Source organism: Bacillus sp. TE8-1 (genome assembly GCF_008368855.1).
In the GTDB taxonomy this organism is placed as follows: Bacteria; Bacillota; Bacilli; order Bacillales; family Bacillaceae_G; genus Bacillus_A; species Bacillus_A cereus.
The window spans coordinates 105206-566578 of record NZ_QPET01000014.1 but is presented as its reverse complement, the minus strand read 5'-3'; the positions used below and the strand labels follow the sequence as shown (position 1 = coordinate 566578).

The window sequence follows — 461373 nt, the reverse complement described above, 5'->3', positions numbered from 1 at the left end:
ATTTGATACACGCATATCGGAACAAGCCTCCCTTACGCCTAGCTTGTTCCAATATATGCTTGTACTTATTTAATTAGAACTTATTCTCTTTTACCATTACGGCTTTTCTGCTTCTTGCTGTGGTTCGAGTGGCGGTACGAGTGTGACACCTAATTCTGTACCAGGTTGTAATAATGTTCCTTCCGCCACACTTTGTTCTGTTACGTATCCTGTACCAGAAGGTTTCAAGTTAAGCTGTAATGTCTTCGCTAAATTCATAACATCACGCAGTGCCCATCCTTGTATATTTGGCATTGTAGGCTTATCTCCTACCAAGAAGACTCGGTCGCCTTTTAATGTTTGTTCAGTTGCTTTTGGTACTTGTTGCTGTACTTTCCCTTCACCTAGTACGATTGGACGAAGTTTTGCTTTATCAATCGCTTTCCCCGCTTCAGCCATCGTTTTACCAGTTACATCTGGAACAGTAGTTTGTTGTTCTTTCAGATGTTTTTTCGGATCTTTCACTTCATTTGGCTTAATCTTTAAATACTCTAAACTATTTTTTGTTACATATTTAAAAATATCAGCTAAAGGTTGTGCGCCGTTCTCGTCATCTTTTAATTTCGGCTGTTTAACAGCTACATACACGACAAGTTGTGGATCGTCCATTGGTGCCATACCTAAGAATGAGAATATATAATTCTGTCTTCCTGTCATATAGCCGCCTTTTCCATCCGGAATTTGCGCTGTACCTGTTTTACCACCAACTGAATATCCATCAATTTTATAAGCTGTCCCTGTACCTTTCGGAGATGTAACAACACGTTCTAATAACTGTCTTACTTGCGCTGCTGTTTCCTTTGTAACAGGTTTTCCTACTTCTTCTGGCTTATGTTCTAATTTTACTTTGTCTGTTATCGGATCTACAATTTTATCAATTGCATAAGGTTTCATCATTTTCCCATCATTTGCAATGGCCGTTGCAGCTTGTACAAGCTGAATTGGTGTTACAGTGGAACCTTGTCCAAAAGCTGTTGTCACTTGTTGTATTTGCTGATCAAATAAAATTGTATTCGATCCTTCACCTGATAAATCAATGTTCGTTTTTTCATCTAATCCAAAACTATGAATATATTTTCGGAAACGTTCTGGACCAAGTTTTTGATCTCCTAAAATTGCAAACGCTACGTTTGAAGAACGCTCTACCCCTTCATCAAACGTGATAGAGCCCCAACCAGCACCGCCATTATGATCTTTTATTTTCCTATTTCCGACTTGATATGTCCCGGATTGATAATAATCTTGTCCTTTGTACACACCTTCATTAATAGCTGCCGCTAACGTAAAAATTTTCATTGTTGATCCAGGTTCAAATGCATTGGCAATCGCGTCATTGAAGAAATATTTAATTTGGCGATCATTAGGGTCATAACTAGGTTTAGTAGACATCGCTAATATTTTCCCAGTTTTCGGATCTGCAACAATCCCTATTAAACTTTCTGGCTCATATTGCTTACTTGCTGCTTTCATCGCGTCTTCTAAATAACTTTGGACACGTTGATCAATTGTTAAATAAGCGTTATCTCCATTTTTAGGTGCCTTTACATTAACTTTTCCCCCATCAAGGGACACACCTTTACGATCACCTGTATATGCTACTTCTCCGTTCGAAGCACTTAAGTATTTATCCAAGCTTTTCTCTATGCCAAATTGACCTACCGAGGTTCCATTCTCATTTGGTTTTGCATGACCTATAACGTAAGATGCAAAATCACCGTTTGGATACACCCTTGCATTTTCTGTAATAAAAGATATTCCCGGCAACTTCAACGCTTCTATTTGTTCCTTCTTTTCTTTCGTCAAATCCTTGCCTAACGTTCCAAATTCGACTTGACTTCTACCTTCCTTGTTTAAAGAAGCTAAAATATCCTCTTCGCCTTTTCCAAGTACTCCTGCAATTTTCTTTGCAGTATCTTCTTTATTCTCAACTGAGTTAGCACCTTTTAGTGCAGCTACCATTTTGTAAGAGTTTGCGTCTTGCGCTAACACATGACCGTTTTGATCATAAATGGTTCCTCGGTTCGCTTCAAGAACTCCTGTTTTACTATGCTTTTGTTTAGCAAGTGCATCTAAATCCTGATTATGAACTGTTCCTGTTGATTGTATGTAAAAAAATCGGGCTAATAACAGCAAAAAGAGCAGGAGGAAAAATATCATAAAATAACCTGCTCCCTTATTGGTATGAAATTTAGTCATATTCTTCTTCATCGTTCCTTCACACCTATTGCCTTATTTGAGGCCTTTCACATTATTCGCATTAATTTCTAGCCCGTGTTTTTTTGCAACTTCAGCGATCCGTTCATAGCGACTTAACTTCTCTACTTCAGCTTGTAATTCTTGATTTTCTTTTTGCTGCTGTACAATTTTTTCTTCTATCGTCGCTGCTTCTACATTAACTTGATAAAGGCCTGCTTTATTTCCAATAAACGCGACACAGGCATACAATAAAAAGCCAATAAACGCTACATACAACAGTTTTTCGATTCTTGTAATTTTCGCTTTAACCTTCGGCTTAGCCATCTGCTGTGGGGGCGTTTGAATTTGCACCTCTTCTTGCGCTTGTTGTTTGTACTTTACAGCTAAATTAGTCATACCTCTCTCTCCCTTTTATCGTTTTTCAGCGATTCTCAACTTCGCAGAACGCGCACGATTATTTTCTTCTAGCTCTATATCAGAAGGTAAAATCGGTTTTCTTGTAATAAGCTTTAATTTCGGCTTAAATTCATCAGGAATAATCGGTAATCCTGGCGGCAATTGTGGCGTTGTACTATTTCGCTTAAACGTTGTTTTACAAATACGATCTTCTAATGAATGGAATGTTATAACACTAACCCTTCCACCTGGCTTAACCATCTCAATAGCAGATTCCAATGCTTCTTCAAATACTTTTAATTCATCATTTACAGCTATACGAATTGCCTGAAACACTCGCTTAGCAGGATGCCCACCCGTTCTGCGAGCAGGAGCCGGAATACCTTCTTTAATTAGCTCTACTAATTCTCCTGTCGTTTCAATAGCTTTATTCTCACGATAAGCTTCAATTTTTCTTGCAATTTGTTTTGAAAATTTCTCTTCACCGTATTGGAAGAAAATCCTTACAAGTTGTTCATATGACCAGCTATTTACAACATCGTACGCTGTTAATGGGGCATCTTGATCCATCCGCATATCTAGCGGTGCATCATGATGATAACTAAAGCCTCGTTCTGGTGTATCTAATTGTGGGGATGAAACACCTAAATCAAATAAAATACCGTCTACTTCTGTTATACCTATTTCCTGCAGTTTTTCAGCTAAATAACGGAAGTTACTCTTTACTGTTATAAACTGTTCACCGTATGAAGAGAACTTTTCTTTCGCGTTTTGAATCGCTATCTCATCTTGATCAAACGCTATTAATTTTCCACCTTCAGTTAATTGGGATAATAAATAAGAACTATGTCCTCCTCCCCCCAGTGTACAATCTACATATGTACCATCTGGCTTTATATCTAAGCCGTCTACTGTTTCCTTTAAAAGCACTGTTACGTGTTTAAACATTGTTGCACCTACTCTTTTTCCAATTAATTATGTTGAATGTATCCCTTCCTCTAAACACATATTTCACGCTTAGAGAATGAAATAATACGAAAGAACGACTCATTTAACTTACCAACAAAGGCAACATACTATACAAATCGCTATTTTCTTTTATTATATACTAAATTTTATCATCTTTTGCGGGAATTTAAATAAAAAACTGTCGAAAAAGCGAATAATACGTTTACATTTTGTGCTATTTTGTCATATATTTAAGTATCCAACACAATTGCCATATTTAACACTTTTTCGATTGATAATTCAGAAAAAAATCACTTCACAGTAAATTCAACGGAATAAAAATAAAATCCTGCTCCAAAGAGCAAGATTTTATAGTTTTATAACATGATGTTTTCCGTCCCAAGAAAAAGGGTTTTCCATTACACGATCAACGAAATCCAAACCAAACTGATTTAAATAATAACATACATTCCACACACGTTCTTGCGGTGCACCTAATGGACGAAGTGCGAATTGTATACGGCGGAATTTATTTAGCTGAACCTCATACTTTTTCTCAACATTTCTTTTCAACATTCTTTCCAGCAGTTCAATTTGTTCATTAATTTTCAATTCGTTTTTCCCTGCAAACGCACCTAACCCTGGCTCTATTTTCTTTACAAATTGCTGTAAAGATGTATGAATATCGGCAATTTCTTTTTTCGCCTTTTCAAAATGATCATCAATCGGTTCCTCTATTTGATTAGACAACCAGTTTTCACGCAATTTATCGACATCATTTAAAAACGGATCACTTTCTCTCAATTGCAAATCAAATAAATCCGTCGCTATATCTCTCTCCACATAAGTAATTGTAAGACGAGGAACGACAGGTGGCATTTGAAAACCGACAGTATGGAATACTTGTTGTAATTCACTCCAATAAGCTAATTCTCCTGGACCTCCAATAAATGCGAGCGTAGGAAATACATACTCTTGCATAAGAGGACGTGTTACAACATTATTACTAAAACGTGCCGGATTTCTCTCCATCTCTTCAATCAACTCTTCGTATGAAAAGGAATGCGCCCCATCCTTTCCAACAAACTTACCTTGTTGATCTTCAAGCAATACTCGTTCATTATCTATTTCCATGAATATATGCACTGCATGAGACTTCGTTTCAATAATCGGTTTGTATCCTAGTTCTTTAATTACTTCTTGCTGATTACGAAGCCCCTCTTGTATCTCTTTATACTTACTTATAATTCGCTTGAAAAATGGAATTTCTAACTTTCTTAATTCAGGATGATGTGAATCAACAAGGATTAAACCAGAATTAGCAAAGATTTTCGTAATAAGATGAGCAAAGAAATCTACATACGTATTCGATTTTTTCAAAGCATCATCAACAAATTTTAATACATCCTTTGTAAAATTTGTTTCTGGGTATGTTTTAAAAATCTCTTCAATCCAATTTCTACAATCTTCAACAGAAAGTTCAGACTCAGAAGCACTCGCCTTTTTCGGATTACGGTCATAAAAAATAGTTTTTTTCATCTTTTTATTTTTCGCTACAAAAGTATGGTTAATCTCATCCATATCATGGTCTTCACCCGCAATCCAGAAGACAGGGACAACTTTAACTCCTAAACTTTCTTCCTTTTCCTTTGCAAGCTGTAAAATTGAAATAACTTTATGAATTGTATAAAGCGGTCCAGTTAATAACCCTGCTTGTTGTCCAGCTATAACAACATATGTATTTTCATCTCCAAGCGCTTTTACATTTTGAAGTGTAGATTCTCCCGCTTGTAATTTTGTATTATATTCTAATAAATGCGCTACTAAATCTTGGCGGAAAAACTCCCTTTCACGCAAATCATGTAAACGTTGTTTAAAAGCATCTTCTGTTAACATATAATCAAAACATGACTGTATCTCTTTTTTACCGTTCATATAGTCCGCTACAACACCTTGTTGCGGAACAGAGATTTCTTTTATCTCCATATAATTCTTCCTTTCGTATCCAGTTCTCTCACCAATCCACATTGTAGTCAATGTTTCACGTAAAAGCAAAGAATAACACTTATACTCTTGTTTCTAACCCTTTTATTGCATCGAACAAAAATTGAAGTGTCGGAACTGGTAGTTGCTGTTTCTTAGCTTCTTCTAATACATATCCAACAATCGCATTAATTTCCGTCTGTCTATTCGCTCTTACATCCGCTAACATAGAGGATGTATTACGAGACGTTCCTTCACACACATTTCGTACCATTTGCCATACCATTTCTTTTTCTCCTCTAATAAGAAATGCGACCTCCTGAAACACTTGCTCCATCATTTGATAAAAAAAACGATTCGTGATTAATTCACCATTCTTAACTCCCAATAGTGCTGTCAATGGATTGATACATACATTTACTACTAATTTTTTGTGCATAATCTCTTCCCAATCCGTTTCTATTTGAACTGGAAAATAAGTAACAGGAAAATAACGGCATATTTTCTTGAAATGTATAGATTGACCACAAACCACTCCAAATTTTGTTACCCCTATCCCAGTATGATGAACGATATGCCCTCCCTCTTTTTTCGCACCATGTTCTACAATACCAACAGCTATATTTTCACTCCCTATTTTCAGCATCTTTTGAAGATGCGACATTCCGTTTTGCAAAAAGATTAATGATGATGCCCCTTCCACAAACGGTAGTACGTCATCTATATGATATTGCTTCACAGAAATAAATATATAATCTAAATTTTGTGCTACCATACTTTCTATCGGTAAAACAGATGGATATACTGTTTCACATCTTCCATCTCTAATACAAGTTACACCTGTTTCATTCAACTCTTCAGCCTGCTTAGCCGTTCTTGTAAACAACGTAACATCTTGGCTACTTTTTTGTAAATAAAATGTATACAATAGACCAATAGCACCTGGTCCGACAATTCCAATTTTCATTTTCACACAAGGGATTCACATTAAGCGCCCTTGCCTCCCCTCCTTTTTATATCTTTTTAAAGTACATGAGCACGCCCTATAATTTCGTTGTCCTCTGCCAAACAAATACACTCTCTTTTTTCGCTATGTATAATACTGCCTATTAATACACTTATACTCTTAGTTTAGCAAATCCTCAAAAAAATAATAAAAGAAATATACTATCTTCTTCATAAAAATAAAAAAATGAGTTATACTATTATTGTAAATATTTTTACTTTTCTGCATTCAACAAGATAACAAAAGGATGTGATGTAATGGGATTCCCAAAAGTTGAGCGCTTGCTCATCAATTATAAAACGTTAGATGAATTCAAAAAATTTAAAGGGTGCGGAGCCCAAGAACTATCTATGCTGGAAGAATTGCAAGCAAACATTATTGAAAACGACAGTGAATCTCCATTTTATGGCATTTATTATGGTGGATCACTAATCGCACGTATGAGTCTATATATGAAAAGAAACGGCGGAGAACCATTCGAAATTACAGGTCCTTACCTAGAACTTTATAAACTTGAAGTATTACCAACTTTTCAAAAACAAGGATTCGGGCAAATGCTTGTAAATCATGCGAAACAAATGCAATTTCCTATTAAAACAATAGCACGTATTCATTCAGCTGGTTTTTGGGATAAATTAAATTTCAACCCCGTATCAGTAACTGATGGTGATTTTTATATTTGGCATCCAGAAACAAATTTGAATGCGGTTACAAACGAAGAATCGGCTTAAGAAATAAAAAACAGCTGTATAACAGCTGTTTTTTATTTCTTAAGCTTCTCTAACTTCTCATTCGAGCGAGCATTGTTTCTTTCCGCTACCATTACACTTCTTTTTTGATCGATATAATCAAGTAATGTTCTATACTCTTCTTCATATACTGATAATCGCTCCAGAAGGCGCTCTCTTTCTGTTTGTAATGATTCAACTTGTTGTTGCAACACCGTTAAAGAGTTTTCATCTTTATAATTTTGCAAGAAATCAATAACATCATTCAACGTAATTGACGTAGGTTCTAACACCTTTGTCTCTTTCACTTCATAATGTTCTACTTTACGAAGTTGCTTTGCTTCCTCAATACGTTCTTTATATTGCTTTCTTACGTAAGAATTCCACCTAAACCCACATGCTGCTGGTGTACGAGATAAATTTTTTCCCACTTCCTTAAAGGCAGAAAGTTGTGTTCCACCTTCTCGAATATGCCGGAGTACTACTTCTGCCAGAAGCAAATCTTCATCATCAGTCCAAGCATCTTGTCTTGTTGTCGCCATCTCTCTAGTCCTCCCTATGCATTTTTTATTAAGCATATGCAGTTACTAGAAAAGATAGAATACAACAACTAAAGATTAAGACAAAAAAAATAAACGCAGAAGATATCTTCTGCGTTTATTTTCCCGCAATTACTTGCTGATTACTTCTTTACCTTTGTAAGTACCGCATGCTTTACATACACGGTGAGCTAATTTCGCTTCACCACAGCTTGGGCACTCTACCATACCAGGTACTGATAATTTGAAATGCGTACGACGCTTTCTTTTTACTGTTTTAGAAGTTCTTCTAAAAGGTACAGCCATTCTTCCCACCTCCTTAAAAGAAATAGTTATTTTCATATGAAGGCCTGAACCAGTCTTCCGATTATTTGTCAAAAAACTTTGCAAGTCCTGCCAATCTTGGATCAACAGTCTTTTCTTTGTCTTCTTCCGAAATCACTTGCCAGTCTTGACCTTGCGTCGGTGCTCCACCAGAAACATCATCACTGAAAATTTGCATTGGAATCTCCAAAAGTATATTTTCCTTGATTACGGGCAGTAAGTCAAGTACTTCTCCTTCTAAAGAATGAATTTCAGCTTCAGTTTCAAATTCTTCTTGTGAAGTTTGAAACACCTCAGTTGTTTTAATGTCAAATGGTAATGTCACATCTACTAAAGAGCGAGAACATGGTAAAACCATGCTTCCAGTTATATGTAGATGAAACGTAAACTTACCGGAGCCAAAATCAACTCTTCCCGTTACATGAACAGGATTAATTTCACGAATATCTTTCTCGACCTCTTTTAGCTCACTTACATCTACCATCTCATCCAATGTCAATCCTTTATTTCTCAATTTATTCAATTGATGGATGGACCATTTCATATCATATCACCTCAAGGCAACAAACAAAATTATAGCTAGCCATTTTATATTTGTCAATGTTTTTTCTTTACACTATAATGAAGTCATCATAGTAAATAATATATAGAGTATCACGTTTTTCAAAAAGATGCTACATCGAAAGGAGAGATTACCATAAAAGCTGGTGGTATTGTTGTTGAATATAACCCTTTTCATAACGGTCATCTTTATCATGTGCAACAGACAAAAAAGTTAACACAATCCGATATAATAATTGCCGTTATGAGTGGTCCTTTTTTACAGCGTGGTGAGCCCGCACTCATTTCCAAATGGTATCGCACTAAAATGGCCTTAGCAAACGGCGTAGACCTTGTTGTAGAGCTTCCATACGTCTTTGCAACACAAAAGGCTGAAACCTTCGCAAATGGTGCTATTTCCATTTTAAATGCCCTACGTGTTTCCGAAATTTGTTTCGGTAGTGAGGATGGACAAATCGAAAATTTTTATAATACCATCTCCATACAAAAAAACGAAGAAGAGACTTTTAACTGCCTTGTAAAACAATTCATGGACGCTGGTAATAGTTATGCAAAAGCAACATCGGATGCTTTCTCACACATTTTAACATCTGAAAAAAACATAGATATGTCACAACCAAATAATATTTTAGGCTTCCAATATATGAAAGCAATTCTGTCACAAAATAGCTCTATACAAGCTCAAACTATAAAAAGATTTGCCTCTCATTATCATGATGAAACATTTAATGACCAACATATTGCAAGCGCGACAAGCATCCGAAAACAACTCTTTAGCGAAGAAGGATCATTTACAACAATTGAACCTTTTCTCCCACAGGCAACCACTTCGCTTTTAGCAAATTACAAACAAAACTACGGGATATTACATAATTGGGAACAATACTTTTCATTTTTTAAATATAGACTCATGACGATGTCTCCAGGGGACTTACGACATATATATGAAATAGAAGAAGGTTTAGAGCATCGTATTTTATCAAAAATACAAAACAGTTCCTCCTTCTATTCATTCATGGAAGCATTAAAAACAAAACGTTATACATGGACTAGATTACAAAGAGCTTGTACACACATTTTAACAAACACAACAAAAGAGGATATACGTAGCGCAAATATAGAACAACACGCACCATATATTCGCCTGCTAGGCATGTCACAAAAAGGACAAACTTACCTTTCAAAAAATAAGAAAAAAATCGAACTTCCAATCCTTACTCATACAAAAACATTCGACCATGCCGCTTTAGATATAGAGAAAAAAGCAAACTCTGTATATTTCTCCATCATGCACGAACCGTTACGCACACAACTATTAAAACAGGATATAACACACCATCCTATTCGCTATGATGAAACAACTACAAAATTCCTATAAAAAACCTCTCTATTTCAGAGAGGTTTTTTCCTTATCCATCTTTTCTAAATATGTTAACGCATCATCCAGCGTATCCACTGGTACAATTTTCATTTTTGTTTTAATATCCTTTGCAGTCTCAAGTGCATCTTTATAGTTCGATTTCTCCGCACCTTTTTCATTTGGCGCAAAGAACACTTCAGCCCCAGCATCGCTAGCAGCCACCACTTTTTGATTTATACCACCAATCGGGCCCACTTCTCCTTTTTCATTAATTGTACCTGTTCCAGCTATTTCATGTCCTTTCGTTAAGTCTTCTTCCACAAGTTGATTATATATTTCTAATGTGAACATTAAACCTGCGGATGGTCCACCAATTTCATGAGAATTAATTTTCACTTTCGGATCGACCACTAATTCTCTTTCTGTAACGATAGAAACACCTATACCGACACGTCCATTCCCATTAGGAATCGTCTTTACATTTAAATTCTCTTTCAATTGTTTTCCATTTCTCATGTACTCAATACTTACAGCATCATTTTCTTTTTTCCCTGTCATATATTCAATAAATTGCTCCGTCTTTTCAAACGTTTTTCCGTCAACAGCTATAATAACATCACCAAGCTTAAGCTTTCCTTCTGACGGCATTCCTTTTGCCACACCAGCAACTAATACACCTTTATTTTCAAAAGATACTGAGCGATTTGCACGTTTATATGCATTATAAATTGCTGCATTTTGTGAATCTTTCATCGCATAATTTTGGCGAAATTGATATTCTTCATCACTCTCACCTTTTTGCAATATTTCTTCCGCTTTCGAAATATGTGTATATTTATTAAACTGTGCCGCTATTAAATTCACCACATTTGCTGGTCCCATTGAAACCGTAACAAGCATAAAATCACCAGATTCTTTCGTTCCACCCTCAACTTGAACATAAGGCTCTAATTTGGCAGCCATTCCTGGTTTTGTTATATAATACGGTAAACGTACGTAAACAAGTAACATCGCCAATATAACCCCTATTAAGATTGCATATATAAACCGAAAACGCTTAAACATTATGTTTCTCCTTCCACTGCTCAATTAATAAATAAATATTTGAAATATGTTTTTCTGCTTCTACTTCTCCAACTCGAATAATGTCTTCAATGTTTGTAAAAGCACGTGAACTAAATTGCTCTACAGCTGGTCGCATCATTAAATCCGATGCAATTTGCCGATTCATTACAAGCTCATGCTGCATAATTTCAATACTTTGCATGATTACGTCATAAATGGACGTAACATCGCCATTTACCTTAATTGGAGATACATCAACAGCGATAACAATATCGGCCCCTAACTCTTTCACAACCGATACTGGGATGCGATCAATGACTCCACCATCCACTAATAATCTTCCATCTATTTTTTCTGGTACAAACACTCCAGGAACAGATATGCTAGCCCTCACCGCATCTGCAACTGGCCCACTTGTAAAAACCACTTTTTCCCCCTTCAATATGTCAGTAGCCACAACAGCCGTCGGGATATCTAACTCTTCTAAATTTTTATTATATGTAAACATTTTAATCATATCTTTGACACGTTTTCCAGCAATAAATCCCATTTTCGGTACCGTGAAATCTAAATAATACTTCCGCTTAAAAACAGATGCCAATTTATACAATCTTTCAACGTTACTACTTGCCGCATAAAACGTACCTATTAGCGCCCCCATACTACTTCCTGCAATCATGTGAATAGGGATACCCGCTTCCCTTAAAACCTTTATTACACCAATATGAGCAAACCCTTTCGCTCCTCCAGACCCAAGTGCTAAACCAATCTTTGGTTCTTTCATTTTTCTCACCCTTTAATTTTTTTCATTCCTTTTTCATACTTATGGTCTAAATTCACTACGTATCCACGTATACTGAAATGAACGTTTTTTGGGACAAAGGGGGATTTACTTACATGTATGAAAAATGGAAAACCGCTTTCCTTACCATATCAACGCTATTTTTAACCTTTTCTCTTGTACTCCACCCCCAAGCCGCTTTGCAAGCTTCTATTCGCGGGTTAAATATATGGTGGGAAGTTGTATTCCCTTCACTACTACCGTTTTTCATCATTGCGGAACTTCTAATTAGTATCGGTGTTGTAAAATTTATTGGCGTTATATTAGAACCACTCATGCGCCCACTTTTTCGCGTTCCAGGGATAGGCGGATTTGTTTGGGCGATGGGAATGGCTTCTGGTTTCCCTGCAGGCGCCAAATTAAGCGCTAGACTACGAAAAAGCAATCTTTTAACTCAGATTGAAGCGGAGCGCCTCGTTTCTTTCACAAATTCTTCTAATCCACTTTTTATTTTCGGTGCTGTGTCTATCGGTTTTTTTAATAATCCGAAATTAGGAATTATATTAGCCGCTGCCCATTATTTCAGTAACTTTGCTGTCGGATTAATTATGCGTTTTTACGGCGATAATACCGCTTACAAAATTAATACACACACTACAAAAAAACGTCGCTTTCAAAACCCTTTTTTAATCCTTCACGAGACACGCTTACAAGAAAAAAGACCAATTGGTAAATTACTTGGGGATGCCATTGTTTCTTCTATTCAAACATTACTTATGATTGGCGGATTTATTATTTTATTCTCTGTGTTAAATAAAATGATTACTGTATTTCACATTACAGCAGCTCTTTCTTTTATTATGCAACATATTTTATCATTCTTCCAACTAAGTACAGATTTTAGTATACCTATATTATCAGGTATTTTCGAAATGACACTCGGAAGCCAAATGATTAGTCAAATAAATGAAACACCGCTCTTACAACAAGCTATGGTAACAAGCTTCATTTTAGCATTTAGTGGTCTTTCTATTCAGGCACAAGTTGCTAGCATATTAGCTGAAACAGATATCCGATTTAAACCCTATTTTTTCGCACGAATTATTCAAAGTATTCTTGCCCCTATTTTTACATTTGTATTTTGGACACCATTTTATGAGAAAGTGAGTTCTTTCTCGCCTATGCCAAAAGATATTCCTGTATTTTTATCCGAGCATCCTTCTATACTACATGAAATTTGGACATCTTTTATACATTATGGACCAATTTTCACATTATTTTGTCTATACTTATATGTTATTTTATTATTTTTGCGCACATATAAAGAAAAACCCCGTTCACTTTAACGGGGTTTGAAACTTTTCTTTTAAAGCACGTTCTACAATAGGAGGTACAAGATCTACTACACTTCCTCCATACCTCGCAACTTCTTTTACAATACTCGAGCTTAAAAATGAATATTGATTGTTTGTCATAATAAAAAATGTTTCAATATTTTCATCTAATTTTCGATTCATAGAAGTAATTTGCATCTCATATTCAAAATCAGAAACTGCTCGTAAACCACGTAATATTGCATTTGCATTACGCATTTTTGCATACTCTACTAATAGCCCACTATGCGAATCTACTTTTACATTCGGAATATCCTTTGTCGCTTCTCGAATTAATTCTAATCGCTCTTCAACTGAAAAGAATGGTTTTTTTGATGAATTGTTTAAAACGACTACGTACACCTCATCAAATACTTTTGCTCCCCTTTTAATAATATCCAGATGCCCAAGGGTAATTGGATCAAAACTTCCTGAAGAAATAGCTATACTTGTCATTCTGTCCCCTCACCTTCATACTTATAAATCGATATTGCCGTAATCCCATAATTCTCAGCTCGTACTTTTACAAGCCTTCCTATTGAATTAGGTAAAACTACATCATTACCATGCTCTGCCATAATTAATCCATCACTATGTAGCAATCCATGTTGATCCATTATACTAATTAAAGATACAATTTTTTGCTCTTTATATGGAGGATCTATCAATATAAGATCGAATGACATTTCACGTTTTATTAGCGCCTTTACTGCACGTTCAGCATCATTTCGATATACTTCAGCTTGTTCCTGTACTCTACAACTTTCTAAATTTTGATGAATTACTTTTATCGCTTTACTATCCCGATCAACAAAAATTGCTTTATCAATCCCTCTGCTCAAAGCCTCAATTCCAAGACCACCACTACCACCAAATAAATCAAGGGCGATACCACCATCAAAATAAGGACCTATCATATTAAAAATAGATTCTTTTACTTTATCTGTCGTTGGACGTGTTGTATTACCAGGAACCGCTTTAAGTGGGTGTCCTTTACATTTTCCTGAAACTACTCTCATCTGTTGTCACTACCTTTATTTCAATCTATCGAGCGATTATAGAAAGCCATTCCCACTTCGGTAACCGTTAACAAACCACATTCACCTAACTATAGGAAAACTCGGCCTCAAATAACCTCTCGTTATTTTTATGTATTCATCTCATCATTCACTAATATGAACCCAATATGTATATTAGTTCCACTTTATCTTTTTTATCCTATCACAAAATAAAAAAAAGAAAAATAAAAAGCCCAACATAAAATTTAATTTCATTATGTATATCTTCATTTAGATTGGACATAAATAATTATAACAACATCATCTTCGATGTTGTTGCCAACCGCGGAGAAGACTTACGTTTCCCCATAAGTTCTTCCTCCGGTTTCTCCTCTCCCTTTGCCTTCTTACTAGTACATGCTAGTATAAGAAGGGCCCTGCTATGCAGGGTTTTTTTTCTTTGTGTGCTTTTCATTTAAAAAGTGAAATGGTACAGTAAAAGAAAGAGGAGGAAAAGATATGATTCAACGCTTTATAGAACTTGGAGAAGGCTACTCTGATTTATATGAATTACTTGAAATTGCCAAAACAAATCAAGAACGTATAGCACATATGTTACAATTTGAAACGATAAAAAACGATAAAAAAGTATGTTCGCTTGTTGTAATATTAAAACCAACTACTACTGGTGATTTCCAACCATTATACATATGTCGTGAAGGCATTCCTGTATTTGAAAATAAAAAAAGTAAACGTGTCATTTTATTTGAAGAAACGGCAGAACAACTCGGAAAAAAAGTGGCTACCTTTACTGTAAAACCATCTACAACTTTCCCAGAAAAAGAACTATTTTTTAATCATTTAATTGGTATTTTACGAATGAACAATTTCATTCCTCCGATGAAATAACACGTTATTTCAAGTGAAAAATCCCCGGCTAAATTTAGCCGGGGATTTTTTCTATTAGCTATAATCGTATTCTTTTGCTCGATCAGGACGGGAATTTTCAAATTCCGTTTTTAAATACGGGCGATACGACTGTTCTATCTTTTTCACAAAAGGAAGTTTGTTCAACTTATGCATCATATGCTCAATTTGTTCCATATCACAATATACTACAGCATATTTTAATCGTTTTGATATGTAATGTATGTTACCATATTTCCTTAAAATCTTGGCATGTTTCAATGAATGTAAATAAACAATCATACTTTGTCGTTGCCCGAACATAATCTTCTCCATCTTCTCCTTTTAAAAACATATATTTTATATTCTATGAAAACCAATCAGAAATTTATAACATTACAGGACAAACTCTGTATACGTTTTCTTCCAACTTCTAAAAAACGGGGTACATCACCCCGTTTTTTTACAACCACAACCTCCGCCAGTACCACAACCTCCACCACAGCCACCAGCATCAAAGAATGGATTTCCTGTTGGCACTTTAATGGAAGAAGACACTTCCGAACCGATTGCTACACTAACTTCGTCTAATAACTTCTGCAAAGCAGTTTCTGCTCTTTTAAAAGCTGCAACCTTATCATGTAAGTCCACAGAACGCTTTAATTCTCTCATTTTCATTGACACGGTAGTATAGTCAGGATGGTATTTTCCAAAACGCTGTACTTCCTCATACCGTTCTTTCATCGCTGTAAATTGCTGAACGAGCGTCTGAAGTTCCATATCTTCATGTAATTCTCTATAATACTTACGATAATCTTCTGCTATATCTGAACAGATAATCGCTTTTGCAAGCTGCTCTGCCTTATCTAATATTAATACGCTTTCTAGCGTCGCTACAATCATGAGAGACACCTCCGAGTATCCATCATACCACATTTAGATTAGAACTACTAATTGAAGTGACTTACTCAAAAGAAAGATATAATGAAACTATTTTTACACTATATCCGTACACACTTATACATTAATATGTTCCGCTATATTATATTTAAGAACATCCCACTTTCCACTATTTTGTTTCACATAACTAATACACGCATTTTTTAATGGTGTCTTAAATGTAATTTCATCTGGTTCTATGGCATGTAAAATCGCTTTTATCGCGTGTGAGTGAGCAACAATAATAATACGTTTGCCAAAATGAGTTGTCGCAACATCTTCTAAAGCAGCAAAGCAACGAGCTACAATCTCTTCATCTCGCTCCATACCTTCTACTTTACCTTCAGCAATCAACTCTCTAACAGCCGCAACCGGCTTCCCTGAAGCTTCTCCAAAATTCCGTTCAACAAATCGCTCATCTAATAAAATCGATTGTAATCCAACTGTCTTTGCAATTTCATTAGCCGTTTCTTGCGCTCTAATTAACGGGCTACTTATAATGATATCCCACGTTTCTTCTTGTAAAGCAGCTGCACTCTGACTCGCTTGCTTCTTACCAACTTCATTAAGCGGAATATCTTCTCGCCCCTGAATAATTTCTTGAAAATTCCAATCAGTTTGTCCATGTCGTACTAAACAAATTTCCGTCATGCTGCAACTCCTTTTTAAATAATCAACCTCTATTGTAACAAAAGTTCTGCATGACGGACATATTTTTCACTTCCAATTAGGTTGCATTTTGTTGCTTCATATACTGAAACATATCAATCATGATCGAAGCAACGGCCAATTGATTTTGAAACTTTTCCACTTTATCTGGTATTGTTTTTTTGAAATGTTGCATCGCCGCTAACTCAAAAGCCTCTTTTTCTTCAGGATTTCGTGTTAATTTTCTATACCAGTACGGTTGCTCTCTAATATAGCGAGATAAATCCTCATCAGCCTTTATAAACTCCATAATTTCTGCTCTCATCATCCTTCCCCCTAATCCTTTTGAAAGAAAAACGGGTTATTTTCTGAAGTACTTTGCTCTTGCTGCGTACGGTTACCTTGAAATTGCTGAATAACTTGTTGCACACTCCCAATTGCACTCGTCACATTGGCTAAATGGTTCTGCATTTGTTCCACGTCCAACTTTTTAAAAAAAGAAAGCATTTGCCCCATCACATCAGCAGTTTTTTCCTCTTCAGTTCGATTATCTTTTTCTTTTTTATTTTCTTTTACCGAAGAAAACGCAGGCGCTCCATCCGGTCTATAAGTTGCCCATATTGGATCTTCTTCACCAAGTAAGTACCATTCTTCATAAAATTGTTGCCATGTTTTATGACCACTTCTAACCTCATGAACCATTTTAGGGTGATGGTTTACAAATTCTTTAAACTGTTGAACCGATGGATGTAACGGTCCTTTTGTTGTTGGCATAATCCTCACCTCTCCATGTATATCTACTATATAGTAAGAAAAAAAAGGCGCATGGTTCGCCTATTTTTAGACGATTCATGCACCTTTTTTTCTGCTATTTGCATACGGTCAGATTCCCATCTACAATTCAGTGAATACGAAGTAACTAATTTGGTGATGTTAACACCCCACCGCTTACAATTTCACTTTATTTTCGAATAAAGTTTTGTGTATAAAATTTATCGTATACACCAACACCTAATCCTGTAAATTGTTCATTTAATAAATTCTTTCTATGCCCCTCACTATTTAACCAACCTTGCACTGCCGCAATTCCATCACTATGTTGCGCCGCTATGTTCTCACCAGCAAGTTGAAATCCTACTTTCCCGCGCTGCAAACGATCTCCTAGTGTACCTAATGTAGGTGAGTCATGAGAAAAATAATTATTGTCTTTCATATCTTTACTGTGACCAACAGCAACATCTGCTGTTTCCTGATCCCATGTTAATAATGGTAATTTATGACGACTTCGAATGATATTTGTTAAATCAAAAATTTGTTGCATATTCCCATTTTCTACTTGTTTTATTTTTTCTGGAGTCAATGGTTGTTCTGCTATTAATTCACCTGAATAAACGAGCTGATACGGTCTTTGGCGTAATAAAGTTTCATCATCCATATAACGAACACCAACAAGCTCATGTGTAAATTGATCAAAATACAATTGCGCCCATCCATCTTCTACAGGTATTAACGGTTGTTCCATGACTTCGGTATCAGATAGCTCAAATTGATAACTATTTTTCCCTCTTTTTAATGAAATTTCATGCGAAAGCGGACTTTTTTTATATACTTCTTCATATTTTTCATTTATATAATAAGGTGGAACCTTAACTTGTTCACCAGCTGCGTATGCCGTTACAACTTTACGTTCAGAAACTCCAAATTGAACATACTGAGTTAAATCCTGGTTGTATACCCACCATTCATATCCGTATGCAGATGGCTCTATTCGAGAGGGTTCTCCCCACTTCGCTAATAAGTTTTCAGAGTCTTCACCAATCATATTTAAAACAGTGTCTGAGGAGTCTTCCTTAATTTGCTTTTTCTTTTTCACAATTTTATTTTCTTGCTTTGATTGAGATGGGGTTAATATATATTGTGAAACGAGTAATTTCCCGTATAAATCAACAGCTAAAATTAAAAATGTAATCATTACGATACGCAATAATTTCTTCAAACGATATACCTCCTGAACAAAACATAAAATTGAGATATACACAAATCCTTTTCTTTCTTTTTGTGTGTACCGTACTCTTTTCACTATATCATATTTTTGTGAAAAAAGTCTGGATTATCCCTTTTCTCTCAATATGAATTGCACTTTCTTATTATTCATACTATTATAAAAATAATGGTGTAACATTAAAAAAGGAGGTATTATATGCAATTTACAAATACGAAATTTAATGGAGCCGTCGTTGAATTAACTCTTTTAACTGAAATCATGGAAAACAACCACTTCGTACTTGCCGGACAGTGGGATTATGAGCGAGTTACATACGATTATAAATTTGAAATATTAAAGGATGTTTATTATTTACGAGTGCAAGGAGTTGCTGTTGAAGGTGACATTGGCAGTAGACACGCTGAAGTAAAACTACTTCCCCCCTTATTAGGAAAACATTATTATCCTCACGGCGTTGAATATGGTGATGATGAGACTTTCCCAACGAATGTACTTCAAAAAAGCGAACAACTCCTACAAAATGTCGAAAAAGAGTTAAAAGAATTTCAAATTATTGATTAACAAAAACAAGCGCATCAATATGATGCGCTTGTTTTATTTCCCTTCCCTAAGAATGAATCGTTTTTTTTACTGGATATCCATAAATAGATCCATCTTTTACTTTAATCTCATCTTCCCAAGGAACCTTATATTTACCTTCAGCTAAATCTTTTACAAACGTATATGGATTTTCTTTCACCCCACCAGGAGTTGCTACATATCCTCTTGAACCTAGATTATATATATTATTTTCCAATCCCCATCCTAATCTAGCCTGATCTGCTAGTTCTGGATATACTTCAGCAGTAACAATCTCCCAAGGATTTCGATGTCCCTGTACTAAAGTAGTCCCATCAAAATTACATACTTGTCCTTCACCAAAGTAATAAAATACGCCATCATAACCCGCTAAGTTTACCGACAATGTATACATTAAATTCTGCCATGCATTTGAACGATTGGTTAGCATCCATTGTTCACTAACTTGTGTACTATATCCAGAAATACGAATTAAGACATTTGCACCTTTATAGGCCGCTTCACGAGCTACTTCAGGGAACATGCCATCATGACAAATACAAACAGCTAATTTACTTCCTCCAGGTCCATCACAAACAGGTAAGCCTAAATCTCCAGCTTTCCAAGGCTCGACTGGCACCCAAGGATTTAGCTTACGATACTTCAAAATCATTTCACCTTGTGGATCAATAATAACTGCTGTATTATATGGCTCTCCACCATCAGGATTTTTCTCCATTATTGAAAAAACACCATATACTTTAGATTCTTTACATGCCTCAGCAAATAAGTCTGTTTCTGGCCCAGGCACTGTGCATAAAAATTCTTCTGTAGTCCATTTTTTTGTATTGAGCCCTTGTGTACTATATTCAGGAAATACTATCAATTCTAAACCAGGGTAACCTGATTTGGTCGAATGAATTGTTTTTATGATTTGTTGAATTTGTTTATCAATGTCTGCACGCGATTCTACTACTGGTACTGGATATTGAATTAGTGCTGTCAAAAAACCACTAATCGGCTTTACCATACTTCCACTACTACCCATTTAAACTCCCCCTTAAAATAGTTCGTGTTTATTAAAGATAACAATATATATTTGTAACTCTCTAAAAAACTTGCACTACATATGGAATTATTACGCATGAAAGCTAGTAGTAAATTTTATCTCCACTTTTAGTACACGCCTACACTAACTTAACATAAAAAGTTAGAAAATTCAATCTTTTTAAGGTAGCTAAAAAGAAAAAGCGCATGGAATCCCATACACTTTTTTACTTAATCTGTAAATACGGCGGCAATTGTTGCAACTGCTCCTTATCCTTTTCACGTTCTCTACGTGCCCATCTAAAGAATACATAGCCTATAATTGTACCGTACACTATTTCCTGGACAATTTTCATTATGATACCACCAGTTTGCTGATCTTGTACGACTGGCATCCAGTGCAAAAATTCTGGTCCCGTTATATTTAAATCTGATAAAGTGCCCGCTGGTACACATAGTTCCATCGCTTTCATCCAAGCAGCCGGATCCGTATACGTTGCAAATAACGGGGCTGTCGCAAAAATGATTAACGCACATGCAGGCGTTAATAATATGCCGTTAGCAAACATATAACCAAGTTTCTTTATATCACTTAATGTTTGATATTCTGGTAATGGATTTAACATCGGCCACCACATCATGATTGCTGTAAAAAACAATATAGCGAGACAAATAGGATGAGCTATTTGACTTTGTTTTACCGTATCAAAAACAACTGGTAAATGATAAAAAGAAAACAGGCCGTTAAATACAAATAACGCAATAAGCGGTTTAGCAAATGCCTTTAATATAATTTGAACAAACTTAAAAGAAGTAATGTAACGATATAACCAAATTGGTATACCAAGCAACAGTAACGGTGGAACTGCAATATACATGACTGCCATTTCAAACATATGAGCACTAAATATAATATGGCCAATTAAATCAATAGGCCCTCCCTTTACAAAATACAAAAGAACAATACCAGTCGTAAAATAAAAAATTTGCTTCTTACTTACCTTCGTCGCATTTTCAAATCGCATTCTATATGGCCCAATAATTAAGAAGTACCCAATAAGAATCGAAAGCATAAATAATAAAAAGATTGGACTCCATAAAGCCTGAAAACCAAATATCCACAAGTTACTCATTTTCACACCTACCTTCGTAAGGTTATCTCATAATATGAAGAGGGAGCTGTGACAACACAAGCTCCCTTATTTTTCACTTTTCAAATCCACACGATTGTCATAAAAGCTAAAATTGTAATTAACCCTATTAGCAGACCAGAGTAAAGAAAGAAACTTGCTGCTTCATGTCCTTTATGACTCATATGCATAAAATAATACAATTGAAAAATTACTTGTACCACTGCTAATAGTAAAATAAACGGTACAGAGAAAATCGGACTAAAAGTTTTTGGATACGCCACCGCTACAAATGCAACTAATGTTAAAAAAATCATTAATGCAAACGTAATAACTTGATGCCTCATTTCCTCCGCACTTTTTCTCTTCCGATAAACAAGATCAACTTTAGGATTATTCGTTTGCTTTATCGCCATTGTTTATCCCACCATTCCCATTAAATATACTACAGTGAAAATAAACACCCAAACTACGTCAATAAAGTGCCAATAAATCGATGCAACATAAAACTTCGGTGCATTGTATAAATTTAGACCTCTCTTCGCATTTCTAAAGATTAATGTTAAAATCCAACATAACCCAAACAATACGTGGAGTCCATGTGTACCAACAAGAGCATAAAACGCAGAGCCAAACGCACTACTTCTCATAGTATGCTTAAATTCATGTGTATAATGATAAAACTCATATATCTCAAATCCTAAAAACCCTAAACCTAGCAATACTGTTACTAGTAACCAAAGCTGCATTTTCTTAAAGTTAAAGTTTTTCATGTGATACATCGCATATACACTCGTTAAGCTACTCGTTAATAAAAGCATCGTCATAATGAAAACGAGTGGCATTTGGAACATCTCTTGAGATGTTGGTCCACCATTTGTAGAATTCTTTAACGCTAAATATGTTCCGAATAAGGAAGCGAACAACACTGTTTCGCCTCCAAGAAATAACCAAAAACCGACAAACTTATTTTTCCCTTCAAGGGTTGCTTTTTCAGGCTCTGCTGGAAATGTTTCATTCGTTAATTTTTCATCTACATGCATTATGCCTTGCCCCCCTTATCCTCTAAATCTTCTTTATGAATATGATACCCATGATCATCAATTACTGAACGTAGGAACATTGTGCCAAATGTAATGATTAAACCAATAATTGCTACTAATAACCAGAACTTATCTTTTCCGCCCTGCATATACATCGCACCAAATGCCGCTATAAACAATCCGAAAGAAATGACAAATGGTGAAAACGAAGGATTTGGCATATGAATATCACCAACTGGTTCCGCTGCTGTCATTTCTTTATTACCTTCACGTTTTTCAATCCAAAACGGATCTAATCCGCGAACAAATGGTAATTGTTTAAAGTTATATTCTGGTGTCGGTGCTGGCATTGTCCATTCTAATGTACGTGCATCCCACGGATCACGACCAGCTTTTTCTTTTGATACTGTCGTTTTAATTACATTGAATAGAAGAACAATCGTTCCAAGAGCCATAAACACCGCTCCGATGGAACTAATCATATTCCCCATTTCCAACCCTTGCCCTTCAAGATATGTGTAGTAACGGCGTGGCATACCAATCAAGCCAAGGAAATGCTGAATAAAGAAAGTTAAATGGAAGCCGATAAAGAATAGCCAAAACGTTATCTTTCCTAATGTTTCATTTAATACTTTATTAAACATCAGTGGCCAATAATAATGAGCTCCTGCAAGTAAACCAAATACAACACCGCCAACGATTACATAATGAAAATGCGCTACTACGAAATAGTTATCATGAAATTGATAATCAGCTGGTGCAGATGCTAGCATAACCCCTGTAACTCCACCCATTACGAATGATGGAATGAAAGCTACTGCCCACATCATTGGTGTCGTAAAACGAATACTTCCGCCCCACATTGTAAAGAGCCAGTTGAATATTTTGATACCCGTCGGAACCGCAATCGCCATTGTTGCGACTGAGAAAATAGCATTAGCAACTGGACCAAGTCCAACAGTAAACATATGGTGCGCCCATACCATAAATCCTAAAAATCCAATTAATACAGTCGCAAACACCATCGATGAATAACCAAACAATCGTTTTTTCGAAAATGTTGCGAAGATTTCTGAGAATATTCCGAAAGCTGGGAGTATAAGAATGTATACTTCTGGATGACCGAAAATCCAGAATAAATGCTCCCATATAATTGTATTCCCGCCCAATGCCGGATTAAAGAAACTTGTTCCAAATAAACGATCTAACATTAAAAGTCCTAATCCTACAGTTAACGGCGGAAAAGCGAATAATATAAGCGAAGATGTTACAAATGTTGTCCATGTAAACATCGGCATACGCATATACGTCATTCCTGGAGCGCGCATATTAATAATGGTTACAAGGAAGTTAATTCCTCCAATTAGTGTACCAATACCTGAGATTTGCAAGCCGAGTACATAGAAATCAACACCATGACCTTTAGAGGCTAAAGCTAAAGATGCATAAGATGTCCATCCTGCATCAGGTGCTCCACCTAAAAACCAACTTAAATTTAAAAATACTCCACCAAAGAAAAATAACCAAAATCCGAGTGAATTCAAAAACGGGAACGCTACATCACGTGCACCAATTTGAAGTGGTACAGCGGCGTTCATAAATGCAAACACGAGTGGCATAGCTGCGAGGAAAATCATTGTTGTACCGTGCATCGTTAATACTTGATTATAAGCATCCCCAACAAGAAAAGCGTTGTTAGGAATCGCTAATTGAAGGCGAATAAATAGAGCTTCTATTCCGCCTATTACAAAAAACAATCCACCTGCAATTAAATAGAGAATGGCAATCTTTTTATGGTCTACTGTCGTTAAATAATCCCATATGACAGCACCCATCCCCTGTTTTTTTGCTACAGAACTCACGTTTTCAACCTCCCCTTCGCGAATAGTCCCTCTTTACTTTTCAACTTTTAACGTTTGTAAGTATGCATTTAATGCATCAATTTGATCATCCGTTAAGTTGCCATATTTGCCAGTCATTTTGTTTCCTGGCTTCATATTTTCAGGATCTTTCAGCCATTTTTTTAAGTTTTCTTCATTGTTTTCGGCAATACCGGCAACCATATCGCGATCCGCAAAGTTTGCTAAGTTTGGTGCGATACGAGCGGAAGGTGGTCTACTATCATTAGATCCAACTGCGTGACAACCAATACAGCTTTTATTAAATATTTCTTGGCCCTCTTGCGCCTTTGTTGAAGCTACTTCTTTCTTCCCATCAATCTTCTTCATATCAGCAAGCCATTTTTTGTACTCGCTTTCATCTAAAGCTTTCACTTTAAATTGCATTAAAGAATGTGATGGGCCGCAAAATTCTGTACAAAAACCATTATAAGTGCCCGATTTATCTGCCTTTAACCACATTTTGTTCACATTGTCTGTATTTGTATCCATTTTCCCTGCTAAAGATGGAACCCAAAATGAGTGTTTAATATCGGCACCCTTCAAATTTAAATACACTTTCTTACCTGTGGGGATGACCAAATCTTGCGAAGTTACTATCTTTTCTGATTTATAAGAAAATTCCCACCAATAAAGATTCGCTGTTACATCAACAACGATAGTATCTTTATCAATATTCTTTTTCTCCATCGCACTTACATCAGCAAGTTTGAATGTATATGTAACTGTTGGAACAGCTAAGATTAGTAAAAGAATAATCGGAATAACTGTCCATATAATTTCTAGCTTGTGATTCCCTTCAACTTGCTCTGGAATATAATCTTCCTGACCTTTCTTTTGTCGGAAACGCACAATTACATATAAGAAAATAATAGTAACTACTAGTACTACTCCTACCATGATTGCACTCGCCAGTAGAAGTAAATCATATTGCATTTTTGCTACTTCTCCTTGCGGAATTAAAGTAGATTGAAAGGCTTTACCGCATCCCCCTAACAGTAAAGCCAGCAGTGAAACGAACGAAAGCAGTCGCCACTGTTTCTTCATACAAACAACCCCCACTTTCCTTGTGAATTAGATTGTACTTTATAGTTAAGTAAAGTAAATCTCAACGTAAAGAAATCCAATTATGTCGTTGTCTTAGAAGAATGTAACTACAATCATTGATACAAATAAGATTGTTAAATAATTTAGGGAATAAACAAACATTTGCACGGACCATTTGATGTCATCTTTCTTACGGAAGCCATAAAATCCTAAAACGATCCATCCGATGTTAAGCAGTGTTGCAATTACCATAAATGTTATCCCTAGTCCACTCATATAAAATGGTAGTGGTAATAAACATACTGTCCAAATCATAATTTGGCGTTTCGTAATTTCAAATCCATGAACTACAGGAAGCATTGGAATTCCTGCATTTCGATATTCATCAACACGTTTCATTGCTAATGCAAGGAAATGTGGGATTTGCCAAATAAACATAATTAAAAATAACATCCAAGCAATTGGATGGCCTAAAGATGGATCGATTGCTGCCCATCCAATTAAAGGAGGAACTGCACCAGATATACTACCTACAACAGTATTTAGTGTATACTTTCTCTTTGTCCATAAACTATATAGAACAACATATGTGAAAGCACCAATAAATCCCATTAAGACTGCCATTGGTGTTGTTAATAATAAAAATACAAAACCAAGAAGTAATATGACTAGTCCAAATGTAAGTGCAAATCCTGGTTTATACTTTCCAGTAACCGTTGGACGGGTCTTTGTTCTTTCCATTAATGGATCGATGTCTCGATCAATGTAGTTGTTTAAACAACATACCCCTGCCATAACTAATCCAGAACCAACGATTGTAAAGAATAACTTATCCAGATTGTCCATTACACTTAATCCATTAAAGTGTAATGCCAACCAAAATCCTGTAAATACAGTAAGTGTATTTGAGTTTACAATCCCCATTTTAACGAGTGCTTTTAAATCTTGTAACCGAGTTGTTTCCGGTACACTTGTAACAGCGGACTCATCATGCAGCTCACTTGTTGCATGGTTCATCACTCTAACCCCCTCTTAAAACTTTCATCTTTCTTTTTGCGCATATTTCAAATGAAATAATTCGCTTCTATATAGCAATATTATTACAGTAGAAACATTGTTAACCCATTCTACTACTAATCTACGCTCATACTCCAATATATTAAATCATATTTCCCGAACATTTTGTGAAGAAAACATGAACTTTTTGTGTCGAATATAAAAAACTTCATTCTGACTTGTCCTTATCATAACATGATGTTACCTTCTATAATAAACTATTTTGTCCTATTTAACACGTATTCTCCCCATTTCTTTTCAAAATAGCCTATTTTTCACCCAAAATTTTCCTTAGGAACCCTGTTTTTACACCTGTTTTCTCCCCATTTCCTTCCTCCTCCATTTCTTTGCTATTTTATTATTTTTTATATATCATAGGAACTAGCGCGTTTTATTCTATACATAATGGAATGAAAATATTTCGCAATAACTTCATAGCAGAAAGATGGTGAAAGAGATTGCAACGCTTTATTAAATGGTTAGCAGTCATTACAAGCCTTGATTTATTAATAGTTTTATTAGGAGGCGCTTTAGTTACAAAAACAGGTTCTGGTCAAGGTTGTGGTAAATCATGGCCACTTTGTAACGGTGAATTTGTTCCATCTAATTTATCAATGGAAACTATTATTGAACTTAGCCACCGATTAACATCAGGATCAGCTGGAATTCTTGTCACTCTCCTTTGTATTTTGTCCTGGAAATATTATAAACATGTGCGTGAAACAAAAACGTTAGCAATTTTATCCTTCGTATTTTTAGTTGCACAAGCATTAATGGGAGCAGCAGCAGTTGTTTGGGGCCAAATGCCAGCTGTACTTGCTATCCACTTCGGTATTTCCTTAATTTCATTTGCTTCTGTCATTTTATTAACGTGTCTTATCTTTGAAATTGACCAAAAATTTGATGCACGTTCACTTATTATGGACAAAAAAATGAAATTTCATATTTATGGTGTAACAATTTACAGTTATATCGTCGTCTACACAGGCGCTTTAGTACGTCACGAACGAGCTAGCTTAGCCTGTCCAGACTTTCCTTTATGTAGCAAAAACAGACCTATGCCAACTCAACTACATGAATGGGTTCAAATGGGCCATAGAGTTGCAGCGATGTTAATTTTCGCTTGGATACTATACGCGATGATTCTCGCTATTCGCCATTACAAACAGCAACCTGTCGTATATTGGGGATGGATCATTTCATTTATCCTTGTTACACTTCAAGCTGTAGTAGGAGTTTTAGTTGTATTTACAAACGCTAGTTTAGCGATGGCATTGTTACATTCTCTATTTATTTCTTGCTTGTTTGCTGTACTATGCTATTTAGTTATGTTAGGAACAAGAAGTAAAGTGAATGCAAAAGAAGCTGCATCAACTTCTAAACAAACAAAATAATATAAAACTAAAATCCCTTGCCGAATTGGCAAGGGATTTTTTTGCAATAAAAAAAGAGCTGTATTTACACAGCCCTTTTTTTATTTTAGTGATCTAATTCAATAAGTAAATCACCCGTTTGAATTGCATCACCATCGTTAACATATACTTTCTTCACTTTACCATTGAACGGCGCTTGAACTGTCGTTTCCATTTTCATCGCTTCTGTAATTGCCATAGAATCGCCTTTTTTCACTTCGTCGCCTTCTTTTACAACTACTTTAATTACCGTTCCTGGCATCGTTGCACTAATATGATTTGGATTCTCACGGTTTCCTTTCACACGTTGTGCAACTGTTGCTTTTACACTCTCATCTTTCACGATAATTTCACGTGGTTGACCGTTGAATTCCAAGTAAAGAACACGGTTTCCATCCGGCTGAGGTTCTCCAATTGATACTAGTTTAACCATCAATGTTTTACCCTGTTCAATTTCTACATCAATTTCTTCACCTAGTCTCATACCATAGAAGAACGTCGGTGTATCAAGTACAGATACATTTCCATAAAGCTCAGCAACTTTTTCATAATCCATAAATACTTTTGGATATAAAGCATATGCCACTACATCAAAAATCGTTACTTCGCGTCCAAGTTTATGGAATAATTCTTCTTTTAACGCTTCGAAATCTACTGGCTCTAGTAATTCACCTGGTCTTACTGTTAATGGCTCTTTCCCTTTTAAAATAATCTTTTGTAATTCTTTCGGGAAACCACCGTACGGTTGACCTAAATCACCAGAGAACATTTCAACAACAGACCCTGGGAAGTCCATCGCATGTCCACGCTCTAAAACATCTTGTTCTGTCAGATGGTTCTGAACCATAAATAATGCCATATCACCAACAACTTTTGATGATGGCGTTACTTTTACAATATCTCCAAACATGTCATTCACACGGCGGTACATTACTTTCACTTCATCGAAGCGATCTCCTAAACCAACCGCCTTCGCTTGTTGCTGAAGATTACTATACTGCCCACCCGGCATTTCATGCATATATACCTCTGTATGCGGCGCATTCATACCACTTTCAAACGGTGCATAGTATTTGCGTACATCTTCCCAATAATGAGATAGTTTTTCTAAAGAATCTATATTAACATCTGGTTGTCTTTCGTTTCCACCTAATGCATAGTATAGCGTGTTCGCACTTGGTTGTGACGTTTGACCAGCCATAGAACTCACTGCTACATCGACGATATCAACACCCGCTTCAATTGCCTTCGTATACGTTAATATACCATTTCCACTTGTATCATGCGTGTGCAGATGAATTGGAATCGACACTGTCTCTTTTAATGCAGAAACTAAATCATATGCTGCATTTGGTTTTAGTAAGCCCGCCATATCTTTAATACCTAAAATGTGAGCTCCTGATGCTTCTAACTCTTTTGCTAAATTTTTATAGTAATTTAAATCATATTTACTACGCAGTGGATCATGAATATCCCCTGTGTAGCACATTGTTGCTTCTGCAATTTTACCAGTGTCTCGTACAGCGTCAATTGCAACTCTCATGCCTTCCACCCAGTTTAAGCTATCAAAAATACGGAATACATCAATGCCTGCTTGAGCAGAACATTCCACAAATTTTTGAATTAAATTATCTGGATAGTTTTTGTATCCAACTGCGTTTGAAGAACGAAGTAACATTTGGAATAACACGTTCGGCATTTTTTCACGAAGATCTAGTAATCGTTCCCATGGATCTTCTTTTAAGAAACGATACGCAACGTCAAATGTTGCACCGCCCCACATTTCCGCTGAGAATAGGTTCGGTAACATTCTCGCTGTTGGCTCCGCAATTTGATGTAAATCTTTTGTACGAATACGAGTTGCAAGTAATGACTGGTGTGCATCACGGAATGTTGTATCCGTTAAAAGTACACGCTTTTGATCCTGTACCCATTTTACTAATCCGTCCGCTCCACGCTCGTCCAAAATTTGTTTCGTTCCATTTTGGATTGGCTCTGAATGTTTTAAACATGGAATACGAGCATCTGGGAATATTGGTTTTTCTTTTTTACCTACCCCTGGGAAACCATTTACTGTTACTGTACCAATGTAATTTAACATTTTCGTTCCACGGTCTTTACGTTTCGGGAACAAGAACAATTCAGGTGACGCATCGATAAATGAAGTATCATATTCTCCTGATAAGAAGTTTTTATGTTTTACTACATTCTCTAGGAATGGAATATTTGTTTTAATACCACGAATACGGAATTCTTTTAAGTTACGTTCCATTTTTGCAGCAGCTTGCTCAAAAGTAAGTGCCCAAGTTGTAACTTTTACAAGTAAAGAATCGTAGTACGGTGTAATAACTGCACCTTGGAAGCTATTTCCTGTATCAAGACGTACACCAAAACCACCGCCTGATCGATACGCCATAATTTTTCCTGTATCCGGCATAAAATTATTTAGCGGATCTTCAGTTGTTACACGAGATTGAATTGCAAATCCATGTACAACTACTTCCTCTTGCTTCGGAACACCTACCATTTTGCTATGTAATGCATGTCCATCAGCTATTAAAATTTGTGATTGAACAATATCTACTCCCGTAATCATTTCTGTAATCGTATGTTCTACTTGAACACGTGGATTTACTTCAATAAAGTAAAACTCATCATCTTTTACAAGGAATTCTACTGTTCCTGCATTTAAATAATTTACATTTTTCGTTAACTTCACAGCAGCATCACAAATACGCTGACGCAGATCATCTGAAAGTGATACACTCGGTGCAATTTCTACAACTTTTTGATGACGACGTTGTACAGAACAGTCACGCTCGTATAAATGAACAACATTGCCTTCTTCATCTGCTAAAATTTGTACTTCTATATGTTTAGGTTTTTCAACGAATTTTTCGACGTAAACTTCATCATTACCAAAGGCTGCTTTCGCTTCTGATTTCGCTCGATTATATGATTCTCCTAATTCCTCACTAGTACGCACAATACGCATACCACGACCGCCACCCCCAAGGGATGCTTTAATAATAATCGGGTAATCATACTTTTCAGCAAATTTTTCGACTTCTTCTAATGAATTTACTGGACCATCACTACCAGGTATAACTGGAATTTGTGCTAGCTGCGCTTGTGTTCTTGCTTTCACTTTATCTCCAAACATATCTAAATGCTTACTTTTCGGACCGATAAAGATAATTCCTTCTTCTTCACAACGTTTAGCGAATTGAATATTTTCTGACAAGAAACCATATCCAGGGTGGATTGCATCTACATGATTACTTTTTGCAATCTCAATAATGCCTTCAATATCTAGATAAGCATCAATTGGTTTTTTTCCTTCCCCAACTAAATAGGACTCATCGGCTTTATAGCGATGATAAGAACCACTATCCTCTTTAGAATAGATTGCAACTGTTTTTAATCCAAGTTCCGAACAAGCTCGAAACACACGAATTGCAATCTCTCCACGGTTAGCTACCAATACTTTTTGAATACGTTGCAGCTTTGTCATGATTTTCCCCCTCTACTTTCCTACCACTTTAGAGATAAAATATATACACACCTTAAAAAGCGTGAAGTTCTTCACTTTCCACATTATATTATACTTAGAAAGCTTCACTTTATTTTTATCCATCATACCTTATTTTTTAACAAATGATAAGTTTTCTGTGCAATTTGTTTCACAAAAATAGTATAGCATACCTCTTCCTTTTCTAACAACTTAATTGTATATCACATTAAACTAAATGTGATATATCGTTTAACCGAAAGATATATTAATACATCACATTTAAAACTACTTAAAAATAAAAACACATCATGCTCTAAAGCACAATGTGTTTTTATTTTACAACTACAAGATGTGGTCCATTTTGTTCTTTTTCTTTCATTAATCCATTCTGTTGTTTCTCTTGTCGTTTCACGTGACTAGCAATATTGAGTAGTATCCCCATCGCAAGTAGATTAGCTAATAAAGAACTACCACCGTAACTGACAAACGGTAATGGTACTCCGGTAAGTGGTATTACTCCAGACATACCACCAACATTAATAAACGTTTGAACTCCAAACAAGCTTGCAATTCCGATAGCTATTAAACTTCCAAATGGATCTGTACACTTTTGTGCGACTCTAAATGATCGAATAATTATAAGCAATAAACAAATCAAAATGATTGCTACGCCTATAAAACCAAGTTCTTCCGATATAATTGCCATAATAAAATCCGTTTGTGGTTCTGGTAAATAACCATACTTTTGCACACTATTTCCTAATCCCCTACCATTAAGCCCTCCAGAAGCAATTCCAATAAATGAATTTACCAATTGGAATCCATCCTTTTGAGGATCATTAAACGGATCAAGGAAAACAGAAAAACGTGCCTTTTGATATGGATTTAATGCATAATTGCCAAGAAGATATAGTGCCGGAATCCATACTATAGAAGTTAAAGCAATTCGTTTAATCCATAAGTTAACCTGTACTCCCGAACAAAGGAACATAATTCCTACTGTTCCTGCAATTAACAAATCAGTACCTAAATCATTTTGCTTTAATATTAAAAACATGATTATACCAACACCAATGAGTACTGGACCTGACCCTTTGAAAACAGGTGTATTCGTTTCTTGTCTTTTCGCAAAAAAATGAGCTAATATGAGGATAACCGTTATCTTTACAAATTCCGCAGGCTGTATTCCAAATATCCATCCGTTTGCACCGTTTACTGACTTAGTGAAAAAGGCAGCTGCAGCTAATAAAGCAACACTAGCACCGTAACTCCCCAACAAAAAAATTCGTTTTCTCCAAACTTTATATGGGATAGTAGCAATAATTATTAATACTATTGTCCCAGCAACTAAAGTAATTAATTGTCTTTTAAAAAAGAAATTTGCTGGTTTATCAAATCGCGAAATCGCAACAATGGAACTAGAACTATATACCATTATTACCCCCAGCACACATAAGATAACAAGAGGAAGTAACAATGAATAATCCATTGATTTCCATACTTTTTTCATTTCATTTCCTCTTTCTGTTTCAATTTAATTATTGTTGTATTCCATATGTACATTGATTCTTCCTGCTTTATTATACAAATAAAAAGCTCAAACTAATTTAGTTTGAGCCCCCTTATTTGAACCCGTTATTGTTGTTTGTTTGTAAATGCTTCATGAAGTGCAGATAACTCACGTTCGAGCTCACCTAACATTGCTTTCCCTTGTTCTTCTGCAATAAGACCAAGGCGAACTGCAAAATCGACCTCGCGGGATAGTCCAAACATTTGTGTGTCTAACACTTCTTCATATAATGGACATTGCGGCATTGTAAGATGGTCCATTTGCACCTTAATAAGTCTTAAAATCTTCTCTGCATCCGCTTGTAGAAGGGCTAGTGCCTTTTCCTGATGATTTGCTACTGTCTCAGACGCCAAATTGATTCCCTCCGTTTCCGTCCTACTCTCCTCTATCCTATCTATTAATATTAGCGATAGTTTTAATAAATTGCAATAGAAACATTTTTTGTGACAACAGTGTCTAATACTATTATACTGAAAAGTGGGAGTATAACACAAATGGGGGAACAACAATGAGCGAAATTTTATTTATTAACGGAAAAGTACGTTTTCCAATCACTATTGATCCAACTGTTTGGATCTTTGATGATCGAAAAGTAGATTTGACAACTTACTTTGATGAAACTAGAGAAAACACGTCTGAACTAGAAACTTATTTAAAAAACACTTCAGAACATTGGGATCGCGAAATCCGTGATGGTGCCGCTTTTCCTCCAATACAACAAAGTGTGAAGAAATATAAAAAAGAACAGCTGATTACTGGAACATTTGGTATACCATTTCATCCATTCCTTGCTAGCGCTGAAATTTTAGAGGACGCTACGCAAGTTGAAATTGAAACGGTAGATCATACAATGACACTTCCATTAGAAACTGTCAAAAATGCTATACTAGGCTTTTCAAAAGAAGGAAAACCATTAAAAGAAGACGGGCCTGTTCATCTCTATTTCAATGATGGATCTAATCAACAAAATCCAATCCGTAACATCCGTAAATTTACAATTATTTAAAGAAAAGGAGTGAGCTTAAGCTCACTCCTTTTTTACAATAAATCTGCTGCTAGTTGAGCTAAATTAGATCGCTCTCCTTTAACAAACTTCACATGACCACTAATACGCTGTTCTTTAAACTTCTCTACAACATACGTTAAGCCATTATTATATTCATCTAAATATGGGTGATCAATTTGCTGAGGATCTCCCATCAATACAATCTTACTCTTTTCCCCTACCCTAGTTAATATCGTTTTCACTTCATGCTTTGTTAAATTTTGTGCTTCGTCAATGATAATGAACTGATCTGGAATACTTCTCCCGCGTATATAAGTAAGGGCTTCTACTTCAATCGAACCCATTCCAGCTAGAATAGCATCTAACTCTCCTGGCTTTTTCGTATTAAATAAATACTCTAGGTTATCAAAAATTGGCTGCATCCATGGTCTTAATTTTTCTTCTTTTTCTCCTGGTAAATAACCGATATCTTTTCCGACTGGAACAATTGGTCTTGCCACAAGTAATTTTTTATATAACCCTAAGTCTTCTGTTTGCATAAGTCCCGAAGCTAACGCAAGTAACGTTTTTCCTGTGCCGGCTTTCCCCGTTAACGTTACAAGCGGAATATCTTCACGAAGCAACAATTCTAATCCCATAATTTGCTGCACGTTTCGTGGTCGTATCCCCCACACTTGTTCATTGTGAAAAATAAGTTTCTTTACCTTCTTCCCTAAGTGATCCACAATGCCAAGCGCAGAACTAGAGCCCCCTAATGCATCTTTCATTACTACAAATTGATTTGGGTAAAAAGGATGATTCGCAATTTCAGATAGAGGCAATTCACCTTTCTCATAAAAATAATCCAATTGTTCTTTTGATATATATCCTTCTAAAAAACCAGAATATATATTTTCTACTTCAATTACGCGATCACTTAAATAATCTTCAGCCTTCAAACCAATTGCATCAGCTTTTACCCTTACGAGTACATCTTTACTTACTAAAATAACAGACTTCCCGTCCTCTTTTTCCTGTTCTTCTAAAGATAGATTTTTTGCTACAGCTAAAATTCGATTATCATTTGTTTTTTCTACAAAAATATCTTGTAGTTGCACAAATGAACGATGGTTCAATTCAATACGAAATGTTCCGCCGTTTTCTAGCGGGATACTTTCATGCAGCTTTCCTATTTCACGAAATTTATCTATTAACTTAGATACATAACGAGCGTTTCTTCCTACTTCATCCATATAACGTTTTTTCGAATCAACCTCTTCTAATACAACTGCTGGAATCACTACTTCATTGGTTTCAAATGAAAAAATAGATAAAGGATCCTGCAAAAGTACATTCGTATCTAACACATAAATTTTATCCAACCTGTTACCCCCTGACTCCACTTTTAAATTTGTAGAACAAGGGTTTCATCCATAAAATATGGACGAACCATTGTTATAATTATATGTACCGTGTAAACGAGGTAGAATCGAAAATCATAGTCATTAAACCTTTTATTTATTCTTTATTCATTTCTATTCAATATATTACTTTTTATTATAATTATTAACGTTAAATCACAATAACCGACTACAAAAGTGAATAAACGAATTTCTTATTTAGCATCTTTATAATTCTCTTATCCCTACTAAGACTTCGTTATCCAGCTTTTTCGCTGCCCGAAGATCATATGTTTTTTCATATGTTGGTTCAATTGCAAGTTTCGCTCCATAAAACATAACATCACGCACTTCTTGCACCTTTACTTCTATTACAGTTAATTTTAGAGAAATACCTTCCATTCTATCTGTCAAAATTTCACCTGCACCACTTATAGAAAATACGGATTCATTCGCCATTATAGTCAATACCACACCTGTATTATGACGTATATTTTCCACAATACGTGAACGTTGATCTACTGCAAATCGAATACTAGTTTTACTCACTGCATACACCCAAGAAATAGCACTTACGTTAGGAACTTGTTTTTCGAAATCTGTCGTTGCTATCATAACAATACACTCTTTACGCAACGTTTGTACTAAATCCTCTGTTAAGGTAGGCTCTACTACATTCGCCATATTTTCACCTCCAAATATACTTGGTATATCCTTATCATAACTTATTTTTCGAATTGCGAAAATATTATTTTTTCCCACTATTATTCAAAAACATTATACTTCCATGATATACTTATACTGATAGAATTCGTATTGAGGTGACGAAATGAGAGTCAAATGTATGATTTGTGATAAAAAAGATATGTTAGATGATGAAAATCCTATGGCAAAAAAACTGCGTAATCGCCCTATTCATACATATATGTGCATGGAATGTTCGGAACGAATTGCAGAGCGTACAATGGAACGTCATGCAAGTGGTAATTTCCGATTATATCGTGATAAAAAAATCGAAGATGATTGGTAAAATGTAAATAAGTCCTTACTCATATAGATAAGGACTTATTTATATTTTTCTGGTTCACGATTCATCTGATCCAAAAAACAATCAATGGCTTCTAACGGAAACCTTGCAGATTTCCGTTCTCCATTTATTTCATATGTAATTAAATACATTTCCTCGTTCTTTTCGACTTCCACATTTCTTAATTTATGTTCTTCATATACCATATTTTGAAATAACAAATATGTTTCTTTTGCAGCACTATCATCTGGACGTGCTTCCGCAACTGTTTTAATTGTTAACCAATTATATAGTGCATCTTGTACTGAACGCATGAAAACTCCCCTTTCTTATCCTGCTTTTTGTTGTTTCGCTTGACGCAAACGCAGTCTATAAATTCCAAGTACAATTGCCGCTACAACAAGTCCTTCTCCAACAGGTAAAAACACAGCAAAAAAGGTTAATACTGTGCATCCAATTGCTAATGATATGTATATCACAATATTTTTTAGTACAGACAACTTTCTAGCAAACCCTAAATTATAAACGAGAGCACTTAATATAATAATCGTCCCATAAAGTAACCACATTCCTAACTCTGGATTTTCATCTACCTTACACAATTTTGCAAAAAAAGACATCCTTTCTAACACACTCTTCCCCCCTAGCAGTAAAATGCAATTTTCTTTATACACTTAATACAAGAGTAACTCGCAAAAAAAATACTGTCCACAAAAAAAGAGTAAATATTCTAAAAAATAAACAATATTTTTATATTTACGCTTCAACAGATTTCTTTTTCTTAGCAGCTCTTTCGCGCTCACTCTTATCAAGAATCTTTTTACGTAGACGAATTGATTCTGGAGTTACTTCACAGAACTCGTCATCGTTTAAGTACTCTAATGATTCTTCTAAAGTCATTAGGCGTGGTTTCTTCATTGTTGAAGTTTGATCTTTCGTCGCAGAACGAATGTTAGTTTGTTGTTTCATTTTCACAACGTTAACTGTTAAGTCGTTCTCACGAGTGTGTTCTCCGACAATCATACCAGCATATACTTCTGTACCTGGTTCAACGAAGATTACACCACGGTCTTCAACTTGCATAATACCGTATTGTGATGCTTTTCCTGTTTCAAGTGAAACTAGAACACCTTGGCGACGTCCACCAACTTGTCCAGCGTGTACTGGTTGGTAGCAATCGAATGTATGGTTTAAAATACCGTAACCACGAGTTAATGTTAAGAATTCTGTTGTGTAACCAATTAAACCACGTGCTGGAACCATGAAAGTAAGGCGAACTTGACCGTTTCCGTTATTCACCATATCTAACATTTCACCTTTACGTGCACCCATAGATTCCATAATAGAACCAGTGTATTCTTCAGGTACATCGATTTGTACGCGCTCTACAGGCTCACATCTTACGCCATCAACTTCTTTAATGATTACTTCTGGCTTAGATACTTGTAATTCATAACCTTCACGACGCATGTTTTCAATTAAGATAGATAAATGTAGTTCCCCACGTCCAGATACGATCCACGCATCAGGAGAATCTGTATTATCTACACGTAAACTTACATCTGTTTCTAATTGTGAACGAAGACGCTCTTCAATTTTACGAGATGTAATGTATTTACCTTCACGACCTGCAAATGGGCTGTTATTTACAAGGAACGTCATTTGTAGTGTTGGCTCATCAATACGTAATAATGGTAACGCATCTTGATGTTCAACTGGACATACTGTTTCACCTACGTTAATGTCTTCCATACCAGAAACGGCTACTAAGTCCCCTGCTTTTGCTTCTTCAATTTCTTGACGTTTTAATCCCATGTAACCGAATAATTTCGTTACGCGGAATTGCTTCACGCTTCCGTCTACTTTCATTAAAGCAACTTGTTGTCCAACCTTCATTGTACCGCGGAATACGCGACCAACTCCAATACGTCCAACGTAGTCGTTGTAATCAAGAAGTGCTACTTGGAATTGAAGTGGCTCTTCGCTGTTATCAATTGGTGCTGGAATATGTTCGATAATTGTATCGAATAATGATTTCATATTCTCTTCTTGATTTGCTGGATTTGAATCTAAGCTTGCTGTTCCGTTCATTGCTGATGCAAATACAACTGGGAACTCTAATTGATCTTCGTTTGCACCAAGCTCAATGAATAAGTCGATTACTTCATCAACTACTTCATCTGGACGAGCGAAGTCACGGTCAATTTTGTTTACAACTACGATTGGAGTTAAGTTTTGCTCAAGAGCTTTCTTTAAAACAAATCGTGTTTGTGGCATACAACCTTCATATGCATCAACAACAAGTAAAACACCATCAACCATTTTCATGATACGTTCTACTTCTCCACCGAAGTCAGCGTGACCAGGTGTATCTAAAATGTTAATTCTTTTATCTTCATAGTGAATCGCTGTATTTTTCGCTAAAATTGTAATACCGCGTTCTCTTTCTAGATCATTTGAATCCATTGCGCGTTCTTCAACGTGTTCGTTCGCACGGAAAGTCCCCGCTTGACGTAATAACTGGTCAACAAGTGTTGTTTTACCATGGTCAACGTGGGCAATAATTGCTATATTACGTAAATCTTGTCGTTTTTTCAACATGTCCAACTCCTAATGTCTTTTTAATCCTTCTCTATTATAAGAGCGAAGGGGATACAATAGCAATTAAAATAAAAGCAAGAATGAAAATATAGTTGTATTCTTACTTTTGTGAAAGTAAAATGAGATTGGAGGGTGAAGAAATGGAACACATTCAATATCGCTTTTTATTAACTGCAATTATCGGTGTTATTTTCTTAATCGGTATCGGCATTATGATTGCTGAAAATAGTCCAATCGGTATTATTATTTGCATTATCGGCACATTTGTTACAGTTGGATACGGTTTTGTAACAAAAAGAAAAATGCGCAAATCACAATAACGCTAAAAAGTAAGAAGCTTATACACAGCCTCTTACTTTTTTTGTTGCTCTCATATAAACGATAACACTTCTTCATACACTCCTGGTTTTGCAACTAACACACTGCTCTTCTCTATGATAGAAAGTGGCGCTCCAGAGAATGTCGTCACCTTACCTCCAACTTCTTCTACAATTATCTGCCCTCCGCCAAAATCCCATGGTGATAATCTCGGCGTTACATATGCATCTATTCTTCCTGTTGCAACGTATACCATCTCTAACGCTGCACAGCCATATGACCTTGTGCCCCTTGCTTTCTTAACAAGTGCCATCATACTTTCCATATTAAGCAATGGATTATCTGTAAGCCATATCGCATTTAAAGCTACAATACCTTGCTCTACAGTTCCTTTTTCCAATGGAGGAATTGATATATCATTACAAAAAGCTCCAGATCCCTTGACTGCATGATATAGTTCATCATGCACTGGATCATATATAAGTCCAATCTTTCCGATACCGTTCTCATAAATCCCAATTGAAATCGCAAAATTTCTTTTTTGATGAACAAAGTTCATCGTGCCGTCAATTGGATCAATTAACCAAACAACCCCGTCAGAAGACGTTATCTCGTCTCCATAACCCTCTTCTCCTAAAATATTATGATTCGGGAATGTTTCTTTAATTTTCCCAATTAAAAACTGTTCTATCTCTCGGTCCATATTTGTAACTAAGTCAGCTGCATTTGATTTTGTTTCTATAATAAGTGCTTTTTTCATTGATGCCATTAAATGCTCTCCTGCATCCCGAATCCACCGTTTGGCGTGTGCATCGATGTCTTTCCATACTTCTTGCATGTTTAAACACTCCGATCTATACTGTTCACAGAAAAAACGAACCCTTTATAAGGTTCGCACCAACTAATTTTTTATACATATACTATTATTACGCTTCTAAACGAATCATTTCAAGTCTTAACACTTCTAACTTTTGTACACACTCTTCTTTTTTCTGGTTATCATCTTCCATCATCGCATCATATAAAGTTGCTAATTCATAATCTAGCTCCAAACGTAGCACCGGTATTCTCTTTTCAGCATCTGTTCTCTTTAACGCATTAATCACCTGTCTCATATTATTTGCCTCCTCCCAATATTCGTCTGCCCTCGGACTAGAATTAATTCAATTTTCTGATTTTTTGTTTTATACTATACTATGTTGGATAAATCATCTATGCAACAAAATTATATTTTTTTATTTAAATTTTTTTGTGCTGTTTTTTTTATGAATAGTACAAGCTATGCTAAAATAAAAGCAAAATAGGAGTTGGAGGAACAATCATGACAATACAAACATTCAAGTCAACTGATTTTGATGTCTTTACAGTTGATGGTCTCGAAGAACGAATGAGTGCAATTAAAACGAACATTCATCCTAAGCTAGAAGCTTTAGGGGAACAATTTGCAGAATACTTATCCAAACAAACTGATGAGAACTTTTTTTATCATGTTGCAAAACACGCACGCCGCAAAGTCAATCCACCAAACGATACTTGGGTTGCTTTTTCAACAAATAAACGAGGATATAAAATGCTACCGCATTTCCAAATCGGCTTATGGGGTACTCATGCCTTCATATACTTTGGTTTAATCTATGAGTGTCCACAAAAAGTTGAGACGGCTCATGCCTTCTTAGAACATTTAAATGATTTAAAAACAAATATTCCAAATGACTTCGTTTGGTCCATTGACCATACTAAACCAAGTGTGAAATTACATAAAACACTTGAAACCGAAGACTTACAAAAGATGATTGAACGATTAGCTACTGTAAAAAAAGCAGAATTATTAGTTGGTATTCATATATCACCAGAGGAGTTTTCAGCAATGACCAACGAACAATTCCTTGCTAAGATTGAATCTACGATGCAATCACTCCTTCCTTTATATGCACTTTGTAATCGATAGTAGAAAACGGACAATTTATATTGTCCGTTTTTAGTTGTTATCACATTATATCACTTCAGTTTTTATTTTTCAAAATATTTTTTACATTTTTACAAGCTTTTGTTCTTCGACTTCTTTTGCCCTTTGAATAGCACGATATATAGAGTATCCACTTACTTCTTGAAATTCTTTATCAATTTTCTTTTCTTCTGCTTTCGATGGAACAATCTCTTTAAAACGACGATATAAACCCATTAACTCTTCTCTTATAATTCCTTTTTCATAAGCTTTCTCAATCGCTTCATAAAACTTCACCATTGTAACCATTTCCTCATTTGACCAATCATAATCTAACGGATATTGATATTCCATTTCGCACCTCATTTATCATTTCTTCTTGTTTCATTATGCTATCTTAAAGAGAATATTTTATTCTTCATTATAGCCACTCTGCATTATACACTATTTATTCATTTTAATGGAATTGTCTTCCTCTATTCATTAGTTGAGGCTAACTATTAAACATACTCACCTTAAAAAGATTTTTTTCTATACATCTATAATTATTGGTGATATAATGCTTTTGTTTTATAGAAAATAAAGTGAAGCTACCATCTCAAAAACGATTTTTTGAATGGCAGAAAAACAAGCCTTATTCTAAAAAGGGCTACACTTTTTTAGAGCAGGATTATATAAAACAAATTACACTAAATATTATGAAGAAGAAGGGGTGTATAGATTGTCCCAATACGAAACACCATTGTTTACCGCTTTAGTTGAGCACAGTAAGCGAAATCCAATTCAATTCCATATTCCTGGTCATAAAAAAGGACAGGGCATGGATCCTACATTTCGCGAATTTATTGGGCATAATGCATTAGCAATTGATTTAATTAATATTGCGCCACTCGATGATTTACATCATCCAAAAGGTATGATTAAAGAAGCACAAGATTTAGCAGCAGCCGCATTCGGTGCAGATCATACTTTCTTTTCTATTCAAGGTACAAGTGGCGCTATTATGACAATGGTGATGAGCGTTTGCGGTCCTGGTGACAAAATCCTAGTACCACGAAACGTGCATAAATCAGTAATGTCAGCTATTATTTTCTCAGGTGCAAAACCGATTTTCATGCATCCTGAAATCGATCCGAAGCTCGGTATTTCTCATGGAATCACAATTCAATCTGTCAAAAAAGCACTTGAAGAGCACTCAGATGCAAAGGGCTTACTTGTTATTAACCCAACGTACTTTGGGTTTGCTGCAGACTTAGAACAGATTGTACAATTAGCACATTCTTATGACATCCCTGTACTAGTCGACGAAGCTCATGGTGTTCATATTCATTTTCACGATGAATTACCTATGTCAGCGATGCAAGCTGGTGCGGATATGGCAGCAACAAGTGTTCACAAATTAGGAGGCTCTTTAACTCAAAGTTCTATTCTTAATGTGAAAGAAGGCTTAGTGAATGTAAAGCATGTCCAATCTATTATTAGCATGCTTACAACTACATCAACTTCTTACATCTTGTTAGCATCCCTTGATGTTGCGAGAAAACGTCTTGCTACAGAAGGAACAGCACTCATAGAACAAACAATACAATTAGCTGAGCATGTTCGTGATGCTATAAATTCTATTGAGCATCTTTACTGTCCTGGAAAAGAAATGTTAGGTACAGATGCTACCTTTAACTATGATCCTACAAAGATAATTGTATCTGTAAAAGATTTAGGTATTACCGGCCACCAAGCTGAAGTATGGCTTAGAGAGCAATATAACATTGAAGTAGAACTCTCAGATCTATACAACATACTATGTCTTATCACTTTGGGAGATACAGAAAGTGATACAAATACACTTATTGCAGCATTACAAGATTTAGCAGCAACATTTAGAAATAGGGCAGATAAAGGTGTTCAAGTACAAGTAGAGATTCCAGAAATTCCAGTGCTAGCACTTTCTCCTCGAGATGCTTTTTATTCGGAAACAGAAGTCATTCCATTTGAAAATGCAGCGGGTCGTATTATAGCTGATTTTGTTATGGTTTATCCGCCAGGGATTCCAATCTTTACTCCGGGGGAAATTATTACACAAGAAAACTTAGAGTATATTCGTAAAAACTTAGAAGCAGGTTTACCTGTACAAGGTCCTGAAGATATGACATTACAAACATTACGTGTTATTAAAGAGTACAAGCCTATCAGTTGATAGGCTTTTTTTCACCTTTTTTCCTTTTCTTCATACGATACTTAAGAATGTAACGTATAGGTGGGGATACTATTATGATTGTAATAGGCCGTTCTATTGTACATCCTTATATTACAAATGAATATGAGCCATTTGCAGCAGAGAAACAACAAATTTTATCAATAATGGCAGGAAATCAAGAAGTTTATTCCTTCCGAACAGCTGATGAACTCAGCTTTGATCTCAATTTACGAGTTAATATTATTATCTCTGCACTAGAGCTTTTTCAAAGTGGATTTCAGTTTCGTACATTTCAACAATCCTTTTGCAACCCCCAGTATTGGAAAAGAACGTCTCTTGGGGGATTCGAGCTTCTTCCAAACATACCACCTTCTATTGCCATACAGGATATTTTCAAAAACGGAAAACTATATGGAACTGAATGCGCAACCGCTATGATCATTATTTTTTATAAAGCTTTACTATCATTGTATGAGGAAGAAACTTTCAATCGTCTATTTGCAAACCTTTTACTTTATACATGGGACTACGACCAAGATCTAAGGCTTATAACAAAAAACGGTGGCGATCTTGTTCCAGGTGACCTCGTTTACTTTAAAAACCCACAAGTAAATCCAGCTACGATTGAATGGCAAGGAGAAAATACAATCTATTTAGGAAATTTCTTTTTTTACGGGCATGGCGTAGGTGTAAAAACAAAAGAAGAAATTATTTATTCATTAAATGAACGACGAGTCCCTTACGCTTTTATTTCAGCTTTCTTGACCGATACTATTACCCGTATCGATAGTCGTATAATGAGCCAATACGCTTCTTCTAGTACACCACAGACCTCCATAAGCTTTATTCCGATTAGGGATGATGCAATCGTTGCAACAGTTGGTCATACAACTACAATTTATTAAAAAAGCGCCTACACATGTAGGCGCTTTTTCTTATTATTAAGCTTTTGTATGTTCTTTATGGTCACATTCGCAATGAGATCCACATTTCCCGTATAGTACTGTTGATTTTTCATCTTCAAAATGTCCAATTGTTCCTTCACATACTTGGCATACGATTGTTCCCATTTTCATTTCCCCCTGAGTTTCAATAGTAATCTATCTATTTATTTATCATTAAGCTTTCGCATTATCTTTTCTAGCACAGTCACAATTTGTTCCGCATTTTCCGTAAAGTACCGTCGTTTTCTCATCTTCAAAATGTCCGATTGTTCCTTCACATACTTGGCATACGATTGTTCCCATTTTTCATTTCCCCCTAAGTTTATGGTCCTAAAAACTTTTAGCTGTCCATTTCCTATCAATTATTGGGCTTTTGTATGCTCTGTGTGATCACATCCGCAAGATCCACATTTCCCGTAAAGTACCGTTACTTTCTCATCTTCGAAGTGTGCAATTGTACCTTCACAATCTTGACATACGATTGTTCCCATTTTTCATTTCCCCCTAAGTTTATAATCCCAAAAACTTTTTGTAACCGCTTAACTTTCTGTCTTTATTTTAATATGTTATACTTTTTACGTCAATAGGTTTTTAGTATAACACATTAAATATTTTAAATTTAAATTAGTATGCGATATTCAAATAAAAAACAGCCATATTTATAAGTACGACTGTTTCACATTAATTATTCTTCATATTCCGCATGTAAAGAAGTTGACGGAACTAGAAATTTGAAAAACTGAGCTAACTCCTTTGCTTCCTCTTCTGATCCTAATTTAAAAATCTCCTGTATATATTGAACATTCTCTACATCATCTCGTCCGAGTAAAGTAGACCTTCCTGTTTGCATACAAACAATGAGCGGCTTTCCAAAAAACATATTTGTATAAATAACACCAAAATCATAACGTGTATCATGTGTCATAAACCCTAAAAATCGTACCTTCACACTTTCATGCTCATCATACAATTTTTCAAACATTGGTTTCCACCTTTCTACATCACGTTTCATTAATAGTATATTAAACAAAACATGTAATACTCCTTTTAATTGTCAAAAAATTCAGTAGGATGTAGAATGATAGTATTCTACTAAGTTAGGGGGAACTTATATGCAACACGCCTTTATTACGCTTGTACCGAAATCCAACCAACAATCAGTTTCAATAGATGATATAAAACAACTTTTTCATTATTATAAAACAGTTACTTCTAAAACTGGTGCCCAAATTAATTACACGTATACAAATACCGCTTTTCCTTATGAAATTTTAGATACATCTACAACAACATTAAAACTTCAATCCAATCACGACCGGTATGACTCAATTTATATTGGTGTTGGTATAGAAAATGAACAATCTTTCATCCAAGTTTCTTTACCACCTAATGCAACATTTGGTGACAAAGGGAAAGCAAATGAATTTTGCCGTTTTTTAGCGAAGAAATTAGAAGGAGAGTTACAATTATTTAATGGAAGAACAATGTATTTTTATAAACGCTAATTTAAAAAATAGATAATATGATTAAAAATAATATACAATTCGAACATGTAAGAAATAAAGCTTGCTTTCTTACGTGCAATACAAAATATGCTATTACATAGGCTAAATATAGAAATACGAAAAAAAGAATAACTTTATAATGAAACTTATCACCATTCGATAATGTTAATACAGTGGAAAAGCCACTCCATAGTAGTAAATGATAAAATATAACATGTAATATTTTCATGGAACCTTCTCCTTTGACATGCTCTATTTTATTAATATATGGGGTTACGTTTGAATCAATTACATATTATAGGATGATATATATTACCTTTGAAGTAAGTTAAGCCGGAATCATTTGTTAAAGTATTATATATTCATTCGACAAGTACGTTTAAAGACCTTGCAAGTCATTTGATGAAAATAAAAATAGCCCCTCTCTTACAATAAGAGAAGGGCTATTTACATTACTTAAATTATTTTACAATGTGAATTGGCATTCCAAGAGCAACTTCAGCTGCTTCCATTGTGATTTCACCTAATGTTGGGTGAGCATGGATTGTTTGAGCGATATCTTCAGCTGTCATTCCAGCTTCGATAGCTAAACCAATCTCAGAGATAATATCAGAAGCACCTGCACCTGCAACTTGAGCACCTACAAGAAGACCATCTTCTTTACGTGTTACAAGTTGTAAGAAACCGTCAGTGCTGTTTAATGATAATGCACGACCGTTAGCAGCGAATGGGAACTTAGATACAGTTACAGTCATTCCAGCTTCTTCAGCTTGTTTTTTAGTGTAACCAACAGATGCTAATTCTGGATCAGTGAAGCATACTGCAGGAATTCCGATGTAATCGATAGCTGATGCATGGCCACTAATTGCTTCTACAGCTACTTTACCTTCGTAAGAAGCTTTGTGAGCTAATGGTGGTCCAGGAACGATATCACCGATTGCATAGATGTTTGGTACATTTGTACGACATTGCTCATCGATTTCGATGATGCCGCGGTCAGTCATTTTAACTCCAACTTGCTCAAGACCGATTTCTTGAGTGTTTGGACGACGACCTACAGTTACTAATACGTAATCTGCTTCTACAGTTTGGATTTCACCTTTAACCTCAAAGCTAACTTTTACGCCAGTTTCTGTCTCTTCAACGCCTTTAGCCATAGCTTTTGTATGGATATTTACGTTACCTTTTTTCTGTAGAGCGCGTTTAACAACAGAGCTCATAGCTTTTTCGAAACCAGCTAAGATTTCGTCGCCAGCTTCTACTACAGTAACTTCTGTACCGAAGTTAGCATATGCAGTACCTAATTCCATACCGATGTAACCGCCGCCGATTACAACAAGTTTTTTAGGAATTTCAGGTAAGCTTAAAGCACCTGTAGAGTTGATAACACGTTTAGAGTATTTGAATCCTGGAATTTCGATTGGTGTAGAACCAGTTGCAAGAACAGCATTTTTAAACGTATAAGTTTGAGCTGCATCTTCAGTCATAACGCGTAATGTATTAGCATCTACGAAGTAAGCTTCACCGCGAATGATTTCAACTTTGTTACCTTTAAGAAGGCCTTCAACACCGCCAGTTAATTTCTTAACTACGCCGTTTTTCCATTCTTGAACTTTTGTAAAGTCAACTTTTACGTTTTCTGCAGTAATACCCATGTCATCAGAATGCATTGCATTCTCATAACGATGACCTGCATTGATTAACGCTTTTGAAGGAATACATCCAACGTTTAAGCATACGCCACCAAGGTTAGCTTTTTCAATGATTGCTACCTTTTGACCTAATTGTGCTGCACGAATTGCCGCAACGTATCCACCAGGACCTGCACCAACAACGACTGTATCTAATTCAATTGGGAAATCTCCTACTACCATTGTTATTACGCCTCCATTACTAATAATTGTGGGTCATTCAATAGACGTTTAATTTGGTTTAACGCTTTTTGAGCAGTTGCACCGTCAATTAAACGATGGTCAAAGCTTAGAGATAATGCTAATACTGGAGCTGCAACGATCTCACCGTTTTTCACAACTGGTTTTTCAGCGATACGGCCGATACCAAGGATTGCTACTTCTGGGTGGTTGATAACTGGAGTGAACCATTGTCCACCTGCAGAACCAATGTTTGTAATTGTGCAAGAAGCACCTTTCATTTCAGCTGGAGCTAGACGACCTTCACGTGCTTTACCAGCAAGATCATTGATCTCGTTAGAGATTGTGAAGATAGACTTACGATCTGTATCTTTAACAACTGGTACTAATAGACCTTTGTCTGTATCAGCTGCGATACCGATATTGAAGTAATGTTTATGAACTACTTCTTGAGATGCATCGTCTAAAGAAGTGTTTAACATTGGGTATTCACGTAATGCAGATGTTAAAGCTTTAACAACGTACGGAAGGTAAGTTAATTTAATACCTTTGTCAGCTGCTACTGCTTTGAACTTCTTACGGTGAGCAACAAGTTCTGTTACATCTACTTCGTCCATTAATGTTACGTGAGGAGCTGTGTGTTTAGAGTTAACCATTGCTTTCGCAATCGCTTTACGGATACCACTCATTTTCTCACGAGTTTCTGGATATTCACCAGCTGGGATTGGTTGTGCTTTTGGTGCTTCTTCTTTCGCTGCTGCTGGAGTAGCTTCTACTGCTGCTGGAGCCTCAGTTGCTGCTACAGTTTGTCCACCATTTGCAAATGCATCGATGTCAGCTTTTACGATACGGCCATTCTTACCAGTACCAGCTACTTTATGAATGTCTACACCTTTTTCACGAGCGTATTTACGAACAGATGGCATAGCGATTACGCGCTCATTTACTACTTCTGCAGTTGCTGCTGGAGTAGCTTCCGCTGCTGGAGCTTCTACTGCTGCTTCTTCAGCTTTTGGAGCTTCATCATGATCGTCACCTTTAAATTTAAGGTTTTCGTATCCAGGAGCATCAAATTTAATTAATGTATCTCCTACGATTGCAACTGTTCCTTCTTCTACAAGTACTTCAAGTACTTTACCTTTAACAGGAGAAGGGATTTCTACTACTGCTTTATCATTTTGTACTTCAAGAAGTACATCGTCTTCGTTTACTTCATCGCCTGGTTTAATAAACCATTTTACGATTTCACCTTCGTGGATACCTTCACCGATATCTGGTAGTTTAAATTCAAATGCCACGGAATTCAGCCCCCTGATTCATTTCATTATTATGGAATATGTACAAAAGAAACCAGCATGTGCTGATTTCTTTTGCACATGAAAAGCTAAAAATTAGAAGTTCATTACTTTGTTTACAGCTTCAACAATATCTTTGTGGTTTGGTAACCATACGCTCTCTGCTTGAGAGAATGGGAATACTGTATCAGCAGCTGCAACACGTACAACTGGAGCTTCTAAGTTTAAGATTGCACGGTCGTTAATTTCCGCTACAACGTTAGCTGCAATACCAGCTTGTTTTTGAGCTTCTTGAACTACAACTACGCGACCTGTTTTTTCAACAGAAGCGATGATTGTTTCGATATCTAATGGTTGAACTGTACGTAAGTCAACAACCTCTAAAGAGATACCTTCTTTTTCAAGTTCTTCAGCAGCTTTTAATGCAGCGTGAACCATAGCACCGTAAGCGATAACAGATACATCTGTACCTTCACGTTTGATATCAGCTTTACCTAAATCAATTGTGTAATCACCTTCTGGTACCTCTTGACGGAATGAACGGTACAATTTCATATGCTCTAAGTAGATAACTGGATCGTTGTCACGAATCGCAGAGATTAAAAGACCTTTAGCATCGTATGGAGTAGATGGAATAACAACTTTTAGACCAGGTTGTTGAGCCACTAATCCTTCTAAGCTATCAGCATGAAGTTCAGGAGTATGAACACCACCACCGAATGGAGAACGAACTGTTACTGGAGCAGTCCAACGTCCACCAGAACGGTAACGCATACGAGCTAATTGACCAGAAATTGAATCCATTACTTCATAAACGAAACCGAAGAATTGGATTTCTGGAACTGGACGGAATCCTTCAAGTGCAAGACCAACTGCAAGTCCACCAATACCAGACTCTGCAAGTGGAGTATCCATTACACGATCTTCACCAAATTCAGCTTGTAAACCTTCAGTAGCACGGAATACACCGCCGTTTACACCAACGTCTTCACCAAATACAAGTACGTTAGGGTCATTTTTCATTTCAACGCGTAAAGCATCAGTGATTGCTTGAATCATTGTCATTTGAGCCATGGCTTACTTCGACTCCTTTTCTTTGTAGATTTCATATTGTTCAGCTAAGTTGTAAGGCATTTTTTCGTACATGATTTCCATTAAATCAGTTACTTTTTGTTTTGGAGCTTGGTCAGCCTTAGCAATTGCTTGTTTGATATCTTCTTTTGCTTCTTCGATTACTGTCTCTTCAACTTCTTGAGACCATAGGCCTTTAGCTTCTAAGAACTTACGGAAGCGTACGATTGGGTCTTTTTGTTCCCATTCGTTTTCGATATCTTTTGTACGGTAACGAGTTGGGTCATCACCAGCCATTGTATGTGGACCGTAACGGAATGTTAAAGTCTCGATTAAAGTAGGGCCTTCGCCATTTACTGCGCGCTCACGAGCGAAAGCAGTTGCTGCGTATACAGCTAATGGATCCATACCGTCTACTTGAATTCCGTAAATACCTGCTGCTACTGCTTTTTGTGCTACAGTTTTAGCTGCAGATTGCTTTTCTACTGGAGTAGAGATTGCATAACGGTTGTTTTGAACAACGAAGATTGCTGGAGCTTTGAATGCACCTGCAAAGTTCATACCTTCGTAGAAGTCACCTTGTGAAGCACCACCGTCACCAGTGTAAGTAATTGCAACAGATTTTTTACCACGTAGTTTCATACCTAACGCAACACCAGCAGTTTGGATGATTTGCGCACCGATAATGATCTGTGGAGCTAATGCATTTACATTCTCAGGCATTTGGTTACCCATGAAGTGTCCACGAGAGAATAAGAATGCTTGGTATAATGGTAATCCGTGCCATACTAATTGTGGTACATCACGGTATCCTGGTAAGATGAAGTCTTCTGCTTCAAGTGCGAAATGACTTGCTAATTGAGAAGCTTCTTGTCCAGCTGTAGGTGCGTAGAAACCTAAACGTCCTTGACGGTTTAAAGAAATAGAACGTTGATCTAATACGCGAGTATACACCATACGACGCATTAATTCTTTTAATTGATCATCAGATAATTCAGGCATAGCTGCTTCATTCACAACTTCACCGTTTTCATTTAAAATTTGTAATGTTTCAAATTGAGCTGCGATAGCTTTCATTTGCTCATCAACATTAAATAGGGTCTTTTTTGTTTTAGTACCCATTCCGTTCACCTCTTCCTCTCTTGAACCATATTCTGAAACGCTTTCACTGGCTATTTTCCAGTTTAAAAAGCGCAACGATGTAAACCAACATGTTTGTATGTCGGTTGAGAATAATTTTGTGTACCTAACAATCTGTACTAATGTTTTTTCAGAAACATATTAATACAATCTTGATCACGTTTTTTAGTTTACAACTATTCTAATTACGATGTCAATTACTTTGAATACGTTTTTTTATAAATAATATGCAGGTTTCTACTACACAAACGTGTTTTTATTTTTTACATCTGTATTAGTAAGCATTGACCTACTGTTATATTATTCCCTTTTTCACTTATTTTTTCTCTTAGAATAATATGTAAACGATTTAATTCTCTTTAGTTTTTCTCTCTTCGTAACAAAAATATACAAACTACTCTTCCTTTTTTAGGTAAATACCTATACATTTCTACCCTCTCTTCCATACATTATAGTAACCGCAGTATTAGCGGGAAATGATAAAGGAGGTCATCTCATGTACGGATACTCATATTGCTATCCAACTTGTTCATATCCTTCCTACGGTTATGGCGGTTCTTGTGGCGGGTCTGGACGCGGCTTCGCCTTAATCGTTGTGTTGTTTATTCTTTTAATTATCGTTGGTGCTGCTTGCATTCGCTAATTGTAAAACGAAACAACTATGGAAAGAAAAAGACGGCTTTGCCGTCTTTTTCTGTTTATCACATACATAACTACTCTATAATAGAACGATTTCCAAAATGCCTTCCCTTTCTTGCCGATGACTTTTTCCATCTCCTTTGGTAGACTAAAGAGGAAAGGAGAGATTACATATGCTTACAATGAAAGATGTTATTCGCGAAGGAGATCCTATTTTGCGCAACGTTGCAGAAGAGGTGTCCTTACCGGCAAGCGAAGAAGATACAACTACCTTAAAAGAAATGATTGAATTCGTAATAAATAGCCAAGATCCTGAAATGGCTGAAAAATATAGTTTACGCCCTGGAATCGGATTAGCGGCTCCGCAAATCGGTGTTTCAAAAAAAATGATTGCAGTTCATGTAACCGATGCGGATGGTACATTATATAGCCATGCATTATTCAATCCAAAAATCATTAGCCATTCTGTTGAACGTACATATTTACAGGGTGGTGAAGGCTGTCTATCTGTAGACCGCGAAGTACCTGGTTATGTTCCTCGTTATACAAGAATTACAGTAAAAGCAACTTCTATTAACGGAGAAGAAGTAAAATTACGTTTAAAAGGTTTACCAGCAATCGTATTCCAACACGAGATTGATCATTTAAATGGCGTTATGTTCTATGACCATATCAATAAAGAAAATCCTTTTGCCGCTCCTGATGATTCCAAACCTCTAGAGCGATAATAATAAAAAGGCGGAAGTTAATCTTCCGCCTTTTTATTATGAAATGGGTTCCATATTCACTTATAGCAATCCAGCCCACTTTAGTCCATGATATATACCGTCTTCATTAACATCCTTTGTCACATGATTTGCAAGTTTTTTCAAGTCTTCATGGCCATTTCCCATCACAATACCTGTGCCAACGGCTTCGATCATTTCTAAATCATTTAAGCCATCTCCAAATGCATACACTTGATCACGATTAAAACCTAACTTTTCAATGTATTTCTCAATTCCTTTTGCCTTAGAACCACCATTCGGAATGATATCCATTGAATATGCATGCCAACGAATAAAATGGAAATCTGGATAATGATTAATAAACTTTTCCTCTTCATTTACTTCACAAAAAAGTAGTGTTTGATAAATATTACGTTCCTCATAAAAATTAGGCTCATATGCTGGATGCTCAAAGTTTAAGCTTCCAAAGCCTTCTTTCACATAATCATGATATTCCACTGATGCTCTCATATCTTGATGGTCAAGATATACAAGTGGATATCCTTCTTGTTTTGCAAACTGAGTAAACTTATGTAAAGCATCTGGATGTAACGGATTATTAAATATTACCTCATCTTCAAAGACAACATATTGTCCATTAAAACTAACATAATTATGTATATCAAGTTCCTTACGAATATCTTCGAACATAAATGGCGCGCGCCCTGTCGCAATTGCTACATGTACACCTTTTTCTTGTAACTGTTTTACTGCATCTCGTGTAGATTGCGGAATTTTTTTATCATGATCTAATAATGTTCCATCAATATCAAAAAAGACAATTTTATCATTCATTTGTCAAAATCCTTTCTGAGACTCTATATTCCTATTTTGAATATCACTTTTCAAATTCTAAAAAAAAGTATAACATATTAAACATCTGTGAAGAAAGCGTTCCCTTTCTGACCTTATTTGTAAACTTTGCATATATATATTAGTAAAACATGTAGATACTTGTTCGGATGAATTTTCTTTTCCATTCTTCCTCATACTATACCTATAACTAACGGCTACTGATCGTTACTATAGAATAACTTTCACTGTATGGGAAAGGACAAGATTCACCATTCACTTTTGTCCTATCTCTTATATCAGAGATAGAGTTTTCACTAGTAATAGGCATGTTTAAAATAAGGAAAGGAAGGAGTAATCATGCTGAAGAAGCTGAAGAAAAAGCTCAAGCGTTATTTAAATGGTCTAGTCCGTAAAAAGACAGTCGCTTAAATTGTGCCCATTTCGGGCTTTTTCTTCATTCTCATTCGAAAAAACATGAAAATCGTGACTGTTTGCTTTATAATAAGTAACAGATAATGCAAAACATAGACAAGGAGAGGTTTTCCAAATGATTTTTAAAGTATTTTATCAAGAAAAATTAACTGAGGTTCCAGTACGTGAAAATACAAAAGTTTTATATTTAGAGGCTACGTCTGAAAAGGATGTTCGTACAAAATTAAATAAGTTCGCATATAATATCGAGTTTGTTCAGTCTGTTACTGGCGCTCATCTTGAATATGAAAAAGAAAACGCTGATTTAACATTAGCGGAAATCGTATAGCGATATGAAATTTCTAAAAAACGACCAAGTTGCTGTATTTGCTCTCGGTGGGCTTGGTGAAATCGGTAAAAATACATACGCTGTTCAATTTCAAGATGAAATTATTATAATTGATGCTGGAATTAAATTTCCAGAGGACGAACTTCTCGGAATCGATTATGTAATACCAGACTACACTTATTTTGTGCGAAACGAAGATAAAATTAAAGGGTTATTCATTACACATGGTCACGAAGATCATATCGGCGGAATCCCTTACCTATTACGTCAAGTGAACATTCCAATTTACGGCGGAAAATTAGCAATTGCACTCATCAAAAACAAATTAGAAGAACACGGCTTACTTCGTAAAGCAAAACTTTACGAGATTCAAGAAGATGACGTTATTAAATTCAAAAAAACGTCTGTATCCTTCTTCCGTACAACACACAGTATTCCAGATTCGTACGGCGTTGTTGTGAAAACACCTCAAGGTCAAGTTGTTCATACAGGTGACTTCAAATTTGACTTCACACCAGTTGGTGAACCAGCTGATTTAACAAAAATGGCTGAAATCGGTAAAGATGGCGTACTATGTCTATTATCTGATAGTACGAACAGTGAAGTTCCAAACTTTACTATGTCTGAGCGTCGCGTTGGTGATAGCATTCAAGACATTTTCCGTAAAGTAGAAGGACGGATTATATTCGCAACCTTTGCATCAAATATTCACCGCTTACAACAAGTTGTTGAAGCTGCTGTTGAAAACAACCGTAAAGTAGCTGTGTTTGGTCGAAGTATGGAAGCAGCGATTGAAATTGGACAAAACCTTGGTTATATTCGTTGCCCGAAAGATACATTCATAGATCCATCTCAACTAAACCGCTTACCAGCTAATAAAGTTGTTATTTTATGTACAGGTAGTCAAGGTGAACCGATGGCAGCACTTTCACGTATTGCAAACGGTACACACCGCCAAATTCAAATTATTCCTGGAGATACAGTTGTTTTCTCTTCTTCACCAATTCCAGGAAATACAATTAGCGTAAGTCGTACAATTAACATGTTGTACCGCGCTGGCGCTGATGTAATTCATGGGAAACTTTCAAATATCCATACAAGTGGACACGGTGGACAAGAAGAACAAAAATTAATGTTACGTCTAATTAAACCGAAGTACTTCATGCCAATTCATGGTGAATATCGTATGCAGCGTATGCACATGAACATAGCAAATGATTGTGGCATCCCTGAAGAAAATTGCTTCATTATGGATAATGGCGATGTTCTTGCTTTACGTTCGGATGAAGCTAGCGTAGCTGGAAAAATCCCATCTGGTTCGGTCTACATTGATGGAAACGGTATTGGAGATATTGGCAATATCGTATTACGCGATCGTCGTATCCTTTCTGAAGAAGGACTTGTAATTGTAGTTGTAAGCATTGATATGAAAGAATTTAAAGTTGCAGCGGGACCTGATATCATCTCACGCGGTTTCGTTTACATGCGTGAAAGTAGCGATTTAATCAATGATGCACAAACATTAATTACAACTCATTTAGAAAAAGTAATGGAGCGTAAAACAACACAATGGTCTGAAATTAAAAATGAAATTACAGACACATTAGCTCCATTCCTATATGAGAAAACGAAACGCCGTCCAATGATTTTACCAATCATTATGGAAATATAAGAAAAAGGACAATGCCATGAAGGCATTGTCCTTTTCTTTTCTCTTATCTTAAAAAGTGTTTAAATCGATCCACTTCATCGTCATGACCAATGACAATTAATATATCTCCTGCTTGAATATTCTCCGTAGCTCGAGGGGATACGATAACTTCTTTGCCTCGTTTAATTGCTACAATATTCAATCCAAACTTCGCACGAATATCTAATTCAATTAAAGAGTGCCCATCAATTTTTTTATTCGCAATAATCTCTACAATACTATGCTCATCTGAAAGCTCAAGGTAGTCTAGCACATTGCTTGATGCAATATTATTAGCAATCCTTTTTCCCATATCACGTTCTGGATGCACAATATGATCTGCACCTATTTTACTTAACACTTTTTCATGATAATCATTTTGAGCTTTTACAGTAATATTTTTTACACCCAACTCTTTCAAAATCAAAGTCGTTAAAATACTTGAATTTAAATTATCTCCAATAGCAACGACTACGTGATCAAAATTTCGAATACCAAGGCTTTTTAATACCATCTCATCTGTTGAATCTGCAATTACAGCATGCGAAGCTATATTTGCAAATTCATTAATTTTATCCTCATCTGAATCGATTGCCATTACTTCCATACCTAATTGAGCTAGTTCTCGGCAAATACTTCCACCAAAGCGACCAAGTCCAATGACAGCAAATTCTTTTTCTTTCTCACCCACGGGAATTCCTCCAATAACTTCAAGTACTATTTATTTTCAGTGTAACACACTTTATATGCGTCACAAAAACTATGATTAGCTCTTATTTTTGTTTTTGTATATAAAAATATTGTTGCAAGTAAAAAGCGATACCAACAAGTAGCATAGCAAATACAAATATATTTCCAAAAGAACTAAATGTTTCAAAAACGAATAATAATGTTTCTTGACCAAAAAAGGCAAATAGAAGCTGTGTGAATGCAAATAACAACGCCCATATGTAATGATGTTGATGGAATAAATAATGCGTTGCACCTAAAAAAGCAATAAACGAAAAGATAAAGATCCACCAATTTTCTAAAAATAGTTGCCAATTAGAAAATTGATATCCATTTACTAATATCGCAATAAGCCCGATAACTACCATCGTCGGCACACTCCAAAATAATGCCCGTCCTCTAAAGAAACGAGTGCCTTTAACATCTCCTTTTTCATGTGCAATATATGTTAGTACTACTGTGCTTATATACAAAACAGAAAGAATTGTTAAAACGATAATAAGCCAAAAATGTAATTGATAATATTCATGCTCTATATTTGTCACGATTGCAGCTAACATGCACGGAATTAACATTCCCGTCCAACCATCTACTTTTCTTTCATTCCAAAAGACCGTATTACCAATCCTTATTCCTAACAACATAAAAATAATGATACCCAATACAAATAACGTAGTTTTATTCCCTACTAAACTCGTTGAAAAAGCAATTAATCCAATAAATAAAAAGAGCACAAACCCATTCATAATTTCTAGTACAGGTGATAAATATCTCTTCACCCATTTGTATGTTTCGTCATATTCATTATTATCTACTAGACGATAGGCATAAAAACTTATCCCAAAATAAACCGCCGCAATAATAACATACGCATATAAGACGAAACATAAAATCGCACTGCTAATTTGCACGTAATTCCCCACCCTTTTTTCTATGTTTCACATTGATTTTACACACTTTTCATACTAAAAGTAAACATATATAAGTTAGTCAAATAATTAATAATGAGCAGTGGCTAAACCCCCTGCTCATTATTAAAACAGTACAATTAACTTTAATTCTTCCATTTGTATATAAATGTCTAAAATCAATCTATACGAGCGTTACTTACACCTCAGAACAAAAAGTTTTTTGGAACCTTCAAGAAAGTGGAAGTTTTATTTTCTATTCCCTTTCCACTTTACATATTGGCTTAAAAATGTAATTGCCTTTTCAATCACTTCTTCGTCTGGTTTTAATTTTGCATGATGTAAACCATATTCTGAATTTACTCCAAGCCAAAACATAAATCCAGGGATTTCTCGAAGCATATAACCAAAATCTTCACCCGTCATTGCCTCAGTACATGTAATAACATTCATATCAGTTTGTTTATGTACAAATTCCATAAACTCTCTCGTTAACTCTTCATGGTTATATACTTGATGATACATTGCTCCGTAATCTATAATCGCCTCACACTGGAAAGAAGCTTCGATACCTGCAACAATTGACTCAATTCTGCTTTTCACACGCTTCATTGATTCCACTGATAATGTTCGAATCGTTCCTTCTAAACGAGATTTTTCTGCAATAATATTTTGAACCGTACCACCAGTAATTTTCCCGATTGTAATTACTGCACTATCAAGAGGATTTACATTGCGACTAATAACGGATTGAAGCTGTGTAACAAGATGACTCGCTGCAACAATCATGTCATTTGCAGTATGCGGATAGGCAGCATGGCCACCTTTCCCTTTTAAATCAATATATAATTCTGAAGTATTGGCAAATAACAGTCCTTCTTTCGTTGCAATTGTCCCCACAGCGTATTCTGGTGCAATATGAAGACCAAGAATTATATTCGGTTTCCATTCTTTTAACTCTTCACTTTCTAACATAGGAAGAGCACCGCCTGGTCCTTCTTCTGCTGGCTGGAATAGAAATACAAGGTCATCATCTATTCTTTCGCTCACAGCTTTCGTTAGAAGGCCTAAACCGATTGTTGTATGTACATCATGGCCACATGCATGCATCATTCCTTCATGAATAGAAGCAAACTCGTATCCAGTTTCCTCTGTAATTGGTAAACCGTCTATATCTGCACGATAACCTATTATTTTTTCGGGATTTTTTCCATTTACTTTAACGATTACACCCGTTTTCCATGTCTTCACTTCCACAAATTCATGAGAAAGTGTTCCTATATAATCTAAAATATACTGTTGTGTTTTCCATTCCTTAAATCCGATTTCTGGAATTCTATGTAGATCTCTACGAATTTGGACAAATTTGCTTACTGTCATTTTTGCACCTCTATCTATAAAAAGCGTAAGAGCCCATTTACGCTCTTACGCTTTTTTTACTTTTTATTTCTCTGGGTTTAATTGACGAAGCTCTTGTTTAATTTCTGTTTTTGCTTTTGTCTTCTCATCAATTTCTTTGATTACACGTGCTGGAGTACCTGCAACAACTGTGTATGGAGGTACATCTTCTGTTACAACAGCTCCCGCTGCTACAACTGCACCTTTACCTACTGTAACACCCTCTAAAACAACTACATTTGCACCGATTACTACATCATCTTCAACGATAACTGGTTTTGCAGAAGGTGGCTCAATAACACCTGCAAGTACAGCACCTGCACCTACGTGACAGTTTTTACCGACTGTTGCACGTCCACCAAGTACTGCGTTCATGTCGATCATAGAACCTTCACCAATTACAGCACCAATGTTAATTGTTGCATTCATCATAATTACAGCGTTGTCACCAATTTCAACATGGTCACGAATAATAGCACCTGGCTCGATGCGAGCTTTAATACCTTTTAAATCAAGCATTGGGATTGCAGAATTACGACGATCGTTTTCTACAACGTAGTCAACGATGTGCTTATTATTCTCATCAAGAATTGTCTTAATTTCAGACCATTCTCCGAATAATACACCTGATTTTTTATTCACAAATGCTTGTACTGTTTCAGGGAATGTTACTTCTTTTAAATCCCCTTTTATGTATACCTTTACAGGAGTTTTCTTTTCACTTTTTTGAATAAACGAAATAATTTCGTTAGCGTCCATCATTTTCATTCTTGTTGCCTCCTAAATCCATTTATAATGTTACTCTACCAAACGAAAGAGCGAGTAGCAAGATAATAATCTTATTTTTCCCTTTGAATTTCTTCTATAATTTCTAAAAATGCTTGTACTTGCTTCAACTGCCTTGCCGAGTCACTTGTTAACAACCATGTTTCTCTCGTCAGTTGAACAGGTGTTTTATACATATTTTCCTGTACTTCCTTTAAAACAGTAGAAGGTAAAAGGGCATAACCTATACCATTTAAAACAAGTTGTTTACATGTTTCAATTTGGTCAACTACAATCGTTCGCTTAGGCGGATTAGAAAATAAACCATACCACCAATTTTGTATTTGTCCATAATAAGTCGAGTCACTTTTAAATTGAATGAACGGCCTATTTGTTTCTTTTAACATCGAAATATCTTTTATTTCTTTATCAACTAAATACAGTTCATCTTCAAATAATTGTTGCTTCTGACCTTTATATTCTTGTGTTCCCCTCAGTATAGCAACATGCACGTCTCCTTCATAAAACTGCTTTTGCACTTCACTACTCCATCCAGTAAACAGCGATATCTTTACAGAAGGATATTTATGCACAAAATTTTTCAAAACAGGAGGGAGCCAATATTGACCAATAACTGATGCAACAGCTATTTTTAACGTTCCATGAGTTTCCGTTCTGAAAACAGCCAGCTCACTTTTTATATCTTCTTCCCTTTGCAACATTTCTTTGGCATAATTTGCAACTTTTTCCCCTTCAGGTGTAATTGTCAATCCTTTTTGTGAGCGAATAAAAAACTTCATTCCCCATTGTTTCTCCATAGATTGTAATCGTTGACTCAGCGCAGGTTGGGAAACAAATAAACGTTCCGCCGCTTTTCTCATATTTGATTCCTGAGCTAACACAACCATCATTTGAAAATCATCAATTTGCAACTTTCTCCCTCTTTCCTTAGCTTCCATACACCTTATTTCAATAAGCTTTTCATCCTTAATTTACCCGAATGCTTTCATTCAGAAAATACAATTGTCCAGCGCAAACTTTCCTTATGTTTTATGTCTTTTTAAATATAATACATACACAAGTGATATGCACGAAAAAAAAGTGACTTCTTCGTTTCTATGAAGTCACTTTTTTCACTTTATCGATTATGTTGCCTTACTTTCTTATTCAACAATTTTAAAATAGCCCGACGTGTTAAAATCCCCTCAAAATAGCCTTCTTCATTAACAGCGCAAATAAAAGGATGATCAATTGTCATTTCTAAAGCTTTTGCAAATGAATCGTCTAATTTAAGAACAGGTATATCTTCTTTCATCACCTGCTCTACTTTCATATCATCGAGCCTTTCAAACTCAATACGTTCTAATCCTAACATACCATCTAATATCATGGCAGTACTAATCAAACCATGTAGTTTATACATTGGATCTAAGACAGGTATCGCTGAATATCCAGATTTTACAAGAACGAGTAAAGCATGTTCTAAACTATTTCCAATTTGGACATGAGCTACTTTTTCCGATGAAATCATTAAATCCTTCACAAGAATTTGTTGAAATTCGTCTTTCGGAATACTAATCATATTACATCCCCCATTTTCCCTTTTTCCTGCTTATGTTCACAACTCTATTCACATTTTATGACAGCGTTTTCATATTATTATTTTGTCCTAAATTTATTTCAATAAAAATACAATCACACAGCTATTTTAGCATACCGCACAAAAAAAAGACTACCATTCCGGTAGCGCTTAATACCCTTTATTTTTTAATCTGTAAAATAACCTTGTGATTTTTTTATATTGCATCACATCTGTCTGTTTCAAACCATTCTCAATATCTGTAAGTTCCACAGCTAAAATTTCACTTGCGTAATTTTGCTGAAATAAAATATCTAGTAGTAAACTTTCTTCTTCCTTCGTTAAAACAACTTCCCTTTGCATATACCCCTCTCCTTACACTCGCATCGTTACTCTTATTATATAAAAAATTCAACCTATTTAATAGATGTAATATTCAGTTTTTATTAAAAGATATGTAACAATCGTACACATACAAAAAAATCATTTCGTATATCGATTTGCATAGCTAAACGCCGCATAAGCATCCGGCTTAATTTTTGCAGTTAATCCCATCGCTCGAATTTTTTCTGTCATATCTAAAATAAATTCTTTTGTTAAGCCATCATTCCCAATGTCTAAATGAATTTCCATTATGAATCCAGCCCCATCTTGAGCATAAGGATGCAATAACTCCCATATTGTTTGTATATGAGTAGGCGTAAATAGACATGCGATTTCTTGACTAAACTGCGTTTCTAAATATATTTTCTCACGTAAGGTCGCTGGCTTATCTTTTACTGATCTATGGTGTAAACAACCCCAGGCACCTTTTCCAACACGATGAATATGGATTGCTGTAATAAACCTCGTATCCTTTTGATGCGCTTGCGAGTCTGTCCCAATGGATAATCGATACAAATTTCGCGGATCCTTTTCAATGAAACTACAAATACGGTTAAAGACCATATCAAAATTTAAATGTCTCTCTGAAACATTGTAAAATTTATGTGCACCGTCCACAGAGTCACGTCCTTTCAATTAGACAGACTTTTCGTATTCTCATTGTATGGGACAAAAACTAAAATTATAACTTCCTATCCTTTATTCGTTTCAATATTTCGAATTACAAAGTGACAAACTTGGCACGTATAAATTACATTTTGATTAGATTGAGCCGTTAATACATGAATAATCTCAGCAGAACTTTGACAATTAGGACAAATCACAACTGGTAAACGTTCCATACGATAACCTCCTAGTTATATTTCTCCCGCTATTTGCAAAACCCAGCGATAGTGAGAAGTTTAGCTTCACATATTCACCCGGTTGACGGGACTAATTATCCACATGGATAAGCAAACTTGCACGGATTAAATTTTCATTTTAATACCATTGTAGGAAAAATAAAAAACTTCTATACATTATGCTAGAAAGTAATAGAACTAAAAAAGGTACTGCCATGTGGCAGTACCTTTTTTATATGTATCAAGAAATGATATCGTAAATCTCAATTGCAACCATGTCGATATTATCGAATTGATATACTTGAGGTTTTTCACCTTGTTGATACACTTCTAACTCATACATTTCACTTTTATCGAAAAATTTCACGCTACATTTGCGCTCACCGTTCACTTCAAAATAGCGTTGTGCTACTTCACCGCTTTCAGCTTGTTCTTGTAGACTAACAAGTCGAGTTAAAATTCCTTGGAGTAGAGACATGAAATCTCTCCTTTCTCTGATCTTCCTACCAATAGGTTTTACAGCTATACTCATTCTATCCGTCATAACAGAAAAAATGTTCCACACTCTAGGATAAAGGTTATTGGCCAGAAACTCAACTAAAAATTTGTCGAAATGCGAAGGAAAAAACAGAAAGAACATATTTCTCCTTCATTATTGCGGTTTTTATACTGGAAGAATATAATAAAAAACAGAAAAAAGGAGGAATTACAATGAAAAAAATTGAGGTTTATACACAACCCGATTGTCCGCCATGTGTTATTGTAAAAGAATTTTTGAAGCATAATAACGTTGCATATGAAGAATTTGACGTAAAAAAAGACGCTGCTGCTCGCAATCGTCTTTTATACGACTATGATTCTTATTCAACTCCAACAGTCGTAATTGATGGCGAAGTAGTTGCAGGTTTTCAAATTGAAAAGTTACAACAACTACTCAATATAGAATAGGAATAGGTAAATACCTATTCCTATTCTTATCCCGCTATTTGTAGGTAGTAAAACTCCCACCCACTGATTAAAAGTTTCACTTTATAATTGTTGCAACCTTTTTATTTCAGTTAAAAGTTCCTGACTTTCATGATATCCTGCTAACTTCCATTTATCTTGATCCCTTTTCAATGTTACAATTTGATATTGTCCACTTTTTGTCCGCTCATATACATATAAATTTTTATGTTCTTCATCATACGACATTTTCGTTTCTGAATTAAAAGAAAACGGTGCTTCTTTTGCCGGAAGTAAATATTCACCACTTTGTTTATCACTTCTGCTATTTTCATCTGTAAATACTTGAAGGAAATTATCTGTAAAATACGGTGATAACGTCTCTATCATCTTATTCATCGGCAAATGCTTCCCACGAATTGAAAACTGGGTTTCATAGCCTTTTTGTATCGTTGTAAATACTTCTTTCCGATCGACTTCCACTTCCTCTTTTCCTAAAACAGTCGTAACACTATAACCAACTAGAAAGGCAACACATACAAATAGAACAAGCCATATTCCATATTTCCTCATTTTTTCACCTTCCTTTTAAAAGAACTTGTCTTTGTAGTATTCATTGTAACAATGATTATGCAAAGAAAGGACAGATTTCGTTCGTAAAATCTTTACAACGATAGACAGCATTTTCATCACCATTTTCACTATTACCAATTTATGATAAAAACAAACAAAAAATGCACGAATCTCTTCGTGCATTAAAATAAAACATCTTCTTCATATAAATATTCATAAGATAAATCTATAAATAAAAAGTTGTCATCATCAATCGGGAAAGAAAATGTTCGTACCATTTCTCCCGTTTCAATATCTGCATATAAATCTGAAAGCCTCGCCTTATTCTCAAAACGCATTTTCATTATATTCTCGAGAAAATACGGGCGCCAGCTCCAGTTCTTCATATAATAATCCGGCATCACAATCCATTCTCCATCTTTTTTCATAACATTTCCTGATTGTTGGAAACCATCTTCATTACAAATAAATATACGAAAACTACACTGTGATACACTTTGACTAAATTGTAATAACCAATCATTTATATCTTCATTCTTTTTTTGTTTTGATAAAACATCGCCAATGCGATCGCGTAACATCTCTGTTAAATTATAAATTTTTTGTAACTTCTTCTTTTCATGCTGAATAAACTGATGACATTCATTACCTAGTCGCTCTTTCAAAACATTCGTTTCAATAAAATCAGGTAAACATTCTTTTAAATAATTACCTTGATAATATCTTCCGCCGTTCTTCCAAGCATATTGCAGTTGATAAAAAGCATCTATTTCTTCATATAATAAAGTTGCACCAATTCTTCTAGCAAGTAATGATAAAGAATATAAAATATCTTGATAAGATTGTAAAAGTGCTGTTTGCCTTAAGTTCGTTAAATCTACTTTTAAAATATCAGGTGCTAACACGCTAATACGCTCTAAATTACTTGTACCCGTTCCGACTTTATTAATCGAAATTTGAATACCATATGTACGATAATACATAAGCAAATGATTAAATTGCTCTATATCTTCTTTACATTCATGCTCTGTAATCTCTAAAACAATTTGTTTTAAATTTAAACCTTGTTCTTCATACCTCAATAAAAGTTGAAGCAAGCTTTCATCATCATCATTCATTAATACATTAGCATTCCGATGTATAAATAATAATAATTTTTGATCGCTTTCTAAATAACGATTTAAAGCTTTTTCTACTATAATATTATCCGCTTCCAGTTGAAATTCACTTGGAATCGAATCATCGTGAAAGAAAGAAGCTAAACTTTGTATGCCCTCTTCTGTTTGAATACGTCCTACTACTTCATATCCAATTACAGTATGCTCATCAGCACTAAAAATAGCTTGATAATAAGGAAGGACTTTATCCAAGTTACTCATTACATCTAATGCATCTATCAACGTGCTTCCCTCCCTTTACTTTTCAAAAATTATAACATGATATTTACGGAAAAATAATAAAAAATCCCTTCAGTTTTCCTGAAGGGATTAGAGGGGTAAAATGCTAAGGGGAATTAGCAATTCTACTATGAAGAAAAAAGAGGTCTTAAATATAACGTATATATGACCTCTTGTAAACACTTTTCTTTCATATGTCACAATTCCGTCACATTTAACCGTAAAAAAATGAATCAAACATTCATTTTTTTATCCCTTTTAAAATGGATATTGATGTAAATGTTGTCCTCCATCCATTGTCATGCAAGTTCCATTTATGTACGCAGCTTCATCTGAGCATAAATAATAAGCTAGACCAGCGATTTCTTCTGGCGTACCCAGCCTTCCAAGCGGAACACTTTGTATCGTACGCTTAGCCATTTCTTCTGAAATCCATAATTTATCAGCACCGCCCGTACGTTCAATTGGTCCTGGAGCGATAGCGTTAACTCGTATTCCATATTTACGTCCCCACTCAACAGCGAGCGTCTTCGTCATCGCTAATACTCCTGCCTTCGCTGCAGCCGAATGAATAACTCCTGGACCTGCATCCCATGCATATGTTGCTACCATATTAATGATATTCCCTTTTATACCTTTTTCAATCCAATATTTTCCGACAGCATGGCTACAGTAAAATGTACCGTTTAATACAATATTAATGACCGAATTCCAGCCATTCACGGATAAATCTTCTGCTGGACAAATAAAGTTTCCAGCTGCATTATTTATTAAAACATCAATTCGACCAAACTTCTCATCAATCTGTTCAATCATTTTCTGAATGTCATCCGTATTTCTTACATCCATTTGTACAGGTAATACTTGCCCTGGAAATTGTTCAATTTCCAACTTTGTTTCCTCTAGTTTTTCTTTTGTACGTCCTGTAATAACAACTCGTGCCCCTTCTTTTGCAAAGCGAGTCGCCATTCCTTTTCCCATTCCACTCGATCCACCTGTTATAATAACTACCTTTTCTTTCACATACATCCCCTCCAAAAAATGAATACACATTCATTTTATCACTTTATTTAATAGAAATCTTTATATTTTTAAACTTTTCTGATATTTTAATGTAAAGAACTTTCTTTTTATTCATTTTTTTCGTAATCTATACTAATTTTTTATTATGTAAAGTATATTTTTAAATAAACTGAAAGGAGATTTGAGTAGCCTTTAAATGGAATAAAAACATTGAGGTATACTCATATTTTTATGGCGCACATTACAAGAAGAAATTTTTTGAAAATTGGTATGCGTACTTGTCTCTATTCATTTATAACCAGTGGCATCGGATACTACTATGCTAAATATATAGAACCCCATTTCATTTCTTTTACACAGCACACATTAAAATCACAACTCATCCCAAAAAGTTTTCATGGTATGAAAATTCTTCAATTCAGCGATTTACATCTCGGATACTATTTCTCGCTTCAACATTTATCTCAAGTTGTTTCTAAAATTAATGCTGTAAATCCAGATATTGTCCTTTTTACCGGAGATCTCATTGATAATTATCAAACGTATACTGACACTCCTTTTGTCGCATCCATTTTAAAAAATATACAAGCCCCCTTCGGTAAATTCGCTATTTATGGTAACCATGATCACGGTGGATATGGAACTGAATACTATGAGCACATCATGCGTGAATCAGGATTTGAACTATTGCTAAATAGTGAAAAAAGAATTCATCTAATGGATAATAGTGAAATTTCTATTTTCGGTCTCGATGATATACTACTAGGCAAACCAAAAATAGAGAAAACATTACAACATGCACGGCAAAATACTTATAACATCGTTCTTGTTCACGAGCCAGATATCGCGCCGCAAATTTCCAAATATCCAATCAACTTGCAACTTTCTGGTCATAGCCATGGCGGACAAGTACAAATTCCTTTTTTAGGGGCTATTATTACACCATCACTCGCCAAAGACTATATTGAAGGCTTCTATACGATGCAAGATTTAACTCTCTATGTCAATCGAGGTCTTGGAAGAACACGTGTCCCATTTCGTTTCATGTCAAAACCTGAAATCACAATTTTCACACTCCAACATTCGTAATAATTCGCCTATTTTCTTACATATCCTTTCTTGTACGCGCTCATCCATGTTTCGTTTACCATATGATAAAAGTGAGTCCAATAAAGGAGGTATGTTCATGTATCCATATTATCAACCAATTCCAGTCCGTTCAGCACCTATTGGTCCAGTAGGCGACTCACGCTTCTTCCCGTTTTTTGGCGTTCCCTTTCTAGCTGGAATTGCTGGTGGATTGCTCGGCGGAGCATTAGCTTTCGGCCCTCGACCATTTTATCCACCTTATCCACCACCTTTCCCGCCGCCAGCACCTTATCCTTGTTACGGTGGACCATGTCAGCAACCATACTATTACTAGGTTAAAGTAACGATTCTTTCAAATATTATTCTCTCAACGAGCCATCTCATTACACGCTTATAATAAAACTATTGTTTCTACTCATCCTTCCATTTTTGGAGCATATGAGTAGAAAAAAGTAAAAACCTCTTATGGACATAAGAGGTTTTTACTTTTTTTCATTATTCAGCGTCTGTATTTTGATACGCCATCTTAAACAACTTCACTTGGCTATCAATTTCTTCTGTACTACCATTAATAACATAATAGTAATCACCATCTTTATTTTGTTCACGTGTTTTCACATTATCAGCTAATGTAAGCTGTAAAATCGCCTTAATTCGTGCCTTCATTTCAATATCTAATATCGGGAAAGATATTTCCACTCGCTTCTCCATATTTCGCGTCATCAAATCAGCTGAAGATAAATATATTTTCTCCTCCCCATTATGATGGAAATAATAAATACGGCTATGTTCTAAATATCTTCCAACAACACTAACTACACGAATATTTTCACTTACATTTGGAATACCAGGTCGTAGGCAACATGTTCCTCGAACAATGAGCTCTACCTTTACTCCAGCTTGTGATGCTTCGTACATTTTTTTTATTAACGGTTTATCTGTTAATGAATTCATCTTAGCGATAATATATCCATTTCCATATTGCCTATGATAACGGATTTCTTCATCTATTAAATCCATAAATTGCTCTCTTATATCAAATGGAGCAACCGATAAATGATGAAAATGTGGCTTTGTTGTATAACCACTTAAATAATTAAAGAAATTGGTTGCATCGACCCCAAAATCTTTTCTTGATGTAATATATCCAAAATCAGTATATAACTTCGCTGTTGCATCATTATAGTTCCCAGTTCCGAGATGTACGAACCTTTCGATTTTTCCGTTTTTTCTCCTTACAACTAGCGTAATTTTACTATGTGTTTTCAAGTGACTGACACCGTAAATAACATGACAGCCTGCCTGTTCCAATTCTTTAGCCCAGTGAACATTGTTTTCTTCATCAAACCTTGCCTTTAATTCAACTAATACCGTCACTTGTTTTCCCTTTTCAGCCGCTATCTTTAACGCCTGAATAATCGGTGAATCACCACTTACACGATATAACGTTTGTTTAATCGCAAGTACATTCGGATCGTCTGCCGCATCACGGACAAAATCAACTACCGGCTGAAATGATTCAAAAGGATGATGTAATAAAATATCATGCTCAATTGCTTTTTCAAATACATCTTCTTCATCACCTAAATCTTGAGGCGGTTGCGGAATAAGAGCTGGATATACAAGATGTTCATATAAAGGAGCTAGTTTTTTATATAAAGAAAACAAACATGTCAAATCTAATGGGCCATCCATTATATATACATCTTCATCTTTTACTTCCAGAACCTCATATAATAACGCTAATACTCTTTCATCAATGTGTTCTTTCCCAACTTCTAAACGTACAGCAGCACCCCACTTACGCTTTTTTAATTCTTTTTCAATTACCTTTAATAAATCTCTCGCACCTTCTTCATGAATCGTTAAATCTGCATTGCGTGTAATACGGAAACGAGTAACAGATGATACTGTATATCCCGTAAATAATTTATGAGTAAAGCTACTAATTACGTCTTCTAATAAAATAAATTTATGCTTTTGCCCTTCGCTCGGTAAAATTATGAAGCGCTCAAGTAATGAAGGAACTTGTACAATCCCTAACTTCGTCCTGTTTTCTTCTTCCGCTTGCTTCTCATCATATAAAAGAGTAGCCAAATTCAAACTTTTGTTTAATAACATTGGAAATGGGCGATATGCATCAATAGCTACAGGAGTTAACACCGGAAAAATTTGCTCGTCAAAATACTCTTCTATAAATTCTCGCTGCTCTTTCGTCAAATCATTGAATGTTAAACGTTCAATTCCCTCTAACTCAAGCGCTGGTAATACATAATTTTTAAATGTATCATATTGTACTGTCATTAGTGCATGGGCTTTTATCGCAATTTTATTTAATTGCTTTTTCGGTGTTAAGCCAGCTTTATTTTCTGGTTGATTAAATCCAGCACTCACTTGATCCTTTAATCCCGCTACACGTACCATAAAAAATTCATCTAAATTCGAACTAAAAATACTAATAAATTTCAATCTTTCCAAAAGTGGATTATTTGCATCTTGCGCTTCTTGTAAGACACGTTCATTAAATGCTAACCAACTTAACTCTCGATTATTGTAATAAGCTGTATCATTTAAATTTACTGCATTCCCCTTCAATAATTCCATTCTCTTCACACTTCCCCTTGAAACTTTTTTACTATAATTTAGTTAATTTCATTTTATCAAATTACAATATTACAAAGTGTAAATTTTTCGTAAAGACATCCGTACAACCTAATGTTTTAGTTCAAATAATAAATTAATATTCGTTTTTAATACTCTTTCTAACTGTTTTTTTTGTTTTTCAGCTTGTACTTTTTCTGCTAATGCCGATTGTTCACATAAAACTTTAAACGTTAATCCCTCTTCGCTTTCTGTTATAGATATGGTATCAATAAGCGATCGTTGCCTTACATTTAAAGTAGCTGAAAATTGTAAAACAGCTCCTAACAGGCGGATTTTTTTTTGTTCGCTTTTATCAAACCAACCTTCAAATGGAGATAAATGTTGTTTAAATAACATTTTTGATTTATACGATGCAATAAGCGCTAGCCTTACTCGGTCTTTATGCATCATGCCATCAATTGTCTTATTCGCTAATAAATAAAACGTATGTAAACGGCTCGCTTCTTCGTCTATATATTTGCCTATATTAAATACTTTCGCAGCTTGATGGAACACTTCCCAGTCTTTTACTGTCATAGAAATAAGCCCTATTTCCTCAAGTTGTTTGCAAATTAATCTTCCATGTTTAATAAGTTGAATAACAAATTCCATGTCCATTTCGTATTCATGTGATAGTAAATGCAAACTTTCTTCAACTACGTTCGGATAATATGAAATCCCCAAATCTTTTGTCAACTCTTCATAGAAAACACCTTCTCTTAACCCTTTTCTACTTAATACAAATGCCGGTGCCTCTATAACATTAACAAGTGTATGAAATACTTCAACCGCTGGAATAATCGTATCTGCTCGATCTTTTGCTAATCCTTCCAATTTCTGAAGTTCTATGAACGACAATTTTTCCAATTCCTCTTTTACACTTTCAATATCTTCTTCTTTCATCTTGTATAAATGTAATCCTGCTATAGGATAACATATTAAATTTTGATGGATTTTTACTAAGTTCCTAGCACTACCACCAATTGCAATAAGAGGCAATTTCTTATTGATTAACCATGGTAACGTTCGAAATTGAAACTCTAAATACTGTTGCATTCCCTCTAACTCATCTTTAGTAGGAATATCACCTTTAATAAATTGTTGCTTTAAAGAAAGTGCCCCAAAAGGAAAACTATGGTACTCTAAAATCTCTCTATTTCTAAAGTATGTAACTTCCGTACTTCCCCCACCAATATCTACCGTTATTCCTTCTGAAAACGATGTAGAATTCATAACCGCCAAGTATCCGTAACGCGCTTCCTCATACTCTGATAATACTCTAAGAGTAAAGTCCGTTTGTCCTTCAACAAGCTTTTTAATTTCCTCTTGATTCTCCGACTGTCTAATTGTTGCTGTTGCAACACAAAGTACATGATGCAACTGATGGAATCTTGTACTTTCTTGAAATTGAAATAATGTCTGTAATAATACTTCTATTCCCTCTTCATTCAATACACCATCAATTAAGTAATTCCTTAACCTAGCAACAACTTTCGTATTTTCAATCTCTTTATAAAAACCTCCATTTTGCTTTTCATAAATAACTAAACGCATTGTATTAGATCCAATATCTATAATGGCATACTGTTGTTTTAATATTTCTTTCAAACTTCTCACTCTTTCATTATCAAATTTCAAAAACATATTCTATTACTATTATACAAAATAGTTGTTTTTTGTAACAATATTGCTTTAATATTGAAAATATATACAATCACTTTTTGCGTATAATAAATACCTATTTTATTTATGGTATAATAATGAAAAATTGAAAGGAGATTCAATATGAAACCTTCACAACCACAATCTCAATTACAAAACCAACATTCTATTAATCGACTAGCTCAATCTATTTTCGTTGTGAATCGTCATGCTAAAGCAGCTACTAATCCTAAATATTTATACTGGTTAAAAAAGACAGCTTTAGAACGTTTGATCGCTGAAAAAAAAGCAATTAAAGAAGGATTGCATTTTTCTAGAAACCCACGTTTTAGCCAACAACAATCTGATGTCCTTATACGTTTAGGCGATTATTTTTTCCACATCCCTCCTACGAAAGAAGATTTTCGAATTCTACCGCATCTTGGTCATCTTGAATCCTCCTATCGAAATCCGAAAACAACCTTATCTTTAACAGTAGCAAAAAAAACACTTCAAGATTATATTGGTCCTGAAGCATTAAAACAAGAAAAAAAATTAAGTGAGCCTGTTCCATGGTATAGTCGTACTTATACAAAAAAATAAAACAGTTTGGCCAAGTGTAGGCCAAACTGTTTTATTTTTTCTCTTCTTTAATTTTAATATTTGCTTGTTTATAAAAAGCTACTTTTTCTGTATTATAAGACTTTGTAAATTCATTAAATTTATCTTTTTCTGACTCAATATCCTTATAAGATTGATTTACTACTTTTACTTTTTCACTAATATCTTTTAATTTAGTACCTTTATCTTGTAACATTGTATATAACTCTTTTTCTTGTTTTAAAGATTTGTTATAGCTGTCATACATTTTATTAAATGAATCGTGGCGTTTCTCATACGTGCTTTTCACTTTATCAGCTTGATCTTTCAATTTCTTATCTTCAATTTTCTTCACATACTTATCAGCTGACTTCACTTCTTCTTGCGCTTTATTTAAAACTTCTTTTTCTTTTGTAAGCACTTTTTCTCGTTCAGTTGTATTTTTCACTGCTTGATTCAGTTTTTCTTTAACAGTTTGATTATTATCTTTTCCTTCTTGAACAATCTGGTTATATAATTCTTGTCCTTCTTTCTCTAAAGTCTCAAGTTTTTTTGCATCTTCAAACATTGTTTTTTCTTGTTTAGCAGCGTTTTCAAACGCTACATATAATTCTTCTTCTGGTTTCGGGCCGAAACAACCGGCTAATAAAATCATTGATAATGTAGTTACAATTGCTAATTTACTATATTTCAACATCTCTTCCTCCTACTTATAAACGACCATCGTGTAATATAAAAAAGTTATAAAATATGTAATTGTTCTATACACTCGCATCTTTTTTACGAAGATCATTAATATTGTTTGTACAAATTATTACTTGATATTACATTATTCTTTTTGAATTATTTAGCAATTCCATATCCATCTTTAAGTATACTACTTCGTGTTTTTTAAGGCCTGTTCACACTATGTATTACTTTAATATCCACGGAATTTCACCTCAGTCTTAATAAGACTATAATAGTTCACCTGATAAAAGGTGATCGCTCCGCTCTCACGTCTATCATTCCCTTTCCAGCTTTCTATCAATTAATCTCTTTGTTCATTTTACACAGTACAATCGATATCTCGCAACAACTTACAAATATTCTTTTCATTTCCTAAAAAGGAAAAGTGTAGAGCTTGCTTTCCTCTACACTTTTAAAATAAAACACACTGTGCAAATTGCATTGGCACTACCATCATAATTATATGCTTATTTCATATATTTTTAAAGACTTTTATTACAAACGCGGCGTTTTTTTGTAATAAAAGTCAAAAAAATGTTACAAATAAAACATCTTCCTATCATATATCTTCAAATCAAAGCTTCACTCATTTTCCTACAAATTTCTATACTGGTACAATTGATTTTGCGACTTTCTCAACAGTTCTTCAAACGTTTTTCCTTCTACTGGATAGCTAGCTGCTCCAAATAAAAGAGTGACACTGAGTAAATCACCTTCTATTTCACTTTCAATATTTTTCATTAATCGTTTTGTTATTGTTGATGTTTCATGACCATTATCAATTACTACAATAACGTACTTATTTTCATCCCACTTTGTAACAACATCACCCTTCCGAATTGTCTTTACAATGGTACTCTCTAATTTTTGTACTAACACTCCCAACTTTTTTTCTTGCAACGTGTCTTTTAATCCTTCCCATTCTTTTACAGAAAGAATGTACACTGTAATATTACGAGAATCTCTTTCAGATAAAGCAGCTACTTTCCCAAAAAAATCAACAACAAAATCATTGCTTGCCATTCCTCCTACTTCCATACCCATACGCTCGTTCGCTCTTTTATCGTACCAATGTCCAAAATAATAACTTAGTATCATTTGCAATATATAAATAATAAAGACGGTATAAAATGATCGTGAATCCAGTTTTGCAATTACATCCTGAAGTGCAATCCATTCTGTAACTGCCACAGTATTGCCAAGCAATAATCCACTAATTTTCCCTTTATGTTTCATACTTTTCCCCCTTTTATACCAATATATGTTTCTATATCAATAATGTTTTTCTACAAAATAAAAAATGTACATATGCAATGTACATTTCTGCTTAAGCTTGTATACCTTTTCTACTCTATTTCATATATATAATATATAACTTTTATAGAAAGGAGTAATCTATATGCTACAAAAAGAGAATCTATCAGATGCTATGCGTTTACTAGCTGGTTTTCTATTATCATTAAAATTATTATTTACCTCTTTCGGGATACACTTTATTACAAACGATCAAATCGACGCTATTGTTAATGTTGTTTCATTTTTATTTATTCTATACTTTGGCTACAAAAATAACTATGTAGGAAAAAAAGGAATGGAGCAAAAGAAAATACTCAAAAAACACAACCTTCACTAAAAAAGGAACCTTTTGTACAGGTTCCTTTTTATCATTGACGCACAACAACTTCATTTGTTTGCAGTGGGCCATATGATATCTCTTTATCTTGAAATGTATATGTAGCCTGAAAGAATGTTTGTTTAAGAGCTTTATCTTTATTAGCTTTTATTTTACAACGTAGTTCCACCTTCTCATTCGGTAACAAATCATCAATTCGCCATCTAACAAGCTGGAATAAAAACTCACTTATCCCCTTATCAACTTTTAAAGAATTAGGAATATAAGCAAAGTAATCTCGAATCATATGACTTACAACAACTCTCGAAATCATTTCTACCCCTTTATTTTCCACTTCAATTCGCATAATAAGTATGTCGTTTACATCGTAGGTCAATTCATACGAAAACTGTTCTGTATACATACTACCAATTTGTAATGTAACGGCTACTTGAGGAAATTCGTTTTCCTTTTTCGATCCGTCAATCCACAATACTGGTTGTAGCGGTATTGAATACTTTCCTGTATCCGAAATTCGTCCCCATATTTTCATAATATATATTCACCTCATTTCAGATGTAACATACACACAATGAATTCCCCAAATTACTAAAGCTTGCTACAAGCAATGTTTAATATTTCTCTTCCTTTTATCCTATTCGACAATATGAAGAAAAAACCATTTTTCATCTATTAACAGAAGGTGTTCTTTATGAAATTTTTTTACAATTTACTTCATTCCCTTCATAGCAATATTCAGTATGGCTCACTCGTTCTCTACTCATACGAAAGAATATTTTGACGTAAGAAAAAGTTTGCCTTATAGTCAAATTTGACTATAATATTCTTTATGGCATATCAGTGCACTTATGGAAAAGAAATTAAAATCAACTATACATTAAAATTTTTTATCCACTGCACTCAAAACTTAATATAGTTTACTTATTTCTAAAGGAGGGTTATATTTGGAAACTCAACCATTAAAAAAAGAAGCCAACAAGACAAAATTTGTTGTTGCTGGTTTACTGCTTGGTATATTAATGGCCGCAATGGATAATACAATCGTTGCAACCGCAATGGCAACAATCGTTGGAGACCTAGGAGGATTTGATAAGTTTGTTTGGGTCACATCAGCTTATATGGTAGCAACAATGGCAGGGATGCCTATCTTCGGGAAACTTTCTGATATGTACGGGCGGAAACGTTTTTATATTGGGGGCCTCATTCTTTTCTTATTCGGTTCTGCTCTTTGCGGAACAGCTTCAAGTATTGAGCAATTAAGTATTTATAGAGCTATTCAAGGGATCGGTGGTGGTGCCCTTATGCCTATCGCCTTCACAATTATGTACGATATCTTCCCACCAGAAAAACGCGGGAAGATGACAGGACTATTTGGTGCTGTTTTCGGGACATCTAGTGTATTCGGTCCTTTATTAGGTGCTTATATTACAGACTATATAAGTTGGCATTGGGTCTTCTATATTAATATTCCATTAGGACTTATCTCCTTTTTCTTCATTACTAAATACTACAGTGAGTCTCTAGAATTTAGAAAACAAAAAATTGATTGGGCTGGTGCTATTACACTTGTCATAAGTATCGTTTGCTTAATGTTCGCATTAGAACTTGGTGGTAAGGAATATGCCTGGAATTCTACTGTAATTATTGGCTTATTTACAACAGTAGTTATTACGCTTATTATTTTCTTCTTTGTAGAACGAAAAGCAACCGAGCCTATTATTTCGTTCCATCTATTTAAAAAACCTTTATTCGCAGCTAGTCAAGGAGTTGCCTTTTTCTATGGTGCCGCTTTTATTATCTGTACAGTTTATATTCCAATCTTCATTCAAGGCGTTCTTGGAGGTTCCGCCTCTAATGCTGGATTAATTTTAACACCAATGATGGTTGGTTCTGTAATTGGAAGTCAAACAGGAGGACAATTAGCTTCTCGAACAAGCTATCGTAACATTATGATGGTATCTGGTGTCTTCTTCGTTCTTGGCATTTATTTATTAAGTACTTTAACAATGGACACACCTCGTTTACTCGTAACACTATTTATGATTCTCGCTGGGCTTGGTGTTGGCTTCTCATTCTCAGTATTAAGTATGTCTTCTATTCACAAGTTGGAAATGCGGGACCGTGGTTCGGCGACATCAACAAACTCATTCTTCCGATCACTCGGTATGACCCTTGGTGTAACGATTTTCGGTACAATTCAAAACCATATTTTTACAGATAAACTAAACTCTGTATTCCCCCCTGAACTAGCAAAATTAGCTCCAAAAGGCGGAGACACAAGTTTCTTATTATCACCAGGCGCTACCGCAAAAATTCCTGCTGAAATATTAGCGGGTATTAAAGAAGCTCTCGCTACATCTATTGCGAATACATTCTTCTGGGCACTCATCCCGGCTGTACTAAGTATTATTTGTATTTTACTTATGGGAAATGAACGCCTCTTTACAGGCCCTAAAAAGAAAGAAAAACAAAAGCAAGTTAGTTAATATAAAAAAGAAGCGGCATATTCCTTTCTGAAAAAGGATATGCCGTTTATAATATGTATAAAGTGAAACTTTAATCAGTGGGGGGATGTTCATCCCCCACTGATTATTAGCCCACACCAATCGGGCTTTTACGAGCAGTTAATTCCCACCTAACTTCTTTGCTTCCGCTGAATTTTTGGGTGGGGATCTTACTGGATAAAGTTTTTATATACAGGAGTTGAGACAGCATGAGCATGAAATTAGTCATTCTCGGCTTGCTACTCGAAGGAGATAAACATCCATATGAAGTGCAGCATATTATGAAAGAACGACAAATGGATTGTTACATTAAATATGCTAAAGGATCACTTTATTACGCCTTCGAGCAATTAGAAAAGCAAGGGGCAATTCATATTACAAATGTAATTAGAGACACAAATCGACCTGACAAAACGATTTTTCATATAACAGAAGAAGGCAAAAAACTATTCCACACTTTACTATTAAAACAATTCGAAGCCAAAAACCAAATATATAAACCTATTTATTCAGCCTTATCTTTCGCTCACTTTAGCAATGATCACGAATTAGTTCCTATTTTAGAAAAAAAGAAAAACGATACTCTTCAATATTTACATACTATGCAAACGATATATGATTGTAATAAAGGAAAGGTTCCACGTGCACAACTATATATTTTGCAAAGTGTAATTGAGCATATTACAGTTGAATTAGAATGGCTAAACACCCTCCTTAAAGATGCTATAGCAGGCCGACTTTCAGAAGTTGCTATAGATGAAGATTGAGCTATGAAAGAAGACATCCCTACTTCTTTCATAGCTCAATTTCTCTTTTCATACTGTAATATTATTAGTTACTCCAGAATACAAAAGTCAGAATACTAAGAAATAAAAACTTTAGAATTTTCTTATTTTAAAACAGTAGACAAAATTCCAAAAATTATGTTAAAATTTGTTTCAATATCATATCGCTTGTTAAATTCCTTTCAAAAGGAAAATAGGTACACGAAAGTTTTGTTTCGTGTTTAAAAGGGAAGCTTGGTGAAACTCCAACACGGTCCCGCCACTGTAAATGCTGAGATTTCTTTTTGGTGCCACTGTGAAAACGGGAAGGTAAAAGAAATTATATGAAGCATAAGTCAGGAGACCTGCCTGTTTTAACAACACTGATAGATTCACGGATGATGATGAGGTGTTAAAACAAAAAGGAAGGCTTATTTTCTATGTCTTTGTACTTTTTGTTATAGGTATTTCCTAGTAAACGGAAATGCTTACTTTCAATTAGGGAGGAATTTAAAATGGCAATTCAAACAAGTAACTTAGGTTATCCACGTATCGGACTACAACGAGAGTGGAAAAAAACATTGGAAGCTTTTTGGTCCAATAAAATCGATGAAGAACAATTTTTAACAACAATGAAAGAAATTCGCCTTCAACACGTAAAAGTACAGCAAGAAAAAGGGATTGAACTCATTCCAATTGGCGACTTTACATATTATGATCACGTTTTGGATACTGCCTATATGCTAGGATTTATTCCATCACGTTTTTCTGAGTTTACATCTTACCTTGATGTATATTTCGCAATGGCGCGTGGCTCTAAAGATCACGTAGCTTCCGAAATGACAAAATGGTTTAACACAAACTATCACTATATCGTTCCTGAATATGAAGAGGGATTACAAATCTCTTTAAAAGATAATCGTCCACTTCGCTTATACGAAGAGGCAAAACAAGAATTAGGAGTAGATGGAAAGCCTGTTATTTTAGGACCATATACTTTCTTAAAATTAGCTAAAGGCTATACACAAGAACAATTTCCTACCATTTTAAAACAGTTAGTTGCACCTTACGTACAACTGCTTTCAGAACTACATGCAGCTGGTGCACCAGCCATTCAAGTTGATGAACCGATTTTCGCTTCTTTAACTAAAAAAGAAGTTCAACAAGCAAAAGAAATTTATGAAGCTATTCGTAAAGAGGTTCCAAATGCGACTCTTCTTTTACAAACATATTTTGATAGCGTAGAAGAAAACTATGAAGAAATTATTACATTCCCGGTATCCGGTATTGGATTAGATTTCATTCATGGTAAAGAAGGTAATCTAAATGCTATTTCAAAATATGGATTCCCAGCTGATAAAACTTTAGCTGTCGGTTGTATAGATGGCCGTAACATTTGGAGAGCTGACCTTGATGAAGTTCTTGAGTTATTTACAACGTTACAAAAACAAGTCCAAACGAAAGATATCATCGTTCAGCCTTCTTGTAGCTTATTGCATACACCAATCGATAAAACAGAAGAAACTCACTTATCGACTGAGCTGTTTGATGCGTTAGCATTTGCAAATCAAAAATTAGAAGAGTTAGTTCTTATTCATTCCGCTCTCACTCAAGGTACAGAAAGCATTAGTAATGAGCTGGAAACATATCGAAACGTACATCATACAATTCGTTCATCTGCTGCACGTAACCGAGAAGATGTCAAAGCAGCACGAACAGCACTAAAAGAAGAAGATTTTTCACGTCCTCTTCCATTTGAAAAACGATACGAATTACAACAAGTTGCTCTAGAGTTACCGCTATTACCAACAACGACTATTGGTAGCTTCCCGCAAACAACTGAAGTTCGTCAAACGCGAAAAGAATGGCGTAACGGTGTTATTTCAAATGAACAATATGAACAATTTATTGAAAAAGAGACAGAAAAATGGATTCGTTACCAAGAAGAAATTGGGCTTGATGTCCTTGTACATGGTGAATTTGAAAGAACTGACATGGTCGAATATTTTGGTGAGCGTCTTGCTGGTTTCTCATTCACTAAAAACGGTTGGGTACAATCATACGGTTCCCGCTGCGTAAAACCACCTGTTATTTATGGTGATGTAGCCTTTATTAACGGCATGACTATTAAGGAAACAGTTTATGCGCAAAGCTTAACAGAGAAAGTTGTAAAAGGAATGTTAACCGGACCTGTTACAATTTTAAATTGGTCCTTCGTTCGAAATGATATTCCAAGAAAAGAAGTTTCGTATCAAATTGCACTAGCTCTTCGTCACGAAATTGAACTACTTGAATCTTCCGGAATTAGAGTAATCCAAGTCGATGAGCCCGCACTTCGTGAAGGAATGCCACTAAAAGAAAAAGATTGGGATGCTTATATTACATGGGCAGTACAATCCTTCCTTTTAGCAACTTCTTCTGTAGCAAATGAAACACAAATTCATACTCATATGTGTTACAGTAACTTCGAAGATATTGTTGACGCGATTCGCGCATTAGATGCAGATGTAATTTCTATCGAAACATCAAGAAGTCACGGAGAATTTATTGATACATTAAAACATACAACATATGAAAAAGGCATCGGCCTAGGTGTATATGATATTCATAGCCCACGTGTACCGAGTAAAGATGAAATGTATAAAATCGTAGAACAATCTTTAGAAGTATGTGATCCTAAATATTTCTGGATTAATCCTGATTGTGGTTTAAAAACGAGAAGAACAGAAGAAGTTATTCCAGCTTTAGAACATATGGTGCAAGCAGCGAAAGATGCTCGTTCCCTTTTAAAAACAAACGCATAACAAAAATGGGTTATCCTTTTCTCAGGATAACCCATTTTTTATTCTTTACTTTCAAAAAAGAATTCATATTGTATTTTATATAATTCATCATCCGTTGGCTCTTCAAGAGGAATTGCTTGTAATACAACTGTATACTCACCATTTGGAATAGGTATTTGAAATTTATTAGAAAGAATACTCGTTATAACGATACTTTCATTTTCAACTGTAAAAGGAACCGTAATCGTTCTAACTACTTCTTCTTTTTCAATATGTTTCCCTGGGGTCACTTTCACTTCACAAGTATAATCAGAAAGTGCTTCAAAAATAACAGTTCCATCTGCCTTAGCATAACCTCTTTCAAAATCTTCATCAGTCCAATCTACATAAGGTTGCTCACCGTCATAGTTCATCAACATTAATTGCGAATAAGAAATCGTTAACTCCATAGTTCCCCTTCTCCTTCATTATGAAATATACAACTACTACTTCACTTCAAATTTTACTCGCGTACCATCTGGGTATTTATCTAACTTATTCCCTACCCAAGAGCCTGCTCCACGGTTATCCGCCGGACTTATATATTCAATATGTGCTCCTTTTCCGCCTTCCTTGCACATCGCCATTGGCCATTCATCACGATCATACCCTTTTTTTGATGGATATGGTGCTAACGACAATTTCCTTCTATCTGCAGCACCACCACGATCGATTGTACAAACTTCTGAATGCCCTTCTTTTATAGCATCCGTAATATGTTTTCCTGTCTCTGGATAACGTTCTTTCGGAAATTCTAACACTTGATCATACGTATTCGTTTTCTTTACACTTGTTTCCTCTGGCACAAGTACTTCATAAACTGCTACTAAAATAGACAGAATTGCGATAATTGAAATGATAATACCTTTTAATTGCTTCATGTATACCTCCATGTTTCTACCAGTTTCTTTTCCTCCGTTATTATAACAAACTTCTCCTGTATATGTTTTCAGACATTATTTTAGTTATTCCTTGCCATTCCGCCAAAAATTTTCATTTTTTCACTAATGCTGTAGAAAACTAATAGCCTTCCGACATTCTTTTTCAAAGGAAGTCCTCATAAAAGATTGAAATGATATATACGATACTTTTTGGGGAGGAAATATGATGGAAGCTACCTATAAAACGAAAGATGTCACGAATAAAACAGGCATCCCAAAACATATAGTTCGCAAATATAGTCAGCTGTTAGAGGAACATGGTTATATGATTTCCAAAACAGCTGATGCTCGTATTTATAAACTTGATGATTTAAAACTATTGAAATCTATACACGAAAGAGCTGCTACATTACAAGAAGATATTTCAGAAACGATACCGATTATTTTAAAAGAAAAAGAGGCCCCACCTGTACCAGTTATACAAGATAAGCAAGAGATACAAACGAAAGAAAAAGAAGATGGGCGTAACTTTGAGGAGTTCATGTTAAAACTTGAAATGCTAGCTCAATTAAATGAAGCAATTATTCATCAAAATTCTACTCTAATTACACAAAATCGTTTAAAGGATGAGAAACTAGACGAATTGATGCAACAAGTTTATGTAAAAGAAGGCTCTCAAGAAAAAATGCTTCAAGAGTTAGTCGATCACGCCGCTCAAACAGATGCACTGCAAAAAGAAAAGATGGACTTATTAATGAATCATATGTATAAACGAGAATCCAAACAGGAAGAAAAAATGAATAAACTTGTTAGTCAAATTTATAACAAAGACAGTAACCGTGATGCACAGCTTATGCAAGTTATTCGAGAAATTCAAGAAACAAAAAGAATGGTTGCTGCCTCAAAAGAGCAAAGCTTCTTTCAATCATTTAAAAGTTTATTTAGCCGAGCAAAACAAGAAAAAACAAATGAATAAACAATATAAAATAAAAAGTTACCTTTCATCGGTAACTTTTATTCCTTATTTTGTACAGCTGGTAATATAATAATTGCTTCAGTGCCTTTTCCACTTTCACTCTTATATTCCAATGTACCATTATGCGCTTGTAAAATACTAAATGTTACCATAAGTCCTAATCCTGTCCCTTTTTCTTTTAAAGAATAATATGGTTGCCCAAGCCTTGCTAACTGTTCTTTCGTCATACCAACACCACTATCTTTAACTCTTATTATGATTGTTTCATCTTTTTGAATAGCTGTTACTTTTAAATATCCTTTATTTCCTTGAATTGCTTCAATACCATTTTTAACAACATTCATAATAGCTTGCTTCAATTTTGTCTTATCACCAATCGTATAAAGACTTTCTGAAATTTCAACTTGTAAATATACACCTTGCATCGCTGCAAATGACGACATAAGAGTGGTCATTTCTATTAATTGGGCTGATAAACAAATGTGTTCTTTTTTCTCAATTTGCGGCCTTGCTAAATTTAAGTAATCTGAAATAATTTGTTCCGCCCGATCCAATTCAGCTAATACGAGACGCATATAATCCTTATTCTTCACATCTTCCGTACTTTCTAGCAATTGGATAAATCCACGAACAACAGTTAGTGGATTTCGAACTTCATGTGCCACACTTGCTGCTAACTCACTTACAATATTAAGCTTTTCTGATTTTTGCATCTCTGTACGTAGCAATGCATTTTCATTTAAATATTCAGTTAAATACACCTGGAATACCATTGTCATGACCATGATAAGCGAGGCAAATATAAATCCGCTATATATTTGCGAAATATACGGTGTAAATCCTGTTTCCAAAAGAACATTAATCATGCCTAATACTAAAGAAACAAGCACATAAAATGATGAAATCATAAATGCTAAAATTAATTTCTTATCCCTTGAAAAAAGAGACCATTTCTTTGATAAAAATAGCGGAACTATCAATAAAAATATTACTTCTAAAACTGGAAGAAAGCTCATTCCCTTTAGTAACCATTCATATGCAACAAAAATAACCGCTGGGATTAAACCAACAATCCCACCATATAAAAAACCACTGACAATTGGAATGGGGTGAAAGTTATACCCACACACATTGCCAAAACAAATAGAGTATGTCATGGAGAGAACGAGCGTAACGCTAGATAAAAACATAATAAAGTAACGATTTGGCTTCGGAGGCATTTCTTGATAGCGATTTAAACGAATCGCTTCATATAAAAATAGTGGCAAAATTATGATGGCAATTTGAATCAATAAATCACGGATAAGCTCCATAACCTCTCATCCCCTATATGTATTTTGATATGATTATATCATTTTATAGGTGTATTTGTTTTAAAATTTTGATTTTTCTTAACATATTTGTTAATTCTTTGTTAACAACTCATAATAATTGTTACAGATTTTCGAAATGATTGTAAACCCTGTACCAAATTTCCTTCGTGCAGTATACAATGAATACGGATTACAAAGAAAATATAAAAATACTTTTTTAGACGGACAACTATAGCAAAATACAGCATATAATCCATACTATCTATGTTTACAAATAAGTGATCATTACTTTAGTAGGAGGAAGATAAATATGGCGGGTACTACGCTTGTTTTAAAAGAAGAAAATTTGGTTGTTCTAGAAAATGTTGAAAAATCAGTATATGAAGAGTTACAGCATAAAGCGGGAGAAGAAAACTGCACATGTGCTGTGAACGAATCAGTTGTTCACCTTGGCAAGGTATCCTCTGTACTCTGGAATGAAGATGAAATAGATTGGGAATACGGATATTAAAAAGTCGCTTATAGCGGCTTTTTTTCTCTTTTCTCTCTCTTTCTAAATAACATATACAAAGCGTAATCATAGAAAATATGATAAAATGAACTTAATTTTCAAACGGAAGAAAGGGAGATACAATGGAACAATTCATTAACCCTAGAGTGAAGGATATCCAAATTTCTGGAATCCGTCAATTCTCTAACATGATTCAAAACTATGGTAATTTGATTTCTTTAACAATTGGACAACCCGATTTCCCTACACCTTCTCTCGTGAAAGAAGCGGCAAAACGGGCTATTACAGAAAACTATACAAGCTATACACATAACGCTGGTTTACTAGAATTACGTAAGGCAGCTTGTAACTTCGTAAAAGATAACTACGATTTACATTACTCACCTGAAAACGAAACCATCGTTACAATCGGTGCTAGCGAAGCAATTGATGTTGCATTCCGAACGATTTTAGAGCCAGGAACAGAAGTAATTTTACCTGCTCCTATTTATCCAGGCTACGAACCTATTATTCGATTATGCGGTGCAACGCCTATTTTTGTAGATGTTCGTGAAACTGGATTTCGTTTAACAGCTGAAGCGCTTAAAAATGCTATTACAGAAAAAACAAGATGTATCGTACTACCGTATCCTTCTAATCCAACTGGTGTAACTTTATCCACAGAAGAATTAAAAGATATTGTAGATGTTTTAAAAGATAAAAATATTTTCGTCCTTTCAGATGAAATTTATAGCGAGCTTGTATATGAACAAAAGCATACATCTATCGCACATTTCCCAGAAATGCGTGAAAAGACAATTGTCATTAACGGTTTATCTAAATCACATTCTATGACCGGCTGGCGTGTTGGACTTTTATTCGCACCAAGCTATTTAGCAGGACACATATTAAAAGTTCATCAATACAATGTAACGTGTGCTACTTCAATCGCTCAATACGCTGCAATTGAAGCATTAACAGCAGCTAAAGACGCACCAAAAATGATGCGCCACCAATATAAAAAACGCCGTGATTACGTATATAATAGACTCACTCAAATGGGATTAACAGTTGAAAAGCCAACAGGTGCATTTTACTTATTCCCATATGTTGGTCATTTGACATCTTCATCATTTGATTTTGCACTTGATCTTGTCAAAGAAGCGGGACTAGCTGTAGTTCCTGGAACAGCATTCTCTGAATACGGTGAAGGCTACCTTCGCTTGTCCTATGCGTATAGTATCGAAACTTTAAAAGAAGGCTGCGACCGATTAGAAGCCTTTCTAATGAAAAAAGCTAAGAGTTAAACTCTTAGCTTTTTTATGCATAATGATCACAAGTTTGACGTTTTAGTAATTTATGAGGGATAATGATACACTTTGCAGCGGATTCTGCATTCTCTACTTTATCAACTAAAGCTTTTGCTGCCTCATATCCTAGCTGATAAATATTCACATCAACTGTCGAAAGTGGAGGGCTCGCAATTTCTGATAATAAAGCATTATTAAAGCTTACAATAGAAACATCTTTCGGTACAACGAATCCTTTTTTAGAAAGAGCACTTAACACACCAAGTCCAATTAAGTCATCCGTTGCCATAATTGCCGTTGGCGGTTGCTGCAGTCCCATTAATTCCTCAACAGCTTGTTGACCACTTTCCCTCGAAAAATCAAAATGTAAAATATATTCTTTTGGTAATACAATGTCTGCTAATTTCAAGGCATCACTCATACCAGCTAAACGATCTCTCGTTACAAGTAAATCTGATCCACCACCAATGAACGCGATTTGCTTATGCCCTAATGAAATTAAATATTCTGCCACTTCTCTTGCAGCTGTATAATTGTCATTATCTACATATGTAATTTCATCTTTTCGATCATATGGTTTTCCTATTAAAACAAACGGGAAATTTTGTTCATGTAAATATTGAATAATCCGATCATTCTCCCTTGAATATAAAAGAATAATGCCACCAATTTGGCGTCCCTGTACCATCTTTACGACACCATTAAAAATTTCTTCTTCCGTTTCACCTGTCGACATGTAAAGCGCATAACCTTCTACGTGTGCAAATGAACTAATCCCTCTTATAACTTCTGGGAAAAATGGATTTTGAAAAGCTTTACTTGCAGAACTTGGCATAACAAGACCAAGTGTTTTCGTCGTTTGGTTCGCAAGATTTCTCGCATTTAAATTGGGATGATACCCTAATTCACTCATCACTTTCCTAACACGGCGCTTTGTCTTTTCACTTATACTTGGATTATCAGCAATTACACGAGAAACTGTTGATGGTGCAACATTCGCTTGCTTCGCCACATCTTTAATTGTAACTGTCATAAAAATCCCCCTCCTCTCATTTCTCTGCCATTTTTCATATATTTTATCTCGCACTCATTGCAAGTCATAAACTTTCATTTCTTATATCTTGCAAAACTAATCCTATTCTCCCTCTTCATGTATTGTAAGGGATATAGCTATTTTTTCCTATACTATAATATACTATTTATTTCACTTCTTTTCACATGTGATGTCAAATCTCTTTTCATCTCCCTATAAACTTATTTATAGGGAGATGAAAAGAAAAATGGGACGTAATGTCCCATTTTTCATCCTTTTGTACCTCCAGCTGTTAAACCAGAAATAAAGTATTTTTGTAGTGATAGGAATAAAATTGAAATTGGGATCGCAATTAACACAGAACCCGCTGCAAACGTTGTAAATTCATTACCGAATTTCTTCGCAACCATTTCATATAATCCAACTGCTAAAGTATAATTTTCTGGTGTTCGCAAAATAATACTCGCTAAAATGAAATCTGTAAATGGACCAATGAAAGTAAATAACGCTACAACCGCTACGATTGGCTTTGCAAGTGGCATAATGATTTGCCAAAAAATACGAAAATGTCCTGCTCCATCCATTCGAGCTGATTCATCCAGTTCTTTCGGAATCGTATCAAAATACCCTTTCATAAGCCATGTATTCATCGGAATAGCCCCGCCTACATAAATTAAAATTAATGCAAGGTGTGTATCAATTAATCCTGTTAATTGAGCTAATACGTATAAAGCAATTAACGCTGCAAAGTTTGGAATCATTTGCAGAATTAAAAATGTTAATAAACCATTTTTTCTTCCAACAAAACGATATCTCGAAAATGCATAAGCGGTAAAACTAATTGCTAACACTGAGAAAATCATCGTTAAAACACTTACTTTTAATGTGTTTTTATACCATAGTAAGTAATTACTATTCTCTAGATCTAATAACTTACGATAATGATCTAACGTTGCATTTTGTGGAATAATACTTGATCCAGATAAACTATCACCTGGATTAAACGATGAGCCAATAATCCATAATAACGGATAGAAAATGATGGCACACATTACGAAAATAACTAAATAACTTAATGAGAGACGTAACATCTTCTGTCTTTTAATATTCATTTACATCATATCCTCTTCTTGGAATGATTTTGTTCTCTTAAATTGCCATAACGCAACTGTAATAACAATTAACGATAATATCATTGTAAGAGCTGCTGCTTTTCCGTACTGCGCTGAAGTCATCGTTAACTTATAAATCCATGAAATTAAAATATCCGTTCCACCTGCGTCTTGTCCAGCTACAGCAGGACCTCCACCATTAAATAGATAGATGATACTAAAGTTATTAAAGTTAAACGTATATTGCGTAATTAATATTGGTGCTGTTGCATATAACACAAGTGGCAATGTAATTTTACGAAACTGTTGCCAAGCTGTCGCTCCATCTACTGTAGCCGCTTCATATAATTCTCCCGGAATCGATTGCAGTATACCTGTTGTCATCGCAAAGATAAACGGGAACCCAAGCCACGTTTGAATCATAATTAAAGCAATCTTCGCCCAAAATGGATCTGTCATCCAAGCAATCTTTTCAATTCCGAATAAAGCTAATACTTGATTGTTAATCGCTCCGAATGTTTCATTAAACATACCAGAGAAAACAAGAATAGATACGAATGCTGGAACCGCCCACGGTAAAATGAAGATTGTTCGAATAATCGCCTTTCCTTTAATACCAGGCTGATTTACGATAATCGCTAAGAAAATACCAAGTGCAACTTGTAATGTTGTTGCAACGAATGTCCAAATGACAGTCCAAGAGAATACACTTACAAATGTCTCTCTCCACATCGGTAAAGTGAAAATATCAATAAAGTTTTTAAAGCCCACCCAATCTACTAATTTAGCTGGAGGAGAATGATATAAATCATAGTTTGTAAATCCAATTAAAATTACGAAAATGATTGGAAATACGACAACAAAGATAAGTAGTAGAAAACCTGGTGAAACCATTAAATAAGGAAAACCTTGATCTAACAAATTACGGTATTGCTCTTTTACAGAATTTAACGGTGTTCCGATATCACGTTTCTTTCCATTTTGATATGCATCATATAAGTTAAATGCATATATGCCAAGCCCAAACGTGATAACGATAAGGGCCAAGATTCCTTCTACTAATAGAAAGACAGAATGGTCACGTGGAACTTCTGTGCCGAGCGTTACAATACCCCATAATCCCATATTCAATAAATCAGCAAAGGCTACAATAAATGAACCTGTTAATACTAGAAAAATAAGACCTTTTACAAATTGTTTATTATACATTTGGCCCACGCCTGGAATGATTGATAACATGGTTGCCATTTTCCTATGCTTTGAATGGTTTAACCCATTTGCTGGTTCCATAGATGTTTGCATGTTCCTTCCCCCTTTTTTCTTCCTACATGGAAGAGAGAGAATTCGTGCCTCTCATATTAGAGGCACGAATTTCACCTTATTTTTTATTGTTGTGATTTGCTTCAATATTTCCTTTAATTTGTTTTACAGCTTCATCAAGTGCCGGTTTTGCTTCCTGTTTTCCAGCTGCAAGTAATTCTAATGCAAATCTTGCAGGCTCCCATACTTCTTTCATTTCTGGAATATTCGGCATTGGAATACCTGTTTCAGCCTGTTTAGTTATTGCTTTTGCCGCTTCACTGTCTTTAATCATTGAATCTTCCATTAATGATTTCACAGGAGGAATTTCTTTTGATTTTTCATAACGGATTTTTGCATTTTCTTCATTTGTTACCCAATCAACAAATTTTGTTGCTAAATCTTTATTTTTTGAAAAACTTGTTACATGCCATCCTTTTACACCAACAAACGTTTTCATTGGTTGACCATTTGGTAATTTTGGCATCGGTGCTATCCCATAATCAATGCCTGCCTTTTCCATGGCTTGGAATGCCCATGGACCATTCATAATCGATGCAGCTTTTCCTTCATTGAACAATCCATCAGCTGCCGCCCCACCAGATTCACCAATAATACCTTTTGGGAATAAATTCTCCTTATACCATTTTTGGATATATTCCATTCCTTGGACCGCTCCGCTATTATTTAATCCGATATCATCTGTATTTAGTTTTCCATCCTTCTCACCAAATACATAACCGCCCATACCAGCCATAAATGCATTCGCAAAATACAAATTATCTCCTAATGCTAAAAATCCGTACTTACCATTTTTGGTGAAACCTTTCGAAAAATTATATAACTCATCCATTGTTTCAGGTGCCTTTGGCATAAGCTTTTTATTATAAATAAATACAGGTGTTTCAATAGCTTTTGGTAAACCATATAATTTCCCCTTATATGTTTGAGCTTCTATAGATAAATCCGTAAATTTACTCTTTACAGCATCATCAACTTTCACTTCATCAATTAACCCCTCAGTAACAACATTTCCAATATGGTCATGCGGTAATGTCACAACGTCAGGTCCTGTACCTGCCGGACCATCAAGACGTAGCTTTTTCGTTTGATCTGTCATTTGAATTTCAGCCACTTTGACTTTCACGTTATACTTCTTTTCAAAACTCTTTACAGCTGGTTCTAATGCAGTACCTTTTTTTAGATCTTCCCAAACAAGAAGATCATAATCTTTCTTCTCTTTACTCGCTTCCTTTTTCCCTGAATCTTTCGGTCCACATGCAGATAACATACCAATTGATAATGCTGAAATCGTTAATAGTGACAGTGCTTTCTTCATCCCAAAAACCTCCCTAAATTGTCTATGTACCTTAGTAACTGAAAACGTTTGCATTTAATAGTTTAATTGAAACGCAAACAATATCTCAAGTCTATGAAAACGTTTGCGCTATTTGTCTATCATTATACATTCTTTTATTCATTTTGCAAATGTTAATTTAAAAATTATGTCATTACACTCTTTATAGATTGACTTTATATAAAATGAATACTACTCTTATAAGCAATATTAAAGCTAAGAGAAAGGCAATCGTTTGCAATACAGACTTTATTATTACACTTAAGGGAATACTATGTATAGAGATATTGAAGGGGGATTTTCTATATGTTTAAAGAAGCCATTTATCATAGGCCGAAAGATAATTATGCATACGCTTATGATGAACAAACAATTCACATCCGAGTACGTACTAAGAGAGATGATATTCAAAGCGCCGATCTTATTTACGGTGATCCTTACGAATGGAAAGACGGGAAATGGATATCAGCAAGTACACCCATGAAAAAAACGGGTTCTACTGCATTATTTGATTATTGGTCCATTGCAATTGAACCGAAATTTAAGCGCTTACGTTATGGGTTTGAATTAAAATCTGAAACAGACACTCTTATTTATGCAGAGCGAGGATTCTTTTCTAGCATTCCAAATGATGATGTTGGTAACTTTTTCTGTTTTCCATTTATTCATGCAGATGATGTATTCAAAGCACCATCTTGGATTAAAGACACCATTTGGTATCAGATTTTCCCTGAGCGATTCGCTAATGGCGATAGTACGCTGAATCCAGAAAACACCCTTCCTTGGGGAAGTGCGAATCCAACTCCAACTAATTTTTTCGGCGGAGATTTTTCTGGTGTTATTCAAAACCTTGATTACCTTGTTAAGCTTGGCATTTCCGGAATATATTTCACACCTATTTTCAAAGCTCATTCAAACCATAAATATGACACAATTGACTATATGGAAATTGACCCACAATTTGGGACGAAAGAAACTTTTAAAGAGCTCGTTGAAGAATGTCATAAGCACGGTATAAAAGTAATGCTCGATGCTGTGTTTAATCATAGTGGATACTTTTTCGAGAAATTTCAAGACGTACTAGAGAATGGTGAGAAGTCCGCATATAAAGAGTGGTTCCACATTCATGAATTTCCGATTATAACAGAACCACTTCCAAATTATGATACTTTCGCCTTTACACCGTATATGCCAAAATTAAATACAGCTCATCCAGATGTAAAAGAATACTTACTTGAAGTAGGACGTTATTGGGTACGAGAATTCAATATAGATGGCTGGCGCCTTGATGTCGCCAATGAAGTCGATCACAACTTTTGGAGAGAATTCCGAACTGAAATAAAGACACTAAATCCTGAAGTATATATTTTGGGAGAAATTTGGCACGATGCCCTTCCGTGGCTACAAGGCGATCAATTTGATGCTGTCATGAGCTATCCTGTTACAAACGCTCTACTTTCTTACTTTGCTAACGATTCCATTAAAGCAAGTGAATTCATGAAGCAAATTACAGAATCTCTACATTCCTACTCTATGAATGTAAATGAAGCAGCATTTCATTTATTAGACAGCCATGATACTCCAAGAATTTTAACAACATGCAACGGAGATAAAAATAAGTTGAAATTGCTCTATGTATTCCATCTTTCTTTCATCGGCTCTCCTTGTATTTATTACGGAGATGAAATTGGTATGGATGGCGGCATGGACCCTGATTGCCGTAAATGTATGATTTGGGATACTAAAGAACAAGATCATGCATTATTTACCCATATACAAACATTGATTTTATTACGGAAACAACATAAAGCATTTGGAGGACATGGTACTTTTCAATTCATCGAAGCAAATGATGAACATAATTATATTTCTTATACGAAAACATATGAGGATGAAACTATCTTTTTCGTTTTAAACCCTACTAATAGTGAAGTTACAGTTTCACTCCCTCTTCATGTTACTGGTAAGAAAATAATTAACATTTATACAAACGAAGAATTTTCAGCAGAAGCAAGTGTATTACAAGTTACACTTCCTCCATATGGATTCTCCATATTAAAATGGTAATCCAAAAAAGCCTTATGCCAAGTTTGAAGTGGCATAAGGCTTTTTCTTATTTCAATTTGAACACTATCGCTTCATACGGACGTAATGGAATGTTATCTATTGATCCGATTTCTACATCGTAATTGTGTATAAATAACTCTGATTCACTATAACTAATATCCTTAGGCATTTCAAATACACTTTCATCCGCAGTAAAGTTTGCAATGACAAGTAGTTTTTCATCTCCATATGTTCTTACATAAGCAAAAATAGAAGGGTCATTATCTAATATTAAATCATATGATCCATACACAACTATTTCATTATTTTTGCGTAGTTCAATTAATTTCTTATAGTAATAAAAAATTGAACCTTCATCTTGGATTGCTTGTTTCACATTAATCTCTTTATAGTTAGGATTTACAGTAATCCAAGGTTCACCTTTTGTAAATCCAGCGTGATTCTGATCATTCCACTGCATCGGAGTTCTAGCATTATCACGACCCTTTATATAAATAGATTCCATTACTTTTTCTATATCTTCACCATGGTCTATCACTTTTTCTTTATACATATTTAACGTTTCAATATCTCGATATTCATCAATTGATTGGAACCGAACGTTCGTCATTCCGATTTCCTCTCCTTGATAAATATATGGCGTTCCTTTCATCATATGAAGAACTGTCGCTAACATTTTTGCTGATTCAATGCGATACATTCCATCATTACCAAAACGAGATACAACGCGAGGCTGATCATGATTATTCCAATAAAGGCTATTCCATCCGGTATGCTCTAATGCTTTTTGCCACTTTGTTAAATTCTCTTTTAAAGTAAGAAGTGAGCATGGTTTTACATCCCACTTTCCACCTTCTCCTGAATCTAAATCCATATGTTCAAATTGGAATACCATTTGCAATTCTTTTCGTTCTTCTCCAGTATACAATTTCGCTTCTTCTGTCGTTACACCAGGCATTTCACCAACCGTCATAATATCATAATGCGATAATACTTCCTCATTCATTTCATGTAAATATTTATGAATGTTTGGACCGTTCATAAAATGCTTATGACCTGAAACATACCCCTCTTCTTCTGTTTCAACAGCTGGTAATCCCTCTTCTTTAGAAATAAAATTAATAACATCCATACGGAAGCCATCAATTCCTTTTTCTAACCAAAACTTCATCATTTCATAAACATCTTGTCTTACCTTTTCATTATCCCAATTTAAATCTGGCTGTTTTTTAGAAAACAGATGTAAATAATATTCATCTGTCATTTCATCATACTGCCATGCTGATCCACTAAACGCTGCTCCCCAGTTATTCGGCTCTTTTCCTTCTTTTCCAGGGCGCCATATATAGTAATCTCTATATTTATTATCTTTTGATTTACGTGATTCAATAAACCAATTATGTTCATCCGAAGTATGATTAACAACTAAGTCCATCATAAGTTTCATATTACGTTCATGCATTTCATGTAATAGCTCATCCCAATCTTCCATTGTTCCGAACTCGTTCATAATTTTACAATAATCGCTTATATCATAACCATTATCATCATTTGGAGATTCATAGACTGGTGATAACCAAATCACATCAATCCCTAACTCTTTTAAGTAATCTAGCTTTGAAATAATCCCTTGAAGATCTCCTATACCATCACCATTACTATCCATAAAGCTACGAGGATAAATTTGATATACTACACTTTCTTTCCACCATTGTTTTTCCATTATGCTACCCCATTTCATTCATCATTCATTTTTCTCTTTTTTAAGGCGCAAACGTTTTCATTAATGAATGATAACAGATTCTATCTCAATTTAAAATAGCGCTTACAATTTTTATTGTTCTTTTTCTAAGAAAACATATGAAAACCACTAATAAATCTCCAATAAATGAAAACGTTTTATTTTTTTATTTATTTTTTGAATCTATTCGTTTATAATGAACTCAAAGAAAACGTTTGCATAATTATTTCTAGGGGGAAATACCATGGCAGAACTTAAATTAGAAAACATTTATAAAATATATGATAATAACGTAACAGCTGTAACTGATTTTAATTTACACATTCAAGATAAAGAATTTATTGTATTTGTCGGTCCTTCTGGATGCGGAAAATCTACAACATTACGAATGGTAGCTGGACTTGAAGATATTTCAAAAGGCGAGTTTTCAATTGATGGTAAACTAATGAATGATGTTCCTCCAAAAGATCGAGATATCGCTATGGTATTCCAAAACTACGCTCTTTATCCACATATGAGTGTATATGATAATATGGCATTTGGATTAAAACTTCGAAAAATACCAAAAGATGAAATCGATCGTCGTGTGAAAGATGCAGCAAAAATTTTAGGACTTGAACAATATTTAGATAGAAAACCGAAAGCATTATCAGGTGGACAGCGCCAACGTGTTGCTTTAGGTAGAGCAATCGTTCGAGATGCAAAAGTTTTCTTAATGGATGAACCATTATCAAACTTAGATGCTAAACTCCGTGTTGCAATGCGCTCAGAAATTTCTAAGCTACATCATCGTCTTGGAACAACAACAATTTATGTAACACATGATCAAACAGAAGCAATGACTATGGCTTCGCGTCTTGTCGTTATGAAGGATGGAAAAATCCAACAAATTGGAACTCCAAAAGAAGTATATGAAACACCAGAAAACATTTTCGTGGGTGGATTTATCGGCTCACCAGCTATGAACTTCTTCCGTGGTAAATTGACTGAAACCGATTTCGTTATAGACAATACTATAAAAATTAAAGTATCTGAAGGAAAAATGAAGATGCTACGTGAACAAGGCTATGTAAATAAGGAAATTGTTTTAGGTATTCGTCCAGAGGACATTCATGATGAACTACTATTTTTAGAAGCTTCACAATCTACTGCCTTCACAACAAAAATTGAAGTTGCTGAGTTATTAGGTGCTGAATCCATTTTATATATGAAACTTGGGAATCAAGATTTTGCGGCACGTGTAGATGCAAGACATACGTTTTCACCTGGTGACCAAATTAAATTAGCATTTGATATGAATAAAGCGCATTTCTTTGATAACCAAACTGAACAACGTATTCGCTAAAAAATTTATCTTTACTATACACATACAAAAAACCGTCCACATATATTGAGGGCGGTTTTCATTATTATACTAGGGCTTCTACTGTATGAAATGATTGTCCTTTCGTGCTAATAATACCGAAAATCGGTAAATCACTAAGCACCACTTCTTCTTGCTGTTTCATAAAAGATGACGTTAATTGTTTTATCTCTATCCAAACGTCATTAATACAAAGTACATTGGAATCGTTCTCTTGTTGGCGAGAAAAAATAGAATCTATTTTATATAAACCAGCATTTTGAAAAAGCATATCAATGCGACTGAATGCATTCAAAGTAATGCTAATAACGCGTTGCCAATCTCCTTGCTTTCCCATATCATAGGATACAAAAAGTGCTTCTCCGCCTAGATTCATAATTTCCTCCACTGTTGCTTGTCCACTCTCTTGATCAATGTCCGTCACAATAACTTTTGCGCCTTGTTTAGCCAACAAAAGAGCTGTATTACGTCCAATACCGATGCCACCGCCAGTTACGATAGCAACTTTTCCTGCAAGCTTCATTTTCATTACCCCTTCTATAAATCTTACCGTCATTCAGTATACTCCTTTATAAGATTAATCTGCAAGCAAGAAAAATTGCTATTTAATTTGTAAACGTTTACTTTTTATCCTTCTTTTTTCTTATTATTACGCTGATCGAAAACTAGACCGATAAAAATGAGAATACCCCAAAAAATTATGCTACCTCCTGTCATTTTAACTTCCCCCTTATTATATAAAGTGAAATTTTACTCAGCCCCAATATGGCGGAATAAAGATATTATTTTTAATCATTATATCATTTTCTTAATTTTCAATCTATTATAAATAGAAATAATACATTTTGGCTTTTCCTTACTGTAAACATTCCCCATATACTTATAAAATCAAAAAGACCCTTTTATATATAAAAAGGTCTTTTTTTCATTATACAAGACTTATTACTTTCGTTTTTGTAATTAAATCCTGAAAACCACAATTATCTTTGCGGAACAACATCATATATACATTACATATTAATGGAATTCCTAATAGCAATACGTTCGGTAATAACACTACAAAAAATCTTATAATTAATGTTTGCAATGTTAGCTTTTCACTCTTCAATGAAATTAGTTTTATTCTCGTTATCTTTTTTCCAAGTGTAACACCGTTCCAAAGAAAGGGTAATACAATAAAATATATCGCCATTAATATGAAAACTACTGCAAAATCATATCTAAAATCACCTAAGCTTATATTAAAGCGCTTAAACATAGCACTATAGTTTCCGGTCATAATAGCTACTACTGCACCATACATAACCGAGATTAAAAACATGTCAATTAGGGAAGCACCTATGCGATTCATTACAAGCGCTGGACGATGCATCTTTAACTTCATTTTATGTCGACTCCTTCATATCCTTCTTTACCCGTCTCATCGTACCACTTCTAAAAAACATTGTAAACTAGCGTTTCTCTTACTTTTCTTGTACAATTTGTTACAATAGCATTATAAAGGAGGTTCCCATATTGAAAAAATGGATAATCCTATTCGTCGCCTTCCTATTAACTGGTTGTGCAGGAAACACAAGTCACTTAACTTATACGGTTAACGATGAATACGAACTCATACGTACTTCTGGAAATGCATTTGAACTTTTCCCCTCGCAAGATGCTGTATATGCCACACAATACATCCCTGCAAAAATTACAGACATTGCTTGGGATGATAAATACATTATTGCAAAACAAACTGAGGAAAAATCAGATCCAAATAACCCTGACGCAGCAATTGCAAATAAAAAAAGTGAACATTATTGGATTATTGATGTAAAGCATAATAAACGTTTCGGTCCCTACAATGAAAAGCAATTTAATGAACAAAAAGATGCGTTTAAAATTAAGGTGCCTTTTCAAAATGTAGATTCATACATAAAAGAAATAAAAAAACAGTCAGCATAATATTTGTATGCTGACTGTTTTGTCTTACATTATTTTAGTGAGATGTTAAACGTTTGTGGCTCTTTTACAACATCTTGTGTTTCTGAATCTCCTGCAAGTAAATCATCAGTTGTAAACTGAATATCCTTTACCTTGTCTTTTCCATCGTCAAGTATTAAACCAATAATACCATCTCTTATTTCACCAGGCTTATAGTCTTCTCTTGATACATTTTTTGTACCAACTAACGTATCTTCGTCATATAAAAAGTTTTGAGTGGCTACTTTAAAATGTTGCTTACCATTAATCATAACATCATTCATAGAGAAAAATTGCATATTTTTATTTCCGCTATTCTCCACTTTATATGTAATCTCAACGTAACGAATTGTATTACTAATCTCTGTTCCACTTAGCGATGCATATAATTCTGCATCTTCTTGGCTTACTTTATCCCCTAATCTACGTTTTACTTCTTCAGGAGTTAGTGCCGTATATACTTTCAATGTATTTTTTGCCTTTTCACTCATTTGTGATAAAGAGATTACTTTCACATCTTGTACGTGAATTTTCATTGGCGCTACTTCAAATGTTTGATTCACAGAATGCATCTGCTCTAACTTGAAAGTACCCCATCCTGTTTCTTTCACTTTTTGTCCTACTTTTTTCAGCTCACGCCCACCATATTCTTTCGTTTCAGGAATAGATTCTTTCTTCTTCGGTTCAGCTTTCTTTTCTTCTTGATGGAAGCAACCACTTAACATAAGAAGAAAACTACATAAAACAAAAATACTTTTCCATGCTTTCATCATTTCATTTCTCCTAACGCTATCATTCATGAATATAAAATTAGTCCCTTGCTTTGTAAACTATAGAAACAATGACAATTCCACAAAATGAACTTGTCAATCCAGATACTATTATACCTCCAATTTGGAAAATATGAAAATAGGGATCTAGGAACGCATGCACGATAAATATAAAAGCTGTCACAATGATTATCGAAACCCAATACTTTCTTTTTTCTAAAGCTACAATCATATCTTTCCCTGTTTCATCTTTATACTTCCATAGTACGTATAATAGCAATAATAAGCCAACACATGTACTCCCATGTTGCATATATTTATACAATGGAATACTGCGTAATTCAATTTGTAACAATGCTATTTTCATAACGAAATAGCCTGTATTATGAGTAAATGCATCCCAAACAACATGCGTGAGCATACCGAATAATGCAGAATAGCAAAATACAAAGAATTCTTTCCAGGTATGTAGCCCCCACCTCTCATCTATTGCATATGAATAATAACCAGCAAACGGTTTAGGCAAATGCGTTATAAACGGCTTTTTTAAAATGTAATGATATATGTATGCGATTAGAAATACAAGCGGTAAATTTAAATATAAGAACCCAAGCCATGTATGGCCAATAACACCATAGGGTCTAAAGTGCAAAAAATATTCAAAGTCAGGCGCCATACTACCTAATATAAGAGCCGTTACTGAAATATGTTTAGAATGCTTTTTCGCAAAAGGAAGAACTGCTGCTGGATGTGCAAATGTAAACGGCATACTTTAACTCCTTCTCACATTTTCAATAGAATACCATATATCATAACGAGAGAATGGATCTCCATGCAATATTTATTTTCACATTGGAATATGATAGTTTAAATGATATAATCCACATAAAATATTCAGAAAACAAGAAGGGATTCAGTTGTCATTAACACTTGTATTTGCTGCCTTTTTAAATTCAAAATCCGTTATGAATTGAGGTTTATATATTGATTGACGTACCCTTTTTACAAAATGTCACATTAAAAAAAGAAAATATCCCTAGTTTTTCCGCATATCCTTACTGCTTACCCGCTATTCGAACATTACAATCACTAGCTTTCCATCCAAATGTAACATTCATTATTGGAGAAAACGGAACAGGTAAATCAACATTACTTGAAGGAATTGCAATTGCGTTAGGTTTTAACGCAGAAGGTGGAACGAAGAACTTCCGCTTTAGCACAAACGATTCCCATTCATCTTTACATGAATACCTTCGCATTTCAAAAAGTTTCAATACACCAAACGACGGTTTCTTTCTTCGCGCTGAATCATTTTATAACGTTGCTTCTTATATTGATGAAATAGATGCTGATAGAGAAGCACGTGGGAATCCGGTTATCAACTCTTATGGTGGTATCTCACTACACAAACAATCACACGGTGAATCATTCTTCTCATTATTTATGAACCGTTTTTCAGGACAAGGTTTATACATTTTAGATGAGCCTGAGGCAGCTTTATCACCAATGAGACAACTTTCCATGCTCATTCGAATGCACGAACTAGCTGAACAAGGTTCACAATTTGTTATCGCGACGCATTCTCCTATTTTAATGGCTTATCCTGAATCCACTATATATTCTTTAACACAAGAGGGAATTCACGAATCCACATTAGAAGAAACTGAGCATTACCAAACGACGAAACTTTTCTTTGAAAATCGCGATCGATTATTCCATCATCTATTTGAGTCGTAAAAAAAGAAGCAGCAATAGCTGCTTCTTTTTTATAGTGCTTCTATAAATAAGGCAACCCCGATACCGCCACCGACGCATAAAGAGGCAATTCCTTTTTCTAACCCACGTCTTTTTAATTCGTGAATTAAACTTACTGTAATACGAGCCCCTGTACAACCAATTGGATGCCCAAGTCCTACGCCACTACCGTTTACGTTCACTTTTTCACGGTCTAAGCCTAACTCTTTCTCTACAGCTAAATATTGAGCCGCGAAAGCTTCATTAATTTCAAGTAAATCTGCATCTTCCAATGACCAATCTACTTTTTCTAAACCTTTACGAATTGCTGGTGCTGGTCCAATACCCATAATTTTTGGATCTACTCCAGCTACTGAATATCCAACAATTCTAGCTAACGGTTGTAAACCTTTTTCTTTCGCTTTTTCTTCGCTCATTAATACTAGAACTGCACTCCCGTCATTAAGGCCAGATGCATTTCCAGCAGTCACTGATCCATCTTTACGGAATGCCGGCTTCAATCCAGCTAATTTTTCAGCTGTAATATCTGCACGTGGATGTTCATCCTTCGAAAATACAACTTCTTTTCTACGCTCTTTTATTGTAATAGGAACAATTTGATCGTCAAAGTATCCAGACTCGATTGCCTTCAGTGCCAATGTATGACTGCGAAGAGCAACTTCATCTTGTTCCTCTCTTGTAATTTCATATTGTTCAACTAAATTTTCCGCTGTTTCACCCATCATAATATGGTGAATCGGATCTTCTAACACTTCCCACACCGTATCACGAATTTCTCCGTGCTGTAGACGTTGTCCCCAGCGGTGCTGTTTCAATGCATAAGGGCTCGAACTCATCGCTTCTACCCCACCTGCAACAACAACATCACTTACACCTAATTGGATTTGCATTGCAGCTGACATAATTGCTTGCATACCTGAAGAACATTGACGTTGGATTGTATATCCCGTAACTGTGTCAGGAAATCCTGCCGCTAATGCAGCTGTTCTCGCCGTATTTGCTTCATCAGTTCTTTGAATACAATGACCTAAAATTACTTCATCAACTTCATGTGGTTCTACCCCGCCTCGTTTTACAGCTTCCTGAAGTACAGGAACAGCTAATTCTACTGGCGTTACATTTTTTAGCGCTCCTCCAAAAGTTCCAATTGGCGAACGAACTGCAGCTGTAATAACAACATTATGCATTTTGCACTTGCCCCTCTCTTATGTACCCTAGTCAGTTTTTAGGTGAAATTCCATAAGATGTATATCTATAACTATCATACTATAAACATACTAAAAAATCAAAATATTTAATATAATAAAAATAGAAGGAATTAACCTTCTATTCTGTCAGCGCATATAAAAACTTTTGTAAAATTTTCTCTGTCGTTTCATTCAATTTTGGCAACTTATCTACTGGAAAATATTGAAGTTTTAACCCTTCATGATCGAGCTTTAATTCCCCGCTCACATGATGTGCCTGATACAGATGAATAACATTGAAAATTTCATCGCCATTCGGATAACGGAAATATACTTCTTTTCCAGATAGAACACCAAGAAATTGCATTATTTTTGCAGTTAACCCCGTTTCCTCAAATAACTCTCTACGTGCAGTTTCTTCTGTCGTTTCGCCCAGTTCCATCGCCCCACCAGGTACACCCCAATCATATGTATCTGAACGATATTGAAGCAATACTTCTTGATTATCGTTTAATATAATAATTGCTGATCCTACGAGAATAAGCGGCCTTGTACCAACGACTTTTCGTAACTCTTCAATATACCCCATATGTAAATTCCCCTTTCCCTAACCTCCCTTATCATAACAAAATTTTGCTCTTTTTGTTCATGTAATTTTAAAGAAAAAAAGAAGCTTTCGCCTCCTTTTTTTCACCTTTATTTCTTAAAACTTTCATATTTTACAGCTTCAAAAGCTTCCTCAATTTCATCATTACGATAATGGACATATGTAAAACGCCCCAATTCTACTAATCTTGCTATTTCCTGTAACGCTTTATGCTGCTCATATGTTTCTTTCAGCTTAATATGTACATAAAACTTCATTAACGGATGTTCATATAAAGGTTCTCCCACCTCTACATATACATCTTCCACCCCTTGTACAACTCTTACATAACTCGCAAATTGATAAAGTGCTTCTCTGTCTGAAACGATTTTTAATGTATACATATATTCTCCCCCTTTCCTTTACTATATCAAAAAGATGATCACACTACGTTATAGAACTATGAAATTTTTTCGACTTGTCATCTATATATTCAATAAAGAAGGCGTTTATCCATACATGACATCTTTTTCCCACATATATTATAGGAAGAACTTTTTTCATTTGAGGTGTTCCTTATGGATCCATACGTCAATATATGTATTTGTATTACTCCCGGCGCCGATATTTCTGATGACCGCATCGCAAAAGATTTAGCTGTTGCAGAATCAATTTGGCACCCCATTACATTTCAAATTCAAGAAGTAATTGTATTAAATGAACTTTTCCGTTTTTTTGACCGTGAAATCAGTTATAAAAATTCCATTCAAAGTCAAGAAAAGCTGGCATCCTTTTTCCAAACATGTGTAAATGAAGCTCCTGAATGCGACCTTTATATTTGTTATATTGGCAGTGATTATTTCAAAGAAACAGCAGTAATTGCCTGCGCTTACTCTTTAGCAAAACAGCAACAACTTACAGGATATATCGTTTTAACAAACTCAGCTGCTCCTATGAAAAATATATATACGCTCGCTCACGAAATCGGTCATATCTTATTTACAAGACGTATTCACGGAAAACTTACTCATGCAGATCCTCATTCCCCAACTGGCTCGGAGCACCATCCTTCTCCAACCAATCTTATGTATCCGATAGTCCCTCGTCCAGAAAACGTTCATATTCATTCCTTATTAACAGCAGAACAAAAAGCGCTCTCTTTACAAAGCTCTTTATTACAAAGAAAAAAACAGTAACCCTCATGTTACTGTTTAAAACGACTTATTCCAATCAACAAACCAAATCCCGGCTGCTAGAAATAAAAATAGACAACTAAATGTAAATGTAATCCCTCTAAAAATCCCTATATAATATTTCTTTGGAAATAATTTTTGGTGTATCCAGAGCAGCCCTTTTCCAATAAAACCGAAGAACAGAATATAACCCGATGTGTCATCTAATAAAGTATCGAAATAGTCATCATGTACCTTTTTCAAAAAGGTAGTATAGAGCCCAAAAATCGTTAAACCTAAAAACACAATAGACAATATACCTAGAAATATACTTTGCATATTCGTTCCCCCCTTGATAAAAAATTCAGTTCGTTCACTTCACTATTAGTATAAAACTAGCTTACAGTTTTTTCCTCTTCATTTTTAAAAGACCATCTCATTAATACATATAAACTTCCGTACAGAAGTAAAGGCTCTAACATTCCCCAATATGGGTTTTGCTTCCCTAATTCTTTAAATACAAACATAATTAATAACGGTATGATAACAGCTAATATTCCAATCCATCCAAGTATGTACGCTTCACCAATTAGCAGTACTAATAAGATTATTCCAGCTAGTATATAACTTTGCATTGTAGTTAATTGCAATACAGGTGTCCCGTACCATTTATTCATAAACATTAATAACACTAATAATAAAATAGGTATCATTACTATTACATAAATAATTCCAAACTCTACTAATTTACTTTTAAAAGAAGACATTCTAAACGCAAAAACCGTTCCAATAATTGTAATAATTAAAACGATAGGATAACCAATTAACTGTACATTTGTTAACGTAAATTGTTGATTCGAATTTCCAAATAAAATATTGGTTAGTAACCAATACCCACCAATACCAATAATCATTCCTAAAACACTCTTTATACTTCCGCTTTTATCCTTCTCCATCTCTTTCGCTAATTCTTCCGCATACTCTTTTGGTGAGTCACCAAATATGTCCCTTACCGTCTTTCCCTTTTTTTCACCTTCTATTAAATGAAGTTCTGCATCTTCTAGAAAGGCGTTCACCTCTTCTTCTTTAATCCCTTTTGTTATTAAATATACTTTCGTATCGATTAAAAACTTTTCTCCTTCTTTAGAAACATTCATTATAACCCCTCCCTTATTTAACCATTTCTCTTCTATTCGTCTTCATCATAATTTCAAGGAAAATTAAAATAAACAAACTTCCGTATAAACATATAATTTGAAATAGCATTGGCATAAGATCTTCCGATGTAAATGTTTTAAACAGTAACATAATAGAAAGTGGAATGATTAAATATAAGTTTTTAAACCATCCTTCAAAATATATATTTATCGCTACTGTGATCATAAAAATCCCACCAGCTACTATATAACTTTGGACTTCGGTGAATGTGAGCATTTTTGTAGGATATATCACATCTAATATCGTAACAGCTCCTAATAAAAACAATGGAGCAATCATAACTAAAGACCACATGGAAAACCATGTTTTTGTAAAGCTTGTGACGAAGGTCATTTTGCGAAGTAGAAAATTAGGACCTATAACAACTAAAATCAATGAAAAACTGTAACCGATACACTGAATAAGTGAAATCTGTAACATTCCATGATTCACTATTAAGATAGAAGCAATAATCCAAAACGATACGATATTCATTACTGTAAAACCAATTTGCTTCCACGTTTCCTGTCTATCTCTTTCCATTACTTTGACAAGTTCATTTGCATATTCTTTCGGTGAGCTTCCGAAAATATCTTCTACACTTTTCCCATCACTCTCCCCCTCAATTAAATGGAGTTCCGCATCTTCTATAAAATTTTCAATATCGCTTTCTTTCACACTCTTTGCCGTCAAAAATAATCTCATATCTAACAAAAACTTTCGCGCTTCACTTGATAGCATTATTTTCTCCTTCCCTTCCCTTCAAGTAGACGTTCTACACTACTTTGCATCGTTTCCCAGCGATCCATAAATTCATCAAGTGCTTCCTCGCCTTTTTCTGTTAATGTATAATATTTTCTCTTTGGACCAGATGGAGATTCCTTCATTACGCTTGTTATTAGTCCTTCTTTTTGCATTCGTATTAATAACGGATAAATACTTCCCTCACTCGCCATTGTAAAACCATACTTCGCTAGCTTTTCACTCATTTCATAACCGTATATTTCGCCTTCAGAAATAATAGCAAGTAAGCATCCTTCTAAAATCCCTTTCAGCATTTGACTTGTCGACATAATTCAAATCCTCCTACTATCTTGCTTTACAAGATAGATAAGCGTAAGTATCTTGCTTTACAAAATAGTATAGCAAAGACTATTTTGCAAAACAAGATAGCTAACGATATTTTTTCCAAATGTTTGCAGGAATTTCATTATAGCTTCTCTAAATAGAGCACTATGAAAACTTTATTATGAAGGGATGTTTTTCATCATGGTTACAAATCGAGTTGTCTTTTTAACAGGTGCTGCAAGTGGCATTGGTTATGAAATGGGAAAGGCTTTTGCAAAAGAAGATGCAAAAGTTGTGATTACCGATCGGCTTGAAGAACGCGCAAAAGAAGCTGCTGAACAATTACAAAATGAAGGTTTTCAAGCTATCGGTTTAAAATGTGACGTTACATCTGAAGAGGAAATTACAGCAGCAATTTCTCAAACAGTTGATCATTTCGGTTCATTACATATATTAATTAACAACGCAGGAATGCAACACGTTTCACCCATTGAAGACTTTCCAACTGAAAAGTTCGAGCTACTAATTCAAATTATGCAAATTGCTCCGTTTATTGCAATTAAGCATGCCTTTCCGATTATGAAACAACAAAAATATGGTCGTATTATTAATATCGCTTCTATTAACGGCCTTGTCGGGTTTGCTGGAAAAGCTGCCTACAATAGTGCAAAACATGGCGTAATTGGATTAACAAAAGTTGCCGCTTTAGAAGGTGCTACGCATGGTATTACTGTTAATGCCCTTTGCCCTGGTTATGTTGATACCCCCCTTGTACGTAATCAACTACAAGACTTAGCTACTACACGAAATGTACCACTTGAAAATGTTTTAGAAGATGTTATTTATCCACTCGTTCCACAAAAGCGCTTATTACAAGTACAAGAAATTGCAGATTATGCGATGTTTTTAGCGAGTGAAAAAGCTAAAGGTATAACTGGTCAAGCTGTCGTTATCGATGGTGGTTATACCGCTCAATAAAAATAAAGTTTGCTCAAGAAGAGCAAACTTTATTTTTTATCCCGAGGATCTTCGTACTTTAGTAATTGCCGCGGGAGCTTCTCAATTGCAACAATTACCCCCTCTAATTTACTTTCAATACGGTGGAGTAAATATAATGTTACAACAATTGGAAACCCTACATTACCTATCATCTTGATCCACTCTTCCACCCTCTTCCCCTCCTTTCATTATATAAGTAAGAGAAAACACTGCATTTAGGCATAAAAAAACAAGCTATTATGTATTAGCTTGTTTTTCAAATAATGATGCAATTTCTCGTTTATAGTCCCCGCGTATAATACCTTTCTCAGTAATAATTCCTGTAATTAATTCATTCGGCGTTATGTCAAATGCTGGATTATAAACATCCGTTCCAATTGGTGCTACTTGTTTTCCAAAGATTTTCGTAACTTCTGTTTCATCTCTTTCTTCAATAATAATTTCGGCTCCAGTTTCTTTCGTAACATCAAATGTTGACAGTGGCGCAGCAACGTAAAATGGGATATTAAAGTACTTTGCTAAAATAGCTAAATTCATTGTCCCTATTTTATTGGCTGTATCTCCATTTGCGACAATTCGATCCGCCCCCACAATAATTGCGTTTATTTCTTTCGTTTGAATAGCATGAGCTGCAGTATTATCTGTTATAAGGGTCACATCAATATTTGCTTGCTTCAATTCCCACGTCGTTAAGCGACCACCTTGTAAAACTGGTCTCGTTTCACACGCATATGCATGTAAACGCACACCTTTCTCTTTTCCAATATAAAAGGGAGCTAATGCAGTTCCATATCTGGCAGTTGCGATACTTCCAGCGTTACAGATTGTTAAAATATTATCGCCATCTTTAAAACATGTTAACGCATATTCCCCAATATTTCGACACACCTCTTCATCTTCCTGTTGAATGCGAAGCGCTTCTTCTTCTAATATTTTTTGTGCTTCTTTTATTGTAGTAATCTCTCGAATAGATTCTCTCATACGATCAATTGCCCAAAATAAATTTACTGCCGTTGGGCGTGATGTCCCTAAATAGTTACAGTCTCTATTAAACTTCTTTTGAAATTCTTCGATATGTAAAGTATTATATTTTTTCGCTGCAAGCGCCAAGCCAAATGCAGCTACAATTCCAATTGCAGGCGCTCCACGTACTTCTAACATTATGATACTTTTCCAAACCCCTTCAATAGTCGTTAATGTTTTGTATTCTGTGCTATGTGGCAATTTCGTTTGATTTAATACTGCAATTGCATCACCTTTCCAACTTACAGATCTCGGAACAGTAACAATTGTACTCATGCTTTTACACCCCTTGAAACTGTCTGTTGAAATAATGTTCGAAACAGTTGAATATCAGCACTTTTAGATTCATATTTTATTAGTTCTTTACCTAAGGATAGCGCTTGTTTCTTAGCTTGAATTCTTGTTTCTTTATTTTCTATTTCATCTAAATCTGCTACATGAGCTAAACCAATTGTTCTACGAATCAGTTCACATCCGGCAAATCCAACTGCATCAGTAAAGATATTTTGCAAAATAATTGGTAACCATTGTTTTTCTTTCGTATATGCTTCTACACCTTCCCCAATCCATAACTTTGTAAAAGTCTCTACAAAATAACTCCACGTCTTTTCTATATGAAAAAATAGTACACTTCTCTTTTCTTCTTCTCTAGATAAAGCATTTAATAATAGATTTGCAATAAATTGACCTATATCAAATCCAAATGGGCCATATGTCGCAAATTCTGGATCAATCACTTTCGTTTCAGAAGGTGACGAAAAAATACTACCAGTATGTAAATCACCATGAATAAGAGTTTCTTTTCTTGTTAAGAACTTATATTTATATTGTGCTACTTTTAGTTTTAAAGTTTTATCACTCCAAAGTTCATCAACCACGAGCTGTAAATCTGGCTCATAATCATTTGTATCATAATGCCCAAAAGGATCTGTAAACACTAAATCCTCTGTAATTTTACATAGGTCCGGATTTACAAAGGTACCTTCTAGTATCCTCTTCTCTTCTGACTGTAAACCAAAATCTGAAGTGTAAAATAAAACATGTGCTAGAAAACGACCAATATGCTGGGATAAAAGCGGATATTCTTCTCCGTCTATTAATCCTTTTCTTGTAATTGTTAGTCTTGATAAGTCTTCTATTACCGTTATCGCTAACTCTTCATCATGACTGTACACTACTGGAACATAATCCGGTACATACTGCGCAAAAATTTGTAATGCCTTGCTTTCAATCGTTGCTCTTTTTATAGACAATGGCCAGCTTTCACCAACTACTTTAGCATAAGGCAGTGCTTGTTTTATTATAATGGATTTCTCTCCATCATCTAATTTGAACACGTAATTTAAGTTTCCATCTCCAATTTCATGACAAATGACATTTGCCTTCTCTTCAAAATAACCATGATCTTTCGCATATTGTACAGCTGTTATTTCTGTTAATAAATAATATCCCATCGTCTTCTCCCCCTTTTTAAATTCAGAGGTTTTTCTAACACAGAAAAACCTCTTTCCACTAAGAAAGAGGTTTGAAGTTTATCTTCTCCCCTCTTATCTGCCAGAAAGTTTTACTTTCTGCTGGAATTAGCACCGTGCCTTTTGGCGTAATAAACGCCCCATTTCACAATGGTATTACGGTCGGTTGCTGGGCTTCATCGGGCCAAATCCCTCCACCTGCTCTTGATAAGAGTTGTATAATTTTTTGAATTTTTAACTTTATGTTGATGACTATACCAAGAATAAAAATCAATTGTCAACATTTTATTTGTATAATTCTGGACGACGATCCGCAAAAACTGGAATTCCTTTTCGTACTTCTCTAATTTTCTCGAATACAAGCTCTCCAAATAAAATTGATTCCTCTTCATTCGCCTCTACTACAACTTCACCCCAAGGATCCACAATTAAAGAATGACCTGCAAACACATTATTCGGATCCTTTCCTGCTCTATTACACGCAACAACATAACACTGATTTTCAACTGCTCTTGCTTGCAATAGCAAACGCCAATGTGCTAAACGAACTAATGGCCATTCTGCTACAACAAATAATACTTTTGCCCCTTTAGCAGTATGAACACGCATCCACTCTGGAAAACGAATATCATAACAAATTGTTCCAGCGCATTCAACATCATCTAGCTTAAATTCGCCTGTACCATTACCAGCTATTAAATATTTATGTTCATCCATAAGCTGAAATAAATGTACTTTACTATATTCGTTGACTAACTGTCCTTCATTATTTACAACATACATCGTATTTGTAACGCCTTGCTCTGTTTGCTTTGCTATGGACCCACCAACAATATGTACATCATATTGCTTCGCCCATTCTATTAACTTTTCTTTCGTTTCCACTCCATCCCTATCTGCAATTTCAGAAAGTCTCGTTAAATCATATCCTGTTGTCCATAGTTCTGGTAAGACGATAACATCTGGCCTTTCCTTCATAGCTTCACTTATTTTATTTTTAGCATTCTCAATATTTTTTTCTACATCTCCAAAAACAATATCCATTTGAATACATGCGACTTTCATTTTTTCAGCCCCATTCTTATTTTTCTCTTTACAAAATACTGGAAAGATTATATCATTTGTCACTAGAATTGTAACAACTTTCAAAAGAGGTGGAAAGTATGAAATTATTTCAACCTTCTGAGATAGTAACATCATTGCCAACACAATTTTTCGCTTCACTTGTTGCAAAAGTTAACAAAGTCGTTGCAGCTGGTCACGATGTTATTAATCTAGGTCAAGGTAATCCAGATCAACCAACACCGCAGCATATCGTAAAAGCTTTACAAGATGCTGCCGAAAAGACCATTCATCATAAATATCCGCCATTTCGCGGACATGAAAGCTTAAAGGAAGCCGTGGCTACATTCTATAAACGTGAATACGGCGTGGAATTAAACCCAAAAACTGAAATTGCTATTTTGTTTGGAGGGAAGGCTGGACTAGTAGAATTACCGATTTGTTTTACAAATCTCGGTGATACGATTCTCGTTCCGGATCCAGGTTATCCTGATTATTTATCCGGGGTTGCTTTAGCAAAAGCACACTTTGAAACAATGCCGCTTATTGCAGAAAATAACTTTTTACCAGATTATACGAACATTGATGACTCTATTGCAGAGCGTGCAAAATTAATGTTTTTAAACTATCCAAATAATCCTACCGGTGCTACTGCATCAAAAGATTTTTTTGATGCAACCATTCACTTTGCTAATAAACATAATATATTAGTTGTTCACGATTTTGCTTATGGCGCTATCGGATTTGATGGTCAAAAACCTGTTAGTTTCTTGCAAGCAGATGGTGCGAAAGATATAGGAATTGAAATTTACACATTATCAAAAACTTTCAATATGGCTGGCTGGCGCATCGCTTTTGCTGTAGGGAATGAAAGTGTGATTGAAACAATTAACCTATTACAAGATCATATGTATGTTAGTATATTCGGTGCAGTTCAAGATGCTGCTCGAGAAGCGCTATTAAGTTCACAGTCTTGTGTAATAGACCTTGTAAATAGTTACGAATCTCGAAGAAACGCTCTTATTTCAGCCTGTCACTCAATTGGTTGGAATGTAGACATTCCAACAGGATCATTCTTTGCATGGCTTCCCGTTCCAAAAGGATATACCTCTGAGCAATTTTCTAATATTTTACTAGAAAAAGCACATGTCGCAGTTGCTCCTGGTGTTGGATTTGGTGAGCATGGAGAAGGGTATGTCCGTGTTGGTCTCTTGCATACAGAAGATAGATTACGAGAAGCCATTCATCGAATTGATAAATTAAATTTTTTCAAAAAGTAATTGACAACACGAAAAATATCTGACAAAATTCAGTTATCTTAAAAATTTAAACATTTCTAAATACTTCTTATCAAGAGCAGGTGGAGGGACGAGCCCGACGAAACCCGGCAACCGATCTACAATTGTAGACACGGTGCTAATTCTCGCAGCATTACGCTGACAGATAAGGAGCTGGTTGTAAAAAAACCTCTCCTTAGCTGAGAGGTTTTTTTATTTAACTAGGAGGTTATAACAATGAGCGGAATTATAGCGACGTATTTAATCCATGATGATTCACATAACTTAGAAAAAAAAGCTGAGCAAATTGCACTCGGTTTAACAATTGGCTCTTGGACTCATTTGCCACACTTATTGCAAGAACAATTAAAGCAGCATAAAGGCAACGTCATTCATGTTGAGGAATTAGCTGAACATGAACATACCAATTCGTATTTACGTAAAAAAGTAAAACGCGGAATTATTAAAATCGAATATCCGCTATTAAACTTCAGTCCAGATTTACCAGCGATTTTAACGACTACATTTGGAAAGCTATCACTTGATGGCGAAGTAAAACTAATTGACTTAACTTTTTCAGACGAGTTAAAAAAACATTTTCCTGGTCCAAAATTCGGGATAGATGGTATTCGAAATCTTTTACAAGTGCATGATCGTCCCCTTTTAATGAGTATTTTTAAAGGAATGATTGGACGAAACATTGGGTATTTAAAAACGCAATTACGCGATCAAGCAATTGGTGGTGTAGATATAGTAAAAGATGATGAAATATTATTTAAAAATGCATTAACACCCCTTACGAAACGCATTGTATCTGGAAAAGAAGTTTTACAATCTGTCTACGAAACATACGGTCATAAAACGTTATATGCCGTAAATTTAACAGGGCGAACTTTTGATTTAAAAGAAAATGCGAAACGTGCAGTGCAAGCTGGAGCTGATATTCTATTATTTAACGTATTTGCTTACGGACTAGATGTACTACAATCACTTGCAGAAGATGATGAAATCCCAGTTCCTATTATGGCACATCCTGCTGTAAGTGGTGCTTATTCAGCATCCAAGTTATATGGAGTTTCATCTCCATTATTACTTGGAAAGCTACTACGTTATGCTGGGGCTGACTTTTCATTATTCCCATCTCCATACGGAAGTGTTGCGCTAGAAAAAGAGGAGGCTCTTGCTATCTCAAAATATTTAACTGAAGACGATGCATTTTTCAAGAAGAGCTTTTCTGTTCCGTCTGCTGGTATTCATCCTGGTTTCGTTCCCTTTATTGTACGAGATTTCGGTAAAGATGTTGTTATTAATGCTGGCGGCGGGATACACGGACATCCAAATGGAGCGCAAGGCGGCGGTAAAGCTTTTCGTACTGCAATTGATGCTACTTTGCAAAATAAACCACTCCATGAAGTAGACGACATAAATTTGCATAGTGCACTACAAATATGGGGAAATCCCTCTTATGAGGTGAAATTATGAGTATTCAAGTATTTTGTGATTTCGATGGCACGATTACAAATAATGATAACATTATGTCCATTATGGAAAAATTCGCACCACCAGAAGCCGAAGAAGTAAAGAATAAAATTTTATCACAAGAACTATCCATTCAAGAAGGTGTTTCTCAATTATTTCAATTAATACCTACTAATCTGCACGATGATATTATTCAATTTTTAATAGAAACTGCTGAAATCCGTAGTGGTTTTCATGAGTTTATACAATTCGTAAAGGAAAATAACATTTCTTTTTACGTGATATCAGGTGGAATGGATTTCTTCGTCTATCCACTCTTACAAGGAATCATTCCAAAAGAGCAAATTTATTGTAATGAAACAGACTTTTCAGCAGAGTTTATTACAGTTAAATGGCCTCATTCTTGTGATGATCATTGTCAAAATCATTGCGGATTATGTAAATCATCATTAATCCGTAAATTAAGTGATACAGATGACTTTCATATTGTAATTGGAGATTCTATTACTGATTTACAAGCCGCGAAACAAGCTGATAAAGTATTCGCTCGCGATTTTCTTATTACAAAGTGTGAAGAAAATCATATTGCTTATACACCGTTTGAAACATTTCAAGATGTGCAAGCTGAATTAAAACTTTTGTTGGAGGTGAAGGCATGAAACAACTTTTTCGTCAATGGTATGACTTAAGCGAGATAAAAAAAGAGTTAACAACACGAAATTGGTTCCCAGCAACAAGTGGTAATATTTCTATAAAGGTTAGTCATGAACCACTTACTTTTCTTATTACGGCAAGCGGTAAAGATAAAACAAAAACCACTCCAGATGATTTTCTATTAGTAGATCATGTAGGAGTTCCCGTTTTAGAGACTGAATTACGTCCTTCAGCAGAAACAATATTGCATACACACATTTATAACAATACGAATGCCGGTTGCGTACTTCATGTTCATACAACCGATAATAATGTCATCACAAATTTATATAGTGATGCAGTCACCCTTCAAAATCAAGAAATTATTAAAGCACTCGATATTTGGGAAGAAGGTGCAACAATTCACATTCCTATTATCGAAAACCATGCCCATATCCCAACGCTTGGAGAAAACTTCCGAAAGCATATACAAGGAGATTCGGGTGCAGTATTAATCCGTAACCACGGTATTACTGTATGGGGCCGAGATAGCTTTGATGCAAAGAAGAGATTAGAAGCTTATGAGTTTTTATTCCAATTTCATATAAAACTATTATCAATTCAGGGAGGCGTTTCTAATGGCGCAAATTCGTATTCATGAAGTAAATACTCGTATTGAAAATGAAGTGGAAGTATCTAAATTTCTACAAGAGGAAGGCGTTTTATATGAGAAATGGAATATTTCTAAACTTCCTACTCATTTAAATGAAAATTATTCGTTAACAGATGAAAACAAAGCTGAAATATTAGCTATTTTTTCAAAAGAAATCGCTGATGTTTCAGCACGCCGTGGTTATAAAGCACATGATGTAATTTCACTTTCAAATAGCACCCCTAACCTTGACGAATTATTAATTAATTTCCAAAAGGAACACCATCATACAGATGACGAAGTTCGCTTTATCGTCAGTGGTCATGGCATTTTCGCTATTGAAGGTAAAGATGGGAAATTCTTTGATGTTGAACTTGAGCCAGGCGATTTAATATCTGTTCCTGAAAATGCAAGACATTATTTTACCTTGCAAGATGATCGCCAAGTTGTAGCTATTCGTATTTTTGTGACAACTGAAGGCTGGGTTCCAATCTATTAAGGTAGTTAGTTGAATAAAAGGACTTGGACCCCCTTTTCCAAACTTTTATTCACTCTATATATATACATCCTCCTATGGAACAGGCTTATTTCATTTTGAAATAAGCCTGATTTTTTATTTACTTGAAAGTACCATTTCATCACAAATTTAACACCTTGATTTTTCAAGTGCATTTTTCGAACATTTTTTGAACATTTATTGAATTTTTTCTGAAAATTCTGTTTTATGTGTGATATACTACAATTAACTAAGAAGGAAAATAATATCGCAAACAGAGGGAGATAATCATGAGCTTACTTATCGCACTTATACTTGGAGTTACATGTGGAGCATTTCCTGTTATTTTAGGAGCTATTATGGAAGAGTTAGAAATTGGTGTTTTAGGATTTGTCGCATCTTGTGTAAGCGCTTTATTATTTGGTTTATTCGGCGCTATTCCTGTTTCAATTCTGTGTGCTTTTTATATAATACGCCATGCTCGTACAAAACAATTTGGTCCTAATCACATCGCACAAATTATCCCGTTCCCGGTTGAACGATGCCGCCGGGCTTCTAACTTATAATTATAAAAATTAAAGATGACTAAATAAATAAAAGTCCTCATTTGAGGACTTTTATTTATTTTCTTCTAGAAATTGAAACAATTCTTGTAGATGTAGGGCATCTTCACCATAGCTAATAGATACATAAAATATGCCGTCAATCTCAGCTTGCATATAAAGATCCACTCCATCACGATCATATTTCAATGCTAAATAAAACTCCATTTCTTCTAACATCTTTTTTGAGGTTCGAATTACATAATGCCCCTTCTCATCTCTTCCATATTCAAATTCTGGTTCAAAATCATATTTTTGTTTAAAAGCTTCTTTTTGTTTTTCATTAATTTGCATACAAGTAGCTCGCTGTACAGTATCAATCATCTCATCAAACTTTTGAAGGTCCACCTCGTTTACCCCCTTATATATTTTTTATATAGTACTTGTGTTCCACTATTTTCTTCGCCATCCTTAATTAACTCTTCATACAATTCTTTCGCCAAACTTAAGCCTGGGACTGGTAATTGTAATTTTTCTGCTTCCTCTAAAGCAATTTTCATATCTTTCATAAAATGCTTTACATAAAATCCTGGCTCAAAGTCTCCTTTTAACATTCGAGGAGCTAAATTACTTAATGACCAGCTACCTGCTGCCCCTGTTGAAATACTCTCTAACACTTTATCTGGATTCAGTCCAGCCTTCTTCGCGTAAGCAACAGCTTCACATACTCCAATCATATTGGAAGCAATCGCAATTTGATTGCACATTTTTGTATGTTGTCCACTCCCAGCTGGTCCTTGTAATTGAATGTTTGTTCCTAACTTTTCAAGTAAAGGTAAGCATCTATCATATATTTCTTTCTCCCCACCTACCATAATTGCGAGTTTTGCCTCTTTCGCACCAACATCTCCTCCTGAGACAGGTGCATCTAACGTATATATATTTTTGCTTTTTGCAACTTCATTAATCCGTTTTGCTAAAGTAGGTGTAGATGTCGTAAAGTCAATTGCTATCGTACCTTCTTTTGCATGTTCTATAATTCCTTCTATACCAAAATACACTTCTTCTACATCATGTGGATATCCAACCATTGTCATTACAATATCAACTTGCTTCACTAACTCTTTTGGCGTATTACACCAATTTGCACCATCTTGCACTAAAGAATCTGTTTTTGCTTTCGTTCTATTATATACATATACTTTATGACCATCTTGCATTAAGTGATAAACCATACTTTTTCCCATTACGCCAATCCCAATGAAACCTATTGATAAAGTTTTATGTTCCATTTTCTCATCCCCTTTGTTCTAATAAATCATTTACCATCTTTCGGAACTCTTTATTAAAGTCATCATCCATACTATTTTTCACATTTGAAAATAAAATAACAAAAGTTCCTTTTTCTTTATTAAAATTATTGAAAGTGTTCCAACCAGATAATACACCATGATTATGAAAATAATCTGGATATATATAAAAACTAAATGCATATTTCCGTTCTGCTGAAGGTGAAAACATTGCTTGTATACTTTGTTCAGAAAGAAGTTTTCCATTTATAATTGCTTCGTCTAATTTCTTCATATCTCCAACTGTCGTATACATCTCACCACAACCATATAGCCAATCCATGCCTAACTTCTGCGCTGGTACAAGCTCTTGATCTTTTTTCACATAACCCTTTGTAAAATTTTTATCTCCAGGTACCATATTCCCCATACCGGATTCATGCATATCTGCTTTTACAAATATGTTTTCTTTTATGTAATCTCCTAAAGGTTTTTTCGATATATGTTCTATTATATAAGCAAGCACCATATAATTATAATCTGTATATCTCCAACCTGTTCCTGCAGGAAATTCTAAATTTTGACGTCCAATCCAATTAATTAATTGTAAGCGGGAAGCCGCATTAATATTGCCTTTTGCGTGTTCAGGTAAACCAGAGGTATGCGTTAATAAATGATATAGCGTAATATTTTTATTCTCCGGAAATGAAGGAATATATTTATTTACATTATCTTGAATATTCAATTTCCCTTGTTCTTGCAGCTGTAAAATAGATGTGGCAACGACTGTTTTCGTAATAGAACCGATACGATATTTTGTTTGAGGTGTATTTTCTATTTTATTTTGAACATCAGCATACCCATATCCTTTATTCAATATAACATGCTCTTTATCTGTTACCAAAACTGTTCCATTGAATTGCTTTCCGACTAAATATTGATCTAATTTTTGAGATATGCTAGCATAATCAATTTGTTGCTCTTCTTTTTCTTCTATATTCCCTTGTACTTCCGATTCAATAGTAGGATTCACTTTAGTTGTTAATACAGTGTTTTCCTTTATATTGGGGCTAACAAGAAAATAGTATACTCCGCCGCCAACTATAGCAGACAGTGAAGCCACCACCATTACTTTTTTTATCATATTGATCCTCCATAATTCCTTCGCTAAAAATTGTCCCCCTATTCTATTATCAAACAATAAAAAAAAATCGCAACAATTTGTTGCGAAAAATCACATTTTTTCTTTTCTATACACACATACTTGATTCTTTCCATTTTTTTTCGCTTCATATAATGCAATATCCGCTCGTTGCATTAATTCTTCTCTTGTAGTTCCTTGTTCATATAACGCAACTCCAAAGCTAGCTGTTAACTTCGAAATTCCAGTGAATTGCTTTGTTTCAATGAAGAATCGTAATGATTCCGCAACTTGAAATGCTTCCTTTTCTACTGTATTTGTCACTAATATAATGAATTCTTCCCCTCCCCATCTTGCAAATACATGTTGCTGCTCCACTTTAGATTTCATAAGCTCTGCAAGTTGTATTAATGCCAAATCGCCAAAATCATGACCATATGTGTCATTAACTGTTTTAAAATTATCTATATCAAATAAAATAATTGCTATTTTCTCATCATTACGTATTATCTTTTCCCATTCTACCTCTAGTATTTGTTGAAACTTTAAACGATTATAAATCTCTGTCAATGAATCTATCATAGCAAGTCTTTCTTGTTCTTGATAGATTTCATCTAATTCTGTAATTTCCGTGCACTTTACAATAAATCTTGATAAATCTTCTGGCAATGGTGTCGCACGTAATAGAAAAGTAGATACTGCCCCTTCATAATTTGACATCTTAATTCTTCTACCGCTTGATAAAGTATCGTCTAGCCATGTTATATCATGCGTCGTCGAGTAGTATCCATTTTCTCTAATAAAATGTTCAGCAAATACTAAATGTTGCTCGCGATAGGCAAACAAATTTTCATATCCGAAAAACGTTAAAAAATTTGTATTACAATCAACAATTTCATCATCTTCTACTATAAATAATAAATCATTTTGAAAATCAAACATCGTTTGAAGCAGTTCCTGTTGTAAACTAACTTGCCTTACCAAAGAAAGTTGATACAAACTCTTATTCACTTCTTCTAACACTGCTTGCGGAGTTACAGGGGCTATTACAATATTACGTATTCCTAATGCAAGTACATCTGTAAATTCTTTTGTTATTTGTTGATCCCAAATGACAATGAATGTACTTTGCGAGGTATACATATTCTTTATATATTTTATTTGAGAATAATCTGTTACATACATAATTATAATGTGCGGTTTCGTTCTTTGAAATAATAGTTCGCCCTCTTCAAAACTATTTGCTATAAACATACATTTTGGATGGATATTTTCTATCGTTTGTTGATGTTTACATCCATTTTCTATATAAAGGACATTTAACTGCAGATCTTGTAACACATTTTGGAAAACCGTATTCTCTAATAAAAAATGTAGTATGTTCATCACTAGTCTTCACTCACTTCATATATCTTGTTCTACTGAATTCCTCACAAATATTTTTAAAAGACTGTTCTCCAATAAACTTTAATTTGTGAGAAATACATATTAACAAGCTAATTGAGAATGTTATCTTCCCTTTTCACTCTATAAATTCCTTTTTTAGTGTATGATTATAGGAATTATATCGTTTGTATGAATGCCCTAGCTTATTTCTTAAAACTTGACAATTAAAATAAAGATATTATATTCTTAAATTCGATAACTTACAAAATGTAAGTAATATACATTACGTTTTCCCGATAATTTTATATACAATTTGGAGGATATATTATGACAAACGACAACTTTTTTAACGTTCTATATGAACGCACATCTACACGTGCATTCAACCCAAATAAAGAAATCTCATCTACAGAATTACATGAGATTTTAAAAGCAGCAGCACAAGCACCTTCCGCTTGGAACTTACAACACTGGAAATTCCTTGTTTTTCAAGGTGAAGATGTACAAAAACGATTACATCCAATAGCTTATAACCAACAACAAATTCTTGATGCTTCTGCAGTAGTCGCTATTTTAGGTGATTTAGAAGCTTATAAAAATGTTGAGCCAGTATATGGTCCAATTGTAGAACAAGGATTTATGAAAGAAGAAGCAAAAGAACGCTTAGCTAAAAATATTGAATCTGCATATGCTCGTGAACAATTCCCAAGAGATGCTGCCTTTTCAAATGCATCTTTAGCAGCAATGCAACTTATGCTTGCAGCTAAAGCAACTGGTTGGGATACTTGTGCTATTGGTGGCTTCAATCCACAAGCACTGACAGACGAATTTAACGTTTCATCTCGTTACGTTCCAATTATGCTTATTACAATTGGTGAATCAACTTTAAAAGGCCACCCTGCACCTCGCATGAGCGTAGAGCAAGTGAGCGAGTGGGCAAAATAATAAAAAACGAAGGCAACTACATTGCCTTCGTTTTTTTTATTCCCTGTCATACTTTTGTAATATTACTACAAATCATTCGACATTTATACTTATGGAAAAGTATATTCTATTCCCTTCTCATAAATAAACGTGACGTTTCGTGTCGAATTTTGTTAAGGTCTTGAAATATACCCGTGTGTTTTTGTTACAATTGTGATACAATGATAACAAATAGATAACAAGAGAGGGATTTTCATTGAGTTCATACGGAAGCTTTATCGCACTTTTATGTTACATAGTAACTGTACTGCTTCTATATTTTATTGGTGATGCCGCAAACATCTCCATTTTACAATTTCCAAAAGAAGAAGCATTCCAATTAGAATCAGAAAAACATACTGCACGATCCATTGTACCACTACTCCTAGCTCTTCCTGTATATATCATCGTTTTATATAAAAGTAAAAAAGTGTAAAGGCTACCCATTTCATTTATTTCGGTGGTTTTTACATTTTTTTGTTATATTCTCCTTATTTTAAACATCATTCCATACTAAACACCCAGCTAGTCATTTAAAATGAGAAAATCCCCTAGAAAAAATTCCACTCTCTGTCCAGTCACTAACTACTGAACTTACATAGATTATAAGTGTGAAGGGGGTGATGAGGATTATGTTTGGATCATTTGGATGCTGTGATAACTTTAGAGAATGTCATCATCATGAAAGAGAGCGCGACCATCGCGAGAAAGAGAGAGAGAGAGAGGTTAGACCACAACAACCAGCTGTATGTAACGTACTTGCTAACATTTCAGTTGGAACAGAACTTTCTCTTTTAAGCATTAGAGGTAACGGCACATTCAACAATGTTATTTTTGAAGGTTTCGCTAACGGTGTTGCTCTTTTCTCTGCTTTAGCTCGTAATGACAAAGACAACAAAGATAACAATAAAGACGATAAGAACAATCAAAATCGAAATACTTTTACTGGTATTTTACGTGTATGCCCAACTGATATCGTTGCAATCGCTATCTAATTCTGTCTCTTATCCTCGATAGTAAGCAAATAAGATTTACTTTTCTCATAGAAAAAACCTGAGACCGATTTCAAATCGACTCAGGTTTTTTTATTAATTATATGCTTTTAACTAGTTCAACAACTTCTTCAGCAGTTGACATCATTAATGCTTTTTCTGCTAATGTTTCCATTTCTGCTTTTGACAACTTGCTTAGCTGTGTTCTTGCAGGAAGAATAGATGTTGCACTCATACTGAACTCATCTAAACCTAATCCTAATAATAATGGGATAGCAAGTGAATCGCCCGCCATCTCACCACACATACCAGCCCATTTGCCTTCTTTATGAGCAGCATCGATAACCATTTTTACAAGACGTAAAATAGATGGGTTATATGGTTGGTATAAGTATGATACTTGTTCGTTCATACGGTCTGCAGCCATTGTGTATTGGATTAAATCATTTGTTCCGATAGAGAAGAAGTCAACTTCTTTCGCGAATTGATCTGCTAATACTGCTGAAGCTGGGATTTCAACCATCATACCAACTTCAATAGAATCAGAAACAGTTGTACCCGCTTCTACAAGTTTCGCTTTCTCTTCTAATAAAATCGCTTTCGCTTGACGGAACTCATCAAGAGTTGCAATCATTGGGAACATAATTTTTAAGTTACCGTATACGCTAGCACGAAGTAATGCACGAAGTTGTGTACGGAACACATCTTGCTCATCAAGACATAAGCGAATTGCACGGTATCCTAAGAATGGGTTCATTTCTTTTGGTAAATGTAAGTATGGAAGCTCTTTATCTCCACCGATGTCAAGTGTACGAACAACGACTGGTTGACCTTCTTTTACACCTTCAAGAACTGCTTTATACGCTTCGAACTGCTCTTCTTCTGTTGGAAGATTGTCACGGCCCATGTATAAGAATTCTGTACGGTATAAGCCAACGCCTTCTCCGCCATTATCGATAATACCTTGTACATCATTTGGTGTTCCGATATTTGCAACAAGCTCAACGTGATGTCCGTCACTTGTTACAGTAGCTTGGTCTTTTAATTTAGCCCATTCAGCTTTTTGCTCTTCAAATTTCGCTTTCTTTTCTTCAAACGAACGAAGAGTTTCTTCTGATGGGTTTACAATTACTTCTCCATCTAAACCGTCAATGATAACGATATCGCCGTTTTGGATTTTCTCCATAACAACTTTCGTACCAACAACAGCTGGAATTTCCATAGAACGAGCCATAATTGCAGAGTGAGATGTACGTCCACCGATATCAGTAGTGAAACCTTTTGCATACTTACGGTTTAATTGAGCTGTATCAGATGGTGTTAAATCTTCAGCAATGATGATTACCTCTTCAGAAATTGTACCAGGATTTGAGAAGTTAATTCCTAGTAAATGTGCAAGAACGCGTTTTGTTACGTCACGAATGTCCGCAGCACGTTCTTTCATATATTCGTTATCCATGTTTTCAAACATAGAAATAAACATTGATGCAACTTCATCCATTGCAAATTCAGCATTTACTTTTTCGCTATTTACTTTATCTTTTACTGGGTTTACTAGTTCTGGATCATTTAACACTAATAAATGTGCTTCAAAGATCGCAGCTTTGTCAGCACCTAGCTCAGCAAATGCGTGGTCCTTAATAGCTTCTAATTCAGTTTTTGCTTTCTCAAGCGCAGCGTCTAAGCGTGCAATTTCTGCAGCTTCGTTTGTAATTGATTTCTTTTCGATGTTAAATTCAGGATTTTCAAGTCTGAAAGCCTTTGCAATAGCAATCCCACTTGATGCAGCGATCCCTTGAATGTTAAGAGTCATTATTCTCCTAATCCTTCGTTTTTCATAGTTTCTTCGATAGCTGCTAGTGCTTGAGCTGCATCATCACCATTTGCAGTGATTTTAATTTCTGCGTTTTGTTGAATGCCTAAAGACATAACGCCCATGATTGATTTTAAGTTAACGTTTTTTCCGTTATACTCTAAGTTAATGTCAGAACCGAATTTGCTTGCAGTGTTTACAAGTAGAGTTGCTGGACGAGCATGAATTCCTGAGTCGCTAGTTACTTTAAAGATTTTTTCCATGATAATTTATCTCCTTTAAATTACAGTATTTTTTAGTTGTATAGACGTGAGTACTACATCATCTATTGTATATAATAGGCGATGTTCGGTCAACCACATCGCCTATTATAATTATAAACATTTTGCGTCAAATTCCTACTGAATGTCAATAATAGCGGTTTCGCCCTTCTTAACATTTCCATCTTTTTTCAATTCGACTTGTTGCCCTTGTTGTAAGTTTGTAAAGACAATTGGTGTAATGATAGATGGTGCATTTTCTTTTACAAATGCAAGATCTACTTTTAATAATGGTTGGCCTTGTTTCACCTTGTCGCCTTGTGCTACAAGCGCTTCAAAACCTTCACCATTTAATTTTACAGTATCAATACCGAAGTGGATTAAAATTTCTTTTCCGCCTTCAGATTGAATACCAATCGCATGTTTTGTAGGGAATACATTGACAATCTCACCGTTCACTGGAGAAACTACTGTTCCTTCAGTTGGCTCAATTGCAAATCCGTCTCCCATCATTTTTCCTGAGAATACTTGGTCAGGCACTTCTGTAATTGGTAAGATTTTCCCTTCGATTGGTGATACAATTGTTTCATTTTCATCAACTTTTTGAGGAGTTTCTTCCACTTTTACAGGTTCTTCTTTTTCAACATGAGGTGTACGACCTGACATAATATCATGAATTTGTGATTTTAATGTGTCAGATTTCGGTCCGAAAATAGCTTGAATGTTATTTCCAACTTCAAGTACACCAGCTGCTCCAAGTTCTTTTAAGCGGTCTTTGTTTACATTCTTTTGTTCGTTAACTTGAACACGTAAACGAGTAATACAAGCATCTAAAGAAGCAATGTTTTCTTTACCACCAAGTGCTACTAATACTTCACGAGGAAGTTCGCCTGCTTCTGCTTTTCCTGCGCCGTCATTTGCATTTGCCACTTCACGGCCAGGTGTTTTTAGATTCCATTTACGAATTGCAAAGCGGAATCCGAAGTAGTAAATAACTGCTAGTACAAGACCAACAATAATTACCCACCACCATGCTGTACGGCCTGGTAGTACACCGAATAATAGGAAGTCAATTAAACCACCAGAGAATGTCATACCAATTTTAACACCTAAAATTTGCATTGTCATAAATGATAGACCAGCAAATACAGCGTGAATTCCGAATAATACTGGTGCTACGAATAAGAATGAAAATTCAAGTGGCTCTGTAATACCTGTTAAGAAAGATGTTAATGCTGCAGAACCTAAAATACCTGCTGCTAATTTTTTATTTTCTGGACGTGCTTCATGGTACATTGCTAAAGCTGCTGCTGGAAGACCGAACATCATGAACGGATACTTACCAGTTGTAAATGTACCTGCTGTTAATTCTACACCGTCTTTTAACTGTGCCATAAAGATTTTTTGGTCACCACGGATTAATTCGCCAGCTGCATTTGTATACTGACCGAATTCGAACCAGAACGGTGAATAGAAAATGTGATGTAATCCAAATGGAATTAATGAACGTTCAATTAAACCGAATATAAATGCTGCGATTGTTCTATTTGCATCAATCATTTGATGTGAGAACGTGTTTAAGCCACCTTGAATGTATGGCCAAACGAAGCACATGATAATACCTACTATTAAAGAGAATGTTGCAGTTGCGATCGGTACGAAACGCTTACCTGCAAAGAAACCTAAGTATGATGGTAATTCAATGTTGAAGTATTTATTATAGCAATATGCCGCTACTATACCGACGATAATACCACCAAATACCCCTGTTTGTAGCGTTGGAATACCTAATACGTTTGCATACGCTGGATCTGCAAATCCAATTTTTACTGGGTCTGCTCCAGAACTTGTTACTTTCACTAGCTTATCTACTTCTAAGAACACACTCATCGTTTTGTTCATAATTAAGTAGCCGACGAATGCTGCTAAACCAGCTACTCCGTCTCCACCAGCTAAACCAATTGCTACCCCAACTGCGAATAATAATGCAAGGTTAGCGAAAATAATATCACCAGATTGTTCCATAATTTTTGCTACCATTACGAACCAATCTGCTTTTAAAGCAGGAATAACATTTGTTAACTGTGGATTTTGAAATGCATTACCAAATCCAAGTAAAATACCTGCCGCCGGTAAAATCGCTACTGGAAGCATTAACGCTTTTCCGACTTTTTGAAGAACACCAAAGATATTCTTAAACATGGAAACCCTTCCTCTCTTATCTATATTGATACCTTCCGACAAACGCCAAAAAGACATGAGGAAAAAAAGATAGAACGATAGCTATACAAAGGGTAGTATATCCCTTTCTCTAGCTTACATTCCTTACTTTTCTCCACTCATGCCTGATCGAATCAGTAACACGTGTCAAAAATAGGTTTACGTATAAGTTCACTATAATTAAGGCAAACGTTTTCGTTACTTACCTTAATGTGTTTGTCGAAATTTGTATAACTTTGCAATAGTTATTATACATAACTATTGTAAGCGATTCAATCATTTTTTTTAACGTTTTCATTTTAGACAAAAATATATGACTTTTTACACATGCTCTGCCTTTACTAAGCGTTGCAAGTGCATCGTTAAATAAATACTTTCAGCTTCATATACAGGTAGTTGCAGCTCTTTTTGCATGACCTTAACTAGCTTCCAAGCCAAGTTATAGCAAACTGGATACTCCGCCTTTAATAAATCAGCAAAACTTTGCGATTCCTCTACTTTTTCTCCTTTTTTCACCCTCTCAATAGCATATTGAAGATGACGAATAAGACGTAAATAATGAATGCTCTCTTGATCTAATGTAATTTGTAAGTTTGTCTCAATTAAAGATACAAGTTGTGCAATGAGACGGGAGTTTTGATTAACTGAAGATAAATCAGAATTTGTAAGCGAACTGTAAATGTGAAGTGCAATAAAACCAATTTCTCCTTCAGGCAATGTAATTTGCAAACGAGAATTTAAAAGTTCTACAACACCTTCCGCAATTTCATATTCCTCTGGATAGAGCATTTTTGTTTCAACTAAAAAAGGGTTATCAATTGTAAGTCCTTGTTTTAACCTTTTAATCGCAAATGAAATATGATCTGTTAACGCAATATGAATATGTTCATTTAGTGGCGATTTCGCTTTTCCTTGAATGTACAGCATAATATCGTTCATCAATTCAATTAATTTTTCACTAATATGCGGCACTAATAATTTGTATTGTTCACGATCACGTTCATTTTTTAAGACAAACATTTTTTCGATTTGTTCTTGCTCCAATACATCTTTCGCTTTTTTCCCAAATCCAATTCCTTTACCAATCACTACTACTTCCTCGTGTTCCGGATGGCTAGCAATGATGACATTATTATTTAAAACTTTTTTAATTTCTAGATAATTACTCATATAACACCACCCTCGTACTTAAATAGCCTACTTTTATGTTACAGAATATTCTTCTTTGTCGTCAATGTAAAACATCTGCCATTTAATAAAAATTCATTTTTTAGACATGTTTATATATGATGCGTATAATGTAAGAGCAACTGTACATAGAAAGGAGATAACAGCATGATTAAAATGTTTGTAAGTGATATCGATGGTACAATGATGCAACACGGAGGTCTTATTGATGAACAAGATGTTGCGGCACTGCGCAGCCTTGCCGAACAAAATGTTATTCTTTGCTTCGCTTCCGGAAGACTTGATAATGAAATTGCAGACTTAATGAAAGCTGTAAATACAAATTTTCATCGTATTAGTGTAAATGGTGTTTTTGTATATACACATGAAAATAAACAACTATTATCTGCAACTTTTGATTCCAGCATACTCCCCGATTTGTTAGCTATGACGAATGAAGATCCTTATTTCCGTTATGTAAGTGATGAGCATAATTATTACATTGAAGAGAAAACACCTTTTATTCAAGAACTTGAACAACAAGTAACTATGACTTCTGTTGAAGAACCAAACTTACTACAGAAGATTGATAATACAATTTTCCCAAATAAAATTTCTGTCGGCGGAACAAAGGAGAGCTTACAACTCCTTCAGAAAAAAATTGATGAAAAATTCCACGGGAAAGTTAGTACTTTCATCTCAGCAGAACAATGTTTAGATGTAATGCCACCGAATGTTAGTAAAGGCTCTGCCATTTCTGTTTTATTAAATGAGTTTCAAATAAAACCTGAGGAAATTGCTTGTATAGGGGATTCTTATAATGACATTCCTATGTTTTCTTTAACTCCTCACAGTTTTGCTATGTCACAAGCAGATGATGCAGTAAAAAATCACGCTCACTATGTAGTAAATCACGTCAAAGATGCTGTTAACCACGTAATTGCTCATAATAAAAATACGACTCATTCCTTATAAGGATGAGTCGTATTTTTATTTCTTTACATGTTAACCATTTTCAATTCCACTGTACTTCACAAACTGAAATATACTATTTGTTACGTGCGATATTCGTAATAAATTTATAACGATCTCCACGATAAATACATTTCACGTACTCTAGCGGTACCTCGCCTTCTGAATATGACCATTGACGCATTACAAGTACAGGCGCCTTTTTAGGAATATGCAGATGTTCAGCTTCATTTTCCGTCGCAACGGAAGCTTCAATTGACTGAGTAGCGCTAACAAGTTTAAAGCCCAGTTTTTTCTCTAAATGTTCATATAAAGATTGTTGCAATATCTCTTCGTTAATATCTTTTACAAGAGCTGGCGACAAATATGTCGTCTCAAAAGCAATCGGTTCATCATCAGCTAAGCGAATACGCCTCACTTCATAAACCGATTCCCCCTCCTGTATTCTCAACCGGTCTGCTATTTTAGCAGTAGCTGGAACTAGGCGGAAACTAAGTAATTGACTACTTGGGTTCATCCCACGAGAAATCATGTCTTCTGTGAATCCCGTCATTCCTTGCAATTTTTGTTCCACTTTCGGAAGTTGGACAAATGTTCCAATTCCACGCTTCCGATATAAATAGCCTTGTTCCACTAAATTATTAATCGCCTGTCTGATTGTCATTCGACTCACTTCGAACTTATCACAAAGTTCATTCTCAGATGGGATTTTATCTCCCGGCTTCCATTCGCCGTCCTCAATTAGCTGTTTCACCCACTCTTGAATCTGATAATAGATCGGAAATGGTGAATACTTGTCGATGTTCATCAGCAATCGCCTCACTGCATAAAGATAGAGCTTCTTGATCAGCGATTACGGTTACATTCGGATGACGTTGTAAAACTGTAGCCGGACACTCTTCACTATATTCACCTTGCAATAATTCTTTAACAGCTTCTGCCTTTTTAGAACCCATCGCAACAAGTAGAACTTGTTTCGCTTTCATAATGCTTCCAATTCCCATTGTAATCGCATGAGTTGGCACATCTTCTTCTTTTTCGAAGAAGCGAAGGTTTGCTTGTCGTGTAGATTCTGTTAATTCAACAATGTTTGTTGGAGAATTAAACGGTGTTCCTGGCTCATTAAATCCGATGTGACCGTTTTCACCGATTCCAAGAATCTGTAGGTCAACTGGGTTAGCAGCTAGAATGCTCTCGTAACGTTTGCACTCTTCCTCTAAATCACTTGCCATCCCGTTTGGTACATAAGTTTGTTTAAATGGAAGATGATCAAACAACTGTTCTTGCATGAAATAGTGATAGCTGTTTTTATCTTCATGTGGTAAATTTACGTACTCATCTAAGTTTACAGTGGTTACACGGCTTGTATCAAGTTTATTTTTTCGCATTTCTGCATAAATACCTAATGGAGAGCTTCCTGTAGCCATTCCTAATGTTGGATTTTCTTTTGTTTTTACAACTTCTTTAATTAATTTATAACCTGCTTCTGCTAGTTCTTCTGGAGTTTTTACAACAAGAATATTCATTTAATTACTTCCCTTCCTTCATATGAATTCCTAAACGAACCGTATCATATACATGTAAATCTTCATTCATCACAACAAAGTCTGCATCTTTTCCTACCGCTAATGCACCTTTATTATTTAATCCAAACTCTTCTGCTTGGTTAACTGATGTCATCAGTACTGCATCTTCGATTGAACAACCTGTAAATTCAATTACATTTCGGAAAGCTTGATCCATTTTTAAAATACTACCAGCTAACGTTCCATCTTCTAATCGAGCACTACCATCTTTTACATGTACTGGCTGTCCGCCAAGCTCATATAATCCATCTTCAAGACCTTTTGCACGCATTGCGTCAGTAATAACACTTACTTTTTTTGGTCCTTTTAACTTATATGCTAATTTCACCATATCAGGGTGAATATGAATACCATCTGTAATTACTTCAACCATTACATCTGGATTTAATAACACATGACCAACAACTCCTGGTTCACGGTGATGTAATCCACGCATTTGATTGTATAAATGTGTTGCATGTGTAATTTTTCTATTTTTTAGTTGCGCATCAATTGCATCTGTATGCCCCATTGTGCCAACTACACCAGTTTCAGCAAGATATTGTTCAAACTCTAATGCTCCCTCTTCTTCTGGTGCATATGTTACTAATTTAATTAAATTCCCACTTGCTTCTTGCCATTGTTTAAATTGCTCAATATTTGCAGGAACGATATGTTCAAGTGGTTGTGCACCTGCACGTTTCTTTGAAACATAAGGTCCTTCTAAGTGAATATATTCGAAATGCGCTCCTTTTTCTTTTGCTTCTTTTGCAGCAGTTAACGCTGCTTCAATTGCCTCTGGAGCTTGTGTCATTGTTGTTGGGAAGTAAGTTGTAACCCCTTCTTTTAACATTTCTTTACCTAGAGTTACTAACCCATCGCTATTTGCATCCATCGCATCAATATCGTATCCACCATGAATATGAACATCGATCATACCTGGAATTACAATCTTCCCTGTAGCATCAAAAACAGTTTCATTTTCTTGTGGTACATATTGAGCCATCAAACCAATTTCTTTAATGGTTTCTGCGTAACGAATAAATCCGTTTTCCACTATTTCTTGACCTGTGTAAATTTTGGCATTGATGACAATTTGCGTTTTCATTTTCATCGATCCTTTCCCATGAATTACCTACTTGTTATTATTACCTTATTCGCCTAGTTCCATCTTAATATACGCACGAGTAGTTGTCTATACATTCTAATGAAATTTCCTTTTTATTCAACAGAAAAGGAAATTTCTTACGTCTCTTATAATTATAATATATATTATTCATTTTTCCAAAAAGGGACAGTATCGCCCCCTAATCTAGAAATCACTTCAATAATGGCATTAACCCGCTAGACTCTAACATAATATGTTCACCATCTGTTTCCATTTCTACTGTACGTTTATTCGTTCTATATACCATTATACCGTGCCTTTTTAAGCGTTTCACTACACTTTGGTGAGGATGTCCATACGGATTACTACTCCCGTACGACAAAATAGCAAACTGCGGTTCCACTTTTTTTATAAACGTTTCACTTGTTGAAGTATATGAGCCGTGATGCCCCACTTTTAACACATCTGCATGGACATCAAATTGTTTTAATATTTCATGTTCTGTCCGTACATCCGCGTCACCCATTAATAAAAAATCCGCTTTTCCATATCGCACCTTTAAAACAATTGAGGATTCATTATTTTCATCTTTTGATTTCCCGTTGTTTAATACTTGTATAGAAACATGTGGATCCAGCGGTATATATTGTCCTTCCTTTACTGAAACGAAAGGTATCCCTCTTTTTTTAATATTATTCCGATACGTATGATAAGTAAGAGAACTATATGTTTTTCCGCTATCTAATATAAGCGATACCGGCATTTGCTCTACAATTGGAATTAACCCCCCTATATGATCCATATCGGGATGCGTACTGACAATTACATCTAAATGATTAATCCCTTTCTCAATTAATTTCTGAATAATAACCTCTCCTGCTTCATAAGGTCCTCCATCAATTAACATTGTTTGTCCATTTGGCATTATAATAAGTGTTGCGTCACCTTGCCCCACTTTTAAAAAGCTCACTTTCATTTTACTAAGATGTTGCCGATGCATATGTAAAGGAGACGTAGTATGAATGGACATCATATACCTTTTAGCTGATGCGCTATTTAAAGAAAAACATAATAAAACAGAAACTAATAATAAAATAATCCGCATACCTCTCATAACTCGTCTCCTTTTTTCATTTAGTATGGCACTGTAAATAATTGATATACAAAAAAAGCTTAGCAAAATGCTAAGCTTTTATTTCGATATCTCTTGTAAGGAACCGAAGAATAAATCTGCTTCATTCATTTGTTCATTCTCTTCAGAAAGCGGTGGTAAATCATCTAATGTTTTCAATCCAAATGTGTCTAAAAATTCTTTTGTTGTTCCGTATAAAATAGGACGTCCTGGTCCTTCTGCTCTTCCCATTTCTTTTATAAGTAAATGTGAAACCAACGTTTGTAACGCCTTATCAGTTTTAACTCCTCTAATCTCTTCCATTTCAGTCCTTGTGATTGGTTGGCGATATGCAACAATCGCTAACGTTTCGAGGGCAGCTTGTGAGAGTGAAGCAGCTGTTGGTGTATCTATTAATTTTTGATAATATGAAGCATGTTCTTTCTTTGTAGCAAAACGATATACTTTTGCATACTGTACAATTTGCAAACCACGGTTTGCACCTTCACATTCTTGTTGCATTTCTTCTAAAATATTAATTGCTTCATTCATTTCAATTTCAAGAACTTTCGCTATTTGTTCTGGATAAATCCCTTCATCACCAGAAACAAATAAAAGGCCTTCAATAATTGACTTTTGTTCTTTCCTATCCATTTCACGAGCTCCTTCCTTCTATTTTCTCATAAAAATACACATCAAAAAACCGAATCACAATTAATGCGTTCGGTTCAATATTTTTTCTCTTGTTCCAAACGATACATTAAAACATAGCATGAGATAAAATGTTGCTATCCCATTTTCACATACTTGCTCTATGCAGATTTATTAGAGCTTGATACGAAAATTTCATCAAAATTATGTTCTTGCTCAATTATGATTTGTTGATTTTTCATAAGTTCCAGAACTGCTAAAAATGTTACAACCATTATTTCACGTTCATCATCAACAAACAAATCATAAAAACTTTGGCGACCACCCTTTATTTTTAACTGTTTTAAAATATCAGTCATTCGCTGTTCAATTGGTATTTCTTGACGAGTAATACGTGTTGTTACAGGTTTTTTTGCCTTTTTACGGCGCATTAATTTTTGAAATGCTGCTAGCATATCATATAACGTAACATCAAGAGGTAAGCTTGTCTCCTCTTCTTGTTGCAACGATGTAAAGTCAATTGGTGGACGTGTATATAGCTGTGCTCTTTCTTGTTCTCTTTCTTTTAACTCAGTAGCAACTTGCTTATATTTCTTATATTCAATTAACCTCTCCATCAATTCTTGACGAGGATCATCTATAAAATCATCACCGTTATCAAGTACATCTTCTTCATGTTTCGGCAACAACATCTTACTTTTAATTTGTAATAACGTTGCAGCCATTACTAAATACTCACTTGCAACATCTAATTGAAGTTCTTTCATCGTATGAACATAAGATAAATATTGCTCTGTAATATCTGCTACAGGAATATTATATATATCAATTTCATAACGATGTATTAAATGTAACAATAGATCTAACGGCCCTTCAAAAGCCTCTACTTTAAAATTATATTGCACAAAGCATCCCACCACATTTTTTCTATAACAACATAAGTATAGAGCATACTCATGTTCTATCCAACCTTTTTAAGAAATTTAATTAAAAATAGACCGATGCCTATGCCATCATGCCCACCACTTCATATGATAACAGTGTAGTAAGAACAATGTAGGAGGTCAAAAAACTATGGGTCACGTTGATTGTGGTTTTAGCGGTGGGTTCGCATTACTTGTTGTACTGTTTATTTTACTAATTATTGTAGGAGCAGCTTGCTTCTGCTAATATGAACAATAACGGCTAGGGGGAAACCTCCTAGTCGTTTATTGTTCATATTTCTATGATACACTTATATGTATAACCGTTAGATAGGAGCGAGAAAACATGTATCCTACCGAATACATACAATTTTTAATTCATTTCCATGGAGATTATGACTATTTTGAATGCCACGAAATACTAGAAGAGTATTGGAAGACAAAACCAAGAGGTAATCGTGATCATTACTTAGTTGGTCTCATTCAAATTGCAGTTTCTTTATACCACCAAAGACGTGCTAATTGGAATGGTTCTACAAAAATGATGAAAAGCGCAATTACAATTTTAGAAAAAAGCGGTGTGCCTTTACAACGTTTAGGAATTAATCAAGTACAACTTCTTTCCTTGCTCAATGAAAGATTGCAATCTATCCATAAAAAAGAACGTTTTGTACCTTTATTTTTACCCTTATCAGATTCATCGTTAGAGAAGCAGTGCATAGAGTTATGTCAAAAACAAAACCTCTCTTGGAAAGACTTGAATGCTATCCCAGGTGAATATATTATAAACAAGCACACTTTGCGTGATCGCACAGAGGTCATTACTGAACGAAACGAACAATTACAAAAAAGAAAGCAGAGATAATAAACTACTTATCTCTGCTTTCACGAATGTATATTTTGTTCTAGCCCTTTACATTTTTCGCAAAAACTTGCTGTTTGCTCATTTCCGCAAATTGTAAACTCAAGAAATTTACTCTTTAACTCTTGAACCATCTTCGTCCCAATCCCCACATGACGGTGAGACGGGTTCACACTCAAATGCTGAATTTCTAATACTTGATTCTCTTTTTTTACAATCCCCATTATTCCAACAAAATCTTCATTTTCTTTCCACAAATACAATTGCCAATCATCTTTTGCTTCATATTCTTTCATTGTCAATTGTAATGTTTTCACATCTTTTTCAGTTGGCATAAACGAAAGAAGCCCCATTGCAATTTTTTCATAACTTTTTTTAAAACGAATTAACATAACCCTTATCCCTTCTTACAAAAGTTACAAACTAGTAATCCCCTCAATCACTCTTTTCATATCACATTCATTTTACAATATTTTCAACAGAGTGAGAAGAGTCTAAAACAACTTGATAATCATACAAAGCGAAAAGAAGAAAGTCAAATCTATGTTTCAGCACTATTCCTTTAATAAATAGAGTTAAAAAAAGAAAATTTTATATGGAATGGAAAGAAACATATCATTCAACCGCACTTCATTTATAGTTACTCTAAAGCAGCACAATTCTAGCAAAATTAATATAACAAAAAATATTTATTGAAACATATAATGTAATGTATTCTATGTAATTGGTTAAAGGTTTGTTCTCACAAGCAATATATTTTAGCAACAATACTACTTGTATGATGAGCTGTAGAAGTAGTACTCAATCTCATTAAAAATAAAAAAGAGAGCAAAAGCTCTCTTTTTCCTTACCTTATTCTTCCCAAACTTTAACTTCTTTCATTACATCGCCTTGACGCATTTTTAATACTGTTTCAATACCGCTTGTTGCTTTACCGAATACAGTATGAACACCATCTAAATGCGGCTGTGGCTCATGAACGATAAAGAATTGGCTACCGCCTGTGTTACGGCCAGCGTGAGCCATAGAAAGTGATCCTACAAGGTGTCTATGAGGGTTTCCATCAGTTTCACATGGAATAGAGTAACCTGGGCCACCTGCACCTGTACCTGTTGGGTCTCCACCTTGGCTTACGAAGCCAGGAATAACACGGTGGAATGTAACACCGTCATAAAATCCTTGCTCTGCTAATTTTTTAAAGTTTTCTACTGTTTTCGGTGCTTCTTCTGGGAAAAATTCCAAGTCGATTTTTTCACCGTTTTCCATTAATATGTATCCTAAAGTTTTCATACGTATATGTCTCCTTTCAACTATCTCAGCACTATATTACCACATTCATGACTAGAAACAAAAAGAATCCGACAATCTAGATACTTCTTTTTTGAAATGTGGAAAAAGCTAGGTGACAAATAAGAAATATATACTATAATAACTTTGTTGCCCGAAAATTTTAGAAAGAGAAAGGGAGCGATTTTTCGTGAAAACGAAATTACTAGCTCTGCTATTAGCTGTAACGGTATTTATGATGCCAACAGCTTCGTTTGCAGACATCATCGAGGGAGAATCAATTGTTACATTAGGAGAGAACTTATCTGAACAACAAAAACAAGATCTGTTAAAAGAAATGAAAGCACCAAAAGATGCTACAATTATCACTGTATCTAATGCGGAAGAACATAAATTTCTAGAAGGCATTGTTCCAAAAGCACAAATTGGTACGAGAGCAATTTCTTCTTCTATGATTACATACACAAAACCAGGATCTGGTCTTATCGTACGATCAAAGAACATTAACTGGGTAACAGATGCAATGTACACTAACGCTTTGATTACAGCAGGTGTAAAAGATGCAGAAATTCAAATTACTGCACCTTTTAAAGTTTCAGGAACTGCAGCTTTAACTGGATTAATGAAAGCATACGAAACTGCGTCCAATAAACAAATTCCTGAAGAAGTTAAAAAAGTAGCGAATGAAGAAATGGTACAAACAGCCCAGCTTGGTGATAAAATTGGTGAAGAAAAAGCAGTTCAACTTGTTGCAAAAATTAAAGAAGAAATTGCAAAAGAACAGCCAAAAACAACAGAAGATTTACGTTCATTAATTAAAAAAATTGCTGACCAACTCGGCATTACATTAACAGATGAACAGTTAGATAACTTAGTATCGTTATTTGATAAAATGAAGAATCTTAATATCGATTGGAATCAAGTTGGTAGTCAATTAAACAAAGCAAAAGAACATGTTTCTGCCTTTTTAGGATCTGAAGAAGGGCAAAGTTTTCTAGATAAAGTGAAAGATTTCTTCTCAAGTATCATTGATTTTGTTAAATCTTTATTCAAGTAAAAAAGAAGCCCGCCAATGACGGGCTTCTTTTTTATACAAGTAACGGTAATTTCATAACAGCCTCTTCAACCGAACGCACTATATGATTTGCTTTCTCCTTTACATATGGATGGGCATGATGAAGAGTAAATGAATGTGGGGTTACTTCAAACATAGAAATATCATTGAAAGAATCTCCAATACAAGCAACTTCATTTGCTTCAATTTGCAAATGGTCCATTAGTCGCTTTAGAGCACTCCCCTTACTCACGCCTCTTGGCATAATATCAACATAGCGTTTACCTGATATAAAAACTTCCGCTTCGCCTTGAAACGTATCTCGTAGCTCTTGATCTAACGTCACAATTTTCTCTTCTTCTCCAAAAACAAACAATTTTGCAGGGTGTACAGTCTTACCAAACTCTTCTTCTAACGCTTCAATTTCAGCGATATGCACGCCCATATATGCTTCAAAATTATGGTGATGTTCATTCTTCCTTTTTGTATATCGCTGCTCATTTGCACAAACAATATCCGCTAGTCCTTTTTTATGTATATATCGATATATTTCCTGGGCAACCACATTTTCAAAACTCGATTCATGAAATAAATTTCCATCCGGAAGTAACATTGTCGCTCCATTTAAGCCAGTTGTGTAATATGGGAATGCAAACCTTTTTACAACTTCATCAATTCTGTGTGTAAAGCGGCCAGAGGCAAAACAAATATTTGTCCCTTTCTCAGCTAACCAACACAGCGCACGTTCATCTTCTTTTTGCATATGATTCACATCGTAAACGAGCGTGTCATCTAAATCACTTACAAATAATTTAATCATGTCCTCTTCCCCTTTCATACACAATATCTACTCTAAGTGTACACAAAAAATGTTTGATTTTTGTTAAAAAATAATAAATTTTTGCTAAAAAAAATAAACGGGTGTATAATCCCGTTTATTTTTGTCTTTTTACATTTTGAGGTCTTACAATACTTGGTCGTACTTTTAAACTAGACATCGTTGGACGGAGTAAAATTTTTGTTAACGCGCCCCAATCAAATGGTAAAAACGGCCATAAATAAGGTGTTTGTAAACTTTTTATAGACGTTAAAAATAAAATTAATATCGTCATACCAATTACAAATCCCATCTCATGGAAGAGACCTGTTAAAATAATAACAAACAATTTCCCAACCTTATTCCCTAATCCTAATTCATAACTCGGTGTTGCATATGCACCAACCATCGAAACTGCTACATACAAAATTACTTCTGGCACAAACAAACCTACATCAATTGCAATTTGACCAATTAATATAGCGGAAATCAACCCTGCTGCAGACGATAACGGCGTTGGAGTATGAATGGCTGCCATCCTTAAAAACTCAAGTCCGACCTCTGCCATTAACACCTGTAATAAAATTGGTAAATGCGTCATCTTAGTCGGTCCAATAAAAGCAAGATTTGCTGGCAAAAGAGTTGGATCAAATACAAACACTAACCAAAATGGTAATAAAAATAACGAGAATATAACACCTAAAAAGCGCACCCAGCGTAAAAATGTACCGACAGCTGGATTTTGTCTAAACTCTTCCGCGTGCTGTAAATGATGAAAATATGTTGTCGGTGTAATCATAGCACTTGGCGATGTGTCAACAAGTACTAACACATGTCCTTCTAGTAGATGATTTGCTGCTACATCTGGCCTTTCTGTATATCGAATAAGTGGGAATGGGTTATAGCTTTGCTTTACAACAAATTCTTCTACTGTTTTATCCGCCATCGTAATTCCATCTACATCGATGTTATTTAATTCTTGTTTTATAATCTTTACTAAATCTGGATTTGCAACATCTTGAACGTATGTAATACAAATATCCGTTTGCGATCTATCTCCTACTCGAACCATTTCATTTCGAAGACGTGGATCTCGAATTCTCCTACGAATTAACGCTGTATTTACAACGATATTTTCAACAAATCCATCCCTCGCACCTCGTACTACCTTTTCGGTATCTGGTTCTGTCGGTGTTCGCCCTGGATAACTACGAACATCGATCGCGAACGCTTCCGTTTCACCTTCCACAAATATCACGATGAGTCCTGATAATACTTGGAGCATTACCTCATCCATCGTTTTCACTTTACTTACTTGTTGATGGATTAAGCGATTCTCTAAAAGCTTCACTGTATCTTCTTCTACATCCCTTATCTCATTTGTATCCACCGCTTCTTCTAAAATAGGGATAATATAATTTGTATCACAAAGTCCGTTTACAAATAACACACCAATTTCTTTATTCAAAATTTGAAATTTACGAATGCCGACATCGTATGTAACGCCTAGTCCAACTGTCTGCTTTAAATAATTTTCATTGTCACTTATGAAAGTTGATATAGGGATATCCACTTTTTTAGGCTTCGTCATAAAAACCACTCCTTTCCAAAATTAATTGAATTGCTTTCTTCGTAATAGGTGATCCCCTCTCCCATTCATCATTTCCACACATCTTACCAATGTCACCGACTCCAACAATGACAGGAACATTTAAATCGTCTAAACAATATATTGTATCTCCGCTAATCCTGCCAATTTCACCATCTGGAAGTCCAAATTTATCAACACCGTATTCGGTTAAATTCCCGTTCCGATCTACACTTACATCTACACGTGCCCATTCCCAATGATGCGTATTAGACGCTACCGCTAAAATACCGAGCACATCAATTTGTTTATGGGTAGCCACATATTTTAAAGCCTTTTCACCAGATCCTTCTCCAATAAATCCACTGTCATCAAACATGACAAATACAGGGTCATATGGCGTTTGCATAATAAGCTCAACAACTTTTTTCCCTGTCAATTTGGTTGGATTACTTTGTGATGCTGAAATACACCTTCCCCCAAATTCCTTCGTTAAAAGCTCAATTGTCCGCTTTGCATATTCATCTCCATCTGTGACCAAAACAACCCTTCGTCTCATTTGATTTATCCTTTCGGTTTACATATAAGTGCTATAAAAAACGAAAACAATATCGCTGCGGAAATGCCCGCAGACGTTAAACTAAACATGCCAATACCAATTCCTAAATATCCATGTTTTTCTGCTGCATGCATTGCTCCGTGCAATAGTGAATGTCCAAAACTTGTAATAGGGACTGTTGCTCCAGCACCTGCAAACTTTATTAGTTTATCGTACAATCCAAATCCATCTAAAATTGCTCCGATGACTACAAAAGTTGCCATTAAATGAGCTGGTGTTAACTTTACGAAATCTAACAATAGTTGCCCAATTAAACAAATAACTCCACCTACAAGAAATGCATATATAAAATCCACAATTCACTCTCCTTTAACTCTCTCAAATACGACACCATGTGCAATTGTTGGAATCGTTTCCTTCTGTTGCATCATCATCGGGCTTAATAATGCACCAGTCGCAACGACAAAAATTCGTTGTAAATTCCCTTTTTGCATCTCGTGTAATAAATGACCATATGTGACAACTGCTGAACAAGCGCAACCACTACCACCTGCAAACACTTCTTCTTGACTTGATTCATAAATCATCAATCCACAATCATTGTATATATGCCCAAGATCATAACCTTCCTCAAGTAAAAGTTGTTTCGCAATCGGCGTCCCAACAGCTGATAAATCACCCGTAACAATCAAATCATAATCATCGGCACTTCTTCTTAAATCTTCAAAATGTTGTTGAATTGTATGAGCTGCTGCTGGAGCCATCGCTGCCCCCATATCCAAAGGATTTGTGATTCCTAAATCTTGCACTTTTCCAATTGTAGCCGACGTAATTTTAATTGCACTTTTTTCATTGCTAATTAATATAGATCCTGCACCAGTCACAGTTGAATTTGCTGTCCCTGGCTTTTGTCCACCGTACTCTGTTGGATAGCGAAATTGTCTTTCAGCCGTTGCATTATGACTACTTACTGTAGCTAAGACACGATTTGCAAATCCACCGTCTATAAAAGCTGAGCCAACTGCTAAAGTCTCCATAGACGTCGCACAAGCGCTAAACATTCCTAAAAAAGGAATGCCCCACTTACGCGCAACATAATTTGCTGTCACTGTTTGATTTAATAAATCTCCCGCTAAAAAGAAATCAATTTGCGATGTTTTTATATTCCCTTTTTGCACTGCTTGTTGAATTGAGTCTGACATTAATCTTCGTTCGGCGAGCTCCCAATTTTCTTCTCCACAATGCAAGTCATCATATGAAATATCAAATTTTTTCCCAAGAGGGCCCTCAGCTTCTTTCGGACCGACAGCAGTACCCGTTGCATTCACATATATATCATTTTGAAATACCCACGTTTGTTTTCCGGTCAACCTCATACTAGCCCTCCTTTAAGACATAAAAATTTTAAAGGTATACCTTATTAACCCAATGATATATGCACCAACAACCCCAAATACAATCACACTTCCTGCCAGTTTAAACATATTTGTAGCAATCCCTAGAACAACTCCTTCGCTCTTATGTTCTAAGGCAGCGCTCGCCATAGAATTTGCAAATCCTGTTACCGGTACCGCTGATCCTGCTCCAGCAAATTGACCGATTTTATCATATACACCACACCCTGTTAAAATCGCGGATAATAAAACAAGGGTTGCAACAGTTGGGTTTCCTGCCTCTTGTTCACTGAAGTGAAAATAATGTATATAAAATTTCATCAATACTTCTCCAACTGTGCAAATGAGTCCACCTACAAGAAATGCTTTGATACAATTTAGTAAATAGTTTGGCTTTGGATGATACTCCTTCACTTTATTTACGTAATCATCCTTCAATTTCTGACTTGTCATTTATATACTGCCTCCTACTTTACGAAATAAATCCAGTGAAACAACGATCCTATTACTTTCCCAAGTACAAGAGCAACGAGTAAAACAATAATCTTCCCCTCTACCCCTACTCGTTTCGCTAAAATAGGTAGAACATTTAACACCTCTGTTAATGCCGCAGCAAGCATTCCAATGAACGTGCCACAAAATATCCCTAATATAACGAGCCAATATTGCGACGTTTGAAATGTAATGTTTTTCAAACTGCACCAAGCCCCTGTTAAAGTACCTGCAATGACTGCCCACTCAAAATATTGAATATGCTTTCCACTTCTCGTTAATTGAGCTAAACGGGGGATTATACCAAGTACAGCTAAAAATGCGACATATCCGCTACCTACCGCAATCCCTCCAGCTAAACCAATTAAAATAACAAATCCAGACTCAATCATCGGCAAGTTGTTTCATATTATCCTTGTTTTCATTAACGATTACATACTGATCAAGTGACTGTTGGTATTGAAACATCTCAACTTCTAACGGACTCGGCTCTTCATTAATTCGCTTTTGAAATACATGATTAAAGAATAAAACCATCCCTAAGCCAAGACCTAAAGAATAAGGAATTTGAAATAAAAGTGGTTGTGCATTAAATTCTCCAGTAATCATGTAATATAACCGTTGATGTACTTGTTGCATACTTACATCTTCATGGAAATAAATGATCGCAAGGGCCGCTCCAATGAACAGTAACAGCCATACAAGCCCGAAAAAAATTGGGTGTGTCTTCTTTTTTTCGTATATAATTTCAACAAGAGTTTGTCCAGAACCGAGTAAATTAATTTGTACGTGAGATGCTTTCTGTTGAATAATCTCAATTACTTTCATAACATCAATTACAACATGCGTCTTATCATGCGCTGTTATTTTGTAAACTATCTCATTTTGTAACAACTCAACTACGGAAGAATCTCCGGCAAGTTGAGCAACATCGCCCAGCTTTACTTCATAAGTAGGAGAAACTTTTAAACGATTGCGCATTTTAATATAAATCGTTTGTTCCAACTTTCATTCACCCCTTCACTCTTCCTCGTAGTTGTAGTATGGTTATTGAATTTTTTTCTAATACAATTTTTTCATAAAAAAACATCTGCACCATTTCGGTACAGATGTTTTTTACTTATGCCTTTTTCTTAAATAAGTTTGCAATACTTAATGCAAGCCCTCCCCAAATGACTACTATTCCAATAACCATCATCATAATCGCTGATCCACTCATTATGAAACACCTCGATCTTTCCATTCTTTTTCAAGCTTGGCAGAATCCGAATGAATTTGTGCATCCCATTTTTTCAGGCCAATGATTATTGCAACTATGAGGAATGCTGCCGCTATCGACCAACCATACGTTACAACAAACTCAGTCGGATAATCTCCGTAGTTCTTTTTAATATTTTGGATTGTACCATCAATTAGCATATACCCTAACATAAGCGGAGTAATAACGAGTAAACTCACTCTCCAAAACGTTCCTAATTTAATATCAGATACAAAGTTTGCATGATTTTGATAAACTGGTAAACGGCGTAAAATGAGTCCTATCGTAACTACTTCCGCAAGTGCAATTGTAATTAATCCGAAATTATTAGCGAAATAGTCGACAACATCTAAGAACATAAGTCCACCACGTGTTGCAAAAACAAGAGAAACTAACACGAGAAGGGTTCCCATAATTCCAATAGTTTTTTCCCGACTTAAACTGAATTTTTCAGATACAGCGGCAAAGCATACTTCCGCGAGTGAAATAAGTGATGTAATTCCAGCAACCGTTAACGATAAGAAAAATAAAACACCAAACAACGGTGACATCGGCAATTCATTAATAATTTGGGGAAATACTACGAACGCAAGCCCAACGCCAGCACTTGCTACTTTATCAACCGGTACTCCCATATTATTTGCCATGAATCCAAGAGCTGCAAAGACCCCAATACCTGCTAATAATTCAAATCCTGAGTTTGCAAATCCAGTAATAAAGGCATTATTTGTTGTATCCGAGTTTTTCGGTAAATAACTAGAATACGTAATCATAATTCCAAATGCTAAAGATAAACTAAAGAATATTTGACCATAAGCAGCAAGCCATACTTTCCCATCAAAAATACGACTCCAATCTGGTTTAAAGAATGCATCTAGTCCTTGCATAGCGCCTTCCATCGTCACTGCACGAACGACGATAATAAGAAACATAACAACTAATAAAGGAATAAATATACGGTTAACAACCTCGATTCCTTTTTTAACTCCTTTAAATGCAACGCCAAGCACAATAATCCAAACGAGAGCTAACGGAATTAATACTTCCGGTACAAGTCCTCCAAATTGTCCTGGCTTATCTGCAACATGTAAGTACTCTTTAAATAAAAATGATTGCGTGTCTTTTCCCCATGCTCCAGTAATTGCAAAGTATGTATACGATATAGACCAAGCAATAATCACTGCATAATATGTTGAAACGATAAATGTTACGCACATTTGCCACCATCCAATAAATTCGGCACGCGGGCTAATACGGAAAAATGTAAGTGGTGCTGAACCACGATGACGATGACCAAGGGCAAACTCAAACGCTAACAATGAAATACCAGTCGTTAATAATGCAAATAAGTACGGTAAAAAAAATGCTCCTCCTCCATTTTCATACGCTGTATAAGGAAAACGCCATATGTTTCCTAATCCAACGGCAGATCCGACCGCTGCGAAAATAAATCCAGCTCTCGTTCCCCATTGTTGCCTCGTTTCCATGTTTCCTTCCCCCTTTATGACAAGTTCATACTTGGATTATATTTTAAATTGACCAAATTATCAATAAATTCTGTAAATTTTTTCGAAAATTTACATCTCTCTCCTATTAACAGCATAAAAAAATCGAATAGACAATTATTCGTCTATTCGATCTTTCATCTGTTTTAATATTTTCTTTTCAAGTCTTGAAACTTGTACTTGCGAAATGCCTATGCGCTCTGCTACTTCTGATTGTGTCTGATCTTTATAGTAACGCAAGTATACAATTAAGCGCTCTCGTTCATCTAGTTCTCTAATCGCTTCTTTTAAAGCAATTTTATCGAACCATTTCGTTTCAGATTGATCTGCAATTTGATCTAAAATAGTGATTGGATCTCCATCGTTTTCATATACAGTTTCATGTATAGATGAAGGCGCACGGCTCGCTTCTTGCGCTAGAACAACTTCCTCTGGCGTTAGTTCTAGTGCCTCTGCCACTTCATTAATCGTTGGAGCCCTTCCGAATTCTTTCGAAAGCTCATCTCTCATCTTTCGAATTTTGTTTCCTGTTTCTTTTAAAGACCTACTAACTTTCACTGATCCATCATCACGTAAGAAACGTTGTATTTCACCAATAATCATTGGAACTGCATATGTTGAAAATTTCACGTCGAAAGATAAATCAAATTTATCTACCGATTTTAAGAGCCCAATACATCCAATTTGAAATAGGTCGTCTGGTTCGTATCCTCGATTAAGAAACCGCTGTACAACCGACCAAACGAGGCGCATATTACTTTGAACGATTGTATCTCTCGCTTGTTGATCTCCATCTTGACTTTTTTGAATTAACGCTTTTAGCTCGTGGTCCTTTAACTGAGGTTTCTTCTTCTCATTTTTGACCTCTATGTCCATAGGCTATTCTCCTTAATTGCATAGAGCGTTACTATTTGATAAGTATTTTGTCAAATGGATTGTTGTCCCGAAAGATTCGTTTGAAATAACTTCTACTTCATCCATAAAATTTTCCATGATAGTAAATCCCATTCCGGAACGCTCTAATTCAGGTTTAGTTGTAAAAAGGGGTTGTCTCGCTTCATCTAAGTTAAAGATTCCAATCCCTTCATCTCGAATCGTGAGTTTCACCATTGCTTCTTCCAAAATTACAGAAATATAAACAATACCTTCTGCATTTCCTTCGTATCCATGAATAATTGCATTTGTAACCGCTTCTGACACAACTGTTTTAATCTCCGTTAACTCTTCCATCGTTGGATCTAGTTGTGCAATGAAAGCCGCCACAGTAACGCGAGCGAACGATTCATTTTGACTTAATGCTGAAAATTGAAGGTTCATTTCATTTCTCATCTATGCCACCCCCAACGTCGCGAGCGCGTGCGCTTCACTTTCTTCTAAGCGAACGATTTTGAATAAGCCCGACATTTCAAATAAACGCTTAACAGGCGGTGAAATTGCACAAACAACCATTTCTCCACCTAATCCCTTTACGTGTTTATATCGGCCTAATATAACACCTAGACCAGAACTATCCATAAAAGATAAGTTCTCTAGGCTCAAAACAATATGATGAACACCATGTGTCTCAATCATATCTGTTACTTTCGTTCGCAACTCTTCAGCCGTATGATGATCTAATTCACCCTCTAGTCTCACACATAGGACGTCACGTTTTACTTCTAATTGCATGGAAAGACTCACACGATTTCCTCCTTATGCTCAAACTTTACTTATTCACATACATAAAGATTTTCGTGATATAAAATAAGAATCCTTCCTGCTGACAAAAGAAGAACTATTTCGTCATAAAGTGAAACCTTTCAGCATTATTCACTTATATACGAATAGAAAAGCGGCAAAATATTTGCCGCTATTTTGATGTTGAAAACATCCCAAAACTTCTTTTAAATAACTCCCACCAGCTCGCTGCAGCAACATCTTCTTTTGCTATAATTGTTTGTTTTAATAAAACATCTTTATCTTTTTTTATAACAAGGGTGCCAAGCGCGTCACCTTTTTTAATCGGTGCTTTTACTTTCTTTTCAGCAATTACTTCTTGTTTTACCTTGTCCATATTCTCGCCCTTCTTCATAAGAAGAGAAACATTATCTGACGCAACTAAATCTACTTTTTCTTTTTTCCCTTTTCCTACTTGAACTGTCTTAATTTTTTCGCCGCGCGTATACAATTTCTTTGTCATATATTGTCCAAATGCATAGTCAAGAAGCTTCGTCACTTGGTTGTTCCGTTCTTTTGATGTTGGTGCTCCCATGACAACTGAAATGACACGCATGCCATTTTTTTCAGCCGATGCTGTTAAACAATATTTCGCTTCTGTCGTAAAACCTGTTTTTACTCCATCTACGCCAGGATAAAAACGTACTAGTTTATTCGTATTAACGAGCCAAAACTTTTTATCCGTATCTTCACGTAAATAATCTTCGTACTTACCTGTGTATTTACGAATAAGTGGATACTTCATCAATTCTCTCGCCATTATAGCCATATCATTTGCTGTCGAATAATGGTCTTTGGCCGGAAGACCTGTTGGGTTTTGAAAATGTGTATTTTTCAGCCCTAAATCTTTCGCCTTTTTGTTCATCATATTTACAAATCCTTCTTCTGAACCTGCGATGTGCTCGGCTACTGCAACAGATGCGTCATTTCCAGATGCAATTGCAATACCCTTTAACATCTCATTTACAGTCATCTCTTCCCCAGGTTCTAAAAAGATTTGCGATCCACCCATTGAAGCTGCATGTTCACTCGCTCTAACTTTATCGGTCAGTTTTAGTTTTCCTTTTTCAACTTGTTCCATAATTAAAAGCATTGTCATAATCTTTGTCATACTAGCAGGTGGTAATTTTTCATTTGGGTTTTTATCAAATAAAACTTTACCTGTATCTTGCTCAATTACGATTGCTGACGACGCTTGTTCCGCTAACTTCGGCGTTGTTTCTTCTGTTTTCTCCTGCTTCGTTTTTTCAGATTGCGCAAAACTCACTGAAGTTCCAGAAAGCAATAACATGAAACAAACAAGTATTCCAAAAACTCGCTTCATGACTAACCCTCCATTCTATATCAGACCTATTTTTTCCAATTCTCCTTTTTTTAATACCAATTTTTTCTATTATTTTCAGTTGACAAATACATTCGTCCCCTATATTGTATTAAGTGTATTATATATAGTAGTACACTTAATACATATGAGGAAGGAGACATTGCTCTTGCATATTCAACTTGACCCAAGAAGCAACACTCCGATATGGGAACAAATTGTTCAAAATATAAAAGAACTCGTATTGAAAAACATGTTGGCTCCAAGTGATAAACTTCCTTCTGTACGCGAACTCGCTTCTTTACTCGTTATAAATCCAAATACAGTGAGTAAAGCGTATCAAGAGTTAGAGAGACAAGGAATTATTGAAACGTTACGAGGAAAAGGAACATTTGTATCCCAATCGATTACCCCAACATTAGACGAAAGGAAAATCGCTATGGTTGAAAAGCAATTTCATCAATTACTATTAGAAGCCTCTTATCTTGGTATTACGAAAAATAAAATTCATGATTGGATAGATTCATACTATAAAGAGATTGGAGGGAATACGGATGTTGAAAGTGACAAGCTTGAAGAAAACAATTGATAATCAAACAATTTTAGACGATGTTTCTTTCACATTACAAAAAGGTAGTATCGTCGGATTACTTGGAAGAAACGGCGCGGGAAAAACAACTTTATTACGAACGATGGTCGGCATTTTAGACCCAGACGAGGGAACTGTTACATATGAGGATATCGACATCCATAAAAATCCTGAAACGAAACAAAAAATCGTATATGTTCCGGATTCTACTAACATACTGAACGGTTATACAGTAAAAGAAATCGTGAAGTTTTATAAAGCAGTTTATACAGCATTTGATGAACCATATTTCTACGAACTACTAGAACGTTTCAACTTACCAAACAAACGAATTCGTAGTTATTCAAAAGGAATGAAAGCACTGCTCGCCATCATTTTAGCCGTTTCTACAAAGGCAGAATATATCATTTTAGATGAACCGACAAATGGACTTGATCCTATCGTGAAAAGGAAAATTTTACAGTTTCTCGTTGGAGAAGTTGCAGAAAAAGAGATTACCATTTTCATCTCCACTCACCATTTAGATGAAGTAGAACAAATTGCAGATACAATCATTATGTTAAAAGGACATACTGTAGCATCTATTACGTCACTAGACGATGCAAAATCACAATTTGCAAAAATACAAGTAGCTTACGAGCGTTCATTACCTCAAAAACTAGAAAACTTAAGCAATATTAAAATATTAAATCAAACAGGAAAAGTATATACGATTTTAATTGAGGGAAATGTGGCTACAACACTGGAGAAGTTTTATAAAGAGCAACCACTGCTCATTGAAGAATTAACAATGTCACTTGAAGATGTCTTCGTTACGACACTGGAGGAGGATGGATATGTTTCATAAAGCGTTGTGGATGTGGAATTGGAAGCGCGGGAAATATGCTGCGTTACTTTTTCTCTTCAGTTCACTTTATCTTCTATCTCTCGGATACTATAGAAGTGCTCAGATGGAACTCGATAAATATTACGAATTACAAGAAAAAGGGAAACAGTATTATTATTTTTATACCTTTTCTTCAGGAGAAGGTAATAGTTTTTGGTTAACTGTTCTTATCATTGCTTTAGCCTGCTTATTGATAGGATGGGAACGTAGCAACCAATCGAATACACTACTTATGACGATGCCATTTAAAAGAAAACATGTTTTCTTATCTAAATGGGCTTTCGGTTCTTTCTGTATTGTGAGCTCGTTACTTATAAATTGGATTATTATGTATGTTATTTATAGAACAACTATCCATTTTGATTATCAATCATTTAGTCCACTTCACCGATACTTTCTTTATGCAATAGTTTCTTATGTTGCAGTCTATACAGCTGCTCTATGTATCGGTACTTTTACTGGAAGTATTGTTTCACAGGTCATTTTTTGCATTCCATGGCTACTAATGGGCCTTACATTTATTCCACTAGTGTACACTTTTACACTAAACCATTTAGGGGCTACCGATACTAAAAATAATAAATTAGATCAACAACTATATGAAATCAATCAAAAAACAAATATAGTTGTACCAATATATCGCTTTTCTATTGATTATAACTATCAGCCAGATTCTCGGAAGAGGGACAACGATCCAACTACTTTAAGAAATCCAGCATCTCACGTATATTATTCAGCCAAATCAATGTTAGTCCCTATTTTCTATACAATATTTTATTTACTACTTGGGACATATTTATATGTGCGTTCACCAAATGAAAATAGTCAAAGGATATTTATTTTCCAAAAACATTTAAAAATATGTATATGGGGGACAACCATTTACTTTTCATTACTAGGTGGCTATAAAATCAATCAATTTTATTTCTTACCTAACTACTATATCAGTTTGTTTCTCGCTGGAATCATTACTTATGTTGTATTATCACGCCTAACAAATTATAAAGTTTTTTAAAGGAGAGATCCTATGTTTCAAAAAGCACTGTGGCTAAGAACGTATCAACAAAGTAAATATGTTGTATGGTTATTTTGGCTCGTCAGCTTCTATAGTTTGTCATATAAATACTATATGACTTCTATTCAACAGCAATATTTTCTAAATATGAATAAAAAATGGAAAGCTATATATCATTACAGTTTTGATTTAACACTTCTAGATTCTATCATGCTGTTAGGTAGTTTGCTAATCGTTCTAGCTTGTACGTTAATTGGATGGGAAAGACAAAATAACACTAGCGACTTGTTATGGTCTATGCCCTTTAAACGTTCGCACCTCTATATAACAAAGTGGTTGTTTGGAATCTGTAATATCGCGGCTGTTGTCGTTTTAAACTGGGGACTATTTGCTATTATGAAAAAGTTGACTTTTCATAATAAATATCAAGTATTCTCCCCCTTTCATAGTTACTTTATATACATGTTAATTGTATTAATTGCTATTTATACACTTGCCTTATGTATAGGAACAATCGCTGGAAATGTGATATCGCAAGGATTTCTTACTGCAGCTATATTAATCTTCCCAGTGTTACTTCCATCTCTAATATCAGGAGTTATTGCTGTTCACTCGAATGCCGACTTTCATGAGAACAATGGCATTATACATGATGTTATGGAAAACATACGTATTTCTAGTCCAGCAGAAGATTTTAATATTTACTTTAATTATGATCCACAAAGCGCTTATACTGATCAAAATGGAGTGCGTCATAACGAGCCAAACTTTACAAAGATTCCACCGGTCAAAACATTGATTGGACCTATTGCACATATCCTTATTTTATTACCACTCGGTATATATTTATATGCCCGTTCAGTCAATGAGCGAAATGGTAACTACTTATTATATCCAAAACTACAAAAAGTAGTTTTAGCTTGTGCGATTTTCTTTGGGGGAATCATCGGAGGTTTAATACTAAGTCATGAGCAGTCATTGTCTAGCTTTTACATCGGATTTTTAGTGACTAGTTTCATTACGTATTTCCTCCTACCTAAAATATTAAAATGGAAAGTCTCTTGGAATTTTAAATAAAATAACCTCCTCTCGATGAGGAGGTTATTTCACATTCTCTCTCCTATCCCCATACACCATCTCTTCTTTCATCCCAAATCCATCACCATTTTGCACAATTTGCTCTGTCGGGGCAACTACACTTTCAGCAATTTTCCATTCCCCACGCTCTTTTACGAATACTTGTAGAAAATAGTTCATGCCATCTAATTGATATGCATTTTCTTTTTTTACATTATAGTGAATCGCAATGTAGTACACTTGAATATTTTCTTTTCCTATTTTTGATACGTATTGCGATAGTCTCGGTATATAGAGTGCTGCTTTCTGAAAAGATAGTTGCTTCGCTTTAACAAGCGATGAACTTGTTACATTACGTAATGTGTCCTGATTGCGAATATTATCGCTATGGTGGAATAATACTGCGTTTTGCATAGAACGAACCCATAATTTCGAATATAAGACTGTATTATCGTTTTCAATGTACTTCACTTCTTTTCGCACCACTTGGATAGGTGTATCTGCGTACGTGAATGTTTGAAAATAGAAAAAACCACCAAATAAAATGGTAAGTGCCGCAATATATTTCATAATCTTTCCTCCGATCTTTTAATTAAAGTATCGGAGTTTCAAAATATTTTTATTCAAAAGAAAAAGGATAGGAATGCTTTCGCTTCCTATCCTCATTTATTATAATACGCGGCCAAATAGTTCTAAGACCATTTCTATTTCTTGGTCGCTCCAACCTTTAAATCTCTCTTTATAATATTCTTTACGCACAGCTTCAAGTTTTTCAGTTACTTCTCTTCCGTGCTCTGTAATTTCTAAGTACACGATTCGACGATCTGAATTAGAACGTTTTCTTTCTACTAATCCTTTTCGTACGAGACGATCTGTAACAGCTGTAATATGACTGGAGGTTACGTTTACTTCACTCGCAATTTGCGAAGCCATCTGTGGACTCTTTAAAAATAACGCACGTAATACAGAAAATTCATTATATGGCATATGTTCTGCAAAACGTGTATTAATATCATTTTGTAATAAACGTATCATTTTTCGAAATGATGCAGATAAATCTAAAATCAGTGTTTCTCTTTTTTCGTTCAATAGCCTCGTCCCTTTTTTATCATATTTACACATATTATAATCTATAAATACCTATGTTGTATATGCTTTCTTTCCTCAACATTCTCATTTATGTAACTTTTTTCATATAAATTTCTTTTTTGTTCACACATATACATATAAAAAGGATGGTGATGGAAAATGCAGGGTGGAATGAATCCTTATTTACACAACGTACGCACAGCTAATACTGGTAAAGAAGCTACTATTACTGTACAAGGGGAAGGCGTCGTTAAAGCAAAACCGAATGTTGTTATATTAACGCTTGGCATTCGAACAGATGATAAAAATGTAAAACAGGCTCAAGAAGAAAATGCAGTGCAATCCAAACAATTGCTGGATGCACTTAAACAGCTTGGTATTGCCGATAAAGATATAGAAACGATTTCTTATACGATCACTCCTCAATACGAATATGTAAATGATAAAGCATTGCTACAAGGATACCGCGTGGAGCATTTGTATGAAATTACCGTTTTAAATGTACAAAAAGCTGGGGAAGTATATGATATAGCCGTTTCAAATGGTGCAAATGTAGCAAAAGGTTTACGTTTCCGAGTATCTCATCCAAATAAATATTATGAGCAAGCTCTCATTCAAGCTCTGCACCAAGCAGTAGAAAAAGCTCGTGCTATTGCGAGTACATATAATTTAAATATTAATCCTGTTCCCCTCTCATTCGTTGAAGAATCTGCCCAATTACCAAGGGAGGTTACGTCTTATGCTACTTTACATGCACAAGCAGCCCCGCCTATTCAATCGGGTGAATTAGAAATCATTTCATCCATACGGGCTATTTTTACGTATTTATAACGAATTCTCTTTACAAGTAAACGTTATCATTTTACTTGTTGTAAAAACATGATGTTCTGATATAATAAAGAACGGTGAGCTCTTACAAAAGAGATATCACGGGTGGGAGAGGGATATGAAAAAGAAGGTTTAACATGAAAGGAATACTTGAAAGAACATTTAAATTAGGTTTACACGAAACATCACCAAAACAAGAAGTTTTAGCTGGAGTTACGTCATTTTTCACAATCGTATATATTATGATTGTAAATGCGTCAATCTTATCAGATGCTGGCATTCCTCTTGAAGCTGGAATTTTAGCAACTGTTTTTAGTTCATTTGTCGGATGTCTACTCATGGCATTTTGGGCAAATGCACCTGCTATTCTTGTCCCGGGTATGGGTGTAAATGCATTCTTCACGTACACAGCTGTGCATACACTTGGACTAACTTGGCAAGAAGCATTGGCTGCTGTCTTTATCTCTGGTATTATTTTTGCAATTGCCGCTTTTACACCAATCGCTCGCGTGCTATCAATATCAATTCCAAAGTCATTAAAGGAAGCGATTACTGTCGGCATCGGATTATTTTTAGCGTTTATCGGATTGCAAAAAGGTGGTTTAGTCGTTTCGAACCCAAATACTGCTGTGGCAATGGGGAAATTAAGTAATCCTGTCGTTCTTGCGACATTACTTACTCTTATCATTGCACTTGTATTATTTATTCGTAACGTACGTGGAAACTTTTTATGGACGATTGCAATAGGAACTGGTATCGCATGGTTATTTGGTCTTGTGGATACGAGTCAAGTGGGAAATAGTTCATTCTCATTCGCTAATTACGGTGATGTGTTTGGAGCTATGTCATTTGGGAAACTTTCTTCCTTACCGTTTTGGATTGCAACATTCTCCTTAAGCATGGTGCTTATTTTTGAGAACATGGGACTTCTGCACGGTTTATTAGAAGATGACCGTAAATTCCCACGTGCTTACCAAGCCAATGCAATTTCAGCAATGACATGTGGTCTATTTGGCACAAGCCCTACCGTATCAACAGTAGAAAGTGCCGCAGGTATTACTGCAGGCGGAAAGACAGGTCTGACGTCTATCGTTACTGGGTTGCTATTCTTTGCATCACTGTTTGCTCTTCCATTTGTCAAATTAATTCCTGATAGTGCCATTGCACCAATCTTAATTATTATTGGCGGGCTGATGATTACAAGCATCCAACAAATTCCTCTGAATGACTTTTCAGAAGGATTTCCAGCATTCTTAATTATCGTTATGATCCCGCTCACATATAGTATCGCTGATGGCATTGCGTTCGGATTTATCGCTTACCCTATCTTAAAAGTTGCTCTTGGAAAGCGTAAAGAAGTCGCACCATCTATGTATATCATTACATGCTTATTCTTAGCTATGTTTGTATTACATGCTATTGGTTAAAAAAACACCGAGGAAATCCTCGGTGTTTTTTTTACTTAAACCATCCTTTTTTATAAAACCAGGCCATCATTCCGCCGCCAATTAGTGCCATGATAAGTAGACAAATAAAATAACTATATTGTCCACCAAGCTCTGGCATATGCGTAAAGTTCATTCCATATACTCCCGCAATAAATGTTAATGGCATGAAAATAGTCGAGAATACAGTTAATGTTTTCATAATGTTATTCATATGATGTGAGTTTAATGAAAAATAACTATCCCGAATATCTGCTGTTAACTCTCGACTTGCCTCAATCATTTCTGTTAGTTTAAGCAAATGATCATGTATATCTTTAAAGTAAATTTCATGATCGCTTATACCATAAAAACGAGTCGAATTTAAAATACGATATAATAAATCACGCATTGGAATGATTGTACGCCTTAGCTTTGATAAATCTGCACGTATATCAAATACCTCTTCTAATACGCTTCCTGCTGTCTCCCCGGTTAAATTATCATCAATTGCATTTAAATGATCCTCAATGTAATATACAGGCGCAAAATAGTCATCTACAATTTGGTCAATAATTGTATGAGCTACGTGTAAAGGACTATTTTTAATACGCTTCTTTTCTCCAAGTGTTTTCCATACTCTTTCGATTGCATTGTTATGAGAAAAGTGGAAAGAAACAATATAACGATCACTAATAAATAAATCGATTTCGTGCGGTTCTAGTCCATCTTCCCCAAATGCATGAAGAACTAAAAAGTTATATCCATCATAAAAATCAACTTTTGGCCTCTGTACGTATTCTATACAGTCTTCAATTGCAAGGGGATGGAACTTAAAATGGTCCTGCAGAATATATGTATACTCTTCTTTCGTTGGCTTATATAAATCTAGCCAATACCATACAATATGGTCTTTCTTTGTTTCTTCTAGAGAAACATCATATAATACTTCATCTGTTTTTGTTACTGCACAAATTCTAATCATAATTTCACCCATTATTATTATAAACAAAAAATAGTAAAAAAAGCCAAGGAGAAACCTCCTCAGCTTTTTTTATTACTTCGTTACGATACCGTGTACTAAAGTTGGTGCATCTACGTGTTCTTTAGAGATCTTCATGTTCTCATAAATTTTCGCTTTTACATCTTCAACATTTTCGCGGTTTGCGTAAATTGTAACGAGAGATTCACCTTGCTTCACGCTATCGCCTACTTTTTTGCGCAGCATTAGACCAACTGCTAAATCAATTTCAGACTCTTTCGTTGCACGTCCTGCTCCTAAAAGCATTGCTGCTGTTCCGATTTCGTCTGCAACGATTTCTGATACATATCCGTCTTCTTTCGCTTCCACTTCAATTTTAAATTGTGCTTGTGGCAATTTAGAAGGGTCATCAACAACAGATGCGTCACCGCCTTGCGCTGATAAGAACGTTTTAAATGATTCTAGCGCTTTTCCGTTGTTCATTACTTCAATTAGCTTTTCACGTGCATCTTCTAAAGATGAAGCTTGCCCAGCAAGGTACACCATTTGACTTCCAAGTGTTAAACATAGCTCTTCTAAATCTTTCGGCCCTTTACCTTGTAATGTATCAATTGCTTCTTGAACTTCTAATGCGTTACCGATAGCTTCACCGAGTGGTTGACTCATATCAGAAATAACTGCCATCGTATTACGACCAACGTTATTACCGATACGTACCATTGCTTCTGCTAAACGTTTTGCATCTTCATCCGTTTTCATAAATGCACCTGCTCCAGTTTTTACATCAAGAACAATTGCATCTGCACCAGCAGCAATTTTTTTACTCATAATCGAACTTGCAATAAGCGGAATTGAGTTTACTGTTGCTGTTACATCACGAAGTGCATATAGCTTTTTATCAGCAGGTGTTAAGTTACCACTTTGGCCGATAACAGCGATTTTGTTTTCATTTACAAGACGCATGAATTCATCGTTTTCAATTTCCACATGGAATCCTGGAACTGCTTCTAATTTATCAATTGTACCACCAGTATGTCCTAAACCGCGTCCAGACATTTTCGCTACTGGTACATCTAAAGCAGCTACTAATGGACCTAATACAAGTGTCGTTGTATCACCAACACCACCTGTTGAATGCTTATCTACTTTTACACCTTCAATAGCCGATAAGTCGATTGTATCACCGCTATTTACCATTGCCATCGTTAAATCAGCACGCTCTTGATCGTTCATATCTTGGAAGAAAATTGCCATTGCAAGTGAACTTACTTGATAATCAGGAATATCACCATTCGTATATCCTTCAACAATAAAGTTAATTTCTTCTGTCGTTAATGCATGTCCGTCACGTTTTTTTGCAATTAGGTCCACCATTCTCATTGTGAAGTCACCCCTTCATTTGTTTTACGATTGCTTTTACTAATGCTAAGAAGTTAGCTTTAACACGTTCTGTCGTTTCAATTACTTCATCGTGATGAAGTGGTTGATCTAAAATACCAGCTGCCATATTTGAAATACAAGAAATACCTAATACTTTCATACCAGCATGACGCGCTACAATTACTTCAGGTACTGTTGACATACCAACTGCATCTCCGCCAAGTGTACGAAGCATACGAATTTCAGCAGGTGTTTCATATACAGGACCTGTCATTCCCACGTATACACCTTCTTGTACTTTAATATTTAAGTCTGCTGCAACTTGTTTCGCCATTTCGCGAAGTTCTACTGTATATGATGTAGACATATCAGGGAAACGTACGCCCATTTCAGAATCATTCGGTCCGATTAATGGATTCGTACCCATGAAGTTAATGTGGTCTGAAATTAACATAAGATCGCCTGGCTCAAATGATGTATTTACACCACCAGCTGCGTTTGTTACAACTACTGTTTCTACACCTAGTTCTTTCATAACACGAACTGGGAATGTTACTTTTTGCATGTCGTATCCTTCATAGAAGTGGAAACGTCCTTGCATTGCTACTACTGTTACACCTTGAAGTGTACCAAATACTAGTTGACCTGCATGGCCTTCTACAGTTGATACTGGGAATTCAGGGATTTCACTGTACGGTACTGTTACTGCGTTCTCAATTTCGTCTGCTAATACACCTAGTCCTGATCCAAGGATTAGTCCTACTTGTGGTGTCTCTTGAAATTTCTCTTTTAAGTATGAAGCTGATTTTGTAATAAGTTCACGATTCATTTGTTTATCCCCCTATTTCTTTAGCTCATTTAAGAAGCTTGTTCCGTATTCTGGCATTTTCACACCGAAGTTTTCTGCTACTGTTGCACCAATATCAGCAAATGTTTGACGAAGTGGTAACTCTTGTCCGCCTTCTTTCATGCTTGGGCTATATGCTAATAATGGTACATATTCACGTGTATGGTCAGTACCAGGGTGAATTGGATCATTACCGTGGTCTGCTGTAATTAATAATAGATCATCTTCTTTTAGTTTTGCGAATACTTCTGGAAGACGTGCATCATATTCTTGCAGAGCTTCTCCGTATCCTTGTGGATCACGGCGGTGGCCGAATAATGCATCAAAGTCAACTAAGTTTAAGAAGCTAAGACCTGTAAAGTCCATATTTAATGTATCTACAAGCTTATCCATTCCATCCATGTTAGACTTCGTACGAAGTGATTCCGTTACCCCTTCGCCATCATAAATATCAGAGATTTTACCGATAGCAATTACATCGTAGTCACTATCTTTTAATTCGTTCATTACTGTACGGCCGAATGGTTTTAATGCATAGTCATGACGATTTGGTGTACGTGTAAAGTTTCCAGGTTCACCAACGAATGGACGAGCAATAACACGACCTACCATGTATTTCTCATCTAATGTTAATTCACGTGCAATTTTACAGATTTTATATAACTCATCAAGTGGCACTACTTCTTCGTGTGCTGCAATTTGCAATACGCTATCAGCAGAAGTATAAACGATTAAAGAACCTGTTTCCATTTGCTCTTGACCAAGTTCATCAAGAATCTCAGTTCCAGAAGCTGGCTTATTACCGATAATTTTACGGCCTGTTTTTTCTTCTAATTCATCAAGTAATTCTTTCGGGAATCCTTCCGGGAACACTTGGAATGGTGTATCAATGTAAAGGCCCATGATTTCCCAGTGACCTGTCATTGTATCTTTACCAGTAGATTTCTCTTGCATTTTTGTGTAATATCCAAGTGGTTTCTCTACTTTAGAGATACCTTTCATTTCTCGAATGTTACCAAGACCTAATTTCACCATGTTAGGCATTTGTAACCCATTCATATGTTCAGCAATGTGACCAATTGTGTCAGATCCTAAATCACCAAATTGCTCAGCATCTGGTGCTTCACCGATTCCCACAGAGTCCATTACGACTAGGAATATACGTTTATATTTATTCATAACTGCGACCTCCTATAAGTTCAGTTCTACTTCTTGTAGTATGTTCAAAACGCTATAAAGTGAAACTGTTATCCAAAAGAATTCTCATTGTCAAACAGTACTTCTTTAAATCATTTTCTAACCTATTTCGTTTACTTGAAACGATTCAAAAACATTTCTAGTTTTTTCTAAGTCAGATGTCAGACATCTGATACTGATATCATAACATGTTTACGCTTTCTTTTTAATACATTTTCGTAGAATTTCTCATTTTCTTCACACTTCTATTGTAATCCATTCTGCAACGAAGTGCTAATTTTTTTATGATTTATTTCTTCATATTAAAAATAAAAAGTAGCTCTAAAGAGCTACTTTTTATTTTACTTCTATTGTTTCCTCTTTATGTTCATGCAATTCGCCTTTTCTTACATGTACTTTCACTTTGTAAGCACCGTTCTCTTTGAAAGTATGTTTCGTTTCATACTCTCCTTTATTCCCTTCTTTCGCTGGAATAAATTCGTGTTTTTCAACACCATCTTTCCAAATCTCTAGTTGTACTTCAGCACCAGTTAGGGCTTCTTCTTTTTGTTTTAAATGAACTTTCATTGTAGATTCAGCATTTGCCTTTATGTCTCCAGCCATAAGATGGATCATTGTGTCACTTTTATGATCTCCATGTCCTGCACTGTGATCACTATTTTCTTTTTTCGCATCTTCTACTTTCGCATTTCCTACAGCAACTTTCACTTCTGGCATAACGTGCATTTCACGTGCATTTGTGTGAGCGATAATATGGTATACTCCATCCGTTTCGAATGTTTTCTCTACTGCATAAACACCTTTTCCTTTATGCTTACCATCTAACATCTCGTGCTTTTCGTCGCCATCTTTCCAAATTTCAAACTTTACATCATCGGCATCCGTTACTTTTTCTTTCCCTTGTGTAACAAGTGCTTGTACTTCTGTTTTTTCACCTGGTTTAATTTCTTTCGGATTTGTTTGGACTGCTACTTTTACAGCTTCAAGTTTCTGTTCTTTTTTCGGTTCTTCTTTGTTTGTATTACAGCCAGCCAACGCTAGCATCGCGATAAATAAAGTTATAATCAGTTTTTTCATCATCATTTCCTCCTTTATACTTTATTTAGTATAGAGGAAATACATTGTAATATTCCAGTCTTCTGCTGAAAACAATATACGAAATGTTTGTGAAGTTTCTGTGAAACTGTCTTTCCCTCTTAATCTATGAAAAAAAGAGCATAGTAACTATGCTCTCGGATGAAACTGTTTATATACATCTTTTAATCTAGTTTTTGAAACGTGCGTATAGATTTGCGTCGTTGAAATATCTGCATGTCCAAGCATTTCTTGTACAGCACGTAAATCTGCTCCATTTTCTAATAAGTGCGTAGCAAACGAATGACGCAACGTATGAGGTGTAAGCTCTTTTTCAATGTTTGCTTCTTTCGCTAATCGTTTTAATATTTTCCAAAATCCTTGTCTTGATAATCGATTACCATGATGGTTTAAAAAGAGTGCATCTACTACTTTTTTCCCCATTAATTCTCTTCTTCCTTTTTCAATATACTTTTGAATCGCTTCCGTTGCTAAACTTCCTAGTGGAATAATTCTTTCTTTATTCCCTTTCCCTATGCAACGAACAAATCCCATCGTTAAATGTACATCTTCTAAATTGAGTGCAATCAATTCTGAAACACGAAGTCCTGTCGCATACAGTAACTCTAGCATCGCCTTATCACGAATACCAAAAGCACTTGTCATTTTTGGTGTTTGAAGTAACGCCTCTACTTCATCAACTGATAATACTTTTGGTAATTTCCGTTCCCCTTGTGGCGTTTCAATATGTACGGATGGGTCGTGTTCTACCGCTCGTTCACGAAGTAAAAATTGGTGGAACGAACGAATTGATGCGATATGACGCGCCAATGTTTTCGAAGATTTTCCGTTCTCTTTTAAATACTGCAAAAAGTTAACAATGTGTAAACGGGTCACTTCATGAAAAGTTTTCGTCTGTTCCACATTTTGCAAATACTTTACGTAGCTTTTTAAATCCCGTTCATACGATACTACTGTATTCTTTGCTAATCCTTTTTCGACAACCATATAATGAATAAAATCTTTTAATTGATCTTCCACTCTACACTACTCCCCATTTTCATAGAAAAACATCATTCTATTTACGAAAGCATCCTTTGCCGGTTCTTCATTCCCTGATACTTTTTCTACAGTCTCTTCTTTAGGTTTTTCATAACGATGATAGCTTTCATATTCTTCATTTATCCATAGTATAGCGAAATAAAACAAAATCGTACAACTTGTAAATAATAAAAATACTTTTATTCCATCAAAAGTTAATTTTAAAGCTCGGCGCATTGTAAATTCCTCCAAAATATAAGTTATTACAACATATGCCAAGCTTTCACCAATTTATACCTTATTCAAATAAAAAACCTCTTCCTAGATAAATAGGAAAAGGTTATTTTTCATCCGTTTCATTTTCTTGACAATTTTTACAAATCCCATGGAATGTTAAACGATGATCTTTCACCTTAAAGCTCCAGTCTCGTTCTACTTTCCTTTCCACTTCACCAAGTAAATCTTCTTGTATTTCTTGTACAGCACCACATTGTGTACAAATCAAATGATGGTGGAAACGCTGCGCACCTTCTTGGCGTAAGTCATAGCGTGAAACACCGTCTCCGAAGTTAATCTTATCGACAACTTTTAACTCAGATAATAGTTCTAAAGTTCGATAGACGGTTGCTAATCCGATCTCTGGCGACTTTTCTTTTACAAGGAGGTAAACATCTTCTGCGCTTAAATGATCTTCTTCATTTTCTAGCAGCACACGAACTGTTGCTTCACGTTGCGGTGTTAATTTGTAGCTCGCTGCATGTAATTGCTTCTTAATTCGTTCAATTCTTTCTTCCATTCGGTACTACTCCCTCCTCGCCACTCTTACACCATTATATCAGAAGAAGGGCTTCTGTCAAAAGAAAAAACAATAAAAACAAATTGATAATTATTCTCAAAAAGTATTTATTTTTTATTAATAGCCTCAACGACTTCTTTCATTAAAACTGGTGATGCGTAAGCCTCCACACTAGAAGCAAGTGCTAACACCACTCCAATTACGAGAAAGAAGCATGTATAACGGATTAATAATGGTAATAGTGGCTCGGTTATTTTTCTAATAAATTGATGCCTAATCATCCGTAAAGAAAAACTTGCAGCAATGGTTGTCATAACGAGAAAGACTGGAATGATAATTAAATTTTGTGGCAAAACAGATACAAATGCTAATAATAGTCCATTCCATCCATGCTGACTTACTAAAAAACCAACTGTAAATCCAACGACAACTCCTTTTACAAATAATAAAATAAAAATAAGTGGTAATCCAATAATTGAAATTCCTAAAATCCAAATAAATCCGATGTATTTTAATTGCGAAAAGTAACTTTCTCGAAACATTTCGCCCGCAATGGCAAATTCTCCTTTAGAGACTTGTCCAAAAAAACGTTGTAAATAAAATGATAAATCTTGTTTTTGATTGATTTGTAAACTATTCACGAGAATGGCTCCGAATATTACTCCCATCAATAATAAAACAGCGTTAAATATATATAATGAAGAGTTTTCCTGTATGTGAGACATTACACGGTCTTGCCAATTTTTTCGCCACATTTTTCTTCCCTCCGTTCACACTCTTATTAAAAATGTATGAAAGAAAGAAAAAAGTATGACGAATTAACATTGAAATTCCGCTCTACTTTGCTAAACTAAAAAGTAGAGAATAGGAGGGATTTCTCTTGAAACCATTATTATTAGATTTTCCAACATTATTTCAAACTGAACGCTTGCAAGTTCGTAAACCATTTCCAGGTGATGGTGCAGAAGTATATGAAGCAATCCAAGCTTCTCTAGAAGACTTAGTACCGTGGATACCAATTAACGCTGAAACAGAAGAGAGTGCTGAAGAAATTGTTCGCGAAGCTCACGGACAGTTTTTACTTCGTGAAACACTTGATTTTCACTTATACGATAAAGTATCTGGTACATTCATCGGAGCAATTACACTAAAGCCTGAAAACTGGGATATTCCAAAGTTTTCACTTCACTTCTGGCTACATAGTGCCTATACAAAACAAGGCTATATGACCGAAGCTGTTAAAGGTGCAATTCAGTTCGCCTTTGATAAACTAGGCGCTAGAAGAATTGAAATTCGTACTGATGCAACAAATATAAATGCATGTAGCTTAGCAGAACGTCTAGAATTCATTCTAGAAGGGACAATGGAAAATGATTTCCTAGCACCAGATGGTAGCTTACGTGATGCACGTGTATATGCAAAAATCAATTAAAAAACACTCGCCTTTGGCGAGTGTTTATTTTTGTAGTTGTAAATATTGTACTGCAAACATCGTCTTCGCATCATGAATACGAAGATCTTTCATAAGAGTAATCGCTTCTTCTAACGATACTTCCATTAATTCCACAAACTCATCTTCATCTAACTCAGCTTTATTTTCTTTTCTTGTCAAACCTGTCGCTTTATATACATATAAAATTTCATCTGCGAATCCTGGAGATGTATAGAAAGAAGTAATGAGCTCCATATTTTCACATACATATCCTGTTTCCTCTTCTAATTCACGAACTGCTGTTACCTCAGGTTTTTCACCAGGTTCTAACTTGCCAGCCGGAATTTCTATAATCGCCTTTTCAAGTGCTTTACGATACTGCTCAACAAGCACAATTTTCCCCTCATCAGTAATAGCAATAATAGCAACTGCACCAGGGTGATTTACAATTTCACGTTTACTCATTGCTCCATTTGGTAATACTACATCATCAACACGAACTTTTATAACTCTACCATCAAAAATTGGCTCAGTTTTTACTGTTCTCTCTGCAAGATTACTCATACTACTTCATCTCCCTGTTCTATTTCCTATTCTTTCCTCATACATTTTACCACATTGAAAGGAGCGTGATAGAAATGAAAGTTTATATTTTACCAAATCGCGTCACTTTAGTCGGAAAAGCATGGCAAATTCGCCATAAGCTAAAGCAATATAGCAAAGAGTATACAACTGTACAAGAGTGGATTACAGCAAATAAAGTGAAACATTAATCATGCTTTTACGGGCAGTTAATGCGAAGCGGAAAGTAAACGTTTGTCAACCTCTTTTCCCTCTCGTACAATAAAGGTAAGGAGGTTGACCTATGAAAAAACGTCAATTAGGAAACTCAGATTTGTTTGTTACAGAAATGGGCCTTGGCTGTATGTCTCTCGGTACATCTGAAACAGAAGCTATGCATATTATCGATGAAGCGATCGATTTAGGAATTAATTTTTTTGATACAGCAGATTTATATGATTACGGATTAAATGAAGAATTTGTTGGAAAAGCCTTGAAGGGAAGAAGAGACCAAATTGTACTTACAACGAAGGTTGGAAATCGTTGGACAGAAGAAAAAAATGGCTGGTCTTGGGATCCTTCTAAAGCTTACATAAAGACTGAAGTAAAGGAAAGTTTACGTAGACTTCAAACTGATTATATTGACCTTTACCAACTTCATGGCGGAACAATTGAAGATCCAATAGATGAAACAATTGAAGCTTTTGAAGAATTGAAAAAGGAAGGTATTATTCGCCATTACGGTATTTCTTCTATACGCCCAAATGTCGTTCGTGAATATGCAAAACGCTCAAACATCGTTAGTGTACTAATGGAATATAACCTTTTAAATCGTCGTCCAGAAGAATGGTTCCCCCTTCTAAATGAACACCAAATTAGCGTCATTGCCCGCGGGCCACTTGCAAAAGGAATTTTAACTGACAATAATGCAAGAAAGATAGAAAGAGTAAAGGAAAAGGATTATCTCTCTTATTCTTACGATGAATTACATGCAACTCTAGCAAGTGTAAAAGAAATAATTGGAGAACGCTCTTTAACAGGAACAGCTATTCAATATTGCTTACATAATAAGACTGTTGCAGCTATTATACCTGGTGCAAGCTCTCTTCAACAATTACAGGAAAATATACGAGCTAGTCAACAGTTACCTTTAACGAAAGAAGAATATATACAACTTCAAAAGATTGTTAAATATGACACATATGCTTTGCATCGTTAAAAATATCGAATTACCGATAAAACAGAAGACTGTCTCCAGTATTAGGAGACAGTCTTTTTTATAACGTATCATATTTATCAGGATTCGTTCCTACATGTAAATCACGATTCAACGTGTTAATTTGACGTATCTCTTCTTCAGTTAGTGCAAAATCAAAAATAGTAAAGTTTTCTTTAATACGAGATGGTGTAACAGATTTAGGAATTGTAACAATCCCGCTTTGAATATCCCACCTTAATATAACTTGTGCAGGTGTTTTTTCATATTTGTTAGCAATAGCCTGAATGATTGGATGCTGGAATACTTCTCCGCCCCTCATTAACGGACTCCATGCTTCCATTTGAATTTGCTCATCTTGACAATAATTTCGCAACTCAAATTGCGTCAACATCGGATGAAGTTCCACTTGGTTTACCATCGGCTTCACTTTGCAATTTGGTAATAATAGTTCTAAATGATGTTTATGAAAATTAGAAACACCAATCGCACGCACTTTACCTTCTTCATACAATTTCTCTAAAGCTCGGTACGTATCAACATACTTCCCTCTTACCGGCCAATGTATTAAATATAAATCTACATAGTCCATTTGTAATTTTTTCAAACTCTTTTCAAACGCCTCGAGTGTCTCCTCATATCCTTGATCGTCGTTCCATACTTTTGTTGTAATAAATATATCTTCTCTTGGAATTCCTGATTCACGTATCGCCTCTCCGACACCGCTTTCATTTTCATATACAGTTGCTGTATCAATCGAACGGTATCCAACTTCTAACGCTGTTTTTACTGCTTGCTTTACTTCGTCTCCTTCTTTCGCTTTATATACGCCTAGACCAATCATCGGCATTTTCACGCCATTATGAAGTGTAGTTGTTGGAATATGCACAGTCGTCTCCCTTTCATTGTTACATTTTTTATAAGCCACAATTTTATTTCAACAAGATTCATCCCAAAAGTCAAAACATACGTACAGTTTACATAACACTTTTATATAGCTAAAAAATAGCGTGAACTCATTCATTCACGTTATTTTTTCTCCATTCTTTCGCTTTTTCATCCACATTGCGCACAAACTCATTTTTTCCTTCCGTATATAACGCGCCATCATATGTATACTTTTCGGCTAATTCTTTCTTTAAGGTTGCATATGCCTCTGCTTCTTCACAATGAGCCATCATATAATCACGAAATGCTAAATGCCTTACTATCTCTGGATTTCCTTTTTCAAACACGTGTAAATGATACGAGCGTTTTTCTTCAGTTCCATGAATAAAATATCGGCGTCTTGAAATACCATTTTCCCCTTTTACGATGTAACCAAGCTCTATAAATCGTTCATTCCACCCATCTACTCTTTCGATATTTTCTACTTCCATGATCATATCAATAATAGGTTTAGCTGCCAGTCCGGGAACTGACGTACTTCCAATATGATGAATTTTTACCGTTTCTGGCATCGCTGATTTTAATCTTTTAGCCTCCATTTGAAATTTTTCACTCCAATGGTTTTCATGTGGAACAACGACAATTTTTCTCATTCTAACTCCCCTTTTCTTACAAGCTCGTCAAAAAATGATCAGTGGTATTTCACTGATCATTTTTTTATTATTTAAAGTCTTTCCAAGTAAGGTTACTTTCACTTAGCAGTTCTTCAAATGATTTATTCTTTTCACGTTCTTTTTGTTCTTGGCGCTTTCTTTCCAGTTCAGCTGCCTCTTTTTCCTCTTCCCTCACTTGCAACTCTTTCTTCTTACTCTTTAATTGTTGCATGAGTGAATCATTTAATTGATCGCCTAATGTAAGTGTTTCTTTCTTTGGTTGATTCACTTGTGATTGTCTTTGCATTTGTCTTTGTTTCTTTTTCTTCATGCTACTCACCTTTTACTTTTTTCTCCATTATAGTAGATACACAATGAAATCGACAATAAAAAAGGGTCTTTACTCTATTATTCACTTTTTGTAAATATGTTAATTTTTCGAAAAGACTAAATTTTTATGTAGCTATAATCCTATGAATCTATTAAAATTATGTCGTATGATGTCAGATTATAAAAAAGGAGAATTATATTATGTGGAAAAAAATTATTCCTGCCGTTGCTGTTTTAAGCACCATTACTTTTTCAAGCGTATTTGCCGCTCCCCCATCTCAGAATCCAGCTGAACAAAACCGCTACATAGACGTACAAATGCTTGGTATTAATGATCTCCATGGACAACTAGATACTGTTAAAAAAATCAATAATAAAGAAGCTGGTGGCGCTGATTACTTAGCTACTTATTTAAAAGAACATAAAAAACAAAACCCTAATACACTTCTCGTACATGCTGGTGATATCGTCGGAGCTAGTCCACCAGTTTCAGCATTATTACAAGATGAACCGACGATTGAATTTTTAAATGACTTAAAATTTGATGTCGGTACAATCGGGAACCATGAATTTGATGAAGGCATTGATGAAATGAAACGCCTCATTTACGGTGGATATCATGAAAAAACAGGAAATTTCAAAGGGGCTAACTTCCCCTATGTAGCTGCTAATTTCTATAACAAATCAACTGGCCGCTTATTTTTACCACCATTTACTGTAAAAATGGTAGATGGTGTTCCTGTAGGATTCATTGGGGTTGTTACAACTGATACACCAAATGTTGTTATGCCTACGATGCTTAACAATGTACAAATTACTGATGAAGTAGAAGCAATTAATAAATCAACACAACAATTAAAACGCCTCGGCGTTAAATCTATCGTCGTTCTTGCTCATGTCGGTGGAACAACCGATGAGTCTGGGGTAACAAATGGCGACCTTACTCGAATTGCAAATGAAACAGACCCAGAAGTTGATGTTATCTTCGGTGGACATAGTCATACGTATGTAAATGGTACAGTAAATAATAAACTAATTGTCCAAGCAAATTCATATGGAATGGCTTTCTCAGACGTCGATGTAACAATTGATCGTAAAACAAAGGATATTGTAAAGAAAAAAGCTGAAGTTGTTACAACGTATCATGAAGGTGTAGAACCTGATAAACAAGTAAAGAAAAAACTAGATCAATATAAAGAAAAAATCGCACCACTTGTAAATGAAGTGGTCGGAAAATCTACAGCACCTATCGACCGTAAACAAAATGATGCTGGTGAGTCCACTCTTGGAAATTTAGTTGCCGATGCTCAGCGTCAAACGATGCAAACTCAAATCTCCCTCATGAATCCTGGTGGCATTCGTAATGACTTAGATGCTGGTGATATTACGTGGGGTGAGTTATACGGCATTCAACCTTTTGGAAATCAATTGATTAAAGTAAATTTAACAGGTCAAGACATTCGCGATATTTTAAATCAGCAATGGCAAAAGGGAACAACAAGAATGCTTCAAATTTCAGGTATTCAATATACGTGGGATGCAAATAAACCAAACGGTGAAAAAGTTACAAATATACGTTTAACAAACGGAGAAGAATTATCTCCATCTACAACGTATAGCGTAGTTGCAAATGCCTTCTTAGCTTCTGGCGGTGATGGATTCGTATCATTTAAAAATGGTAAAAATGCAGAAACTGGGCCAAACGACTTTGAAGCGTTAGTCAATTACGTAAAACAATTAAAAGAACCAATTCAGCCAGTTATTGATGGAAGAATTCAAAAAGTAAATTAAGTGTTTCTCTAATAATAAATTTCATTTTTCACGCATAAAGGATTTGTACTGATCCTCTATTTTATACGTAATATACATCATAAAAAGGATACTCGTTCTTCTAATGAACACAGTATCCTTTTCTTTAGTTATCAAAATGTGATGTTTTGTCAACTTCATATTGCTGTAAAAATTGTTGCAACGCCTCTTCTACAAGTTTAGATTTTTGAATTCCTTTCGATTCTGATATAAGGTCCAATCTTGCTAATATTTCTGTATTAATAGAAAAGGTCCGTCTCTTTTTCTCTGTACTTTTACTCACAATTGGTGCAATTACTTCTTCTCTTTTTCTTAATAACTCATAAATGCTTTGTAATTGCTCATAAATTAATAATTGATAATCTGTTTTCTCATATTGAAGGGCGGTCGCTTCTTGGAGTTGTAAGTGACGTGGTTCTTCTCCATCTCCTACAAAAATACGTTTCTTCTGCTCTCCATCATATTCGTATCCAATCAATCTTAATTTCTTCGATAATGTATACGGGCTTATTTCAAGACGTTTTGCTATAATAGCGATGGATTCACGTCTATTTAAACCATCTATAATTTCTCCAATCGTCACAATTTCCCTCCTCCCGTGTTGAAATGACACTAGTATGGTATGTTACAATGATTTTCTAACAGTATATGCAAAATGAATAGCCTGTGCGATTCATACGATTTCACAAAAGGAGGTTTTCAATATGCTTTTTCGTAGCTACACCCCTCAGTTCTATAACGAAAACAAACAACTTATTCCTAATAGTATCGCTACGATAGAAAGCGTTATGATTAATAATCGAAAACAAACTCTCCTTATGCGTGGACAAAACGTAGAGCAACCTATTTTATTATGCTGTCACGGCGGACCTGGGATGGCACAAATCGGATTTATTCGCCATTTTCAAAAAGAATTAGAGAAGCAATTTATTGTTATTAATTGGGATCAGCGCGGGGCTGGTAAATCCTTTTCAATGAAAGATTTCGGAGCAAATTTCACAATCGAACAATTCGTTTCCGATGCAAAAGAAGTGATTCAATATGTACTTAAAAGGTTCAACAAACAAAAACTATTTCTCGCTGGTCATTCTTGGGGAAGTATTATTGGGCTTAACATAGCACATCAATATCCAAAGTATATCGAGGCTTACATCGGTATTGGGCAAATTGTACATATGAAACAAAATGAAGAATTGCTATATCAACATTTAATTCATTCTGCAAAAAAACATGATCATAAAAAAGCATTAGCTTCCCTTTTAAAATTAGGCAAACCACCATTTTTAGATACGAGACGTCTCATTATTCAAAGAAAGTGGCTTGGCACATTTGGAGGCGCAATCCAAAACGGATCTTCCTTTTCTTTCATACGAAAAGGTTTCTTTTCTCCTGAATATACGCTATTAGATTGGTTCAAGTTTCTCGCAGGAAATTTAAAATCTGGTGTTTTATGGGAAGAAATGCTGACAATCGATTTCTTTTCTTCTATTTCAAGTTTATCTATTCCAGTTTATTTTTGTTCTGGTCGCTATGATTATCAAACTCCTTATGCACTCGTTCAGGAATATTGCGATATTATTGAAGCGCCTATAAAAAAGATGATTTGGTTCCCAAATTCAGCACATTCTCCTGATTTAGAAGAACCAGAATTATTCGCTAATTCTTTACAATCAATTAAACAAGAGCTAGCTTTTCAGCATTAGTAACAAAAGGCTCTTTTACATTTCATAGAAAACATTTTATAATAATATGTCGCAAGCATGTATAAACATAGCAAAATGTTTCATATTTACTTGTCTTAACAGAATAAAAATTTAGGGAGATTACATTTATTATGAACGCTGTACTCGTCGCAGTAGCAATTATGCTATTGCTTAGTTTGTTACGTGTCCAGGTCATTGTCGCCATCATTGTTGGAGCTTTAACAGGCGGACTTATCGGCGGACTCGGTATTTCAGAAACGATTAACACTTTTACAACTGGTCTTGGAAACAGTGCTCCAATCGCTTTAAGTTATGCAATGCTTGGTGGTTTCGCTATTTCCCTTTCCAAAACAGGACTTCCAGATGCTATGATTCAAACTGCATTAAAATGGATTGGCAATGAACAAGACACGAAAAAACAAGTTTATTCTAAAATACTTATTTTATTCATTATTTTAACGATGGCTTGTTTCTCACAAAATGTGATTCCTGTTCACATTGCTTTCATCCCCATCTTAATTCCAGCACTTTTAAAAGTATTAAATGAGCTGAAAGTGGATCGCAGACTTGTCACATGTATTATTACATTTGGATTGATTACTCCTTATATGTGGATCCCTGCAGGATTCGGAAAAATTTATCATGACGTATTACAAACCAACGCTGCGCAAAGCGGCCTTACATTTGATGTCACACTTATTCCAAAAGCAATGACTATTCCAGCAATTGGTATGATTATTGGATTATGTGTAGCGGTATTCATTACGTACCGAAAACCTCGTACGTATGAAACAGAACAAATTCATACTACCGAAAATGAAATCGTTCCCTATACAAAACGTAGCATTACTTTCGGGTTATTATCTATCATTGCTACATTAACTGTTCAATTAACAACAGAATCAATGATTTTCGGTGCTTTAGCAGGTATTATCGTCTTATCAGTTAGTGGCAGTCTACCACTTAAAGAAGCAGATGCGATATTAACAAGCGGAATGCGTATGATGTCCTTTATTGGCTTTGTTATGATTGCTGCCGCTGGATTCGGCGCTGTTCTTCGAAAAACAGGACATGTTGAATCTCTGGTGCAAACGAGTGCACATATAATTGGAAATAACAAACCACTCGCTGCATTTCTTATGCTCGTTATTGGACTTCTCGTTACGATGGGAATTGGTTCATCCTTTTCAACCATCCCTATCTTAACAACCATTTTTGTACCTCTTTGCATTCAGCTTGGATTTAGTCCAATGGCCACAATTGTAATTATCGGTACAGCCGGAGCACTAGGTGACGCAGGATCTCCAGCATCGGATAGTACCCTTGGACCAACATCCGGTTTAAATGCTGATGGTCAGCACCATCATATATGGGATACATGTGTACCCACTTTTCTACATTACAATATACCGTTACTTATATTTGGCTTTATTGCCGCAATTACATTATAAAAAGGTGCGTATAAAACGCACCTTTTACTTTTTTATTTTTCCTTTTAATTGTTGAAAAGCTACTTTTCCGTTATCTTTGACATAGCTTTCAATTGTCGGTAGTGATGAACCTATCCATTCACACTCTATACTCCCATTCGGTCCAACAATTTTTAATTTATCTGGTATATGTATATTTAGAAATCTCGCTGACCGAATTAACTCAATAGCAATCTGATCACTTGAGGCTACAATTCCATCTATATACGGATTGTTTTGCAATAATGTAATAAATTGTTTATTTGTATACCCTTGTACACATTCTTCTCGATAAGAGATTCCTTCATCCCAAACAGCGTCTAAAAACCCTGCTATATGATCTTCCATTTCTTCACTTTCTTCTCCCTCACCGAAATATGCAAGAAAATGACACCCTTTCTCTTTTAATAAAGAAACAGCTCTCTGTCCACTTTCATAATAATTTCCATGTGATTGTTGCTCATCGATCACAACAAACGGAAATGGAATTTCTCCTACACTTTTAAAAACTGCTCTCGTCAAAATAACACCTGCAATGTTATTTTGCTTCAGCATATGTATGTATCTATCTTTATTCTCTATATTACAAATAATGATTTGATAGCCTTCTTTATATGCTATTTCCTCAATACAATGTAGCAAAGTGATGTTTGATTGGTTACATAAATTATCTACAAGTAATGCAATTATCGTTGAATTCTCTTTAAATAGTGGCTTCGCTGCACTGTTTGGCCTATAACGTAATTCTTCAATTGCTTCCTTTACTTGTTTTACTGTGTCCTCATGAACGTATCCTTTTTCATTAATAACTCGTGAAACGGTTGCGACTGAAACACCTGCCAATTTTGCAACATCACGTATAGTTGCCACATCGTCACCCCTTAATATGGTAATAGATTACAATTTTACGGTAACCTAAATTACACTATCCGTCAAGATTAATAACTCACATTTCTGAAAATTGTTACATCATTTCACTAAACGATACTCCAACTGAATTTCATGTAAAATTGGGATATTATCATATCCCATACGTGGAATTTCTTTCTTTATTTTTCGTGCCTCCTCTACCGCATTCACATATAAATTAGTCATTACAAAATTACGCTTTTGGTAAAATCGTAACGCATTCATATTATCATTTGTTGTAATAAGCCAAACCTGTCTGCACCGTTCTTCTTCTGCAACTTGTAATACACAATCCACAAGTTTCGTCCCTATTCCTTTTCTTTCTTCAAAGCTATCTAGCGATACAATTTCGCATATATTTCCGGTCACTTCATACGTTATAATTCCGATTATTCTGTCATCTGAGAGCGCAACAAATCCTGGCAACTCTTCTAACTGATGTCCCTTACCACGTGAAACCATCAATGAACTTCCCCAGTTCTCACACATGAACATTCGGATTGTTTCTTTCATCGCTGGCGTAATTTTTTGTATATGCAGCATTTCCTATTTCTCCCCTTTTATATCATTGTGATACAATATAAGTGTATCACATGTAACGGTATTTGGAGGATGAGGTAAAGTATGAAACGTTTTTTTGCAGCATTGTTTACTATACTAGGTGCAATAACTGCCCTTGGGATTTTCTTTACAAATAAAGTGATGTACTTAAAGAAAAAAACAGAGGAAGAAGTACTCGAAAGAGAAACGAAAAAACATTTTCGTATAGAGGATTTTGATGCTCTTCATAAAGAAGAAATTCATATCCCTTCACAATTCGGATACGACCTTCACGGATATTACATTCCTGCTGGTCATTCCACCAATAAGTTTATGGTTTTTTGCCACGGTGTAACTGTAAATAAAATAAACTCTGTAAAATATGCAAACTTATTCTTAAAAAGGGGATATAACGTCCTCATTTACGATCATCGTCGTCATGGTAAAACTGGCGGAAAAACAACAAGCTATGGATACTATGAAAAACATGATTTAAAATCCGTAGTTGACTGGCTAAAAAACCGTTTTGGCACCAATATTACACTTGGTATTCATGGTGAATCTATGGGAGCTGCAACACTTCTTCAATACGCAGGACTTGTAGAAGATGGTGCTGATTTCTATATTGCAGATTGTCCTTTCTCTGATTTTCACGGACAATTACAGCACCGTTTAAAGGTTGAATTCCATCTACCAAAATGGCCTTTATTACCTTTAGCAAACGCATTTTTAAAAGTTCGTGACGGTTATACAATTCGTGAAGTTTCACCAATCGACTGTATAAAAAACATTAACAATCCCGTTCTCTTTATTCATAGTAAAGATGACGACTATATTTTAGCTGATATGACAAAAGCGTTATATGAAGCGAAAGAAAATAATAAGCAGCTTTATATTGCAGAACACGGTGCACACGCTTGCTCTTATAACGAAAATAAAGAAGAGTACGAAGCAGCCGTCGATCAATTTTTAAACACATATGTGAAAGAAACAAAAAACAGGCTTGCATAAGCCTGTTTTTTATTGCGCTAAAACGTCTGTAACTTGTTCCATATTTTCAGAAATCCATTGCATTGCATCATCTAACGTTGGGAATTCTGTCGTTTGAAATGTTACTTCATCTTGAAGTAACCAAACATCCTTTGCCTCTTGCCCTACACCTGCAATGGACCAATGTAACAAACTATATGGATGATTATCATTCAAAAATGATGCCCACGTGCGCTCATTTGCAATGTTTCGTAATGTATGTAATTGTTTATCCATCTCTCGTCACCTTACTCTAGTCAGTTATGAAAACTATTATAACACTCTCTTCTTTCTCAAACAAAGTGCTCTTTTTATATTGTCAAGCACTTCCCTTGATTATATGATGAAATTAAGCGTTTGGGAAGGAGGGATAACGTTGGCAAAAGTACAAATTAAAGTAAATGATAATGGCTCTTTTCGCGTTACAGGGGACGTGGAATTAGTCGACTCACAAGGGAATGTATTCCCAGCAAAACCGGCATTTTCTTTATGCCGTTGTGGTTTATCAAAAAATATGCCTTATTGCGACGCTTCGCATAAAGGTAAATTCGAGTCTGTTGTTAGAGCACCAGAGGCAGAATAATTTTACATGTGACATGCACATTTTTTTGTGCATGTTTTTTCTTTTTAGCAACTCCGTTATATCCCTTCTCCTTACAACATTTCTAATACTTTTATTTCCATTCCAGCCTGCATATATTTTCACACAATTCTTCACATTCGAATATTTTTTACTAGCCTTTTATTTTTTTTGTGCTATAATTTGAGCAAACAGCATCCTTCGGGGTCGGGTGAAATTCCCAACCGGCGGTGATGAAGTGAAAACTTCTAAGTCCGTGACCCGTTTTCAACTCGAAAACGGTGGATCTAGTGAAACTCTAGGGCCGACAGTATAGTCTGGATGGGAGAAGGATATGTTTCTAGTTTTTTATATAGTGAATACACTTTTATTTCAGTATGCATATTTTTAAAGATTCATTTTGATTCTTTATATATGTTTAATTTTCTATACTTATTTTTTATACTGAAATAAAAAGAGACAACTAGCGTTTAAAAATTCGATATTTTGCTAGGTTTTTTCCTTATGCAGAAATATCAATTATCGTTAGGTTTCTTTCCTATGCTTTCGTATTCAAACTATATTTCTAGAAATCACGTCTCCCAAACCCCAAGGATATTAAATCCTTGGGGTTTTTTGATTTTTTTAGGAGAGGTGAAGAAAATGACAGATCAAGAATATATGAGGATTGCCCTGCAGTTAGCAGAAGGGACATCAGGACAAACAAGTCCAAATCCTATGGTTGGTGCTGTTGTTGTAAAAGATGGAAACATCGTTGGTATGGGGGCTCATTTACGAGCTGGTGAAGAACACGCAGAAGTTCATGCCCTTCAAATGGCTGGTCAGAACGCCAAAGACGCTACCGTTTATGTAACACTGGAACCGTGTAGCCACTTTGGAAAAACACCACCTTGTTGTGAATTGCTCATCGAAAAAGGAGTTAAGCGTGTTGTAATTGCTACTCTCGATTGTAATCCGCTCGTTTCTGGTAACGGAAAAAGAAGATTAGAGGAAGCTAGAATTGAAGTAACTACCGGTGTTCTTGAAGCAGAAGCAGTTTTATTAAATCGCTACTTTTTTCACTACATGAAAACGAAGCGCCCTTTTGTAACAATCAAAACAGCGATGAGCTTAGATGGAAAAACAGCAACTGTAACTGGTGAAAGTAAGTGGATTACAGGTGAAGAAGCACGTGCTGATGTTCACCAATATCGCCATACACATGATGCAATTCTTGTTGGAGTGAATACAGTTATAGCTGATAATCCTCATTTAACAACAAGAATTCCAAATGGTGGGAAACATCCTATTCGCGTTGTTTTAGATACCCATTTACGAACGCCACCATCTTCTCATGTTATAACAGATGGTTTAGCACCGACATGGATTATTGTCGGTAAGGATGTAAAGAAAGAGAAGATATCTTCTTATGAATCTAAAAATATAGCTATATTCCAAATGGAAACGAAGCATATAGAAATCGAGGACCTTCTTTCCTTTCTTGGAGAGAAACAAATTCTTTCTCTATTCGTTGAAGGTGGCCAATCGATTCATGCAAGTTTCTTAAAAACAAACAATTTTAATGAAATTGTAACCTATATAAGCCCGAAATTAATTGGTGGGAAAGATGCTCCTACTTTATTTGGAGGAAATGGTTTTTCAAAATTACAAGATGCGCTTCCCTTGAAAATTCAAGAGATGAAACAAATTGGTGATGATATAAAAATCGTTGCGAATGCCCGAAACGAGGTGACGAAATGTTTACAGGAATTGTAGAAGAATTAGGAACGATAGCAAACATGCAACAAAGCGGAGAAGCGATGAAATTAACGATTCATGCAAAGAAAATTTTATCAGATGTTCACTTAGGTGATAGTATCGCGGTTAACGGTATTTGCTTAACTGTAACAAACTTTACAACTACTTCATTTACAGTTGATGCAATGCCTGAAACGATGCAGTCGACATCACTTCGCATGCTTAAACCGCACTCTAAAGTAAATTTAGAGCGAGCAATGGCTGCAAACGGACGATTCGGTGGACATTTCGTTTCAGGACATATTGATGGAATCGGAACGATTTTAAATAAAAAACAACATTACAATGCCGTCTATTACAAAATAGCAATTTCTGATGACCTGCTGCGCTATTGTTTGCAGAAAGGGTCCATTGCTGTTGATGGAACGAGTTTAACGATATTTGATATAGACGAATCTTCCATAACGATTTCACTCATCCCGCACACAGTAAGCGAATCTGTCATTGGAGAAAAAAATGCCGGAGATATCGTAAACATTGAGTGTGACATGATTGGTAAATATATCGAACGCTTTATTACTAAACCTACAAAACGAGTAGGTTCAATGACCGAAAGCTTTTTACAAGAAAACGGATTTCTATAAGGGGGAAGCACAATGTTTCATCGTATTGAAGAAGCTCTAGAAGATTTAAAAAAAGGTAAAGTCGTTATCGTATGTGATGATGAAAACCGAGAAAATGAAGGCGATTTTATTGCTTTAGCAGAGTACATTACACCAGAAACAATTAATTTTATGATTACACATGGCCGTGGTCTCGTTTGTGTACCGATTACGGAAGGGTACGCAGAACGTCTACAATTAGAACCAATGGTATCTCATAATACAGATTCACATCATACTGCGTTTACAGTGAGCATTGACCATGTCTCTACAACAACAGGGATTAGCGCTCACGAACGTGCAACTACGATACAAGAATTGTTAAACCCCGCATCAAAAGGCGCTGATTTCAATCGACCTGGACATATCTTTCCATTAATTGCGAAAGAAGGCGGTGTCCTGCGTCGTGCAGGTCATACAGAAGCTGCTGTTGATTTAGCAAAGCTATGCGGTGCCGAACCAGCTGGAGTTATTTGCGAGATTATAAATGAGGACGGCACGATGGCACGTGTACCTGATTTAATAGAATGCGCAAAACAATTTGATATAAAAATGATTACAATAGAAGATTTAATTGCTTACCGCCGCCATCATGAAACACTTGTGACGAGAGAAGTGGAAATTACATTACCTACAGATTTCGGTACTTTCCACGCAATTGGCTATTCTAACTCATTAGATACGAAAGAACATATCGCACTTGTAAAAGGTGATATTTCAACAGGTGAACCGGTACTTGTGCGTGTTCATTCTGAATGCTTAACAGGAGATGTATTCGGTTCACATCGCTGCGATTGCGGACCACAACTCCATGCAGCACTTGCTCAAATTGAGCGTGAAGGAAAAGGTGTTCTTCTTTATATGAGGCAAGAAGGAAGAGGCATTGGGCTTCTTAATAAGCTTCGTGCTTATAAATTACAAGAAGAAGGATTCGATACTGTAGAAGCAAATGAAAAACTCGGCTTCCCTGCTGATCTTCGTGATTACGGTATCGGTGCTCAAATATTAAAAGATTTAGGTTTACAGAGTTTACGATTATTAACGAATAACCCAAGAAAAATTGCTGGCTTACAAGGTTACGATTTAGAAGTAGTCGAGCGTGTACCGTTGCAAATGCCAGCAAAAGAAGAGAATAAATCGTATTTACAAACGAAAGTAAACAAATTAGGACACTTACTAAACTTATAATTAAAGGAGAGATTTATTATGGTATTCGAAGGTCATTTAGTTGGTACAGGATTAAAAGTTGGAGTTGTTGTTGGACGTTTTAACGAATTTATTACAAGTAAGTTACTTGGCGGCGCTTTAGACGGATTAAAGCGTCACGGTGTAGAAGAAAGTGATATTGATGTTGCTTGGGTTCCTGGTGCATTTGAAATTCCTTTAATCGCTAAAAAGATGGCTAGTAGCGGAAAGTATGATGCTGTTATTACATTAGGTACTGTAATCCGAGGTGCTACAACTCACTACGATTACGTTTGTAATGAAGTAGCAAAAGGTGTTGCGTCTTTATCACTACAAATGGACATCCCAGTTATTTTCGGCGTATTAACGACAGAAACAATTGAACAAGCGATTGAACGCGCAGGTACGAAAGCTGGTAATAAAGGATATGAATCAGCTGTTGCTGCAATTGAAATGGCTCACTTATCAAAACAATGGGCATAAAAAAAGAGGCTGCGGCCTCTTTTTATTTTTTCACCTTTTTTTGTACATCTTTTATTAATTCATTCATCGTTTTTCCTTCTGTTTTTATATGAAGAGCTTGTGCTGTTCTCCATACATTCTCTCTTTTTTTCGCTTCTTCTATAATAGTAATTTCTTTTCTAACTTCCTTTAAATCTTTTCCTTCCGTTTTCAATCCAAAATGTTCAGCTTTCGTTCGAAAGTGTTGTTCGATTCTTTGTTGCATCTCTTTTTGTTCAGGATTTTCAGCAGCCTTAACTGGATCAGAACTTATTGCTTTTATTAAAATTAAACAAGTCATAATCGCTAATATGTATTTGTACATGTAAAATCCTCCAACCCAATATAAATTACATATTTACTATGTACAACTAGGGCTTGGAAAATTCGTCCACAAAAATTCTTTTTTTCGTTCAAAAACCAATAGTAACAGGCGTTCACAACTATTTATTACATTTTATTTACAAAAAAAGCAAACCCTTTTACAAGTTTGCTTTTTCATCTATCTTATAATGCACACTCTTCAATCTCAAATCCTAAATCTGCAATCATACCCCAGTCTGCAGTCGGCTCTTGTCCAGCTGTCGTTAAGTAGTCCCCGACAAAAATAGAATTCGCTGCAAATAAACCGATTGGCTGTACAGAACGTAAATTGATTTCACGTCCTCCTGAAATACGAATTTCTTTTGTCGGGTTTACAAAACGCATCATTGCCAGTACTTTTAAACATTCTACTGGCGTTAACTCTTTTTGCCCTTCAAGAGGTGTCCCCTTTACAGCAACAAGGAAATTACAAGGGATAGAATCTGCATCTATACGTTGTAATTCAAATGCAATTTCAGCACGCTCTTCAATTGTTTCTCCCATGCCAAAAATCGCTCCAGAGCATGGGGAAATGCCCGCTTGTTTTGCTTTTTGAACTGTATCAACACGATCATCATACGTATGAGTTGAACAAATACTATCGTAATTATTTGCATGTGTATTTAAGTTGTGGTTATAACGGTGCACGCCTGCTTCCGCTAAACGTCCTGCTTGATCTTCATTTAAGAAACCTAAACAACAACAAATCTTCAAGTCTGTCGTTTCACGAATTTCCTTAACTGCTCCAATTACGTGATTTACCTCTTTATCCGTCGGACGACGACCAGACGCTACAATACAATATGTACCTGCTTTACGGCGTATTGCTTCATGTGCCCCTTCTACAATCTTCTCCTGCGTTAACCATGCATATTTATCAATCGGTGCTTCTGAAATAATAGACTGTGAGCAATATCCACAATCTTCAGGACATAATCCAGATTTCGTATTAATAATCATATTCAATTTTACTTTCTTACCAAAGTGATGATGGCGAATAATGTAAGCTGCATTCATAATTTCTAAAACTTCTGTATCATCAGCTTCTAATATCGCTATTGCATCTTCTTTCGTAATCATTTTCTCTTCCACTACGTCGTATGCAAGTTTTTTCCAATCCCTTTTTGTTTGTACTTGTTTCATTTCATCTCTTCCCCTCTTTTGTTATATGTATAAATAAAGCATGATACGTTGCCATTATCCCTTCATTTCCCGTGAAGTCTCTTTCGTATATGCGTAGCATCGCACGAAAGAGTGAGGGACTTTGACAATATGATCCTTCATTGCTATTAGTTGCTCCTACTTTTCGAATAGAATGCAGAAACTCCTTAACTTCTGTAAAACTCTCTATGTAACATGTTTCAGAAACATGCACATCTCCTGTTTCTATCTTACATATATGAAGCAACTGATCTTTTGAATAAAAACGTTGACCAATCGATGTTTCATTTTTTATATTTCTTTCTTCTTTCGCACGTTGGAACGAAGCATGCAATTCTTGAAATGTTTCATGTCCAAACGTTGAAAAGAGTAATATCCCATCTATAGACAAATGTTGAAATAAATTTCTTAACACTTGTTGTAAATTATTTAACCATTGAAATGTAGCATTTGAAATAATGACATCATATGATTCTTCTAATCGTAATCGCTCAATATCTTCACAGTGAAACGTTACATTTTTTACATTTTGTCTAGTTTGCGCAATCGCAATCATACTTTCAGCAAAATCAACTGCTGTAATATGTGATTTCGGAAATAACTTTGATAATTGCTCTGTTACATACCCCGTCCCGCATCCTAGTTCTAAAATACGTATTGATGCCGTTTCACTATATCGTTCCTTTAAGATTGAAAGTAATGAATGTGCCATCTTTTTTTGTACATTTGCATATCGATCGTAAGATACGGCTGCCCCATTAAACCGTTTTTGTAGTAACGTTTTGTTGATCATGTCGTATCCCCTCTACAAATTGAATTATTTCATTTGCGCAATATTCAAAATTCGTCACACATAATGCATGCCCTGCTTCACTTACTACTTTCAGCTCGCTGCTGCTATTTTCCGTCATACTACGTGCCGCAGACAATGGGCATATTACATCCTGTTCTCCGTGAATAAGTAGTATAGGTACTTTAATTTCTTTTAGTTCTTCTCTCATATCTGTTTCTATTAAATAATCTAAACCTAGTTGTAAAGACTGAATAGAATCACCTTTAAAACGGTCTACAATGTCTTCAAAGTTTTTATTCTCTTTTAGCTCATCTTTCGTAAACATATTTTCATAAAACCGCTTGAGCGTATCTTCTTTCCTTCTCGCCAAATTCCTTTTCAGCCGTTCTACATGCAAAGCATTCCATCCGTTACTGTAATCGCTCGTATTTGTAAATTTAGCAGTACCACCAATTAATACGATGCCTTTTGCCTGAATCTTTTTATAAGCTTCAACTGCTGCTAACGCTCCTAGTGACCATCCAACCAATATTACGTTGTCATTATGCGCTACATCTATAATTCGTTCCGCAAATTCACTTCGTTCTTTCACATTACGCCAATCTATGCATTGAACAGAATATCCTTTAAAATACGGAAGTACTAAATCCCAAATATTCTCTTCCATTCCCCATCCGGGGATAAAAATAATCTTTAGCTCATTCATACGAAAAGCTCCTCTTCTTTCGCAATGTGGATAATTCGGTCAATAGCCCATTTTAAATCAGCTATTGTATGTTGCGATGTAACTGCAAAGCGAATTCGAGAACTATGAACCGGCACAGTTGGCGGACGAATTGCAATGGCCGCAATCCCTGCCCCTTGCAACCTTTTACTAAACCGTAAAGCATGTTCATTTGAACCGACTACAATCGGTACAATATGAGTTGAACTATTCCCAATATCAAAACCAGCATCCCTTAATTTAGTTCTGAAGTATTCTCCGTTTGCTATAAGGTTCTCTCTTCTTTCGTTATCTTCTTTTACAATTTCAATTGCTTTTTGCACCGCTCCTAACGTACTTGGTGGTAAAGCTGTAGTAAAAATAAAGCTTCTCATCATATTTTGTAAATACTCTATATAAATTTCATCACCTGTCAAATACGCACCATAACACCCTAAAGCCTTGCTAAACGTCCCCATATGTATATCAATTTTTTGAGAAAGATTTTTTTCTATATGAGATAACCCAGCTCCGCCGATTCCATATATTCCACTCGCATGTGCTTCATCGACTATAATGATTGCCCCGTATTTCTCTTTCAGCTGTACTAAATCTCTCAAATACGCAGTATCACCGTCCATACTAAAAACGGTATCTGTTACGATTAATTTCCTTTTTTCAGGCGAAGCCATTTTCAACAACTTCTCTAAATGATCCAAATCATTATGACGATACCTTTTATGCTCTGCCCCGCTTAATATGATTCCATCAACAATACTTGCGTGATTTAACTTATCACTAAAAACAATATCGTGCCGAGAGGCTAAAGAAGATATGGCACCTATATTTGCCGTATACCCACTATTTACAATTAAAGCTCTTTCAGTACCTTTCCAGTCACATATGCTTCTCTCAACCTCTTCATATAATAGATGATTTCCTACAACGAGACGAGAGGCAGTCGCTCCAGTTCCATATCTTTTTGTACAGGCAATAGCAGCTTCTTTTAACCTTTCATCTCCAGCTAACCCTAAATAATTATTTGACGCTAAATTTAACATCCTTTTTTTATCTCGAATAAGCCAAGTCTCTTCTGCCTTCTCTGTTACATGCAAATCACGATACTGCCCTTGCTCATGTAATTGTTGTAATTTACATTGAAGGTGCGCCCGCCACGTTTGATTCATTTTGGATAAACTCCTCTAATTTTGAAATCATAATATGTTCTTTTGCAGATTCTAATACTTCTTCTTTCGTAAACTCACCTTCAAAGAATGGTAATAATCCTAAAACTGGTACCCCGCTCAGCTCTTCAATCATCTCTTTATTTTCTTGCACTCTTTCCATTTCACATTCTTTGCAACCTGATAAAATGACACCCGCTACGGTTAAGCCATGCGCCTTTGCGTAAGCAATCGTTAACACTGTATGATTTACTGTTCCTAATATAGGACGAGCTACTACAATAAGAGGCAACTGTAATTCTTTTGCAAAATCAATTACTAAAGCATCTTCTGTATATGGGACAGCAAGCCCACCTGCCCCTTCTACAAATAAGCTATTAAACTCTTTTAATAGTTCATTATAGTAATCAGTAATTTCTTTTAACTTTACTACTCTTCCAGCTCTTTTCATCGCAAGTCTCGGAGCAAGTGGTTCTTCAATAGAATAAGGGCAAATTTCATTTTCTTGTGTCGGCACACCTGATAATGCTTTTAACCTTGCCGCATCTCCCTCAGGGTTTGATGCAACATGCCCACTTTGCAACGGTTTATATACTCCGATGTTATATCCCAATTCTCTAAATACACCGGCTAATGCACCGGCAACGACAGTTTTCCCCACTTCAGTATCTGTTGCTGTTATAAAAAAACCGCTCATTATTCTCCCTCCGTAACATCCGAGATTGCTTTATACAAAATACGTAACATATCATCAATCTCCTCAATTGTAGAAGCAAGAGGTGGCATAAATACAATCGTATTACCGAGCGGTCGCAAGATCATACCCAGCTCTCTTGCGCGTTTACATACTTGAACACCAACTCTTTCTGTCCAGTCAAACGCTTCTTTCGTTTCCTTATTCTTCACAAGCTCAATACCAACCATTAATCCGCACTGACGAATATCACCTACATGTTTATACGCAAAGAGCTTTTCTAATTGCGCTGCCACATAATCCGTTTTATGTGTCACTTCTTCTATTAAATTTGTTTTTTCATATAGCTCTAAATTCGCGATTGCTACGGCACACCCTAACGGATTGCCTGTGTAGCTATGTCCATGGAAAAATGTTTTTTGTTCTTCATATTCTCCTAAGAAGGCATTATATATTTCATCTGTCGTTACCGTAACTGCAATTGGTAAATATCCACCTGTTAAACCTTTCCCGGCAGTTAAAATGTCTGGCGTCACATTTTCATGTTCACAAGCAAACATTTTCCCTGTACGCCCAAATCCAGTCGCTACCTCATCTGTAATAAATAATACATTGTACTTAGTACATAAATCGCGCAGTCCTTTTAAATATCCTTTTGGCATTGTAATCATCCCGCCAGCACCTTGCATTAATGGCTCTACAATGATGGCAGCTACTTCTTCATGCTTTTCTTTCAACAATTCTTCCATTTCTTCTAAATGGCTTTTTACAATTTCCTCCTTATTATTTCCGTAAGGAGAACGATACGTATATGGATACGGCATTTTAATCGCATCAAATAAGAGCGAACTATACACTTGGTGAAACAAGTCTATTGCTCCTACCGAAACAGCTCCAATTGTATCACCGTGATATGCTTCTTTTAATGTAACGAATCTTTGTTTCTTTCGTTTCCCTTTATGCTGCCAATATTGGAAAGCCATCTTAATTGCAATTTCAACAGCGGTAGAACCTGAATCAGAATAGAATACCTTCTTCAATCCATCTGGTACAACCTCAATAATTTTTTCTGCTAATAAAATAGATGGAACGTTAGCAAGTCCTAGCATAGTAGAATGAGCAATTTTATTTAATTGCTCACGAATTGCTTCATCTAATTCCGGTACTTGATGTCCGTGAACATTTAACCATATAGATGAAACACCATCCCAATATTCATTACCATTTACATCGTATAGCTTTCTTCCCTCTCCACGTTCAATAATGACAGGATCTTCTTCTAAATAATCTTTCATTTGTGTAAATGGGTGCCATACGTAAGCTTTATTTTTCTCTGCTAATTCTTCATATGTATAAGATGATTTTTCAATCGTTTTACTATTTATTGTCACAATTGTCACCCCTAATGTTAACTTGTTTATAAACAAAGTTAACATTAAATCTGAATGACTGTCAATTATTTTAAAATCAAATAGTTCTTAAAAAAGAACAACTTATCATACGATAAGTTGTTCTACTTTCCATGCTGTATCTTTCCAATTTCTAAAATAATTTCTTCATCTTTTTTTCCCTCTGTATTAATTCCAAGCTGCTTCGCATGCTCAATTAATAAATCATGACGCTGCTCAAATCTAGCCTTATTTACTTCTTTCGTAATTTCTTCTTTTGTTTTTCCATCACTAGAAACCCCTAGTTTCGTAGCTGCTTTCTCCATCGACTTCTTCTCTTCCGCTTCTTTCGCTTTCTTCACTTCTGACTGCTGTACTTGCTTTTTCTTCGCTTGCTCTGATTCAGCTGCAAAAGCTGTGTAAATGCCAGCACTTCCGCCAATGACTAGTAAGGTGGTAAAAAGAATTATTTTTTTCTTCACTCTTTCCTCCCCTTTCAAATTCATTATAACGCACATTTTTTAGTGTTAAAACCTATCTCCTTTATTTCCCTAAAAAAATATCACATATTTTTATTGACATGTATGATGAATATATGATAAAAATTTAACTAACATCATATGAATCGGCGTTGATAGGATTTAGTAGTATTTCGATTTCTGATTTCAGAGAGCTGGTGGTCGGTGCGAACCAGTACAGAGCGAATTATGAATTACCCCCTGGAGCTTCTTTTACGAAACGTAAGGAGTAGTGAAAGACGGTTATAGACCGTTATGTCTAAAGAGTGGTGAAACGAAACTGTTTCACAATTTAGGGTGGTACCGCGAATTTTTCGTCCCTGCATATATTGCAGGGGCGTTTTTTATTTTATAAGCGCATATCATATGACCCTTTATTTTGTGATACATTCATTTCACAAGCTAGGGTGGTACCGCGATTTCTTCGTCCCTGCATAATTATATGCAGGGACGTTTTTTTATCCAATCATTTCCGTATCATATAGAAGGACTAACAATTACCGGTAATTTGTCACAAAATTCTAAATTTTAGAAGGAAATATACAATATTGGCGAATTTTATATAAAAAAGAGCTATTTCACATTACTTAGGAGGGGAAAACAATGGTTTCAAAAATTGAGTCTGTTCTTTTAACAATTTTTATCTTTTTCTGTATTGGTTTTAGTGTTATTCAATTAGAAGTTTCACCACACATCCCAATTTTATTTGGTATCGTTCTTTTATTAGCATTTGGATTCTTGAAGAAAATCTCTTGGTCTACTATGGAGAAAGGGATGATTAGTAGTATTTCAGCTGGCATTCCATCTATATTTATTTTCTTACTTGTAGGCGTATTAATTAGCGTTTGGATCGCAGCTGGAACTATTCCCACTTTAATGGTATACGGCTTCCAACTTGTATCTCCAAAAATTTTCGTTCCAACTGTTTTTGTTGTTTGTGCAATTGTTGGAACGAGTATCGGTAGTGCATTTACAACTGCTGCAACTGTAGGACTTGCCTTTATGGGAATGGGTACTGCCCTTGGATACGATCCAGCTCTTATTGCTGGTGCAATTATTTCTGGTGCATTCTTCGGAGATAAAATGTCTCCTTTATCTGATACAACAAACTTAGCGCCTGCTGTAACAGGTGTAGATTTATTTGAACATATTCGTAACATGCTTTGGACAACAGTGCCAGCTTTCATTATTGCTTTTATCGCATTTTTCATTTTAGGAAGCGGATCTGGTGGAAACGTTGATTTCTCAGCATTTATTAACACACTAGAAAAAAATGCAACGATTTCTATCGTTACACTGATTCCTATTTTATTACTGTTCCTATTCGCATTTAAAAAGGTACCCGCAGTTCCAACATTACTTGCAGGAATTGTGGTAGGGATTATTATTCTCTTTATTTTTAAACCTAGCACTTCTTTAGCTGATTTAATAAAAATTATGCAAGACGGTTACGTTTCTAAAACTGGTATCAAAGACATTGACAGCTTATTATCTCGCGGTGGCCTGCAAAGTATGATGATGTCAATTGCTCTTATTTTCCTAGCTCTTTGTATGGGAGGATTATTACAAGGAATGGGTATTATAGCGCAGCTGATGAATATTATCTCTAGCTTCGTAAAAACTAGTACACGCTTAATTATTTCTACTGCTTCAACTGCAATTGGTGTAAACTTCTTACTTGGTGAGCAATACTTATCTATCGTTTTAACAGGACAAGCATTCGCTAATAAATACGATGAAGTCGGTTTAGAACGTCGTAATTTATCACGAGTATTAGAAGATGCTGGTACAGTAATTAATCCACTCGTACCATGGGGTGTAAGTGGCGTATTCTTAACAAACGTTCTTAGCGTTCCAACATTCGATTACCTGCCATACGCAATCTTCTGTTTAGCTTGTCCAGTCGTAACCATTATCGTCGGTTTTACTGGATTCGGTCTTTCATGGAAAAAAGAAAAAGCAGTACCAGTTTCATAATATAATAAAAAGGATTACCAAATCGGTAATCCTTTTTATATTTCTCGACTATCTATTCGCTTTCTTTCTTCTAAATAACATAAGTAATCCCGCTCCAACAAACGCAAGACCCGCTCCAATTGTAGAAGCAATACTTGCACCTGTTTTCGGTAAATCACGTTCATCTTTTTCAGCTTCTTTATTTTCACTTACAGTTGTTGTTTCTTTTGTATTTTGATCATCTGTTGTAGTTTGTCCAGATCCAGTATTGTTTCCATCTTGCTTTGGTTCATTACCATTATTACCTTCTTCTGTTGGTGGTGTTGGGTTTTCTCCATTACCTGTTGGCGGTGTCGTTTGGTTTTCTCCACCACCTGTTGGCGGTGTTGTTGGATTTCCTTCACCAGTTTCTTTATCATCATTTTTCTTCGTTATATCAATTGCATATTTCGCAAATTGATTTTCAGATGGTCCAACATATGAAATCTTTCCATCTTTCTTTATATACTTTTGTGCATTTGGTGAAGAATCAAATGTTGTATTTAATTTATCTGCAACAATCGGTTTAAATGTCCAATTTTGATCAGCTGCTGGATCAATATCTTTTATTTTTTGCATATACTTCACAATGATTTGACGTGTTTCATCTTGTGATTGGTATACAACTTCCCCTTTACTTACACCTGGGAACGTTTGGCTACTTCCACGATAGTTATTTGTAGCGACGATGAACTCTTGATTGTCAGCTACTGGCTTACCTTCATATGTCATATTTACAATACGATTAGCATTTGCATTTACAACTTTTCCATCTTTATCGTATTTCGCCGGTTGTGTTACATCAATTTCGTATTTTAAGCCATCTAAAATATCGAAGTTATATGTAGGATAGCCTATATTTACTAACGGCTGTTCTTCTGTTTTCTTTGGATCAATTTGATTAAACTGACCTGCAGACATTTCAAGCCATTCTTTCACTTGTGCCCCATTTACTTTTACAGCATATAACGTATTTGGATACACGTATAAATCTGCAACGTTTTTAATTGCTAACGTTCCAGCTGGAATATCAGTATAATATGTCGCACCGTTTCGGCCACCTGCTTTAAATGGTGCTCCTGCAGATAAAACTGGAATATCTTTAATCTTTTCGTATTCTGGTTTTTTAAGTTCTTGTTCTACATACCATTTTTGCGCATTTGTCACAATTTGTACGGAAGGATCATCTTGTACTAATGAAAAATAACTATTAATTGGTGCTTTCGTTTTACCTACATGTGTATTTACATATTCGATTGTCTTTTCATGTTCATCTTTAATTTCATTAACTAATTTTTGATCAGATGCTACTAATGGATTACCTTTACTATCAGCAATCGGACGAAGTTGCGGCTTAGACTGATCTTTTTGCACTTCCCATTTTCCGTTTACCTTTTTCAATTGCATATCAATAATACCTAAGTTACTACCAAAAACACCCGGCATTACAACTGGAACACCATTAAATACATCCTTCACTTCAGTATGTGAATGTCCCATTAATACTGCATTTACGCCAGGAACTTCTGTCGCTAAATAAAACGATGAATTTTCCATTCCTTCGTTGTATCCACTCTTATCAACACCTGAATGCGCTAGTGCAACTATAATATCCGCACCTTGCGCCTTCATTTCCGGAACTAATTTTTTCGCTGTTTGCACAATATCTTTTGCTTTTACTTGTCCTTCTAAATTCGCTTTATCCCAATTCATAATTTGTGGTGGAACAAATCCCATTACACCAATTTTCACTATTTGTTTTTGGCCTGCTTCATCCACTACTTCTTTCTCTAAAATATGATATGGTCTATCAAAGTAATGCTCGTCATTCTCATCATTACCATCATGGTCATCTCTGTAGACATTCGAGTTAATAACCGGAATTTTTGCTTTACTAGTCACTTCCTTTAAATAATCTAAACCGTAGTTAAATTCATGATTCCCAAGAGAGATGACGTCATACTTCATTAAATTCATTACACGATATAATGGATGTGTATAACTAGGATCCACACGATTCTTCGGATCTTTTATTTTATTCGCTACGTAATCCCCAAGCGGTGTCCCTTGTAATGCATCCCCATCATCAAATAGGACAGAGTTTTTCACTTCTTCACGTGCTTTATTAACGAGTGTTGCCGTTTGTACAAGACCTACTTTATTATCTGTTTTCGTTTGATAATAATCGTAATTCATTAAGTTAACGTGAATATCTGATGTTTCTAGAATTCGTAAGTTAACTGTACTCTCCCCAGTGTTCTCATCTGCATGAGCTGTTGCTGGCATTACTTGCGGTGCCATTACACCAATCGCAAGAGTTGCTCCAGCTAGCATTTTTTTTGACTTTTTCACAAAAAATCCCCCTTATACAATTACCAGAAATAATGAAATGAATCCCTATCTGTCTCTAACCACATACCTTTTTTCTTCTATTAGAGACACAATTTTCATTTCACCCTGCGCTAACGAGTAGTCCCCTTAAACGCCCGATTGATGAAGACTATTAATTAAAAGGAAATAAAGCTCCCACTAGTTAAAGTTTCACCTTATCTGACATTATCATATATAAAGTTCTTTCCTATCGTCAATATTTTTTGACAAACTTCAACAAATTTTCTGTAAAGTTATTATAAACTTTTCATAAACATATAATATGCCCTTACATTGCTAATACTGCTGAATATGATACAATTACCAATTACAAGGAGGATGAATTTATGAAAAAAGTCATCTTAACAATTGTTTGTCTCCTCCTTCTGATCATTTCTTATTCTTATTTTGAAAAGAACGACGAGACAAAACAAAATGAATCTGAAGAAAAAACAGAAAAAACATCTGCCCCAAATTGGATTGATAAGCAAACAAACGAATCTTTTTATCATCTTGTATTAGGTGATTCACTCGCTAAAGGATACGGATCGACACAAGGTGGATTTGCTGAATTAGCTTCTAAGCAAATAGAAGCACAAATTCATAAACCAATTACAGTAGAAAACCTTGGGGTAAACGGTCTTACAACAGATCGTCTCGCTAAAAAAGTTCAATCAGAAGATGTAAAGGAAAAAATTAGAGCAGCAAATATAATTACAATTAATATTGGAGGAAATAATTTATTTCGTTTAAATCGTGATGTTGGTGTTATAGATGGTATAAAAATGTTAAATAAAGAAAAAGCTCATTTTGAAGCGGATATAAAAAGTATTGTAAAGACAGTTCGAGATCAAAATCCGGATGCTTTACTCATTCTCTCAGAACTCTATAACCCGTTACAACTCGATGACTCCATCGCAAGTTATGCAGATATGTTTTTAGATGGCTGGAATGAATCTGTTTATTCCATTTCCAAAACAAATCAACCATCTATCGTTTTACCAATTCGCAAATTAATATCGAATGATAAAAAAGAGTTATTATTTGACCAAGTACACCCAAATGATAACGGCTATGCAATTATTGCCAATACATTTACAAAGCAAGTGTTATCCTACAAATATTAAAGCGACCATGAAACAATTCTATTTTTATAACATGTCTTTTTTGTTACAATGATAGTGGAAGGGGGCCTTTATATGGAATCACGCGAGTGGGAACGTATTGTTGATCATCTTCTTTCGCTAGTGCCTCTTTTTTATCGCAAATTTATGCTTCCTGGAGAATTTTCTTCTCAAAGACATATGCCGCCATCACATACACAAGTATTACTGCTTTTGCATGAAAACGGCACATTAGCAGTTTCCGAAATCGGCAAGCGGCTAGCGATTTCACGGCCTAACATGACACCTCTATTAAACAAACTTATTCAAGAAGAACTAATAGAGCGTCATTATAGCGAAAAAGATCGACGGGTCATTTTAATTTCTCTAACAGCTGAAGGGAAATTATTAGTAAATCAGTATCAGCAATTCATTTTAGACAAACTAAAAGAAAATTTCCAAACATTATCTGAGGAAGAGCGCGAAAAGCTCATTCATTCTCTTCAAACCATTCAAAATTTAATTTTGAAAACAAACGTATAAAGCTGCTTCTAAATAGAAGCAGCTTTATGATTCGTAATAATTACCATAGTACACATTGGAATATGGCCATGTTGTTAAATATGGTTTTTTTTCCTGTGTAGGCTGTTGTTGTGGTAATTGTGGTATTTGTGATAATTGCTGTAATTGTTGTTGCCGATATAATTCGTATTGTCTACTCGTATCATAAACCGGATAATAATTTACATATGGATATACTTGAGGTACGTAATAATAATACATTATCCTCTCCTCCTTTTTCTTAAACATATTCAAAGGAGAAAATGGATGTGACATTGTTTATAATTGTACAAGTGGTTCTCTCACTCGTTTCTTCCTTTTCTTCAAGCGTAACTTACGGTTCTTTTCGTATAAATAATGCACAACGAAATACGAAATGAGACCAAACACAACTCCTAAAATCGTCATTCCAATTAATACATACACTTCACTTTGTAATAAGCTCTTTAATATCGTAAAAATGTGACTTGAAAACAAGTCCGATATCGTAAATGGTTCATGATGAATTTTCTGTACATGAAATGGATAAATCATTTTTCCTAGCGCATACGCAAGCGGAAATAAAAATACTGGGAGAAACGATATTTTCCCAATAATATTGCCAATAACTGCCGCAGGAAAAGATCCCTTTGCTAACCTGACGATTGGATAAAATATTACATATACGAGCGATGCCGTATAAATGACTAACATTTCTAAGCCGAATCCTATAGCAAACCCTAACGATACTTTCTTTGCGCCTTCTGGCGATCGAAGCAACTTATAATATTGAAACTTTAATATTCTCCACATCCGCTGAAAAAACGAATATGTTTTCTTAGTTGTTTTCACCCTCATCATCTCTTTAACTATATTTTTATATGTAGTATGTCCTTACACACTCTGAAAAACAAATTTAGTTTTCTCTTTTATTATAAATGATATCGAAATGGTTAACTAAATATACATATGACATTTTAATATAAAAAAACCTCCCTTTTAGGAAGGCTCTTCTACATTTTTAAATAAACTCACTAATAACGCTTTTTGAGCATGCAATCGATTACCAGCTTGCTCAAAGACGATAGACTGCGGTCCATCTATAATTTTTCCTGTTACTTCTTCTTCACGATGGGCAGGTAAACAGTGTAAGAAACGATATGTTTGCTTCGCATGCTTAACAAGTTCGTTATTGATTTGGTAAGGTTGAAATAAAGAATATTTCTCTTCTTCGCCCTCTTGCCCCATGCTCATCCAAACGTCAGTATAAATGAAATCAGCTTCATTCACCGCTAATTCAGGATCATGCAAAACTTCAATTTCAGCTCCTGTTTCCTTGGCAATCGCTAACGCTTTTTTTACAATCTCTTCATTCGGTTCATATCCTACAGGCGTTGCAACAGTCATATGCATTCCGACTTTTGCACTCGCTAGCAACAATGAATGACATACATTATTTCCGTCACCTACGTAAGCCAATTTTATTCCTTTAAATGTATTTGTTTCTTCATATATTGTCATGAGGTCTGCCAATGCTTGACAAGGATGATGATCATCCGTTAAACCGTTAATAACAGGAATACTCGATTCTTTTGCAAGCTCTTCTACATCCGCGTGCGAGAATGTACGTATCATAATCCCGTCAATATACTGCGATAATACTTTCGCAGTATCTGAAACAGTTTCTCCTCTTCCCATTTGCATCTCTTTTCCACTTAAAAACATACCATGTCCCCCGAGTTGTACCATTCCCGCTTCAAAAGATACACGAGTACGAGTTGAATGCTTATCAAAAATAAGCCCTAATATTTTGCCTTGTAATAAAGGCTCTTGCTTATTCTTTTTTAAATATATAGCGAACTCAATTAAAGAAATAATTTCTTCTTTCGTTAATTCTTCTAGTGTTAAAAGATCTTTCGTATTTAATTTCGGTACTTGTACAGTTGACATGAAACTTCCCCCTTATATGATTGATACGTTTTTTGTACAAACTACTTTTTTTATTATATATACTGCCTGTTCTAACTCTTCATTCGTGACAATGAGTGGCGGTAATAGTCTTATAACATTAGGGCCTGCTTGTAATACGAGAAGTCCTTCGTTTTCTAGTTGTTCTATAAAACTTGCAACTTCATGCTTACACTCAATCCCAATCATAAGCCCTTTACCACGTATATTTTGAATACATTCGACATGCTGTAATTCCTCTTGCAACTTCTCTAATACGTACTCGCCTTTTTCTTGTACTTCTTTTAAAAACGATGGTTTTTTACTCACTTGCAATACTTCTTTCGCTGCAGCCATCGCGATGTAATTCCCGCCAAAAGTTGAACCGTGTGATCCTGCAGTAAACGACGTTCCGAGCTCTTTCCCGCCAATCATCGCTCCGACAGGAATCCCATTCCCAAGTGCCTTTGCAACGGTAACGATATCAGGCTCTATTCCCACTTGTTCATAAGCGAATAGTGTTCCAGTTCTTCCTATCCCCGTTTGTACTTCGTCTATAATAAATAAGGAACCGAACTTATTACATAATGTTTCAATCTCTTTCAAAAAAGATAGATCAACAGGTATTACTCCTCCCTCTCCTTGAACTACTTCTACCATTACCGCCGCAACTTCTTCATTCATTACTTCCTCTAATGCTTTAATATCGTTAAAAGGGATATGTAAAAAAGATGGAAGTAATGGACCAAATCCTTCTTTTACCTTATCTTGGCCTGTTGCACTCATCGTTCCAAATGTTCTACCGTGAAAAGACTGCTGGCATGTTACGACGAGAGATTTTCCAGTATGCTTACGTGCTAACTTTAAAGCCGCTTCATTTGCCTCTGCCCCACTATTACAGAAAAACACATAATCTAATGCTCTATTTTCTGTTAATAATGACGCAACTTCTTCTTGTAAGCTGTTTGTAAACAGGTTAGATATATGCCATATATCATCAAGTTGCTCTTGTACACCTTTGAGAACAGTAGGGTGACAATGTCCTAAATTACATACGCCAATTCCTGATGTGAAATCTAAATATTCCTTACCGTTATTATCAATAACTTTCGTTCCAGTTCCCTTTACAAACTCAATAGTTCTTCTGCCATACGTTTGAAAAAGATGACTCGTCATGCAATACTCACGCCTTTCGTTACCGTCGTTCCAATACACTCTCCCGTAACCTCAGTAAAATCTTTTGTACCATTCACAATACTTATCTTTTGCACTCCCATTTTTAATGATGCTAGTGCCGCCTGTACTTTCGGAATCATCCCACCTGTAATAACACCTGTTTCTATAAAAGTTGCAATTTCAGATTCATCCGTTTCCTTTACCAAATTCCCTTCATGTAATATTCCATCTACATCCGTAATAAAAACAAGCTCTTTTGCCCCTAACGCGGCCGCAATCCCAGCCGCAGCATTGTCCGCATTTATGTTATAAATTTCATTACCATTTACCCCGATTGGAGCAATAACAGGAATATACTCCATATTTATTAATCCTTTTAATAAAGCTGTTTCTACATAACTTACTTCCCCTACATATCCTATCTCTTCGCTGACAGGTTGAATTTGAAGTAAATTGCCGTCACACCCTGAACAACCTACCGCAAGTAAATTATGCTTTTGTAAATTCATTACGAGTTTTTTATTCGTACTTCCGCATAGCACCATTTGAACAACATCCATAACTTCTTTTGGTGTTATCCGTAATCCATCTCTTTTTTCTACGTTGATGTTACAATCTTTTAATTTGGCATCAATTTCTGGTCCACCACCATGAACAATCACTACTTTATACTTCTGTTGCAATTTCTTTATACATTCAAAAAACACATCATTTAATTGATTCAACATACTACCGCCGCATTTCACTACAATATAATCGCTCATCTTCTCTCTCCTTATGTACGATAACAAGCATTTATTTTCACATATTCATAGCTTAAGTCACAGCCCCAAGCTGATCCTGTCTCTTCACCTAAGTGTAAGTACACATTAATGACTATTTCATCTTCTTGTAACCTCTCTTTCATTTTTTCTTCAGAAAATATTTGAGGCTCACTATTTTTTAATACCGATATAGATTGAAGAGTAATGTCAATTGTGTTCGGATTAATAGCTACTTCACTTTGTCCAATACTGCTAATAATTCGCCCCCAGTTTGGGTCTTCACCATGTATTGCTGTTTTCACAAGACTCGAACCGACTATTTGCTTTGCAATTTTTTTTGCCTCTTCATTCGTTTGAGCTCCTAGCACATTTACTTCTATTAACTTCGTAGCGCCTTCACCATCTTGCGCAATTTTTTTCGCTAAATCTTCACATACCTTCTGTAAAGCACCTACGAAAGTTTCCCAATCTGTATGTTCCATATTTATCGGCCTTGTTTCTGATAATCCACTTGCCATAACGATGACCATATCATTCGTAGAAGTATCTCCATCCACCGTAATTTGATTAAATGTATGATTCGTTATTTGTGATAACGCTGTTTGCAATACGTTATGCTCTATATGAGCATCTGTCGTAATAAAACTAAGCATCGTTGCCATATTCGGATGAATCATCCCTGAACCTTTTGCAACACCCGCAATCACCACTTTCTTCCCATCAATAATCATTTCATAGCAAGTTTCTTTCGTGATAAGATCCGTCGTTAAAATTGCTTCAGAAAAAGAATATGCTTCACTTTCTTCCTTCGTCGGTATAAGAGTTGCAACCCCCTTTCGGATTATATCCATCGGCAGTGGAACACCAATTACACCTGTTGAAGCTACTGCAACGTAATTTTCTTTCATCCCAAAATGTTCCGCCCCTAACACGCGCATCTCGTATGCGTCTTGTAATCCTTGCATTCCAGTACAAGCATTTGCATTTCCACTATTAACGATAATTGCTTGTAACTTCCCTTCTGCCGTTATACTATCCTTCGTTACTTGCAAAGGGGCTGCTTGTATTTGATTCGTTGTATACACAGCGGCACATGATGCTGGTACGTCACAAACGATTGCCCCTAAATCCTTTTTCTCCTTTTTCAGACCATTTACAGTACCAATTGCCGAAAAGCCTTTCGGCGTTACAATTGAACCATTTTCTAATTTTGTAATAGACGCTACTTTAATCATCATGTCCCCCTTATAGATAAAGCGGCATATGTTGTAAACCTGTTATCTCTTCTAGTCCCGCTATTATGTTTGCATTTTGAATCGCTTGCCCAGCCGCGCCTTTCATCATATTGTCTATAACAGAAACGACCGTAACTCTTTCAGTTCTTTCATCGTAAGCTATGCCAATATCACAATAATTTGAGCCTCTCACTTCTTTTGGACTTGGAAATTTCCCTTGCGTACAAATTCGGATGAAAGGCGATTGTTCATACGTTTCTTCATACAATTTTTGAAGTTGCTTTATTTCCATCTTTTGTTTTACTTTTGCATAAAGTGTAATCATAATTCCTCGTGATATCGGTATTAAATGTGTGCTAAATGTAATTGGCTGTGATTCACTATTCCATTCTGTAAGCATTTGCTCAATCTCCGGAACGTGCTGATGCTGGTTTACTTTATAGATATGTAAGTTATCGTATAGCTCAGGAAAATGAGTCATTGTTGTTGGTGTTTTTCCTGCTCCTGATACCCCTGATTTCGCATCAATAATAATTGAATCTTCTTCAATCATGCTACTACATATTAACGGCGCTATCGCTAGCAATGTGGCTGTAGCAAAACATCCTGGGTTTGCAATTAAATTTGCCTTTTGAATCTCAGTCCTTTTCCATTCACTTAACCCATACACTGCTTTTCTAAGAATTTCTTCTTTCGCTGCTGGCCTTTTATACCACAGTTCATATGACGAAGGATCTATCATACGAAAGTCTCCAGATAGGTCAATTACTTTTAAACCTTCTGCTACTAACTTGGGAGTTAACTCCGCCGATACTCCTGCTGGTGTTGCTAGAAATACGATTTCTGCTTCTTTCCCTATTGTCTTCACATCAATTTCTTGTAACGTATGAACGAGAACATTTCGAAGATGCGGATATACATTTGTTATACACTCACCAACTTGCGAAAAAGAATGAAGAGATGCTATCGAAAAATATGGATGTTGTTCTAATAAACGAATTAATTCAATGCCCCCATATCCAGTGGCTCCAATAATTGCGACTTTCATAAGTTCCTCCTCAAATCGATTCTTTAAATTAAGTATGATTATAATATTGTATATTTATAGAGTCAATTAAATATTTATAAATTTTAAAATCTAAAAAAACTTAATTTTATTAGAAAAATAATATACTCAACCGAATTTTTATACAAAAATAGTGCATAGTAGTTTTTTTATTTCACTTCAAGTACAATAAAACAATACATACGTACATACAGGCGGGAAAAAATATGAACGAAAAATTAATTGAGAAAATGATTATAAAAAGTTTTCAGCAATATCAATGCAGTCCAATATCAAAAGAAGATCAGGAAATGCTAGTGAAACATATTTAAACGGTGACTCATTCAAATATTGAAATTGATTTATACGAGGAGATTGAGGATATTGTTTATGATTATGTGACTGGAAAACAATAAAAAATAGGAGATTTCCATGTGGAAATCTCCTATTTTTTACTTAATGATTTACCTGCTACACGTTCAAATAAACCTGGGAATAAAGCATAAAGTTTTGGACCAATTCCCATCCACTTCGGTAAGTTTACTTCACGTTTTTTCGTGTGCATCGACTTTACGATTTGTTCTGCTACGTATGTTGGTTTTAACATGTAACGTCCCATATTCTTTACATATGTACCAGATTGATCCGCTATTTCAAAAAAGTTTGTATCTATCGGACCCGGATTAATTGCTGTAACATAAATATCTGTATTCGCTAATTCCATGCGTAAACTATTCGTAAATCCTAATACAGCATGTTTCGTTGCTGCATACGCACTTGATTTCGGAGTTGCAATTTTTCCGGCAAGTGAAGCAATATTAATAATATGTCCTTCGTTCTTGTTTACCATATAAGGTAGTACCGCTTTCGTACATGCTACTAATCCAAATACATTTACTTGAAACATATCTTTTACTTCACCCATTGACGCATCTTCAAACGTTTTAAAAATACCAAATCCCGCATTGTTTACTAATATATCAATACGTCCCACTTCTTGTAATACCTTTGAAAAAACAGACTGTACTTCCATCTCTTCACTTACATCTAATACATAATAATAGCAAGGCGTATTATAAGTTTCTTTAATTTTGTCTACTAACGCTTGTAGTTTCTCTTCTGTTCGAGCCATTAATACTGGAGTCGCTCCCTGTGCTGCAACTTGCATTGCAACTTGCTCACCAATCCCACTAGAAGCACCTGTAATGACGATTACTTTATTTTGTAAACGTCCTGTCATTGCTGTCACCTACTTTGCATAATAAATCAATTGTTGCGATGACTCATCAATCATCACTTGTTGATTATATGCTAAATAGTCCAATTGTCCAACCGTTTCTGAAATAGTAAGTGGTAATTGTTCTTTATATAATACCGGAAATAGTTTTACACATACTTCAAATGCTGTCATTGGTTTTTCCTTTAATAACTCAAGCACTTTAAAAGCACGTGTTTCTTGCTTTTGTAATCTCGTTTCAATAAGTTGTTTCACATTTAGAACATCTTCCCCATGCCCTGATAAAATGCGTGAAATATTCATTTCGCTTAAACGCTGTAATGTTTGATTATATTGTAGTAATGGGCGTGCCCGCTCTGTTTGCCCTTCATATGGCGGTTCTAGTATTGGATTCGAAGAAATATGACTAATGAGAGCATCTCCACCAATTAATATTCCATCAGATTCTCTATATAAAGAAATATGAGTAGAAGCATGACCTGGTGTTTCAAGTACTGTAAATCCAGGCAAAGAATCAATACGATCTCCTTCTCTCACAGTATGCGTTAACGATCTATTACAAGAATATTTAAGTGTCCTCGTCGTCAATAACGACTCGTCTTTCAAAAATGCTGCTGGCACACCAAACTGTAAGGCCGTCTCTCTAAAAAATTCATGATACCGCTTTAAAAATTCTGGATTTTGTGTAATCCAAGGCTCATTCCAAGGATGTCCAATAATATTCGTCTTCTCAGAAAATATATTTAAAAGTCCACAATGATCTGCATGATGATGCGTAATGACTACTGTTTCAATATCTTCTATCGTATGTCCTAATGCACCTAATTGACTTTCTAACGCATTCCTTGCCTCTTCTGTATTCGTCCCTGTATCAATTAATGTTAATGTCTCCCCCTCAACTAAAAACACATTCACAGTTTCCACTGCAAATGGTACAGGAATCTCCATTCGGTGAATCGCCGTCATGCTTAGCCCCCCTGTCTCTTTCCGGTTCAAAAATGAATACTTCTTCAGTTTACAACTTCTATATATATTTGTCATTATTTTCAGATAAAAAGAGGTGTTTCCTATAAAAAAACGAATGTATGTACATTTATAAGAATTTCTAACCAAAATTAAAGGAGGAACATCATGTCTATTCAAAACATTTCCTTTCTCGGTGCAGGCTCTATTGCCGAAGCTATTATTGGTGGCTTGTTACATGCAAATGTCGTTAAAGGTGAACAAATTACTGTAAGTAATCGTTCTAACGAGACAAGATTACAAGAGCTACATAAAAAATACGGTGTCAAAGGTACTCATAATAAAAAAGAATTACTTACTGATGCAAATATTCTTTTTCTAGCAATGAAACCAAAGGATGTTGCAGAGGCGCTTACCCCTTTTAAAGAATACATAAATAATAACGTGCTTATTATTTCATTACTAGCAGGTGTTTCTACTGACTCAATTAGAAAACTACTTCAAAAAGACGTTCCAATTATTCGTGCAATGCCAAATACCTCCGCAGCCATTTTAAAATCAGCTACCGCTATCTCCCCTTCAAAACATGCAACAGCGGAGCATATTCGCACTGCAACATCTTTATTTGAAACGATTGGTCTCGTCTCTGTTGTAGAGGAAGAAGATATGCATGCTGTCACTGCATTATCCGGAAGTGGACCTGCTTATATTTATTACGTAGTGGAAGCTATGGAAGAAGCTGCAAAAAAAATTGGTTTAAAAGAAGATGTTGCAAAATCACTTATTCTTCAAACGATGATTGGTGCTGCTGAAATGCTAAAAGCAAGTGACAAACACCCTTCTATTTTGAGAAAGGAAATTACTTCTCCTGGTGGAACTACCGAAGCAGGTATTGAAGTATTACAAGAACATAAATTTCAACAAGCACTTATTTCTTGTATTACACAGGCAACGAAACGATCACATAATCTTGGAAAAACATTAGAACAACTAACAAAAGAAAAATAGAAAAAGGAGCTCAAGTTTATTTGAGCTCCTTTTTCTATAATTACACTTAGTTATTGTTCTTCCCAAAAATCTCTTCTTGCAGGCGACGACCAGTCGGCGTTGCTGCAAGTCCACCTTCTGCTGTTTCACGAAGTGCTACTGGCATCGTTTGTCCGATTCTAAACATTGCCTCAATTACTTCATCACATGGAATTGTACTCGTTACACCAGCTAATGCTAAATCTGCTGAAATCATCGCATTCGCAGCTCCTGCTGCATTACGTTTTACACAAGGTACTTCTACAAGTCCTGCAACAGGATCACACACTAAACCAAGCATGTTCTTTAATGAAATTGCCATCGCTGTAGCTGCTTGATCTTGTGTTCCACCAGCCATCTCAACTGCAGCTGCAGCCGCCATTCCACTTGCTGAACCAACTTCAGCTTGGCATCCTCCCGCTGCACCAGAAATACAAGCGTTATTCGCAACAACCATACCGAAAGCTCCTGCTGTAAATAAGAATTCAATCATTTCTTCACGTGTAGGCTGCAATTTTTCTCTTAGTGCAAATAGTACACCTGGCACTGTTCCAGCAGAACCTGCTGTTGGTGTTGCACAAATAATTCCCATCGCTGCGTTTACTTCATTTGTTGCAACAGCTTTGCTTACTGCATCCAAAATCGTATCTCCAGATAAGCCTTTTCCGCTCTTCATATACGCTTGAACTTTTACAGCATCTCCACCAGTTAAACCAGTTGGTGATTTCACGCCGCGAATACCACGTTCTACTGCTTGCTCCATCACGACTAAGTTCTTTTCCATACCAGCAATTACTTCTTCACGTGAAATACTTCTTGTTTCCATTTCACATTGAATCATAATTTCTGCGATTTTTACATTTTGTTCTTTAGCTTGCGCCACTAGTTCCGCTGCGTTCCGAAACATGGTGTGTCCCCCCTGCAATTATTCCATAATAGTTACTTGACAAATATTTTGTTGCGCTTTTATTTCTTCAATTACTTCATCTGCTAATAATTCATCTGTTTCAATGACCATAAGCGCTCTTCTTCCTTTTTCTTTACGAGAAACACTCATTGTGCTGATGTTAATCTCATGTTTCGCAAGGATTGAAGCTACCGCTGCAATAGCACCGAAGCGATCGTTATTTACAATAAGTAGTGCTGGGCTCGTGCCTGATAATTGAAGATCGAATCCGTTTAATTCTACAACTTCAATTTTACCGCCACCAATTGAGCAAGCAACAACTTCAATTTCATCTTCACCTTTATACAAACGAATTCTCGCTGTATTTGGGTGAGGTGCATTGGCATCTTCTTCAATGAATTCCACTTCAATTCCGCGCTCTTTTGCTATTTCTAGCGCCTCTGGAATACGTAAGTCATCTGTTTCAAATCCTAATATTCCACCGATTAGTGCTACATCCGTACCATGCCCTCGATACGTCTTTGCAAATGATCCATATAACGAAATGCTTACTCTTTCTGGTTCATGACGAAACAGCTGGCGAGCAACTTGCCCCATTCTTGCTGCGCCTGCTGTATGTGAACTTGATGGTCCAATCATAACTGGACCGATAATATCAAATACTGAGCGATACTTCATCATAACTCCCCCTAAACCTCTATGAAAAAATTTATTCTACTATTCTATTAAGCTGCTACATCTGTCGCTTTTCCAGTTGTACCACGAATTTGTTCTGCTGTACGAATTGGATAGTTTTTGAATAAAAGTAATCCAATATAACCTGAAATAATACCAGTTATCATAATACATAAGAATCTTAGCATTATTTTCATTTAAAAATGATACAAGATAATCCAGAATAAAGTCTGGTAGCAATCCAAAGTTTAACACAGAAGCCATTGCAAGCATAGCATAAACAAGTGATATAACCATTGCTAATGCAACTAAATTTGCACCCGCTATTCCGCCTAGACTACCTGCTGATGTTCTGAACTCTTTTAAAGAGTGGTGTACCAATTAAATCTCCACTACCTTATTAATAAAAAGCTTCTACTAAGGAACTCGCAATAGCTACACTTGCTAATCATATCGTTTAGCTAAAAAGTGAAAAAGACTTATGACAAATAATAGTAATATCTTTCCTATTATAATTCTCGTGTTACTCTCTCATGATTTAGTCAACTTCACTTGTTACGATAATGACTAAAATACATGCGACTTATCATAAATTATAATCTGCCCTCATTATAGCTTGTTTTTTATAAAACGCTTACTTTTGTTGAATTTTAAAAGTTCTGAATAAAAGTCCATTTCTGCTATTTGTATCACTTGTATGTCATCTGACTTATATAACAGTTTTTCTAAATAATCATTATTTCGTATTTTTATCCTATATATTCAAACCATCCTAATTTTCTGTATCATCCAAGTATAAGTATAAAATAATAACAGTTTTATTTTTAAATTTTTTTAGACATAAAAAAATGGTAACCCGCTGTTACCATTTTTTACAAAATAATTATTTTTCTACTGGGAATGATTTCAAATCTGTCGCTATTTCTGTATTAGAAAACAACTCTCTAGCCTCTTTCAATAATTCCTTATATGTATCTCCTTGATAGCGAGAACTAATGTGAGTTAATATTAGTCGCTTCGCATTTGCCTGAAGTGCAATGCTCGCAGCTTGCTTAGATGTAGAATGAAAATAATCATACGCTTGTTGCTCATCTTCTGCTGCGAAAGTCGCTTCATGGACAAGTACATCTGCATCTTGCGCAAGCTCCCTACTCGCTTCGCAATATCGCGTATCACCTAAGATAGTAATAATTCTTCCTTTTTGAGGTGGGCCGATAAACTCATTTCCATTTAATATCGTGCCATCCTCTAATTCAACTACTTCACCATCTTTTAAACGTTTAAAGATTGGACCTGGTTTCACACCCATCTCAAGCAACTTATCAACTAAAAGAGCACCTTGTATATCTTTCTCTACAATACGATATCCAAAGCATTCTATACCGTGTGACAATCTTTTCGTTTCTACATAAAATTCATTATCTTCAAATACGGTACCTTCTTCTGTTATCTCCACAACTTCAAGTGGATATTTCACATGTGTCGTACTTACCGATAATGCCACTTCAATAAATTGTTTAATTCCTTTCGGTCCATACACCGTTAAAGGCGTAGTTCCTCCTTGAAATGAACGGCTACCTAATAAACCAGGCAATCCAAAAATATGATCGCCATGTAAATGCGTAATAAATATTTTTTCAATGCGGCGCGGACGTACAGATGTATGTAATATTTGATGTTGCGTGGCCTCACCACAATCAAATAACCAAGTTTGTCCTCGTTCTTCTAACAATTGTAAAGCAATTGCTGAAACGTTCCTTCCTTTTGAAGGAACACCTGCACCAGTTCCTAAAAATACAAATTCCACTTTCTTTCCTCCAGCTCTAAATATACTCTATCTCTCATCTTACGGAATGTTATTTCAAATGGCAAATTGAATTTACATAACCAAACATCTAGACAACTATATAACACGAACGTTATACTCAAAAAATTTAGCTATCGTTCGTGTTTTGTGTTAAAATAATTATACTACATTTTAAGGGAGCGTTTTATTATGAAAGAAGTATTTCGTTTACAAACTGATTTTTCATCTTCATTTGATCGCTGGGTAAGTTCTTTCGTGTCTGATCACCCAGCACAATTAGAATGGACAACTTTAAAGGAATTAATCCATGAATATACAACATCACATACAAATGATACGTTACCAGCATATATTTCTTCAGCTTTAACATATTACGCCCAACGCGTTTCAACTACAAACAGTTCAGAGATTGTTATTTTTGAAAACCCTACAATCTCGTAATCTATAATAAAAAAGCACTGGTTACAGTGCTTTTTTATTTATACTTATTTAACAAATGATCATATTCCATCCAAAAGTCGGTATACATACTTCGCTCAAACTCATTTAAAATTATCTTTTCACTTGATTTATTGAATAATTCTTTTGCCTGTAGCGCAAAAGAAACAATTTGTTTTCTATATTCATTTTCATTTACTTCTATATGAAGCCCTTCATAGTATATAGCCTTTTGATCAGTAGAAATAACTTTGACAAAATCCTTTAAAACCACATTTTCACCTATATGGTTTATAGTCCAATGAATTGAAATTGGGCATCCTAACATGAGCATAGTGCCACATCCGTGCAAAATAAGCCCCTCTTCATTTTCAATATCACAAATATATTCTTTATCTAAAGTTCGTAACAGAGCTAAAGCTGATTCACTTATTCCCCATTCCTCATCCATACCTGTTTGTGTAATAATCGTTCCATCCACATTTAAATAAATTTCCCCGTGAGAACATAAATCTTCCTGCTCATTAAACAACCACTTTTGATTCTCAATATTTATAATAAAATTTTGTGGTACCATTACAAATTCCCCTTTTATAAAAATATTTATTTTTCATATTATTTATAATCAATATCATACATTTCATCCCACATATCTATTATAAATCCGTTTAATATTTTAAAAACACAGATAAAAAAGATATTGACACTACAATTTTACAGTGCTAACATTCAACATGTAATTGAATATGGTCTCTGTTAGGTGAGGCTCCTGTATAGAGAAACGCTGCTGCCCAAAAATGTCGAGAGACGCCAATGGGTCAACAGGAAAGGTCGGAATGAAGGCCTTTTTTAATGTAGCTGGTTTCAGTACCTATGCTATACAGTGCTAAAACTCAACGAGGGAGAGGTGCATGTATTTTGTCATACACAAAAACTGTTTTTATTTATGTCTACTAACAGTCTTTGTTGTGGACTCTTTTAACTGCGAATTCAGACCTTTACTCGTTTTGAGTAAAGGTCTTTTTACGTCTATATGCACCTTACTATGAAACAAACATAGCATATTCAGAAACTACTAAATTGTACGGAGGTGAGGAACAGTTGGCAATTGACGATTCGGCCCAGATACCCATACGTTTTACATTCATATTTCATCATGTAGGTAGGAAAGAAACTGTTCCTCACCATTTCAAATAGTTAGGTAACAGATTGTTTCCTCCTTCATGACAGAGGAGGAACTACCGATGTTTAATTTACAAAGACAAGAAACAAAGCATGCTTATGAGCAAGATAGCATGAAAACAAATAACGAATTATTAGTGGAGGTTGCAACACAAGATGTAAGCTCTGCGTTAAAACTTTTAGAAACAACACAAGATGGATTATCTAAACAAGAAGCGTCTCGTAGACTTTCTTTATATGGTCCGAACGAAATAGCTCATAATAAAATGGCACCGTGGTACATTCAATTTCTGTCGGCATTTAAAAATCCATTTATTTTCGTTTTATTAGCTCTTGGAGCACTCTCCTTTTTCACGGATGATATGCAAGGAACAATTGTCGTATCTGCAATGGTACTACTTAGTGCAACAATTCGGTTTTCCCAAGAATTTCGTTCTCAAAAAGCTGCCGATAAGTTAAAGGCTATGGTTCGAACAACTGCGAGCGTATTTAGAATAAATGGATTTGTACATGAAACAAAAAATGTAACGAATTTAAATCGAAATTACACAACAGAAATTCCAATTGAGGAACTTGTACCTGGCGATATCATTTCCCTTTCAGCCGGTGATATCGTTCCAGCTGATGTGCGTATTGTATCCGCTAAAGATTTATTTGTTAATCAATCTTCTTTAACAGGGGAAGCACTTCCTGTAGAAAAATACGAACACTGCTACCATACAGAAAATAAGCATATCTTACCGACAAACATGAAAAAAAATTACAATCCACTCGATATGGAAAACCTTTGTTTCATGGGAACAAATATTGTAAGTGGTAGCGCAAAAGCTGTTGTCATCTCAACAAGTACCGATACGTATTTCGGCTCTTTAGCCAATAAGGTAATTGGAAAGCGTGTAGAAACAAGCTTTGATAAAGGTGTAAACAAAGTAAGCTGGCTCTTAATTACATTCATGCTTATTATGGCACCTATTGTCCTTCTCATTAATGGATTCACAAAAGGTGATTGGCAAGAAGCTTTCTTCTTCGCTATTGCCGTCGCTGTCGGCCTTACACCTGAAATGTTACCGATGATTGTAACTGCTAATTTAGCTAAAGGTGCCGTTAACATGTCTAAACAAAAAGTAATTGTAAAACAGCTAAATTCTATTCAAAACTTAGGTGCTATGAACATTCTTTGTACAGATAAAACCGGAACTTTAACAGAAGATAAAGTTGTCCTTGTTCGTCACTTAGATCCCAAGGGAAATGAATGCAATCGCGTCTTGCAATTTGCCTATTTAAATAGTTTCTATCAAACTGGTTTGAAAAATTTAATAGATAAAGCTGTTATTAAGCATACAGAGGAAAACAATACATTTAATCCATCAGCTTTTCAAAAGCTAGATGAAATTCCATTCGATTTCGCCCGCCGGCGTATGTCAGTCATCGTAAAGGATATTTCAGGTGAACATACAATGGTTTGTAAAGGTGCCGTAGAAGAAATTTTATCAATTTGTAACTACACTGAAGTGGATGAAAAAATCGTTCCACTCACCGAGGAAATACGTTCAAATGTCAAAAAACTAAGTGAGACACTAAATAGTGAAGGTATGCGGGTTATTGCTGTTGCTTATAAAAAAGATAGAAGAATAAATGATACAGAGTACGCAGTAAAAGACGAAACTGATATGATTCTCGCTGGATATATCGGCTTTTTAGATCCACCGAAACCATCTGCAGCAGCTGCAATTCAAGCATTACAAAAACATGGTGTACAAGTGAAAATTTTAACTGGCGATAACGAAATTGTTACAAGAAAGGTTTGTATAGAAGTTGGATTAGATATCTGCGAACCAATCCTCGGTTACGAGATTGATTCTTTACCAGATAAAGCATTAGCAAGACTTGCCGAAGAAACGACTGTATTTGCGAAGCTTAATCCCATGCAAAAATCTCGTATTATACACGCATTACAAGGAAATGGACACACTGTAGGTTACATGGGAGACGGCATTAACGATGCTGTAGCATTACGTGAAGCTGATGTCGGAATATCTGTTGATACTGCTACTGATATTGCGAAAGAAGCTTCCGATATTATTCTACTCGAAAAAAGTTTAACTATATTAGAAGCAGGGATTTTAGAAGGACGTACTACATTCGGAAATATTTTAAAATATATTAAGATGACAGCTAGCTCTAACTTCGGTAATGTGTTTAGCGTGTTAGTAGCAAGTGCTTTCATTCCTTTTTTACCGATGCTTGCCATTCATCTTTTAATTCAAAACTTACTTTATGATATTTCACAACTTTCTATTTCATGGGACAAAATGGATAAAGAGTTTCTAGAAAAACCACGAAAATGGGATACTGCAAACTTACGAAAATTCATTATTTGTATCGGCCCAATTAGTTCTATATTTGATATTATCACATACGTAGTCATGTGGAATGTATTTGGTGCAAATACATCGAGCGAGCAATCATTATTCCAGTCCGGTTGGTTTGTCGTTGGATTGTTAACACAAACTTTAATTGTTCACATGATAAGAACACAAAAGATTCCATTTATTCAAAGCACTGCATCAACACCAGTCGTTTTATTAACCGCTCTTATTATGGCAATTGGGATTTATATTCCATTCTCACCACTTGGTACAGCCGTTGGTTTACAAGCATTGCCACTTAACTATTTCCCTTGGTTAGTAGGAATACTATTAGGCTACGCTTTTTTAACACAATTCCTGAAAAAGCTTTATATTAAAAAGTTTCATAGCTGGTTGTAAAAATAAGAATGAGTGGGTATCCCCCGCTCATTCTAAAAAACATAACACATATTATATATGGAGGTGACCATGATGGTATGGTACGACATTGTATTCAGGTTAGTTATAGCAATTATTGTAGGAGCTTGCATTGGAATGGAAAGACAATGGAGACACCGAATGGCTGGGTTACGGACAAATGCTCTCGTATCACTTGGTGCCTGTATAATAGGAAAGGTGTCATGATTTTACTACTTCATGACACCTTCTACATAAACTTATTTTCTAACTTTTGTTGAAACGACTTCTCTTGCTTACGTAGTAGTTGACTACCTCGTTGTAAAATCGGTGTTCCATACTTATCGTTAATTTGATCAATGACAGCAAGTAGTGGTTCTTTTTTCGCATCCTCTTCAAATGAAAATAAATCTAATTGTTTCACCGATTCTGTCTTCCACTCTATTTCAGTAGCTGTAACACCTAGTAAACGAACGGAATCACCATCCCAATGTTGCTTCCATAAACGGGATGCTGCTTGAAAAATATCGCGTTCTTCCCAAATTGCATTTTTCAATTGCTTACTCCGTGTTACTGTTCGCCTATCATGGTATTTAATCATAATTTGAATATTATAGCTGACAAGGGTTCGCTTTTGTAATCTTTTACTCACTGATTTTGATAACCGTTCTAACATATCAAGTAATTCTTTCTCTTCATCCATATCCTTTGAAAAAGTCATCGAGTTACCGACACTTTTATGTTGGCCCATTTGACTCGGATCCACTTCCCTATCATCCGTACCTTTTGCACGCTTTTGTAAATCAATACCGTGCTTGCCAATTTTAGCGCGAATGATATGCTCGTCTCCCTTCGCTAACTGTTCAATTGTATGTATATGAATTTCATTTAATTTTTCAGCTGTTTTTTCTCCAATCCCATGCATTGCTTCAACTGAAAGTGGCCAAATCATTTCTGGAATATCACGTTTTCGAAGTACGGTAATACCGAGAGGTTTTTTCATATCAGAAGCTGTTTTTGCTAGGAAAAGATTTGGAGCGATTCCGATACTACACGGAAGCTGCAACTCTGTTAATAGTGCTTGTTGAATCATCTTTGCTATTTCAAGAGGCGAACCAAGTGCGTAGCAATCTGTAATATCTAAATATCCTTCATCTATTGAGACTGGTTGTATCTTTTCTGTAAAACGAGAAAGGACTTGAAACATTTGAAATGAAGCTTCGCGATATAATGTGAAATTAGGACGCCTTACAACTAATTGCGGGCATAACCTTTTCGCTTCCCAAAGGGGCATCGTCGTACGTATTCCGTATTCTCTCGCCTCATAACTACATGTTATAATAATTCCTTTTCTCTCTTTTTCATTTCCAGCAACCGCTAATGGCTTTCCTTGTAATGATGGATCATGAGCAATTTCAACAGATGCGAAAAAGCAATTCATATCTACATGTAAAATAACACGACCATTTTTCGGATACATTTCTCGCATAGTACTCACTCCCTAATCAGAACGTTCGTTCTTTTATTATATCAAATTTTGCACAATAGTTATAATAATTACTTGTTCTTTTTTATAATCGATATAAATCGAAACTTTAATCAACTCTCACTAATCGGACTTTTACGGGCAGCAGGGCCCCCACCTAACTTCTTTACTTTCGCTGAATTTTGAGGTAGGGGTCTTACTGTCCGGCAAATAGCGGGATAAACTCAATTATACATTCCTTGTAGTTATATTAATCATTGCAATTAATTATTTACTACTTCCGATTTTCAATATGAATACGTTAGGATTATTCCTTCGTCTAGTACATGTAGCAACAACGTATATACTTCCATAGGTTTTCTTATATTGGCTTATACGTCTTGTCAAAGCAATCGAATCAAAATAAAAAGCGTGTAAATCACAATTGATTTACACGCTTTTTCTATTCCATTACTTCGCTACTTCTTCAATAATTGCAACAACTAATTCTGCTGTTTTTGCTAATTCTTCAACAGGAATCTTCTCGTTTGTTGTATGAATTTCTTCATAACCAACCGCTAAGTTAACTGTTGGGATACCATGTCCTGCAATTACGTTTGCATCACTTCCGCCACCACTTTGGTGAAGAGAAGGTGTACGACCAATTTTTTCAGCTGCACGTTTTGCAACTTCTACAACGTGATCGCCATCAGCAAATTTAAATCCTGGGTACATAACGTTTACTTCAACGTCTGCATGACCGCCCATTTCTTTTGCAGTTGTTTCAAATGCTTCTTTCATTTTCGCAACTTGTGCTTCCATTTTCTCATTAATTAAAGAACGAGCTTCTGCAAAGATTTGTACATGATCGCAAACGATATTCGTTTGTGTACCACCTTCAAAACGTCCAATATTTGCAGTCGTTTCAGAGTCAATGCGACCAAGTGGCATCTTCGCAATTGCTTTCGCTGCGATAGTAATTGCAGATACACCTTTCTCTGGCGCTACACCAGCGTGAGCTGTTTTCCCGCGAATAATTGCGTTCACTTTCGCTTGTGTTGGAGCTGCAACAACGATTTCACCAACTTTTCCATCGCTATCTAATGCGTAGCCATATTTCGCTGTAATACGCTCACGGTCTAATGCTTTTGCACCAACAAGACCTGATTCTTCTCCGACTGTAATAATAAATTCTATTTTACCATGAGGGATATTTTTCTCTTTTAAAACACGGATTGCTTCGAACATTGATGCTAATCCAGCTTTATCATCCGCACCTAAAATTGTTGTACCATCTGATACGATATATCCATCTTTAATAGAAGGCTTAATTCCATTACCAGGAACTACTGTATCCATATGAGAAGTAAAGTAAATTGTATCAACACCATCTTTTGTTGCTGGTAAAGTACAAATTAAGTTACCTGCACCATGACCAGTTACAGCCATTGTGTCATCTTCAAATACTTCTACACCTAAATCTGTAAATTTCTTCGTTAATACTTTGCAGATTTCTGCTTCAAATTTCGTTTCAGAATCTACTTGTACTAATTCCATAAATTCATTTACTAAACGTTCTTGATTAATCATAAGACTGCGCCTCCTGCACTACCATTATGTATGTAACACTATTAATTATAACAGAATTTCGCAAAAGTTTCGAAATACAAGACAAAAAACAGATGGTTTACATGTCTAGATAACCATCTGCTTTCTATTACTCATTTAACAATACCCAGCGCATATGATCTTCCCACACGCCATTTACCATTAACATCTTCCTAGACACGCCTTCATATTGAAAACCTATCTTCGTTACTACTTGTATAGATGCTAAATTACGAGGCATAATCGGAGCTTCTATACGATGTAACTGAAATTCCCCAAAAGCAACTTGAATTGCTTTTCTAAGCGCTTCTGTCGTATACCCTTTGTTTAACTCTGCTTTATCTAATTTATAACTGAGTACACAAGATTGATAAATGCCACGAACGATTAAATTAAATGAAATACACCCAATTATTTTCGTATCATCACCCTTTTTAAAAATCCATAGTCTGATGATTTTCCCTTCTTCGAACTCTTTTCTATCCTTTTGCAACTTTTTCTTTTGATAATCTAGCGTAAAAAAATCATCCGGTCTATACTCTTCCCAAGCTTTTAAAAATTCACGATTTCTGTCGTAATATTGAAGAACTGTTTCAGCATACGACTCATCAATTTCCCTTAAGTATAAACGATCTGTTTCGTATATTTTCATCATCGTATCTCCATTCTTCAGCTTGCCCAACTAAAAATTAACAATATACCCTTTTACTATATTCTCTATACACACTCAAATTTCCTGTTATATTTTGCAATCCCCTCCCGAATTTTGTCCTCACTCTCCCCTTGTCCATAATTTCATTTCTCGTTACAATGAAATTGTACTGATTTGCAAGGAGGTATAACGATGCATAAAAAAGCTCAAAAAGTTATGGTTTATGTGATGCTGATTTCTATGCTTGTAACAACATTACTTGCTGGCGCGAGTATGTTTTGGTAAAAAGGGCGATGTGTTCGTCCTTTTTTTACTTTTTACACATGACAAAATAAACCATCTCGACATCGAGATGGTTTATTTTATATAAAACACAATCGCTACAATACTAAAGGAAAATGACATTACAAGTGCTATTACAAAACTTGTATATTGTTTCTGCTGAAATGCTCCAATAACAAAAGTTAGATTAAGTAATGCCATACATACAATCGCTACAAGATAAGAACATATATTAAAAGTTGCCAATATGAATGTAATAACAAATAGAAATCCCATAAAAAACTGCATATACGAAAGTTTTGGATTCAAGTACATATGAGCAACCCCTTTATCTAATTTTATCTTTCTATATTCTCATTAACGCACGGTTATGTACACATGTCAAGACAACTTATTATAATAGAAAAAGCCAACCTTTTCGTTGGCTTTTTCATATGCAACGGCTCCTTTTTCTTTTGCCAATTGCTGAAATGATTTTTTCGATTTCACAATCCATACTTTCGTTCCAATTGGAATGCGATCAAACAAATATTCCACATCGTTTTTCTTCATTCTTATACACCCTTGTGAAATATACTTTCCAATTGAACTCGGTTGGTTTGTTCCATGTATTCCATATTTACTTCCATCAGTTCCTCTTGCATTAAATCCAATCCACCTTGACCCAAGTGGATTTTTTGGCGATCCACCTGGAATATCCTTCGCAATGTAATACGGATCCTTTGCTTTCATTACAACATCAAAAGTTCCTTCTGGAGTTAATTCATTCGTTTTCCCTGTCGCTACTGGAAAAACCTTTTGAATCTTTCCATCGTCAATGTAAGCTAATTTATTCGTTGCTTTATTTACAATAATAAAAGGATCTCCGGCACGTGGATTATCCCCAAGAGGCCAAATCGGCAATAAAGAAAGACATAATATGATAGAGAGAAGATACGGCATAGATAATTCCTACCTTCTATATAAGTTCTTTTATATTATCCTTTCCCTTAAAGCGACTTTTAATGAGTAAATATTGTTCCATTTCATACACAAGTTGAACAAGTTTCGCACGTATCTCAAATTCTTCGCGTGTAGCTGGCAATGGCATGTCTCTAAATAATTCCCTCATTTCTTGAAGCTGCCTTAAGGAAATAACGCCAGTACTCTCAGGGCTAATAGCATTACCAATGTTTTCAACAACATCTGCAATCATGTCAGCTTGTTCATATGTCCACGATAAAGAAGCTGCTAGTGGTATCATTCGCTCTAAAATTTCGAATTGTTGCATACGCATATTAAAATAACGATAGTAATAATCATCTTCTCGCATAAATGCATTCTCAAGTTTTTTAAACGATAAATCTCTTGCTTCATTTAACATATTCTCGGTTTCAATGAGTTCTGCTCCACTCCAACTACTTTCTCGATTTCGTAAATACACAACCATTTCAAACAAAATCGTTTTAAAATTACTCTCTATTTTATCCTGATACTCTTTTAGCTTATTTTCACTACTCGGCATATACATATTTACTAATAACGCCACACTAATCCCTATCGTTAATATAGCAATTTCATTTCCAACTATAAGCCATGTAATTTGCTTCAATGAATATAGATGCATAACAATAACTGAACTCGTGACAATACCTTCTTGAATTTTAAGCATTACTGCAGTCGGAATAAATGTAAGTAACAATATGCTAATTGCAAGTGGTGTATAGCCGATTGTTTCAAAAATACAAAACGCGAATACCATTGATAATACACAAGCTAGAAAACGATGTAACGACACTTGAAGCGATTTGCGCTTCGTATTTTGTACACATAAAATAACTAAAATACCTGCTGAACTATAAAATTCCAACCCTAATAACTGAGCAATAAAAACTGCCGCGCCTGTCCCTATTGCTGTTTTTACTGTACGGTATCCAATTTTAAACATATCATTACTCCTATATGTATAAACGTATTTACAGCTAGTATAAAAAAAGGATGACACAATGTCATCCTTTTCTACTTATTATTCACATAACCTTTTCATATTACAATATTTTTTGTAAAAATTGTTGCGCACGTTCACTTTTCGGCGCTGCAAAAAATTCTTCTGGCGCACTATCTTCTACAAGCTTTCCTCCGTCCAAGAAAAGAACACGATCTGCCACTTCTTTTGCAAAGCCCATTTCATGTGTAACGATAGCCATCGTCATTCCTGTCGTAACTAACGATTTCATAACTTCTAACACTTCTTTCACCATCTCTGGATCTAGCGCCGATGTCGGTTCATCAAATAACATAACTTCCGGTTCCATCGCTAACGCTCTTGCAATTGCTACACGTTGCTTTTGTCCTCCCGAAAGACGATTTGGATACGTATCTTTTTTATCTACTAATCCAACCTTTTCTAAAAGTTTCTCAGCTTTCTTTTCAGCTTCTTGCTTCGTTACCCCTTTTACATTGATAGGAGCATACGTAATATTTTCTAATACAGTCATATGAGGAAATAAGTGAAAATGTTGAAATACCATACCGACATTTTCACGAACATGCATAACATTCGTTTTCGGATTCGTTACTTCTTCCGTCCCAATCCAAATGTGACCATCCGTTGGTGCTTCTAACATATTCATACAACGTAAAAATGTTGATTTTCCTGATCCAGAAGGCCCTATAATTGCGACTACTTCCCCTTTTTCAATTGTTGTTGTAATTCCTTTTAATACTTCGTTTTTACCAAATGATTTATGAAGGTTTTCAATTTTAATCACTTTTCTTCATTCTCCCTTCAATTGCCTTCCCGACTAATGTAAGAATAATGACTAACATATAATAAATCAGTCCAACAAAAAGTAATGGTTCAAGATATTTAAATGTCTCACCGCCTACAATGTAAGCACGACGCATTAAATCAGTCGCGCCTATTACTGTTACTACAGCCGATTCTTTCGTAAGTGTCGCAAATTCGTTCACAAGCGCTGGTAATATATTTTTTAATGCTTGAGGGAAAATAATATTTCTCATCATTTTTCCGTACGGTATCCCTAAAGCCATTGCTGCTTCTGTTTGTCCTTTATCAACCGCTTGAATACCAGCACGAATTACTTCTGACATGTATGCACCTGAATTCAAGCTAAATGCAAGTACAGCAGCTAAGAATGCTGGTATTTCATAACCAATTATTTGTGGGACGCCGAAATAAATAATCATTAATTGCAATACAAGGGGTGTACCACGAAAAATTGATGTATAAAAATCTGCTGCTATATTTAATGCTCGTATTCTAGCAATTTTACAAAGTGCTAATAGCGTTCCTAAAATAAATCCTGCTAAAGCTGATACTGCTACAATCTTCAAAGTAACTTCTAAACCTTTTAGTATATATGGTATCGAAGGCGTAATCGCCGAAAAATCTAAGTTCATTCTTTTCATTCCCCTCACAGAAAAGTGAAAGGCAGCTTATTTTCCGCTGCCAAACCATTTCTTCACTAATTTATCCATTTCTCCATTTTCTTGCATTTTTTTAATTACTTTATTAAATTCTGCTGTTTTATCACTGTTTTTCGGAAGGGCAATTGCTGCTCCAACTTCTTCTGGTGCTTCTTTAATTTCAATTCCTTGTAAATCTTTCATTTTCTCTAAATAATTTTTAGCAACTGTGTCTTCTATAATTGCAGCGTCAAAACGACCAGCTTTAATTTCTTGTACGATTTCTGGTATACGGTCACGTCCCTCAACTTGGAAATCTACTTGTTTTTTAAATTCTGCTGCTTTCTCTTCTTGAATAGACCCTGTTTGTACCCCTACTTTTTTCCCTTTTAAACCCTCTACAGATTGAATGTTAGAGTCCTTTTTAGAAACGACCATGTTTTTCGCAACAAAATAAATATCTGTAAAATCAACATTATTTTTACGCTCTGCAGTTGGCGTCATGCCTGCCATTACGAAATCAACTTTTCCTGAACTAAGAGATGCTAATAAACCACCAAAATCCATATCTTTCACTTTCACTTCATACCCAAGTTCTTTTCCGATATATTTAGCAACATCAACATCAAAGCCAATAATTTCATCGCTCTTTGACGCATCTACATATTCATAAGGTTTATAATCTGCTGAAGTTCCCATTACGAGTACTTTTTTATTTCCTTTTGTTTCTTTCGATTCCTCATTACTACAAGCGCTGAATATACTTACAATTAAAATAAGTGCAAACGATATTGATACTAACTTCTTCATCTTTCTTCCCCCTAATAATGTATATTTAAAAGCTTAATAGAATATTTATTCGATGTTTGTATTGTATCAGCACTTTTATTTTTATGCAATATATAAAATAAAAATAAATAAATAAACAATACAAACGCTGTTTGTTATGTATAAAATGATGCATAAAATAACATAACTATGCATATCTCAGAAATTTTAATAATAAATAAAAAAGGCGGCACATCCACTTGATTGTGGACGTGCCGCCTTTTCTCTTATTTTTTATAGTTCTTCACAACTCTCTTCGAAATATGATTGTAGTTTCGCAATAACTTGCATCGGTTCATGACCTTCAATTTCATGACGCTCTACCATCGTTACAATTTTTCCATCTTTTAATAAAGCAAATGATGGAGAAGAAGGTGGGTACCCTTCGAAATATTCACGCGCTCTTGCTGTCGCTTCTTTATCTTGACCTGCAAACACCGTTACAAGGTGGTTAGGACGTTTATCATAATGTACGGAATGCGCAGCAGCAGGACGAGCAATACCACCTGCACAACCACATACAGAGTTTACCATTACAAGTGTTGTTCCATTTCTTTTAAACGCTTCTTCTACCGCTTCCGGCGTCGTCAATTCTGTATATCCAGCAGAGACAATCTCTTCACGCGCTTGGCGGACAACATCATTCATAAAAAAGTTAAAATTAATCACTCTTTTCCCTCCTCTAAAACTACCTATTTGTATCTTACCAGTTAATGTTTATGAAATACAAGTAAGTTTACTTGTATTTAAGTATAGAAAAGGTGTTAGAGCTCTTGCTCTAACACCTTTTCTTTAATGACCACGATGTTTTTGCTTTGCTTTTTGTACTTTCATTAAACGTCTTCTTTCTTTTTCAGCTTCTCGCTTCTCTTTAGACTGCAGTTTCTTTTCTTGTTTATGCAATTCATAAGATAAACTAATCGCCTCTTGCGCCTTAGTAAAACGTTTAATAGTTGTTTCTTTTGCTGCTTGTCGTATGATACGCTTTATGTTTTTAGGACGCTGTTTTTCTTTAACTTCTACACCACATTTTGCAAAGTGCTGAAAATGCTCTAAAAGTGAACCATTCACAAACATAAGCACTTCTTCATCTGACGGTTCCGCCCCAAAAATATACCTCGCCCCATACAATTTCCCTTTTTCTTTACATGTAATGATTCCAACAAAAAATTGGCCATCGTGATATACTGTCAAATCCATTGACAGCCCCTCCTTTAAAAGATTAGAAATACGGGACATCCCGGAGGGGAAGGTTACTGACATGAAATCATGCGTCTGGACTACCAACCAGAGCTGTGTTTTTGTATTTCTTTCACTATTATTATATCTTTTTTTCCATAATCTTCATATATTCAGCAATCATTTTTTTATGCGATCCTACAATATAGTCAGGTAGTTCTGTTACTGAAAAGAATTTAAGCTGAACTGCTTCTTCTTTATTCATAACAAAATCCCCTTCGTATTCATCCGTATAATAGGCGGTTGTTACAGATTGAAATTCATCACCGTTTTCTAATTTTGTAAAGTAGTTCGCTCCAGAAAATACATTGATTAGTCGCAAGTTCTTCACTTTTATTCCTGTCTCTTCATATACTTCACGATAAGCTGTTTCTTCTGGTGATTCACTAAGCTCCATTAGCCCGCCAGGTAGCCCCCATTTTCCGTACGGCTCTGTCCGCTGCTGCAATAAAACATATCCATTTTCATTTATAACGAGTACAACAGCACCAACTAAAATTAAAGGGCGATGACCAACTATTTTTCGTAATTCTTCTACATATCCCACCGTATCGCCTCCTTTTTCGTTGTCCACACTATTGTATCATATGTACGAAACGACAAAATGCGTATATTTTTCATTTTTTTAACAAAATATTTATTTTATGTGATTCATCTACTGTAGCTAACATAATAGATTCGACTTCTGTACTCTCCTCTAGAAATTCTCTCGCCCACGCTTCTGTTTTTCCTAATAATGCAAGAACATCTTTCTGTATCCTCCCATCCTTTACTAATACAAAAGAAACTGGAGATTTTTTTCCCGCCACTTTAAGATCAAGCCGCGAAACTGCTTCATATTCTGGATACCGAAATATAGAAACGACACCGTTTGCTTCCCATAATGCTAATTTAATCGTTTGAATATCGCTCACATTTCGCATACGAAGTTCCGAAAACAAATATTCCAAGGTAATTCTCGCCTTTTTCAAATTGCTAAAATTAATGGAACCATTGTGTATAAGAATAATAGGTGCAGGCTCTAAAAAACGTCTCCATCTATCCCATTTCAGCATTAAAACTGAGCTTATAATATGAAGTACAACAAGTATGAACGTTGTAATCATCGATCCCAGTAACCCTACTTTTTCATCAGACAATGCGTTAGAAATATTCCCACCAAGCAATAACACTAATACAACATCTAAAAAACGAAGTTGTGCGATAGACCTTTGCCCCATCGCTTTCGCAACTAATATTAAAAATATGTATGCTATAATAGCCCGAATAACCCATTCACTATTAGAAAGATGTCGTGCTCCTTCAAAAATATGCATATGCATCACTTTGCACTCCTTACCCGTCTCAAACTGCTATCCTGTTTTAGTTTGCAACGTTTATGAGCATATATGTAAAAAAGCTGGTTCGTTTAAAAACGAACCAGCTTTTTTTACTTAACTGAAAACATATATTTTTTATACGTTTTCCGTACCGATAATATGAGCCCCATCATAATCATATTTGAGAATAAGGAACTTCCCCCATACGATAAGAAAGGTAATGCAATACCTTTTACAGGCATTAACCCAACGATCATACCGATGTTTTGGAATATTTGAACTGTTAATATACCGATAGATCCAGCGCATAATAATGTACCAAATAAATTATCAGCGGAATAACCAATAATAATTGTTCGATATAGTAGCAACAGGAACAAGAAGACAACTAACGCTGCTACGATAAATCCACCTTCTTCGGCAATTGTAGCGAAAATAAAGTCAGTATGCTTCTCTGGGATATAGACGCTTCCTCCCCCAAACCCTTTACCTTCCATTCCTCCACTACCTACAGCTAAAATCGATTGTTGCGTTTGATAACCTTGATCTGCATTTTCAAATGGATTTAACCAACCTACAATACGCGACTGTTGGTGAGGTTTTAGTAAAGTAACTAAATTATTATAGAAAAAATCTTGATACTTAAAGAAAATAAATATTAAAGCAGATAATATGGTCAACGGAATAACTGTACATAATGCTATCAATTTCTTTTGAATACCTGACATAAATAAAATACATGCAATAGCAGCAGCATATAAGAACACCATACCTGTATCAGGTTGACTATATACAACCGCCATAGGTGGAAGTGACACTAGCATAATTTTACCTACTAGCTTTAAATCTGTTTGGAATGTCCTTGCCATATACTGTGCATTATGTTTTACTGCTATACTCGCTACTACAAGTAGCAATGCAATTTTGAAAAACTCAGACGGCTGAATTTGTCCAAATACTGGGAAAACAAACCATCTTTTTGCACCTAATTTTTCAGGTGTAAAACCTGATGGTGGTAATACTTTCAAAAGAATAAGTGAAGCAAACCCGGCAATATAAAGTGGCCAAGACAATTTTTGCAATTGATCTAAGTCGATGCTTGCAACAAGAAGTAACAATACAACCCCAATTATGTAGTTAACACCTTGTTTCATAGCAAAGTTTGCAGCTCCATACTGTCCCGTTTGCTGACTGCTATATATAGCAGCTATACTCGTCACACATAGTGCACACAAAATTAAAATTAATTTTACATCTAAACTTTTTAGAAACTCGGTACTTCTTTTCATGACATCCTCCTGAAACATTGTTACGGCAAAAATAAAAAACCAGGAGTCAACATTCTTCATGTTTTGACGACTGATTACACATTATCTATAAAACACTTATATAGAATAACTCTCTTTTTCATACAATACAATATATTATACTACAGTTTCATCAGTAAGATTTGCCAAAAAAATTATTCTTTTCTTATTTTATATCCATATACCATATATCAGCAATGTATTTTCGTAAATTCCTAATACATAATCGTTTATTGTAAGATTACTGGGAAAGGTATTTATACATATAGTAGGATGTAGATGAAGAAATAAGATAATAAAAAGCTCGCATAAGCGAGCTTTTTATTAATATACAGATGTATTGTTTTCTGACATGTTTTCTAAAATTTCTTTAACACGTCCTAAGAACTTACCACAAATTAAACCATCAAGTACTCGGTGATCAAGTGATAAACATAAGTTAACCATATCACGAGCACCGAACATACCGTTATCCATAATTACTGGGCGTTTTACAATTGATTCAACTTGTAGAATAGCCGCTTGTGGGTAATTAATAATACCCATAGATTGAACAGAACCGAATGATCCTGTGTTATTAATTGTAAATGTTCCACCTTGCATTTCGTCTGCTTTTAACGATTTCGTACGTACTTTTCCTGCAAGTTCTGTAATTTCACGAGCGATACCTTTAATTGTTTTCTCGTCCGCTTGCTTAATTACTGGTACAAATAGTTCTTCCTCTGTTGCAACAGCGATAGAAAGGTTAATATCTTTCTTCTGAACAATTTTATCGCCAGCCCACATTGAATTAATTTGAGGATACTCTTTTAACGCTTGTGCTACTGCTTTTACGAAGAAAGCAAAGAACGTTAAGTTAAAGCCTTCACGCTTCTTAAAGTCACCTTTAATTGAGTTACGGTATGACACAAGGTTTGTCACATCTACTTCAATCATCATCCAAGCATGTGGTGCTTCGTGTTTACTACGTAACATGTTTGCTGCGATTGCTTTACGCACACCTGTTACTGGAATTTCGATATCTCCAGGCATTGTAGGTACAGAAACTGGTTTCGCAGCTTCTACTTTTTGCGCTACTGGTGCTGCTTTTGGTGCTTCTGGGCGAGCTTCTACTACTGCCGCTACAGCTTCCTCTTTCTTCGCCGCACCTGCTTGCGGAATATTTCCAGATTCCACTAGCTTTAAAATATCTTTACGAGTGATACGGCCGTTTGCTCCCGTACCTTCTACTAGATCTAAATCAACGTTATGCTCACCCGCAAGTTTTAACACAGCTGGTGAAAAACGTGGTTTTCCATCAGTTGGTTGTTTTACTTTCGGTGCTTTTTCAGACGTAGCTACTTCCGCCTTTGGTTCTTCTTTTGTTTTTTCCTCAACAGCTGTTGCTGCTACTTCATCTGCGCCTTCTACTTGAATCACACAAACTACTTCACCTACAGCTAACGTATCACCTTCACCAGCGATTAACTCTTTCACAATCCCCGTGAAAGAAGATGGTACTTCAGCATTTACTTTATCAGTCATTACTTCTGCAAGCGGATCATACTTGTTTACGTGATCGCCAACATTAACGAGCCATTTACTAATTGTGCCCTCTGTAACGCTCTCCCCGAGCTGAGGCATTGTAATATTTTCTACAGCCATGTATAGTCCCCCCGATTAAAATTCCGCAAGTTCACGCATTGCTTTTTCAACTTTATCTGGATTTACCATAAAGAATTTTTCCATTGTTGGTGCATATGGCATTGCTGGAACGTCTGGACCTGCAAGACGTGCGATTGGCGCATCTAAATCAAATAGACAGTTTTCAGCAATAATTGCTGCCACTTCACTCATAATGCTTCCTTCTTTATTGTCTTCTGTTACAAGAAGAACTTTACCTGTTTTAGAAGCTGCTTCAATGATTGCTTCTTTATCTAATGGATATACAGTACGTAAATCAAGAATGTGTGCAGAGATGCCATCTTGTGCTAACTTTTCAGCCGCTTGAAGAGCAAAATGAACACATAATCCGTACGTGATAACTGTAATATCATCACCTTCACGTTTTACATCTGCTTTTCCGATTGGTAATACGTAGTCATCCTCCGGCACTTCACCTTTAATTAAACGATATGCACGTTTATGTTCGAAGAATAATACTGGATCTTCATCACGAATGGCTGCTTTTAATAAGCCTTTTGCATCATATGGTGTAGAAGGGATAACGATTTTTAAACCTGGTTGGTTTGCAAACATCGCTTCTACAGATTGTGAATGATACAATGCACCGTGAACACCCCCGCCAAATGGTGCACGAATTGTAACTGGACAAGTCCAATCATTATTAGAACGATAACGAATTTTTGCTGCCTCAGAAACAATTTGGTTTACTGCTGGCATGATGAAATCAGCAAACTGCATTTCAGCGATTGGACGCATACCATACATTGCCGCACCAATTGCTACCCCAGCAATTGCAGATTCTGCAAGCGGTGCATCAAGCGCACGATCTTCACCAAATTGATTATACAAACCGTGTGTCGCTTTAAACACGCCACCTTTTTTACCAACATCTTCTCCTAAAACGAATACTTTCTCATCGCGTTCCATTTCTTCGCGCATTGCTAATGTAATAGCATCAATATAAGACATTACAGCCATGAAACGTTCCCCCCTATTCTGCGTATACGTGCTTCAATGCATCTTCAGGTGCTGCATACGGAGCATTTTCTGCATATTCTGTTGCTTCATTTACGATATGCATAATTTCGTCTAACATTTGTTTTTCCGATTCCTCAGTTAATACACCAGCTTCTTTTAAATAAGCCGCGAATGTTATAATTGAATCTTTTTTCTTTGCTTCTTCTACTTCTTCTTTATCACGATAAACACGATCATCATCGTCACTAGAATGTGCTGTTAAACGATATGATACTGTTTCAATTAAAGTTGGGCCTTCACCACGACGACCGCGATCTGCTGCTTCTTTTACAGCTTTATATACTGCAAGCGGATCGTTTCCGTCTATTGTATATCCAGGCATACCGTAACCAATCGCACGATCTGATACGTTTTTACATGCTAATTGTTTTTCAACTGGAATAGAGATTGCATATTTGTTATTTTCACACATAAAAATAACAGGTAGTTTGTGTACACCAGCAAAGTTTGCCCCTTCATGGAAGTCACCTTGGTTTGAAGAACCTTCTCCAAATGTAACGAACGTTACTAAATCTTTCTTCTCCATTTTTCCAGCTAATGCAATACCAACTGCATGTGGTACTTGCGTTGTTACTGGAGATGAACCTGTAACAATACGATTTTTCTTTTGACCGAAGTGACCAGGCATTTGACGACCACCAGAGTTTGGATCTCCAGCTTTCGCAAAAGCAGACAACATAAGCTCTTTAGCTGTCATACCAAATGCTAGTACAACACCCATATCACGGTAGTATGGTAATGCATAATCTTTCTCTCTATCAAGAGCGAACGCCGCTCCAACTTGTGCAGCCTCTTGTCCTTGACAAGAAATTACGAATGGAATTTTACCAGCACGGTTTAATAACCACATACGTTCGTCTATTTTACGTGCAAGTAACATCGTACGGAACATTTCTAATACTTGCTCATCACTTAAGCCAAGCTCTTCATGGCGCTTTTCTTTTACTTCTGCCATTTTTCATAACCTCCTAAATCCACATTTTTATGCGTGTAACGCTCTTCCATCTACAGCAAGTGCTGCTTCACCAATCGCCTCAGATAATGATGGATGCGGATGAATTGTATGTGCTACTTCCCAAGGTGTTGCATCAAGTACTCTTGCAAGACCAGCTTCAGAAATCATATCTGTTACATGTGGTCCAATCATATGAACACCAAGAATGTCATTTGTCTCTTCATCAACTACAAGTTTTACGAAACCATCTGATTCTCCGTATACAAGTGCTTTTCCGATTGCGCGGAATGAGAACTTACCTACTTTTAACTTATAGCCTTTTTCTTTTGCTTCTTGTTCTGTTAAACCGACAGAAGCAACTTCCGGACTGCTATATACGCATTTTGATACCATAGAGTAATCAATTGGTGTAACTTCTTTCCCTGCAATATGTTCTACTGCAGCAATTCCTTCATGAGAAGCAACGTGAGCAAGTTGCAGGCCACCGATTACATCTCCAATTGCGTAAATATGCGATTCTTTCGTTTGATAAAACTCATTTGTTTGAATGTATCCTTTTTCCACAACGATATCTGTGTTCTCTAAGCCAATATTTTGCGTATTCGCTTGTCTTCCTACAGATACAAGCATTTTTTCTGCTTTAAATTCTTTATTTTCACCGTTGTGTTCAGCTTGGATTGTTACTCCATTATCTTTTACCAATGTTTCTGGTAATACTTTTGCACCAGTTACCACTTTAATACCTTTTTTCTTGAATAGACGTTGCATTTCTTTTGAAACGTCTTGATCTTCTAGTGGTAATATCGTTTTCGCATACTCTAATACTGTAACTTCTACACCGAAGTCAGCAAGCATAGATGCCCACTCAATACCGATTACACCGCCACCAACGATAATAATCGAACTAGGAAGCGTTTCCATTTTTAGAGCATGATCTGAAGACATTACGTACTCTCCGTCTAATTCTAAACCTGGTAATGAATTTGGACGAGAACCTGTTGCAATAAGTACATTTTTTGGAATTAACATTTCATTCTCTTCTCCACTTGCAAGTTCAACTGAAATTGTCCCTGGCATCGGAGAGAAAATAGATGGGCCAAGAATACGGCCAATACCTTCAAACACATCAATTTTACCTTGTTTCATTAAATGTTGAACACCTTTATGAAGCTGCGTTACTATCTTCTCTTTACGCTCTTGTACTTTCGCAAAGTTTAGTTCTACATTGCTTGCAATAACTCCGAACTCTTCGCTTTTTTTAGCAGTTGCATATACTTCCGCACTACGTAAAAGAGCTTTACTAGGAATACATCCTTTGTGTAAACAAGTACCACCAAGATTTTCTTTTTCGACTAGTGCAGTTTTTAACCCTAGTTGTGATGCACGAATTGCAGCAACATATCCACCAGTACCGCCGCCAACGATGACTAAATCATATTCTTTTGCCATTATCTCAACCCCTAGCTACCGTTTCTTTTTCACGTACAACGTATTCTTTTGGAGCTTCTTCTTCACGTAATACACGAAGTGCTCCTTCTGCTAACGCTTCTAACTCATCTTCGCCTGGATGTACGATAACATCTGCAATCCAGTCCACTCGCTCTTTTATTTCATCGACAAGAATTTTACTGTATGCCAGTCCACCAGTTAATACAATTGCATCGATTTTCCCGTGAAGTACAGCGCTAGCTCCGCCAATCTCTTTTGCAACTTGATATGCCATTGCTTTATAAATAAGAGTTGCTTCAGGATCACCTTTTTCAACCATTTGCTCTACTTTAATCGCATCATTTGTACCGATTAAACTTACAAGTCCACCTTGTCCGACAAGTTTTTTAATCATTTCATCACGGTAATACTCACCAGAGAAACACATTTCTACTAGTTGCCCTACTGGTACTGTACCAGCGCGCTCTGGACTAAATGGTCCTTCTCCGTTTAAACCGTTATTCACATCGATTACTCTTCCTTTTTTATGAGCACCAACTGTAATACCACCGCCCATATGTGTAACTAATAAATTTAAATCCTCGTATTTGTGATTTAACTGTTCAGCTACTTTACGAGCAACTGCTTTTTGATTTAATGCATGGAAGATACTTTTGCGTTCCATACCAGCAATGCCACTTATACGAGCAACCGGCTCCATCTCATCTACAACGACAGGATCTACAATGAATGCAGGAATGTTTAATCCAGAAGCAATTTCATATGCTAAAATGCCTCCAAGGTTTGAAGCGTGATGACCGCTAAAGCCATTTTTCAAATCTTCTAACATCGCATCGTTTACTGTATACGTACCGCCTTCGATTGGACGAAGTAATCCACCACGCCCACAAACAGCGTTTAATTTTGAAATGTTAATACCATGAGAATGTAGAACTTCTAAAATCGTTTCTTTTCGAAACTCATATTGGTCGATAATTCTCTTATATTTTCCAATCTGTTCTACGTCATGACGAATCGTTTCTTCTAGAACGGGTCTTTCATTATCAAAAACACCAATTTTTGTGGATGTACTACCTGGGTTAATAACAAGAATTCGATTTACAGACAATGTTGCTACCTCCACTAATAAATTCAAAAGGAAGTGGAAACCTCATAAGAGGTAACCACACCTTTTGTAAAAGTTATATATGAATGATTAGCGACGGCTAATAATATCGTGACCGTTGCGTAAGTAAGTGCTACGAGAATTTTTCAAGCTTGCAATGCGCTCTTCAGCTAGACGATCTGCCGCTACATAAGTTGCTATGCCATCGCGTTTTGAAATTTCGATTACTTTTGCAATCGTGTCATAAATAGACTCAACACGTTTTAGTGCACGTTCTCTATTGTATCCATATAATTCGTCTGCTACGTTAATTACGCCACCTGCATTAATTACATAATCTGGTGCGTATACAATACCCATTTCATGAATGATGTCACCGTGACGATCTTCTTTTAATTGGTTATTTGCAGAACCTGCGATTACTTTTGCTTTAAGTTGTGGAATAGTTTCATCATTAACTGTTGCGCCTAATGCACATGGTGCGTAAATATCGCATTCAACACCGTAAATTTCATTTGGTTCAACTGCTGATGCACCGAATTCTTCTACAGCACGTTGTACAGCTTCTTTATTAATATCTGTAACGATTAATTTTGCTCCTTCAGCGTGTAAATGTTTGCATAGATGATATGCTACGTTACCAACGCCTTGAACAGCAATTACTTTTCCTTCTAAATTGTCAGTGCCGAAAGCTTCTTTCGCAGCTGCTTTCATACCACGATAAACACCGTATGCAGTTACTGGAGATGGGTTACCAGAAGAACCGAATGATGGTGAGATACCTGTTACAAAGTCAGTTTCTTCGTGGATAATATCCATATCATCTACTGTTGTACCAACATCTTCAGCTGTAATGTAACGTCCGTTTAGTCCTTGGATATAACGTCCTAGTGCACGGAACATTGCTTCGCTCTTATCTTTACGAGGATCACCGATAATTACTGTTTTCGCACCACCTAAGTTTAAGCCAGCTGCTGCGTTTTTGTATGTCATCCCTTTTGCAAGACGCAATGCATCTTCAATCGCCGCTTCTTCAGAATCATATGTCCACATTCTTGTTCCACCAAGAGCCGGTCCAAGTGTTGTATCATGAATTGCAATAATTGCTTTTAAACCAGATTCTTTATCTTGACAAAATACTACTTGCTCATAATCATATTTTTCTAAGTATTCGAAGATTTCTAATGTCATTGTCGTTTCCCCCTAATGTTTTACCCTTTTTGGTTTATTTTGAAGCAGTCGCAACTGCCAATGCTAATGAATATACTTTTGTTTCTGCTGAATCAGCACGAGATGTTAAAACAATCGGTGCTTTTGCGCCAGCAATCATTGCTCCTACTTTTGCATCCGCAAAGTATACGAGTGATTTATATAGCACATTTCCAGCTTCAATCGTTGGGACGAGTAAAATATCTGCCTTACCTGCTACATCACTTACTATGCCTTTATGCTCTGCTGCAATTTGTGATACTGCATTATCTAAAGCAAGTGGTCCATCAACGATACAATCTTTAATTTGTCCGCGGCGATTCATTTGTGTTAACATCGCTGCATCAATTGTCGCCTGCATCGCTGGATTCACAACTTCTACTGCTGCAATTGGTGCCACTTTTGGCAAGTCGATTCCTATTGCCTGGGCAACTTCTACAGTATTTTGTATAATAGCAGCTTTTTGTGTTACATCAGGTGCGATGTTCATCGCTGCATCTGTAACGAAAATAAGACGATTGTAATTTGGAACTTCAAATGCTGCTACATGTGAAAGTACGCTACCTTTACGTAGGCCCCACTCTTTGTTTAACACAGCCTTCAAAATATTCGCTGTTGGGATGTTCCCCTTCATAAGCACGTCTGCTTCACCATTTCTCACAGCTTTAACAGAAAGTTCTTCAGCCTCTGCACTAGACATTGCTGCAATCACTTCAACATGTTCTGAAGTTTGTAAACCATGTTCTTCTAGCATCCCCATTATTTTTTCTTGATTTCCATATAGACGAAATTGAGCTAGCTGTAATTTAATTGCTTTCGCTACAGCTTCAATTACTTCATGATCTTCAGCTACTGCTACAGCCACAGTTTTTTTAGGCTTCCCTGCTGCTTGATCAATTAAGTATTCTAACTTCATATTTTGTAATCAACCCTTTCCTTCGTCCCTCGTCTATTTACAAAGCAAATACCGTGCCAACTTTTAAAAGTGGTCTTACCAATAATGAAAACGCATTCAAAATGCAGTAAAATCAATACTTTGGAAAATAACAAAAGATTCTGTCTTATTTTGTCACTTTTTGTATACCATGCAATAAATTGCACGGTACGCAATTTATTGCATGCTATTTTTTGCATGGTCATACTTTTCTAGCTTGTAATATAAATTTCGAACGGAAATTCCTAACGCTTTTGCAGTTTGCGTTTTATTCCCATCAAATCTCTCCAAATATTCATGAATAATATTCCCTTCAAACTCTGTCACTAAATGTTCAAGTGGCTTTTCTTCTAATTCAGGTAATAAATGTGATTGCTTTGACTCCACCTGCTCTTCGTTATGTAATGGCGGTAAATGGTGTACATCAATATAGGTCTCGTTATAATTCATAAAGATAATAGCTCTTCCCAGAATATTTTCAAGTTCCCTCACATTCCCTGGCCATTCGTATGATTGTAAATATAAAATGGCTGAATCAGTGAGCCCTTCTACATTACGACCGTAATCTTGATTAATTTTTTGAATCAATCTGTCCGCAATTGTCGGTATATCTCCTTTACGTTGACGAAGAGATGGAATTTGAATTGGGATTTTATTTAATCGATAATATAAATCCTCCCTAAACTTCCCTTCTAGAATAGCCTTTTCTAAATTCACATGCGTCGCTGCAATTACTCGAACATTAATAGGTATCGCTTTCGTTCCACCAACTTTTACAATTTCTTTTTCCTGCAGTACACGAAGGAGTTTCGCTTGTGTATTTGCAGATAACTCCCCTATTTCATCTAAAAAAATACTACCGTTATTTGCTTCCTCAAAGAACCCACGTTTCCCGCCTCTTTTCGCTCCAGAAAACGCCCCTTCCTCATAACCAAATAATTCACTTTCTAACAACGTCTCCGAAATGGCCGCACAGTTTACACGGACGAACTTATTGTATTTTCGATTACTTCCATTATGGATTGCATGTGCAAACAATTCTTTACCAGTCCCAGATTCACCGCGTAACAGTACTGTTGCTGGTGTATTTGCTCCTAGCTTCGCCTGTTCGATAGCTGCCGTTGTTTCATCTGAATTCCCGACAATATCATCAAATGAATATTTCGCTTCTAATGTGCGAATAATTTGCCTTGCTCTATTCAATTCATTTGTTAACTTTTGAATTTCCGACACGTCACGGATAACGCCGACGCTTCCTTTCAATATTCCATCCACAATGACTGGTGCCACGTTTACAATTACATCGCGCTTTTTTTGCCCAATCTTCATATGTATTCCGCGCACCGCACGACGCGTTCGAAGTACTTTCATATGCATACTTTCGCCTTCTACAATATCAGTTGTAGCAGGCTTCCCAATAATATCTTCTTCTGTTAAACCCGTTAATTTCGTATATGCCGGGTTAATGACTAAACCTCTTCCTTTTTCATCCACAACCGAAATTGCTTCTTCAGATGAGTTAATAATTGCCTCTAATAGTGTTTGAATTTCCTTTAAATCTGTAACTTCTTCCGCTAAATCTACAACTTCTGTTATATCTTTAAAAATTGCAAATGCCCCTTGTACCTCTCCGCCCTCTTTTAATATCGGTATACGCGTTGTAATAATTTTCTTTCCATTCTCTAATGTTAGTTCATAATTTACTTCTATTTGTTTCGTACGTATAATGCGAAGTAATTTACTAGTTGGAATGACTTCTAAAATATATTTTCCTATCGCCTCTTCTTTTTTATATCCGATAATACGCTCTGCACTTTTATTAAAAAGACGAACTTGTCCCTCTCGATCAATTACGATCATGCCATCATGTGTAGAATTTAAAATTAATTCTCCTTGTTGCGTTTGTTCCTCTAATCGCCCAATTAGCCCTTCCTTCTCATGCGCTAATCCTGTAACAATTTTTGCGATATCACCTGGTATAAGAAGAGTGTCTTTTTTCTTTTTTTCCAACAAAACCTTATGCACATCATCTTCACCTGTCATATCAAATATTACATCGATATGCATAGAAAGAAATGGAGTTACACTTTCTCCAATTGCAATCCCGTATTCCTTAGCAATTTGTAGTCCTTTTGCCAACGGATTTATATCAATAATCCCTATAATTTGAAATATATTCGAACTTTGTAACAGATTCAGCAGTGCGCTCCCGCCTTCACCTGCACCAACAATTAATACTTTTTGTTTCATATATCCCACTTCCTCTCGAAGTAACTCTGCAAATTTTTTCACACTTTTATCTTACTCGTTCAGCACCCTCTTGACAAACCCCCTTTCCCTATAACATCATTAAAATATACGAAATAATCTGAAAAGGAGCGTTATGTATGCAGCGTTACGTTGCTCTACTATTAGCACTCATCCCTATTTCATTAGCTGTGTTTGGTATAAAGTTAATGAGAGATACTGTATTCGGGATTCTATTTCCACCAATCTCTATACTGTGGTTACAATTTTTAATCGGCGCTCTCTGCTTCGGGCTCGGGTTTTATATCTTCGGTGGCTTCGTCTTGCACCGAGACCGTAAACGAAATAAAGTACAAGCTCGCTTTAGAAGATAGGAATGCCCCACTATTTATAAATAAAAAAATGAGACCGTTACACGCGGTCTCATTTTTTTATTGGCATTAACGTTCTTGCCGTTTCAGGGTAATCAGTAATAATCGCCGATATATTCATATCAAAATATTTACGCATAAGCGTTTCTTCATTAATTGTATAAGGGCGAACCTCTACACCACTTTCCATCGTTAGTTCGGCAATAGCATCTTGAAGGTAACGATAATTCGGATGTACTGCTGTAGCCCCCATTTTTTTCGCGTATGCCCACGGACTATGCAAACCTTCGCGATATAAAATTGCTGTTTGAATATCAGGAGCCATCATATGGCACCGTTTCATACTGTAGTGATTAAACGAAGAAAATATAACACGATCCTCTAGACTAAATTTCCGCACAAGCGTTATAACTTCTTCCTCTAAACCTCTGTATGGAATTTTATTATTTTTAAGTTCAATATTAAGTAGCAAACTCGTTTGTTCAAGCCATTCTAATACCTCTTCTAAAAGTGGTATTTTACAAAAACCTACTTTATCACCAAATTTATAACTTGCATCTAACTTGCATAAGTCCTCATATACATAATTCCGAACCGCGCCTTTTCCATTTGTTGTCCGGTCCACCGTTTCATCATGAATGACGACAACTTTTCCATCTTTCGTTAATTGAACATCAAGTTCAATTCCATCCGCTCTAAAAGACTCAGCCGCTTCAAATGAAATCATTGTATTTTCTGGGTACGTTCCAGCCGCACCACGATGTGCAAATATAAGAGTCATCCTCACTCCCCCAATCTTATGCTATACTATACGAAAAAGGAGGTACTTCTATGAGACCATTACAAATCTCTCCAGATACTGCAGTCCGCTTATCAAAAGCACTAGGTGTTCCACTTGAACAACTCATGCATATGCCGCAGCACATTTTAATTCAAAAGCTAGTTGAATTAGAAAAACAAAATAAAGACGAAGAATAATACAGTCCTGTTTTGCAGGACTTTTTATTATTTTCTATTATATCACGGATGCCTTTCCTACTAAAATCCTTTAACAGATGTACTACGATGTGATTTAGCCGTTCCTTCATCATTTAATAATGAATCACATCTTTTCTTTTTTTGTTACACGTCATAAAGAAAGCAGACTATTTATTTATAAGTCCCCATTGCGTTCTAAAAACACGATCATAAAAAAACTAGAAGCCCTTTATATTATTTTTTATTGAACGTGCGGAGCATCCCCTGATTCGTATAGTTCTTTCGCTTTTCCCTCCCCGAATGTAGTTAAAATATAATGTTGCTCTTCTAACGCATCCATTGCTCTAGTTACTTTACAAACGCTATCTTCTTGAGCATCCGAGAAATAATTGTGATCTTCTACAATTTTACTAAAATCTTTTTTCGCCCATCTATCAGCAATTGCTAAAAGTTCATTTTTCTTCGTAAAGCTACTCTTATTTATAATTTCTTTTAATTTTTTAGCATTACTTTGAATCATTGGGATAGAGCCCGATTTTCGTTCTGCCACCACTTTTTGATGAGTCATGCGATGCATCGCTGTAATGACTTCGCTTTCAGTAGAATTTTCAGTAACATACACATCAACAAAGACCCCATCCACCTCTCTACCTACTATTGTTTGGTCTTCTTTTTTATCTATTTGAGCGCTCACTTCTTTATCTACTGGATTATCTGCAAGTTCTAACATTCCAAATGTAACTGCAATAGCAAGAACTCCCATAGCTGCTACTATTCCTAGCCAAGTTGAAATTTTATTTTCCATTCCCCTTCTCCCTATCTATATCTATTTTATTGCCTTATAAAAAACTCACTTACATGTAATATTACTGAAAATAGGTTTTATTTTCCACACTATCAAATAATCTCTTTTTCTCAACAAAATAAAAAGACCAACGAATTATAACATTCATTGGTCTTTCATTAAAAAGTTTATTGGCTTTAAATTTGATATCGAGTATCAATTTCAAGAATTATTAAGCTTTACTAAAGCTTAAATCCCCTACTACTTTTACTCTCAACTAGCTTTATGTTCAAGTCTCAGCTTATCCGCAACCATTGCGATAAACTCAGAGTTCGTAGGTTTTGCTTTTGACATGGATACTGTATAACCGAATAAGGACGAAATAGAATCAATATTCCCACGGCTCCAAGCTACTTCAATTGCGTGACGAATTGCGCGCTCCACACGGCTTGCTGTGGTATTATATTTCTTTGCGATATCTGGATACAATACTTTCGTAATCGATCCTAATAATTCGATATCATTGTATACCATGGAGATTGCTTCTCGTAAATACATATATCCTTTAATATGAGCGGGTACACCAATTTCATGAATGATACTCGTAATACTCGCATCTAAGTTTTTCGGTTTTCCATCTACTGTTGTTGCTGATCGGAATGATGGTAGTGGACGCTTAATCATAGCGTTTGCTTTACCACTCACTTGACGAATATGACTCGTTAAATTCTCCATATCAAATGGTTTTAATATGAAATATGAGGCACCTAAGTCAACTGCTTTTTTCGTCACATCTTCTTGCCCGAATGCTGTCAACATAATTACGCTAGGCTGTTTTAACCTTTCAATATGTCGCATTTTTTCCAATACAGCTAAACCATCTAAGTGTGGCATAATAATGTCTAAAACGAGTACATCAGGTTGCTTATCTGTTAATAAGTTTAAACACTCTTGACCATTATAAGCAGTACCGATTACTTCCATATCATCTTGAGCGGCTACATAGCTCTCTAACATTGATACTAATTCTTTATTATCATCCACAAGACATACTTTAATTTTCTCCACAGCTTTTCCTCCCTTACCGAATCGATTCTCCGACATGTGTATCCTTCTAGGCTACATGAATTGTTCGACAATTGTGTGAAAATTCCCTTTTAAAGTTTCTTACTTTCCGATAAAATCACAAAAAAATATGTTTATCGTTCATTTATTCCCTTTCGCAACACATTCCATCATAGAAATACAACGAAACGTTCAACCCTTTCCTTTTATTTTACAACAAAAAACACCTCTTGCGGAGCTTTTACAAAATTTCAACGAATTTTTCAACAGAAAAAGCGAGCTAATAATATATATTAGCTCGCTTTTTTCTCTTGATCATAAATATTAATTCCAGCTTGATGTAACATCCATTCAATATGAACACCATATCCTGATGTTGGATCATTTACAAATACGTGTGTAACAGCACCAATTACTTTTCCATTTTGTACAATTGGACTTCCACTCATTCCCTGTACGATACCGCCCGTTTTCGCTAATAGACGTTTATCTGTTACTTTTATTACCATACCCTTTGTGGCTGGGAATTTTTGTTGCACTGTACTAACAACTTCAATATCAAACGCTTCTACTTTATCTTGATCAATAACTGTTAATATTTTTGCCGGTCCTTCTTTTACTTGATGAGATAATGCGATAGGCATCGCTTTATCCATTATACCGTTTTTCATATTCGTATTTAATTTTCCAAAAATACCATATGGACTATTAATTGTAATATTGCCAATCACTTCACGGTCTGGTGAGAATCTTGCTAATTTCTCCCCTGGATTCCCATGACTACCTCTTTCAATTGATGTAACTGTCGAGCGCATAATTTGTCCATCTTCGACTTGAATCGGCTTTTTCGTATCATTATCAGAAATAACATGACCAAGTGCCCCATATTTCATAGAATCTGGATGAACAAATGTCATCGTTCCAATTCCAGCTGCCGAATCACGGATATACAAGCCAATTCGATAAGACGATTCACCGTTGTCTTTTTGTGGAGTTAGCTTCGTACGAATATATTTTCCATCTCTTAACAATACAAGATTAAGCGGTTCACCTGTTTCTCCACTATTATGAATAAACGGTGCTACATCACTCATTCTTTCAATTGTTTTACCATTAATTTCAGTAATCATATCTCCAATTTGTACACCTGCTATTTCACCAGGAGATATTTTACCTTTTTCAGTTTGAATTAAATGATGGCCTACAACAAGTACACCTTTTGTATTTAATTTCACACCAATTGATTGTCCACCTGGAATCACTTTAAAATCTTTTAACACTTTCACATTTACTTTTTTCACTGGAAAACCAGCAAGCTGAAATACCATATCAGCTTCACCATTTTGATGAGAATTTACCATAAGTCCTTGTTTTTGTTCATTCGAACTCACTGTAAATACATGACGATTTGTGGATGAAGCTTTGAAAACTGGTAATGATGATATTTCTGATTGTTGTCCTTCAAAAACAACAAGTTGTTTCGGTGATGAAATAAACGTTCGAAGCGGTTTAAAACATCCAATAAAAACTAAAGAAACAAGGAGACAAAGACCTATTATTTTTCGAAATTTTTCTAATTTCAACTTGTTCACTCTCCTCGCTCCTACCCCACATTCAGCCTCTTGGCTTCACTTTTTAATCTCTCCTTGCAGTGCTTTATTTATAACCGGAAGAATTAAGAAATCGTCATTTGAGAAAAAAAGCTATCCATTACTGGATAGCCTCTGCTGTCTGTTTAAAATGATGTGCTTGCGTAAGTAATTCTTTCGCATGCTCCGTCGTTAAATCTGTGATTTCCACACCAGAAATCATTCGAGCTATTTCTGTTACTTTATCCTCCATAGTTAAAACAGTAACTGATGTAATTGTCCGATCATTCGCTACTTGTTTTCGAATAAATAAATGTGAATCTGCCATTGAAGCTACTTGAGGCAAGTGCGTAATACAAAGTACTTGCGAGTTTACTGATACTCGATAAATTTTTTCCGCAATAGCCTGCGCGACCCGGCCACTTACACCCGTATCCACTTCATCAAAAATAACAGATGCAACTCCTTGATGCTTAGAAAAAATGCTTTTTAAAGCTAAAATGATACGAGATAACTCTCCGCCAGAAGCAACCTTTGAAAGTGGTTTTAGCGGCTCTCCTGGGTTCGTTGAAATATAAAATTCCACATGATCGTAACCATCCGCCGTAAGTCTTACCGGCGCACCTTCCACAAGGGGCTCTTCTGCATTTCCTTCTCTCTTCATAATTCTCACTTCAAATTTCGTTTTTTCCATATATAATTCTTTTAATTCCTGATGAATTGCATTTGTAAGGTGTTCTGCAAGTTCATGACGCATATTACTTAACAACGTTGCTTCTTTCAGAATAACACTTTCTAATTCCTTCAACTGTTTCTTCGTCGTTTCAATATGAACGTCTTTATTTTCAATCGTAAAAATTTCCTGTTCAATTTTATCAGCATACGCTAAAATCTCTTCTACAGTATTTCCATATTTTCTCTTTAGCATACGAATTTCATTCAAACGTGTTTCGATTTCATCTAAACGATTTGGATCATATTCCATCATATCGAGTTTTTCTCTCAGTTGATAGGCAACCTCTTCTAATAAGTAATAGCTATTTGCAATTGAATCATGATTTTCCTGATACACTTCATCTAAATGTGTAATACTTTCCATTTGCCCCATTGCACTTCTTACATTATCTAACCCTTGTCCGTCGGCACTTAACGAACGATATGCATCACCTAACGCTTTATAAATCTTTTCAAAATTAGAAATTTGCAATCGTTCCTCAGTTAATTCATTTTCTTCATCCATCTTTAAATCCGCCTTGCGAATTTCTTCATGCTGAAATTGAATTAAATCTAAGCGATGTGCCATTTGTTGCTCATTTTCACTTAACGATTTCAATTGTTTTTTTAATTTTTCATAGTCAGCGTATACGTTTTGATATATGTCTAATTGTTTAACGATTCGATCCCCATCAAAGTGATCAAGCATAAACAGATGTCGTTCTTCATTCATTAAATCTTGCGTTTCGTGCTGTCCATGAATATCAACAAGTGTTTTCCCAATTTCTTTTAATATGCTAAGTGTAACAAGCTTCCCATTTACACGACATACACTCTTCCCGTTCGCAGCAATATCACGCTTTAAAATAATCATGCCATCTTCTATTTCTATATCTAACTCTTCTGCCTTTTCAATACATGGATGCTTCTCATCTTCAACATAAAATAGCCCTTCAATCTCAGCCTTTTCTGTTCCATATCGAACAAATTCTGCTGACCCACGGCCACCTACAAGTAAACTAATTGCATCAATAATAATCGATTTTCCGGCCCCTGTTTCACCGCTTAAAACCGTTAAACCTTTTTGAAAAGAAATATTTAATGCTTCAATAATAGCAAAGTTTCTAATCGATAATTCCGATAACAATGCCCCATTCACCTCGTTATAAAATAATCCCTTACTAAAGGATTTTCTCAGTTCTTCATTCAAATAATCATGCTATATATTTGTATGTATATACTCTTCTAACCCGCTTCATTGTACCAAACATTTGTTTTACGGGTCAATCCATCTATTTTCTAACTTTATGCAAACAAAATATTATATTACAATTGAAAATTCATATTTTTAACCAATAAAAATATCTTGTTCACTTTCCACTTTACGATGGAAAGCAAACAAGATTTTTTGTTACAACATATTTAAGAAACGATCAGAGACAACACCTGTATCGTCAGGTGTACGGCAAATAATTAAGCAAGTATCATCACCACAGATGGTTCCGATGATCTCATCCCACTCTAAATGATCAATAAGTGCTCCAAGTGAATGAGCGTTACCAGGCAATGTTTTTAGCACAAGCATATGTCCTGCCGTGTCTAATTTTACAAATGAATCCACTAGATTTCGTTTTAATTTTTGTAACGGGTTAAATCGTTGATCTGCTGGCAAGCTATATTTATAGCGCCCATCATGTAATGGCACCTTCACTAAGTGCAGTTCTTTAATATCGCGCGATACTGTTGCTTGCGTTACATTAAATCCCTCATTACGTAAAATATCAACTAATTCATCTTGTGTTTCAATTTCTTTGTTTGCAATAATTTCCCTGATTTTAATATGGCGCTGACCTTTATTCATACATTTGCACCTCACACTATCTCTTACCATAGTTTAAACATTGGTATACTTCACTTATTTATGTTAACTTATAATTCGTTTCTTGTACACAATTGTTTTTACAATCATTATACAATTACAGCAAAAAGAGGAACAACATATGTTATTCCCCTTTCCCTTTTTGTTTTAGAACTTCATGCGCTTCTGTAACAACTTGCTCTATAGAAATCGGAGAATGATTTTCGCCATTCTCACGTTCACCATGCCATTTCAGATGAATTAAAAATTCAATATTACCATCCCCACCCGTAATTGGTGAGAATGTTAAACCTTCCACATCATAGCCTTCTTTTAAAGCAAACTCGACAATCATTTCTACAACAGCTTCATGTACTTTTCTATCGCGAACGATACCTTTTTTCCCAACTTGCTCTCTTCCAGCTTCAAACTGCGGTTTAATTAACGCTGCTACATCTCCGTTAGGCATAAGCATTGTTTTTAAAACTGGCAGTATAAGCTTTAATGATATAAATGAAACATCAATACTTGCAAATTGAGGTAAACCACGTTCTAAGTCTGCTGGTGTCACGTAACGGAAGTTTGTTCGTTCCATTACAACAACACGCTCATCTTGACGTAATTTCCACGCTAGTTGATTGTATCCTACATCTAATGCATAAGATAATTTCGCTCCATTTTGAAGCGCGCAATCTGTAAAGCCACCAGTTGATGAACCAATATCTATCATAACTTTATCTTGTAAATCAAGATGAAATGTCTCTAATGCCTTTTCAAGTTTATAACCACCACGACTTACATACGGCATAACTTGTCCCTTCACCGTAATCTCAGTATCTTGCGAGATTTTCTCTCCTGGCTTATCAAGTCTCATCTCATTCGCATATACGAGTCCGGCCATAATGGCGCGCTTTGCTTTCTCACGCGTTTCTATAAGTCCTCGCTCTACTAATAGTACATCTACTCTTTCTTTTTTTACGCTCATTTGTTACGCCCTTTTTTGTTTTGATGGAATCATTGTATGAATACGGTCTACAACAGCATCTGTCGTTAAACCAATTTCTTCTAATAATTTTGTTACACTTCCGTGCTCTATGAAGCGATCTGGAATACCCATTCGTTCAACTAATGCACTATGGTAACCATTTTCAGATGCAAATTCAACTACTCCTGTTCCAAAACCACCAATTAAACAAGCTTCTTCAATCGTTAAAATCGGTATATTCTTTCCTAGAAGATCATGTAAATATGCTTCATCCATTGGTTTAATAAAGCGAGCATTCACTACTTTCACTGAAACCCCAGCTTTTTCAAGACGCTCAGCTGCTTCCATTGCCATTGGTATTGTCGTACCAAACGTTAAAATAGCTGCTTGTGTACCCTCTTTTAACGTCTCCCACGTACCGATTGGAATCGCCTTTAATTCTTCATCCATATGAACGCCAAGTCCATTACCGCGCGCATAACGCAATGCGATTGGTCCATCTTCATATTGCATCGCCGTATAAACTAAATGTTGCCCTTCATTTTCATCTTTCGGCATCATAAGCACCATATTCGGCAAGTGACGTAAGAATGAGATATCAAATACGCCTTGATGCGTTTCACCATCTGCTCCTACTAATCCCGAACGATCTATTCCGATGAAAACATTTAAATTTTGGCGGCATATATCATGAACAACTTGGTCATATGCTCTTTGTAAAAATGTTGAATAAATCGCTAAGAATGGCTTCATTCCTTGCGTTGCCATACCTGCTGCCATTGTTGTAGCATGCTGTTCTGCAATACCTACATCAATCATACGATCTGGGAATTCTTTTTGGAATTTCTCAAGTTTTGATCCAACAGGCATTGCAGGTGTAATTGCTACGATACGCTCATCTGCTCTCGCTAGCTTAAGTACTGTTTCACTAACAACAGCACTCCATGCTGGTGCAACTTCTTTCGGCTTAACGAAGTCACCTGATTCAATTTTATAAGGTCCTGTTCCATGCCAAGTTCCAATAACGTCACTCTCAGCCGGTTTATAACCTTTTCCTTTTTTCGTAATAACGTGAACGAGTACTGGGCCTTTTGTTTTCTTTGCATATTGCAACGTTTCGAATAACTTTTCATAATCATGTCCATCGACTGGACCTAAATATGTAAAGCCTAACTCTTCGAAAAATACACCAGATACTAGTAAATATTTAAGACTATCTTTTATTTTCTCTGCTGTCGCAGCCACTTTCCCGCCAACTGCTGGGATTTTCTTTAATATATACTCTAATTCATCTTTTACCCAGTGATATTTTCCTGCGGTACGTAAACGACCGAGCACATTATGAAGCGCACCAACGTTTGGTGCAATTGACATTTCATTATCATTCAAAATAACAATCATGTCTGTTTTTTCATGTCCAATATGGTTCAATGCTTCTAAAGCCATTCCGCCTGTTAAAGCACCATCTCCAATAATTGGTATAACATATTCTTTCGTTTTCTTTAAATCACGTGCCAGAGCCATTCCCATTGCAGCCGATAACGAAGTCGAGCTATGACCAGTTTCCCATACATCGTGCTCACTCTCACAACGTTTCGGGAAACCACATAGACCTTGATATTGCCTTAATGTACCAAACTCTTTCGCGCGTCCAGTTAAAATTTTATGTACATAGGATTGATGTCCTACATCCCATAAAAATTTATCTTGCGGGCTATCAAATAATTTGTGCAGAGCAATTGTGAGTTCTACTACACCTAAATTAGGTGCAATATGTCCACCTGTTTGAGAGAGCTCTTCAATTAAAAACTTACGAATATCCTCACTCAATCCCTCTAGTTCACTGATAGACATATCTTTCAAAAAACTAGGGTTTTGAATTTGCGTTAGATCCACATGGATCACTCACTTTCATTTCATAATCTGTCAACATGTCAAATATTATAAAAAACATTTACACAAAACAAGAAATTCTCTTTTCTATTTTTCGTCTTGTCCCGCTATTAACCAGTCTATTGCGCCTTAATCCTATTATAAACCATATTTCTTCAGGCGATGAAAAAAATAGCCGCTAACACAAAGTGATAACGGCAATGTAATCTACATATATTTTTGCCAATAACAAGAAAAGAAAAACCTTTTCCTACATTTATATCATAAAATGATGAATGACTCAACAAATGAAAACGCTGTTATATTAGTTATTACGTTTTGCAATCAAATCGCAAATAGATAGTAAATATTCATCTTGTAATTGCAAGGAGCTAATCGCACCTTTTGCTTCTGCAATTGTTTCTTCTAAAATATCCTTTGCTCTATCTACAGTAAACAACGTCGTATATGTGCTCTTTTCATTAGAAAGATCGCTACCAATCGGTTTTCCAATCTCTTCTTCAGTTCCTTCGACATCTAAAATATCATCTCGAATTTGGAAAGCTAGACCGATATATTTGGCAAACGTAAGCAACTTTTCTTCTTGCTCTTCTGTCGCATCAGAAAGTATCGCACCCGCAAGTACAGCAAATTCAAGTAGTTTTCCGGTCTTATGTTTATGGATGTACTCCAATTCATCAATCGTAAGGCGTTTCCCTTCCGCTTCCATATCTGCCACTTGTCCGCCAACCATTCCTTCTGGTCCTGCTGCTTTTGCGAGTTCAAGTACAAGTCTTACTTTTTTTTCAGCAGAAATTTCTTTTTGCTCATATGCCATAATAACTTGAAAAGCGTATGTCAATAAGCCATCTCCTGCTAAAACTGCCATCGCTTCACCAAATACCTTGTGATTTGTGGGCTTTCCTCTTCTTAAATCATCATCATCCATACAAGGTAAATCATCATGAACTAACGAATATGTATGAATCATTTCAAGAGCACAAGCTGCACCTACTCCAAGATTTCTTTCTTTCCCAAACGCTTGTAATGTTGCAAACAAAAGTAACGGGCGGAGACGTTTTCCACCCGCTTCCAAAGAATATGCCATCGCTTCACGAAGTACATTTGGACATTGTAATCCATTTGCATAGCTTACAAGTTTTTCTTCTACGAAAGTTTTACTTTCTTTCAAAAAAGTATCAAAAGCAATCGTCACTATGCTTCATCTCCTAAAGCAGTAAACGGTTCAAGCTCTCCATCTTCCCCAAGAATAACTGCCATTTGTTCTTGTACATTCTTCAGCTTCTCATCACAAAGCTTAGATAATTCCATACCTTCTTTAAAATAAGAAATCGCTTCTTCTAAAGGTACGTCACCTTGTTCTAGCTTAGAAACAAGATGCTCAAGTTGCGAAATTGCCTCTTCAAAGCTTAATTTATTTTCCATTATTCAATTCACGCTCCTCTATGCCTGATACGCTACAATCTAGTATTCCATCTTGTAATTGAACTGAAACAGCATCTCCAAGGCTTACATCTTTCACACTTTTTAACACTTGCTTCTCTTCATCATATACAAGCCCGTACCCTCTCATCATTACTTTAAGCGGACTTAACGCTTCAAGTTTTTGAGCAGCTCTTACAAAGGCAAATTCTTTCGTTTGAAGTAACGTTTGCATTTCACGTTGTAATTGCTTTTGCAACGTTTCCACAGCTACCTTCGTTTGCATAATTTTTTGAGATGGGTGGTGCTTCTCTAAATAAAATGAAAGTTGCTTTAACTGATTCACCTTTTTATCAATATAGCGCTCTTTCGCTAAAACAAGCTGTTCTAGCGCTCTATCTAATTGCTCTTCCTTTTGCTCATATACTTGTCTTGGATAACGGAACGCATACGATTTTTGCAACACTTGTAGTTTTTCTTCTTTTTTATGTACTAACTCTCTCATTGCTCTTTGCAATCTCAGAGTTCTTTGTAATACCTTTTCTTGTAACTCTATAATGTTAGGTGCTGCCAGCTCAGCTGCTGCGGTCGGTGTTGGCGCGCGTAAATCCGCAACAAAATCTGCGATTGTAAAATCCGTTTCATGGCCTACTGCCGAAATAATAGGGATTTCACTCTTAAAGATTGCTCTTGCAACCATTTCCTCATTGAAAGCCCATAATTCCTCAATAGAACCTCCACCACGACCAACGATTAGTACATCTATCTCTCCCATTTCATTCGCTGTACGAATCGCTTGTACAATCGAGGGAGCCGCTGACTCCCCTTGTACAAGTACCGGAAATACAATAACATTCCCAATTGGATAACGACGTTTAATCGTTGTTATAATATCACGAATCGCTGCTCCTGTTGGCGACGTAATCACACCTATTGTTTTAGCGTAAGGAGGAATCGCTTTTTTATAAACTTGAGAAAAAAGTCCTTCTTCTTCTAAACGAACTTTTAACTGTTCGTACGCTAAATGTAAATTTCCGACTCCGTCAGGCTGCATGTCTTGAATATAAATTTGATAAGAACCACTCGCCTCGTAAACAGAGATTTTCCCTTTCACGAGTACCTTCATCCCATTTTCCGGTTTGAATTTAATATTACGATTATGGCCCGCAAACATAACCGCTGCGATTCTTGCATTTTCATCTTTCAATGTAAAATACATGTGGCCACGGCTATGATTTTTAAAGTTGGAAATTTCACCTTTTAACCAAACAGACTGCAAATGCGGATCATATTCTATTTTTGTTTTTATATAGCGTGTTAACGCTGTAACGGTTAAATATTGCTTCTCCATTTCTCTCTCCTCATAGCCGACTCAAATTATTTACAAACGACACCTGCACGTTTGGCAGATTCAACAGTATTATGAAGAAGCATTGTGATTGTCATTGGACCAACACCCTTTGGCACAGGTGTAATGTAACCCGCAACATCTAACACGTTGTCAAAGTCAACATCACCACAAAGTTTTCCTGTTTCTAAACGGTTAACACCAACGTCAATTACAACCGCCCCTTCTTTAATATAATCCGCTGTTATCATTTTAGGTCGTCCAACAGCTACGATTAAAATATCAGCTAACTTCGATAACTCTTTCATATTTTGCGTCTTAGAATGACAATATGTGACAGTGGCATTTTCATTTAAAAACAATTGCCCCACTGGTTTACCGACAATATTACTTCTTCCAATTACTACTACATGTTTTCCAGAAATATCAAGATTTGTTTCTTTTACTAATTCTACAATACCATGCGGTGTACATGGAAGGAATGTATCTTGTCCCGTCATCATACGTCCCACGCTGATTGGGTGAAATCCGTCTACATCCTTTTCTGGTGAAATTCTTTCAATGATAGCTTTTTCTTCAATATGTTTTGGTAAAGGTAATTGCACTAATATGCCATTAATACGGTCATCGCCATTTAAGCGATCGATTTCAGCAAGCAAACGTTCCTCAGTAATTGTTTCAGGAAGTTCAATTAGCTCTGAGTAAATCCCTACTTGTTCACAGCCTTTTTCTTTTCCTTTCACATAAGAACGAGATGCTGGATCTTCTCCAACTAAAATAACTGCTAATCCTGGTACAATACCTTGCTCTTTCAACTTCACAACTTCTTCTGTTAATTGTGCTCGTTTTTTCTCCGCAACTTCATTTCCTTTGATGATTACTGCTACCATTTTAAGATTCCCCCTTAAAGAATTTACAGTGTATCTTTTATATTAGATAAAACGCCGTTAATAAAACGACGAGATTCCTCATCCCCAAATGTTTTAGCAATTTCAATTGCTTCGTTAATTGTTACGTTGTGTGGAATTTCTTCCATGTATTTCATTTCATACACAGCTACACGTAAAATACTGCGATCAACAATACTAATACGCTCAAGCTTCCACTTTTTTAAATTTTGACGAATCGCTTCATCGATTGCTTCTTTATTTTCTACAAAACCTACTACAAGTGACTCTAGAAACTCATTTGTTTCTTCGCCTTCATCTAGCGTGTTTTCCACTGCTACTTTCGGTTCTAATTCACCTGTAATATCCATTTGGTATAATGCTTGCATTGCTCTTTCTCTAGCCGTCCTACGTTTCATTGTAACTCTCCTTTATGCTTCAAGTCTTTCCTTATACTTTGTTATATTATTATAATTTATAAGCCGTCAATTCACTTACTCTTACAGTTTTCATTGATTTTCCAACCTTATAATACAATGATAATAACACAATTTATCGTTTCACACACGGGTTACAAGGCTGAAAAATAATAAAAAGATTAACTTCAAGTTCCATATCTTATCACAATGTACGTTTTTTGGAAAAACGAAACATTTTCTTGTTTATTTCTTATTTTTTGAAATAGTATAATAATTAGAGGGTTGTAATTTGTGAAGAAATGAAACGATAAAAAAGATGCCTATGTTACTAGGCACCTTTTCATTCTTACACTGGTTCGATTTCTGTTTTTTGTGTTTCGAATGTTACGCCAACGATGTGAACATTCACTTCTTTTGGCTCAAGTCCTGTCATTGTAAAGAGTGCTTGGCGAATATTGTCTTGAATCTTTTGTGCAACAACTGGAATTGCTACACCAAAATACATTACAACATAAAGGTCAACGATAATATCTTCGTTTGCTAATTCAACCTTTACACCTTTACCATGATTTTTCTTACCTAACTTCTCAACAACATCTGTAGCAAAATTACCGCGCATTGCCGCTACACCTTCTACTTCTGCAGCTGCAATACCTGCAATTACTTCAATTACTTCTGGTGCAATTTCTACTTTACCAAGAGTTGTATCTTGACCCATATCTAACATATGTTCAGCCATGAAAAAAACCTCCTTTAATGTATCACTGCGTCACAAGTTCATGCTCTTCCAAAAATTTCGTATTAAACTCACCTTTTACAAAATCAGGATGATCTAGCAATTGCAAATGGAACGGGATTGTTGTATGTACGCCTTCAATGACAAATTCACTAAGTGCGCGCTTCATTTTTGCAATTGCCTCTTCACGTGTTTTTCCGTGAACAATTAATTTAGCAACCATCGAATCATAGAAAGGTGGGATTGAATATCCCGGATATACAGCTGAATCGACGCGAATACCAAATCCTCCTGGTGGTAAATACATTTCTACTTTACCTGGAGATGGCATAAATTTTTTGGCAGGGTTTTCCGCATTAATTCGACATTCAATTGCCCAACCATTAAATTGTACTTCTTCTTGCTGTAACGATAACTTTTCTCCTGAAGCAACAAGAATTTGCTCTTTAATTAAGTCCATTCCCGTTACCATTTCAGTAACCGGATGCTCAACCTGAATTCTCGTATTCATCTCCATGAAATAAAAGGTTTTCGTTTTATATTCATAAATAAACTCAACCGTACCAGCACCTGTATAATCAACCGCTACCGCCGCTTTAACTGCCGCTTCACCCATCTGCTTGCGAATATCTTCATCAAGTGCAGGTGATGGACTTTCTTCTAATAGTTTTTGCAAACGGCGCTGAATTGTACAATCACGCTCTCCTAAATGAATGGCATTTCCGTGTGTATCTGCCATTATTTGAATCTCAACATGGCGGAAATCTTCAACGTACTTTTCTAAGTATACACCAGGGTTCCCAAAAGCGGTACTAGCTTCTTGCTGTGTAATTTGAATTCCTTTTATAAGCTCTTCTTCATGGCGTGCAACACGAATACCTTTTCCGCCGCCACCTGCAGTCGCTTTAATAATAACTGGATATCCAATTTGATTAGCAAGCTCGATCGCTTCTTCGGTATTTTTAATAATCCCTTGTGAACCTGGTACAATCGGAACCCCTGCTTCTTTCATTGTATCACGAGCAACGTCTTTTGTGCCCATCTTTGAAATAGCTTCTGGACTTGGACCGATAAAAATCAAGTTACATTCACGGCATAACTCTGCGAAATCTGCATTCTCTGCTAAAAATCCGTATCCCGGATGAATAGCATCGCAGCCTGTTAACTTCGCAACGCTAATAATGTTTGTCAAATTTAAATAGCTTTCTTTCGAAATCGTTGGTCCTACACAATACGCCTCGTCTGCAATCTGTACGTGAAGTGACTCTTTATCTGCTTCTGAATAAATTGCAACTGTTTCAATATCCATTTCTTTACAAGCACGAATAATTCGTACAGCAATTTCCCCACGATTGGCTATTAATACTTTTTTTATCATCACAAAGACTCCCTTATTACGCTTTTACAAGAAATAGCGGTTGTCCATACTCAACAAGTTGTCCGTTATTAACAAGAATTTCAACAATTTCGCCCTCTACATCAGCATCAATTTCGTTAAATAACTTCATAGCCTCGACAATACATACGATAGAATCTTTCGATACTCTATCCCCAACACTTACATATGGAGGGGTATCAGGCGAAGAAGAAGAATAGAATGTACCTACCATCGGTGATGTGATTTTATGTAGGTTTTCATTTTGAACAGCCTTCTTCTCTTCTTGTTTTGGTGCTTCTGCTTGTGCTGCTGCTACTTTCGTTTCAACTTCAACAGGCGCTACTGGTTGCATAGCTTGTTTTGCTGCAGGTGCTTGCACAGCAACAACTTCATTACCACGCTTTTTCATTTTGATTGTTGTACCGTCTTTTTTGTATTCAAATTCATCAATATTAGAGCTATCAATTAATTTAATTAATTCGCGAACTTCTTGAATTTTAAACATGTAAAATCCACTCCCATACTCTTGTTTGTCCCGTTTTTACAGATTCTCGTCACGAAAACTAGATTGACTGTAAAAATACGATGTACTCTATTAGAAAATATATTTCATTAACTAATAGAAATATTTACTATTTCCATCTTACGATAAATTTTTTAAACATTCCAATTTATATTTCTTTATAATAAATCGAAATTCCTGTAAAAATATTATTCCAATAAAAAATTTAATACCTAGTAATAATACCAAGTTTCACATGAAATTGGCAAGACCACTTCTAAAAAAACATTCACTACTTTTTCAAAACGTTACACAGCAAACATGCCATTCCCTCTCCACTCTTCACCACACCTATAGTCAATAACATATTTTTACCAAATATTTTTTTTTTGTTTACACGCCGTTCATCATTCCTTCATATAAGAATAGTATGTTCAAAGTGTAGAAAATATATTGTGTCGAGGTGTGGAAATATGATATGGCTCATTCTCTTTTTACCTGCTGTAATCGTTTGGGCATGCGTTCTTTTCATCCACGTCAAATCCGGAAAAAGTAATCATCAGTACCATGAACCACTAATCTTTTACTCACAACGTATTTCTCCGTTCCGAGTTGAACATAGTAAAAATAATTACAAAGACGAAATAGAAAAAAGCTATCGAAAATGATAGCTTTTTTCTATTCACACGTACTTACATACTCTTTTTACTATTTGCATACCCTTTGCTTAGTAAAAGATAATAATCCGCAGGGAAATCCCTACGGATTAAAGTTTCACTTATTTCGCTGGTGGATCAAATTTCACACCTACATCTTTTGATCCGCCTTCACTTCTTACAAGTTGAATAATTTTATTTGCTTCTTTCTGTGAATGTTTTGCCGCTTTAACCGTTACTCTAATATCAGTACCATCAGCTCTTACAAGAGCATCTGGATATCCTCCTTGAGATTTAATTACTGTCTCAAGTAATTCTTGCTTCGTTTCCATTGTAGTGATTGCATCAAAGTTATCTTTCGCTTTACTCTTTTCTGTCGCTGAAGATTTCGAAGAATTCATCACTTCTTGTAATTTTGCTTTCTCTTCACTACGCTGATCTTCCATTTGCATACGTAAAGCTGTGAAATTCTCATCACTTGATTGAACTGATACATTGCCCTCTTTTTTACTTGTTTCTTTTTTTGCATTTTCTTTTTTGTCTGTTTCTTTATTTGTTGTTTCTTTGCTTGTATTTTCTTTTTTCGGAGTTTCTTTAGGCGCTTCGTTTGTTACTGCTTTATCAGTACCTTGTTTTTCTTGTCCAATCTTTTCACCTGTTGCTGGCGATGCTGTATTCATTTTGTCAGGAGTTGTCACGTAATACACAGATAGTACAACAACTAAACTTAACATCGTTAATAGCCAAACTGTTTGTTTTTTTAACACTTTATTTCCTCCCTATCAATTTTTCGGTGAAACTGAAACGCGATGGGCCGGTACATCTAGCAGCCTTATCACAGCTTCTTTTACCATTGCTTTAACTTGTATATTATCCACTCCCTTTGCTACGACAAGAACACCACGTACTTTCGGCTTCTCTGTTCGTAAAACAACAGGAGTTTCTTTATCCCCTTCACGTATAATGACAGTCTTTTCATCAAGAGACTCGTCCTCTACTTCTCTCTTACCGCCTGTTTTATCTGTTTCACCTGTTGTTTGTGAGCGTTTCACTGTATTTTTTTCTAAAATTTTTTCTTCAGATGAATCCAAATTCACTTTAATCGTTACGTCTTTTACTCCTGCTATTTCTTCTAAAGCAGTTTTTAATTCTTGTTCATACGCTTTTTCATATTTTTCTACATTTGACATATTATCATTATTTTTTTGTCCAAAAGTTGGTACATCTTTTTTCTGGTTTTGAGTTTTTTGTTCTTTAAATACAGGTACTTCTTCTTTTTTACTTGAAAAAAAACTACTAGAAAACATAAGCAACATTCCAAGTATGAGTAGGACAAGTAAGAACTTAGGTGTTACCTTTCTTCCCTTCTCATTACTTTCTTTTTCATCTCCATTCAATAAGTTTCGAAAAAATGAGAACTTCGAATTTTTATCTTTATTGTCCATTTACTCTACCTGTCCTCCCTTCCATTTGAACTTGGATTTGTTTATTCTCTAGTTGCCACCTGCTTGAAAAGAAGTCTTTCATTTCTACATTCGTTTCCTCTACTTTTTTCGGTGGTTCTTTCGTGTTAATTTCAACTGGTTTTACTGTTTCGATTGCATCATTTTTACTACGTTCTTTTTCTTTTAACGTCACAACAACAGATTGAATATCTTTCGCTGACTTTACTTCCGCTGTGCTTTCCGCTGCGACTATTTGTATTTCAGAGACTGACATACCATACTGTTTCTCAAACTCTTTTCCTACTTCTTTTTTCATTTTGGTAGCCATCTCTTCTAAACTATATGCACGTGTTAGAGCTTGTATTTCTTTTTTCTTCGAATCTATTGAATTTTTTACAGATCCTTCTGCTACGTACTTTTCTTCATTAAAATTTGCAATTACTTCATTTACATCTGTCTGCAATAGTTTAAAAAGAGGTGTTAAAATTAATACGACTAACAAAAGACTTACAACGAATTTAACGTATTTTTGCAAATTCGAATTTGGAAGAATAAGATGAAGCATTGTCGCTAAGAGCAAAAAAACGATAATATTTCTGATCCACTCTGTAACAAATTGCATACTCTTCACCTCCTACCGCATCATAAGTGTAATATTCCCCGCAGCAATAATAATTGTAATACTTAAAAAGAACATAAATGATACGATAGCTAAGCAAGCAAATACGTAAATGATGCTTCGTCCAATAATGTCTAAGCATTGAATAATTGCTCCGCCGCCAACCGGTTGCAATACTGCTGCTGCGAATTTATAAATAAATGCGATACAGAAAATTTGAATCGCTGGAAAAGCAACAATTAAACATAAAATGACGAGCCCAATAATTCCGACTGTGTTTTTCAATAATCCTGATGCGCTAATAACAGTATCTGCCGCTTCTGTAAACATCCTTCCGACTACTGGAATGAAGTTCCCTGTTACAAATTTAGCAGTTTTCACAGCTATTCCATCAGCAACAGCTGTTGCTGTTCCTTGTACAGATAATACCCCTAAAAAAATCGTTAAAAAGATACCGATAATCCCAACGCTAACGTTTTGCAGAAGCTTGGACAATTTCGTCACTTTATATTGATCACTCATTGTACTTACAATACTTAATATCGTTGCCAGTAATAAAAGCGGTAGAACGATATAATTCATAAGAAGCCCGCTTGTATTCATTAAGAAAATGATAATCGGATGAAAGAAAGATACAGATACAACCCCGCCACCAGTCGCTATAAGCGCCAATAAAATTGGCAATAGCGCTAATATGAAATCTACCATTGTTTGTATCGTTTCTCTTGCATATGTCATAACGACATAAAAACTATTTAAAGCAAAAATAATAAGTACCATATATACAACAGCATCAGCAATTTTACTTACACTACTTTTTGAAAAAGCGGATTGCAGTGATTGCAACAATGCACTAAAGATTGTGAGCATAATGAGTGTGCCAAGCAGTTTTCCATTAGCTGCAAGCTCATGAAATAAATATTTTAATAACCCTATCATCCACTCTTTTAGAGAGAATTCTTTTTCTCCCTTTACAAACTCCATAAAACTCCCTTTTTGACTCTCTGGCAAATAGCCTCCATATTTTGTAACAAGCCCGTCCCAAAATTGCTTCACATCTTCAATTCCGAGCTTATCCAATTGTTGATCAACGACGTTTGTTTCTACAGGAGAAGCTTGTACAACAACTGGTAAAGAAAAGAAAAGGAAGCAAGCAAATAGCAGCTTAGCTCCAAACCTCCTCAACATTCACTCCCCCTTATCCCGTCGGTAAAAATCCGAGAATAGTTTCAATTACAACCGTCAAAATAGGAATTGCCATAACGAGAATTAAGATTTTCCCAGCAAGTTCAATTTTCGAAGCGATGGCACCTTGACCAGCATCTTTTGTAATTTGAGCTCCAAACTCGGCAATATAAGCAATTCCAATAATCTTTAGTAACGTTTCCACGTAGACGTTACTAACTTTCGCTTCACTCGCAACTCTCTCAATCATTTGTAAAATAGAATGAATTTGATCGATTAAAATAAGAAACATCACGCTACCTACGAACACAATAAATAAAGATGTAATACTAGATTTATGCTGGTTCAAAACAGCAGCTAAAAACGTAGCAACGAGGCCTAATCCGACAATTTGTATAATTTCGATTCGAACCGCCTCCTTTACTGGAAGAGAAAGACACTTTTAATCTTGTCGAATAGCGTATTAATTAAAAATGCAACATGAAATAAAATGACGACAAAACCGACAAGGATAACCCAATTTGCAATATCCTCACGCTTCAATTCTTTTAGTACAGTATGAATGAAAGCTAAAACAATGCCGATTCCGGCGATTTGAAATATTAATCCAACATCAATGGACATCGCCTTTCTCCCCCCTATAGCAGTAAAATTACAATAAGTAGCCCTGCTAGTACCCCTAAGCTCTTAATCATTTTTTCGTATTGCAGTTGTAAAGCTTTCGCTTCCTCTTCTTCTCTCTCCAAATGTGTAATACATAAGCGAATATGTTTTTGTTGTGATTCACGATCATGTTGCCCTAGCGTTTCACCAAATTGCTGCAGTATTTCATACTCGGTTTGTTGAAAAGCCGTCAACTTCCAATTCTCTTTCAAACTATCTATCCAAGCTTCCCTTACTGTTTGTTCTCCACTTTCTAGTTTTTTAGCGAAACTTTGAAATATCCAATTTAATGGCTTTGGCATTTGTTTAACTAATCGCTCGGCAGCCTCAGATAAAGGTGTGTGTCCATACATAATTTCTGCCTCTAATGATTGAAGTGCTGATTTTAATAACCTAAGTTGCCTCGGTCTCTCACTGTATCTTTTAGCGTACGAAAACCCGAAAAAGGTGCTGACCGCAACGATTAACACTGCACCAAATATTTTCACCATACGCCCTCAGCCTTTCTATTTGATAACACTGGTTTTCCATATTTATCTTTCACCTGCATAACCGTTCCTGGACCCCTCGCTTTTGACAACTCCACAAACCTATCAAATATACCAAGCTCTAGCACTGCCTTGAGCGATGGACGTCTCACAACATCCTCATAGGAAAATCCGTGTGCGCTTATAAAAAGCTGGACACCTGCATGCACTGCCTCCATAATTGCTTCACTATCTTCTTTACGGCCAATTTCATCTACGATCAAAATATCAGGACTCATAGAACGAATCATCATCATCATTCCTTCTGCCTTTGGACATGCGTCTAACACATCGACTCGGGTACCAAAATCATATTGCGGGATCCCTTTCACACAACCAGCAATTTCTGACCGTTCATCAACGATCCCCACTTTACAGGAAGGAATTTCCGAAGCACTTACCCCTTGACTCATGCAACGTGCTACATCTCTTAAGAGTGTCGTTTTTCCCGTTTGGGGAGGGCCAATTACCATCGTGTTTAACCACCTTTTTTCATACAAATATGGCAAAAGCGGTTCAGCAATCCCTATTTTTTGACGAGCAATACGAATATTAAAGGAAGAGACATCACGAATCATTTTCACTGCGCTTTTTTCTGTAATGACTTTTCCTGCTAACCCGATTCTATGCCCTCCGCGAAGCGTCACATACCCACGTTTTAATTCCTCTTCCATCGTATAAATTGAGAATTGACTTAACTTATTCAATAAGTAAATAGCATCCTCTGCAGTAGTGATATAGTCATAAAAAAACACCTTTCCGTGTGCAATACACTCTAGCGGCCTTCCAATTCGAACACGAATTTCCTCTAAAGCATCGTATTGCTTACATTCTTCAATTAAGTACTTCATCGTTTTTGGTAAAACTTCTAATACCTCTTTCATCGGCTTCTCCCCACTATACTCGACTTACTATTTCAGTAATGCGATAAAAATACAGCAAATTCCAAGCGCTAGAAAAAAGAGCTTCAAGAAAGAAATTTCACTTGCTACACTCGCTATCCCAATTGTCATTGTTAAAATTAATACGGTAGGTCCAACAAACGCCAACATACCATTTATAAACAACGCTTTCTTCGCATCATTCACATAAAGCATAAGCAAAGCAGCAAATATCTCCGCACTACCTGAAAATAATCGAAGTGCCCCCATAACAAGCACGGATGTTTCCATTGCCGCTAGCCACTGTTTCATTCTTCCACCTTCTCCCGTAACAGTTACTAACTTCGTATTCTAAAAAAGAATATATTTGTACAACCATATGCAGAGGTTGTCTATTTCAGAAGTAAAAACATAATTTTTCTCTAAATTCCGAATTACAATCTGAATATTCATATTATTTCATGGTATATTATGGTATATTTAGTTTAAAAGAGGTTTAAACCATGCAACACGTCACTTTATTACCACTAGATTTATGCCATACAAATGTGATTTTCGAGCTATCAAGTGATCCACATATAAAAAATGCATTGGGAATAACGGTAGAAAACATCGAAGACACGAAAACATTTCTTCTTTTCGCAATAGAAGAAGAGCGTCAAAAGAAATCCTTATCGAGAATGATTGTGAATGAAGAAAATGAAATAATTGGCCTCACCACACTTAAACATATTAATAATGAAAAAAAGCAATCTCACATTGGTAGTTGGCTCGGCTATCCGTACTGGGGAAAAGGCTATAACGAGGCTGCTAAAAAAGAAATCTTTAAAATCGCCTTTTTAGACTTACAACTTTCCTACGTATTTGCTGGTGCTAAAACGAATAATATCCGCTCACTAAAAGCACAAGAAAAACTACCTTATATTTCATTGCATGTGGAAAACAAGTTTCCAGACGAACACGCTGCACTAGAGAAAGAAGTAAAGTCACCTTGCTCTCTGCATGTCGTGTCACGTAAAAATTTTTTAAACTGGTTGAAATTACAAAATGAGGAGGAAAAATATGAAGGCATTGAAAATTAGTTTAACCGTTGTAGTAGAATTAGCTCTTATTTATCTTTTTTCATTATTAGTCGGTTGGTCATTTATAGAGACCTTTTTCCTTGGTAGTTTAGCAATATTTGCAATTATGTGGTTAATTATTATGAGTAACCATAGAAATAACATTACAGATCACGCAATAAGTAAAACATTAACTGGCGTTGAGACTGGCGAAATAAAACCATTTCAAATTGTTTTGACTCCATCTATTATGGGTACTCTTTCACTTGTTTTAGTCAGTTTTATAATAACAGCTATTTACTATCTACCCTATTTCCTATAAAAAAAGCACTCGTGAATTATCACGAGTGCTTTTTTACTATGCACGAGAAACGTATTTACCTTCACCAGTGTTGATGATAAGCATTTCGCCTTCGTTAATGAAGATTGGTACTTGTACAACAAGACCAGTTTCTAATGTAGCTGGTTTTGTTACGTTAGAAGCAGTATCACCTTTAATACCAGGCTCTGTTTCTGTAACTTGTAATTCAACTGTGTTTGGAAGTTCAACACCAAGTACTTCGCCTTGGTAAGTCATAATTGCTACTTCCATGTTTTCTTTTAGGAATTTAAGCTCGCGCTCGATTTGTTTTTCACCAAGTTCGATTTGCTCATAAGTTCCGTTATCCATAAATACATGAGCCTCACCGCTTGCGTATAAGTATTGCATACGACGGTTTTCGATGTGTGCTTTTTCTACTTTCTCACCTGCACGGAATGTTTTCTCTTGAACAGAACCTGTGCGAAGATTACGTAGTTTAGAACGAACGAATGCAGCACCTTTACCTGGCTTTACGTGTTGGAAATCAAGTACTTGCCAAAGGGCATTGTCCACTGAAATTGTTAAACCTGTACGAAAATCGTTTACTGAAATCATGTAAAAAAATCCTCCTGTGTATTACAAAATAATAAGTTCTTTTGGTGATTTCGTAATTACTTCATTACCTTCACTTGTCACAATGATATCATCTTCAATACGTACGCCGCCAATACCTGGAATATAAATACCTGGCTCTACTGTTACAGCCATACCTGGTTCAAGTACTATATCAGAACGGAACGCTAAACCTGGTGCTTCATGGATTTCAAGACCTATTCCATGACCAGTAGAGTGTCCAAAGTATTCACCATATCCTTTTTCCGTTATGTAGTCACGCGTTAGCGCATCAGCCTCGCGACCTGTTAAACCAGCTTTAATACCGTTCACACCACGTAATTGTGCTTCTAAAACGATATTATAAATTTCTTTTAATTTATCAGATGGTTCACCGACTGCAATCGTACGAGTAATATCAGAACAATATCCTTTGTAATAAGCGCCGAAGTCTAATGTAACGAAATCTCCTGTTTCTATCACTTTTTCAGATGCCACGCCGTGCGGTAATGCCGAACGAAGACCTGAAGCAACGATAATATCAAACGAAGAAGATGTTGCTCCTTGTTTTCTCATGAAAAATTCAAGTTCATTTGACACTTCAATTTCAGATACTCCCGGGCGAATGAATGATAGAATATGCTCAAAGGCAGCATCTGCAATCTGTGCAGCTTCCTTTAATATCTTAATCTCTGAATCAGTCTTTATCAAGCGTAACTTTTCTACAAGTCCAGAAGTCGGGATAAATTCAGCATCAATCGCTTCCTTATGCACTGAATAAGAACTATATGTAAGAGTATCTTGCTCAAAACCAAGTTTTTGAATTCCAAGCTCTTTCACTTGCTTTGCCACTTCATCAATGATCAATCCTGCGTGCTGTACAACCTCATATCCAACCGCTTGTTTACTTGCCTGCTCGACGTAACGGAAATCTGTAATAAATTGAGCACGATCTTTTGAAATAAGAACAACGCCTGCTGTTCCTGTGAAGTTAGCCATATATCTACGACTATGTTCATTTGTTAACAAAATACCGTCAATGCCAGCCTCATCAAATGCACTTCGTAATCTTTCAATTTTCTCCATTACTTTATGCCTCCCTCAATTTCTCCATTAATGCAAATAACGCTAACTTATAGCCATAAAAACCAAATCCTACAATTTGACCTGCACAAACAGCTGCCGTCACAGATTCATGACGGAACGATTCACGCTGATGAATGTTAGAAATATGTACTTCAATAACAGGAATCGAAATGCTCGCAATGGCATCACGAATCGCATAGCTATAATGCGTAAATGCTCCCGGATTTAAAATGATCCCTTCATATATATCTTCCGCTTCATGAATAATGTCGATAATGGCACCTTCATGATTCGATTGGAAACATTCTAACTCCACTCCCATTGTTTCTGCTTCTTGCTTCATATCTGCTTCAAGTGTCGCTAGCGTGCCCTTTCCATATACATTTACCTCACGAACACCGAGGCGATTTAGGTTAGGACCGTTTACGAGGAGTAACTTTTTCATATTCTTAAAACTCCTTAATATTAAATATCTATACAATATTTTAACATAGGAGTTACTTATTTGAATAGTTCGTCTTCTCTTGCCCTTCTTGTTCTGCTTTATTGCTATTTACTGCGTAAGAAACAGAATATGCTATAAACACACCATACAATATAAAAATACATATTGTCGTCACAATTGTCTCTTTTGGTAAATGGAGCGCACTTTTAATAACAGGAGCCATTAAACCCATCCCCAAAAACAGTAGTGCCCACCAAAATAGCCCATAAATAATTCCCGCTATAATCCCTTCAAACTTCGCAAAAAATGCTTTATACAAAAAGGCGATCAAAATTGAAAGAAGTCCCATACACACTATTCCGAACACATTGCCCCATACACCCTCTTTCCAACTTCCAAACGCAAATGGTAAAAGGAAATAATTCGGTCCCGCCTCCGTGAATGAAAATATATGAAGGAAATACCAGATCCCGCCCCAAAAGATTCCACCAAACAAACCAATCTGCACAAAATTCCTTGTTCCTAATTGTTCTTGACTCACATCGACACCTCCGCTCAATAGTATGCCCGAAACTATTTTGAAGCATGTTTAAATCCTGCGAAATTTGTCTATAAAAAGAATAAGAAATGTCCGACTCTCATAACATTTTCCCTTGTCATCTACTTGTATTTGCCGATAAAATAAAGGAAACTCGGTGATTGTCTTATTTCAAAACGACAGAACCCAGTATGACAATTGCCTCTTTTTCTACATAAGAGAGAAACAAATACAGGTTGGTGTTAACATGGCAGAAGAGTCAAAACAAATATATGGCGGGCAAGCGGTCATAGAAGGAGTTATGTTTGGCGGTAGAGAATATACTGTTACAGCGGTTCGTCGTAAAGATAAATCGATTGAATTTTATCGATTACCACGCGTTCGTAATAAAGTACTATCTACCCTAAAAAAAATTCCATTTTTACGAGGGATTGCCGCTATTGTGGATGCAAGTGCGAATGGAGCAAAGCATTTAAACTTCGCTTCAGAACGATTTGACGTCCACCCAGAAGATGATGAACAAATTGCAAATAAAAAAGAAGAACAATCAAAATTAACGATGGTATTAGGAGTTGCAGCTGTTGGCGTTTTATCTTTTATATTCGGTAAAGTCATTTTCACAGCAGTTCCTGCACTATTAGCTGAATTAACGAGACCGATTTTCCCATCTCATACTGGGCAAATCATTGTCGAAAGTGTCATTAAGCTCATGCTATTATTGAGCTATATATACTTTATTTCTTTAACCCCACTTATTAAGCGGGTATTTCAGTATCACGGTGCAGAGCATAAGGTAATCAATGCTTACGAGAATAACCTTCCTCTGACTGTAGAAAACGTTCAAAAGCAAACTCGTCTCCATTATAGATGCGGCAGTAGCTTTATTATATTTACAGTCATTATTGGAATGTTCGTTTATTTCCTAGTCCCTACAGATCCTCTTTGGGCACGAGTTATAAACAGGATTTTATTAATTCCAGTTGTACTTGGTATTTCTTTTGAAGTATTGCAATTTACAAATCGATTACGAGATATTCCCGTATTACGCGTACTTGGATATCCTGGATTATGGCTACAACTATTAACAACGAAAGAACCAACAGATGATCAAGTGGAAGTAGCAATTGCATCGTTTGAAGAATTATTACGTTTAGAGAACAAACAATAATTATTTAAAAATGGTGTTCAACTCCTTTCCTCATCGTTAATATACTAATTTCAATATATGTTTTTAGGAGGTGTCCCTTATGAACGGTCGTTCGTTTACTTTCGCTATATTTGTGCTTATTATCGGATTGGCAATATTCGGCCTTGTTTCATCTGTTATTACAAATCCCATGGGTGTATTAAGAAATATCGGGTACATGTTACTTGTTGTCGGTATCTTTTACTTGCTATACAAGATGTTTACAAATTCCAGTGGTTCCGCAAATTCGCAAAGCTCATATAAGCGTGCGGCAAAACAATCGAACCGCAAACATGGGAAACAAAATGTAGCACCCCTAGGCAATTCTTTCTTTAAGTCAAATACTTCTAATGACAAAAGTAAAAAAGGGAATTCTTCCACTTTGAAACGAAAAAGAAAACAGTCTCATTTAACTGTCATTGAAGGCAAAAAAAGCAAAAAGAAAGACCGTGCTTCCTTTTAGGAAATACGGTCTTTTTTTATACTTTGAAGCACTTCTTTTAAACTTTTCTCTCTCATACTTTCAATTCGAAGATGATGATTTTCAAACGGTAAATTCCGTGTCACATCATTAGGTACCACAACGCACGTTAATCCCGCTGCAACTGCTGCTCTCAATCCATTTAATGAGTCTTCAAATACAACAGCTTCAGATGGCTTAATTCCTAATTCTTCTATTGCAACTCGATAAAGAGCTGGATCTGGTTTTACCTTCTCAACATCTTCTCTCGTTTTAATTACTTCAAAATATTCTCGAATTTGTAGCTCTTCTAAAAAATGAATAACCCATTCTCTAGAAGAACTAGAAGCTAGTGCGATTTTTAATCCCATTTCTTTCGCTTCTTCTAAATATTCTTTTACCCCGTCACGAGCTTCTGGTATTCTCATTTTCTCTTTATGTAAAGTTGCCACTTTTTCTTTTAATACACTTTTGTTAAACTTCTCTTTTAATTGATCATTTAAATATGTATAAAGTACCTCATCTGTTGTTCCAATGCATTTCGCAAATTCCTCTAAAGGTAGTTCCCCGCCGTATTCACGAACAGCATCTCTGAAAGAGTGAAACCATATCGTTTCTGTGTCCACAATTAATCCATCAAAATCAAAAATAATTGCTTTCATAATTCTCCCATCCTTTTCGAATTGAAATAAAAAAGGAAACGCCATACGTTCCCCTTAATTACTTTTCTCTTCATTTGCTCTTTGAACACCGCGAAGCGTTTCCACTCGGACTGCATCTTGTTCAAAGTATTGCACTAAATCACCAATGCGATCAATCGCTTCCCAACTTAAATGATGTTCAATTCCTTCTACATCATTGTAAATTTTACTTTCATCCACACCGATAATACGCATAAATTGCTCTAGCAAGTCATGACGATATACGAGACGTTCTCCGATTTTTTTACCTTTTGTTGTTAATACAAGCCCTCTATATTTTTCATAAATTAGATATTCATCTTTGTCTAATTTTTGCACCATTTTTGTTACAGAGGATGGATGTACACTAAGCGCTTCAGCAATATCAGATACGCGGGCGTAACCCTTTTCATCAATCAACAAATAAATTTGTTCAATATAATCTTCCATACTAGGGGTAGGCATCGGTTTCCTCCATCCAAGTTCATTTTGCTTATTCCGTACGAAGCAATCAATAAAATGATACACCAGAAAGAATAACGTGACAAGTTGAAAACGAGCCTAAATATATAAAACAAAAAAGAATCTGTATTTGCATACAGACCCCCCTTAAGTAAAATATTGTATTTCTGCATTAGGAAAAAACTCATTTATATAACCTCTTATCGTTTCTTCCAATACTGCTGCATCATCCTTTTTATATACATATTTTCCGATGCCATATCGTCCCCATTTATACTTCCGCTTCTCTTCATCCATTTCAAGCTTCGTATTTGGATAACGCTCTTGAATAACCTTTTTCGCTGGTTTTGTAAAACGATGCTGAATTAATTCAAACGTTAAATTTGGTATCGTCATATCCTTCAGCGCATTGTACAGTCGCTCAAATAGTTCACGGTATCCTTCTTCCCATCCTTCATGCATATAAAGTGGCGCAACTATAAAACCAAGTGGATAACCCGCGCCTGCTACTTTACGAGCAGCTTCAATTCTTTCTTCAAACGGTGATGTCCCTGGTTCAAAATTTTTAATTACATACCGTGAATTAATACTAAACCTGAAACGCGTTTTCCCATTATGTTTTGCATCTAACAAATGATCAACGTGCGAATATTTCGTAACGAAACGCAAACGCCCATGCTCACTTTCTCCAATAAATTCAATCGCCCTCTTTAATGCATGTGTTAAATGATCAATCCCAACGATATCTGATGTACAAGCAGCTTCAAACCTTGTGATTTCAGGTGCTCTTTCATCCATATATTGCTGTGCCTTCTCAAATATTTCATCAAGATTCACATACACGCGAACGTAAGGCTTACTCCCAAGTGTCGTTTGCAAATAACAATAATGACAATGTCCCATACATCCTGTTGCAAGCGGAATTGCATATTCAGCTGACGGTTTTGAAGTATCAAACTTTAATGTCTTCCTCACCCCAACGACAAGCGTTGCTTTTGCATTACGATACTTTTGTAAATCATTTTCACCCGGCAAATTCCGAATTTGATTATGGGATGTCGTTTCACGAATTTCTAATCCCATCTTCGTAAACTTCTCATAAAGCTCTTTTCCAAGTGGATATTCAAGTGCCTTCGGTTCAAAGTACACGAGTTTTGGCATAAATGGTTTCATACGCTTCCCTCCTCTCGTTAGTATGGGAAACATTGAAAAATTAACACTCATTAAAGTTTTCCACTTCAGTAACTTGCGTTGCAAGTTACTGAATGTTATAATCCGGATAACAGCTACCTTGCAACGCAAGTTACCTGAGTAAAAGGTGGTGAAATCATGCACAGCCAAATGTTAAAAGGTGTACTAGAAGGTTGTATCCTATACATCATTTCACAAGAAGAAGTGTACGGATATGAACTGAGCACAAAATTAAATAAACATGGCTTTACATTCGTAAGCGAAGGAAGCATCTATCCGTTATTATTACGTATGCAAAAAGAAAAATTGATCGAAGGCACATTAAAAGCTTCCTCACTCGGTCCAAAGCGAAAATATTATCACATAACCGATAAAGGATTAGAACAACTTAAAGAATTTAAACAAAGCTGGGGAATGGTTTCTACTACGGTAAATAACTTATTACAGAGGGAGTGATAGGGATGAATGCACAAGACATGATTGAATTGAATAATAAAAAACGTGAGCTTCTAACTTCCGAAAACGAGGCTGCTTATGGTGATATGTTAGTATATCTTCGAATATCAAACGTACCCGAGCAACAAATGGAAGAACTGTTACTAGAAATATTAGATCACCTCATCGAAGCACAAGCAGAAAATAAAAACGCTTATGACATCTTCGGAGATAATTTACAATCTTATTGCGATGAACTTATATCAGCTTTACCAACTCAAACAAAGTTAGAAAAAGCCTCTTTAATTGGATTTTCTATTAGCTTACTTCTTGCTATACAGTTTGGCATAAATGCAATTATTTCATTTTTTATGTTTTTCTTTGAAAAAAACAATACATTATCAAGTCCGCCTTTTAGCATCCTTGGAACTACTTTGTCCGTTTCAATAATTATACTAGGTATACTATTTATTTTATATTTATTAAAGCGTTACTCCTTTAATCAGAAAATGAATTGGAAAAGAAGAATTCTATTTGGATTCGCATTTGCTACTCCATTTTGTTCCGCTGTATTCTTAAATATTTATTTCCAAAAGCAACCTTACCTCATTTATCATCTAAACTTTTGGCAAAATGCTTTAATTGCTATCTTATTTTTTATTTTATATAAATTACTATATAAAAAATCAAATTTTTAACAGCCCTTCAAAAGGCTGTTTTTTCTTCTGTCTAATTTTACAAATTGAAAAATTTCATAAAGAAAATAAGAAAAATGCAAAATAATTAAAGTTAATTGTTGACGTGATGCTTTTATTATCGGTATCATAAATCTTCGTGAGCAATTATTTTTCGTTATACGATTTTTTTATTATTACTGAATTTTTGAGAGGAGAAATTAGATGTCAGTTAAGAAGAAAACGCAAGTACGCACCGGCAAAATGGTACGTGAACTAATGTTAGCAGACGAAGATGTAAATGCTTCGCTAATTATGGTATATAGTGAAAACGGTGTAAACGCAGAAATTAAAATCGAGGGCTTAACGCCGAAATGTAACGAAGAATTATTTTTGAGCGGAAACGTGGATTGGAACAAGAGTGTTATTTATAAAATTGTTGATTTCACTGGAAACGCTGAAGTTGGTAAAGTTACATTAACAGCGATGAACAAAAACAATGTGTCTCTAGAAATTGAACGCGTTATGTGGAGTAAAGAAAATAAAGAAGCTGCCGAGCAAGAAGAAACACAGGTAGAAGCAGCACCGAAAAAAGAAGTAGTTGTAGAAGCTCCAAAAGCAATTACACCTGCTCCTAAGCCTGTTACGCGTGTGGAAACACCTGCTATGGCACCTAAGCCTACTCCGGTACCGACACCGAAGCCAGTAAGCGTAGAAGCAGCTGTAGAACTAGTTACTCCAGCGCCTGTGAAAAAAGCAGTCCCTACTCCAGTTACAAAGCAAGAGACAGCACCGGTTGCTCCTGCAAAACCGAAGCAGCCTGCTTTGACTGAAACAAATTCAAAACTACAAGAAAATTATGTTAAACTCGTGAAAAAGACAATTGAAGTTTGTCAAGATTACGAGCTTGGCATCGACATAGATGATTCTATTGAAAGCTTAAAAGAAGAACTACAAAGCCAAGGTATTAGCGTTACATTTGACAAAGAAATTATGGACGTTGTAAGTCGCCTTCGTTCTTTACAAGATAAAGGAATCAAAGTAGAAAAAGTACTTAATTTACTATAAAAAAATAAGAGGTGGCAATTGCCATCTCTTATTTTTTATAATTCCACTCATTACTTTCATACTTTTCTTTCGCTAACGTTTGAACTTCATGTAACTGTTCTTCTGTTAATTCATATGGAACAAGTTCTACATCCAATCCTTTTTCAAAGCCAACTTCAAACGCTTTAATTAACTGTTCTATCGTAAATGTACGGTCTGTTAATTCATTAATTGCTACTGCTTTAGAAGAGAACATACTCTTCATACGTTCCTTCACACGTTCATTTGGGAATAAAAATAGATCATATAGTTCATCTAAATCAATTTCTAATGGAATCGATCCATGCTGTAAAATAACACCTTTTTGACGTGTTTGAGCACTACCAGCAATTTTTCGTCCTTCCACTACAATTTCATACCAAGATGGTGCATCAAAACATACGCCTGAACGTGGATTTTTTAAATTTTCACGATCTGCTTCTGTTTTTGGAACTGCATAATAGGCTTCTAACCCTAATGCCTTAAAACCATCTAATAAACCTTGCGAGATAACACGATACGCTTCTGTAACTGTTTTCGGCATATTCGGATGATCTTCAGACACAATAACACTATACGTTAACTCTTTGTCATGTAGTACACCCCTGCCGCCTGTTTGACGACGAACGAATCCATATTTCTTTTCGTTAACTACATCCATATTAATATCTTTTTCAACACGTTGAAAATACCCAACTGTTAATGTTGGTACTTCCCATTCATAAAAACGAATTGTTGGTGGCATTTTCTTTTCACTTTGCCAATTTAATAAACATTCATCTAACGCCATATTAAATGCCGGTGAACATTGACCAGAGTTAATATAACACCATTTTTCTTTTCCCATCCTGCACCTCATATAACCAATTATTTTTCACATTCTCTAGTCTACCAAATTCGACAAAATTTGTGAAAGAATACGAAATTTCTTCTTATATGCAAATGAATCTGTTGCATAAATACATAAGGGCATTATAATATTGAAAGTAGGATAAGAAAAAAGGGAGCGATAGAATCGTGTCAACAACTTGGATTATTTTATTAGCCGTAATCGTAGCATTTATCGGCTACACTGTATGGATGTACTTCTATCAGAAAAAATTAATTAAAACTCTTACAGAAGAAGAATTTCGCGCTGGCTACCGTAAAGCACAGCTTATCGATATTCGTGAAGCAGACGAATATAACGCAGGGCATATTTTAGGTGCACGTAACATTCCGTTATCACAAATTCGCCTTCGCCATAAAGAACTTCGTCAAGATCAACCTGTTTACTTATATTGCCAAAGCGGATTCCGTACAGGTCGTGCAGCGCAATACTTAAAAAAACAAGGCTACAAAGATTTCTACCAATTACAAGGTGGATTTAAATCTTGGACAGGCAAAATTAAAAAGAAATAATAACATACAAAAAACTAGCTGAATAAATCAGCTAGTTTTTTCATTTCATCTTATTCGCAATGTATAATAAATTCTGCTTGATTACCTTTTCATCGTTCTCTTCTACATTCCGATACAGCAGTTGATATTCAATTCCTTTCTCTTTCCATATAAGCGTAGCAAATTCGTCACCACGTTCATAATCATCTTTATTTTTAAAATAAGCAGACGTTCCATTATTCAGTTTCATTTGTTCTTGAAATCGCTTCTCTTCCACAAGATCCGGAAAACTATAAGGAAAGTTCGCGACATTTAACTCAATATACTCATTTCTACCTGGTTCTTTCTGTTTATATTTAATCGTTAAGACAGTGTTCTTTTTCCCAAGCGTTCTTACTTCCCCCTTCACATCACTTGTAATATCGTACGGTAAAAACGTTGGAACTTTAAACTTCACCGGAAAATATTTTGGAAGTTCCTTTAGCGGAATAGGATCCGTAACACGATCCATAGCTCCTCCCGTTGTTCCCACAAAGTGTTTTTCTTCTTGCATCGTTTGCTGAAACGAACACGAACTAAGCACGAAACTAGAAAACACGAAACAAATGATTCTTTTTTTCAATTTGTTTCCGCCCTTTCATACCGCTCTCTTAACGAACGAAGCGTTGATATTCTCTTCATATTCGCCTTGTCACCAAACTCCACCTTTGAAAACTTTCCACGTTATTCTCACACATTTTGACAACACTTTTTGCAAACAAAAAAGACCCCTATCATTCTTACGCCCAAATGAAAAGGTTACGCGAATAAAAAGAAGTCTTATTAATACCATAGTTTGTGAAAAGCTTTTCAGGTCAAGATTTTTTCTTTCTTATTATTTTCCCTTTATAATAAGGGAAAGAGGTGATACATATGGCCAATATAAAACAAATTGCTAAAACTGCTGGTGTATCGATATCAACTGTTTCTCGTGTCCTGAATAATCACCCTTACGTAAAAGAAGAAAAGCGTAAGCGTGTTCTAGATGCTGTTGAAGAATTAAACTACGCAAAAAATATAAATGCTGTCCATTTAATAAGAGGGAAAACATATACAATTGGCGTTATGCTTCCTTTCATTAACCTCCCCTACTTCAGTACGATTATTGAAGGAATCGGAAACGAAGCGTTATTAGCTGGGTATCATATTAATTTATGTCAAACGAATTACGATAGCATTGAAGAAATTCGTGTTCTTGAAATGATGAAAATGAAACAATTTGATGGGATGATTATTTGCTCCCGAACGAGCTCTTGGGAACAAATCGAACCTTTTGCAAAATTTGCCCCTATTATTTCATGTGAAAAAATGAAGCATCCCCTCATTTCATCCATCTACGTAGATCATTATGAAGGTTTCCGTCTTGGTACTGCCTATTTACTAAGTAGAGGCCATGAAAAAATCGGAATTTGTTTAGCCAGAAAAACAAGTGTAAATTCCATGGAGCGCGAAAAAGCGTTCGCCGATACACTTCGTAACGAAGGCAAAACGTTGCATCCTGAATGGATTTTCCACCAATGCTATACAATGCAGGACGGAGCACAAATACTCCATCGTATTTTAAATATGAAAAATCGTCCAACTGCTATTTTCACAGCGAACGATCAAGTTGCAGCTGGTTTATTAACAGAGGCTCGAAAACATGGTATTCGAGTACCTGAAGACCTTGCTATCCTTGGATTTGATAATCATGAAATTTCAAAGGCATTAGAAATTTCCACAATTGAACATCCCGGTCTCGCAATGGGCTCACATGCTTTTTCTTTATTCCATAAGCAGATCCAAAGCGAGCAAATTGTCGGCAGTGCAAAAGAACTTTCATTCCATTTAATTGAGCGAGAGACTGTCTAAAAAGAGCGTTACTTATAACGCTCTTTCTCAGCTCTTCACCTATTGACTTTATATTTCCCATCTCATATAATGAACCTAACGAACGGTAGGTAGGGGATGAAAATGACAGCAAACCGCATTAAAGCTGTAGCACTTTCTCATTTCGCACGCTACGGCTATGAAGGAACTTCATTGGCAAATATTGCTCAAGAAGTTGGGATTAAAAAACCATCGATTTACGCACACTTTAAAGGAAAAGAAGAGCTATATTTCATATGCTTAGAATCTGCTCTTCAAAAAGATTTGCAGAGCTTCACAGGCGATATCGAAAGCTTTTCCAATTCGTCCACTGAAGAATTGCTTTTAAAATTATTAAAAGGGTATGCAAAACGATTTGGTGAAAGTGAAGAATCAATGTTTTGGTTACGAACTTCTTATTTTCCGCCTGATGCATTTCGCGAACAAATTATTAATAAAGCAAATGTACACATTGAAAACGTCGGAAAACTTTTATTCCCTGTATTTAAAAGAGCAAGCGAACAAGATGAGCTGCATAACATTGAAGTAAAAGACGCCTTAGAGGCTTTTCTATGCTTACTCGACGGTCTTATGGTTGAACTATTATACGCAGGTTTAAATCGTTTTGAGACACGTTTAGACGCTTCTTGGAAAGTATTTTGGCGCGGACTTTCAAACTGACGGATTGCTCCTTTGCAATGCGTCGTTTTTAAGCCCTTTACCTAACGACTGGTAGGAAGGAGAAATGACATATGGCATGGATTTATGTAATCATCGCTGGTATTATTGAAATATTTTGGGTGATTGGACTAAAAAAAGCAGAGGCACCACTTGAATGGGCTGGTGTTGCTCTATTAATTACAATTAGTTTCGTCTTATTATTTAGAGCTTATAAAGATTTACCTGTCGGCACTGTATACGCAGTCTTTACAGGAATCGGAGCTGGCGGAATCGTTCTTACAGAGATTTTCATCTTCGGAGAACCTTTCTCTATCGTAAAAGTTTTATTAATCGGTTTAATCTTCTTCGGAGTAATTGGTTTAAAACGAGTAACAGAAGAAAAAGAAGCGAAGGAGGCCGCATAAAATGGCTTGGGTATTTTTAATTCTAGCTGGTATTTGTGAAATTATTGGTGTACTCTTTATGAAAGTAGCCACTGAAAAGAAAGGCTGGGCACCAAAAGTTATTTTAATCGCTAACTTCGGCGTAAGCTTCTTCTTCTTATCTCTTGCGATGAACACATTACCGATGGGAACTGCTTACGCAATTTGGACTGGAATCGGAACTGCTGGAAGTGCACTTCTAGGCATTCTCATTTTCCGAGAATCAGCGGATTGGCGTCGTCTTGCTTTCTTAAGCTGTATTCTATGCGGCGCTGTTGGCTTAAAACTATTAAGCTAACGTGAGGTGAATGTCATGTGGAAAGAACAAGGAAAGAAAATATTAGCATGGATCACACTTGGTATCGTCATTCTATTACAAATAAGTTTTCATATAATAGAATCATTGTTTCATAAAGTATTATCCATTCTCACATTCCTTCCTAACATGACACTTGAAATTATATCGATTGTTTGGTCCATTATCGCCTCCCTTGCAATCGTCATTATATGGAGTATCGCCAAACTATGGAATAAGTTATTTAAAAAGGACAGTATTTCTGAAAAAGAATAACTGTCCTTTTTTATATTCATTCAGACTTTCTGTAGAAGTTACATGTGATAAGACAAAACAGACCAATTATGGCAATACTTATACCAACCCCTTTATGTAAACTTGGAAATAACAGTGGTATATCCGAGTAAACATTTGCTAATATGAGGCCGATTGAAAATAAAAATATTCCTATTCTATATAACCATTTTCTTTTGTTCATCATTCTCCCCTCCTAACATTTTTCATATACTCCTTTCTTTTGGACATACTACCTAAAAAAGGAGTGGATAATATGCAAAATTCTATACATAAGCAAATTCTATTTTTATTTTTCCTATTTCTTATTCTCGTTATCGTTTTCAGCTTTATATTACATACTCCAAAAGATGTTGTACCGAGTAACCTCTCTGTTTATAAACTTTTACTTTCCTATTGTCGTTATTGAAGAAGGTGCCTTTTATAGGGCACCTTTTAAAATTCTCTCTTCTCATACAATTTCACTGAAACGAAGATAGATATTATAAACATGCATATTGAACTAATGAATAACACGCTGTTATATAGTTGAATTTGTTCTAGGTTGATTCCAAAGAAAATAGAAGAAACGGCCATAGGTGCTATTAGTATAAAAATCGCAATAAAAATAGTTTTTTTATAGGCCAACCAAAACGATATCGGTAAAACAAAGCTTAAATACACTAAAATAAAGCTAATACTAGCAACCATTGTCGTTTCAATAAATTCAAATAGGTTAACCCCATTCTTCATTCCCATCGTAAAACAACCGACCATTACACTTATAAAAAGAATAATAATTGCTACTATATATTTTGCAAATACAATATGTTTTTTCAATATTGGTAAACTATTTACTATAACTTCACTCTCATTTTTACTATCTGCTTCAAATGTTTTTACTGTTGCCCCAACTGTAATAATTACTGACATAATTATGAACAGATTTTCCGTATCTGTTAAGGCCATATAAAAGAAAACAGGATACAGTATGTACCAAATTAAAAATTTCCATTGAATGATGAAATCTTTTAAAATTAGTTGTTTCAACGCTATTTTCCTCCTCTCACAGATCACGTTCATTGTACAAATGAATTGAGAAAAACATGGACATAATATACAAAAGAATGAGTCCTGCTATAAAACAAATATTTACGACTAGACTCGTGTTCCAAGCATTTTCTACATCTAACCAAACGTTACTTACAATCAATCCACTCAAATATCCCAATGCAAGTCCGGCGAACGGAGCAATTTGTTTGGCACTGCTATATCCTACTGAGAATTCAATCGGAAGTACAATTATGCTACAAACAAACCCACCTGTTATACCTCCGAGAATTTCTCCCCACAGCATAAATCCAGTCATATGCTCATTTTGCAACTCTATTAAACCAACCACTAGTGAGAAACATCCACCTAGAGCAACTAAAATACTTACAAATATGTATTTCCCTATGACAAGATCTTTACGGTCAAACGGTAAACTATTTACTATCAGTTCACTTTTATTTTTCCCCTCATAACTCATTGACAGTATCATGCCAAGAGCAGGTACAAACATACTAAATGTCATCAAAAAACTATCACTACTAAAATCAACAATGAGCAGGAACAAAAAACATATAAGATAAACAAACCCTAACTTTCTTTGCATCATCATATCTTTTAAAACTAATTGCTTAATCATGTATTGCACCTCCTAATATGAAAATGTCCCTTCTATAACTCTGCCTGCTGAAACATTTTCATTGAGAGGAACATTGATATGAATATACTCACTAATACTCCAATACTAAGAACACCCATTGCTGGTGTAGCCTCTTGAGAGTGAAGTACTTTTAACATAATTGTTTTATCACCAAAAATATTGCACATAAGACCAATCATACCCATTAAAGGAAAAAGCATAATCAAATTCAAGACAGTAATAACTTTATATCCCCCAATGTAATTAGTCGGTATCGTTACTGCACAATAAATCAAAGTTGCTACTATCGCTGAAAACACTGCATATCCAGGCATGACTATATCCCTGTCCAATAAAATATTTCCTAATATTACGACTATAAAAGTTACACTTAAACCAGCCATAATAAATAATGTGCTTGAAATATATTTAGCTATAATTATCTCTTTTCTCGTTATAGGTAAACTCACTAATACTTTTTCCGCTTTACTTTTCTCGTCATAATAAAAAGAAATATATATAATCGTACTACATGTTATAAATATTCCTATTGCAATCCCCATTGGTTCGACGGAATTCTTAAAAATAGATAAAATAGGGATTAAAAAATAGAAAGGAAACATCTTCTTCTGTAAAAAAAACTCCTTCAAAATCAACTGTTGCATATGAATTCTCCTCTCTATAAATCACGCGTTTCATAAATTTTAATTGTAAGAAACATAGAAGCGATATAGGCACTAGCTAATATCATTCCTCCAACCGTAAATACACCAATATGTACTGGATTCATAATCCACTCACTGAATGAAGATGTTGTTTCATTCAGCCCATCACTAATAAATATCCAAAGAAGTACACCAATCCCCATTGCTGCCGCTGATACTATACTTCTCATGCCCTTTGATTTTGTACCATAATAACTAGGAAAAAATGTCGCCACAAATACTACAGAATAAATCACTCCACTTACCACTACATACCATGGAATTTCAATATAAAAATTAGGATGGTATACACCAATATCATCAATAACAGCAATACCTCTTAAAAGGAATACAATTATCATAGTTGAAACCATGGCACCGACAATAAATATTGCACAGGAAATATATCTAGCAATAATGATATCCTTCCGACTTACTGGTAAACTATTTATAATAATGTCACTTTTATTTCTTTCATCCATAAAGGTTAACGTCATAACGGAGGAGAGGGTTATAAATAGACAACTCATCGGAAATAAAAATTCACCACTTGGCTCTAACATAAAAAACAAAAGAGGCATAACAAAATTCACTAACCACATTACCCGAAAAAAGAACAAATCTTTATATACAAGCTGACGCATAAGCACCTCTTCCTTTCGCGGTGTAAACGATAATATCATCTAATGTAGGCTTTTCTAGTACAACCTCATTTCCAAACCAATCTATGATTGCTTGTTTATCATTCGCTAAACCTTCAAAACCAAACTTATTTTTTCGTAATCCAACAAATAGTTCTTTTCCTTCTCGGTCTAATAAATCATTACTTCCTTTTACGATTACGTAGTTCTCCATTAAGTCTTCTTTTTCACCAGTAAATATAATTTCTCCATCATTGATGAACGTAACATAATCTGCAATGCGCTCTAAATCTGTTGTAATGTGCGTTGAGAATAATACGGATACTTCATCTTCCATTACAATTTCTTGCAACATATCAAGTAATTCACTTCGAACAACTGGATCTAACCCTGCTGTCGGTTCGTCCATAATAATAAACTCTGCGTGGTGCGAAAGTGCGATGGCAATCGCAAATTTCATTTTCATTCCTTTTGATAATTCTTTAATTTTTTTATACTTCGGAACTTGCAATCTATGCATATACGATTGATACTGCTCTTCGTCCCACTTTTTATATAACGGTGCAATAATACGCTTCATTTGTTCACACGTTAAATCTTCGTAATAATGATTTTCATCATATACAAAGCCGATATTTTGTTTTATTTCCTTTTCAGCTTTCTTATTGTCCTTGCCAAAAATTTTTATATCTCCGTTATCTTTTTTAATTAAATTCATAATCATTTTGATTGTCGTACTTTTCCCGGCCCCATTCGGTCCGACAAACCCCATAATATATCCGCGTGGTAACGTAAAACTTATATTTTTCACTGCGAAACCTTCATAACTTTTACAAACATTTTTTAACTCTAACATCTCTCTCATTCCCCCTTATATAAAAACGCAATCATCTGCTGTAATTCTTCAAGTGAAAGCTGCAACGCTTTACTTTCATTCACAATCTCTTCCGCTTTACTTTCCAATAGGCGAAGCCTTTGTTCTTTTAATAGTTCATTATTTTTACGTGAAACATAAGTCCCCTTCCCAGCAACAGTTTCTATATATCCTTCTTTTTCAAGCTCCTCGTATGCACGCTTCGTTGTAATGACACTAATTTGTAATTCCTTCGCTAAGCTACGAATAGACGGTAATTGATCTCCACCCTTTAAACCGCCATTTAAAATAAGCTGGCTTAATTGTTTTCTTATTTGCACATAAATAGGGTCTTGGGAAGAATTCGAAATAATAATATTCATGTTTTCCTCCAGTGTGTGTATATACTGTATATACCTTATATATACAGTATATACACATCATCCTATTTTTGGCAAGAAAAAAAGACCAACATTTTCCTGTTGGTCTTTCGTATATGTATCACTTTTCAAAGCGATCTAACATCTCGTCTCTCATTCCGAAACTTACTACTGCAATTCCTATATACATAAACAGAAGGAATGCCGGATGAACCGTGTTGTACCAGCTGCTGTCAACGATTAAGTAAATCGTTAATGCGACAACAAGAACAAACGCTAAGATAAACATATAAAAGTGTCTTGTACTACCCATGATAAACTCCTCTCTTCTCACTTCACCATTCAACAGTTTATTTTATCGAATAATTCGATATGACTCAAGGTTAACTTTCTGTTATGTAATCAAGTTCCACCTTTACAATGTCCTCACATGCTATTGAAATGATTGTTCCTTGTTTATCAATCGCCGTCACTTCTCTATTATCCATTACACGATTTGCTACTCTTTCTAATACTTTCCCTTGGTCTCGATAGCAAAATTCTTTTACATCTTTAATTGTTTCTCCATTTTCTAAATGGTATACCATTCTATAACATCGATATCCCACACTTTCACCCCCGTCTTGTTCGTTTTTTCACATATACATAAAAATGAGTAATCTTTGCCTCATCACATCTTCTTAATTTCAATAAAATTCTAACAAAAATAAATACTTTTATCAAACCGACTTTTTCAACAAAACTACCTATAAAACTACAACTTTACACCATTAGGAAACAAAAAACATATTTTTTTAACATTTTCTTCACTATTTCTGCATAAAGTGAAACTTTAATCAGTGGGGATTTTTGTTCATCCCCACTGATTATTAGTTGAACCAATCGGGCATTAACGGACAGTTTATCTCCCACCTGGCTTCTTTGCACCAGCTAAGTTTTGAGTTGGGAGTTTACTGTCCGTTAATGCGGGACAAATTCTCCATACAAAAAAAAGAACCCGCCTCAGCGAGTTCTTCCTTTGTTATTTTAATCAAACTTGTACAGGAGCTAGCTTCGCATAACGTAAAACTGGTTTACGTGCAGCCATCGTTTCGTCTAAACGTTTAATAACTGTCGTATGCGGTGCTTCTTGTACAACTTCTGGATTTTCTTCTACTTCTTTAGCGATTTGAATCATCTTATCAATGAAACCATCTAATGTTTCTTTTGATTCTGTTTCTGTCGGCTCAATCATAATACATTCTTCCACATTTAATGGGAAGTAAATTGTTGGTGGATGGTAACCGAAATCAAGCAGACGTTTTGCAATATCTAATGTACGTACACCAAGTTTCTTTTGACGACGACCTGATAATACAAATTCATGCTTACAATGTCTATCGAATGGAAGATCGTAGAATGGCGCTAATCTTCTCATCATATAGTTCGCATTTAATACAGCATACTCCGTTACTGCACGCAAGCCATCTGGACCCATAGAACGAATATACGTGTATGCACGAACGTTAATTCCGAAGTTACCATAGAATGGTTTCACACGACCAATTGCTTCTGGACGGTCGTAGTTGAAGTGATAACCATTTTCCGTTTTCTCTAAAATCGGTTTTGGTAAGTACGGAATTAAATCAGCTTTCACACCTACTGGACCAGAACCTGGGCCACCACCGCCGTGAGGACCTGTAAATGTTTTATGAAGGTTTAAATGCACAACGTCAAATCCCATATCTCCTGGGCGTGCTTGGCTTAATACCGCATTTAAGTTTGCACCATCATAGTATAATTTACCGCCTGCATTATGGACGATTTCTGCCATTTCTAAAATATTTTCTTCGAATAGCCCTAATGTATTAGGATTTGTTAACATAAGTGCTGCTGTTTCTTCGTTTACAACACGTTTTAAGTCTTCTAAGTCAACAAGGCCATTTTCATTTGATTTTACTGTAATTGTTTCAAAACCAGCTACAGTTGCAGATGCTGGGTTCGTTCCGTGAGCAGAGTCAGGCACAATTACTTTCGTACGGTTAAAGTCACCATTCGCTTCATGGTATGCACGAATTAACATTAAACCTGTCCATTCTCCATGTGCACCAGCTGCTGGTTGTAAAGTAACAGTATCCATACCTGTAATTTCAATTAAATGCTCTTGTAAGTCGTACATTAATTCCATTGCACCTTGTACTGTCTTTTCATCTTGCAACGGATGAATATTTGCAAATCCTGCGAAACGAGCTACACTCTCATTAATTTTCGGATTATATTTCATCGTACAAGATCCAAGTGGATAGAATCCAGAATCAACACCGTGGTTACGGTTTGAAAGTGCTGTATAGTGGCGCATAATATCAAGTTCAGATACTTCTGGTAGCTCTGCATCTTCTACTCGAATATAATCGCTCTCAAACACATCTTCTAGTTTCACTTCTTCTACATCTAATTTGGGTAAGCTATATCCTATGCGTCCTTCTTTACTTACTTCAAAGATAAGTGCTTGATCTTGGTTCTTCATTGGATAGCCCCCATTTCGTTTACAAGTGTGTCAATTTCCTCTTTTGTACGAAGCTCAGTTACTGCTACAAGCATATGGTTTTCATGCTCTTTATAATCACGGCCTAGATCATAACCACCGATAATATTCTTTTGTAATAATGCATCGTTTACTTCTTTCACTGGACGTTTGCAATCTACAACAAACTCATTGAAGAATGGTCCAGCAAATGTTACTGTGAAGCCTTTCGCTTCAAATTGACGTTTTGCATATTGTGCTTTAGAAATATTTTGACGTGCCATTTCTTTCACACCTTGTTTACCAAGTGCCGTCATTGCAACAGAAGCTGCTAATGCATTTAACGCTTGGTTTGAACAAATATTAGACGTCGCTTTATCACGGCGAATATGCTGTTCACGTGCTTGTAACGTTAATACAAATCCACGTTTACCATCTGAATCTACAGTTTGTCCAACAAGACGTCCTGGAATTTTACGCATAAATGCTTTCGTTGTTGCAAAGTAACCACAGTGCGGTCCACCAAACTGCGTTGGAATACCGAATGGTTGTGCATCACCGATTACAATATCAGCACCAAATTTCCCTGGTGGTGTTAATGCGCCTAATGATAATGGATTTGAAGAAACGATAAATAATGATTTTTGTTGATGAACGATTTTTTCAATATCAGCTAATTTTTCAACTTGTCCGAAGAAGTTTGGATATTGAACGATTACACAAGCAACTGTATCATCTACTTCACTTTGTAATACGTCTAAATCTGTTACACCATCTTTATGATTAATTTCAACAACTTCAAGATTTTGACCTTTTGCATACGTTTCAAGTACTGCTCTTGATTCTGGATGAACCGCGCTAGATACAAGAATTTTCTTTTTGCGAGTATGGCCAGCTGCTAACATTGCCGCTTCAGCTAAAGCTGTACCCCCGTCATACATAGAAGAGTTTGCTACATCCATTCCTGTTAATTCACAAATCATTGTTTGGAATTCAAAGATTGCTTGTAATTCCCCTTGTGAAATTTCCGGTTGGTATGGTGTATAAGCTGTATAAAATTCTGAGCGAGAAATAACATGATCTACAATTACTGGAGCATAATGATCGTATACGCCTGCTCCTAAGAAAGAAGCGTATTCTTTTAAGTTAGCATTTTTACTAGCCATTTGAGATAGCTCTTTTAAAAGCTCTGGCTCTGATTTTGCTTCTTTAATTTTTAAATCCCCTTTAAAACGAACACTCTCTGGAATATCAGAGAATAATTCATCGATCGTTTGAACGCCGATCGTTTGTAACATTTCTTTTTTGTCTTCTTCTGTCATTGGAAGATAACGATGCAACATGAAATCTACCCCTCTCCCCGTTACTTTGAACGTTTGTAAAATGGTGTTGGAACAACTACTGCTTTGACGCGTTTATTACGAATTTCAATTTCTACTTCTGTATCAACTGCTGCGTATTTTACATCAATTAGTGCTAAACCAATGCTTTTCTTTAACGTTGGAGATTGTGTACCACTCGTTACTTCCCCAATTTTTTCTTCACCAATAAATACAGGGTAATGCGTACGAGGAATTCCACGTTCGATTACTTCGATGCCGACTAATTTACGAGGCGCACCGTTTTCTTTTTGCTCTTTTAACGTTGCTTTTCCAAAGAAGTCTGCTTCTTTATTTGTTTTTACCGCAAAGCCAATTCCAGCCTCAATCGGTGTAATATCTTTTGATAATTCTTGTCCATAAAGTGGTAATGTTGCTTCGAATCGAAGTGTATCACGAGCACCTAAACCACATGCTTTTAAGCCCTCTTCTGCTCCAACTTCAAGAAGTTTCTCCCAAAGTTTTGCAGCATCTTCACTCTTACAGTAAATTTCGAATCCATCTTCACCTGTGTAACCTGTACGAGATACAAGTGCTGGAATTCCGTCTACAAGAATATCGTTTTTAAATTTAAAGAACTTAATTTCTTTCAAATCTTCTGACACAACTTTTTGTAAAATGCCTTCTGCTTTTGGTCCTTGAATTGCAAGCTGTGCAACTTCACTAGAAACATTGACTACTGTCGTATCGCCAATTACATGACTTGCTAACCATTCGTAATCTTTCTCGATATTTGATGCATTGATTACTAATAAATAGTCTTCTTCACCACGTTTGTAGATTAATAAATCATCTACTGTACCACCATTTTCGTAGCACATAGCTGTATATTGTGCGCCCCCTACCTTTAAGGTAGATACGTCATTTGTAACAACACGTTGTAAAAATGCTAAACTATCTACACCTTTTACTTCAACTTCTCCCATATGAGACACATCGAACAAACCTGCAGCTGTACGTACAGCTTCGTGTTCTTCTTTAATGCTTGAAAATTGAACTGGTAATTCCCAACCACCGAAGTCGATTGTTTTCCCACCATACTTCGCGTATACATCAAATAACGGTGTACGTTGTAATGTAATCATGCTCTCTCCCCCTTATGCTTTGACAAATCAATAAAAGTTGCTTCCCTTTTCTAAACATTTTCATTCTGAAAAGATAGGATATACGGAATCTCATTATATTTTTTTATGAAAGCGTAAATAAAAAATCACTTTCTTGGATAAAATACGAAAGATTCCACACATTTCACACCATTATCCTAACATCATTCGCTATATTTCATCAATATTCTAGCATAAAAAATAATTTAGAATTTTTTATGTTAAAACACAATAAATACAGCTTTTGAGATTTAATACTTTATTATTGTCTATCATATAGCCTTTAATAACGATAATTATGCCTTCTTTTAAGGCAAATCATCATACATTAAAAAATAATTACTTTAGTTTATAAAAGGTGGGAGAGTTGTAATGAATGTCGATATTTCCGTAGATCGGACATGGCAAAACAATTTTTTAAATAGAATTGACGAAGATGGTCCTTGGACAAACTGGGATTTATATCACTTAGCTTATGAAACAGAAAAATCGTTACTTGTTCCTACTTTTGATGGACTACAAGCACCGAAACATTTATCCCATTTCACACCGCTTCCGCATCAATTAGAAGTCGCTCAAAATGTGATTGAACAAATGAACGGTAAAGCGATTCTAGCAGATGAAGTAGGCCTTGGAAAAACAATCGAAGCTGGACTTATTTTGAAAGAATACATGGTCCGCGGGCTCGTGAAAAAGGTACTTATACTTGTCCCAGCTTCTCTCGTATCACAATGGGCATACGAACTGAATACAAAGTTTTTCATTCCAGCTGTAGCCCAAAAGAAAAGCTATTCATGGGAACAAGCCGATGTGATTGTCTCCTCAATTGATACTGCAAAACGTTCACCGCATCGTGATATCGTTTTGAACTTAGAATATGACCTTATTATTATCGATGAAGCACATAAACTTAAAAATAATAAAACAAAAAACTATGAATTTGCACAGCGATTAAAAAAGAAATTTTGTTTATTACTAACCGCTACTCCTGTTCAAAATAAGATTGATGAAATTTTTAACCTTGTTTCTTTATTAAAACCAGGACATTTAGGCAATCAATCCAACTTTGAAGAATATTACGCTTCCAAAAATCGCTCAGCCGAATCAGATGAAGACTTAAAAGCTCTCATTAATAAAGTAATGGTGCGAAATAGACGACATAATACCGGTATCGATTGGCCGAAGAGACATGTACGTACAATTTTTGTTGAGTTTAATGAACAAGAACAAGCTCTATATAATGATATCGAAAATTGGCGAGGACAAGACGCCTTCACATCTGCTTTCTCATCGTTAACTTTAAAACGGGAAGCATGTAGTAGTCGTGAGGCTGTTTACTATTCATTGAAAAAGCATGTAGAAAAAAGACAGAAAGAAAACGAACATTATATAAAAGATCCACATATCGATGTGCTAATGGACAAAATTAATCATATTCCTTTCAACTCAAAAGCAAATAAAGCTCTTGAGCTTATAAAAGAAATTGACGATAAAGTCGTTATCTTCACAGAATATCGAGCGTCACAAATGTACTTACAATGGTTTTTACAACAACACGGTATTTCTTCCGTTCCATTCCGCGGCGGGTTTAAACGCGGGAAGAAAGATTGGATGAAGGAGCTTTTCCAAAACCACGCACAAGTATTAATTGCAACTGAAGCTGGTGGTGAAGGGATTAACTTACAGTTTTGTAGCCATATGATCAATTATGATTTGCCATGGAATCCAATGCGTCTTGAACAAAGAATCGGGCGTATTCACCGTCTCGGTCAAAAGAATGATGTTCATATTTATAACTTAGCTACAAAGCATACTGTTGAAGAACATATTCTGAAACTGTTATATGAAAAAATCAACTTATTCGAGCGTGTTATCGGTGAACTCGATGAAATTTTAACGAGAATTAATATGAAAAACATCGACGCGCACATTCAAGAAATTTTCGCGCAATCAAAAAGCGAAGGTGAAATTAGAATTAAGATGGAAAACTTAACATCTATTATCGACTTTGCGAAACGAAATGAAGCTGAGGTGCAGGGCTATGCAGCAACATGAAATTCATAATTACTTATACAATTTCTTTGAGGCGAATAACTGTGAAATTTTAGAACGTTCTCCTCATTTATTAGATGTACAGTTAACAATTGAGATGGATAAATTATTAATGAATCGCCCTTTTTATTGGCACTATCTTGAGAAAACAGGAGGCGTACCGAATCCGATGCGCCTTACTCTTATTACAAATCCAGAAAATGAAGAAAATGATGGTGAGCTTATTCACTACGGTTCACCACGTCTACATCAAATTTTCCAAACGACAAAAGAATTAGGCTCATACATACGTTTATATGAGGATGTAAGACATAATGGAGCAACACATACACCGCTCCACCCTTGGCTCGGTATTAATATAAAAGTTTCCTATCAATGTGATCGAAAAAAAGACATCCTTCACTCGATTGGTATTCATCTCATTTCTGGAACAATGATGGCAAACTTTCATGAAACATTAACAAACATTAAACTTACACCAAAAATACCTGATTTTTGTTTTACGCTCTCGCCCATCATTAAACCTCAAAGTGGTTTACAACGCATAGAAGACGCTTTAAAAAATATAATTGCAGAAGATGACCATACGTGGGCAAAAGAAGCAAGAGTGCGTTGGAATCATGATTTAGACCTTTTAAACCGTTTTTATGAAGAAAGTGACGAACTTCCTGAGAGCTATGAAATTGAAAAACAAGCTCTGCAAGAACAGTATGAACCACGTATTACAGTGCAAATTATTAACGGTGGACTCTTTTATGTTACCGCGAATCATTTTCTATCAAAATAAAGCTCCTTCTGCTTTAGAAGGAGCTTTATTTCGAGTTACTCTCTATCCTCATTACGCTCTTGTTGTTTTTGCTTTGCCATGCGTTTTTGATACGCACGATCCTTCGCGCTCACATGATTTGCATCAGTTGGAAGATTTTCTTTCGAACGTCCAATTCCATTGCTCATCTTTCCCACTCCTTTTTACGTTTTTCAGAATACATGTTTATTTTCAGCTAGAGTGACAATCCTTATACAAAAAAATAAGAGCAGCCATTGGCCACTCTTACTCGCTCACATATTTTTGAAACATATCATGGATGCCTTTATTTACTAGGTTCGAGATCTGCTCGTCAGATTTATTCGGATAACGATCACGCAATCTGATAGATGCCTTCACCATTAAATTTTCTAATACAGAACGGCCACCTTCTCCATAAATAATTTCAGCATATTTAACAAGCCTTCCATCCTCTACTGTTGCTGGATTATGATTGAAGAAAAATTTACTCATTGTCTCCACCTCTCTCTTTTGATAACGTTTACATTTATATAGATTATTTATGTTATTTATTTCACAATATTGTATGCATGTATATTTAATTAGTTTCATTATAAAGCAACATATCGATAGTAAATATGTGATTTTCCGTCCATTTTGTGAACAAATTAAAAATGAAAGCGTTTCCTTTATTATATACTAAAAAAACTTACTACGCTAGGGGCAATTTTTTTCAATCTACTAACCCCTCGAAAATTGATATATTTTTTCTTTTCCCATTAAACCCTTATACAATTTTCAGAAATTATATTATAAAATATATGTATGACTTAAGGAGGCTTTGTATGAATCAAAATAAAAAAGCTATATTAGATCTTGTCTTTTATCTCGTAATCCCATTCCTCATTTGGAAATTTGCAAAACCTTATATCGATCCTTATTACGCGATGTTACTTTCCTCTGTTCCGGGGATTATTTATACACTGTATACCTTTAAAAAAGAAAAACAGTTTAACGTGACAGGGTTCTTTATTTTAATTACACTCATTTCTAATACAACGGTAGATTTATTATCTGGGTCAGCTGAACGAATGTTGTGGAATGATGCATATTATCACATCGTACTCGGTATTATCGTCATCTGTACAATTTTCATAAAAAAACCACTCATGTTATATTTCGCTGCGGATATTGCAGCGCTGCAAGGCCATGACCGCGATAAAAGTCGTGAGCTTTATCGTGATAGTCGTATATATCCAGCACTGCAATATTTAACGTTATTTTTCGGGCTGCAATTTATATTAAAAAGCTTTTTAAAAATTTATTTCATCTCTGTTTTTGGTGTAGATGGCTATGGTGAAATGAGAGCGATTATGACCGCTGTAGGCTGGGGCATTTCTATTTGTATCGGAATAGGATTTGTATGGGTGAACAATAAAATACATGCCGTTACGGAAGAACAAGAATCCGTGCAGTAAATAAAAATCCCCTAGTGTAATACGACACTAGAGGATTTTTGGTTTGCTAAACATATGACTAAAATTCAACTTGATTTTTTTCTTTTACTTTTTACATTTCGGTAAAACAAAGCAGCACTCAGCGGCATAACACCAAACCACTTATTCATAAATGGCTCTTTTTCAGCACGGCGTTGTTCTTTCTTTTGTTTTCGATCTTCTTTTGGAGCATCCATATACGACACAAACTGCTGCGTCACAAAGCGAACATAATCATTAGTAGACATATTATCATCACCTCTACTTGATTAGTATGTCCACTTTTTTATACATTAATCTTTTCCTTTAATTCATTCATAATTTGCTTTACAGACTTATTCGTCGTATCAATATGTATATGAGCCTCTTCATAATAAGCTCGGCGTGATTCAAATTTCGTTACAAATGCATCTATATCTTTCTTTTGAAATAGTGGACGTGTCGTATCTTCACGAAGCCTTTCTGCAATTACATGCGGATCGCAATATAAATACACGACAGTTCCGTTCTCTTTCATCCACTTGCGATTTTCCGCTCGTTCAATAATTCCCCCACCAGTTGTAATAATGACATTATGGACTGGTAGCGCACGTAACATTTCGCTTTCATATTCCCGAAAAGCCATTTCGCCTTCTTCGGCAAAAATATTTCGAATTGCCTTCTCTTGCTTCTCTTCGATTTTTTGATCAGTATCTACAACATCCATTTGAAGTTCTTTACTTAACGCTTTTCCAATTGTTGTTTTCCCTGCTCCCATGTAGCCGGTTATATATATAGATTTCATTTTCTGTCCTCTCAATCGTCATTTATTAATTGTTATTATAACGAAAGATGCTACTTTGTTTAATAAAAAAACGTTTTGTTCTTATACTATGAAGAACAAAACGTAACACTCGCTTTTACTTATAAGTACCTCTTCTCACCCACTGCGTTGCAATCCATTTCTCACCTTTCGTTACAGGTGCTCCTCCGTGTAACGTAAGCTCATTTAGTGATTGATCTTGATAAAAATACTCAAAGTATACTGCCATTCCCTTTCTAGGGTGTACAGAAAGATTTAATTTCGGGAAGTATGTTTCCCCGCCTTCTTCTACATCATTTAAGTACATTACAAGCGTACTAATACGATTGTTAGCAGCTGATCTACTATGTTCCGCAAAATAATCATAGTGGGCTTTATATTGTTGATCCACTTCATAATTTAAAATGTGTAATCCTTCACCATGCGACGCAGGAACATTCATGATAGATGAAATTCGTTTTTCAATCTTTGAAGTAAGTTCATTGTCTTCCAAAAATGCACCGCTACTTGTTCGAATATCATTTACATCACGTGATGAACCAATTTTAGAACGCTCCATTTTATTTTTAGACATTTCAATCAATTCACCACACTCTTCATCACTTAGTACATTTGCTAATACGACAATAAGAGGTTCTTCGAATTTTGAAATAATGTGTATTTCTCTATCTTCTGTCATAATCGTATTTCCTTTATGATCAAAAATAGTTTGTTCCTTATTTTCACCTATTTGATTGTTGTTTGTCATTTCCCTATTCTCCCTAAAAATAATGATTGGATAGCATGAATATATCATATTCTTTCTACCTTTCTCTTTTTTGAGAAAATTTAAACTTTTAATCATTATATTTATCCATTTCTTCTAAAAAATCAATTCAATTTACAATAGAAAATCCTGGTTTATCTCCATATATTTCACATATTATCCTTCTATCCAATCCACTATTTTTCCATCCTTTTTTCTATACCGAAAACTCACCGTATAGAAAGCTTCCTGTTTGAGTGTGCACTGCAACGTAACGAGAATTAAATCATTTTCAAAGACATAATTTCCACTCGCTTCTCCCTTTTCATACTGAAAGAAAAATGTACCTTCTTTTTCTTTTTGCTGTAAATCTTTTTTTATATCTGTAATAGATCGGTTAAGTAATTCATCCAATAAAAACTTTTGTTCTATTTCTATATAAAAATTTTTATCTGTAAACAACATATTTGTTTCGTATATAAAAAAAGAAGTTAATAAAATAAGAAAGATAATAGTTCCAGGCATTGTAAATCCATTTTGCTTTCTCATACGTTTATTCCTATTTCGCTATATCGCATAACTACACCTTCATATATTTTCCCACTAGTATCTTTTACATTTATAATGAGTACATGAGGTGTTAGTTTGTAAGAAACTGTTCCAATATTTTGTAAAACAACTTCCCTCCGGCGCCTATTTACCTTTCTTATAAGACGACTATTCTCTTTTTCATACGATACTTCACTCCCATTACGCGATCGGAATCGTAAAATACTTTCTCCATTTTCAAATGCTAGCTGTTCTCCAGATGATACTTCACGAAACTCCAATTGCATTTGCCCTAAATACACATCCCACTCCCAATCATTTAATCCTTTTGACTGTTTATTTCCCATTTCAATGAAATGTAGGCGGGGAAGGAGCAAAAAAAATATTGATAATAGAAACAGACATACAATCATTTCTATTAATGAAAAACCAAATTCTAATTTATTTTTTCTCCTACATAAAAGCATTGTTCCATCATTCTGTCTTTCACATCTCTCCACATGGTACAAACTTCATTGCCTCCCCAATATGTGTAATACACAATTCCATTTATATTCTTTTCTATTATTCGCTTTTCTTCATTTCCATACATATATATAGCTGCTTCTTTTTTTAATAATCCAGATGCCTTATAACGAATTTGTATATTTTTTCTTTCTTGCATAACTAATACTGTTTGCGGTAGTAGTAAAGATACAGCCATCATTAAAACACTTAACGATACAATCATTTCAGCCATTATGGATCCTTTTTGACATTTCACGATACGTAAATCTCCCTCTTCCAAGCTGAAATACAATTTCATATTTATAATTTCTATACGAAATTATAATCGTACCACCTCTATTAATATTTCCACTTGGATTATATGTCATCGGATTTGGAAACGTATGCAAATCAATTTGTATATCTTCTTCATACTCTCGCTTGACGATATAATACTTTGTACCTGACTCTTTTATAGCATACATATTTCTATCTTTATGCCAACGTAATGTATAGTGCTTTTGACGGTTTATCGCTAATTGCTGCATATACAAAATATCATTTGAAAACTGCCTCAAAAATTGTTCAACTTTTTGTCGCTCGTATAAGGAATGCACGCTAAAATACGTAACTATACTTAATACAGAAATAGCAAATAAAACGAGTAACATTTCTAAAAAAGTAAACCCCTGTTGTTTCACAATGCCCTAATTGATACTGCGCCATCATCTGAAATATGAATAGATTCGCCATTCGGGCACTTATCAGTTGTAATATACTTTTCATCTGTCAGTTCTTTTAACGATGGAATTTTATTATGTTGTAATTGATATACTTGTATTTGCGCTTCTATAGCTTTCACGTAAGCTGCACACCCTTTTCCTTGGACCGATGAGCGCTGTGTAACTACATTCGGAATAATTAATAGTAATAATATAGTTATGACAACCATCACTAATAGCATCTCTAACAGAGTAAATCCTTCCTCATTCTGCATACAAATGCCCCCTAAATAGAATTCATCATTTGAAACATCGGCATAATCATCGCTAAATACATAAGGACAACGATTCCTCCAATACATGTAAATAAAATAGGCTGAATGATAACTAACATATGTTTAATTTTCCGTTCCATCTTTTCCATAATAAGATCGCTATAGTCACCTAATTCAATCCCTAAATTGCCGTTTGCTTGTCCATGCGTAATAACATAAGAAAGTTCTTTCTCGTAATACCCACTTTTAGCAATGATAGATTGTAACTGTTCTCCTCCAATTAATTGTCTTTCAATCCGGCTCGCTTCATATTTAAAGAACGGATGATATCTTTGCTCCATCATTATTGTTAAAGCTTCACATACTGATAGTCCACCATTTAATAAACCACTCAACTGAGTAGCAAAATAATGTGAATGCTTTAAAATAAGAAATGTTTTGATGAGGGGAATACGAAGCATAATTTTTACCTGTCTAATATGTGGAAGTTTCCTAAAATACAACATGTATAAAATACCTCCAATAATAACAGTTAAAATAGCGACTAAAATAATGTAAGGTAGCAGTTTTATTGCACTTAAAATTTTTTCTGTAAGTAGTGGTGTATTAGAACCGAACGAACTATAAACTATTTCAACCTGAGGTAATAAAATGAGTTTAAAAATAAAGAGCATGATTAGTAGAAAAAACATCAAAAACATAGGATACTGCATTATTTTCATCATGTCTCTCCTATACTTATCTTTCTTATAAAGAAGTGCACTTCCTTGTTGCAAAGCAAAAGAAATATCACCATGTTGCTCGGCATAAAATAAATAACTTAACATGTCCTGATGAAACTTTAACTGATGAAAAGAATCGTGTAGACTTTTCCCATCTTTTAACTCCTCAATCATGCGCTGCAATTGTACTTTCTTTTCTACAGGTAATTGAAACTGTAAAAATTCTAATGCTTGTAAAAGAGAGTAGCCTTTTTCTAATAATTCTCCTAAACGTTTCAACAATACTACTTGATCACTTAAACTCCAAGTTTTCTTAAACATAAACATCTTCTTCTAAAAAACCTAAAGCATATCCTTTTCGTATTGATGATTCTAAAGTCTCATGTTTGTAAGTAACACATTCTCCATCAGCTTCTTTAAGCGCTTGTTTTAACTCATATCCATATAGTAGCTCATAAATGCTAGCCTGCCTTACTTGCCTCATTGATTTACATAAAGTTGAGCACTTTCCTCTGCAAAACGGACACTTCAATTCGACAAGTCGCTGTGCAGCTACAGCCAATAAAGACTGTTCAATCTCTTGCCTCGTTATACCATAATCTATGAAACGAATGATTGCTCCTTTCGCATCATTCGTATGCAGCGTTGTCATTACTAAATGTCCTGTCAAACTTGCTCTTATAGCTATTTTTGCTGTTTCTTCATCACGGATTTCACCGACTAAAATAATATCTGGATCATGACGTAAAATAGCCTTTAATCCTGTTTCATATGTGAGACCCGCTTTTTCATTTATTTGAATTTGTAATACATCGTCACTTCTTTTTTCAACCGGATCTTCAAGTGTAATGATGCGACGTGTTTTCTTTTTTCTAATTACCTCTAATAATGCATACATTGTCGTCGTCTTCCCAGATCCAGTCGGTCCAGTAAACACAAGTAGCCCCTGTGAATAGCGTAAAAACGAGAGTAGTTTTGCTGCCGTACTTGGAAATAACGAAAGATGTGATAAGGGCTGAACAGATGCTTGTAAATGAAGACGAATAACAAGACTTTCTTGATATACTGTTGGAAGTGTGGAAAGGCGTAAATACACTTCTTGTCCATCAATTTGCAAATACAACGAACCATTCTGTGGCTTCCGTTTCTCGCCTATGTCCATAGATGCTAAAAATTTGAAATGTGAGACAAGTTTTTCTCCAAACTCCTTTTCAATACACTGTATCGTCATTAAATCTTTTCCTATACGTAGTTGCACCGCTACATCCTTCTGCCGGGGCACAATATGTAAATCTGACGCTTGTACCCTACACGCTTCTTTTAAAATTGCATTCGCAAAAATTTCAATCCCATTCATCACTTTTCCCTCCTCACTATGTATATAGCATGAAAACATGCACAATAAAAATTTGGACTTTTGTATTTTCAATAGAGGAAAAAGGAAAAATATGTTTGTGAAATTATGAACAATTTCCGAATTATTGTCTGAAATTACCTATACTCATGTTTATCTGTATTATAATGTTATTATCTTGGATAAAGTGATAAAGGTGGAGATCCTCATGGAACAAGCTTTAAAAATTACAGGTGTATTATCTGACCCAACTCGTTATTACATTTATAAATATATTTCGCAAAAACATAGTTACGTAACGGTACAAGAAATTGCAGATGAGTTTGACATTCATCCAAACGTAGCGCGTTTACATTTATCTAAATTAGAAGATGTTCATATGCTAAAATCGGAAACGAAGAAAACTGGAAAAGGCGGACGACCGAGCAGATTGTATGTCTTATCTGAAGATGTTATCCAATTACAATTTCCATTCCGTGATTATCAATTGTTAGCAAGAATCGCATTTAATTCTTTACTTAGCCTTGGCGCTGCTGGTGAGAAAGCGCTATACGAAACGGGAAAACAATTCGGAGCTGAATTAATGCAACAACATATGCAACGTTTAAATGTGAGTGAAGATGCTTTAACAGTGGAACAAAAAGTTCAAATTGCAAAAGAAGCTTTCTCAACAGCTGGCTTATCACCTGCATTTGAATTAAGTGCAGATGGAACAAAAATTTTCTATGATGTACACAATTGTCCATTTAAAGAAGTTGCTGTTCATCATCCAACTGAAATTTGTAACATGCACGGAGATATGATGAAAGGAATTTTTGAAATCCTATTCCCTAACATGGAATTAACTCGAAATGATAGTCTATTAGATGGATGTAAATCTTGTAATTATAAACTAACAATTTAATTTTTCATATAAAAAGAAGCCAATAATAATTGGCTTCTTTTTATATGAACGAATATTTACAATAGTAAGAAAAATAAACTATAATGAGGTGAGGTTTACTTTTTTTAGAAAAGGAGGGAGATGGCATGGAGCGCATGTTTCGCGTTCTCGGCTTTTGGACTGGAATTTTCTCGGTCATGTTTTATGTAGGGGATATGCAACCGGCCGCACTACTATTTTTAGGACAAACAGGTTTCTTCGTACTTTTAAGCTATTTAAAATTAACAGAGCGTATGTATATATACGTATTTGGGGCATATTTAACTGTTTTCTTCATAGGATTTACATACTACACGACATTCTTACTTGTGCCTGGGGCTGGACATTAAAAGATGGCATTTTGCCATCTTTTTTTTAATTCCGGAATTTCCTAGTTGACTTATAGGTTTTATTACCTTATATTCTATATAACAGATTGGAATTAGGGGGAATCAACATGAATACACTGCTTGTCGGAATTAACGTTGCAGTCATGCTCATCTTAGTTGGCGTATTATATTATATGCAACGTAAGCATGTATCTTTTAATAAACGTGTATTTACCGCTTTAGGAGTCGGAATTTTATTCGGTCTTATATTACAATTTATTTATGAGCCAACTTCTAAAGTAATTATTGAATCAAATACTTGGTTTGGCTTAATCGGTAACGGTTATGTAAAATTACTTCAAATGATCGTTATGCCACTTATTTTAGTATCTATTATTTCAGCATTTACAAAATTACAGTTAACGAAAAACCTTGGTAAAATTAGTGGCCTTATTATCGGTATTTTAATTCTTACTACAGGAATCGCTGCAGCTGTCGGTATCGCTGCAAGTGCAGGATTTGATGTATCTGCAACCGGCCTACAACAAGGTGATGCAGAATCTGCTCGTCTGAAACTAGTTGAAGAAAGATTTACTTCTATTGAAAAGACAACAATTCCAGATAAATTATTAGAGCTATTACCTACAAATCCGTTTCTTGATTTAACAGGCGCTCGTCCAACATCAACAATTTCTGTCGTAATATTTGCAGCCTTTATCGGCATTGCCTTTATAGGTGTAAAACGAAAATATCCAGAACAAGCAGAGCTATTTAAGAAAATGCTTGATGCTGTATATGCAATCGTAATGCGTATGGTAACATTAATTTTACGCCTTACTCCATACGGCGTATTAGCTCTTATGGCAAAAACAGTTGCTGGTAGCGATATAAATGCTATTTTAAAACTTGGTAACTTCGTGTTAGCCTCTTACGTAGCACTTATCGTAATGTTTATCATTCACTTATTATTAATTGCATTGTCTGGTTTAAATCCAATTCAATATTTGAAAAAAGTGTTCCCTGTACTAACTTTTGCATTCACATCTCGCTCTAGTGCTGGTGCGATGCCATTAAATATTGAAGCGCAAAAAGAAAAGCTTGGTATTTCCGAAGGAATTGCAAACTTCGCAGCTTCATTTGGGGTATCTATCGGACAAAACGGTTGCGCAGGTATTTATCCAGCAATGCTTGCAATGATGGTCGCTCCAACTGTTGGAATTGATCCATTACAACCACAATTTATTTTAACTTTAATCGCTGTCGTTGCTATTAGCTCATTCGGTGTTGCTGGAGTTGGTGGCGGTGCAACATTCGCAGCTTTAATCGTACTATCTACAATGAACTTACCAATCGGTATTGTTGCTCTAGTTATCTCGGTTGAGCCATTAATCGATATGGGGCGTACAGCTCTTAACGTAAGTGGTTCTATGACAGCAGGTCTTATTTCAAGTAAATGGCTTGGTGAATTAGATCAAGATACGTACAATCAAGATGATACAAAAACTGGTGAAATTGCTTCATAATGAAAAAAAGACGCTAACATACAATTGTCAGCGTCTTTTTATTCCGTTCCCTCTTTATAGATTTTATCTTGAGAATTATCACTCCAAGTATTCTTCTAGTTGCTCTTTTAACTCTTCCTCAATCTCATAACAAGATTCATCAGCGAGTTCCCCTACTTTCTTACTCCCCAAAATGTTTGATTGAATTGGCATTCCTAAAAAGATTCTTTCACATTTCCAAATTGGAATATTGTGAAATCCAATCATCTCTTTTTCTTCATCTAATATAGCTATAGCAACTGATGAATAATAACCCACCTCAAAGGGATTCTCTTTTTCCCTTGCAAATCCCATATCTAATTCCATGTGGTTTTCTATGTATAAACGTGAATACTCTTTATGCAGTTTAAGTGATATTCGCTCTATTTCCTTCTCCATACATTGAATGTTCTCTTTTAACTCCAACGTAAACTCCTGTTCTTTATATTTCATTTTCGCCTCCTTAAACATAGAAAAAGAGAATACACTAACATATCCTCTTTCCTCAAATATATTTCATTATCTCACAGCCCGTCCTTTTCACAAATAACCATTTTGTTCGCACCATTTATGAAATTGTCCTACGTCTACTCCAACTAACACGATATCCTTTAGCTCTACATCAATGACTTGTTCTCCAATTACAATAGCAAACTGCGATGCTAATTTTGTCTCGTTTTTCTTTACAATTCCAATTCGGTTCCGATGCGGTCCATCTTTTATATATGCTTTTTGTCCTACAATATCAAAGTTCAAAATTCTCACCTCTTTTACTGCGCTCAAATTGGAAATACGATCTCCACCTCGGAAAATTTCCTTTCATTGCACTATTTCTCTATATATATGACGAAACAATAAAAGAGTCCTTCCTTCTTTACAATTATTTTTTCTTTGTTTCATTTTTGTGATTGAAACGTAAAGTTTATAATAAAATACACTTGGAAGCGCTTTCTATGTAATTTTTTATGTTATAATATATAAGTAGAACTTCGTAAAGAGGGTTAAAAAATGAATACAAAAATGATTAAAAAAGTAATTGAAGCATTAAAAGTATATGGCTTTCAGGATGTATCATTCTGTGACAAAACGAAGCAATTTTTATTTCATAACGAAACCGATATTATGAGCGGCTATGCAGAAATAACATATAGTAGTCAATTTGAAAAATTCAACGTACAAATTCATCCAATTGAAACGCATCACCAAGCAGAGTTACAAGAGATTGAAAGACATATACAAGCTTGTATAAGAAAAGTGGAATATTTAAACGCACTTCTTACCGGGCAGACAAAACTAGATGATAAAATTATTATTATGTAAAAAAAGAACGTGATCCAATCACGTTCTTTTTTCATTATACGTTCATCTTTTCCTTTAGTTGTAATCCTGTAACAGATTCTAATACATCCATCGATTCTCCAAATGTCATATCAAAAATTGTCTTGTCCTCTATGTATGGAAACTGTCTGAAACGCTTTTCTAACACCTTCACAGCATCTGATGTAAAGTTTGCACTATCAATATCAAATTCTGTTTCAAGAAGAACGATCCAATCTAACACATGAAAACCTAATCCATTGACGAATGAAATCAATTTTTCTTCTGGGTTTGAAGATAAGAATACTTGGCGTTCCATCTCACTAAAAAGTTCTTCTCCTAAGATTTCAGCTAACTCATCATCATGTTCACGTTCAACAAGTTCTTCGTAGCCGTAATCATCCACAAGCTCTTCTACTTCTTCACTATCCTGACAAAGCAATTGACTAAGAAGTGCCTCTTTCTTAAATTCACTATTTTGTACGACTTCTAAAAAGCTCGTTTCCCATCCATTTTCTAATTTCATATTATGTACTCCTTTATATACGTTTCTTATCATCACTGTACCCAAAAGATCACTTTTATAACCTTTTAGGTAGTTACTATTATTTCACATGATTTATAACATAAGATGCAAACTCAGCTACATCTCCTTCAAAAATATTTATTTCTGGCAAGTGATAGAACGTTGTTTGGAGCGGGTTTCCTGCATGATATACATATATCGTTTTCTCTAGTGCAATCGCCATTCCAAACTCTGTATGGCTCCCGTTTCCGCCATCTAATATAAGTAAAAATACATCCGCTTCTTTTACAGCATTTTGTTCTGCCTGACCAATTTCTCTTAATTGTTCTTCATTCGCTGCTCTTTCATTTTTGGTCCAATCATATGTATGGTGCCATCCTGCATGTTTCAGTTCATTTGCTACGGAACGTACAAGATGTTTATTTTGGAAACCTGAGGCGATATAAAAATTCATTTATATACACTCCTTCATTATGTATGGGGAAACTCCTTTTTAGCGTTATTTGTTATAGCTACAATAAAGAACAACTTCAAAAAAAATCCCCATCTTTAAAACTTATTTGCGTTTAAATGATGGGATGCTTCATGGTCTTCTTTTATTTTTTGTTTTTTATAACTTTCATCAGCTAACATTTCTAGTTCAGCTGTTATCTCTGACTTTTCAAGCTCTCTTTCTTGCGAAAATTTCCTTGAAATATAAACAATAACACTACCAACGTACAACACAAAGCATATAATAAGTGCAGTATTTTCATAGAGACTTAGCTCCAACACAGTCACTCCTAATCCATTCGTATTTTCACGCCTCATTAATTGGAATTTCCCTATTAACCCATTTGTTATCCCGCTATTTGAGGGCAGTAAGACTCCCTCCTCAAAATTCAGTAACAGTAAAGAAGTTAGATGTGGGATGCACCCAACTGATTAAAGTTTCACTTTATTGTAACATAAAAATATCAATTCTTGGAATCTTTCACCCTACTAAAAGAGGCATGATTGTTTCATCATGCCTCTGAAATATTTTGAATGATTGTTTTAATTGCTTCTTTTCCATTATATTTTTTTAGTGCTGTTTTATACTTCTCATTATTTTGACTTAATTCTTCGACATACTTTATAAGAGATTTTACATTTACATCTTCTTCATATAATACGGAAGCATATCCTTGTCTTTCAAAGGACTCTGCATTTAATATTTGATCTCCACGGCTTGCAAATTTCGATAATGGAATTAAAACCATCGGCTTTTGTAATGTTAAAAATTCAAAAATTGCGTTGGAGCCCGCGCGTGAAATAACAAAATCTGTTACCGCTAATATATCTGGCAGTTCTCCATGTACATATTCAAATTGTCTATATCCTTCTTTATTTTGTAAACTTTCATCAAGGTTACCTTTTCCGCAAAGGTGAACAATTTGATATTTTTTCAGAAGTTCTGGTAACGCGGATCGAACCGTTTCATTAATTTTTTTTGCGCCCAAACTTCCTCCCATGATTGTAATAACTGGCTTTTTACGTGAAAAGCCTAAAAATGCTAAACCTTTTTCACGATTTCCCTTTAGTACTTCTTCACGTACAGGAGATCCTGTATAAATTACTTTTTCTTTCGGTAAATGTTTCGCAGCTTCTTCAAATGTAACAAATATTTTCGAAGCAAAACGAAGCGCAATTTTGTTTGCTAGTCCTGGCGTCATATCAGATTCATGTAATAAAACTGGTACTCTATTTAGCCATCCGCCAATTACGACTGGTACAGATACGAAACCGCCTTTTGAAAAAATCACATCTGGTTTTAGTTTTCGAATTCTTACATACGCATCCATAACCCCCTTCATTACAAGAAAAGGATCTTTTATATTTTTTAAATCAAAATAACGACGTAGCTTTCCACTCGAAATACTATAGTAGGGAATGCCTTCCTTTTCTATAATCGTTTTCTCAATACCTTTGTGAGAACCAATATAAGAGATATCCCAGTTGTCTTCCTGTAAATATGGGATAATGGCTAAATTAGGTGTTACATGTCCTGCCGAACCGCCACCTGTAAAGACTATTTTCTTCATACGTCTCCCCCTTCTAGACTATAATACACTAAAATATCTTGCCTCAGGGTGAGAAAATACCATAGCCGTTACGGACGCTTCTGGCTCCATCATGAATCCTTCTGTTAATGAAATACCTATTTCCTCTGGATGAATTAAGCGAAATAGCTTTTCTTGATCTGCAAGTTCTGGACACGCCGGATAACCAAATGACACTCGTATTCCTCTATATTTCGTACGGAAACGTTCTTCCATCGTCAGTTCAGGTGAGTCCGGAATGCCCCAGCGGTCACGAATGAGCATATGTGTTTTTTCAGCAAGTCCTTCCGCTAATTCAAGCGCTAACGATTGAATGGCATGACTACGTAGGTAATCACCTTTCGCCTTCAACTCTTCAGCAATATCCCGAACTCCTTCCCCAACCGTAACAGATAAGAAAGCAACATAGTCCATCTCATCTCCTATTGGGCGCAAATAATCACCTAAAGTACGATAGGGAGCCTTTCCTTGTCTAGGGAATGTGAAACGCTCTATAACACGCGTATGATCTTCTGGATCATATATTACAATGTTTTGTCCGTCGCTTTGCGCTGGGAAAAATTGATACACTGCTTTCGGCTTTAACCAAGATTGTCCTTCCTGCAATAATTCATCTATTAAATCATTTAATTCATGTGCTCTCTTATCTCCCTCTTTCAAAAGCTTCTTCACATTTCCTTTTAATCCAAGGTGATGCCCAAGTAGCATTTGTCTATTCAGAAATGGTGCGAGATGAAGGGCGGGAACATCTCGTAATACAATTCGTTTTGTTGAATCAGGCACCATAACCTCTGATTTTGGTAATGGCTCAATTACTGCTGGAATTTCTACTTTCTTCTCCTCTTTTTTTACGATATGAAGATGACGTTCTTTTTTATCCTGCTTCATCTTCTCACGCTCTTCTTCTTTTTGAAGCTTATTAATAATATCGAGCCCCGTCATCGCATCACTCGCATAACAAACGAGTCCTTTATATGATGGTGAAATCCGATTATCTGTAAACTTTCTCGTTAACGCTGCACCACCTACAACAATGGGCACATCAATATTTGCCGCTTTTAAATCTTCAGCAGTCGTTACCATTTGTTGCGCTGATTTTACTAATAAACCTGAAAGGCCTATAATGTCCGGCTTCTTTTCTTGTACTTCTTGAACAATTCGATCCGAACGTACATTAATTCCTAAATTAATAATCTCATATCCGTTATTCGCTAAAATAATTTCAACGAGATTTTTCCCAATATCATGCACGTCACCTTTTACAGTTGCTAACAATACTTTCCCTTTTTTCGCACTATCACTAGATTCCATATGTGGCTCTAAATAGCTTACAGCGGCTTTCATACTTTCGGCACTTTGCAATACTTCAGCAACAATAAGTTCATTATTATTAAATAGTCGTCCTACCTCGTCCATCCCTGTCATAAGCGGACCGTTAATAATATCAAGAGGTTTTCTTCCTTCTTCAAGTGCAAGACTTAAATCCTCGTGTAATCCTTGTTTCGTACCTTCTACAATATAATTTGCTAGTCTTTCATCAAGCGTTAACGTTTCTTGCACAACGACATCTTTCTTTTTAGCAACTCGGTAAAAGTTTGTAAATTCTTCTAACGTCTCTTTCGTCGTTTCAAACAGTAAGGCATCTGCAAGGCGTTTTTCTTCCTCTGGAATCGACGCATAGCGTTCTAATTTTTCCGTATTCACAATCGCGTAATCTAATCCTGCTTTCGTAGCATGGTATAAAAAAACTGAATTTAATACTTCACGTCCAGCCGGTGGTAAACCAAATGATATGTTACTTACACCTAAAATCGTTAAACACTCTGGTAACGCTTCTTTAATAAGGCGAATTCCTTCTATAGTCGCTGCCGCTGAGCCAATATATTCTTCATCACCTGTCCCTACTGGAAACACAAGTGCATCAAAAATAATATCTGACGGGCGTATCCCATACTTCTTTGTAAGTAATTCATAGCTTCTTTTCGCAATTTCTATCTTTCGTTCCGCACTAACCGCCATACCGTCTTCATCAATTGTTCCTACAACTATAGCGGCACCATACTTCTGAAGAAGCGGTGTCACTTTTTTAAATCGTTCTTCTCCATCTTCTAAATTAATTGAATTAATAACAGCTTTTCCTTGAATATAAGTAAGAGCTCGCTCCATCACATTTTCATCTGTTGAATCAATCATAATCGGTACTTTTAAAACTTTCGTAACTTCTGCTAAGAAGTTTTCCATATCTTCTATTTCATCGCGATCAGGATCTGCCATACAAATGTCAATAATATGAGCATTTTTCTTCACTTGCGCTCTTGCCACTTCAGCAGCCTCTTCAAATTTCCCTTCTGCTACTAAGCGTTTAAATTTACGTGACCCAATAACATTCGTTCTTTCACCTACAAATAACGGTCTCATAGACTCATCATATTGCAGTGCTTCTAATCCACTAATTCCATGTCCTTCTCTCTCATGATGGTCACGAGGCCTAAGAGATGCTAGCGCGGATTTCATTGCTTTTATATGTTCTGGTGTCGTGCCACAACAACCACCAATAATATTAACCCATCCTTCTTCAGCAAATCGCTTCACCTTTTCAGCAAGAGAAGATGGAGATTCATGGTAATGTCCATCTTCATCAGGAAGACCTGCATTTGGATAACAAGAAATGTAACACTCCGATAAATCAGATAGTGAACGAATATGGTCCCTCATAAACTCCGGACCAGTCGCACAGTTTAACCCAACAGATAATGGTTTCATATGTTCTACTGATAAATAAAAAGCTTCAATTGTTTGCCCAGCCAGAGTCGTTCCCATTGGCTCAATCGTTCCTGAAATCATAATAGGAACCGTTTTTTTCAGTTCTTCAAAAGCGGCTTGAATTCCAATATAAGCTGCTTTCACGTTACGCATATCTTGACTCGTCTCAACGAGTAATACATCAACTGCTCCTTTTAATAATCCTCGTGCCTGCCTTGTATAAGCCTCAATCAATTCTTCAAAAGTCACACCACCTGTAACACTAATTGCTTTCGTTGTTGGTCCCATCGCTCCCGCAACATATACTTCCTTCCCGCTTTCTTTAACAGCTTGCTTCGCCAAAAGTGCTGCCTTTTCATTTAGTTCTTCATCTAAATGAGACAGATCATAATCACTTAGTACAATATTCGTTGCCCCAAATGTATTTGTTTCAATAATATCCGCTCCAGCTTCAATATAAGCTTTATGAATCTTTAAAATAACGTCTGGTCTTGTTTCCACTAAATATTCATTACAGCCCTCGTACTCTTCTCCTCCGAAATCTTCAGCAGTTAAATCCTCTTGCTGAATCATTGTCCCCATTGCACCATCTAATATTAAAATGCTATTTTTTAATTTTTCTTCTATACACTTCATCAATTAATACCTTCTTTCACTTCTTGCTTTTCTCTTACATATTTAACAAGATGTTCTGTAATTTCATACTTTAAAAATGGTGTAATAAGATAAATACCATTAAAATATTGCATCGCTGCGTCGACCAATTCTTGTGAAATGCGGATCCCTTCCTCAATTGCTGCCTCTTTCGTTTCATGTCCATCCATTCTCTCTCTTATTTCTTCAGGAAGAGTAATACCCGGCACCTCAAAATGAAGAAAATCTGCATTCCGCTTACTTACTAACGGCATAATTCCAATAAAAATAGGTTGTTCCAAATGCTTTGTCGCTTCATACACTTCTTCAATTAACTTGATATCGTAAATTGGCTGAGTTAAAAAATACTCCGCTCCAGCATCTATTTTTCGTTCCATTCGCTTAACCGCTGCTTTTAAGTGCCTCACGTGAGGATTAAATGCGCCGCCTACAGAAAACCTTGTCGCCGGTCCAATTGATTTCCCTAAAATTGAACGTCCATCGTTCATTTCTTTAATCATTTTAATAAGCTCAATAGAGGATAAATCATATACAGAAGTGGCACCGGGAAAATCACCAACGCGCGCTGGATCACCAGTTAAAGCTAACACTTCTTCCATCCCTAACGCCGATAAACCTAACAAATGAGATTGTAGTCCAATGACGTTATGATCTCTACACGTTAAATGCGTCAATACTGGGATATCATGCTTCGTTAATAACGCACCCATCGCCATATTAGAAACACGAGGCGATGCTAATGAATTATCTGCTAGAGTAATAGCATCTGCTCCCGCTCTTTTTAACGCTCTTGCTCCTTCAAAAAAACGCTGTGTATCTAACGTTTTCGGTGGATCTAATTCCACTACAACTGTCGTTTGTTTTTTCGCTTTCTCTGCTAGAGTGACGTGAGCCTTCGAACGTTTCTCATGCGTATGAACGACTTTCGGCCTTTGAATCGTGTCTTTTTCTATTACAGGGGTAATATTCGCAACAGCGCGCTTCATACTTTGAATATGTTCTGGAGTCGTACCACAACAACCACCCAATAACCGAATACCTTGCTCAATAAATCTCGGTGTCATCGCTTCAAAATAAGCTGGGCTTCCCTCATATACGTAACGTCCATCCACATAATTCGGGAGGCCTGCATTTGGGTATGCTGATAAATAGCCATTTTGAGGAATCGATATCATTTTGAAAGCTTCCGTCATATGAAGCGGCCCTAGTTGACAATTCAACCCAACAACATTTGCACCGTAATCTATAAGTTGCTTTAATATTTCATTGACATCATTTCCATTTTGAGTCGTACCTGCTTCATGTAACGCTAATTGCGCAACAATTGGAATATTCGTTTGCTTACGCAATACTTTAACGGCATGAAGTAATTCAAATTCATCGTAAAAAGTTTCTAATAGTAATCCATCAACCTGTTCTTCTAGTAAAGCCCCTGCCTGTTCAAGTAACATAAACTCTCTTTCCATATCAGTCGTTGTAACAGCTCCGATATGTTTCATACCACCAATTGTTCCTAAAATTGCATTTTTATCTGTCACAGATGCTTTCGCCAGTTTTACTGCCGCTCTATTAATTTCTGTAACTTGATTTTCTAAACCATACATACGTAATTTCGCCTCATTTGCTCCATACGTATTCGTTTGAATTACATCTGCTCCAGCAGCTACATATTGTTTATGAATCGATATAATTAAGTCTGGATCAGATACATTCAATTCTTCAAAGCTACTTTGCAAACCATGTGAATGCAATAACGTCCCAACCGCACCATCACCTATTACAATTCCTTTTGATAATAAATCTAGTAATTTCACGACTCTCCCTCATTTCTATCAATATAAAAACCCCCTCTTCACTTTGAAGAGGGGGACATAATCGTTCCTCCTCTTATTATGCAAAACATTCGTTTTGCAGGTATTAGCACCGTTTCAAACATTTCGTTTGAAGGTTGCCGGGTTTCACAGGGCCTTTCCCTCCACCGCTCTCAATAAGAGTTGTCTTTATTATTTTATTTATGTAGCTAAAAGGAAATGCGTTCCCCTTTTAACAATGTTTGTTAATTTTTTAATAAATTTAGCATGCACAAAAGTAAAAGTCAATGACACTTGCGGAAAAATAAAAATTATTTAAAATAAAGTTGCAATTCAGTTATATTTTATTGTAAAGTTAAAAACATAATAAAAATTTCATACGAACATTCTTATCTAGAGAGGTAGAGGGACTGGCCCTGTGACGCCTCAGCAACCATTAACATTTTGTTAATAAGGTGCTAATTCCAGCAAATTGTGAAAGATTTGACAGATGAGAAGAAGACTCTATTCAAACCGAAAGCCTTCTTCTTAGAAGGCTTTTTTTATTTTATATTCACTTAATGTTTCAATTTAAAAAGGAGGAATTTTCACATGTCAACAATCGAAACAAAACTAGCACAAATCGGAAATCGCAGTGAAACTACAACTGGAACGGTTAATCCACCAGTTTATTTCTCAACCGCTTATCGTCACGAAGGAATTGGTAAATCTACTGGCTTTGACTATTCACGAACTGGCAATCCAACTCGCGGTCTTTTAGAACAGGCGATTGCAGACTTAGAATATGGCGAACAAGGTTATGCCTGTAGTTCAGGGATGGCGGCTGTTCTCCTCGTCCTTTCTCTATTCCGCTCTGGAGACGAACTTATTGTATCTGAAGATTTATACGGGGGAACGTATCGATTATTTTCTGAGCATGAAAAAAAGTGGAATGTTCGATGTAGATACGTAAATACACAGTCTATTAAACAAATTGAGCAAGCTATCACAACTGAAACGAAGGCTATTTTCATAGAAACTCCAACTAATCCATTAATGCAAGTTACTGATATTGCTGCTGTCGCAACTGTAGCGAAAAGGAACGGACTACTTCTTATTGTAGACAACACTTTCTACACACCTTATATACAGCAACCATTAACAGAAGGTGCTGACATTGTACTTCATAGCGCAACGAAATATTTAGGGGGACATAACGATGTACTAAGCGGGCTTGTCGTTGCAAAAGGAAAGGAACTTTGCGAGGAAATCGCTCATTATCATAATGCATCAGGTGCAGTTTTAAGCCCATTTGACTCATGGTTATTAATTCGCGGTATGAAAACGTTAGCGCTTCGCATGAGGCAACATGAAGAAAATGCGAAAGCAGTTGTTGCGTATTTAAATGATGAGGACGGGGTGACAGATGTATTTTATCCAGGAAGAGGTGGCATGATCTCATTCCGCCTTAAAGATGAAGCTTGGATTAATCCATTCTTACAATCTTTATCCTTAATTACATTTGCCGAAAGTCTTGGTGGTGTAGAAAGTTTAATGACTTATCCAGCAACGCAAACACATGCTGATATTCCTGAAGAAATTAGAACAGCAAACGGCGTATGCAATCGTCTTCTTCGATTCTCAGTTGGCATTGAAAATAGTAACGATTTAATTCAAGACTTAAAGCAAGCCATTAAACTCGTAAAAGAAGGTGTAAGAATATGAGCTATTCTATAGATACACTCTTACTACACAACCAATATAAACACGACTCGCAAACAGGCGCTGTGAACGTTCCTATTTATAATACATCAACTTTTCACCAGTTTGATGTAGATACGTTCGGAAAATATGACTATAGCAGGTCAGGAAATCCAACTCGTGAAGCTCTTGAAGATATCATTGCTTTATTAGAAGGCGGAACAAAAGGATTCGCCTTTGCATCAGGCATTGCAGCGATTTCCACTGCATTCCTCCTTCTTTCACAAGGTGATCACGTACTCATTTCAGAAGATGTGTACGGAGGCACTTACCGAGTGATAACTGAGGTACTCTCCCGTTACGGTGTTTCACATACATTTGTTGATATGACCAATTTAGAAGAAATAAAACAAAACATTAAACCAGATACAAAGCTCTTTTATGTAGAAACACCTTCTAACCCACTTTTAAAAGTGACAGATATTCGCGAGGTTTCTAAACTCGCAAAATCTATTGGCGCTCTTACTTTTGTTGATAATACATTTTTGACACCACTATTCCAAAAACCACTTGAACTTGGAGCTGATGTCGTTCTTCATAGTGCTACAAAATTTATTGCTGGTCATAGTGATGTTACTGCCGGATTAGCAGTAGTAAAAGATTCAGAACTCGCTCAAAAGCTTGGATTTTTACAAAATGCATTCGGTGCTATTTTAGGACCTCAAGATTGTTCTCTCGTACTTCGCGGTCTAAAAACATTGCATGTACGCCTCGAACATTCAGCTAAAAATGCCAATAAAATCGCACATTATTTACAAGAGCACTCTAAAGTAAAAAATGTCTATTATCCGGGATTACAAACTCATCTCGGATTTGATATTCAACAATCTCAAGCAACATCAGCTGGAGCGGTCTTATCGTTTACTTTGCAGTCAGAAGATGCACTCCGCAAATTTTTATCAAAAGTAAAATTACCTGTTTTTGCAGTTAGTTTAGGAGCTGTAGAGTCAATTCTTTCTTATCCAGCAAAAATGTCACATGCAGCACTGTCGCAAGAAGCTCGTGATAAAAGAGGAATCTCTAATTCATTACTTCGGTTATCAGTCGGTCTTGAAAATGTTAACGATTTAATATCCGATTTTGAAAATGCCCTTTCTTATGTAGAAGAACCTGTAAATGCATAGAGAAAAAGAAGATATGAGATTAGGTTTTCATATCTTCTTTTTATGCGGTTTAGTTATATTCATTTGAATTTCTTCTTTTCTTATAGTCCATAAAAAATAAAAGTATATCATCTATTTCTAAATAATGGATTAATTGATATATTAAGAAATAAAAAGGGGTGAAAATAATGGATACTTGTGCAGATATTTTAATCGTTATCGATTTACAAAATGGCGTATGTTATAGCGAGGAGCATTTATTTGATTTACAGAACTTACTAACAAAAGTAAATAAAAGAATTTCTTCATATAGAAAATTAAATAAACCAATCCTTTTTGTTCAACATTGTGATGATGATTTAGTACCCGAGAAAGAACTTTGGGCTATTCATACCGATCTAGATGTTCAAGAACAAGATTTTTTTGTAAGAAAAACACATGCAAATTCATTTTATAAAACAAACTTAAAAGAAATTTTAGATCAATTATCTGTAAATCGCATTGAATTTTGTGGCGCCCAAACAGAGTACTGTATGGATGCAACGATTAAGTTTGCCCACGGACTAGGATACGAAAACTTTATGGGACAGAAAACAACCTCTACGTTGAATAATCCTTTTATGTCCGCAAAAGAGACAATTGATTTTTATGAGAACATATGGAATCACAGATTTTTAACGTTGCTAAAAGATGAATTTTAGAATAAATGACTAATGACTTGATCATCCTAAGATTTATCAGCCGTAATCAAATATTTCATTATCACCATAAAGAAGCGAATGACATTCAGCTTCTTTTCTTTTAACCTGTTTTATATTCTATATATATCATTATAATTCCTTTGTCATATTATTTTAAAAATTTCGTATATTCATTTGAAAGAATAAGAAAATCATGATAAAATTGTGTTACAAATATATCTATATCTTTCAATTTTTAAAACGCATCGAAATTTTCACCCAAAAATGTCATTTTACAAAAACATGCTAATTTACCTATTTTATTTACATCCGGGTCTCTTTTCTTACAATTTCTTTACTTTAGGACTTTTTTTCTGCAACAACTATTTTCTTTTCTTTAAATTTTTGGTATGTATAGTATGGTATAATAGCTCACACGGAGGTGGAAAAGAACATGTTAGAAACCTTTCAAAAAGAATTAGAACTATATGAAAGTAATGCAGAATTATTAAAAGTGCTAGCTCATCCTGTTCGTTTATGTATCGTAAAAGGATTAATCGAGCGCGGTCCAAGCAACGTTTCTACAATGTATACTGGCTTAAACATGCCACAATCTACAATTTCACAGCATTTAGCAAAATTAAAAAGCGCTAAAATCGTTTCTAGTGAAAGAAAAGGATTGGAAATTTATTACAAAGTAGAGAATGAAACAATCATTCAACTCGTTCGTGTATTATTAGGTTAGGGACTAATAATCGCAGAAAAAGAACGTATTCTATATTTTTTATCTCATATCTTTAATATAAATATATATCATGAGAGGAAATATATAATACTACATAAGTCGTATTAAAAAACAAGACACAGTATATACTGTGTCTTGTTTTTTATATTGTTACATACTGATCCAAATGTAAATGTTGCATATCTTTTGTATGTATAACAACATCAAACGAACTCCCTACTCCTCCATTTAAAATCATAGAACGAACTGCTCGATTTTGTTTTTGCGTTTCAGAAAAAGGATTCGTATCTTGATGGCTCGTAAGCTGTTCTAATATTCCTGCAGCTAACAAGAACTCAGATTGTTTCTTATGCCATACTGCACTCATTCCTTGCATACTAAACATCTCCTTTAGCTCGTCCCAATGAACATGAGTAGTAAGATCCATTTCACCTGGATGCGCTAGTGGGTTACGCATTAGCTTATGCTGATAATATCCTCGCAAACTTCCTTCGCGGTGTGCTGGATGCATCCATTCTTCTTTTGTGTATCCGTAATCAACTGTAATACATATACCTTTTTGAAACCATTTCGAAATTTCTTTTATATACTCCTCCATAACAATTGGTACTTCAAAACGTTGCCCTTCAGCAATATGAATATTATATTTCAATAAATAGCGACCAATTCTTTTATTTAACGGCCTACATACTTCTGAAAGGTTTCCTTCCTCTGTATATGTAATACGTACTTCATACAATATACCATTTCTTTTCTCAATTACTTCAACAGGAAATGCATCAAACAACTCATTCGAAAAAAGAATTCCCTCGAAAGAATCTCCCATTTCACTATAGGAGGTATAGTACGATACATTAGAAAATGAGCCAAGTTGCTCCTGCTGTAATTTCCTATGAAAAGGGCTCACTTCAATCATTGAATAGTTTAAATTAATAAAGGTGTTTGGAGATAATTGCTTCCATTCTTGTAAAACATCATAGGCAAACTTCCCTGTTCCCCCACCAACCTCACAAATATTCGAAGCAACTTCACCATTTTCAACAAGACGAATAAAAAGTTTAGCAAAAGTTTTTGCAAAAACAGAGGATACATTGCTACTTGTAAAAAAATCCCCTTGTCTTCCAATCTTTTCACGTTCTTTCATATAATATCCATGACCCTCCATATACAATACAAGGTTCATATACGTACTATATGAAATTGAATAATCCTTTTCTTTCCCCATCCATTCTCTTAAAATGAGCTCCATTCCCATAATGACTCCTTATTGTAAAAACGGATTATTTTCTTTTTCAAAGCCAATGCTTGTTTCTGGACCATGTCCACATAACACCGCTGTTTCATCTGGTAATACAAATAATTTCTCTTCAATACTTCCAATTAATTCAGCAAAACTTCCACCAGGCAAATCTGTTCTTCCAATGCTCATTTGGAACAATACATCTCCTGAAAATACAGCATTCGCTTCTTTAGTATAATAAGAAATACTTCCTGGAGAATGTCCTGGTGTCTCAAAAATTTCAAAATTAAATGATCCAATTGTTAATGTACCTTCTGCATCAATAATATGATCCGCTGGTTTTGCTGTAATACTGCGGTTCATCATAAAAATTTGAGAGCCGTTTACAGTTGCATCTCCTAACCAATCTGCTTCTTCTTTATGTACGTACACAGGAATATGAAAAGCGTCTCTTACGGCATCAACAGCACCGATATGATCAAAGTGAGCATGTGTTAATAAAACAGCCAATGGTTTTAATTGTTTTTCTTGTAAATATGTAACGAGCTTTTCACCTTCATGACCAGGGTCAAAGATAATGCACTCTTTTTGATCGTTCATTAAAATATAAGCATTTGTTTGTAATGGGCCTAACGGCATTTGTATCCATTTCATATGAAAATCTCCTCCAGTTATTAAACTTACTTTTAATGATACAACATTTCTTTCTCTGAGGAAAAGAAAGGATGCTATCTCGACAATCATTTTTAAAACATGTACAATATAAAAGAGTAAATATTCCAAAAACTCATAATAAGAAATGGGTAGACAGAGGAGGATATTGTATGGGCCTTGTTATTATTTTTACACTTGTCACTCTGTTAGCTGTATTTGCTACGCTTAGAACACTTCGTGAAAAAAACTTTTTCGCGAGCGGCTTTGCAATTGCAACTGTACTCGTTTTCGGATGGTTTACGATCATGACTGTTCTATATAACGGGTATCCACCAGCAGCTTAATTCGTTTACACTTTATTCTTCATCGAGATTTTACACAAAAAGAGGAAGGGTTCCCCCTTCCTCTTTTCATATTTCACAACTTATATCATCTTCGCTTCGTATTTGTGCTTTTTTACAAGCCAAGCTCCTCCGATAACACCTGCATCATTACCAAGTGTTGCAATAGCTAACTTCGTGCTCTTTACAGCACGTGAGAAAGCGTATTGCTCGAAATAGCGTTGAATTGGTTCTAATAACGCATCTCCAGCTTTAGACACGCCTCCACCAATAACAATTTTCTCTGGGTTCAATGTACTAGAAAGGTTCGCTACAGCTAATCCTAAATAAGAAGCTACTTTTTCTACTACTTCACCTGCTAATTCATCACCTTGTCCAAGTGCTTCAAAGACATCTTTTGATGTAATACGTCCTTCTTCAGCTAACATAGAACGCAACATGCTCTCTTTATTAGTCTCTTGTATTTTTTGCATAGCAACACGTACAATACCTGTCGCAGATGCTACTGTTTCTAAGCAACCAGACTTCCCGCAATTACATGGGAAAGCATTTTCTGTAACGACTGTAATATGTCCAATCTCACCAGCAGCACCACTCACGCCGTGTACAATCTCACCATTGGCGATTACACCACCACCAACGCCCGTACCAAGTGTCATACAGATTAAATCTTTTGCACCTTCACCAGCACCTTTCCACATTTCACCAAGCGCTGCTAAGTTTGCATCATTATCAATAACAACAGGTAATCCTGTTTCTACTTCTAATAAATCTTTTAGCGGATAGTTTTTCCATCCTAAATTAACCGCTTCATAAATCATTCCAGACGCCACATGTACAGGACCAGGAGCTCCCATACCAATACCAATTAATTTGCTCTTCAATTCGCCTAATTCTTCTAGCTTTTTATCAATTGCTTTCGCAACATCAAGTGTAATATGTTTTCCTTGCTCACCTGTATTCGTAGGGATTTCCCACTTATGTAAAATTTCACCGTATACATTAATAAATGCTAATTTAATCGTTGTACCACCAAGGTCAACACCAACTAACCATTTCTCTTCCATGTTGCTTACCTACCTTTATCTAATTCTTATTTAGCTCTTTTTGAATTTCTTGCTTCAATAAAAATAAAGCTGTTTGATAGTCTTGTGGATCGATTAGCTGTGATTGATTTAATTCACGCAATTCATCTTGCATTAATTGTAAATCTGCAATTCGATCTCCCGTATAAATAATCGTACCAAATTTCTTTAGCAATTGCTGAATATCATAAATAGATACCATTTCATCACCCTCTATGCTCACTTACTATAAAAAATTATAATAAGAAAACGTTCACATATTTTATTATAATCAAGAAGAAAAAGTCTCGTCAATTTTTATTTGTCTATACAAGCTTATTTATAAGCAGTGTTCCTTTTTCTGTAATAATTTTTTCTATGTTTTTATCAAATGGCTCTACTGGAATGTGTTTTACCATTTGAAAATCATACGCTAATGACAGCGTTTTCCCTTTATAATGCACGAGATAACGATCATAATAGCCACCGCCGTACCCAATTCGCTCTCCTCGTTCTGTATAAGCTACGCCCGGCACAATTTGAAGATCAATTTCATCCATATTCACTTCTTCCGTAAGCCCAGGAATCGGTTCACGTAAATTCATATACACCGTTTCTAATTGATCAAAATTATTAATTTGCCGGAAGGACATCGTTCTAGTTCCTTTATTACACTTAGGAACTACAACTTTCTTTCCTTCTTCCCAAGCTTTTTCGATAATAGGATATGTATTCACTTCATTTTCCATTGAAAGAGTAATTCCAATTGTTTTAGCTTCAACCCACTCTTTTTGCGCATACAACGAAAATGCAATCTGTTCTGATAAAGTTGTATACTGTTCTTCTGATAAAGAATTCATGTGTTCTATTATTTGTTTACGTAAACGTACTTTCTCTGCTTTCACACATTCTCCCCCTTACAGTGACACTTTACTCTATGCTGATAGTGTATCACTTTTAACATAGGAATCGAATAAAAAAAAGAAACAGTAGGAAAATATTCCTACTGCTTACTTTGTTTCACGGTGTAACGTAGACTTCTTGTCACGCTTGCAATACTTTTTAAGCTCGATACGCTCAGCGTTGTTACGTTTATTTTTCTTTGAGATATAGTTACGATCTCCGCATTCTGTACATGCTAGAGTAATATTCACACGCATTCTTATTTCCCTCCAGTACTAATAACTTAAATCAGACTATACTATAATACCACTTTTAAAATAAAAATTCTACACCTTTTGATATTGTCTAATTTTTTCTATAAGATTTTTCATATTTTCCCTTGCTATTACTGGGTTTCTAGCATGTGAATACACCAAAAATTTTGGTTGTTTTGTGTCAGAAACGATATAAGACCACTCTTTTTCAGTATATTTGAACTGTACTCCTTCAAATATACCTTCTCCCTTCCTTTCTATATCATCCAATAATTTCCTCATAATTTCCCCTTTTTCATTCCATGAACATACCACTTCATCATAAAGTAAATAGAGCGGAGGTGATTGCTCTACTATGCTGAGAAACGTTTTTCCTTGCAATGCTATTAGCTCGAATAATTTTCCAATCCGATATAAAATATCTCGCTTCCACCTTACTTGAAACGACTTTCTTTCATCCTGCGTATAAAATAGAAGATAACATTCTCCTAACTTCAAAGACATTGGGTAAATATTTCCTGTCGATTCGAGTAAGAAATCTGGAATATCTACCTCTTCCAAATCTGTACCTTGGTAAATATTACTATGTTTATCGTATAACTCGAAATGATTTCCTTGCTCAGAAAACATAAGAGCCATATTCGCTTTACTTGATTTCATCAAAGCTTTCACATGATCTTTTTGTTCGCTTGCATAAATCCATGTAACTGTACAACCAAGTCTTTGCAGAAAGAGCATGAGTAAATGTTGCAACGTATCATTTCTCTTATTAATAAGAAGATGAAACTTCTGCATCTGTATTTTCTCGATATCAATATGCTCCAATATAACTTCTATATACTCATTCATAGAAACATGAACGAGCTTATTACGCCCCATTTCTTTCTCATGCACGTAATAAAACAATTCGGACATATATACTTGTTCTATCTCTTTTTGCTGCTTATACGTTAACGGCATGCCAGCTTGACCGTATAACTTTATAACAATCTCATTCTCATTCTCCACTTGAATGAAAACACCACCTGCACACTTCAACTGGTGAACACTATATTGAAAAAGTGACTCGTTCATTTCTTTACATTCCATCGTATGAATCCCTATACCATGAATAGCATGTAAAAATAAATTTTTATAAGAGGTTGTTTCTATATTTTCTTGACTTCCAATTAATATACTTTCTCCTTTTTTAAAAAGAGAACCATACGCCATCGCAATCTTCACGATAAACTGGGGAGTAATTTCAACATTCCCTCTTCCTACAATGCGGCTTTTTTGTAACCACCCTGCACTCATTTCACTCTCTTGAATACCAGCCGCTCCTACTATCGAATGACTATCAATCGCCTTATAAGGCCATAGTTTTCCTTTTTGCTTAATTACCGTACTTCTTCCGATATGACAGTGATCCGCTACAACACTTTTTTGAAACAGTGTAACATCATCTTCAACTATTGTACGCTCTCCTATTGTCGTTTCTAATAGTTCACAATACTTCCCAATGTGGGCATTTGCAAAAACAATACTTTTTTGAAGATGAGAATAATTTGAAACGATACTATTTTTCCCAATAATAGAATATGGCTCAATTACAGCTCCTGTACCAATCTTTGCTCCTTCTCCAATAAAAGAGGGGCCATGAATTTTCGTCCCTTTACCAATCGTCACCCCTTCTCCCATCCATACCATCGGTAATACTTCTGTATAAGGAATAGGTACTTGTAACTTTTTCGTTAACAAATCAAATTGTGCTTGTCGATATTGATTAAATGTGCCGATATCTAACCAATAACCTTCTGACAAATATGCGAATAACACATTTTTGTTTGCCAATAACGGAAACACATCATGACTGAAATCAAAAAATTGCCTAGGCGGTATGTAAGAAAAGATTTCTGGCTCCATAATATATATGCCTGTATTCACAACATTAGATACTACCTCATTCCAGCCCGGCTTTTCTATATATCGTGTAACCTCCTGGTCTTTATTCATTACAACCAATCCAAATGAGAGTGGATTTTCTACTTCTTTCACAAACATTGTTACCATTCTTTTCTTTTGTTCATGAAACCTAATTCCTTCTGATAATTGAAAGTCAGTTAATGCATCCCCGCTTATCACAACAAATGTTTCATCTAAAAATTGTTCTGCTTGTTTAATACTCCCTGCTGTGCCAAGCGGAGGAGAGTCTTCAAAATAATACAAGTTAACTCCCCATTTACTACCGTCACCAAAATATTGCTTAATGGTCGTACTCATATATTGAACAGTAATTGCAATTTCACGAATACCATGCTGGCGTAGTAACTCAATATTATATTCTAAAACTGGTTTTTCTAATAATGGTAACATCGGCTTTGGAGTATTACATGTTAATGGTCTAAGGCGCCTTCCTTTTCCTCCAGCTAAAATAACCCCCTTCATATACTTCAGCCTCCACTTATATAATGTTCAGTAACTCCATATACCATATGTATATTCCCTATCCCACATGAACTAGCAGCATAAACTTGATTAGTTAAACACATCCTCATTTAGAAGACTATATAATTAAATTTCTAACCTATAAGAACGTACATTTCAAACAATAAGAAAGCGCTTACTATAAATTGGTAAATAATACTTATTAACGACAAACATATATACTAATTTTTCCATTACATTATGATACATCTTATCATCATAAACTAAAGGAAACAACGAGCTTTTTTTGTCATGTTTTGACTAAAAAAAGCAGGTGATTTCTCATCACCTGCTTTTTTTCCTACTCATTCAATAAATAATGCTTTCCTTTTACTAAATAAAAGACATTTTCAGCAATATTTGTAATATGATCTGCTACACGCTCAATATATCTCGCGACAAATGATAATTGTGTAATTTGCGTAATTGCTTCTGGTTGTTCCGGAACTGAAGATATAAACTCACGAATTGCTTTTCCATATATTTCATCAACGGAATCATCCATTTCAGCAATTTGTTTCGCAAAAGTTAAATTTTCTTGTTCATATGCTTCTAACGCTAAATGCAACATCTCATTTGCAACCGCAAACATTTCATCTAGGTTGTGCAAACTAACAGCCACTTCTTTTTCCCCAAGACGAATTGTAGCCTTTGCAATATTAACAGCATGATCTGCAATGCGCTCTAAATCTGTCGCTGTTTTAATTGAAATAAAAATCCTTCTTAAGTCACTTGCTACAGGTTGCTGCTTCGTAATGAGCATAAGCGCAAGATCGTTTATTTCCTCTTCTAAATTATCCATGCGGTAATCACCATCAATGACCTCTAACGCTTTCTCTACATCCCTTGTATGCAGACCTTCCATAGCAATCAATAAAGCCGCATTTGCTAATTCTCCAAGCTCAATCACCTTTTGCTGTAACGCTTTTAAATCACCTTGAAACTGTTCTCTTACCATTTTTCTTCCCCCTCAATATTATGTGCCATTATATAAAAGTGAAACTTTAATCAACCCTCATCAATCGGGATTTGATAGGCAGCAAGATCCCCTCCCTAACTTCTTTGCATTCGCTAAATTTTAAGGTGGGGGTCTTACTGCCCGCAAATAGCGGGGTAAATCTCCTACATAGCCTCTTACGCTTGTAATAAACCTTAAGATAAGGAGAAGTATTACTTCTTTATTAACAGTAAGATAAAATAAGAAATGCCCTCTGTTAAGAGGGCATTTGCTCTTAGCTTTGAAACGATATCAACCAAAGCGACCTGTAATATAATCTTCTGTACGCTTATCTGAAGGAGTCGTAAATAATTTGTTTGTATCTGTATACTCCACAACTTCCCCGCTTAAAAAGAAAGCTGTTTTGTCTGAAATACGCGCTGCTTGTTGCATATTATGCGTTACGATAACAATACTAAAATCTTTCTTTAGCTCTTGAATCAATTCTTCTACTTTTAATGTTGAAATTGGGTCTAATGCCGATGTTGGCTCATCCATTAAAATAACGTCTGGCTCAATAGCTAAGCAGCGTGCGATGCATAGACGCTGTTGCTGTCCACCAGATAAACCGTATGCATTATCGTGCAAACGATCTTTTAACTCATCCCAAATCGCTGCTCCACGTAAACTTTTTTCAACAATTTCATCTAATGTCTTTTTGTCACGAATACCATGGATTTTTGGACCGTATGTTACATTCTCATAAATAGATTTTGGAAATGGATTTGGCTTTTGGAACACCATTCCTACATGCGTTCTTAATTCTTCAACTGGATATGATTTATCAAATATATTGCGTTCTCTATACTCAATTACACCTGTAGTTCGAACGATTGGTACTAACTCTACCATGCGATTTAATGTTTTTAAGTAAGTTGATTTACCACAGCCACTTGGACCGATAATGGCTGTAACTTCATTCTCATGAATACTTAAATTAATATCTTTTAAAGCATGGTCTTCCCCGTACCATAAATTTAAGTTTTTCGTATCAAATACTACCTTCTTTGGCGCAGTCTCGATTTTCTCTTCGTTTTTCACCTGTACATTTACTACTGTTGCTACCATTTGAATTCCCCTTTCATCCACTTCCAACTTATTTTCGATTTCGTAACCATAAAACAAATATATTGATAAATAGCAACAAACCTAACAAAACAATCATCCCAGCTGCTGCTACATACTGAAATTCTTCTTGTGGCCTACTCATCCAATTAAAAATTTGAATTGGTAGAACTGTAAATCTATCAAACATACTAAATGGAACATAATTTGCAAACGCAAGTGCCCCAATAACTAATAGTGGTGCAGCCTCTCCAATTGCTCTTGATATCGCTAACGTACAGCCCGTTATAATCCCTGGGAAAGCATATGGCAATACAATTTGATACATCGTTTGCCACTTCGTAGCACCTAATCCGTAAGAACCCTCTAATAAAACACTTGGTACTGATCGAATTGCTTCTTGACTCGCCACAACAACTGTTGGTAAAACGAGTAGACTCATCGTCAATGCTGCTGCAACTATACTCTCTCCTAAATGAAGAGCATATACAAAAATAGTTAAACCAAGCAATCCAAATACAACAGATGGTACTCCTGCTAACGTTTGATTATTAATCTCTATTATTTTTTTAAATAGAGATTCCTTCGCATATTGCTCTAAATAAAGTGCTGTTCCAACTCCAAATATAAAAGAAACAGGTATAACAATACTCATAAATAATATTGTCCCTGACAAAGCTGCAGCAATACCAGCTTCTTTCGGATTACGTGAAGCGAAATTTGTAAAGAAATCTATTGAAAGATAACTTATACCTTTTTCAACAATTTGAAACAGTAACAAAAACAAAATTACGATTGAAAATAAAATTGCTATATAAAATAACAATTTGTAAATTCGATCTTTTAAAAAGCGTGATGCCATATTTTTTTGTATTTTTTTATGATTCAACATTCGCATATTATGTCATCCTCCTAAAACGGCGCATAATTGACTGCGAAATGATGTTCATAATAAAGGTAAACAAAAATAACGTTGCGCCTACAGCATACATGCTGTAATACGTAATCGTTCCATGCGGAGCATCACCTAAACTTACTTGCACAATATAGGCTGTTAACGTTTGAATAGAATGTGTCGGATCAAGCGATACATTTGGTGTGGATCCTGCTGCAATTACAACAATCATCGTTTCACCAATCGCACGAGAAGCTGCTAATATAATTGCTGCCATAATCCCTGTAAAAGCGGACGGAAACACCACTTGTTTTACCATTTCAAACCGCGTCGCACCGAGTGCTAATGAAGCTTCTTTCGTCCCTTTCGCCACAGCTCTCATCGCATCTTCAGATAGAGATGCAATTGTAGGCATCATCATAAATCCGATAACGATTCCTGGACTAATCGCATTAAAAAACTGTAAATCTGGTATAATCCTTTGTAAAAGCGGTGTAACAACTGTTAATGCAAAAAAACCATATACAATTGTCGGGATACCTGCTAATAGCTCTAACATCGGCTTTAATATTTTCCGTGCACTATTTGAAGCATATTCGCTTAAAAATACGGCACACGCTAAACCGATAGGAATTGCTACAAACATAGCAATTGCTGTTACAAGGAACGTTCCACATATAAGTGGTAATATACCGAATTTAGGGTCTTCAAAAAATGGTAACCATTCTTTCTCCGTCAAAAAGGAGTATAATGATATTTTTTGAAAAAACATGATTGTTTCATTAGAGAGCGTAAAAACAATGCCAAGTGTCGTCACAATAGAAACACTAGCAATTATTTTTAGTAATAAAGGTACTATTCGATTGATTCGCTGCGTTTTTTTTCTTTGTTTTGTATTTCTTTCAATCAAATGTTGTACAGAAAATGTAATTTGACTTTTGTCATTATGAGCCAAAGATGAAAACCCCTTTCCACCCTGACATTACCTTTTTATTTCTGTTAACATACGCAGCTGTTCATTGTATTTTTCTTTTTTTAATTTTACATACCCGACCTCTTCAGCGAGGTTACCGACATGCTGAATCATAAACTCAACATAGTTTGCTACATTCATTTTATTTCGGATAGATGCATTATTCACATAAGTAAGTAGCGGCCTAGATAACGGCTTATACTTACCTGATTGAATGGTCTCTTTCGTCGGAAATACACCATTTACTTTTATTGCTTTCACCTTATCTCGATTAGCCATATAATAAGCATATCCTACAAAAGCAATGGCATGTTTATCATTCATTACCCCTTGCATAATAACTTGATCATCTTCAGACAAAGAGACTTTTTTTACAATGCGATGATTTTGTAAGATGACATTTTGAAAATAATCATACGTACCAGAGTCTACGCCTGGTGCATAAAACTTCACTTGTTCACGTGGCCATGTTGAATGAATTTGTGACCATCGCTTCTCTCTTCCATCTTCACTCCAAAGTAGTCGTAACTCGTCTACTGACATATCGTCTACCCATGTATTATGGCGATTCACAACAATCGTAAGACCGTCGTTAGCAACCTCAAAAGGTGTGAACTGAATAGAGTTTTTCTTCATTTCATTTTTCTCGACTTGTTTCATTACTCTCGAAGCATTATTTATATCTACTTCTCCTTTACTGAAACGATTAAATCCTCCCCCAGTTCCAGAAATACTGATGGAAATTTTCACGTCTGGATGCACCTTTGTATATTCCTCCGCTACTGCTTCTATAATAGGAAAAACCGTTGAGGATCCATCAACTCTCACTTCTCCTGTATCATTTAAAGCAAATGCAGTAGACATTTCAAAACAGAGGAACCATATTGATAATACGAAAACTTTAATCGGTGTACGCATCCATTTCACGTGTTCTTCCTCCTAGAAGTAACCGGAAATAACAGGATTACAGATATAAGAATACTGCTAAACTATTAATTCGGTTTTAATTGTTTGTAAAAGTTTTGTAAAGTTCCACATAAATCAACATACGGTACAATTTTAATTCAGTAGTAGCTATTCATTTCCTCTGATGATTTCCCTATAAAATATTTATCCCCTATCCCACCATATACAAGTATCATTTATACGGCCGCGTTTTTTTCAATGTTATATACTTGTCCACATTTATTACACGATATGCATAAACCATAAAAAAAAGCACACTATCTTTTCAGATAGTGTGCTTTTTTACAACTTTTTTATTCATCATCTTGCTCTTTATTTTTATTGTCTTTATCATCTTTTGGAGCTTCACCATTTACTTCTTTGTTTTTCAAATCAAAGTAAGCGTCCATAATTTCACGACCAATATATCCATTAATACCAGTCTTATCATCATGTACCCACGGAACGACAACAGAGAATGCTACTTCTGGATCTTCAAGTGGCGCATAACCTACTAATGTTAAGTTATATGTTTCCACACGTTCACCGTTTGCCTTTCTACCAATCTCTTTATCTCCGCCATACACAGTTTGCGCGGTACCTGTCTTCCCTGCCGCTTTATATTTTGCACCTGTAAAGTATTTTGTAGCTGTACCACCTGAATCATTATAAACTTGTCTAAATCCTTCTTGAACACGTTTAATTTGCGATTCTGGCATATCAACACGATTTAATACTTTCGGTTCCATAGATTGAACAACTTTCCCAACTTCATCCGGTTTCACTGCCGGTTGACGAATTTCTTTTACAACTTGTGGTTGCATACGATATCCGCCATTGGCAATCGTCGAAATATATTGCGCTAATTGAAGCGGTGTATACGTATCATACTGTCCAATTGATAAATCTAGTAAGAAACCTGGTTGACTACTTCTACCCATCTGACCAGCAGATTCATTCGGTAAATCAATTCCTGTTTTTACACCAAGTCCAAACTGTCCGAAATAATAACGCATCGTATCAAATGCTTTTTGAGGTATATCTAACGTACCACCTCTCACATACTGAACACCGGCGATATTCATCGCTGTTTTAAACATATAAACGTTAGAAGACATTTTTAAAGCTGTAAGGTCATTAATGTATCCCATCGTTTTCCAAGACGACTTCGTAGGTGTACCTTTTAATTTAATTGGTTCATCCAATTGCATCGATCCTGGTTGAATCGCACCAGTTTGATATCCAGTAAGTACTGTTGCACCTTTTACAGTTGATCCCATCGGATAAGAACTTGTCATGGTACCTAATGCAAAGTCATTTACTTTCGTTTGACCATCTTCGTTAACTAATTGTTTCCCCGCCATAGATAAAACTTCGCCATTTTTTGGGTTCATCATTACAACGAATGCGCGATCTAAAAGAGGTTCGCTTCCTTTAAACCTCATTAAATTCTTCGCAAGAATATCTTCCACGCGCTTTTGTAATTCCATATCAATTGTTAAGTTCAGGTCATTACCACTTTGTCCTTTTGATACATTAATCGTTTCTAAAATATTACCGTTTTTATCTGTAACATTTCTAACTTCTGCTTTCGTACCGTGTAGGCTATCTTCATACTGTTGCTCAAGATAACTTTTTCCTACTCGGTCATTTCGATTATAATCACGAACAAGATAGTAATCTAGTCTTTCTCTAGGTAAACCTTCATCAGATGTCGACACCCCACCAAGTACACTTCGGAATAAATCATCGTACGTATATTTTCGATCCCAATCAACATTCGTATCTACACCTGGTAATGCTGCTAAGTTTTCACTAATAATCGAATATTCCTTTTCTGTAGCATCCTTTTTAATAACTTGAGGTGTCATTGCATATCCGCCATCCATCTTACTCTTAATCGCTAGTATTTCTAGATCTTTTGCGGATAATTGATTAACCTCTTCTTCTGTTACACGACTTCGCTGGCGCTCGTCTAATTCTTTATCATCAATTTTTTTATCTTTAAACTCTTGACGATCTTTATTCGTAATTTTTTCTTTAGCTTCCTCTTTATGCATAGCAAGCCAATAATCCTTTTTATCGCGATCCGTTAATTTATCTGTCGGTACTTCAATCAAATCTGCTAGCTTTTTCGCTGTTTCTAAGCGATCTTCTGCAGTTGATCCTTTCATTTTTGTAAATGTAATAGTACGAATGGCTACATTATCTACTACAGCTCGCCCATAACGGTCAAATATTTTCCCACGCGGTACAGGATTACTTATCGTTGAGTTTTCTTTCTTCTCCACTTCATTCTTATATTCTTCACCACGAACAATTTGTACATATCCGAGCCTTACAATAACCGCGGAGAACATTAAAAACACGCAGAAAAACAGCACGTTTAACCGAAAAGGAACGTGGGTCTTTTTCTTATTTTGCTTCTGTTTCTTGCTCATACAAACCCCCTCTACCAACAGCTATGTAATGTGAAAGGGACACCTTCATACAGGTGTCCTCACTGCTGTCTTACATCTTTTTCTATTCTAGCATAAAACAAACGAGAAGTTAACCTTCTGGTTCAGTTTGGTTTTGCGCGTTCCCTTGCGTTACAACACTTGCTTTACTCGCATTTCTCTCATCATATTTGACATTTTTAACTGCAAAATAAATAAGAAAATGTCCAGCACCTAAAATACATAATAAGTAAGGTAAACTTTTTTCAGGTGGAAAGAATAGTACAGCACATAAAAAACTTAAAATGGAACAGATTCTTCCGGCGTTTAACCACAGCTCCCGAACAACGACATATTCCACACGCCATTCTCTCGCATTTTTCGCTCTACCAATTACGTCATATGTCATTGATCCGTACGGAACAAGTAAAATAGGATATGCAATTGCAATACATGCCGCATAAATAAGTAATTTCGTGTATGTAACATTGAAAATAACTAAAAAGACGACAGCATATAAAATAATGCCTCCAAGTAAAATTGCTTTTTTTCGCCACTCCTTCTTTAACATACGAGCAACTAAGTAATAACATACAAAGGATACAGCAGAGTTCACTAAACTGTATTTCCCTAATGCAAACTCACTATTAGTTGCTAAATAAACATATACTGAAATGACAAAAATAAACGTTCCTTCTCTCAATCCTTGGAAAAAATGAGCTCGTGTAATCTTTCCCCAATTTTTATCAATCCGTCGTTCTTTCAATACTTGCACGATTTCATAACGCCCTTCACATTCTCTTTTAGATAAAAAGAAGCTTAAGACGACAGCAATTGCAAATAGAACTAATGAAAGAAAGAATATAACAGTATAGCCACTCCATTTCTCCATACGTGAAATTGTGTATCCTGCTGCTATCGGTCCAATCATTCCAGAGAAGGATGTAAGAAGTCCAAGAAACCCATTAAAGAAATCTCTTGTTTCTGGTTCTGTAATTTCAAATGTCAATAAGTTAAAAGCCAACCAGTAAAAACCGTATCCTACTCCTAAAAGAGCCCCCATTAATAAAATATACTGAGAAGCACTTTTCCCTGCTACTAAGACAACAATAAAAAAAATTGCGAGCGTCCCTACTCCTATTCGTAATAAAATCGAACGATCGATACGTTTCGCTAATTTTCCCCCTACAAGAAATGTGAGAGGCTGTAATACCACGCTGGCTAAATTATACAAGCCAAGATTCACATAATTTTGTGTTTGTTTCCATAAATAAATATTTACAAACGTATTCGATAAAGAAATTGCGAGCGTGTATAAACCTCCTATAAGGAGCAATAACACTAAATCCCGATTCACTTCAACGTCACCAATTATATGTTTCCATTTCATACACAACTCTCCTTTACTTCATGTTCTAGTCTTCCAAAGACAAGCCCAATTATGTAAAAGGAAAGCATAGAAAAAAGCTAGGAGCTCTCCCCTAGCTTTTTCTATAATTACGATTATTTTGCTTCTTGGTAACGTTTTTCAGCAGCGTTCCAATCTACAACGTTCCAGAATGCGCCGATGTAGTCTGGACGACGGTTTTGGTAGTTTAAGTAGTAAGCATGCTCCCAAACATCTAAACCGATAACTGGAGTTTTACCTTCAGTTAAAGGAGAATCTTGGTTTGGAGTGCTTGTTACTTCTAACTCACCATTGTTTACTACTAACCAAGCCCAACCAGAACCGAAGCGAGTTGCGCCAGCTTTTGCGAATTCTTCTTTGAATGCATCGAAGCTACCGAATTTTGCTTCAATTGCAGTTGCAAGTTCACCTACAGGTTGTCCTCCGCCGTTTGGAGATAGGATTGTCCAGAAGAATGTATGGTTAGCATGTCCGCCACCATTGTTACGTACTGCTGTACGGATTGCTTCTGGTACTTCGTTTAAGTTTGCAACTAATTCTTCTACGCTTTTGTCAGCTAATTCTGCATGACCTTCTAAAGCAGCGTTTAAGTTTGTAATGTACGTGTTGTGATGTTTTGTATGATGGATGTTCATTGTTTCTTTGTCAAAGTGAGGCTCTAAAGCATCATACGCATAAGGTAAATTTGGTAATTCGTGTTTTGCCATTGTTATATTCCTCCCAGTTTATGTATTGCCACTTAAGTGACATACAACTTCATTCTACCCTAATTGCCATAGGGTGCAAACAAATAAATCACATTGTCTTGCTATCATTAAAGTAGCAAAATTCCCACTTCTTTTCAATTAAAATGCTCATATATTCCGTAAAAAAAGCTTCCTTCTACAAGGAAGCTTCCTGCTAACATAATAAACATGCGAAATGGATATGGACCCTGTAGGACTCGAACCTACGACCGGACGGTTATGAGCCGTCTGCTCTAACCAGCTGAGCTAAGGGTCCACAATTATGTATGTAACAACATATCAAATAAAGGAATTCCTATCGGATATGCTCTTTAAGAAATGTAAGATAAATTTACCATATAGAAAAGAAAAGTGTCAATTGTATTTTTCTTATTTAAAAGAAGAAAGTTAATAAAAGAAATTTAGTTATCTCCACTATATGTAAATATAATATATCTTGAGATTCTCTAGATTCCTACGTTACAATGATTTTATACATACATAAAGGAAGTGAATCTATGTCCATATTTACCCAATTCGTAAAAAGCATATACTCGCCTAAAGATATGGCGCTATTCCGTTTTCAAAAAATCGGTAAAACCATTTTGTATATTATGCTACTTTGCTTAATTACTACTATTCCAAGAACTTTTTTGTACGGTAGTTTTATCCAGGATGGTGTTGGCATGGTAAATCAAGTCATCGATAAAGATTTACCTGATTTTAAAATCGAAAATGGCGAACTAAAAGCTGATATTGATCAACCTATTGAAAAAGAAGAAGGAAATACACTTTTCGTATTTGATCCAAATTCAACAGACCTAGAAAAATATCAAAATAAAACAGGTTTATTTGTTTTAAAAGATAAAGTAGTCTCTATGGGAAATGGTCAAACACAAACGTATTCTTATAACGATTTGTTAGGTGCATCTCTTGAGAAAAAAGATCTACAAGAATTTATTTCTTTATTCGATAATATTTATCCAATTTTATTATTTGTTATTGGATTCTTAGTGTACCTATTCCAATTATTCATAACTTTTGTAGGCGTGACTTTACTTGCGTTCATCGGTTCTGCTATGAGCGGTCAACGTAAACTATCCTATAAACAAGTTTGGACACTAACTGCATACAGCTACACAATTCCAACAATCTTCTTTATGATTATGGATGCATGCAAGATTGTCGTACCTGGATCAACATTCATCTATATCGCAGTTGTTTTAATTGTTCTGTACTTAACAATTAAAGAAGTTCCAAAACCGAAAGAAAAATAAGAACGAAAAAAAATGCCTAAATAGGCATTTTTTTTTTGGACAAGCATATATTCCTAGCAAAGGAGTGAAGAATATGAAGAGATTAGGTATATTCCTATTCGTGCTTGTTCTCGGTTATATATTTTATTACGATATAAAAATCGGTACTTTACCGATGTTAAGTTCATATAAAAAAACAACTGCTGCTCAAACAATTAAAAAAGAAAACACAGACAGTCAACAAAATAAAGCGAACAAAACAGAAAAAGAAACGGATGTATCTTATAAAACAATTGAAGTAAAAACTGGTGAGACAGTTCTTTCTATTACAGAACAAATTAACAAGAAAAAAATTCCTTCCATAGAAAAAGTCATTGACGACTTTAAACAATTAAACAAAAGTACATCTGCTACAAAAATACAAATTGGAAAGTCTTATAAATTCCCGTTATATCAATAAGCTATCACTTAATCCTTGTCAATTACATAAAGGCGCTGATACAATAGTAAAAGTGAAACCGAGTACTTCGGTTTCTATAGCCCTATATCACGTATACTATCATTGATATGAGGGACTAAATAAGAAACTTCTTTTATAAGGAGAGCGATCTATTCGTGAATGAAATGACTCATCGTACAAAAACACGTCCAGTTAAAGTCGGTAATTTAACAATCGGCGGTAATAATGAATTAATTATACAAAGTATGACAACAACAAAAACACATGATGTTGAAGCAACAGTTGCTGAAATCAAGCGTTTAGAAGAAGCCGGCTGTCAAGTCGTCCGCGTTGCCGTTCCAGATGAACGCGCAGCAGATGCTATTGCTGATATAAAAAAACAAATCAACATTCCACTTGTTGCTGATATTCATTTTGATTATCGCCTTGCTTTAAAAGCAATTGAAGGTGGCATCGATAAAGTACGTATCAATCCAGGTAATATTGGTCGTCGCCATAAAGTAGAAGCTGTTGTAAATGCAGCAAAAGAGCGCGGTATTCCAATCCGTATCGGTGTAAACGCTGGTTCATTAGAGCGACACATTTTAGAAAAGTACGGGTACCCAACTGCAGATGGTATGGTTGAGAGCGCGCTACATCATATTAAAATTTTAGAGGACTTAGATTTCCACGATATTATCGTATCTATGAAAGCCTCTGATGTTAACTTAGCAATCGAAGCATACGAGAAAGCTGCTCGTGCTTTTGATTATCCATTACATTTAGGTATTACAGAATCTGGAACATTGTTTGCCGGAACTGTAAAAAGTGCTGCTGGTCTTGGAGCAATCTTAAATAAAGGCATCGGAAATACACTACGTATTTCATTAAGTGCTGATCCAGTTGAAGAAGTAAAAGTTGCTCGCGAATTATTAAAATCATTCGGTCTTGCGTCTAATGCAGCAACACTTATCTCTTGTCCAACTTGTGGTCGTATTGAAATCGATTTAATTAGCATTGCTAACGAAGTGGAAGAATACATCTCTACACTTCAAGTACCAATTAAAGTTGCAGTACTTGGTTGCGCTGTAAATGGCCCTGGTGAAGCTCGTGAAGCTGATATCGGTATTGCCGGTGCACGTGGAGAGGGATTATTATTCCGTAAAGGGCAAGTCGTTCGTAAAGTGCCAGAAGAAACAATGGTAGAAGAACTGAAAAAAGAAATCGACGTAATTGCTGCTGAAATGGCTGCTGAACGAGAAAAAGAAAAAGAGACACAAGAACAATAAAAAGAAGGTTGCCACAATATTTGTGAGCAACCTTCTTTTCTACGTAAAAAAGCTCGTCAGTTATATAACCGACGAGCTTTTACTTTGCACATTTTGGACAACGACCATATATTTCAAACTTATGACCCGTTACTTCATAACCGGTAAAATCTTTATTCATAAAATCCATTGGGCAGGAAGTAATCTCTTTCGTTCCCCCACAATCCAAACAAATAAAATGATGATGATGTTCCATAATAGAACAAGTAAAACGAAAATGTTTTTCACCATTTAATTCCGTTTGTTCTAAAACACCAATCTCAGCAAAAACTGTTAAGTTACGATAAATCGTATCAAAACTAAGCCCTGGATAATCGTCCTTCATATGCTCTAAAACGTCTTTCGCAGTTAAATAACGATTATGTGCTGCAAATAATCTGAGCATCTCTTCTCTTTTTCCAGTATGTTTATATCCTTTTTCTTTCATTAGGCGTAAAGCTTCTGTTAGATTCATACCTATCCCTACTTTATGCAGTTTTTTTCTTCTTCCATAAAATCGCACCGATTAAAATAAGAACTGCTATCATAACAATTGTACCACCTGGCGCTAGATCAAGTTGATACGAAGCAAACATTCCACCAATTACTGCAATTTCACCAAATAAAATGGAAAAGAAAATTGTTTGTTTAAATCCTTTAGCAATACGAATACTTGCTGCAACTGGTAACGTCATTAATGATGATACAAGAAGAACCCCCACTACACGCATTGATACTGCAATGACAAGAGCAACTAATATAATGAAAATAAAGTGAATCCATTTCGCTCTTAAACCAGTTGATACTGCGTATTCCTCATCAAATGATAATAGAAACAGCTCTTTATATAATAAAATAATTGTCGCAACAACAACAATTGCTACAATCCCAATAATAATTAAATCTGTACTTGTTACAGCACTGACACTACCAAATAAATAACTAAATAAGTCTGTGTTAAATCCATTTGCAAGTGAAATGAAAATAACTCCAACCCCCATCCCTGCCGAAAGGATAATTGGAATTGCTAATTCTTGATAGTGCTTATATACAGTTCGTAACTTTTCGATTAGTAGCGCTCCACCAATCGAGAAAATCATCCCCATATATAAGGGGTTTAAAAATCCACCTGTAAAAATGGTTTTTTCAAGTAATAAACTTGCTGCAATACCCGATAACGTCACGTGACTTAATGCATCCGCAATAAGAGATAAACGACGAATAACAACAAACACACCAATTAGCGGTGCAACAAGTCCAATTAAAATACCAGCGTATAAAGAATTACGTAAAAAGTCATATTGTAAAAAATCTTGTATCATTATATCCTCCCGTGATGCTCATGTTCGTGTTCTAAACGATGAACATGATGTCCATATAAGACGGACATTTCTGCATCTTCTAACTCTCGGAACTTCTCTACATTTCCATGGAAATGTAGATGTTGGTTTAGGCATGCAACATGTGTTACTTTTTCGGTAACAGCTCCCATATCATGAGTAACAAGAATTAATGTGATCCCGAGCCTTTTGTTTAAATCCTCTAATATTTCGTAAAAACTTTCCACATTTTTTACATCAATTCCAACAGTAGGCTCGTCCAAAATAAGCAATTCAGGATCACTAACGAGCGCACGAGCAATAAATACACGCTGTTGCTGTCCACCAGAAAGCTCTCCAATGTTACGATCTTGAAACTCACTCATCCCTACATCAGCAATTGCTTTTTCTACCTTTTTCTTATCCTCTTTTGTGAAAAAGCGAAAAAGCCCTTTTTTCGAAACAAGTCCCATTGACACAACTTCAGAAACAGTTGCTGGAAAACCAGAATTGAAACTATTTGCCTTTTGGGATACATAACCAACTTTGTTCCATTCCTTAAACTTCTTACTATCAACGCCAAACACGCGAATGATTCCTTCTTTTGGCTTTAAAACACCTAATAAACACTTAAGTAAAGTTGATTTACCTGAACCATTCGGTCCCACTAAACCTAAAAAAGCTCCCTTCGGAACTTGCAAATTAATATTTTCTAACACATTCCGATCTTCATATCGGAATGTTAAACCTTCAATTTCTAATATATTATTCATAGCATCTCACCTATTTTAATTCAGAATGATTCCGATTTATATCTATTTGAATTATAGTACAGCTTATTATAGTTGTAAACCAATCTGCCTAAAATATATCTATTTTTTCAAGAAACCTTACTATTATAACAAAAAGCAGAGAAAAATTCTCTGCTTCCGAAAAATATCCCTATAAACTTTTTAGTGAATAGCCGATTTAAACTTACCACCATTTGTCTCTTGCGTGCTCATAATCGTAACAAATGCATTTTCATCAATTTCATGCACAATTGATTTTAACTTCGTCACTTCTAGACGCGTTACAACTGCATAAATAACTTCTTTTTCTTTATCCGTGTAACCACCTTTCGCTACAAGCTTTGTAGTTCCACGGCCAAGACGATGCAAAATCGCGTTTGATACTTCCTCATATTGATCAGATACAATTAAAACCGCCTTCGTTTCATCTAGCCCTTGAATTACTGTATCGATCGTTTTAAATGCGATATAGTACGTCATAACAGAATACATCGCTTGTTCCACACCAAACACAAATGCTGCCCATGCAAAAATAAATAAGTTCACAAACATTACGAATTCACCAACAGAGAATGGTAATTTCTTCGTTAATAAAATCCCCATAATTTCAGTTCCATCTAGCGATCCACCATGACGAATTACAAGTCCTACACCAAGACCTAAAATAAGACCACCAAACACTGTCGCTAAAATAGGTTCTGTTGTAAATGGCGGTACCGCATGTAACGTTGACTCAATGAAAGCTAACGCTACAATACCAAATGTCGAAGATAACATAAATGTTTTTCCAATTTGCTTATAACCGGAATACATAAATGGGATATTGAGAACAACGACTAAAGTAGAAAAACTTAACCACCAAATGTTAGGAGTAAGATAATCTAATATAAGAGAAATACCAATAATTCCACCATCAATAATTTTATTTGGCATTAAAAATAGTTCAATTGCTACCGCCGCGCATGCTGCTCCAAAAATAATCATAACTAAACGATAAATGAGATGAATAACACTTTCTTTTCGATGTTGCTTTTGCTCCATAAGTCCTCCCTTTACTCTTTTTCTGTAGTTTTGTCCTTATATTATAACATACGCTTCTTTTCCTCATGAAAAAGAAACTCCACACGAATATGTACAAGCTATATGCTCATATATTTCGATAGAAGAACGCGTGAAGGAGGATAATAAGATGAACCTCATTAAACAAATTGTTAATAAAAAATTAAATCATATTTCTACAAAAGAGCTATTAAAATATAGCAAAGAATATGAAGTTCCCATTACAGCCGCACAAGCTGATCAAATCGTTTTACTTATGAAGGGTAAAAATATTAATATTTACGATAACAACGAGCGACTAGAGCTTTTAAAACAAATCGCAAAAGTAACTTCCCCTGCCACTGCCCAACAAGTAAATACATTATTTCAGCAACTACTAAAATAAGGAGGGGATTTCCCCCTCCTTATTGCGCTTTAATTTTTTCAAGAAGCCCTTCATCAAAAGTGCCGTTTTTCAGCATTTCGATTTCCAATTTGTATGGTGGCTTCTTATCTTTTTTATCTTCCCCTACATACGGTGTTTCAAGAATTTTTGGTACATGCATTAACTGTGGATGATGTACAATGTGATGCAATGCTTTATACCCAATGTGACCAAATCCAATGTTTTCATGACGGTCTTTTCCTGCTCCGCGTACATTTTTACTATCATTAATATGAAGTACTTGTAAACGATCTATACCAACGATCTTATCAAATTCGTTTAATACGCCGTCAAAGTCATTTACAATATCATATCCTGCATCGTGCGTATGACACGTATCAAAGCATACAGATAGCTTTTCATTATATTTTACACCATCAATAATCTTTGCAATTTCTTCAAAGCTACGACCGCATTCTGTTCCTTTTCCTGCCATCGTCTCTAACGCAATGTTAACCGTCTGTTCTGGCGTTAATACTTCATTAAGCCCTTTAATAATTTGTTGAATACCAGCATCTGCTCCAGCACCAACGTGCGCTCCTGGGTGAAGAACAATTTGTTTCGCTACACCTAATGCCGATGTTCTTTCAATTTCCATGCGAAGAAAGTCTACGCCTAATTGGAATGTTTCTGGCTTCGTCGTATTCCCAACATTAATAATATACGGCGCATGGACGATAATTTCCTCAATTCCGTTCAGCTCCATATGTTTTCTTCCTGCTTCTATGTTCAATTCTTCAATTGGTTTTCTTCGTGTATTTTGCGGTGCACCTGTATAAATCATAAACGTTGTTGCACCGTATGAAACAGCCTCTTCACTTGCTGCTAATAACATTTTCTTACCACTCATGGAAACATGAGATCCAATCTTTAACATACAATCACCTCTTCAATATACAATAGATATAATGATAGCATAATTTGTAGAAATATGTAGTGAATTGTTTGTTCACAAAAGACGCACTACACAAATTCATATGACTATTTAGACAGACTATACTCTTCATTTAAATTAGCGGGATTAAAAAAAGATAAGGGAAACCCCTTATCTTTTTTTATTGCTATATTTTCTCTTCACTTTGTCACGTTCTGTTGCAAGTTTACGTTTATAGTTTGGTTTTACTTTTTTCGGTTTTTTAATAACTTTCGTTGCCATAACATCAAGTTCGTCATTTGGTTTTTTACGGCTCTTACGACGACGACGCTCACCTAAATCTGCCCACTCATCTCCACGTAAATCTACATGTTTAAACTCGATATGACGTTGTTTTTCTAAGCTATCTAACGCTTCTTCGTTTGCTGGATCATAAATCGTCACTGCAATACCAGAATGCCCTGCACGTGCTGTTCTTCCAACGCGGTGAACGAAGAAATCTAAATCTGATGGTAGCTCATAGTTAATAACATGGCTAATCCCTTCAATATCAATACCACGTGCTGCTAAATCAGTCGCAACAATATATTGGAATTCAAGGTCACGAATTTGTTTCATCATTTTTTTACGATCACGTGGTGATAAATCCCCGTGAATTCGTCCAACTTTTAAGCCACGTTCCATTAATCCATCAGCAACTTGGTCTGCCATCTTTTTCGTATTCGTGAAAACAACTGCTAAATACGGTTTAAATTGAAGTAGCATTTTATGCACTAAATCAATTTTATTACGATGTTTAGAAGGCACTAAATAGTGTTCAATGTTTCCAGCTGCAACTTGTTTTGGATTGATATGAATATGCTCTGGATTCTCCATATATTTCTTCAGAAACGGTTTTAGTTTTTGAGGAATTGTTGCAGAGAAAACTAACATTTGCAAGTTTTTAGGCATGCGTGCTGCAATTTTGTCTACATCATGAATGAATCCCATATCAAGCATTAAGTCTGCTTCATCGACAATAATCGTATTTGCTTTATGAACAAATAACGCTTGTTCTTCAACTAAGTCTTTAATACGTCCTGGTGTCCCAACTACGATATGAGGTTGTTTTTTCAATTTCTCAATTGAACGTTGTTTATCAGTTCCACCAATTAAACAACGTGCTGTAATCATTTGGTCTTCCGCACAAAACTTTGTTAATTTCACGATTTCTTCGTAAATTTGTTGTGCTAACTCACGAGTAGGCGCTGTAATAACAAGTTGTACTTCTTCACGACTTGCATTAATTCTGTTTAATGTAGGAAGTAAGTATGCATGTGTTTTCCCAGAACCTGTTTGGGATTGTCCAATTACACTTACACCTTTTTTCACGACTGGGAAAATTTTCTGCTGAATTCCTGTCGGCTCTGTAAAGCGTAGTTCACGAACTGCATCTATTAAAAATGGTTTAAAATCATACTGTGTAAAAGTTTGTTGTGTCATAAGTTACACCTTCTTTCTAAAATTTCTACTGCGCGCACAAATCAGTCAAGTCTACATTATATCGAAATCTACAAGTAAAATCCATCTTTAGTTTAGGTTTTCACTTCAAAAACTAACCTTCTTCCCTTTTATTGCATATTGTATGTGTATATACCTAACTGAAGAAAGGAGGATTTCTCACATGTTTCCGAAATCCCCTACAAGGCAAATGTATCCGAATCCAGGGCAGCAACCTTATACACCATATCCAATTCCACAACTACCACCAATGGCACAAAAAAAGAAAGGTTTTCTTGCTAAGCTTTTTAAAAAACACGATCCAACCGAGCCATTTATGCAAATGGTTCCACCTTACCGACAAATGGAAGGGCAACCAATGATGCATCAGCAACCACCACCGCCGCAATATCATCAGCAATATCCGCAGCAATACCAGCAACAATATCCGCAGCAACATCCACAATATCAACCATACATGCAGCAACATCCTGAGCAAATGATACCGCCTCAAATGTATGAATCAAATGAAACGCGCGGCGGCTCAACTACAACTGCGGCAACAGCAAGCAGTGGCATCGGCAGTTTTTTTTCGAACTTAATTTCGAATCCAACTAATATGATAAATAACATCGAAAAAGTATCCCAAGTCGTTCAATCTGTAGGTCCTGTCGTCGAACAGTATGGTCCTATTATGCGTAGTCTACCAAGCATTGTTAAAATCCTCACCTCTGGAAAAAGCACGGAAGAAAATCAAACGGAAAATGTAACAGAGCCAGTTGAGGTAGAAAGTCCGCCTCCTGCACCTCAAAAAAAGAAACGAAAACGAAAGAAAATAGTGATTGAACCTGTAATAGAAAAAGAGTTACCGAAAGAACCAGTTCAACAAACAGCAACAAAACCAAAACTATATGTGTAACAATCCTTTGTTTTCTATCCACTCCTCCTTTATAATGTAAAAGACTATGCACAAAAGTATCCCTTGTTTAGAAGGAGAGGATTACTCATATGAAAATTGTTAAAATTTCCCCTCGTGGTTATTGCTACGGTGTTGTCGATGCAATGGTAATTGCACGTAACGCCGCATTAGATAAATCATTGCCGAGACCCATTTATATTTTAGGTATGATTGTTCACAATAAACATGTTACAGACGCTTTTGAAGAAGATGGAATCATCACATTAGACGGTCCAAGTCGCTTAGAAATTTTAGATAAAATTGATTCTGGTACTGTTATTTTCACTGCACACGGTGTTTCTCCAGAAGTTAAACAACGCGCAAAAGAAAAAGGTTTAACAACAATCGATGCTACTTGCCCAGATGTTACCAAGACGCATGACCTTATCGAAGCTAAGAAAGCGGAAGGGTATCATGTCATTTATATCGGTAAAAAAAATCATCCAGAGCCAGAAGGCGCAGTTGGTATTGCACCTGACATCGTTCACCTTATCGAAAGAGCCGATGATTTAAAAACATTAGAAATCCCAACAGATAAAATTTTAGTAACAAATCAAACAACGATGAGTCAATGGGATGTTCAACATTTAATGGAGGACATTCAAAAAAAATTCCCAACAGCAGAATTCCATAAAGAAATTTGTTTAGCAACTCAAGTTCGCCAAGAAGCTGTCGCTAAACAAGCTGATGTTGCAGACTTAACAATTGTTGTTGGTGATCCGAAAAGTAACAATTCAAATCGCTTAGCACAAGTATCACAAGAAATCGCGGGTACAAAAGCATATCGAGTTGCTGATGTAAGCGAAATTCAATTAGAGTGGCTACAAGGTGTAGAAAACGTAGCTGTTACAGCAGGTGCTTCTACTCCAACGCCAATTACGAAAGAAGTTATCGCTTTCTTAGAGCAATATGACCCAATGAATCCCGCTACATGGGAAAGAGTTCGAAAAGTACCGTTACAAAAAATATTACCTCGCGTGAAAGTGAAAAAAGAACAATAATAAAAACCGTTGCTTACATGAGCAACGGTTTTTATTTTTCTTATACAAATATAAATGGATCTGTATGTAACTGCGAAGCATGAATGTGTACATTGAGTTTCTTTGCATCCACTTTTTCTTGTAATTGCTTTTGCACACCTTGTTTCATTACTTTTTCAACATTATGTCCTGGGTCAACTATATTTAAACCGAGCATCATCGCATCATGAGCAACATGATAGTACATGTCACCAGTTACATATACATCTGCTCCTTTAAATTTCGCTTGGTTTATATATTTATTACCATCTCCACCAAGTACAGCTACTTTACGCACTTTATCATCTAACTTACCGACAACTCTTGCGCCCTTCACGTCTAATGATTGTTTCACATGTTCTGCAAATTGGCCAAGCGTCATTTCTTCTTGTAAGTATCCTATTTTTCCTAGGCCTAACGTTTCACCTTTATTATCAAGCGGATACACATCGTACGCTACTTCTTCATAAGGGTGCGCCGTTACCATTGCTTTAATCACTTTCCGCTGTAAGGAAGCTGGAATAATCGTTTCGATTCGCACTTCTTCTACACGTTCTAACTGTCCAGTTTCCCCGATATAAGGATTTGTCCCCTCTTGAGGTACAAATGTGCCTGTACCCTCGCTACTAAACGTACAGTGGCTATAATTGCCGATATGACCAGCACCTGCGTCTCCTAATGCTTTCCTTACTTCTTCTGCATGAGTGACTGGCACAAACACAACAACTTTTTTCATTTCTTCTGCATATGTCGGTGCCAAAACTTCTGTATTTTGCAATCCTAACGCCTCAGCAAGTAAATCGTTTACCCCGCCCTTAGCAACATCCACATTTGTATGTGCTGCATAGATTGCAATATCATTTTTAATACACTTTTCAATAATTTTCCCATACACCTTATCTGTATGAATCGCTTTTAACGGGTTAAAAATTAAAGGATGATGAGCAATAATGACATTTGCCCCTAATTGAATTGCTTCATCCACAACTTCTTCCGTTACATCTAGCGCAATCAATACGTGCTGCACGGGTTTATTAAGCGCTCCAATCTGCAGACCAATCTTATCTCCTTCCATTGCCAAATGCTTCGGATACATACTTTCAAATAAAGAAATAATTTCATGGCCGTTTGGAATTTTACTCATGATAAAACCTCCCCTATCATTTTCATTTTCGCTTCTACTTCCCCACGCTTCGCTTTTGTTTCTTCAGAATCAGCCGCACGTTCTAACTGTTTTAAAATATTTTGGAAGTTTTTTAATTCTCCTTCCCATTTTTCAACGAAGGCTTCACTTTTTTCTGTTATTAAAAATGGTCCCATAAACAATTCAGCTTGTTTATTTTCAGAGTAAGGCGCTACAACATTTCCGCGCTCCCCTACTAAAATTTCGTAAATTTTCCCATCTTCTTTTACGATTTTTTCATGGATAAGCTCCCAACCATTCTCAATAAACCATTCACGAATATGATGCGCTGCAATATTAGGCTGTAAAATTAAACGTGTTACACCTTCTAATTTTTCTTTACCACTTTCTAAAATGTCACGAATTAACGCTCCGCCCATTCCGGCAACCGTAATTACATCTACTTCTCCTGGTGCGATAACAGCTAATCCATTCCCTTTACGCACATCTACTTTATCTTGTAAACCACTTTCAGCTACAGTTGCTTGCGCAGAGCGAAATGGTCCATCTACAACCTCTCCTGCAACTGCTTTTGTAGCAATATTATTTATAATTGTATAACACGGTAAATACGCATGATCCGATCCAATATCAGCAACTGTAGATCCTACTGGTATTTCACGTACAACTTCTTCTAATCGTTTTGAAAGCTTTACTTCATTCATGTATTTCCATTACTCCTTCTCTTGTCAGTCTGTCTCCATGATAATGAATTTATAGTAGTTGTTGCAAGCCCATAACAACAATTCACCGCTCTATCATTCATCGTATTTTAGAAAATATAGAAAAACAAGCCCTTTGCATAAGCAAAAGGCTTGTCATACGGAACTTTATTTTTTCTTCGATAACCAATCAGCTACTTTAGCGGCTTGATCAGCTGGAACTATATTGGCAGGCATATTGCCTTTTCCTTTCGAAAGAATTTCTTTAATTTCATCCTTTGAAAGTTTCCCACCAATTTTTTGTAAGTTAGGTCCAACTGCCCCTTGTAACTGATCACCATGGCAGCTCGTACAGCTTTGCTTCACAATATCTTCTGGTTTTGATGCCGTTTGTGCTGGCTTCCCGCCATTTTTTGCATCAGCTAACTCTTTAGATTTATTTAGCCCCTGAAATGAAAATACAAACATAACGATAATACCCAATGCTGCAATAAGAGCGAACGGAATCAGCGGATTACGTTTCATATCTCTTCTCCCCCCTCTATACCCCTAAATAGTTAGATGATTCAGTCATTTATATTGTACTTGAAAACGCTCTATCAGAAAAGAGCAAACTACTACTTGTTAAAAATATTCCATAAATTCAGTTTATTGTTTTTTATTGTCATATCGCTTATTATTTCGATAATTATTAACGTTTCTCATCATATTTTTCGCTTTTCTACATATATTTTTGTATATAATAAACAAAATTAATCGAAAAATCGAAAAATGAGCATTTGCAAATCAAAAGACAATTCTGTAAAATAAATTACAAGAAATTGTAATCGTTGCCCATAGCTAAATTTTAACAAAAATTAACAAAATAAAAAAGTTTACTTCACAAAAGTGAAGTAAACTTAAAAAATAACCTATTCTAAGAAATCCTTAAGACGCTTACTACGGCTTGGATGTCTTAATTTGCGAAGTGCTTTTGCTTCAATTTGACGAATACGCTCTCTCGTTACGCCGAATACTTTCCCAACTTCTTCAAGCGTACGAGTTCGTCCATCATCTAAACCGAAACGAAGACGTAGAACATTTTCTTCACGATCTGTTAGTGTATCTAACACATCTTCTAATTGTTCTTTTAGCAATTCATAGGCTGCATGGTCCGCAGGCGATGTTGCTTCTTGGTCTTCAATAAAGTCACCTAAATGGGAGTCATCTTCTTCACCAATTGGTGTTTCAAGAGAAACTGGCTCCTGTGCAATTTTTAAGATTTCACGTACTTTTTCTGGAGCAAGATCCATTTCCTCACCAATCTCTTCAGGAGATGGTTCGCGACCTAAATCTTGTAATAATTGACGTTGTACACGAATTAACTTATTAATCGTTTCAACCATATGAACTGGAATACGAATTGTTCGCGCTTGGTCTGCAATGGCACGTGTAATAGCTTGGCGAATCCACCAAGTTGCATACGTACTAAATTTGAAACCTTTACGATAATCGAACTTTTCAACAGCTTTAATTAGACCCATATTACCTTCTTGAATTAAGTCTAAGAAAAGCATACCACGGCCTACATAGCGCTTTGCAATACTTACTACAAGACGTAAGTTTGCTTCTGCAAGACGACGTTTCGCTTCTTCATCGCCTTCTTCAATACGCGTTGCAAGTCGAATTTCTTCTTCTGCAGATAGTAAGTCTACACGACCAATTTCTTTTAAATACATACGAACAGGATCGTTGATTTTAACCCCAGGTGGTACACTTAAATCATTGAGGTCAAACTCTTCTTCTGTTTTTGTAATTTGGCGATTATTAGGGCCTTCTTCGTTGTCATTATCACCAACTAAATCAATGCCTTGTTCACCTAAATATTCATAGTATTCATCCATTTGATCGGATTCAATTTCAAATCCATTCATGCGTTCTGCAATCTCTTCATATGTAAGAACGCCACGTTTTTTTCCGAGCTCAGTGAGTTGTTCTTTCACTTGCTCAAGGGTCATTTCAGTTTCAATTTGTTTAGAACGAGCTGGTTTGTCAGCCATCTGTTCCCCTCCTTACGCGAGATACAAACATTCATTATACTAAAACTTTATCAAAAAAGCTATTTTCTCGCTTTTTGATTTTGTAAATATGCTACATAATATTTAGCAGCCTCTACAGGATCTGTTTTTTCCATTTGTTTCACTTTAAAGATGATCTCCATCTTTTCAAGTTTTTCCTGATGCCGTCTAAGCGTCTCCAAATGGCCTTGCAACACTTCTTCTGTGTATTCTGGATTAATAAATTCATCCGTCGAAATATCAGTGATAATATTTTTCAACTTTTCATCAGAGAGCCAACTTAAAAATGTTCCGACTGAAGGTTCATTTCCCTTTTCATAATATGCGTATAGTTCATATAAAATCCCTTTATGTTCTTCTGTATGAAAATCTTCTATATGGGATTCCATACGAACAGCTACTTCTGCACTTTGCAACATATGGTAAATAATTTCTCTTTCCGCTCTTTCAAAACCTGTTAACTTCGGTTTTGTTTGAACGACTTGAGACGGTTTAGCAACCTGCTTTATTTGTTTTTGCTGTACCTTTTGTTCTTTGCGATATTGGTGCAATTGATTCAAAAGTGTTTCCATTGAATACGAAAATTCTTGCGATAATGACTTCAAATATGACTCTGCCTGCATCGCATCTTGTAACAACGATAACTCTTTTAAAACACTTTTCACATATTCTTCTTTGCCAGACTCATCTTGCAAATTTTTCCCTAAACGCAAATAATTTATTTTAAAACCAACAAAACTCACACTTGATTTCACAAGATTTTCAAAAGCAGTAGTCCCATATTGTTGCACATATTCATCAGGATCAAGCTTATCTGGCAAGGATGTGACTTTCACTTGGCAACCAACTTTTAGCAATAATTGCCCTGCTTTCATCGTCGCTTCTCGCCCTGCTTTATCACCATCATAGCAAAGAACAACAGTTTCAACGTTACGTCGCAGAAGTTTTGCTTGTTCTTCAGTTAAAGCTGTTCCCATTGTCGCAACAGCTTCTTCCACACCACTTTTTACCGCAGCTAGTACATCGGCATATCCTTCAAAAAGAACCACTTGCCCACGTTTTCTAATAAACGGTCTTGCTTGGTGGAAGTTATACAACAATTTACTTTTGTGAAAAATCGGTGTTTCAGGGCTATTTAAATATTTCGGAGTGTCATCTCCTAACGCCCTTCCACTAAACGCTATCACCTTACCTTGTAACGTATAAATCGGGAACATAACTCTTCCACGGAAGCGATCATAATGACTACCATCCTTCTCACTTCTTATTAGAAGGCCAGCTTGTTCCATACTAGACAGCGATAAACCTCTTTTTTGTAAAATTTTCGTCGCTGCATCCCAGGCAGGTGATGCATAACCAATTTCAAACTTCTCAATCATCTCTTTCGTAATACCACGGTTTAATAAATATGAAAGTGCTTCATTTCCCTCTTCCGTATTTACTAATAAATGATGATAATACTTTTTCAATAATTCATGAGCTTGTTGCATGATGACAGTGTCATCAGATATGTCTTCTTGTTGTCCTTGCCCTGATGTATACTCTGCAACCGCAATTCCATTTCTTTCGCCTAGCTTTTGAACAGCCTCGGTAAAAGCCAGTCCTTCCATTTTCATTAGAAAGGAAAATACATTTCCACCTTCTCCACATCCGAAGCAATGAAAAATTTGCTTATCAGATGAAACAGAGAATGAAGGAGAATTCTCACCATGAAATGGACAAAGGCCGAAATAGTTACGCCCCTGTTTTCTAAGTTGAACGTATTCACCAATGACTTCTACAATATCGGATGATGTCCGAATCTGTTCAACAACTTCTTCGGGAATTCTGTTCCCCATAACTCCATCTCCGTGTCGTATTTTGTATTCGATATAAATTAAAAAATTCCTTTATAATTCGACAATATTTTTCTAAACTTGTTAGAAAGTGTTGCCGATTACATTGTATAAACGATTTTGAACCTTTCCTATAGGTCCTTTATCTGCATAAATCGCATATACATACTTGCTATATAAAATTGTATACATTTGCTCATCTGTTACAAATGTGTCTCTTAGAAACAATACATATACACCTTTTTATAAGAAGAGTAGCAAGCCACATATACTGTTTGATCTTGAGATTTGTAACTTTTTCATGTTGATCCATATAACGATCAACTCCATTTTGTTCAGTATCTACAAAGATCCAATTGCCTTGCTATTTCCTTAAAGGATGAGCATATGATGCGACAAACAAAATTCCGACATGAAATTCCGCTACAACTTGCACAATTTCAGCCTTCACGGGATATACATCTACACCAACTAATATGTTGTTGATGCTTTGCATATTTCTGTATTCTACATCCCTTCTGTGAATCCTTCCATAATGTGCGTTTTCTTGTATAGATTTTGTCGATTTAACGTAATTACATGTCTTTTTCGTAAATCCTATCCCTAGTTTATTCTGAAAAATTAAAGTCTAAACGTAAAATATAGGTTTTTATCACAATTTTTTATTATAATATATTTTCTTCAACTACGCTACATATCCCTTTATTTTTTCATCTTACATTTCAGGATGACAAACTCAAACCTTGAATATACTAAAAGACAAAGGAGTATAAGTATAACCATTACACTACAATCTATTACAAAATCCATAGGTACCATATTTCACACGAGCGAAAAAAGCACATTCACCTTTGGTAAATGTGCTAAAACATTTTTTGGTTTTGCACTGCATTCACAATAATATTTGCTGTTTCTTCAATCGCTTTATTCGATACATCGATTACTTGGCAATTTATTTTACTAATTACTTCCTCAAAATGATTAATTTCTTCTTGAATACGATTAATATTTGCATATGTTGCTCCATCACTTAATCCAAGTGATTTTAATCGTTCTTTTCGAATATGATTTAACTTATCTGGCGTAATTTTCAAACCGAAACATTTTTCTTTTGCCACTTGATATAGTTCTTCAGGTGGGTCAACTTCTGGCACGAGTGGTACATTCGCAACTTTCAAGCGTTTGTTATGAGCTAAATATTGGGAAAGTGGTGTTTTTGATGTACGCGAAACACCAATCAACACGATATCCGCTTTTAAAATACCTCTTGCATCTCTGCCGTCATCATACTTCACAGCAAACTCAATCGCTTCAATCTTTTTAAAGTATTCTTCATCTAACCTACGGACAACGCCTGGCTCATATCTCGGCACTTGCCCCGTAATTTCTTCTATTTGATCAATAAGAGGGCCGATAATATCGTATGCCTCTACCCCTTCTTTTGCAGCCTCTGTTACTAAATATTTGCGCATATCAGGCTTAACTAACGTAAAACATATAAGTGCTTGATTACTCTTAGCAATCGAAATCACTTCTTTTAATGTCCCTGTATCTTCTACATATGGTACACGTCTAATATCAGGAGCAAACGGGAATTGCCCCATTGCTGCTCGAACAACCAAATCAGCCGTTTCCCCTACAGAGTCAGATACGACATATACGATTTTATTATCCATTACATTACCTCACTTTAAACAAATTACACTTATTCGTTATTTACTAAATTTACAAACGCACGTGTAATATTTGTTTTTGTAATTCGCCCAATCACTTCTAAACCTTGTTTCGTATCTTTTACAACTGGCATTGCATCAATCTGTCTTTCTATTAATTCCATCGCAATATCATATAAAGAATCCTCTCTACGACACATCGCAATGTTTGGCATCCTTGTCATGATAATATTAACCGGAAGAGAGGTTAAATCCTGCTTTCCTAAGCTCGCTCTTAATAAATCTTTACGAGACACAACACCAACTAATAGAGTCATCTGATCTACAACGAACAATGTACCAACGTCCTCTAAAAACATCGTACAAATTGCATCGTATACGGAAACATTTTTATCAATTACAACCGGTCTAGATTGATAATCTTGTACTTTAATTTTCTTAACAGCTTCAGATAATAGCTGCCCCCCAGTTTTACCCGTATAAAAATAACCTACGCGTGGACGTGCTTCTAAATAACCAGCCATCGTTAAAATTGCTAAGTCTGGTCTTAGCGTCGCACGTGTTAGACCCAATTGCGCTGCAATTGATTCCCCTGTAATAGGACCGTGATCTTTTACAATCTGAATGATATGTTCTTGCCGTTTATTCAGCTCTATGATAATCACCACCTTTAATGCACAACGAAAAAAGTTATACTATCTCTTAAATATTATATACTAAATATGCTATTCGAAAAAGAAAGTATGTAAAAAGGACCGTATACGGCCCAAAATTATATTTGAAACTTATCAAGTTGTTCTAAAAAACGTCTTGATTTCAAATAAATTCCGCAATATTCATCATAATATGTATTCAATACTAAACGCATTTGTTTTTTTGTGCTATCCTTTACCGATACATTTCCGAGCCTATGTAAATCGAAATGGAAGAAAAGACGTAATAATTTATGAACAGCTTCTCCTACCGGTATACGATACGGGTCTTGCTCTGCATGACGTGAGCACAGAAAACCGCCTTCCCTAACGGAGAAGGCGACAAAGTCTGTTTCTTGATGACAAATCGCACATGTATCAAAGTACGGGCGCATCCCTAATACCGGAAGCATTTTCGTTTGATAAATTAATGATAATACTTCTGGATCAACACCCTCACACATATAATGCAACGTTTGATATAACATTTCAAATAAATACGGATTATGTTTTTTATCTTCTGTTGCTTTATCAGTTAATTCAACAATAAATGATGCATAAGCAGTTAAAAATATATCCTCGCGAATTTCTTTCATAGTTGAAATAATCTCGCCTTGTTGCAATGTTCCAAGCCCAGATCCCATTTGAATAAGAAACTGGCCATGTGTCATTAATTGCGACACAGATGCTAATCGGCTTTTCGGTTTTTTTGCCCCTCTTGCCATTGCACTTACCTTACCAAGTTCTCTTGAGAATATTGTAACAATCTTGTTCGTTTCTCCGTAATCTGTCGTACGGATAACGATGCCCTCAACTTTTTGAAACATGTTCGTCACCATCCAAGGTTTGAACAAAACGGGTCAAGAAATTGGAGAGTCTAGATGCGCTAGCTCCTCTTCATGTTGATCCATCTCATCGTTTACGTCTTTTTCCATTTCTTTCAAAAGCAAGTACGTTTCAATGCTTCCTGTTTTGGAGAAAAACTTCCAGGTAAAATCTAGCATAAGAATCCACCTTTCTCAATAAGCGTAGCCTATAAACCAATTTCCTTTGTTGTTATTAAATTGACCCATTTTGTCCATTTTCATGTGAGAAAAATTTTTCCTAATTTATCAAAGTTCATAAAAACCAATAATCAGTGGATGAACCAACCATCCACTGATTACAGCTTGACTCTATTTTAGTACTCATCCTCGCGGAAACCTAGGTCACGAAGCTGAGACATTTTATTACGCCAATCTTTTTGCACTTTTACCCATACTTCTAAAAATACTTTAGAACCAAGTAGCGCTTCAATATCAAAACGAGCTCGCTTACCAACTTCTTTTAACATTTTCCCTTGTTTTCCGATGATGATTCCTTTTTGTGATGCACGTTCAACAACAATCGTTGCATTTATATAAACTGCCCCGCCCTCACGCTTTTGAATCGCATCGATAACAACAGCCACAGAATGCGGCACTTCTTCACGTGTTAAATGTAGTACTTTCTCACGAATAAGCTCTGCAATAATAAATCTCTCCGGATGATCCGTTACTTGATTATCTGGATAGTATTGTGGTCCTTCTGGTAAATACTTTTTAATTGTTCCAATTAAAGCGTCCACATTATTACCGTCTAACGCAGAAATTGGTACAATCTCTGCAAACTCATGTAGTTTACGATATTGATCAATTAACTCTAGTAATTGCTCTGGATGAAGTTGGTCAATTTTATTAATTACTAAAAATACTGGTTGTTTCGTTTCTTTTAACTTCTCGATGATGAATTCTTCACCACGACCAAAGCCTTCGACAGCATTAACCATAAACAGAACGATATCAACTTCTTTTAATGTCGTTTGCGCCATCTTCACCATGAAGTCGCCTAGTTTATGTTTAGGTTTATGTATTCCTGGTGTATCAATGAAAATAACTTGTGCATCATTTTCTGTATATACACCTTGAATTTTATTACGAGTCGTTTGTGGCTTATCACTCATAATAGCAATTTTCTGGCCGATAATACGATTTAAAAATGTAGATTTCCCAACATTCGGTCTGCCAATAATAGAGACAAAACCTGATTTATAACCTTTTCTATTCATGTAAATCCTCCGCTAAAAATGCTCCTGGTAACAATTCTCCGACTGTCGTCTCTTGAACGTCACCATGTAAATTTGTTAAGTATACTTTCGTATCCTGTTTACATAATTCTACCATAACTTGTCGACATGCTCCACAAGGAGGTACTGGGCGCTTTGTATCTGCTACAACCGCAATGGCTACAAATTCTTTATCTCCTTCAGAAACCGCCTTAAATAAAGCTGTTCTTTCAGCACAATTACATAAGCCATATGATGCATTCTCAACATTACATCCACGATATACTTTTCCACCGCGCGTTAATAATGCTGCACCTACTTGAAATTTAGAATATGGTACGTACGCTTGTTTACGCGCTTCGATTGCTTCTAGAATTAATTGTTTACTATTCATATTCCCGCATCCTTCCTGTTCACAGCTATGAAGAGATACACTCTCTCATTAAAGGCCCTTACAGCACTTCCAAAGCTTAATAAAAGCTTCGGAATGCAACTATACCATATACGGTAAAAAGATAATAGCACCAATTATAACAGCTATAATTGCAAACAATAAAACCGCTCCTGCCGCAACATCCTTTGCAATTTTTGCAAACGGATGAATATCGGCAGTCGCTAAATCTACCGTTTTTTCCACAGCCGTATTTACCATCTCTAAACTCATTACACTCCCTATTACAACAAGTAATATCATCCACTCTATTTTCGTAATATGGAAATAAAAGCCGCAGCATATAACAATGACTGCGGCTAAATAATGGATTTTCATATTTCGTTCATGACGAAAACAAAAGAATATACCAGCTATAGCATATCCAAAACTATCTATAAGTTTTCCTTTTTTCATCGTCCTAATCCAAAAGCTTCTAAAATTTCTTTTTGTCTTCCGAACATTTCTTTTTCATCTTCTTCTGTCATGTGATCATAACCAAGTAAATGTAAAAAGCCATGTAACGCCAAAAATCCAAGTTCACGATCGAAAGAATGTCCGTACTCTTCAGCTTGCTCTTTCGCCCTTGGAATAGAGATAATAAGATCGCCTAACATGCGCGGCATCTCTGCGCCAACAATCTCCATTTCTCCTTCTCCCATCTCTTCCATAGCAAAGGATATTACATCTGTAGGTTGATCTTTATCTCGGTAATCACGATTAATTTCTCTAATGCGCTCATTATCTACAAATGTCACCGATACCTCCGCACCAGCCTCGATATTTTCCATTTGAGCTGCTTTTTCTAACACTTCACGAATTAAACTCATATACTCTTCTTTTACTTCTTCTGTTTCATCAATAAAATCAATTAACAAACTCATTCTTTCTCCTTTTCTTCCGGAGGTTCCGGATATGTAATACGCGAATGGAAAATACCATTTAACGTTTCACACAACGTTTTTCCAACGATTTGTAGTTCCTTAAACGTCAAATCACATTCACTAAATTGACCGTCTTGCAGTCGATCTTTAATAATACTTTGCACCAAATTATTAATTTGTTCTGGCGTTGGGTGATTCATAGAACGTACCGCAGCTTCTACACTATCAGCAATACCAACAATTGCCGATTCTTTCGAAGTTGCTTTTGAACCTGGATAACGGAACATCTCTTCTGTATATTTTTCTTTATCTTCTTTAATAGCTTTATAATAAAAATATTTCAGTAACGTTGTACCGTGATGTTGCCCAGCGATATCAATAATTTCTTGTGGAATATGATATTCTTCGAGCATTCTTACTCCATCCGTTACGTGAGCAATTATAATATCTTTACTTGTTACAGGATCTAATTTATCATGCGGGTTTTCAATTCCCATTTGGTTTTCAATAAAGAATTGCGGTTGTACTGTTTTTCCTACATCATGATAATATGCCCCTACACGCGCTAATACACCATTTGCCCCGACTGCTTCACAAGCAGCCTCAGAAAGATTCGCTACCATTACACTATGATGATATGTCCCTGGCGCTTCTAACAAAATTCTGCGTAAAAGTGGATGATTTGGGCTTGATAATTCCATAAGCTTCATACTTGATACGATTCCAAGTCCACTTTCTAAATATGGTAAAATCCCCATAGCCAAAACGGATGATATAATCCCTGAAAGTGAAGCCATTAATAATTGCGTACCAATTTCAAGAGGCGAAAAATTCCCATTACGTAATAATAAGAGCGCCGCCAATACGACTACATTTAATACAGAAACGAGTATACCAGCTTGTAAAATCATTGTACGACGATTTTTTTCTCGCAAGAAAATACTAACCGATAACGAACTTAACAATACGTAAATCCCTACACTATAATTTAATGTACTCGTTACTCCTTCATTAAACATAATACTTCCGCATACAGAAAAAATCATACTCGTTAAAAAGACAAATCGATCACCAATCATTAGTTTTACAAGTATTGTTCCCATCGCAACTGGGACAACATATGCAATCCCTGCGTATTCAAGTTTTTGAAACAAACTAATGATTTTCATTAAGACGATTGTGATAGACAAAATCGTAATATACGCTAAAACATACGGTCTATCTTCTCTTTTTCTCTTTAAAAATAATTCAAATTGTTTATGCATAAAGTATAGTAACACACCAATGAGTACCGCTAATCCAACATAAGGTTGAAAGCCGTTCCCTTTTTCTAACAAACCAACTAATTTCAACTGATTATACACATCACTTGAAATTGTTTCACCTTCTCTAACAAGAACTTGTCCTTGAAGAATATAAACAGGTGGAACTAAATCTTCCTCTGCTTTTCTCTTCTCTTTCGTTAAGATTGGGTCATAAAAATAGTTAGCTGAAATTGCATATCTTCCTAGCGCCTTAATTGATTCTTTTAAACCATTATCAACATTAACACTATTCATCTCACTTACATATCGTTCTTTCGCATCTTTCAATTCGTCCATTTTAATATGCTCAGTCATGATACTATTAATCGCTGTGACCGCAGCATCTTTCGCTAATACTAATTGGCTCGGATCTGCATTAATCAAATTCAGTAAGTTTGAATCAGATAACTCTTTCGTTAAGTCAGCGGGTAGTTTCTTTTTTAACTTGTCCACTTTCTCAGCATCAGTCATCTTTTTTTGATCATCCGGTCCAACAGCTTTAATCTCTTGCACCACTTCATCCACTTTAGCAAAGACGTCATTCACAATATCAACTTTGTTTTGTTTATACTCACTTTTATATGTATATTGATCTTCAACTTTTGTAGCGGCTTCTTTTTTCTTTTTATCCGTTGTAACTTTATCTTCAATTTTTATAGGAGAATGGATTGTCTTTTTCGCAATAGAATACATATTAACATCTAATTGTTCTGGTTTTACATTATTCATAAGCGCAAAAAACAGCACTGCTCCTAACACAACGTAAGAAATCCAACTTAGTTTTTTCGAATGTTGTAAATTACGAAACCACTTAGAAATTTCTTGAGATCTTGACATGATTTCAATACCTTCTCCTCTCCAGAAATAAAGTGAAACTATTTATAGCTTTCATTTCTTCTACCAAACGATACTTTGAGGCAATATTTTATACACTAGTACCAATAGTTTATTTTCCTTATCTTTCATGATAGTAAAAAATATGACGTTCGCCAACCTTATCATACAAAAAGAAATGATCCTGACAAATAGGATCATTCCATTTTATCATATGCCTCAATAATACGTTGCACCAATGGATGTCTCACAACGTCCGTTTGTTCTAATGTAATAAATGACAGACCTGATACACCAGATAAAATATTAGCAGCTATAGATAGCCCTGATTTTACCCCTTTTGGCAAGTCTACTTGTGAAGGGTCCCCTGTAATAACCATTTTAGAACTAAAACCTAATCTTGTTAAAAACATTTTTATTTGAGCACCCGTTGTATTTTGAGCCTCATCTAAAATAACAAATGAATCATCAAGCGTACGCCCCCTCATATAAGCAAGCGGAGCTATTTCAATTACTCCTCGCTCCATCATACGCTGCGTATATTCTTGTCCAAGAATATCATGTAAAGCATCATATAACGGGCGTAAGTATGGATCTACCTTCTCTTTCAAATCCCCTGGTAAAAAACCTAAATTTTCTCCAGCTTCTACAGCAGGTCTTGTTAAAATAATTTTCTTTACATATCCTTGTTTTAAAGCCCTCACAGCCATTACTACAGCTAAATATGTTTTTCCAGTTCCTGCAGGCCCTATCCCAAAGACAATATCATTCTTCTTCATCGCATGAATATATCTTCTTTGCCCCATTGTTTTTACACGAATGGATTTACCTTTTGCAGTCTTGAAAATTTCTTCCTCATATAACTCTTCAAATTGAGCAATTTTCCCTTGTTGTGCAAGCTGAATCGCATACGCAACATCTCTCTCTGAAATTGATATACTTTTACGAATTACAACAAGTAATTGCTGTAAGATTTTTTCTACGAGTGCCACCGTTTCAACTGCCCCAGATACATGAACAGTTTCTCCTCTAGTTACGATCGATACATTCAGTTCTCGTTCAATTACTTTTAAATGCGCATCATTAACTCCAAAAAGAGCGATTGCTTCGTTAGCATTTTCCAATTGTTGGTTCATTTCTACTAATTGTTCTGCCATTACTCAGTCTCCTTGAATATCGGATTCGGATATTGGTTGTGGCTCTGCAATATTTTCAACCACAGTATAATGCAATGTGACTTTTAGTTGATCCACCTCAACCTCTTTACTCAAAATCTTATCACTTACAATCATAGCATGTTCATCCAATTTTTTCTTTAGTTCTTTTTCGGCCATCTCCTTCGCTACTTTCAGCGCTTGCTTTTCTGTATATTCTCGATTCGCTTCTTCCTCTTCTCTCACAACATCTTTTTCATATGCAATCGGCAGTGTAAAACCAAATAATTTCACATCATGCTTTACACTTTCAGTACGAGAGCGTTTATACTTATCATGCTGAAATCCCCATATTTTTATTTTCGTATCCCCGAATTTAAGAAAATGTTCATTGTATACATTACCAGTATACACTTGGAATTGCGTCTTTAACGGGACATCCACCTTAGATGTATACCACGTTTCGCCATATACAATACCTTTCGCTGAAACAATCGTCGGACTTTCCTCATTACCATATATTCCCGATACGAGAATCTGTCCTTTTTCTACATGATCATTTTTCAGTACAACCGGCTTTCCAACTTCTACAAACGTTTTTGTAATAATCGCTTCTTTTTTTGCTACTAAATTTTGTGGCCTTTGTTCCTTTTCTTTCTTCGGTTCGTTTTTTTCAACAATTTTAAAATGATAAGTCGTTCCCCTTACTTCTAGTCCCGCCCAAGTAATGGCATTAATATTATCTGTCAAATGGCGTTGTACATCTTCTACATTCGGCATTTGAAATTGTAGTTTCCCTTTTTTAATACCCATTTTATCCAATTCTTTCATCAATATATATTCTGTTTCAGGTTTAGCTCCTGTAATTTCAATTTTCCAAACCATATTTGACATTGCAATCACACCAAAAAAGAAAATTAAAAAACCAATTAAAAATCCACTGTTTTTAATTAAACGTTTATTCCAAAAAGGAAAACCATAACGTCCAATAAAATATAATTTACATTCATTTTTTCTATAAATTGGTTTTATTTTTTTCACATCGCGTAACAACATACAAAAAACTAACGTTTCATCAGCTATCTTTTTAACATCCCAAACTAATAAATTCCTCCGTACACATTCATTAACAAACCGTTCCGCTCCTCTACCTTCAATTCGCACTTTTACATATCCTAGCCACTTTATAAACCATTTATTTTTCATTTACCACCTTCACTACCTTTCTAAAAGTAGATATACTACTTTTTATTTGAAGCATTAAAATAGCTCGTACTAAAATAAAACAGAGTAAAACTGTAATCAGTCTCTATCAACGGAACTTTTACAGGATAAAGAAGAAAAACTTCACAAATGGAAGTTTCACTTCAATCACCTTTTTTTTCATTTTCTAAAAATGTTACTTGCTCAATTATCCCCTCGAGTAAAAGCTCTTCTGGAAGAATCGTTTTAATAACAAAGGATTGTCCTTTAATTAATAATTGACCGTGTTTTAAAAGCAATCGCACTTCTTTATCTGAAAACACTAATAACCCCCGATGATTTTCTATATAAATATGTATTTGCCCAACAAGAGTAATCCGAGGCAGATCCATTAATACATCCACTGGTAGGTCTACTTGTTTTGTTAACCAATTTTTCATTTGTTCTAATTTCTTCATCTCGAAAGACCCCCTCTCATCCCATATATATGTATTTCTCCACAAGTGCCTATCGTGTTATAACGACTTCACTAACATAACTATATTCTGCAAGAGTTCATATCATGTTAATTAAAACAGTCGCTATATGAAATCATATTTGTCAGGACAATGATGGATCAGAGGATGTTACCTTTAATAATAGAAGTATTAATACAAGAATATGCGCCCCTACAGGATATCAGTACAAGTTACATTAAGAAATTGAGCCTAGCGAGAAGTGGGAAACTTGAAAAAACCTGTTACAATTCGTTCTGGATGTGACATACTGACCATAGAATAAGTAGTTGTCATTCATTAGACAAATGAGATAAAATCCGAAAAAGGAAATTGCTCCACTCTGAATTTTGCGGTGTAAGTAAGAATATTTTATAGGTGGTTGTTATATGAATTTTAAAAAAATATTAGGATTCATTAAAAAACAAAAAAATGAATTAATAAGCGAGGAAATACGAAAGGAAATTGGATTTAGTCAAGAAATTTTGAATGTTATAAAACAAGTTACTAACAGCAGCATCCAGCCCTTTTATGCAACTGATTCAAAATCTAAAATAGCCGGAGTCTCTTTCGTTACCTTTGAGGATTCTGCTGAACAGCAAGTTATAAAACTTCAATCTGAGGTTCAGAAACTTGGATACTTAGCTTTTATTTGCGAAAGAAGTTTTAGTCAAGGAAGTAAGAGTGAGTGTAGAATTGCAATTACACAAGGAAATGACCAATTTGATATCCTTACAATCCAACAAACAAATGGCGTTAATTACGAAGTTAGCAATATAGATATTATTTTTAAACTAAGAAAATGGAATGATCGCTATCCTTTTATCATAATCGGTGCAGATCATGACTGGGTTGATGCCATTTTTAGCGCATTACCTACAGACGAAGAAATGCAATCTTTCGCGCAAGAAATGTATGAATTTTGTCCAGATATAGTGGAACAAGGAACAGAAAGCATTGAGGAGTTAGTCGAAGAAATTAAGAAAACGAAAAGCTTTTTTTATGGTGGGATTAATCATAACTAAGGCCGTTACCTTTTTTTACATACCAGAGGCGTTTCTATCACTTACAGAAACGCTTTTTAAGCAATATAGCGTTTCTCCTTAATAAGAACAATAAAAAAACGTCTCATACGAAATGAGACGTTTTTTTATGCTAATAGCTGGATAACCAGCTTATTCACAAGTGATCCGTCTGTTTTACCTTTTACTTTCGGCATAACAGCAGTCATCACCTTACCCATATCTGCTTTAGAAGTCGCACCAACTTCAGAAATAACTTGCTTGATTACATCAACTAGTTCTTCTTCAGTTAATTGCTCTGGCAAATATGCGCTTAAAATCTGAATTTCACTTTGCAGTTTATTAACAAGGTCTTCACGACCAGCTTTTTTAAATTCAAGGAGGGAGTCCTTATACTGTTTTACTTCACGAGCTAAAACTGTTATTTCCTCTTCTTCAGTAAGAGTATGTTGCAGTTTAATACCTTCATTTTGTAAAGCAGCCTTAACCATACGAATAACGGTTAATTTTTCTTTTTGTTTATTCTTCATCGCTTGTTTCATATCATCGTTTAAACGACCGAGAAGACTCATAACTTACACCCTCTCTTAGAATTTACGCTTTCTTGCCGCTTCAGATTTCTTCTTACGTTTTACACTTGGTTTTTCATAAAACTCGCGCTTTCTTGCTTCAGCAAGTGTACCAGTTTTAGAAACCGATCTTTTAAAACGGCGAAGTGCATCCTCCAAAGACTCGTTTTTACGAACGACTGTTTTTGACATTCTCTTTCCCTCCCTCCGAAACATCACACTTACATACTAACTTCAGCATGCAAAAAGAAACACTTCTTCAGCATGTCTTTTACGATTATAATACATTTTATCACTTCAGGTCAACTATTTGGCAGAATAAAAGAAGAATAGAAGCATTTCCTTTTCAAAAGTTATGCAAATAACTAGTATCCTTCACTGATGAAGACAACTATATTTTTATCATTTCATCTTTTTTCATACAGGGATGCATGAAACGCCTCCCCACCTTCTATTACTTAACCGCTTCAAATAAAGAAAGCATGCAAACCGTTTCCGGTTGCACGCTCTTTTTATGCGCTAGCTGATTCTTTTTTCACATCATCTTCAAGAACACGAACAAATTGCGCTTCGTTATATGGATAGCCAGCTTTCGTAATTTTCACTTTCACTAGCTTACCAATTAATTCTTCTGATCCTTCAAATACAATTTTCAAGTAGTTATCTGTATACCCTACATATAACCCTTCACGGTCGCCGTCTTTAAATTGCTCTTCTGGAATGATTTCAAGCACTTCACCTTCAAACGCTGATGCATATTCTTTCGCTAATTGATTAGATAGCTCAATTAAACGATGAACACGATCGTTCTTCACATCTTCAGGAACTTGATCTTCCATGCGTGCTGCAGGTGTTCCTGTACGTTTTGAATAAGGGAACACGTGTAACTCAGAGAAGCGGTTCTCTTTAATGAAATTGTATGTTTCCATGAATTCTTCTTCTGTTTCACCTGGGAAACCAACGATTACGTCAGATGTAATCGCAAGGCCTGGTAACGCTTCTTTCAAACGATCTAAACGCTCTTGGAAGAATTCCATCGTATATTTACGACGCATACGTTTTAATACAGTATTAGAACCAGATTGCAACGGAATATGCAAGTGACGTACAACTACTTCAGATTTATCTAACACTTCAATTACTTCATCTGAAATTTGACTCGCTTCAATAGAAGAAATACGAAGACGTTTTAATCCGCCTACTTCCGCTTCCATATCACGAAGTAATCCAGCTAAGTTATAATCTTTTATGTCTTCGCCGTATCCACCTGTATGAATACCCGTTAATACGATTTCTTTATAGCCTGCATCCACTAATTGTTGCGCTTGTTTAATAACTTCTTTTCCATCACGAGAACGCATTAAACCGCGCGCCCAAGGAATGATACAGAATGTACAGAAGTTATTGCAACCCTCTTGTATTTTTAAAGACGCACGTGTACGATCCGTGAAATAAGGTACATCAAGTTCTTCGTACACACGTGTTTTCATAATATTGCGGACAGCATTAATTGGTTGACGCTCTTTACGGAATTCTTCGATGTAACCTAACATCTTTTCACGATCCTGTGTACCAACTACAATATCCACACCCGGGATCGCCATAATTTCAGCTGGAGATGTTTGTGCATAACATCCCGTTACACAAATAACTGCATCTGGATTTTGACGCACAGCACGTCTGATTACTTGACGGCTTTTTTTGTCCCCAGTATTCGTTACTGTACATGTGTTAATAACATATACATCAGCTTTCTTTTCATATTCTGTTCTTTCATAACCACCTTGTTTAAACAATTGCCAAATGGCTTCTGTTTCATAGTGGTTTACTTTACAACCTAACGTATGGAACGCAACAGTTGACATTGATCATCACCCCATCAATTCAAAATGATACGAAGCAGCACTTAACGCGTATAACGGCGCCGTTTCTGTTCTTAAAATTCTTGGTCCTAAACTACATGGTACAAATTTATGTTCACGAAGCGCTGTAATCTCTTCCTCAGCTAAACCGCCTTCTGGGCCAAATACAATCAATAGCTTTTGACCTGGTTTCATTGTCGTTAAAGCTTTCGCAAAATTAGATTTCTCGCCTTGTTTTGCTTCCTCTTCGTAAGCAACAAGACAAGCATCATACTCACCACTCATTGAAAGCAATTGCTTAAATGATGCCGGAGCATGTACTTCTGGAATTTCACTTCTATGTGATTGTTCCGCAGCTTCTTTCACAATTTTTCTTAAACGCTCAACTTTTTTATCAGCTTTTTTCGCATCCCATTTTACGATAGAGCGAGATGCTTGAAATGGTAAGAATGCAGCTGCCCCAAGCTCAGTTCCTTTTTGAAAAATTAACTCTAGCTTGTCTCCTTTTGGCAGTCCACTTGCAATCGTCACGAAAACAGGAAGTTCACTTGACGCCTCTACCCATTCTACAATAGCCGTATTAATAAATTCACTGGTAATTTCATCAATTGAACATACTGCTGTTTTTCCATTTACACAGCAATAAATATGATCACCAGCTGACATACGCATCACTCTTGCGATATGATGTACGTCATCACCTACAATGCGAATACTTGTCTCATTTACATATTTCTCTTCTACAAAATAACGTTGCATATAATCACCTTAGTAGAGTTTCGTTCCTTTCGTAAGTCAACACTTACGAAAAGAACGAAACGTTATCATTTTTCATATAACAAACGGCAAGTCCCTCACCTTATAGTGAGAGACTCCCCTTTTCATTATAGACTAAAATCTATATTACGCATTTCGTGCAATAATTGCTACCCAATCTTCCATTCGTAACACTTCTTCAATTGTAAATCCAGCTTTTTCTAGCGCCTCAGAAATTACTTTTTCCTTCGCAGCAATAATGCCCGATGTAATAAATAATCCACCTGACTTCACAACTCTTGCTGCATCTTCAGGGAATAATAGAATAATTTCTGCTAATAAGTTAGCTACGATTAAATCAACTGGACCTTCAATACCTTCTAAAAGACTATTTTGTCCAACAGACACGATATCATCTGTTTTATTTAAACGTACATTCATTTCTGCACTTTCAACCGCAACCGGATCTAAATCATACGCTTGAACAGAAGACGCACCTAATTTTGCTGCTGCAATACTAAGTACACCAGAACCTGTTCCTACATCAATAATATTGTCACCTAGCTGTACTGTTTTTTCTAAAGCACGGATACACATCGTTGTTGTTGGATGAGTTCCTGTACCAAACGCCATACCCGGGTCTAATTCAATGATTTTTTCATCAGGAGAAGATGGTGTATATTCTTCCCAAGTCGGTACGATTGTGAATGTATCAGAAATTTGTACTGGATGGTAATATTTTTTCCAAGCAGTAGCCCAATCTTCTTCATTGACTTCGTTAACGGTAATATTTCCAGTACCAATTTCGATGTCGTAAGATGGAAGCACATCAATAGATGATTTTACACCTGCAATCGTTTCATGTAAAGAATCCGTTTGCGGGAAATACGCTTTTATTAATACACCTTCCGCCGGATATTCATCTGGGTTCAATGCATAAATTTCACCATATTGTTGCTCGCGCTCTTTCGTTAACTCCGCTGGATCCTCAATCGCAACTCCACTAGCACCTGCTTCATGTAAAATATGAGAGACAGCTTCTACTGCTTCTTCTGTTGTATGAATACTAATTTCTGACCATTTCACAATTTACCAACTCCATTTTTTATTTCCATTATTCCCCTTTGAAAGCACGTTTAAGCTTTCCGAATAAACTATCATCCTGCTCTTCTTGTCCTGCAAATTCACGTAATAAATCTTTTTGCTGTGAAGTCAATTTCGTCGGTACAACAACACGAACGACTACATATTGATCTCCTTGGCCGTATCCACGTACATTCGGAGCACCTTTTCCTTTTAAGCGGAATTCTGTTCCAGTTTGTGTTCCTGCTGGAATTTTCAGCTTCACTTTACCATGAACAGTAGGAACTTCCACTTCATCACCAAGCGCCATTTGCGCAAATGTTAATGGCATTTCGCAAATAATGTGATCTCCTTCACGCTCGAAGAATTCATGATTTCTTACATGAACGACAACATATAAGTCTCCTGCTGGTCCGCCATTTACGCCGGCTTCACCTTTTCCAGACACTCGAATTTGTTGACCATTATCGATACCCGCTGGAATTTTAACATTGATTTTTTTACGTTTACGAACTTTACCTGAACCGTGACATGTCGTACATTTTTCTTTAATAATTTGTCCAGTTCCTGAACAATGACCACAAGCTTGACGGTTTACGATACGACCAAACGGTGTGTTTTGTTCAACACTCACTTGACCAGAACCTGAACAATGTTTACATGTTTCTTTTGAAGTTCCTGGTTTTGCTCCACTACCTTTACAAGTATCACATGGATCTTCTACTGGAATTTCCACATTTAATTCCTTACCAAAAATAGCTTCTTCAAAATCTAAAGTGACTTGATATTGTAAGTCAGCACCTTGGCGCGGAGCATTTGGATCACGACGTCTGCCGCCGCCACCGCCAAAGAAAGAACTAAATATATCTTCAAAACCGAAGCCACCGCCGAAGTCTCCTCCGCCGCCAAATCCACCGAATCCTTGATTTGCACCAGCATGACCAAATTGATCGTACTGCGCACGCTTTTGATCATCACTTAACACTTCATATGCTTCTTGTACTTCTTTAAACTTTTCAATTGCATTTTCTTCTTTGCTTACGTCTGGATGGTATTTTTTAGCCAAACGACGATACGCTTTTTTTATTTCATCTGTTGAAGCGCCCTTGCTAAGTCCAAGGACCTCATAATAGTCTCGTTTACTCATAAATTTACAACCCCCGAATCTTTCACATAAACGTAATTTTAACACCGAAAGAAAGTGCTTTGCAACAAAGTTTCCTCACTTACAGTATGCAAAGCGAAAAACTTAAGATCCTCACACATCGCTTCTCATTCGTGAAAAAAGCCAAAGTCAAGGCACGCTTGACTTTGACTTTTTGTCATCTTACTTATTATGTTTACAGTTGAATTACTTGTCTTCTTTTACTTCTTCAAACTCAGCGTCAACTACATTGTCTTTCTTCGCGCCAGCGTCTTGTGCACCTTGCGCACCTTCTGCTTGACCAGCAGCTGCTTGAGCTTGCTCGTATAATTTAACAGTTAATTGTTGTACGATTTCTTGTAAAGCATCTTTTTTCGCACGAATTTCTTCAAGCTCGTTTTTCTCAATTGCAGCTTGTAATGCTTCTTTCGCTTCTGTTGCTTTTGCAACTTCAGCTGCATCTACTTTACCTTCTAAATCTTTTACAACTTTGTCTGTTTGGAATACAAGTTGGTCAGCTTCATTACGAAGTTCAACTTCTTCCTTACGTTTTTGGTCAGCGTCAGCATTTGCTTCCGCTTCTTGTACCATACGTTCTACTTCTTCATCAGAAAGACCTGAAGAAGATTGGATTGTAATAGCTTGCTCTTTGCTTGTTCCTAAGTCTTTCGCACGTACGTTAACGATACCGTTCGCATCAATATCGAATGTTACTTCGATTTGTGGAATACCACGTGGTGCTGGTGGAAGGTCAGTTAATTGGAAACGACCTAACGTTTTGTTGTCAGCTGACATTGGACGCTCACCTTGTAATACATGAATGTCTACTGCTGGTTGATTATCAGCAGCTGTCGAGAATACTTGTGACTTACTTGTTGGAATTGTAGTGTTACGCTCAATTAATTTCGTGAACACGCCACCCATAGTTTCAATACCTAAAGAAAGTGGAGTTACGTCTAATAATAGAACGCCTTCTACATCTCCAGTAAGTACGCCACCTTGAACTGCAGCACCTAATGCTACAACTTCATCAGGGTTTACACCTTTATATGGCTCTTTACCAGTTTCACGTTTAATAGCTTCTTGTACAGCTGGGATACGAGTAGATCCACCAACAAGAATAACTTTATCTAATTCGCTTGGAGCAAAACCAGCGTCTTTTAATGCACGACGAGTTGGCTCTAATGTTCTTTCAACAAGACCTGCTGAAAGCTCTTCGAATTTCGCTCTTGTTAACGTTAATTCTAAGTGTAATGGACCAGCAGCTCCAGCACTAATGAATGGTAATGAAATTTGAGTTTGTGTTACACCAGAAAGATCTTTTTTCGCTTTTTCAGCTGCATCTTTCAAGCGTTGAAGCGCCATTTTATCTTGGCTTAAATCAATGTTATTTTCTTTTTTGAACTCAGCTACTAAGTGATCGATGATAACTTGGTCAAAGTCATCGCCACCAAGACGGTTGTCACCAGCAGTTGAAATAACTTCGAATGTGCCGTCTGCTAACTCAAGGATAGATACGTCAAATGTACCGCCACCTAAGTCATATACTAAGATTTTTTGTTCTTCGTCTTGTTTTTCTAAACCGTAAGCAAGTGCTGCTGCTGTTGGCTCGTTAATGATACGCTCAACTTCTAAACCAGCGATACGACCAGCATCTTTCGTTGCTTGACGCTCTGCATCGTTGAAGTATGCAGGTACTGTAATAACAGCTTTCGTTACTGTTTCACCTAAGTATGCTTCAGCAGAAGCTTTTAAGTTTTGTAAAATGATTGCAGAAATTTCTTGAGGTGTATAATCTTTACCTTCAACTTCTACTTTGTAGTCTGTACCCATATGACGTTTAACAGACATGATTGTATTTGGGTTTGTAATTGCTTGGCGCTTTGCAACTTCCCCAACTTGACGTTCTTCATTTTTGAAAGCTACAACAGAAGGTGTTGTACGGTTCCCTTCTGGATTTGGGATAACCTTTGGTTCTCCACCTTCCATAACAGCTACACAAGAGTTTGTTGTACCTAAGTCAATACCGATAATTTTACTCATGGCGAATCCTCCTAGTTTTATGTAAATTATTGATTTACTTTTACCATTGATGGGCGAATCACACGGTCTTTTAATTTATAACCTTTTTGGAATTCTTCCACAACCGCGTTTGATTCAAATTCACTATCTTCCACTTGCATAATAGCTTGGTGTTCATTAGGATCAAACTGTTTACCAACAGCTTCAATCACTTCCACACCTTCTTTAGTCAGCGCTTCTAACAATTGACGATGCACCATTTCCATACCTTGTAACAAGGATTTCGTTTGCTCATCAGTCGCTTCCACTTGCATTGCTCTTTCAAAATTATCAAGAGCTGGCAAGATGTCTGAAACTAGACTTTGTGCTCTATATTTTTCAGCAGCCTGTTTATCCATTTGGACACGGCGCTTATAATTTTCAAAATCAGCTTGTAGACGTAATGTGCGACCTTCCGTTTCCGTTAGTTTCGCTTGTAACTCATCTACTTTTTCTTGTAAAAGAGCAGCCTCACTTTTTTCTTCTACAGTTTCTTCACTGTTTTCTGGCGTGACAGCTTCTTCAACTTGCGCTTCTTTTACTTCTTCTACCACTTGTTCGTTACGCTCTTCCACAATATTCACCTCCTTAAAAGGTATTAGGTATCATGCATAGCATGATTACCTAAGCATTATATATTACACACAGCAATGAAAATTTCATCACTTGAGCGAATGTATTACTCTCATTTACTTTTTAAGCCCATCAGTAAATTGTCTCGTAAATAACTGTAACAAACTAATTACACGAGAGTATTGCATTCTCGTAGGACCTAAAATAGCAATTGTTCCAAGTTGCTCTTCGCCGATCGAATATGTTGCAGAAATTAAACTACAATCCTCCATAGCCGTCGAAGAGTTTTCCCTACCAATTTTCACTTGAATCCCGACTTGTTTATGACGCAAAATGTCATAAAATTCGGCTTCATTATCAATCATGGTAAGTAAAGATCTAACCTTTTGAATGTCATGGAACTCTGGCTGCGAAAGCATATTTGCTTTTCCTCCAAAGTATATCTTTTCCGATAACGGAACTTGAAATGTACCATCCAACATTTTTATTGCACTATCGTAATTATGAACATACCCACGTAAAACTGTAACAATTTCCTTAAAGATTTTATTATGAAGTTCTTCCATCGGTACGCCAGATAGCTTTTCATTTAAAATATTAACCATTTTTTCTAAATCTGATAAATCAACAGATTCCGGAACGGTAATCGTTTTACTTTGTACATGCCCTGTATCGGTTACAATAATAGCGACTGCAGTTTGACGATCAAGCGGCACAATTTGTACATTTTTAAGTTTATTTGTACTTAACTTCGGTCCAAGAACAATTGCCGTATAATTCGTAAGTTCTGATAAAATTTGAGCAGATTGCTGTGCAATTTTTTCCGCTTCAAAAATTCTTTCAGCAAATAAATCTTTAATTTGTACAATTTCAGCGTTCGGTAAGTTTTGCGGCGCTAAAAGATGGTCTACATAAAATCGGTAGCCTTTCTCAGAAGGAACACGTCCAGAAGAACTGTGCGTTTTTTCAATAAAGCCTAATTCTTCTAAGTCCGCCATTTCATTTCGAATAGTAGCTGAACTAAATGTGATTTCATCTTTTTTAGCCAACGTTCTAGACCCAACGGGCTGCGCTGATCCAATAAAGTCATCAATAATTGTTTGTAAAATTAAGAGCTGACGTTCCGTAAGCATCTCATCATCACCTCTGTTAGCACTCTTTGTCTTTGAGTGCTAAATCTATTAATAACTTACCAAAATTGACATTCAATTGTCAACGGAAACGTCACGAAATAATGAAACTTTTTCACGCCTATGGAACATTTAATTAGTCAATCAAAAATGATTGGAATACTTCATTCCCTAATAATTTTCCTTTTCGCGTTAAACGCACATGTCCATCTTCCTCTTCAAGCAATCCCTGCTCTTGGTTGCTTTGTAACTGCTTCGCGAAAACTTGATCCATCTCTACATTAAATTTATTGCGGAACGCCGTTTTAGAAACACCTTTTGTTTTTCGAAGCCCTAAGAACAGCTCTTCTTCCATTCTTTCTTTCTCCGTCACTTTGTGAACATCTAAATACGGAAATCCTGTTTCATCAATTTTATTAAAATATTGCTTCAGGGGACCAACATTTTGAATACGTTCTCCGTTCACATAACTATGAGCTCCAGCTCCAAATCCATAATACTCTTCATTATTCCAGTATGTGAGATTATGTCTACTTTTATTGTCACCTTTTGAGAAATTACTAATTTCATACTGGTTATAACCGTGTTTCTCCATTTCATCCATTACTATTTCATACATTTTCGCTTCATGGTCTTCACCCGGAAGACGTAATTTCCCTTTGTTCATTAAGTTATAAAACACTGTTTTTGGCTCCACAATTAATGAATATGCCGAGAAATGTTGTACACCAAGCGTAAAAGCAATATCTAATGTTTCTTTTACATCTTCTATCGTCTGTCCTGGCAAAGCATAAATAATATCTACATTAATATTTTTAAAGCCTACTTCCTGTGCCTCTCGAATCGCGAGGAATGCATCTTCCCTCGTATGCTTGCGCCCGATCTTCTCAAGAAGTTCATCACGGAACGTTTGCACACCAAAACTAATTCGATTTACTCCACCTTCTAGCAGTACATTTAGCTTCTCTTTCGGTAGATCTCCTGGATTCGCTTCAAATGTTAATTCACAATTCGGGGCGAACGGACGCAAATGACGATTAATAATCTCGAGTAATTTTTTTGTCTGTTCCATATTTAACGCTGTCGGAGTTCCCCCACCCACAAAAATCGTTTTCATACTATCAAATGGAACTTTTTGAACCGTATTTATTATTTCCTTCTCTAAATAATCTAAATATTGATCAACCGGTTGGCGTTCAATAAACACTTTATTAAAATCACAATAGTGACAAATGTGCTGACAAAACGGAATATGAATGTATGCAGCTTGTACCAAATATAACTCCTACCTTTCTAAAAAGAAAACCTCCGCACTCCGGAGGGTTCTCTACTTCTCTAACGTATTACGAATTTGTTCCATTCGCATTTTTCCCCAATCATACATCATTTCAACGATCGGTAAAAGTGACATGCCTAGTTCCGTCATATAATACTCAACGCGAGGAGGAATTTCGGGATATACTGTCCGATCAACAATCCCATCTTCCATTAACTCTTTTAATTGGTTCGACAAAACTTTATGAGAAATGCTTGGGAATAACCGTTGTAATTCACTGAAACGATGCGGCCCTTCCACACCAAGATGCCACAGTATCACAACTTTCCACTTTCCACTAATAATAGAAAGCGTCAATTCCTTTTCACAATTAAAATTACCATTTTGTATTTTATCTTGAATATCTTTTCGAATATTTTCGGACATTAACAATCTCCTAACTCTATATGAACTAAAAAGCTCTCTCATTATTGTAAATGAGAGCTGCTCAGATGTCTAAAAAGTAATTATACAGAAAAAAGAAGCCGCACAAACGACTTCTTTTTTATTTCAAATATTAGTTGTCATCCATTTTCAGTACAGCCATGAATGCCTCTTGCGGTACTTCTACAGAGCCAACAGACTTCATACGTTTTTTACCTTCTTTTTGCTTATCAAGAAGTTTACGCTTACGAGAAATGTCACCGCCGTAACATTTTGCAAGTACGTTTTTACGCATCGCTTTAATTGTAGAACGTGCTACAACTTTATTTCCGATAGTCGCCTGAATTGGCACTTCGAACTGTTGTCTCGGAATTAATTCTTTTAATTTCTCTACGATTACTTTACCACGGTCATACGCTGAATCACGGTGTACGATAAATGATAAAGCATCCACTTGTTCATTATTTAAAAGAATATCCATTTTCACAAGTTTAGATGGCTTATAGCCAATTAACTCGTAGTCAAATGATGCATACCCTTTCGTATTTGATTTCAATTGATCGAAGAAGTCATATACGATTTCTGATAACGGGATTTCATATGTTAATGTAACACGCGTTTCATCTAAATATTGCATATCAATAAACGTTCCACGTTTACCTTGGCAAATCTCCATTACAGCTCCAACATAGTCATTCGGAACCATAATTGAAGCCTTCACAAACGGCTCTTCTACACGATCGATAGACTGTGGATCTGGCATATTAGATGGGTTATCAACAATAACATCTTCACCGTTAGTTAAATAAACTTTATAAATAACGCTTGGCGCTGTTGTAATTAAGTCAATCTTAAATTCACGTTCAATACGTTCTTGAATGATTTCCATGTGAAGAAGCCCTAAGAAACCACAACGGAAACCAAATCCTAGCGCTTGAGATGTTTCTGGTTCAAACTCAAGAGCAGAATCGTTTAACTCTAATTTTTCTAATGCATCACGTAAATCGTTATAACGAGCAGAGTCAATTGGATACAGACCACAGAATACCATCGGGTTTAACTTACGGTAACCTGCTAACGGCTCTGCAGCTGGACGTTTCGCATGTGTAATCGTATCACCAACGCGTGTGTCACCAACATTTTTAATCGATGCTGCTAAGAAACCTACATCACCTACTGTTAACTCGTCACGTTGCGTAGTTTTCGGTGTAAATACACCTACTTCTGTTACTTCAAATTCTTTACCCGTTGCCATCATACGTACTTTATCGCCAACTTTTACTGTTCCATTTACAACACGGATATAAGCAATTACACCGCGGTACGGATCATATAAAGAGTCGAAAATCATACATTGTAATGGCTCTTCTGAATCACCCGACGGAGCTGGTACTTTTTCAACAATTTGTTCTAAAATTTCTTCAATACCAATTCCAGCTTTCGCAGAAGCAAGTACCGCTTCTGATGCATCTAAACCAATTACATCTTCTACCTCTTGACGTACACGTTCTGGATCCGCACTCGGTAAGTCGATTTTATTAATAACTGGTAAAATTTCTAAATTATTATCAAGCGCTAAGTATACGTTTGCTAACGTTTGCGCTTCAATACCTTGCGCTGCATCTACTACAAGAATCGCGCCTTCACAAGCCGCTAAACTACGAGATACTTCGTACGTAAAGTCGACGTGTCCTGGTGTATCAATTAAATGAAGAATATACTCTTCACCATCTTTTGCTTTATAGTTTAATTGTACTGCGTTTAATTTGATTGTAATACCACGCTCACGCTCTAAATCCATAGAGTCAAGCAACTGAGCTTTCATTTCACGTTGTGTTAACGCGTTTGTTTTCTCTAAAATACGGTCTGCTAACGTTGATTTTCCGTGGTCAATATGAGCAATAATAGAGAAATTACGGATTTTGGACTGTCTTTTTGCTCTTTCTTCTTTATTCATCTATGTTCTCAACTCCTAATAGTCTCGCCAATATACACTAGCACTGATTATATCAATAGAGCAACAAAGATTCAATGAAAACTCGTGCTGCTTACGATACAAATCATTCTATCTATATCTTATGCGAATAAACCATAAGAGACAAACCCTTTTCAAATTTTAAAACGGCTGTCTTACAAACCAGTAAAACAACCGCCTCCCATGTTACTCTTAGCTAAAAATTCCTTTTATTTTCCCAACAACGATATCCGTTCCGAACTTCGTCATTTCATAAGCTACACTTGCTACTGCCATCCCAATTCCTTCTACAACATTAAAACTTCTTAAACGTTCTAACTGTTGTTGTTTTTCTGAGGCCGAAAACGAGCTACCCAAAATTTCTGATTCAGCACCTGTACTTTCTGTCCCTGTCATATGAGCTATTTGTTCATATGACAATTGCTGATAACCTTTCATACTTTTCAAACCATGATTAGCAAGTGCCACTCCTGCTATCATCATAAGTAAACCTAAAGCCACACTACATATACATAAAAGCGTAAAGCGACTCAAACCATAATCATCTGTTCCCCTCAATGTGTATATGCTCCCGTATTATCTTGATCAATTTGATGATGCAGCGCCGCATTTAAACCACTCGCTATTACATTCGCCATATCCTCAATAAAAGTATCTACTTCTTTTGGGGTTACCATTAAATTATGACCAAGAGGAGATAGCACTTCATAAATCAGCCTTCTTTTTTCTTCTTCTTCCAACGTACCAACAGCACCTAAAAACATATTTCTGCTCTTTTCATCCGGCATATCTTCTTCTGTTAATTTTTTCTTTTCTCCAAATGAAAATCCCGCTGGTAACAAAGATCGTGAAGGTTTATTTCCTTCTTTCATCTCTCGGCCGAAATGTTTCAAAATAAAATCAATCGTATCACTTGTAATCGAAACAGCATCGACCACAGTCGGAACACCAATTGCGATAACAGGGATACCCAATGTGTCTTTACTTAGTTCTTTACGTTTATTCCCAACCCCCGATCCAGGATGGATTCCAGTATCAGAAATTTGTATCGTGCTATTTACTCGTTCAATAGAACGGGCAGCTAATGCATCAATTGCAATTACAAAGTCCGGGTTCGTCTTCTCAATAATCCCATAAATAACATCGCTCGTTTCGATCCCTGTAATTCCCATTACCCCCGGCCGAATTGCACTAACAGGCCTAAACCCTTCTTCTACACTTTCAGGCTGTAATTGAAACAAATGTCTCGTTACTAATACATTTTCTACAACTATCGGTCCAAGAGCATCTGGTGTTACATTCCAATTCCCAAGACCTACAATTAAACAGCTTGCTTCTTTTGTAACTCCAACCTCTTCTAAGAAACAAGAAAATTCTTTTGCAAAAATACGCTCCACTTTTTGTTGAAGTTCTGTATCTTGCTGACGTATCCCTTGTACTTCAAGCGTTAAATAATTTCCAGGCTTTTTACCCATCGCTTCAGAGGCAGCTTCATCAATTGTTACTTTTGTAATTATAGTCCCCTCTTCTTCTCTCTCTTTTACAATAACTCCCTGTATCCCTTTTTGTTCTTCTTGGCTTTCTTGCAACATTTGATGAGCTTCTACAGCAAGGTCAGTTCTAATGCTATATTTACTTAAATCTAATGGTTCTTTCATCGTATCTCCTCCGTAATTCATAGTAAATATCGTTAGATTTCCCAAAGTTATATAAGGTCATTCTTTCCTTTACGTGAAATTTCATGGATATACTATTGCAATTCTCTTCACCGTTTGATAGAATATCACTTGTTCTATGTAAGAATCGAGTCATTCGATTGCACCAGGGAGGTGAAAAGTATGGCAAACATCAAATCTGCTATCAAACGCGCTAAACTTAGCGAAGAGCGTCGTGCACATAACGCTTCTATCAAGTCTGACATGCGTTCTGCTGTTAAAACTGTAGAAGCTTTAGTTACTAATAACGATCTTGAAAATGCTAAAGAAGCTTTCAAAACTGCTTCTAAAAAACTTGACAAAGCAGCTCGTAAAGGTCTTATCCACCAAAACGCTGCAGCTCGTCAAAAATCTCGCTTAGCGAAACAAGTAAACGCGTAAGGCGTTTAAAAAACGATCCATTTGGATCGTTTTTTTATATACAAAAAAGTTCATGTACTTAGTACATGAACTTTTTTGTGTCATCACATATGATTTAATCGCATTAAGAAAAACTCGAGCACAAGTTTCTTATCCATCTTTCCCGTCTTCATACTATAATCAGCTTCCGCTAATTCTATAATCACTTTTTTTAATTCTTCAAAAGAGAAAAACTTCGTTTGATTCATTGCCAACTTCACGCGATACGGATGTACACCAATATGAGACGCAATTTGATTTTGTCCATAACCACGTTGCTGTAGCTCTTTCACTTGATACAACAAGCGGAATTGACTCACTAATAACGCAAGCAATTTAATCGGCTCTTCCTGCTGCGTAAATAATCCATCCAAAATTTGCATTGCACCTGCAATATCTTTTTTCACCACTTTTTCTGTCAAAGCGAATACATTTTGCTCAACGGATTTTGGCACAAGCTCTGCAACAAGTTTCGTCGTAATCTCTCCACCCATACCAACGTATAACGTTAACTTGTCCATTTCCTTCGCCAACATTGTTACATTACTTCCCACAAGCTCTAGCAACAAACTAACAGCCGCGTTATCAATATGCACATGCACTTCATCTGCACGAGCAACAATCCATTTCTGAACATCCTGTATTTGCATCGCATTTGCTTCTACTACATCTGCTGTTTTCTTTAATAGTTTTGTAATTTTTTTTCGCTCATCAAGTTTTTCGTAAGGCGCAACAAAAACAAGAATAGAAAATGGAGAAGGTTCACCAATGTATTCTTCTAAAATTTTTATATTTTGCTCTAACTTTTCTTTTTGCGAAGTCAAAAATAACGGTGATTTTATTAACAGTACTTTCCGTTCTCCGAAGAAAGGAAGCGTACGCGCATCCTCAACCACATCTTCTAAATACGCTTCTTCTAAATCGTATGTCACAACATTAAACTCTCGATCTTCTTCTTCAAGTGCTTCTGTCGTAATAAGCTTTATCGTTTCATTTATAAAAAAAGCTTCCGTTCCATATAGTAAATATAACGGAGCAAACTGTTTCTTTTTAATTTTTTTATGTATATCACTCATACTTTTTCCTACTCCCTAACTTGGCAATATATATTTATACTAATGCCCTAGCTTTTGTTTTACAAGTACAAAGGAACAGGCTTTATAACCCGTCCCTTTATTTATATTAAACGCCACGCAATAAGCCCCGGGTTTCTTATTGGTGTGCGGTAATCACCTTCCCTTTATTATTCGCAATAAAAATTTGAGTATAAGTGCCAACTGTTAACATGCTTGGAAACGAAAAACTCACATTACTTCATGATTTAAAAGTAGCAAAAAAGCTCGTTTTCTCTTCATATGGAAATTGTAGATTTTTTTCTGACAATATTTTATACTAAAGTGGAATGTTGGGGAGGGATTCTAAATGAATGATTTTGAACAAAACGTTCAAAGTAAACGCAATGACGCTATTGATTCAGGGGTAGGATTTATCGTCTCATTTGGTTTTTTCGCAACACTTTTCATCATTGCAACTGTTATTAAATTTATCGGTTCTTAAAGACTGCCACTTCATGGCAGTCTTCTCTTTTTCATCTATTATGTGTTTTATCATATGTGATTTTACTTTTAAAGGTTCCATTTTCCCCTTTAAAAACATAGGAAATAGCACCTTGCTTGTCCGTGCGCCATATCGCACTCCCCATCTTCTCAAAACGCTCTATCACTTCTTTATGCGGGTGTCCATACCTATTCTGCTTACCAACAGATATAATCGCTACACGAGGCTGCATGACGTTCAAAAAAGGCTCTATAGATGACGTATTACTCCCATGATGAGCAACTTTTAAAACATCCACTTGTAAATCTGGATATGCCTCTACTAAAATCTTTTCCCCTTCTTCTTCCAAATCGCCTGTAAATAGCCACTTCAACCCTCCAAATTTTGCCCATATTACAATTGAAGCGTTATTTTCGCTTTTTTCTTTTCCTTTTGGAGCTAAAACGAAAAATTCCGCTTCATTTACACTCCAACTCGCCCCTTCCCCCACTTCAGTTATTTTCATTTCCTTTTCTAATGCCTGTTTCTTGACTACTTTTTCTAATACTGCATCTTTTCCCTTTCGGCCAAATACCACTTCTTTTACAGGTATATATGATAATAATTCTTGTGCAGCACCTATATGATCTGCATCTCCATGCGTTACGATTAATTTATCAATTGTTTTAATACCTTCTTTTTGTAAAAAGGGTATTAAAACATCATTCCCAACAGAAAATTCATGCTTTTTTTGTTGCCATTCTTCCTTATTCACACGAAGCGTTCCACCTGTATCAATAAGATAAATCCCTTTATCATACGGAAGGCGAATTAATATTGCATCACCTTGTCCAACATCAATAAATGTTACACTTCCGCTTCCTCTAAAATATGGATATATATAATGACATGTGCTAATAAAAAGAAATACACTTGCAACTATACAAACTATTTTTTTCGGCGCTCTTCTTTCCCAAACCATCAATATGCTGACAATACTCGCGCAATATACAGCTACAAGATTGAGGGGCGTTTCCCCGAAGATAAGCTGGGTAAATGGTAAACTTTCACAATAACTTAGAAAATCATTAGACATACTCAAGCCTATTGATAATACATCGGCAAATCCTTTTGCGAGAAACGGGACAATTGGCATACACAGTAAAATAATAATGCTACATGGTAATACAATGATAGATAAAAACGGAACGTATAAGAGATTGAGGAGAATGCTATATGGAGAAAAATAACCAAAGTGATATAACAAAATCGGAGTACTAACGAGCTGTGAAATGATAGAAATATAAATAGAATTCCGGATTACTCCGTTGCTACTCCCTAACAATAACGGAGCAGACAAAAGTAAAGCGAAGCTACCTACAAAAGAAAACTGAAATCCAATATTAAAAACAAGATAAGGGTCATATATAAGCATGCATATAGCTGTTACACTTAAAGCATCTAAACTAGACAAACGAATCGAGCACATAAAAGCAATCAACATCAAAACTCCTGTTATAGAAGCTCTTATAACAGAGGGTGACGCCCCTGCTAAAACCATATACAAAGGAATACAAACGATAAGGCAAATTGTTGCTACCTCCCTTGTCACACCGCTTCTTAGCAAAATAAAATATACTATTACCATTAACAATACAATGTGCGAACCTGAAATTGCTAACAAATGTACAAGACCAAATTGTTGATATTGCTCTTCCACTTCAAACGTCATTTGTTGTCTATCACCAAATAGTAATGCATTCATAAAAGCACCTGATTGCTCTGGAAACATTTCTGTAACTTTCGAGATTGCTTGTTGCCTCAAAAGAAGAATCCATTGCGTAAGCGACAGTGATGTTTTATAGCATTCAGAAATATATGTAGCCTCAAATGTGAAATGAATATGTTGTTTGTATAAATAATCACGGTAATTAAAACCATGAAAATTCCGAGCTGTTTCCGGTTCTTTCCTCTCACCCTCGAATACACATGATATCCCTGCGTATAATTGTTGCATTTTTTTCTTTTCCAAAGCTGATTTTATTCTATAACTTAACTGCACTATATTTTTATTCTGATCTTCAAATTGAAAAGATAGGCGATCCCCATTAACAAGTGGTGTATTTTGTATAACCCCTCTTGTAACTCCATAGGACTCCCCTAGAGGCTTATTCCACGTTTGAACATAGGAAGTGTATATAACGCTACTAAAGCACGCTACAATACAAAAAATGAAGGTTTTACGCGAAGTGCGATATAAACAGAAGAAAACATTTAAAAAGAGGCAAAAAACTATCAATAAAAGTGACGAGGAAAAGGCAATTGCAATCCCTATTATAAACGAGATTGCAACATACCCCCATTGTTCTTGCAACTTATACTCACTCCTTATAGCATCATTTTTGCTTTCGTGAACACATGCTGTAATTCTTCCATTGATAAATTATCTTTTTCTAAAGACGCAAATAATTCTTTCAACTCTGTATAACGTTTTTGATCCTCTAATGCAGCAATATCATATTCTAGCGGAACGTGTTTCACTGTTACATTCGCTTGTTCAAATAACTCTATGGCGTATGGATGATTTTTATAATCCTGCGCATAATAAACCGCTGTAATACCACTTTGAATAATTGCCTTACAACATTGTAAACAAGGGAAATGCGTAACGTAAATTTCTGCTTCCTCTGTTTTCGCACCAAACTTGGCACATTGTAATAAAGCATTCATTTCGGCATGAATTGTCCGAACACAATGATTATCGATTACGTAACAACCATCATCTATACAATGTACGCCACCTTTAATTGAACCATTATATCCACCAGCAATAATTCGTTTATCGCGAACGATTGTCGCTCCTACCGCAAGCCTTGTACATGTACTACGCAAAGATAGTAGATGGCTTTGCGTCATAAAATATTGATCCCATGAAATTCGTTCCATATTTTTCACCTACTTTTTTGTCTACTTGTAGTGTAGCGAAAGAAGAAAAACTTCGTCAATCTTTTACGGAATAATAATTTGATCTTTTATCTTTTCAAGAGACTTCGCACCAATCCCATCAATCTCTAATAAATCTTCTATTTTCTGAAACGGACCATGTTCTTCTCGATATTTCAAAATACTTTCTGCCTTTCGAGAGCCAATCCCTGTAATTTTTTCTAGTTGTTCTTTCGCCGCTGTATTTATTCGAATCTTGCCATCTTCCTTAGAAGAAGTAAGCACCCCTTGTTCTGATTCATTTTTACTCGGTATATAAAGGAGCATTTGATCTTGTACAATTTGTGCTAAATTCACTTTTTTCATATCTACTTCTGATAAAAAACCACCAGCCTTTTGAACCGCATCCTTTACGCGATCTCCTTCCTTCATTTCATATACCCCTTCTTTACTAACCGCTCCTTTCACATCAATTATAATTGTTCTTTTCTGTTCCTTTGTATCCGATATTTTCGGTTTACCCTTTTTTTCGATTTCCTTCTCTTGTACATTCATTGTAATAGGCGTTCGTTCTACACTCCGATTCGTTTTCCAAAAAACAAGAAAAAGTAAAGTTCCAATAATAGCTACTAAACCTAACCACTTTTTCGGAAAATCCCACATCATTTTACACCTCTAATCATAAATTTATAACATCATTCATATTGTTTAGGAGAAAGCTGTTACGAAGGAGGGATGAAACTTTGAACATAGGAATTATAGGGACAGGAAACATGGGGAATATACTAATCGATGCATTTTTAGAAACCCGTGCTGTCAAACCTTCGTGCCTTACAATCATTAATCGGACGCCTGCAAAAGCATATCATATAAAAGAAAAATACCCTTCTGTTCAGATAGCAAAAACAATCCCGGAAGTAATCGAACAATCACAACTTATTTTTATTTGTGTCAAGCCGATAGATATATACCCTATCCTAAAAAAATACGCTGAACATTTTTCTGATGAAACGTGCTTAGTTTCTATTACAAGTCCAATATCTCCATCACAATTAGAGACTCTCGTACCTTGCCACGTCGCGCGTATCATTCCAAGTATCACAAATCGCGCGCTCTCTGGCGCCTCACTATTTACATTTGGAGATAATTGCTCTGAAGAATGGCAACAAAAACTACTTCGTTTATTCAAAAACATTTCTACACCTCTTGTAATAGAAGAAGATATAACGCGCGTTTCATCTGATATAGCAAGTTGCGGTCCTGCTTTCTTTAGTTATTTACTACAATGCTTCATTAACGCTGCTGTAGATAAAACAAATATTACACACGAAGAGGCTACTACTTTAGTAAGTGAAATGGTCGTGGGGATGGGGAAATTACTTGAAAAAGAAATCTTCACATTACCTACCTTACAAGAAAAGGTTTGCGTGAAAGGCGGCGTTACTGGGGAAGGCATTCGGGTTTTAGAAGAGCACGTTGGAGATATGTTCCATAAGTTAATCGAGCGAACACATGAAAAATTTGATGAAGATTTAGAATGCGTTGATCAGCAATTCAATAAACACACATAATAAATACGTCATTTTCATTCCAAATCCTTTTTATAAATACTTACTTTTTTACAATACATTTTCACTTCAACTACTATTCCCGCACTTTACTCATACGATCTTTAGATTATGCTAGAACTAAAAATACATCTTCTTTATAAAACAAAAGCAACCTTCTCGGTTGCTTTTGTTTTATCCGTTTTTCTTCGCCATGAAGAAAATACGCTCTGTTTGTTCTGTAACTTCAAGTCGCTCAAAATCACCTGTTACACGAAGCACTGTAAAACCTGCTTCTTCAAGCCATTTCGTTAACTCTTCCACTTGATATGCACGTTGCACGTGACATTCGTCAAACCGATGGTACACATCTTCTTCCGGATCTTGAACAAAGAATGTTAAATCATGCTCTACACTATTTGATTCTTCACCAGGGAAGCAATTCCAAATAAGAGATATTTCTTCTCCATTCACTGTATACGTTTCATTTTGAAATACATGATGTATTTTATATAAAGAATGTACATCAAATAAAAACAAACCATCTTGACGTAAATGGTGAAATACTCTTCTAAATGTTTCTTGTACTCCATCTTCTTGCAATACATAATTTAATGAATCACAAAAGATGGTTACACAATCAAACTCACCTGGAACATCAAGCTCTCGCATGTCTTGTTGATAAAAAGGAATAAAGTATCCCTCTCCTCCTAATTTTTGCTGAGCGACTGTTAACATTTCTTCTGAAAGATCGACACCTATTAAATCGTAACCCTTTTGCACAAGCGGCAGGGTTACATTACCCGTACCGCATGCTACATCAAGAATTTTTGCCTCTTTCATATCTGCCTGCTGTAAACTTTCCTCTGTAAATTCCACCCATTTATCATAAGGGACATCATTCATTAGTTCGTCGTACAACAATGCAAATTGTTCGTATTTCATTGGCCTAACTCTTCTGTAATATCTTCACGTGGCACATCGCCCCATAGACGCTCTAAATTATAGTGATTACGCTCATCTTTATGGAATACATGAGCAACTACATCTCCAAGATCAACTAATACCCAACGTGCTTCGTCAAACCCTTCCATACGTTGTACGTCGATTTGGAACTCATGTGCTTTTGATTTAATTTCACGTGCAATTGCTTGCACTTGTTTGTCTGAATTCCCGTGACAAATAATGAAATAATCTGCAATTGGTGAAATACCTTGCATATTTAGGACAACCATATCTTCTGCTCTCTTATCATCAGCTGCTTTTGCCGCTAATACTAATAAATCTTTATCGTTCATTTACTCATTTCCTCCTTGATAACTGCATTGTATGTTTGGAATGTTAATGGATAAATCGTCTGATCTTTTTCCATTAAAAATTGAATTGTTCTCTTTAACGCAAATAATAAAGCTTGATTTATATCCGTATATGCGAGTTTACGAGCCTCTTCCACTCCTGGAAACTTTCGCCCAGGTTCAATGTAATCAGCTACATAAATCACTTTATCTAACATCGTCATATTCTCATGACCACTTGTATGATATGTAATAGCTTGCAAAATTTCAGAATCCGTAATGCCTACTTCTTTTTCTACTAAGTATGCCCCAACAGGTGCATGCCATAACTCTTTGTTATAGCAAAGTAAATCTTTCGGCAAATCTTCACGTTTAATAATCTCTTCCATCTCTGAAATCGCTCTACATTTCGCATAATCATGGAATATAGCTGCCATCTCTGCTTTTTTTTCGTCCACACCATATAACTTAGCAAGCTCAATCGCTGTCTCCATTACACCAATTGTGTGTATATAACGTTTTTCATGCATTTGTTGTTTGACAATATGCAGTGCATTCTCACGATTCATACAACCCATTCCTCTCGATATATACCTGTACTTTTTCGGGAAGTAAATATTTACACGTTTTCTTCTCCTTATATCTCTCACGTAATAAGGATGAAGAAACTGCAAATTCCGGAATTTCCACTGTAATAATCTTATATGGTGTATGCAATGTATACCCAGGTCTTGCAACTCCAACAAACGTTACAAGATTAAGTAAAGCTTCAATGTTATACCACTTCGGTAAATACTCAACCATATCCCCACCAATAATAAAGTGAAACTGCACATCCGGATACTTCTTCGTCAATTGTAACATAGTGTCATACGTATAAGATGGGCCCTTCCTACTTAGCTCTTCTAAACAAATAGAAAAGTGCTCTTCTGCCTCAGTCGCGAGCTCTAACATATGTAAACGACTTTCTACACTTGTAATATTCCGCCCTTGTTTATGTGGCGGAATCTGGTTTGGCAAGAACCATACTTCTTCCAAGTTCAAAGCGTGATATACTTCATTTGCAATTAGCAAATGTCCATAGTGAGGCGGATCAAATGTACCGCCAATGATGCCAATTTTTCTCAAAAGAAACGCCCCTTCCTTTTACATACAGCAACTCTCCTCGGTTAGGAATGAAGAGAGTTGCTATTAATAAAAGTTCAATTGGTTTCGCTCTCTACATCATTACGCATAAACGATAAAAATAGCGCATGCTAGTCTTTTTATCGAGGAAGCTTAATTTGTTTATTTTCTCTTGATTCTTTGTATAAAACGATTGTGCTTCCAATTACTTGAACGATTTCAGCACGTGCACCTTTTGCAAGTTCTTCCGCAACCTCACGGCGATCAAATTCACAGTTTTGTAATACACTTACTTTAAATAACTCACGAGCTTCTAAAGTATCTGCGATTTGTTTAATCATATTTTCATTTACTCCGCCTTTTCCTACTTGAAAAATTGGTGTTAAATGATGTGCTTGTGCACGTAAAAATCTTTTTTGTTTTCCTGTTAACATATATGTTAGCCTCCAAGCTTTTCTATAACTAATTGTTTCATTCTCTCGATATTTGGCGTGCGTCCTGTCCACATTTCAAATGCAAGTGCTCCTTGATAAACAAACATATCAATACCATTTTGAATGATTGCACCTTGCTCTTTTGCCTCACATAAAATTTTCGTTTCAAATGGATTATAAATTATATCTGATACAATCGTTCCTTTTTTTAACGAACAAATTTGTAATGGCGTATGTTCTACGTGTGGATGCATACCTATCGTTGTCGTCTGAATGATAATATCATAATTTCCTTGTTCTTCTGTCGCTTTTTCTAACGACAAAGCAACAGAATTAACATCGGCCGTACGTGCAGCAATAAGTTCCTTTGCCTTATCTACTGTACGATTGGCTACATCAATCTCTTTTACACCTACATCAGCAAGAGAAAAATAAATAGCTCGGCTAGCACCACCTGAACCAAGTAACAAAATACGTTTCCCTTGAAGTGGTTCATTACTAATTGACTGCAACGCTCGAACAAAACCAATCCCGTCTGTATTATAGCCAATTAATCTTCCATCCTTATGAACCACTGTATTTACTGCACCGATTTTCCTTGCCAATGGGTCAATCTCATCCAAATACTCCATAATAGCAACCTTGTGCGGAGTTGTTACATTAAATCCTGAAATACCTAATGCTTTTAAACCTCTTACTGCTTCCCCTAGCAATTCCTCTTCAACAAGGAACGCATGATAATGGGCATCCATATTCAAGTGTTCAAATGCATCGTTATGCATAACGGGTGATAATGAATGTCCAATTGGATTTCCGATTACACCATATAATTGTTTCATAAATCCCTCTCCATATTAAATTAAAGATTTACGTAGTGAAACACTTACTCCTTTTGGTACGTGTGCAACAATTTTTGCTCCTGGTTCGTTCACAGTAACCCATCCTAATCCAGAGAATACAACATCCGTTTTAGGTTCACGAATATTAAATTCGTATTTCACTAGCTCAGGCATATTTGCTAATTCTTCTGGCGTTGGTGGGCTTAGTAAATCCCCGGCATGATTTTTATATAATTCATCTGCTTTCTCAAGCTTTGTACGATGGATTGTTAAGCGATTCGAGAAGTGACAAGTAAATGCACGACGACCACCACTTACATAATCAAAACGTGCCAATCCACTAAAGAATAACGTTTGTTCTTCATTTAATTGGAATACCATCGGCTTAATTTCTTTTGTTGGTGTAATAAGCTTTAAGCTTTGCTTTCCAACATAATGAGCCATTTGGTGGTGGTTAATAATACCTGGCGTATCATATAAAGAAGACTCTTCGTCCAATGGAATATCAATTAAATCAAGTGTTGTTCCTGGGAAATGAGATGTTGTAATTACATTTTCAGTCTCATCACTAAATTCTTTAATCATACGATTAATAAATGTCGATTTCCCTACATTCGTACATCCAACAACATAAACATCTTTGCCGCCGCGATAATACTCAATAGCATCTGCTAATTCAGCGATTCCTTGTCCCTTCGCTGCACTAATTAAAAAGACATCTTCTGGTTTTAATCCTAGCTGCTTTGCACTATAGCGCATCCAATGTTTTACTTTATCATGTTTTACTGACTTTGGAATTAAATCAGCTTTATTTCCAACAAGTAATACTTTATTATTCCCTACGAAACGATGTAAGCCAGGTAACCAGCTACCATTAAAATCAAAAATATCTACAATTTTGACTACTAATGCATCTGATTTTCCAATTCCATTTAAAATGCGTAGGAAGTCATCATCTGTTAACGATACATCTTGAATTTCATTGTAATGCTTCAAGCGAAAACAACGTTGACAAATAACTTGTTCTTTCTCTAAAGATGAGGCAGGAGCATACCCCACTTCGTTTTTATTTTCTGTTTGAATTTCTACACCGCAACCAATACATTTAATTGTTTCAGTCAAACTTTATTCCTCCCAGTTAATTAAACCTTTTTTCTTCATATTTTTCATAATTCTTCGTTCAATTTTTCGATTAAAGCGCGTTACTAATCCGTCCGTTTGTGCTACCGGTACAACTAAAATTGTATGAAGGCCTACTCGGTTTCCACCAAGCACGTCAGTCAGTAACTGATCTCCAATTACTACAACTTCATCTGGCTGCAAACGCATCTCTTGTATCGCACGCTTAAATGCGCGAACAAATGGTTTACGTGCACTATGAATAAATGGAATACCTAATGGATCAGCAAAATCTTTTACACGTTGCTCATTATTATTTGAAACGACCGTTACTTGAATGCCTTGCTCTTTCATTTCCAAAAACCATTTTTCAAGTTGCGGTGTTGCATTGGGACGATCCCATTCAATTAAAGTGTTATCTAAGTCAGTAATAACACCTTTAATCCCACGTTTTTTTAAATCTTCTGGTTGAACATGATATACATTTTTCACATATTCATTTGGTAAAAATAGTTTCAATTTCTTTCACCTCTTTGAGGATTTTTCATAAAATTTTTCGACAACATTTTTCGATATATAACCTGTGGATAAAATTGTACACATTTTCCACATTAATTTTTCAGTTAATTTGGAATTTACTAACAAACTATACACACTTTATCCACCTAGGTATGTGGATAACCACTCGTTTGTGACTGTCATATTTTTTTGGTACATTAAATGCATCAACGAATCAATCCTTATATTATTAGGAGGTGACTCACCTTGAAAACAAAACATATGGAACAGTTATCCACTGAGTTACTCACTGAGTCTTATTATAAAGCAAAAGAACTAAAATTAAATCCCGACTTCATTTTACTTATAAAACAAGAAATCATTAGACGCTCATTAGAGGACAAGCTTGTCAAATCATCTTGATTACATATAAAGTGAAAGTTTAATCAGCCCTTACCAATTAAACAGTTAAAGGATAATTTATTGGATGCCCTGTAAAAAGAGCCATCCTACGATGGCTCTCGAATAAACAAGTACTCCCATCTAGGGGATTTCATCATTAAGTATCTTTGCCCATAACTCTTACTTACGGTTATAAAAGCTTTTCTTTATTTATGAGCTAAGCGAGTAGCTATTTTTTCACCAAGACGAAGCTCTTGTCCACTCTTTAATTCCTGCACTACTTCTATCATATCTTTTTCAAACAATAACACAACTGTTGAACCAAATGTAAAGTATGCCATTTCTTCACCTTTTTGAACAGTGTCTCTCTCATGCAAAAGCTCAATACTATTAACAAACATGGCCCCTACTTTTACAAGAGCCATATGCTCGCCATCACTGCTTACTTCTGTAACAGAACGATAATTTTTTGACAGTGGTTCTTTCCCGTATTCCATACCAGCTGCATTTACCGGATATGATTTTCTACCGAATACAAATCTTTCAGTCACAGAACCAGAAAGCGGACTATGAATGCGATGATAATGACTTGGACTCAAATAAATTACCATATATGTACCGCCTGCATATCGCGTTGCACGTTCTTCATTACCTAGCATATCCACAATTGAATAGCGCTTTCCTTTAATATCAAATGTTTTTGTATCCTCAATAGGACCATGATCTGCAAAAACACCATCAACAGGACTAACGATACTCGATGCATCTGTATCAATACTACGCTTTCCTTCTTTTAGCTTACGCGTAAATAATTCATGCAATGTTCTATATTCCTTCAAACCCTTTTCCATCTCATCTTGATTAATTTGAAAAACTTTCGCATACGATGGAATAATGATAGAGCTCAAACGAGATTGTGCAAATTTACGTAATATATAAGAAGTAAAGCGACCATTTGTAAGTTCTATCATAAGTCGATATAATGTACGTCGCAAATTGCGAAACCCCCTAATCAGTCTATAACTTTAGTTTTCCCTTCTTTTCTTTCTATATCATATGTAAAATTGGTTCTTATTCCCACATATCATATAAAGCAGCCTTATTATATATACAGAAAACTAAGTATGGTATTATTCTTAAATTATTTAGCACCTTCTAATATTACAGATAGAATCCGTCATTTTCAACAGTGAACATGTATTTCTTCTTAGCATAACGCGTTTTCTTTTCTTATTTACAATAAGAAAAGCAGCCCATTTTAAATATGGCTGCTTCTAATACACTTTACTCTTTCGCTTTTTTCTCTTTCTCTGCCCTGACAAACTCGTGGAACATTTTCATTAAAGCACGCTTTTCAATCCGTGATACGTAGCTTCTAGAAATACCAAGCGCCTTAGCGATTTCCCGCTGTGTTTTCTCCTTATCTAGCCCAAGTCCAAAACGTTTCACAATCACTTCTTTTTCTCTTTCGTCTAAAATATCGATATACTCTTTAATTTTTTCTAACTCCATACTAAGCTGAATCATATCAATTACATCTTCAGACTCTGATTTTAATATATCAATAAGCGATATTTCATTGCCCTCTTTATCTTGCCCGATCGGATCATGAAGTGAAACATCTTTTTTCGTTTTCTTTAGTACACGTAAATGCATCAAAATTTCATTTTCAATACAGCGTGCTGCATACGTCGCAAGCTTCGTTCCCTTTCCTGCAGAATAGCTCTCGATCGCTTTAATGAGCCCAATCGTACCAATTGAAATTAAATCTTCTGCATCTTCTCCTGTGTTCTCAAATTTTTTAACGATATGAGCTACAAGCCGTAAATTATGTTCAATTAAAAGATTTCTCGCTTGAGCATCACCTTGCTCCATTAACTCTAAGTACTTTCTCTCATCATCTGATGATAACGGCTGCGGGAACGCATTATTCTTCACATAAGAAACAAAGACAAACACTTCTCGAACCATATATCCAATTGCGGCGAATAGACTCAAACCTTTCACCTCCGCCAAAATAGTGGTCTTTATTATGTGTATGTGGGCGTGAGGTTGTTTGTGTCTGTACAGTTTATTTATAAAACTCAACACTTCCAACATTTAAAATATTTTATTGTTATATTATAATTATATAAAATTGTTATTTATATATGAATATGCTATTAAAGGGGACATTATTCATGATTACATTAGAACGATTATTAAATGTAACAATTTATTTAGGGGTATTTTTACTTTTCATTTCGTTCATTACTTTTGTTATTAAAAGAGGGCCTGATTTATTATTTTTTCAATTTGGAATTTCTTTATTTTTTGGAGCTCAAATTATAACTGGAATAAAATTTTTTCATAACTATGGTTTCTCGTTTCACTCAAAACTAGAACTACTTATCTTTATTTTCTATGTAATTGGAATTATTACATGTATACTATTGTTCTTTCATTTTCAAAATCTGTATCGAATTTTTTTATTAATTTGTAGTTTTTTATTTTTAACTGGATCCAATTATTACTTTAAAGAAACATTAAATTTTAGTAAAAAAATTCCAAAGCAACATAAAACTTTTTTAAGTACACAAGAAGACTCTTTTCCAAAAGAAGTCCGTAAATTTTCAGAGGATTACAATAATATAATAAGGAATGACTTTTATGAAATACCGATGATTCCTACTGAATTACAGATTACAAGCAAAAAAGATTCTTCACATAGTACATCTTTCTTAGTTGAACTTCATAATAGCGAGAATGAAATTACTGATGACTCTGTACAATTAACTCCATCAGACCGTTTTTATGTGCTGTTAAATACACAAAAAACAAAAATATCAAAAATAGTATATGAAGGGCAGAATTTTTTCACATTTACAGTCACACTAAAGGCTCTTAATTTACAGCAAGAACCAGAAATTCATAATATGTTTTTAGAAATAGATAAACGTAGAGCGATGAATCTTCTTAATTTTGAAATTAAAGCCCATACTAAAGAATGGAAAGTAATATTTAAAAGTGATAGTTCTCATTCCAATCTTCCTATCACATTTACTTTTGAAAAGCGAACAGGCAAATTATAAAAATAAAAAGAGTTATTTTCTTTGAAAAATAACTCTTTTTATTTTACTTACTCCAAATCTTTCTCCCCGCTTGGGCATCAATATAACGAATTTCCCGACTACAATCAAAAGGTTCTTTATGTTTTTCATCTGTCGTTTGTTTGTACAGTAGTTTGTATTTCGTTTCCTCTGCATCATGATCTAAAAACCATTCTAATTTAACTCGGATAGCCGCTCTGTATATTTCTAACGCTTTTTCTTTTATTAATTTTGGTGTTGTTTCATATGTAAGTAATTTTTTTATAAAGTTGCTAGACTCCCCCGAGTAGTGCATAACAGTACCATTTTCTGCATTGATGTTGATCATAAATTGGTTATACTCTGCCGGAATATCATTTATATATACAGAAAAGATAAATCTTTCAATCCCATCTTCTGCTTCTTCACGTTCCTCCCAAAGACGCAGATATTGTTTGATATCTGGAATAACTCGTTCTAAAAATTGAAGTGCTTTTTGTAAACATTCCTCTCTAGACAGTATTTGCTTTACTTCTTTATCATCTGTCAGTTTTATAAAACCAGTTAATTCATTGGTTAATTTATCAATTGTAACGCTAACTAAATTATTATATTTCAACATCGGTAAATGCTTTTTAAAGAATTCATTCATTAAATATGGATTCTTTTCTTCTTTCTGTTTTTGTAATTCCTCTTTCGGAACAAATTTCATCCTTATTTCATCATCATTTTCCGTCTCATCTACTTTTGTAAAACCTTCTTTATTCCAGTCAAATAATTCGAATATGTCACCTCGTTCGTTACCTTTTCTCGATTTTCCAACAGCTACAGCCGAAGGCAATTTATAATGATCTGGCTCATATAAATCTTTACCTGTACTTGCATCAATAAACGCATGACTAGGCTCTGGTTCATATACAAGATGGTACCCTTTTACTTCTTCCCCGCTTTCATACTCACATGAAGAGTATGTTAAATCTATAAATACAAGTCTCATATCTTGTCTAGCTTTCAAATTTTCTAAAACGATATTCTCCTCAACAATTTCACTTGGCCATAACGGTTTTTTCTCTATAGCTTTTTGTCCATTGTAATGAAATTGCACAACATTACCTGAAGGGTTCACTCGCACAACGCACCCTGTATTCGGCAATGGATAGCTATTCACTTCTTGCATATAATTTACTTCTTTCCAACCACGCCTGTCGTCCTTAACCGTTACATATGTATAGAATTCATATCCTTCTTTTGTATATTTTTTCAAGAACGCATTTGCAATCTCCCTTGCCTTCTTCTCCTCTATCGCTTCCTTACCACTTGAAAAAGAATTTTCATCATCTATCCTAAACTCAATTAAATTACCAGTATGTCTATTCAATGTAATTTGTATCGTTCTCTCCTGATCCTCTTTATGCTCCCACCATAATAGATGATACGGGTCATCAACCCCTTCTTGATCATCTACAACAAGACTATATTCATCTGGAATGTTAATAATATGAGCCACTCGCTCTTTTCTTTCTTTATCTTTTTGATTCATCATACCGCTCCCTTTATTACATTTTAAGGTAATTATAACAAACAAAACCAAAGAACTATAAAAAAAAGACTAGAGATATCTCTAGTCTTTTACTTCGTCTCACGATGTAACGTTACTCGCTTTAATCGTGGACAATATTTTTTTAGTTCGATGCGTTCTGGATTGTTTCGTTTATTTTTTTTAGAAATGTAATTACGATCGCCGCACTCCGTACAAGCTAATGTAATATTTACACGCATATTTAATTCTCCTTTCTTTCAAAGATTGCAACTAAAACGTAATGATTACGATTTATATATTATAAAACTTCATTCTATTTGTCAATTGCAAAAACAAGAAGATTCTATTTAGAATCCCCTTGTTTTTTATAGTTAAATAAATTTTGTCCCGCATTAACGGGCAGTAAGACCCCTACTGATTTAAAGTTTCACTTTATTAAAACGATTCGTATGTAACAAATTCACTAATCGGCTTTCGATATCCTCGTGGGCGAGTTTTAGTCGTATCACTTTTTCCTATCGTAATCATTAAAACAGGTACTATATGCTCTGGCATATTTAATTCACTTTGTACTGCTTTTTCATCGAAACCAATCATTGGACATGTATCATAGCCATAATATTTAGCTGCGTACATAAAAGTCATCGCGCTTAACGAAGCATTTCTAATCGCTTCATCCTCCATGAAACGCTCTCCTTTTCCTTCATATAAACCTTTCGTTTGCCTAATTGTATCTTCATATTCACATTCATCAATCATTTTTAAAACTTTCATACCGAAGTAAATATTTTCAACATTTTGGTATGCTTTTTTATCACCACAAACGAGCACTACCGCTGATGCACTCGATACTTTATATTGACCGAAAGCTAATTCTTTTAATCTTTCTTTTCGCTCTTGATCACGAATTACAACATAATGTGTGTGCTGCAAATTATAGCAAGATGGAGAAAGCTTAGTTAACTCAAATATTTTTTTAAAATCCTCATTAGGGATTTCTATACCTTGTATAAATTTCATTGCAGAACGTCTAGCAATTGCTAATTCTTCAAAGTTCACCATATATCCTCCTCAATAACTATAAATTCAAATATACATTAATTTATACAAATAGATAAATCAAATAAAAACACTTTAAATCCGAATAATAATTATGATTAACAGCAAAAAAGACAAAAAGCTGAAACAATTAGTTCATACGAAATTCACACGAATCTATTACTATAGAAACTGTACATAGTGAACTTATTAACAATCACGTTTATTAATATAAAATCTTACTCGAAAGGAGTTGAAAGTATGAAAACTAAATATCGCTTTATGATCTCATCATTTGCTGCTTGCGCTTATATGATTTGGTATTTAGTATAATAACGACCTCACTTGCAAATAGGAAAAGGTGTGTATATAAATGGAATATAATCAATCAACAGTTAACTACTGGAAAGCTTTTGTATTACCATATACATTTGCTTTAGAAGAGTTAAAAACTAAATTTGAAATTATGAACCGGGAAGCTCAATTTCTAGAGGATTACAACCCGTTTGAACATATAAAAACAAGACTAAAACAACCTGAAAGTATTATTAAAAAACTAGAGCGCAAAAACTTATTACCAACAGTTGAAAATGCTCAAACACATTTACAAGATATTATTGGTATTCGTATTACATGTTGCTTCGTAGAAGATATCTATCATTTGAAAGAAGTCATTCAAAAACGCGAAGATATGGAAGTCATAGAAGTAAAAGATTATATCGCTAACCCAAAACGAAACGGATATAAAAGTTTACACATGATCATTAAATACCCTTTATCACTAAATTCTGGTACAAAAGATGTATTTGCAGAAATTCAGTTACGTACACTGGCAATGGACTTTTGGGCAAGTTTAGAACACAAACTTTATTATAAATATGAAGGGAAAATACCGGAGTATTTAAAAGATGAACTACATGATGCAGCAATGAAAGCTGAAGATCTGGATAATAAAATGGCCACAATTCGTCAAGATATTGATGATATTGAGGCATGTTCAAATCAAATTATGCTACCACTATAAAAAAAGGTTCTCACCAATGAGAACCTTTTTTCTATCATTTTTGGGAAGTACGACTCCACACTTATTAAAGTTTCACTTTATTTTTTCTCTATCGTTCGAACCTCTTCAATCTTCCATTTATCATCTTCTTTCCCAAGAGCATACTGTACTTTCTTTTGAAGAGTGATACTGTCGTCTACTTCCTTTTCTTTCGTTTCAACAATAACATACCCTACTTTACTAACTTTCATATCTATATGTTCCAATTCAATTTTCTTATTTCCCTTTTGAAATGCGGCTTCTTTTTGTGTTTTTAAGTCTTCAGCACTAGGCATCTTCTTTGAAAATAACTCCATATGTTCTGCAAGATTTTTTTCATTCGTCGTTCGCACAAATGTATGAATAACATCTTGAATAGATCTCTCTTCTTCTTTTGTTATTTGTACCTTTTCCTCAGTTTTTTTAGTAGTAGATTTTTGTTCTACGTTATTCTCTTCTTGTTGACATCCAACTAGTAGTACTACAAACACTAGAAGGAATCTTAATTTCCTAAATAACTTTTTCATATTCCCAACTCCTAAAAAGAAAAGTGAGGCATTTCGCCTCACTTTCGCTCTTAATTAGCGTCTTCCTTTATTCGGATCGCCACCGCCAACAATATCAAAGACACGTTTCGCTATATTTGTATTCTCTTGAACGCCAGAGAACAAGTATTTACCTGGACCAAATGCATATACGTTCACATCTTCCCCTGTATGTCCACCCGTTGTCCAGCCTGTAACCGAGCGCTTATTGAAAATATCTTCAATTGCATTATCAATCTTTGTTACATCTTTTGACGGAGCTATATCATTTACAGCTTGAATTTCTTCTGGAGTTAATTGTAAATCAATATACTTTTTCAATGTTTCTTCTACATTTGCACCTTTTGCAATCTCATTTGCCATAAAGTCTGGTGTGCGCTTTGCAGCTTTAATTGGTTCTACTTTAAAGTTATACTCGCCATTGGCACCTAAAGATAAGCCACCAGTAGCGTGATCTGCCGTTGCAACAACTAACGTATTTTTATCTTTTTTCGCAAACTCAATCGCTGCTTTGAAAGCTTTTTCGAAGTCTTCCATTTCACTCATTGCACCAACAATATCATTATCATGTCCAGCCCAGTCGATTTGACTTCCTTCCACCATTAAGAAGAAACCATTTTTATTTTTGTTCAAACGCTCAATTGCTGCATTAGTCATTTCTTCTAATGAAGGTGTTTTCTCATTACGGTCAATCATTTTATCTAATCCACCTGGTGCAAATAAACCAAGAATTTGGTCATTTTTATCATTTAACAATTGATCTCGATCCGTTACATAGCTATAACCAGATTTCTTAAACTCTTCTGTAAGATTACGATCTTTTCTAACAAAGTTCTTTACGCCGCCGCCAAGCATAACATCTACTTTATGCTTCCCTTTAATTTTCTCATCAAAATAATCATTTGCAATTGCGTCCATATTTTTACGGCTAATGTCATGCGCACCGAAAGCAGCTGGTGTTGCATGTGTAATTTCAGAAGTTGCAACGAGTCCCGTTGATTTCCCTTTTTCTTTCGCTTGCTCAAGAACTGTTTTCACTTCCGCTTTATCATTATCAACTGCAATTGCAGCATTATATGTTTTAATCCCTGCTGACATAGCTGTTGCTGCCGATGCAGAGTCTGTAATATTTTCATGTTCATCTTCTGGGTATGTTTTTTGTGTTCCTACAAGATGCTTATCAAATTCTGTAGATTCCATTTCAAAGGTTTTTGGATTATCTTTCATATAACGGTGAGCCGTCATATATGAAGGACCCATACCATCCCCAATTAATACGATAACATTTTTAATCTTTGCATTGCTTCCGTTCTCATCTGCATTAACCTCACTAGAACGAGTAAAATTCCATGTTGCTACCGAAGTAACTGCTAATGATGCCACAACTGCAAATGGCCATGCTTTTTTCACAAACTTTTTCACTGTCTTGTCCCCCTAATTAGGTTATTCATTTCCCACTATCAAATTTAACGGAAGACTATTAAGAGAAAATTAGCTGTATGTAAATTTTTTGTTAACTTATGTAAATATCAGTTATAATTTGTATAACTTTGTCTTTTTGTATCAATCATCCCGCCCTTTACAATTTAAATATAAACAAGTTGGATTTCATTTAACGTAAATCTCTTTTTTACATTTTGACTCTATTTTTATGAAAATAAATAGAAATGCGGTGAGCCTTTATGAAAATAGTAAAGCTAAATGAGTCTTTTATTTTTGAATTACTTAATCTTTGCAAATCTGTTGGATGGTTACACGATGAAATTTTTATGAAAAAACAATTCGAAATGTATCTTTCTATCGGCACACTTGTAGGTTACATTCATGAGAACAAACTCATTGCGACTGGAGGAGTATTTCCCTTTACAAGTAACTTCGCTTCCATTGGTATGTTAATCGTTCACCCTAATTTTCAAGGACGCGGAATAGGGCGCATGTTGCTAAATCATTGCTTGGAACAAATTCATCCAAAACAACCCATTGCACTTATTGCGACAAAAGCTGGCGAACCTCTATACACATCATGCGGATTTCAAACAGCAACAACGATTCATCGTTTTGAAAAGCAAACTATTAAGACGTACCCTTCTCACTTACAACAAGTACAAGAAGAAGACCTTATATCTCTTACTTCTCTGGATCAAATTGCAACTGGTATGAATCGTTCTCTACTTTACTCTTTGCTATTACCAAGGGCTGTACACTCTTTTAAAATTGAAAGAAATAACTGTATAGAAGCTTTTTCATTATGCATACAAAAGGGCAATATATTATGTATCAATCCACTTATCGCCAAGCAAGCAGAAGACGCTATTCAATTATTAAAAAAGATATGTGAATGTTGGAATGGTATAGTACGAATTGATGTCCCACACTCACAATTTACATTTCGTAAATTTCTTCAAACAGAAAATTTCCAAGAAACGCTCCTTTCACCTCTTATGATAAAAAATGGTAGCCGACTTCCTGGAAATCGTAATATGCTATTTGCTATGATAGATACAGCGTTATGTTAGAAAGGAGACACCTAATTGAAGCGATTTAGCTATTTTATGGTAGGTTGTCTTACTCTTACACTATTAGTAGGATGTAGTGCAGCAGAAAAGCCAGTAGAACAAGTAAAACAAGTTAAAAATACAATTACAGCGAAACTAGCTACCGAGGAAAAAATGGTAGAAATAGATGGTCAAACCATTTACTTTAAAAAGATTGGTAATGAAAAACCACCTTTACTTATGATTCATGGCTTTGGAGGGTCATCAGATGGTTTTCAAAAGATTTACTCCGATTTAGCAAAAGATCATACAATTATTTCTGTAGATGCTTTAGGATTCGGGCGCTCATCTAAGCCAATGGATTTTTATTATTCTTTTCCAACTCATGCAAATTTGTATTATAAATTAATGAAAAAACTAGGGTATGATTCATTCGCAATACTGGGGCATTCCATGGGGGGAGAAATTTCTCTAAATTTAACATATTTATATCCTGAAGCAGTTACTCACCTTATTTTAACTGATGCTACAGGTGGCCCTCATACATTCGTTACTAAACAAGGCTCACCAAAACCACAATTGTCGACTGATTTAAATGCAGTTTCTTCTATTACAGATTATGATGAAAGCAAAGTGAAATTCAAACGTAATGATGAAGAGCATTATAATAAAATGAAATTATGGCCTAGACGTCTTAAAATTAATGCAAATGAAATAAAACAGCCAACTTTAATTATATGGGGCAGAAATGATAGTAGCGTTTCCTGGAAAGAAGGAGAAACGTATCATCAATTCTTAAAAAATAGCACTTTACATATTATTGAAAAAGGTTATCATGCACCATTTCGCCAAGAACCACAAGAATTTGTCGGGTATGTAAAAGATTTCTTTAAGAACAATCCGATCAAAGTTGAAAAATAACATAAACGGGTATCTCATTTTGAGATACCCGTTTTCATATATTAAGCAGCTTGCTTTTGGCGTTTTTGAGTTTTTGATCCTAATACTTTCGGGATAACAAAGCCATCCATTCCAAATTTCCCAGCGTTCATACCGGAAACAAGAACAAACATAGATAAGATAACCATCTCAGGGTTCACACCAATTGACCCACTAAACATATAGGAAAAGTTCATTACAAGACCAAAAAAGACCGCTGTTTTTGTTAAACAGCCTACAATTAAACCAATTCCGACTAAAATTTCCCCCCATGTTACAAGTGTATTAAACAAATCTACATTTGGAATTGCAAATTCTTGTAAGAATGATGCCCACCAAGATTGAACAGCCGGTTGTGCACCTTTAGATTTTTCAATTGCACCTTGCAAATAACCTGTTGCATCGAATCCTTTTCCTTGTAGTTTACCGATTCCAGCCATTAACCATGTGTAACCAAGATATACTCGAATTACTGCTAATACAAAAGAAACTGCTTTGTTTTCTCTTAAAAATTGAATAACCATATCTTCCTCCTAAAGTTGTAATTAAGTTAGTTACAGATAATATAATAACATTAGTTACTTATTTTTAAAACGTTAATTATGAATAATTCGTGACATGCGTATGAAACATTCAAAACTAACGTTTATATAGTAACTTCTATTACCTGTAAAAACTTGAACATATCATACCACAGGTGATAATCATTTTCATTAAAAAAAATGTAAAAAAATTGTGAGTTAAATGTGAAACACGTTTATTCGAATATAGAATAAACGTGTTTCACACTAATTATAGAATCGAAATGTATGTGTCTCCTCATCAATTAAACTCGCTTCTTGAAACGCTTCTTCTAACGTTTTCCCATGGTTAATAACCCCATAAAATAAGCGTATAGTAAACATAAGTGCTGCATTTCCATCTACATAATCAATCGATCCAATATATGATTTCGCACCACTATGTAAAAAAGATTTTGCTAGATTTTGCTCCCCTAACGTGCACCCGCTATTTACAATATGTGTATTATGCAATTTTGCATATTCATAAATTTCTTCTGCACCAAAATACCCTCTCGGTTCATCTTGTTCATATACTTCTTCGCCTAACTCTTCCATGACAAACTTCCCTTCTTCACCATGAAAGCAAAAAATAATATAATTAACATCGTTAAATAAGTTCTTTCCAGAAAGAACTCCCACAAAATCTTTCGGTCTACCAATCCAATATGTCACAACCCTTGCACCAAAATATTCAAGAGATGCTCGGATTGATTGCGCCTCTAAATCCGAATTAAAACCAACTACTAATGCAATATTCAACATACAATCCCCATCCTATAATCAGCCCTTGTCAATCAGAATTTTCTGGGATAAATCCATTTCATATATACCCGTTTCTTTCAAAAAATCTGATCTAGTTAAAACGACTTTCTGTAAATATTGCCTATATGCTGTAATTGTTCCATCGTGGGATACAATGCAAATTCTTTCAACACTCAGTTCATAACACCAAAGAAGAAATTCATCTACTATTTGCTGAAAACTATTCTCTGAAATAGTGTTTATACCTTCCTTCCATAACTGATTATTTGAGCTTTTCTCTATCGAAAAATGCGGAAATAACTTTGTTATCATTCCCTGATCTACTATATAATCGCACGGTAATGTTCTCGCTTCTTCTCGATAAGGAAAAATACGCGGAGATACATATGGATGAACGATTTTTTGACAAGCAACTTTCGCACTCCATATTGTCGCCGTTTGCAAAGTTCTAAGTGTAGGACTAGCAATTAATATATCCGTCTCTTGTAATGGCACATTGCATTGAAGTAATTTAGCCTGATTCCTTCCTTCATCCGTCAATGGCGGATGAAGCACTTTTAAACTTGATGGCAAATCCCTTGTATGTTCTCCTTCCCCGTGCCGAACAAAGACGATTTTCATCCCCTTCCTCCTCTCATTATGAAATCCTCTTACATATTTCTTCCCTATCTCATACTTTATTCCTGCTATATGAAAACCAATATGTAAAAAACTTTTTACACAGAAAGGAGAATTACATATATGAAATGGATAATTGTCTTTATTGGAATGATTGTATGGGGATATATAAACGGCTTCTTTAGTAGTGATAAAACTGCTAATCCTTGGATTACAGATGATGAACGTGAAACAAAAATTAAGCAAAAAGCAATTACGGCAAGCTGGTCCGGTGTTTTTATGTTTTGTACCATTAGCCTCTTAAATAAATGGTTAGGTTTAAGCACAAACGATAAATCACCGTACTTACCAGACACTATCGCAGCTATTTTAAAAGAAAATGTAGAGTTACAAGTTTTACTCATGCTATTTGTTATGTATGGAATATTTTACTTACATTATCGAAGAAAATTAAGTGCTAACTTCTAACTCATGATTATCCTCCTAAATGGTTATAGTAATCATGACAAAATGAAAGGAGAGATATAAACATGAGTAACTCGAATGAATTTTTAGATACACTACATGAAAAACAAGCAAAAGATGAACAAAATAGAAAGCGCCAAGGGAACGGAAACCCAGCGAAAAAAAAGCCAAATAAAACACATAAATAACAATTAAAACTGCCTAAAATGATCTTTTAGGCAGTTTTTTTATTCTTCTTTCACCGAGATAACATTTCCCCAATTCCATTTCTCATAATACCACGCTGGTACATCTATATTTTCAATCCACTTCTTTTCCTGCTTCCGATCTTTATGAGCAAGCCATACATCCGCTTTCTTACGGTCTGAACGTATCCAAATTAATTGATTACTCTTCTTCATGAAGATCGGGTGGTAATCCCCTTGCTTGTTCGTTTTCTTTGTGATTTGATGCTGTGCATTACTTGTACTATCGACCTCATATAAAGATGGTAGTGGCCTTTTTTCTGGTGGAGTTTCTATCCCTGCCTCTTTTGCTCGTGAAACGATAATTACTCTATCGTTCTTCCATACAAAATCCCAATCAACATATCCTTTCGGCGTAAATATGTTCTGCTGAAGTGCTGGCAATTCCTTTACTTTTAAATGTTTATTTTCTAATGCAACTCTTCCGCTCCCTTCAATATAAGCTAATATATTTTTTGATGGTGCCCATTGAAACCATTGTGCGTTTAATAACATTTGATCTACTTTTTCAAACCGACTGCCGTCTGCACGAACTAAGCAAAGCGTATTACTATCAGCTGACCATGAAGCTGTCGGTACTGCTAAAAATGAAATCCACTTTTGATCTGGTGACCACTTAAAGCCACTTGCTACTAGCGCTAGGAAATCATCGTGTTCATTTGGCAATGCATACAAATGCTTCATTTTGTGAGGATTCATATGTGCATCTTTTTGCACTTCATATAGCTGAGCCCCTGTCCATCCTGTTGGAAGTAAGTGCGCTTCAGAGGATACAAGAAAGTTCTTTCCATCGGGGTACCATGCATAATCCCCTACACCAGCCGATACATTTTCAAAATCTGCATTCTTTTTTTCTACATCAAATGTATTTAATGTACCTGTAAATATAAATGCAATTATATTTTCTGTTGGTGACCATTGATAATTCGATGCTTCTGAGTGAAACGGCGTAACTTTCTTTCCATCTTTCAGCCGATATAACTCAAGAATACTTTGTTTCTTCCCTTTTACATACGCTAGCCATTCCCCATCATATGACCACTTCGGCCCTGTTATGTACTCTCCTTTTGTAATCTGTATTTCTTTCCCATCAACTTTAATCCAAAGATTATGATGACGAATAAAAGCAACTTTCACACTATTATTTTCTGCACTAGTAATAGTGATAGAACATAAAAACATAAACAACACTACACTACTACTTACTATTAGCCTTTTCATACCATCACTCCATTTCCCTCATAGCATTCCTCACTTTATCCCTACAATATGTGAAAAATATCGATTCGACATAATCAGAAAAAATTTCCCAAGAAATTTTCAATCCATAGAGGATTGGTATGAATTATGTCGAAAGTATAGTTTAGCCAACATTTATATGTATAATTTCTAACTAAAATGCAAGATTTTATTTCTGAATATTGGCACTTTTATTAGGGGGAGTATCAATGAAAAAAACTACATCTACACTATTAAGCATGGCGCTTGTCTTTTCTAGTTTTGGAGCTTTAAGTGCTCATGCTGAATCACTACAAAAGGAGAAGCAATTTAGTCCACAATTAAAAACAACGATTGAACAGTGGGGAGAACATAAAATCGCTCAAAATGTTGAAACGAAAACAACAAAAGAAATATCAGTAATTGTAGAATTACAACATGCACCTCTCGCTGCTCAAAGTAATATTCAGCATGCTCCAGATTTACAAAATAGTAATGCACAGTCTTATCATGCTGAGCTCAAAAAAGCACAAGAAGATACGACTAAGAAAATAAAAGAAAAAGCACCTGGTGCAAAAATTAAAGAAGTGTATAATACGTTATTTTCCGGATTCTCTATTTCAATTCCTGGAGATCAAATTACCTCTCTTGCCTCTTTACCTGAAGTAAAAGCAGTCTATCCGAACTTAACATATAAATTACATGAAACATCAAAAAGTGCTATTAACGAAGAAGCACCAAATATCGGTGGACCGACAATTGGTGCACCTGAAGCGTGGAATTTAAAAGATCCATTTGGCAAACCGCTTGATGGAAAAGGCATGAAAATAGCCATTATCGACTCTGGCGTAGACTATACACACCCTGACCTAAAGGCAAATTATATCGGTGGATATGACACGGTTGATGAAGATAACGATCCAATGGATGGTAACGTACATGGTACTCATGTAGCTGGAATTATTGCGGGTAACGGAAAAATTAAAGGCGTTGCTCCAAACGCTTCTATTCTAGCCTATCGTGTAATGAATGACGGTGGAACTGGTACAACAGATGATATTATCCAAGGAATTGAGCGAGCAATTCAAGATGGTGCGGATGTGTTAAACCTCTCCCTTGGGCAGGATTTAAATGTACCTGATCAGCCTGTAACATTAACGTTAGAACGAGCAGCGAAACTTGGTGTTACTGCTGTCGTTTCAAATGGAAATGACGGACCAAAACCTTGGTCTGTTGATGCTCCCGGTAACGCAAGTAGTGTCATTTCTGTTGGAGCATCTACGGTTTCTATCCCGTTTCCAACATTCCAAGTAACTGGTTCCAGCAAAACATATCAAGGGTTACCATTATCAAAATCCGATTTTCCAATAGAAAATGATTCTCCTCTTGTATATGTTGGTTATGGCAATCCAAGTGATTATGCAAAACAAGATGTGAAAGGGAAATTCGCACTTATTTTACAAGGTACTTCTAGTACATTAGTAAAAGCAGAACAAGCGAAGCAAGCTGGTGCACTTGGTGTGTTATTAATCTCTAGCGAAAAAGAAATTAATATGATGCCGGAATATTTTTCACGTGAACATCTAGCTGTCCCAGTAATGCAATTATCAAATACAAATGGGGAAGAATTAAAAACTTTAATTACAAAACGAAAGAAAAATATAAAAATTGGACAACCAAAGCAAACAGAACTTATCGGTAACTTTAGTTCAAGAGGACCATCACAAGGAAGTTGGCTAATAAAGCCTGATGTTGTTGCACCTGGAGTACAAATTACTAGTACAGTACCGCGAGGCGGCTATGAATCGCATAACGGAACAAGTATGGCTGCTCCGCAAGTAGCTGGAGCGGTTGCCCTCTTGCGTCAAATGCATCCTGATTGGACGACAGAACAATTGAAAGCGGCTCTTGCCAACAATGCCAAAACATTACATGATGTCAATGAAAATACATACCCTGTTATGGCACAAGGATCTGGTTTAATTAACATTCCGAAAGCAGCTCAAACAAATGTATTAGTAAAACCTAACAATGTCAGCTTCGGTCTTATTAAGCCCAATAGCGGAAAAGTAAAACTGACGCAAAATGTTACATTACAAAACCTTTCTAGTAAAAAGAAAAGTTTTTCAACTCGTGTGGAATTACTAGATGCAAACACAAAAACAAAAGTAAAAGCTTCTGTCCCTTCATCGATTAGCATTCAACCGAATAGTAGTACCGAAAAACCATTTACTATCACTGTAGATAGCTCACTACAACAAGGTGTGTATACTGGAAATGTATATGTAAAAGAACAAGGGGCAAAAGAAGAAATTCGAATTCCATTCACATTTAGTATCGATCCTAAAGATTATAAACGTATCGATGGACTTGAAATTATTAATTCTACTTTTAGCCCAAATGGCGACCACGTACTAGATGATAATCTCATCAACTACTATTTAGTTGCGCCTGTGGATGATATCACATTGCATGCAAATTTAGTTACGAAAGAACGTGTAACGTATCAAGGGATTATCCATCAAGCTAAAAATGCAACTCCTGGGTATAAACCTTTCAAATGGAATGGTACAAAAGCAGATGGCACTCCTTTAACTGATGGGCTATATCAAATTGAAGCAGTTGCTTCTAATTCTGGCGGGGAAACAAAGCAAACAGCTGCTGTATTTCTTGATCGAACTGCACCTAAGTTAACACACGAGGTTGACCAAGAAAATCTCGTAATTAGAGGAAAAGTTGATGATATTCTACTAGATTGGATGTCAGAATCTGGTTGGATAGCACCTGGTATTCCAGTGAGAATGCAATATGAAATTAACGGAAATGGTGTATGGGAACAGGCATTCCTGAACCCTTGGGAGAAAAGCTATGACATTTATTTCGATCGCACTCAATTACAAGAAGGAAAAAATACTATTCACATTGTAGCAACTGATGCAGCTGGCAATACCTCTAATTTAACTGTTAATTTAGAAGTGAAATAAAGTAAAATTTTAATCAGTGGAGATTTCGTTCATCCCCACTGATTATTAGCCTTCACCAATCGGGAGTTACGGGCAGTTAATCTCCCATCTCACTTCTTTGCTCCAACCGAATTTTGAGGTAGGAATTTTACTGCTCATTAACACGGGATAAAAAATTTTTGTTGACAATTTTTTTAATATAGTTTTATAATACAAAACATAGTTTAGTTGAACGAATTATATATCGGCTTTGAAGGAATACTAGTAGCGACTTATATCACTGTCTCAGAGAACTGATGGTTGGTGCGAATCAGTACATATACAAGCGTGAATTACAATTCTGGAGCTTCTTTCCCGTAATGCTTTTTATGCATGAAGAGAAAGACGGATCTTTCCGTTATCGTAAAGTGAGTGGTAAACAATTAGTTGTTTACAAATAGGGTGGTACCGCGATTTTTATCGTCCCTATCGGATTTTCCGATAGGGACTTTTTTGCGTCCATCCTCTTACACAATTTCATATATACGCGTTGAAAGAATCGCAGTAGTATCTTATATCCCTGTTACAGAGAGCTAATGGTCGGTGGAAATTAGCACATATATAAGTATGAATTACAATTCTGGAGCTTCTTTTTCGTAGTGCTTTTATGCATGAAGGAAAAGACGGAATTTTTCCGTTATCATTAATTGAGATGTAAGTATATTTTCACTTACAAATAGGGTGGTACCGCGATTCTTTCGCCCCTATCGGATTTTCCGATAGGGGCTTTTTCTATTTCTCACAGAAACAGATGTTAAATAATTCCGAATCTTATGATAAAATTTTATAAGCGCTTACAAATAATGAAGGGAGGTGATACAAGCTATACGAAATCGATATTCAATTTTATAGAAAAAAAGGAGGATGTCTAAATGACAAAGAAAACAGAAATTCCATCGCATTTAAAACCATTCGTATCCACACAACATTATGATCAATACACACCGGTGAATCACGCTGTGTGGCGTTACATTATGAGACAAAATCATAGCTTCTTAAAAGACGTTGCTCATCCAGCCTATGTGAACGGACTACAATCATCTGGTATTAATATAGATGCAATTCCAAAAGTAGAAGAAATGAATGAGTGTTTGGCACCAAGTGGCTGGGGCGCTGTAACGATTGACGGACTTATTCCCGGCGTAGCATTCTTCGATTTTCAAGGACACGGATTACTACCGATCGCAACAGATATTCGGAAAGTAGAAAATATCGAGTACACACCAGCTCCAGATATCGTACACGAAGCCGCAGGACACGCACCGATTTTACTTGATCCTACATATGCAAAATATGTGAAACGTTTTGGGCAAATTGGTGCAAAAGCTTTCTCTACAAAAGAAGAACATGATGCATTTGAAGCTGTTCGTACATTAACGATAGTGAAAGAAAGCCCTACTTCTACTCCTGATGAAGTTAAGGCTGCTGAAAATGCTGTAATTGAAAAACAAAACTTAGTTTCTGGTTTATCAGAAGCTGAACAAATTTCACGTCTTTTCTGGTGGACAGTAGAATATGGATTGATCGGAAATATAGATGATCCAAAGATATATGGTGCTGGTCTCCTTTCTTCTGTTGGCGAAAGCAAACATTGCTTAACAGACGCTGTAGAAAAGGTTCCATTTTCTATCGAAGCATGTATAGGGACAACTTATGACGTAACAAAAATGCAACCACAACTATTTGTTTGTGAATCCTTTGAAGAATTAACAGATGCGCTTGAAACATTTTCTAAAACAATGGCCTTTAAAACAGGTGGAAAAGAAGGTTTAGAAAAAGCAATTCGCTCTGAGAACTATGCAACAGCTGAGCTAAATAGCGGATTACAAATTACAGGTACATTTAGCGAGACAATTGAAAACGATGCAGGTGAATTAATTTACATGCGAACAAATTCGCCAACGGCATTAGCACTTCATAATAAACAGTTAGCGAATCATTCTACTTCTGTACACAGTGACGGATTTGGAACACCGATTGGATTACTCACTGAAAATATTGCATTAGAAAATTGTACAGACGAACAACTACAATCATTAGGAATTACAATTGGAACTATCGCTGAGTTTACTTTTGCAAGTGGTATTCATGTAAAAGGAACAGTAACAGATATTGTAAAAAACGATAAGAAAATTGCTCTTATTTCCTTTATCGATTGCACAGTTACTTATAACGCCCGCGTTTTATTTGATGCTTCATGGGGCGCATTTGATATGGCTGTTGGCTCACAAATCACTTCAGTATTCCCAGGTGCCGCAGATGCAGCAGCATTTTTCCCAATGGATGAAGAAGTTCAAGAAATTCCTGCTCCACTTGTACTGAATGAACTTGAACGTATGTATCAAACAGTTCGAGATATTCGAAGTGAGGGGATTTTACACGAAGCGCATATCGATCAATTAGTAGCAATTCAAGAAGTATTAAATAAATTTTATGCGAAAGAATGGTTGCTGCGCCTTGAAGTATTAGAGTTACTTTTAGAGCATAACAAAGGGCATGAAACATCTGCAGCATTACTACATCAACTTTCTACTTTCACAACTGACGAAGCTGTAACACGCCTTATTAACAATGGTCTTGCGTTACTTCCAGTAAAGGATGTGAAAAATGATGCTAAGATTAACTGAAGAAGAAGTTCACGAGGAATTATTGAAGGTAGATAAATGGATGGTAAAAGATGAGAAATGGATTGAACGAAAATATATGTTTTCCGACTACTTAAAAGGAGTCGAATTTGTCTCTGAAGCCGCCAAACTATCAGAAGAACATAATCACCATCCATTTATCCTTATCCAGTATAAAGCAGTTATTATTACTTTGTCATCTTGGAATGCAAAAGGTTTAACGAAACTAGATTTTGAGCTTGCAAAACAATTTGACGAACTATTTTTACAAAACGAAAATGCAATTATAAGAAAATAAAAAAGAGAAGCCTTTTTAGGCTTCTCCTTTTATTTTGAAATGGATACAATGTCCAAATGGATCCTCGACTTGTAATATTCCATCTTTGTACGTAGCAATCTTGCCAATATTTTTTAAGCTTTCACATACTTGCTCTTTTTGTTTTTCATCCGCTAGTACAATTGTGAAATATTTTAAACCAACAGAACCTGGCATTTGCGGTGGTACCCCTTCACCTTGCCACGTATTTAAACCGATATGATGATGATAACCACCTGCTGATACGAACAACGCTCCATTACGAGCTGGGATCGTTACCTCAAAACCAAGACCATCAACATAGAAACGTTTCGCTTCCTCTAAATCAGCTACATGGAAATGAATATGCCCCATCACAGTACCAGCTGGAAATCCATTCCATGTACTTCCTTGCTGTAATAATTCTTCACCAGCTAACGGGTTACTAACAAATGGGAGTTCTCCATTCTCATCACGCCAAACTTCTTTTTGTCGATCATGATAAATTTCAATCCCGTTTCCATCTGGATCAGCTAAATAAAGAGCTTCACTAAAGTAATGATCGGCTCCGCCATGTAGTGGATATACCATCTCTACAAGATGACGAAGAACATTCGCTAAATCCTGCCTACTTGGTAATAAAATTGCGTAATGATATAACCCTGTTCTTGCTCTTTGTTTCGGAAAAGCTTCTTTCTTTTCTTCAATGATAAGAAGTGGTTCATCATTTTCATTCCCAAATGTAACGACTGCTTCTTCTTCTTTTAGCACCTTCATACTTAGTACTTCCGTATAAAACTCTAGTGATTTCTTTACATTAGATACGTATAAATGAACAACATCAAGTGTTGTATCGGGATGAAGTTGAAAACTCATCTTGTTAGCCCCCCCATTTAAATTAGTTCTTCTTTGACATTTTTTCTTTTAAGAAATTATCTACAAAACCATCAGCTTTTGCAACAAATAAATATGCACCCATTGCTAATAATGCAAGTTCTAATTCGAAACCAGGATTTTTTCCATCTCCCAATAAACCAGCTGACCATTTCACTTTTACGATTGCTCCAACCATAACAAGCGCAAATAATAATCCAATATATCTTACACCTAAACCTAGAATTAATAATAGGCCTCCAACTAATTCAAATGTTGCTACACCGTATGCAAGTCCTCCTGGTAAACCAATGCTTGTAAACCACCCTGCAATATTGTCAATTCCTGATTGGAATTTTGTTAAACCGTGCATGAAGAATGTTACCCCTAACACGATACGAATAATTAAGTTACCAATATGTTGATTCATTTCTTTCTCTCCTTTATAGTTTTCTTATACAAAACTTTTATTTACATTACAAAACATACACTATTTTTTTTTATTCGTCAATTCATTTTCACTGGGAAAAAATATATTTTTTTTGCTATGATACAAATAGTTGTTTACAAAAAGGAGCTTGATTTTATGAATATTGGTTCTGCAATACGTGAAATTCGTCAACGTAGAGGCATAACAATCGCACAAATTTGTGAGGGAACAGGTCTTTCTAAAGGATTTATGAGTCAGGTTGAAAATAATAAAACATCACCATCTATCTCAACTTTAGAAACGATCTCCAATTTTTTAAACGTTCCCCTTCCCTATTTATTGTTAGAGCAAAAAGATCGATTAAAAATTGTCAAAAAAGAAGAACGGAAATACAGTGTATACGGCAAAGATGAGCAAAGAATTGAACATGTTGCGGAGCAAGGGGGCCTTCGCCTATCTTTAGTAGAAATCCCTACTGGATTCCCGAAAGAAAATTCACCAAATGCCCATGAAGGGGAAGAATGTCACCTTGTATTACGCGGAAAATTAGAAGTTCAGCACGGTGAAGATATTGCAATTGTAGAAGAAGGTGATTCTTTCTCATGGAATGCATGCGTTCCTCATATTGTTCGTAATATAGGAGAAGAAACTGCATTATTACTCATCTCTAGTTATGCAGAAAATCGAAAACGTGTTTACTAAATAATAAAAAAGAAGCCTGTTAAACAGGCTTCTTTTTATCCCCTTATAATTCCATAACTTGTCCCAACTAGTACAGTCTTTTCATGCTGATTGCGATAAACTGACTCGATTGAAACTTTTTTATAGCCTTCCATTTGCTCAACATTTGTTAAAGTTAGTTCACAAGTGATCGTATCTCCTGTGAAAACTGGTCTAATAAACTCACTTACTAATTCTCTTGCTATGTAATGTAACTCTTCTCCCACTTTCGTCCCAATGCTAGCAGTCAATAAACCATGAACCATTAATCTTCCATTTTCATCGTATTCCACATGGTGTCTACCTTTATCACCGGTAATATTTGCAAATTCAAAAACTTCTTCCTCAGTAAATCTTCTTTCATATTTAAATACATCCCCAGCTTTTACACTCATTTTTATCCCCCTAATAATAAACAGAATTTTCTTTTATTTTATCATAAAACGAGCCTCAATCCATTCTCTATTATCAAAAGTCTCAAAATTACCTCGCTATACTTTTTTACTTTCCATTCATTTATCGGTGACCATCTCTTTTTGCGACTTGATATCCATAATACGCACATGTTCCATTTCTCGATAGCTCTCTAACTTCAAATCCACAGCTTCTATAAAAATCAAAATTGTTCGCTGATGTATGCGCAAACCAATCACCGTGGGGAAGTTTTTGCAGGCAAAGAGCTACAAGCTTCTTACCTAATCCCTTCCCTCTATATTCACACTTCACAACTAAATTTACTATGTTCGCAATCATAATTCCATCAGAAATGACTCTAACCATCGCAATCATCTCTTCCTCATCCCAAATTGTGAAAGCCCATGTTGAATTTTCGAATGCTATCGTAAATTTTTCAATTTGCCAAGAAGGGATATTATCATTACTCCAACCGGCATCTTCAAATAAAGCTTTAATTGCATATGCTGGTACACTACTCGTTCCCTCACGAATAATAAGTCCATTATGATAAATGTACATGTAACCCCTCCCTTTATTTTCATATACCATTCTTCAAAAAATGCAATTTACCTTTAAAAAAGTAATTTTTTCATCCAACACGCTTAATAGAATAAACTAGAGCATCGATTCCATGAAATGACGTTGTTTTCTCGTAGCTGAGCCCAGTTTTTCTAGCAACAAATATTGAGGCGGGATGATTCGGATTAATAAGAGAAATTAATTTATTCATTCGTAATGCTTGGAAACCATAGTCACGAAATGCTGCCGCCGCTTCTTTTGCATACCCTTTTCCCCAATACTGAGGAAGTAACCAATAACCAATTTCAATTTCCTCTTTTCCATCTATTTTCTGCTTTACCAGCCCTGCATGACCAATTCTTGTTCCCGTTTCCTTTTCAATCAATACAAATAAACCGAGACCGTTTTTATAGCTAGGAATCACCCATTCCTCCAGACTTTTTTTACACTGCATATATGTTTTTAATGTCCCATTTCCAATATAACGCATTACCTTCTCGTTCCCCCATAGTGAAGCGTAGAACTGTAAATCATCCATTGTATATTTGCGAATTTGTAAACGTTCTGTATGAAACATGCTGGCACTCCTTTCCACTAATTTATTCTTCATTTCACGATCATGTTTTGTATGTATACGGTATGTTACTATTTATTATAAAGTGAAACTTTAATCAGTGGGGAATTTTGTTCACCCCACTGATTATTAGCCTTTACCAATCCGACGTTTACGGGCAGTGGATCTCCCGTCTAACTTCTTTTCTTTAACTGAATTTTTAGGCGAGAGTCTTACTGCCTGGAAAATAGCGGGATAAATGAACCAACGATAAAATACAGAATATTCATTCTAAATAACTAAAAAAAGCAGTAGACAAATATTGTCCACTGCATCCATATCATAACTAACATAAAGAAAACTACAATTGAGGGGGGTGTAGGATTTTCAAATATACTAGATACTTATCCCGTTCTAACGGGCGGTAAACTTTCCAATTGTTTCAAGTGAAAAGTTTACCGCACATAAGAACTTCCTTCGTTCATTAAGATAGTATTGCTAAATAATCATATACACGCTTAGATTTCTCTCCACCCATTCGTGCATGTTGAAGAAGAGAAATACCATGAGGGCCAGATGCACGCAATGCTTCTGGTTGAGCTACTAAAATAGCTTGTACAACTTCTAATTCACCAAGCATAGCTGCTGCAAAAATATCCATCCGAGCACCCTTTTCTAGTAAATAAAGAGCAATATCTTTACGACCTACATGTGCCGATGCGCCTAACGCACTTTCCCAATCTGATCCACCCCAATTATAAGAGGCGTGAAGTAAGCTTGGTGATTCAACCAATAGCTCTTGTACTTTCTCTAAATCCCCGTGAGCTGCCATAACAAATTCTCTTACTAATTCCGTGGTAATACGCTCTTCTGTTTGCATCGCTCTTCTCCCCTTTTAGAAATTCGTTTCGGTGTAAAAAAAGGCTTGTCACTTCCTTGAAAAATATCTACATCTATGCCAAATACATGTTGAAACATTTCATGGCATAGTACTTCTTCTGGTATACCATCATACTGAATCTTTCCTCGCTTTAATACAAGTAAACGATCGCTATATTGAGCAGCTTGGTTAATGTCATGTAAAACCATTATAATTGTCATTCCAAACTCCTCATTTAATCGTTTCACAAGTTCCATTACTTCCAACTGGTGAACGATATCTAAAAAGGTTGTTGGTTCATCCAATAATAAGACATTTGTACGTTGCGCTAACGTCATCGCAATCCAAGCACGTTGCCGTTCCCCTCCTGATAAAGAATGTAAAAGACGATATTCATACCCTTCAAGATTTGTAACAGACAATGCCCAATCAACAATTTCTTCATCTTCTTTATTTAAGCGGCTACTCCATGATTTATGTGGACCTCTTCCGAACTCAATTAGTTCTTTCACTGTTAAATCTAATTGATGATCATGCATTTGTGGTAACATTGCTAATTGCTTCGCTACATCAGCACTCTTCATCATATGAATATTTTCCCCATCTAAAATGATGTCCCCTTCGCTTTGTTTCAGTAGCCTTGCTATTAAACGAAGCAAAGTAGATTTTCCCGATCCATTCGGACCAATTAAACTAACGATTTCTCCAGCCTTAATATGTACATTCATATTTTGCATTTGAAATCTTTCAGAGTGTGCGTAAAACACTTTGTTAACGGAAATCACTTTGTTTTCCTCCTCTATGAATTAAATATAAGAAGAACGGACCACCTAAGAAGGACAGTAAAATACCAACAGGCAATTCGATTGGGTCAAACCAACTTCGAGCTATTGCATCCGCAAAAACAAGTAATATCCCGCCGCCAAGGCATGATAAAGGTAGCAAATATCTATAATCATTTCCAACTAATAAACGTAGCATATGTGGTACGACAAGACCGACAAATCCAATAAGACCAGACACACTTACTGCAATTCCAGCTAATAATGTACTTACTACGATTAAATAAAACCGACTTTTTTCCACATTATGTCCTAATAACTTTGCCATTTCATCTCCAAGCATTAACACTCGAATATGCTTAATACCAAAGAAAGCTAATATAATGGCGAATATTGCATAATAAATAATCATGTTTAAATGTGCCCAACTTACACCACCAATACCGCCCGCTAACCACGGTAACACCGATTGTACTTTGTCACTATGTAATAACATTAATGCTGACGTTGCTGCACCAATTAATGCATTGATCGACACCCCTACTAAGACGATTCTTGAAGGTGGTGCCCCTTTTTGCCATGATAAAGCATAAATAACCATCGCTGTTATGAAAGCTCCTAAAAACGCCCCTAGTGGTAAAAAAGCTAGATGCTGTGGGAATAAAATCATGATGACAATTGCTACAAGGCCTGCTCCAGATGAAACTCCGATAATACCAGGATCTGCAAGAGGGTTTCTCATAACCCCTTGTAGCAGTGTACCAGATGCAGCTAAACATGTTCCTACTATAAACCCAATAAGCACTCTCGGTATGCGAAGATCCCATACAATTCGATGAACTGTCGAACCTTCCTCTTGTATACCTGTTAAAATATCTCGTATAGAAAAGGATAAACTTCCTGCGAAAAGACCGTACAAGAGACCTAGGATTGTTAATACAACTAAAGTAACTGCTATTATCCATCTTTTTTTCGCAAAAGGATGTTCCTTTTCTCTTACTACTTCACTACTTTCCATACGTATCATTTCCTTACATCTTGTATACTTTTATACATAAAATCCATTGCTTCTGTAACTTTTGTACCAGGATTAGATCCAAATAAATCAGGTGGCAAAATAACTACGCGGTTTTGTTTTACTGCCTCTAAATTTTTCCACGCTTCATTTTTCATCATTTCGCCTTCGAATGCTTTTTTCACACTTTTTGGATCTCCGTGTGTAATTAAATAAATCACATCTGGATTCGCCTCAATAATACGTTCTACACTTAGCTGTGCATATTGCGGATATTCTTTCGTTTCTGGAAAATCAGAAGCAATATTTTTTCCGCCTGTTTTTTCTAAAATATCACCTGATAAAGATGTTGGTAATGCCGCTAAATAAGTACCTGGTGCGCCATACACTAGCAATGCTTTCACATCGCTCTTTTTCTCATATTTCTTCATTTGATCATTCATTTTTTGATTAATTTCTTTTGCTTTATCTTCTTTCTTCATTACCGTTCCATATAATTCAATATTCTTTTGAATATCTTGTACAGAATTCGCAGAAGAAATGATAACTTGCGTTCCTTGTCCTTCAACCGTTGGCACATTCTTTTGGAATCCATTGTTAGCAACAAGTACATCGGGCTTTAAACTAGCAATTTGCTCAAAATTCGGTTGATGTGCATTCCCAATTACTTGTGCTTTCTTTAACTCCTCTGGAAGAGTTAATTTCGTATCCGGGCGACCTACTATTTTTCCACCTAAAGCATGAATAATATCCATGTCCCCCATACTTAATGTTGCAAAATTTTCTGGCACTTTATCGAATGTTACCTTTCTTCCTGATAGGTCAGTAATTTCGATTTTCTCTTTTCCTTTTTCTGTTTTGGTTGCAGACGCTTTTTCGTCCCCTTTGACACTGCAACCTATTAACAAGAAAAAAATAGATAAAATCGCTGTAAATAGCGTAATAGATTTTTTCATTCCTTCACCTCTAATTGATAATGATAATCATTAACTACTATTCTACTTTAATTGATAAGGATTATCATTGTCAACACGAAACGCATACATTTTTCTACAAAAAACAAAAAGCGTGACAAAAAGATTTTTTCTTTTCGCCGCGCTCTACTTAACAATATTATTCACATTCATTTTCCTCTAGCTGGTCACGCATCACTTTCACACGCTGAAAGAAAAAGAACGATAAACTTAAAAATATAACGATGCTCCCCATCATAACAAAAAATTGGATTGTCTCTTTTGCTCCATTCGGAATCAACAAGCCAACCATTAACAATGTACTTACAGCGAGAAGAATTTGTCCGAACCGAGTATAGTCTTCTATTTTTCCTTTTAATTCTTTCATTATATTCTCACTCCTCCATTTCACTGTATCATATTCTATGAAACTGAAAGACCAGTAAATACAGCCATTCTGGGAGATGTTTTCCAATAAAAAAAGAGCCGCTTTACTGCGGCTCTTTTGTAATCATTATTCACCTTTATATGCTTCCATATAAATTTCTTTCAGTTCTGAAATAAGCGGCAACTTTGGATTAGCAGTTGTACATTGATCTTCAAAAGCTCTTTCTGCTAATACTCCAACAACCTCTTCAAATTGCTCTTTATCTACTCCTTGTCCTGCAATACTCATATTAATATTTAAGCTTTTTCCAAGCTCAATAATTGCTTTGACGAGTGATTCCACCCCTTCTGCTGCCGAGCTTGCTGGAAGCCCGAGCATTCTCGCTATATGTGCATATCTTTCATCTGCCACAAAGTGCTCATATTTTGGGAACAATGCGTGTTTTCTTGGCTTAATAGCATTATAGCGGACTACATGCGGCATTAGAATGGCATTTGCGCGTCCGTGCGGAATATGGAATTCTGGTCCAATTTTATGTGCTAAGCTGTGATTAATACCGAGGAAAGCATTTGCAAATGCCATACCTGCAATTGCAGAAGCGTTATGCATTTTTTCTCTTGCTTCTTCATCATTTCCATCTTTATATGCTCTCGGTAAATATTTGAATACGAGATCAATAGCTTTTAATGCTAATCCATCTGTATAGTCATTTGCCATAACAGACACATACGCCTCAATTGCATGTGTTAAAACATCCATACCAGTATCTGCTGTTACATGTGGTGGTACTGTCATTACAAATTGCGGATCAACAATTGCTACATCTGGTGTTAATTCATAATCTGCAAGCGGATACTTTATATTATTTTTCTTATCGGTAATAACCGCAAATGGTGTCACTTCTGATCCCGTTCCTGATGTCGTTGGAATCGCAACAAACTGCGCCTTATTTCCTAATTCCGGATATTTACATGTACGTTTTCTTATATCTAAAAACTTCTGTTTAATGCCATAGAATGTCGTTTCTGGATGCTCATAGAATAACCACATTCCTTTTGCTGCATCCATAGCTGAACCACCACCAAGTGCGATAATTACATCTGGCTTAAAGCTTCTCATCATTTCCGCACCTTTAAAAACAGTTTCATCTGATGGATCTGGTTCGACCTCAAAGAAAACTTCAACTTTCACATCATTTGCATGCTTGTTTAAATAGTGCGCGACTGTATCGACATAGCCATGTTCAACCATTCCAGGGTCCGTTACAATAAATGCACGTGAAATGTTAGGCATATTTGCTAAATAAGCTGTAGCATGTTTTTCAAAATAAATTTTTGGTGGCAATTTGAACCACTGCATATTCTTTTTTCTATTTGCCAGCCTTTTTATATTTAATAAATGAGTGGCTGTTACATTTTGGGAAACTGAATTCTTTCCGTATGAACCACAACCAAGTGTAAGTGATGGAATAAATCCATTATATATATCCCCTATTCCACCTTGTGATGAAGGTGCATTTACAATGAGACGGCAAGCTTTCATACGTAATCCAAATTGCTTTTGCACATCTTTATTTGTAGAATGGATAACTGCTGAATGTCCTAAACCACCGAGGTTCAACATTTCTTCGCAATATGTAAATCCTTCTTCTAATGAATTCGCCTTCACACAAGCTAATACTGGACTCAGTTTCTCACGAGATAACGGATATGCTGCTCCGATACCTTGAATTTCAGCTACAAGCATTTTTGTATGTTCAGGAACAGTAATCCCAACTAAATCGGCAATATACTGTGCTGATTTCCCTACAATATCACTATTTACTGCACATGTATTTTCATTTATAACAAGCTTTTCTAATTTTTTTCTTTCTTCTTCTGTTACAAAGTAACAATTGTTTTCAATCATTTCTGTTTTAACATCATCATAGATTTCTTTATCGACAATGATTGCTTGTTCCGATGCACAAATCATACCGTTATCAAATGTTTTCGATAAAATTAAATCATTAACAGCTCGTTTTACATGTGCTGATTTTTCTATATAACACGGTACATTACCAGGCCCAACGCCTAACGCTGGTTTTCCAGTAGAGTAAGCTGATTTCACCATACCAGCGCCTCCAGTTGCTAGAACGAGTGCTACACCATCATGGTTCATTAATTGTTTCGTCGCTTCAACAGACGGTCTTTCAATCCATTGAATACAGTGTTTTGGTGCACCAGCTTTCATCGCTGCATCATATACTGTTTTCGCCGCTGCCACAGAACATTTTTGTGCGGAAGGATGAAATGCGAAAATAATTGGATTTCTTGTTTTTATCGCAATTAACGCTTTAAACATTGTTGTCGACGTTGGATTCGTTACTGGCGTTACCCCAGCTACTACACCGACAGGTTCCGCGATTTCTATTATTTCTTCATGAGAATCTTCGTGAATAATTCCTACCGTTTTATCTTGCTTTATACTATGCCAAATATATTCAGTGGCAAAAATATTTTTAATGCATTTGTCTTCATATACACCACGGCCAGTTTCTTCAACTGCTAATTTTGCTAGCGGCATATGTTGATCAACACCTGCTAATGCCATTTCATGAACAATGTTGTCAATTTCCTCTTGTGTAAAACTTTCTAATGCTTGTAAAGCTTGTTGACCATTATTTACTAGTGTATCAATCATCTTTTTTACTTCCTGCATTTCATTTACAACTTTCTCTTTGACTACCATGTAAATTTCCTCCTATTCTACTATCACGGTCCTTATATGTCCCTATAGGTCAAAATAAGTCCCAATTAACATAAAAAAATAGAGATGCTTTCCTACATGAATTTCATTGTTTGTGAAATGTTTCACAAGTTTGTTCGTGAGTAACATTTCCTGAATTCAATATACATGAAATCATTTCGTTTGTGTATGTCTATTTTGTGAAATGTTTCACAAAATAATGTAATAAAAAAACGCACTGCTCTATATTAGCAGTGCGTTTTTTTATTATGCTAGCGCTTGTGCTAAATCTTCAATTAAATCTTCACCATCTTCAATACCGACAGAAATACGAATTAATGTATCTGTAATTCCTAATTCTTTGCGGCGATCAGCTGGGATTGATGCATGTGTCATTTGAGATGGAATAGAAATTAAACTTTCTACTGCTCCTAAACTTTCAGCCAGTGTAAAATACTGCAATTTCTCAAGTACTTTATTTAATGTCTCTTCACTATCTACATCAAATGAGATAATAGCACCAAAACCATTTGCTTGTTCTGTTGCTAATTCGTGGTTTTGATGTGATTCAAGACCTGGGTAATATACTTTATTTACTTTTGGATGATTATTTAAGAACTCAGCAATAGCGCGTGAATTCGTTTCATGTTCTTCCATACGAATTCCTAATGTTTTTAAACCACGAAGTAGTAAGAAGCTATCTTGTGGCCCAAGAATACCTCCTGTTGAGTTTTGTACAAAGTGAAGATCTTCTGCTAGTTGTGGGCTATTTACAACTACTAGACCTGCAACTACGTCACTATGACCTCCTAAATATTTCGTTGCACTATGAAGCACAATATCTGCTCCTAAAGAAATCGGCGACTGCCAATATGGCGTCATGAATGTGTTATCAATAATTGTTAATAAGTCTTTCTCTTTAGCAAGAGTAGATATTTTCTTAATATCAGTAATTTTTAGTAGTGGGTTCGTTGGTGTTTCCACATAAATTGCTTTCGTATTTGGGCGAATCGCTTCTTTAACTTCCTCTAAGTTTGTTGTATCTACAAATGTATGCTCAATACCGAAACGGTTTAATACTTTCGTAATAACGCGGTATGTTCCGCCATAAACATCATCTGTTAAAATAACGTGGTCACCTTTTGAGAACAACATAATTGTCGCTGTAATAGCAGCCATTCCTGAACCAAATGCAAATCCAGCATGCCCATTTTCTAATACAGCAATCATTTCTTCTAAAGCTGCACGTGTTGGGTTACCTGTACGTGAATATTCATATCCTTGATGCTTACCAACTGCTTCTTGTTTGTACGTACTTGTTTGATAAATCGGTACGTTTACAGATCCAGTTGAAGGTTCTCCTATGCGAATACCATGAATTAACTTTGTCTTTGCTCTCATTTTTTATTCCCATCCTTTGTATATGTCTTTACTTAAATAGCGCTCACTGCTATCAGGAAAAATGGTTACAATATTTGTACCTTGTGCTGCCTTCTCTGCCTCAAGTAAGCTCGCATGAAATGCTGCTCCTGAAGAGCTCCCAACGAGAAGTCCTTCTTTTTGCGCTAATTCTTTCACTCGTAAAAATGCATTTCGATCAGAAATCGTATGAATTTCATCAAAATAAGATGTCTTCAAAAATGGCGGGATAAATTCCAGTCCAATTCCTTCGGTCTCATGTGAACCAGCCTTACCACCATTTAAAATAGATCCTTCTGGCTCTACGATAACTGTTTTAATATCTATATTTTTTTCTTTCAAATAAGATGCAGTCCCCATAAACGTACCGCCAGTTCCTGCTCCAGCAACAAATATGTTAATCTCTCCATTCAATGCGTCCCACAGTTCAGGTCCTAGTGTTTTAAAATATGCACGAGGATTTGCCTCATTTGCGAACTGACTTGGAGAGTATGAATTCGGTATTTCATTTACTAACTCTTTTGCTTTAGCAATTGCACCGGTCATTCCTTGCTCAGTCGGTGTATGCACGACCGTTGCACCTAGTGCTTTCATTAATTCTTGTTTTTCAATACTAAATTTCTCTGGTACACAAACAATAACACGTAAATCATGCTCTAATGCTGCAAGTGCCAGTCCAATACCAGTATTCCCAGCAGTCGGTTCAATAATTGTTCCACCCTGGGTAACAAGCCCTTTTTCTAGCGCATCTTCGATTAATTCTCTTCCTAAACGATCCTTAACGCTTCCGCCTGGGTTATAAAATTCAAGCTTTGCAAATAAACGGACCCCTTTCGGAAGTGAAAAACGAGTAATTTCTACAATTGGTGTATGACCAATTAACTCATGAACTCCACGATATACATTCATCGTGTTCTCCCCCTTGTTTGCCAATAAAGAAAAGGCAACTGTATGTATTTTCTTTATATGAGACAGTTGCCTTTTTGTTACATTACTTTAACTCTTCTAACACTTTTACGATAAAGTTTGTAGAATGAAGAGCTGCTTGATCTAAAAACTGATCAAATGAAACATTTGATTCTTTACCAGCAATATCAGAAAGTGCGCGAATGATAACAAACGGAATTTCATATTGGTGGCATACTTGTGCAACAGCTGCTGCTTCCATTTCTACCGCATAAAGATTTTCAAATTTATCACGAATTGCTGCAACACGGTTCGGATCACTCATAAATGAATCACCTGTTGCAATCATACCTTTTACAACTTGAATATTTTCTTCAGCCTGCATACATTTCTCAGCTAATGCAACTAACGCCTCATCAGCTTTAAATCCAGGCGGCATTCCTGGTACTTGACCATATTCATAGTTAAATGCTGTTACATCTACGTCATGGTGACGAACTTCAGTGGAAATAACTACATCACCAACGTTTAGAGAATGATGGAATCCACCAGCTGAGCCAGTATTAATTACTTTTTCAGGCTTATATTTTTCTAATAAAATTGTCGTTGACATCGCTGCGTTTACTTTACCAATACCAGACTTTAACAAGATTACTTCATGCCCTGCTAATAGCCCTTTCGTAAATTCACAACCTGCAACCGTTTCTGTCTCTGCTTGTTCTAATTTGTCACGTAAAATACGTACTTCTTCTTCCATTGCTCCAATTACAGCAATTCTCAATCTAATCCCTCTTTCTATTGCTTAGTTGCCTCCATTACCCAAACGAAATGATTTAATCTCGTGAACGTTACATGGAAGCCATTGTTTTCAAAAATAGTCTGCATAACTGGAATACGTGTATAGTATTCCGTTTGCAAATCGTTTGCTAACTGGTGGAAACCTCTTTCTTTTGCTGTTTCAACAGTTTTATCATATGCATCTTGATCTGCAAATATCGTATCAGCAAACACTATTTTACCACCTTTGTTTAGCAATTGACTATACTTCGCAATTGCTACATTTTTTTCATCATCTGTTAAATGATGAAATGCATAGGTGCTTACAATGGTATCAATTGAATTTGGAACTTCAAACGAAAGAAAATCACCCTCTGTAATTGAAAATTCTTTTGGCAATTTCTCTTTTGCAATCATGCGCATTTCACGCGACGGTTCTATACCGTAAACTGTGCGGCCAGCAAGTAATAATTTATTTGTTAAATTACCTGTACCGACACCAAATTCTAATACATTACCAAATGACTTGTTAACTACATCCTCTAGAATGTCCTCATAATGGGCGAAAACTTCTTTATATTGTATATCTTCGCCTTGTACAAATGAGTCGTACGTATGAGCCCACTCATCAAATAAACCATTAAATTCTGTACCCATAAAAATTCCCCTTTTTCTTATCGGTTTTATCAGTATGATATTCCCTCTTTCTAAAAATGTCAATTGAAATGTACATGGTATTTCCTTCTTTTCTTTGTTACACTATAGTTGATTACATAGGAGAGGGGCCGTCTTCATGTCATTTACCTTTGAAATGTTAGAAGATAAAGTAGAGTTTTTTGAAGCGGGAGACTTAGCTTCTTTAGAACGAAAAATTAGTGAACAAATTGATAATAATAAAGCACTTATGCTTGAAGTTCATCACATCTCTCATCAAATGGTTATGGATCCTGAAAGCAAAAGACCGTATTATAGCGCGGTTGTTCATTTTAAATTAAAGAAATTGCGTTAACAAAAAAGAGAAGCTCCTAAGGAGCTTCTCTTTTTTAGTTTAGAGTTTGAACAAGTACTGGTTTCCAGCCCTCATTGTCTACCCAATCAATATTTACGTAATATCTTTTCCCACTTTGCTTATCTTGAACATCACCATAAGCTTTGCTCTTTCCAGTTTTGTCTCTTCCAACAAAATGGAATACTAATTGCTCTTTCGGTATCTCAACACCTGCAGCAATTGCACTTTGCATCTCATTCCAATCTGATGACCCTTGTTTAAACGTCATCGCCGGTGATGAACCTTGTTCTGTTCCTACAGCTTTCCAAGAAGGTTTTGTGTAAGCCTCTTTTGCCTTAGATACAGTTTTTTCAGCTGATACTTTCTCGTTAGCTTTCGCTTCTTCTTCAGCTTTTTTCTGTTCTTCTTCAGCCTTTAGCTTCTCTTCTTCAGCTTTTTTCTTAGCTTCTGCTTGCTCTTGTTCTTTTTCTTTTTTCTTAGCAGATTCTTTATCTTCTGATTTTCCAGCTTTCTCATTCTTTGTTGTTTGTTGAGAGACTTTCTTATCAGTAGAAGATGCTTGCTCTTTCGTACTAGGAACGAACAATTGATATGCTACAATAGCTACTAATAGTAATACAATAGCGATTGCAATATTTAAAACACCGTTTTGACGACGTTTTTGTTGTTTCTGTTGGAATCTTGATCCTCCTGCCATTCTCCAAACCTCCATGCAGTTTTTCCTAATTGCTATTGTAACATTAAATCTAGAAAGGTTGAACATTTACAATAATATTTTCATGAAATGAAGACATTTCACTATAAATTGCAAGATTACTTTTCATTCTCCAATTGATAGATTGCTCCTACCATATCTTTAAAAATAGGTGTAACTTTATTCACTTTGCTATCAGTCTCTAGATCAACAACAACTAAAGCATATCTTGGATTCTCATACGGAAAATAACCTGCAAACCAGCGATTCACCCTCGTCCCTTTCCCTGTTTGCGCTGTCCCGGATTTTCCAGCGACACTTAGTGGCAACGAACGGAATGCTGTTCCTGTTCCTTTCTCCCTTGTTACAACGCCTCTTAATAACTCTTGTAATGTTTTCACTGTTTCATACGAAAGCTGTTTTCCATTTAACGTATGGCTCTCAAATGTAAAAAAATCCGCTCCATTTTTATATACTATTTTTTCAACAGCTTTCACTTCCATCTTTCCTCCATTCCTCGCAATCGTCGCCATCATATTGGCAATTGCTAGAGGTGATATACGTACATCTTTCTGTCCAATCGCTGTTTGTTCTACCGCTTTTTTATTACTTTTATTTTCTTCATTCCCCCAAATAGTAGTGCCTTTCTCTTCTGACATTTGCTCAAAATGAGGTGTATGAAATACAGAACCTTTCCATCCAACCTTTTCATTTGCTCCTAGAGCTGCTACGTATGTTTCTAACACCGTCCTATCCTTTTGTAATAGCTCGTTACCTAACTCGGAAAATGTTCTGTTACAGCTCCTAGCAAAGCTCTCTTTAAAGTTAAGTGTACCCATCCTAACTTGCGGGTCGTTTTCACCATATAAATCTTTATTACAGTTAAATGTCCGATTAAACAAATTTACTTTTTGATCAATGACTGCAGCTGCAACTACTGTTTTAAAAACAGAGCCTGGAAAATGTGGCGTTAACATTTGATTTTCAAGTGTAGTTTTATATAAATTCTCATCCCTTACTTGTAAAGACGGCTTACTAACCATCGCTAATATTTCATTTGTCTTTACATCAAGTAATACTAATCCCCCCTTCTTTATTTCGTTTGCTTCAATCACTTCTTCTGCTTTTTGCTGCAACTCTTTATGTAAAGTAGTTTGAACCCTAACTGGATAAAACGGATTTCCTGGTGAAGTGTATTTCGCTTGCTTTCCGAAAATTGGTTCTCCTTGCCGATCTACTTGATATAATACTTTTGCCTCTCCATCAGTCAATAGAAATTCATCAAATGATTGCTGTAATCCTGAAATACCTATCGGCGTTTGTTTTGAAATTTTTTTCAATTCTCCATATCGCTTTTGAAACTCCCTTTCGTTCTCCCCTACATCACCAATTAAATGACTGATTTCTCCAGTTTGTTTTAATCGCACTTCAGCTGCTACAATACCTAATACATGTAATTCATTTACCTTCTCCATCTGCTCTCGTGTCACTCGAAATGGAGCAGTTTCTCCTTGTAGGGTAAATGCATTTTTGTTATTTTTCATTTGTCTTCTAATCTCTTGTCTCGACACACCAATGATATGCGCGATTTTCTCTAACATGTCATTTTTTATTTGTAAAAATGGAAAAATAATTAAAACAGGATATTTTTCCTCACCTATTTCTTTACCATTACGATCTATAAACTGCCCACGTCCATCGTCTACTGTAATGGATTGTGTACGTTGCGTAACACTTTTTTCAATTAAATTTATTTTGCGATCAGTAAATGATTCTGTATCTATAATTTGAATTTGGATTAAACGACAAAGCAATACAAACATAACGCTCATAAAACAAATTAAAACAATTGTAATTCTCCGTTTTATTTTCATAAAAAAACACCTCGTCTATTGTAGTTTAGACGAGGTACTATTTTATTTATACAAGCTCCAAAACAAAAATAGATATTATATAAAGCTATTATTGTTTTTTTGGCTTCTCTAAAAATTTCGTAAGAAGCGATTTAAATTCAGTTTCATTCACTCCAGTGTTTTTAGCAACTTCAATTACAGTAGTTGTTACATTAGCCGCTACTTTTAAATAGTCCTTACTGAAATTATCCATTTCATTTCTTTTTTCTTTTGCATTCTCAACTGTTACAGAATCAATACAAGTAATCATCTTATCTACAATATGTAAATAATTATTTTGTGCATCTATTATTTTTTGAATATCATCTTTATTACTTACTTTCGATTGTTTTAAATATGTATATGCTTGATTCACTTCATCTTTTAAAATTTTATCATTATTCTTCGCCTGTTCTTGTAACATATTCTTCATATCATCTATTGTTTTTTGATCCATCGAATCTCGCAATAAATAATCTGGATTCCCAATTGCGTAATCATACTTAATCGTTACATCTTGAAATATTTTCATGACAATTGCTAATTGATACGCTACATCAAAATCATTAAATTCCTTTTTATCTTGTGGATTTTCTAAGGCTTTTGAACTCTCAGTTGCTTTAATATCCTTTTTTTCTTCTTGCTTTACTTTTTCTCCCTTTGATGATGTAGTTTCTTCATTCGTTCCGCATGCAGCAAGTCCTAATATGGAGATACTACAAACCAATCCTGTAAAGATTTTATGTTTCATAATTAGCCCCTTTTCCCTTTTAAAACCTATGGTCTCTAATTATGATATCAAAGCTTAAAGTGTTTTTTTGACATTTTTTGTCGAATCACTCTAAGGTTTACACAATTTTTTTCATTCTACAGAAAAAAAAGATTCTCCCGATAGGAGAATCTTTTTTTTATTTTACAGAGACAATCTCTACTTGCATTTCTCCACCTGGTGTTTGGATTGTTACTTTCTCACCAATTTGCTTACCTAATAAGCTTTTTGCGATTGGAGAATCGTTAGAAATTCTTCCTTCGAATGGATCAGCTTCCGCGCTACCTACGATTGTGTACGCTTCTTCATCTCCGTTTGGTAATTCTTTAAATGTTACTGTTTTACCTAATGTAACAACAGTTGATACTTCGCCAGTATCTTTAATGATAACTGCATTACGAATCATATTTTCTAATTGTGTAATACGTCCTTCTACGAACGCTTGCTCATCTTTCGCTGCATCGTACTCAGAGTTCTCAGAAAGGTCCCCGAAGCTACGTGCGATTTTAATACGTTCTACTACTTCTTTACGTCTTACTGTTTTTAATTGCTCAAGTTCGTTCTCTAGTTTTTGCTTACCCTCTTGCGTCATAGGGTATGTTTTTTCTGTTGACATATTTTCCACTCCTTTTATATACCAATCCCCCGAAAAAAAGAGGAGTTCCATATGAAAACTCCTCCGCTTCCATTGTTAGCGGAGGTTTCTAGTACCCTTGCACTAGCGGAGTTGTCACATACAACCCCGTATTTCCAATTCTTCTTTATATAAAGAAGATATGTATGGAAAGTTGATATAAATATGCCCTCACCTATATATAGATGAGGTTGCATGTTTCATTGTATTCGATAGGAAGGGAAAAAATCCCTTCCTACCGTATATCTTTTACTATGCTATTACAAATTTACTTTTTGTTCAAGAATTGTTGCAATTTTTGTCACCATAATATCAATTGCAACGTGGTTTTGTCCACCTTCAGGGATAATAATATCCGCAAATTTCTTAGAAGGCTCAATAAATTGATTGTGCATTGGACGTACAACATTTACGTACTGATCAATAACTGAATCCATCGTACGACCGCGCTCTTTAATATCACGCTGCATGCGGCGCAGAATACGAAGGTCAGCATCCGTATCAACGAATAATTTAATGTCCATTAACTCGCAAAGACGTGGGTCTTCTAAAATAAGAATTCCTTCTAAAATAATTACATCTTTCGGCTCAACTGGAATAATTTCTTCTGAACGCGTATGCAATGTATAGTCATATACAGGCTTATCAATTTGCTCATATGCAAGCAACTGCTGCAAATGTTCAATTAACAGATCATTATCAAACGCAAGCGGATGATCATAATTTGTTTTTAAACGCTCTTCCATTGGTAAATGGCTTTGATCTTTGTAATAATAATCTTGCTCTAAGATTAAAATAGAATGACCTTTAAAATGGTCAAAAATCGCTTTCGTTACACTCGTTTTACCTGATCCCGAACCACCAGCAATTCCAATTACAACAGGCTTATTCGTCCCCATTCGACTATCACTCTTTCTTATTGAAGTATGCTTTTGCGCATCATATTATTCACATACACTCGTTGATCCACTTTGAATTTCACGATTTGCAACGGATGTCTCGCTGCATCTAATTCGTTTCCATCCTCATCCCAAATTTTCTCCACCGTTTGCGTAAAGTTTTCTATTTCTGGTCCAAAGAACTCCACTTCATGTCCTGGTTTGAAATGATTACGTTGCTCAATCGTTACGATGCCCGTTTCTTCATTATAATCTAACACTAAACCAGCAAAATCATACGTTGTTTTCTTACTATGATTTCCAAACATTTGCTCTTGATGTCCTGGAACCCCTTCAAAGAATGCAGGAGCTGTATCACGATTTGCACATTTATCAAGCTCATCTAACCATTCTTGTTTAAACTCAAAGTTATCTGGATCCGCACAATAAGCATCAATTACTTTACGATATACAGTTGCTACAGTCGCTACGTAATGGATTGATTTCATACGTCCTTCTACCTTTAAGCTATCGATTCCGATTTCAATCATTTTCGGAATTGATAAAATTAAATTTAAATCTTTTGGACTCATCGCAAAGTGAGCATCTCCTTCTTGGAATAGAGGAAGCTCTTTTGCATCTTTATGTTGTGATACTGTTTGAACTAAATCATAATCCCAGCGGCAAGATTGGCAACAACCACCACGATTAGAATCACGCGCTGTCATATGGTTACTTAATGTGCATCTTCCTGAATATGCGATACACATTGCACCATGTACGAATGCTTCAATTTCAATATCCACTTTTTCTTTAATTTCTTTCATTTCTTCATAGCTTGCTTCACGAGCTAATACAAGACGATGTAAACCTTCTTCTTTCCAATACTGTGCTGCTTTCCAGTTGGATAGTGATTGCTGTGTGCTTAAATGCACCTCAACAGAAGGCGCTACGCGTTTACAAGTCTCAATGATAAGCGGATCAGCAACGATAATTCCCGTTACGCCAGCTTTTTCAATCCCTTTTAAATATTCCTCTAGCCCGTCCATATTTTCATTATGCGCAAAGATATTTGTTGTTACGTATATTTTTGCTCCATACTTCTTTGCAAACTCAACGCCTTCTGCCATTTCTTCTAGCGTAAAGTTGCCTGCATTCGAACGAAGACCAAATTCTTGTCCACCTAAATATACAGCATCTGCCCCGTAATGGATAGCTACTTTTAATTTTTCTAAGTTACCCGCAGGGATTAACAGTTCAGGTTTCTTCACAATAACACGTTTGCCATCGATCACTCGTGAAATTTCTTGTACAGTCATTTCCTACACCCTCCTCGTTTAGTAAACCGTTTCTTTAAAGAAGAATCCTGTATCTAACGGACGATTTACTGGTTGCATTTCTTCTATTTCTTTATATAGATCATCTTTCACGTCATAATATGCATCACGATCTTCTACGCATAAATCAATCGCTTGACGATATTTCTTCGTTACTTCAATAATGTATTCAGAGCTTTTTAGTACACCGTCGATTTTTAAGCTATCAACTTCAGCTTCGATTAGTTCCTCTAATTCATCGATGAAACAAATATCGTTGGGACTCATAATGTGAGTACCATTTTCATCTTCATAAATTGGATATTTATTGTTACGCTCTGGGTCATATAAGAACATATTCTCTTCATATTTTTTCTTTTCAATGTCAAGATTACGTCCTTGATACTCAAAGTAGTTTCCTACTAATGAACGCTTCGATTGGAACATACAAGTCATACCGTGAATTTGTACTTCTAGTTCCACTTCAGCATTTTCTTTTAAATCAACAATTTCATCTAAGCTCAGCTCACGAGCTAATACAGCGCGCTTCGCTCCTCTTTGTCCCCAGTAGTTACAAGTGAACCAGTTTGTTGCTGTCGTTTCTGTATTCCAGTGCAACTGCATATTTGGTGCTACTTCGCGAACAGCCATTAATACCGCTGGATCTCCGAAAACAATTGCATCTACATTTACTTCGTTTAAAAATGAAACGTAATCTGTTAATTCTTCTACTTTATCGTTGTGGAACATAGCGTTCATGGCTACGTATACTTTCACACCATTTTCATGTGCAATCTTCACAGCTTGTTTTACATCTTCACGTGAAAACTCCCCTGCTAAACGTAAACCAAACTTTTGCTCACCGATCATTACCGCATCTGCTCCTGCTTTCGCAAGTTGTTCGATATCCGCCACCGCTCTTGGCGTTACTAACAATTCAGGTTTCTTCATACCTTGGTCACCCTCTCTTTTTACTAACAGCTACTCCATCACCAATTGGGAAAATCGTTGTATCATATCCTTCATGGTTCATAAGCCACTCATTGTACGTCTTAATACGACGGATTAAACCACGTGTACGTCTGTTTTCAATTTTCTCTTTTGTCGTTACAAGACCGTGGTACATAACATTATCTGAAATAATTACGCCACCAGGATTTAATAACGGTTCATATAAGTCAAAAAAACGACGATACTGTCCTTTTGCTGCATCAATAAAAATAACGTCAAATGTCCCGTGTTCTTTTACTTGTTCACCTGTCTCTAACGCATCACCGTAAATAACTGAAATACGATCTGTTACTGGGGAACGTTCTATATATTCAAGTGCTTTTTCATATCGCTCACGATTGCGCTCAACTGTCACAATACGTGAATTTGGAATAGCTTGCATCATACGAATACTAGAATAACCGATTGCTGTTCCAAGTTCTAAAATGCTTTTCGGTCCAATTAAACGTAAAAATTGCAGCATAAATTCCATTCCAAGTCGATCCATAATCGGCACATGATTTTCTGTTGCATATTCTTCCATTTCAAGAATTAATTTATCTTTCGGATCAATAAATGATAATAGGTACTCGTTAACTGCATCCTCCATAAATGGTCCTCCTTATTTACATGGAGAAGTGCCTCTATGACGTCTTTTCACACATAGAATGCAATAAAAATACAAGCCAGCTTTATCCTTAGCTTGTACGTCCCGTTTTGATATTAAAAACGATTCTTCTGCCAGTTTTTAACCCGATATATTTTACCACAAAAAAGAGGGATGTGCGACTTTTTTCGCTATCCCTCCCCATTTCACTGTTTTTTCGTAATGTATTTTTGCTTTAATGCATTATGCTCTTCTAATGTTTTCGCATAGTACACTTCACCACTTGGTGCAGCTAAGAAATAATAATAATCTGTTTGCGCAGGTTCTAACGCAGCTTCTACTGAATGTTTACCAGAGTTTGCGATCGGCCCTACCGGCAATCCTTTTACAACATACGTATTGTACGGTGAGTTGACCTTTAAATCTTCGTATAATACACGTTGTTTATGCTTTCCAAGTGCATATAATACCGTTGGATCCGTTTGAAGCGGCATACCTTTTGCTAAACGATTATAAAAGACACTAGAGATCTTTTGACGATCTGTAAAACCAGTTGCCTCTTCTTCAATAAGTGAAGATAATGTTAAAAGCTGATGAACATCCCAATTCTTCGCTTTCATTTTCGCCTCATTTTGAACAATGATTGCATTTGTTTTCTCAAGCATTGGAATTACAATTTCTTCTAACGTTGTATCTTTCTTATAAAACGAATACGTTGCAGGATATAAATAACCTTCTAATGGGTATTTAATATTACTATCAAAGATTTTATCCGTTAATAACTTCGGATACTTTTGCTGCATTTTTTGAATAAATGCTTTATCGTTTAATTGACGCGTAACATCATCTTTATTCCACTTTAGTTCTGTCGCAATCGTTTCTGCAATTTCAGTTACTTGCGCCCCTTCTTTAATCGTCACTTTATAAAGAGCTGGACGATGCACGTTGCCAGCTGACATTTGTTCGATCACATCTTCAGCATTCATTGAAGGATTTAATAAATATGTACCTGCTTGTAAACTTTTCGATTTAGCCTTTGTATAAAAACTAAAAACTGTACCGTTTTTTACAGCGCCTTTTTCTTCTAAAATTTCTCCAATTTTACTTGTAGATGATCCTTTCGGAATTTCTACTTCAATCTCTTTTTTATTCCCGCTATCAACTGGTCCTAATGCGGATGAAATATACGCATAGACTGAACCACAAACTAAAAGCAGTGCAATAATCGAAAATAAAAAGATGCGTCTACGCTTCTTTTTCACTTGATTCTCTATCAAAACATTTCCTCCTTACTTAATTGTAGACCGTATGTACACCTTTCTATACAGCACGATGTAAAAACGCAACAAATTCACTTATCTTTTTTAATTGACACTTTATTTTTCTACAATCCGTCTCATTATACTACAAAGACTTACACAGTTTCGACAAAAAATCTTTCATTTTACATATAAATACAAAAAAAGATGGACTGTATGTCGTCCATCTTTTCAGTACTTATTATTCAGCTTCTTGCTCATCAGCAATAGTGTTAAACGTTTCTTGTACCATTTCCCACTCTTCTTCTGATTCGATTGGAAGTAAAACTCCGCCCTCTTCTTCATTTTGCTCATAAGCCATTGCATCATAAATTGGGTCTCCATCTTCATCTACTTCACCGATTGGAGAGAAGATTACGTATGATTTTTTACCAAATTTGTCAGCATCAAAAGTGAAAATAATTTCACATAAATGTTCGTTACCTTTTTCGTCTACAATTGTAATTTGACGTTCTTCCATTTTGGTCACCTCTTATTTTCTATCTAAAAATCCTTGTAAGATTACGACTGCAGCCATCTTATCGATTACTTGTTTTCGCTTCTTACGACTTACATCAGCTGAAATGAGTAGACGTTCCGCTGCCATTGTTGACAAACGCTCGTCCCACATTACAACGTCTAATTGTAACAGCTCTCGTAGGTTTTCTGCAAATTGTTGGCACGCTTCGCCACGTGGGCCAATTGTACCATTCATATTTTTAGGTAAACCTACTACTATTTTGTCCACATTGTACTGCTTTACTAACTCAGAAATACGATCAAAACCAAAGTGACCTCGTTCTTCGTTAATCTTAATTGTTTCTAATCCTTGTGCTGTCCAGCCCATTTCGTCGCTAATTGCAACTCCGACTGTTTTTGTACCTACATCTAAACCTAATATCCGCATAAACTACTCCTCACGATGATGTTTCAAGTAAGACTTCACAAGCTCTTCAATTAACTCATCACGTTCAAGCTTGCGAATGATGCTACGTGCATCTTTATGGCGAGGTATGTATGCTGGGTCTCCACTTAATAAATAACCGACGATTTGGTTAATCGGATTATAGCCTTTTTCTTGAAGTGCATCATACACAGTTAAAAGTACATCATTTACATGGACACTCTGTTTTTCATCTTGAATGCTAAACTTCATTGTTTTATCAAAACCGTCCATTTCAAGCACCTCACTTATATAGTAAGTATAGGGAGAAGAACTTCTCCTCTCCCTACCATTGTACACTACTATCTCTTTATTTTGAAACAGATTTAACGTACTCTTGTACAAATGCTAAAGCTTCTTCGACTTGAGCTGGGTTTTTACCGCCTGCTTGTGCCATATCAGGACGGCCGCCACCGCCACCGCCGCAACGAGAAGCTACTTCTTTCACAAGTTTACCAGCATGGTAACCTTGGCTAATTAAGTCTTTCGTTACACCTGCTAGGATGTTTACTTTATCGTCATTAACAGACGCTAATACAACAACTGCTGACTCTAATTTATTTTTCAGATCATCCATCATCGTACGTAAGTTATTCATATCTGCAACATTTACTTTCGCTGCTAATACATTCACACCATCAACTGTCATTACAGAATCAGTTAAGTTTCCAGCTTCGATATTGCTTAATTTCGCAGCAAGAGATTCATTTTCTTTTTGCAGTTGTTTCACTTCAGCAAATAGACCATCAACTCTTGTTAAAATATCTTTCGGATTTGTTTTCATTTTTCCTGCTGCTTCTTTTAATAAACCTACTTGATCGTTCATTAATTCGTATGCAGACTTACCAGTTACTGCTTCAATACGACGAGTTCCTGCACCGATACCAGACTCAGCAACGATTTTGAAAATACCGATAGAAGCTGTATTATCAACGTGACAACCACCACAAAGCTCTAAGCTGTAATCGCCAACTTGTACAACGCGTACAACATCTCCGTATTTTTCACCGAATAATGCCATTGCGCCCATTTCTTTCGCTTCTTCGATTGCTTTTTGAGAAATCTCAACATCAATACTTTCCCAAATTTTTTCGTTTACCATACGCTCAATTTTTTCTAATTCGTCAGCTTGTACTTGACCGAAGTGAGAGAAGTCAAAACGTAGACGTTCAGAAGTTACAAGAGAACCTGCTTGGTTAACGTGTGTTCCAAGTACGTCTTTTAATGCTTGGTGTAGTAAGTGAGTTGCTGTATGATTTTTTACAACGCTACTACGGTTTTTCGTATCGATAATAGCTTTTACAGCCGCATCTTTCGTTAATGTACCTTCTTCAACAACAACTTTATGCAAGTTTTGGCCGTTTGGTGCTTTTTGTACGTCTTTTACAAGAACTTTCACACCATCTGCAAGAAGGTAACCACGGTCTGCAATTTGTCCACCGCTCTCAGCATAGAATGGTGTTACATCAAGCATTAATTGTCCTTCTTCACCAGCGTGTAAGCTGTCTGTGTATTCACCGTTTTTCACAAGTGCAACAACGTTACTTTCTGTTGCAACTGTACCGTAACCAACGAATTCGCTCGCTACTTTAATTTCTCCAAGGACACCACCTTGAACTTGCATAGAATCAACGTCTTGACGAGCAGCACGTGCACGCTCACGTTGTTTTTCCATTTCATTTTCAAAACCTTCATGATCAACTGTCATGCCAGCTTCTTCTGCATATTCTTCTGTTAATTCAATTGGGAAACCGTATGTGTCATATAGACGGAACGCATCTACTCCAGAAATAACAGTTGTTTTTTCTTCTTTTGCTTTTGCAATTACTTCAGCTAAAATCGCTTCACCATCATGAAGTGTTTCATGGAAACGCTCTTCTTCGTTCTTCACAACTTTCGCAATGAAATCTTTCTTTTCAAGTACTTCTGGATAGAAGTCTTTCATTACTTCTCCAACAACCGGTACTAATTCAAACATAAATGGACGGTTGATGTTTAATTTCTTCGAATAACGAACAGCGCGGCGTAATAAACGACGTAATACATAACCACGGCCTTCGTTAGATGGAAGAGCACCGTCACCAACAGCGAATGTTACTGTACGGATATGGTCAGCAATTACTTTGAATGCCATATCTTTTTCTGAATCGCCATTACGATATTTTTCACCAGAAATTGTTTCTGTTGCACCAATCATCGGCATGAATAGGTCTGTATCAAAGTTCGTAGGTACATCTTGAACGATAGATGTCATACGCTCTAGACCCATCCCTGTATCAATGTTTTTCTTAGGAAGTGGTGTATATGAACCGTCTGGATTATGGTTAAATTGAGAGAATACAAGGTTCCATACTTCTAAGTAACGCTCGTTTTCTCCGCCTGGATATAATTCTGGGTCACTAAAGTCATTACCGTAAGCTTCTCCGCGGTCATAGAAAATCTCTGTATTCGGTCCACTTGGTCCTTCACCGATATCCCAGAAGTTTTCTTCTAAGCGAATAATACGCTCTTTTGGAACGCCCATTTTCTCATTCCAAATTGTGAATGCTTCTTCATCTTCTGGATGGATTGTAACTGATAGTAATTCTTTATCGAATCCGATCCATTTGTCGCTCGTTAAGAATTCCCAAGCCCATGTAATTGCTTCTTCTTTGAAGTAATCACCAATTGAGAAGTTTCCTAACATTTCAAAGAATGTATGGTGACGAGCTGTTTTCCCTACGTTTTCAATATCGTTTGTACGAATTGATTTTTGAGCATTTGTAATACGTGGATTTTGTGGGATTACACGTCCATCAAAATATTTTTTTAATGTAGCTACACCACTATTAATCCATAAAAGAGATGGATCTTCATGCGGAACTAGTGATGCACTAGGTTCTACTGCATGTCCTTTTTCTTGGAAAAAGTCTAAAAACATTTGACGAATTTGTGCGCCTGTTAGTTGTTTCATTGTATTTTCCTCCTTAAATATAAAAAACTCCCGTCCCTATAAAAGGGACGAGAGTTAACTCGCGATACCACCCTAATTATGAATTGATTACAATAACAATCAATTCATCACCTCATGGTGCCGTAACGTGGCAAGACGGCAGTGATTAGCTGCTCTCAGGATTAGCTTTCTGTTACCCTTCATCTAAAGCTTCTTTCAGCCATATGGAAGCTTCTCTCTAGAAATGGACTGTAACGTACTTGTTCCGTCATTGATTTAATGTATTATATGACTAAATATAATAGAATTCTCTTAAGTTTGTCAATGTAGATAATCATTTATATTGTATTAATTGCTTATTTATCATAGGTATTCTACTATTCATTCTTAACAGCCTTTTCATATAGTATGCATTTATTAACAAATCGGAATCTCCTTATAAGAATGATTTATAAAAATTTCTAAATATTACTTTTTTTGCTACAATTAAATTATTGTTAATAAAATAAAGGAGCGATCACAATGACAACCTTACTTAGCAAAGCTAAAAACATATTAGCGACTGACGAAACGATATTATTTTACGCAGCATGTTCATTAGACATATTTATTTATCGTTCCGTCGCAAGGCCAGGATTGCTAATTTTAACGAACAAAAGACTATTCTTTTATGGGCCAGATGTAAGTAAGAATCCAATATTTGAAGAGTACTCTTTCGCAAAAATTTCTAATCTAAAAGAACAAAAGCGTCTTTTCAACAATCAAATTATATTTATGTATGATAACGAATGGAAAAAAATAAAACATATTCAAACAAATGATGTGAGCTCCCTCGTTCAAAAGATACACGAGCAGCTTTCTAAATAAATATATGATTAGCCCTCTATTTCTTACATAGAGGGCTTCTATACTTACACATCTTCTTTTTTCAAGAGCGGTCTCACATGAACAATGACAGTGCGAATAACTGCTAAAATCGGAACCGATATTAGCAATCCTACAATCCCAGCTACCTCTCCCCCAACTAGTAAGGCAAGCATAATAATAACGGGATGCATACGAAGTGACTTACCAACGATGTAAGGCGATAAAATGTTACTCTCCACAAATTGCAAAATCGCAATCGTGATCCCCGCCTTAATAAGTAAACTCGTTGATACTGTTGCTGCAATCATTAACGTCGGGATCGCTCCTAAAATAGGACCGAAGTATGGGATTATATCCGTTACCCCAATAATAATGCCAAGCAATAATGGATATTTCATACCGATAAACCAAAAAGAAAGAGCTGATACTCCCCCTAATACTAAACAAACAAATAACTGTCCTCGAATATAGCTTCCAAGTGACTTATCAATTTCTTTCGCAAGCATTTGCCCCGTACCTCGCCATTTACTTGGGACTAGTTTCCAAAAGATATGATAAAACTCACCATAATCTTTTAATATGTAAAATACAATGAACGGTATTAAGAAAATAATGAGCAATGAATCGAGTACACCACGAGCTGTACTCATCACTTTATTTAAAAGCGCTTGAATCTTCGTTTCCACACCCACAAAAAGTTGTTTCACCTTTTCATGAATGAACGAAGGGAAATTCGCTGTTTGTTCTGTAACGCCATCCATCCACGAATCGTACATCTTTGTAAACTGGGGAAATTGTTCATTAATCTCTTGTAACTGTTTAATAACGACTGGTGTTCCTTTATAAATCCCATAACCAATTCCGCCAAAGAAAAGGATATAAATGAGCAAAATGGCAAGTGTACGAGGCATCCCTTCCTTATGAATTTTTTCAATTAAAGGGTGCAATAAATACGCAATAAAACACGCGATAAGAAACGGCGTGATTGCTACTTTAAATACAAAAATAATCGGTGCCCATAGCGGCTTAATTTTTAAAAAGACGAGCAGACAAAGAAAAACAAGTAACAATAATCCTAAACGATATATCCAAATGATTTTAAGATTCTTCACATGAAAAACCTCCTCCACCTTTATTTTGAAAATAAATGGGGTAGGTTATGTGCGAAACTTTTAAAATCTTTTCATACGGACCATACTGTTTTTTAAAGACGTACATATAAATAACATAACAAGGACAACCACCCCTGAGAATACAGCATGAATTAATATAATCAGGAGGGCTAATTATGGTTTTATTTATGCTTGGATTATCAGCACTTTTTATGATTCTTGAATGGATTTGTATCGGGTTCGGTATTTGGAAGGGGTTCTTTATTCATTCCTCACGTAAAGAAAAAGCGAAGCAATTATGGCAGTATGGAATACTTGGCGTTGGCTGCTACGGTCTATCTTATCTTTTCTCAGAGATCGGACTTTTTTATTTGCATATGGGTGCATAAAAAAACTCCCTTGTCTACAAGGGAGTTTTTCAATTTATCGAAATGATTATAAGTAAGACTTAATCATCTTACGTGCTTTTTTCATATTGCGTTTTGAAAATACATCTTGTTTACGAGCATATTGATATGCTGCAGCTCCAACACCTAATGCGATTAATGAATTGCGTAGATTCAAAGTAAATCCCCCTTTTCGTTATCCGATCGTTCTTTCATTCTCATCAAATAAATCATCAAGAGAGCTTAATGAACCATCTTCCTCAACTTGATGTGTATGGATTTTCCCCTTTGAAACCGATAATTCGATATAACAATTCCAGCAATAAAATTGGTTGACACCTATTTTTCCAATGTCTTTCCCTTTGCAATTTGGACAAATGAACATATGGCTTTCATCTCCTTACAGTCTCCCAGATTCTATTCGCCATTATGTCCAAACTGCATTCATTTATACATTACTGGAGCCTTTCAACGCTATGCGTTTGAAAGTTTCACTATATAATTTCACCTTGTTACATGAAATCATACGGTGAAATGTTTTCCACGTCCATTTCCTCGCCATTAACTGTGACCATCTGTACTTCTCCTTGTGATTCTTGTAAGCGACTAGCTAAAGTTGTTTGACGCATTGCATCATCAAGGCGATTTACACCAGATTGGAAAGCTGCTTCCTCCCCGCAAATAATAAGGAACTTCTTACTTCTTGTAATACCCGTGTAAATTAAATTACGACGTAACATACGGTTGTAACTTTTCACGATTGGCATAATAACAATCGGAAATTCACTACCTTGTGATTTATGAATGGAACAACAATATGCATGCGTAATTTGATTTAAATCGGGCTTCGTATACGTTACCTCAATTCCATCAAATGAAACGATAATCATATCTTGTTGCTCAACGTTCTCTTTCGCATAAAACACCGAAACAATTTCCCCAATATCACCATTAAACACTTGGCTCTCCGGCTGATTCACGAGTTGCAGTACTTTATCGCCTCTTCGGTACACAACATCACCGTAAGCAATTTCTTTACTCTTTTCCCTCTTCGGATTAAATACTTGTTGCAGCGCTTCGTTTAATACATTAATACCAGCAGGCCCGCGGTACATCGGTGCTAATACTTGAACATCCCTTGCACTAAAGCCTTTTGTTTTAGCATTTTCGCAAACTTTTTTCACAACCTCAACAATTTGAGCCCCTGTACAGCTGATAAACGAACGATCTTTTTTGTTTTGCGCTAAATCTGGTGGTAGAGTTCCATTTTTTATCGCATGGGCAAGTTGAATGACTGATGAGCCTTCCGCTTGACGATAAATTTCAGTAAGCTTCACTGTCGGAACTGCGCCTGCATTTAATAAATCTTTTAATACTTGTCCAGGTCCTACAGATGGCAACTGATCTTCATCACCTACAACGATAACTTGAATATTCGTCGGCAACGACTTAAATAGCTGATTTGCAAGCCAAATATCAACCATTGAAAATTCATCGATAATAAGGAGCTTACCTTGGACAGGATCCGTTTCATTACGCTGGAAAGATCCTTCTGGCGTCCAACCAAGTAAACGGTGAATTGTGCAAGCTGGAAGTCCTGTCGATTCACTCATCCGCTTCGCTGCTCTTCCTGTTGGAGCTGTTAATAGTATTGGAAATGGATTATCATCACTGTATTCATTCGGATTTAACGATAATCCGTGAAGTGACGCATACATTTCAACAATCCCTTTAATAACTGTTGTTTTCCCTGTTCCTGGTCCACCTGTCAATAACATCATCGGTTTATGAAGTGCCGTTTGAATTGCTTCTTGCTGAAACGGTGCATATTGTACGTTCAGTTGTTCTTCAATTTCACCTAACGTTTTTAACACTTCCGCTTCTGGAAATGAAGGTGTTTCTTCTTGATTCATAAGCCTGCGAATAGACTTTACAACACCTTTTTCAGAGTAGAATAACGTCGCTAAATACACTCGTTCTTCTTCTATGATGACTTTCCCTTCACTTTGCATCGTTTCAATACAACCTATAATATCTTCCTCAGTCACTCTTCCTTCTTGATTGTTTAAAAGTGACATCGTTTCTCTTACAAGTTGATCTTTCCTCATATAAACATGACCAAGTTGTAATGAGACATTCTCTAATGTGTAAAAACATCCCGCTCGTACACGGTCGTCATGATTACCCGATATCCCTAACGCACGCCCTATATCATCCGCTCTTCCAAAACCAATCCCGTCCACTTCTTCAATAAGTTGATACGGATTATTACGAATCACTTCTAATGTCATCTCTTTATATTGCTGGTAAATCTTAATAGAAAGTTTCGTTCCAAAACCGTAGCCATTTAAAAAGCTCATTACTTTCTCTAATCCTTGATGTTCAACAATTGTCTCATATATTTCCTGAGCCTTTTGTTTATTAACAACACCATTTAATGTCTCAGGGTCATCCATAATTTTAGAAATAGCATGTTCTCCGAGATGGTCCACAATTTTTTCAGCTGTACGCTTTCCTATCCCTTTAAATAAATCACTCGCTAAATATTGCACCATACCTGCTTTTGTTTGCGGCAATTCTTTTTTAAATGTTTCAACCATATATTGTTTTCCATACTTTGGATGGTCCTTAAAATGACCAGTCAATGTAAACACTTCATCTTCATGCATGCGGGGAAAATGACCGTTTATCATTACTTTCTTTTCGTCATACGTTTCATTCGTTTCAATGACTTTCATACTGACAACGGAATAGAGGTTTTCTTCGTTGTGGAAAATGGTATGAAGAACTTGCGCTTTTATAAACTTTTTCTCTTCCTCAAACAAATCCATTGCATGTTGATTTCCCATCTTTCCTCTCCTTTCCGATATTTTCACTTTAATGAGCAGTACATCCCCCACCTTTTTAGATGAGGGATAACTACCCATTAAACTATATTTTTATCTTATTCAGCTTCTTGCTCTAATAAACGAACGCCATTACCCGCTAAAAAGTGATCTGGCTGAATTTCAGTTGCTTTCTTAAATAAAGCGAGAGCCTTCTCATTATTTTCCTCAAATACGTACGCAACACCTAAATTGTAATACGCATCTGCATGCTCTTCATCCATTTCTAATACCTTTTCAAAATAAGGTTTCGCCTCTTGAACATGTTCTAATCGCGCGAAGCAAAGTCCGCACTGGAATACAGCTTCTACATCGTTTTCATCTAATTCTGTTGCTCTTTGTAAGAATGGTAGTGCAAGACGATCATTTCCAAGCTGTACATGTGTGATACCTAACATAAATGTTACATCAGCTGATTGTAATCCAGCTTGCATTGCTTGTTCAAATACAGCTTTCGCCTCAGTAAATTGCTCTTGGCCATAATATACATTTCCTAAACCATAATAGGCAGCTGCAGATTTATCATCTAACTCTAGTGCGCGTTTATAAAATAAAATCGCTCGCTCGCTATCACTTAATACGTCTAATAAATTTGCAAAATTAATGTATCCAAGCGCATCTTTCGGATTTTCTTCGATTGCTTCTGTAAAATTTTTAGCTGCTTCTTCCCAGTTTCCTTCTTGCATATATTGAATACCTGTTTCAAGTTTGTTTGACATGTCCTTCACCTCTACAACAAATTATAACAAAGAATGTATTTTCCAAGCGAACGAAAATTCGCTTTATGTAAAAGAAACCTCTAACCGCTAATCGGCAGAGGCTTCTCGTTTATCCTAAATAATCCAATTTCTTACCACTACGGTATACTTCATCAATTGTAGCACCGCCTAAGCACTCATCTCCATCATAGAAAACGACTGCTTGTCCTGGTGTAATTGCACGAATTGGCTCATCACAAAGAATACGAACTGTATTTTCATCAACGATTTGAACCGTTACTTTATTGTCTTCTTGACGATAACGGAATTTCGCCGTGCACTTAAATTCTGTTTCTTTTTCTTTGTTACTTACCCATCCTACATTCGTAGCAATAACTTCATCACCATATAGAAGTTCGTTATGGAATCCTTGATCAACATATAAAATGTTTTCTTTTAGATTTTTCCCAACAGCAAACCATGGATCACCATTACCACCAATTCCAAGGCCATGACGTTGTCCAATTGTATAATACATTAAACCGTCATGCTTCCCTTTCACTTCACCAGATAATGTTTGCATTACACCTGGTTGTGCCGGTAAGTAGTTACTTAAGAAATCTTTAAAGTTACGCTCACCAATGAAGCAAATACCTGTACTATCTTTTTTCGCCGCTGTCGCTAAGCCAGCTTCTTTCGCCATTTCACGAATTTGCGGTTTCTTTAATTCACCTAACGGGAACATTGTTTTTGATAATTGCTCTTGGCTTAATTGATTTAAGAAATATGTTTGATCTTTATTGTCATCAACACCGCGAAGCATTTTATATTCGCCGTCCATATAAGCAACGCGTGCATAATGGCCTGTTGCCACATAATCCGCACCAAGCGCAATTGCATGCTCTAAAAATGCTTTAAATTTAATTTCTTTATTACACATTACATCTGGGTTTGGTGTACGACCAGCTCGGTACTCATCTAAGAAGTACGTAAATACTTTATCCCAGTATTGTTTTTCAAAGTTTACTGCATAATACGGAATACCAATTTGGTTACACACTTCAATTACATCATTGTAATCTTCTGTTGCTGTGCAGACACCATTCTCATCTGTATCATCCCAGTTTTTCATAAAAATTCCGATTACATCATAACCTTGCTCTTTTAATAAAAGTGCTGCTACAGATGAATCGACGCCACCGGACATACCGATGACAACGCGTGTTTCGTGAGGTAGTTTGTTCATCATGTCACCTCCCATGCTAATTTTGTGTTAATCGCTTCACGATTTTCACTGTTTCGTACGCCGCTTTTTCAATTTGCTCTTTCGTATTTCCAAGTCCAAAACTAAAGCGTACGGATGAACGTATTTGATCGGAGTCTTTTCCAAACATCGCTACTAATACATGTGATGGATCAATCGAACCAGCTGTACAAGCAGAACCACTTGATACTGCAATACCAGCTAAGTCTAAGTTCACAAGAAACGGTTCAATGTTCATTCCTGTAAAACTTACATTAAGTACATGCGGTAAGCGATGTTCTAAGTTTCCGTTTACCTCGAAAGTAATGCCTTCATTTTTGAAGACAGATACCATTATATCTTTAAACTCTTCATATTGGGCATTTTTTTGCTCACGAGTTTTTTCAGCTATAAGAATTGCATACTGAAGCCCAGCAATACTAGGCACATTTTCCGTACCAGCACGGCGTTTTCTTTCTTGCTCTCCGCCTATTAATAACGGTTCAAATTTCACATTTGCACCAGCGTATAAGAAACCTACACCTTTTGGCCCGTTAATTTTATGAGCTGAAATTGATAATAAATCAATACCAAACTCTTTCACATTAATTTCTACTAAACCGTAAGCTTGTACCGCATCTGTATGGAAATACGCTTGATGCTCTTTTAACAGCTTTCCTATTTCCACAATCGGTTGCATCGTCCCTACTTCATTATTCCCAAACATAACAGATACAAGAATCGTCTCTTCTGTTAATGCCTTTTGTATGTCAGAAACTTGAATGCGCCCTGTTTCATCGACAGGTAAATATGTCACTTCAAACCCTTCACGCTCTAACAATTCGCACGTATGCAAAATCGCATGATGTTCAATTTGCGTCGTTATAATGTGGTTACCTTTATGACGGTTCGCACGTGCTACACCGATAAGCGCTAAATTATCAGCTTCTGTACCACCGCTCGTAAATATAATTTCATTCGGATTCGCATGAATGCTGCGTGCACACACTCGTCTCGCCTCATCTACTGCATGGCGCGTTTGACGTCCATAAAAGTGAATACTAGACGGGTTCCCGAATATTTCTGTCATATATGGAATCATCTTTTCGACCACTTCTGGGTGAGTCGGAGATGTCGCAGCATGATCTAAGTAAATGCGTTCCATTAAATCTCCTTCTTTCCAAATCGTTTCACAAGGAATTAAATGTAAAACATATAGCCCCCGTGATTTTCTTCCTCATAACGTACTAAATCTTCTAACGTTGTACTATCTAACACTTCTTGTACCGCATCACGAACACGCATCCATAACTGGCGTTGTGCTGGTTCTTCTTCTTCTATCATTTCTACAACACTAATCGGCCCCTCTAATACACGGATTACATCCCCAGCTGTAATGTTAGCCGGTTGATCTGATAGTACATATCCGCCATATGCTCCGCGTGTACTCTTTACTAGACGCGCGTTACGAAGTGGTGAAATTAATTGCTCTAAGTAATGTTCCGATAAGTCATGTGCCTGCGCAATTGATTTTAATGAAATCGGACCTTCACCAAACTTTTTTGCAAGATCAATCATAATTGTTAAGCCATAGCGGCCTTTCGTTGAAATTTTCATCTATTTTGCACCTCTTTTCAAATTTTCACTTCTATTGGTTATATCTTATTTATAAAAAGAACACAATTTAAAATCCTATGAAATTATAGCATAATATAGTATTATAAGAAATTTCAACTTGTGTATCAAAATGATAACATAAAATCACATTGAAAAACTCGGGAATTATTACAATTGAAAGAAAAATGAAAATATTATCCTTTATTTTTCCCATAAAACAGCATCCTATTTCAAATTTCGTAGAAAAAAATGATACGATAGAACGAGATTATATATTAAGGGAGACGGTCCAAATGAAACAACCACTCGCACATCGAATGCGCCCTACAAATATTCAAGAAATTATTGGGCAACAACATTTAGTTGGTGAAGGAAAGATTTTATGGCGAATGGTCCAAGCCAATCATTTTCAATCTATGATTTTATACGGTCCTCCAGGTACAGGAAAAACATCCATTGCCAGTGCAATTGCTGGAAGTACCGGTACCCCGTTTCGTCTATTGAATGCTGTTACTCACAATAAAAAAGATATGGAAGTTGTCGTACAAGAAGCGAAGATGCATCGACACCTCGTTTTAATTTTAGATGAAGTTCACCGTCTAGATAAAGCAAAGCAAGACTTTCTATTACCTCACTTAGAAAGCGGACTTCTTACTTTAATTGGTGCTACGACAAGTAATCCATTCCATGCAATAAACTCCGCTATTCGAAGCAGGTGTCAAATTTTCGAATTACACGCACTAACAGAAGATGATATTTTAATTGGGTTAAAAAGAGCTTTAGAAGATAAAGAAAAAGGCCTTGGAGAATATGCAGTAACGGTAACAGATGAAGCACTACATCACTTTGCAAACGCCTCTGGTGGTGATATGCGTTCCGCTTATAACGCACTTGAGCTTGCTGTATTATCTAGCTTTACTACAGACGATCAAGCGGCTGAAATCACACTCGAGATTGCAGAAGAATGCTTACAAAAGAAGAGCTTCGTCCACGACAAAGGCGGCGATGCTCATTATGATGTATTATCAGCATTTCAAAAATCAGTGCGCGGAAGTGATGTAAATGCAGCACTCCATTATTTAGCACGCCTTATTGAAGCAGGTGATTTACAAAGCATTGGCAGACGCCTTCTTATTATGGCTTATGAAGATATTGGACTTGCTAGCCCACAAGCTGGACCACGTACACTAGCTGCAATTGAATCAGCTGAACGAGTTGGATTCCCAGAAGCACGCATCCCACTTGCAAATGCCGTTATCGAGCTATGCTTATCACCAAAATCAAATTCAGCTTATAAAGCACTTGATGCTGCATTACACGATTTACGCAACGGTCAAACAGGTGACATTCCAAGCCATTTAAAAGATAGTCATTACAAAGGCGCAGAATCATTTGGAAGAGGCATTGGATATTTATATCCGCACGACCATCCAAACGGCTGGGTAAGGCAACAATACTTACCTGATAAAATAAAAAGCAAGCAATATTATAAACCGAAAACGACAGGAAAATTTGAGCAAGCACTTTCTACTGTTTATGAAAGATTACAAACTTCGAATAAAACGAAAAATAAAGGGTAACATAAACGAAAACGTCACCATTATGGAGGCTTCGCTTATGAAAACACGTCAAGATGCATGGACAAAAGAAGATGATCTCCTTTTAGCAGAAACTGTTTTGCGACATATTCGCAGCGGAAGTACACAAATAAAAGCGTTTGATGAAGTTGGCGACGCTTTAAACCGCACTTCCGCAGCTTGTGGTTTTAGATGGAATGCTGAAGTAAGACCGAATTACGAAGATGCGGTGCAGCTTGCAAAAAAACAACGTAAAGAATTAAAACGTTCTGAAGCTAATATAGAAAAAGATCGGTTCACGAAAACGAAACAACTCGTAATTGACGCCGATTTTTCAGAAGATATTACGTCAAGTAAACAAGATCTTACAATGCAAAATGTCATTTCATTTTTACAAAATTTAGAACATAACAATCCTTCACTTGCAAAGTTGCAAACTGAAAATGATGTATTACAAGCTCAACTCACCTCTCTGCAAAAAACGAATCATGAACTTGAAACGAAATTAGCAGTACTCACAAAAAAACAACAAGCAATCGAAGAAGATTACGCGATGCTTGTTCGAATTATGGATCGTGCTCGAAAACTTGTTTCAGTCGAAGAGCAAGAAGAGCAAGAAGAGCAAATTGCCCCAATTTTCAAAACCGATCAAAATGGGAATTTAGATATTATTTATTCTGCAGAGAATTAAAAACAGGGATGTCACTTTTTTAACCGAGTGACATCCCTGTTTGTTTTCGGTGAACCATATATAGATATCGGTAAATGAAATTATATCAACGATTTTTCAAATTTATCTATCACAACTTGCAATATATCAACGATTTTTCAAATTTATCTATCACAACTTGCAATATATCAACGATTCAATAAAAGATATCGATTTAACGACAAAGATTGACAATAACATTCCTCCTTGTCATACAAGGAAACTCCTACAACAGATTAGATATTTTTTACTAAAATGTTATTATAAACATATACCTTTAAAGGGAGATGGTTGCTATTTCATTAATAATCTTCAAAATAACTCTTGGCCTTCTCGTCCTAACTTTAGCTCTTTTCACCATTAACAGTCTAAAAAAGACATCCGCCTATAAATCAGATAAATATGATTATTGCTTACTAACCTTACTTACATTTGAACTAGTAGTGATGCAAATATTCATATTTCTTTAATACATATAAAAAAGCATATATCCAAAATGGATATATGCTTTTCTTTTATTCTTGCCCTACACGTTTCACTTCTACGTTTTTAATGCGTTCACGTACAACGTGACTTGCCATAATTAAGCCTGCCACAGATGGTACGAATGCATTTGATGAAGGCGGTAATTTCGCCTTACGAATTTTTGCATTCTCGTCTGGTACAATTTCTTTACGTACTTCTTCACGAATTACGATTGGGTTTTCGTCAGAGAAGACAACTTTTACACCTTTTTTAATACCCTCTTTACGAAGCTTCGTACGAATGACTTTCGCAATTGGATCTGTATGTGTTTTAGAAATGTCCGCAATACGGAAACGAGTTGGGTCCATTTTATTTGCTGCACCCATACTTGAGATAATTTTAATTTTACGACGTAAACATTGTTTAATTAAATGAATTTTGAACGTAATCGTATCAGATGCATCCACTACGAAGTCTAAACCGTACTTAAAGAACTCTTCATATGTTTCATCTGTATAAAACATTTCTAGTCCAATTACTTCACACTCTGGGTTAATGTCTGCGATACGCTCTTTCATTAATTCTACTTTTGAACGTCCTACAGTAGATACTAAAGCGTGAATTTGACGGTTTACGTTTGTAATATCTACAACGTCTTTATCAACTAATACGAGACGTCCTACGCCAGAACGTGCTAACGCTTCAGCTGCAAAAGAACCTACGCCGCCAATTCCTAAAATACCGACTGTACTATTTTTTAATATTTCAAGTCCTTCTTTACCGAAGGCTAATTCATTACGTGAAAATTGATGTAACATTCAGCTCTACACTCCTATTACAAAAATGGTCTACCATGTATTCTAGCGTTTTTCCGACTATTTGTATAGAAAAAGTTATAGAATTCCTAAAAATACATATTTCGAGAATGAAAACATAGACCAGAATTTTATTTCTTCCTAAATACACGTTTTAAAAAGAGGATTTAGAGAACCGAGCGGATCGAGGTGCTGAAGCCAGGAGGAGCGCAGTGTAGAAATACTACTCGAGCACCGGACTGGCGAAGCAACGATGAGATGCGACAGTTATCTGAACCAGACTTTTTAAACTTCCTTTCAATACACGTTTAAAAAGGAGGATTTAGAGAACCGAGCAGATCGAGGCGCTGAAGCCAGGAGGAGCGCAGTTTAGTAAATACTACTCGAGCACCGGACTGGCGAAGCAACGATGGGATGCGACAGTTATCTAAACCGGACTTTTTAAACTTCCTTTCAATACACGTTTAAAAAGGAGGATTTAGAGAACCGAGCAGATTGAGGCGCTGAAGCCAGGAGGAGCGCAGTGTAGAAATACTACTCGAGCACCGGACTGGCGAAGCAACGATGAGATGCGACAGTTATCTAAACCGGACTTTTTAAACAACCTCTCAAAAAAAGTCTAGACGGTTATAGTATAACCATCTAGACCCTATTCTTACTTCTCTTCTTTCAAGCTTAATTTTAAGTTCAGTTCTTCAAGCTGCGCTTCTGCAACTGGGCTTGGAGCTTCTGTTAATAAGCAGCTTGCGCTTGCTGTTTTCGGGAATGCAATTGTATCACGAAGGTTCGTACGGCCTGCAAGTAACATAACAAGACGATCTAAACCTAATGCGATTCCGCCGTGTGGTGGTGTACCGTATTCGAATGCTTCTAATAAGAATCCGAATTGCTCTTGCGCTTCTTCTTGTGAGAATCCAAGTGCTTTGAACATTTTTTCTTGTACGTCACGCTCGTAAATACGAAGTGATCCACCACCAAGCTCATAACCGTTTAATACAAGGTCATATGCTTGTGCACGTGCTTTTTCTGGTGCTGTTTCTAGTAACTCAACGTCTTCACGGAATGGCATTGTGAATGGGTGGTGAGCTGCGAAGTAACGATCTGCATCTTCATCGTACTCAAGAAGTGGCCAATCAGTTACCCATAGGAAGTTAAATTTACTTTCATCAATTAACTCAAGCTCTTTACCTAGACGTAAACGAAGTGCGCCTAAGCTATCTGCAACAACGCTCTTCTTATCTGCTACGAATAGTAATAAGTCGCCAGCAGTAGCTTCTAATGTGCTCATTAACACATTTGCATCTTCTTCACCGAAGAATTTCGCAATCGGTCCTTTTAGTCCGTCTTCTTCAACTTTAAGCCAAGCTAGACCTTTTGCACCGTATACTTTCACGAATTCAGTTAATGCATCGATGTCTTTACGAGAATATTTACTTGCAGCACCTTTTGCATTAATTGCTTTTACTTGTCCGCCGCTTTCTACAGCACTTGTAAATACTTTAAAGCCACAACCTGCAGCAAACTCAGATAAGTCTGTTAGTTCCATTTCAAAGCGTGTATCTGGCTTATCAGAACCGTAGCGAGCCATTGCATCAGCATATTTCATACGAGGGAATGGTGCACTCACTTCTACACCTTTTGCATCCTTCATAACTTTCGTCATCATACGCTCCATCATATCTAAAATTTCATCTTGTGTTAAGAATGAAGCTTCGATATCGATTTGCGTGAATTCTGGTTGACGATCCGCACGTAAATCTTCATCACGGAAACAACGTGCTACTTGATAGTAACGCTCAAATCCGCCGACCATAAGAAGCTGTTTAAATAACTGTGGTGACTGTGGTAATGCATAGAATTCACCATCATGTACACGACTTGGCACTAAATAGTCACGAGCTCCTTCTGGCGTGCTTTTCGTTAAAATTGGTGTTTCTACTTCTAAGAACTCTTCTGTATCTAAGAAGTTACGAATTGTTTTTGTTACGTCGTGACGCATTTTGAATGTGTTGAACATTACAGGACGACGTAAGTCTAAATAACGATATTTTAAACGCACATCTTCTGATGCATCTGTATCATCAGCAATGATAATTGGCGTTGTTTTCGCTGCATTTAGTACATTTACTTTTGTTGCTTGTACTTCAATACGACCAGTTGCCATATTGTCATTAATTGCGCCTTCACCACGTTCAACAACTGTACCTTCTACGTGTAATACGTATTCGCTACGAATTGTTTCTGCTACTTCTAACGCTTCTTTTGATGTTTCTGGGTTAAATACAACTTGTACGATACCTGTACGGTCACGTAAATCGATAAAGATTAATCCACCTAAGTCACGGCGTTTTTGTACCCAACCTTTTAATTGAACTGTTTGTCCAACAGCTTCTACTGTTACTTTTCCACATGCATGTGTTCTTTCAGCCACTGTAAGTTCCCCCTATATTAATTTCTCTGCTACGTATGAAGCAAATACATCTAACGCTACTTCTTCTTGTTCACCTGTTGCCATATCTTTTAAGTTAATGATGCCTTTATCTAGCTCATCTTCTCCTAATACAGCTACAAATTTCGCCTTTAGACGATCTGCTGATTTAAATTGTGCTTTCATTTTGCGATCTAAATAATCTTTTTCAACTGACAATCCAGCTTTACGAAGATCGAACGCAACTTTTGCAGCATGGTCTTTCGCTTTTTCGCCAAGCGCTACAACGTAACAATCAATGCTATGTTCAAGTGGTAATTCAATGTTTTCAGCTTTTAGCGCCATAATTAAACGTTCAATACTCATTGCAAAACCGATACCTGGCATTTCTGGTCCACCGATTTCTTGTACAAGTCCGTTATAACGGCCACCACCGCTTAATGTAGTGATCGCACCGAAACCTTCTGCCTCACTCATAATTTCAAAAACAGTGTGTTGATAGTAGTCTAAACCACGCACTAAGTTCGGATCTTTTTCAAATGGAACATCCATCATCGTTAATAGTTCTTGAACTTTGTCATAGTATACTGCTGAATCTTCGTTTAAGTATTCTGTAATAGATGGTGCTGTTCCCATTAATTCATGGTTACGGTCCTTCTTACAGTCTAAAATTCGAAGTGGGTTCTTTTCTAAGCGAGATTGACAGTCAGAACAGAATTCGCCGATACGTGGCTCAAAGTGTGCGATTAATGCATCACGGTGTGCTTGACGGCTCGCTGCGTCACCTAAACTGTTTAATACAACTTTAATATTTTTTAAGCCCATGCCGCGGTAAAATTCAACAGCAAGTGCAATTACTTCTGCATCAATTGCAGGGTCATTACTGCCGATTGCTTCGATACCGAATTGTACGAATTGACGATAGCGACCTGCTTGTGGTCTTTCATAACGGAACATTTGACCGATATAGTATAATTTCGTTGGTTGTGTCGCATCACCAAACATTTTATTTTCAACGTAAGAACGTACAACAGGTGCAGTACCTTCTGGACGTAATGTTAAGCTACGCTCTCCACGATCTTGGAATGAGTACATTTCTTTTTGTACGATATCTGTCGTATCACCAACACCGCGTAAAAATAGCTCAGTGTGTTCAAAGATTGGTGTACGAATTTCTTTATAATTGTAACGACGGCAAATTTCGCGTGCTTGCCCTTCGATATACTGCCATAACTCAACAGTGCCTGGAAGAATATCTTGCGTTCCGCGTGGGATTTGAATAGACATATTCAGTTCCTCCTCAAATTGTTTTAATCTTAATAAAAATAAAAAAACTCCCGCCTCTACTGTTTAAACAGTAGGGACGAGAGTATTATACCCGTGGTGCCACCCTAATTGAAGCACGTATGCTTCCACTTTTTTAATAACGCTTAAATATGCGTTCATCCCTACTAAGCATATATGCCGTTCAAGTTGAAACCTCTAGAGTGTCATTCAATCAGTCATCATGCAGAAATGTTTTCAGCCTAAGACATTCCTTCTCTTTCCATGTGTGTCTCATTTACTCTTCTCTATCAACGGTTATATTCATATGTAAATATAAAATTACTATACGTTTGTTAAGTAGGATTGTCAAGTGCTCTAAGAACGTTCAATCTGCTTCTTTAAACGCTTTACATCTTGAAGAGAAATCCCAAACTCCGAAGCAAGCTCCATTGAAGTATTGTTTTGCTCTTTTGAAATAAAATCATGAAAATTCACGTTAAACAGTTGATTTGCACCATTTGTAACAGAATGCCCTTTTTCATTCATACGCATACGTATATCCCTCACATTCAATATGGATGTTTTACTTTTTATTGTTCCATATTGATGAGAGAGTTATACATAACCGAAACTGCTATTGATTCCAAATAAATGAACAAAACATACAACAATGTATAAAAAAGAGAGGATTATATAACCCTCTCTTTTTTATGAACACTATTTACTTTCTACAATTAAGGTCACCGGACCATCATTGATTAAAGAAACGTCCATCATTGCTCCAAACTTCCCTGTTTCCACATGTAATCCTTGTTTACGAACTTCTTCATTAAAGAAATCGTATAAACGCTCTGCATAATCAGGTTTCGCAGCATCCATAAAGTTTGGACGTCTGCCCTTGCGGCAATCTCCGTATAATGTGAATTGCGAAATAGATAGAACTTGTCCTTCTACATCAAGTACAGAATGATTCATCTTTCCGCTCTCATCTTCAAAAATACGTAAGTTTGCAATTTTTTCCGCAATGTAAGTTGCATCTTTTTCTGTATCTTCGTGCGTAATGCCAACTAGTAATGTTAAACCGAACGGAATTTGTCCTACGATCTCACCGTCTACTGTGACAGACGCTTTCTTTGATCGTTGTAAAACAACTCTCATCTTTCTACACTCCCTATTAATGCATCATGCGTCGTACTGCATAAATTTCTGGAACGCGTTTAATGCGTTCTACTACTTTTTTCAAGTGTTGTAAGTTACGAATCGAGATTGACATATTAATTGTTGCCATCTTATTACGGTCACTTCTACCAGAAACAGCTGAAATGTATGTTTTCGTCTCTGTAACAGCTTGCAGTACTTCATTTAATAAACCGCGGCGATCGTAACCTGAAATTTCAATATCAACGTTATACTCAATTTCTTTTTCAGGGCTACCTTCCCACTCTACCTCTAATAATCGTTCTACAGCTTCTTCTGTATGAACATTTACACAATCACGGCGGTGAATTGATACACCTCGGCCTTTCGTAATATACCCAACGATATCATCGCCCGGAACTGGGTTACAGCATTTCGATAAACGGATTAATAAATTATCAGCACCGCTTACCTTTACACCAGAATCCCATTTTCGAATTTTCATCGGTTTACGGACTTCTTTAACTTCAACAATTTCTTCTTCTTCGCGTTGTTTGCGGAACTTGTCCGTTAGTCGCGTAACAATTTGCGAAGCTGTAATTCCGCTATATCCAACTGCTGCAAACATATCTTCTTCATTTGCAAAGTTAAATTTCTCAGCGACGCGTTTTAAGTTATCCGGCGCCAATACTTCTTTCATCTCATACTCTAGACCACGTACTTCCTTTTCAACAAGTTCACGGCCTTTTTCAATATTTTCGTCTCTACGTTGTTTCTTAAAGAATTGACGAATTTTATTTTTCGCATGAGATGTTTGAGCAAGTTTTACCCAATCCTGGCTTGGGCCATATGAATGTTTCGACGTTAAAATTTCAATGATGTCGCCTGTTTTTAATTTATAATCCAGCGTCACCATTTTCCCATTTACTTTTGCACCAATTGTTTTATTCCCAATTTCCGAATGGACACGATACGCGAAATCAATTGGAACAGATCCAAGTGGTAATTCCATTACATCGCCTTTCGGTGTAAAGACGAATACCATGTCAGAGAATAAATCAATTTTTAATGACTCCATAAATTCTTCTGCATTAGAAGCTTCATTTTGCCATTCTAATATTTGACGGAACCATGTGAGTTTCTTCTCTAATGTACCTGTTGTTTCTGCTGTTTTTCCTTCTTTGTATGCCCAGTGTGCCGCGATCCCAAATTCTGCAATTTCATGCATTTCTTTCGTACGAATTTGCACTTCAAGTGGATCACCTTTCGGTCCAATTACAGTCGTATGAAGAGATTGATATAGATTTGCTTTTGGCATTGCAATATAATCTTTAAAACGACCTGGCATCGGCTTCCAGCACGTATGAATAATTCCAAGCACCGCATAACAATCTTTAATACTATTTACAACGACACGTACAGCTAATAAATCGTAAATTTCATTGAACTGCTTATTTTGCAGTGCCATTTTACGATAAATACTGTAAATATGTTTCGGTCTTCCAGAAATCTCAGGTTGAATTGCAACTTCTTTTAATTTCTCACGAATACCAGTCATTACTTCGTCTAAATATTCTTCACGTTCTGCACGTTTACGCTTCATTAAATTTACAATACGATAATATTGTTGTGGATTTAAATAGCGAAGTGACGTATCCTCTAGCTCCCATTTAATAGTACTAATTCCGAGTCTATGTGCCAAAGGTGCAAAGATTTCTAACGTTTCATTCGCTATGCGACGCTGCTTCTCTTGAGGCAAATGTTTCAATGTACGCATGTTATGAAGACGATCAGCTAGTTTAATTAAAATAACTCGAATATCTTGAGCCATTGCAATAAACATTTTGCGATGGTTTTCTGCTTGTTGTTGTTCGTGAGATTTATATTTGATCTTCCCAAGCTTTGTAACGCCATCAACTAGCATAGCAATTTCTTTGTTAAATTCCCGTTCAATATCTTCTAACGTAATCTCTGTATCTTCCACTACATCATGTAAGAAACCTGCTGATACCGTAGCTGGATCCATGTGTAAATCAACTAAAATACCTGCAACTTGAATCGGATGAATAATATACGGTTCACCCGATTTTCTATATTGTTCGCTATGCGCATCACGTGCATATTCATAGGCACGTGCCACTAGCTCAATATCTTCATCCGCTAAATATTGACTTGCTTTCTCGAGTACCTGTTCAGCTGTTAGTACCTGCTCATTTGCCATCGAATCACCTTTTATTGAAAATTGACTTTATCTTTATTTAATAGAATAAATTATATTCTATCATTATAACCCAATGATTGTGAATTGTGAAAAGGAAAAGATTTTACTGACATTTCACCATAATTTTTTGTTCAATTATACAAAAGTACCCGCTCCTCTCCAAGAGATTCACGGGTACTTTTTATCACCGTAGTTTTACCTATATAGTGATTAGTATTTTTCTAATACTAATACATCGTAACCATCTAACATTTTACGACCATCTAAGTAAGTAAGTTCTACTAAGAATGCAATTCCTGCTACAACTCCGCCTAGCTCTTCAACTAACTTAATTGTCGCTTCGATTGTTCCACCTGTAGCTAATAGATCATCTGTAATTAATACGCGCTGACCTGGCTTAATTGCATCTTTATGGATTGTTAAAACATCTTTACCATATTCTTTACCGTAGTCAACTATAATTACTTCACGTGGTAATTTTCCTAATTTACGAACTGGCGCAAATCCTACTTCTAACGCATAAGAAACTGGGCAACCGATAATGAAACCACGAGCTTCTGGTCCTACTACAACATCGATATCTCTTTCTTTTGCGTACTCAACGATTGCGTCTGTTGCTGCTTTGTATGCTTTACCGTCATTCATTAAAGGTGTAATGTCTTTAAACACAATACCTTCTTTCGGATAATCCGGTACAATTGCGATATGTTGCTTGAAATCCATATTTCTGAATCCTCCTCAGATCTAAAAGGTTTGTAAATACAAATCCTTTACCCTAACTGTTCTACTTCTTTATGATTACGAATCGTTTCAAACCATGTATATAGTTGCTGATATGTGCTATAAACCAATTCTTTTTCTAATTGTAAGTGGTTCATTTTCTCACGATATGTGTTCGATTCAATTAAATCACGCTTTTGTTTTTTGTCTGCCATAAAAATGACGCCATCTTTTATTGTAACAAATTCTAACTCAAAAAACACCTGTGTCATGAAATTTACTGTATCTTTTGACCAACCTTTATGACGACATAGTTGTTCTCCATATTGTCTTAAAGAAAATGGTGTTTTTTGGCTTAAGAAAGAATAGTACCATTTAAAGTGTTCTCTCGTCGGAACTGTACTAAATAAGTGGTTATTCTCTTGATAAAATAGCGTATAAATTCGCGCTGGGAATCCTACCTTAAATAGCTCACGTAATTCATCTGTTCCTTTTGGTAAATCAAGTAACACGATATATTGATCATCTAAATGCGTTACTTCTGAAGCATGCATGAGCTTTTCTTTATAGCTCTCTAAAGAAAATTTATTCAATACCTCTTCAGAAAAATACACCATTGTTATTTTTTCTTTCGGAAGTTCTGCTAAATTTGCTTCTGCATTACGCATACTACGCCAATCAAATAATTGCCACGCCTCTACAGCAATATCTTGTACCATTAATTGTGGCTTCTTAAAATTATTCCATTCATTGATGGATGCTTCTCCTATTACAGATACTTTTGCAACTGGAGAGATTTCTTTCGCATATGCACCAAAACCAAATCCAATTGTATCCAGTGTTGCTTGTCCATCACGAAGAGCCATTTTTAAATGAGAGCCATCTGATCCGATCGCGCGAATACTTTCTAACTCTGCATCTTTCACTGCAATACGTGGTTTCGGATTTCCAACACCAAACGGGGCTAGTTTTTGCATATCTTCAATTGCCGCTAGTGTTACATCCTCTACTTTACAAAAAACATCAACTGCTGTAATTGGAATAAAATCTTCTTCTGTTAAAATTGCATCTGCTTGTTCATTTAAGCGGCGACGTAATTCATCTACATCATTCATATGTAGCGTCATTCCCGCTGCCATCGGATGCCCTCCAAAGTGTGGCAATAACTCTCTACAATCTGATAAATTTGCAAACAAATCAAATCCTGCAATACTACGTGCTGAGCCTTTTGCTGTTTCTTTTATAGGATCAATGCTTAATACAATCGTCGGACGATAAAAACGTTCAACTAATTTCGAAGCAACAATTCCAATTACCCCTGGGTTCCAGCCTTCTTTTGCAAGTACTAATACTTTATTTTCTTCTGATGGGAAGTTATTTTCCACTTCAGCGATAGCTTCTTCTGTAATTTGCTTTACAATATCTTTTCGCAGTTTGTTCAGCTCATCAATTTCTTCAGCTAGCTCTTTCGCTTCCTCTGGATCATCTGATAATAAAAGGTGTACAGCCGGCGCAGCATCTTCTAAACGCCCGACCGCATTAATACGAGGTGCAATTGAGAAGCCAATACTCTCTTCGGTAATTTCACTTTGCGAAACGTTAGCAACTTTAAACAATGCCTTCAAACCAATATTTCTCGTCATACGCATATGTTTTAAACCGCGTTTCACTAGCAACCTATTTTCACCATGAAGTGATACTAAATCGGCTACTGTACCGATTACTGCGATCTCTAATAAATGTTCTGGTACACGGCCTAATAGCGCATGCGCAACTTTAAACGCAACACCTACACCAGCTAAATAGTGAAACGGATATACACCGCCATCTAATTTCGGATGTATAATCGCAAGTGCTTCTGGCAATTCTGGCGGTGGCTCATGGTGATCTGTAATAATTAGATCTATTCCAAGCTCTTTCGCTACATTCGCTTCATGTACCGCTGCAATACCAGTATCGACAGTAATAATTAGCGAGAACCCTGCGCTATGCGCCCAACGAAATGCTTCTTCGTTCGGTCCATACCCTTCTGTAAAACGATTTGGAATGTAAAATTCTACTTCTGCACCTAATTCTTGAAGAGCAAGATATAAAACTGTCGTACTACTTACTCCGTCCGCATCGTAATCACCAAATATTAATATTTGCTCTCCATTTTGAATCGCCTTATTTACACGTTCTACCGTTCTATCCATTCCTTCTAATAAAAATGGATCATGAAATTCTTGATTTTCTGTATTTAAAAAATCTAAAATCTTATCTTCTGTATCGAGTCCTCTACCGAGGAATAACGAAACGACAAGTGGCGATAACTGTAATTTACTTGCTAATTCACTCACTCGCTCGTCATTATATTCTTTTTCTTTCCAACGCGTCTTCGGTTGTAACACGAAATCACCCCTTAACCTGTTCATTATACAAGACAGATTAAGGGGTGACAATATAATGCAAACTACGATGCAATATCTATATACTAAAATGTTAATGATGTTTAATTTGGAGAATACGGATTTATATGTACGAATACATTTTGTACATTATCTTGTTTCATAAGTATTTCTTTCACATGTTTTCCAATACGGTGTCCTTCTTCTACAGTAATGTATGGATCTACAGACACTTTAATATCGACAATAACATAATGACCATGCTCCCGTGCATATAAAGAACCAATTTTTTTCACACCATCTACTTGAAGAACTGCTTCTCTAAGCGGAATAACATCCTCCTCATGAAGAACATGGTCAAGCGTTGCATGAATTGCTTCCGCTCCAATGCTCCACGCCATTTTTACAACAAGAAGTGAAACAACTAATCCTGCAATTGGATCAGCGTATACAAGCCAGTCTATACCAAGCTTACCACCGATTATAGCTGCACAAATACCGATTAAAGCTGCAATTGAAGAAAATACATCCGAACGGTGCTCATATGCATTTGCAATAATTGCATCACTGTTTACTCTTTTCCCTAATCGGAATTTATATTGAAACATTCCTTCTTTCACGACGATTGAAAGAACAACAGCAAATATCGTAATTCCTTTCGGCGGTTCTAGTTCTTGCGAAAAAGCTTTTATAGACGAAATCGCGATTTCAAGTCCCACGATAAATAATAATACCGCTACAATAATCGCTGAAATCGATTCCGCTTTACCATGACCATACGGATGATCCTCATCAGGTGGCTGCTTTGCCGCTCGCAATCCAAAAAGTACAGCTAGCGAACCAATTACATCTGATGCAGAATGCACGGCATCCGCTAACAGTGCTTTACTGTTCCCAATATAACCAATTACCGCCTTTACAATCGCTAATATAATATTACCAACGATTCCGACAATAGCACCAAACTCGGCCTGTTTAAAACGTTCATCTTTTTCCATAATTAAAATCCCTTCTTTTCTTAACCTATCTTTTTATTTTAACAAAAACAGCGATAACACCACCACTTTCTTCCATCTTCTTTCTGTAAAAAAGTTGCTATCTTATTGTATCCACAAACGAAAAAAGAGATGCCTCATAAAGAGACATCATCTTTTCTATACTTGCGGTTCAGATTCTACTTTCTCAACCTTCTTCTTGCTTTTACCTCTTTTCAAACGACGGTTCTCAAGCATTAACCAAATTTGAGAGGCAACGAAAACAGAAGAGTACGTACCTACAATTAATCCAACAAGTAACGCAAACGAGAAGTTACGTAGTGACTCACTACCGAAGATAAGCAGTGCAATTACTGGGAATAACACTGTTAATACGGTGTTAATCGAGCGACCAAGCGTTTGACGAATACTTGCATTCACGATTTCTTCTAGGTCTTTTATATCGCGCACTCGTTTTTTCTGTTTGTATAATTCACGGTTTCTATCAAATGTAACAATCGAGTCATTAATAGAATAACCGATGATTGTTAGTACTGCAGCAATAAACGTTAAGTCTACCTCTAGTTGGAAAATACTAAACATAACAATCATAACGAATGCGTCATGTAATAATGCAAGTACTGCAGATAACGCATACGTAAAGCGGAAACGAATACTTACGTATAAAATGATAACCGCAGAAGCAATCAGTACTGCGATAAATGCATTCCGTGCAATTTCTTTACCGATTGTCGGTGAAACTGTACTTACGTTTGGATCTGTACCATATTTGTCATGGAAGAATGTTTTTGTTTTTGCAATTTCATCTTTTGATAAAACACCTAATGTACGGACTGCGAAACCTTTATTGTCATCTCCAGTCGGTACAATATTTTCTTCCTTCACATCAATGTTCAATTCTTTAAAATCTTTATGAACATCAGACACAGTAACTGATTGTTTTGATTGCAAGTCGATACGTGTACCACTCGCAAAATCAATTCCAAGATTCAACTTGAAAATTGGCAAGATAATTGCTCCTGCAATTACAACTACAATCGAGAAAATAAGGAATTTATGACCGATATTTACGAAGTTAATACGATCGAATCTTGTCGGTGGATGTACTACACCTTTTGTCAACGGAATAATATCCTTTTGTTTCACACCAAAATATCCTGGCTTTTTATCGAAGTAACGGCTCTTTACAAGTAAACTTAGTAAGAAACGAGTACCGAATACGTTCGTAATAAAACCAACTAAAATACTTACGATTAAACTTGTTGCGAATCCTTTTACAGAGCTATTACCGTAAACAAATAACACACCAGCTGCTGCAAGAGTTGTAATGTTCGCATCTAAAATTGTTGCTAATGAACGATGGTTACCAGCACGGAACGCTGACATCATGGACTTACCAATTTTCAGCTCTTCTTTCAGTCTCTCGTACGTAATAATATTCGCATCAACTGCGATACCTACTCCGAGCACTAACGCCGCAATACCTGGCAACGTAAGAACTGCATGCATCCAGTTAAAGACAAGTAATGTAACGAAAATGTATAAACCTAACATAATAACCGCTACAAGTCCTGGTAAACGGTAGAATACAAGCATAAATAAGAAAATAAGAGCGATACCAATCGCACTAGCGAAAATCGTTTGCTCTAACGCTTGTTGACCAAATTTCGCTCCAACAGATGTTGAATACATTTCTTTTAAATCAACAGGAAGTGCACCTGCATTTAATAAAGATGAAAGTTGTTTCGCACTTTCAACTGTGAAGTTTCCACCTACGATAGATACTTCAGCTTGGTTAAATACTTGGTTTACTGTTGCTGCTGATAAGAACTTCGGATTCGGTTTTGCAGATTCTGCTTTGTACGAATCTTTTCCTTCTTCAAAATCAAGCCAAATTACCATTAAATTCGTTGGTGGTGGCATTTTTGAAATTTTTTCAGTTACTTCACGGAATTTTTCAGCGCTCTTTAGTGTAAGACCTACGCTCGCACGGCCTTGCTCATCAAATGTTTGCTTCGCTCCGCCGCCTTTTAAATCCGTTCCGTCCATAAGAAGATTATCATCTACATCACGGAATGTTAATTTCGCTTGTGTTGATAACATTTCACGTGCTTTTTGCTGATCTTGTACACCAGCAAGCTGTACACGAATTCGATCTTGCCCTTCGATTTGAATGTTCGGCTCACTTACACCGAGAACATTGACACGATTCTCAAGAGCACCTACTGTACTTACAAGTACGTCTCGATCGATTTTGTCACCTTTTTTGGCTGGTTTTACTTCATACAGAATTTCAAAACCACCGCGAAGGTCTAGTCCTAGACTAATTCCTTTTGCTATGTCTTTTCCTGCCGCACCAATTACTCCACCGATTAATAAAACGATGAGGAAAAAGGCGGCAATTCTCGTACCACGCTTTGCCATATGTACCCTCTTTCCGCTACTAACACTTTAAATAAATCTCTTACGATTCACTTTTACACGTGTGCATACGTCTAGTTAGTAGACTTCCTTTCTATAATTTTGCTAGCTCATCACTAGCTGTGCCGGTACGTTTTCACGATACCTGCACTTTCATTATTTGTTTTCTCTCTTCACTACCTCCTTTATATATGATCTTAGACATAATTATTTCCTGATTATCAATACCTATCATTATACTGCAAAAGGAAGAACAAACCAATTGCAGTCAGTTATTTATTTTCATATTCATCAAATGACCAAAGTGGCGCTTGATATGCTTCAACAGTTAAATATGTCATATATTCATTAGCACTTACTGTTAATACGTCATTAACTAATTCATACAATCTAACATCGCCGTCTATCTTCTTCCACTTTTTTACTTTAAGAAACTTCCAAATGTCATCATCTGTCACTCTGTCGTAGCCGAACATTTGAAACTCTTCTACTTTACTTTCTAAAACGACTTGTAACTGTCCGCGGTATGATTCTACCAAAGCCTCTCTATCTAACATCTATAACATCTCCTTCTTATTTCGCACGAAAAGTCGCTTTTATTCCCGCTCTAATGGACAGCAATAACTACTTTCAAGAGCACTATCATACTTCACTCTCTTAAATGCTTGTCATTCTTGTCTCGTACGTGCATATAAATTATTGTAAATCATTCCATTGATTTTGAGAAGGTAGGAGAAGAACATGACGAGACAAAGCTTTTTAAAAGGCGCATTTATTTTAATGATAGCCGGCTTCATTACAAAAATACTCGGCTTTATCAACCGCATAGTAATGGCACGTATTTTAGGAGAAGAAGGCGTTGGTCTTTATATGATGGCCGTTCCTACATTCATTTTAGCAATTACATTGACACAAATTGGTCTTCCTGTCGCAATCGCAAAATTTGTAGCAGAAGCGGAAGCTGTGAACGATAAACAAAGAGTTAAAAAAATATTAACCGTATCACTAGCTGTTACATCCGTTATTAGTATCATTTTAACAATCGGAATTATGTTCCTCACACCTATTTTAGCAAAAACATTATTAACCGACGAAAGAACGTACTATCCATTAATGGCCATTTTGCCCGTTGTTCCTGTTATTGCTGTTTCTTCTGTTTTGCGTGGTTACTTTCAAGGGAAACAAAACATGAAACCTAGCGCTTATGCGCAAGTTCTAGAACAAGTCGTCCGCATTACCATTATTGCTATATGCATTCAATTATTTTTACCTTACGGCATAGAATACGCTGCAGCCGGCGCTATGTTATCAGCTGTTCTCGGTGAAGTTGCATCGTTATTATTTTTACTCACGTTATTTCAGCGAGAAAAACATTTATCAATACGCTCTGGATTTTTCACTACTGTAAAGGAAAGCAAAGGGACATTTTATTCTCTGATGGATATTGCCCTTCCAACTACAGGAAGTCGTTTAATCGGCTCCGTTTCATATTTTTTTGAACCTATTGTCGTTATGCAAAGCTTAGCAATCGCTGGTGTCGCTGCTTCTGTTGCAACCCAGCAATACGGTATATTAAACGGTTATGCATTCCCGCTCCTATCACTACCCGCCTTTATTACATACGCTCTCTCTACAGCGCTCGTCCCTTCTATTAGTGAAGCAATGGCAAAAAGACAACATAAATTAGTGGAGCACCGTTTACAACAAGCACTTCGAATTTCATTAATTACCGGCGGATGGTCTGTCGTTATATTATACGTATTCGCTTCTCCTGTTTTAACTCTTATGTATGGATCAGACAGCGCAACAGCATTCATTCAACTTCTTGCGCCTTGCTTTTTATTTCATTATTTCCAAAGTCCACTTACCTCTGTTTTGCAAGCTTTAAACTTAGCAAGAGCTGCAATGATGAATACATTTATTGGTGCCATCGTGAAATTAATCGTTATTTTTGTACTAGCATCAAGGCCAGAATTTCAAATGATGGGGGTTGCTCTCGCTATTGCTGCAAATATTGTAACAGTAACATTTCTTCACTACGCTACTGTTTTAAAAAAGATTACATTTACCATTTACGCAAAAGACTATATTTTCGGTGGACTCGCCATCGGTATCGCGGGCGCCTTCGGTTTTTATCTTCATAAATATATTATTTTCTCTCATGCCCTTGGCATACAAACATTATGGGAAATCACTTTAACAACAATTGTTTATATCGTACTTCTCTTCACTTTCAAACTCATTCGAAAAGAAGAGTTAAGTCGTCTCCCTATCATTCGTAAACTTTCATTTTTGAAATAAGTTGAAACTTTAATCAGTGGGGTAATCTCCACTGATTATTAGTTAAACTAATCATTCTTACTCTTTCAAAGGATAAATCTCTAATCTTCTTTTACATCAACAAAAAATTTTCCGTTTTGAAAACTACAGTATAAAATTTGTGTTACATCGTTATAACCTAAGTTTTTTAATTTCTCAATAAGCCATGCATCTGTATGTTCAATCATTTGTAAATGACTAGATTGAATTTCTCCATCAATAATAAGAGGAAGCGTAAACTGCAATGTATCTTGTTTATTTTTTTGTTTTTGAAAGACAGATAACTTCCCAGACGGTTCCAAAATAGCATATTCTACATCCCGAATATCTCCAACTCCTTGTTCCCTTAATTGCATCATTAAATCATCTATATTATAACGTTGCTTTCTCATCTTCTTTTCATCAATCTTTCCCGCGTTTACAAGAATAGCCGGCTCACCTTCTATTAAATGCCGAAAGCGTTGATACTTTAGGGAAATGACTGACAAAATAATTTGGATGCACATAAGAAAAGTCATCGGAACTAATTGATGCCAAAGTGATTTATCGGTATTTTCAATTGCCACTACAGCCATTTCTCCAAGCATAATAAATACGACTAAATCTAATACACTTAGCTCTCCTATCTCACGTTTACCCATAAGACGAAAAATAATTAAGATGATGATATACAAAAGCATTGTCCGTCCAATTATTGATATCCATTCCATTTCTACATCTCCTTTTTTACGTATAGACTCCCCTATAAAAAAGAAACTAGTCTAACTTAGACAAAAGGAAAATATGCTTGTATTAAAAAGGGGGAATGCATAAATGGATGGAACGAAAAAATTATCAACTGCAATTGGCTTCGGTATTGTTACACTACTAATTCTCGCATCTATTACTAGCATGATTATGGCTCTTTTATTAAAGTTTACGAATATAAACGAAGGGACATTAACCGTTACTATTTTTATACTCGCTCTTTTATCTATGCTTATGTCTGGATTTACTGCCGGCAAAAAGGCTCAAGGAAAAGGTTGGCTAGTAGGTCTCACAACAGGTCTCACGTTCACTATACTCGTTTTTCTAGTTAACTATTTAGGCTTTTCTCAAACTTTATCGAACTCACAATTACTTTATCAATTAGCATTAATGGGGGCGAGTACACTCGGTGGTATTTTCGGTGTAAATATGTCAAAGCAAAGTAACTAAAAAAGGCCCTGCACATTTCATGCAGGGCCTTCCACATTAGTTTTTCACAACTTCACGAATCGCATTGCGATCGAAAGTTAAGTGTGAACCACCAGATTTAATAACGATTTTTGTCTCATCTACTGATTCAATTGTACCGTGTAAACCACCGATTGTTACGATAGCATCACCTTTTGCTAACTCACTTTGCATTTGAGCAACTGCTTTTTGACGTTTTTGTTGCGGGCGAATTAATAAGAAATAGAAAATCGCAAACATCGCAACGATCATAACGATATTCATCATACCTGCATTCATCTTTTGTTCCTCCTTTTAAATTATGTATTAGAAGTTTTTAGCATTCGGTTTATTAAAGCCATACTGTTCAAAGAACTCTTCGCGGAAATCGCCAAGACGGTCTTCACGAATAGCTTGTCTCACCTGCTCCATTAAGTTTAACAGAAAATGAAGGTTGTGATAAGACGTTAAACGAATTCCGAACGTTTCATCACATTTCATTAAGTGACGAATGTACGCACGTGAGTAGTTTTTACATGTGTAGCAATCACAGTTTGGATCAAGCGGACCGAAGTCTCTTGCGAATTTCGCATTTTTTACAACAAGGCGACCTTCACTTGTCATACATGTACCATTTCGAGCGATACGAGTTGGAAGTACACAGTCAAACATATCAATACCACGAATTGCGCCATCGATTAACGAGTCAGGAGAACCTACACCCATTAAGTAACGAGGCTTATTATCTGGAAGAAGTGGTGTTGTAAACTCAAGAACACGGTTCATAATATCTTTCGGTTCACCAACAGATAAACCACCTACAGCGTAACCAGGGAAGTCCATTGAAACAAGATCTTTCGCACTTTGACGACGAAGCTCTTCGTACTCCCCGCCCTGTACAATACCGAATAAACCTTGATCTTGCGGACGTTCATGCGCTTTTAAGCAACGTTCTGCCCAGCGGCTCGTACGCTCTACAGATTTCTTCATATATTCAAAAGTAGCTGGGAATGGTGGACACTCATCAAATGCCATCATAATATCTGAACCTAATGCATTTTGGATTTCCATCGCTTTTTCTGGTGATAAGAATAATTTATCTCCATTTAAGTGATTACGGAAGTGAACGCCTTCCTCTTCAATACGACGGAAGTCACTTAAACTGAATACTTGGAAACCACCAGAGTCTGTTAAGATTGCACGATCCCAGTTCATAAATTTATGCAAGCCGCCTGCTTCACGAATAATTTCATGACCTGGACGTAGCCATAAATGATACGTATTACTTAAAATAATGCCAGAATCCATTGCTTTTAATTCTTCTGGTGACATTGTCTTAACTGTTGCAAGTGTACCAACTGGCATAAATGTTGGTGTATCAAATGAACCGTGCGGCGTATGCACACGACCTAAACGGGCACCCGTTTGTTTACATGTCTTAATAAATTCATAACGAATTGCTGTCATAACTTACTCCTTTTATTTGTTTCTCATTTTAGCGTGAGATGCAACGAACATTGCATCACCGAAGCTAAAGAAACGATATTTTTCTTTTACTGCTTCATTATAAGCATGAAGTACATTATCTCTATTTGCAAATGCACTTACAAGCATAATTAATGTTGATTTCGGTAAATGGAAGTTTGTAATTAAACCATCAATTGCTTTAAATTCATATCCCGGATACATGAAAATATCTGTCCATCCAGAAGCGGCACAAAGCTTACCTTCATGATCTGTTGCAATTGTTTCTAACGTACGAGTTGATGTCGTACCTACAGTAATAATACGTCCACCATTCTCTTTCACACGATTTAATAATGCCGCTGTCTCTTCAGACATATGATAATATTCTGCGTGCATATGGTGTTCTTCAATCGTGTCTGCAGAAACTGGTCTAAATGTTCCAAGTCCTACGTGAAGTGTAATGAATGCTAACTGAACGCCTTTTTGCTTTAACTTCTCAAGTAACTCTTCTGTAAAGTGAAGTCCCGCAGTCGGCGCTGCTGCTGAACCGATTTCTTTCGCATATACTGTTTGATAGCGATCGCGATCTTCTAGCGTCTCTTTAATATATGGAGGAAGTGGCATTTCCCCAAGTTCATCTAAAATTTCATAGAAGATGCCGTCATATGAAAATTCAAGCTGACGTCCACCTTGATCTGCAGTTCCTGTGCAAGTTGCTTTTAATTTCCCTTCGCCAAAAGAGATAACAGTTCCTTCTTTTACACGTTTCGCTGGCTTTACAAGCGTTTCCCACTTATCACCTTCTTCTTGTTTTAAAAGAAGTACTTCAATGTGCGCGCCTGTATCTTCTTTCACACCGTGCAAACGAGCAGGCATAACTTTCGTTTCATTTAAAACTAAGCAATCCCCCTCATGTAAGTAAGAAAGAATATCCGTAAAATGTTTATGCTCAATATCACCTGTTTCACGGTCTAACACCATTAATCTTGATGTTTCACGCTCTTCTAACGGGACTTGTGCAATAAGTTCTTCTGGTAAATGAAAATCAAACAGATTTATATCCATAGCTATATCCACCTATTTCTTATTTAAATCGATTTATTATATACATAATAAAAGATAATACAATACTTAACACAATACATGTAATGATAGGAAAATAAAAGGTAACGTTTCCTTTTTTCACAAAAATATCGCCTGGAAGCCTTCCAATGAACTTCCAAGCTAATCCAACAACGATGAGTAAGATCCCGGCTGTAATAAGCAGCTTTGGCATCTCCGTCATACTTTTGGTATCTCCATTCCGAAATGTTCATACGCAAGCGGCGTTACAATTCGGCCCCTTGGCGTTCGTTGTAAAAAACCAATTTGTAATAAATACGGCTCATACACATCTTCAATCGTATGAGATTCTTCTCCAATTGTTGCTGAAACCGTTTCTAATCCAACTGGACCGCCACGGAATTTCTCAATAATACCAAGCAGTAATTTATGATCAATATGATCTAGACCTAATTTATCTACTTGCAGTAGCTCTAATGCCATTTGTGTAATTTCCATCGTAACCGTTCCGTTACCACGAACTTGCGCGAAATCACGTACACGTCTTAAAAGACGATTCGCAATACGAGGTGTACCACGAGCACGTCTTGCAATTTCTAATGCAGCTAACGAATCGATTTCAACTTCAAATACTTCTGCTGTACGTTCAACAATCGCAGAAAGCTGATCTACTGTGTAGTACTCTAACCTTGAAAGTACACCGAAGCGGTCACGAAGCGGTGCCGATAATGCTCCAGCACGTGTTGTTGCTCCAACTAATGTAAATGGCGGTAAATCTAGGCGTACAGAACGTGCTGAAGGCCCTTTTCCAATTACAATATCAAGGCAAAAGTCTTCCATCGCAGGATACAATACTTCTTCAATTGATCTATGCAAACGATGAATTTCATCAATAAATAATACATCCCCTGGCTGAAGCGCTGTTAATACAGCAGCTAAATCTCCTGGTCTTTCAATTGCGGGACCTGAAGTTGTTCTAACATTAACGCCCATCTCATTGGCAATAATATTCGCAAGCGTCGTTTTACCAAGACCTGGTGGTCCATATAAAAGCACGTGATCTAACGTTTCTTCACGCATTTTCGCCGCTTCAATAAATACTTCTAAATTATGTTTTGCTTTATCTTGGCCAATATACTGACGGAGCGTCTGTGGCCGTAATGAATATTCTAAATCCGCATCTTCATATGCAGATTCCCCTGAAAGGAGACGTTCGTCCATTATACTCACCTCTTACCATTTAGTAAAAGACTAAGTGCCTTTTTAATATACTGATCCGTCGTTAATGATTCTTTTAATAACTCTGGTACAACACGAGAAACTTCGCGTTCTGCGTATCCAAGTGCGCGCAGAGCTTCCAGTGCCTCATCAAGCTCAGCTGATGAACCTTTCTTCTCATCAAAACGTTCTGTGTCTGAGAATAAATCAACAAATGCATCTGGTACGACATCTGCTAGTTTTCCTTTTAAATCTAAAATCATTTGGCGTGCTGTTTTCTTTCCGACGCCTGGGAATTTCACTAAAAACTTCTCATCTTCATGCTCAATCGCTTGAACGACCTGTCCTGTTTGACCAGAAGCTAAAATTGCAAGAGCTCCTTTTGGCCCAATGCCAGACACGCCTAACAACTTTGTAAATAATAAACGCTCTTCACGTGTTTTAAACCCGTAAAGTGCCATAATATCTTCTCTTACATAATGATATGTATAGACACGGATTTCTTGCTTACTTCTTTGAAATACATACGGATTCGGTGTGAAAATTTGATAACCAATTCCATTATGATCAATTACGACATATTCCGGCCCTACATACTCCACGTAACCTGTAACATATTCAAACAAAATACGATCTCTCCCTCTTAAATCATGTATTCCATTTTAACATATTTAATGATAGAAAAGCGAGACTACCCCAACAAATGTTCTCCACTTGAAACTTCTGTTATTTTCCATTGACAGAAAGGTTAAAGCACCTTAATATACAGAAGTCGATAATGATTATCAATACTAATTAAAGGGGTTACATCAGGATGAAACGTAAGCTATTTATTTTATTTACTATTATGCTCGTTGTTCTTTCTATCGTTGGCTGTTCTTCTCAAAAAGAAGAATCGAAGGCAAAAGAACAACCGAAAACAAAAGTTGTAAAACATGCTAAAGGTGAAGCTACAATTCCAGTAAATCCAAAGAGAATTGTTGACTTATCTGGATCAACAGAAGAACTATTACTTCTTGGACACAAACCTGTTGGTACAGCAAATACATATAAAGATAAAATCCAAAATCACTTAACAGACAAGTTAGATGGAGTAAAAGCAGTAGGTTGGTACTGGGCACCTAAAGTTGATTTAGAAGCTGTTACTGCTTTAAAACCAGACTTAATTATTTTAAACAACCGTCAATTAAAAATTTATGATCAACTAGAAAAGGTTGCACCTACAGTTGTTCTAGAAACAAACTTAGAAGACTGGCGTGGTAAGTTTAAAGAAGTAGGTAAGCTATTTGACGAAGAGAAGAAAGCAGACAAATGGATTGCAGACTACGATAAGAAAGCAGACTCTTTATCTAAAAAAATTAAAGAGAAAACAAAAGATGAGAACTTTATGTTCGTTGCAGTTACACCACAAAACTTCCGTGTATACGGTAGCTTCGGATACGGTGACATCATCTTTAATGACTTAAAACTTCCAGCAACAAAAGGTACGGATTTAAAACAAACGATGGCGCAAGTATCACTAGAAGGTTTAGTTGCATTCCAGCCTGACCAAATGTTTATTGTAAACTTCGGCGGCGAAGCTGATAAAGTTTACGAAGACTACAAAAACAGTGCCGTTTGGAAAGACAATAAAGCAGTTAAAAATAATCACGTATATGAAGTATCAAATGAAGTCTTCAATACGAAAGCATTCAATCCAATCGGAAAAGATATGCTAATTGATGAAATCGCAAAAGAAATTTTAGCTAAAAACAAATAAGAAAAAAAAGCAGCTCACCATGAGCTGCTTTTTTTCTTACTTTGAACTGCGTATTGCTTCATTTTTTCAATCGTCTTCACAAAACCTTCTTTTGATTTAATACGAATGCCACGTTTCAATTTCGCACGTTCATAGCTCTCAAGCTTTTTCATATCAATTTGAAAGAAAGAATGGATCGCATTATCACTTTTCGGTACACCTTTGAAAATTTGTAATATCCCTTCCTCTGAAACACCAAAATACCCGCTCGTTTTCAATAACGGAGAAATATCATCAACTTTCTTTTGCAATACAATTTGTACATCATCACGATCAACGAGCTGCCATTCTTTATACTGCTGTAAAAACTTTTCTAAATCCGTCACTTTTTCTGTAAGTATTTCTTCGCTTACTTCGCCATCAACATACATACGCTCTAATAAAATTGTAACCTCAGGTTCTTTTTTCGTTACTTCTGGTACTGGCCCTTCCGCCTTCACATTCGTTTCATAAACGAAACAAAACATCATAACGAAAGCTTGCATCGCAATCAGTATCCATTTCATTTCCGTTCACCTCTTTTAGGCAAAATCAAACTTTCATTAGTAGTTTTTCCGGAAATGGGGGTTTTATCCACATTACATTTCTTTCGAAAAATAAAAAAATACAGATTAGGATTTACCTCATCTGTATGTATCATTTACTTTTATATAAAATGAAAGACGCCTGCAAAGCAGGCGTCTTGATGCGTTTACGGCGAGAGACCAGGCGACCACATTCGCGTGTTTAGCACTTAAGCATATCTCTCGTCTTACGTAAATTAGCTCATCGCTTTGCTAATATAACATTAATAAAGTATAAGTGCAACATGTTTATAAAAATATTTTATTTCCTCTGTTATCCAAACGAACAATATGTAAATTATAAATTGATAATTGCAACATATATGTTACAATTAATGTAACAGCGAAATCATCATAAAACAGGAGATGGATATTATTAAAAAAATAAAGGATGAACGTCTCATTCTGCAAACATTAAAAAACGTGCGTATCGCCTTTCTTTTTCAGTCACTTGGTATAATTGGAATTTTAAGCTACATCGGATTCACTGAAGGAATGGATCAAATTACGAAATCTCCATTGTGGCTATTATTTATGTTTACAAGTATTTTACTTGCTTATTTACAGTTAAGTGTTTCAATCGATGTAGAAGAAGGCGAAAAGGAAATACAGTTAACTCCTTATTACAAACTTGTCTTCCACTCCCTTATTGTAGGAATCGTTACGGCTATTATTTATATTATTTTCAGTCCAGAAAGACCACTGTTTGAAGCTATTTTAACAGGTAGTATTCTTTTCATATGCTTTTTAGTTTCTTATTCCGTTATTTATTTTATTAAAAAACGTCGCTTACAAGACAACGATGAATAAAGAGGAAGGGCTATCCCTTCCTCTTTTGTTTTGTTATCGCACTGTACCAGTTAAACCGTAACGAATGTCTCGGAACATATTCACTATGTCACGATTAAAATCGTTTGTAACTGTACCGTTACGTAGACGCGTACTCATTGCATCGACACGAGTAAACATATCATTTCTTACAGAAACATATACGTTTCTGTTTCCAACTTCATTTGAAACCGCTTGACGAATTTCGTTCGCCATCGCCGTTTCATTTGTCACTGTGTTACGTGGTTTTACCGCAATCGCTACATCGTTTCCATATACAACTGTAGACACACGGTCTACGTTATTCATACGTTTCACACGATTTGTTATTCTTTCAGCTGTTTTACCATCATTGTTAATGTATGAATTGTTCATTGTAATATTACGAGTTGGATGCGGATTAGCAATTTGTCCATTGTAATTTACATCTCGATAATAATTGTATCCTGTATCGTTACGACCATTTCTATATGTTACATAATCTGTATAACGATCATTACGCGTCACATTATCACGATACTGGTGTGTATCATTATAAGATGTACGCTCGTAATTGTAGTTACGTCCATCCATTGCATTGTTTTTTGGTGTACCACATGCAGCTAATGCACTAGTAACTAACAAAGAAGCAGCAATCACTTTTACTTTCGTATTCAATACAAAAACCCCCTCTGTTAGAATGAGCTTCTCTACTGAAAAGCTCCCTCTTATGATGAGTAACCGAGAAGGTTTTTACACTGTTAATATTTCACTAGGAATTTTCTAGCACTTCATAAAAAAACTTCATTTTCTTAATTAACAGGAATGCAAAAAAGGCGGGAATACTCCCGCCTTTTTAAACTTCTTCTTCGTCCTCTTCTTCTGAAACGGGCTCTCCAAATACATTCGGTGGATCTGGTTGATAATACATCGTTCCTGGCTGTGGTGCATATGCAGACTGAGTTGGTTGATAATATAAAGGATTCGCATATTGCGGACCGCCTGGTTGTGGACTATATAGTCTACTTTCTCCTCCGCATCCACAATCTTCCTCACCCTGCACAAGCGGTGGCATATTATTATCCATTGGCATCATATTCGGGTTTGGCATAGACGTATATTGCGGTCCAAACGGCGCTCCTTGCTGATATGGCATTTGATATGGATTTGGTTGTTGATAATACGGATTCGGCGGCATCATGGGCTGTTGATACGGCATTTGATACGGCATCATATTGGGTGGTTGATTGTTATCCATAATTGGCATCATATTCGGCATTTGATTGTTATCCATAATTGGCATTATATTCGGCATTTGGTTGTTATCCATAATTGGCATTATATTCGGCGGTTGGTTGTTATCCATAATCGGCATCATATTC

At 35.8% G+C, this 461373-nt stretch carries 510 protein-coding genes, 1 tRNA gene, 4 pseudogenes, 7 riboswitches and 5 other annotated features (1 of these 527 running past the window's edge); of the genes and pseudogenes, 133 read left to right on the top strand and 382 right to left on the bottom strand.

The genetic code is table 11. The annotated features are described in order from the left end of the window. From DN404_RS14895 to panE, 6 genes are all read right to left on the bottom strand, one after another. Nucleotides 1–15: the 5' end (the start) of a stage V sporulation protein D gene (locus tag DN404_RS14895; RefSeq protein ID WP_001266234.1), read on the bottom strand. The gene continues 1902 nt to the left of window position 1, outside the view; only the first 15 of its 1917 coding nucleotides appear in the window; it begins with the start codon at nucleotides 13–15; the stop codon falls past the left edge of the window. Between the two features lie 81 nt (nucleotides 16–96). Beyond that, complete coding sequence (locus DN404_RS14890) at nucleotides 97–2247, bottom strand: penicillin-binding protein (RefSeq protein ID WP_000739963.1); 2151 nt, start codon at nucleotides 2245–2247, stop codon at nucleotides 97–99. A 21-nt stretch (nucleotides 2248–2268) separates the two neighbouring features. Next, nucleotides 2269–2631, bottom strand: coding sequence for a cell division protein FtsL (ftsL, locus tag DN404_RS14885; protein WP_000182804.1), 363 nt, complete (start codon nucleotides 2629–2631; stop codon nucleotides 2269–2271). Nucleotides 2632–2646: 15 nt separating this feature from the next. Then, nucleotides 2647–3579, bottom strand: a complete 933-nt coding sequence (rsmH, locus tag DN404_RS14880; RefSeq protein ID WP_000472508.1) for a 16S rRNA (cytosine(1402)-N(4))-methyltransferase RsmH — start codon at nucleotides 3577–3579, stop codon at nucleotides 2647–2649. Nucleotides 3580–3948: 369 nt separating this feature from the next. Further along, entirely contained in the window at nucleotides 3949–5565 is a 1617-nt protein-coding gene (gene bshC, locus DN404_RS14875; protein ID WP_006928286.1) for a bacillithiol biosynthesis cysteine-adding enzyme BshC, read from the bottom strand. Nucleotides 5566–5644: 79 nt separating this feature from the next. After that, complete coding sequence (gene panE, locus DN404_RS14870; RefSeq protein ID WP_149215199.1) at nucleotides 5645–6529, bottom strand: 2-dehydropantoate 2-reductase; 885 nt, start codon at nucleotides 6527–6529, stop codon at nucleotides 5645–5647. Between the two features lie 296 nt (nucleotides 6530–6825). On the opposite strand from panE, the gene DN404_RS14865 reads away from it, so the two are divergent. Further along, complete coding sequence (locus tag DN404_RS14865) at nucleotides 6826–7299, top strand: N-acetyltransferase (RefSeq protein ID WP_000506694.1); 474 nt, start codon at nucleotides 6826–6828, stop codon at nucleotides 7297–7299. A gap of 32 nt (nucleotides 7300–7331) precedes the next feature. Here DN404_RS14865 and DN404_RS14860 read toward each other — a convergent pair whose 3' ends face one another. From DN404_RS14860 to DN404_RS14850, 3 genes are all read right to left on the bottom strand, one after another. Beyond that, the gene (locus DN404_RS14860; RefSeq protein ID WP_000246467.1) at nucleotides 7332–7838 is read right to left on the bottom strand and encodes an RsfA family transcriptional regulator; all 507 of its coding nucleotides are present in this window, start codon (nucleotides 7836–7838) and stop codon (nucleotides 7332–7334) included. Nucleotides 7839–7967: 129 nt separating this feature from the next. Beyond that, nucleotides 7968–8141: a 50S ribosomal protein L32 gene (gene rpmF / locus DN404_RS14855; RefSeq protein WP_001984764.1), complete on the bottom strand. Its 174-nt coding sequence runs from the start codon at nucleotides 8139–8141 to the stop codon at nucleotides 7968–7970. Nucleotides 8142–8202: 61 nt separating this feature from the next. Continuing rightward, nucleotides 8203–8703, bottom strand: a complete 501-nt coding sequence (locus DN404_RS14850; RefSeq protein WP_000872149.1) for a YceD family protein — start codon at nucleotides 8701–8703, stop codon at nucleotides 8203–8205. Between the two features lie 213 nt (nucleotides 8704–8916). On the opposite strand from DN404_RS14850, the gene DN404_RS14845 reads away from it, so the two are divergent. After that, nucleotides 8917–10098 carry a nucleotidyltransferase gene (locus tag DN404_RS14845; protein WP_002182932.1) on the top strand — a complete coding sequence of 394 codons (1182 nt, stop codon included), beginning with the start codon at nucleotides 8917–8919 and terminating at the stop codon, nucleotides 10096–10098. 9 nt (nucleotides 10099–10107) lie between these two features. On the opposite strand, the gene DN404_RS14840 is transcribed toward DN404_RS14845, so the two are convergent. Both DN404_RS14840 and DN404_RS14835 read right to left on the bottom strand, forming a co-directional pair. Further along, entirely contained in the window at nucleotides 10108–11145 is a 1038-nt protein-coding gene (locus DN404_RS14840; RefSeq protein ID WP_000476280.1) for a SepM family pheromone-processing serine protease, read from the bottom strand. Beyond that, on the bottom strand, nucleotides 11138–11929 hold the full coding sequence (locus DN404_RS14835; protein ID WP_000662588.1) for a patatin-like phospholipase family protein: 792 nt from the start codon (nucleotides 11927–11929) through the stop codon (nucleotides 11138–11140). Before DN404_RS14835 ends, DN404_RS14840 begins: the two co-directional genes overlap by 8 nt. Before the next feature lie 113 nt (nucleotides 11930–12042). On the opposite strand from DN404_RS14835, the gene ylbJ reads away from it, so the two are divergent. Then, a complete protein-coding gene (gene ylbJ, locus DN404_RS14830; RefSeq protein ID WP_000273082.1) occupies nucleotides 12043–13272 on the top strand; it encodes a sporulation integral membrane protein YlbJ in 1230 nt (409 codons plus the stop codon). Here ylbJ and coaD read toward each other — a convergent pair. Together coaD and rsmD are read right to left on the bottom strand one after the other, a co-directional pair. Beyond that, a complete protein-coding gene (coaD, locus tag DN404_RS14825) occupies nucleotides 13264–13755 on the bottom strand; it encodes a pantetheine-phosphate adenylyltransferase (protein WP_000200601.1) in 492 nt (163 codons plus the stop codon). The two genes, ylbJ and coaD, sit on opposite strands and share 9 nt — an antisense overlap. Further along, nucleotides 13752–14318 (bottom strand): 16S rRNA (guanine(966)-N(2))-methyltransferase RsmD, encoded by a 567-nt coding sequence (gene rsmD, locus DN404_RS14820; RefSeq protein ID WP_001266978.1) that lies wholly within the window; start codon nucleotides 14316–14318, stop codon nucleotides 13752–13754. Before rsmD ends, coaD begins: the two co-directional genes overlap by 4 nt. Before the next feature lie 498 nt (nucleotides 14319–14816). On the opposite strand from rsmD, the gene DN404_RS14815 reads away from it, so the two are divergent. Then, nucleotides 14817–15206, top strand: coding sequence for a DUF7147 family protein (locus DN404_RS14815; RefSeq protein ID WP_000616017.1), 390 nt, complete (start codon nucleotides 14817–14819; stop codon nucleotides 15204–15206). A 54-nt stretch (nucleotides 15207–15260) separates the two neighbouring features. On the opposite strand, the gene DN404_RS14810 is transcribed toward DN404_RS14815, so the two are convergent. The 6 genes from DN404_RS14810 to DN404_RS14785 all read right to left on the bottom strand — a co-directional run bounded on the left by DN404_RS14810 (nucleotide 15261) and on the right by DN404_RS14785 (nucleotide 18786). Continuing rightward, entirely contained in the window at nucleotides 15261–15527 is a 267-nt protein-coding gene (locus DN404_RS14810) for a YlbG family protein (protein WP_002082261.1), read from the bottom strand. A gap of 126 nt (nucleotides 15528–15653) precedes the next feature. After that, nucleotides 15654–16106: a YlbF/YmcA family competence regulator gene (locus tag DN404_RS14805; protein WP_149215152.1), complete on the bottom strand. Its 453-nt coding sequence runs from the start codon at nucleotides 16104–16106 to the stop codon at nucleotides 15654–15656. 114 nt (nucleotides 16107–16220) lie between these two features. Beyond that, a complete protein-coding gene (locus tag DN404_RS14800) occupies nucleotides 16221–16793 on the bottom strand; it encodes a histidine phosphatase family protein (RefSeq protein ID WP_000134946.1) in 573 nt (190 codons plus the stop codon). 76 nt (nucleotides 16794–16869) lie between these two features. Further along, on the bottom strand, nucleotides 16870–17115 hold the full coding sequence (locus DN404_RS14795; protein WP_001200990.1) for a YlbE-like family protein: 246 nt from the start codon (nucleotides 17113–17115) through the stop codon (nucleotides 16870–16872). An 11-nt stretch (nucleotides 17116–17126) separates the two neighbouring features. Further along, nucleotides 17127–17564 carry a YlbD family protein gene (locus tag DN404_RS14790; RefSeq protein WP_001143346.1) on the bottom strand — a complete coding sequence of 146 codons (438 nt, stop codon included), beginning with the start codon at nucleotides 17562–17564 and terminating at the stop codon, nucleotides 17127–17129. Nucleotides 17565–17751: 187 nt separating this feature from the next. After that, nucleotides 17752–18786 carry a CAP domain-containing protein gene (locus tag DN404_RS14785; RefSeq protein ID WP_000735378.1) on the bottom strand — a complete coding sequence of 345 codons (1035 nt, stop codon included), beginning with the start codon at nucleotides 18784–18786 and terminating at the stop codon, nucleotides 17752–17754. 204 nt (nucleotides 18787–18990) lie between these two features. Between DN404_RS14785 and DN404_RS14780 the strand changes: the two genes are divergently transcribed. After that, the gene (locus DN404_RS14780; protein ID WP_001160947.1) at nucleotides 18991–19356 is read left to right on the top strand and encodes a YugN family protein; all 366 of its coding nucleotides are present in this window, start codon (nucleotides 18991–18993) and stop codon (nucleotides 19354–19356) included. Nucleotides 19357–19402: 46 nt separating this feature from the next. On the opposite strand, the gene DN404_RS14775 is transcribed toward DN404_RS14780, so the two are convergent. The 7 genes from DN404_RS14775 to ctaB form a co-directional block, all read right to left on the bottom strand. Then, nucleotides 19403–20401: a formamidase gene (locus tag DN404_RS14775; RefSeq protein WP_000535802.1), complete on the bottom strand. Its 999-nt coding sequence runs from the start codon at nucleotides 20399–20401 to the stop codon at nucleotides 19403–19405. Nucleotides 20402–20627: 226 nt separating this feature from the next. Continuing rightward, nucleotides 20628–21533: a cytochrome c oxidase assembly factor CtaG gene (gene ctaG / locus DN404_RS14770; RefSeq protein ID WP_000069022.1), complete on the bottom strand. Its 906-nt coding sequence runs from the start codon at nucleotides 21531–21533 to the stop codon at nucleotides 20628–20630. Nucleotides 21534–21613: 80 nt separating this feature from the next. After that, a complete protein-coding gene (gene ctaF / locus DN404_RS14765; RefSeq protein ID WP_000985706.1) occupies nucleotides 21614–21946 on the bottom strand; it encodes a cytochrome c oxidase subunit IVB in 333 nt (110 codons plus the stop codon). A gap of 3 nt (nucleotides 21947–21949) precedes the next feature. Continuing rightward, entirely contained in the window at nucleotides 21950–22573 is a 624-nt protein-coding gene (gene ctaE / locus DN404_RS14760) for a cytochrome c oxidase subunit III (RefSeq protein ID WP_000557861.1), read from the bottom strand. After that, entirely contained in the window at nucleotides 22573–24408 is a 1836-nt protein-coding gene (ctaD, locus tag DN404_RS14755) for a cytochrome c oxidase subunit I (protein ID WP_153578907.1), read from the bottom strand. Before ctaD ends, ctaE begins: the two co-directional genes overlap by 1 nt. 60 nt (nucleotides 24409–24468) lie before the next feature. Further along, complete coding sequence (gene coxB, locus DN404_RS14750; protein WP_000745268.1) at nucleotides 24469–25518, bottom strand: cytochrome c oxidase subunit II; 1050 nt, start codon at nucleotides 25516–25518, stop codon at nucleotides 24469–24471. 93 nt (nucleotides 25519–25611) lie between these two features. Further along, on the bottom strand, nucleotides 25612–26535 hold the full coding sequence (ctaB, locus tag DN404_RS14745; RefSeq protein ID WP_001015058.1) for a protoheme IX farnesyltransferase: 924 nt from the start codon (nucleotides 26533–26535) through the stop codon (nucleotides 25612–25614). 497 nt (nucleotides 26536–27032) lie between these two features. Here ctaB and ctaA point away from each other — a divergent pair, with 497 nt between their 5' ends. Continuing rightward, a complete protein-coding gene (gene ctaA, locus DN404_RS14740; protein ID WP_001188742.1) occupies nucleotides 27033–27968 on the top strand; it encodes a heme A synthase in 936 nt (311 codons plus the stop codon). 85 nt (nucleotides 27969–28053) lie between these two features. Here ctaA and pyc read toward each other — a convergent pair whose 3' ends face one another. The 3 genes from pyc to DN404_RS14720 form a co-directional block, all read right to left on the bottom strand. Next, on the bottom strand, nucleotides 28054–31500 hold the full coding sequence (pyc, locus tag DN404_RS14735) for a pyruvate carboxylase (RefSeq protein WP_000164085.1): 3447 nt from the start codon (nucleotides 31498–31500) through the stop codon (nucleotides 28054–28056). A gap of 331 nt (nucleotides 31501–31831) precedes the next feature. Further along, nucleotides 31832–33010 carry an FtsW/RodA/SpoVE family cell cycle protein gene (locus DN404_RS14725; RefSeq protein WP_016123290.1) on the bottom strand — a complete coding sequence of 393 codons (1179 nt, stop codon included), beginning with the start codon at nucleotides 33008–33010 and terminating at the stop codon, nucleotides 31832–31834. A gap of 125 nt (nucleotides 33011–33135) precedes the next feature. After that, the gene (locus tag DN404_RS14720; RefSeq protein WP_000135694.1) at nucleotides 33136–33423 is read right to left on the bottom strand and encodes an Fpa/YlaN family protein; all 288 of its coding nucleotides are present in this window, start codon (nucleotides 33421–33423) and stop codon (nucleotides 33136–33138) included. A gap of 155 nt (nucleotides 33424–33578) precedes the next feature. Between DN404_RS14720 and DN404_RS14715 the strand changes: the two genes are divergently transcribed. Further along, nucleotides 33579–34076 (top strand): molybdopterin-binding protein, encoded by a 498-nt coding sequence (locus DN404_RS14715; RefSeq protein ID WP_149215151.1) that lies wholly within the window; start codon nucleotides 33579–33581, stop codon nucleotides 34074–34076. 32 nt (nucleotides 34077–34108) lie between these two features. Here the strand turns inward: DN404_RS14715 and DN404_RS14710 are convergent, their stop codons facing one another. Next, entirely contained in the window at nucleotides 34109–35437 is a 1329-nt protein-coding gene (locus DN404_RS14710; RefSeq protein WP_000358083.1) for a PhoH family protein, read from the bottom strand. Nucleotides 35438–35683: 246 nt separating this feature from the next. Then, a complete protein-coding gene (locus DN404_RS14705; RefSeq protein ID WP_000024596.1) occupies nucleotides 35684–36139 on the bottom strand; it encodes a pyridoxamine 5'-phosphate oxidase family protein in 456 nt (151 codons plus the stop codon). 145 nt (nucleotides 36140–36284) lie between these two features. Between DN404_RS14705 and DN404_RS14700 the strand changes: the two genes are divergently transcribed. Further along, nucleotides 36285–36485, top strand: coding sequence for a YlaI family protein (locus tag DN404_RS14700; protein WP_002082250.1), 201 nt, complete (start codon nucleotides 36285–36287; stop codon nucleotides 36483–36485). A 35-nt stretch (nucleotides 36486–36520) separates the two neighbouring features. Here the strand turns inward: DN404_RS14700 and DN404_RS14695 are convergent, their stop codons facing one another. The 3 genes from DN404_RS14695 to typA all read right to left on the bottom strand — a co-directional run bounded on the left by DN404_RS14695 (nucleotide 36521) and on the right by typA (nucleotide 39083). Then, on the bottom strand, nucleotides 36521–36796 hold the full coding sequence (locus DN404_RS14695; protein WP_001258151.1) for a hypothetical protein: 276 nt from the start codon (nucleotides 36794–36796) through the stop codon (nucleotides 36521–36523). Between the two features lie 15 nt (nucleotides 36797–36811). After that, complete coding sequence (locus DN404_RS14690; RefSeq protein WP_000893662.1) at nucleotides 36812–37114, bottom strand: YlaH-like family protein; 303 nt, start codon at nucleotides 37112–37114, stop codon at nucleotides 36812–36814. Between the two features lie 124 nt (nucleotides 37115–37238). Beyond that, nucleotides 37239–39083 (bottom strand): translational GTPase TypA, encoded by a 1845-nt coding sequence (typA, locus tag DN404_RS14685; protein ID WP_000914762.1) that lies wholly within the window; start codon nucleotides 39081–39083, stop codon nucleotides 37239–37241. Between the two features lie 140 nt (nucleotides 39084–39223). Here typA and DN404_RS14680 point away from each other — a divergent pair, with 140 nt between their 5' ends. Next, nucleotides 39224–39403, top strand: a complete 180-nt coding sequence (locus tag DN404_RS14680; RefSeq protein ID WP_000400127.1) for a DUF5325 family protein — start codon at nucleotides 39224–39226, stop codon at nucleotides 39401–39403. 50 nt (nucleotides 39404–39453) lie between these two features. On the opposite strand, the gene DN404_RS14675 is transcribed toward DN404_RS14680, so the two are convergent. Both DN404_RS14675 and DN404_RS14670 read right to left on the bottom strand, forming a co-directional pair. Beyond that, on the bottom strand, nucleotides 39454–40239 hold the full coding sequence (locus DN404_RS14675; RefSeq protein ID WP_001158701.1) for an inositol monophosphatase family protein: 786 nt from the start codon (nucleotides 40237–40239) through the stop codon (nucleotides 39454–39456). 88 nt (nucleotides 40240–40327) lie between these two features. Further along, entirely contained in the window at nucleotides 40328–40516 is a 189-nt protein-coding gene (locus tag DN404_RS14670; protein ID WP_001250165.1) for a hypothetical protein, read from the bottom strand. A gap of 206 nt (nucleotides 40517–40722) precedes the next feature. Between DN404_RS14670 and DN404_RS14665 the strand changes: the two genes are divergently transcribed. Next, nucleotides 40723–41349 (top strand): YktB family protein, encoded by a 627-nt coding sequence (locus tag DN404_RS14665; RefSeq protein ID WP_000155317.1) that lies wholly within the window; start codon nucleotides 40723–40725, stop codon nucleotides 41347–41349. 81 nt (nucleotides 41350–41430) lie between these two features. On the opposite strand, the gene DN404_RS14660 is transcribed toward DN404_RS14665, so the two are convergent. Beyond that, entirely contained in the window at nucleotides 41431–41700 is a 270-nt protein-coding gene (locus DN404_RS14660) for a UPF0223 family protein (protein WP_000456562.1), read from the bottom strand. Nucleotides 41701–42067: 367 nt separating this feature from the next. Between DN404_RS14660 and speA the strand changes: the two genes are divergently transcribed. Next, a complete protein-coding gene (gene speA / locus DN404_RS14655; RefSeq protein WP_000084899.1) occupies nucleotides 42068–43540 on the top strand; it encodes an arginine decarboxylase in 1473 nt (490 codons plus the stop codon). Nucleotides 43541–43614: 74 nt separating this feature from the next. Beyond that, complete coding sequence (locus DN404_RS14650) at nucleotides 43615–44445, top strand: protein-glutamine gamma-glutamyltransferase (RefSeq protein ID WP_000635337.1); 831 nt, start codon at nucleotides 43615–43617, stop codon at nucleotides 44443–44445. Between the two features lie 36 nt (nucleotides 44446–44481). Here DN404_RS14650 and DN404_RS14645 read toward each other — a convergent pair whose 3' ends face one another. The 4 genes from DN404_RS14645 to DN404_RS14630 all read right to left on the bottom strand — a co-directional run bounded on the left by DN404_RS14645 (nucleotide 44482) and on the right by DN404_RS14630 (nucleotide 45466). Further along, nucleotides 44482–44610, bottom strand: a complete 129-nt coding sequence (locus tag DN404_RS14645; RefSeq protein ID WP_000536796.1) for a GapA-binding peptide SR1P — start codon at nucleotides 44608–44610, stop codon at nucleotides 44482–44484. Nucleotides 44611–44658: 48 nt separating this feature from the next. After that, on the bottom strand, nucleotides 44659–44787 hold the full coding sequence (locus DN404_RS14640; protein ID WP_000536803.1) for a GapA-binding peptide SR1P: 129 nt from the start codon (nucleotides 44785–44787) through the stop codon (nucleotides 44659–44661). 59 nt (nucleotides 44788–44846) lie between these two features. Further along, entirely contained in the window at nucleotides 44847–44975 is a 129-nt protein-coding gene (locus DN404_RS14635) for a GapA-binding peptide SR1P (RefSeq protein ID WP_000536778.1), read from the bottom strand. 194 nt (nucleotides 44976–45169) lie between these two features. Continuing rightward, nucleotides 45170–45466: a DUF3055 domain-containing protein gene (locus DN404_RS14630; RefSeq protein ID WP_000462038.1), complete on the bottom strand. Its 297-nt coding sequence runs from the start codon at nucleotides 45464–45466 to the stop codon at nucleotides 45170–45172. A 130-nt stretch (nucleotides 45467–45596) separates the two neighbouring features. Between DN404_RS14630 and DN404_RS14625 the strand changes: the two genes are divergently transcribed. Continuing rightward, complete coding sequence (locus DN404_RS14625) at nucleotides 45597–45989, top strand: DUF1885 family protein (protein WP_001163299.1); 393 nt, start codon at nucleotides 45597–45599, stop codon at nucleotides 45987–45989. Between the two features lies 1 nt (nucleotide 45990). On the opposite strand, the gene DN404_RS14620 is transcribed toward DN404_RS14625, so the two are convergent. From DN404_RS14620 to pdhA, 5 genes are all read right to left on the bottom strand, one after another. Beyond that, nucleotides 45991–46218, bottom strand: a complete 228-nt coding sequence (locus DN404_RS14620; protein ID WP_000697469.1) for a hypothetical protein — start codon at nucleotides 46216–46218, stop codon at nucleotides 45991–45993. Between the two features lie 232 nt (nucleotides 46219–46450). Next, the gene (gene lpdA, locus DN404_RS14615; RefSeq protein ID WP_000260104.1) at nucleotides 46451–47863 is read right to left on the bottom strand and encodes a dihydrolipoyl dehydrogenase; all 1413 of its coding nucleotides are present in this window, start codon (nucleotides 47861–47863) and stop codon (nucleotides 46451–46453) included. Between the two features lie 5 nt (nucleotides 47864–47868). Beyond that, on the bottom strand, nucleotides 47869–49158 hold the full coding sequence (gene pdhC / locus DN404_RS14610; RefSeq protein ID WP_000863419.1) for a pyruvate dehydrogenase complex dihydrolipoyllysine-residue acetyltransferase: 1290 nt from the start codon (nucleotides 49156–49158) through the stop codon (nucleotides 47869–47871). Between the two features lie 93 nt (nucleotides 49159–49251). Further along, complete coding sequence (pdhB, locus tag DN404_RS14605; RefSeq protein WP_000068168.1) at nucleotides 49252–50229, bottom strand: pyruvate dehydrogenase complex E1 component subunit beta; 978 nt, start codon at nucleotides 50227–50229, stop codon at nucleotides 49252–49254. A gap of 3 nt (nucleotides 50230–50232) precedes the next feature. Beyond that, nucleotides 50233–51348 carry a pyruvate dehydrogenase E1 component subunit alpha gene (gene pdhA, locus DN404_RS14600; protein ID WP_000536895.1) on the bottom strand — a complete coding sequence of 372 codons (1116 nt, stop codon included), beginning with the start codon at nucleotides 51346–51348 and terminating at the stop codon, nucleotides 50233–50235. Between the two features lie 514 nt (nucleotides 51349–51862). On the opposite strand from pdhA, the gene DN404_RS14595 reads away from it, so the two are divergent. Further along, nucleotides 51863–52009: a YjcZ family sporulation protein gene (locus DN404_RS14595; RefSeq protein ID WP_000274562.1), complete on the top strand. Its 147-nt coding sequence runs from the start codon at nucleotides 51863–51865 to the stop codon at nucleotides 52007–52009. 169 nt (nucleotides 52010–52178) lie between these two features. Continuing rightward, a complete protein-coding gene (gene def / locus DN404_RS14590; protein ID WP_000957048.1) occupies nucleotides 52179–52733 on the top strand; it encodes a peptide deformylase in 555 nt (184 codons plus the stop codon). Nucleotides 52734–52793: 60 nt separating this feature from the next. Here def and DN404_RS14585 read toward each other — a convergent pair whose 3' ends face one another. Further along, nucleotides 52794–53567: a Cof-type HAD-IIB family hydrolase gene (locus DN404_RS14585; protein ID WP_000998268.1), complete on the bottom strand. Its 774-nt coding sequence runs from the start codon at nucleotides 53565–53567 to the stop codon at nucleotides 52794–52796. A gap of 547 nt (nucleotides 53568–54114) precedes the next feature. On the opposite strand from DN404_RS14585, the gene DN404_RS14575 reads away from it, so the two are divergent. Together DN404_RS14575 and rnjA are read left to right on the top strand one after the other, a co-directional pair. After that, nucleotides 54115–54327 carry a DNA-dependent RNA polymerase subunit epsilon gene (locus DN404_RS14575; RefSeq protein ID WP_000576435.1) on the top strand — a complete coding sequence of 71 codons (213 nt, stop codon included), beginning with the start codon at nucleotides 54115–54117 and terminating at the stop codon, nucleotides 54325–54327. Between the two features lie 4 nt (nucleotides 54328–54331). Continuing rightward, nucleotides 54332–55999 carry a ribonuclease J1 gene (gene rnjA, locus DN404_RS14570; RefSeq protein ID WP_149215150.1) on the top strand — a complete coding sequence of 556 codons (1668 nt, stop codon included), beginning with the start codon at nucleotides 54332–54334 and terminating at the stop codon, nucleotides 55997–55999. Nucleotides 56000–56042: 43 nt separating this feature from the next. Here rnjA and DN404_RS14565 read toward each other — a convergent pair whose 3' ends face one another. From DN404_RS14565 to DN404_RS14525, 10 genes are all read right to left on the bottom strand, one after another. Then, nucleotides 56043–56708, bottom strand: coding sequence for a potassium channel family protein (locus DN404_RS14565; RefSeq protein WP_000504032.1), 666 nt, complete (start codon nucleotides 56706–56708; stop codon nucleotides 56043–56045). Between the two features lie 82 nt (nucleotides 56709–56790). Next, complete coding sequence (locus DN404_RS14560; protein WP_006928202.1) at nucleotides 56791–57657, bottom strand: hypothetical protein; 867 nt, start codon at nucleotides 57655–57657, stop codon at nucleotides 56791–56793. Nucleotides 57658–57903: 246 nt separating this feature from the next. Beyond that, nucleotides 57904–59034 carry an N-acetyldiaminopimelate deacetylase gene (locus DN404_RS14555; protein ID WP_000218672.1) on the bottom strand — a complete coding sequence of 377 codons (1131 nt, stop codon included), beginning with the start codon at nucleotides 59032–59034 and terminating at the stop codon, nucleotides 57904–57906. Nucleotides 59035–59097: 63 nt separating this feature from the next. Continuing rightward, nucleotides 59098–59820, bottom strand: coding sequence for a 2,3,4,5-tetrahydropyridine-2,6-dicarboxylate N-acetyltransferase (gene dapD, locus DN404_RS14550; protein ID WP_000783241.1), 723 nt, complete (start codon nucleotides 59818–59820; stop codon nucleotides 59098–59100). A 71-nt stretch (nucleotides 59821–59891) separates the two neighbouring features. Further along, nucleotides 59892–60776, bottom strand: coding sequence for a LysR family transcriptional regulator (locus DN404_RS14545; protein ID WP_149215149.1), 885 nt, complete (start codon nucleotides 60774–60776; stop codon nucleotides 59892–59894). A 179-nt stretch (nucleotides 60777–60955) separates the two neighbouring features. Continuing rightward, the gene (gene cbpB / locus DN404_RS14540) at nucleotides 60956–61399 is read right to left on the bottom strand and encodes a cyclic-di-AMP-binding protein CbpB (RefSeq protein WP_000623579.1); all 444 of its coding nucleotides are present in this window, start codon (nucleotides 61397–61399) and stop codon (nucleotides 60956–60958) included. A 168-nt stretch (nucleotides 61400–61567) separates the two neighbouring features. Next, complete coding sequence (gene abbA, locus DN404_RS14535) at nucleotides 61568–61759, bottom strand: antirepressor AbbA (RefSeq protein ID WP_001188692.1); 192 nt, start codon at nucleotides 61757–61759, stop codon at nucleotides 61568–61570. Nucleotides 61760–61879: 120 nt separating this feature from the next. Continuing rightward, nucleotides 61880–62398, bottom strand: coding sequence for a ribonuclease H-like YkuK family protein (locus DN404_RS14530; RefSeq protein ID WP_000348489.1), 519 nt, complete (start codon nucleotides 62396–62398; stop codon nucleotides 61880–61882). A 74-nt stretch (nucleotides 62399–62472) separates the two neighbouring features. Then, nucleotides 62473–62622, bottom strand: coding sequence for a hypothetical protein (locus DN404_RS30555; RefSeq protein WP_000440540.1), 150 nt, complete (start codon nucleotides 62620–62622; stop codon nucleotides 62473–62475). 241 nt (nucleotides 62623–62863) lie between these two features. Further along, nucleotides 62864–63100 carry a YkuJ family protein gene (locus tag DN404_RS14525; RefSeq protein ID WP_000055151.1) on the bottom strand — a complete coding sequence of 79 codons (237 nt, stop codon included), beginning with the start codon at nucleotides 63098–63100 and terminating at the stop codon, nucleotides 62864–62866. Between the two features lie 233 nt (nucleotides 63101–63333). Here DN404_RS14525 and DN404_RS14520 point away from each other — a divergent pair, with 233 nt between their 5' ends. Continuing rightward, on the top strand, nucleotides 63334–63570 hold the full coding sequence (locus DN404_RS14520) for a glutaredoxin family protein (protein WP_000717875.1): 237 nt from the start codon (nucleotides 63334–63336) through the stop codon (nucleotides 63568–63570). Between the two features lie 81 nt (nucleotides 63571–63651). Here DN404_RS14520 and DN404_RS14515 read toward each other — a convergent pair whose 3' ends face one another. The 3 genes from DN404_RS14515 to fadH form a co-directional block, all read right to left on the bottom strand. Beyond that, a complete protein-coding gene (locus DN404_RS14515) occupies nucleotides 63652–64140 on the bottom strand; it encodes a DUF3993 domain-containing protein (RefSeq protein WP_001233804.1) in 489 nt (162 codons plus the stop codon). A gap of 182 nt (nucleotides 64141–64322) precedes the next feature. Next, complete coding sequence (locus DN404_RS14510) at nucleotides 64323–65540, bottom strand: EAL domain-containing protein (protein ID WP_000564306.1); 1218 nt, start codon at nucleotides 65538–65540, stop codon at nucleotides 64323–64325. Between the two features lie 255 nt (nucleotides 65541–65795). Next, a complete protein-coding gene (gene fadH, locus DN404_RS14505; RefSeq protein ID WP_000660913.1) occupies nucleotides 65796–66560 on the bottom strand; it encodes a 2,4-dienoyl-CoA reductase in 765 nt (254 codons plus the stop codon). A 231-nt stretch (nucleotides 66561–66791) separates the two neighbouring features. Here fadH and DN404_RS14500 point away from each other — a divergent pair, with 231 nt between their 5' ends. Together DN404_RS14500 and DN404_RS14495 are read left to right on the top strand one after the other, a co-directional pair. Beyond that, the gene (locus tag DN404_RS14500; RefSeq protein ID WP_149215148.1) at nucleotides 66792–67649 is read left to right on the top strand and encodes a metallophosphoesterase; all 858 of its coding nucleotides are present in this window, start codon (nucleotides 66792–66794) and stop codon (nucleotides 67647–67649) included. 97 nt (nucleotides 67650–67746) lie between these two features. After that, on the top strand, nucleotides 67747–67983 hold the full coding sequence (locus tag DN404_RS14495) for a hypothetical protein (RefSeq protein ID WP_000283738.1): 237 nt from the start codon (nucleotides 67747–67749) through the stop codon (nucleotides 67981–67983). A 161-nt stretch (nucleotides 67984–68144) separates the two neighbouring features. Here DN404_RS14495 and DN404_RS14490 read toward each other — a convergent pair whose 3' ends face one another. Further along, complete coding sequence (locus DN404_RS14490) at nucleotides 68145–70253, bottom strand: polyphosphate kinase (protein WP_000421680.1); 2109 nt, start codon at nucleotides 70251–70253, stop codon at nucleotides 68145–68147. Nucleotides 70254–70361: 108 nt separating this feature from the next. Next, the gene (ppx, locus tag DN404_RS14485; RefSeq protein ID WP_002024754.1) at nucleotides 70362–71936 is read right to left on the bottom strand and encodes an exopolyphosphatase; all 1575 of its coding nucleotides are present in this window, start codon (nucleotides 71934–71936) and stop codon (nucleotides 70362–70364) included. A gap of 141 nt (nucleotides 71937–72077) precedes the next feature. Between ppx and DN404_RS14480 the strand changes: the two genes are divergently transcribed. After that, a complete protein-coding gene (locus DN404_RS14480; RefSeq protein ID WP_000804864.1) occupies nucleotides 72078–72536 on the top strand; it encodes a YkyB family protein in 459 nt (152 codons plus the stop codon). 31 nt (nucleotides 72537–72567) lie between these two features. Here DN404_RS14480 and DN404_RS14475 read toward each other — a convergent pair whose 3' ends face one another. Then, nucleotides 72568–73230, bottom strand: coding sequence for a YkyA family protein (locus DN404_RS14475; protein WP_000922498.1), 663 nt, complete (start codon nucleotides 73228–73230; stop codon nucleotides 72568–72570). 626 nt (nucleotides 73231–73856) lie between these two features. After that, complete coding sequence (locus tag DN404_RS14470; RefSeq protein ID WP_149215147.1) at nucleotides 73857–74498, bottom strand: diguanylate cyclase domain-containing protein; 642 nt, start codon at nucleotides 74496–74498, stop codon at nucleotides 73857–73859. Nucleotides 74499–74661: 163 nt separating this feature from the next. Here DN404_RS14470 and DN404_RS14465 point away from each other — a divergent pair, with 163 nt between their 5' ends. After that, a complete protein-coding gene (locus DN404_RS14465; RefSeq protein ID WP_000939448.1) occupies nucleotides 74662–74895 on the top strand; it encodes an SPP1 phage holin family protein in 234 nt (77 codons plus the stop codon). 31 nt (nucleotides 74896–74926) lie between these two features. Here DN404_RS14465 and DN404_RS14460 read toward each other — a convergent pair whose 3' ends face one another. Then, nucleotides 74927–75427, bottom strand: coding sequence for a hypothetical protein (locus DN404_RS14460; RefSeq protein ID WP_000708120.1), 501 nt, complete (start codon nucleotides 75425–75427; stop codon nucleotides 74927–74929). 412 nt (nucleotides 75428–75839) lie between these two features. Here DN404_RS14460 and DN404_RS14455 point away from each other — a divergent pair, with 412 nt between their 5' ends. The 3 genes from DN404_RS14455 to metE all read left to right on the top strand — a co-directional run bounded on the left by DN404_RS14455 (nucleotide 75840) and on the right by metE (nucleotide 80967). After that, nucleotides 75840–77381, top strand: a complete 1542-nt coding sequence (locus DN404_RS14455) for an MDR family MFS transporter (protein WP_000449912.1) — start codon at nucleotides 75840–75842, stop codon at nucleotides 77379–77381. 227 nt (nucleotides 77382–77608) lie between these two features. Then, nucleotides 77609–78166, top strand: coding sequence for a PadR family transcriptional regulator (locus DN404_RS14445; RefSeq protein WP_149215146.1), 558 nt, complete (start codon nucleotides 77609–77611; stop codon nucleotides 78164–78166). 196 nt (nucleotides 78167–78362) lie between these two features. Continuing rightward, a riboswitch (cobalamin riboswitch) is annotated at nucleotides 78363–78550 on the top strand. 128 nt (nucleotides 78551–78678) lie between these two features. Continuing rightward, entirely contained in the window at nucleotides 78679–80967 is a 2289-nt protein-coding gene (gene metE / locus DN404_RS14440) for a 5-methyltetrahydropteroyltriglutamate--homocysteine S-methyltransferase (RefSeq protein ID WP_001007608.1), read from the top strand. A gap of 38 nt (nucleotides 80968–81005) precedes the next feature. On the opposite strand, the gene comJ is transcribed toward metE, so the two are convergent. After that, nucleotides 81006–81395, bottom strand: a complete 390-nt coding sequence (comJ, locus tag DN404_RS14435; RefSeq protein ID WP_000424030.1) for a competence protein ComJ — start codon at nucleotides 81393–81395, stop codon at nucleotides 81006–81008. A 36-nt stretch (nucleotides 81396–81431) separates the two neighbouring features. Beyond that, nucleotides 81432–81866 carry a DNA-entry nuclease gene (gene nucA / locus DN404_RS14430; RefSeq protein ID WP_000811494.1) on the bottom strand — a complete coding sequence of 145 codons (435 nt, stop codon included), beginning with the start codon at nucleotides 81864–81866 and terminating at the stop codon, nucleotides 81432–81434. A gap of 226 nt (nucleotides 81867–82092) precedes the next feature. Between nucA and DN404_RS14425 the strand changes: the two genes are divergently transcribed. After that, nucleotides 82093–82842, top strand: coding sequence for a DUF3967 domain-containing protein (locus DN404_RS14425; protein WP_000388471.1), 750 nt, complete (start codon nucleotides 82093–82095; stop codon nucleotides 82840–82842). Nucleotides 82843–82880: 38 nt separating this feature from the next. Here the strand turns inward: DN404_RS14425 and kinB are convergent, their stop codons facing one another. After that, nucleotides 82881–84155 carry a sporulation sensor histidine kinase KinB gene (kinB, locus tag DN404_RS14420; RefSeq protein WP_000420369.1) on the bottom strand — a complete coding sequence of 425 codons (1275 nt, stop codon included), beginning with the start codon at nucleotides 84153–84155 and terminating at the stop codon, nucleotides 82881–82883. 310 nt (nucleotides 84156–84465) lie between these two features. Between kinB and DN404_RS14415 the strand changes: the two genes are divergently transcribed. Both DN404_RS14415 and DN404_RS14410 read left to right on the top strand, forming a co-directional pair. After that, nucleotides 84466–84666, top strand: a complete 201-nt coding sequence (locus DN404_RS14415) for a hypothetical protein (protein WP_000929280.1) — start codon at nucleotides 84466–84468, stop codon at nucleotides 84664–84666. A gap of 122 nt (nucleotides 84667–84788) precedes the next feature. Then, nucleotides 84789–85952, top strand: coding sequence for an aminotransferase A (locus DN404_RS14410; protein ID WP_000434600.1), 1164 nt, complete (start codon nucleotides 84789–84791; stop codon nucleotides 85950–85952). Nucleotides 85953–85965: 13 nt separating this feature from the next. On the opposite strand, the gene malR is transcribed toward DN404_RS14410, so the two are convergent. The 4 genes from malR to DN404_RS14390 all read right to left on the bottom strand — a co-directional run bounded on the left by malR (nucleotide 85966) and on the right by DN404_RS14390 (nucleotide 90738). Next, nucleotides 85966–86988 carry a maltose operon transcriptional repressor MalR gene (gene malR / locus DN404_RS14405; protein ID WP_000219052.1) on the bottom strand — a complete coding sequence of 341 codons (1023 nt, stop codon included), beginning with the start codon at nucleotides 86986–86988 and terminating at the stop codon, nucleotides 85966–85968. A gap of 269 nt (nucleotides 86989–87257) precedes the next feature. Then, nucleotides 87258–88100 (bottom strand): maltosaccharide ABC transporter permease MalD, encoded by an 843-nt coding sequence (malD, locus tag DN404_RS14400; protein ID WP_001022608.1) that lies wholly within the window; start codon nucleotides 88098–88100, stop codon nucleotides 87258–87260. Next, entirely contained in the window at nucleotides 88101–89402 is a 1302-nt protein-coding gene (gene malC, locus DN404_RS14395) for a maltosaccharide ABC transporter permease MalC (RefSeq protein WP_097888379.1), read from the bottom strand. A 76-nt stretch (nucleotides 89403–89478) separates the two neighbouring features. Next, nucleotides 89479–90738, bottom strand: a complete 1260-nt coding sequence (locus tag DN404_RS14390) for an extracellular solute-binding protein (RefSeq protein WP_097888378.1) — start codon at nucleotides 90736–90738, stop codon at nucleotides 89479–89481. A 324-nt stretch (nucleotides 90739–91062) separates the two neighbouring features. On the opposite strand from DN404_RS14390, the gene DN404_RS14385 reads away from it, so the two are divergent. Continuing rightward, the gene (locus DN404_RS14385; RefSeq protein ID WP_000471776.1) at nucleotides 91063–92823 is read left to right on the top strand and encodes an alpha-glycosidase; all 1761 of its coding nucleotides are present in this window, start codon (nucleotides 91063–91065) and stop codon (nucleotides 92821–92823) included. A 46-nt stretch (nucleotides 92824–92869) separates the two neighbouring features. Here the strand turns inward: DN404_RS14385 and malL are convergent, their stop codons facing one another. Beyond that, nucleotides 92870–94546 carry an oligo-1,6-glucosidase gene (gene malL / locus DN404_RS14380; RefSeq protein WP_000415178.1) on the bottom strand — a complete coding sequence of 559 codons (1677 nt, stop codon included), beginning with the start codon at nucleotides 94544–94546 and terminating at the stop codon, nucleotides 92870–92872. Between the two features lie 262 nt (nucleotides 94547–94808). Here malL and DN404_RS14375 point away from each other — a divergent pair, with 262 nt between their 5' ends. Continuing rightward, complete coding sequence (locus DN404_RS14375) at nucleotides 94809–95909, top strand: ABC transporter ATP-binding protein (protein WP_000818931.1); 1101 nt, start codon at nucleotides 94809–94811, stop codon at nucleotides 95907–95909. A gap of 64 nt (nucleotides 95910–95973) precedes the next feature. Here the strand turns inward: DN404_RS14375 and DN404_RS14370 are convergent, their stop codons facing one another. The 3 genes from DN404_RS14370 to DN404_RS14360 all read right to left on the bottom strand — a co-directional run bounded on the left by DN404_RS14370 (nucleotide 95974) and on the right by DN404_RS14360 (nucleotide 97311). Further along, nucleotides 95974–96483 carry an SDR family NAD(P)-dependent oxidoreductase gene (locus DN404_RS14370; protein ID WP_149215145.1) on the bottom strand — a complete coding sequence of 170 codons (510 nt, stop codon included), beginning with the start codon at nucleotides 96481–96483 and terminating at the stop codon, nucleotides 95974–95976. A 71-nt stretch (nucleotides 96484–96554) separates the two neighbouring features. After that, on the bottom strand, nucleotides 96555–96644 hold the full coding sequence (locus tag DN404_RS14365) for a hypothetical protein (RefSeq protein ID WP_000145636.1): 90 nt from the start codon (nucleotides 96642–96644) through the stop codon (nucleotides 96555–96557). A 211-nt stretch (nucleotides 96645–96855) separates the two neighbouring features. After that, a complete protein-coding gene (locus DN404_RS14360; protein ID WP_000769082.1) occupies nucleotides 96856–97311 on the bottom strand; it encodes an RDD family protein in 456 nt (151 codons plus the stop codon). Nucleotides 97312–97442: 131 nt separating this feature from the next. Between DN404_RS14360 and DN404_RS14355 the strand changes: the two genes are divergently transcribed. Further along, the gene (locus tag DN404_RS14355) at nucleotides 97443–97874 is read left to right on the top strand and encodes a DUF3997 domain-containing protein (protein WP_000758789.1); all 432 of its coding nucleotides are present in this window, start codon (nucleotides 97443–97445) and stop codon (nucleotides 97872–97874) included. Nucleotides 97875–97903: 29 nt separating this feature from the next. On the opposite strand, the gene DN404_RS14350 is transcribed toward DN404_RS14355, so the two are convergent. Both DN404_RS14350 and DN404_RS14345 read right to left on the bottom strand, forming a co-directional pair. Continuing rightward, nucleotides 97904–98665 carry a hypothetical protein gene (locus DN404_RS14350; RefSeq protein WP_000973899.1) on the bottom strand — a complete coding sequence of 254 codons (762 nt, stop codon included), beginning with the start codon at nucleotides 98663–98665 and terminating at the stop codon, nucleotides 97904–97906. Nucleotides 98666–98702: 37 nt separating this feature from the next. Further along, nucleotides 98703–99431, bottom strand: a complete 729-nt coding sequence (locus DN404_RS14345) for a DUF4184 family protein (protein WP_001116855.1) — start codon at nucleotides 99429–99431, stop codon at nucleotides 98703–98705. Nucleotides 99432–99646: 215 nt separating this feature from the next. On the opposite strand from DN404_RS14345, the gene DN404_RS14340 reads away from it, so the two are divergent. Further along, nucleotides 99647–100399: an AAA family ATPase gene (locus tag DN404_RS14340; RefSeq protein ID WP_000567998.1), complete on the top strand. Its 753-nt coding sequence runs from the start codon at nucleotides 99647–99649 to the stop codon at nucleotides 100397–100399. Nucleotides 100400–100428: 29 nt separating this feature from the next. Here DN404_RS14340 and DN404_RS14335 read toward each other — a convergent pair whose 3' ends face one another. The 3 genes from DN404_RS14335 to DN404_RS14325 all read right to left on the bottom strand — a co-directional run bounded on the left by DN404_RS14335 (nucleotide 100429) and on the right by DN404_RS14325 (nucleotide 102594). After that, nucleotides 100429–101604 (bottom strand): acetyl-CoA C-acetyltransferase, encoded by a 1176-nt coding sequence (locus tag DN404_RS14335; protein ID WP_000552078.1) that lies wholly within the window; start codon nucleotides 101602–101604, stop codon nucleotides 100429–100431. Nucleotides 101605–101743: 139 nt separating this feature from the next. Then, complete coding sequence (locus tag DN404_RS14330) at nucleotides 101744–102193, bottom strand: NUDIX hydrolase (protein WP_000540529.1); 450 nt, start codon at nucleotides 102191–102193, stop codon at nucleotides 101744–101746. Between the two features lie 107 nt (nucleotides 102194–102300). Next, the gene (locus DN404_RS14325) at nucleotides 102301–102594 is read right to left on the bottom strand and encodes a DUF3928 family protein (RefSeq protein WP_000288330.1); all 294 of its coding nucleotides are present in this window, start codon (nucleotides 102592–102594) and stop codon (nucleotides 102301–102303) included. Between the two features lie 174 nt (nucleotides 102595–102768). On the opposite strand from DN404_RS14325, the gene DN404_RS14320 reads away from it, so the two are divergent. Continuing rightward, nucleotides 102769–103386: an ImmA/IrrE family metallo-endopeptidase gene (locus DN404_RS14320; protein WP_000371605.1), complete on the top strand. Its 618-nt coding sequence runs from the start codon at nucleotides 102769–102771 to the stop codon at nucleotides 103384–103386. 15 nt (nucleotides 103387–103401) lie between these two features. Here DN404_RS14320 and DN404_RS14315 read toward each other — a convergent pair whose 3' ends face one another. The 4 genes from DN404_RS14315 to DN404_RS14300 are packed head-to-tail and all read right to left on the bottom strand — an operon-like array spanning nucleotide 103402 to nucleotide 105632. Next, nucleotides 103402–103701, bottom strand: coding sequence for a hypothetical protein (locus DN404_RS14315; protein WP_001190641.1), 300 nt, complete (start codon nucleotides 103699–103701; stop codon nucleotides 103402–103404). A gap of 56 nt (nucleotides 103702–103757) precedes the next feature. Then, nucleotides 103758–104519, bottom strand: a complete 762-nt coding sequence (locus DN404_RS14310) for a DUF1129 domain-containing protein (protein ID WP_001103078.1) — start codon at nucleotides 104517–104519, stop codon at nucleotides 103758–103760. A 13-nt stretch (nucleotides 104520–104532) separates the two neighbouring features. Then, nucleotides 104533–105300 carry a DUF1129 domain-containing protein gene (locus tag DN404_RS14305; RefSeq protein ID WP_000952889.1) on the bottom strand — a complete coding sequence of 256 codons (768 nt, stop codon included), beginning with the start codon at nucleotides 105298–105300 and terminating at the stop codon, nucleotides 104533–104535. Beyond that, nucleotides 105300–105632 carry a PadR family transcriptional regulator gene (locus DN404_RS14300; RefSeq protein ID WP_000107982.1) on the bottom strand — a complete coding sequence of 111 codons (333 nt, stop codon included), beginning with the start codon at nucleotides 105630–105632 and terminating at the stop codon, nucleotides 105300–105302. Before DN404_RS14300 ends, DN404_RS14305 begins: the two co-directional genes overlap by 1 nt. A gap of 196 nt (nucleotides 105633–105828) precedes the next feature. Between DN404_RS14300 and DN404_RS14295 the strand changes: the two genes are divergently transcribed. Continuing rightward, nucleotides 105829–106605: a 3-hydroxybutyrate dehydrogenase gene (locus DN404_RS14295; RefSeq protein WP_149215144.1), complete on the top strand. Its 777-nt coding sequence runs from the start codon at nucleotides 105829–105831 to the stop codon at nucleotides 106603–106605. 29 nt (nucleotides 106606–106634) lie between these two features. On the opposite strand, the gene DN404_RS14290 is transcribed toward DN404_RS14295, so the two are convergent. The 4 genes from DN404_RS14290 to DN404_RS14275 form a co-directional block, all read right to left on the bottom strand. Further along, nucleotides 106635–106796, bottom strand: a complete 162-nt coding sequence (locus DN404_RS14290) for a YvrJ family protein (RefSeq protein ID WP_000393336.1) — start codon at nucleotides 106794–106796, stop codon at nucleotides 106635–106637. 67 nt (nucleotides 106797–106863) lie between these two features. Then, nucleotides 106864–107925 (bottom strand): S-methyl-5-thioribose-1-phosphate isomerase, encoded by a 1062-nt coding sequence (gene mtnA / locus DN404_RS14285; RefSeq protein ID WP_000104624.1) that lies wholly within the window; start codon nucleotides 107923–107925, stop codon nucleotides 106864–106866. Further along, a complete protein-coding gene (gene mtnK, locus DN404_RS14280) occupies nucleotides 107922–109103 on the bottom strand; it encodes an S-methyl-5-thioribose kinase (RefSeq protein WP_088361872.1) in 1182 nt (393 codons plus the stop codon). Before mtnK ends, mtnA begins: the two co-directional genes overlap by 4 nt. A gap of 90 nt (nucleotides 109104–109193) precedes the next feature. Then, nucleotides 109194–109335, bottom strand: a riboswitch (SAM riboswitch). 71 nt (nucleotides 109336–109406) lie between these two features. Further along, nucleotides 109407–110270 (bottom strand): carbon-nitrogen family hydrolase, encoded by an 864-nt coding sequence (locus DN404_RS14275; protein WP_016123295.1) that lies wholly within the window; start codon nucleotides 110268–110270, stop codon nucleotides 109407–109409. Between the two features lie 14 nt (nucleotides 110271–110284). On the opposite strand from DN404_RS14275, the gene DN404_RS14270 reads away from it, so the two are divergent. The 6 genes from DN404_RS14270 to DN404_RS14245 all read left to right on the top strand — a co-directional run bounded on the left by DN404_RS14270 (nucleotide 110285) and on the right by DN404_RS14245 (nucleotide 115286). Next, a complete protein-coding gene (locus tag DN404_RS14270; protein WP_149215143.1) occupies nucleotides 110285–111463 on the top strand; it encodes a pyridoxal phosphate-dependent aminotransferase in 1179 nt (392 codons plus the stop codon). A gap of 64 nt (nucleotides 111464–111527) precedes the next feature. Then, nucleotides 111528–111633: riboswitch (SAM riboswitch) on the top strand. Nucleotides 111634–111697: 64 nt separating this feature from the next. Then, complete coding sequence (mtnW, locus tag DN404_RS14265; protein WP_149215142.1) at nucleotides 111698–112942, top strand: 2,3-diketo-5-methylthiopentyl-1-phosphate enolase; 1245 nt, start codon at nucleotides 111698–111700, stop codon at nucleotides 112940–112942. Beyond that, complete coding sequence (locus DN404_RS14260; RefSeq protein WP_000027461.1) at nucleotides 112939–113598, top strand: 2-hydroxy-3-keto-5-methylthiopentenyl-1-phosphate phosphatase; 660 nt, start codon at nucleotides 112939–112941, stop codon at nucleotides 113596–113598. Before mtnW ends, DN404_RS14260 begins: the two co-directional genes overlap by 4 nt. Further along, nucleotides 113595–114233, top strand: a complete 639-nt coding sequence (locus DN404_RS14255; RefSeq protein ID WP_000811341.1) for a methylthioribulose 1-phosphate dehydratase — start codon at nucleotides 113595–113597, stop codon at nucleotides 114231–114233. Before DN404_RS14260 ends, DN404_RS14255 begins: the two co-directional genes overlap by 4 nt. Further along, nucleotides 114211–114723 (top strand): 1,2-dihydroxy-3-keto-5-methylthiopentene dioxygenase, encoded by a 513-nt coding sequence (locus DN404_RS14250; RefSeq protein ID WP_000057313.1) that lies wholly within the window; start codon nucleotides 114211–114213, stop codon nucleotides 114721–114723. The genes DN404_RS14255 and DN404_RS14250 overlap by 23 nt, the downstream gene beginning before the upstream one ends. 287 nt (nucleotides 114724–115010) lie before the next feature. Then, nucleotides 115011–115286 (top strand): hypothetical protein, encoded by a 276-nt coding sequence (locus DN404_RS14245; RefSeq protein ID WP_000054659.1) that lies wholly within the window; start codon nucleotides 115011–115013, stop codon nucleotides 115284–115286. Between the two features lie 51 nt (nucleotides 115287–115337). Here DN404_RS14245 and DN404_RS14240 read toward each other — a convergent pair whose 3' ends face one another. The 4 genes from DN404_RS14240 to DN404_RS14225 form a co-directional block, all read right to left on the bottom strand. Continuing rightward, nucleotides 115338–115670 (bottom strand): DUF3909 family protein, encoded by a 333-nt coding sequence (locus tag DN404_RS14240; RefSeq protein ID WP_000365620.1) that lies wholly within the window; start codon nucleotides 115668–115670, stop codon nucleotides 115338–115340. A gap of 5 nt (nucleotides 115671–115675) precedes the next feature. Continuing rightward, nucleotides 115676–116554, bottom strand: coding sequence for an NAD(P)-dependent oxidoreductase (locus DN404_RS14235; protein WP_000400431.1), 879 nt, complete (start codon nucleotides 116552–116554; stop codon nucleotides 115676–115678). Nucleotides 116555–116558: 4 nt separating this feature from the next. After that, the gene (locus DN404_RS14230) at nucleotides 116559–117695 is read right to left on the bottom strand and encodes a serine hydrolase (protein ID WP_000592910.1); all 1137 of its coding nucleotides are present in this window, start codon (nucleotides 117693–117695) and stop codon (nucleotides 116559–116561) included. A 90-nt stretch (nucleotides 117696–117785) separates the two neighbouring features. Beyond that, complete coding sequence (locus DN404_RS14225) at nucleotides 117786–119078, bottom strand: GGDEF domain-containing protein (protein WP_149215198.1); 1293 nt, start codon at nucleotides 119076–119078, stop codon at nucleotides 117786–117788. A 327-nt stretch (nucleotides 119079–119405) separates the two neighbouring features. On the opposite strand from DN404_RS14225, the gene DN404_RS14220 reads away from it, so the two are divergent. The 3 genes from DN404_RS14220 (at nucleotide 119406) to DN404_RS14210 (ending at nucleotide 121036) form a co-directional block, all read left to right on the top strand. Further along, entirely contained in the window at nucleotides 119406–120023 is a 618-nt protein-coding gene (locus DN404_RS14220) for a nitroreductase family protein (RefSeq protein WP_000180387.1), read from the top strand. Nucleotides 120024–120258: 235 nt separating this feature from the next. Further along, nucleotides 120259–120477, top strand: a complete 219-nt coding sequence (locus DN404_RS14215; RefSeq protein ID WP_000100485.1) for a hypothetical protein — start codon at nucleotides 120259–120261, stop codon at nucleotides 120475–120477. Between the two features lie 196 nt (nucleotides 120478–120673). Then, nucleotides 120674–121036: a DUF3915 domain-containing protein gene (locus DN404_RS14210; RefSeq protein WP_000468040.1), complete on the top strand. Its 363-nt coding sequence runs from the start codon at nucleotides 120674–120676 to the stop codon at nucleotides 121034–121036. 97 nt (nucleotides 121037–121133) lie between these two features. On the opposite strand, the gene ptsP is transcribed toward DN404_RS14210, so the two are convergent. The 4 genes from ptsP to glcT form a co-directional block, all read right to left on the bottom strand. Continuing rightward, a complete protein-coding gene (gene ptsP / locus DN404_RS14205) occupies nucleotides 121134–122846 on the bottom strand; it encodes a phosphoenolpyruvate--protein phosphotransferase (protein ID WP_000174207.1) in 1713 nt (570 codons plus the stop codon). Further along, entirely contained in the window at nucleotides 122846–123109 is a 264-nt protein-coding gene (gene ptsH / locus DN404_RS14200) for a phosphocarrier protein HPr (protein ID WP_000411080.1), read from the bottom strand. The genes ptsP and ptsH overlap by 1 nt, the downstream gene beginning before the upstream one ends. A gap of 135 nt (nucleotides 123110–123244) precedes the next feature. After that, nucleotides 123245–125308 (bottom strand): PTS glucose transporter subunit IIABC, encoded by a 2064-nt coding sequence (ptsG, locus tag DN404_RS14195; RefSeq protein ID WP_000475799.1) that lies wholly within the window; start codon nucleotides 125306–125308, stop codon nucleotides 123245–123247. 339 nt (nucleotides 125309–125647) lie between these two features. Continuing rightward, nucleotides 125648–126496: a glucose PTS transporter transcription antiterminator GlcT gene (gene glcT, locus DN404_RS14190; protein WP_000073858.1), complete on the bottom strand. Its 849-nt coding sequence runs from the start codon at nucleotides 126494–126496 to the stop codon at nucleotides 125648–125650. A gap of 165 nt (nucleotides 126497–126661) precedes the next feature. Between glcT and DN404_RS14185 the strand changes: the two genes are divergently transcribed. After that, nucleotides 126662–127468 (top strand): HAD family hydrolase, encoded by an 807-nt coding sequence (locus tag DN404_RS14185; RefSeq protein ID WP_149215141.1) that lies wholly within the window; start codon nucleotides 126662–126664, stop codon nucleotides 127466–127468. 73 nt (nucleotides 127469–127541) lie between these two features. Here DN404_RS14185 and phnF read toward each other — a convergent pair whose 3' ends face one another. The 6 genes from phnF to scpA form a co-directional block, all read right to left on the bottom strand. After that, nucleotides 127542–128273: a phosphonate metabolism transcriptional regulator PhnF gene (phnF, locus tag DN404_RS14180; RefSeq protein WP_021727649.1), complete on the bottom strand. Its 732-nt coding sequence runs from the start codon at nucleotides 128271–128273 to the stop codon at nucleotides 127542–127544. Continuing rightward, on the bottom strand, nucleotides 128203–128991 hold the full coding sequence (nagB, locus tag DN404_RS14175) for a glucosamine-6-phosphate deaminase (protein WP_149215140.1): 789 nt from the start codon (nucleotides 128989–128991) through the stop codon (nucleotides 128203–128205). Before nagB ends, phnF begins: the two co-directional genes overlap by 71 nt. A gap of 4 nt (nucleotides 128992–128995) precedes the next feature. Further along, a complete protein-coding gene (gene nagA / locus DN404_RS14170; RefSeq protein ID WP_001987227.1) occupies nucleotides 128996–130138 on the bottom strand; it encodes an N-acetylglucosamine-6-phosphate deacetylase in 1143 nt (380 codons plus the stop codon). A gap of 211 nt (nucleotides 130139–130349) precedes the next feature. Beyond that, nucleotides 130350–131252 carry a ComEC/Rec2 family competence protein gene (locus tag DN404_RS14165; protein WP_001214829.1) on the bottom strand — a complete coding sequence of 301 codons (903 nt, stop codon included), beginning with the start codon at nucleotides 131250–131252 and terminating at the stop codon, nucleotides 130350–130352. Nucleotides 131253–131330: 78 nt separating this feature from the next. Further along, nucleotides 131331–131903, bottom strand: coding sequence for a segregation/condensation protein ScpB (gene scpB / locus DN404_RS14160; RefSeq protein WP_000375168.1), 573 nt, complete (start codon nucleotides 131901–131903; stop codon nucleotides 131331–131333). 158 nt (nucleotides 131904–132061) lie between these two features. Then, nucleotides 132062–132805 (bottom strand): segregation/condensation protein A, encoded by a 744-nt coding sequence (scpA, locus tag DN404_RS14150; protein WP_001199753.1) that lies wholly within the window; start codon nucleotides 132803–132805, stop codon nucleotides 132062–132064. Nucleotides 132806–132974: 169 nt separating this feature from the next. On the opposite strand from scpA, the gene DN404_RS14145 reads away from it, so the two are divergent. Beyond that, entirely contained in the window at nucleotides 132975–133070 is a 96-nt protein-coding gene (locus DN404_RS14145; RefSeq protein ID WP_000510194.1) for a YjcZ family sporulation protein, read from the top strand. A gap of 99 nt (nucleotides 133071–133169) precedes the next feature. Beyond that, the gene (locus DN404_RS14140; RefSeq protein WP_000283597.1) at nucleotides 133170–133688 is read left to right on the top strand and encodes a DUF309 domain-containing protein; all 519 of its coding nucleotides are present in this window, start codon (nucleotides 133170–133172) and stop codon (nucleotides 133686–133688) included. A gap of 20 nt (nucleotides 133689–133708) precedes the next feature. Here DN404_RS14140 and ribT read toward each other — a convergent pair whose 3' ends face one another. Continuing rightward, on the bottom strand, nucleotides 133709–134077 hold the full coding sequence (gene ribT / locus DN404_RS14135) for a GNAT family N-acetyltransferase RibT (RefSeq protein ID WP_000908401.1): 369 nt from the start codon (nucleotides 134075–134077) through the stop codon (nucleotides 133709–133711). Nucleotides 134078–134537: 460 nt separating this feature from the next. Continuing rightward, the gene (locus DN404_RS14130) at nucleotides 134538–134975 is read right to left on the bottom strand and encodes a peptidylprolyl isomerase (RefSeq protein WP_000853782.1); all 438 of its coding nucleotides are present in this window, start codon (nucleotides 134973–134975) and stop codon (nucleotides 134538–134540) included. 187 nt (nucleotides 134976–135162) lie between these two features. Here DN404_RS14130 and DN404_RS14125 point away from each other — a divergent pair, with 187 nt between their 5' ends. Further along, entirely contained in the window at nucleotides 135163–136029 is an 867-nt protein-coding gene (locus DN404_RS14125) for a DUF1002 domain-containing protein (RefSeq protein WP_000850515.1), read from the top strand. A gap of 31 nt (nucleotides 136030–136060) precedes the next feature. Here the strand turns inward: DN404_RS14125 and DN404_RS14120 are convergent, their stop codons facing one another. The 14 genes from DN404_RS14120 to dacF form a co-directional block, all read right to left on the bottom strand. Next, entirely contained in the window at nucleotides 136061–136864 is an 804-nt protein-coding gene (locus DN404_RS14120) for a Cof-type HAD-IIB family hydrolase (protein ID WP_001987215.1), read from the bottom strand. A 97-nt stretch (nucleotides 136865–136961) separates the two neighbouring features. After that, complete coding sequence (gene spoVAF / locus DN404_RS14115; RefSeq protein WP_000165596.1) at nucleotides 136962–138434, bottom strand: spore germination protein SpoVAF; 1473 nt, start codon at nucleotides 138432–138434, stop codon at nucleotides 136962–136964. After that, a complete protein-coding gene (spoVAEA, locus tag DN404_RS14110) occupies nucleotides 138421–138990 on the bottom strand; it encodes a stage V sporulation protein SpoVABEA (protein WP_001254415.1) in 570 nt (189 codons plus the stop codon). The genes spoVAF and spoVAEA overlap by 14 nt, the downstream gene beginning before the upstream one ends. Nucleotides 138991–138995: 5 nt before the next feature. Continuing rightward, entirely contained in the window at nucleotides 138996–139346 is a 351-nt protein-coding gene (gene spoVAE / locus DN404_RS14105) for a stage V sporulation protein AE (protein ID WP_000345916.1), read from the bottom strand. A gap of 3 nt (nucleotides 139347–139349) precedes the next feature. Then, complete coding sequence (gene spoVAD, locus DN404_RS14100) at nucleotides 139350–140366, bottom strand: stage V sporulation protein AD (RefSeq protein ID WP_001241163.1); 1017 nt, start codon at nucleotides 140364–140366, stop codon at nucleotides 139350–139352. A 12-nt stretch (nucleotides 140367–140378) separates the two neighbouring features. Continuing rightward, on the bottom strand, nucleotides 140379–140837 hold the full coding sequence (gene spoVAC / locus DN404_RS14095) for a stage V sporulation protein AC (protein WP_017673595.1): 459 nt from the start codon (nucleotides 140835–140837) through the stop codon (nucleotides 140379–140381). Between the two features lie 14 nt (nucleotides 140838–140851). Beyond that, nucleotides 140852–141268, bottom strand: a complete 417-nt coding sequence (gene spoVAB / locus DN404_RS14090; protein WP_000572936.1) for a stage V sporulation protein SpoVAB — start codon at nucleotides 141266–141268, stop codon at nucleotides 140852–140854. After that, nucleotides 141261–141881: a stage V sporulation protein AA gene (locus tag DN404_RS14085; protein ID WP_000438369.1), complete on the bottom strand. Its 621-nt coding sequence runs from the start codon at nucleotides 141879–141881 to the stop codon at nucleotides 141261–141263. The genes spoVAB and DN404_RS14085 overlap by 8 nt, the downstream gene beginning before the upstream one ends. Before the next feature lie 115 nt (nucleotides 141882–141996). Then, nucleotides 141997–142095, bottom strand: coding sequence for a methionine/alanine import family NSS transporter small subunit (locus tag DN404_RS14080; protein WP_000016826.1), 99 nt, complete (start codon nucleotides 142093–142095; stop codon nucleotides 141997–141999). Next, the gene (locus DN404_RS14075; RefSeq protein WP_000450088.1) at nucleotides 142095–143621 is read right to left on the bottom strand and encodes a sodium-dependent transporter; all 1527 of its coding nucleotides are present in this window, start codon (nucleotides 143619–143621) and stop codon (nucleotides 142095–142097) included. The genes DN404_RS14080 and DN404_RS14075 overlap by 1 nt, the downstream gene beginning before the upstream one ends. Before the next feature lie 135 nt (nucleotides 143622–143756). Continuing rightward, nucleotides 143757–144515 (bottom strand): RNA polymerase sporulation sigma factor SigF, encoded by a 759-nt coding sequence (gene sigF / locus DN404_RS14070; RefSeq protein WP_000350729.1) that lies wholly within the window; start codon nucleotides 144513–144515, stop codon nucleotides 143757–143759. Between the two features lie 12 nt (nucleotides 144516–144527). Next, nucleotides 144528–144968, bottom strand: coding sequence for an anti-sigma F factor (spoIIAB, locus tag DN404_RS14065; protein WP_001243398.1), 441 nt, complete (start codon nucleotides 144966–144968; stop codon nucleotides 144528–144530). After that, complete coding sequence (gene spoIIAA / locus DN404_RS14060; RefSeq protein ID WP_000059135.1) at nucleotides 144969–145319, bottom strand: anti-sigma F factor antagonist; 351 nt, start codon at nucleotides 145317–145319, stop codon at nucleotides 144969–144971. Nucleotides 145320–145488: 169 nt separating this feature from the next. Continuing rightward, nucleotides 145489–146679 (bottom strand): serine-type D-Ala-D-Ala carboxypeptidase DacF, encoded by a 1191-nt coding sequence (gene dacF, locus DN404_RS14055; RefSeq protein WP_000831997.1) that lies wholly within the window; start codon nucleotides 146677–146679, stop codon nucleotides 145489–145491. Between the two features lie 166 nt (nucleotides 146680–146845). On the opposite strand from dacF, the gene DN404_RS14045 reads away from it, so the two are divergent. The 4 genes from DN404_RS14045 to DN404_RS14030 are packed head-to-tail and all read left to right on the top strand — an operon-like array spanning nucleotide 146846 to nucleotide 150243. Then, nucleotides 146846–147265 carry a GntR family transcriptional regulator gene (locus tag DN404_RS14045; protein ID WP_113304055.1) on the top strand — a complete coding sequence of 140 codons (420 nt, stop codon included), beginning with the start codon at nucleotides 146846–146848 and terminating at the stop codon, nucleotides 147263–147265. After that, nucleotides 147231–148112 carry an ABC transporter ATP-binding protein gene (locus DN404_RS14040; protein ID WP_149215139.1) on the top strand — a complete coding sequence of 294 codons (882 nt, stop codon included), beginning with the start codon at nucleotides 147231–147233 and terminating at the stop codon, nucleotides 148110–148112. Before DN404_RS14045 ends, DN404_RS14040 begins: the two co-directional genes overlap by 35 nt. Further along, the gene (locus DN404_RS14035) at nucleotides 148102–149166 is read left to right on the top strand and encodes an ABC transporter permease (protein WP_000468529.1); all 1065 of its coding nucleotides are present in this window, start codon (nucleotides 148102–148104) and stop codon (nucleotides 149164–149166) included. Before DN404_RS14040 ends, DN404_RS14035 begins: the two co-directional genes overlap by 11 nt. 12 nt (nucleotides 149167–149178) lie before the next feature. Next, a complete protein-coding gene (locus tag DN404_RS14030) occupies nucleotides 149179–150243 on the top strand; it encodes an ABC transporter permease (protein WP_149215138.1) in 1065 nt (354 codons plus the stop codon). Between the two features lie 24 nt (nucleotides 150244–150267). Here DN404_RS14030 and DN404_RS14025 read toward each other — a convergent pair whose 3' ends face one another. Beyond that, entirely contained in the window at nucleotides 150268–150813 is a 546-nt protein-coding gene (locus DN404_RS14025) for a hypothetical protein (protein WP_086410751.1), read from the bottom strand. Between the two features lie 99 nt (nucleotides 150814–150912). Next, nucleotides 150913–151332, bottom strand: coding sequence for a MarR family winged helix-turn-helix transcriptional regulator (locus DN404_RS14020; protein ID WP_001003305.1), 420 nt, complete (start codon nucleotides 151330–151332; stop codon nucleotides 150913–150915). Nucleotides 151333–151491: 159 nt separating this feature from the next. On the opposite strand from DN404_RS14020, the gene DN404_RS14015 reads away from it, so the two are divergent. Together DN404_RS14015 and DN404_RS14010 are read left to right on the top strand one after the other, a co-directional pair. Continuing rightward, nucleotides 151492–152163: an SIMPL domain-containing protein gene (locus tag DN404_RS14015; protein WP_001161448.1), complete on the top strand. Its 672-nt coding sequence runs from the start codon at nucleotides 151492–151494 to the stop codon at nucleotides 152161–152163. 134 nt (nucleotides 152164–152297) lie between these two features. Beyond that, nucleotides 152298–153587 (top strand): NCS2 family permease, encoded by a 1290-nt coding sequence (locus DN404_RS14010; protein ID WP_000676238.1) that lies wholly within the window; start codon nucleotides 152298–152300, stop codon nucleotides 153585–153587. 31 nt (nucleotides 153588–153618) lie between these two features. On the opposite strand, the gene corA is transcribed toward DN404_RS14010, so the two are convergent. The 9 genes from corA to spoIIM all read right to left on the bottom strand — a co-directional run bounded on the left by corA (nucleotide 153619) and on the right by spoIIM (nucleotide 161626). Beyond that, nucleotides 153619–154581: a magnesium/cobalt transporter CorA gene (gene corA, locus DN404_RS14005; RefSeq protein ID WP_002000765.1), complete on the bottom strand. Its 963-nt coding sequence runs from the start codon at nucleotides 154579–154581 to the stop codon at nucleotides 153619–153621. 60 nt (nucleotides 154582–154641) lie between these two features. Further along, complete coding sequence (locus DN404_RS14000; protein WP_001243069.1) at nucleotides 154642–155946, bottom strand: pyrimidine-nucleoside phosphorylase; 1305 nt, start codon at nucleotides 155944–155946, stop codon at nucleotides 154642–154644. A gap of 7 nt (nucleotides 155947–155953) precedes the next feature. After that, nucleotides 155954–156775: a purine-nucleoside phosphorylase gene (locus DN404_RS13995; RefSeq protein WP_001078446.1), complete on the bottom strand. Its 822-nt coding sequence runs from the start codon at nucleotides 156773–156775 to the stop codon at nucleotides 155954–155956. Between the two features lie 12 nt (nucleotides 156776–156787). Then, nucleotides 156788–157972, bottom strand: a complete 1185-nt coding sequence (gene deoB / locus DN404_RS13990; RefSeq protein WP_001046079.1) for a phosphopentomutase — start codon at nucleotides 157970–157972, stop codon at nucleotides 156788–156790. 354 nt (nucleotides 157973–158326) lie between these two features. Next, entirely contained in the window at nucleotides 158327–159067 is a 741-nt protein-coding gene (locus DN404_RS13985) for a FixH family protein (RefSeq protein WP_000733456.1), read from the bottom strand. Between the two features lie 147 nt (nucleotides 159068–159214). Next, nucleotides 159215–160105 (bottom strand): site-specific tyrosine recombinase XerD, encoded by an 891-nt coding sequence (xerD, locus tag DN404_RS13980; protein ID WP_000390088.1) that lies wholly within the window; start codon nucleotides 160103–160105, stop codon nucleotides 159215–159217. Between the two features lie 6 nt (nucleotides 160106–160111). Continuing rightward, complete coding sequence (locus DN404_RS13975; protein WP_001250432.1) at nucleotides 160112–160342, bottom strand: YqzK family protein; 231 nt, start codon at nucleotides 160340–160342, stop codon at nucleotides 160112–160114. A 103-nt stretch (nucleotides 160343–160445) separates the two neighbouring features. Continuing rightward, nucleotides 160446–160901, bottom strand: a complete 456-nt coding sequence (gene fur / locus DN404_RS13970; protein ID WP_000392657.1) for a ferric iron uptake transcriptional regulator — start codon at nucleotides 160899–160901, stop codon at nucleotides 160446–160448. A gap of 107 nt (nucleotides 160902–161008) precedes the next feature. Continuing rightward, nucleotides 161009–161626: a stage II sporulation protein M gene (gene spoIIM / locus DN404_RS13965; RefSeq protein ID WP_013142149.1), complete on the bottom strand. Its 618-nt coding sequence runs from the start codon at nucleotides 161624–161626 to the stop codon at nucleotides 161009–161011. Between the two features lie 155 nt (nucleotides 161627–161781). On the opposite strand from spoIIM, the gene DN404_RS13960 reads away from it, so the two are divergent. Then, the gene (locus DN404_RS13960; RefSeq protein WP_000803479.1) at nucleotides 161782–162333 is read left to right on the top strand and encodes a GNAT family N-acetyltransferase; all 552 of its coding nucleotides are present in this window, start codon (nucleotides 161782–161784) and stop codon (nucleotides 162331–162333) included. Nucleotides 162334–162357: 24 nt separating this feature from the next. Here DN404_RS13960 and DN404_RS13955 read toward each other — a convergent pair whose 3' ends face one another. Next, nucleotides 162358–162897: an NUDIX hydrolase gene (locus DN404_RS13955; RefSeq protein WP_000067042.1), complete on the bottom strand. Its 540-nt coding sequence runs from the start codon at nucleotides 162895–162897 to the stop codon at nucleotides 162358–162360. Between the two features lie 74 nt (nucleotides 162898–162971). Between DN404_RS13955 and mciZ the strand changes: the two genes are divergently transcribed. Both mciZ and DN404_RS13945 read left to right on the top strand, forming a co-directional pair. After that, the gene (gene mciZ / locus DN404_RS13950) at nucleotides 162972–163106 is read left to right on the top strand and encodes a Z-ring formation inhibitor MciZ (protein WP_000870302.1); all 135 of its coding nucleotides are present in this window, start codon (nucleotides 162972–162974) and stop codon (nucleotides 163104–163106) included. A 92-nt stretch (nucleotides 163107–163198) separates the two neighbouring features. Beyond that, nucleotides 163199–164113 (top strand): aldo/keto reductase, encoded by a 915-nt coding sequence (locus tag DN404_RS13945; RefSeq protein WP_044307304.1) that lies wholly within the window; start codon nucleotides 163199–163201, stop codon nucleotides 164111–164113. 58 nt (nucleotides 164114–164171) lie between these two features. On the opposite strand, the gene DN404_RS13940 is transcribed toward DN404_RS13945, so the two are convergent. From DN404_RS13940 to DN404_RS13930, 3 genes are all read right to left on the bottom strand, one after another. Beyond that, a complete protein-coding gene (locus tag DN404_RS13940) occupies nucleotides 164172–164999 on the bottom strand; it encodes an aldo/keto reductase (protein WP_000547992.1) in 828 nt (275 codons plus the stop codon). A 127-nt stretch (nucleotides 165000–165126) separates the two neighbouring features. Beyond that, nucleotides 165127–165651 (bottom strand): GrpB family protein, encoded by a 525-nt coding sequence (locus DN404_RS13935; RefSeq protein ID WP_001227186.1) that lies wholly within the window; start codon nucleotides 165649–165651, stop codon nucleotides 165127–165129. 67 nt (nucleotides 165652–165718) lie between these two features. Continuing rightward, nucleotides 165719–165982 (bottom strand): YqkE family protein, encoded by a 264-nt coding sequence (locus DN404_RS13930; protein WP_000727561.1) that lies wholly within the window; start codon nucleotides 165980–165982, stop codon nucleotides 165719–165721. A gap of 200 nt (nucleotides 165983–166182) precedes the next feature. Between DN404_RS13930 and DN404_RS13925 the strand changes: the two genes are divergently transcribed. After that, a complete protein-coding gene (locus tag DN404_RS13925; protein WP_000265553.1) occupies nucleotides 166183–167772 on the top strand; it encodes a bifunctional metallophosphatase/5'-nucleotidase in 1590 nt (529 codons plus the stop codon). A 124-nt stretch (nucleotides 167773–167896) separates the two neighbouring features. Here DN404_RS13925 and DN404_RS13920 read toward each other — a convergent pair whose 3' ends face one another. Then, nucleotides 167897–168373 (bottom strand): ribbon-helix-helix domain-containing protein, encoded by a 477-nt coding sequence (locus DN404_RS13920; protein ID WP_000151931.1) that lies wholly within the window; start codon nucleotides 168371–168373, stop codon nucleotides 167897–167899. Nucleotides 168374–168494: 121 nt separating this feature from the next. Between DN404_RS13920 and DN404_RS13915 the strand changes: the two genes are divergently transcribed. Further along, a complete protein-coding gene (locus tag DN404_RS13915; RefSeq protein ID WP_000898973.1) occupies nucleotides 168495–169493 on the top strand; it encodes an alpha/beta fold hydrolase in 999 nt (332 codons plus the stop codon). 131 nt (nucleotides 169494–169624) lie between these two features. Then, a complete protein-coding gene (locus DN404_RS13910; RefSeq protein WP_149215137.1) occupies nucleotides 169625–170944 on the top strand; it encodes a Na+/H+ antiporter family protein in 1320 nt (439 codons plus the stop codon). 24 nt (nucleotides 170945–170968) lie between these two features. On the opposite strand, the gene DN404_RS13905 is transcribed toward DN404_RS13910, so the two are convergent. Together DN404_RS13905 and DN404_RS13900 are read right to left on the bottom strand one after the other, a co-directional pair. Beyond that, complete coding sequence (locus DN404_RS13905; RefSeq protein WP_000201346.1) at nucleotides 170969–171832, bottom strand: LacI family DNA-binding transcriptional regulator; 864 nt, start codon at nucleotides 171830–171832, stop codon at nucleotides 170969–170971. 99 nt (nucleotides 171833–171931) lie between these two features. Continuing rightward, nucleotides 171932–172414: a GNAT family N-acetyltransferase gene (locus DN404_RS13900; protein ID WP_000902435.1), complete on the bottom strand. Its 483-nt coding sequence runs from the start codon at nucleotides 172412–172414 to the stop codon at nucleotides 171932–171934. Between the two features lie 81 nt (nucleotides 172415–172495). Between DN404_RS13900 and DN404_RS13895 the strand changes: the two genes are divergently transcribed. Then, nucleotides 172496–173422, top strand: coding sequence for an alpha/beta hydrolase (locus DN404_RS13895; protein ID WP_000819234.1), 927 nt, complete (start codon nucleotides 172496–172498; stop codon nucleotides 173420–173422). A 9-nt stretch (nucleotides 173423–173431) separates the two neighbouring features. On the opposite strand, the gene DN404_RS13890 is transcribed toward DN404_RS13895, so the two are convergent. Continuing rightward, nucleotides 173432–173677 carry a DUF2552 family protein gene (locus tag DN404_RS13890; protein WP_000360793.1) on the bottom strand — a complete coding sequence of 82 codons (246 nt, stop codon included), beginning with the start codon at nucleotides 173675–173677 and terminating at the stop codon, nucleotides 173432–173434. A gap of 139 nt (nucleotides 173678–173816) precedes the next feature. Here DN404_RS13890 and DN404_RS13885 point away from each other — a divergent pair, with 139 nt between their 5' ends. The 5 genes from DN404_RS13885 to ribH all read left to right on the top strand — a co-directional run bounded on the left by DN404_RS13885 (nucleotide 173817) and on the right by ribH (nucleotide 178087). Next, the gene (locus DN404_RS13885; protein ID WP_001151582.1) at nucleotides 173817–174023 is read left to right on the top strand and encodes a CDGSH iron-sulfur domain-containing protein; all 207 of its coding nucleotides are present in this window, start codon (nucleotides 173817–173819) and stop codon (nucleotides 174021–174023) included. Nucleotides 174024–174213: 190 nt separating this feature from the next. Next, nucleotides 174214–174357, top strand: a riboswitch (FMN riboswitch). 305 nt (nucleotides 174358–174662) lie between these two features. After that, nucleotides 174663–175775 carry a bifunctional diaminohydroxyphosphoribosylaminopyrimidine deaminase/5-amino-6-(5-phosphoribosylamino)uracil reductase RibD gene (ribD, locus tag DN404_RS13880; protein WP_149215136.1) on the top strand — a complete coding sequence of 371 codons (1113 nt, stop codon included), beginning with the start codon at nucleotides 174663–174665 and terminating at the stop codon, nucleotides 175773–175775. Then, the gene (gene ribE, locus DN404_RS13875) at nucleotides 175757–176401 is read left to right on the top strand and encodes a riboflavin synthase subunit alpha (protein WP_000493900.1); all 645 of its coding nucleotides are present in this window, start codon (nucleotides 175757–175759) and stop codon (nucleotides 176399–176401) included. The genes ribD and ribE overlap by 19 nt, the downstream gene beginning before the upstream one ends. A 12-nt stretch (nucleotides 176402–176413) precedes the next feature. Next, on the top strand, nucleotides 176414–177607 hold the full coding sequence (ribBA, locus tag DN404_RS13870; protein ID WP_000468976.1) for a bifunctional 3,4-dihydroxy-2-butanone 4-phosphate synthase/GTP cyclohydrolase II: 1194 nt from the start codon (nucleotides 176414–176416) through the stop codon (nucleotides 177605–177607). Between the two features lie 18 nt (nucleotides 177608–177625). Continuing rightward, entirely contained in the window at nucleotides 177626–178087 is a 462-nt protein-coding gene (ribH, locus tag DN404_RS13865) for a 6,7-dimethyl-8-ribityllumazine synthase (protein ID WP_000230899.1), read from the top strand. 22 nt (nucleotides 178088–178109) lie between these two features. On the opposite strand, the gene DN404_RS13860 is transcribed toward ribH, so the two are convergent. The 8 genes from DN404_RS13860 to DN404_RS13825 form a co-directional block, all read right to left on the bottom strand. Next, nucleotides 178110–178430, bottom strand: a complete 321-nt coding sequence (locus DN404_RS13860; protein ID WP_000280032.1) for a hypothetical protein — start codon at nucleotides 178428–178430, stop codon at nucleotides 178110–178112. Nucleotides 178431–178612: 182 nt separating this feature from the next. Next, nucleotides 178613–179611, bottom strand: a complete 999-nt coding sequence (gene bioB / locus DN404_RS13855) for a biotin synthase (RefSeq protein ID WP_000815856.1) — start codon at nucleotides 179609–179611, stop codon at nucleotides 178613–178615. Nucleotide 179612: 1 nt separating this feature from the next. Continuing rightward, nucleotides 179613–180422 (bottom strand): malonyl-ACP O-methyltransferase BioC, encoded by an 810-nt coding sequence (bioC, locus tag DN404_RS13850; RefSeq protein WP_000608914.1) that lies wholly within the window; start codon nucleotides 180420–180422, stop codon nucleotides 179613–179615. Then, entirely contained in the window at nucleotides 180388–181128 is a 741-nt protein-coding gene (locus DN404_RS13845; RefSeq protein WP_001004172.1) for an alpha/beta fold hydrolase, read from the bottom strand. The genes bioC and DN404_RS13845 overlap by 35 nt, the downstream gene beginning before the upstream one ends. Beyond that, nucleotides 181125–182312, bottom strand: a complete 1188-nt coding sequence (gene bioF / locus DN404_RS13840) for an 8-amino-7-oxononanoate synthase (RefSeq protein ID WP_001077286.1) — start codon at nucleotides 182310–182312, stop codon at nucleotides 181125–181127. Before bioF ends, DN404_RS13845 begins: the two co-directional genes overlap by 4 nt. Further along, nucleotides 182278–183006, bottom strand: coding sequence for a dethiobiotin synthase (gene bioD, locus DN404_RS13835; RefSeq protein WP_006921472.1), 729 nt, complete (start codon nucleotides 183004–183006; stop codon nucleotides 182278–182280). The genes bioF and bioD overlap by 35 nt, the downstream gene beginning before the upstream one ends. Further along, nucleotides 183006–184439: an adenosylmethionine--8-amino-7-oxononanoate transaminase gene (gene bioA, locus DN404_RS13830; protein ID WP_149215135.1), complete on the bottom strand. Its 1434-nt coding sequence runs from the start codon at nucleotides 184437–184439 to the stop codon at nucleotides 183006–183008. Before bioA ends, bioD begins: the two co-directional genes overlap by 1 nt. 77 nt (nucleotides 184440–184516) lie before the next feature. After that, entirely contained in the window at nucleotides 184517–184873 is a 357-nt protein-coding gene (locus DN404_RS13825; RefSeq protein ID WP_016123313.1) for a hypothetical protein, read from the bottom strand. A gap of 140 nt (nucleotides 184874–185013) precedes the next feature. Beyond that, nucleotides 185014–185234: a binding site (T-box leader), on the top strand. 278 nt (nucleotides 185235–185512) lie between these two features. On the opposite strand from DN404_RS13825, the gene nhaC reads away from it, so the two are divergent. Continuing rightward, nucleotides 185513–186886, top strand: coding sequence for a Na+/H+ antiporter NhaC (nhaC, locus tag DN404_RS13820; RefSeq protein ID WP_000253730.1), 1374 nt, complete (start codon nucleotides 185513–185515; stop codon nucleotides 186884–186886). A 48-nt stretch (nucleotides 186887–186934) separates the two neighbouring features. Here nhaC and cpdB read toward each other — a convergent pair whose 3' ends face one another. Next, nucleotides 186935–189256 carry a bifunctional 2',3'-cyclic-nucleotide 2'-phosphodiesterase/3'-nucleotidase gene (gene cpdB, locus DN404_RS13815; RefSeq protein ID WP_006921480.1) on the bottom strand — a complete coding sequence of 774 codons (2322 nt, stop codon included), beginning with the start codon at nucleotides 189254–189256 and terminating at the stop codon, nucleotides 186935–186937. Between the two features lie 365 nt (nucleotides 189257–189621). Here cpdB and DN404_RS13810 point away from each other — a divergent pair, with 365 nt between their 5' ends. Further along, the gene (locus tag DN404_RS13810; RefSeq protein ID WP_000755851.1) at nucleotides 189622–190401 is read left to right on the top strand and encodes a GDSL-type esterase/lipase family protein; all 780 of its coding nucleotides are present in this window, start codon (nucleotides 189622–189624) and stop codon (nucleotides 190399–190401) included. 72 nt (nucleotides 190402–190473) lie between these two features. Beyond that, nucleotides 190474–190920 (top strand): MarR family winged helix-turn-helix transcriptional regulator, encoded by a 447-nt coding sequence (locus DN404_RS13805; RefSeq protein WP_000445819.1) that lies wholly within the window; start codon nucleotides 190474–190476, stop codon nucleotides 190918–190920. Nucleotides 190921–190944: 24 nt separating this feature from the next. On the opposite strand, the gene DN404_RS13800 is transcribed toward DN404_RS13805, so the two are convergent. The 7 genes from DN404_RS13800 to argC all read right to left on the bottom strand — a co-directional run bounded on the left by DN404_RS13800 (nucleotide 190945) and on the right by argC (nucleotide 197087). Beyond that, a complete protein-coding gene (locus DN404_RS13800) occupies nucleotides 190945–191160 on the bottom strand; it encodes a hypothetical protein (RefSeq protein WP_000291956.1) in 216 nt (71 codons plus the stop codon). Nucleotides 191161–191217: 57 nt separating this feature from the next. Further along, nucleotides 191218–191778 carry a DUF2062 domain-containing protein gene (locus DN404_RS13795; protein WP_002005691.1) on the bottom strand — a complete coding sequence of 187 codons (561 nt, stop codon included), beginning with the start codon at nucleotides 191776–191778 and terminating at the stop codon, nucleotides 191218–191220. 138 nt (nucleotides 191779–191916) lie between these two features. After that, nucleotides 191917–192867, bottom strand: coding sequence for an ornithine carbamoyltransferase (gene argF / locus DN404_RS13790; protein WP_000108862.1), 951 nt, complete (start codon nucleotides 192865–192867; stop codon nucleotides 191917–191919). Nucleotides 192868–192879: 12 nt separating this feature from the next. Further along, nucleotides 192880–194040, bottom strand: coding sequence for an acetylornithine transaminase (locus DN404_RS13785; protein ID WP_000200556.1), 1161 nt, complete (start codon nucleotides 194038–194040; stop codon nucleotides 192880–192882). Further along, on the bottom strand, nucleotides 194037–194804 hold the full coding sequence (argB, locus tag DN404_RS13780; RefSeq protein ID WP_001286797.1) for an acetylglutamate kinase: 768 nt from the start codon (nucleotides 194802–194804) through the stop codon (nucleotides 194037–194039). Before argB ends, DN404_RS13785 begins: the two co-directional genes overlap by 4 nt. 11 nt (nucleotides 194805–194815) lie before the next feature. Continuing rightward, nucleotides 194816–196039 (bottom strand): bifunctional glutamate N-acetyltransferase/amino-acid acetyltransferase ArgJ, encoded by a 1224-nt coding sequence (gene argJ, locus DN404_RS13775; RefSeq protein WP_006921488.1) that lies wholly within the window; start codon nucleotides 196037–196039, stop codon nucleotides 194816–194818. A 10-nt stretch (nucleotides 196040–196049) separates the two neighbouring features. Then, entirely contained in the window at nucleotides 196050–197087 is a 1038-nt protein-coding gene (gene argC / locus DN404_RS13770) for an N-acetyl-gamma-glutamyl-phosphate reductase (RefSeq protein ID WP_149215134.1), read from the bottom strand. A 224-nt stretch (nucleotides 197088–197311) separates the two neighbouring features. Here argC and DN404_RS13765 point away from each other — a divergent pair. Then, nucleotides 197312–197500, top strand: a pseudogene (locus tag DN404_RS13765) (YqzH family protein). Nucleotides 197501–197529: 29 nt separating this feature from the next. Here DN404_RS13765 and DN404_RS13760 read toward each other — a convergent pair. Together DN404_RS13760 and DN404_RS13755 are read right to left on the bottom strand one after the other, a co-directional pair. Further along, nucleotides 197530–198324, bottom strand: a complete 795-nt coding sequence (locus tag DN404_RS13760) for an SDR family NAD(P)-dependent oxidoreductase (RefSeq protein WP_000147794.1) — start codon at nucleotides 198322–198324, stop codon at nucleotides 197530–197532. 9 nt (nucleotides 198325–198333) lie between these two features. Further along, complete coding sequence (locus DN404_RS13755; protein WP_000125119.1) at nucleotides 198334–199287, bottom strand: MBL fold metallo-hydrolase; 954 nt, start codon at nucleotides 199285–199287, stop codon at nucleotides 198334–198336. A 165-nt stretch (nucleotides 199288–199452) separates the two neighbouring features. On the opposite strand from DN404_RS13755, the gene proI reads away from it, so the two are divergent. After that, complete coding sequence (gene proI / locus DN404_RS13750; RefSeq protein ID WP_000027249.1) at nucleotides 199453–200292, top strand: pyrroline-5-carboxylate reductase ProI; 840 nt, start codon at nucleotides 199453–199455, stop codon at nucleotides 200290–200292. A 46-nt stretch (nucleotides 200293–200338) separates the two neighbouring features. Here proI and sdaAA read toward each other — a convergent pair whose 3' ends face one another. The 3 genes from sdaAA to rnz all read right to left on the bottom strand — a co-directional run bounded on the left by sdaAA (nucleotide 200339) and on the right by rnz (nucleotide 203699). After that, on the bottom strand, nucleotides 200339–201217 hold the full coding sequence (sdaAA, locus tag DN404_RS13745) for an L-serine ammonia-lyase, iron-sulfur-dependent, subunit alpha (RefSeq protein WP_000489461.1): 879 nt from the start codon (nucleotides 201215–201217) through the stop codon (nucleotides 200339–200341). An 18-nt stretch (nucleotides 201218–201235) separates the two neighbouring features. Then, complete coding sequence (gene sdaAB, locus DN404_RS13740; protein WP_000877450.1) at nucleotides 201236–201895, bottom strand: L-serine ammonia-lyase, iron-sulfur-dependent subunit beta; 660 nt, start codon at nucleotides 201893–201895, stop codon at nucleotides 201236–201238. 880 nt (nucleotides 201896–202775) lie between these two features. Next, nucleotides 202776–203699, bottom strand: coding sequence for a ribonuclease Z (gene rnz / locus DN404_RS13730; RefSeq protein ID WP_000397455.1), 924 nt, complete (start codon nucleotides 203697–203699; stop codon nucleotides 202776–202778). A gap of 189 nt (nucleotides 203700–203888) precedes the next feature. Here rnz and DN404_RS13725 point away from each other — a divergent pair, with 189 nt between their 5' ends. Continuing rightward, nucleotides 203889–204140, top strand: a complete 252-nt coding sequence (locus DN404_RS13725) for a DUF3932 family protein (protein ID WP_000665709.1) — start codon at nucleotides 203889–203891, stop codon at nucleotides 204138–204140. A 34-nt stretch (nucleotides 204141–204174) separates the two neighbouring features. On the opposite strand, the gene DN404_RS13720 is transcribed toward DN404_RS13725, so the two are convergent. Continuing rightward, nucleotides 204175–204714, bottom strand: a complete 540-nt coding sequence (locus DN404_RS13720) for a hypothetical protein (protein ID WP_000249063.1) — start codon at nucleotides 204712–204714, stop codon at nucleotides 204175–204177. Nucleotides 204715–204882: 168 nt separating this feature from the next. Then, a riboswitch (M-box (ykoK) riboswitch) is annotated at nucleotides 204883–205050 on the top strand. A gap of 331 nt (nucleotides 205051–205381) precedes the next feature. Between DN404_RS13720 and mgtA the strand changes: the two genes are divergently transcribed. After that, complete coding sequence (gene mgtA, locus DN404_RS13715; protein ID WP_149215133.1) at nucleotides 205382–208087, top strand: magnesium-translocating P-type ATPase; 2706 nt, start codon at nucleotides 205382–205384, stop codon at nucleotides 208085–208087. Between the two features lie 72 nt (nucleotides 208088–208159). Then, nucleotides 208160–208294, top strand: a pseudogene (locus tag DN404_RS13710) (MgtC/SapB family protein); the annotation flags it as partial. Between the two features lie 40 nt (nucleotides 208295–208334). Here DN404_RS13710 and DN404_RS13705 read toward each other — a convergent pair. The 3 genes from DN404_RS13705 to DN404_RS13695 all read right to left on the bottom strand — a co-directional run bounded on the left by DN404_RS13705 (nucleotide 208335) and on the right by DN404_RS13695 (nucleotide 211812). Beyond that, entirely contained in the window at nucleotides 208335–209573 is a 1239-nt protein-coding gene (locus DN404_RS13705; protein WP_001208858.1) for a DNA polymerase IV, read from the bottom strand. Nucleotides 209574–210020: 447 nt separating this feature from the next. Next, on the bottom strand, nucleotides 210021–211139 hold the full coding sequence (locus DN404_RS13700) for a tripeptidase T (protein ID WP_000609803.1): 1119 nt from the start codon (nucleotides 211137–211139) through the stop codon (nucleotides 210021–210023). Nucleotides 211140–211266: 127 nt separating this feature from the next. Beyond that, on the bottom strand, nucleotides 211267–211812 hold the full coding sequence (locus DN404_RS13695) for a GNAT family N-acetyltransferase (protein WP_001987197.1): 546 nt from the start codon (nucleotides 211810–211812) through the stop codon (nucleotides 211267–211269). 189 nt (nucleotides 211813–212001) lie between these two features. Here DN404_RS13695 and prli42 point away from each other — a divergent pair, with 189 nt between their 5' ends. Further along, entirely contained in the window at nucleotides 212002–212094 is a 93-nt protein-coding gene (prli42, locus tag DN404_RS13690) for a stressosome-associated protein Prli42 (protein ID WP_000549040.1), read from the top strand. Nucleotides 212095–212166: 72 nt separating this feature from the next. On the opposite strand, the gene DN404_RS13685 is transcribed toward prli42, so the two are convergent. The 19 genes from DN404_RS13685 to DN404_RS13590 all read right to left on the bottom strand — a co-directional run bounded on the left by DN404_RS13685 (nucleotide 212167) and on the right by DN404_RS13590 (nucleotide 230797). Continuing rightward, nucleotides 212167–212406 (bottom strand): DUF3894 domain-containing protein, encoded by a 240-nt coding sequence (locus DN404_RS13685; protein ID WP_000281167.1) that lies wholly within the window; start codon nucleotides 212404–212406, stop codon nucleotides 212167–212169. Between the two features lie 66 nt (nucleotides 212407–212472). Next, nucleotides 212473–213033 carry a L,D-transpeptidase gene (locus tag DN404_RS13680; protein ID WP_006921495.1) on the bottom strand — a complete coding sequence of 187 codons (561 nt, stop codon included), beginning with the start codon at nucleotides 213031–213033 and terminating at the stop codon, nucleotides 212473–212475. A 16-nt stretch (nucleotides 213034–213049) separates the two neighbouring features. Further along, nucleotides 213050–214018, bottom strand: a complete 969-nt coding sequence (locus DN404_RS13675) for an aromatic acid exporter family protein (RefSeq protein WP_000472671.1) — start codon at nucleotides 214016–214018, stop codon at nucleotides 213050–213052. Between the two features lie 100 nt (nucleotides 214019–214118). Continuing rightward, the gene (locus DN404_RS13670) at nucleotides 214119–214841 is read right to left on the bottom strand and encodes an amino acid ABC transporter ATP-binding protein (RefSeq protein WP_000590202.1); all 723 of its coding nucleotides are present in this window, start codon (nucleotides 214839–214841) and stop codon (nucleotides 214119–214121) included. Next, a complete protein-coding gene (locus tag DN404_RS13665) occupies nucleotides 214834–215493 on the bottom strand; it encodes an amino acid ABC transporter permease (RefSeq protein ID WP_001046915.1) in 660 nt (219 codons plus the stop codon). Before DN404_RS13665 ends, DN404_RS13670 begins: the two co-directional genes overlap by 8 nt. Nucleotides 215494–215529: 36 nt before the next feature. Then, nucleotides 215530–216309 (bottom strand): transporter substrate-binding domain-containing protein, encoded by a 780-nt coding sequence (locus DN404_RS13660; protein ID WP_000737667.1) that lies wholly within the window; start codon nucleotides 216307–216309, stop codon nucleotides 215530–215532. 252 nt (nucleotides 216310–216561) lie between these two features. Then, the gene (locus tag DN404_RS13655; RefSeq protein ID WP_002024761.1) at nucleotides 216562–216975 is read right to left on the bottom strand and encodes a BrxA/BrxB family bacilliredoxin; all 414 of its coding nucleotides are present in this window, start codon (nucleotides 216973–216975) and stop codon (nucleotides 216562–216564) included. Nucleotides 216976–217119: 144 nt separating this feature from the next. Then, nucleotides 217120–217527: a YjdF family protein gene (locus DN404_RS13650; RefSeq protein WP_000366585.1), complete on the bottom strand. Its 408-nt coding sequence runs from the start codon at nucleotides 217525–217527 to the stop codon at nucleotides 217120–217122. 121 nt (nucleotides 217528–217648) lie between these two features. Continuing rightward, a complete protein-coding gene (locus DN404_RS13645) occupies nucleotides 217649–218113 on the bottom strand; it encodes an NUDIX hydrolase (RefSeq protein ID WP_000542555.1) in 465 nt (154 codons plus the stop codon). 70 nt (nucleotides 218114–218183) lie between these two features. Further along, a complete protein-coding gene (locus DN404_RS13640) occupies nucleotides 218184–218888 on the bottom strand; it encodes a DUF421 domain-containing protein (protein WP_000550964.1) in 705 nt (234 codons plus the stop codon). A 107-nt stretch (nucleotides 218889–218995) separates the two neighbouring features. Beyond that, complete coding sequence (locus tag DN404_RS13635) at nucleotides 218996–220174, bottom strand: FtsW/RodA/SpoVE family cell cycle protein (RefSeq protein WP_000831181.1); 1179 nt, start codon at nucleotides 220172–220174, stop codon at nucleotides 218996–218998. Nucleotides 220175–220516: 342 nt separating this feature from the next. Next, nucleotides 220517–221836, bottom strand: coding sequence for a dihydrolipoamide acetyltransferase family protein (locus tag DN404_RS13630; protein ID WP_000257660.1), 1320 nt, complete (start codon nucleotides 221834–221836; stop codon nucleotides 220517–220519). A gap of 15 nt (nucleotides 221837–221851) precedes the next feature. Then, nucleotides 221852–222835, bottom strand: coding sequence for a 3-methyl-2-oxobutanoate dehydrogenase subunit beta (gene bfmBAB / locus DN404_RS13625; protein ID WP_149215132.1), 984 nt, complete (start codon nucleotides 222833–222835; stop codon nucleotides 221852–221854). 13 nt (nucleotides 222836–222848) lie between these two features. After that, nucleotides 222849–223850 (bottom strand): 3-methyl-2-oxobutanoate dehydrogenase subunit alpha, encoded by a 1002-nt coding sequence (gene bfmBAA, locus DN404_RS13620; protein ID WP_000852551.1) that lies wholly within the window; start codon nucleotides 223848–223850, stop codon nucleotides 222849–222851. Between the two features lie 27 nt (nucleotides 223851–223877). Then, nucleotides 223878–225299, bottom strand: a complete 1422-nt coding sequence (gene lpdA / locus DN404_RS13615; RefSeq protein ID WP_001051289.1) for a dihydrolipoyl dehydrogenase — start codon at nucleotides 225297–225299, stop codon at nucleotides 223878–223880. Between the two features lie 4 nt (nucleotides 225300–225303). Continuing rightward, complete coding sequence (gene buk / locus DN404_RS13610; protein WP_000115781.1) at nucleotides 225304–226407, bottom strand: butyrate kinase; 1104 nt, start codon at nucleotides 226405–226407, stop codon at nucleotides 225304–225306. An 87-nt stretch (nucleotides 226408–226494) separates the two neighbouring features. Continuing rightward, nucleotides 226495–227595 carry a leucine dehydrogenase gene (locus DN404_RS13605; RefSeq protein WP_000171355.1) on the bottom strand — a complete coding sequence of 367 codons (1101 nt, stop codon included), beginning with the start codon at nucleotides 227593–227595 and terminating at the stop codon, nucleotides 226495–226497. A gap of 34 nt (nucleotides 227596–227629) precedes the next feature. Then, a complete protein-coding gene (yqiS, locus tag DN404_RS13600) occupies nucleotides 227630–228529 on the bottom strand; it encodes a phosphate butyryltransferase (protein WP_149215131.1) in 900 nt (299 codons plus the stop codon). 195 nt (nucleotides 228530–228724) lie between these two features. Further along, nucleotides 228725–230797: a sigma-54 interaction domain-containing protein gene (locus DN404_RS13590; RefSeq protein ID WP_033666632.1), complete on the bottom strand. Its 2073-nt coding sequence runs from the start codon at nucleotides 230795–230797 to the stop codon at nucleotides 228725–228727. Between the two features lie 137 nt (nucleotides 230798–230934). On the opposite strand from DN404_RS13590, the gene DN404_RS13585 reads away from it, so the two are divergent. Further along, entirely contained in the window at nucleotides 230935–231168 is a 234-nt protein-coding gene (locus DN404_RS13585) for a DUF2627 domain-containing protein (RefSeq protein WP_001190211.1), read from the top strand. A 49-nt stretch (nucleotides 231169–231217) separates the two neighbouring features. On the opposite strand, the gene DN404_RS13580 is transcribed toward DN404_RS13585, so the two are convergent. Next, nucleotides 231218–231946 carry a glycerophosphodiester phosphodiesterase gene (locus DN404_RS13580; protein ID WP_000172583.1) on the bottom strand — a complete coding sequence of 243 codons (729 nt, stop codon included), beginning with the start codon at nucleotides 231944–231946 and terminating at the stop codon, nucleotides 231218–231220. A gap of 50 nt (nucleotides 231947–231996) precedes the next feature. Here DN404_RS13580 and DN404_RS13575 point away from each other — a divergent pair, with 50 nt between their 5' ends. Next, nucleotides 231997–232143, top strand: coding sequence for a YycC family protein (locus DN404_RS13575; RefSeq protein WP_001247671.1), 147 nt, complete (start codon nucleotides 231997–231999; stop codon nucleotides 232141–232143). Between the two features lie 241 nt (nucleotides 232144–232384). On the opposite strand, the gene DN404_RS13570 is transcribed toward DN404_RS13575, so the two are convergent. The 15 genes from DN404_RS13570 to accB all read right to left on the bottom strand — a co-directional run bounded on the left by DN404_RS13570 (nucleotide 232385) and on the right by accB (nucleotide 247726). Next, nucleotides 232385–232948, bottom strand: a complete 564-nt coding sequence (locus tag DN404_RS13570) for a PRK06770 family protein (RefSeq protein ID WP_000428230.1) — start codon at nucleotides 232946–232948, stop codon at nucleotides 232385–232387. Nucleotides 232949–233200: 252 nt separating this feature from the next. Further along, the gene (gene spo0A, locus DN404_RS13565) at nucleotides 233201–233995 is read right to left on the bottom strand and encodes a sporulation transcription factor Spo0A (RefSeq protein WP_011110369.1); all 795 of its coding nucleotides are present in this window, start codon (nucleotides 233993–233995) and stop codon (nucleotides 233201–233203) included. Nucleotides 233996–234285: 290 nt separating this feature from the next. Next, nucleotides 234286–235584, bottom strand: a complete 1299-nt coding sequence (gene spoIVB, locus DN404_RS13555) for a SpoIVB peptidase (protein ID WP_002024767.1) — start codon at nucleotides 235582–235584, stop codon at nucleotides 234286–234288. A gap of 118 nt (nucleotides 235585–235702) precedes the next feature. Then, complete coding sequence (recN, locus tag DN404_RS13550; RefSeq protein WP_000947767.1) at nucleotides 235703–237442, bottom strand: DNA repair protein RecN; 1740 nt, start codon at nucleotides 237440–237442, stop codon at nucleotides 235703–235705. Nucleotides 237443–237706: 264 nt separating this feature from the next. Beyond that, nucleotides 237707–238156 (bottom strand): arginine repressor ArgR, encoded by a 450-nt coding sequence (argR, locus tag DN404_RS13545; protein WP_001032580.1) that lies wholly within the window; start codon nucleotides 238154–238156, stop codon nucleotides 237707–237709. Between the two features lie 142 nt (nucleotides 238157–238298). Further along, on the bottom strand, nucleotides 238299–239138 hold the full coding sequence (locus DN404_RS13540; RefSeq protein ID WP_000111875.1) for a TlyA family rRNA (cytidine-2'-O)-methyltransferase: 840 nt from the start codon (nucleotides 239136–239138) through the stop codon (nucleotides 238299–238301). Nucleotides 239139–239141: 3 nt separating this feature from the next. Next, nucleotides 239142–241034: a 1-deoxy-D-xylulose-5-phosphate synthase gene (gene dxs / locus DN404_RS13535; RefSeq protein WP_000366452.1), complete on the bottom strand. Its 1893-nt coding sequence runs from the start codon at nucleotides 241032–241034 to the stop codon at nucleotides 239142–239144. 301 nt (nucleotides 241035–241335) lie between these two features. Next, nucleotides 241336–242226, bottom strand: a complete 891-nt coding sequence (gene ispA / locus DN404_RS13530) for a (2E,6E)-farnesyl diphosphate synthase (protein WP_000150380.1) — start codon at nucleotides 242224–242226, stop codon at nucleotides 241336–241338. Next, complete coding sequence (xseB, locus tag DN404_RS13525) at nucleotides 242226–242456, bottom strand: exodeoxyribonuclease VII small subunit (protein ID WP_000428423.1); 231 nt, start codon at nucleotides 242454–242456, stop codon at nucleotides 242226–242228. The genes ispA and xseB overlap by 1 nt, the downstream gene beginning before the upstream one ends. Continuing rightward, complete coding sequence (gene xseA / locus DN404_RS13520) at nucleotides 242446–243804, bottom strand: exodeoxyribonuclease VII large subunit (protein WP_000415249.1); 1359 nt, start codon at nucleotides 243802–243804, stop codon at nucleotides 242446–242448. The genes xseB and xseA overlap by 11 nt, the downstream gene beginning before the upstream one ends. Nucleotides 243805–243830: 26 nt before the next feature. After that, nucleotides 243831–244691, bottom strand: a complete 861-nt coding sequence (gene folD / locus DN404_RS13515; RefSeq protein ID WP_000226732.1) for a bifunctional methylenetetrahydrofolate dehydrogenase/methenyltetrahydrofolate cyclohydrolase FolD — start codon at nucleotides 244689–244691, stop codon at nucleotides 243831–243833. A 23-nt stretch (nucleotides 244692–244714) separates the two neighbouring features. Beyond that, the gene (gene nusB / locus DN404_RS13510) at nucleotides 244715–245107 is read right to left on the bottom strand and encodes a N utilization substance protein NusB (RefSeq protein ID WP_000830247.1); all 393 of its coding nucleotides are present in this window, start codon (nucleotides 245105–245107) and stop codon (nucleotides 244715–244717) included. 346 nt (nucleotides 245108–245453) lie between these two features. Continuing rightward, nucleotides 245454–245846, bottom strand: a complete 393-nt coding sequence (locus tag DN404_RS13505) for an Asp23/Gls24 family envelope stress response protein (protein ID WP_000807630.1) — start codon at nucleotides 245844–245846, stop codon at nucleotides 245454–245456. A 22-nt stretch (nucleotides 245847–245868) separates the two neighbouring features. Then, nucleotides 245869–247221 (bottom strand): acetyl-CoA carboxylase biotin carboxylase subunit, encoded by a 1353-nt coding sequence (gene accC, locus DN404_RS13500; RefSeq protein WP_000592870.1) that lies wholly within the window; start codon nucleotides 247219–247221, stop codon nucleotides 245869–245871. Nucleotides 247222–247237: 16 nt separating this feature from the next. Then, nucleotides 247238–247726 carry an acetyl-CoA carboxylase biotin carboxyl carrier protein gene (accB, locus tag DN404_RS13495; protein WP_000472859.1) on the bottom strand — a complete coding sequence of 163 codons (489 nt, stop codon included), beginning with the start codon at nucleotides 247724–247726 and terminating at the stop codon, nucleotides 247238–247240. 470 nt (nucleotides 247727–248196) lie between these two features. Here accB and DN404_RS13490 point away from each other — a divergent pair, with 470 nt between their 5' ends. Next, nucleotides 248197–248391, top strand: a complete 195-nt coding sequence (locus tag DN404_RS13490; protein ID WP_000638000.1) for a hypothetical protein — start codon at nucleotides 248197–248199, stop codon at nucleotides 248389–248391. Between the two features lie 110 nt (nucleotides 248392–248501). Here DN404_RS13490 and DN404_RS13485 read toward each other — a convergent pair whose 3' ends face one another. Genes DN404_RS13485 through DN404_RS13445 form a run of 9 tightly spaced genes read right to left on the bottom strand, consistent with a single transcriptional unit; the run spans nucleotide 248502 to nucleotide 254011 of the window. Next, complete coding sequence (locus tag DN404_RS13485; RefSeq protein WP_000914709.1) at nucleotides 248502–249146, bottom strand: SpoIIIAH-like family protein; 645 nt, start codon at nucleotides 249144–249146, stop codon at nucleotides 248502–248504. A gap of 15 nt (nucleotides 249147–249161) precedes the next feature. Beyond that, nucleotides 249162–249824, bottom strand: coding sequence for a stage III sporulation protein AG (spoIIIAG, locus tag DN404_RS13480; RefSeq protein WP_149215129.1), 663 nt, complete (start codon nucleotides 249822–249824; stop codon nucleotides 249162–249164). After that, nucleotides 249814–250446: a stage III sporulation protein AF gene (gene spoIIIAF / locus DN404_RS13475; RefSeq protein WP_001161052.1), complete on the bottom strand. Its 633-nt coding sequence runs from the start codon at nucleotides 250444–250446 to the stop codon at nucleotides 249814–249816. Before spoIIIAF ends, spoIIIAG begins: the two co-directional genes overlap by 11 nt. Before the next feature lie 12 nt (nucleotides 250447–250458). After that, nucleotides 250459–251631, bottom strand: coding sequence for a stage III sporulation protein AE (spoIIIAE, locus tag DN404_RS13470; RefSeq protein ID WP_000946110.1), 1173 nt, complete (start codon nucleotides 251629–251631; stop codon nucleotides 250459–250461). A gap of 10 nt (nucleotides 251632–251641) precedes the next feature. Then, a complete protein-coding gene (spoIIIAD, locus tag DN404_RS13465) occupies nucleotides 251642–252025 on the bottom strand; it encodes a stage III sporulation protein AD (RefSeq protein ID WP_077393170.1) in 384 nt (127 codons plus the stop codon). A gap of 23 nt (nucleotides 252026–252048) precedes the next feature. Beyond that, nucleotides 252049–252252: a stage III sporulation protein AC gene (gene spoIIIAC, locus DN404_RS13460; RefSeq protein ID WP_000020914.1), complete on the bottom strand. Its 204-nt coding sequence runs from the start codon at nucleotides 252250–252252 to the stop codon at nucleotides 252049–252051. A gap of 14 nt (nucleotides 252253–252266) precedes the next feature. Continuing rightward, nucleotides 252267–252782, bottom strand: a complete 516-nt coding sequence (spoIIIAB, locus tag DN404_RS13455; RefSeq protein ID WP_000238702.1) for a stage III sporulation protein SpoIIIAB — start codon at nucleotides 252780–252782, stop codon at nucleotides 252267–252269. After that, nucleotides 252776–253702: a stage III sporulation protein AA gene (gene spoIIIAA, locus DN404_RS13450; protein WP_000665905.1), complete on the bottom strand. Its 927-nt coding sequence runs from the start codon at nucleotides 253700–253702 to the stop codon at nucleotides 252776–252778. The genes spoIIIAB and spoIIIAA overlap by 7 nt, the downstream gene beginning before the upstream one ends. 27 nt (nucleotides 253703–253729) lie before the next feature. Beyond that, nucleotides 253730–254011, bottom strand: coding sequence for a YqhV family protein (locus tag DN404_RS13445; protein ID WP_000816050.1), 282 nt, complete (start codon nucleotides 254009–254011; stop codon nucleotides 253730–253732). A gap of 191 nt (nucleotides 254012–254202) precedes the next feature. Between DN404_RS13445 and DN404_RS13440 the strand changes: the two genes are divergently transcribed. Together DN404_RS13440 and DN404_RS13435 are read left to right on the top strand one after the other, a co-directional pair. Continuing rightward, nucleotides 254203–254781 carry a GNAT family N-acetyltransferase gene (locus DN404_RS13440; protein WP_001164981.1) on the top strand — a complete coding sequence of 193 codons (579 nt, stop codon included), beginning with the start codon at nucleotides 254203–254205 and terminating at the stop codon, nucleotides 254779–254781. After that, a complete protein-coding gene (locus DN404_RS13435; RefSeq protein ID WP_000645571.1) occupies nucleotides 254762–255082 on the top strand; it encodes a hypothetical protein in 321 nt (106 codons plus the stop codon). The genes DN404_RS13440 and DN404_RS13435 overlap by 20 nt, the downstream gene beginning before the upstream one ends. A 36-nt stretch (nucleotides 255083–255118) precedes the next feature. Here the strand turns inward: DN404_RS13435 and efp are convergent, their stop codons facing one another. The 4 genes from efp to DN404_RS13415 are packed head-to-tail and all read right to left on the bottom strand — an operon-like array spanning nucleotide 255119 to nucleotide 257745. Then, nucleotides 255119–255676, bottom strand: a complete 558-nt coding sequence (efp, locus tag DN404_RS13430; protein ID WP_000626516.1) for an elongation factor P — start codon at nucleotides 255674–255676, stop codon at nucleotides 255119–255121. Between the two features lie 21 nt (nucleotides 255677–255697). Beyond that, nucleotides 255698–256759: a Xaa-Pro dipeptidase gene (pepQ, locus tag DN404_RS13425; RefSeq protein ID WP_000411039.1), complete on the bottom strand. Its 1062-nt coding sequence runs from the start codon at nucleotides 256757–256759 to the stop codon at nucleotides 255698–255700. A 4-nt stretch (nucleotides 256760–256763) separates the two neighbouring features. Then, nucleotides 256764–257204: a type II 3-dehydroquinate dehydratase gene (gene aroQ, locus DN404_RS13420; protein ID WP_000735140.1), complete on the bottom strand. Its 441-nt coding sequence runs from the start codon at nucleotides 257202–257204 to the stop codon at nucleotides 256764–256766. A gap of 52 nt (nucleotides 257205–257256) precedes the next feature. Further along, nucleotides 257257–257745: a YqhR family membrane protein gene (locus DN404_RS13415; protein WP_000076881.1), complete on the bottom strand. Its 489-nt coding sequence runs from the start codon at nucleotides 257743–257745 to the stop codon at nucleotides 257257–257259. Between the two features lie 244 nt (nucleotides 257746–257989). Between DN404_RS13415 and DN404_RS13410 the strand changes: the two genes are divergently transcribed. Together DN404_RS13410 and DN404_RS13405 are read left to right on the top strand one after the other, a co-directional pair. Beyond that, complete coding sequence (locus DN404_RS13410; protein WP_000807121.1) at nucleotides 257990–258910, top strand: DUF1385 domain-containing protein; 921 nt, start codon at nucleotides 257990–257992, stop codon at nucleotides 258908–258910. Nucleotides 258911–258989: 79 nt separating this feature from the next. Then, entirely contained in the window at nucleotides 258990–259391 is a 402-nt protein-coding gene (locus DN404_RS13405) for an SA1362 family protein (protein ID WP_001014463.1), read from the top strand. Here DN404_RS13405 and DN404_RS13400 read toward each other — a convergent pair. From DN404_RS13400 to splB, 3 genes are all read right to left on the bottom strand, one after another. Then, nucleotides 259388–260050, bottom strand: coding sequence for an HAD family hydrolase (locus tag DN404_RS13400; RefSeq protein WP_025687934.1), 663 nt, complete (start codon nucleotides 260048–260050; stop codon nucleotides 259388–259390). The two genes, DN404_RS13405 and DN404_RS13400, sit on opposite strands and share 4 nt — an antisense overlap. 54 nt (nucleotides 260051–260104) lie before the next feature. Beyond that, entirely contained in the window at nucleotides 260105–260533 is a 429-nt protein-coding gene (gene mntR / locus DN404_RS13395; protein WP_001143084.1) for a transcriptional regulator MntR, read from the bottom strand. Between the two features lie 144 nt (nucleotides 260534–260677). Further along, entirely contained in the window at nucleotides 260678–261703 is a 1026-nt protein-coding gene (splB, locus tag DN404_RS13390; RefSeq protein WP_000802121.1) for a spore photoproduct lyase, read from the bottom strand. A gap of 156 nt (nucleotides 261704–261859) precedes the next feature. Here splB and DN404_RS13385 point away from each other — a divergent pair, with 156 nt between their 5' ends. From DN404_RS13385 to DN404_RS13375, 3 genes are all read left to right on the top strand, one after another. Next, nucleotides 261860–262177: a PadR family transcriptional regulator gene (locus tag DN404_RS13385; protein ID WP_000556079.1), complete on the top strand. Its 318-nt coding sequence runs from the start codon at nucleotides 261860–261862 to the stop codon at nucleotides 262175–262177. Between the two features lie 5 nt (nucleotides 262178–262182). Beyond that, on the top strand, nucleotides 262183–262854 hold the full coding sequence (locus DN404_RS13380) for a DUF1129 family protein (protein ID WP_000993584.1): 672 nt from the start codon (nucleotides 262183–262185) through the stop codon (nucleotides 262852–262854). A 201-nt stretch (nucleotides 262855–263055) separates the two neighbouring features. Further along, on the top strand, nucleotides 263056–263898 hold the full coding sequence (locus tag DN404_RS13375) for a hypothetical protein (RefSeq protein WP_000111900.1): 843 nt from the start codon (nucleotides 263056–263058) through the stop codon (nucleotides 263896–263898). 28 nt (nucleotides 263899–263926) lie between these two features. Here the strand turns inward: DN404_RS13375 and DN404_RS13370 are convergent, their stop codons facing one another. Then, on the bottom strand, nucleotides 263927–264763 hold the full coding sequence (locus tag DN404_RS13370) for a lipoate--protein ligase family protein (protein ID WP_000514081.1): 837 nt from the start codon (nucleotides 264761–264763) through the stop codon (nucleotides 263927–263929). Between the two features lie 170 nt (nucleotides 264764–264933). Here DN404_RS13370 and DN404_RS13365 point away from each other — a divergent pair, with 170 nt between their 5' ends. Next, nucleotides 264934–265317, top strand: a complete 384-nt coding sequence (locus DN404_RS13365) for a rhodanese-like domain-containing protein (protein WP_000108653.1) — start codon at nucleotides 264934–264936, stop codon at nucleotides 265315–265317. Nucleotides 265318–265357: 40 nt separating this feature from the next. Here the strand turns inward: DN404_RS13365 and DN404_RS13360 are convergent, their stop codons facing one another. Beyond that, nucleotides 265358–265894, bottom strand: coding sequence for a hypothetical protein (locus tag DN404_RS13360; RefSeq protein ID WP_033666640.1), 537 nt, complete (start codon nucleotides 265892–265894; stop codon nucleotides 265358–265360). Between the two features lie 314 nt (nucleotides 265895–266208). Here DN404_RS13360 and DN404_RS13355 point away from each other — a divergent pair, with 314 nt between their 5' ends. The 5 genes from DN404_RS13355 (at nucleotide 266209) to DN404_RS13335 (ending at nucleotide 268857) form a co-directional block, all read left to right on the top strand. Then, the gene (locus tag DN404_RS13355; RefSeq protein ID WP_001273985.1) at nucleotides 266209–267186 is read left to right on the top strand and encodes a LacI family DNA-binding transcriptional regulator; all 978 of its coding nucleotides are present in this window, start codon (nucleotides 266209–266211) and stop codon (nucleotides 267184–267186) included. Nucleotides 267187–267282: 96 nt separating this feature from the next. After that, nucleotides 267283–267864: a TetR/AcrR family transcriptional regulator gene (locus tag DN404_RS13350; protein WP_002005730.1), complete on the top strand. Its 582-nt coding sequence runs from the start codon at nucleotides 267283–267285 to the stop codon at nucleotides 267862–267864. Nucleotides 267865–267935: 71 nt separating this feature from the next. Next, nucleotides 267936–268268: a DMT family transporter gene (locus DN404_RS13345; protein WP_000312339.1), complete on the top strand. Its 333-nt coding sequence runs from the start codon at nucleotides 267936–267938 to the stop codon at nucleotides 268266–268268. 1 nt (nucleotide 268269) lies between these two features. Continuing rightward, nucleotides 268270–268584: a DMT family transporter gene (locus DN404_RS13340; RefSeq protein ID WP_000312623.1), complete on the top strand. Its 315-nt coding sequence runs from the start codon at nucleotides 268270–268272 to the stop codon at nucleotides 268582–268584. A 15-nt stretch (nucleotides 268585–268599) separates the two neighbouring features. Beyond that, a complete protein-coding gene (locus DN404_RS13335; protein ID WP_149215128.1) occupies nucleotides 268600–268857 on the top strand; it encodes a DUF3975 family protein in 258 nt (85 codons plus the stop codon). Between the two features lie 16 nt (nucleotides 268858–268873). On the opposite strand, the gene DN404_RS13330 is transcribed toward DN404_RS13335, so the two are convergent. From DN404_RS13330 to gcvT, 12 genes are all read right to left on the bottom strand, one after another. Next, the gene (locus DN404_RS13330) at nucleotides 268874–269062 is read right to left on the bottom strand and encodes a hypothetical protein (RefSeq protein WP_016123326.1); all 189 of its coding nucleotides are present in this window, start codon (nucleotides 269060–269062) and stop codon (nucleotides 268874–268876) included. 248 nt (nucleotides 269063–269310) lie between these two features. Next, nucleotides 269311–269937 (bottom strand): ABC-2 transporter permease, encoded by a 627-nt coding sequence (locus tag DN404_RS13325; RefSeq protein ID WP_033695177.1) that lies wholly within the window; start codon nucleotides 269935–269937, stop codon nucleotides 269311–269313. Continuing rightward, nucleotides 269921–270544 carry an ABC-2 transporter permease gene (locus tag DN404_RS13320; RefSeq protein WP_000595384.1) on the bottom strand — a complete coding sequence of 208 codons (624 nt, stop codon included), beginning with the start codon at nucleotides 270542–270544 and terminating at the stop codon, nucleotides 269921–269923. Before DN404_RS13320 ends, DN404_RS13325 begins: the two co-directional genes overlap by 17 nt. A 32-nt stretch (nucleotides 270545–270576) precedes the next feature. Then, nucleotides 270577–271209 (bottom strand): ABC-2 transporter permease, encoded by a 633-nt coding sequence (locus DN404_RS13315; protein WP_001186554.1) that lies wholly within the window; start codon nucleotides 271207–271209, stop codon nucleotides 270577–270579. A 14-nt stretch (nucleotides 271210–271223) separates the two neighbouring features. After that, the gene (locus tag DN404_RS13310) at nucleotides 271224–271892 is read right to left on the bottom strand and encodes an ABC-2 transporter permease (protein WP_001249566.1); all 669 of its coding nucleotides are present in this window, start codon (nucleotides 271890–271892) and stop codon (nucleotides 271224–271226) included. Further along, nucleotides 271873–272745 carry an ABC transporter ATP-binding protein gene (locus DN404_RS13305; RefSeq protein WP_000891306.1) on the bottom strand — a complete coding sequence of 291 codons (873 nt, stop codon included), beginning with the start codon at nucleotides 272743–272745 and terminating at the stop codon, nucleotides 271873–271875. The genes DN404_RS13310 and DN404_RS13305 overlap by 20 nt, the downstream gene beginning before the upstream one ends. A gap of 5 nt (nucleotides 272746–272750) precedes the next feature. Continuing rightward, entirely contained in the window at nucleotides 272751–273125 is a 375-nt protein-coding gene (locus DN404_RS13300; RefSeq protein ID WP_001021353.1) for a GntR family transcriptional regulator, read from the bottom strand. A 118-nt stretch (nucleotides 273126–273243) separates the two neighbouring features. Beyond that, the gene (locus DN404_RS13295) at nucleotides 273244–273435 is read right to left on the bottom strand and encodes a hypothetical protein (RefSeq protein ID WP_000535933.1); all 192 of its coding nucleotides are present in this window, start codon (nucleotides 273433–273435) and stop codon (nucleotides 273244–273246) included. Between the two features lie 70 nt (nucleotides 273436–273505). Continuing rightward, nucleotides 273506–273709, bottom strand: a complete 204-nt coding sequence (locus DN404_RS13290) for a DUF3929 family protein (RefSeq protein ID WP_000262496.1) — start codon at nucleotides 273707–273709, stop codon at nucleotides 273506–273508. 443 nt (nucleotides 273710–274152) lie between these two features. Then, nucleotides 274153–275628, bottom strand: coding sequence for an aminomethyl-transferring glycine dehydrogenase subunit 2 (gene gcvPB / locus DN404_RS13280; protein ID WP_046392993.1), 1476 nt, complete (start codon nucleotides 275626–275628; stop codon nucleotides 274153–274155). After that, a complete protein-coding gene (gene gcvPA / locus DN404_RS13275; protein ID WP_000903240.1) occupies nucleotides 275625–276968 on the bottom strand; it encodes an aminomethyl-transferring glycine dehydrogenase subunit 1 in 1344 nt (447 codons plus the stop codon). The genes gcvPB and gcvPA overlap by 4 nt, the downstream gene beginning before the upstream one ends. Before the next feature lie 20 nt (nucleotides 276969–276988). After that, entirely contained in the window at nucleotides 276989–278089 is a 1101-nt protein-coding gene (gene gcvT / locus DN404_RS13270; protein ID WP_000631777.1) for a glycine cleavage system aminomethyltransferase GcvT, read from the bottom strand. A 390-nt stretch (nucleotides 278090–278479) separates the two neighbouring features. Between gcvT and DN404_RS13265 the strand changes: the two genes are divergently transcribed. Further along, a complete protein-coding gene (locus DN404_RS13265; RefSeq protein WP_001100037.1) occupies nucleotides 278480–280162 on the top strand; it encodes a DEAD/DEAH box helicase in 1683 nt (560 codons plus the stop codon). Next, nucleotides 280149–280946: a YqhG family protein gene (locus DN404_RS13260; RefSeq protein ID WP_001183964.1), complete on the top strand. Its 798-nt coding sequence runs from the start codon at nucleotides 280149–280151 to the stop codon at nucleotides 280944–280946. The genes DN404_RS13265 and DN404_RS13260 overlap by 14 nt, the downstream gene beginning before the upstream one ends. Nucleotides 280947–280981: 35 nt before the next feature. Here the strand turns inward: DN404_RS13260 and DN404_RS30980 are convergent, their stop codons facing one another. Then, a complete protein-coding gene (locus DN404_RS30980; RefSeq protein ID WP_000064668.1) occupies nucleotides 280982–281113 on the bottom strand; it encodes a hypothetical protein in 132 nt (43 codons plus the stop codon). Between the two features lie 97 nt (nucleotides 281114–281210). Further along, on the bottom strand, nucleotides 281211–281438 hold the full coding sequence (locus DN404_RS13255) for a hypothetical protein (RefSeq protein WP_000032702.1): 228 nt from the start codon (nucleotides 281436–281438) through the stop codon (nucleotides 281211–281213). Between the two features lie 73 nt (nucleotides 281439–281511). Here DN404_RS13255 and DN404_RS13250 point away from each other — a divergent pair, with 73 nt between their 5' ends. Beyond that, nucleotides 281512–281628, top strand: a complete 117-nt coding sequence (locus tag DN404_RS13250; RefSeq protein WP_001987222.1) for a hypothetical protein — start codon at nucleotides 281512–281514, stop codon at nucleotides 281626–281628. A gap of 142 nt (nucleotides 281629–281770) precedes the next feature. Continuing rightward, nucleotides 281771–282403: a VC0807 family protein gene (locus DN404_RS13245; protein ID WP_001073111.1), complete on the top strand. Its 633-nt coding sequence runs from the start codon at nucleotides 281771–281773 to the stop codon at nucleotides 282401–282403. 65 nt (nucleotides 282404–282468) lie between these two features. Here DN404_RS13245 and DN404_RS13240 read toward each other — a convergent pair whose 3' ends face one another. The 10 genes from DN404_RS13240 to comGA all read right to left on the bottom strand — a co-directional run bounded on the left by DN404_RS13240 (nucleotide 282469) and on the right by comGA (nucleotide 288079). Then, complete coding sequence (locus DN404_RS13240) at nucleotides 282469–282669, bottom strand: YqzE family protein (RefSeq protein WP_000106083.1); 201 nt, start codon at nucleotides 282667–282669, stop codon at nucleotides 282469–282471. A gap of 38 nt (nucleotides 282670–282707) precedes the next feature. Next, nucleotides 282708–283205 (bottom strand): shikimate kinase AroK, encoded by a 498-nt coding sequence (gene aroK, locus DN404_RS13235; protein ID WP_000836653.1) that lies wholly within the window; start codon nucleotides 283203–283205, stop codon nucleotides 282708–282710. Nucleotides 283206–283320: 115 nt separating this feature from the next. After that, nucleotides 283321–283971: a 2OG-Fe(II) oxygenase gene (locus DN404_RS13230; protein WP_113303575.1), complete on the bottom strand. Its 651-nt coding sequence runs from the start codon at nucleotides 283969–283971 to the stop codon at nucleotides 283321–283323. Between the two features lie 174 nt (nucleotides 283972–284145). Beyond that, the gene (gene comGG / locus DN404_RS13225; RefSeq protein ID WP_001231318.1) at nucleotides 284146–284517 is read right to left on the bottom strand and encodes a competence type IV pilus minor pilin ComGG; all 372 of its coding nucleotides are present in this window, start codon (nucleotides 284515–284517) and stop codon (nucleotides 284146–284148) included. Beyond that, complete coding sequence (comGF, locus tag DN404_RS13220; RefSeq protein WP_149215197.1) at nucleotides 284514–284984, bottom strand: competence type IV pilus minor pilin ComGF; 471 nt, start codon at nucleotides 284982–284984, stop codon at nucleotides 284514–284516. Before comGF ends, comGG begins: the two co-directional genes overlap by 4 nt. Further along, nucleotides 284954–285256, bottom strand: coding sequence for a hypothetical protein (locus DN404_RS13215; RefSeq protein ID WP_000829464.1), 303 nt, complete (start codon nucleotides 285254–285256; stop codon nucleotides 284954–284956). The genes comGF and DN404_RS13215 overlap by 31 nt, the downstream gene beginning before the upstream one ends. Further along, nucleotides 285249–285704: a competence type IV pilus minor pilin ComGD gene (gene comGD / locus DN404_RS13210; RefSeq protein WP_000813141.1), complete on the bottom strand. Its 456-nt coding sequence runs from the start codon at nucleotides 285702–285704 to the stop codon at nucleotides 285249–285251. Before comGD ends, DN404_RS13215 begins: the two co-directional genes overlap by 8 nt. Next, nucleotides 285701–286000, bottom strand: coding sequence for a competence type IV pilus major pilin ComGC (gene comGC / locus DN404_RS13205; protein WP_001178684.1), 300 nt, complete (start codon nucleotides 285998–286000; stop codon nucleotides 285701–285703). The genes comGD and comGC overlap by 4 nt, the downstream gene beginning before the upstream one ends. 11 nt (nucleotides 286001–286011) lie before the next feature. Beyond that, nucleotides 286012–287049: a competence type IV pilus assembly protein ComGB gene (comGB, locus tag DN404_RS13200; RefSeq protein WP_016123380.1), complete on the bottom strand. Its 1038-nt coding sequence runs from the start codon at nucleotides 287047–287049 to the stop codon at nucleotides 286012–286014. Next, on the bottom strand, nucleotides 287036–288079 hold the full coding sequence (gene comGA, locus DN404_RS13195; protein ID WP_001013167.1) for a competence type IV pilus ATPase ComGA: 1044 nt from the start codon (nucleotides 288077–288079) through the stop codon (nucleotides 287036–287038). The genes comGB and comGA overlap by 14 nt, the downstream gene beginning before the upstream one ends. 205 nt (nucleotides 288080–288284) lie before the next feature. On the opposite strand from comGA, the gene DN404_RS13190 reads away from it, so the two are divergent. The 3 genes from DN404_RS13190 to DN404_RS13180 all read left to right on the top strand — a co-directional run bounded on the left by DN404_RS13190 (nucleotide 288285) and on the right by DN404_RS13180 (nucleotide 290850). Continuing rightward, nucleotides 288285–288980 (top strand): helix-turn-helix transcriptional regulator, encoded by a 696-nt coding sequence (locus tag DN404_RS13190; protein ID WP_000434125.1) that lies wholly within the window; start codon nucleotides 288285–288287, stop codon nucleotides 288978–288980. 125 nt (nucleotides 288981–289105) lie between these two features. Continuing rightward, nucleotides 289106–289348, top strand: a complete 243-nt coding sequence (locus DN404_RS13185) for a DUF2626 domain-containing protein (protein ID WP_000440716.1) — start codon at nucleotides 289106–289108, stop codon at nucleotides 289346–289348. A gap of 107 nt (nucleotides 289349–289455) precedes the next feature. Next, entirely contained in the window at nucleotides 289456–290850 is a 1395-nt protein-coding gene (locus DN404_RS13180; protein ID WP_001094344.1) for an L-cystine transporter, read from the top strand. 78 nt (nucleotides 290851–290928) lie between these two features. Here the strand turns inward: DN404_RS13180 and DN404_RS13175 are convergent, their stop codons facing one another. Beyond that, complete coding sequence (locus DN404_RS13175; RefSeq protein WP_000875399.1) at nucleotides 290929–291321, bottom strand: hypothetical protein; 393 nt, start codon at nucleotides 291319–291321, stop codon at nucleotides 290929–290931. Between the two features lie 87 nt (nucleotides 291322–291408). Then, nucleotides 291409–291624 carry a DUF3912 family protein gene (locus DN404_RS13170; RefSeq protein WP_001008327.1) on the bottom strand — a complete coding sequence of 72 codons (216 nt, stop codon included), beginning with the start codon at nucleotides 291622–291624 and terminating at the stop codon, nucleotides 291409–291411. A 252-nt stretch (nucleotides 291625–291876) separates the two neighbouring features. Here DN404_RS13170 and DN404_RS13165 point away from each other — a divergent pair, with 252 nt between their 5' ends. Further along, nucleotides 291877–292188 carry a hypothetical protein gene (locus DN404_RS13165; RefSeq protein WP_001093237.1) on the top strand — a complete coding sequence of 104 codons (312 nt, stop codon included), beginning with the start codon at nucleotides 291877–291879 and terminating at the stop codon, nucleotides 292186–292188. Between the two features lie 34 nt (nucleotides 292189–292222). Here the strand turns inward: DN404_RS13165 and DN404_RS13160 are convergent, their stop codons facing one another. The 6 genes from DN404_RS13160 to DN404_RS13135 all read right to left on the bottom strand — a co-directional run bounded on the left by DN404_RS13160 (nucleotide 292223) and on the right by DN404_RS13135 (nucleotide 300023). Then, complete coding sequence (locus DN404_RS13160) at nucleotides 292223–292711, bottom strand: hypothetical protein (RefSeq protein WP_149215127.1); 489 nt, start codon at nucleotides 292709–292711, stop codon at nucleotides 292223–292225. A gap of 79 nt (nucleotides 292712–292790) precedes the next feature. Then, nucleotides 292791–293165, bottom strand: coding sequence for a nucleoside 2-deoxyribosyltransferase (locus tag DN404_RS13155; protein ID WP_001012344.1), 375 nt, complete (start codon nucleotides 293163–293165; stop codon nucleotides 292791–292793). Between the two features lie 95 nt (nucleotides 293166–293260). Continuing rightward, entirely contained in the window at nucleotides 293261–293521 is a 261-nt protein-coding gene (locus tag DN404_RS13150; RefSeq protein ID WP_001250699.1) for a DUF3966 domain-containing protein, read from the bottom strand. A 194-nt stretch (nucleotides 293522–293715) separates the two neighbouring features. Then, nucleotides 293716–294774, bottom strand: coding sequence for an undecaprenyldiphospho-muramoylpentapeptide beta-N-acetylglucosaminyltransferase (gene murG, locus DN404_RS13145; protein WP_149215126.1), 1059 nt, complete (start codon nucleotides 294772–294774; stop codon nucleotides 293716–293718). Nucleotides 294775–294792: 18 nt separating this feature from the next. Continuing rightward, nucleotides 294793–298191: a methionine synthase gene (gene metH / locus DN404_RS13140; protein WP_025709780.1), complete on the bottom strand. Its 3399-nt coding sequence runs from the start codon at nucleotides 298189–298191 to the stop codon at nucleotides 294793–294795. After that, entirely contained in the window at nucleotides 298191–300023 is a 1833-nt protein-coding gene (locus tag DN404_RS13135) for a bifunctional homocysteine S-methyltransferase/methylenetetrahydrofolate reductase (protein WP_025709779.1), read from the bottom strand. Before DN404_RS13135 ends, metH begins: the two co-directional genes overlap by 1 nt. Nucleotides 300024–300093: 70 nt before the next feature. Further along, nucleotides 300094–300203, bottom strand: a riboswitch (SAM riboswitch). A 203-nt stretch (nucleotides 300204–300406) separates the two neighbouring features. Beyond that, nucleotides 300407–300517, top strand: a riboswitch (SAM riboswitch). Between the two features lie 94 nt (nucleotides 300518–300611). On the opposite strand from DN404_RS13135, the gene metI reads away from it, so the two are divergent. From metI to DN404_RS13115, 4 genes are all read left to right on the top strand, one after another. After that, nucleotides 300612–301724 carry a cystathionine gamma-synthase/O-acetylhomoserine thiolyase gene (gene metI, locus DN404_RS13130; RefSeq protein WP_000103897.1) on the top strand — a complete coding sequence of 371 codons (1113 nt, stop codon included), beginning with the start codon at nucleotides 300612–300614 and terminating at the stop codon, nucleotides 301722–301724. After that, nucleotides 301721–302884, top strand: coding sequence for a cystathionine beta-lyase (gene metC / locus DN404_RS13125; RefSeq protein WP_149215125.1), 1164 nt, complete (start codon nucleotides 301721–301723; stop codon nucleotides 302882–302884). Before metI ends, metC begins: the two co-directional genes overlap by 4 nt. Nucleotides 302885–303051: 167 nt before the next feature. Further along, complete coding sequence (locus DN404_RS13120) at nucleotides 303052–303564, top strand: cysteine hydrolase family protein (RefSeq protein ID WP_000379157.1); 513 nt, start codon at nucleotides 303052–303054, stop codon at nucleotides 303562–303564. A 433-nt stretch (nucleotides 303565–303997) separates the two neighbouring features. Continuing rightward, nucleotides 303998–304288 (top strand): ArsR/SmtB family transcription factor, encoded by a 291-nt coding sequence (locus tag DN404_RS13115; RefSeq protein WP_000894377.1) that lies wholly within the window; start codon nucleotides 303998–304000, stop codon nucleotides 304286–304288. 142 nt (nucleotides 304289–304430) lie between these two features. Here the strand turns inward: DN404_RS13115 and DN404_RS13110 are convergent, their stop codons facing one another. After that, the gene (locus DN404_RS13110; RefSeq protein WP_149215124.1) at nucleotides 304431–305543 is read right to left on the bottom strand and encodes a class I SAM-dependent methyltransferase; all 1113 of its coding nucleotides are present in this window, start codon (nucleotides 305541–305543) and stop codon (nucleotides 304431–304433) included. 9 nt (nucleotides 305544–305552) lie between these two features. Continuing rightward, the gene (locus DN404_RS13105) at nucleotides 305553–306182 is read right to left on the bottom strand and encodes an MBL fold metallo-hydrolase (protein WP_000871236.1); all 630 of its coding nucleotides are present in this window, start codon (nucleotides 306180–306182) and stop codon (nucleotides 305553–305555) included. A 170-nt stretch (nucleotides 306183–306352) separates the two neighbouring features. Between DN404_RS13105 and DN404_RS13100 the strand changes: the two genes are divergently transcribed. Beyond that, on the top strand, nucleotides 306353–306526 hold the full coding sequence (locus DN404_RS13100) for a DUF2759 domain-containing protein (RefSeq protein WP_000524852.1): 174 nt from the start codon (nucleotides 306353–306355) through the stop codon (nucleotides 306524–306526). Between the two features lie 80 nt (nucleotides 306527–306606). On the opposite strand, the gene glcK is transcribed toward DN404_RS13100, so the two are convergent. From glcK to DN404_RS13030, 14 genes are all read right to left on the bottom strand, one after another. Beyond that, nucleotides 306607–307590, bottom strand: a complete 984-nt coding sequence (gene glcK / locus DN404_RS13095; RefSeq protein ID WP_000391701.1) for a glucokinase — start codon at nucleotides 307588–307590, stop codon at nucleotides 306607–306609. Between the two features lie 19 nt (nucleotides 307591–307609). Next, a complete protein-coding gene (locus DN404_RS13090) occupies nucleotides 307610–307810 on the bottom strand; it encodes a YqgQ family protein (protein ID WP_000253699.1) in 201 nt (66 codons plus the stop codon). A 103-nt stretch (nucleotides 307811–307913) separates the two neighbouring features. After that, nucleotides 307914–308492 carry a 5-formyltetrahydrofolate cyclo-ligase gene (locus tag DN404_RS13085; protein WP_000642750.1) on the bottom strand — a complete coding sequence of 193 codons (579 nt, stop codon included), beginning with the start codon at nucleotides 308490–308492 and terminating at the stop codon, nucleotides 307914–307916. Between the two features lie 105 nt (nucleotides 308493–308597). Further along, entirely contained in the window at nucleotides 308598–308747 is a 150-nt protein-coding gene (gene rpmG, locus DN404_RS13080; RefSeq protein WP_001265616.1) for a 50S ribosomal protein L33, read from the bottom strand. Between the two features lie 69 nt (nucleotides 308748–308816). Further along, nucleotides 308817–311171 carry a sugar phosphate nucleotidyltransferase gene (locus DN404_RS13075; RefSeq protein ID WP_000679335.1) on the bottom strand — a complete coding sequence of 785 codons (2355 nt, stop codon included), beginning with the start codon at nucleotides 311169–311171 and terminating at the stop codon, nucleotides 308817–308819. 340 nt (nucleotides 311172–311511) lie between these two features. Next, nucleotides 311512–312168: a phosphate signaling complex protein PhoU gene (phoU, locus tag DN404_RS13070; RefSeq protein WP_000251240.1), complete on the bottom strand. Its 657-nt coding sequence runs from the start codon at nucleotides 312166–312168 to the stop codon at nucleotides 311512–311514. Nucleotides 312169–312459: 291 nt separating this feature from the next. Continuing rightward, the gene (gene pstB / locus DN404_RS13065; RefSeq protein WP_000226686.1) at nucleotides 312460–313275 is read right to left on the bottom strand and encodes a phosphate ABC transporter ATP-binding protein; all 816 of its coding nucleotides are present in this window, start codon (nucleotides 313273–313275) and stop codon (nucleotides 312460–312462) included. Nucleotides 313276–313303: 28 nt separating this feature from the next. After that, entirely contained in the window at nucleotides 313304–314170 is an 867-nt protein-coding gene (gene pstA, locus DN404_RS13060) for a phosphate ABC transporter permease PstA (protein WP_001242557.1), read from the bottom strand. A gap of 1 nt (nucleotide 314171) precedes the next feature. Next, entirely contained in the window at nucleotides 314172–315122 is a 951-nt protein-coding gene (pstC, locus tag DN404_RS13055; protein WP_000940918.1) for a phosphate ABC transporter permease subunit PstC, read from the bottom strand. Nucleotides 315123–315149: 27 nt separating this feature from the next. Beyond that, the gene (locus DN404_RS13050; protein ID WP_006927031.1) at nucleotides 315150–316067 is read right to left on the bottom strand and encodes a PstS family phosphate ABC transporter substrate-binding protein; all 918 of its coding nucleotides are present in this window, start codon (nucleotides 316065–316067) and stop codon (nucleotides 315150–315152) included. Between the two features lie 332 nt (nucleotides 316068–316399). After that, nucleotides 316400–318526 carry a peptidoglycan D,D-transpeptidase FtsI family protein gene (locus tag DN404_RS13045; RefSeq protein WP_149215123.1) on the bottom strand — a complete coding sequence of 709 codons (2127 nt, stop codon included), beginning with the start codon at nucleotides 318524–318526 and terminating at the stop codon, nucleotides 316400–316402. A 109-nt stretch (nucleotides 318527–318635) separates the two neighbouring features. Continuing rightward, nucleotides 318636–319913 (bottom strand): MFS transporter, encoded by a 1278-nt coding sequence (locus DN404_RS13040; RefSeq protein ID WP_006927033.1) that lies wholly within the window; start codon nucleotides 319911–319913, stop codon nucleotides 318636–318638. 113 nt (nucleotides 319914–320026) lie between these two features. Continuing rightward, nucleotides 320027–320638, bottom strand: a complete 612-nt coding sequence (gene sodA, locus DN404_RS13035) for a superoxide dismutase [Mn] (RefSeq protein ID WP_001052031.1) — start codon at nucleotides 320636–320638, stop codon at nucleotides 320027–320029. A gap of 221 nt (nucleotides 320639–320859) precedes the next feature. Next, a tRNA-Ile gene (locus tag DN404_RS13030) sits at nucleotides 320860–320933 on the bottom strand. Between the two features lie 241 nt (nucleotides 320934–321174). On the opposite strand from DN404_RS13030, the gene yqgB reads away from it, so the two are divergent. The 3 genes from yqgB to ispG all read left to right on the top strand — a co-directional run bounded on the left by yqgB (nucleotide 321175) and on the right by ispG (nucleotide 323640). Then, nucleotides 321175–321933 carry a protein YqgB gene (gene yqgB / locus DN404_RS13025; protein WP_000021897.1) on the top strand — a complete coding sequence of 253 codons (759 nt, stop codon included), beginning with the start codon at nucleotides 321175–321177 and terminating at the stop codon, nucleotides 321931–321933. Between the two features lie 73 nt (nucleotides 321934–322006). After that, complete coding sequence (gene yqfZ, locus DN404_RS13020; RefSeq protein WP_000825414.1) at nucleotides 322007–322372, top strand: protein YqfZ; 366 nt, start codon at nucleotides 322007–322009, stop codon at nucleotides 322370–322372. A gap of 164 nt (nucleotides 322373–322536) precedes the next feature. Continuing rightward, nucleotides 322537–323640 (top strand): flavodoxin-dependent (E)-4-hydroxy-3-methylbut-2-enyl-diphosphate synthase, encoded by a 1104-nt coding sequence (gene ispG / locus DN404_RS13015; protein ID WP_153577907.1) that lies wholly within the window; start codon nucleotides 322537–322539, stop codon nucleotides 323638–323640. A gap of 79 nt (nucleotides 323641–323719) precedes the next feature. On the opposite strand, the gene DN404_RS13010 is transcribed toward ispG, so the two are convergent. The 4 genes from DN404_RS13010 to DN404_RS12995 form a co-directional block, all read right to left on the bottom strand. Then, a complete protein-coding gene (locus tag DN404_RS13010; RefSeq protein WP_001054516.1) occupies nucleotides 323720–324133 on the bottom strand; it encodes a Fur family transcriptional regulator in 414 nt (137 codons plus the stop codon). A 13-nt stretch (nucleotides 324134–324146) separates the two neighbouring features. Next, nucleotides 324147–324980 carry a metal ABC transporter permease gene (locus DN404_RS13005; RefSeq protein ID WP_000613815.1) on the bottom strand — a complete coding sequence of 278 codons (834 nt, stop codon included), beginning with the start codon at nucleotides 324978–324980 and terminating at the stop codon, nucleotides 324147–324149. Continuing rightward, nucleotides 324980–325750: a metal ABC transporter ATP-binding protein gene (locus DN404_RS13000; RefSeq protein WP_149215122.1), complete on the bottom strand. Its 771-nt coding sequence runs from the start codon at nucleotides 325748–325750 to the stop codon at nucleotides 324980–324982. Before DN404_RS13000 ends, DN404_RS13005 begins: the two co-directional genes overlap by 1 nt. Before the next feature lie 180 nt (nucleotides 325751–325930). Next, a complete protein-coding gene (locus DN404_RS12995; RefSeq protein WP_000435963.1) occupies nucleotides 325931–326809 on the bottom strand; it encodes a YitT family protein in 879 nt (292 codons plus the stop codon). A gap of 148 nt (nucleotides 326810–326957) precedes the next feature. On the opposite strand from DN404_RS12995, the gene DN404_RS12990 reads away from it, so the two are divergent. Then, nucleotides 326958–327212 (top strand): DUF2624 domain-containing protein, encoded by a 255-nt coding sequence (locus tag DN404_RS12990; RefSeq protein ID WP_001048954.1) that lies wholly within the window; start codon nucleotides 326958–326960, stop codon nucleotides 327210–327212. Nucleotides 327213–327231: 19 nt separating this feature from the next. Here the strand turns inward: DN404_RS12990 and DN404_RS12985 are convergent, their stop codons facing one another. Beyond that, nucleotides 327232–328128 carry a deoxyribonuclease IV gene (locus DN404_RS12985; protein WP_000912460.1) on the bottom strand — a complete coding sequence of 299 codons (897 nt, stop codon included), beginning with the start codon at nucleotides 328126–328128 and terminating at the stop codon, nucleotides 327232–327234. A 168-nt stretch (nucleotides 328129–328296) separates the two neighbouring features. Continuing rightward, complete coding sequence (locus DN404_RS12980) at nucleotides 328297–329607, bottom strand: DEAD/DEAH box helicase (protein WP_000194017.1); 1311 nt, start codon at nucleotides 329605–329607, stop codon at nucleotides 328297–328299. A gap of 181 nt (nucleotides 329608–329788) precedes the next feature. Between DN404_RS12980 and vrrA the strand changes: the two genes are divergently transcribed. Both vrrA and DN404_RS12970 read left to right on the top strand, forming a co-directional pair. Beyond that, complete coding sequence (vrrA, locus tag DN404_RS12975; protein WP_000484166.1) at nucleotides 329789–330523, top strand: VrrA/YqfQ family protein; 735 nt, start codon at nucleotides 329789–329791, stop codon at nucleotides 330521–330523. A gap of 89 nt (nucleotides 330524–330612) precedes the next feature. Next, nucleotides 330613–331563: a 4-hydroxy-3-methylbut-2-enyl diphosphate reductase gene (locus tag DN404_RS12970; protein WP_000706659.1), complete on the top strand. Its 951-nt coding sequence runs from the start codon at nucleotides 330613–330615 to the stop codon at nucleotides 331561–331563. Between the two features lie 40 nt (nucleotides 331564–331603). Here the strand turns inward: DN404_RS12970 and DN404_RS12965 are convergent, their stop codons facing one another. The 18 genes from DN404_RS12965 to yqfC all read right to left on the bottom strand — a co-directional run bounded on the left by DN404_RS12965 (nucleotide 331604) and on the right by yqfC (nucleotide 348033). Continuing rightward, nucleotides 331604–332725, bottom strand: coding sequence for a Nif3-like dinuclear metal center hexameric protein (locus tag DN404_RS12965; RefSeq protein ID WP_000036233.1), 1122 nt, complete (start codon nucleotides 332723–332725; stop codon nucleotides 331604–331606). Continuing rightward, nucleotides 332722–333429, bottom strand: a complete 708-nt coding sequence (locus DN404_RS12960; protein ID WP_001006545.1) for a tRNA (adenine(22)-N(1))-methyltransferase — start codon at nucleotides 333427–333429, stop codon at nucleotides 332722–332724. Before DN404_RS12960 ends, DN404_RS12965 begins: the two co-directional genes overlap by 4 nt. 165 nt (nucleotides 333430–333594) lie before the next feature. Continuing rightward, entirely contained in the window at nucleotides 333595–333951 is a 357-nt protein-coding gene (gene cccA, locus DN404_RS12955) for a cytochrome c550 (RefSeq protein WP_000828141.1), read from the bottom strand. A gap of 386 nt (nucleotides 333952–334337) precedes the next feature. After that, entirely contained in the window at nucleotides 334338–335465 is a 1128-nt protein-coding gene (rpoD, locus tag DN404_RS12950) for an RNA polymerase sigma factor RpoD (RefSeq protein ID WP_000764066.1), read from the bottom strand. 59 nt (nucleotides 335466–335524) lie between these two features. Next, nucleotides 335525–337321: a DNA primase gene (gene dnaG / locus DN404_RS12945; RefSeq protein ID WP_000528221.1), complete on the bottom strand. Its 1797-nt coding sequence runs from the start codon at nucleotides 337319–337321 to the stop codon at nucleotides 335525–335527. An 81-nt stretch (nucleotides 337322–337402) separates the two neighbouring features. Continuing rightward, nucleotides 337403–337546: a hypothetical protein gene (locus DN404_RS30550; RefSeq protein WP_000479733.1), complete on the bottom strand. Its 144-nt coding sequence runs from the start codon at nucleotides 337544–337546 to the stop codon at nucleotides 337403–337405. Between the two features lie 635 nt (nucleotides 337547–338181). Next, nucleotides 338182–338994, bottom strand: coding sequence for a pyruvate, water dikinase regulatory protein (locus tag DN404_RS12940; protein WP_000368937.1), 813 nt, complete (start codon nucleotides 338992–338994; stop codon nucleotides 338182–338184). A 29-nt stretch (nucleotides 338995–339023) separates the two neighbouring features. Then, nucleotides 339024–339656 (bottom strand): transcriptional regulator CcpN, encoded by a 633-nt coding sequence (locus tag DN404_RS12935; RefSeq protein WP_000583756.1) that lies wholly within the window; start codon nucleotides 339654–339656, stop codon nucleotides 339024–339026. A gap of 107 nt (nucleotides 339657–339763) precedes the next feature. Further along, complete coding sequence (recO, locus tag DN404_RS12930; RefSeq protein WP_000487013.1) at nucleotides 339764–340510, bottom strand: DNA repair protein RecO; 747 nt, start codon at nucleotides 340508–340510, stop codon at nucleotides 339764–339766. A gap of 33 nt (nucleotides 340511–340543) precedes the next feature. Next, the gene (locus tag DN404_RS12925; RefSeq protein WP_000883924.1) at nucleotides 340544–340687 is read right to left on the bottom strand and encodes a YqzL family protein; all 144 of its coding nucleotides are present in this window, start codon (nucleotides 340685–340687) and stop codon (nucleotides 340544–340546) included. Between the two features lie 176 nt (nucleotides 340688–340863). Next, a complete protein-coding gene (gene era / locus DN404_RS12920) occupies nucleotides 340864–341769 on the bottom strand; it encodes a GTPase Era (RefSeq protein WP_001080229.1) in 906 nt (301 codons plus the stop codon). Further along, the gene (locus DN404_RS12915; protein WP_001086286.1) at nucleotides 341762–342160 is read right to left on the bottom strand and encodes a cytidine deaminase; all 399 of its coding nucleotides are present in this window, start codon (nucleotides 342158–342160) and stop codon (nucleotides 341762–341764) included. The genes era and DN404_RS12915 overlap by 8 nt, the downstream gene beginning before the upstream one ends. A 99-nt stretch (nucleotides 342161–342259) precedes the next feature. After that, nucleotides 342260–342613 (bottom strand): diacylglycerol kinase family protein, encoded by a 354-nt coding sequence (locus tag DN404_RS12910; RefSeq protein ID WP_000715466.1) that lies wholly within the window; start codon nucleotides 342611–342613, stop codon nucleotides 342260–342262. Further along, on the bottom strand, nucleotides 342610–343080 hold the full coding sequence (gene ybeY, locus DN404_RS12905) for an rRNA maturation RNase YbeY (protein ID WP_136363636.1): 471 nt from the start codon (nucleotides 343078–343080) through the stop codon (nucleotides 342610–342612). The genes DN404_RS12910 and ybeY overlap by 4 nt, the downstream gene beginning before the upstream one ends. Beyond that, a complete protein-coding gene (locus DN404_RS12900; protein ID WP_000091509.1) occupies nucleotides 343077–345221 on the bottom strand; it encodes an HD family phosphohydrolase in 2145 nt (714 codons plus the stop codon). The genes ybeY and DN404_RS12900 overlap by 4 nt, the downstream gene beginning before the upstream one ends. Before the next feature lie 194 nt (nucleotides 345222–345415). After that, a complete protein-coding gene (locus tag DN404_RS12895; RefSeq protein WP_000840501.1) occupies nucleotides 345416–346375 on the bottom strand; it encodes a PhoH family protein in 960 nt (319 codons plus the stop codon). A gap of 3 nt (nucleotides 346376–346378) precedes the next feature. Beyond that, the gene (yqfD, locus tag DN404_RS12890; protein WP_149215121.1) at nucleotides 346379–347578 is read right to left on the bottom strand and encodes a sporulation protein YqfD; all 1200 of its coding nucleotides are present in this window, start codon (nucleotides 347576–347578) and stop codon (nucleotides 346379–346381) included. 161 nt (nucleotides 347579–347739) lie between these two features. Continuing rightward, entirely contained in the window at nucleotides 347740–348033 is a 294-nt protein-coding gene (gene yqfC / locus DN404_RS12885) for a sporulation protein YqfC (RefSeq protein ID WP_000732269.1), read from the bottom strand. 425 nt (nucleotides 348034–348458) lie between these two features. Between yqfC and DN404_RS12880 the strand changes: the two are divergent. Continuing rightward, nucleotides 348459–349084: pseudogene (locus tag DN404_RS12880) on the top strand (DUF4253 domain-containing protein). Nucleotides 349085–349219: 135 nt separating this feature from the next. Here the strand turns inward: DN404_RS12880 and DN404_RS12875 are convergent. The 14 genes from DN404_RS12875 to gpr form a co-directional block, all read right to left on the bottom strand. After that, the gene (locus DN404_RS12875) at nucleotides 349220–349663 is read right to left on the bottom strand and encodes a GatB/YqeY domain-containing protein (RefSeq protein ID WP_000054562.1); all 444 of its coding nucleotides are present in this window, start codon (nucleotides 349661–349663) and stop codon (nucleotides 349220–349222) included. A gap of 15 nt (nucleotides 349664–349678) precedes the next feature. Continuing rightward, nucleotides 349679–349852: a 30S ribosomal protein S21 gene (gene rpsU, locus DN404_RS12870; protein ID WP_000048061.1), complete on the bottom strand. Its 174-nt coding sequence runs from the start codon at nucleotides 349850–349852 to the stop codon at nucleotides 349679–349681. A gap of 320 nt (nucleotides 349853–350172) precedes the next feature. Then, on the bottom strand, nucleotides 350173–351525 hold the full coding sequence (mtaB, locus tag DN404_RS12865; protein WP_000108679.1) for a tRNA (N(6)-L-threonylcarbamoyladenosine(37)-C(2))-methylthiotransferase MtaB: 1353 nt from the start codon (nucleotides 351523–351525) through the stop codon (nucleotides 350173–350175). A 6-nt stretch (nucleotides 351526–351531) separates the two neighbouring features. Then, nucleotides 351532–352281 carry a 16S rRNA (uracil(1498)-N(3))-methyltransferase gene (locus DN404_RS12860; protein WP_001190154.1) on the bottom strand — a complete coding sequence of 250 codons (750 nt, stop codon included), beginning with the start codon at nucleotides 352279–352281 and terminating at the stop codon, nucleotides 351532–351534. 144 nt (nucleotides 352282–352425) lie between these two features. Then, entirely contained in the window at nucleotides 352426–353364 is a 939-nt protein-coding gene (gene prmA / locus DN404_RS12855; RefSeq protein WP_149215119.1) for a 50S ribosomal protein L11 methyltransferase, read from the bottom strand. Between the two features lie 28 nt (nucleotides 353365–353392). Continuing rightward, nucleotides 353393–354508: a chaperone protein DnaJ gene (gene dnaJ / locus DN404_RS12850; protein ID WP_000043947.1), complete on the bottom strand. Its 1116-nt coding sequence runs from the start codon at nucleotides 354506–354508 to the stop codon at nucleotides 353393–353395. 204 nt (nucleotides 354509–354712) lie between these two features. Then, nucleotides 354713–356548, bottom strand: coding sequence for a chaperone protein DnaK (gene dnaK / locus DN404_RS12845; RefSeq protein ID WP_000034700.1), 1836 nt, complete (start codon nucleotides 356546–356548; stop codon nucleotides 354713–354715). A 26-nt stretch (nucleotides 356549–356574) separates the two neighbouring features. Next, entirely contained in the window at nucleotides 356575–357141 is a 567-nt protein-coding gene (grpE, locus tag DN404_RS12840; RefSeq protein WP_000392711.1) for a nucleotide exchange factor GrpE, read from the bottom strand. A gap of 114 nt (nucleotides 357142–357255) precedes the next feature. Continuing rightward, on the bottom strand, nucleotides 357256–358272 hold the full coding sequence (gene hrcA, locus DN404_RS12835) for a heat-inducible transcriptional repressor HrcA (RefSeq protein WP_000954941.1): 1017 nt from the start codon (nucleotides 358270–358272) through the stop codon (nucleotides 357256–357258). A 133-nt stretch (nucleotides 358273–358405) separates the two neighbouring features. Continuing rightward, nucleotides 358406–359545 (bottom strand): radical SAM family heme chaperone HemW, encoded by a 1140-nt coding sequence (gene hemW, locus DN404_RS12830; RefSeq protein WP_000249433.1) that lies wholly within the window; start codon nucleotides 359543–359545, stop codon nucleotides 358406–358408. Between the two features lie 51 nt (nucleotides 359546–359596). Next, nucleotides 359597–359971: a winged helix-turn-helix transcriptional regulator gene (locus tag DN404_RS12825; protein ID WP_001293539.1), complete on the bottom strand. Its 375-nt coding sequence runs from the start codon at nucleotides 359969–359971 to the stop codon at nucleotides 359597–359599. Between the two features lie 130 nt (nucleotides 359972–360101). After that, nucleotides 360102–361925 (bottom strand): elongation factor 4, encoded by a 1824-nt coding sequence (gene lepA / locus DN404_RS12820; protein WP_001030951.1) that lies wholly within the window; start codon nucleotides 361923–361925, stop codon nucleotides 360102–360104. A 210-nt stretch (nucleotides 361926–362135) separates the two neighbouring features. Further along, the gene (locus tag DN404_RS12815) at nucleotides 362136–362501 is read right to left on the bottom strand and encodes a YqxA family protein (RefSeq protein WP_149215118.1); all 366 of its coding nucleotides are present in this window, start codon (nucleotides 362499–362501) and stop codon (nucleotides 362136–362138) included. Beyond that, nucleotides 362498–363601, bottom strand: coding sequence for a GPR endopeptidase (gene gpr, locus DN404_RS12810; protein ID WP_000662616.1), 1104 nt, complete (start codon nucleotides 363599–363601; stop codon nucleotides 362498–362500). The genes DN404_RS12815 and gpr overlap by 4 nt, the downstream gene beginning before the upstream one ends. A 180-nt stretch (nucleotides 363602–363781) precedes the next feature. On the opposite strand from gpr, the gene rpsT reads away from it, so the two are divergent. Next, nucleotides 363782–364039, top strand: a complete 258-nt coding sequence (gene rpsT / locus DN404_RS12805; protein ID WP_001274011.1) for a 30S ribosomal protein S20 — start codon at nucleotides 363782–363784, stop codon at nucleotides 364037–364039. An 83-nt stretch (nucleotides 364040–364122) separates the two neighbouring features. On the opposite strand, the gene holA is transcribed toward rpsT, so the two are convergent. Continuing rightward, nucleotides 364123–365133 (bottom strand): DNA polymerase III subunit delta, encoded by a 1011-nt coding sequence (gene holA, locus DN404_RS12800; RefSeq protein WP_001279916.1) that lies wholly within the window; start codon nucleotides 365131–365133, stop codon nucleotides 364123–364125. 346 nt (nucleotides 365134–365479) lie between these two features. Here holA and DN404_RS12795 point away from each other — a divergent pair, with 346 nt between their 5' ends. Further along, entirely contained in the window at nucleotides 365480–365614 is a 135-nt protein-coding gene (locus DN404_RS12795) for a YqzM family protein (protein WP_000997609.1), read from the top strand. 31 nt (nucleotides 365615–365645) lie between these two features. Here DN404_RS12795 and DN404_RS12790 read toward each other — a convergent pair whose 3' ends face one another. From DN404_RS12790 to DN404_RS12780, 3 genes are all read right to left on the bottom strand, one after another. Next, nucleotides 365646–367967, bottom strand: a complete 2322-nt coding sequence (locus DN404_RS12790; protein WP_001157832.1) for a DNA internalization-related competence protein ComEC/Rec2 — start codon at nucleotides 367965–367967, stop codon at nucleotides 365646–365648. Nucleotides 367968–367981: 14 nt separating this feature from the next. Further along, nucleotides 367982–368539 carry a ComE operon protein 2 gene (locus DN404_RS12785; RefSeq protein ID WP_000439769.1) on the bottom strand — a complete coding sequence of 186 codons (558 nt, stop codon included), beginning with the start codon at nucleotides 368537–368539 and terminating at the stop codon, nucleotides 367982–367984. Between the two features lie 63 nt (nucleotides 368540–368602). Continuing rightward, entirely contained in the window at nucleotides 368603–369202 is a 600-nt protein-coding gene (locus DN404_RS12780) for a helix-hairpin-helix domain-containing protein (protein WP_149215117.1), read from the bottom strand. A gap of 77 nt (nucleotides 369203–369279) precedes the next feature. Between DN404_RS12780 and comER the strand changes: the two genes are divergently transcribed. After that, nucleotides 369280–370107, top strand: coding sequence for a late competence protein ComER (gene comER / locus DN404_RS12775; RefSeq protein ID WP_149215116.1), 828 nt, complete (start codon nucleotides 369280–369282; stop codon nucleotides 370105–370107). A 171-nt stretch (nucleotides 370108–370278) separates the two neighbouring features. Here the strand turns inward: comER and DN404_RS12770 are convergent, their stop codons facing one another. From DN404_RS12770 to DN404_RS12735, 8 genes are all read right to left on the bottom strand, one after another. Beyond that, nucleotides 370279–371028, bottom strand: coding sequence for a class I SAM-dependent methyltransferase (locus DN404_RS12770; protein WP_000873069.1), 750 nt, complete (start codon nucleotides 371026–371028; stop codon nucleotides 370279–370281). Next, nucleotides 371025–371381 carry a ribosome silencing factor gene (gene rsfS / locus DN404_RS12765; protein ID WP_000998173.1) on the bottom strand — a complete coding sequence of 119 codons (357 nt, stop codon included), beginning with the start codon at nucleotides 371379–371381 and terminating at the stop codon, nucleotides 371025–371027. Before rsfS ends, DN404_RS12770 begins: the two co-directional genes overlap by 4 nt. Then, nucleotides 371378–371947, bottom strand: coding sequence for a bis(5'-nucleosyl)-tetraphosphatase (symmetrical) YqeK (gene yqeK / locus DN404_RS12760; protein WP_001078477.1), 570 nt, complete (start codon nucleotides 371945–371947; stop codon nucleotides 371378–371380). Before yqeK ends, rsfS begins: the two co-directional genes overlap by 4 nt. Beyond that, nucleotides 371937–372506, bottom strand: coding sequence for a nicotinate-nucleotide adenylyltransferase (gene nadD / locus DN404_RS12755; protein WP_149215115.1), 570 nt, complete (start codon nucleotides 372504–372506; stop codon nucleotides 371937–371939). Before nadD ends, yqeK begins: the two co-directional genes overlap by 11 nt. Nucleotides 372507–372643: 137 nt before the next feature. Next, the gene (yhbY, locus tag DN404_RS12750; RefSeq protein WP_000955224.1) at nucleotides 372644–372937 is read right to left on the bottom strand and encodes a ribosome assembly RNA-binding protein YhbY; all 294 of its coding nucleotides are present in this window, start codon (nucleotides 372935–372937) and stop codon (nucleotides 372644–372646) included. 5 nt (nucleotides 372938–372942) lie between these two features. Then, a complete protein-coding gene (aroE, locus tag DN404_RS12745) occupies nucleotides 372943–373776 on the bottom strand; it encodes a shikimate dehydrogenase (protein WP_000812076.1) in 834 nt (277 codons plus the stop codon). A gap of 15 nt (nucleotides 373777–373791) precedes the next feature. Then, complete coding sequence (gene yqeH / locus DN404_RS12740; RefSeq protein ID WP_000140799.1) at nucleotides 373792–374898, bottom strand: ribosome biogenesis GTPase YqeH; 1107 nt, start codon at nucleotides 374896–374898, stop codon at nucleotides 373792–373794. A 3-nt stretch (nucleotides 374899–374901) separates the two neighbouring features. Continuing rightward, nucleotides 374902–375414 carry a YqeG family HAD IIIA-type phosphatase gene (locus DN404_RS12735; RefSeq protein ID WP_000765314.1) on the bottom strand — a complete coding sequence of 171 codons (513 nt, stop codon included), beginning with the start codon at nucleotides 375412–375414 and terminating at the stop codon, nucleotides 374902–374904. 246 nt (nucleotides 375415–375660) lie between these two features. Between DN404_RS12735 and sda the strand changes: the two genes are divergently transcribed. Further along, on the top strand, nucleotides 375661–375816 hold the full coding sequence (sda, locus tag DN404_RS12730; protein WP_000850094.1) for a sporulation histidine kinase inhibitor Sda: 156 nt from the start codon (nucleotides 375661–375663) through the stop codon (nucleotides 375814–375816). A gap of 185 nt (nucleotides 375817–376001) precedes the next feature. Here sda and DN404_RS12725 read toward each other — a convergent pair whose 3' ends face one another. Together DN404_RS12725 and sigK are read right to left on the bottom strand one after the other, a co-directional pair. Further along, on the bottom strand, nucleotides 376002–376790 hold the full coding sequence (locus DN404_RS12725; RefSeq protein ID WP_149215114.1) for a phosphatidylserine decarboxylase: 789 nt from the start codon (nucleotides 376788–376790) through the stop codon (nucleotides 376002–376004). A 289-nt stretch (nucleotides 376791–377079) separates the two neighbouring features. Then, a complete protein-coding gene (sigK, locus tag DN404_RS12720; protein WP_000051382.1) occupies nucleotides 377080–377793 on the bottom strand; it encodes an RNA polymerase sporulation sigma factor SigK in 714 nt (237 codons plus the stop codon). A 152-nt stretch (nucleotides 377794–377945) separates the two neighbouring features. Here sigK and DN404_RS12715 point away from each other — a divergent pair, with 152 nt between their 5' ends. After that, the gene (locus tag DN404_RS12715) at nucleotides 377946–378866 is read left to right on the top strand and encodes a hypothetical protein (RefSeq protein ID WP_002024823.1); all 921 of its coding nucleotides are present in this window, start codon (nucleotides 377946–377948) and stop codon (nucleotides 378864–378866) included. 43 nt (nucleotides 378867–378909) lie between these two features. Here the strand turns inward: DN404_RS12715 and DN404_RS12710 are convergent, their stop codons facing one another. The 3 genes from DN404_RS12710 to DN404_RS12700 form a co-directional block, all read right to left on the bottom strand. Continuing rightward, nucleotides 378910–380403: a YcdB/YcdC domain-containing protein gene (locus DN404_RS12710; RefSeq protein ID WP_070179503.1), complete on the bottom strand. Its 1494-nt coding sequence runs from the start codon at nucleotides 380401–380403 to the stop codon at nucleotides 378910–378912. An 89-nt stretch (nucleotides 380404–380492) separates the two neighbouring features. Then, nucleotides 380493–380642, bottom strand: a complete 150-nt coding sequence (gene rpmG, locus DN404_RS12705) for a 50S ribosomal protein L33 (protein ID WP_001265617.1) — start codon at nucleotides 380640–380642, stop codon at nucleotides 380493–380495. Between the two features lie 196 nt (nucleotides 380643–380838). Continuing rightward, the gene (locus tag DN404_RS12700) at nucleotides 380839–381465 is read right to left on the bottom strand and encodes a nitroreductase family protein (protein WP_044306410.1); all 627 of its coding nucleotides are present in this window, start codon (nucleotides 381463–381465) and stop codon (nucleotides 380839–380841) included. A 349-nt stretch (nucleotides 381466–381814) separates the two neighbouring features. Here DN404_RS12700 and DN404_RS12695 point away from each other — a divergent pair, with 349 nt between their 5' ends. Continuing rightward, on the top strand, nucleotides 381815–382465 hold the full coding sequence (locus DN404_RS12695; protein WP_000456219.1) for a GTP pyrophosphokinase: 651 nt from the start codon (nucleotides 381815–381817) through the stop codon (nucleotides 382463–382465). A gap of 77 nt (nucleotides 382466–382542) precedes the next feature. On the opposite strand, the gene DN404_RS12690 is transcribed toward DN404_RS12695, so the two are convergent. Further along, the gene (locus tag DN404_RS12690; protein ID WP_000732795.1) at nucleotides 382543–383010 is read right to left on the bottom strand and encodes a hypothetical protein; all 468 of its coding nucleotides are present in this window, start codon (nucleotides 383008–383010) and stop codon (nucleotides 382543–382545) included. 54 nt (nucleotides 383011–383064) lie between these two features. Next, nucleotides 383065–384450, bottom strand: coding sequence for an alkaline phosphatase (locus DN404_RS12685; RefSeq protein WP_000714913.1), 1386 nt, complete (start codon nucleotides 384448–384450; stop codon nucleotides 383065–383067). 260 nt (nucleotides 384451–384710) lie between these two features. Here DN404_RS12685 and DN404_RS12680 point away from each other — a divergent pair, with 260 nt between their 5' ends. Together DN404_RS12680 and DN404_RS12675 are read left to right on the top strand one after the other, a co-directional pair. Further along, a complete protein-coding gene (locus tag DN404_RS12680) occupies nucleotides 384711–385544 on the top strand; it encodes a GNAT family N-acetyltransferase (RefSeq protein ID WP_000706693.1) in 834 nt (277 codons plus the stop codon). Between the two features lie 15 nt (nucleotides 385545–385559). Next, nucleotides 385560–386444 (top strand): alpha/beta fold hydrolase, encoded by an 885-nt coding sequence (locus DN404_RS12675; protein WP_000819814.1) that lies wholly within the window; start codon nucleotides 385560–385562, stop codon nucleotides 386442–386444. A gap of 41 nt (nucleotides 386445–386485) precedes the next feature. Here the strand turns inward: DN404_RS12675 and DN404_RS12670 are convergent, their stop codons facing one another. From DN404_RS12670 to DN404_RS12660, 3 genes are all read right to left on the bottom strand, one after another. Beyond that, nucleotides 386486–386986 carry a DoxX family protein gene (locus DN404_RS12670; protein WP_000236612.1) on the bottom strand — a complete coding sequence of 167 codons (501 nt, stop codon included), beginning with the start codon at nucleotides 386984–386986 and terminating at the stop codon, nucleotides 386486–386488. A gap of 264 nt (nucleotides 386987–387250) precedes the next feature. Continuing rightward, complete coding sequence (locus tag DN404_RS12665) at nucleotides 387251–387787, bottom strand: hypothetical protein (protein WP_000931932.1); 537 nt, start codon at nucleotides 387785–387787, stop codon at nucleotides 387251–387253. 18 nt (nucleotides 387788–387805) lie between these two features. Then, nucleotides 387806–388408, bottom strand: coding sequence for a histidine phosphatase family protein (locus DN404_RS12660; RefSeq protein WP_000706239.1), 603 nt, complete (start codon nucleotides 388406–388408; stop codon nucleotides 387806–387808). Nucleotides 388409–388528: 120 nt separating this feature from the next. On the opposite strand from DN404_RS12660, the gene DN404_RS12655 reads away from it, so the two are divergent. Continuing rightward, nucleotides 388529–388873: a phosphoglycerate mutase gene (locus tag DN404_RS12655; protein ID WP_149215113.1), complete on the top strand. Its 345-nt coding sequence runs from the start codon at nucleotides 388529–388531 to the stop codon at nucleotides 388871–388873. Nucleotides 388874–388935: 62 nt separating this feature from the next. Further along, entirely contained in the window at nucleotides 388936–389058 is a 123-nt protein-coding gene (locus DN404_RS12650) for a DUF4023 domain-containing protein (protein WP_000071866.1), read from the top strand. Nucleotides 389059–389097: 39 nt separating this feature from the next. On the opposite strand, the gene DN404_RS12645 is transcribed toward DN404_RS12650, so the two are convergent. After that, nucleotides 389098–390336, bottom strand: coding sequence for a TolB family protein (locus DN404_RS12645; RefSeq protein WP_000825732.1), 1239 nt, complete (start codon nucleotides 390334–390336; stop codon nucleotides 389098–389100). A 227-nt stretch (nucleotides 390337–390563) separates the two neighbouring features. Here DN404_RS12645 and DN404_RS12640 point away from each other — a divergent pair, with 227 nt between their 5' ends. The 3 genes from DN404_RS12640 (at nucleotide 390564) to DN404_RS12630 (ending at nucleotide 396257) form a co-directional block, all read left to right on the top strand. Further along, entirely contained in the window at nucleotides 390564–393317 is a 2754-nt protein-coding gene (locus DN404_RS12640; protein ID WP_000754151.1) for a S8 family peptidase, read from the top strand. 220 nt (nucleotides 393318–393537) lie between these two features. Beyond that, nucleotides 393538–393766, top strand: a binding site (T-box leader). A 50-nt stretch (nucleotides 393767–393816) separates the two neighbouring features. Then, nucleotides 393817–394044: a binding site (T-box leader), on the top strand. Between the two features lie 163 nt (nucleotides 394045–394207). Continuing rightward, entirely contained in the window at nucleotides 394208–395962 is a 1755-nt protein-coding gene (locus DN404_RS12635) for an aromatic amino acid hydroxylase (protein WP_149215112.1), read from the top strand. Further along, a complete protein-coding gene (locus DN404_RS12630; protein ID WP_000979538.1) occupies nucleotides 395943–396257 on the top strand; it encodes a 4a-hydroxytetrahydrobiopterin dehydratase in 315 nt (104 codons plus the stop codon). Before DN404_RS12635 ends, DN404_RS12630 begins: the two co-directional genes overlap by 20 nt. 15 nt (nucleotides 396258–396272) lie before the next feature. Here DN404_RS12630 and DN404_RS12625 read toward each other — a convergent pair whose 3' ends face one another. Next, a complete protein-coding gene (locus DN404_RS12625) occupies nucleotides 396273–397130 on the bottom strand; it encodes a VOC family protein (RefSeq protein WP_000009833.1) in 858 nt (285 codons plus the stop codon). Between the two features lie 22 nt (nucleotides 397131–397152). Continuing rightward, nucleotides 397153–397557, bottom strand: coding sequence for a DoxX family protein (locus DN404_RS12620; RefSeq protein WP_001071553.1), 405 nt, complete (start codon nucleotides 397555–397557; stop codon nucleotides 397153–397155). Nucleotides 397558–397713: 156 nt separating this feature from the next. Here DN404_RS12620 and DN404_RS12615 point away from each other — a divergent pair, with 156 nt between their 5' ends. Continuing rightward, nucleotides 397714–398259, top strand: a complete 546-nt coding sequence (locus tag DN404_RS12615) for a helix-turn-helix domain-containing protein (RefSeq protein ID WP_001020693.1) — start codon at nucleotides 397714–397716, stop codon at nucleotides 398257–398259. A gap of 35 nt (nucleotides 398260–398294) precedes the next feature. Here DN404_RS12615 and DN404_RS12610 read toward each other — a convergent pair whose 3' ends face one another. The 13 genes from DN404_RS12610 to DN404_RS12545 form a co-directional block, all read right to left on the bottom strand. Continuing rightward, nucleotides 398295–398672 carry a hotdog family protein gene (locus tag DN404_RS12610; RefSeq protein WP_000111564.1) on the bottom strand — a complete coding sequence of 126 codons (378 nt, stop codon included), beginning with the start codon at nucleotides 398670–398672 and terminating at the stop codon, nucleotides 398295–398297. Between the two features lie 121 nt (nucleotides 398673–398793). Beyond that, on the bottom strand, nucleotides 398794–399252 hold the full coding sequence (locus DN404_RS12605; RefSeq protein ID WP_000276126.1) for a GNAT family N-acetyltransferase: 459 nt from the start codon (nucleotides 399250–399252) through the stop codon (nucleotides 398794–398796). A 70-nt stretch (nucleotides 399253–399322) separates the two neighbouring features. Then, on the bottom strand, nucleotides 399323–399862 hold the full coding sequence (locus tag DN404_RS12600; protein WP_004408018.1) for a GNAT family N-acetyltransferase: 540 nt from the start codon (nucleotides 399860–399862) through the stop codon (nucleotides 399323–399325). Between the two features lie 427 nt (nucleotides 399863–400289). Continuing rightward, on the bottom strand, nucleotides 400290–400685 hold the full coding sequence (locus DN404_RS12595) for an ankyrin repeat domain-containing protein (protein WP_001192766.1): 396 nt from the start codon (nucleotides 400683–400685) through the stop codon (nucleotides 400290–400292). Beyond that, nucleotides 400652–401470, bottom strand: coding sequence for an ABC transporter ATP-binding protein (locus DN404_RS12590; protein WP_016123390.1), 819 nt, complete (start codon nucleotides 401468–401470; stop codon nucleotides 400652–400654). Before DN404_RS12590 ends, DN404_RS12595 begins: the two co-directional genes overlap by 34 nt. Continuing rightward, nucleotides 401457–402485 (bottom strand): FecCD family ABC transporter permease, encoded by a 1029-nt coding sequence (locus DN404_RS12585; protein WP_149215111.1) that lies wholly within the window; start codon nucleotides 402483–402485, stop codon nucleotides 401457–401459. The genes DN404_RS12590 and DN404_RS12585 overlap by 14 nt, the downstream gene beginning before the upstream one ends. A gap of 5 nt (nucleotides 402486–402490) precedes the next feature. Continuing rightward, a complete protein-coding gene (locus DN404_RS12580; protein WP_016123391.1) occupies nucleotides 402491–403438 on the bottom strand; it encodes an ABC transporter substrate-binding protein in 948 nt (315 codons plus the stop codon). 157 nt (nucleotides 403439–403595) lie between these two features. Beyond that, nucleotides 403596–403823 (bottom strand): YrhC family protein, encoded by a 228-nt coding sequence (locus DN404_RS12570; RefSeq protein WP_000661263.1) that lies wholly within the window; start codon nucleotides 403821–403823, stop codon nucleotides 403596–403598. Between the two features lie 126 nt (nucleotides 403824–403949). Further along, entirely contained in the window at nucleotides 403950–406553 is a 2604-nt protein-coding gene (gene adhE, locus DN404_RS12565) for a bifunctional acetaldehyde-CoA/alcohol dehydrogenase (protein ID WP_000260508.1), read from the bottom strand. 264 nt (nucleotides 406554–406817) lie between these two features. Next, entirely contained in the window at nucleotides 406818–407951 is a 1134-nt protein-coding gene (locus DN404_RS12560; RefSeq protein WP_001201917.1) for a bifunctional cystathionine gamma-lyase/homocysteine desulfhydrase, read from the bottom strand. A gap of 3 nt (nucleotides 407952–407954) precedes the next feature. Continuing rightward, nucleotides 407955–408878: an O-acetylserine dependent cystathionine beta-synthase gene (locus DN404_RS12555; RefSeq protein WP_049107972.1), complete on the bottom strand. Its 924-nt coding sequence runs from the start codon at nucleotides 408876–408878 to the stop codon at nucleotides 407955–407957. An 82-nt stretch (nucleotides 408879–408960) separates the two neighbouring features. Next, on the bottom strand, nucleotides 408961–409656 hold the full coding sequence (mtnN, locus tag DN404_RS12550) for a 5'-methylthioadenosine/S-adenosylhomocysteine nucleosidase (RefSeq protein ID WP_001217024.1): 696 nt from the start codon (nucleotides 409654–409656) through the stop codon (nucleotides 408961–408963). Nucleotides 409657–409670: 14 nt separating this feature from the next. After that, nucleotides 409671–410309 (bottom strand): class I SAM-dependent DNA methyltransferase, encoded by a 639-nt coding sequence (locus DN404_RS12545; protein ID WP_000536320.1) that lies wholly within the window; start codon nucleotides 410307–410309, stop codon nucleotides 409671–409673. A 136-nt stretch (nucleotides 410310–410445) separates the two neighbouring features. Between DN404_RS12545 and DN404_RS12540 the strand changes: the two genes are divergently transcribed. Then, nucleotides 410446–410661, top strand: a complete 216-nt coding sequence (locus DN404_RS12540; RefSeq protein WP_000010984.1) for a YrzA family protein — start codon at nucleotides 410446–410448, stop codon at nucleotides 410659–410661. A 34-nt stretch (nucleotides 410662–410695) separates the two neighbouring features. Here the strand turns inward: DN404_RS12540 and DN404_RS12535 are convergent, their stop codons facing one another. The 13 genes from DN404_RS12535 to alaS all read right to left on the bottom strand — a co-directional run bounded on the left by DN404_RS12535 (nucleotide 410696) and on the right by alaS (nucleotide 423635). Further along, complete coding sequence (locus DN404_RS12535; protein ID WP_000897098.1) at nucleotides 410696–411358, bottom strand: YrrS family protein; 663 nt, start codon at nucleotides 411356–411358, stop codon at nucleotides 410696–410698. Nucleotides 411359–411474: 116 nt separating this feature from the next. After that, entirely contained in the window at nucleotides 411475–413229 is a 1755-nt protein-coding gene (locus DN404_RS12530) for a peptidoglycan D,D-transpeptidase FtsI family protein (RefSeq protein ID WP_149215110.1), read from the bottom strand. Between the two features lie 88 nt (nucleotides 413230–413317). Continuing rightward, nucleotides 413318–413998 (bottom strand): hypothetical protein, encoded by a 681-nt coding sequence (locus DN404_RS12525; RefSeq protein ID WP_000680877.1) that lies wholly within the window; start codon nucleotides 413996–413998, stop codon nucleotides 413318–413320. Nucleotides 413999–414155: 157 nt separating this feature from the next. Next, the gene (gene greA / locus DN404_RS12520; protein WP_000102591.1) at nucleotides 414156–414632 is read right to left on the bottom strand and encodes a transcription elongation factor GreA; all 477 of its coding nucleotides are present in this window, start codon (nucleotides 414630–414632) and stop codon (nucleotides 414156–414158) included. Between the two features lie 278 nt (nucleotides 414633–414910). Then, nucleotides 414911–415549: a uridine kinase gene (udk, locus tag DN404_RS12515; protein WP_000537078.1), complete on the bottom strand. Its 639-nt coding sequence runs from the start codon at nucleotides 415547–415549 to the stop codon at nucleotides 414911–414913. A gap of 17 nt (nucleotides 415550–415566) precedes the next feature. Further along, nucleotides 415567–416847, bottom strand: a complete 1281-nt coding sequence (locus DN404_RS12510; protein ID WP_000217974.1) for a peptidase U32 family protein — start codon at nucleotides 416845–416847, stop codon at nucleotides 415567–415569. Nucleotides 416848–416865: 18 nt separating this feature from the next. After that, nucleotides 416866–417795 (bottom strand): peptidase U32 family protein, encoded by a 930-nt coding sequence (locus DN404_RS12505; protein WP_000742806.1) that lies wholly within the window; start codon nucleotides 417793–417795, stop codon nucleotides 416866–416868. A 7-nt stretch (nucleotides 417796–417802) separates the two neighbouring features. Further along, a complete protein-coding gene (locus DN404_RS12500) occupies nucleotides 417803–418444 on the bottom strand; it encodes an O-methyltransferase (RefSeq protein ID WP_000389102.1) in 642 nt (213 codons plus the stop codon). A 203-nt stretch (nucleotides 418445–418647) separates the two neighbouring features. Further along, on the bottom strand, nucleotides 418648–419718 hold the full coding sequence (gene mltG / locus DN404_RS12495; protein ID WP_000572131.1) for an endolytic transglycosylase MltG: 1071 nt from the start codon (nucleotides 419716–419718) through the stop codon (nucleotides 418648–418650). Nucleotides 419719–419941: 223 nt separating this feature from the next. Continuing rightward, complete coding sequence (locus tag DN404_RS12490; RefSeq protein WP_000392730.1) at nucleotides 419942–420220, bottom strand: DUF1292 domain-containing protein; 279 nt, start codon at nucleotides 420218–420220, stop codon at nucleotides 419942–419944. Nucleotides 420221–420232: 12 nt separating this feature from the next. Next, the gene (ruvX, locus tag DN404_RS12485; protein ID WP_001221192.1) at nucleotides 420233–420646 is read right to left on the bottom strand and encodes a Holliday junction resolvase RuvX; all 414 of its coding nucleotides are present in this window, start codon (nucleotides 420644–420646) and stop codon (nucleotides 420233–420235) included. 3 nt (nucleotides 420647–420649) lie between these two features. Next, nucleotides 420650–420916, bottom strand: coding sequence for an IreB family regulatory phosphoprotein (locus DN404_RS12480; RefSeq protein ID WP_000348590.1), 267 nt, complete (start codon nucleotides 420914–420916; stop codon nucleotides 420650–420652). 76 nt (nucleotides 420917–420992) lie between these two features. Continuing rightward, entirely contained in the window at nucleotides 420993–423635 is a 2643-nt protein-coding gene (gene alaS, locus DN404_RS12475; protein ID WP_149215109.1) for an alanine--tRNA ligase, read from the bottom strand. Nucleotides 423636–423675: 40 nt separating this feature from the next. Beyond that, nucleotides 423676–423895 (bottom strand) — a binding site (T-box leader). Nucleotides 423896–424136: 241 nt separating this feature from the next. On the opposite strand from alaS, the gene DN404_RS12470 reads away from it, so the two are divergent. Beyond that, nucleotides 424137–424481 carry a PH domain-containing protein gene (locus DN404_RS12470; RefSeq protein ID WP_000209578.1) on the top strand — a complete coding sequence of 115 codons (345 nt, stop codon included), beginning with the start codon at nucleotides 424137–424139 and terminating at the stop codon, nucleotides 424479–424481. 44 nt (nucleotides 424482–424525) lie between these two features. On the opposite strand, the gene DN404_RS12465 is transcribed toward DN404_RS12470, so the two are convergent. Next, nucleotides 424526–425593 (bottom strand): AI-2E family transporter, encoded by a 1068-nt coding sequence (locus DN404_RS12465; protein WP_000793128.1) that lies wholly within the window; start codon nucleotides 425591–425593, stop codon nucleotides 424526–424528. 176 nt (nucleotides 425594–425769) lie between these two features. On the opposite strand from DN404_RS12465, the gene DN404_RS12460 reads away from it, so the two are divergent. Then, on the top strand, nucleotides 425770–425982 hold the full coding sequence (locus tag DN404_RS12460; RefSeq protein WP_000242535.1) for a hypothetical protein: 213 nt from the start codon (nucleotides 425770–425772) through the stop codon (nucleotides 425980–425982). A gap of 46 nt (nucleotides 425983–426028) precedes the next feature. On the opposite strand, the gene DN404_RS12455 is transcribed toward DN404_RS12460, so the two are convergent. From DN404_RS12455 to cymR, 7 genes are all read right to left on the bottom strand, one after another. Then, complete coding sequence (locus DN404_RS12455) at nucleotides 426029–426157, bottom strand: YrzQ family protein (RefSeq protein WP_001053553.1); 129 nt, start codon at nucleotides 426155–426157, stop codon at nucleotides 426029–426031. 18 nt (nucleotides 426158–426175) lie between these two features. Continuing rightward, on the bottom strand, nucleotides 426176–426364 hold the full coding sequence (locus tag DN404_RS12450) for a hypothetical protein (RefSeq protein WP_000469281.1): 189 nt from the start codon (nucleotides 426362–426364) through the stop codon (nucleotides 426176–426178). A 127-nt stretch (nucleotides 426365–426491) separates the two neighbouring features. Next, nucleotides 426492–428828, bottom strand: coding sequence for an SF1B family DNA helicase RecD2 (recD2, locus tag DN404_RS12445; protein ID WP_149215108.1), 2337 nt, complete (start codon nucleotides 428826–428828; stop codon nucleotides 426492–426494). A gap of 95 nt (nucleotides 428829–428923) precedes the next feature. Continuing rightward, complete coding sequence (locus DN404_RS12440; RefSeq protein WP_149215107.1) at nucleotides 428924–429583, bottom strand: tetratricopeptide repeat protein; 660 nt, start codon at nucleotides 429581–429583, stop codon at nucleotides 428924–428926. Between the two features lie 109 nt (nucleotides 429584–429692). Next, the gene (gene mnmA / locus DN404_RS12435) at nucleotides 429693–430808 is read right to left on the bottom strand and encodes a tRNA 2-thiouridine(34) synthase MnmA (protein ID WP_001038010.1); all 1116 of its coding nucleotides are present in this window, start codon (nucleotides 430806–430808) and stop codon (nucleotides 429693–429695) included. 16 nt (nucleotides 430809–430824) lie between these two features. Then, complete coding sequence (locus DN404_RS12430) at nucleotides 430825–431970, bottom strand: cysteine desulfurase family protein (RefSeq protein ID WP_149215106.1); 1146 nt, start codon at nucleotides 431968–431970, stop codon at nucleotides 430825–430827. 35 nt (nucleotides 431971–432005) lie between these two features. Further along, entirely contained in the window at nucleotides 432006–432422 is a 417-nt protein-coding gene (gene cymR / locus DN404_RS12425) for a cysteine metabolism transcriptional regulator CymR (protein WP_000704116.1), read from the bottom strand. Between the two features lie 293 nt (nucleotides 432423–432715). Here cymR and DN404_RS12420 point away from each other — a divergent pair, with 293 nt between their 5' ends. After that, a complete protein-coding gene (locus tag DN404_RS12420; protein WP_149215105.1) occupies nucleotides 432716–434002 on the top strand; it encodes a replication-associated recombination protein A in 1287 nt (428 codons plus the stop codon). 37 nt (nucleotides 434003–434039) lie between these two features. Next, the gene (locus DN404_RS12415) at nucleotides 434040–434690 is read left to right on the top strand and encodes an RsfA family transcriptional regulator (protein ID WP_149215104.1); all 651 of its coding nucleotides are present in this window, start codon (nucleotides 434040–434042) and stop codon (nucleotides 434688–434690) included. A 533-nt stretch (nucleotides 434691–435223) separates the two neighbouring features. Here the strand turns inward: DN404_RS12415 and DN404_RS12405 are convergent. The 11 genes from DN404_RS12405 to DN404_RS12360 form a co-directional block, all read right to left on the bottom strand. Beyond that, nucleotides 435224–435991, bottom strand: a complete 768-nt coding sequence (locus DN404_RS12405; RefSeq protein WP_000903179.1) for a tRNA threonylcarbamoyladenosine dehydratase — start codon at nucleotides 435989–435991, stop codon at nucleotides 435224–435226. Nucleotides 435992–436643: 652 nt separating this feature from the next. Further along, a complete protein-coding gene (gene aspS, locus DN404_RS12400; RefSeq protein ID WP_000840898.1) occupies nucleotides 436644–438419 on the bottom strand; it encodes an aspartate--tRNA ligase in 1776 nt (591 codons plus the stop codon). Between the two features lie 12 nt (nucleotides 438420–438431). Then, nucleotides 438432–439703 carry a histidine--tRNA ligase gene (gene hisS / locus DN404_RS12395; RefSeq protein WP_000027084.1) on the bottom strand — a complete coding sequence of 424 codons (1272 nt, stop codon included), beginning with the start codon at nucleotides 439701–439703 and terminating at the stop codon, nucleotides 438432–438434. A gap of 69 nt (nucleotides 439704–439772) precedes the next feature. Then, nucleotides 439773–440003, bottom strand: a binding site (T-box leader). Between the two features lie 54 nt (nucleotides 440004–440057). Beyond that, nucleotides 440058–440234, bottom strand: coding sequence for a hypothetical protein (locus DN404_RS30545; protein WP_001242605.1), 177 nt, complete (start codon nucleotides 440232–440234; stop codon nucleotides 440058–440060). A 165-nt stretch (nucleotides 440235–440399) separates the two neighbouring features. Continuing rightward, on the bottom strand, nucleotides 440400–440840 hold the full coding sequence (locus tag DN404_RS12390) for a D-tyrosyl-tRNA(Tyr) deacylase (RefSeq protein ID WP_001266965.1): 441 nt from the start codon (nucleotides 440838–440840) through the stop codon (nucleotides 440400–440402). Nucleotides 440841–440856: 16 nt separating this feature from the next. Then, on the bottom strand, nucleotides 440857–443040 hold the full coding sequence (gene relA, locus DN404_RS12385) for a GTP diphosphokinase (RefSeq protein WP_001262795.1): 2184 nt from the start codon (nucleotides 443038–443040) through the stop codon (nucleotides 440857–440859). Between the two features lie 210 nt (nucleotides 443041–443250). Further along, complete coding sequence (locus tag DN404_RS12380) at nucleotides 443251–443763, bottom strand: adenine phosphoribosyltransferase (RefSeq protein ID WP_149215103.1); 513 nt, start codon at nucleotides 443761–443763, stop codon at nucleotides 443251–443253. Nucleotides 443764–443810: 47 nt separating this feature from the next. Next, entirely contained in the window at nucleotides 443811–446150 is a 2340-nt protein-coding gene (gene recJ, locus DN404_RS12375) for a single-stranded-DNA-specific exonuclease RecJ (protein ID WP_149215102.1), read from the bottom strand. Nucleotides 446151–446251: 101 nt separating this feature from the next. Further along, on the bottom strand, nucleotides 446252–447145 hold the full coding sequence (locus tag DN404_RS12370) for a cation diffusion facilitator family transporter (protein ID WP_000409743.1): 894 nt from the start codon (nucleotides 447143–447145) through the stop codon (nucleotides 446252–446254). Nucleotides 447146–447301: 156 nt separating this feature from the next. Next, the gene (gene secDF, locus DN404_RS12365) at nucleotides 447302–449566 is read right to left on the bottom strand and encodes a protein translocase subunit SecDF (RefSeq protein WP_149215101.1); all 2265 of its coding nucleotides are present in this window, start codon (nucleotides 449564–449566) and stop codon (nucleotides 447302–447304) included. A 269-nt stretch (nucleotides 449567–449835) separates the two neighbouring features. Continuing rightward, nucleotides 449836–450120 carry a post-transcriptional regulator gene (locus tag DN404_RS12360; protein WP_000886976.1) on the bottom strand — a complete coding sequence of 95 codons (285 nt, stop codon included), beginning with the start codon at nucleotides 450118–450120 and terminating at the stop codon, nucleotides 449836–449838. 184 nt (nucleotides 450121–450304) lie between these two features. Between DN404_RS12360 and spoVB the strand changes: the two genes are divergently transcribed. After that, on the top strand, nucleotides 450305–451864 hold the full coding sequence (spoVB, locus tag DN404_RS12355; protein ID WP_000198300.1) for a stage V sporulation protein B: 1560 nt from the start codon (nucleotides 450305–450307) through the stop codon (nucleotides 451862–451864). 80 nt (nucleotides 451865–451944) lie between these two features. Here the strand turns inward: spoVB and DN404_RS12350 are convergent, their stop codons facing one another. Further along, a complete protein-coding gene (locus DN404_RS12350; RefSeq protein WP_000454817.1) occupies nucleotides 451945–452592 on the bottom strand; it encodes a DUF421 domain-containing protein in 648 nt (215 codons plus the stop codon). 103 nt (nucleotides 452593–452695) lie between these two features. Between DN404_RS12350 and DN404_RS12345 the strand changes: the two genes are divergently transcribed. Then, a complete protein-coding gene (locus DN404_RS12345) occupies nucleotides 452696–453079 on the top strand; it encodes a TIGR04086 family membrane protein (RefSeq protein ID WP_000349150.1) in 384 nt (127 codons plus the stop codon). A gap of 36 nt (nucleotides 453080–453115) precedes the next feature. On the opposite strand, the gene yajC is transcribed toward DN404_RS12345, so the two are convergent. From yajC to ruvA, 6 genes are read right to left on the bottom strand one after another with little or no spacing between them, the layout of a single operon-like run. Further along, a complete protein-coding gene (yajC, locus tag DN404_RS12340; RefSeq protein WP_000991115.1) occupies nucleotides 453116–453376 on the bottom strand; it encodes a preprotein translocase subunit YajC in 261 nt (86 codons plus the stop codon). A 27-nt stretch (nucleotides 453377–453403) separates the two neighbouring features. Then, nucleotides 453404–454543, bottom strand: coding sequence for a tRNA guanosine(34) transglycosylase Tgt (gene tgt, locus DN404_RS12335; protein WP_000125365.1), 1140 nt, complete (start codon nucleotides 454541–454543; stop codon nucleotides 453404–453406). 12 nt (nucleotides 454544–454555) lie between these two features. Continuing rightward, entirely contained in the window at nucleotides 454556–455608 is a 1053-nt protein-coding gene (gene queA, locus DN404_RS12330; protein WP_000354034.1) for a tRNA preQ1(34) S-adenosylmethionine ribosyltransferase-isomerase QueA, read from the bottom strand. Nucleotides 455609–455627: 19 nt separating this feature from the next. Then, on the bottom strand, nucleotides 455628–455828 hold the full coding sequence (locus tag DN404_RS12325; RefSeq protein ID WP_000138162.1) for a DUF2905 domain-containing protein: 201 nt from the start codon (nucleotides 455826–455828) through the stop codon (nucleotides 455628–455630). Next, nucleotides 455825–456826 (bottom strand): Holliday junction branch migration DNA helicase RuvB, encoded by a 1002-nt coding sequence (gene ruvB, locus DN404_RS12320; protein WP_000344449.1) that lies wholly within the window; start codon nucleotides 456824–456826, stop codon nucleotides 455825–455827. The genes DN404_RS12325 and ruvB overlap by 4 nt, the downstream gene beginning before the upstream one ends. Nucleotides 456827–456831: 5 nt before the next feature. Further along, nucleotides 456832–457449, bottom strand: a complete 618-nt coding sequence (ruvA, locus tag DN404_RS12315) for a Holliday junction DNA helicase RuvA (protein ID WP_000464511.1) — start codon at nucleotides 457447–457449, stop codon at nucleotides 456832–456834. Nucleotides 457450–457637: 188 nt separating this feature from the next. On the opposite strand from ruvA, the gene DN404_RS12310 reads away from it, so the two are divergent. Continuing rightward, nucleotides 457638–458582 (top strand): iron-hydroxamate ABC transporter substrate-binding protein, encoded by a 945-nt coding sequence (locus DN404_RS12310; protein ID WP_000823606.1) that lies wholly within the window; start codon nucleotides 457638–457640, stop codon nucleotides 458580–458582. 14 nt (nucleotides 458583–458596) lie between these two features. Here the strand turns inward: DN404_RS12310 and DN404_RS12305 are convergent, their stop codons facing one another. Further along, entirely contained in the window at nucleotides 458597–459127 is a 531-nt protein-coding gene (locus tag DN404_RS12305; protein ID WP_000871175.1) for a BofC C-terminal domain-containing protein, read from the bottom strand. Nucleotides 459128–459550: 423 nt separating this feature from the next. On the opposite strand from DN404_RS12305, the gene DN404_RS12300 reads away from it, so the two are divergent. Continuing rightward, nucleotides 459551–459994 (top strand): branched-chain amino acid ABC transporter substrate-binding protein, encoded by a 444-nt coding sequence (locus tag DN404_RS12300; RefSeq protein ID WP_179951860.1) that lies wholly within the window; start codon nucleotides 459551–459553, stop codon nucleotides 459992–459994. A gap of 33 nt (nucleotides 459995–460027) precedes the next feature. Here the strand turns inward: DN404_RS12300 and DN404_RS12295 are convergent, their stop codons facing one another. Then, complete coding sequence (locus DN404_RS12295) at nucleotides 460028–460669, bottom strand: YhcN/YlaJ family sporulation lipoprotein (protein WP_001093544.1); 642 nt, start codon at nucleotides 460667–460669, stop codon at nucleotides 460028–460030. Between the two features lie 178 nt (nucleotides 460670–460847). Then, nucleotides 460848–461373 (bottom strand): annotated as a pseudogene (exsA, locus tag DN404_RS30975) (spore coat assembly protein ExsA); the annotation flags it as partial.

What these genes read in the sequence shown, in the direction of transcription:
- DN404_RS14890 (WP_000739963.1), bottom strand. Translation starts at nt 2,247, where the DNA reads ATGAAGAAGAATATGACTAAATTTCATACCAATAAGGGAGCAGGTTAT.
- ftsL (WP_000182804.1), bottom strand. Translation starts at nt 2,631, where the DNA reads ATGACTAATTTAGCTGTAAAGTACAAACAACAAGCGCAAGAAGAGGTG.
- rsmH (WP_000472508.1), bottom strand. Translation starts at nt 3,579, where the DNA reads ATGTTTAAACACGTAACAGTGCTTTTAAAGGAAACAGTAGACGGCTTA.
- bshC (WP_006928286.1), bottom strand. Translation starts at nt 5,565, where the DNA reads ATGGAGATAAAAGAAATCTCTGTTCCGCAACAAGGTGTTGTAGCGGAC.
- panE (WP_149215199.1), bottom strand. Translation starts at nt 6,529, where the DNA reads ATGAAAATTGGAATTGTCGGACCAGGTGCTATTGGTCTATTGTATACA.
- DN404_RS14865 (WP_000506694.1), top strand. Translation starts at nt 6,826, where the DNA reads ATGGGATTCCCAAAAGTTGAGCGCTTGCTCATCAATTATAAAACGTTA.
- DN404_RS14860 (WP_000246467.1), bottom strand. Translation starts at nt 7,838, where the DNA reads ATGGCGACAACAAGACAAGATGCTTGGACTGATGATGAAGATTTGCTT.
- rpmF (WP_001984764.1), bottom strand. Translation starts at nt 8,141, where the DNA reads ATGGCTGTACCTTTTAGAAGAACTTCTAAAACAGTAAAAAGAAAGCGT.
- DN404_RS14850 (WP_000872149.1), bottom strand. Translation starts at nt 8,703, where the DNA reads ATGAAATGGTCCATCCATCAATTGAATAAATTGAGAAATAAAGGATTG.
- DN404_RS14840 (WP_000476280.1), bottom strand. Translation starts at nt 11,145, where the DNA reads ATGTTTAAGCGTTTTCGGTTTATATATGCAATCTTAATAGGGGTTATA.
- DN404_RS14835 (WP_000662588.1), bottom strand. Translation starts at nt 11,929, where the DNA reads ATGAAAGAACCAAAGATTGGTTTAGCACTTGGGTCTGGAGGAGCGAAA.
- ylbJ (WP_000273082.1), top strand. Translation starts at nt 12,043, where the DNA reads ATGTATGAAAAATGGAAAACCGCTTTCCTTACCATATCAACGCTATTT.
- coaD (WP_000200601.1), bottom strand. Translation starts at nt 13,755, where the DNA reads ATGACAAGTATAGCTATTTCTTCAGGAAGTTTTGATCCAATTACCCTT.
- rsmD (WP_001266978.1), bottom strand. Translation starts at nt 14,318, where the DNA reads ATGAGAGTAGTTTCAGGAAAATGTAAAGGACACCCACTTAAAGCGGTT.
- DN404_RS14815 (WP_000616017.1), top strand. Translation starts at nt 14,817, where the DNA reads ATGATTCAACGCTTTATAGAACTTGGAGAAGGCTACTCTGATTTATAT.
- DN404_RS14810 (WP_002082261.1), bottom strand. Translation starts at nt 15,527, where the DNA reads ATGTTCGGGCAACGACAAAGTATGATTGTTTATTTACATTCATTGAAA.
- DN404_RS14805 (WP_149215152.1), bottom strand. Translation starts at nt 16,106, where the DNA reads ATGATTGTAGCGACGCTAGAAAGCGTATTAATATTAGATAAGGCAGAG.
- DN404_RS14800 (WP_000134946.1), bottom strand. Translation starts at nt 16,793, where the DNA reads ATGACGGAAATTTGTTTAGTACGACATGGACAAACTGATTGGAATTTT.
- DN404_RS14795 (WP_001200990.1), bottom strand. Translation starts at nt 17,115, where the DNA reads ATGAGAGCAGAAATTATGGAGTTTATAAAGGCTGATGAGGATTTATCT.
- DN404_RS14790 (WP_001143346.1), bottom strand. Translation starts at nt 17,564, where the DNA reads ATGCCAACAACAAAAGGACCGTTACATCCATCGGTTCAACAGTTTAAA.
- DN404_RS14780 (WP_001160947.1), top strand. Translation starts at nt 18,991, where the DNA reads ATGCAATTTACAAATACGAAATTTAATGGAGCCGTCGTTGAATTAACT.
- DN404_RS14775 (WP_000535802.1), bottom strand. Translation starts at nt 20,401, where the DNA reads ATGGGTAGTAGTGGAAGTATGGTAAAGCCGATTAGTGGTTTTTTGACA.
- ctaG (WP_000069022.1), bottom strand. Translation starts at nt 21,533, where the DNA reads ATGAGTAACTTGTGGATATTTGGTTTTCAGGCTTTATGGAGTCCAATC.
- ctaF (WP_000985706.1), bottom strand. Translation starts at nt 21,946, where the DNA reads ATGGCGATAAAGCAAACGAATAATCCTAAAGTTGATCTTGTTTATCGG.
- ctaE (WP_000557861.1), bottom strand. Translation starts at nt 22,573, where the DNA reads ATGCATGTAGATGAAAAATTAACGAATGAAACATTTCCAGCAGAGCCT.
- ctaD (WP_153578907.1), bottom strand. Translation starts at nt 24,408, where the DNA reads ATGGGTGCTGTCATATGGGATTATTTAACGACAGTAGACCATAAAAAG.
- coxB (WP_000745268.1), bottom strand. Translation starts at nt 25,518, where the DNA reads ATGAAGAAACAGTGGCGACTGCTTTCGTTCGTTTCACTGCTGGCTTTA.
- ctaB (WP_001015058.1), bottom strand. Translation starts at nt 26,535, where the DNA reads ATGAACCATGCAACAAGTGAGCTGCATGATGAGTCCGCTGTTACAAGT.
- pyc (WP_000164085.1), bottom strand. Translation starts at nt 31,500, where the DNA reads ATGACAAAGCTGCAACGTATTCAAAAAGTATTGGTAGCTAACCGTGGA.
- DN404_RS14725 (WP_016123290.1), bottom strand. Translation starts at nt 33,010, where the DNA reads ATGAAAAAAGTATGGAAATCAATGGATTATTCATTGTTACTTCCTCTT.
- DN404_RS14715 (WP_149215151.1), top strand. Translation starts at nt 33,579, where the DNA reads ATGAGCGAAATTTTATTTATTAACGGAAAAGTACGTTTTCCAATCACT.
- DN404_RS14705 (WP_000024596.1), bottom strand. Translation starts at nt 36,139, where the DNA reads ATGGCGAATGTAGTAGAGCCTACCTTAACAGAGGATTTAGTACAAACG.
- DN404_RS14700 (WP_002082250.1), top strand. Translation starts at nt 36,285, where the DNA reads ATGAGAGTCAAATGTATGATTTGTGATAAAAAAGATATGTTAGATGAT.
- DN404_RS14695 (WP_001258151.1), bottom strand. Translation starts at nt 36,796, where the DNA reads ATGCGTTCAGTACAAGATGCACTATATAATTGGTTAACAATTAAAACA.
- typA (WP_000914762.1), bottom strand. Translation starts at nt 39,083, where the DNA reads ATGTTGAAAAAACGACAAGATTTACGTAATATAGCAATTATTGCCCAC.
- DN404_RS14680 (WP_000400127.1), top strand. Translation starts at nt 39,224, where the DNA reads ATGGAACACATTCAATATCGCTTTTTATTAACTGCAATTATCGGTGTT.
- DN404_RS14675 (WP_001158701.1), bottom strand. Translation starts at nt 40,239, where the DNA reads ATGCAAGAAGTATGGAAAGACATCGATGCACACGCCAAACGGTGGATT.
- DN404_RS14670 (WP_001250165.1), bottom strand. Translation starts at nt 40,516, where the DNA reads ATGAGACAGGTGATTAATGCGTTAAAGAGAACAGATGCTGAAAAGAGA.
- DN404_RS14665 (WP_000155317.1), top strand. Translation starts at nt 40,723, where the DNA reads ATGACAATACAAACATTCAAGTCAACTGATTTTGATGTCTTTACAGTT.
- DN404_RS14660 (WP_000456562.1), bottom strand. Translation starts at nt 41,700, where the DNA reads ATGGAATATCAATATCCGTTAGATTATGATTGGTCAAATGAGGAAATG.
- DN404_RS14650 (WP_000635337.1), top strand. Translation starts at nt 43,615, where the DNA reads ATGATTGTAATAGGCCGTTCTATTGTACATCCTTATATTACAAATGAA.
- DN404_RS14645 (WP_000536796.1), bottom strand. Translation starts at nt 44,610, where the DNA reads ATGGGAACAATCGTATGCCAAGTATGTGAAGGAACAATTGGACATTTT.
- DN404_RS14640 (WP_000536803.1), bottom strand. Translation starts at nt 44,787, where the DNA reads ATGGGAACAATCGTATGCCAAGTATGTGAAGGAACAATCGGACATTTT.
- DN404_RS14635 (WP_000536778.1), bottom strand. Translation starts at nt 44,975, where the DNA reads ATGGGAACAATCGTATGTCAAGATTGTGAAGGTACAATTGCACACTTC.
- DN404_RS14630 (WP_000462038.1), bottom strand. Translation starts at nt 45,466, where the DNA reads ATGTTTGAAAAATTGTATGATGAGCATGAAAGTGTGAAGGTACGATTT.
- DN404_RS14625 (WP_001163299.1), top strand. Translation starts at nt 45,597, where the DNA reads ATGCAACACGCCTTTATTACGCTTGTACCGAAATCCAACCAACAATCA.
- DN404_RS14620 (WP_000697469.1), bottom strand. Translation starts at nt 46,218, where the DNA reads ATGAAAATATTACATGTTATATTTTATCATTTACTACTATGGAGTGGC.
- lpdA (WP_000260104.1), bottom strand. Translation starts at nt 47,863, where the DNA reads ATGGTAGTAGGAGATTTCCCAATTGAATTAGATACAGTCGTTGTTGGT.
- pdhB (WP_000068168.1), bottom strand. Translation starts at nt 50,229, where the DNA reads ATGGCTCAAATGACAATGATTCAAGCAATCACTGATGCTTTACGCGTT.
- pdhA (WP_000536895.1), bottom strand. Translation starts at nt 51,348, where the DNA reads ATGGGTACTAAAACAAAAAAGACCCTATTTAATGTTGATGAGCAAATG.
- DN404_RS14595 (WP_000274562.1), top strand. Translation starts at nt 51,863, where the DNA reads ATGTACGGATACTCATATTGCTATCCAACTTGTTCATATCCTTCCTAC.
- def (WP_000957048.1), top strand. Translation starts at nt 52,179, where the DNA reads ATGCTTACAATGAAAGATGTTATTCGCGAAGGAGATCCTATTTTGCGC.
- DN404_RS14585 (WP_000998268.1), bottom strand. Translation starts at nt 53,567, where the DNA reads ATGAATGATAAAATTGTCTTTTTTGATATTGATGGAACATTATTAGAT.
- DN404_RS14575 (WP_000576435.1), top strand. Translation starts at nt 54,115, where the DNA reads ATGATTTTTAAAGTATTTTATCAAGAAAAATTAACTGAGGTTCCAGTA.
- rnjA (WP_149215150.1), top strand. Translation starts at nt 54,332, where the DNA reads ATGAAATTTCTAAAAAACGACCAAGTTGCTGTATTTGCTCTCGGTGGG.
- DN404_RS14555 (WP_000218672.1), bottom strand. Translation starts at nt 59,034, where the DNA reads ATGACAGTAAGCAAATTTGTCCAAATTCGTAGAGATCTACATAGAATT.
- dapD (WP_000783241.1), bottom strand. Translation starts at nt 59,820, where the DNA reads ATGAAAATGATGGACGCTAACGAAATTATTTCGTTTATTCAAAAAAGT.
- DN404_RS14545 (WP_149215149.1), bottom strand. Translation starts at nt 60,776, where the DNA reads ATGGAAGCTAAGGAAAGAGGGAGAAAGTTGCAAATTGATGATTTTCAA.
- cbpB (WP_000623579.1), bottom strand. Translation starts at nt 61,399, where the DNA reads ATGATTAGTATTCCGAAAGACGAATTTCAACAAATTCTTGTGAAGGAT.
- abbA (WP_001188692.1), bottom strand. Translation starts at nt 61,759, where the DNA reads ATGCAAAGGGAAGTTGTTTTAACGAAGGAAGAAGAAAGTTTACTACTA.
- DN404_RS30555 (WP_000440540.1), bottom strand. Translation starts at nt 62,622, where the DNA reads ATGGAACGTTTACCAGTTGTGATTTGTCCTAATTGTCAAAGTTCTGCT.
- DN404_RS14525 (WP_000055151.1), bottom strand. Translation starts at nt 63,100, where the DNA reads ATGTCTCTACTCCAAGGAATTTTAACTCGACTTGTTAGTCTACAAGAA.
- DN404_RS14520 (WP_000717875.1), top strand. Translation starts at nt 63,334, where the DNA reads ATGAAAAAAATTGAGGTTTATACACAACCCGATTGTCCGCCATGTGTT.
- DN404_RS14515 (WP_001233804.1), bottom strand. Translation starts at nt 64,140, where the DNA reads ATGAGGAAATATGGAATATGGCTTGTTCTATTTGTATGTGTTGCCTTT.
- DN404_RS14500 (WP_149215148.1), top strand. Translation starts at nt 66,792, where the DNA reads ATGGCGCACATTACAAGAAGAAATTTTTTGAAAATTGGTATGCGTACT.
- DN404_RS14495 (WP_000283738.1), top strand. Translation starts at nt 67,747, where the DNA reads ATGTATCCATATTATCAACCAATTCCAGTCCGTTCAGCACCTATTGGT.
- DN404_RS14490 (WP_000421680.1), bottom strand. Translation starts at nt 70,253, where the DNA reads ATGGAATTATTGAAGGGGAATGCAGTAAATTTAAATGATACAGCTTAT.
- ppx (WP_002024754.1), bottom strand. Translation starts at nt 71,936, where the DNA reads ATGTTTTTGAAATTTGATAATGAAAGAGTGAGAAGTTTGAAAGAAATA.
- DN404_RS14480 (WP_000804864.1), top strand. Translation starts at nt 72,078, where the DNA reads ATGAAACCTTCACAACCACAATCTCAATTACAAAACCAACATTCTATT.
- DN404_RS14475 (WP_000922498.1), bottom strand. Translation starts at nt 73,230, where the DNA reads ATGTTGAAATATAGTAAATTAGCAATTGTAACTACATTATCAATGATT.
- DN404_RS14470 (WP_149215147.1), bottom strand. Translation starts at nt 74,498, where the DNA reads ATGAAACATAAAGGGAAAATTAGTGGATTATTGCTTGGCAATACTGTG.
- DN404_RS14465 (WP_000939448.1), top strand. Translation starts at nt 74,662, where the DNA reads ATGCTACAAAAAGAGAATCTATCAGATGCTATGCGTTTACTAGCTGGT.
- DN404_RS14460 (WP_000708120.1), bottom strand. Translation starts at nt 75,427, where the DNA reads ATGAAAATATGGGGACGAATTTCGGATACAGGAAAGTATTCAATACCG.
- DN404_RS14445 (WP_149215146.1), top strand. Translation starts at nt 77,609, where the DNA reads ATGAGCATGAAATTAGTCATTCTCGGCTTGCTACTCGAAGGAGATAAA.
- metE (WP_001007608.1), top strand. Translation starts at nt 78,679, where the DNA reads ATGGCAATTCAAACAAGTAACTTAGGTTATCCACGTATCGGACTACAA.
- comJ (WP_000424030.1), bottom strand. Translation starts at nt 81,395, where the DNA reads ATGGAGTTAACGATTTCTTATTCGCAATTAATGTTGATGAACTATGAC.
- nucA (WP_000811494.1), bottom strand. Translation starts at nt 81,866, where the DNA reads ATGAAGCAATTAAAAGGTATTATCATTTCAATTATCGCAATTCTGTCT.
- DN404_RS14425 (WP_000388471.1), top strand. Translation starts at nt 82,093, where the DNA reads ATGGAAGCTACCTATAAAACGAAAGATGTCACGAATAAAACAGGCATC.
- kinB (WP_000420369.1), bottom strand. Translation starts at nt 84,155, where the DNA reads ATGGAGCTTATCCGTGATTTATTGATTCAAATTGCCATCATAATTTTG.
- DN404_RS14415 (WP_000929280.1), top strand. Translation starts at nt 84,466, where the DNA reads ATGGCGGGTACTACGCTTGTTTTAAAAGAAGAAAATTTGGTTGTTCTA.
- DN404_RS14410 (WP_000434600.1), top strand. Translation starts at nt 84,789, where the DNA reads ATGGAACAATTCATTAACCCTAGAGTGAAGGATATCCAAATTTCTGGA.
- malR (WP_000219052.1), bottom strand. Translation starts at nt 86,988, where the DNA reads ATGACAGTTACAATTAAAGATGTGGCGAAGCAAGCGAATGTTGCACCA.
- malD (WP_001022608.1), bottom strand. Translation starts at nt 88,100, where the DNA reads ATGAATATTAAAAGACAGAAGATGTTACGTCTCTCATTAAGTTATTTA.
- malC (WP_097888379.1), bottom strand. Translation starts at nt 89,402, where the DNA reads ATGCAAACATCTATGGAACCAGCAAATGGGTTAAACCATTCAAAGCAT.
- DN404_RS14390 (WP_097888378.1), bottom strand. Translation starts at nt 90,738, where the DNA reads ATGAAGAAAGCACTGTCACTATTAACGATTTCAGCATTATCAATTGGT.
- DN404_RS14385 (WP_000471776.1), top strand. Translation starts at nt 91,063, where the DNA reads ATGTTTAAAGAAGCCATTTATCATAGGCCGAAAGATAATTATGCATAC.
- malL (WP_000415178.1), bottom strand. Translation starts at nt 94,546, where the DNA reads ATGGAAAAACAATGGTGGAAAGAAAGTGTAGTATATCAAATTTATCCT.
- DN404_RS14375 (WP_000818931.1), top strand. Translation starts at nt 94,809, where the DNA reads ATGGCAGAACTTAAATTAGAAAACATTTATAAAATATATGATAATAAC.
- DN404_RS14370 (WP_149215145.1), bottom strand. Translation starts at nt 96,483, where the DNA reads ATGACGGTAAGATTTATAGAAGGGGTAATGAAAATGAAGCTTGCAGGA.
- DN404_RS14365 (WP_000145636.1), bottom strand. Translation starts at nt 96,644, where the DNA reads ATGACAGGAGGTAGCATAATTTTTTGGGGTATTCTCATTTTTATCGGT.
- DN404_RS14360 (WP_000769082.1), bottom strand. Translation starts at nt 97,311, where the DNA reads ATGAAGTTAAAGATGCATCGTCCAGCGCTTGTAATGAATCGCATAGGT.
- DN404_RS14350 (WP_000973899.1), bottom strand. Translation starts at nt 98,665, where the DNA reads ATGATGAAAGCATGGAAAAGTATTTTTGTTTTATGTAGTTTTCTTCTT.
- DN404_RS14345 (WP_001116855.1), bottom strand. Translation starts at nt 99,431, where the DNA reads ATGCCGTTTACATTTGCACATCCAGCAGCAGTTCTTCCTTTTGCGAAA.
- DN404_RS14335 (WP_000552078.1), bottom strand. Translation starts at nt 101,604, where the DNA reads ATGCATAATGTTGTTATTACAGCTGCAGTTCGTTCGCCAATTGGAACT.
- DN404_RS14330 (WP_000540529.1), bottom strand. Translation starts at nt 102,193, where the DNA reads ATGGGGTATATTGAAGAGTTACGAAAAGTCGTTGGTACAAGGCCGCTT.
- DN404_RS14325 (WP_000288330.1), bottom strand. Translation starts at nt 102,594, where the DNA reads ATGTATACATTAAAAATCGTTTCAGACAGAGAAGCACTTTATCAATTT.
- DN404_RS14320 (WP_000371605.1), top strand. Translation starts at nt 102,769, where the DNA reads ATGGATCCATACGTCAATATATGTATTTGTATTACTCCCGGCGCCGAT.
- DN404_RS14315 (WP_001190641.1), bottom strand. Translation starts at nt 103,701, where the DNA reads ATGCAAAGTATATTTCTAGGTATATTGTCTATTGTGTTTTTAGGTTTA.
- DN404_RS14310 (WP_001103078.1), bottom strand. Translation starts at nt 104,519, where the DNA reads ATGAATGTTTCTAAAGAAGGAGAAAAGTTTTTAATCGATACGAAAGTA.
- DN404_RS14305 (WP_000952889.1), bottom strand. Translation starts at nt 105,300, where the DNA reads ATGCTATCAAGTGAAGCGCGAAAGTTTTTGTTAGATATGAGATTATTT.
- DN404_RS14300 (WP_000107982.1), bottom strand. Translation starts at nt 105,632, where the DNA reads ATGTCGACAAGTCAAATGCTGAAAGGGATTTTAGAAGGATGCTTACTT.
- DN404_RS14295 (WP_149215144.1), top strand. Translation starts at nt 105,829, where the DNA reads ATGGTTACAAATCGAGTTGTCTTTTTAACAGGTGCTGCAAGTGGCATT.
- mtnA (WP_000104624.1), bottom strand. Translation starts at nt 107,925, where the DNA reads ATGAGTACAATTGTTACTGTTCCGAGATCTGTAAGTTGGAAAGGTGAT.
- mtnK (WP_088361872.1), bottom strand. Translation starts at nt 109,103, where the DNA reads ATGGGATATTATTTATTAACAGAAATAACAGCTGTACAATATGCGAAA.
- DN404_RS14270 (WP_149215143.1), top strand. Translation starts at nt 110,285, where the DNA reads ATGAAATTATTTCAACCTTCTGAGATAGTAACATCATTGCCAACACAA.
- mtnW (WP_149215142.1), top strand. Translation starts at nt 111,698, where the DNA reads ATGAGCGGAATTATAGCGACGTATTTAATCCATGATGATTCACATAAC.
- DN404_RS14260 (WP_000027461.1), top strand. Translation starts at nt 112,939, where the DNA reads ATGAGTATTCAAGTATTTTGTGATTTCGATGGCACGATTACAAATAAT.
- DN404_RS14255 (WP_000811341.1), top strand. Translation starts at nt 113,595, where the DNA reads ATGAAACAACTTTTTCGTCAATGGTATGACTTAAGCGAGATAAAAAAA.
- DN404_RS14250 (WP_000057313.1), top strand. Translation starts at nt 114,211, where the DNA reads ATGGCGCAAATTCGTATTCATGAAGTAAATACTCGTATTGAAAATGAA.
- DN404_RS14245 (WP_000054659.1), top strand. Translation starts at nt 115,011, where the DNA reads ATGAGCTTACTTATCGCACTTATACTTGGAGTTACATGTGGAGCATTT.
- DN404_RS14235 (WP_000400431.1), bottom strand. Translation starts at nt 116,554, where the DNA reads ATGGAACATAAAACTTTATCAATAGGTTTCATTGGGATTGGCGTAATG.
- DN404_RS14230 (WP_000592910.1), bottom strand. Translation starts at nt 117,695, where the DNA reads ATGATAAAAAAAGTAATGGTGGTGGCTTCACTGTCTGCTATAGTTGGC.
- DN404_RS14225 (WP_149215198.1), bottom strand. Translation starts at nt 119,078, where the DNA reads ATGAACATACTACATTTTTTATTAGAGAATACGGTTTTCCAAAATGTG.
- DN404_RS14220 (WP_000180387.1), top strand. Translation starts at nt 119,406, where the DNA reads ATGACAAACGACAACTTTTTTAACGTTCTATATGAACGCACATCTACA.
- DN404_RS14210 (WP_000468040.1), top strand. Translation starts at nt 120,674, where the DNA reads ATGTTTGGATCATTTGGATGCTGTGATAACTTTAGAGAATGTCATCAT.
- ptsP (WP_000174207.1), bottom strand. Translation starts at nt 122,846, where the DNA reads ATGACTCTTAACATTCAAGGGATCGCTGCATCAAGTGGGATTGCTATT.
- ptsH (WP_000411080.1), bottom strand. Translation starts at nt 123,109, where the DNA reads ATGGAAAAAATCTTTAAAGTAACTAGCGACTCAGGAATTCATGCTCGT.
- ptsG (WP_000475799.1), bottom strand. Translation starts at nt 125,308, where the DNA reads ATGTTTAAGAATATCTTTGGTGTTCTTCAAAAAGTCGGAAAAGCGTTA.
- glcT (WP_000073858.1), bottom strand. Translation starts at nt 126,496, where the DNA reads ATGAGTAATTATCTAGAAATTAAAAAAGTTTTAAATAATAATGTCATC.
- DN404_RS14185 (WP_149215141.1), top strand. Translation starts at nt 126,662, where the DNA reads ATGATTAAAATGTTTGTAAGTGATATCGATGGTACAATGATGCAACAC.
- phnF (WP_021727649.1), bottom strand. Translation starts at nt 128,273, where the DNA reads ATGAACATCGACAAGTATTCACCATTTCCGATCTATTATCAGATTCAA.
- nagB (WP_149215140.1), bottom strand. Translation starts at nt 128,991, where the DNA reads ATGAATATTCTTGTTGTAAAAACTCCAGAAGAACTAGCAGAAGCAGGT.
- nagA (WP_001987227.1), bottom strand. Translation starts at nt 130,138, where the DNA reads ATGAAAACGCAAATTGTCATCAATGCCAAAATTTACACAGGTCAAGAA.
- DN404_RS14165 (WP_001214829.1), bottom strand. Translation starts at nt 131,252, where the DNA reads ATGAGAGGTATGCGGATTATTTTATTATTAGTTTCTGTTTTATTATGT.
- scpB (WP_000375168.1), bottom strand. Translation starts at nt 131,903, where the DNA reads ATGGATAGGAAAGAACAAAAGTCAATTATTGAAGGCCTTTTATTTGTT.
- DN404_RS14145 (WP_000510194.1), top strand. Translation starts at nt 132,975, where the DNA reads ATGGGTCACGTTGATTGTGGTTTTAGCGGTGGGTTCGCATTACTTGTT.
- DN404_RS14140 (WP_000283597.1), top strand. Translation starts at nt 133,170, where the DNA reads ATGTATCCTACCGAATACATACAATTTTTAATTCATTTCCATGGAGAT.
- ribT (WP_000908401.1), bottom strand. Translation starts at nt 134,077, where the DNA reads ATGTTAATTCGTTTTAAAAAAAGTTATGAAAAAATTGCAATGGGGCTT.
- DN404_RS14130 (WP_000853782.1), bottom strand. Translation starts at nt 134,975, where the DNA reads ATGAAAACTTTAGGATACATATTAATGGAAAACGGTGAAAAAATCGAC.
- DN404_RS14120 (WP_001987215.1), bottom strand. Translation starts at nt 136,864, where the DNA reads ATGAAAGGGGAAGAGGACATGATTAAATTATTTGTAAGTGATTTAGAT.
- spoVAF (WP_000165596.1), bottom strand. Translation starts at nt 138,434, where the DNA reads ATGACGAAGCCTAAAAAAGTGGATATCCCTATATCAACTTTCATAAGT.
- spoVAEA (WP_001254415.1), bottom strand. Translation starts at nt 138,990, where the DNA reads ATGAGACGAAGGGTTGTTTTGGTCACAGATGGAGATGAATATGCAAAG.
- spoVAD (WP_001241163.1), bottom strand. Translation starts at nt 140,366, where the DNA reads ATGAGGTTGACCGGAAAACAAACGTGGGTATTTCAAAATGATATATAT.
- spoVAC (WP_017673595.1), bottom strand. Translation starts at nt 140,837, where the DNA reads ATGACAAGTCAGAAATTGAAGGATGATTACGTAAATAAAGTGAAGGAG.
- spoVAB (WP_000572936.1), bottom strand. Translation starts at nt 141,268, where the DNA reads ATGATTGAGTCTGGATTTGTTATTTTAATTGGTTTAGCTGGAGGGATT.
- DN404_RS14080 (WP_000016826.1), bottom strand. Translation starts at nt 142,095, where the DNA reads ATGAGTGGATCAGCGATTATGATGATGGTTATTGGAATAGTAGTCATT.
- DN404_RS14075 (WP_000450088.1), bottom strand. Translation starts at nt 143,621, where the DNA reads ATGGAAACGAGGCAACAATGGGGAACGAGAGCTGGATTTATTTTCGCA.
- sigF (WP_000350729.1), bottom strand. Translation starts at nt 144,515, where the DNA reads ATGGACATAGAGGTCAAAAATGAGAAGAAGAAACCTCAGTTAAAGGAC.
- spoIIAB (WP_001243398.1), bottom strand. Translation starts at nt 144,968, where the DNA reads ATGAGAAATGAAATGAACCTTCAATTTTCAGCATTAAGTCAAAATGAA.
- dacF (WP_000831997.1), bottom strand. Translation starts at nt 146,679, where the DNA reads ATGAAGCGAGTTTTTGGAATACTTGTTTGTTTCATGTTATTGCTTTCT.
- DN404_RS14040 (WP_149215139.1), top strand. Translation starts at nt 147,231, where the DNA reads ATGTTGAAAGTGACAAGCTTGAAGAAAACAATTGATAATCAAACAATT.
- DN404_RS14035 (WP_000468529.1), top strand. Translation starts at nt 148,102, where the DNA reads ATGTTTCATAAAGCGTTGTGGATGTGGAATTGGAAGCGCGGGAAATAT.
- DN404_RS14030 (WP_149215138.1), top strand. Translation starts at nt 149,179, where the DNA reads ATGTTTCAAAAAGCACTGTGGCTAAGAACGTATCAACAAAGTAAATAT.
- DN404_RS14025 (WP_086410751.1), bottom strand. Translation starts at nt 150,813, where the DNA reads ATGAAATATATTGCGGCACTTACCATTTTATTTGGTGGTTTTTTCTAT.
- DN404_RS14015 (WP_001161448.1), top strand. Translation starts at nt 151,492, where the DNA reads ATGCAGGGTGGAATGAATCCTTATTTACACAACGTACGCACAGCTAAT.
- DN404_RS14010 (WP_000676238.1), top strand. Translation starts at nt 152,298, where the DNA reads ATGAAAGGAATACTTGAAAGAACATTTAAATTAGGTTTACACGAAACA.
- corA (WP_002000765.1), bottom strand. Translation starts at nt 154,581, where the DNA reads ATGGGTGAAATTATGATTAGAATTTGTGCAGTAACAAAAACAGATGAA.
- DN404_RS14000 (WP_001243069.1), bottom strand. Translation starts at nt 155,946, where the DNA reads ATGAGAATGGTGGACCTAATTGCAAAAAAACGTGACGGACATGCATTA.
- DN404_RS13995 (WP_001078446.1), bottom strand. Translation starts at nt 156,775, where the DNA reads ATGAATCGTGAACTTATTACAAAATCAGCTTCATACTTAAAAGAGAAA.
- deoB (WP_001046079.1), bottom strand. Translation starts at nt 157,972, where the DNA reads ATGAATAAATATAAACGTATATTCCTAGTCGTAATGGACTCTGTGGGA.
- DN404_RS13985 (WP_000733456.1), bottom strand. Translation starts at nt 159,067, where the DNA reads ATGAAAAAACTGATTATAACTTTATTTATCGCGATGCTAGCGTTGGCT.
- DN404_RS13975 (WP_001250432.1), bottom strand. Translation starts at nt 160,342, where the DNA reads ATGCGCCGAGCTTTAAAATTAACTTTTGATGGAATAAAAGTATTTTTA.
- fur (WP_000392657.1), bottom strand. Translation starts at nt 160,901, where the DNA reads ATGGAAGAAAGAATTGAACGAATTAAGAAGCAATTACATGCAGCGAGC.
- spoIIM (WP_013142149.1), bottom strand. Translation starts at nt 161,626, where the DNA reads ATGTCTCACATACAGGAAAACTCTTCATTATATATATTTAACGCTGTT.
- DN404_RS13955 (WP_000067042.1), bottom strand. Translation starts at nt 162,897, where the DNA reads ATGAGTAATCTTGCAGAGAGAACAGTAAAAACTGAGCCAATTTTTGAT.
- mciZ (WP_000870302.1), top strand. Translation starts at nt 162,972, where the DNA reads ATGAAAGTTTATATTTTACCAAATCGCGTCACTTTAGTCGGAAAAGCA.
- DN404_RS13945 (WP_044307304.1), top strand. Translation starts at nt 163,199, where the DNA reads ATGAAAAAACGTCAATTAGGAAACTCAGATTTGTTTGTTACAGAAATG.
- DN404_RS13935 (WP_001227186.1), bottom strand. Translation starts at nt 165,651, where the DNA reads ATGAGAAAAATTGTCGTTGTTCCACATGAAAACCATTGGAGTGAAAAA.
- DN404_RS13930 (WP_000727561.1), bottom strand. Translation starts at nt 165,982, where the DNA reads ATGAAGAAAAAGAAACAAAGACAAATGCAAAGACAATCACAAGTGAAT.
- DN404_RS13925 (WP_000265553.1), top strand. Translation starts at nt 166,183, where the DNA reads ATGTGGAAAAAAATTATTCCTGCCGTTGCTGTTTTAAGCACCATTACT.
- DN404_RS13915 (WP_000898973.1), top strand. Translation starts at nt 168,495, where the DNA reads ATGCTTTTTCGTAGCTACACCCCTCAGTTCTATAACGAAAACAAACAA.
- DN404_RS13910 (WP_149215137.1), top strand. Translation starts at nt 169,625, where the DNA reads ATGAACGCTGTACTCGTCGCAGTAGCAATTATGCTATTGCTTAGTTTG.
- DN404_RS13900 (WP_000902435.1), bottom strand. Translation starts at nt 172,414, where the DNA reads ATGCTGCATATACAAAAAATTACGCCAGCGATGAAAGAAACAATCCGA.
- DN404_RS13895 (WP_000819234.1), top strand. Translation starts at nt 172,496, where the DNA reads ATGAAACGTTTTTTTGCAGCATTGTTTACTATACTAGGTGCAATAACT.
- DN404_RS13890 (WP_000360793.1), bottom strand. Translation starts at nt 173,677, where the DNA reads ATGGATAAACAATTACATACATTACGAAACATTGCAAATGAGCGCACG.
- ribD (WP_149215136.1), top strand. Translation starts at nt 174,663, where the DNA reads ATGACAGATCAAGAATATATGAGGATTGCCCTGCAGTTAGCAGAAGGG.
- ribE (WP_000493900.1), top strand. Translation starts at nt 175,757, where the DNA reads ATGTTTACAGGAATTGTAGAAGAATTAGGAACGATAGCAAACATGCAA.
- ribBA (WP_000468976.1), top strand. Translation starts at nt 176,414, where the DNA reads ATGTTTCATCGTATTGAAGAAGCTCTAGAAGATTTAAAAAAAGGTAAA.
- ribH (WP_000230899.1), top strand. Translation starts at nt 177,626, where the DNA reads ATGGTATTCGAAGGTCATTTAGTTGGTACAGGATTAAAAGTTGGAGTT.
- DN404_RS13860 (WP_000280032.1), bottom strand. Translation starts at nt 178,430, where the DNA reads ATGTACAAATACATATTAGCGATTATGACTTGTTTAATTTTAATAAAA.
- bioB (WP_000815856.1), bottom strand. Translation starts at nt 179,611, where the DNA reads ATGAAACAAGTACAAACAAAAAGGGATTGGAAAAAACTTGCATACGAC.
- bioC (WP_000608914.1), bottom strand. Translation starts at nt 180,422, where the DNA reads ATGATCAACAAAACGTTACTACAAAAACGGTTTAATGGGGCAGCCGTA.
- DN404_RS13845 (WP_001004172.1), bottom strand. Translation starts at nt 181,128, where the DNA reads ATGAATGAGCTAAAGATTATTTTTATCCCCGGATGGGGAATGGAAGAG.
- bioF (WP_001077286.1), bottom strand. Translation starts at nt 182,312, where the DNA reads ATGAATCAAACGTGGCGGGCGCACCTTCAATGTAAATTACAACAATTA.
- bioD (WP_006921472.1), bottom strand. Translation starts at nt 183,006, where the DNA reads ATGAGCGGTTTTTTTATAACAGCAACAGATACTGAAGTGGGGAAAACT.
- bioA (WP_149215135.1), bottom strand. Translation starts at nt 184,439, where the DNA reads ATGTTAACTTTGTTTATAAACAAGTTAACATTAGGGGTGACAATTGTG.
- nhaC (WP_000253730.1), top strand. Translation starts at nt 185,513, where the DNA reads ATGGTTTCAAAAATTGAGTCTGTTCTTTTAACAATTTTTATCTTTTTC.
- DN404_RS13810 (WP_000755851.1), top strand. Translation starts at nt 189,622, where the DNA reads ATGAAAAAAGTCATCTTAACAATTGTTTGTCTCCTCCTTCTGATCATT.
- DN404_RS13805 (WP_000445819.1), top strand. Translation starts at nt 190,474, where the DNA reads ATGGAATCACGCGAGTGGGAACGTATTGTTGATCATCTTCTTTCGCTA.
- DN404_RS13800 (WP_000291956.1), bottom strand. Translation starts at nt 191,160, where the DNA reads ATGTATTATTATTACGTACCTCAAGTATATCCATATGTAAATTATTAT.
- DN404_RS13795 (WP_002005691.1), bottom strand. Translation starts at nt 191,778, where the DNA reads ATGATGAGGGTGAAAACAACTAAGAAAACATATTCGTTTTTTCAGCGG.
- argF (WP_000108862.1), bottom strand. Translation starts at nt 192,867, where the DNA reads ATGTCAACTGTACAAGTACCGAAATTAAATACGAAAGATCTTTTAACA.
- DN404_RS13785 (WP_000200556.1), bottom strand. Translation starts at nt 194,040, where the DNA reads ATGACGAGTCATCTTTTTCAAACGTATGGCAGAAGAACTATTGAGTTT.
- argB (WP_001286797.1), bottom strand. Translation starts at nt 194,804, where the DNA reads ATGAGCGATTATATTGTAGTGAAATGCGGCGGTAGTATGTTGAATCAA.
- argJ (WP_006921488.1), bottom strand. Translation starts at nt 196,039, where the DNA reads ATGATTAAAGTAGCGTCTATTACAAAATTAGAAAATGGTTCAATTGTA.
- argC (WP_149215134.1), bottom strand. Translation starts at nt 197,087, where the DNA reads ATGAAAGTCGCAATTATTGGAGCCACTGGATATGGGGGCATTGAATTA.
- DN404_RS13760 (WP_000147794.1), bottom strand. Translation starts at nt 198,324, where the DNA reads ATGACAGGACGTTTACAAAATAAAGTAATCGTCATTACAGGTGCTTCT.
- DN404_RS13755 (WP_000125119.1), bottom strand. Translation starts at nt 199,287, where the DNA reads ATGACGGCGATTCACCGAATGGAGATTCCTGTACCATTTGCAGTGGAA.
- proI (WP_000027249.1), top strand. Translation starts at nt 199,453, where the DNA reads ATGTCTATTCAAAACATTTCCTTTCTCGGTGCAGGCTCTATTGCCGAA.
- sdaAA (WP_000489461.1), bottom strand. Translation starts at nt 201,217, where the DNA reads ATGTTTCGGAACGCAGCGGAACTAGTGGCGCAAGCTAAAGAACAAAAT.
- sdaAB (WP_000877450.1), bottom strand. Translation starts at nt 201,895, where the DNA reads ATGAAGTATCGCTCAGTATTTGATATTATCGGTCCAGTTATGATTGGA.
- DN404_RS13725 (WP_000665709.1), top strand. Translation starts at nt 203,889, where the DNA reads ATGAAAGAAGTATTTCGTTTACAAACTGATTTTTCATCTTCATTTGAT.
- DN404_RS13720 (WP_000249063.1), bottom strand. Translation starts at nt 204,714, where the DNA reads ATGGTACCACAAAATTTTATTATAAATATTGAGAATCAAAAGTGGTTG.
- mgtA (WP_149215133.1), top strand. Translation starts at nt 205,382, where the DNA reads ATGTTTAATTTACAAAGACAAGAAACAAAGCATGCTTATGAGCAAGAT.
- DN404_RS13705 (WP_001208858.1), bottom strand. Translation starts at nt 209,573, where the DNA reads ATGCGAGAAATGTATCCGAAAAATGGTCGTGTTATTTTACATGTAGAT.
- DN404_RS13700 (WP_000609803.1), bottom strand. Translation starts at nt 211,139, where the DNA reads ATGATTAATCAAGAACGTTTAGTAAATGAATTTATGGAATTAGTACAA.
- DN404_RS13695 (WP_001987197.1), bottom strand. Translation starts at nt 211,812, where the DNA reads ATGATGAAAATATACGAAACAGATCGTTTATACTTAAGGGAAATTGAT.
- prli42 (WP_000549040.1), top strand. Translation starts at nt 212,002, where the DNA reads ATGCATAAAAAAGCTCAAAAAGTTATGGTTTATGTGATGCTGATTTCT.
- DN404_RS13685 (WP_000281167.1), bottom strand. Translation starts at nt 212,406, where the DNA reads ATGTACTTGAATCCAAAACTTTCGTATATGCAGTTTTTTATGGGATTT.
- DN404_RS13680 (WP_006921495.1), bottom strand. Translation starts at nt 213,033, where the DNA reads ATGCCGTATCTTCTCTCTATCATATTATGTCTTTCTTTATTGCCGATT.
- DN404_RS13675 (WP_000472671.1), bottom strand. Translation starts at nt 214,018, where the DNA reads ATGTTTAAAATTGGATACCGTACAGTAAAAACAGCAATAGGGACAGGC.
- DN404_RS13665 (WP_001046915.1), bottom strand. Translation starts at nt 215,493, where the DNA reads ATGAACTTAGATTTTTCGGCGATTACGCCTTCGATACCATATATACTA.
- DN404_RS13660 (WP_000737667.1), bottom strand. Translation starts at nt 216,309, where the DNA reads ATGAAGAAGTTAGTATCAATATCGTTTGCACTTATTTTAATTGTAAGT.
- DN404_RS13655 (WP_002024761.1), bottom strand. Translation starts at nt 216,975, where the DNA reads ATGAATGATGTTGTCCGCCAAGCGCGTGAAGAGATTGTCTCTGCTGGA.
- DN404_RS13650 (WP_000366585.1), bottom strand. Translation starts at nt 217,527, where the DNA reads ATGGATTTGACAGTATATCACGATGGCCAATTTTTTGTTGGAATCATT.
- DN404_RS13640 (WP_000550964.1), bottom strand. Translation starts at nt 218,888, where the DNA reads ATGCATATGCATATTTTTGAAGGAGCACGACATCTTTCTAATAGTGAA.
- DN404_RS13635 (WP_000831181.1), bottom strand. Translation starts at nt 220,174, where the DNA reads ATGAAAAGAAGTACCGAGTTTCTAAAAAGTTTAGATGTAAAATTAATT.
- DN404_RS13630 (WP_000257660.1), bottom strand. Translation starts at nt 221,836, where the DNA reads ATGGCTGTAGAAAATATTACAATGCCTCAGCTCGGGGAGAGCGTTACA.
- bfmBAB (WP_149215132.1), bottom strand. Translation starts at nt 222,835, where the DNA reads ATGGCTGTAATGTCTTATATTGATGCTATTACATTAGCAATGCGCGAA.
- bfmBAA (WP_000852551.1), bottom strand. Translation starts at nt 223,850, where the DNA reads ATGGCAGAAGTAAAAGAAAAGCGCCATGAAGAGCTTGGCTTAAGTGAT.
- lpdA (WP_001051289.1), bottom strand. Translation starts at nt 225,299, where the DNA reads ATGGCAAAAGAATATGATTTAGTCATCGTTGGCGGCGGTACTGGTGGA.
- DN404_RS13605 (WP_000171355.1), bottom strand. Translation starts at nt 227,595, where the DNA reads ATGACATTAGAAATCTTCGAATACTTAGAAAAATATGATTATGAGCAA.
- yqiS (WP_149215131.1), bottom strand. Translation starts at nt 228,529, where the DNA reads ATGAAGTTAGAATACTTAATTGATCAAGCAGCAGGGAAGCCTAAAAAA.
- DN404_RS13590 (WP_033666632.1), bottom strand. Translation starts at nt 230,797, where the DNA reads ATGAAACAAAAAGTATTAATTGTTGGTGCAGGTGAAGGCGGGAGCGCA.
- DN404_RS13585 (WP_001190211.1), top strand. Translation starts at nt 230,935, where the DNA reads ATGCAGCGTTACGTTGCTCTACTATTAGCACTCATCCCTATTTCATTA.
- DN404_RS13580 (WP_000172583.1), bottom strand. Translation starts at nt 231,946, where the DNA reads ATGACTCTTATATTTGCACATCGTGGTGCGGCTGGAACGTACCCAGAA.
- DN404_RS13575 (WP_001247671.1), top strand. Translation starts at nt 231,997, where the DNA reads ATGAGACCATTACAAATCTCTCCAGATACTGCAGTCCGCTTATCAAAA.
- DN404_RS13570 (WP_000428230.1), bottom strand. Translation starts at nt 232,948, where the DNA reads ATGGAAAATAAAATTTCAACTTGGCTAGGAATAGTAGCAGCTATGGGA.
- argR (WP_001032580.1), bottom strand. Translation starts at nt 238,156, where the DNA reads ATGAATAAAGGTCAGCGCCATATTAAAATCAGGGAAATTATTGCAAAC.
- DN404_RS13540 (WP_000111875.1), bottom strand. Translation starts at nt 239,138, where the DNA reads ATGAGCGTAAAAAAAGAAAGAGTAGATGTACTATTAGTAGAGCGAGGA.
- xseB (WP_000428423.1), bottom strand. Translation starts at nt 242,456, where the DNA reads ATGGAAAATAAATTAAGCTTTGAAGAGGCAATTTCGCAACTTGAGCAT.
- xseA (WP_000415249.1), bottom strand. Translation starts at nt 243,804, where the DNA reads ATGGAGAAGCAATATTTAACCGTTACAGCGTTAACACGCTATATAAAA.
- folD (WP_000226732.1), bottom strand. Translation starts at nt 244,691, where the DNA reads ATGGTAGCAGTAATCATCAAAGGAAATGAAGTTGCGGAGAAAAAACGA.
- nusB (WP_000830247.1), bottom strand. Translation starts at nt 245,107, where the DNA reads ATGAAACGTAGGACGGCTAGAGAAAGAGCAATGCAAGCATTATACCAA.
- DN404_RS13505 (WP_000807630.1), bottom strand. Translation starts at nt 245,846, where the DNA reads ATGGCTGAACATATGTTAGATATGGGTCAAGATACAACTCTTGGTAAA.
- accC (WP_000592870.1), bottom strand. Translation starts at nt 247,221, where the DNA reads ATGATAAAAAAAGTATTAATAGCCAATCGTGGGGAAATTGCTGTACGA.
- accB (WP_000472859.1), bottom strand. Translation starts at nt 247,726, where the DNA reads ATGTTTAAAATTCAAGAAGTTCGCGAATTAATTAAATTAATTGATAGC.
- DN404_RS13490 (WP_000638000.1), top strand. Translation starts at nt 248,197, where the DNA reads ATGATATGGCTCATTCTCTTTTTACCTGCTGTAATCGTTTGGGCATGC.
- spoIIIAG (WP_149215129.1), bottom strand. Translation starts at nt 249,824, where the DNA reads ATGGACAATAAAGATAAAAATTCGAAGTTCTCATTTTTTCGAAACTTA.
- spoIIIAF (WP_001161052.1), bottom strand. Translation starts at nt 250,446, where the DNA reads ATGCAATTTGTTACAGAGTGGATCAGAAATATTATCGTTTTTTTGCTC.
- spoIIIAE (WP_000946110.1), bottom strand. Translation starts at nt 251,631, where the DNA reads ATGTTGAGGAGGTTTGGAGCTAAGCTGCTATTTGCTTGCTTCCTTTTC.
- spoIIIAC (WP_000020914.1), bottom strand. Translation starts at nt 252,252, where the DNA reads ATGTCCATTGATGTTGGATTAATATTTCAAATCGCCGGAATCGGCATT.
- spoIIIAB (WP_000238702.1), bottom strand. Translation starts at nt 252,782, where the DNA reads ATGGTGAAAATATTTGGTGCAGTGTTAATCGTTGCGGTCAGCACCTTT.
- spoIIIAA (WP_000665905.1), bottom strand. Translation starts at nt 253,702, where the DNA reads ATGAAAGAGGTATTAGAAGTTTTACCAAAAACGATGAAGTACTTAATT.
- DN404_RS13445 (WP_000816050.1), bottom strand. Translation starts at nt 254,011, where the DNA reads ATGAAACAGTGGCTAGCGGCAATGGAAACATCCGTGCTTGTTATGGGG.
- DN404_RS13440 (WP_001164981.1), top strand. Translation starts at nt 254,203, where the DNA reads ATGCAACACGTCACTTTATTACCACTAGATTTATGCCATACAAATGTG.
- DN404_RS13435 (WP_000645571.1), top strand. Translation starts at nt 254,762, where the DNA reads ATGAAGGCATTGAAAATTAGTTTAACCGTTGTAGTAGAATTAGCTCTT.
- efp (WP_000626516.1), bottom strand. Translation starts at nt 255,676, where the DNA reads ATGATTTCAGTAAACGATTTTCGTACAGGTTTAACAATTTCAGTGGAC.
- pepQ (WP_000411039.1), bottom strand. Translation starts at nt 256,759, where the DNA reads ATGGAGAAAATTGAAAGATTACGAAGTGCATTTGATGAGGCTGGCATT.
- aroQ (WP_000735140.1), bottom strand. Translation starts at nt 257,204, where the DNA reads ATGAAAAAGTTACTCCTCGTAAACGGTCCTAACCTAAATCGCCTCGGT.
- DN404_RS13410 (WP_000807121.1), top strand. Translation starts at nt 257,990, where the DNA reads ATGGCAGAAGAGTCAAAACAAATATATGGCGGGCAAGCGGTCATAGAA.
- DN404_RS13405 (WP_001014463.1), top strand. Translation starts at nt 258,990, where the DNA reads ATGAACGGTCGTTCGTTTACTTTCGCTATATTTGTGCTTATTATCGGA.
- DN404_RS13400 (WP_025687934.1), bottom strand. Translation starts at nt 260,050, where the DNA reads ATGAAAGCAATTATTTTTGATTTTGATGGATTAATTGTGGACACAGAA.
- mntR (WP_001143084.1), bottom strand. Translation starts at nt 260,533, where the DNA reads ATGCCTACCCCTAGTATGGAAGATTATATTGAACAAATTTATTTGTTG.
- splB (WP_000802121.1), bottom strand. Translation starts at nt 261,703, where the DNA reads ATGAAACCATTTATGCCAAAACTCGTGTACTTTGAACCGAAGGCACTT.
- DN404_RS13385 (WP_000556079.1), top strand. Translation starts at nt 261,860, where the DNA reads ATGCACAGCCAAATGTTAAAAGGTGTACTAGAAGGTTGTATCCTATAC.
- DN404_RS13380 (WP_000993584.1), top strand. Translation starts at nt 262,183, where the DNA reads ATGAATGCACAAGACATGATTGAATTGAATAATAAAAAACGTGAGCTT.
- DN404_RS13375 (WP_000111900.1), top strand. Translation starts at nt 263,056, where the DNA reads ATGTCAGTTAAGAAGAAAACGCAAGTACGCACCGGCAAAATGGTACGT.
- DN404_RS13370 (WP_000514081.1), bottom strand. Translation starts at nt 264,763, where the DNA reads ATGGGAAAAGAAAAATGGTGTTATATTAACTCTGGTCAATGTTCACCG.
- DN404_RS13355 (WP_001273985.1), top strand. Translation starts at nt 266,209, where the DNA reads ATGGCCAATATAAAACAAATTGCTAAAACTGCTGGTGTATCGATATCA.
- DN404_RS13350 (WP_002005730.1), top strand. Translation starts at nt 267,283, where the DNA reads ATGAAAATGACAGCAAACCGCATTAAAGCTGTAGCACTTTCTCATTTC.
- DN404_RS13345 (WP_000312339.1), top strand. Translation starts at nt 267,936, where the DNA reads ATGGCATGGATTTATGTAATCATCGCTGGTATTATTGAAATATTTTGG.
- DN404_RS13340 (WP_000312623.1), top strand. Translation starts at nt 268,270, where the DNA reads ATGGCTTGGGTATTTTTAATTCTAGCTGGTATTTGTGAAATTATTGGT.
- DN404_RS13335 (WP_149215128.1), top strand. Translation starts at nt 268,600, where the DNA reads ATGTGGAAAGAACAAGGAAAGAAAATATTAGCATGGATCACACTTGGT.
- DN404_RS13330 (WP_016123326.1), bottom strand. Translation starts at nt 269,062, where the DNA reads ATGATGAACAAAAGAAAATGGTTATATAGAATAGGAATATTTTTATTT.
- DN404_RS13325 (WP_033695177.1), bottom strand. Translation starts at nt 269,937, where the DNA reads ATGAACGTGATCTGTGAGAGGAGGAAAATAGCGTTGAAACAACTAATT.
- DN404_RS13320 (WP_000595384.1), bottom strand. Translation starts at nt 270,544, where the DNA reads ATGATTAAGCAATTAGTTTTAAAAGATATGATGATGCAAAGAAAGTTA.
- DN404_RS13315 (WP_001186554.1), bottom strand. Translation starts at nt 271,209, where the DNA reads ATGCAACAGTTGATTTTGAAGGAGTTTTTTTTACAGAAGAAGATGTTT.
- DN404_RS13310 (WP_001249566.1), bottom strand. Translation starts at nt 271,892, where the DNA reads ATGCGTCAGCTTGTATATAAAGATTTGTTCTTTTTTCGGGTAATGTGG.
- DN404_RS13305 (WP_000891306.1), bottom strand. Translation starts at nt 272,745, where the DNA reads ATGTTAGAGTTAAAAAATGTTTGTAAAAGTTATGAAGGTTTCGCAGTG.
- DN404_RS13300 (WP_001021353.1), bottom strand. Translation starts at nt 273,125, where the DNA reads ATGAATATTATTATTTCGAATTCTTCCCAAGACCCTATTTATGTGCAA.
- DN404_RS13295 (WP_000535933.1), bottom strand. Translation starts at nt 273,435, where the DNA reads ATGGGTAGTACAAGACACTTTTATATGTTTATCTTAGCGTTTGTTCTT.
- DN404_RS13290 (WP_000262496.1), bottom strand. Translation starts at nt 273,709, where the DNA reads ATGGTATACCATTTAGAAAATGGAGAAACAATTAAAGATGTAAAAGAA.
- gcvPB (WP_046392993.1), bottom strand. Translation starts at nt 275,628, where the DNA reads ATGAAGAACCAAGATCAAGCACTTATCTTTGAAGTAAGTAAAGAAGGA.
- gcvPA (WP_000903240.1), bottom strand. Translation starts at nt 276,968, where the DNA reads ATGTTGCATCGTTATCTTCCAATGACAGAAGAAGACAAAAAAGAAATG.
- gcvT (WP_000631777.1), bottom strand. Translation starts at nt 278,089, where the DNA reads ATGATTACATTACAACGTACACCGTTATTTGATGTATACGCGAAGTAT.
- DN404_RS13265 (WP_001100037.1), top strand. Translation starts at nt 278,480, where the DNA reads ATGAATGTCGATATTTCCGTAGATCGGACATGGCAAAACAATTTTTTA.
- DN404_RS13260 (WP_001183964.1), top strand. Translation starts at nt 280,149, where the DNA reads ATGCAGCAACATGAAATTCATAATTACTTATACAATTTCTTTGAGGCG.
- DN404_RS30980 (WP_000064668.1), bottom strand. Translation starts at nt 281,113, where the DNA reads ATGAGCAATGGAATTGGACGTTCGAAAGAAAATCTTCCAACTGATGCA.
- DN404_RS13255 (WP_000032702.1), bottom strand. Translation starts at nt 281,438, where the DNA reads ATGAGTAAATTTTTCTTCAATCATAATCCAGCAACAGTAGAGGATGGA.
- DN404_RS13250 (WP_001987222.1), top strand. Translation starts at nt 281,512, where the DNA reads ATGCATGTATATTTAATTAGTTTCATTATAAAGCAACATATCGATAGT.
- DN404_RS13245 (WP_001073111.1), top strand. Translation starts at nt 281,771, where the DNA reads ATGAATCAAAATAAAAAAGCTATATTAGATCTTGTCTTTTATCTCGTA.
- DN404_RS13240 (WP_000106083.1), bottom strand. Translation starts at nt 282,669, where the DNA reads ATGTCTACTAATGATTATGTTCGCTTTGTGACGCAGCAGTTTGTGTCG.
- aroK (WP_000836653.1), bottom strand. Translation starts at nt 283,205, where the DNA reads ATGAAATCTATATATATAACCGGCTACATGGGAGCAGGGAAAACAACA.
- DN404_RS13230 (WP_113303575.1), bottom strand. Translation starts at nt 283,971, where the DNA reads ATGACAAACAACAATCAAATAGGTGAAAATAAGGAACAAACTATTTTT.
- comGG (WP_001231318.1), bottom strand. Translation starts at nt 284,517, where the DNA reads ATGAGAAAGCAAAATGGATTTACAATGCCTGGAACTATTATCTTTCTT.
- comGF (WP_149215197.1), bottom strand. Translation starts at nt 284,984, where the DNA reads ATGCTTTTATGTAGGAGAAAAAATAAATTAGAATTTGGTTTTTCATTA.
- DN404_RS13215 (WP_000829464.1), bottom strand. Translation starts at nt 285,256, where the DNA reads ATGGCTGAAATGATTGTATCGTTAAGTGTTTTAATGATGGCTGTATCT.
- comGC (WP_001178684.1), bottom strand. Translation starts at nt 286,000, where the DNA reads ATGCAGAATGAGGAAGGATTTACTCTGTTAGAGATGCTATTAGTGATG.
- comGB (WP_016123380.1), bottom strand. Translation starts at nt 287,049, where the DNA reads ATGTTTATGTTTAAGAAAACTTGGAGTTTAAGTGATCAAGTAGTATTG.
- comGA (WP_001013167.1), bottom strand. Translation starts at nt 288,079, where the DNA reads ATGAATGGGATTGAAATTTTTGCGAATGCAATTTTAAAAGAAGCGTGT.
- DN404_RS13190 (WP_000434125.1), top strand. Translation starts at nt 288,285, where the DNA reads ATGGAACAAGCTTTAAAAATTACAGGTGTATTATCTGACCCAACTCGT.
- DN404_RS13185 (WP_000440716.1), top strand. Translation starts at nt 289,106, where the DNA reads ATGGAGCGCATGTTTCGCGTTCTCGGCTTTTGGACTGGAATTTTCTCG.
- DN404_RS13180 (WP_001094344.1), top strand. Translation starts at nt 289,456, where the DNA reads ATGAATACACTGCTTGTCGGAATTAACGTTGCAGTCATGCTCATCTTA.
- DN404_RS13175 (WP_000875399.1), bottom strand. Translation starts at nt 291,321, where the DNA reads ATGAAATATAAAGAACAGGAGTTTACGTTGGAGTTAAAAGAGAACATT.
- DN404_RS13165 (WP_001093237.1), top strand. Translation starts at nt 291,877, where the DNA reads ATGAATACAAAAATGATTAAAAAAGTAATTGAAGCATTAAAAGTATAT.
- DN404_RS13160 (WP_149215127.1), bottom strand. Translation starts at nt 292,711, where the DNA reads ATGAAATTAGAAAATGGATGGGAAACGAGCTTTTTAGAAGTCGTACAA.
- DN404_RS13155 (WP_001012344.1), bottom strand. Translation starts at nt 293,165, where the DNA reads ATGAATTTTTATATCGCCTCAGGTTTCCAAAATAAACATCTTGTACGT.
- DN404_RS13150 (WP_001250699.1), bottom strand. Translation starts at nt 293,521, where the DNA reads ATGAGGCGTGAAAATACGAATGGATTAGGAGTGACTGTGTTGGAGCTA.
- murG (WP_149215126.1), bottom strand. Translation starts at nt 294,774, where the DNA reads ATGAAGAAAATAGTCTTTACAGGTGGCGGTTCGGCAGGACATGTAACA.
- metH (WP_025709780.1), bottom strand. Translation starts at nt 298,191, where the DNA reads ATGAAGTGTATAGAAGAAAAATTAAAAAATAGCATTTTAATATTAGAT.
- metI (WP_000103897.1), top strand. Translation starts at nt 300,612, where the DNA reads ATGTCAACAATCGAAACAAAACTAGCACAAATCGGAAATCGCAGTGAA.
- metC (WP_149215125.1), top strand. Translation starts at nt 301,721, where the DNA reads ATGAGCTATTCTATAGATACACTCTTACTACACAACCAATATAAACAC.
- DN404_RS13120 (WP_000379157.1), top strand. Translation starts at nt 303,052, where the DNA reads ATGGATACTTGTGCAGATATTTTAATCGTTATCGATTTACAAAATGGC.
- DN404_RS13115 (WP_000894377.1), top strand. Translation starts at nt 303,998, where the DNA reads ATGTTAGAAACCTTTCAAAAAGAATTAGAACTATATGAAAGTAATGCA.
- DN404_RS13110 (WP_149215124.1), bottom strand. Translation starts at nt 305,543, where the DNA reads ATGGGAATGGAGCTCATTTTAAGAGAATGGATGGGGAAAGAAAAGGAT.
- DN404_RS13105 (WP_000871236.1), bottom strand. Translation starts at nt 306,182, where the DNA reads ATGAAATGGATACAAATGCCGTTAGGCCCATTACAAACAAATGCTTAT.
- DN404_RS13100 (WP_000524852.1), top strand. Translation starts at nt 306,353, where the DNA reads ATGGGCCTTGTTATTATTTTTACACTTGTCACTCTGTTAGCTGTATTT.
- glcK (WP_000391701.1), bottom strand. Translation starts at nt 307,590, where the DNA reads ATGGAAGAGAAATGGTTAGTTGGTGTTGACCTTGGTGGTACAACGATT.
- DN404_RS13090 (WP_000253699.1), bottom strand. Translation starts at nt 307,810, where the DNA reads ATGGTATCTATTTATGATATTCAGCAATTGCTAAAGAAATTTGGTACG.
- rpmG (WP_001265616.1), bottom strand. Translation starts at nt 308,747, where the DNA reads ATGCGTGTGAATATTACTCTAGCATGTACAGAATGCGGAGATCGTAAC.
- DN404_RS13075 (WP_000679335.1), bottom strand. Translation starts at nt 311,171, where the DNA reads ATGAAGGGGGTTATTTTAGCTGGAGGAAAAGGAAGGCGCCTTAGACCA.
- phoU (WP_000251240.1), bottom strand. Translation starts at nt 312,168, where the DNA reads ATGGTAAGAGAACAGTTTCAAGGTGATTTAAAAGCGTTACAGCAAAAG.
- pstB (WP_000226686.1), bottom strand. Translation starts at nt 313,275, where the DNA reads ATGGTAGCAACAGTAGTAAATGTACAGGTGAAAAACGAAGAGAAAATC.
- pstA (WP_001242557.1), bottom strand. Translation starts at nt 314,170, where the DNA reads ATGCGAATGTTGAATCATAAAAAAATACAAAAAAATATGGCATCACGC.
- DN404_RS13045 (WP_149215123.1), bottom strand. Translation starts at nt 318,526, where the DNA reads ATGAGCAAGAAACAGAAGCAAAATAAGAAAAAGACCCACGTTCCTTTT.
- DN404_RS13040 (WP_006927033.1), bottom strand. Translation starts at nt 319,913, where the DNA reads ATGAAATGGAAACATATAATTGGTGACGTTGAAGTGAATCGGGATTTA.
- sodA (WP_001052031.1), bottom strand. Translation starts at nt 320,638, where the DNA reads ATGGCAAAACACGAATTACCAAATTTACCTTATGCGTATGATGCTTTA.
- yqgB (WP_000021897.1), top strand. Translation starts at nt 321,175, where the DNA reads ATGTCCATATTTACCCAATTCGTAAAAAGCATATACTCGCCTAAAGAT.
- yqfZ (WP_000825414.1), top strand. Translation starts at nt 322,007, where the DNA reads ATGAAGAGATTAGGTATATTCCTATTCGTGCTTGTTCTCGGTTATATA.
- ispG (WP_153577907.1), top strand. Translation starts at nt 322,537, where the DNA reads ATGACTCATCGTACAAAAACACGTCCAGTTAAAGTCGGTAATTTAACA.
- DN404_RS13010 (WP_001054516.1), bottom strand. Translation starts at nt 324,133, where the DNA reads ATGAATCTAACAGAAGCTTTACGCCTAATGAAAGAAAAAGGATATAAA.
- DN404_RS13005 (WP_000613815.1), bottom strand. Translation starts at nt 324,980, where the DNA reads ATGATACAAGATTTTTTACAATATGACTTTTTACGTAATTCTTTATAC.
- DN404_RS13000 (WP_149215122.1), bottom strand. Translation starts at nt 325,750, where the DNA reads ATGAATAATATATTAGAAATTGAAGGTTTAACATTCCGATATGAAGAT.
- DN404_RS12995 (WP_000435963.1), bottom strand. Translation starts at nt 326,809, where the DNA reads ATGGAGCAAAAGCAACATCGAAAAGAAAGTGTTATTCATCTCATTTAT.
- DN404_RS12990 (WP_001048954.1), top strand. Translation starts at nt 326,958, where the DNA reads ATGAACCTCATTAAACAAATTGTTAATAAAAAATTAAATCATATTTCT.
- DN404_RS12985 (WP_000912460.1), bottom strand. Translation starts at nt 328,128, where the DNA reads ATGTTAAAGATTGGATCTCATGTTTCCATGAGTGGTAAGAAAATGTTA.
- DN404_RS12980 (WP_000194017.1), bottom strand. Translation starts at nt 329,607, where the DNA reads ATGACACAACAAACTTTTACACAGTATGATTTTAAACCATTTTTAATA.
- vrrA (WP_000484166.1), top strand. Translation starts at nt 329,789, where the DNA reads ATGTTTCCGAAATCCCCTACAAGGCAAATGTATCCGAATCCAGGGCAG.
- DN404_RS12970 (WP_000706659.1), top strand. Translation starts at nt 330,613, where the DNA reads ATGAAAATTGTTAAAATTTCCCCTCGTGGTTATTGCTACGGTGTTGTC.
- DN404_RS12965 (WP_000036233.1), bottom strand. Translation starts at nt 332,725, where the DNA reads ATGAGTAAAATTCCAAACGGCCATGAAATTATTTCTTTATTTGAAAGT.
- DN404_RS12960 (WP_001006545.1), bottom strand. Translation starts at nt 333,429, where the DNA reads ATGAATGAAGTAAAGCTTTCAAAACGATTAGAAGAAGTTGTACGTGAA.
- cccA (WP_000828141.1), bottom strand. Translation starts at nt 333,951, where the DNA reads ATGAAACGTAATCCGCTGATTCCGTTCGCTCTTATTGCAGCATTGGGT.
- rpoD (WP_000764066.1), bottom strand. Translation starts at nt 335,465, where the DNA reads ATGGCTGACAAACCAGCTCGTTCTAAACAAATTGAAACTGAAATGACC.
- dnaG (WP_000528221.1), bottom strand. Translation starts at nt 337,321, where the DNA reads ATGGGGAACAGAATTCCCGAAGAAGTTGTTGAACAGATTCGGACATCA.
- DN404_RS12940 (WP_000368937.1), bottom strand. Translation starts at nt 338,994, where the DNA reads ATGGATAATAAAATCGTATATGTCGTATCTGACTCTGTAGGGGAAACG.
- recO (WP_000487013.1), bottom strand. Translation starts at nt 340,510, where the DNA reads ATGTTTCAAAAAGTTGAGGGCATCGTTATCCGTACGACAGATTACGGA.
- DN404_RS12925 (WP_000883924.1), bottom strand. Translation starts at nt 340,687, where the DNA reads ATGCTAGATTTTACCTGGAAGTTTTTCTCCAAAACAGGAAGCATTGAA.
- era (WP_001080229.1), bottom strand. Translation starts at nt 341,769, where the DNA reads ATGAATAGAAAAGGTTATAAATCAGGTTTTGTCTCTATTATTGGCAGA.
- DN404_RS12915 (WP_001086286.1), bottom strand. Translation starts at nt 342,160, where the DNA reads ATGAATAGTAAACAATTAATTCTAGAAGCAATCGAAGCGCGTAAACAA.
- DN404_RS12910 (WP_000715466.1), bottom strand. Translation starts at nt 342,613, where the DNA reads ATGAAAAAAGGAAAACTTATAGATAGTTTTGGATATGCTATAGCTGGT.
- ybeY (WP_136363636.1), bottom strand. Translation starts at nt 343,080, where the DNA reads ATGAGTTTGTTAATTGATTTTATTGATGAAACAGAAGAAGTAAAAGAA.
- DN404_RS12900 (WP_000091509.1), bottom strand. Translation starts at nt 345,221, where the DNA reads ATGTCAAGATCTCAAGAAATTTCTAAGTGGTTTCGTAATTTACAACAT.
- DN404_RS12895 (WP_000840501.1), bottom strand. Translation starts at nt 346,375, where the DNA reads ATGGCAGAACAATTAGTAGAAATGAACCAACAATTGGAAAATGCTAAC.
- yqfD (WP_149215121.1), bottom strand. Translation starts at nt 347,578, where the DNA reads ATGAAAAATAAATGGTTTATAAAGTGGCTAGGATATGTAAAAGTGCGA.
- yqfC (WP_000732269.1), bottom strand. Translation starts at nt 348,033, where the DNA reads ATGAAGAAATTAGAACAAATGAAAAATTGGTTAACAAAACAAGTAGAC.
- DN404_RS12875 (WP_000054562.1), bottom strand. Translation starts at nt 349,663, where the DNA reads ATGAGTCTTCTCGGTCGTTTAAACGATGATATGAAACAAGCGATGAAG.
- rpsU (WP_000048061.1), bottom strand. Translation starts at nt 349,852, where the DNA reads ATGTCAAAAACAGTCGTTCGTAAAAACGAGTCTTTGGAGGATGCACTT.
- mtaB (WP_000108679.1), bottom strand. Translation starts at nt 351,525, where the DNA reads ATGTCAACTGTTGCGTTCCATACGTTAGGTTGTAAAGTAAACCACTAT.
- DN404_RS12860 (WP_001190154.1), bottom strand. Translation starts at nt 352,281, where the DNA reads ATGCAACGTTATTTTGTAGAAGAGAAATATGTAAATGAGACAAGTATT.
- dnaJ (WP_000043947.1), bottom strand. Translation starts at nt 354,508, where the DNA reads ATGAGTAAACGAGACTATTATGAGGTCCTTGGACTTAGCAAGGGCGCT.
- dnaK (WP_000034700.1), bottom strand. Translation starts at nt 356,548, where the DNA reads ATGAGTAAAATTATCGGTATTGACTTAGGTACAACAAACTCTTGTGTA.
- hrcA (WP_000954941.1), bottom strand. Translation starts at nt 358,272, where the DNA reads ATGCTTACGGAACGTCAGCTCTTAATTTTACAAACAATTATTGATGAC.
- DN404_RS12825 (WP_001293539.1), bottom strand. Translation starts at nt 359,971, where the DNA reads ATGTCCGAAAATATTCGAAAAGATATTCAAGATAAAATACAAAATGGT.
- lepA (WP_001030951.1), bottom strand. Translation starts at nt 361,925, where the DNA reads ATGAATAAAGAAGAAAGAGCAAAAAGACAGTCCAAAATCCGTAATTTC.
- gpr (WP_000662616.1), bottom strand. Translation starts at nt 363,601, where the DNA reads ATGAAAGAACCATTAGATTTAAGTAAATATAGCATTAGAACTGACCTT.
- rpsT (WP_001274011.1), top strand. Translation starts at nt 363,782, where the DNA reads ATGGCAAACATCAAATCTGCTATCAAACGCGCTAAACTTAGCGAAGAG.
- holA (WP_001279916.1), bottom strand. Translation starts at nt 365,133, where the DNA reads ATGAGTGATATACATAAAAAAATTAAAAAGAAACAGTTTGCTCCGTTA.
- DN404_RS12795 (WP_000997609.1), top strand. Translation starts at nt 365,480, where the DNA reads ATGAATGATTTTGAACAAAACGTTCAAAGTAAACGCAATGACGCTATT.
- DN404_RS12785 (WP_000439769.1), bottom strand. Translation starts at nt 368,539, where the DNA reads ATGGAACGAATTTCATGGGATCAATATTTTATGACGCAAAGCCATCTA.
- DN404_RS12780 (WP_149215117.1), bottom strand. Translation starts at nt 369,202, where the DNA reads ATGATGTGGGATTTTCCGAAAAAGTGGTTAGGTTTAGTAGCTATTATT.
- DN404_RS12770 (WP_000873069.1), bottom strand. Translation starts at nt 371,028, where the DNA reads ATGAAATACGAACAATTTGCATTGTTGTACGACGAACTAATGAATGAT.
- rsfS (WP_000998173.1), bottom strand. Translation starts at nt 371,381, where the DNA reads ATGAACGATAAAGATTTATTAGTATTAGCGGCAAAAGCAGCTGATGAT.
- yqeK (WP_001078477.1), bottom strand. Translation starts at nt 371,947, where the DNA reads ATGAATCGTGAGAATGCACTGCATATTGTCAAACAACAAATGCATGAA.
- yhbY (WP_000955224.1), bottom strand. Translation starts at nt 372,937, where the DNA reads ATGTTAACAGGAAAACAAAAAAGATTTTTACGTGCACAAGCACATCAT.
- aroE (WP_000812076.1), bottom strand. Translation starts at nt 373,776, where the DNA reads ATGAAACAATTATATGGTGTAATCGGAAATCCAATTGGACATTCATTA.
- DN404_RS12715 (WP_002024823.1), top strand. Translation starts at nt 377,946, where the DNA reads ATGAATATGCTATTAAAGGGGACATTATTCATGATTACATTAGAACGA.
- DN404_RS12710 (WP_070179503.1), bottom strand. Translation starts at nt 380,403, where the DNA reads ATGAATCAAAAAGATAAAGAAAGAAAAGAGCGAGTGGCTCATATTATT.
- rpmG (WP_001265617.1), bottom strand. Translation starts at nt 380,642, where the DNA reads ATGCGTGTAAATATTACATTAGCTTGTACGGAGTGCGGCGATCGTAAT.
- DN404_RS12700 (WP_044306410.1), bottom strand. Translation starts at nt 381,465, where the DNA reads ATGGTGAACTTTGAAGAATTAGCAATTGCTAGACGTTCTGCAATGAAA.
- DN404_RS12695 (WP_000456219.1), top strand. Translation starts at nt 381,815, where the DNA reads ATGGAATATAATCAATCAACAGTTAACTACTGGAAAGCTTTTGTATTA.
- DN404_RS12690 (WP_000732795.1), bottom strand. Translation starts at nt 383,010, where the DNA reads ATGAAAAAGTTATTTAGGAAATTAAGATTCCTTCTAGTGTTTGTAGTA.
- DN404_RS12680 (WP_000706693.1), top strand. Translation starts at nt 384,711, where the DNA reads ATGAAAATAGTAAAGCTAAATGAGTCTTTTATTTTTGAATTACTTAAT.
- DN404_RS12670 (WP_000236612.1), bottom strand. Translation starts at nt 386,986, where the DNA reads ATGGTTATTCAATTTTTAAGAGAAAACAAAGCAGTTTCTTTTGTATTA.
- DN404_RS12665 (WP_000931932.1), bottom strand. Translation starts at nt 387,787, where the DNA reads ATGTTGAATATTGCATTAGTAGTTGGTTTTAATTCGGATTTAGAGGCG.
- DN404_RS12660 (WP_000706239.1), bottom strand. Translation starts at nt 388,408, where the DNA reads ATGAAAATCGTCTTTGTTCGGCACGGGGAAGGAGAACATACAAGGGAT.
- DN404_RS12655 (WP_149215113.1), top strand. Translation starts at nt 388,529, where the DNA reads ATGAAATGGATAATTGTCTTTATTGGAATGATTGTATGGGGATATATA.
- DN404_RS12650 (WP_000071866.1), top strand. Translation starts at nt 388,936, where the DNA reads ATGAGTAACTCGAATGAATTTTTAGATACACTACATGAAAAACAAGCA.
- DN404_RS12645 (WP_000825732.1), bottom strand. Translation starts at nt 390,336, where the DNA reads ATGAAAAGGCTAATAGTAAGTAGTAGTGTAGTGTTGTTTATGTTTTTA.
- DN404_RS12640 (WP_000754151.1), top strand. Translation starts at nt 390,564, where the DNA reads ATGAAAAAAACTACATCTACACTATTAAGCATGGCGCTTGTCTTTTCT.
- DN404_RS12635 (WP_149215112.1), top strand. Translation starts at nt 394,208, where the DNA reads ATGACAAAGAAAACAGAAATTCCATCGCATTTAAAACCATTCGTATCC.
- DN404_RS12630 (WP_000979538.1), top strand. Translation starts at nt 395,943, where the DNA reads ATGATGCTAAGATTAACTGAAGAAGAAGTTCACGAGGAATTATTGAAG.
- DN404_RS12625 (WP_000009833.1), bottom strand. Translation starts at nt 397,130, where the DNA reads ATGAGTTTTCAACTTCATCCCGATACAACACTTGATGTTGTTCATTTA.
- DN404_RS12620 (WP_001071553.1), bottom strand. Translation starts at nt 397,557, where the DNA reads ATGAATCAACATATTGGTAACTTAATTATTCGTATCGTGTTAGGGGTA.
- DN404_RS12615 (WP_001020693.1), top strand. Translation starts at nt 397,714, where the DNA reads ATGAATATTGGTTCTGCAATACGTGAAATTCGTCAACGTAGAGGCATA.
- DN404_RS12610 (WP_000111564.1), bottom strand. Translation starts at nt 398,672, where the DNA reads ATGAGTGTAAAAGCTGGGGATGTATTTAAATATGAAAGAAGATTTACT.
- DN404_RS12605 (WP_000276126.1), bottom strand. Translation starts at nt 399,252, where the DNA reads ATGTACATTTATCATAATGGACTTATTATTCGTGAGGGAACGAGTAGT.
- DN404_RS12600 (WP_004408018.1), bottom strand. Translation starts at nt 399,862, where the DNA reads ATGAAGAATAAATTAGTGGAAAGGAGTGCCAGCATGTTTCATACAGAA.
- DN404_RS12595 (WP_001192766.1), bottom strand. Translation starts at nt 400,685, where the DNA reads ATGCAAACAGAAGAGCGTATTACCACGGAATTAGTAAGAGAATTTGTT.
- DN404_RS12585 (WP_149215111.1), bottom strand. Translation starts at nt 402,485, where the DNA reads ATGGAAAGTAGTGAAGTAGTAAGAGAAAAGGAACATCCTTTTGCGAAA.
- DN404_RS12580 (WP_016123391.1), bottom strand. Translation starts at nt 403,438, where the DNA reads ATGAAAAAATCTATTACGCTATTTACAGCGATTTTATCTATTTTTTTC.
- DN404_RS12570 (WP_000661263.1), bottom strand. Translation starts at nt 403,823, where the DNA reads ATGAAAGAATTAAAAGGAAAAATAGAAGACTATACTCGGTTCGGACAA.
- adhE (WP_000260508.1), bottom strand. Translation starts at nt 406,553, where the DNA reads ATGGTAGTCAAAGAGAAAGTTGTAAATGAAATGCAGGAAGTAAAAAAG.
- DN404_RS12560 (WP_001201917.1), bottom strand. Translation starts at nt 407,951, where the DNA reads ATGAGAGCAAAGACAAAGTTAATTCATGGTATTCGCATAGGAGAACCT.
- DN404_RS12555 (WP_049107972.1), bottom strand. Translation starts at nt 408,878, where the DNA reads ATGAATGTATATCGTGGAGTTCATGAGTTAATTGGTCATACACCAATT.
- DN404_RS12545 (WP_000536320.1), bottom strand. Translation starts at nt 410,309, where the DNA reads ATGGGTACAGAATTTAATGGTTTATTTGATGAGTGGGCTCATACGTAC.
- DN404_RS12540 (WP_000010984.1), top strand. Translation starts at nt 410,446, where the DNA reads ATGTCATTTACCTTTGAAATGTTAGAAGATAAAGTAGAGTTTTTTGAA.
- DN404_RS12535 (WP_000897098.1), bottom strand. Translation starts at nt 411,358, where the DNA reads ATGGCAGGAGGATCAAGATTCCAACAGAAACAACAAAAACGTCGTCAA.
- DN404_RS12530 (WP_149215110.1), bottom strand. Translation starts at nt 413,229, where the DNA reads ATGAAAATAAAACGGAGAATTACAATTGTTTTAATTTGTTTTATGAGC.
- DN404_RS12525 (WP_000680877.1), bottom strand. Translation starts at nt 413,998, where the DNA reads ATGAAACATAAAATCTTTACAGGATTGGTTTGTAGTATCTCCATATTA.
- greA (WP_000102591.1), bottom strand. Translation starts at nt 414,632, where the DNA reads ATGTCAACAGAAAAAACATACCCTATGACGCAAGAGGGTAAGCAAAAA.
- udk (WP_000537078.1), bottom strand. Translation starts at nt 415,549, where the DNA reads ATGGGGACGAATAAGCCTGTTGTAATTGGAATTGCTGGTGGTTCGGGA.
- DN404_RS12510 (WP_000217974.1), bottom strand. Translation starts at nt 416,847, where the DNA reads ATGACTGTACAAGAAATTTCACGAGTGATCGATGGCAAACGTGTTATT.
- DN404_RS12505 (WP_000742806.1), bottom strand. Translation starts at nt 417,795, where the DNA reads ATGAAGAAACCTGAATTGTTAGTAACGCCAAGAGCGGTGGCGGATATC.
- DN404_RS12500 (WP_000389102.1), bottom strand. Translation starts at nt 418,444, where the DNA reads ATGGAGGATGCAGTTAACGAGTACCTATTATCATTTATTGATCCGAAA.
- DN404_RS12490 (WP_000392730.1), bottom strand. Translation starts at nt 420,220, where the DNA reads ATGGAAGAACGTCAAATTACAATTGTAGACGAAAAAGGTAACGAACAT.
- ruvX (WP_001221192.1), bottom strand. Translation starts at nt 420,646, where the DNA reads ATGCGGATATTAGGTTTAGATGTAGGTACAAAAACAGTCGGAGTTGCA.
- DN404_RS12480 (WP_000348590.1), bottom strand. Translation starts at nt 420,916, where the DNA reads ATGGACGGTTTTGATAAAACAATGAAGTTTAGCATTCAAGATGAAAAA.
- alaS (WP_149215109.1), bottom strand. Translation starts at nt 423,635, where the DNA reads ATGAAACAACTAACAGGCGCACAAATTCGTCAAATGTTTTTAGACTTT.
- DN404_RS12470 (WP_000209578.1), top strand. Translation starts at nt 424,137, where the DNA reads ATGACAACCTTACTTAGCAAAGCTAAAAACATATTAGCGACTGACGAA.
- DN404_RS12460 (WP_000242535.1), top strand. Translation starts at nt 425,770, where the DNA reads ATGGTTTTATTTATGCTTGGATTATCAGCACTTTTTATGATTCTTGAA.
- DN404_RS12450 (WP_000469281.1), bottom strand. Translation starts at nt 426,364, where the DNA reads ATGTTCATTTGTCCAAATTGCAAAGGGAAAGACATTGGAAAAATAGGT.
- recD2 (WP_149215108.1), bottom strand. Translation starts at nt 428,828, where the DNA reads ATGGGAAATCAACATGCAATGGATTTGTTTGAGGAAGAGAAAAAGTTT.
- DN404_RS12440 (WP_149215107.1), bottom strand. Translation starts at nt 429,583, where the DNA reads ATGTCAAACAAACTTGAAACAGGTATTCAATATATGCAAGAAGGAAAC.
- mnmA (WP_001038010.1), bottom strand. Translation starts at nt 430,808, where the DNA reads ATGAACAAACTACCTCACGAAACACGCGTTGTCATCGGTATGTCCGGT.
- DN404_RS12430 (WP_149215106.1), bottom strand. Translation starts at nt 431,970, where the DNA reads ATGGAACGCATTTACTTAGATCATGCTGCGACATCTCCGACTCACCCA.
- cymR (WP_000704116.1), bottom strand. Translation starts at nt 432,422, where the DNA reads ATGAAAATTTCAACGAAAGGCCGCTATGGCTTAACAATTATGATTGAT.
- DN404_RS12420 (WP_149215105.1), top strand. Translation starts at nt 432,716, where the DNA reads ATGAAACAACCACTCGCACATCGAATGCGCCCTACAAATATTCAAGAA.
- DN404_RS12415 (WP_149215104.1), top strand. Translation starts at nt 434,040, where the DNA reads ATGAAAACACGTCAAGATGCATGGACAAAAGAAGATGATCTCCTTTTA.
- DN404_RS12405 (WP_000903179.1), bottom strand. Translation starts at nt 435,991, where the DNA reads ATGTTACATCAATTTTCACGTAATGAATTAGCCTTCGGTAAAGAAGGA.
- hisS (WP_000027084.1), bottom strand. Translation starts at nt 439,703, where the DNA reads ATGTCTATTCAAATCCCACGCGGAACGCAAGATATTCTTCCAGGCACT.
- DN404_RS30545 (WP_001242605.1), bottom strand. Translation starts at nt 440,234, where the DNA reads ATGCGTATGAATGAAAAAGGGCATTCTGTTACAAATGGTGCAAATCAA.
- DN404_RS12390 (WP_001266965.1), bottom strand. Translation starts at nt 440,840, where the DNA reads ATGAGAGTTGTTTTACAACGATCAAAGAAAGCGTCTGTCACAGTAGAC.
- relA (WP_001262795.1), bottom strand. Translation starts at nt 443,040, where the DNA reads ATGGCAAATGAGCAGGTACTAACAGCTGAACAGGTACTCGAGAAAGCA.
- DN404_RS12380 (WP_149215103.1), bottom strand. Translation starts at nt 443,763, where the DNA reads ATGGATTTCAAGCAACATATCGCAATTGTACCGGATTATCCGAAAGAA.
- DN404_RS12370 (WP_000409743.1), bottom strand. Translation starts at nt 447,145, where the DNA reads ATGGAAAAAGATGAACGTTTTAAACAGGCCGAGTTTGGTGCTATTGTC.
- secDF (WP_149215101.1), bottom strand. Translation starts at nt 449,566, where the DNA reads ATGGCAAAGCGTGGTACGAGAATTGCCGCCTTTTTCCTCATCGTTTTA.
- DN404_RS12360 (WP_000886976.1), bottom strand. Translation starts at nt 450,120, where the DNA reads ATGTTAGATAGAGAGGCTTTGGTAGAATCATACCGCGGACAGTTACAA.
- spoVB (WP_000198300.1), top strand. Translation starts at nt 450,305, where the DNA reads ATGACGAGACAAAGCTTTTTAAAAGGCGCATTTATTTTAATGATAGCC.
- DN404_RS12350 (WP_000454817.1), bottom strand. Translation starts at nt 452,592, where the DNA reads ATGGAATGGATATCAATAATTGGACGGACAATGCTTTTGTATATCATC.
- DN404_RS12345 (WP_000349150.1), top strand. Translation starts at nt 452,696, where the DNA reads ATGGATGGAACGAAAAAATTATCAACTGCAATTGGCTTCGGTATTGTT.
- yajC (WP_000991115.1), bottom strand. Translation starts at nt 453,376, where the DNA reads ATGAATGCAGGTATGATGAATATCGTTATGATCGTTGCGATGTTTGCG.
- tgt (WP_000125365.1), bottom strand. Translation starts at nt 454,543, where the DNA reads ATGACAGCAATTCGTTATGAATTTATTAAGACATGTAAACAAACGGGT.
- queA (WP_000354034.1), bottom strand. Translation starts at nt 455,608, where the DNA reads ATGGATATAAATCTGTTTGATTTTCATTTACCAGAAGAACTTATTGCA.
- DN404_RS12325 (WP_000138162.1), bottom strand. Translation starts at nt 455,828, where the DNA reads ATGACGGAGATGCCAAAGCTGCTTATTACAGCCGGGATCTTACTCATC.
- ruvB (WP_000344449.1), bottom strand. Translation starts at nt 456,826, where the DNA reads ATGGACGAACGTCTCCTTTCAGGGGAATCTGCATATGAAGATGCGGAT.
- DN404_RS12310 (WP_000823606.1), top strand. Translation starts at nt 457,638, where the DNA reads ATGAAACGTAAGCTATTTATTTTATTTACTATTATGCTCGTTGTTCTT.
- DN404_RS12305 (WP_000871175.1), bottom strand. Translation starts at nt 459,127, where the DNA reads ATGAAATGGATACTGATTGCGATGCAAGCTTTCGTTATGATGTTTTGT.
- DN404_RS12300 (WP_179951860.1), top strand. Translation starts at nt 459,551, where the DNA reads ATGGATATTATTAAAAAAATAAAGGATGAACGTCTCATTCTGCAAACA.